Genomic DNA, 378,245 nt, shown 5'->3' on the forward strand with positions numbered 1-378,245 from the left:
ACAGAGAAAGTGGCAAGTACAAAGGCAAACAGGTTATCCAGGGTGGCCGCAGTCAGGTTCGCACCGTATTGTTCATGGCGATGATGTCAGCGATGCAGTGCAATCCTGTTTTGAACGCACTTACACCAGGCTAGTCGCAGCGGGCAAACCCAAGAAAGTCGCCATTATTGCCTGCGTCAGGAAGATGATTGTCATCCTCAATTCAATGGTGAGAGATGGCGTCATGTGGGAAGAAAAAACTTCATAAATTCAGGATTGACGCCATAGTCGTTTGTTATATTTCTCTACCAGCAATTAATTTCATATTTAAAAATGACCATATAAATCGAATCAAGAGGTTTCTCTAATTTTATCTGCGCATTAGTTGCCACACCTATCTTATAGCCTTTGTCTTTACAAATAGTTAATACTGATTCGCTAATACTGTCTAGAGCTTTAAATTCTGCATTATAAATCCACTCAACTACATTTGTATCATTTTTAAGCATTTGCATTGTAGAAGAGCTACGATAACCGACACTAAAATTGAAGTAGTTAGGAGGCGCATAGTAACTGGGCAAATTACCTAGAAACACTTCTGGATTGACAGGTATGTTCGAAGCTAAACTACTATTGGCAAACATGATAAATGATGCAAAAGCGACTTTTTTAAACATTTCAACAATCCTTCTTTGAAACATAACCCCCCACTTAGGGGCACAAATACGGCGGCTATAATCGTAACGAAGTGACACAGCCGCCGTGTTTGTGTCCCAGCGAGCCTGCGAGCGACTTAATATGATTGTTAGCTTTATTTTACTTTAATACTCACTTCCGTTTCTAAAGTAAGTTCTTTGTTATTAGCAAGGTGCTGAAGTAAATCTGAGGTATTTTTTATTTCTGTATCAGTTTCAGAGGTTTTTTTACTTGAAACAAATTTTCTGGTGACAAGTTCTGAAACTATGTGGCCAAAAACCAGCGCCAAAACTGAAAGAAATGATGTCCCGTCATCGTACATTTTATCTTCTGGATAGATATTGAGAGAACTAACCAGCGACGCCCCGGCAGCACTAAGAAGCATAAATATAGCTATTCTGCTTATAACTTTTCCGTCATAACGAGCGGAAACATATCCAGTTAATAAAGCAAAAATAAATGCGGTAGCTGTATATTCCATTATGTGACTCCAATATAAATTTTAAAATTCGGTGAAAGCTAACAATTTTCTCAACCCCAAACAGCCTAAATCCACCAGATCACTGAGGACTACTTCTCTGTTCATAAAATAAACACTGAGCGAAAACACCCTTTGAGTCAAGCACCTATGCGTTGTCGTTTTTCAGCAGCAGGCACAAATACGACAAAATGTATTGTATCCCGATTTACATTGCGGAATGAGAATCCCACCCTCAGTACAGTTACTCAATGTCCATTACCAAATTAGCCTGGTTTCTTTTTAAGGAAGTGAGGCTATATGCAATCAGCATTTCTCCAAGGTCTTTATGACTTTAAGATGCTCAAGCGCTATGCAAAGCGAAGCATCAAAACTTATTTATACTGGATTACCGACTTCCTGCGTTTTCACAAATATCTTTATGCAAACAACAAAAAAGGGCCCGCAGGCCCTTTTGAAAAGTACGTTGATTGCGATTAAACGCGCTCGAACACGGTGGCAATGCCCTGACCTAAGCCAATACACATGGTGGCAAGCCCCAATGTTTTGTCGTTAGATTCCATTAGGTTTAACAGGGTGGTGCTAATACGAGAACCAGAGCAACCCAGCGGGTGACCGAGTGCAATGGCGCCGCCGTTCATGTTTACCTTATCGTCGTAGCTTTCCAGCCAGCCTAGCTGCTTAATACAAGACAAGGCTTGAGCGGCAAAGGCTTCGTTGAACTCGGCAATTTCGATGTCATCCATGCTAAGGCCGGCACGTTGCAGCGCTTTTTTCGTGGCTGGCACGGGGCCATAACCCATGATAGCAGCGTCGCACCCTGCAACGGCCATTGCACGAATTTTTGCTCGTGGTGTGAGACCAAGGGCTTTGGCTTTATCTGCCGACATTAACAGCATGGCGGATGCACCATCTGAAATAGCCGAAGCGGTACCGGCAGTAACAGAACCGTTTACCGGATCGAACACCGGGCGTAGGCCCGATAACGTTTCAACGGTGGTTTCCGGGCGAATTACTTCATCGTAATCAATTAACTTAAGCACGCCGTCGGCATCGTGACCTTCGGTAGCAACAATTTCGTTAGCCCAGCGGCCTTCAACGTGGGCTTTGTGCGCTAACTGATGCGAACGGGCAGCAAAGGCATCCTGCATTTCACGGCTAATGCCATTTTGGCGACCCAGCAATTCGGCTGTCATACCCATATTGCCAGAGGCTTTCGCCGTGTATTTTGCCAACGCAGGGTGGAAGTCCAGGTTGTAAGTCATTGGTACGTGGCCCATGTGTTCCACGCCACCAATCATGTATACATCACCGCGACCACTCATAATACCGCTGGTGGCATCGTGCAAAGCCTGCATCGACGAACCACAAAGACGGTTTACCGTTACCGCCGCGGTAGAGCGGGGTAAATCGGTGAGTAACTGCGCATTACGAGCAATATTGAAGCCTTGTTCTTTGGTTTGCTGAACACAACCCCAAATGATGTCTTCAACTTCGGCTGGGTCTAAGTTGGGATTACGCTTAACAAGCGCCGTCATAAGGTGTGCAGACAGAGACTCTGCACGTACATTTCTGAATACGCCACCTTTGGAACGACCCATAGGTGTGCGGACTGCATCTACGATTACTACATCTTTCATATTCTTCTCCCTGGGTCGTTACGCGAAATACGATTTGCCGTCAGCGGCCATCTGGCGCACGCCGTCGGTGATCTGGTAAATAGGACCAAGGTGGGCGTACTTGTCGGCAAGCGCTACGAATTTGTCCAGTCCCATGGTTTCGATGTAGCGGAAAATACCGCCGCGGAACGGTGGGAAGCCCAAGCCATACAGTAGCGCCATATCGGCTTCTGCCGCACTGGCAACAATACCTTCTTCCAAGCAGCGAATCGCTTCATTGGCCATCGGGATCATCAAACGAGCGATAATTTCTTCTTTATCGAAAGATTGACCGTCAGCGCTGTGTGGCTTGATGAGTGCGTAGGCCTCGTCAGCCGCTTCTTTGCTTGGACGACCGCGCTTATCGGTGCCGAAGTTGTAAAAGCCTTTCTTGTTTTTCTGGCCTAAACGCGATGCTTCATAAAGCAGTGTAACGGGGTCGTTATCAACTTTTGCCATGCGCTCTGGAATGCCTTCGGCCATTACGCTGGCCGCATGATCGGCGGTATCCATACCTACAACATCAAGCAGGTACGCCGGGCCCATTGGCCAACCAAAGTCTTTCTCCATTACTTTGTCTACGGCTACGAAGTCGGCACCATCGAGAACCAGCTTGCTGAAACCAGCAAAGTAGGGGAACAGTACGCGGTTTACCAGGAATCCCGGACAGTCGTTTACGACAATCGGGGTTTTACCCATTTTCAATGTGGTGGCAACCACGGCATTGATGGTGTCTTCGGTGGTATTCTCGCCACGAATGATTTCTACCAGTGGCATGCGGTGTACGGGGTTAAAGAAGTGCATACCGCAGAAACGTTCTGGTTTGCTGAGGTTTTTAGCCAACTGATTAATAGAGATTGTTGAGGTGTTCGAACAAATAATGGCATCGTCTGCCACCACTTCTTCTGTTTCCTTCAGCACAATGCCTTTCACTTTCGGGTTTTCGACAACCGCTTCAATGATAACGTCAGCATCTTTAATCGCGCTGTACTCAAGTGACGGCGTAATAGCATTCAGCGTGGCAGCCATTTTCTTCGCGTCAACTTTACCCAGCTCCATGCCTTTGTTAAGGATTTTTGCTGCTTCGCTTAAACCTAAGTCCAGTGCTGCGGTATTAATATCTTTCATTACCACAGGCACGCCTTTTGAGGCGCTTTGGTAAGCAATACCGCCACCCATAATACCGGCGCCCAGAACTGCGTTTTGCTTCACTTCTTTGGTCGCGGCTTTGGCCATTTTCTTACCTTTGCCTTTCACCAGCTGGTCGGCCAGGAAAATGCCGATTTGCGCTTTGGCCGCATCGGTTTTCGCCAGTTTAACAAAGCCTTCGTTTTCTAGTTTCAGTGCACCGTCGCGGTCGAGACCAGCGGCGTTTTTCACGGTTTCTACCATCATGTGAGGTGCTGGGTAGTGTTTACCCGCTTTGGCTGCAACGAAAGCTTGTGCAGTAGAGAAGCTCATCATGGCTTCGTTCTGGTTTAATTGCAGAGGCGCTTTTTTCGAAGCACGACGTGACTGCCAATCGAGTTTGCCGGCAGCGGCGTCAGCCACCATTGATACCGCAGCGTCGAGTAATTTTTCTGGGGCAACTACCGCATCAACCGCGCCTTCGTTTAATGCTTGTGGGCCTTTTCGATCTTTGCCGGTGGTCATCCATTCCAGCGCATTGTCTGAGCCAATCAAGCGGGGTAGTCTAACGGTGCCGCCAAAGCCTGGCATCAGGCCGAGTTTCACTTCTGGTAAACCAATAGATGCGGTGGTATCAACCACGCGGAAATCACAGGCTAACGCCATCTCGCAGCCGCCGCCCAGGGCGAAACCATTAACCGCAGCGATGGTTGGGAAGGGGAGATCTTCAAAGCGATCGAATACCTGAGAGGTGTTAGCAACCCAGCCGAGTACTTCTTCTTCGGGCTGTTCAAACATGGCAGTGAATTCGGTGATATCGGCACCCACGATGAATGCGGATTTGCCGCTGCGCACTACTGCAGCTTTAATACCGCCGTGTGAGGCCATGGCTACAGTGGCTTCGTCGAGCTCTGCCACGGTTTGGCGATCAAACTTATTTACTGATCCCGGGGCATCAAATACCAGTTCAGCAATTCCGTCATCTGACAGGGAAACCGTCAGACTTTTGCCTTCGTATATCATTCTCGTCTCCTTCGGCTTTAGCGAGGGTGTCAGTGTTTTAACAACCGATTGTGCAACAAATCGTCTCATCGGATGTCTTAGACTAACTGTTAGGGTGGCCTGATTGTGACAATGCCACGAAAAATTTCAACAAAAATTCAAACAAGCGTTTAAATTTTTTTGTAAGTGGCGATGCGGAGCACAAAAATCAAGCTCGAATTCGCATTGTCAGGTTGTATAATGGTTACAGAATTGGGTGTACGCCAGCGGTTATTTACTTTTTTGGGTTGTTTTTTGTTCATTTTAACCCCTTTCGCTGGCTACATTTCTGTCATTCACTCGTTTGGCTGGATGGTTTTCAATGCAGGTATTCGCGTTTACACGCATGAAATGTCTCACGTTTTCTTCCCTTGCCCTGGTTAGCTGGCTGAGTGTATTTGCGTGCAAAGCAAGCGCGGAGGCCACAACCGAGTTAGCGGCACAGCGAGCCCAATTTATTGCGCTCGAAAAGCAGCTTGGTCGCGCAAGTCGGCAAAAAGTGAAACAGCTTGAAGACGAGGTTGAAGCCTTGTCTTCTTATCCTCTTTATCCGTATCTATTGCGTCAGCAAATTGATCAACGCATGGATATGGCTCACCGCGACGATATCGAAGCGTTCTTACTGAATTATCACAATCAACCGTTTACCTATGGTCTGCGTGGTCGCTGGTTGCGCTATTTAGCCAAACATAACGAGAAAAAAGCGTTTCTGGCGAATTACCGCGATGGCATGGGCACCACCATTACCTGTCAGTACCTGCAATATCAATTACAAGACGCCGCCCAGCCAGATTACTGGCTTGATAAAGTCGAGCCGCTGTGGCTGGCAGGCGACTCGCAACCAGACGAATGCGACCCAGTATTTCGTCGGTGGCAGAAAGCGGGCAGGCTAACCGATGACCTCATACTTGGCCGTATCGAAAAAGCCGCTTTGGTAGGCAACCCGAAGCTAGTGCCTTATCTGAAAGGCAAACTGCCGTCGTCTAAACATTACTTAGCCGAGCTGTGGTTGCAAATTCGTACCTCATCTTCGCTGGTATTAAAGAAATCGCGCTTCCCACTTAAGAACAAACAAATAGAAAGTAAAGTGCTGGCGTACGGCATGGAGAAGCTGGGCTGGAAAGATCCCAAGGCAGCAATTAAAGCCTGGTATTTGTGGCAGCCCTACAATGTGTTTTCAAAGCAGCAGTATATCGATGTTAGCCGGGCTATTGCGCTAAGTTTAGCCATAGGCGACGAACCCGAGGCGGATGAATGGCTGAAGCGGGCAGATATCGACGGTGCTGCAGAAGACGTGAAACGCTGGCATATGTCTTATTTGCTGCGCCATGAGCGCTGGCAGGATGTACTGGATTTAATTGCGCAAGCACCAGCAACGATTCAGCAAGATGAAGCATATCGTTACTGGGAAGCCCGCAGTTTAGAAGCGCTAGGGTTACCTGAACAGGCTGAAGAGCGCTACCGAAAACTGGCTGGCGAAAGACACTACTACGGCTTTATGGCCAGCGCCCGGGTGAATCAACAGCCCACTTTACGGCATGCCGAAACCCCTCGCAGCGACGAAACCATTGCGATGATTGCCAACCGACCAGCGGCCAAACGGGCAAAAGAGTTTCTGGAACTTGGACGATTAATCGATGCCCGACGTGAGTGGCATTATATGGTTACATCATTGGAAACCTCTCAGGTGAAAGATGCAGCCTTATTGGCCAACGAGTGGGGCTGGTTTGATCAGGCAATAATCAGTTTCACGCAAAGTGGATTTATGGATGACGTTGAGAAACGTTTTCCCATGGCATATGCCGAACGCTTCAATGATGTGGGTCGCACCTTTGATATTCAGCCCGCCTTTGCCATGGCCATCGCGCGTCGAGAAAGTTCCTTCATGGTAGACGCCGTTTCGCCAACCGGTGCCCGCGGTTTGATGCAACTGATGCCGGGTACTGCCCGTTACATTGCTGAGAAAAAAGTGTCATCGGACGAACTGTTTGATGCCGATCAGAACGTACATTTCGGGGTGCAGTACTTGCGCTACCTAATGGATAAAATGGGCGATAATCCGGTACTGGTTTCGGCATCTTACAATGCAGGATGGCGCCGTGTAATGAAGTGGCTTCCGGAAGGGAAGACCATGGAGACCGATATCTGGATCGATACCATCCCCTATAAAGAAACCCGAAATTACGTTAAAGCGGTAATGGCGTATCGCTATATCTACGAACATCAAATGGGTGAGTCTTCTGGTATTTTTGAGAAGTTGGCGCGTTCAGCCATTCCTTCTGTAGATGGCCTGATGGGGCCGGGCAGCGCGTCTGGTAGCACGTTCGCCCCAAAATAAGATCTCCCCACCCGTTTTTCACGTTAACTTCGGCGTGATAAGCTAATTGTTATAATTATTTCAACGCGATTACCCCGTTAGTGCGAACTGGCGAGGGTACACGCGAGACAGAACCAGAGGTTTTATGACCACATTCGCCGATACTTACAAGGATCACATCGCCACCCTTCAAAGCCGCACGCTAGAAGCGCTTCAGCGGGAAGGACTTGATGGCCTGGTGATCCACGCAGGCCAACCCAAAAGGCTGTTTCTCGATGATAACGATTACCCGTTTAAGGTGAATCCGCATTTCAAAGCCTGGGTACCGGTGGTCGATAATCCGAACTGTTGGCTGGTGGTAAATGGCCGTGATAAACCAAAGCTAATTTTTTATCGTCCTGTGGATTTCTGGCATAAGGTCCCCCCCGAGCCGAATGACTTCTGGACTGAAGAATTTGATATCGTGCTACTTAAGCAGGCAGATGCCGTTGAAAAGCATTTGCCTTACGATAAGAAGAATTACGCCTATGTGGGCGAATATATTGAAGTGGCTCAGGCCCTCGGCTTCAACACTGTGAATCCCGACCGGGCGTTGAACTACCTGCATTTTCAACGGGCTTATAAAACCGATTATGAAATGGCGTGTATGCGTCGTGCCAATGAATTGGCAGTAAAAGGCCACCAAGCCGCCCGGAACGCTTTTATGGCAGGAGAAAGCGAGTTTGCCATTAAACAAGCTTACAATAGTGCTGCTCGCCACGGCGACAACGACTTACCGTACAACAGCATTGTGGCGTTAAACGAGCACGCTTCGGTACTGCACTACATGCATTGCGATTTAGATGCCCCAACAGACTCTCGTTCATTCTTAATTGACGCGGGGGCGTCGTTTCACGGTTATGCTGCCGATATCACTCGCACGTACAGTCGCTCTGATGCCCGTTTTGCTGATTTGATCCGCCGTGTCGATCACATCACTGTAACACTGGCAAATGCATTGAAGCCCGGCGTGGCCTATACCGATATTCATTTGCTTGCCCACGATGGTATTGCTCAGGTACTTCACGACGTAGGCATTATTAACATGCAGCCGCAGGATGCAGTGGATGCGGGTATTACGGCACCGTTTTTCCCACATGGCATTGGTCACTTCCTCGGTTTGCAGGTACATGATGTAGGTAGTTTAGTGGCCGACGATCGCGGCACACCCAAACCGGCCCCAGAAGCGCATCCGTTCTTACGTTGTACCCGTGTGGTAGAAGCTCGTCAGGTGTTCACTATTGAGCCAGGATTGTATTTCATCGACAGTTTGCTTGCAGATTTGAAATCCAGCGAGAATTCGAAATATATCAATTGGGACGTAGTAGATCAGTATCGTCCGTTTGGCGGCATACGTATTGAGGACAATATCATTGTTCATCGTGACAAAAACGAAAATATGACCCGTGATCTCGGATTAAACTAATAGGTATGATCGCAAGAGTTCATTGAGTGATAAGCGACACCGGCTATTGCGTGTTTAACGCAATAGCCGGTTTTTATTGGCGTGAATGAATTTGTGCCGGAGCGTTAAACAGTTTTACAATGAAGAGTACTCAGCCAGCGTTAGCGACTGAGTACCTTGAAAACAGCGACTGGGCGCTATTTGGTGCGTTCTACTGAAATGTGTGCCAGCGCAATGAGAGCCTGTTTGAAATCGGATTCTGGAACAGGGTCGAGGGCTTTTACCGCCTTGTCTGCCTCTTCAGTTGCACACCGTTTGGTATAATCGAGTGCACCGGTTTCATCCATAATGCGCTGAATGCGTGCAAGATGGGGAAGGCCATTGGCTTTTTCGATCGCTTCTCGGATCAATGCCTGATCGTCAGGATCTTTGGCATGCCACATGGCATACAACAAGGGTAACGTAGGTTTCCCTTCCGCCAAATCATCACCGGCATTCTTGCCCATTTCTTCACTGTCGGCCACGTAATCCATAATATCGTCTGCCAACTGGAAGGCGGTACCTAAATGCTTTCCGTAATCCTGCATGGCAGATTCAATCGACGCAGGCTGTTGAGTAAGCACGGCAGCAAGCTGCGTTGCCGCTTCGAACAAGCGTGCGGTTTTGCCGTAAATCACATCGAAATAGCGTTCTTCTGTGGTATCAGGATCGTTGCAGTTCATTAACTGCAGTACTTCACCTTCGGCAATACGATTGGTGGCATCGGAAAGGATTTCCATCACTCGCATGCTTTTCAGGCTTACCATCATCTGAAATGAGCGAGAGTAGAGGAAGTCACCCACCAAAACACTGGCCTGATTACCAAACAGTGCGTTTGCTGTTTGTTGACCACGGCGCAATGTAGATTCGTCTACCACGTCGTCGTGAAGCAGCGTGGAGGTGTGAATAAACTCGATGATCGCGGCCAGAGTGTGGTGTTGATCGCTGGTGATCCCCATGGATCGTGCAGCCAAAACACAAAGCAACGGGCGCAGACGTTTGCCGCCACTGTTGACGATGTAAAAGCCTAACTGATTGATGAGGGCAACATCGGAGTCGACTTGCTGCTGTATAAGCGCGTTTACCGCTTTCATATCCGCTGCGGCTAGCTCGCGGATCGCATTGATGTCCATTGGCATGTCGTGAGTAAATTTTGCTGAATTCATTTGAAGCCGTGATTGTACCTGAATCTGTTGGGGTATCCACCCGGATAACTTAAAAAACTGAATTGGTGAGAAAAATTTTAGCTAATAGGCATATTAATTATTTAATTTATGTCATATATCCGTAAAATACCCTCCACACAAAACCCGTGTCGACATCACTTTGTTGCGAATTTCAGTTAACGGCAACAAGAACAAATAGTCTGGTTGCGTTACAAAATTTACCAATAAAATCAATTTCTTGGTATTTTTTGTTTGATGAGATTTTAATGGCAATTGTTGATTTTCGGCATCCCCGGGGGCGTATTGAACCGAAGCGCGAAAAATAATCAAATTTTGTGCTTTTCGGGGTTGAGATCTCAGGATGTTTCACGTACAATTCGCGCCCTGTTTTTTGAATTGAAGCGTCAAAGAGACGCAGAGCGGAGTAGAATATGTACGCGGTTTTCCAAAGTGGCGGTAAACAGCACCGTGTGGCTGAAGGCCAGACCGTTCGTCTAGAGAAGATCGAAGTCGCGCCAGGCGAGACTGTTGAATTCGATAACGTATTAATGGTTAGCAACGGTGACGACATCAAGATCGGCACACCTTTAGTTGCTGGTGGTAAAGTGACTGCTGAAGTTGTACAACACGGGCGTGGCGATAAAGTAACTATCGTTAAGTTCCGTCGTCGTAAACATCACCGTAAACAAGCGGGTCACCGTCAGTGGTTCACAGAAGTGAAAATCACTGGTATCAACGCATAATAGGAGCACGAACACATGGCACACAAAAAAGCTGGTGGTAGTACCAAAAACGGTCGTGATTCAGAAAGTAAACGCCTTGGTGTTAAGCGCTTTGGCGGTGAATCAGTTCTTGCTGGTAACATCATCGTAAGACAACGTGGTACTCGATTCCACGCTGGCGACAACGTAGGTATCGGTAAAGATCACACGTTGTTTGCTCTGAAAGACGGTAAAGTTCAGTTCGACGTTAAGGGCAAGAACAACCGTAAATTCGTGAGCATCATCGGCGAGTAATCCCGATTGACGTTACGCCGAACAGGCTTAAAAAACCCCGCGTAAGCGGGGTTTTTTGTTTGTAGTAACAAGATTTTTTACCGGGCCCTTTGTCCTTCATCAGATTGGCGATGTAGTGATTGTCACAATGGTGTAAACTTAGTTTTCAAATACGGTAGTCGACAACGACTCGGAGTAACTAATGAAATTTGTTGATGAAGCTGAAATTCGTGTTGAAGCCGGCGATGGCGGTAACGGCACAGTTGGCTTTAGACGTGAAAAATATATCCCGAAAGGTGGTCCTGACGGCGGTGACGGTGGCGATGGCGGTTCTGTTTATTTGCAGGCCGACGAAAACCTGAACACCCTCATTGATTATCGCTTCGAGCGTTTCCACCGTGCAGAGCGTGGCCAAAATGGTCAGGGCGGCAACTGTACTGGCCGTGCAGGTGAAGATCTCACGGTAATGGTGCCAGTAGGTACCCGTGCTACAGATGTGGAAACTGCAGAAGTGCTGGGCGACCTGACTAAGCATGGCCAGCGTCTTAAAGTGGCGCAGGGCGGCTTTCACGGTTTAGGTAACGCGCGCTTTAAGAGCAGTGTTAACCGAGCGCCACGTCAGAAAACAAATGGTACGCCGGGTGAAATCCGCAACCTGCGCCTGGAGCTGATGCTGCTGGCTGACGTGGGCTTGCTGGGTATGCCGAATGCCGGTAAATCTACTTTTATTCGCTCTGTATCGGCCGCTAAGCCGAAAGTTGCCGATTATCCTTTCACTACTCTGGTACCAAATCTGGGTGTGGTGAGACAAGATTCCCAGCGTAGCTTTGTTATCGCTGACATTCCGGGTCTTATCGAAGGTGCTGCCGACGGCGCTGGTTTGGGTATTCGCTTTTTAAAACACCTTGAACGCTGCCGGATCTTACTGCACTTGGTTGATCTGTTGCCCGCAGATCAAAGTGATCCTGCTGAAAACGCCCGTAAGATCATTGAAGAACTTGAAAAATACAGCCCTAAACTGGCAGCAAAGCCACGTTGGTTAGTGTTTAACAAAGTCGATCTGCTGCTTGAAGAAGAAGTAGAAGCGCTGTGCAAAGAGATCACTGAAAAACTCGAATGGGACGGTCCGGTATATCAAATTTCTGCATTTCAGAAGATGAATACCAATGCACTTTGCCACGAAATCATGAACTTCATTGAAACGTTACCGGCTGAGGTAGTTGATGAAAATGAAGGTAAGGAAATCGATTTTCAGTGGGATGCTTATCAGAAAGCCACTGGTGATGATCTGTCTGACGATCTGGATGACGATGATGATTGGGATGAAGACGACTACGACGTAGAAGTCGAATACCGCCGTTAATCGTATTTCAGGGAGTTGTGATGAAGTTAGCAATGATTGCAGCCATGGCTCACGATCGTGTGATTGGTGCCGATAATGATATGCCATGGCACTTACCCGCCGATCTGAAGCATTTTAAAGCCGTTACGCTAGGCAAGCCGGTGGTAATGGGGCGTCGAACCTACGAATCTATTGGCAGGCCGTTACCTGGTCGCCCGAATATCGTGGTGACATCGTCAACTACCACAAATTTCCCAGAGTCGGTTATGATAGTCAGCTCACCAGAGCAGGCACTAGAAGTCGCTCAAACCCTCGTGGGCGATGAACAGGAAATTATGATTATTGGTGGTGGTAAGATATATGAAACGTTTCTACCCATGGCAGAAACCCTTTATCTTACCCACATTGATTTGCAAGTAGCGGGTGATACCCGTTTCCCAGATTATCTGGCACAAGCGGAATGGGATGAAGCGGAAAGCCAACAGCATGTTGCTGATGAGGCGAATCCGCATAACTATCGTTTTGTGACACTTCAGCGCAAACGCTGAAGCCTATGGCCAGGCAGATACTGTGATTTAAGCACCATGTGCCTATATCACAGTATTCCCTAAGCCTATTCCACTTATCTGAGGGCTATTCGCCCATCTGATCAAACAGACTTTCTAACGATAATCCTTGATGGCTAAGCATATCCCGCAGTCTGCGCAATGCTTCAACCTGGATTTGACGTACACGCTCCCGCGTAAGACCGATTTCAGCGCCCACATCTTCTAGTGTGGATGGCTCATACCCTAACAGGCCAAAACGACGAGCCAGTACCTCACGCTGCTTTGCGTTGAGTTCTTCCAGCCACTTCACGATATTGGCTTTCATATCGTTGTCCTGTAGATCTTCTTCCGGACCAAATTCATTCTGGTCTGCAAGTATATCTAACAGGGCTTTATCGTTCTCACCGCCAATGGGGGTGTCTACAGAGGTGATACGCTCGTTCAAACGCAGCATGCGTGAAACTTCGTCGACAGGCTTATCGAGCTCGGTCGCTATTTCTTCTGCAGTGGGTTCGTGATCGAGCTTTTGCGACAACTCACGGGCACAACGCAGATAAACATTAAGTTCTTTGACAACATGAATAGGCAGACGAATGGTTCGCGTTTGATTCATGATGGCACGTTCGATGGTTTGTCTAATCCACCAGGTTGCGTAGGTTGAGAAACGGAAGCCTCGCTCCGGATCGAATTTCTCAACAGCGCGGATAAGACCCAAGTTGCCCTCTTCAATCAAGTCAAGCAGTGCAAGACCGCGATTGTTGTAGCGGCGCGCTATTTTAACGACAAGGCGAAGGTTGGATACAATCATGCGCTTTCTGGAAGCTTCACAGCCTTTCAGAGCGCGTCTGGCAAAATAAACTTCTTCTTCGGCAGTTAACAGAGGTGAGAAGCCGATCTCTCCCAAATAAAGCTGGGTTGCATCCAGATTCTTTGGTAAGTCGTCCTGAACGAACACTGAGTCATCAGTATCGTCGTCCATGTCGGCAGTGTTAGTATTACCAGCTTTCATATTCACTGGCATGTCCATCTCGTCTAACTCATCACGAGACTTTGATTCGATTACAGCGGCTTTTGTCTGACCCACGACAGCATCTCCTGCATTGTTGGTTACCCTGCGATGTTCTCCTCAAATTTTATTATTATTTATTGTTATTCTTATCGTTTCGGCAAATAGCGCAGTGGATCTAACGATTTCCCACGATATCTAACCTCGAAATGTAGCTTCACTGAATCTGTTCCGCTATCGCCCATGGTTGCAATTTGTTGCCCTGCGGCTACCCATTGCTGTTCATCGACTAACAGCTTAGCGTTGTGTGCATAAGCACTCAATAATGCATTCGTATGTTTTATGATGATTAAATTACCATAACCACGTAATGCGTTACCGGCGTATACCACTTTGCCATCGGCGGCGGCTAAAACTGGTGAACCTCTTTGGGCGCTTAAGTCTAAACCTTTATTACCGGATTCAGTGTTGCTAAATGTTAACGTAATGTTGCCATTGCTTGGCCAAACCCATTTTGACACCTTATCCGGAAAGTCTCTTCTGGACGGGTTATTGACACTTTTAGTCAAAGGTTTGACGGCGGTAACTTCTTGTCCGTTAACATTAATTTCACGTTCACTGTACGCCTGTGCCGGTTTAGGGTCAACACCCCTTTTGTTGTATATTCTGCTGGTCGTACCAGTTTTTTCTTGCACTTTTCTGGGGCGGGTGTTGCGTGTCAGCGATGTCGTAGAGGGGGGGATTAAGCGCAGTTTTTGACCAGGGTAGATATTGTAAGGTGCTGATAGTGAGTTGTATTTTGCAATGTCTCGGTAGTCATTTCCGGTGTACCAGGCGACCGCAAATAGCGTGTCACCCTTTTTTACTACATAGCTTTGAATCTCTGACCCCGATTGTTTTTTTTCTACCTGACTATTGAGTAAAGTCACTGGCGCGGGGCCTGTTGAGCTAGAGCAGGCCGTCAAAAAAATGACGGAGAAACAACCAAGAAGAACGTAAATGGTTCGCATTAACGGTGTCAGTGAAGGATGAGATAGGCAAGAATGGCGAGTCCAATGGTGGCCCAACCAAGAATTTCGACGTATTCTCGTAGCTTTTCTTCCATTGCAGCACCACCCAATTTCATCAGACCAGCGACTAAAAAGAAGCGGGCTCCTCGTCCCACTGCCGAAGCAATAAGGAAGGGAATGAATGCCATATTTAATACACCCGCACTGATGGTAAACACTTTATAGGGGATGGGGGAGAATCCGGCGAGGAAAACTACCCAAACGCCATAGGTTTCAAACCAATCCATCGCAGTCTGAAGCTTACCTTCATAACCAGCGGAAATGACGAGAGGCTCGATCCAGGCCTCAAAAGTAAAATATCCCAGCACATATCCTGCAATACCACCTAGTACAGAAGCTACCGTGGTGATAAGTGCAAACGTCCAGGCTCGCTGAGGCCGGGACATCGACATAGGGGCAAGCATGACATCAGGCGGAATAGGAAAGAACATGGATTCTGCGAAGCTGAGCAACGCGAGGTATCTACTGGCGAACTGATGTCGCGACCAGCGTAACGCCAAATCATAGCATGGCTGAAAAATTTTCACTGAAGCTCTCCTGCAACCAGTGGTACAAATCGAACAGCCTCGATGGTTTCAGTTTTCAGTTCACCGTCGATTCTGTCAACACAGAGTAGATTTTGTTGCTCACTGCCTACAGGGATAATTAAGCGGCCACCTTCTTCAAGTTGCTCACACAAGTCCTGGGGTAGGCTGCTCGCGGCTGCAGTAACCAGAATGGCATCGTAAGGCCCTTTGCTAGGCCAGCCTTTCCAGCCATCACCGTGCTTCATAGACACATTGTGCAAATCTAGCTGGTTCATTCGGCGCTTTGCCTGGAACTGCAACGACTTAATACGTTCCACAGTGTAAACGTGACCAAAAAGCTGAGCTAAAATTGTTGTTTGATAGCCAGAGCCGGTGCCGATCTCGAGGATCTTACGCGGATTATTTTGCGCCTTGAGTAGCAGCTCGGTCATTTTTGCCACTATATAAGGCTGCGATATAGTCTGGCCCTGACCAATGGGTAGGGCAGTATTCTGGTATGCCTTGTGTTTGAGGGCATCGGGTAAAAACAGTTCTCTGGGCGTGGCCGCGATAGCCGTTAGCACTTTCTGATCACGCACGCCTTCACTGAACAGAAGTTCAGCCAGCATTTCACCTTTTTTCAATGTTCTCATTGCAACAAATGTGTTCCTGTTAGAATTGTTATTAGATTTTTTTATTCAGCCATTCTTCCATGGTACCCAGGCTGCTGTGGGCTGTCATATCCACACTGAGTGGTGTGACGGAGCAATAACCATTGGCTATTGCATGAAAATCGGTACCGTCGCCGGCGTCTTGTTCCGCACCTGCAGGACCGTACCAGTAGATCTCGCGGCCAAAAGCATCCTTCGCTTTTACCATTGCTTCTGCGCGATGTCGGCGGCCCTGGCGAGTCACTTTAATCCCTTTTAATTCATCGTAAGGAACATCCGGTACGTTCACATTTAAAATCTGATTAGCCGGCAGGGGATGGCTTTCTAACTTAGTAATGATATCCAGGACTACCCGAGCAGCGGTGTCGAAATGCTTGCCTTCATGACTGGTGAGGGAAACGGCAATAGCAGGAAGACCCATATAGCGGCCTTCGGTTGCGGCTGCAACGGTGCCAGAGTAAATAACATCATCACCGAGATTCGCACCGTGGTTAATCCCTGAAACGACCAACTCTGGATCTTCTTCCAAAAAGCAATTTACACCCAGGTGCACACAGTCGGAAGGCGTGCCGTTTACCGAATAAAAGCCGTTATCTAATTGTTGAATACGCAGTGGGCTGTGCAGAGACAGCGCATTACTGGCACCGCTACAGTTACGGTCTGGGGCAATAACGGTAACGTCGTGTCGGCTAGTCAGCGTTTCAAATAAGATCGCAATGCCTTTGGCAAATACACTGTCGTCGTTACTTAATAAAATGCGCATGCATGCTCCGGAAATAGTAGAAAACTTAGTCTGCGCTTTGAACGGTGCTTAAATCTACACAATCTCTGAGCACCGTAGTGGCGTAGCAGCCCGCAGGCAGACTGAAAGAAACAACAACTGTATCACCGTTATGTTGCCATTCAAGTTGCGACGGCCAGATTTTTACCGGACGACGTTCCTGTTTTAACCCTTCGGCGGCAAGAAATGCGGTGATTGGCTCAAATTGCTCTGCCACTGATAATTCCAGCGCGGCGGCAATGGTTTTCGACGGCAAGTCGCCCTTGCCCCATAATGGCGCTGTTGGTGATAAGTCCTGTTGTTCGTAACGCTGTTGAACGGTGGAATCTTCGCCATCGTTAATAAAGAAGGAGTGTGAGCCTGACAGCATTAGCGCGTCGCCGGGGAGTACCGTATTTAATGCACCGTTTTCAATACGCGTACTGATCACTTCGTTAAACAACCAGCTGCGTAATGCGGAAATCGCCATATTGCGCTTGTTGCGGTTTCGGATGGCTTCACCGCCTATCATTTTTGCCGCTAGCTGAAGATTTCCACCTTCCAAACGTTCGCCAGTTTCTCCAATGCGAACATTGCCAAAACGTTGATCGCCAAAGTAATTGGGAACACCTTGTACGGCTGCGCGTTGTAATTCGGCGATAAGTTTGTCTGCATCGCTCACGTTGCGTAAGGTAATGGCAAAGTGATTTCCTTTCAGTTGGCCGGTGCGTAGCTTTTTATTGTGGCGATGTTGAGCCAACACTTTTACGCCTGGAATCGCTAGTTTCGAAAAGTCAAAATCGGCTTTTCCTGGCGCGTGCAAGCCAATCCACTGACGGGTAACGGCGTATTTGTCTTTGCGGCCCGCATACGAAACATTGCGCAGCGGCAAACCCGTAAACTTGGCCAGTTGCTCTGCTACCCACGCTGTGTTCGCCAGGGTTTTTTCTATCCAAATAAATTGATGCTCGCCGTCGTTACTGAAGTCGTAACCAAGCTCTTCGGTTACAACAAAGTCTTCAGGCTTGGCTTTTAAGGTAGCAGTGCAAGCCGGTGCTTCCTTACTGTAGCGCCAGTGAGCAGTAGACAGATTCATGGCAGCGCCTTCAGCAGAACAACGGCATGCGCGGAAATGCCTTCTTTACGACCGGTAAAACCTAACTTTTCGGTGGTTGTCGCTTTTACGTTGATGTCTTCTATGCTGCACTGACAATCGGTGGCAAGCAGCGCGCGCATGTCTTGTATGTGCGGTGCCATTTTAGGAGCCTGAGCAATTATGGTCATATCGGCGTTGCTCAGTCCGTAACCTTTGTCTTTTACTAAGCTTATGACATGACGCAGTAGATAGCGGCTATCTACACCAGACCATTCGTCGTCGGTGTCTGGGAAGTGTTTGCCAATATCGCCCATGGCAGCAGCACCAAGAATGGCATCGCAAAGCGCATGAATAAGCACGTCACCATCAGAGTGGGCAAGTAAACCCTGTTCATAGTCGATACTGACGCCACCAATAATAATGGGACCTTCGCCACCAAACTTGTGAACATCGTAACCGTGACCAATTCGCATAGTTGCCTCTTAATCTTTCTGTTGTGACTGTTGTAAGTAGAATGCGGCCAGCGGCATATCCGCTGGGCGTGTTATCTTGATATTCGCCGGGTTGCTGTCGATAAGCGCTACCTGATAACCCGCGGCTTCCATGGCTGAAGCTTCATCGGTAACCACCACTTTTTTTTGTTCAGCCTGCTTTAACGCGGCAGTAAGCAAACCCGCGGGAAAAAGTTGTGGTGTAAGCGCATGCCATAATCTATCTCTACTTTCCGTATGAGAAATGGCGCCCGGCGTACTTGTGCTTTCCCGCTTCATGGTGTCTCGCACCGGTGTAGCCAGAATACCGCCAACCACATCACTTCGGTTTCGCACTTCAAGCAAGGTGTCTATATCGTCGTGGGACACGCAAGGACGCGCGGCATCATGCACCAAGGCCCACTCATCGTTATTCAGCAACTGTAAACCGGCTAACACTGAGTCGGCGCGTTCTTTACCGCCATCAACCACGGTAAGCCAGGTGGCATTCGCAATGGGTAGGTTAGGAAAATAAGGATCGTCGCAGCTTAACGCTACCACAACACGACTAACGGCGGGGTGTGCATTTAGTGTAAGAAGTGTGTGCTCGAGAATGGTTTTGTTACCGAGCTGAAGATACTGTTTGGGGCGGTCAGCCTGCATTCGGCTGCCAACACCTGCGGCCGGTACCACGGCAACGACTGAGGAATGTGTCATGAATTCTTAGTTTTCCGCCGGCAGGATCCGGTAAAAGGTTTCGCCCTGCTTTATCAGGCCCAGTTCGTTTCTGGCACGCTCTTCAATAGATTCCAGGCCAATTTTCAAATCGCTAATATCGGCTTTAAGAAGGTTGTTACGCTGGGCAAGATTATCGTTTTGCAGGGATTGTTGCTGTACTTCTTGCTTCAGTGCCAAATAGTCAGGCACTGAGTTTTTTCCGAACCACAAGCGGTACTGGAGCAAGCCCAGCAACACCAAAAGTACGAAAGTAACCCAATTATCCCGCCACACGGAAACACCTGTTATCTGATTAAAGGTTCATTATGCCTTCTACGGCCAGCCCGGTCTACTGACCGAGCTTGCTTTTCAGTTTATCAAACAGTTTGTTTTTCTGCTGGTCGATCACACTGTTCAGCTGGGTTTTTAGCAAACTTTCTAACTGACTGCTGTCGCCTTGTGCTGCGCTTAACATGCTTTCCACGTTAACTAGTTGTCCCTGAGTCTCAGTTTGTACGCCTCCAACCATGCCATTGAGTCGCAGCATTACTTCATCCAGTTTATCTTGTTGACTGGCTGTTAGCTCTGAAATAGCGGCTTGCGCTAATTTATTATCGAGGTCTGAAGATATCGCAAAATCCGGGTTGCTCAGGGTACCGGAAAGGTTAAGTTTCATATCTAGAGTTTTTAACTGGTTCAGCGCATTGGCAATGGCGGTGGTCAGTTTGTTGGTGCCTGCCGCTTCAATAACCAGGCTGGCTAAATCAATGTCACCGCTACCGTTAAGCAAATTGTCATTAATCGAGAATTGTCCCGATGTGGTGACCAAGGCTTTTTCCAGTGCGGCAGAAAGCTTCTCACTATTTACCATGGGAACATTCGCCAGGTTAACGCCGGCCAGCGACCATTGTTGTGAAGCATCGACGCCTTTTTCATCAATCCAGAATTGTCCGGAAGACTCGAATTGTTTTAGCAGTTCACCCGCAGCAGAAATGGTAAAGGTAGTGGGTTCGCCAAATACCGGGTGCGTATTAGTGATGTTTTTCCAAACACTGCCAATGGTCTCATCTTTATATTTCACTGCCACTTCGGCTTCTTTTACCAATATGGCGGGGAGCTCGGTGGCTGGCGTATCGTCGGTTTGTGGTTCCCCCTGGATTAGCGGTAATACTATTTGCACAGCAGACATCAAATATTGCGTATATTCCGCCGCTTTGTCTCCGAACACTAACTGTGTGACTTGCTGCATGGCGGCATCGTCACCAGCAATAATGCCTTTCATCAGCTGATAATCTTGTTTTGGTGCCGCTTTCAATTGTTGCAGAGAGTCGGAAAGGGCAGTGCGGGCATTCTTCGCATTATCAGTAAAGTCTGTGATCAGCGCCCGGTCGGCTGATATTTGCTCTTTTAACGTTTTTAGCTTTGATTGCGCTTCAACCAGTGCCTGAGGATTTTTAAAATCCATCTCTTTTAAGGCTTCTACCTGGTTTTTGTATTCCTCGATGCGAGATTTGTCAGGTAGCGCTTGATAAGACGTTTTAAGCTCTTCGGAATACGTTTCGTAGGTTTGTTTTGCTTGTGCTACTGCCGCCGTGGTCTTGAGAGGGTTACGCTCAATCAGTTCATCCACAGTGGGAATGGCTTCTTTCGCTTTCTGTTTTATTTCATCGAAGGTCAAGCTTTGAGTGGGTTGACGAAGCACCTTACCTTCACTGCTTCTTGGCTGGTCGAATTCCACATCCAGCACCTGAAGTTTGTTTACGATAACTTCTTTGGAAAGAAGTGGCATTAACGCCACATCGCCAAAGGCTTTGCCAACAACCACCTGATTTCGCATTGGCGCGGTGGGGTTGGTCAGTTGAATATCTTCAATGGTCACGGTAGTGGGAAACAATGAATGATGAAAGCTACCAATATTCACTTCAGCCCCATACGACTGAGAAAGCTGGTCTTCCAAGATGGATTTGATAATCGTATTTGCAAGCAGCCAGTAACCAATGGCTACCAGAAGAATAACGACGAGGGGGATGTAGCGTTTTTTCATTTTTACACCAGGCCTAGACTTTTTTTGAAAGCTGATTTTCACCGCTTTGGTGTCAGCATAGCATTATCCTTAATACTCGCGAGCGTGAAGATTGGATGATAGTGGGGTGAGCGCAACTAAGTCGCACTCACCTAACAGGCCATTTAAAACTGAAATTTACTCATTGCTTGACGGGCTTTTTCTACATAATCCGCCAAAGCCTGACTGGTTTTGGTCATCTGCTCCACATTATCAACGGTATGTTTTGCAGATTCAGAAAGCTCATTGATTCTCATGTTTACTTCCTGCGCCGCCTCATTCTGCTGGTCTGTAGCTTCAGCGATATGGCGATTCTTACCGGCAATATCAGACACAATGGAGAGCAGAGTGTGCAGTGTGTCGTTGGCCTCATTCACATTGCTCACCGTACTGTCTACCGTCGACTGGCTGGTTTTCACTGCACTCACCGCAGCGGCCGAGCCGGTTTGGAGTTCCTGAATCATCTGCTGAATTTCATCCGTGCTTTGTCCGGTTCTGCTTGCCAGCGTGCGAACTTCATCGGCGACCACGGCAAAGCCCCGGCCCTGTTCACCTGCGCGGGCGGCTTCAATGGCCGCATTTAACGCCAGCAAGTTGGTTTGTTCGGAGATCCCGCGAATTACATCAAGCACGCTGCCAATTTTGTCACTTTGTTGCGCTAGCTGATTTACCGTATTGACCAGTGAATCGATACTTTGATTGAGCGATTGAATTTCCTGAACGGATTTTGCTACTGCAGTAATGCCTTGATGTGCGTTCGACTCTGCTTGTTCCGTTGACTGGTTGGCTGCTGCAGCATGCTGGCTTACATCACCAATTTGAACGGTAATTTGTTCCATCGCCGCGGCCACCTGAATGGCATTATGGCTCTGTGTTTCCGCCTGACTTCCGCTTGAACATCGAATCGTCTCAAGTTGCTTTCCTTGCGACGACACTTGTTCAATCGCACTATTCAGGGCTTGCAGTGAATCACGCACCTTGGCAACAAACGCGTTGTAATGGCGAGCGAGTCGGGCAATTTCATCATTGCCATCGGTGGGTAATTCTCGAGTAAGATCGCCTTCACCCTGCGCAATGTCTTTCATGCTGTCTGCAGCCGCATGCAATGGGGTAGTAATACTTTTACCAATTAACCAGGTGAATAAGGCAATCAACACCAAACAAATAACACCCAGCCCAATGAAGATATTACGGATGGTGGAGAATGCCGCATCCAGTCGTGTCAGGTATATCCCTGTGCCGATTGTCCATTGCCAGTCGGCAAAGCGTTTCACGTAGGAAATTTTATCGACAGCTTCTTCTGAATTTGGCAGCGGCCACACATAAGGCACAAATCCGGCATTTTCCGATTTCACCAGTTTCGCCATGGTGACAAAAAAGGTATCGCCATTTGCGTCTTTAAAAGTGGTGAGGTCCTGGCCATTCAATGCGGGTTTGATGGGATGCATGACCATGGCGGGCGTGTCGTCTTGAATCCACAAGTAGTTACCATTGTCATAACGCATTGAAGAGATAGAGGCTTTCGCTAAAGACTGGGCATCGGCTTGCGATAAAGTGCCTCTATTCGCCAGGTCAGCATAATGTTGAACCGTGGAATAGGCAATTTCAACGATGTGTTTAGTTGATTCGTAAGCGTCTTCTTTTTGTGCTTTGTAGTGCTGCTGTAAAACCACCGTAGTCATTACCACTACCAGGATAGCAACCAATAGCACTAGAAAGGCGAGTCGTTGTACCACGCTGAAGTTTCTTAGCTTCATAAAATTTCTCGCAAAATTTAATTTTTAATGAGTGTAGAAAGGTATCGGCTTCTGCGCCATTTTATTCAGCTTTATTTCGTTAAATCTATGCTCGGCAGGATTTATTTACAGCTATCGTTAGACAGCCTCGAAGGTACGACAAACGCCTCGTTTACGCAGCCTGGGTTTGTGATAGCATCGCGCCCGCGACAGCCACACATGATCTTAACCATGTCGTTGACATACAAAGATCATAGATCGACTTAACTTGCTATTTGGGTGTGCCTCGGGCAACGTGAGTGCAAGAATTAATCAGTAGGACTGATAACCACATTACATTTACAGAAGGGTTTCAATGCTCACTAACGACAATCTCAACACGTTGACTTCGATTCGTCAGCGTATTCGCGACCATTACCGGATTGATGAATCCACTGCTATAGATCAAATTCTGCCGGTTGCAGAAGTAAACCCGCGTGCCAGAAGCCGTGCCTGGGAAAGGGCACGAAAGATGGTACTGCGAATTCGTCGTGACCAGGAAGGGCATGGGGGCGTAGATGCGCTACTGAATGAATACTCCCTGTCTACCGCTGAAGGGATTGTATTAATGTGTCTGGCAGAAGCTCTGCTTCGTGTGCCGGATAAAGAAACCCAAGATGAACTCATCCGCGATAAATTATCAAAAGGGCAGTGGACTCCCCATCTTGGTAACTCCGACTCTATGTTCGTAAACGCGTCAGCCTGGGGCTTGCTGCTCACCGGCAACATGGTGAACTATGCTGACAAACGTCGTAACGAGCAGTTTGGCTTGTTGAAGAAAACACTGGGGCGTTTAGGTGAACCGGTTATCCGCCGTGCGATGAACATTGCCATGCGAGTAATGGGGCGTCAGTTCGTGATGGGTGAAACCATTAAAGATGCCGTTGAGCGCGCCAAAGACAAAGAAACCAAAGGGTATGTGTATTCTTACGATATGCTGGGCGAGGGCGCCCGAACCATGGAGGATGCCGACCGCTACTATAACTCTTACGTTAATGCGATTAAGGTGATTGGTAAAGCGGCGGCGGGTCGCGGTCCAAAACGTTCACCGGGTATTTCGGTAAAGCTATCGGCTATTCACCCTCGCTATGAATTCCTTCACGCTGAGCGCGTAATGGCAGAAATTCCGCCGAAGCTGAAAGCGTTGTGTTTAATGGCCAAAGATTTCGATATTGGCCTAACGGTAGATGCTGAAGAAGCCGACCGTTTAGACATTTCGTTAGATATCATTGAAGCCGTATTCCGCGATCCGGAACTGGACGGCTGGGAAGGATTTGGTCTGGCGGTTCAGGCTTACCAAAAACGTTCTATTCATGTTATTGAATGGCTACGTAAGCTCACGCTGGAAGTCGGTCGTAGCATGATGGTGCGTCTGGTGAAAGGCGCCTACTGGGATACCGAAATTAAGATGACCCAGCAAGCTGGCGTTGACGGCTTCCCAGTATTTACCCGTAAATCGTCCACCGACGTTTCCTATCACGCCTGTGCCAACAAGTTGTTGGACTACCGTGACTCTATTTATCCGCAGTTCGCTACGCACAATGCGTACACTGCATCGGTGATCATTGAACTGGCCGGTGACGACAAAGAAGGCTTCGAATTCCAGTGTCTGCACGGCATGGGGGATACCCTTTACGATCAGGTGGTTACCGAAGAGAAAATTCAATGTCGGGTTTATGCACCGGTAGGCGAACACGAAGACTTGCTGGCCTATCTGGTTCGCCGTCTTTTGGAAAACGGCGCGAACTCCTCGTTTGTTAACGCCATTGTTGATGATGAAAAGCCAGTGGAATCGCTGCTTGAAGATCCGGTTGAGAAAACCCAGCGTCTTAAAATCCGTCACAATAAACAAATTAGTGCGCCCCGTGATTTATATGCGCCGGAGCGCGAGAACTCCCGCGGTCTGGATCTTACCGACGTAAATGCTATGCACGCGTTGCAACATGAATTAGCGCGCTGGGAACAACACTATGCGGTACACGGCGAGTTGCCTGAAGGCGCGACAGCGGTACTAAACCCTGCGGCACAAAACGATGTGGTGGGCTTCCACCATTATGCTGACATCGAACAGATGAAAACCGCGCTGGATAATGCCCATAATGGTTTTGCGGCCTGGTCTAAGCGTTCGGTAGAAGAGCGTGCTGATATTCTTGAGCGCACAGCCTTTGCCTTAGAGCGTCATATGGGCGAGCTGATTGCTATCTGTATACGTGAAGCCGGTAAAGTAACCCAGGACAGCATCGATGAAGTGCGTGAAGCCGTAGACTTCCTGCGTTACTACGCTGTGCGTGCTCGTGAACTCGACGCTGATCAGCGCTTCGTGGCCCGTGGTGTTGTACTTTGTATCAGCCCATGGAACTTCCCGCTGGCCATCTTCTTAGGTCAGGTGGCGGCAGCGCTAGCAACGGGTAATACCGTAGTGGCTAAGCCTGCTGAACAAACCAGTATGGTAGCGAAACGCGCATTGGAAATTATGCACACCGTTGGTTTGCCTGAAGATGCCATGCAGCTGATCATTGCACCGGGTAAAGATGTGGGTAGCACGCTGCTACCCGACGAGCGTATTAAAGCGGTGATGTTCACCGGCTCGACTCAAACCGGCACGCTAATCTCTCAGCTATTGGCAGAGCGTGGTGGTGAGCAGGTACCACTGATTGCCGAAACTGGTGGTCAGAACTGCATGATTGTCGACTCCACCGCATTGCCTGAACAGGTTATTGATGATGTGGTGCATTCTGGCTTCCAGAGTGCCGGTCAACGCTGTTCTGCGCTGCGCGTACTTTACGTGCAGGAAGACATCGCCGACGATATCGCTGACATGCTGATTGGAGCCATGAAAGAACTGAGCATTGGCAATCCAGCATTGTTAAGCACAGATGTGGGGCCGGTGATAGACGAGAAAGCGTTTAAAAACCTGAAAGATCACGAAAGCTACATGGAAGGTAAAGGAAAACTGTTGTATCAGTGCGCATTACCTGAAGATTGCGGCGACGGTTTCTTCTATCCACCTACGCTGTATCAAATCGACAGTATTGACGTGCTGGAGAAAGAAGTTTTCGGCCCGGTTATTCATCTGGTGCGCTTTAAAGGTAAGGAAATCGGTAGTGTTGTCGACAAGATCAACAGCACCGGTTACGGCCTGACCATGGGCATTCACTCTCGCATTGAAGAACGCGCGAACGAGCTGGCTGCTCGTAGCCGTGCCGGTAACGTGTACGTGAACCGAAACATGATTGGCGCCATTGTGGGCGTGCAGCCATTTGGTGGTCGTGGTCTTTCTGGTACCGGCCCGAAAGCGGGTGGCCCGAACTACTTACGCCGTCTTATGCAAGAGCGTGCTACACCTAAGCCTTCTCAGGTTGAAGACATTGAAAACCTCGATGCTGCATTAAGCGGCGAGAAGAAAGATGCAGAAGCCGCCGTGCGCCTGATGACGCAAGGGGTAAATGTTGAAACTCAATGGCGTCATACTGCACTGAACGACCGTATTTCCATGGTTCGTCAGTTGCTGGCTAAGCTAGCAAAAGTGGATATCGTTGATGAATTAGCCGACGACCTTAACCGCACACTCGCCACGTCTCGTCAGCAGTTAACCACTATCGAGCGCATCATGGCGAAGGCCAAGCAATTACCTGGACCAACCGGTGAGTCGAATAAGCTCTATCTCGAACCACGTGGTGTTCTGGTCTGTTTCGCGGATAAAGGCGTAAGTTTCGAGTACTGGACATTGTCGATTGTAACGGCGCTGGCCACCGGTAACGTGGTTGTGTCTGTTGTCTCTGACTTGTTCTACGACGAAGCGCTGGAATTCCAAAAGCACTTCCTGAAAACCGGCGCGCCAGAAGGTGTGTTCCAGGTAGCCCGTTTGAGTCACCTAAACGACTTGCTGATGAACGAGCACTTAGCGGGTGTGGTTGTCGATTCACATACCGAGCGTACTGCGCAAATTGCTGCCATGTTGTCGTCTCGTGAAGGGGCTATTCTACCGGTAATTACCGCAGAATATAACGACAACCTCATTCAGCGTTTGCTAACAGAGAAAACCATCAGTATTGATACCACCGCTTCGGGTGGTAACACATCACTGATGACGCTGGTGGAAGACGACGAATAGTAGGTCTTGCAGTTCAACGAAATTAAAAAAGGCGTGCTTCATTTGAAGCACGCCTTTTTCGTTAATGTGCAAATAGATTTACGGGATGCGTGTTACATCCACTCGTCGTTACGACGACGCTTCTTCGGCAGGAAAGTAAGAATCACGCCAAGTAGCACACCACCGCCAGCGACAATGCCGCCCCAGGTAAACCACTTGATCATTTCGTCTTTACTCTGTGCTTCAAGCTGGTTGGTCAAGCGAGTGATTTCCGTGGTTTGATCGCCAGTTTCAGACTTCAGGGCGGAAAGTTCCTGACGTACCGCACTGAGTTGCTGCTTCAGACGATCGTTTTCAGTACGTAAACCTTGCAGGCTGCCTTCGCTGTCAGCGAGGCGTTGAGTAAGCAGGGGAATCTTTTCTGCCTGCGACATTTCATTACTGACAAAGCGGGTTTCAACCCAACCTGTGCGATCTTCGTTGTCTTTAATCTGAGTAAACTCGGCTTCACTGTTGCGATCGAGCACGGTGATTGGCGTACCTGCGCCTACCGAACCAAGAATACGGTAGTTGCGACCTGGACCCGCATGCAGGAAGACAAACAGGTCATCGCGGATGTAATTTGAGGAAGATGCTTCTTCCTGCAGAGATTCTTCAATAGGATCCTGCTGCTGTGCAAAAACCTGAAAGGATAGACCAATAAGAGCAATGGTCAGCCATTTTCGTAACATAGTGCGTCCGTAGTGGTTGTTAGAAACGTTGTGATGGTATTGGCTGTTCTTATGAAAGGCAAGCCTGACCGCCTGTTTGGACAGGCAACTCGTCATACAGTTCACTTTTCGTGACATCAATGAGTGTGCAATGAACGACTTAGGTCTAACATACATTGCGAAAAGACTTATACGAAGGTATTGTGTCTTACTAATCATCGACCGACCTGCCTTTATCTCTTATGTCGGAAATAGAAATAAAATTTGTGACGCGCGAAAGCGCGTTACCTGCATTTATCGACAACGTTTTGCCCGTATTTGAACGCGCTGGTTATTCCGTTAACCGCGAAGCGGAAATGCGCTTACAGAACGATTACTACGATACTGCGGAACATATTTTCCAAACTGCAAAAATGGGTTTTCGTGTTCGTGGCTTCGACGATAAGTTCGAACAAACCATGAAAACTCAGGGCAAAATCAGCGGCGGGCTGCACCAACGTGCCGAGTACAACGTTGATTTAGAAACCGCTGAACCCGATTTGCGCCTCTTCCCCAAAGACGTATGGCCTGATGACTGGCAGGTAGAAACTGTTAATCAAGACTTACAGCGTCAATTCAGTACGAACTTCGTTAGAACCACGTTCAATGTGGCGTGGCAGGATGCTCTGGTTGAAATTGTTGTCGACGAAGGGGAAGCCACTACCGGTAAAAACAGTTCGCCCATTCGAGAAATTGAGCTGGAACTTAAGAAGGGCCAGGTTGCAGACTTGTTCACACTGAGTCAGCTTATCATTGAGAACATGCCGGTACGTTTGAGTGATGTGTCGAAAGCTGCGCAGGGGTATCAACTCCTTAATGGCTTGTCGCCGGTGATATCTCCTATGCAAGGCTACCTTGCACTCAATCACGGCACCTCTACCGAAGACGCGTTTTGTAAGGCTATTCAACTGGCGCTGTCGCATTGGCAGAAGCACGAGCACTTGTTCTATGAAACGGGCTCGGTAAAAATGCTGGGCGAAATTGTAAAGAGTATTCGTCTGCTGCTACAAACCGTTACCCTTTATCTTCCTGTGCTGCAATGCCCGCAGCTGATGTCGGTTCACCAATTACTCACTCGATACGTTCAAGGCTGGTTGTGGCAAGACGATCTGCAAAGCCTGCGTTATTTGTTGTCGAAGAAAAGTTTGTTTAATAAATGCCTAAGCCGTTATCCGGCATTGCTTAGCTACTTACAAGGTAGAAAAGCAGGGTTGATTCATGCACATCATCCTGAAGAATTGTTACTGAACAAACAGACTAACCGACTTAAATTACTGCTTTCGCAAATTTTGCACGAAAAGCCCTGGCGCGACCATTCCAGAGCCTACGATGTACCGGTAATGGAACATGCCCAGGGGTGGCTGGCACAGGGTTGGCAAACGGTGCAGCAAACCATGCCTGCTGCCCGTACCATGACTCCCGAAAATTATCTGGCAATTGGTGTGCTGCTTAGACAAACTTTGTGGAACGGGTTTCTGTTGGCCGATTTGTTCGATGACGACAGGCATCATTTCCGTGCGCCGTGGCTCGATATCTTAACCGGTATTGATGAACTCAAAGCGCTAATGATGCTAAAAGCCATGTCTCAGGAATCTGAACTTGACGATGTGACCGACGTATTCACCTGGATTGATGAGAAGATTATCAGCCTGATGAATGTAATGGAAAGAACCCGACAAGCGGGTATGCAAGGCGATATTTACTGGTAATCCAGTTGCTGAAGAGGACGTGAGGGAAAACACCTATGTTGCATCGCTACACCCTTTTGGTTTTGTTTCTGCTTTATGCGGTACTGCTGTTCCAGTTTTTCCGTGAAAAACATCGTGTGGCTGGCGCAAACTGGGTGGCGGCAGCAATGGCAGTGTGGCCCCTCATTCTGGTTGATGAAATTATTCGTGCCTTCGACTTGCCACTGGCGGCCGCGTCCTCGTTATTGGTTTTTGTGCCTTTGCTCTGTCTAACTTTGCTTTATCGCAGTGTAAAATTGCTGGTTATTGATAATCCTCGTCCATCCAAGCCATTGTTATGGGTGCCTGTAGGGATTACGGTACTTGCTCAGATACCACTTTGGTTTGTGAGTGCCAGTGACAAAGCCATGTGGCTGCAGGCTTCTCCCGTGGGGCATCCTCTCGAAAACTGGGCGCTGTATCTCGCCTACATGGCAACCGGGTTCGGTATGTTGGTGATGGGCATCGTGATTACAGAAATGATTCAGAATTACCATCGTTACTTATCCTGCCAAGTGGTTGATGTACGAGAATACAAAGTGCGTTGGCTTGGTGGTGCTATGGGAATTAGCGTCGGGCTAGGCTTTTGTTGTGTGTTGCTGGTAACCGCCGGTGCGTTCGGCTTCTTTAATATTACGTTCTGGCAGTCCTTGTTCAATCTGCTGTTTGCGATTGCCATGCTGCAGACATTTATTGCTGTTATCCGCCCGCAACATACTTCTCCCTCTCCACTGGATTATCATCGTCTGGCAGAACTCAAGGCGCAACAATGCGTGATGCGTGAAGCCTTGGTCAAAGCTGAACAAGCCATGTCGTCGGTAGAAGCTTATAAAAAGCCCGGCTTACAACTTAAAGCATTTGCACAACAGTGCGACGCAGACCCAACCACCATGGTTATTGCATTACGCTTGTTGGAAAAACGGGACTTCAGAAGTTTCGTGTATCAATACCGCCTAGCTTATGCGAAAAGTGAGTTGCTCAGTCAAGACAGCCAATTGGCGGCTACAGCGAAACGACTCGGTATTCACTCCGAGCAATTTCTCAGTGGTGCAATGATGAATCACATCCGCAAACAGGGTTAACCGAACAGGTTGAGTTGCTCTTTCGTATTTACCCACCGATAGGTGGGCACTAGCCAAAATGACGGTGTAGTACTGCGCCGGTAAACGACGTGCGTAAATAGTAGCCCCGGGGGCGTGTGCGAATACGTTCTCCATCTGCGTTCATGGCGTCGGTGAGCACATTGCCACTAGCCGCTTTAGGGCGAATATGCAGCGCTTGCCCCAGTCGCGCAGTGATTTTTTCAACGTCACCCAGCACAATCATTTCAGTCAACTCTTCCCAATCACGTTGCAAAGTAGCATCTTCCTGTTCGTTAGGTTGCCAGAAAAAAGCCGTGGCGACGCGACGGTCAGCCAGCGGGATACTGCGATCGCCTTCTAAGGGCACCCACAACACTTGCTGCAATTTATTGCGTACATTCGATGTTTGCCAGGTAATGCCCGGCTTACTTAATAGAGGCGCATAGCAAACGTACGTTGTTTCCAGCGGATTAAACTGCTGATCAATGGGAATAGTTTTTAATTCAACGCCCAGTTCAGGAAAGTCCTGCTGCGGTTTTGAGCCCGCTGTTGCGCCAAGCCATTTTTCAATAAGCATACCCGGCCAGCCCTTGTGGCGCTGGAGGTTTGCCGGTATGGATACCTGCGCCATGGCGGCCAACTCGCCCAGCGTCACCCCGGCAATTTGATAACTGCGGTCCAGTAATTCCTGTGGGCTGGATGGTGCGGTTTCAGGCGGTTGCAAGGCGCTCTCCTCGGAATATTCGATGAATATGGATTAATGCTTTGAAAGGGCTATAGTTTATGGAAGAATGCGTAAATAGAAAAGTTTATCGTGCCCGGGAGTCTATGTGATAGATGCCGACGGATTCCGTGCGAATGTGGGCATAGTGATTTGCAACAAAATGGGTCAGGTGTTTTGGGCAAGGCGTTATGGTCAGCATTCATGGCAGTTTCCACAAGGCGGAATTGATGAAGGGGAAACTGCAGAGCAAGCTATGTATAGGGAGTTGCACGAAGAAGTAGGGTTAACAAAAAAAGATGTCACTATCTTAGGAGTTACCCGCAACTGGTTGCGCTACAAACTGCCGAAGCGTTTAATTCGCCAAGGGAGCTCGCCTGTATGTATCGGACAAAAACAGAAGTGGTTTTTACTGCAACTGGATTGTCACGAAAAAGATGTCAATGTACTTAAAACCGGTCATCCCGAGTTTGACGACTGGCGTTGGGTTAGTTACTGGTATCCCATTCGCAATGTGGTGTCTTTCAAGCGTGATGTTTACCGGAAAGTGATGAAAGAATTTGCTGGTGTTGCGATGCCTGCTGTACAGCGTTCAGCGCAAAATCCCTCAAATAAGCGGCATCGTAAGCGTAGGCGAAACGGCTAAACAGGAGAACCTCTTCGTGGCTGGAACCGGGAACATACTCACCACGTTAAAGCGCATTGTTCAGGAAATGAACCAGATCCCAGACCTGGATCAGGCTTTGTTTCGCCTTGCGTCCCGGGTTAAGCAAACCATGGCGGTGGATTCCTGTTCCATTTATCTGGCAGATTACGACCAACAAGATTTTATTCTCAAGGCCACAGATGGTCTGCACCCTGATGCCGTTGAACTGGTGCGGATTGGTTTCTCTGAAGGCCTTATCGGCTTAGTGGGTCAGCGGGAAGAGCCGCTGAACATCGAAAATGCCCACAAACATCCCCGTTTCAAACACTACCCGGAAGTAAAAGAAGAAAACTATAACGCTTTTCTTGGTACGCCTATTATCCATCAGCGTAAAGTGCTGGGTGTTATTACCATGCAGCAGAAAGCGATGCGTCGATTCAGTGAAGACGAAGAAGCGTTTCTGGTTACCTTGGCTACGCAACTTGCATTGGAAATCACCAACGCTGATATACGCGGTGCACTTAGCCATTCATCGAATCAGGAATCGATGCCGCGTCAGAAAAACGTAAGGGGTATTGCAGGTTCCACCGGTTTGGCCATCGGTATAGGGTATTCTACCGACAGCAGTATTTCACTGCGAAACTGGGTGGTAAAACGCTGTAACGATCAAGAACTTGAGATCCGTTTGTATCGCCGGGGTGTTGAATTAACCCGTAAACATGTTGATGACTTATCGGGTCGGCTGGATGAAGGCATACCTGATGACGTGAAATCGATTTTTCAGCTGTATCACCATTTGCTCGACGCCAACAGCTTAGGCCGAGAAGTGGAAGCGAAAATTCGAGAAGGGTGGGACGCGGCTTCATCATTAAAAATGGTTGTTGAAGATTACGCTGCGCGCTTTCAAAGTATGGAAGACCCGTACATGCAAGAGCGGGCCATCGATATCATCGATTTGTCTAACCGCATCTTGCTCAATATTCTCTACGATAACAAAGGCAAGGGGCCGTCTGCCGACGACATCAAAGCCGACAGTATTCTGGTAGCAGAAGAAGTTAGCGCAACCATGCTGGCGGAGTTCCCACGGGCTTACCTAAAAGGCATTATCTCTATTCGGGGGTCGAACAACTCTCACGCTGCTATTCTTGCCCGCGCGATGGGCGTACCTGCCGTTATGGGTTGTCAGAACGTGTCACCGGCGCTGCTGAATGGCAAAGAAATTCTTCTCGATGGGTATTCTGGTGAAGTGATCATTTCGCCCGAAAAGACTATCCGCAACGAGTTTGTTCAACTTATTGAAGAAGAGAAAACGCTCTCGCAGCGTATCGATGCCGAAGCCGATCAAGAGTGCTTAACTCAAGATAAATGTCGTATGGCACTTTACGTTAATGCGGGGCTATCGGCAGAAATAGAAGCGACCCAGTTTGTAAATGCAGATGGCATCGGACTTTATCGCACAGAGATCCCTTTCATGTTGCGTGAGCGTTTTCCGTCAGAGCAAGAACAGGTGGAACTGTATCGTCAAATCCTGCTCGCGTCGCCTGAACAATCCATCACCATGCGCACGCTCGATGTTGGCGGCGATAAACCGCTACCGTACTTTCCTATTAGCGAGGAAAATCCCTTCTTAGGTTGGCGTGGTATTCGTCTTACCCTGGACCATCCGGAAATTTTTCTAGTACAGGTACGAGCGATGTTGCGGGCAAGTATTGGTCTGACTAATTTACAAATTATGCTACCAATGATTTCGTCGGTGACAGAGGTAAAAGAAGCCAAGCGTCTTATCGAGCAGGCTTTCTTTGAAATAAAAGACGAAGTGAAAGACATGGACGTGCTGTTGGAAAAGCCTAAGTTGGGGATCATGCTTGAAGTACCTTCGGTACTTTATCAGCTGCCGCAGCTTGCGAAACAGGTCGATTTTTTCTCGGTAGGTAGTAACGATTTAACGCAATATCTTCTGGCGGTAGACAGAAACAACACCCGTGTTGCTTCACTGTATAATAGCTACCATCCGGCGGTTTTAAGTGCATTGTTTGATATCGTTAAGCAAGCGGATGCGAACCATGTTCCGGTAACGGTGTGCGGCGAGATCGCCGGCGAGCCCGGTGGCGCAATTTTGCTCATGGGAATGGGTTACCGCAAGCTCAGTATGAACGCCCATAATCTGCGCAAAATTAATTGGGTGATTCGTAATGTATCGCTGGAAGAGTCGCGACAACTGCTGATGAAAGCGCTCACCGCCCACACCCATGAAGAAGTCTTCAGCCATATCAATCATTATCTGGAACATCGGGGACTTGGCGGCCTGGTGCGCGCCGGATCATAATGTTGTTTGTCGTTTTCGCTTCATACCTGTAACCCCTTTCCGGTGTATTCTATGATACGCTACGCGCCTCACGTAAATGGACGTATTCATGGACCCCTTTTTAATTATTTTTATGTGTTGTCTGGCGCTGGGGCTACTTGTTGGTTTGCTAGCAGGAATGCTCGGCATAGGCGGCGGCCTGATCATTGTGCCTTGTTTGTCGTATTTGATGGTGCATTTTCTAGGAATAAGCACTGATATAGTTATGCCAATGGCGGTAGCAACCTCATTGTCGACTATTATTTTCACCGGTTTATCGTCGGTTATGGCGCACAAAAAGCTAGGGAATTTAGATCGCCATATTGTGGTCTACAGTGGAATTGGTATTGCTTTTGGCGCGGTAGCTGGCGCTTTCGTTGCCAGTGCCATTTCAGGCCATTTACTGAAAAACATTTTTGCTGTGCTGGTGATGCTGGTGGCTGCGCAGATGATTTTCGGTAAACGGGAAGCCTCCCGCCATGAAGCTTCTAAACCCACGCTAATTGCTGTTGGGTCAGGTGTGGGCGGCATTAGTGCGCTAATGGGCATTGGTGGCGGCGCGCTGTTAGTGCCCGCATTGGTTTGGTTTCGTGTGGGCGTGCGACAAGCCATTGGTTGTGCTGCATTCAGTGGATTAGTGGTGGCGTTATTTGGCACCTCAAGTTTTATATTTACGGGGGCAGACGTTCCTGGCTTACCAGAAAAAGCCATTGGTTACGTGTACTGGCCGGCAACCTTAGGCATTGTGTGTACATCGGTATTCACCGCGAACCTTGGCGCCCGCCTGGGACAGCGGATGAACACTCAGTTATTGAAAAAGATCCTCGCAGGACTGCTTGTACTGGTGAGTATCAGAATGATTGTAGGAATTGAATAAGCATGGCAGAAAGCAGTTATTTTGTCTTTCCAAATATAGATCCGATTATTTTTAGTATCGGGCCGCTTAGTGTGCGCTGGTACGGCATGATGTACCTTGTCGGCTTTATCGCCGCTTATATGTTAGCGCAGAAACGCTTGTCACAAACTACCTGGACCCGTGAACAGCTCAGTGATTTGTTATTTTGGGGCTTCGTGGGTGTGATTCTCGGTGGCCGTATAGGTTACGTGCTGTTCTACCAGTTTAATATGTTCATTGAAGATCCCACCTATTTGTTCCGGATATGGACCGGCGGGATGTCTTTCCACGGCGGTTTGTTAGGTGTGCTGGTGGCCTTGGCGTGGCAGGCCAAACGTATGAACGCCACCTTCCTGCAAATTGGCGACTTTGTCGCGCCGCTTGTTCCTATTGGCTTAGGTGCGGGACGTATTGGTAACTTCCTGAATGCCGAATTGTGGGGCCGAACCACAGATGTGCCCTGGGCCATCATTTTCCCTGGTGCCGGTGAGCTTCCTCGCCATCCTTCTCAGCTTTACGAGTTTGCGCTGGAAGGTGTATTGTTGTTTATTATCTTGTGGTTATATTCAGCCAGACCAAGACCTACCGGCGCCGTTGGCGGGTTGTTTTTGCTCGGGTACGGATGTTTCCGTTTCATTGTTGAATATTTCCGCGAACCCGATCAGCATATCGGGCTTTATTCCGTTGGCCTGAGCCAGGGGCAATTACTCTGTATACCCATGATCATGCTAGGCGCTGGCCTCATGGCGTGGGCATATTTACGTAAATCACCCGAAACAACAATAAAAAACAGTGACAAGAAATCGGCATGAAAGAATATTTAAAACTCATGCGCCACGTAAGAGACGAAGGCGTTAAAAAAGAAGACCGCACAGGTACGGGCACCCTGAGTGTATTTGGCTATCAAATGCGATTCGACCTGGCGAAAGGCTTTCCATTAGTCACAACCAAAAAATGTCATCTGAAATCCATCATTCATGAGTTGTTGTGGTTTTTGAAAGGCGAAACGAACATTCGCTACCTGAAAGAAAACGGTGTATCGATTTGGGACGAGTGGGCTACCGATGAAGGCGAGCTTGGCCCGGTTTATGGCCATCAATGGCGAAGCTGGGATGCCGGTGACGGTACCACCATCGATCAAATCAAAGACGTGGTTGAGCAAATTAAAACTAACCCTGATTCACGCCGTCTTATCGTTAGTGCCTGGAATCCCGCGGTCTTGCCAGACACTTCCGTGTCGCCAAAAGAAAATGCTGCGAATGGCCGTCAGGCGCTGCCGCCTTGTCACACCATGTTTCAGTTCTATGTACTAAACGGAAAACTTTCCTGTCAGCTCTATCAGCGCAGTGGCGATGTGTTTTTAGGCGTGCCGTTTAATATTGCCAGCTATGCGTTACTTACTTTGATGGTCGCGCAGGTTTGTGACCTTGAGCCTGGTGAATTTATTCATACCCTAGGCGATGCCCATTTGTATTCTAATCACCTGGAGCAAACCGAAACACAGCTTGCTCGCGAGCCTTTCCCTAGCCCAACAATGCATATTAATCCTGAAGTGAAAGACTTGTTTGCTTTCACTTTTGAAGATTTCGAGCTGCAAAATTACCAGTCTCACCCGCATATTAAAGCGCCGGTTGCGATATAGCAGGAGCTGCACATGACCACGCCAGTACTGATCTGTGACGATTCATCTTTTGCCCGCAAGCAGATGGCTCGCTCTATTCCCGATGGATGGGATGTGGAGCTGTCATTTGCCGCTAACGGCAAGGAGGCTATTGAAGCAATTCGTGCTGGCAAAGCCGATGTCATGTTTCTTGACCTCAATATGCCGATAATGGATGGCTACGAAACCATGGAAATGATTCGTGAGCAGGATCTGCCTTGTCTGGTTATTGTGGTATCGGGTGATGTGCAAGAAGAAGCCCGGGAACGGATGATGGCGCTAGGGGCGATTGAGTTTATTCGTAAGCCCATGGATAACGCTAAGCTAATGGCACTGTTAACCCAGTATGGCTTGTATTCTGGCGAAGCGTCTGCTGCTGGGCGTATTGCCGCGGTAGAGAAGACAACGCGCAACACGGCTGACGAACAGCTCGATGCATACCGCGAACTGGTGAACGTGGCGATGGGCCGGGCAGGGGAAAACTTAGCCAGGTTATTGGGCGAGTTTATCGACTTACCCATTCCAAACGTTAATGTTATTGAAGCCACCGAGCTACACATGGCAATCGCTGAAGCCCACCAAAACGATCGTGTATCGGCCGTATCAAAAGGCTTCACCAGCGCAGGCATTAAAGGTGAAGCACTGGTCATATTCAGCGATACTAAAATGGAAAACATTGTTAAGCTGCTAAACTACGGTGAGCACGCCAGCAATGAGGATTATCAGCTTGAAGCATTGATGGACGTGTCTAACATCCTCACCGGCGCATGCCTGAACGCCTTGTCTGATCAGCTAAATGTTTCTTTCAGTCATAGCCATCCTATTCTTCTGGGTCAGCATAGCGGCGTAACGACAATTTTGAATAGTAACGCCAGCCGATGGGGCAAGCTCATGGCCATTGAAATAGCGTATGCCATTAAGACCCGCGATATCAGTTTCGACTTGTTGCTGTTGTTCCCGGAACAATCCATGAATAAGATTTATACCCGCCTGGTGGAAGAGGAATTTGTAGCATGATCAATGACGAAATAATGCAAATGCATTGGCAACATGATCTGCTCAGTTCTATCGAAGTTGGCATTGTGGTGATGGACAAGCACTTCAATGTTGAAGTGTGGAATCAGTTTATGGAAAACCACGCAGATCTTCGCCCTAGTGAGGTCATTGGTAAATCGCTGTTTTCTTTGTTTCCCGAAATCGAAGAAAGCTGGCTGCGAGGTAAAGCCGAGCCCGTATTTAATCTGCGCACGCCGGTTTTTATCATTTGGGAGCAGCGGCCCTATCTATTTCAGTTTGGCACTAATCGACCCATCACGTCTGATGCTACCTATATGTTTCAGAACGTCACCATGTTTCCGCTCTCGTCGCCCACTGGAGAAATCAATAAGCTTTGTATGTTGGTTTATGATGTAACCGACCAGGCACTGGGCAAGTTACGCGTTGAAAGGCTGAACGACGAATTGCAGCAAATGAGTTGTGTTGACGGGCTCACTGGCTTATATAACCGTCGCTATTGGCAAGAGCGCTTTGACAGTCACTTCAAATTACAGCGTCGCAGAGACAATACCTCGACGGCCATGATGCTAGATATTGATCACTTTAAGAATATTAATGACACCTATGGTCACCAGGCTGGCGATGAGGTGATTAAAACCCTCGCGCGCGTGATTCAGAAAAGTGTGCGGGAAACTGATCTCGCAGGGCGTTATGGCGGTGAGGAGTTCGCCATTATACTGGTGGATTCGAATCAGCAAAATGCGGCAAAAGTGGCAGATCGCATTCGCAGGCTGGCAGAAGCCATGATGGTCGAGCATGAAGGCCAGCAAATTAAATTTACCGTCAGTGTTGGCCTTAGTGAGTATCGCGCAGATGTAAAAAGCAATATGGCGTGGCTTGAACAGGCCGACCAGGCGTTATATTTGTCAAAGCACAGCGGCCGAAATTGTGTCAGCACCTGGGATATGGTGGGAGCCGATACTGCGCCTAATCCTGAACAAGCAAAAGCCTGAGCATACTTTTGAGTTCTTGGTAGGCAACTGGCTTAACCAGGTGATAACGTATGCCTGCAGCAAACGCTCTTTGTGCATCTGCCGGGTAGGCACTGGCGGTCACCGAAACCAGCTTCGACTGACACCCTCGCTCTTTCAATAGCGTTGCCACTTCGAAGCCTGAGATATCAGGCAAATGCAAATCTAGCAGAATGGCATCGTAATTTTTCTCTATCGCTTTATGCAGTGCCGTTTCACCATCGGCCGCGATGCTTACCTCGTACCCCATGTTTTCCAGCATATCGCACAAGATCTCTGCATTAATGGGCTCATCTTCAACAACTAGCACTGAGAAGTCAGCAGAGGGCGGGGCATGGAACGACTTATTAGAAGCGAGCGCTTTGATCGCATCGGTAAAACGATTTTTGTCGATGGGCTTCACAAATACCTGCCAGGCCGTGGCATCAGAATTGGCGATCACATTCGCGATGTGCGGAGAGGCCGATACCATCATTACCGGAGGCATATTCTTGCCCCAAATGGCTTGTAGGTATGTAATAAGTTCTACACCATTTATACCCGGCATGTAATAGTCTGTAATGATGCCGCTGTAGCTTTTCACCTTCTCCTGATTTGCCAATAAATCGGCGCCAGATTTGTAGGTATCAACGGCAAACCCTTCTGCTTCAATCATGCTTTGTATGTAGATGCGGGTTATTTCCTGATCATCCACCACCGCAAAACGATTGGAAAATTGTTCATTGGTGAGTGCTTCTGGTTGATGCTTGGCTGATTCTAAAGGCACCGTTAAAGTAAACTCAGAGCCGCTTTGCAATGCACTCGATACGGTTATACTTCCGCCCGCCTTCGCTAATAACTTTCTCGCTGTATAGAGGCCGGTACCTGCTCCGCTAAAGGAATAGGAAGGATCATAGCTGGTAGTAAACCGTTCGAATATGCGTTCCAACTCGTCTTCATGAATCCCGATCCCGGTATCGACAACACGAATGATGATAACGCGAGCGCCGTCGACGATTGCCACCCGATTGTATACCGACACCATGCCGTGGGGCGTAAATTTAACGGCATTGTCTAAAACGCTTTTAAGCGCTTTAACTAACAGCTCAGGATAGCCATGAACGAGATAAGGTAGACTACTGTCGTTGACTATCTGGTGATTTAGATTTTTCTTCTGACAGTTGTACAAGAATTCACTGTAAGCATCGTCGAGTGCTCTTACAAGTATGAAGTCTTCCGCTTTCGCTGTGACAGAAGTATCGCCAGACAGGCTTTCCATCAGGTTACTGCTCAGAGATAAAAGTGTATAACAAGCATTTTCCGCTTTCTGTAGCAAGGCAGCCTGACGGTTCTTTGCATTGGGTAAGAGCTCCAGCGCACCAATGATAACGGCAATGGGCGATCTGAATTCTCGGCTCATTGCCTTAATAAACTCTTCAGTGGATGACACCATCCGGTTGGTTTGCTCTCGTTCGTTTAATATATCGTTGCGGGTTTCCTGAACCATGGCGAACTGATCAAGAACCAAATTCTTTAATGGCCTGAAAAGCATAAGAATAATTATTAAGGCAAGGCATGTTGTGATGAACCACACTACTAACAGCATTATCTGGTTAAATTTGATGTCTCTGGAAAGTTGCGTTTCAAATAGCTGAACGGCTCTGTCTAAATCTCTCAACATGGCGGTGGCCGCAGCGAGTGTTACGGGTTTTAGGTTTGAGCCGCGAGCAGCCGACGCACTTGCCAGATACAAAGCATTCTCACCGTATTGCAATGCTTTCTTGTCGAGAGCGCCCTCATCACTAAAGTATAGCTGCTCCAGTTCTTCTGATAATGGCGTAAAAACGCCTTCCAGCGACTGCCTGCCAACCAGTACTTCGTGGTTGCGAAGAAACTCAGATGTTCTGGAAATTAACTCATTTCTTAGTCGTTTTTGTTCAACTTCTTTGCTTTCATCGGTGAGTAGTGTTTGCAGAAAGGCAATGCGTTGAGACAACATGCGTTGATAACCGGCAATATTAATAATTTTCGGCTGAATTTGTGTTGAGTCAAGATATGACTGGGTCCAAACAAAATATCCGGTCATAAGCAGCGTGATTGCGCAAGCTGCCAGCATGTAGGTTCGGCGTATTTTCTCTTTTATTGAGTCTCTGGTCAGCATAAGTCGAAAAGCAAAGAGGAATTATAAAAGCTTAGCTCAGGGATAGAAAACTGCTAGGTCAGCGAACTAACCAGCCTGCTGCTCAGCGCGAATAATGTACTTTTTTATTCCACGTAAAAACAACAGGCTGGGAATCACCATTAAAGCGGTAATGATAAAGAATGTCGACCAGTCGCCATTAAGTTTATCCACCAGATACCCGCTTCCTGAGGCAAGCAGGTTTTTACCCGCCACGCTTAACGAGGCCATCAGCGCATACTGAGACGCCGAAAACGTGCGATTACACATAACCGATATGAAAGCGACCATTGCCACCGTACCCCAGGCGGCAGTAAAGCCGTCGACAATGATGGTGAGGGCAAACAACGTTTTATCAGGACCTACATGGGCCATTAGCGCGAACATCAGATTGCTCGAGGCCATCGCTATACCCGCAATCATTAGGCCGCGATAAATACCGTAGCGCATGGTCATCATGCCGCCCAGAATGGAAAACACAATCGTCACCCACCAGTTAAGCAACTTAGAGTAGCCGCCGATCTCACTCTTGCTGAAACCTAGCTCTATGTAAAACTGCAGGCTCATTCTGCCGAGGAAGGCTTCGCCAATTTTAAACAGAAAAATGAATAACAGCAGTGAAAGCGCCAGGCGGACACCATTTCGTTGAAAGAATTCGCGGAAAGGCTCAGCGATTGTGACAAATAGCCAGGCACCTATTTTTTGCAGGGCCGTTGGGGATGCGCCTTTAGCGCCAAGTACTTTTTCGTAATAGGCCGTTGCTTGTGAAAGTTGCGCTGTGCGATCAACAATCGGTTCTTTGGCAACGAAGGTAAATAACGTGATGCCAGACATGATAGCTGCCAATAGCAGGTAAATATCGTTCCATGCCCAACCTGTCCAGTCTGCGATGAAAAAGGGCAGTGCACCTAATCCACCATAACCTGTCCACCATCCGGCAGTAGCCATAGACGAGCCTGCCGCTAGCTTCTCCCGCTCATTATCCTCAATTATGTCGATTCTGTAGGCATCTATAGCGATGTCTTGCGTTGCTGAACACAGGGCAATAACGAGTCCGAACAAGGCAACATAAAACAGTGACGAGGTGGCGTGTAGTGTACTCATCAGTAAACAACTGCCAATGATACAAAGCTGCATAGCAAGAATCCAACCCCGGCGCTGACCAAGCAGCGGCACCTTCAAGCGATCTAAAAGTGGAGACCAAAGAAAATTAATGGCGTAAACCGCGAATATGCTACCAAACAAGCTGATATCGGTGCGCGACAGCCCTTCGTCCTTTAACCAAGCTGTCATGACTGAGCCTATCATTACCCACGGAAAACCACTGGCGATGCCAAATACAAAGATGCTGAAAAGACGTTTGTCCAGAAAGGACTGAAGAAAGTGCATGATGAAAAAGTCCGTCCGATGGGATAGGGGAGAGGACTATTTGATCACGGATACCAATGTAAAACAACCAAAGGCAGAAATTAGTTTACGGGCGAACACCTGCGCAATCTAGCGGGCAAATTCCTTTACCTTCGAGGAATGCTAAGCAACGATGTAACTCTTCAACTAGCAAAGGATCGGATTTGAGTTTTTCTTCCGTCCAAAAGTGTAGTTGATTGAGTGTGTGCCAGAACACGCGCTCTCGTTCTGTATAAGGCTGATCGAGATCGTAGTTCACTAGACTCCACTCTTCGAGCGTGTCCCAGAAGAAAATGTCTAACTCGGAATGCGGTATAATACTTTGCCAAAAGCCCCGAAGATAAAAGCATAGTTGGTTGGCTTTGGCGTCGACAAAAGACAACAACATAATATTTAGCCTGTTAACTGATTCGCCTGACAGTATAGTCAAAAAAAATTCCATTTTGTGTAAAATCTAGGCAAAAAGAAACAGGTTTATGAAAATAATCAGAAAAAAGTGGGTTGGAAATCGTTACCACCCCAGATGATTAACCCATCCGTAAATCTCTTTGCTTAGGGTACGGCTAAAAATAGTGTCGCTGGAATTGGTAGCTTGGAAGAGCGGAGTAGTAAGCGCTTTATTGCGATAATGCAGTTTTAGCGCCTGTGTCGCAGCCAGCTTTTGTTTGGCTGCGCTATTTGCTGTCCATTGGGTGTTGATGGGGAACTGTAAATCTAGGACCGGGAATTCTGTAGCAGCCAGCTGTGCTGGAATTGCGCCGTTTGCTTCAGATTGTGGCCAGTATGGACTGATCACAACCATGCCATCTGGGGGCGGTAAAATTTCCGCAGACGTTAATGCAATCAGTTGGGCGGCGCTCATGCCCTGACTGATCACGAGTCTAAAGCCTGGGATCGTCTCTATGTGCTGAAAAACTGCGTTTGCTAAAAGCGCGACTACCGAGCGGTTGCTGGCGGGATCGACCATGGCCTCTCTTGCTATTGCCCGTGGGTGCATACTTGTTGCCCCAGACGCCTCAATAATTGCAGGCGCGTTCTCATTGTTTTCACCCGGTTGAGAAGGTTCCATTGCCTGTGAAACCGATGCGCTTACGTCAACTCCCAGCGTTGCTGCTGGCACCACCAACGTGTGCCATCCCCGGTGATTCAATTTAACTGCGAGGGCGCGAGCGTTATTCAGGGTAAGTCCTTGATAGCCAGTATCTGTAAAAATGAGTGCCACGCCGCGACTTAATGACGTTGTTGGTTCACCACTGAAAACCGGCATATCTTCATCGCCAACCAATATGGTTTGATACTCGTCTGGCAGGTATTGATTCCGGATGTCGTCAGCTAACATCGCGCTCTGTAGAGGCAGTGCCAGTAAGCAGGACAAACAAATCAGAAAATGACGCACATTCACTCCGGGTAAAAAATTACTCACGCTCTAAGGCGTATCGGCCGGGGCTGGCGAAATCTAAAGTGTTTCTTATTGCTAAAATGAGAGAAGTAAAAATCTACTCTGATAGTGCAAGTGGTTCAGGCCGGTAGTCCATGAATGGAACATGGGCGGTAAATCGTTGCCATTGGCCAGAGGCTGGATGCTGCAAAATTAACGTTTCTGCATGCAGTTGCAAACGGGGAGCAAGGTCACGTGCTTCGTCGTGGGCGTAAAGTCTGTCACCCAGTATAGGATGCCCAATCGACAGCATGTGTACTCTGAGTTGATGAGAACGCCCCGTCACCGGTAACAGTTCCACCCAGGTTTCATTTTCCAATCGACGGATCACGCGGTAATACGTTAGTGAAGGCTTACCATTCTCATGATCGACTTTCTGCTTAGGACGGTTAGGCCAGTCAACAATCAGAGGTAAAGTCACTTCGCCCTCGTCTTCGGCAATAACACCGTCGACGCGGGCATAATATCGCTTCTTCGTGAGGCGGTCCTGAAACTGCCGGGAAATTTGGCGATGGGCTTCTTTGTTCAGCGCCATCACCATAATGCCAGACGTTGCCATATCTAATCGGTGCACCACCGTGGCGGTAGGTAACACCTTTTGTACCCGACTAATCAGCGCATCTTTGTGCGCGGGTTGAATACCCGTGACACTCAGCAAGCCGCTCTGTTTGTTGGCCACTACGATGTCGTTGTCGTAATGCACCAACGACAGATACGGCGTCATCGGTGGGTTATAGATAAACGGCTTTTTGCCTGGCGGCATACTCATGGGTTGTTTACCACTATACGCAGACCTTCCAGTTGCACCGTGGCCGACTGCAACGCTTTGGTGAGCGCATCACGTTGATGCTCGATAAACGCAATTTCGCTGTCGCGAACAGCCGGGTTTTGCGCTTGTAGATCTTTCAAACGCTGCGCCTCGCCAGTCAATGTGGATTGCATGCTTTCAATGGCATCGTGTTGGATCTGATTCGCTTTTTGCTGTGCCAGAGTGGTCGCTTTTTCAATATGCAGGGTAAGCTGTTGCTGTAGCGCCTGAATCAACTGTTGGGAGATCTTTCTGCCTGCTTTACGTGGATACCCAAAGTCCAGTTCTACCGGTTTGCCGTGGCCGTCAAGGCAAATCAAGAATGGCGTGGCAGGCATAAAGCGGCCTGGCTGCAATGTACGATCAGCATTGGCTTGCAATACAAACAGGGCTTCCAACCAGTAGGCGCCTTTGGGTAGTTCTCTGTCGGCAATAAAACCAACACTCGCTTTACCCATCACGTCGGTTAAGATCATATCAATGGCGTTATGCACCAATGGATGATCCCAACTCAAGAAGTGCACGTGTTCAAGGGTCGTAGCGACGTGGCGGTCATACGTGACTGTCATGCCTTCAGGGTCTAAACCTGGCAGGTGATTCACCATAGACTCCGATGGCGTGAGAATATAGCAGTCGTCGCCTTTGTCTTCCTGGTTTACACCTAGCGAGTTCAGCAGTCGGCCCATGAAGTAAGGCAGGATAGGATCGTCATCCAGTTCTTCAATATCTTCAATTAATCCTTCAACCCGGCCTTCACCAGAAGCGTTTAGTTCAAGCAAGCGGTCGCGGCCCGCATCGAGTTGAGCTTTGAGATCATCATTAAGGGTTTTACTGGCACTAACCAATGCATCAACTTGCGATTCATCTTCAGGGTCAAGACAAGCGCCAACCAGTTGAGCCTGCACTTCTGCAAATACGCCCGAACCTGTAGGGCAGGTGTGTGTGAACGCTTCCAGGCCATCGCGGTACCACTTCAACAGCACTTCCTGGGCGGTGCCTTCCAAATAGGGCACATGGATCTGAATATCTTTGGTTTGGCCGATACGGTCAAGACGACCAATACGTTGCTCCAGCAGATCCGGCGTTAGCGGCAAATCGAAAAGCACCAAGTGGTGAGCGAACTGGAAGTTACGGCCTTCACTACCGATTTCACTACACAGCAAAATTTGCGCACCTTCTTCCGGGTCGGAGAAATAGTGCGCCGCTTTATCACGCTCAACAATACTCATGCCTTCATGGAAAACACTGTGGCGAATACCGCTGCGTGAGCGAATCACTTCACCCAGCTGTTGGGCGGTTATTTTATCCGCACAGATCAGCAGCACTTTGGCAGGGCGTACCGTTGGCAGAAAATCCAGAAGCCAATCTACCCGCGGGTCTGCATCGAACCAACTGTTAACCAGGCTGCTTTGACGCTCTGGGTACAGGGCATCAAACAGTTCGCCACCACAAACAGCACTGTCGTACATTTCCGGTAGTGCCAACGGATAGCTGTTAAGCATACGCACCGGGAAGCCTTCGATACCGGCGCGGCGGTTACGGAACAAAATACGGCCGGTGCCGTGGGTATCAATCAGTTGGCTCAAAATGGCCTGTCGGGTGCTGGGCTCATCAACATCGCCATAACGGGCCAGAATATCCGGTGCTAATGCTGTTAGCTGAGATTTTGCGTCTGCGTTTAACGGCGCGTCGTCGAGCAGTGGCGCAACTGCATCGGCCAATTTGCTATATTCACTTTCTTCTTTGAGGAATTGCTCATAACTGTGGAAGCGGGCAGCGTCGAGCAGACGCAGGCGAGCAAAGTGACTTTCGTGTCCTAGTTGATCGGGTGTTGCGGTAAGCAACAATACGCCAGCCGTAATACCGGCCAGTGCTTCAATGCGTTGGTATTCTTCTGATGGCGAGTCGCTGGACCAGGCAAGGTGGTGGGCTTCGTCAACAACCAGTAAATCCCAGCCTGCATCCAGTGCCTGTTGATGGCGTTTCGGATTGTCGGTTAAGAAGCTAATACTACACAGCACCAGTTGATCGTTTTCAAACGGGTTACCGCCGGATTCATCCAGCGCATCACAGCGACTTTCATCATAAATAGCGAAAGCCAGGTTCACCCGGCGCAGCATTTCAACCAACCACTGATGCACTAGCGAATCTGGCACTACGATCAGCACTCGCTGTGCACGGCCGGTTTTTAACTGACGGTGAATCACCAGCGCCGCTTCGATAGTTTTACCCAGGCCAACCTCGTCGGCCAGAAGAACCCGCGGAGCGTGACGGTTACCCACTTCTGATGCAATGTGTAGCTGGTGAGGAATAAGCTCAATACGCGCACCCGCCAAACCTATGGTACTGGATTGCATATAAGCATGCTGATGCTCTAGCGCTTCTTTGCGCAGTTCAAACCACTTAGGCACATCAGTCTGCATGCTGAACAGACGTTGCTCAGGCTGATTCAGACGGATTTGATGATCCAGAAAGGTTTCTGCCAGCTTAGCGGTTTCTTTGGTGTCTTCCCGCAGGCCGTGATAAATCAGTACACCGTTGTTTTCTTCAACGCGCTGAATCTGCAGTTTCCAGCCTTCTTCGCTGGGCACCACATCGCCTTCTGTGAATGTCAGGCGGGTGAGGGGCGCGTTATCCTTCGTGTAGGTTCGACTTTCGCCGGATGCCGGAAACAGGATTTCCACGGCGCGAAAATCAACACTTAATACCGCGCCAAGACCTAATTCAGACTCGGTATTGCTTAACCAGCGTTGACCTACAGAAAACGTACTAACAGAACTCATAAACTCACCCTTAATTTTAGCGGCCGGTATTGTACTTAACGTACTGTGATGAATAAAGGCAATTGGACCTGTCAGTATAGAAGAATTCCAGGTTTCCGGAGTAGTTCAGGCTTCGATGGAAGTTTCACAAGCGACAGACTAGCTAACAAACTTGTAAAATTGTAGCGATTGGCTACAATTTAGATTGTTTTAGCCTGACTTGAATAAAAGTGTATGAGTAAGCATTCAACCCCTTTGCGTTTAAATGAATCATTAGTCAGCGATGCTAAAGTTATGTCGTCTGTTTATCACCGTTCCACCAACGAGCAGATCGAATACTGGGCGCATATTGGTCAGCTTGTCGAAACAACATTATCTGCATCAGACATTGCTCTGCTACTGGCTGAAAAAGCCGAAGTTACAGTTTCGGTATCAGGAAATCGTACAGCTACTGATGCGGTAGAGTATGAAAAGTCGGATGAGAAATTTGATCCACTGACATTAATGAACACAGTAGCCGAAGATTCACAATCGGGTAGGGTAGCCGCGGCGTTGAAGCAGCGTCAGCATGTTCTTTATGAGCCCGCCGGAGAACCCGGTATGCTCCGTGCGGTTTATCCGAATGGAGAAACTGAAGTCGGTATCTTCAAAAACGGAAAATTCAAAAAACGTAAGCGCGTGTTGTGACCAAAGAAATCATTATTCTGGCTGGTGGCAATGGCGCGGGTAAAAGTACCTTTTACGAACGTTACCTCAGCAAGAGGCAAATCCCGTTTCTTAATGCGGATATATATGCCGCGAAACACTGGCCAGACTCGCCCGAGGCACATAGTTACGAGGCAGCAAAAGCTATTGAGCAGGAACGATCATTGCACCTAAATCTGGGGCTGAGTTTCTGTTTCGAAACTGTGTTTTCCCATCCCTCTAAAATAGACTTCATTGCTAAGGCACGGGCCAGAGGATTTGATGTGCACCTTATCGTAATTCACATTGCCAGCGAACCCGAGGTCAATATGGCCAGGGTGGCGGACAGGAAACGTCGCGGCGGCCATGGTGTGCCTGATGATAAGGTGGCAGCGAGAATACCGCGAACGCTGGAGCATGTTCAGTCAGCACTGGATTTGTGTACGTCAGTGTCTTTCTATGACAATACCTTCATCGATGAGCCTTTTTGCCCTCAGGGCGTTTATAAGAATGGTTCTTTTCATCCTCATCCAGCCTGCCCTCAAACAAAAAGCTGGGTAAATAAGCTTCTGGAACGTTAACCCGTTCCTGTTTATTCAGCGTCTCTGAAACTGGCCGTAACATAATGCCGTGCTAAAAAAATCGCAAAAATAAGTGCTAAATCCTGAAAACTGGATTATGGTGGAATTGAAAGTCGACGCGACACGGAGTAGAGCGTCAGTTCGACAGCGACATCTTCTCCTGCGCGAGACTCTTGATTGCACGTCAGCAATTAGGCGGGCCGGTTATACTCTTGTCGGAGCGAAGGATGCCAAGAAAAAAATCTACAGAAACAAAGATCTACGTTTTAGATACTAACATTCTGCTACACGAACCCCTTGCATTTCTCTCATTCAAAGAAAACGACGTTGTCGTACCAATGACAGTTCTTGAAGAACTGGATTACATTAAAGATAGTAAAAAAGACGTTGCCCGCGATGCCCGGGTGTCTATCCGGTCAATGGAAGATTTGCTCCATGATGCAACGCCGGAAGATATGTTAGCCGGGGTGTCTATGGAAGGGCTGGGCGCGGGTGAGAATAAACCCACTGGTTCGTTATCCATATTTGCCGATCTGAACATGGTGGAATCTCAGCAGGTATTTACCAGCAACGAAAACGATAACCGCATCATTAATGTTGCCCTGCATTTACAGAAAACCTATGCGCCACAACAGGTGGTGCTGGTAACCAAAGATCTCAACATGCGTCTTAAAGCCAAAGGTGCCGGACTAGCCCATGTTGAGGATTACCGTACCGATCAGCTCATTACTGATATTAAGTACCTTTCTAAGGGCTTCCATAAATTTGAAGGTAACTTCTGGGAGAAAGTGAAATCTGTAGAGAGCCGCTCTGAAGGGCGAGATACGATTCACACCCTGCCGCGGAACATCATGGAAGATCCGTACATCAACGAATTCCTGCTGGATGATTCCAAGCATTTTGCCGGTATTATCGAAGGTATTACGTCCGACACGTTGGAAGTACTGGATCTCGGCTACGAGCGTTTGATGAGCCGTCATGCCTGGGGCATTACGCCCAAAAATATCGGTCAGGCCATGGCGCTGCATTCATTGCTCGACCCGCATATTGACCTGTGTATTCTTACCGGCCCGGCGGGTAGCGGTAAAACGCTGCTAGCTCTGGCAGCTGCGCTGGAAATGGTGGTCGAGAAGAACATGTACGATAAAATTATCGTTACCCGTTCAACACCGGAAATTGCAGAATCCATTGGCTTCCTGCCCGGCACTGAGGAAGAGAAAATGGCGCCGTGGCTGGCGGCAATTACCGACTCGCTGGAAGTGCTTCACAAGCATGACGAAAACGCCAAGAGTTCCATGAATTACATCATGGAAAAAGCCAACATTCAGTTTAAATCGGTGAACTTTATGCGTGGTCGCAGCATTCAGAACTCTATTGTTATTCTGGATGAATCGCAGAACTTAACGGCGGCACAGCTTAAAACGATTATCACCCGCTGCGGTGAAGGCACCAAGCTGATTTGTTCTGGTAACTTGGCGCAGATCGACAGTAATTATCTGTCAGCAGTCACGTCCGGTCTCACCTATCTGGTAGAGCGGTTTAAAAACTTCTCAGGAAGTTCCACCATCAATCTGGACGGCGTGGTGCGTTCAAGACTGGCGGAATTTGCTGAGCAGGAATTGTAGTTAAATTAGATGCCTGGTTGTACCTAGTTGCATCGGGCATCGTTCATTGAATCTCCTCGATCGTATACAACCCCTTCGCAATTTCTTTTGCGGACGACTCTGCTATCTCGCCAAATTTAAACTGCGCAGGGCCGGTGGGCTCTATCAACACATAGGTTTTGCCATCAGCTTTCAATGTTGCTTCGCCTTTCTTCGGCGTAAGCGCAATGCCTAACAGTGCATGTTCTGGTAACAACACCAGCACCATGGCCGTATCGGGAAGAAAAGCACGAGCAATCGAAGCAATTAACACTGATTTGCTGTCGCAGTCGCCGCGGTTTTCATTAAGTAGCTGAATGGGCGGCGCAAAGCCAGAACCGTTACTCTGCGCGCGGTTATCAAGCGCATCATATGGAATACTCTGCACCCAGCTCAGTAACAGATTAAAATATTTACGGGCGTCGGCCTGGTTGTCCACTTGTTCATAAAATGCCTGAGAGAGAGGAATGAGCGACTCTGTCATCTCTTTCATGTAACGCACATGGTCGGGCTTTATGGCTTCTTCATTAAAAAGCGGACGATAGCGAGTAAAATAGTGTTTATCGAGATAGTCGTCGTAGGCCTGTTCTTTGGCCTGGGCTAACTGCCCTTGAATGACTTTGAGTTTTTCTTCACTACGGGCTTTTACATTGGTAAGTACAGTGTCACCTTGCTGTCGAATTTTTACGTTGGCATCCCGAGGATCGAACTGACGGGCTACTTTCAACAGCTCTACAGTAACGTAGCGCATGGCTAATTCTGGCCGATAGTTTTTCTGCTCGGTAGGCGCTGTGCTTAATTTGCTCTTGTCTAGGGTGAAGACGATATGCCGGGAGGTTCCTTCGCTGTCTAACCACTTGTATTCAAAACGTTGCCCCTCATCCAAACGACTTTTTTTAAAGTTCAGTTGTTCTGCGACGGCAGCGTCAGCGAATAAAAAAAGCGCGAGACTCAGCAGGAAGCGTATATACATGTTTTAGGCCCGTTTCTTCAACAATAACAGTATGGAATAAAACGGGCGGTTAACAAAGCTAGTGTGTCGTAAACCAGTCTAACTGCTTGTGTAAAGACACCACGGTGCCAACAATAATGAGTGTTGGTGGCTTCATTTCTTCCAGTTGAGGGTGGGCAGTGATGTCGGCAAGCGTACCTGTGATCACCTTTTGTTCGTCCCGGGTGGCTTTCTCAATAAGCGCGATAGGGGTATGTGCGTTAAGCCCGTTATTGATTAATTTTTCGCAAATCACCGGCAGGCCAGTCAGGCCCATATAAAACACAATGGTTTGATTTTGATGCGCAAGGGCAGGCCAGTTTAAATCAATTGTACCGTCTTTCAGATGGCCCGTAGCGAAAGTCACAGACTGGGCGTGGTCACGGTGGGTAAGCGGAATACCAGCGTAAGTACTGGCACCACTAGCTGCTGTAATGCCTGGTACAACCTGGAATTCGATACCGTGCTCGATGAGTTCTTGAATTTCTTCACCACCACGGCCAAATATAAACGGATCACCGCCTTTTAAACGCACGACGCGATTGCCTTTTTTCGCTTCACGTACCATCAGTTCGTTAATTTCGTTTTGGGGAAGGGTATGATTACTCTTAGCCTTGCCGACATAGATTTTCTCGGCATCACGGCGTACTAATTCCAGAATGGCAGGGGAAACCAGGCGGTCGTATACCACCACATCGGCCTTTTGCATCAAACGTAATGCGCGGAATGTGAGTAAGTCTGGATCGCCAGGCCCTGCACCCACCAGGTAAACCTGGCCTTCAATTTTTTGTTCGGTTTGCGCTGCTGCCAGTGCTTCCAGAAACTTGGCGTCGGCTTTTTCATCTTGGCCTTTTTCAACCAGTTCAGCGATATCACCGTCTAGCACATCTTCCCAGAAATAGCGTCGTGCAGTCACACCCTTCAATGAGGTTTTTACCTTCTCACGGAATTTTTCGGAAAAAGCGCCTAAACGGGAAATATTCGCAGGAATCACGGATTCCAGCTTTTGACGCAAATAGCGTAACAACACCGGCGCAACACCGCCGCTGCTCATGGCTATCACAATAGGTGAGCGGTCGATGATTGATGGCGTAATGAACTGACAGAGTGGCGTGTTATCTACCACATTAACCAGAATGCCTTTTTCCCGGGCAATGTCATGCACATGCTGATTCACGTCAGGTTCGCTGGTGGCGACAAATACCATTTGCTGGTTAGAAAGGTCGCTGTCGGCGAATTCGCGTTCAACCAAGGTAACACGAGGATCATGCGCATAGGCTTTTACGGTATCGCACATCCACGGCGCGATAACGGTGACCTGAGTTTCTGATTTTAAAATCAGTTCAAGTTTGCGTGCAGCTACTTCACCAGCACCCACAATCAGGCAGTGCGTGTCTTTGGTATCTAAAAAGAGCGGGAAGTAACGCATGATATGAAAATCCTCAGAAATCAGACCTGAACGGTTCAGGTTATCGTGTCTGCTATTTTGACGTGGTTTTTATAAATTAAAAAATCTGTTTTGCGAATTTATATTTCTAAAAGGCATATAAAAAAGGCAAGCGTTACGCTTGCCTTTGATACTTAGTTTTTACGAGGTTGACGACGCTTCGGCGGCGTGTCTGACCATTCGCGCAATGATAAGCGCTGGCCAGCAACTCGGGTGTTCTGCAACAGTTCTTTGGTTTCACGTGGCATGCCTTCCGGCAGGTCTACCGTACTGAACTTGTCGTAGATTTCGATAGCACCAATGTTTTTACTGTTGATGTTACCTTCGTTAGCAATAGCACCAACGATATTACCCGGCTTGGCACCGTGAGTATGACCCACATCGATGCGGTAGCGCTGCATACCAGACTCTGGCTTGCTAGAGCCACGACGCTGACGACGATCACCACGGTCACCTCTGTCACGAGGACCACGGTCGCCTCTGTCACCGCGAGGACCGCGATCTTCACGAGACGGCTTGCTGTGCAGATCCGGACGATCTGACTCTTTCAGCAGCAGTGGTTCGTCGCCCTGAGCGAGCTTGATCAATGCAGCAATCAGCACTTCAGGAGACGCTTCGGTTTCCTGCTGTAGCGATTCTACGATTGGCATCAGTGATTCCAGAGAATCATCTTGCGTCGCTTCACCTACCGCTTGCTTGAACTTGCTCAGCCGGGTTTCATTCAATTCAGTGATTGAAGGAATTGGCATACGCTCGATAGGCTGACGTGTTGTTTTCTCAATAGAGAACAACAGACGCTTTTCGCGCTGAGAGATAAACAGAATGGCATCACCGTTACGTCCAGCACGACCGGTACGGCCGATACGGTGAACGTAAGATTCGGTATCGTAAGGAATGTCGAAGTTGACAACATGGCTTACGCGCTCAACGTCCAGACCACGAGCTACTACGTCGGTAGCAACCAGAATGTCGATGGTACCTTGCTTGAGTTTCTCAACCGTACGCTCACGGGCGTTCTGTGGAATATCACCGTTTAGCGGCTCAACGTCGTAACCACGGGCAGACAGTTTGTCTGACAGCTCAACGGTGGCTGTTTTCGTGCGCACAAAGATGATCATGCCATCGAAAGGCTCAACTTCCATAATACGGGTAAGCGCTTCAAGCTTGTGGTGCGGCGCAACCTGACAGTAACGCTGACGAATAGTACTCGCCGTGGATACTTTGGATTCAATTTTAACGTGCTTCGGATTTTTCAGATAACGCTGGGTAATCTTTTTGATTGGCCCAGGCATGGTGGCTGAGAACAGCGCTGTCTGCTTTTCTTCCGGAGAGTGACTTAAAATGGTTTCAACATCGTCGATAAAGCCCATGCGCAGCATTTCGTCAGCTTCGTCGAGAACCAGGAATTTAAGTTCACTTAAGTTTAATGTTTTACGATTAATGTGGTCGATAATACGGCCTGGCGTACCCACAACAACTTGAACGCCACGCTTAAGCTGACGAATTTGGTTATCGTAAGATTGACCACCGTATACAGGTAGCACCTTAATTTTCTTTGAAAAACTGGCATAAACCTGAAAAGCCTCAGCCACCTGAATGGCGAGTTCGCGGGTTGGAGCAAGTACCAGCAATTGCGGTAACTTCGCTTCCGGGTCGATATTTGCGAGCATTGGAAGTGCAAAGGCCGCAGTCTTACCAGTTCCTGTTTGTGCCTGACCTAACAGGTCATGCCCTTCAAGAAGTAGCGGAATACTTTCAGCTTGGATAGGGGATGGCTTTTCATAGCCAACTTTCTCCAGAGCCTGTAATATGCTTTCTGGTAAATTGAGGTCTTTAAATGTCAGCTCGACAGTATTGGTCATTAATGATCCTGAATGATAATGAATGAGGCGGGCGCGGCACACGCCGGCATGAATACCCGAGGTACCTCTGAATCATGTATCTTCTCTGAATCATGCATCTTGAGGCGGCGCGGGCGCGTTACTAAAGAGGTATTATATTCCAGATAGGCATGGAATACCAAACAAGAAAGTAAAGGTATAAAGGATGAATCACAATAAAACAGGAAAACGCATTTTAGTACCTCTGGCTGTGGCAGCTTGTTTGTCTGTTGGCCTGAGCGGATGCAGTAAGAAAACCACGGAAGAACACCTTGATGCAGCGCGACAATTTGTCGCTGCCAACGACCAAGACGCCGCACTGATCGAATTCAAAAACGCCATCAAAAAAGACCCTAAAGCGGCGCTGCCACGTTTTGAGCTGGGTAAATACTACTTACAAATTGGCGATTACGAGAGCGCAGAGAAAGAACTCAACCGCGCTTTGGACTTTGGCCAGTCTCCCTCTGAAGTGCTTCCTTATATTTCCGTTGCTTATCAGAAAACCGGCGCTGAAAATGCGCTGGCCGATGTGGATTATCGTGCCGAGGGCATGACAGCGGTAGAATCTGCCGAGGTTGGCTTTTATAAATTGCAGGCCTTGGCGCAGTTAGAGAAGAACGAAGAAGCACTGGCCATTATTGATGACTTGGAGACTTTAGATACCTCTTCGGTTTACCGAGGGCTGGCACTCGCCTACCGCGATATTATTAATCAGAATTTAAGTGCTGCCCTGGCGTCTTTTAAAGCCCTGCGAGAGCAGTCCCCTAATAATAAAGATGTGCTACAGCAACTAGGCAAATTAGCCTTAGCTGAAGGCGACAAAGCGTTAGCGACCGACGCTTTCGGTGATTACGTTAAAGATAACCCGCAAGACATTACCACTAAATTTGCTTACATCACTTTGCTGGTTGAAGCAGGAGATACGCAAACTGCGGGGCCGATGGTAGATGAGCTGCTGAAGGCTAATCCGCAACATCCTCTACTCAACCAGTATAAAGGTGTAATCGAAGCGAACGATGGCGATTATGAAGCCGCAGCCACCCATCTTCAGGTAGCGATGCAAAACGGCAACAACAATCCAGCTTTACGTTTGCTAGCAGGCTATGTTGCTTACCAGATGCAGGATTTTGTTACTGCGAATAACTATCTCACCGAAGTGGCACCCGATTTACCGCCCGATCATCCAGCGCTGAGCATGTTGGCTGACAGTTTGCTACAGGTCGGTGAAAGTGAAAGTGCTACTGAAATACTCAATCGTGTGGACGTTGAAGGGCCTGCTGGCGCGTCATTATTTTCTAAAGCTGGTTATCAGCTGCTTAAGCAAGGCAATGTTGTTGATGCAAAAGCCATGATCGAGAAGTCGTCAGAAATGAGTGAGACGGCGGATGATCTGGCCCGCCTCGGTGTTCTTCAGCTGTCGGTTAACGATATTGATGGTCTTGTGAATCTGGAATCTGCGGTACAAAAAGCGCCTGACAACAAAGTGACGCAACGTACCCTTATTACTGCTTATATCAGTACTAACAAGCTTGATAAAGCAAAAGCCGCAACTCAACAGTGGTTGGAAAATGAACCTGACGACTATGCACCTTATTTGTTTCTTGCAGAAATTGCTTTTAAGCAAGGTGACAAAGAAACTGCACAGGCGCAGATAGAAAAAGCCAAATCACTGGCCCCTGATTCTGCCGAAATCGAGTTGGTAGAGGCCCGCTTCCTCCTGGCCGAAGAGAAATTTGATGAGGCGGTGGTCGTACTTAATGAAATCCTGGCTGGCAACGCCGATGATGCAAAAGCACTGACCGTACTTTACACCGTGGCGACGCAAACGGACGCGGCAGACGAAGCGCAAGTGGCGCAACGGGTATACAGTGAAATAGGTAAGCATGCTGATAACTTAGATTTACGCATTCTAGCCGGCCGCATCGCGTTTTCTCAAAACAATTATGAGAAAGTCATTAGTCTGCTTTCTTCTGTTGAAGAAAATACCGCTACACCTCGCGTTTACTGGAACCTGAAAGGTCAGACATTGATTCGTCTGAATGACGTGGTTGGCGCAGTGGAACATTACGATGCGTGGTTAAAGCTTTATCCACAAGATAAAACCGCGGTGTTGGGTAAATTGTTGTTAGATGATTCTTTGCAGCAATTTAATCACGGACTCAGCCTGGCAAATGCGTTTTTGGCCAAACAGCCTGATAGCCAAATTCGTTTGTTAAAGGCCCACTTTTTGGCAATGACACGCCAGCCTAAACCGGCTAAAGCGATTTTGCAGGATATGCCAGACAATGTGCGAGCTATCCCGTTCGTTCGCGGCATCAGTGCGCGCATTGCGATGTTGGAAGGGCGTGGTGCTGAAGGTCTTGAAGATGCCCGTGCGGCTTACAATGAGAAACCTAATGCACCGAATACCATGTTGATGATGGCGGTATTGGAAGCATCTGGGAAAAATGATGAAGCGGCGGCATTCCTTGAGCAGCATTTACAAGCACATCCTCAAGACGTACGCACTGCGATGATGAAGGCTGAGAGGCAGATTGGTACAGATAAGGCCGCGGCCAAAGAAACCTACGAGAAAATCTTGCAACAAACGCCTGAGAATTTCGTGGTGTTGAATAACTTAGCTTATTTGTACTTCGAAGACGGCGAGATAGATAAAGCGCTGCCGCTGGCGCGTAAAGCTGTAGGTCTGCAGCCTAAAAACGCCGATTCGTTAGATACCCTTGCGCAAATTCTGTTGCAGCAAGATAAATACGAAGAGTCACTGTCGCTTTATGAAACAGTGGTGAACGATCAGCAGGTGTCGGATACCGTTTATCTTAACTATGTGCAGGTGTTGCTGGATATGGGGAGAAAAGAGGTGGCCCGACGTAAAATTCAAAATCAGGAATTTACTTCTGCAGACGGCAAAAAGCGGGCTGAACGTATGCGTGTACGCTACAGTTTGTAACGCTAGCCACCATATCTCGTCACCATAAATCACTAAGCCCGCTGTATTAGCGGGCTTTTGTTTATAAGCGTGTAGATAAAAAGGCGTATGGCTAGAAAGTTGTGAACCCCTACTTCTGCTTTATCTCATCTACCGTTTGTCTAAGCGATTTTAATTCAGCCATGACGTCTTCTAGTGTGGGTTCGTTATTCTCAGCAGCGGCTTCTCGTCTGGCCGCCGCATTTTCCTGTTCCATTACGCCTACCACAATACCAATAACCATATTCAGGAAGGCAAAGGCTGACAAGAAGATAAAGGTCAGATAGTAAATCCAGCTAAGCGAATACACCTCCATGGTTTCGTACATGACATCGGTCCAATCTTCGAACGTCATAATGCGGAATAAGGTAAGCATGGAGATGGTGATATCGCCCCACAAATCCTCATTGATTTGTGCAAATAAGGTGCTGCCAATGGCGCCGTAAATGTAGAAGATGATAAACATCAGTAACATAACATAACCCAGCTGAGGCAGGGCTTTTACCAATGAAACCAGCAAAATTCGCAGTTCCGGAATAATCGATATCATCCGCAGTACCCGGAAAACCCGGACAAGTCGGCCAATCAGCGCCAAATCCGTACTTTCCGCAGGAATGAGGCTTACAATAACAATAATGGTGTCGAACCAGTTCCAGAAGCTTTTGAAGAAATCCAGTTTGCGGCGCTCAGCCAGAAAACGAATGGTGATCTCAGTGAGGAAAAAAGCACTGATAAACCAGTCAAGGATAAGAGTGACAGAGGCAAATCCCCGCGGCATGTCGTAGGTTTTCGCACCTACAAGTAGCGCAGATACGATGATGACGGAGATAACAAATATTTCAAAAGTTTTGTTTGAACGAATGCGTTCAAACCGGTTTTGCAATTCAGAAGCTTTCATGTTTGTTGGCTAAATTACTACTAAGGTATAAAAATTAAGAATCAAGAGTGTTTCAAAAAAGCGGTGTGATTTCCTACAATGAACGCAGTAGTACACTGTTTGAGGAATGTATAATGGATGACTCTCTGGCACGCTTGCAAGGAAAATTAAAAGACACCAGTGAAAAACTGGAAAACTATAATCGCAGTAAAGAGCAAGCCGCCACACTGAAAAATGAATTGAGTGAGTTACTTAAATTGCTGGAAAGTCTTCCCGGCCGCCAGGGTGAGGCCGTTTAGGCTAAGAACGCTGTGAAACTCACACAAAAAAGCCGCTTATCGAAATGCTTCGTTAAGCGGCTTTTTTAATGCAATCCGTATCAGCCTTCAGATTGTTGTGGCTGCAAACCTTTATTAATGGTTTCAATGTCCATCGCGGTTAGCGTACCGGCAGCTTGTTTCAAGCTCACTACGGCCTGAATAAAGTCATAACGGGCGCCAGACAGGTTACGACGGGCATCAAACAAGTTCTGTGTGCTGTCGAGCACGTCAACAATAGTACGTGTACCCACATCAAACCCGGCTTCCGTTGCTTCCAATGCACTTTGTGCAGAAACAACCGCTTGCTCTAAAGCGCGGATAGTCGACATTGCCGCTTTCACATCGTTAAACGAGCTACGAATAGACTGCACAGTTTGGCGATAGGTTAGTTCTAAATCCTGACTAGCAGAGATGTAGTTAAACTTCGCTTGTTCTGTTTGACCAGATACACGCAGACCCTGGAATATAGGCACGTTCAACTGAACGCCAACGCTGTAGCTGTCCAGATACGGCGTGGTGTTGTCGACAACAGTTGTTGGCGTTGTTGTCACACTATGTGTTTTGTCTTTGCCGGCAGATGCAGTTAAGTCTAATGTCGGCAGGTGCCCTGCACGAGCAGAGGCAATGTCTTCTTTAGCAATATCCATCGCCAAACGATTCACCAGCATTGCCAGGTTTTTCTCTTCTGCGGTATCCAGCCACTCTTCTGGTGACGCCGGTTGCGGCATGGTGGCAGAGAATTTCTCGGTGTTCAGTTCAAACAGCTTGTCGTGATATTTACCTGAAATTACGCGCAGTGCTTCAAGAGCAAGTTCAACCGCGTTGCTGGCCTGAATTTCATCGGCCTCAGTTAAATCGTAATTTGCTTGTGCTTCATGCACGTCAGTAATGGCAGTCAGGCCTACTTCAAAACGCTGTTTGGTTTGCTCCAGCTGACGGCCAATGGCGCTTTTCTGGGATTTCACGAATTCCAGATTGTCTTTGGCACGCAAAACATCGAAGTATGCAGTGGTAACACGAACAATCAATTCCTGCATGGCTGACGCCAGTTGCGCATCGCTTTGCTCTGCCACTTTTTCAGCGCGGTCCAAACCAACCCAGTTCGCATGATCATACAGCGACATAGACAGATTCAACCCGAAGCTGGTGTTATCGCTGTCTGAATCGATAGAGATAATACCTTCACCTAAAAACTGCGCACGCTCAGATGATGACGTTGTATAACCAACGGTACCTGAAATCTGCGGCAGCAGGTTTGCACGGCTGATGGTGATGCCGGAAAACGCAGCGTCACGCTGTGCTTTCGCTTGGTTAACCACCGGATCGTTTGCCAATGCTTGTTGATAAACTTGTAAAAGGTCGTCTGCAAATGCCGTTGCTGGTACACCCGCGGTGATACCTAATCCAACCACCAACGAGATGAGTGTTCGTTTCATTAATGTGCCTTCCTGTAATTATTGACGGCCTACGTTTTCATAATGTAATGAAGTGTATGAAATCACTTCGTAAACCGGTAGTCTGTTCTGGTAACAGGGCATGTTTAACTGTAACAGAATATGTTACCACCACTTTCCGCTAATAAGCTAAAGTGTGGAATTTGCCAGACAACCTCAATATTGCCTGCCTGATTAAAATTAGTTCGGACAGTATAATATGTCTTTTACATGCGAGAGTGAATGTAAATGAACAAAAAAATCGAGACATTTAACTCAAACGATATACAGATTGAAGCAAAAACCCCACTTTATCAGGGGTTCTTCAAGATGGTGCGTTACGATTTCCGGCACCGACTTTTTGCCGGAGGCTGGAGTGATATCGTTAAACGAGAAATCTTTGAGCGCGGCCATGCGGTTGCAGTATTACCCTACGATCCTGTCACCAAAGAATTTGTGCTTATTGAGCAAATTCGCATAGGTGCGCTGGCGACCAGCGATAATCCCTGGCTAATTGAAGTGATTGCCGGAGTGATCGATGAGGGTGAGACCATCCACGACGTTTGCTGTCGAGAAGCTGAGGAAGAAGCTGGTATTACCTTGCAGAACGTGACCCGTGCGATGAGTTATCTGGCCAGCCCAGGCGGTACCACAGAGCGTATTCATATTTTTATGGCTACTACTGATTCCACCACGGCCAGCGGCATTCACGGCCTGGATCACGAAGGTGAAGATATTCGCGTACATCGTGTTGCTGAAGAAGATGCCCTTGAATGGCTGGAAAATGGCCGCATTGACAACGCAGCAACCATAATTGCGCTACAATGGTTCTTCATGCATAAACAAAAGCTATTGAAAGACTGGAGTCAGGTTTGAGTCAGACAACGCGAAAATACGTACCACATTTACCAAGCATGCAGGCATTGTGCGAGCTGAATTACAGCCGTCTAATGAAGCTGCTGCCGGATTGTGATACGGAAACGCTTGTTTATCAATTTACTATTGCCGACCGCTTCACCTACCAGATCCGCATTGATGAGTCTGCGAGATACACCTCTACACTCACCATCGAACAAAATAACGCGGGCGCCCCCGATTATATGAAACCGTCGATGTCGGTGCGTTTGTATCACGATGCGCGTATGGCGGAAGTGATCACCAGTCAAAATACCGGGGCCTTTGCGCCGTCTTACGAATACCCGAACAACAAAATGCGTCAGCGCAACGAAAAGCTGATGATTAATATCTTTCTCGCTGAGTGGCTACAATTCTGCATGAAGAATAAGCCGACTGTGTCAGCGCCGGTGTAATGCGCCTCGTTCAGATATCTGACTGCCATTTACTGGCGGATACACAGCTCGCCCTTTACGATGTGAACCCTTATGAAAGTCTAGAGCGGGTACTGTCGCTGATAGCGCAAAACCCGCCTCAAGCCCTCATCGCTACCGGCGATATCAGCGGTGATGACAGCCCTGAAAGCTATGGCCACTTTATTACACTGATGTCTCGCTACTTGCCTGCCTGTGACTGGCGGGTAATAGCAGGAAATCACGACAGCAATACCCAATTCCTGCCATCGTTTAGTGGTAATGTGCTAGAGGCGGGACGTAGCTGGACGTTAGGAGAGTGGCGTATCCACGGGCTCGATACCCGTTTCGTCGACGCCAGAGGCAAGGTGCAAAGCGAGGAGTTAGCTGCGGTGGGTAATGATATTGTTGCTCATCAGAAGGCCAGTCATTTACTGGCGCTACACCATAACCCAGTAATCACTAATAGTTGGATGGACAAGCATTTGCTGGAAAATGCCGATGCCCTGAAAGCCTGGCTGTCGAACTACCCGCAAATTGCCGGTATTATCCATGGCCACATTCATGCCGAAACTGAAACTACATTTGCGGGTGTGCCCGTAGTATCGGTGCCGTCTACCTGTTGGCAATGGGATTTAGCGCCCGAGTTTGCTGTTGACGGCGCGGCGCCAGGTTTCAGAGAAATTAGCTTGTCGCCCGACGGCAAATGGACATCAACAATCAGGAGAGTCGATCAGTGAGCCACGTGTTGTACCTGCATGGTTTTTTAAGTTCCCCAAAATCCGTCAAAGCGCAGCAAACACTGGCTTGGTGTACTGAACACCGCCCAGATATTACGCTGCACATTCCTCAGCTATCGAACTACCCGTCGGAAGTGGGCGAGCAATTAAAAGCGTATTTGAAGAAGCATCCACAGTTATTAGAAAATGGCTTACGGGCCATCGGTAGCTCCATGGGCGGTTACCTTTCAAGTTGGCTGGTAGAGCAGTTTGGCGGCAAAGCGGTATTGGTCAATCCGGCAGTGCGTCCTTATGAGTTGCTAATCGATTTTGTTGGTGAACACGTTAATCCGTATACCCGCGAGCCGTTTTCAATTGTAAAAGAAGACATGGCTGTGCTGAAAGCGCTGGAACATGAGCAACTGGCGCACCCGGAAAACTACATGGTGTTATTGCAAACCGGTGATGAAACACTCGATTACCGGCAGGCAAGAGCAAGATATGCGCGCAGTAGTCTGTTAATTGAACACGGTGGTGACCACAGCTTTGTGGACTACGACAAACATCTGCCCGCCATCTTTGAATTTCTCGACGGCCACTAAAACAGTGCGCGTTGAGGAATTGCCCGGCTCCCTGATGCCTGCTAACATCGAGTAAAAATCGTGACACGCCAGTGTCTATAATAATTAGCGTCTTTCTTTAAAAAAGCAGTCTTATGTCGAACCAGTATAATTCCGAAGCGATTGAAGTCCTTAATGGGCTGGAGCCGGTGAAACGCCGTCCCGGCATGTACACTGACACTATGCGTCCTAACCACTTAGGTCAGGAAGTGATTGATAACAGTGTGGATGAAGCACTGGCCGGGCATGCTACAAATATTAAAGTAATTCTGCATGAAGACCAGTCACTGGAAGTTATCGACGACGGTCGTGGTATGCCGGTGGATATTCACCCGGAAGAGAAAATTTCCGGTGTGGAACTGATCATGTCCAAACTGCACGCGGGCGGTAAATTTTCCAATAAAAACTACGCGTTCTCTGGTGGTTTACATGGCGTAGGTATTTCGGTGGTAAATGCCTTGTCTACCCGTGTGGAAGTGGTTATCCGCCGCGACAGCAACGTGTATCAGATAGACTTCGCCAATGGTGACAAAGTTGAAGAATTGCGTGTTATCGATACCTGTGGTCGTCGCAATACCGGTACACGGGTGCGATTCTGGCCCGATCCGCAATATTTCGATTCGGCAAAATTCTCGGTATCACGTCTTGTGCACAACCTTCGTGCAAAAGCGGTTCTATGCCCCGGCCTGCGCATTCGCTTCGATAACAAAATAAGCGGCGAAAGTACCGAATGGCACTTTGAAGATGGACTGAAAGATTACCTGTATCAATCGGTACAAGAGTATGAAACTGTACCCGCAGATTCGCCGTTTGTTGGCGCGTTTTCTAGTAACACGGAAGCGGCTGACTGGGCAGTAATCTGGCTTCCGGAAGGTGGTGAACTGGTTACTGAAAGCTATGTGAACCTTATTCCTACCGCGCAGGGCGGGACCCACGTTAATGGTTTACGTCAGGGCTTGTTGGAGTCTATGCGCGAGTTCTGTGAATTCCGCAACCTAATGCCACGGGGCGTGAAGCTGTCTCCAGATGATATTTGGGATCGCTGTGCTTACATACTGTCGACCAAAATGCAGGACCCACAGTTTGCTGGTCAGACAAAAGAGCGACTTTCCAGCCGTCAGGCCTCTGCCTTTGTTTCCGGTGTGGTAAAAGATGCGTTTAGTTTGTGGCTGAACCAGCATACTGATATCGCCGAAGCGCTGGCTGAAATGTGTATCAGTAATGCTCAGCGTCGTTTGCGCCAGAATAAGAAAGTGGCTCGTAAAAAGGTAACACAGGGGCCCGCACTGCCAGGTAAGCTTACCGATTGCTCCTCGCAAGATATCTCCCAGTCAGAACTCTTTTTGGTGGAAGGGGATTCAGCCGGTGGTTCTGCCAAGCAAGCCCGCGACCGTGAGTTTCAGGCCATCATGCCGCTACGGGGTAAAATCCTAAATAGCTGGGAAGTGGATTCCTCACAAGTACTCGGTTCGCAGGAAATCCACGATATTTCCGTCGCTCTGGGTATCGACCCCGACTCTTACGATTTATCCGGTTTACGTTACGGTAAAATTTGTATTCTTGCCGATGCCGATTCCGACGGACTGCACATTGCTACCTTGCTGTGTGCCCTGTTTGTACGCCATTTCCGTGCTCTTGTTAATGCAGGTCACGTGTATGTTGCTATGCCGCCGCTATTCCGTATCGACGTAGGTAAAGAGGTGTATTACGCGCTGGATGAAAGCGAAAAGCAGGGCATTCTGGACCGTATTGAAGCTGAGAAAAAACGGGGCAAGGTGAATGTTCAACGCTTTAAAGGTTTGGGTGAGATGAACCCGCTTCAGTTGCGTGAAACTACGATGGACCCTAACACACGCCGTTTAGTGCAACTCACCATAGATGATGACACGTCCATGCTGGAAATGATGGATATGTTACTTGCTAAGAAGCGTTCCGGTGACCGTAAAACCTGGCTAGAAAGCAAAGGCAACATGGCTGAAGTGGTGTCGTAAAACGAATATTCATCACAGGTATCTTTTAAAACCCGGTTTAATCACCGGGTTTTTTGTTTTCTGAACCTTGAATAAATATCTTTTTAATTGTTTTAAAAATGTTATCAGAATAATTCTCTAAAAATTATTAATATGACTTTTGTCTTACTCTACATTGCTTAATAAGCTGTTAAGTAAAATTTAATCATTTCGGAAGAATCAAGTCATTAAGTTAAATGAAATTTATAAGTGTATGAATATATATGGTTTTAATAATATTTCATTTTGATTTAATAAGCTTTTACGACTCGATAATTAATCTAGAAGAAAAAAGATTAAAAAAGTTAAAGTGCGTTTTTTCTGAGGTGGAAATGCTTTTTTGATTTTATTTTGCTCGATCTTTACATTCCTAATTGACAATTAAAAATGCCAGCGATAATTATAAATGTGTGAACCTGGACACAAAATAAAAATAATAAAAAGCAAAAGTTAATAAATAACTACAGGGAAATAATAATGAAACACAGAAAAACACTCGTGGCAGCAAGTGTTGCAAGCTTGTTGGCATTATCAAGCCAGGTTTATGCAGCAGGTGGTACATTAAAAATTCAGGTGACGAATTCAGATGGCTTACCTGTAGCAGGTGCAACCGTATCGGTTAAATCTCCTGACACACTTACATCAAGAACCGCGACGACAGATGAAAATGGTTTACTTCGCGTTGCTGCGTTAGACCCCGCACGCAACTATACAATCTCAATTGAAGAGGATGGTTACCTCACCGTCAATAAAGAGAATGTCATCGTTGTTTCGGACAAGGTTTTCGAACTCGATTATATCCTTGCCACCTCCGAGCAAGACTATGAAAAAATTGCCGTAACCGGCAGCAGAACTGCTACCTATATCGATACCACGTCATCTACGGTTGGTATGGATATTACGTTAGATCTCACTGAATCGTTACCTACCGGTCGTGATTATCAAAGCTATCTTCAACTTGCACCCGGTACCAAGCCTTCAGCTTCTGGTAACCCATCGTCTAAATCGGGTGTGAACTATTCTGATATTGGGGGAACGATAGGAAGCTCTAGCGATAACGTTTACTATCTCGACGGCATCGATACCACGGATGCGAACTCAGGTGGCTTTGGTTCGAATATTAACTCAGAAATTATTCAGGAACAGCGGGTACTCACCGGCGGTATTCCTGCAAAGTATGCGGGTGGTACCGGTCTGGTTTCTATCGTAAATACCAAGTCTGGCGGTAATGAATTCAGTGGTTCGGTGAACTATTATCTGCAGAACGACAGCCTGGTAGGTGACAACGATCACACTGAAGGTGCGCAATTCTCAACATACGATACGGCCGTTACCCTCGGTGGTCCGATTATCAAAGATGAACTGTGGTTTTTTGCCTCCTATCAAAAGAAAAACCGACAAGACGATTTGTATACCGAAGATGGTGTTTTCGCTCGTTCAGTCGAAGAGGATTCTGATTTGGGCTTTTTTAAGCTCACATGGCAAGCCACCGATCGTGATATGCTGGAAGTGTCGTGGTTTAACGATCCACGAGAAGTATCCGGTTCGAGCGATCCTAATGTATTGAACAACCGGGACTCATCAAATAAGTACGGCGGTGACAACTACAAAATTGAATATACTCACTCATGGGATGATTTAATTGTTTCACTGAAAGCATCAAAGCATGAAAAAGAGAGCTCCGTAAACGCCGCGTATACTGACACCCGAAACGATATCGCTTACTTGAATTACGATGCTACCCAGGAAGAAACGGACCAGGGTGGGTTGGGAACCAACAACGAGCAGCACCGTAATCGTGAACAATACAACGCTGATCTAACCTATTACTACGACACCTCCTACGGCCTTCACACCATTGAAGCCGGTTACGGTTTAGTAAAAAATACCTTGGAGCAGGACTCTACTTATACCGGTGATGGTCAGTACACTTCAATTGGTGCAAACAGCGCTGGTGCCACGCTGGGAAGTTACACATCTGGTATCGGGTGGCAGGGGACTATCGATCTTTCCGAAGGCGACTACGCACGCATCATCGAAAACATGGAAGGTTCAGCCGATTACAGCTATTACCAGGGGCTGCTCGACACAGACGGCAGTGGCGTTATTTCCTCTGACGAACTGGCGAGTTTGGTATTCAATAGTACGGCGGGCAATCCCACCGGCGATGTTAATGTTTATCGTATTATCATGACGCAAACAGCACCGGTAGAGATGAGAAGTGAAGGGCAAACGGCATACGTTCAAGACACGCTCACTTTGGACCAACTTTCTATTACCGCCGGTATTCGTGCCGAGAAGTGGGAACACTATGGATCTAACGATGCCAAGATTGCCACTTTCGACTGGGAAATCGCGCCGCGTCTAAGCTTGTCTTATGATTTGTTCGGTGATGGCGCCAGCAAGGTATTTGGTTTCTACGGTCGTTATTACGATCCTGTTCGTACCAATATGACAAACTTTGCTGGTAACGTGACAGGGCCGGTTCGTGAAGAGCAAATATATGCAGGCGACCGTTGGTTAACATTCCGTACCCGTGGTGGCGAGAGTGGTCAGGATGCGTTCTTCGCGCCAACCACAAAAACACCTTACACCGACGAATACATGATCGGTTATGCCACGGCGCTTAACGAAGAGTACGCAGTCGAAGTAACCTACACTGAACGTAAAACACGCGATATCCTCGAAGACTACGACTTGGGCGTATATACACAGGATCTTGCGGGTACGTCGCTGGAACTACCATTATCTTACTTTGGTTACGATGAAATTCCTGATTCGAACTACGTTATTGCCACGTTGGAAGGCGGTGAGCGTGACTATAAGGGTTATGAAATTTCTTTCCGTCGTAACCGTATTGATAACTGGCAGGCTTATGCGTCATTAACTTATAACGATGCAGCGGGTAACACCAACTCAGACAGTAATGCTGACTTACAAGGTGACTTAATCTGGATGGACCCTCGTGCGCCGGGCATGTATGGTGATCAGCCGGGTAATATTGAGTATCTGTTCAAAGCTTATGGTACTTACTATTTCGACAACGGTATTGAAGTCGGGGCAGTGTATAACTGGAATTCAGGTTTCACCTACAGTGCCACTTCTCTTTTGTATAGCCGTCATGTCCCTTTACGTGTAGATGAAGCTTATGACTTTGGTGGTTACAGCGACCGCTGGGCGCAAGAAGGCGTCGTGGGTAGTCAGGAAAGTGACTCCTACGGTACCTTGGATGTTCGGGTGAAATACACCTATGAATTTGATTTTGCTAAAGCAGAATTCTTCCTGGATATCTTTAACGTGCTTGACGACCAAGCGGGTATTCAACAAATGGACGTTGTAGCCGGAGATTTAGGTTATGAGTTCGGTGAAGATATCGACTGGGTTGAGCCTCGACGGTTCTATCTGGGCGCTCGTCTTACCTTCTGATCGATAAAGACTTTTTATCTGACAATATTGGCAGCCGGTTATGATTGATATGACCGGCTTTTTCAATTCTGTGATTAAACCTTAAACCTTAAACCTTCACTTCGTCAATTTCATATCAATATGCGGAATACCATCTTCCAGATACATGGTGGAGGTGGCTTCGAAACCATATTTTTTATAATAGGCGGCGAGGTATTCCTGAGCGCCGATTTCAATGCTTAGTCCTGGCCATGTTTGCTCGCATACTTCGAGGGCTTTACCGATTAGTTCGTGCCCCAGTCCATTTCCGCGATGACGGGCTACCGTTAATACGCGTCCAATACTCACCGAGGGAAAGCTTAGTCCTGGCGGCAGCAAACGGGCGTAAGCGGCTATTTCATTGTTGGCAAAGCCCACAAGATGAAGCGTGTCGGGATGGATATCTTTTTCATCCAGTTCCGGGTACGGGCAGCTTTGTTCCACCACAAAGACATCAACCCGTTCCTTCATAATGTTAAAGACCTGCGTTGTAGATAAGTCTGAAAAATGAATGGCTTGCCATGTAAGCATTACTTTAAACCTGTGAAGAATATTGCACTGACTGTAGCAGTCTTTACTCGGCGCGTCACCACCATCCAGGCTTGTAAACACTGGCGGTTTTGCGCTTCTCTGCTAGGTTTTATTGGTAGTCCTGTCTCGTAGATGAACGCGTAAATTCACTGTCAATGAGGCTTTGTTGATGGCGCTAAGCGAAAAACCGAATGGAAAGTAAAAGATGAGTGATCAGAGTGGGTTTGAAACTGTATTTAGAGACTCCATGGACGGGCTGGCAATTCTTAGAAACGACATTTTTGTCGATTGTAATCAATCAATGCTGAATATCGTCGGCGCAACACGACCTGAACAATTTGTTGGTCATACGCCTGCTGAGTTTTCCCCGCTGTTACAACCTGACGGCATATCATCTGCTGAAAAAGCAGAAATAATGATTAGTGAATGTATCGAATTAGGATGTACTCGCTTCGAGTGGGTACACATAAAAGTCGATGGTACGGAGTTCTGGGCGGATGTGCTAATGACAAAAATGACGCTGGATGGTGAAGATGTGATTCATACTAGCTGGCGGGATATTTCCGAAAAAAAGTTGCTCGAACTCGAAACGCATAAGCAAAAGCTCACCTTCGAAACCCTGTTTAATGATTCATTAGATGGCTTGTGCCTGTTAACCAAAGAAGCCTATATCGATTGTAATCCGGCCTTTGTCGAGCTGTTTGGTTTCAAGGAGAAAAGCGAAGTCATTGGCATTACGCCCATCGATATTTCTCCTGAATACCAGCCCGATGGTCAAACATCACTGAATAAAGCGACGGCAATTATCCAAACGGCCTTCTCAGAAGGAAAGATACGTTTTGAGTGGATGCATCAGAAGCTCGACGGCACTGAGTTCTGGTGTGAAATTGTGTTGTTTAAGATTACGGTTGAAGATCAGGAGGTACTCTATGCGAGTACCCGGGATATTTCAGAGAAGAAGGAGCTGGAAATTGCGCTTCAACGGAGCTTCGATGAAGTAAAAACATCGAATTACGAACTGGAAGATATGCTGGAAAACCTGCAGCAGACACAGGAGAAGCTGGTTGAATCGGAAAAAATGGCGAGTTTGGGGTCGCTAGTAGCCGGTGTTGCCCATGAAATTAACACCCCTGTAGGAATCGCGCTAACCGGCACAACACAACTGATGGAAGAAAGCCGGGATATAGCACAGCGGTATGAGGAAGGGGCCATAACGGAGGACGACTTCGAGGAATTCCTTTCAATGGCTAACGAGCTATCTGAATTGGTAAAGAAGAACCTGCAGCGCACGGCACAGTTAGTGAAAAGCTTCAAACAAGTTGCCGTAGACCAGACATCGGAAGAAGATCGGGAGATAAACTTTAAGGTGTATTGTGAAGAGGTGATTTCAAGCTTGGCTTCCGTCGTCAGAAAAGGCCAGGCAAAAGTGTCACTGGATTGCCCAGATGACATTCAAATTATGACCAACCCCGGCTTACTCGCACAAGTGCTAACTAACTTGATTGTTAACTCAATCAATCACGGGTTTAGCGAAAGTACTGGCGGCAGCATCTATCTGCAAATTCGCGAGCACGAAGAAGGTGAAATATCGATCGTGTATAAAGATGATGGCAAAGGCATCAGCAAAGAAAATTTGCAGAAAATCTTCGATCCGTTTTTTACCACCAATCGTGGAAAAGGCGGCACGGGGTTAGGGCTCAACATTACCTATAACATCATTACCAGCGCCCTCGGCGGCAGTATCAAATGTACCAGTGTTGAAGGAGAGGGGGTGGAGTTTGCTATTCAGTTTCGGGCGAAAAACACGCTTTGTGAGTGAAGTATTTCTAAATCCTCGAATATTGCTTACTATAAATGAGTAGCGATGCAAGTGGTCGTGTAGCATAGTATATATTCAACATTATTGTTGAAATTAGAAATTTAAAAGTTCTGAACAAATCAAACGGAGAGGGTGACTGTTTAAACGTGCAGTTACTGAGGGAGACAGTAATGGTTCACGACACCAGCTTACCTTTTATCGCTGGCATTGGTTCATCGGCGGGTGGTATTGAGGCACTTATTGAGTTAGTCAGCAATATACCGCCGGAATTAAATGTATCGTTTATCATTGCTCAACATCTGTCTCCCAGCCATAAAAGCCAGATGGCAGAAATCCTGTCTAGAGAAACCCCGCTCCCGGTCATTGAAATCACCGATGGCTGTCGTGTAGAAAAAGGCAAAATCTATATTGCGCCCTCAGGCAATCATATTCGTTATCGCAACGGTCATATTTACCTGCAAAATGAACCCGTACAAATTTCGCCAAAGCCTTCCGTTAATGTATTACTTGAAAGTCTTGCCGATGAAATTGGTGACCATGCCATCGGTATTATACTTTCCGGTACGGGGAGCGACGGCACGCTCGGTTTAAAGGCGGTTAAAAGTGTGGGTGGCTTCACCATCGTGCAAGACCCTGATTCGGCTAAATACGATGGTATGCCTTCATCTGCTATCTCCGCTATGCCCGTAGACAAAATTGTTTCACCGGATGCGATGGCTAATGAAGTTGCGAATTTCGTTAATAATATCAGTGATGACTTTCTTCCAAAATCCCATGATGTGCGGGAAAAGTTGCTAAACACCATGTTTGAACTGATTCGCGCAGAAACCAAGATAGATTTTGGATTTTATAAACGCTCAACGCTGTTGCGACGGATTAATCGTCGAGTTATTTATACCAATACGGCAACACTTGAAGCCTATCTTGAGATCCTCAAAGAGAATACTGAAGAAATTCATGCACTCTCAAAAGAACTATTGATATCAGTGACTAATTTCTTCAGAGATAGCACGGCATTCAAAGACATCAAGTACTACATCAGTGAAATAGTCAGAGATAAGCAAAATGAAGATAGCATAAGAGTATGGGTGCCGGGCTGCGCTACCGGAGAAGAAGCGTACTCTATCGCTATTTTGTTCATCGACGAATTAAAGAAACAAAATAAAACCTCAGATTTAAGAGTTTTTGCTACCGATATTGATGATCAGGCGTTACAAATTGCTAGGAAAGGGTGTTATAGCGCACACGCTGTTAATGCAGTAGACAACGATATTCTGGAAAAGTACTTCCACTATAGTAGCAACACGTATACCGCTAAGAAGAAGTTACGAGAGCGCATTACCTTTTCCAGACAAGACATTACCCGAGATCCGCCATTTCTTCACCTCGATATGGTGACGTTCCGCAACGTCATGATTTATTTCAATGTCGATTTACAGGCCCGCGTGCTGTCTATTCTGAGATATGCCCTAAATACTGGGGGAATTCTATTCCTTGGTAAATCAGAGTCCATCGGATTGAAAGATGAGCTGTTTGTGCCAGTAGATAGAAAATCCCGCATCTTCAGAGCCAGTTTATCCACTGAAAAGCCGAGTTTGCCCAGAATGGGGGCGCAGTCAGAAAGACAGCCTGCAAAGCAAACAAATGCTGTGGATTACAATAAAGCCGCACTGATAGAAGCCGCGTTGGTGCTGGCAAGCCCATGTATGCTCATCAACGAAAACTTTAAGGTGTTACAAAATCACGGCAACATCAAACCCTTTATTCATATTCCCGATGGTGCTCCAGAATCGAACCTGACGAAGCTTATTGCTCATGCTTTTTCAGCCGAACTGGTGGCAGGCGTTGCAAAAGCAAAACGTACAGGGGATAAGGTGAAAAGCCAGTCTCATGCCATCGAAACTGGCTCCGATGAGCAGTGGTACATGACAATCATGCCTGTTTACGGTATTGATTCAGAAAGGTTTCTGGTGCATTTCTCAAAAGGAAAAAACACCACCGATACGCAATTAAACACCCAAAGCGAAGATGTTGGTGAGTTACTGGCAGCCCGCGAGCAATTGCAAACACTGACGGAGGAAATGGCGGCGTCTGCAGAGGAAATGCAAGCGCTGAATGAAGAAGTGCAAGCTGCTAATGAAGAGTTGCAGGCAAACAACGAAGAGTTGGAAGCCACCAATGAAGAGCTCCACTCAACAAACGAAGAATTGCTTAGCGTAAATGAAGAAAACGCGCGCAAAACTTCAGAGCTTTCTATGATCAATATGGAGCTGGAAAGTACCTACAACACCATTGATTTCCCAATATTTGTTTTCGATACTGACCTGCGATTAAAGCGTAGCAATGATATTGCAAACCGAAAGTTTCACCTGAATGTGGGGATTTATAAAAAATCTATCCACGAAATGAATCTTCCTGATTACTTCACCGATATTGAAAAGCGTATGCGTGAAACGCTTAGCGGCGGCGGGAAAATGAACTTCATTATTCAGCCTAGCATTGATGAAACGTACAACGTGTTCATAACACCGGTCACCGGAATCGATAAGAAGTCGAGTTGCTTGATTGTTGCACTCATAAATAATTCTGAACTCGTTAAAGCGCATCATCGGGTTGAGAAAAGTCAGGAACAGCTACTGGCTATTATGAACAACTCGTTATCACTGGTGGCATTGAAAGACGCCACCGGTCGCTACGAGTTTGTTAATGCACGCTTTGAAGAGCTGTTTGGCTTAAATAACGAAGAGGTTATTGGAAAAACTGACAAGCAGTTGTTTGATGAGGCGGTAGCTAGAGACCTGCGCGAGCGCGATTTAGAGACAATGCGAACCCTTTTACCGCGCAAAACTGTCGATGAAGTTTTTGGTCCTAAGGGGAAAGTAATATTAGAAAGCGTGCGTTTTCCGGTGTTCGACAGTGAAGGCACAATAAAATCAATCTGTACCCAGGCCAATGATATTTCTGGGGCACGACATGCGAATGATCAACTTAAACTTGCCGGTAAACTGTTTGATCGAGCTGGAGAGGCCATTCTTATTACCGACAGTTCAGCAAATATCGTTACCGCCAACCAGGCTTTTACCGATTTTCTCGGCTATTCAATCAGTGAGCTTTCTGGTTTAAATCCTCGTAAGCTGGCTTCCGGTCAGCATTCCAAGGGGTTCTTTGAAAACATGTATTTCGCGCTGGAAACGATGGGCTATTGGCAGGGCGAAATTATCAACCGACGGAAGTCTGGCGAAGACCTTACTATGTGGCTAACTATCAATGTGGTGAAAGATGCCAGTGGCAGTGTAGTGAATTACGTCGCCACTTATAGCGATATCAACGAAATAAAAAGCGTGCAGCGCAAAATAGAGTTTCTGGCTACCCACGATGAACTTACCAAATTGCCCAGTCGCAATCTGCTGATGGAACGGTTAGATCTGATGCTCAGCCATGCTCGACGACAGGAAACCTTATGTGCCGTGTTGTTTTTTGATCTCGATGATTTTAAAAATATCAACGACAGTCTAGGCCATGATATCGGTGATGAGTTACTCAGGCAGGTTGCTAAGCGGCTGCGCAAATGCATCAGAGATACCGATATTCTTGCCCGTATGGGAGGCGACGAATTTGTTGCGGTGGTAAGTGCTGAAGAGCTAAGCGAAATTAAGGACGTATCCGACCGCATAATCAAAACATTGAGTTCACCCTTTGAAATTATTGAACATACACTCTTTGTCTCGGCCAGTATGGGCATTGCTATTTATCCCGCTGATGGTGATTCGAATTTCGCTCTACTGAAAAATGCCGATACGGCAATGTACCGGGCCAAGGAACTCGGCCGTAATCAGTATCAGTACTTTACCGAACAAATGCGCAGCGATGCTGAAGAGAAGATGCAAATAGAGCAGTCGTTGCGGGATGCTTTAAAAGAAAGCTTGTTTGAAGTGGTTTATCAACCCCAGGTTGATACTAAAACAGGTAATGTGATTGGCGCCGAAGCATTATTGCGAGGCCATAATGGCGCGCTAGAGCTTACTTCACCGAGTGCATTCATTGAAGTCGCTGAGAAAGGGCGGCTTATTGATGAAATCGGACTGCATGTATTGTCTAAGATTCTTTCTGACGTACGCAGTTGGCAGGAAGATGGGCTAAGTGTCCCCAACATTTCAGTTAATGTTTCTTCGAAACAGCTAAAAAATAATCGCTTTATTACTCAAGCTAAATTGCTGCTAGATGATTTCTGCGTTAAACCGGAAGTGTTTACCATCGAAGTAACTGAAACTGCCTTGATGGAAAAGGTGGAGAAAAGCATCGAGACTCTTAGTATGCTCAGCGACATGGGCATGAGTATTAGCGTAGATGATTTTGGTGTTGGTCAGTCATCGCTAACTTACTTGCGCAAATTGCCGATAAATGAATTAAAGATTGATCAAAGCTTTATTCGTGGCATGGTACAAGAGCAAGATGATCGTGCCATTACCACAACGATTATTCGAATGGGCCATGCACTGGGTTTGAAAGTGGTTGCCGAGGGTGTAGAAACAAAAGCGCAGTTAGACATTCTACAGCAGGAAAATTGTGATGTCGTGCAGGGCTATCACTTCTTCCGCCCCATGCCTGCCCAAGAATTCCGAGAGTTGATTAAATCCACGGGATAGTTATGGAACAATGCGAGTCAGAAAAGCTCCACCTATCAGGGCAGATTCAGCCCTTTGGGGCTTTTTTGCGCATTGACCCGACGTCAAACGAGGTTACTCATGTCAGTAAGAATATTTCCCAGTTCTGCGATATGCCTTTCGAAGATATACTCGGGAAGTCGATAAGAGATTTGCCCTGGTTCCCTTTGGGAGTATTGTCTGATTTGCCTGATGTTCTTGGCTCTCGCTTATTAGATATCAAGAACAATAGTGCGGGTGAACCGTTGTATTTTCGATTAATCCGTGCTGACAACGCGATCAACGTAGAAATTGAATCACAGGAGCGGAGTGCTTCTACCTCTCGCTATTCACATCAGGATGCTATCTCATACCGATCGTTGCAGGGTGATTGGACTGAGCCGAATTATTTTAATTATCTAACTTCTGTCATCAATCAATATTTACCATTTAATCGAGTAATGCTTTATCGGTTTGAGGAAAGCTGGATTGGCGAAGTTGTGGCAGAATGCAGTAAAGATAATCGCACCTTATATCAAGGGCTGAAATTCCCTGCCTCAGACATCCCTGCTATTGCCAGGCGACTTTATTTTCTGAATCCCTCGCGACTCATTCCCGATGCAACGTCTGAAGCCGTCGATATTGTTGGTCTGAAAGAAAGTGTACCGGACTTAACCTATTCAGATTTACGTAGTGTTTCGCCAGTGCATATTGAATATCTGAGCAATATGCAGGTGCAAGCTTCGCTTTCTATTCCGGTTATTGTATCCGGAGAGCTATGGGGATTAATTGCCTGTCATCACCCTACGCCGTTAAAGGTTGACGTAACGCAGCGAAATGAAACTGAGCGTTTAGTCGCTTCTTTCAGCAGTAGCTTTGGAGCCTTTATTGCGGGTGAACGATTGAAGTGGTTGCGAATGGCTGAAGCAGCGACTAGTCGTCTCAGCCTAGTCCTTACAAACGCAGACGAAGATACACAATTAAGATTGCTGGCAGAGTCAATTAAAACCATGTTTAGCTGCAAAGGGGTGGTGGTGTTTCAAGGTGACGACTATGAATTTTGTGGCTTGTCATCCTGGCGGGAATACCTGGTCTTGTTGAAATATGCAGTTGATAAACATTTACTCGGGAATGTGACTGATATCACCGATATTCGCGAATATATTGCGCAGCCACAAGCGAACTTTCCCATTCGTGGTGTGCTGGTAATGCGCGAGAGCTTTGAGCGTTCTGGAATCACCGCTATGGTTCTTCGACAGGCAGAGGTTATTACAAATGTTTGGGCAGGCAATCCCGATAAATCAATCTTAAAAGCAGATGAAAATGGCTTAATTATGCCTCGAAATTCATTCAAAAAGTGGTCTGAAACTTCCGGTGACAAAGGCGCTCCATGGAGTAAGCTGGATATTCTGATGGCGAAGAAAATTCGCGCAGTCATTCTTGGATTGCAACATCCCACTCTTAGATAACAAAAATTACATGGCTTTGGCTGGACGAACGGGGTCGTGCAGGCGTTTTTCAACATGAAGCAAGCGACTCAGTGAGTCGCTTTCTTGCTAGGACAATGTGTAGCAGCGTTACTTTTTCTGAGGCCATATCATCTCGTTATGCCTTAACCAGCGACAGTTTGTGCTGATTAAACCGTTCGGCTTTGTTACGCCCCCCTTTCTTAGCGCGGTACATCGCATTGTCAGCCCTTTCCAGCACTACGTGCCAATTCAGGTCGTCCGGCTCCATAGCGGCAATGCCCAAGCTAACGGAAAGGGGAATGGTGTCTGTGGGGGTGACAAACGGCGCGGCATGAATTGCACGACGCACTCTTTCAGCGACGACTTCAATGTCGTTGATTTGCAGGCCCGAAAACATTAACACGAACTCCTCGCCGCCGTGGCGAAAATGATAGTCGTATTCTCGGGTGGCGTCTTTTGCCACGCTAGCGATATGTTTCAAAGCATGGTCGCCAATCAAATGGCCGTAGGTGTCGTTTACCGTTTTAAAATAATCGATATCGAAAGTCACAAAAGCAAACGTGGTTTTGTCGCGTTGACAGCGGGCAAACTCCCGGGTGGCAAATTCGTTCAGTGCATGACGGTTATACCATCCTGAAAGGGCATCAGTTCGAGAAAGGTTTCTAAGTGTCGTTTCACGATGCCATGCATGAATAAATATCACCCCAAGCGTAATTCCTGCATCGTATAAGGTGGTGGCAAGCAAGTTTGTTGTTTGCACAATGTCATCACCGAGATACTTTAGTTTTTCCGGGTAGGACAGCACCATGCCCATATGGACGAGCGTATAAACAATAAATAGGGAAAGTGCGCATCCCGCAGCCCAATATCCTTTTCCCAGTGAAGAGTTTCTAAAACGCCAAAGATGAAAAAGCGATAGCCCATTTAAGGCCATCATCATTGGCAGAATAGTGAGGAACCGAAAGGTAACACTTTCACTTACAAGGGGAGCAAACTGAATCAGAAACACCATGGCACAGATAGAAGCGATGGTGAGGTAAGCACTTTCATTGCGAGTATGTCGAACAATGCCGCTGAAAATGAATCCGTGGGCGGCGATATACATCACATTGGAAAGCACCGGCGATAACAACCAGGGAAGCGTGAAAAACGTCGATACAAGAATTGAGAGGTTACAGCCGAAGAACAGAACACCGGCAATAGCCCAATCGCACATCGCTTTGTTCGTTTTATTTGTGATGTACAGCGACACCAGGGCGGCAGCCGTCATCGCACTGAACATTGCAGTGCTGATTGTCAGAGTTAACAAATCCATTTGATATCCAAAGTGAAGGGAAGCGTATCGGACTCCGTGATACAGGTTGATAATCTGATGCATAACCCGATGCAATTCAATATCAATGCGATGAATGGGTAATGATTTGTGAAAAAAACAGGTATTGTAGATATCAACTAAAGGTCTTATTAAGCGGAGCCGGAATTTATGGCCAGTCAACGCGCAGTTAACAAAAACACCCGTGCTATTTTGTTTGATCACGACGGCACCCTCATTGATTCTGAACAGGTGCATTTTGCACTCTGGCAAAGTGTGCTTCGCGACTACGGAGTAGAAATATCAGAAGTGTTTTACGCAGATGTCATGGCGGGGATTCCCGTTTCACAAAATGCTGTTGATGCGATAAATGCATTTTCGCTAAGCGCTTCACCTGAGCAATTGGCCGCTATTAAACATGCGCGTACCAATGCGTACCTCGCTAAACAACCCTTCCCGTTAATGCCTCACGCCGTCGACACCATCAAGAAATGTTATCAAAGTGGTTACCAACTGGCTATCGTTACGGGCGGAAGTCGTCAATCAGTGGAACGAACTCTGGATGCCCGGGGTATTCGGCATATGATTTCAGTTACGGTAACGGTTGAGGATGTGGAGCACAGTAAACCCGCTCCGGATTGCTACCTTAAAGCCATGAAAATGCTGGGCCGAAATCCGCAAGAATGTGTTGCCGTAGAAGATACTGAACATGGTATGCGTTCGGCGCTAGCCGCAGGAGCCGGTTGCGTGGTTATTCCTACTAGCCATTCTGCGCAGCACGATTTCTCTGGCGCAACGGCACAATATCCGTCCTTGCAAGCCTGGTGGATGATGGAACGCTAGGCAGTTTAGTCATTGGTAGCATTGAATTTGTTGGCGAATTCTTAAAAAATACGATGAGCTTTGATAATTAAAAAGGCGAATTTCTTGCGCATAATACGTGGTCTGATCATTCTTTTTTTGCTTTGTTTGTTGGCGCTAACAAGCATCGTGATATTGATGGTCGAAACTGAACCTAAAGTTGATGTTAAAGCAGCGGAGCAGGTTGCCGATGCCGACACCGTTCATGACTTATTAGCGCAACTGGAATCCAGTGTGACAGACCGGCATCAGGCCCACACGATTACCATAAGCACGCAACAACTGGATGCTATAGTCGGGTTTCTTCAACGCGCGACAGCCGGTTTTAGAGGAAAAGTATCGGTAACGCCAGACGCAACACGGGTGCAGGCAAGTATTGCCATTCCGGTAGAATTGTTCGACGGTTATCTGAATATTGATGCCACGTTGTTGCCTGCCAATGCCTTTGTGCTTGAGCAAGTGAAGGTGGGCGACCTCTACATTCCCGGCAGCATGGCCGTAGGCCTCACTGAATGGCTTGTTAACCGTTGGACGCAAAGTAATATTGCCACGCAGGCTCGCGAGCAAATAGAAAAAGTCAGCATGAGCAATGAAGAAATCCTGGTGTCATTACGCCCTATGGATGGCTTTCTGCGTCAGCTTAACGAAGTGAAAAATGGTCTGTCAGTGGATCAGGACGACGAACTTCGGGATATGACGGCTTATTATCTTCAGTACATTGCCTGGCAAGACATTACTTTGGCCGACACGCCGCAACCGGCAATCGATTTTATCCGCCTGACAATGAAGCGCGCAGCACAGCGCAGTTCGCCAGAAAATGCCGCCGAACATAATAAAGCAGCCATTCTGGCGCTAGCGATTTTTATCGGCCATCACCGGGTAGCGAATTTTGTTGGTGACGTGCAACCCGATGCAGAAAAAGCGTTAAAACCACTCACACCGCCACTGCTCCGCGGCAGGAACGATCTTGCCCGGCATTTTCTCATTTCGGCAGCGCTTAAAATTCTCAGTGAGCAGGGTGTAACGCTGGCCATTGGCGAATTCAAAGAGTTAATGGACCGCGCCATTGGTGGCAGTGGTTATTCGTTTGTTGATCTAAGTGCAGATATGGCAGGTGTAGAATTTGCTGAGGTCGCTACATCGCCCAAGCTTGCCCAGGAAGTGCAAAAAATGTTGTCAGAGATGCACGACGACAGCGTGATTATGCCGCCCATAGACGGGTTGGCAGAAGGGTTATCGAAAACCCAGTTTGAAGACAAATTTGGTGCCGTTGACAGCAACGACTATCTTGATGAGGTTGCCAAAATTAAAGCGCGTCTTGCTACTATTGCGCTCTATCAGTTAGATAACTGACAGAGCGCCAACATCGCTTCAGCCAATGTGTGGCGTTATTGCTTACCAACAGCCTGAAACTGAGCCAGGGTAGTTAAAGCCAGCTCAATTTTCTTTACCAGTGGAGCGAGGCCAGCCTTAAATGTGGCTTCGTCGCTGTCTTTAATGGCTTGCCAGTCTCTGGCGATTTCTTCGACATAGGGTGAGAATCGTTTTGAGCTGGTTTCAAAACCACTTTCCTCGGTAAAAATGGCCTGAAATTTTCCTTTTTGAGACTGCTGTAATTGATCAAGAAATGCATCTGCATCAATGGCTTTACGGTGCAGAGTCTGCAAAGTGTCCTGAAGTTGGTCGTTGATCGCCTGCATGGTTCTCCGAAATTCTGCTAAAGTTGTTTAAAGTATGGTCGATAACACTGAGAGGTGGGCAATTCTGCCCACTTTTTTATCTTGCTACAAGCAACAAAGGAAACTGGTATGGATATACAAGGTGCAGGTGCCTCTGGTACATCCGGTGCGTCGCTTGAGTTGGCCTCTCTGAAGCTGGCAAAAAGCCAGCAGCAACAAGAGGGAAAAGCTTCGCTTCAGCTGTTGGAATCGGCCGCTGACGTACCAAAACCATCATCCGGGAATCCGTCGTTGGGTGCCAACGTAGATACCTACGCGTGATTTAAGGGTGTAATTGTAAGTCGACAGGCGTTTTGCCGGGCTGGCCGCCAATCTCCCTAGTGAGTTTCGGTACCAGATACCCCGGCAGGCGCTTTATCATTCCGGCCATCAGCATTTTGGCTTTATCATCGGACACCTCGAAGTGGGCGGCGCCGAGTACTTTATCTAACTGAAATAAATAATACGGCATTACCCCTGCCTGGAAAGACGCTTCTTGTAAATCAACCAAGGCATCTTCAGAATCATTCACCCCTTTAAGCAACACCGACTGATTAAGTAACGTGACGCCCGCCTTGCGCAGCAGGTTAAGGCGTTCTGATAATAATGCACTGAATTCGTTGGCGTGGTTAGCATGCAGTACCATGATAACCGGTATGGGCAGCTCACTTATCCAGTTAACAAACGCGCTATCGAGCCGCTCTGGCATCACTACGGGTAAGCGGGTGTGAATACGCAAGCGACGCACGTGGGGAATGCGCGCTATTTTATTGGCTAGCCAGCTCAAGTGGTCATCTTTGGCCATGAGTGGATCGCCGCCAGAGAAAATCACTTCGTTGATGTTTTTATCGGCAGCAATGTACGCCAGGGCTTCCGTCCACTCCCGTTTGCTCACCGCGTTTTCAGCGTAGGGAAAATGACGACGGAAACAATAGCGACAGTTCACCGCACAGCCGCCACGCACAATCAGCAAAACCCGGCTTTGATATTTGTGTAGTAGCCCCTTCCCAGCCGTGTCGTGCTCTTCCAGCGGATCAGCACTGTAACCGGGGGCTGCTTCAAACTCATCTGTCAGCGGCATCACCTGGCGCAATAAAGGGTCGTGCCAGTTGCCTTTCTCCATCAATGATGCAAAGTGGCGGGGAACACGCATGGGAAATAATCGTCTGGCAGCACCGTGGTGACCAAGGTGCTCAGTATCGAGATCGAGGTAGTTCAACAGGTCTTCCGGGCGAGTAAACGCCATTGCAAGATCTTTTTGCCAGTTTGTCTCTACAGACAGCCTATTTTTAGGTATTATTTGCGCCACTTCGTATTTACACCTTATGTATTGGCAGAGAAAAATATGGCTTTTTACAGCACTAACGAATTCAAAGGCGGCCTCAAGATCATGCTTGACGGCGAACCTTGTAACATTCTTGAAAACGAATACGTAAAACCAGGAAAGGGTCAGGCATTTAACCGCGTTAAAATCCGTAAACTTATTTCCGGTAAAGTCCTTGAAAAAACGTTCCGCTCTGGTGAAACAGTAGAAGGCGCTGACGTGATGGATACGGAATTGGCCTATCTGTACACCGACGGCGAATTCTACCACTTTATGAATAACGATACATTCGAACAAATCGCGGCAGATGAAAAAGCGGTTGGCGAAAACGTTAAATGGTTAAAAGAGAATGATGTGTGCACCATCACGTTGTGGAATGGCGCGCCTATCACTGTTTCTCCGCCTAACTTCGTAGAGCTGGAAATTACCGAAACGGATCCTGGCCTGAAAGGCGATACCGCAGGTACCGGTGGTAAACCAGCAACGCTGTCTACCGGCGCTGTTGTTCGTGTTCCTCTGTTCGTACAGACAGGCGAAGTGATCCGTGTGGACACGCGCTCTGGCGAATACGTGTCACGCGCACAAAAATAAGCAATTCCTGACGGCGCGCTTGCGCCGTCTGCTTTTTTCACTTCAAGCTCCCGCTTATGCAAACACCTTCTGACGCCTGGCAGCCCACCGCCGCCTTCGATAACCTGCGCCAACGCGCGGCACTGTTACGCACCATTCGCGAATTTTTCTATCAGCGCGATGTGTTGGAAGTCGATACTCCACTGTTAAGCCACGGCACCGTTACCGACGTGCATCTTGCAGCCTTTTCCAGTGCTTTTTCTCACAGCGAAACAGGCAAACCAGAAATGCTGTACCTGCAAACCTCGCCAGAATATGCAATGAAGCGCTTGCTGTGCGCGGGCAGTGATTCTATCTATCAGATTTGCAAAGCGTTTCGCCACGAAGGGGCAGGGCGGTTTCACAATCCGGAATTTACCATGTTGGAATGGTATCGTACCGGATTCGACCACCACGCACTGATGGCGGAGATGGATGAACTGTTGCAGGCCACGTTGAATACCGCTCCGGCAGAAAAGATCAGTTATCAGGACGTGTTTATACGCCAGCTATCGGTCGACCCATTAACGGCATCGGTAGAGGTGCTGCAACAAAAAGCCATTGAGTGTGGCCTGGATATGAATGCCGGGCTTCCGGACGATGCCGATACGCTGCTGCAACTACTTTTCAGTTTATACATCGAGCCAGTGATTGGTGTCCATTCACCTTGTTTTGTCTATGGCTTTCCAGCATCACAAGCTGCACTCGCGAAAGTTAATTTAAACGACCCACGCACAGCAGATCGCTTTGAGGTGTATTTTAAAGGCGTTGAGTTGGCTAATGGTTTCTATGAACTTGCGAATGCCAGTGAGCAGCGCCAGCGTTTTCTTGCCGACAATGTAAAACGTGAGGAAATTGGCTTACCTCCTTTACCCGTAGATGAACATTTCCTTTCCGCACTGGCGTCAGGACTACCCGACTGTGCCGGTGTGGCACTCGGTATCGATCGCTTATTGATGCTCAAACTGGGTGCTTCTCATATACAAGACGTAATCACTTTTCCGGTTTCCCGGGCCTAATTTGATTAGTTTGTGCTGAAGGGCTAACAATATCTTGATAGTGTAATGTTATATCATCGATAACATGCTGCTATCAGCGTTGAACAGGGATTGACCTCCGGCTGCTTTCCGTTGAAAATGTTATAACATCACCACAGTCCAAAAGTAGTTGACGGAAAATTTCCATGTATAAAACTTCCTTACTTGCTGCAGCAGTGCTAGCGGCGTTCAGTAGTGGCGCGTTCGCCACGACAATAACAGGTAAAGTGACCGACGAGTCAGGTGCGCCAATTAAAGGCGCAGAGGTGTCAGTAGAAGGTTCGCGTAGAACCGTGCTAACGGATGAAAATGGCGTTTACACCATGGCCGATATTAGCGCTAAGGATGTACATGTTCATGTGTCTTCAAGCAAATACCTCCACGGTGATAAAGATTTAGGGCCAGTTTCTGGCAATCAACAACTGAATTTTACGCTGGCACCAGCATCAGTAGAAAATATCGTGGTAACCGCCACCGCTATGCAAACATCCGTACTCGAAAGCGTAACGCCGGTTTCTGTGCTCAGCGGAGAAGAGTTACGCCGCAAGCAAGAGCCCACTTTAGGTGAAACCCTGAAATCTATGCCGGGTGTGCATTCTTCTTATTTTGGTCCGGTGGCGAGCAGTCCGGTGATCCGTGGTGCTGGTGGCCCCCGTGTGAAGATTGTGCAAAATGGTTTGGATGTTGGCGATGTATCGCGCATTGGTCCTGATCATAACGTGGCAGCAAGTACCTCGAGTGCGACACAGGTGGAAGTGTTACGTGGCCCGGCAACGTTGCAATATGGCTCGGGTGCCATTGGTGGTGTGGTCAACGTGGTAGATAAACGTATTCCGCAAGAAATGCCTTACGGCACAGAAGGGGAAGCCGAACTGCGTTACAGCACCGTGGACAACGGCAAATTTGGCAAAGTGGATGTCACCACAGGCAAAGACAACGTGGCATTCCATTTTGATGGATTCAAGCGTAAGACCGATGACATTGATATTCCTGGTTATTCTGAAGCTGAACCTGATGACGATGCTACCTACGGTACGCTGGGTAGCACAGACATGGATACCACAGACTTCAATGCGGGCATTAGCTACATCCAGGATGAAGGCTACATTGGCTTCTCAGTAGAAAAGCTCGATAACCTGTACGGCGTGCCGGGCCACCACCATCATCATGAGGAAGAAGAGGAAGAAGCCGCAGAAGAGGAAGGCGCCGAAGAGGGCACTAAAATTGATGTGGACATGACACGCTATCAATTGGCCGGCGAATGGCATTCACCCACTGACGGTATCGATAATATTCGTTTTGCTGCCGCTTACACCGATTACAGTCATGTTGAAATTGAAGATGGCGAAATCGGTACCCAGTTTAACAATGAAGGCGTGAATGCCAAATTGACCATCGCGCACACTGGTATTGCAGGCTGGCACGGCGTGTTTGGTATGCAATTGACAAACAGCGACTACGAAGCGATTGGGGAAGAAGCCTTTTCACCGCCAACAACAACGGATACGCAGGCGCTGTTCCTAATTGAACAGAAGAAGGTTGGCGATGTGACCTTTGAGCTAGGCGGACGCTTGGAAAACACCTCATACGATGCCGACGATGCCACCGTAGAGCTTCATGTTGAACACCTCGATGAAGAGGAACACGAGCATGAGGAAGAAGAACATGAAGAAGCGCTGACGTTCAACTTCCCGGACTATGACTTTACCAGCGTATCATTGTCTGCCGGGGCAAACTGGGAATACCAGCCTGGTTATTCTGCTGCGTTAACGTTGTCCCGCAATGAACGTGCGCCGAGCCAGCAAGAGCTTTTCTCTGGTGGTCAGCATATTGCCACCCGCACGTACGAAGTGGGTTTGGTTTATCAATTAGATGATGAAGGTGAACTGTCTGACACGCTGCGCGATGTGAACGAAGAAGTCAGCACCAACCTGGATTTAACGTTCCGCAAATTCAACGGGGATTGGGGTTATACCGCGTCGCTGTTTTACAACCAGGTAGACAACTACATTTACGAAAGCGGCACCGGATTAGTGGCCATTTCTGAAGAACATGAAGAGGAATTGGCTGAAGAAGGAGCCGAGCACGAACACGAGGAAGAAGAAGGCACACCGGTGTATTACTTCCAGCAGTCTGACGCTGATCTCTACGGCTTCGAAGCGGAAGTGTTCTACAACATTTCAGACGAGTGGCGCATAGAAGCCTATGGCGACTATATTCGTGCCAAGCTCGATAATGAAGATTTACCGCGTATTCCACCGTTACGTTTAGGCTCGACCTTGCGTTATCAGGGGCAGTCGCTCGGTGGTGAAGTGGGCGTTGAATGGTATGACGAGCAAACCAAAACCGCGCCTTACGAAACGGCTACCGATGGCTACACGCTGTTAAACGCCAGTGTGGAATACGATATCGCCTCAGCTGGGGTCGATTGGGTTTTATTTGCCCGTGCAGATAACATCACTGATGAAGAGGCCCGTGTACATACTTCATTCCTGAAAGATTTGGCACCGCTACCGGGCCGCAACTTCTCTGTAGGCGTACGCGCTGTGTTTTAAGTCACTGGCATGTGAACCGGGTGATGTGTGTTCCCGTAAATCCATCCTTCGTATTTACGTGAAGGCCGGTTCACTAATCGCTATACTGGCTCCCGTTATGGTTTTCCATCGCGGGAGTTTTTTTGCAGTTTTCAGAATTAACATCGTGGATGCGGGCTACGGAGAATAAGCCACTGATACTCGGCTACGGTAGCCTGATGAGCAGTGACAGCCGTCGTCGTTTCTCTAATATCGAGCATCAAGGTCTGTTGGTACAGGTTGCTGGTTATACCCGAGCCTGGATCACGCGCAGTCTGGAAGAACAACAAACGTATGTGGGTGCGTTGCCTGGCGCTCAGGGTTGCCTGAATGCGCAGCTCATTGCTACAGATATCGATCCCGCCCTTGCCGACCGCGAAAGAGACTATCAATTCGAGCAGGTTCCAGTAACACAAATTTCGACTCTTCTACCAGCGCAATCCGCCCAGGCTTTACGAGATTTTCTCGGGGAAAAGCGAGTCTATATTTGTCGTTCGCTGGCTAGCTACCCGGCAGAAGCCAATTATCCCATTCATCGGTCTTATGTCGATACGTGTATGGTTGGCTGCCTGGAAGCGGGGGGCGAAGAAGCCGCCAAAACGTTTGTCGAGCAAACCGGACACTGGAATCAGCATCTGATAGATGACAGGCGCGATCCACAATACCCACGTGCCGCTAAGGTCTCACCGGCACATCGTGACATCATTGACACCATTCTGGGGGCGCTGCTATGAAACTGTCTACCTCACAATTAGATTTACGCCAACCCCGACATGGCGATGAACCTTGGATCTATGCACTTAACCACGACCCACTGTGGTTGCGTTTTATTGGTAACCGTGGCGTGAACACCTTGCTCGAAGCCACTACTTATATCGACAATGCCATGAAGCATTTCGATACCCACGGCTACGGTTTGTTCGCTATTGAAGATCGATTAACGGGTAAAGCCCTTGGCATGTGCGGGTTAATTAACCGCGGGCTGTTCTCTGCGCCTGATTTAGGTTTTGCGTTATTACCTGAAGCTAGGGGAAAAGGAATGGGTGTCGAAGCCTGCGAGGCGGTTATTGCATTTGCCCGTGAGCAGTTATGCGTGGACTACCTCACTGCCATGACCCATGGTGAAAACCATGATTCGCAGAAACTGCTTAGAAAGTTGGGCTTTAGCAGACAAGGCGAACTGTTTATGCCGGGCATTCGCGGGCAACAGTTTTTCTGGCTGGAAATGAAAACGCCCCCGTTGATTAACGGGGCGCGGGTTTATTCATTTGTGACTTAAACCGGTGGAAGCACCGTCACTTTTTTCAGAATGATAGGCTCTTTGGGCGAATTGACTTCACCAATAGCAGGCTGATAATCGAGTTCTACTTCCATCATTTTCTCAATAACCGCTTCGCCTTCAACAATCATTCCGAATACCGAGTAACCCCAGTCCCGTCCCGGGTCCAGGTTGCTGTTGTCATTCATATTGAAAAACCACTGACGAGTAGCCGAATGCGGGTTGTTCTGACGTGCCATCGATATGGTGTACATTTTGTTTTTCATGCCGCTGCCCGACTCATTAAAAATCGGATCGTATTCTGGCTTTTCACCATATTCCACATCGTAGCCACCGCCTTGCACAATATAGCCGGGCACAATGCGATGAAACACCGTGTTGTTGTAACTGCCTGCATCAACATAACGCAGAAAATTATTTACGGTAATGGGGGCGCGGCGGCGATAAAGTTCTACGATTACATCGCCTGCTGAGGTCTCCATTTTAACCCGCGGATAGTAGTTATCTGGCTGAACATGAGAACCGTCTTTTTCTTTTTTCGCAGCCACCGCAGAGGTGGTGATCAGCACTAAAGCCAGAAACAACGTACGTAACATAGTGAACTCCCTTAACGTTTAGCTGAGTTGAGAATCACGAACTTCTGGTGACTGGCAAGCTGACTCACGCCGCCGAAGATCCGCTTTAATTTTATATGGTAATCAAGATGGCGGTTGCCTACCACCACAAGATGGCCGCCACGGGCGAGACAATCTTTAGCGTCGGTAAACATTTGCCAGGCAATATGATCGGTAATGGCATTTTGCTGGTGGAATGGAGGATTGCAGAATACCTTGCTATAACCGCCGTCGCCACGCTGCCTTGTTGCATCAAGACAGTTCGAGGGCACAAACTCACAGCGCTCCAGCGCATCAGGAAAATTTTCTTGCACATTCAGCTTTGCCGACGCCAGGGCCATGAAAGACTCATCAACAAACGTAATGCGGGCTTCCGGGGCCAGCGAGAGCGCGTTGAGCCCAAGCACGCCGTTACCGCAGCCAAGATCAATAACACGCTCATTGTTGGTCACATTCATGTGTTCCAACATGAAACGGGCACCGATATCCAGCGATTGGCGGGAGAACACATTCGCATGGTTTGCCACAGACACATTTAAACCGTTTTGAGTACGAACGGACCAACGAGTCGGGTAAGGCGATGTTGCAGGGACGTTGAGCTTGGCGGAATCAGGTGTAGAAAAAATTAAGCGAGACTTTTTCTTTGCTAACGACGTTTTCGTTTCGCCAATATAACGCTCGAACAGTTCCAACACGTTTTTCGTGATGGTTTTTGCTTTCGCCCCAGCAATGATGCGCGTGTCAGGTGTAATGACTTGTTGCAACATAATTAGCTGATGCTCAAGCAATGCCAGTGCCCGAGGGATTTTCAACACGATGGTATCGGGTTTATCTGGCAGCGCGGCCAGACAGTCTGCAGCAATTACAGGCGCACTTACCAAACCTTCCGCAGAAAGGCTTTCTTCGAAGCCGTTTACCACCAGATTATCTTCCAGCGAACGGTGCGAAATCCACGAATCTGACACCCAGTGAGGCGACTGCTCGGCATACCAGCAACCCAGCGCCCCGAAATCGTCATTGAATATGATACATTTGCCCAAAGATGAAGACTGGGTTTCAGCAATGTGATCAATAATCAGCTCATCTGCACTGTCCCAGGCCTGCAAACTCACATGCTGGTGTTTGGCGGGGTGGCGGATAAGTTTAAGTTTGCGGTCGCGAAATGCGAAAACGGTGTTGTCGCTCATGGGTATGGTTAACAGGTTCCAGGTTTATGCAATTTTCATTTTTCGATGATGACAGTGAACACGCTTCGCAGCCTCAAATTATTCCGCTGCCGGGGGCTGATGTGGTTTACATGCCCCGCTGGCTAGCAGATAAAGAGGCCACTGCGTTTTATCATGCGTTGGCATCATCATTAAGCTGGTCACAGGATACCATTAAACTGTTTGGCAAGCCGGTGAAAATTCCCCGCCTGCAGGCCTGGTATGGTGATTTGACCACCCAATACACCTACTCTGGACTCACCATGGTGCCCAAGGAATGGACAACGGAATTGCAAAACCTGCGTTCGCGCTGCGAAAAAACAGCCGGTTGCCGCTTTAACAGCGTACTTGCAAACTGGTATCGACACGGACAAGACAGCATGGGCATGCATGCCGATGATGAACCTGAATTGGGCGTGCAACCGGTTATTGCTTCATTAACCCTGGGCGAAGGGCGCCCCTTTATATTCCGCCACAAGCAAACGAAAGAAACCACACGCATTAATCTGGAACATGGCTCTTTGCTAATAATGCGCGGTGATACCCAGCGTATTTATCTGCACGGTATCAACAAGACGAGCCGTAGTATCGGTGGTAGAATCAACCTTACATTTCGTTATATTTATCCTGCTACACCGGAGTAATCATGGTTGACGTAAAAGCCTTTATAGAACAGCAATTAACAGAAGCCCTGTCGCCTGTGTACCTGGAAGTGCTGGATGAAAGTCATATGCACAATGTACCACCGGGCGCGCAAAGCCACTTTAAAGTTACTGTAGTCACCAGCGATTTTGAAAACGTGCGCCGGGTACCCCGCCACCAGAAAGTAAACGGTTTGCTGGCCGAAGCCATACAAGGCCCGGTACATGCGTTAGCGATGCACACCTACACACCAGAAGAATGGGAAGCCAGAGGCGGCAGCGTAAACGCCTCACCAAACTGCCTCGGCGGCAGTAAGCTGGGGTAGAGGCATTTGGTTTCACCCATCCAGCGGTTAGGTTTAACTTTGCGCATTTATGGTAGCTACGGGAAATTGAAAGTCTTGATTATTCGTTTTGGGTGTTATGCCAGAATCACAAATTAATAGCCTGCTTGCTAATGTCATATCGTCTCTAAAATCAACAAATTTTACCTCTGCATTGATGGCGTTATTCGATTCGGTAGTGAGTTACGACTGCGCAGTGATTCTTGGTTTACGTAATGGCAAGCATCCAATTTATCTGTACGATTCCATCAAGAGTAATCGAGAATTGCTTTTCGAGCGCTACATCACAAACGCTTTTCAGAATGATCCATTTCATAAGCATTTAACTTCCGTTGAACAGCAAGGCGTTTTCTTATTAAAAGACGTAATCAGGCTAGATACTGATTATCAAACATATATCAATCAGTTCTACCAGCAAACGGGCTGGGAAGATGAGCTATGTATACTTATAGAGGTTGAACCAAGTCGCTGGGTAGCTATTTATCTAGGCTCTACCCAAAAGGGTAAACCATTTTCGTTGTCAAACATCGAAACCTTAAGGTCATATTTCTCTGTCATCCAATCGCTTTGTCAGCAACACTGGAAACAAAAAGAGTTTTTACTCGCTGAACCGGTCTTATCGCCGGAGTCTTACTCCTTAAAAAGACGGGAGTGGCTTGAGCATGGCCTGCTTACTTTTGGCGATGGATTACTTTCAAAAAGAGAAAAACAAATTGTCCGCTTAATATTAAAAGGGCTTGATTCTAAAGAAATTGCTGTGCAATTAGCTATTGCGGAAGGAACAGTGAAAAACCACCGCAAGCGCATCTATACCCAGCTTAGGGTGTCATCTCTCAGTGAGCTTTTCCAAATTTTTCTTAACCATATAATTACTCACTAATTTGAGCTTTTGTCCCTTTAAGGATATATCAGGAAAAAGTTTCGACTCGTAGTCTGTACATCACATTATTCATACGGACGAGACCTTAGTGATGACATTAATTCAAGAACTACAGATGCGCGGGCTAATTGCTCAAGCCAGTAATTTAGACCAAATAGAGCAACAACTTAATCGGACACAAACGGTGTACTGCGGTTTCGATCCTACTGCAGGTAGCTTACACATTGGACATTTAGTTCCACTGATTATGCTTAAACGCTTCCAAGATGCCGGCCACCATGTAATAGCACTGATAGGTGGGGCTACTGGCATGATAGGCGATCCAAGTTTTAAAGCGGAAGAGCGTAGTTTGAATTCTGCAGAAAAGGTTGCAGGGTGGGTCAATGCTCTCATCAATCAAATTGAACAGCTGTTAGCGCCGCATCTAAGCGAGCCAGTGACAATCGTCAATAACGCAGACTGGATGAGTAATATTAACGTTATCGATTTTTTTCGCGATATTGGTAAGCATTTTTCAATTAATACTATGATAAGCCGTGAGTCTGTAAGGCAACGTTTGAAAAGGCCAGAACAAGGCATTACCTTTACCGAGTTTAGCTACAATTTACTCCAGTCCTATGACTTTTCAGTACTGAATCGAGAATATGATTGCAGCTTACAAATCGGAGGCAATGATCAGTGGGGAAATATCGTCAGTGGTATTGACCTCACTCGTCGTCAAAATCGCAAGCAAGTATTTGGTTTGACTTTACCTTTGATAACCAAATCAGACGGTACGAAATTCGGAAAGACAGAAAGTGGAACCATTTGGCTTGATCCAGAAAAAACCTCACCATACATGTTTTATCAGTTTTGGTTATCCACATCCGATGCCGATGTGTTTAATCTCCTTCGGTATTACACACTCCTTCCTTGTGATGAAATCGATAAACTCGAATGGGAAGATAAAAAGGCCCAGGGCAAACCCCAATCACAAAAGATCCTTGCGCAACACATTACACGTTTTGTGCATGGTGAGGCTGGGCTTCAAAGCGCAGAGCGCATAACGGAAGCATTATTTACAGGTGGGGTTGAGAAGCTCAGCTACAGTGAAATAAAACAGCTAGAGTTAGATGGAATGCGTACAATTGAGACACCTCAACTAAACCTTGTCGAACTGTTAATCGAATCAGGGTTTGCTAAGTCAAGACGTATTGCTAGAGAGCTCATCGAAGATAAAGCTATTAGCGTTAACGGTGAGAAAGTTATATCCGGAAATGCGCGGCTGGGTTTTCCACTTTTTGACGAATACTGGCTACTTCAGCGCGGTAAAAAGTATTTTTGCTTAATTAAACGCAAATAGAGCGGCTGATAAAAATATACTTATTTCTTCGTCAAAAATTGATGTCATTGCTCTAAGTTACTGAAGAGTAAAGTGTTGCAAAGGGCATTCCTGAGTTCGCTGAATGCCCCGATTTAATGAGTTTGCTTGAGATATAACCAGGAGGAAGGTCCACTTCCTAAGGAACTTCAAGTTCCCCTGGTAGCCTCTGCTAGATTGTGCCCTCTCAAATTCACCTAGTGCAAATTAAAGGTTTCGCTAAGCTGCGGCTTGTTATAGATGTCTTTCAGCACTACCTTGATGTCGGTAAACTGCTGATTGTATGTATCTAAAACATGGGAACTATGGAAACGTGTTTTTCTGAGTATAGAATGGTAGCGTGGGTAGTTATAAAAAAATGTGCGCTCTAATATACTGACTTCGCCATTTGCTTTTACACCGTGCCATTCAATAACCACACCAAGCGGTTGATCGGCGGCTCTAAACATATTGCTGGTGGAAAGTTTATAGTCGATGGCTACTCGGTCTCCCGGCTGCAAAGATAAACCTTCAACAGAGCTGAAAGCTTCCTCACCATTTGCCAGTTTGCTGAATAGGCCACTTTCGATTTTATCAATGAGTGTGCTGCTAGGCGCAATATTGGCGTATTCCTTCATTAATACTTCAATACTATCGCTATCGCCCTCAAGTCTGGTTACGAGTTCAGCAACAATGTTTTTAAATAAGTATTGGTATTGATCATCTTGAGCTTTCGGCACCGACTTCATTGCAGACAAACACTGTTTCGTTCCTCCTTTTGTCCAGAGGCAATCCCAAAATTGCGTTAGCAGCGTGGTACGGTAACTGTTATCTAGTGCGATGGATTTATCGAGAAATGTTTTAGCCAGCAAAGGCTGTGGTGCACCGAATCTATAATCGAACAGATACCGGTAAGTGAGTTGATAAGCCGCATCAGCATTCCCTAACTCAGCAGCCTGCTTAAGCAGCGCAATGGTATCCGGTATTGATGACACGGATTCTTTCGCAGAGAGTTGGCTTAGTGCGAGCTGTAATAATGCCTCAGGTTGGCCGGTAGTTGCGGCTTGCTCATAAAAATAAGCCGCTCTTTTTTCGTCTTTATCTACGCGATTATCTCTTGAGAAACCATTCGCCACTAAAAGCAAATCCTCAGCGAGTAACTTTTGCTGCGCTTTGTTGACCGTTTTAATAGGTAGTGGAGGAATCGATAATTGGCGGCGGATAAAGTCGTCAATCAATACATGTTCGTGTTGATCGCCACTCCAAATTGAATGGCCGTGACCGGTATGTTTGTAGTAAGCCCGTTCGAAAGGAATTCCGAGCTTGGTCAGCACATAATCCAAACGTTGAGTATGTTCGAATGCTGCAACATCATCTTCGTAGCCTGCTGTAAGCAATAAGGGTTTAGCGATTTTTTCTGCCAAATATAGGGGAGAAATATCGAACAGGTTCTCATCGTATTCCCCAATTGTATTTTCAACTTTCTTTAACCATTCTTCGCTGGTTTTCACGTTGCTTTGATTAAAAACCAGTGGCAAGTCATATATGCCGAATCGCGCTACTACGCAATCCACTAGATCTGGATGTAGAATGCTGAGCATAAGCGCTGAATAGCCACCGTAACTGGCTCCCATAGCACAGCTATTTTCAAAAGAGTGATGTTGTTCAAGTTGTGAAATAGCCTGCACGATGTCACGTTCTATTTGCTGGCCAAACTCGCCAACGCCGCCTTCTCTGAAAGCCTTGCCGAAGCCAAATGAACCATGAAAGTTGACTTGTAAAACGGCATATCCGCGGGTGGTATAAAACTGTACAACACGGTTGAAGTCGGCCGTGTCGCGTACACCAATCGGTCCACCGTGAGGCATTACCAAAAGTGTATTGTTGTCCTCACCAACTGCGGGATAAAAGTAAGACTCAATTTGATTCGATGAGGATTCAAAAGTGAGCAGTTGTGCTGCAGAGAAGCGATATTCATCTAAATCAGGTTGAACGGAAAACAGTAAGCTTGCGACTTTGTTCTGTACATCGTAAACGTAGAGATCGGCTGGCGCATCAGGGGCGTAGGCTGCAACAACATACACATCCGCTTCGGCACTATAATCAACCAGAATAGCATTGCGTCTATTTAAGTTAGCATTCAGTACAGACTGTCGGTAACTGTGTACGGAATTAAGGTATTCAACGGTGAGTTCGCCACCTTTATAGTACGTAACAGAAGTCGGTTCTCCTGTTTCATAATTGACTTCGGCAGATAGCAGGTCGTAGCTTTCGTGCTCGTATAATACTTCGCCAAAGGTTTTTGTGGGGATGTTATACCGGTACAGTGCAATCTTGTCGGTAGATATGTCACTGAGTACGGCCAGGTTGTTCTCGTCGATAAACCCCATGGGTTTAAAGCTATATTCAGTGTTAAAATCTTCCAGCAACGTGTGCCATTGCGTCCCACGCAAAGTGCGGTATTTCATTGAAAATGTAGAAGCTTCACTGTCGTAACTTAAACTGAGCAATTGGTCTGATGGTGAGTCATAGAAATAAAAGACTGACTCATCAATGAGTCCGTCAATTTCGTCCTCGCTTTGCCAATCGACTTGGGTTAACGCCATGGGATCTGTGACAAATATTCTGGTTTTACCTTCTGGAGGTTTATGCGCAAATACGAGTTTCTCGGAAGCAGAGTGAGCGCGACCGAGTACATATCCGGGTTGACGAATTTGGTGGGGCGATAACGACGGCATGCCATCATCATTAACGTTTATTTCAATGATGGTCGTTGCTTCAATACGCCGCTCTTTTGCGATTACTGATACCTCAAGATACAACTTGTTCGCGGAGAGCCAGAAATGATTGATCAGCTGGCCGCCTTCACCCAGGTCCGCTACCGGAATGAAGTTGTCTGACTCACGTTCAATGAGGCCAACGCGAGGGCTACCATCATTATATTCAAACACGGCCACATAGCTTGCATCTGGTGAAAGCCTGGGTGAACGATACTGCTGATTAGAGAATATTTTTGAGGCGGGTACAGGGCTTTCTATTTTATTTTCTTGTATTTGCGCCACAGCACTGAACGACAAGCACAGAAAAATGAGCAGATACTTATTCATTGCTGGCCTCCAACTGCGCGATATAATCGAAAAACTTATCCTCGCCGGGGCCGGCATAAGTTAATTTACGCTCGCTAAGTACACTAGGAAAGTACTTTTCCATGAATAGTCGCGCACTTGCCGCTCTGTTTTTCAATTCTATGTTGTTGCTGAAAAACCAGTAATTCGGCCGATTTACGGTTAGGTGGCCAATATAATTGATTTGTCCGGGCGCAATAGTAAATCGCCAGATATCATCATCGAGTTTTGTTCTGAAATAATAATTGTAATTAATCTGGCCAAGTTGATAATTACCAGAAGGGATGGGGACGAGAATATAGTTTTCGCCGGCAGAGAGGTCTTCCTCTGTAAGTTGGAGATCGGTATCTCCCCATATATAAAGAGCATCTAGAGAGTAATTGTTTACTAACCCAATCAACAGGTAACCATCTTGATTCGTCGTCAAGCGGTCATCATCCTGTTTTTGAGCTGAAATTTTTGTTGAGCCACAGCCCGTCACTAATGTGGATAATGCGAAAATTACAACAAACCACTTAAAACATCTTCCTTGCATACTGCTATCCATTTGTTTTTTGAACGGTCAATATATCAGTGGGTTAGAGGTATCTCAACTTTCAACATTGGCTAGCAAAATCTTAGTTGTACCAGTAGTCATCTGCCATAAACCCCTTTTCTCTGCCATTTATCGGAATTTCGCAAAACAACAGTTGTAAAATGATATCGATGTCACTAATGTAGGCAATCTATACATTGATAACATTTAATTAACTTCTTTGCGCATGGCCGAAGTGGCACTTAAGTGCAGAGTTATTGATAAGGGAAACAAACATGACATCGTCACTTTCACGTCGACACTTTTTGAAAGCTGGGGCAGCGGTAGCGGGTTTGATGGCCGTGCCGGGCGCAATGGCGCATTCTATGACCGCAGGCTGTGGTGCTACGGGTACCCGTCCTTACGGCATTCAGATGTACATGGTACGTGACATGCTGGCGAAAGACTTCAAAGGCACGGTGAAAAAGCTGGCTGCAGCGGGCTTTAAGCAACTTGAACTGTTTGGCGTTGGTGGCTCGGTTACCGCTGAAGGTGCGCCGCTGTTTGGTTTGAGTGTCGATGACATGGCGGCAATGCTGAAAGAATATAAACTCAGCGTGCCATCCGTTCATATCAATTCAGATTTGGAAGATATCGACTACATTCGTGAAATGGGTGAAAAGCTGGATATCGACTACTTTATCGAACCGATGGCGGGTGAGTTTTTAAGCTTTGCTGATGGCAAAGTGACGTTGAACCAGCCTTCAACGGTTGAAGAAGTAAAAGCCATTGCGGCACGCTTAAATAAACGTGGCCAAACCATGAAGGATTTGGGCTTTAAGTTTGCTTACCACAATCATAATTTTGAATTTGATAAAGTGGATGGCCAGCTTATTTTCGACATCATGATGGAAAACACCGATCCTGAACTGGTAAAAATCGAGTTAGATTTGGGCTGGGTTGCGGCTGCCGGACACGATCCTGTTGCTATGCTGAAGAAATACGAAGGCCGCGTGATTGGCTGTCATATGAAAGACTACAATGGCTCACTGCCGCTTACTGACGATCCGCGATTTATCATTCCTGAAATGGCACGCATTGGTACACCGGGCGATGGCAAAAGCGACTTCCCGGCTATTGTGAAACTGCTTAATAAACAGAACGTGAAATATCGCTACGTGGAAGTAGATGTAACGGAAACACCGTTTGAAGATGCGGTACGTGGTTTGTGCCATTTGAGTGCGTTAGGCTAACCAATAATTAGAATAAGGAAAGTTGCTATGAAAACACGTGTATTTACTTTGTCAGCGATTGCAGCGGTGATGTTGTCAGCCTGTGGTGAGCAGGCAGCAGAACAGCCAGAAGCGAGTGCGCCGATGAATGACACCCAGGTTAGTATTGCTAATGGCACCATTGAAGGGGTGAAAGACGATGACATTCTTGTTTTCAAAGGCATTCCTTATGCTAAGCCGCCAGTGGGTGAAAACCGCTGGCGTTCACCACAACCGGTTGCAGATTGGGACGGCGTGAAAGCGACTACCGACTACGGCAATGACTGCGCACAGAAACCGTTCCCAAGTGATGCTGCTCCTTTGGGTAAAGAGCCAGCGGAAGACTGTTTATATGTGAATGTATGGGCGCCGCAGCCAGGCGAGGGTAAACGCCCTGTTGTGGTTTGGATCCACGGTGGTGGCTACGTTAATGGCGGTGCATCGCCAGCCACTTACGATGGCAGTGAATTCGCCCGTGCGGGTGTGGTATTTGTTAGCTTTAACTACCGACTTGGACGTTTTGGCTTTTTCGCACATCCTGCCTTATCTGCTGCAAAAGAAGGCCCGCTGGGCAACTATGGCTTTGAAGATCAGATCGCGGCGATGAAGTGGGTACAGGAAAACGTTGAAGCGTTCGGCGGTGATGCGAGTCAAGTGACTATTATGGGTGAATCTGCTGGGGGCGGCTCGGTGCACAACCTCATGCAAACACCTGGCGCGCGAGGCACTTTCCAGCGTGCAATCATTATGTCTGGTGGCGGCCGTTCTTTAATGGGCGAGCGTTATCTGGATAAAGGCAGCAATGGTCAGCCTTCGCTGGAGCAGATTGGTGTGAACTTCGCTGAAAAACATGGGATCGAAGGCACAGGCCCTGAGGCATTGGCTGCATTGCGCGCATTACCTGAAGAGCAAGTTGTCGATGGTTTGAATTTGATGGCGCTGTTTATGCCGCAGGGTGGCGTAGTCACTTATGGTGGCCCGGTTAACGATGGTGAAATTGTGCAGGGCGCAACGCAAACGATGCTGGAAGAAGGCAAAGTGGCTAAAGTGCCAGTAATGGTAGGCACCACCAGTCAGGATATCGGTTTTGCAAGCTTCCCTGACAAAGATGCCTTGTTCGCTTCTTTTGGTGAATTCGCTCAGGCTGCCCGCGATGCTTACGATCCAGATGGAAGCGCCGACTTGCAAACACTGGTTGCCAGCGTGGGCCAGGACTTCACAATGCAAGAGCCTGCTCGCTTTGTCGCTCAACAGATGACACAGATGGACGAAAACGCCTACTTGTATCGCTATGACTATGTGGCAGAGAGTGTACGTGATGGAAAAGGCACTCCCCATGCGGCGGAAATTCCATTTTTCTTTAAAACGGAAGACGTGAAATATCCCGAATTTACCGAAAAAGATGCCGCTGCGGCTGACCTGGTATTCAGCTATGTGGTGAGCTTTATTGAAAATGGCGATCCGAATGTGACCAGACTGCCAGAGTGGAAACCTTACGATGGCGAGCAACATAACATGATGCACTTCAACATGGATGCCGAAGCTGTACACGGCCAAGATCCATGGGCAGACCGACTGAATGCTGTTCAAGGCGCGACGGAAGCGTTTCAGGCATCTACGGGCACTAAATAAGTCGATTTATTATCGGTAATCAAAAAAGCGCATCATTGTGAAATGATGCGCTTTTTTTGTTTGGGCTAGGATCAGTCAGTTCGTTAGTGACTGGTCATAAAACTGCGTTACACCAGGTGCCAGGCGCTCAGGGTACCAAAAGCGACCGCTGTAACCGGTAGAGAGAACAGTGTTGATACCGCAATAATACTGGCTGCCAGGCGGTGATCGCCACCCATACTGCGTACCATCACATAACTGGCTGCTGCGGTTGGCGCAATCGACAGTAAAAGAACAATGCCAAGGCTCATGCCGGTAAACCCAGCCGCATAGGCCAAGCCAACCATGAGTGCCGGATACAACACACACTTGCTGATAGTGCTTAAGGTAATGTTGTACCAATCGGCAGAGAACGAGCGAAATTGCAGTGATGCGCCAGTGCACAGTAGTGCCAGTGGCAGAGTGAGCTGTGCAAAGTATTCGCCGGTACGGGTAACAGCCTCAGGCAGGTGCCAGGAAAAATAGGAAAACGGCAGCGCAATGACAATGGAAATAATCAACGGATTGCGGGTGATGCCTTTTACTTGCTCCATCACCGAACGCTTTCCGGGTTGATAAAAGTTCAGCACCATCACTGAAAGAATATTAAACAGAATCGTAATACAGCCCAAATAGACTGATGCTGCTGCCAGCCCATCCTGACCGTAGGTGTTGGCACAATATGCCAGACCTATAATGCCCATATTGGCTCGAAAGCCGCCTTGCACCACCACGCCCCGTGACTGATAAGGGCGTACTGTCTGGCGCGCCGCGAGAACCAGCAGTGCCGTCATAATGAGTGTTCCTGCCATCCCGACACCAATTAAAGGCAAGTTGGCGGCATGACTAAAGTCAGCCTGACTGATAGACAGAAACAGCAACGCCGGCAGCGCGACTTTGAATACCAGCTTGGAGCCGGTTTCAACAAAGTTTTCGTCTACCAACTTAATACGGAAAAACAGCCAGCCCAGTAGCAATAGCAAGAGAACGGGTAGCAACGTGGAAGTAATAAATGAGAACATGGATGGCACAAAGAAAGTCGGAATAGGTACATTATATCAACTTTCGCCTATTCATTTCTGTGACTGTCGTGGCTTATCTCTGCTGTTTCAGCTTAATCAATTCCCATATTCTTGAGTGATGAATGGATCTGAATGCGCTTTGTAAGGGAATAAAGGAAAAAACGCGCAGGACATTTGTTATCTCTTTTCAGCACAAAGCATCGCACATGAACAGGTATAGGTTACTGCTGCTGGCAAGCATTGTATTACTCTCGCTGCTGGCAGTATGGACCCATTATCAACCTATTCCCGCACTGGATAAAAGCATTATGCTCTATTTCCGTAGTGCCGTTGATCCCGCCAAGCCAATAGGGCCGGAATGGTTGGCTGTGCACTTTCGCGATATCACTACATTAGGAAGTAACTGGTTTCTTTTACTGCTTACAGCGCTTGCGGCAATAACTTGTGCAGCAAAAGGGCATCGAGATAAAGCCCTGTTTATTTTGATTGCGGTAATCAGCGGAATAGCATTCAGTTTCGCGCTCAAATATGGATTTCACCGACCTCGCCCCGAATTGGTGCCGCATATTACGAAAGTGTACACAAGCAGCTTTCCGTCAGGGCATGCCATGAGCTCCTCATTGACCTATGCCTGCTTAACCAGCCTGGCTTTGCAATTGGTTAAGGAGCGCATTTTACGACGTTGCTTTGTAGGTACTGCGGTTATTATTGTGATGCTGGTGGGAATAAGCAGAGTATTTCTTGGCGTTCACTGGCCCACCGATATTCTGGCTGGCTGGAGCGCAGGCTTAGGCTGGTTCTGCCTCTGCAGTTTGCTTATGAGCAAACTTGTTCAGAGCAAATCAGCTTAAAATCAAGGCAAATCTGGTATTCAGGCTTTTACTTTTTTGGTGGCTCTGACTACTCTTTCGGCCACATCGATGAGTTTACAGTTTTGATCCATTGCGGTCTTTTGTAAACGCCGGTAAGCCTGATCTTCAGTCATGCCCCACTGCTGCATGACCAGCAATTTCGCCCTATCGATACATTTCTGATCGGTAATGGCCTGGCGCGCTTCGTCTAATTCAACGGACATCTTCTTGATATGCTGTGACTGCTCACAAAGCAAATCGTAAAAAGAACGATGGGCCGACAGGTTCTCTGCATTCGCTATAATTTCGTCGCCAAAAGGTTCTGAGCCTTTAAGTCCAGGCATTTGCGGATCAAATAGCATGGTGAGAGGTGTACCGGAAGCTGCCGGTTCCTGTTCGAGGGTTTTGATTCGTTTATGGTGGTTTTTCAGCTCGGCATCTGCCCGCTCTACCAGTGCTGATGCCAGCGAGGTTAGTCGATCGGTGAGCAATTCCTCAACGCTTTGCATGGCGTCTATTCGCGATGTGGCGATGTCGTACCACACTTCGCTGAGCTGCCCGTCTATAGGGCTGCCGTCTGCAAGCTGGTCGATCATTGCACGAAGGCGCTCAAGATCAGTTTGGGTTTGACTGGACTCAATGGTTTTCCATTGCTGATTCGCATGTTTTTCTGCGAAGGCTGCAAATACATCAAAGCTGTGCTGCTGCGCCTGTTGCAGATGATGCAGTTTGTCACACAGACCCACGCTGAAATGGGTTTCGGCGAAGCCAATGGCTCCCCATGCCCGCTCTTGCCCTGAAAATTCCTTCCCTTGAAGAAAATTAAATAAGGCCACGAGTTGGCGTGTAATATCAGGGTCACTGGCGACGTCAGCGGCTTCGAAAATCACCGACAAAAGCCCGCTGATAAGACGACAATAAGCTTGAGTGGATTCAAGTGAGGTTAAATGCTGCTCACCGATTTTTTCGCGCAACGAGGATAAGTTATCGAGCCCTTGCAGAGCCATGCTAATGCTTACCAACAAGCGCATATTGGCTGCGCTCTCATCTCCACTCATATAAAGCGACTTAAGTAAGCTTCGTAAATTCTGTTCAACCTGATTGCTGTCTTCTATTTGTTGAAGACGTTGCTGTTCGAAGCGCTCTCCGCCAGAGGCCAGGAAAATGTTGCTGATCCCCCGTTCTCGCTGCAGTTGGTGAATAACATCTTTAACCGATGTTACGAGCTTACAGTTAGAGGCGAGTTGATTGAGCGCTTTAATCTCGGCATGTTTCGCAGCAAGCAGAAATCGCTTAGTGGCGTCACTGATTACAGCCATAGTGGTGTCCGATAAGGTGTCTGAATGACGTTGCGGTGTAATTAAATGGTAGCAAAGCTCGTTCCAGTATTAAACAGGTTTACCTTATATGCGAATAACAAGGGCTATAACGGAACGATAAATATTTTGGCGTGTATTCTAAAGAGCAAGTGGGCGTTTTATTTCACGATTCTGGATCTTATTGGTGCGCTGGTTGGTTTTCCGTGGTGCAGGGAAGGAAACATAGAAAGTGTAATAGTGGTTGTATTTTGCTCTAAATAAATGAATTTATGCGAATTTTTATTTCTGGCCCTGAAATTGTATTGGAATATTCGACGACGCAATGTTGCGTACAACAAAATGTAATTTTGGATAATGACGTCCAATACCACACCGGAAGCGGTGCATGGTTGGGCGTTTTTTTGTGCCCGCATTTTGTTGTAAGTAGCAATTTACTTAACCCTGAAACATTAATAGGTAATTAAAATGGCTTACTTACTTCCTAATGAATTTGTAACAAAGATGGTAGATGCGGGTGAATCCAAAATATACATGTCTACCCGAGATACTCTGATTCGTGCTTATATGGCAGGTGCTATTTTGGCGCTGGCGGCGGTTTTTGCCATTACTATTGCGGTTCAAACCGGTGTGTTTCTGATTGGAGCAGTACTGTTCCCAGTTGGCTTTTGTATGCTGTACCTGATGGGATTTGACTTGCTGACCGGTGTATTCATGCTTACGCCATTGGCCTGGTTGGCAAAACGCCCCGGTGTTACCTGGTCACAGATTTTCCGTAACTGGGGCCTGGTTTTCTGCGGCAACTTTGCCGGTGCACTAACCGTAGCGTTCCTGATGTCTTTTATCTTTACCATGGGCTACAACACTGACGGCGGCGCTATTGCCACTAAAGTGTCCGGTATTGGTGAAGCGCGTACCCTGGGTTATGCACAATATGGTATGGAAGGCTGGCTGACCATTTTCATTCGCGGCATGCTGTGTAACTGGATGGTATCTCTGGGCGTAGTGGGCGCCATGGTTTCTACGTCGGTAAGTGGTAAAGTACTGGCTATGTGGATGCCTATCATGCTGTTCTTCTTCATGGGCTTTGAGCACTCAGTGGTTAACATGTTCCTGTTCCCATTCGGCCTGATCATGGGTGGTGATTTCTCAATCATGGATTACTTCCTGTGGAATGAGATCCCAACTGCGCTGGGTAACTTAGTGGGTGGTTTGGCATTTACTGGCTTAACGCTTTACACCACACATTATCGCACTGCACCAAAACGTAAACTGGCAGCGCAATCTGCGCCAGTGTCTGCGTCTTCTGACGACGACTCAAAACCAGCTTTAGTATAAAGACAGGAGCCGGCCAAAAGGCCGGCTTTTCTATGCTTCAGTTATCGATTGGACAATTCTCGAGTGCCGGCGAAAAGCCTGAAAACCAAGACAGTTATGGATTCAGGCTTCCCGCGGGCGACTTGCTCACCTTCAAAGGGGCTGCCGTTGCACTGGCCGATGGCATCAGCACCAGTTCCGTTAGCCATATCGCCAGTCAGGTTTCAGTCAAACAATTCCTCGAAGATTACTTTTGTACCTCTGATACCTGGTCAGTTCCCAAAGCGGCAGAACAGGTTATAAAGGCTGTTAACCGTTGGCTGCTCGGGCAAACGCACAACTCACAGTTTGCTGGCGAACCAGATAAAGGTTACGTGTGCACCTTCAGCGCGCTTATTTTTAAACATGATCTCGTGCACAGTTTCCACCTGGGGGATGCCCGAATTTATCGGTTACGGGGTAGGGTGCTTGAGCAACTCACCCATGAACACCGAGAGTATGTAAACAGCCAACAGCACTATTTAGCAAATGCCCTTGGTGTGCATCACGACGTAAAAATTGATGTGAGTAGTCGTCGCACGGCGCAGGGTGATTGCTTCATTTTAATAACCGATGGCGTTTATGAACACGTTGATGATGGGGCAATCTGTCAAATTGTCCACTGTAATCGGCATGCGCCTGAACTCGCTGCTCAAATGTTGGTGGAAACCGCGTTCGGTAACGGCAGCACCGATAATCTTACCGCTCAGGTGGTTTGGGTCAATGACGTGCCGTTACAGCAAACTTTACAGATAATTACCGGCAATGATGAATTACCTATTCCGCCAGTGTTGGAAGTGGGTAATAAAATTGACCAGTTTGATGTATTAAGAGTGCTGCACAGCAGCGCCCGTAGTCACGTTTATCTCGCGAATGACACGGTTTCAAACAAGCTGGTGGTGGTCAAAGCGCCCTCTATTGAAATGGCTGGCCAGGAAGCGCATCTCGATGCATTCAGAATGGAGGAATGGATAGCTCGCCGGGTGAAATCCCGTTATGTGGTGGGGGCGCCAGAGCAACGCTTTGGCAAAACGGCGTTCTATAGCGTAACGGATTACGTGGCGGGTAAATCACTGGCGCAATGGCTGGAAGACAACCCGCAACCGGATCTAGACACCGTTCGCCTCATCATTGAGCAAGTGGCGCGCGCATTAATGGCGCTACACCGAAAAGACGTGTTGCACAGAGATTTACGCCCTGAAAATGTCATGGTAAACGAACACAGTGCCGTTACCCTGATTGATTTGGGGGCCGCGTCAGTGGCGGGCATTAACGAGTTTATCGACAGTGAAGACGTGGTTCCTGGCACCGCGATTTACGCCGCACCGGAGTATTTTCTTGGTCAGGCCGGGAGCGAATATTCAGATCAGTTCTCTTTAGCGGTTATGACCTACTACATGCTGAGCGGGCGGTATCCTTATGGAATTAATGTGGCGAAGTGTCGTAGCGTCACCGCTCAGCGCAAATTGAAGTACGCCAGTGTCCTCGATGCCGACCGAAGCATTCCTTTTTGGCTTGATCACACATTAAAGCGGGCGCTACAACCCAATCCGGTAAAACGTTACGACGTATTGTCGGAATTCATACACGAACTTCATCATCCGAATCCAGCATTTCTGCGCCGCGAGCGCCCGCCATTATTAAAGCGTAATCCCGTTGCTTTTTGGCAGGGGGTAAGTGCGGTGTTGTTATGCCTGGTGCTATTTCTTCTCTTTGAGAAATTCCAATAACCTGAAAATGGAGCAACCAATGATTACTGATAGACAGCAAGTCACCGCCATGATTATGAGCGCGAAAGTGAGCAAGCAAATCAAATGGTCCCAGGCCGCCGAAGTAATTGGTGAATCAAAAGAATGGAGTACGGCAGCCTGTTTGGGGCAGATGGCCATGACGAAAACTCAGGCTGAAGCCGTAGGCACGTTGTTCGATTTATCCGAGGAGGCCGTTGCATGGCTTCAAATAGCACCTTACAAAGGCTCTTTGCCTACAGCAGTACCTACCGATCCATTGATTTATCGTTGGTACGAATTGGTGAATGTGTATGGCACAACGTTAAAAGAGCTCATCCATGAGGAGTTTGGTGACGGCATTATGAGTGCTATCGATTTCGAAATGGACTTAACACGGGAGCCAGACCCGAAAGGGGATAGGGTGAAAGTGGTGATGTCTGGAAAATTCCTGCCTTACAAAACCTACTAAACGATCTTGTGTTCCCTCGGAGGATAACTCCAGAGGCTTCGGGGCATGTTTAGCATGCCCCATTTTTCTATTTTCTCACCACATGCAAAAACCAGCCAACAAACACTGATATCAAAATTGAGAAGAACCCCAGTAACGGTAAAATTGAAAGTACCCAGTTGCGTACTTGTTCCGGTTCGGCATCTACGCCGAGTGGCAAAAACAGCAGTCCAAGTGTGGTTGCTACGAAAATAGCAATTGAGGAGGTAAGGGTTGCACGCCACAGCGGCAATGGCATTACCCAATTGATAATAAAAGCGATAATGATAGCGACGGCGGCAAGTAAATATGCAATCACGTTAACTCCCGAAAGCCTGTAAAAAGCGCATAGTCTGCAATGCTGCGGGCAGAATTGCAATGCTGCAACAGACTAACCGGAGTGTTGAAGCGTTTATTGCACTAGGTTAGTTAGACAGTGTGTAATCTAGAGTAATCTCTGCGTTGAGAAGCTTGGAGATTGGGCAGTTCTGCTTCGCACCATTGGCAATTTCAGCAAACTTGTCGTCATCGATTCCGCTAACTTTTGCTTCCAGTGTCAATGCAGACTGAGAAACCTTAAAGCCGTCTCCGTCTTTTTCTAAGGTAACGGCAGCATCAACTTTTAACTCGCCTTCGCTGTAACCTGCATCTGAAAGTGCAAATGAAAGTGCCATGGCGAAACAACTGCTGTGCGCACCGGCAATTAATTCCTCTGGGTTAGTACCAGATTTATCTTCGAAGCGTGTATTAAATCCGTAAGGTTGATCACTCAGTGCACCGCTTCCTAAACTTACGTGGCCTTTACCGTCTTTACCCAGAGGCTGATAATGCGCTGAACCTGTTTTTACAATAGCCATAATGACTCCCTTTGCGTTATTAGTGAGAAAACCGGCACAGCTGAGTATTATCGGTAATACTTCATGCTAAGCCGTAAACCGGTTTCCATGTTGTTGTCACAATCGTTTGATTAGGTGTTGATAAGAGTCAATGCAGCGACTATGCCGAATCAAAATGATAAAATTGGCTTCGCCTCTAGCCCTTGTAGCGTATGGGAAAAAGAAACATGGGCGTGTTTTTTAGCCAGCGATATGTCAGGTTCTATCTTCGGAGCGACTGTAACCGTTACAGCATCGTTGTACCTTTTGCATGACATTAGATGGGTTTCTTAAGTGACTTTTAACATTTTGTTAAAAGATTTTAATGAGGCATGGTGATAGAATCGCCGACCGTTTTTTAACCACACTGTTTAAATCACACAACCTGTTGGACACCTATGTTTGATCTGATAAATAGCAAAGACAGCAACATAAAAAATGATGTGCTGTCTGGCATTACTGTTGCGCTGGCCTTGGTACCCGAAGCGGTAGCCTTCGCATTCGTAGCGGGCGTTGAGCCAATGATTGGTTTGTACGCAGCCTTTATGATGGGCCTCATTACCTCTGCCATTGGCGGTCGCCCGGGAATGATTTCCGGCGCAACCGGTGCGATGGCCGTGGTCATGGTGGCGTTGGTGGCGCAACATGGCGTGCAGTACTTATTTGCTGCGGTCATTCTTGCCGGTATCCTGCAGATATTGTGCGGTATCTTCCGTCTTGGCAAATTCATCCGACTGGTGCCTTATCCGGTAATGTTGGGCTTTGTGAATGGCCTTGCCATCGTAATTTTCCTGGCCCAGTTAGGTCAGTTTAAAGTTCAGAGTGTTACCGGTGGCCTGGAGTGGATGCAAGGCACCATGCTTTACATCATGCTGGGGCTTACCGCGCTCACCATGGCAATTATTTATCTGCTGCCAAAGCTGACAAAAGCGGTACCTGCGTCGCTGGTCGCCATCGTTACCATTACCCTATTGGTGCATGGTCTTGACCTTGAAGCCCGCACGGTTATCGATTTTGTCCGTGACCTATTGCCTGCCGATCAGAAAGATACCGCCACGCTGGCCGGTGAACTGCCTTCTTTTGCGATTCCGATGGTGCCGCTGAACTGGGATACGCTGATGATTATTCTGCCTACCTCGGTGATTTTGTGTCTGGTTGGACTGATTGAATCGCTGCTGACGCTGACATTAATTGACGAACTCACCGACACCCGTGGTCGTGGTAACAAAGAGTGTGTTGGTCAGGGGGTGGCGAACACCGTAAACGGTTTCTTTGGTGGCATGGGTGGTTGTGCCATGATTGGTCAGTCGATGATCAACATTAATTCTGGTGGCCGTGGCCGCTTGTCGGGTATTACTGCAGCTGTCGTGCTGTTGGGCTTCATTTTGTTTGCCGCTCCTCTTATCGAAATGATTCCGCTGGCGGCGCTGGTGGGTGTCATGTTCGTGGTGGTAATCGGTACGTTTGAATGGGCATCATTCCGCATTATTCGTGGCGTAAATAAAGAAGACGCTTTTGTTCTGTTCCTGGTTACTGCGGTGACGGTTATCTCCGACCTGGCTATTGCGGTTGTGGTGGGTGTGATTGTGTCTGCGTTGGTATTCGCCTGGAAAGCAGCCCGCTATATTGAAGCCAAAACCCATATCGATGAAGATGGTTGGAAAGTGTATACACTACGCGGTCCGGTGTTCTTCGGCTCAATTCATCATTTTAAAGAAATGTTTGATGTGGCCGGTGATCCCGAGCATGTCGTCATTGATTTTAATAACAGCCGTATCTGGGATTCCTCCGGTATTGATGCGCTGGACAGCCTGGCTGATAAATATGAACAACAGGGCAAGAAACTGCATATTCGTCACATCAGTGAGGAATGTCGGGGATTGCTGAAGAAAGCCGATAAGTTTGTTGAAATTAACGTTAATGAAGATCCTCGTTATCGTGTAGCAACAGATAAATTAGGCTGAGATTAATCCCGGTACTTTGCATTTTTATGGTGCAAATGCATTTTGATAGTGCGATTTGTTTCGGAGAACCCTTTGGTTGACGACCTAAGTTATTGAAATTTAGTTCTGAAAAAATTGGCACTGTTAGTGCAAAGTAATAATCATACTGATACCACCGGTATCAATGTCAGGTAACGTAAGCTTATCTATAGCGTGTTCTCCGCTTTAGCAGCATCAACCTGATGCAGAAAAATTTTGTGCACGTTTAGTGCGAAACAGGCAAAGAAGCCCACCTTCAGTTTTTACTGAAAGTGGGCTTTTTTTATGGCTCAGAATAAGGGTTCAGAAATGACAGCATCAACGACTAGCAAGCGAATCGTCATTGTCGGTAACGGCATGGTCGGTCACCATTTCGTCGAGCAGTTAGTAAACAGCAACGCAAACTGCGAAATCATCGTATTGAGCGGTGAGAAACGTCTGGCTTATGACCGTGTTCATTTATCATCGTGGTTCAGCGGCAGTCGCGCTGAAGATCTGGCTATGACTGATGAAGCCACTTACGACAGTTGGGGCGTGAAATACTACACCGACGCCATGGTGACTGAGATTAACCGTGATAATAAGTCTGTCAGCACGGCGCAGGGCACGTTCCATTACGACGTGCTGGTATTGGCTACCGGTTCTTATCCTTTTGTTCCTCCTATTCCTGGCAACGACCAGGAGCACTGCCTGGTATATCGTACTATTGAAGATCTCGAAGCCATTGAAGCTTCTGCGGCAGTAAGTAAAACCGGTGTTGTCGTGGGCGGTGGTCTGCTCGGACTCGAAGCGGCGAATGCACTAAAGCAAGCCGGCCTCGAAACTCATGTAGTTGAATTTGCGCCTCAGCTTATGGCGGTTCAGCTCGACGAAGCGGGTGGTGACCTGCTGCGCAATAAAATTGAAGATCTTGGCGTGGTTGTTCACACGCAAAAGGCGACACAGGTTATCGAAGCAGGTGAAGAAGCACGTTATCGTATGGCATTTGCCGACGGCAGCGCGCTGGAAACCGACATGATTCTGTTCTCTGCCGGTATTCGCCCTAGCGATCAATTAGGTCGCCTAGCGGGTCTCGATGTTGGCGAGCGTGGCGGTATTATCATTAATAACCAGTGCCAGACTTCAGATCCAAACGTATACGCTATTGGTGAATGTGCACTTTGGGAAAGCCGCATTTATGGCTTGGTTGCTCCGGGTTACTCAATGGCGCGGGCTGCCGTTTCACATATTACTGGTGGCGATCTGGAATTCGCCGGTGCTGATATGAGTACCAAGCTGAAGCTGATGGGCGTTGACGTAGGTTCAATCGGTGATGCCCACGGCCGTACAGCGGGCAGCTTAAGTTACACCTATCACAACCAGCCTGAAGGTATTTACAAGCGCCTCATCGTTGATGGTGCACAGAAGAAAGTGATCGGTGCTGTGCTGGTGGGTGACACCAGTGACTACGATACACTGCTTCAATATAGCCTGAACGACATTGATATTCCTAAACATGCCGAGTCGTTAATCTTGCCATCTGCCGGCGAGAAGCCAGCCCTGGGTGCGGATGCACTGCCTGACACCGCCACCGTATGTTCGTGCCACAACGTCTCTAAAGGTGATATTACTGCGGCTATCGACGGCGGTTGCTGTAGCGTAGGTGAAGTGAAATCCTGCACTAAGGCTGCAACCGGCTGTGGTGGCTGTGCGGCACTGCTTAAAAACGTGGTTGACGGTGAACTGGAGAAGCGTGGCGTAGAAGTTTCTAAAGCCATTTGTGAGCACTTCAACTATACCCGCCAAGAGCTGTATCACATGGTTAAAGTGGAAGAAATCCACAGCTTTGATGAACTGCTCGAAAAGCACGGTGAAGGTTTAGGTTGTGATATTTGTAAGCCCGCTGTGGGCTCAGTGCTGGCTTCGGTGTGGAACGATTACATTCTTACCCAGAACAACCTGCCGTTACAAGATACCAACGATACCTACCTAGGAAACATGCAGAAAGACGGTACTTACTCGATTGTACCTCGTGTTCCAGGTGGGGAAATTACACCTGAAGGACTCATTCTGATTGGTGAAATCGCCAAAGAATACGGTCTGTACACCAAAATTACCGGTGGTCAACGCATCGACTTGTTCGGCGCACGTGTAGAGCAGTTACCTGATATCTGGGAAAAACTGGTAGCGGGTGGTTTTGAAACAGGTCATGCCTACGCCAAATCTCTACGTACCGTTAAATCTTGTGTAGGTAGCACCTGGTGTCGTTACGGTGTTCAGGATTCTGTAGGCCAGGCCATCGATCTGGAAAACCGCTACAAAGGGTTACGTGCCCCGCATAAAATTAAATTTGCTGTATCTGGTTGTACCCGTGAGTGTGCAGAGGCACAAGGTAAAGATATTGGCGTTATTGCCACCGAAAATGGTTGGAACCTCTATGTATGCGGAAACGGTGGTATGAAACCGCGTCACGCAGACCTCTTTGCTACCGACCTCGACAGCGAAACGCTGGTGAAATACATCGACCGTGTACTGATGTTCTATGTGAAAACCGCCGACCGTTTACAACGTACTTCTGTCTGGATGGAAAATCTGGAAGGCGGTCTGGATTACCTGAAATCAGTGGTTATCGATGATTCACTGGGCATTTGTGACGAGCTGGAAGCGCAAATGCAACTGGTTGTAGACGCTTACCAGTGTGAATGGAAAACCACCATTGAATCACCTGAAGCCCGCAAGCGTTTCCGTCAGTTTGTTAACAGCAAAGCCATCGACAGCAATATTCAGTTTGTAGACGAACGTGGCCAAATTCGCCCAGCGACTGAAGCTGAAAAAATTGCGGGTGCATCACGCATCCCGGTTGAACTGGTTTAAGGAGAACAACAATGCAGGCAACAGCAGAAATGACTCAACAATGGCACGACATCTGTGAAGAAAGCGATTTGGTGAAAAACAGCGGTGTATGCGCGCTGATTGACGAACAGCAAGTGGCTATTTTCACACTGAAAAACAAAGATGGCATCGCGGTTTACGCGGTGTCAAACTGGGACCCAATCGGCAAGGCTAACGTCATGTATCGTGGTATTGTCGGTTCTCTTGGCGGCGAGCCTGTTGTCGCCTCCCCACTTTATAAAGAGCACTATTCACTGGTCACCGGGCGTTGTCTGGAAAATGACGAAGTGAGCCTCAGCGCCTACGATGTGCGCATCGATGATGGTCGGGTGCTGGTTGCACTTTAAAATTCTGACAGTGTTGAGGTCGAGTTCATGAATCATACCCATACTCACATTATCCCGGTTAAGCCGGTTCCCGTGTCGACAGAAAGTGTGCCCTCCCTTGCGCAGACAACCTGTCCATATTGCGGCGTGGGTTGTGGTGTGGATATTACCATGCAGCAGGAAGCCGGTAATACCGTACTGACGTCGTTGACAGGTACGCCGGAGCATCCGGCCAACTTTGGTCGCTTGTGTGTGAAAGGCACCAACCTGCTCGACACCAATAGTGAAAACGGTCGTTTATTGTTCCCTGCTATCAATGGGGAACGTGCAAGTTGGGATGAAGCCACTACCGCTATTGCAGAAAAAATGGCGAGTGTGATTAAAACACACGGTCCCGATGCCGTTGCTCTGTATGTTTCTGGGCAATTACTGACAGAAGACTACTATGTAGCAAACAAGCTGATGAAAGGGTATGTGGGCAGCGCGAATATCGATACCAATTCGCGACTGTGTATGTCTTCTGCTGTTGGCGCTTACAAGCGTGCGTTTGGTGAAGATATCGTACCTTGCAATTATGACGACCTCGAGCAAACCGATTTACTCATTCTCACCGGCAGTAACGCGGCGTGGACCCATCCGGTTTTGTTCCAGAGAATGGAGCGAGCTAAGCGTCGTAATCCTGATATGAAAGTTGTGGTAGTCGATCCCCGGGCTACCGATTCTGCTACCCTGGCCGATTTTCATATTGCGTTAAAGCCCGGTACTGATGCTGTTCTGTTCAACGGGTTACTCACATTTATTGCCGAAAACGATGCGTTGGATAACGCGTTTATTCAGGCATCGACAAACGGTTTTACCGACGCACTGAAAGCGGCGGCTGATTTTTCGGTTAGCGAAGTGGCAAGTCAGTGCGACATTCCTGAGCACGAAGTGTTAGCGTTCTACTCGCTATTCTTAAATAGCGAGCGTGCCATCACGTTTTTCTCCATGGGCATTAATCAGTCAAACAGCGGTGTGGATAAAGGCAACGCCATTATCAACTGCCACCTGGCGTCGGGAAAAATTGGTAAAGCAGGTAGTGGTCCATTCTCGATTACCGGTCAGCCTAACGCCATGGGGGGACGTGAAGTAGGTGGCTTGGCAAACATGCTGGCTGGGCACATGGATATCGAAAATGCAGATCACAGAGAACGTGTTCAGCGTTTCTGGGATGCGCCGACCATTGCAGAAATGGGCGGCCTTAAAGCCGTTGACCTGTTCAAACGTATTAACGAAGGCAAGGTGAAGTTTGTCTGGATAATGGCAACTAACCCAGTGGTAAGTATGCCCAACCGTTCTGAGGTTGAAGCGGCCCTGAGCAAATGCGAAATGGTGGTGGTGTCTGATATCGTTCAGAAAAACGATACATTGAAATATGCCCATATTACCTTACCGGCCACCGGCTGGTCTGAAAAGAATGGGACAGTAACCAACTCAGAAAGACGGATATCTCGCCAGCGAGGCTTACTCACCCCACCGGGCGAAGCTAAGCATGACTGGCAAGCAATCAGTCTGGTGGCAGCCAAACTTGGCTTTGAAAGCGCGTTTAATTACCAACATCCAGCAGACATTTTTCGCGAACATGCGCAGTTAACGGCATTTGAAAACGACCGTGAACGGGCACTCAATTTGTCTGCCTTTAACCATATTTCTGTCGCTGAGTACGACAACTTGCGCCCAGTGCAATGGCCGGTTACTGATACTGCCAAAACAGGCACGGCGCGCATGTTTGAAAACGGCCAGTACTTTACTGCCGATGGCAAAGCCCGTTTTATTGCTATCACTCCGCGACTCCCTGAACAGCAAACCTCTGCTGAATTTCCATTTGTGCTTAATACCGGCCGAAGCCGTGACCAGTGGCACACCATGACTCGAACCGGAAAGGCAGCAAAGTTACTGAAACATGCGCCTCATGCAACCCTTGCTCTGCATCCCAAAGACAGAGAAGCATTGGGTATTGAAGTGAACAGTTTAGTGGCACTGAACAGTGCCTGTAACACCGGCGAACCGGTTATTTTACCAGTAGTTGAAGATGCGCAACTGCGTCGTAAAACCTGTTTTGCGCCTATCCACTGGTCGGCAAGCTGGGGTTCAAATATTACCCTTGGTGCACTGTTCAATGGGGCACACGATCCGTTGTCTGGCCAGCCAGAACTGAAGCACGGTGCGGTAAACCTTACGCCGGTCAATTTCGAACTGAACGGACAGCTGATCATTGCCGACGACAGCAAGCTCAATATTGTTAGTGAACATTTTGACTACTGGGCAAAATCGGTGCTAGACGGTGGTTCAACGCTGCGTGTGGCCAGTAATCGGGATGTACCCACAATGGCCCGTTTACTCCGCGGGGCTTTGCCTCAGGCATGGGAGCTCACCATGATGCAAAGTGCCAATGGTTTAGTGGTGTTAGCCACCCACGACAAACAGCTTCAGTTTGGCTTGTGGTTAGCTGAAGACTTTCCAGCATTACCGGACGAATGGCTGGACGACTGTTTACAAAAAGAGGCGATAGACGCTGAGCTGCAAGCTAGCTTGTTGCGCGGACAGCCGGATGAAGCCTTCCTTAACGGTAAACTGGTCTGTAGCTGCTTCAATGTGCGTGAAAAGTCCATTGAAGTCGCCATTGCCGAAGGCGCGTGTTCAGTAGAAGCGCTAGGTGAAAAACTCAAATGCGGTACCAACTGTGGCTCGTGTAAGCCCGAGCTAAAACAAATTCTGCAACGTCAGCCCGTTCTCACTGCTGCCGTAGCCCATACTGAAGAGGTTGTTACCTATGATTAATTTAGCCATTAACAAGTTACCACAACTGTTTTTCCGTAAGCGTACGTCGTTTGCTAACAAGCATGATGTGGCGCATCGAAACGATGCTCTAACAACCCAAAGCGGTAAGCAACAAGGACAGGTTTACATTATTGGCGCAGGACCGGGCGATGCAGAACTACTTACCATTAAAGCCTGGAAGTGCTTACAGCAAGCCGACATCGTGCTGTTTGACTGGCTGGTGGATAAATCGGTCATTGCTGAAATTCCTCGCCATGTGAAAACGGAATTTGTGGGCAAGCGCGCAGGCAAGCATTCCATGCATCAGGATGACATTTGTAAGCGTGTTGTCGAACTGGCGGCATCGGGTTTAAACGTGGTACGCCTGAAAGGCGGTGACCCGGCTATTTTTGCTCGTACCTGCGAGGAAACGCAGGCTCTTGAGGCGGCGGGAATTCCATTTGCCATCGTACCAGGCATCACTGCAGCCTCGGGGGCATCAGCTTACACCGGTATTCCGCTAACCGAACGCGACTGTGCGCAATCGGTTACGTTTACCACTGCCAGTTTTAAAGATCAGGACAAAATGCCAGATTGGCAGGCGCTGGCCGAAACCATGCAACGCCAAACCGTTGTAGTTTACATGGGGTTATCGCGCCTGAAGCGTATCAGTGATGAGTTAATCACCGCCGGTATACGCGAAACGTTTCCGGTGGCAGTGATAGAAAATGCCTGCACTCCCAACCAGCAGGTAGTCACTTCCACTGTTTCTTCTATCGCTGAATCTGTTTCAGCGGCAAATCTGCAAGGTCCCGCTTTGCTGATCTTTGGCGAGGTGGTAAAGTCTCGTCAACAGGTCTCACCAGCGCTTCTCCAGCAGGTTTCTCATGTCGCAGGAATTTAGTCAGTACATCAAAATAATCGGTAAAGGTCAGAAAGGCAGTCGCAGTCTCACACAGGAAGAGGCGTTTACCGCGATGAAAATGCTGCTCGCCGGGGAAGTTACCGGCGACCAGCGTGGCGCTTTTCTAATGTTACTACGTACCCGTGAGGAAACGCCCGATGAAGTCATTGGCTTTGTACGCGCTTGTCACGAGCTCATACCTGCAGAAATCAAAGCACTAAAGCCGCAAGTAGATATAGGCTGTTACGCTGGTAAACGCCGGCAATTACCCTGGTATTTGTTGTCTGCTGCCTTGCTGGCAAAGTCTGGCAAAAAGGTCTTTTTGCACGGCGCCCACGAACCCGGCTCGGGCCGGCTTTATGCAAGCCATGTCTTACCTACGCTCGGCTTACCGGCGGTTGAATCTGCCGCGGCCGCCAAGTCGCAGCTTGATACTCAGGGTGTAACGTATCTGGATTTAGGTATTGTACTTCCGCCATTGAATACGCTTATAAAACTGCGGGAATTTTTTGGTTTGCGGTCATGCGCGAACACCCTTGCACGTTTGCTCAATCCAACGGCTGCGCCTTACTGTGTGCAAGGTGTTTATCACATGCACCTCGACCATAAACACCGCCATGTGAATGAAGCCTTTCGCGATTATGCTTCACTGTGTTTCCGTGGCGATGGCGGAGATCCCGAGGTAAACAGTGAACGTCCAACGGAACTGTTCATTACTCGACATGGTGAAACGGTAATGCCAGTGCTGCCGGAAATGACAGAAAAGTGGGCAATGAAAGACCGTGAAATGGACATCGACGATATGCTGGCGTTCTGGCAGGGCGATATCGAGCACCAATATGGTGCTCAGGCAGTACATGCAACCCTGGTTGCTTACCTTATGCTGTCAGAGGCGCAAAGCCAGGATGAAGCTCAATTGCTGGCTCGCAGCATGTGGGAACAACGAGACAAAGCGGCGCTACCGTTTCAGTTCTGAACGCTATCCACCACGTTCGTTCGCTGACTTTGCCAGATAACCTTACCGAGAATTTGATTCCGGTGAACCCAGCCAATGTCTTCGCAACTGATCGACTCGGCAATATTGTCACCTGCCATATACATACCTAAACCGGGTTCTGTACTCAGAACCCGCTTTACCATTATGCCTCTTAGCGCACAGCGAAAAACAACAAGGTCGTTAACTCTTGGGTAGCCAAAGAGTATGCGGCGCACTAACACAAACGTGCCCGCGGGCAACGTGGGTTCCATACTACAGCCGCTAACCTTGAAGAGCTTCAGCATTTATTTTAATACCGGGTAGACCACTTGTTCCGCAGGCGGGTAAGGGGAAGTGACTACGTAGGTTTCAACGTCTTTGGTTGCCCAGAAATATTCTGAGAACTGATTAACCCATTGCAAAAGCTCTGCGCCTTTTTCCCGGGAAACCGTTTGCTTACACGCTGAACCTGTCATCATGATTTTGTGAACCAGTTCGTGAACATCGGGGAATTTCTCAATTTGCGGCGCTTTAAAGTAATCACCCCAAATGATACGGACTTCATGTTTCACTTTTTCGGCATGGGTTTCTTTTTCCTGCACCAGTCGAATAAGTTGTGCCGTGTTGCCTTCTTCGACCTCGTTGATCAAATCAAGCAAACGAATCACGCTCAACGCTGCTAATTGTGCGCTTACTGGATCGTATATTTTGCAAGGAATATCACAATGCGCACTGGCGCGCTCCACAGGAATTAATGCATCAATTTTTTTTAGCACGTTATGTAACATTTTACTCTCCCTGGATACGCTGATTTCGTTTTACGGCTTTGTACACAGCAAAACCGCATGCACAGGCTGCTGCAAACAATGAGGCATAGAAAAGCACGTGCAGAAATGTACTTGTCCAATGATTATGGTCGTGGCCGGCATGCGCCCATAGAACAGGGCTAAACAAACTGATTGCCAACGCAATCACGGTTTTTATGGAACGGCTACTGAACATATAAAACTCCTATTAGTGAAGGTTCGAAGTGGATGAAAGTCCGGTTTTGACAGGGCTAATGTTTTGATTTTTGTTAAACAAGGCCGGGTCATCGTTGCGTTGCTGGAAAAGGTATAGTTGTTCACAAGCAATTCTTTGCCCCCAACACAAAACCGGTGAATCCGGAAACTGGTAAGCTAATTTATGGATATGTGTTTGCAACGTCTGGTGCAGTTTTGCGGCTTCACCCTGTTGCTTCAATCGCTCGAAAAGATCGGCCAGGTTGTGGTAACTCACCAGTAATGCTCCCACAACAGGGCGAGCGCAGGGCGCGATTTCTATCATGGAATTTGCAATTGAGATGGCACTGAGATAGCGCATACGCGCCATGTTATATGCATCAATTTCGTAGTCTCTGTTCGCCGCAATAATGACTTGTTCCCAATCGCGATAAGCGTTGCTACACGCCGGGTTCATTTCGCTCACGTTACTCAGATCACGCATGAAGCACTGCCTCTCTGATATATGAGCCGGTTTGCAGGGCCTCTCTACTTCTCATCAAGATGCCCTGTTGGTAATCCTCGAGACCAAGTTTGTAGTAAGCATGGCTTAGTTGTCTGGCGAGGCTCTCCATCTTGTCTTTAAGCACATCATTTTCGCCGCCATCAACCTCAAGCAAGATGACGCAAATATCGAAAGCACAACCGAGGTAGGCAATGGCTTCTCTGTAGTGCGCGTCATAAAAAAGCATGCTGCCTTGATATTCATCCCTGGCTAAGTAGTGAATAGCCTGCTCAGGGTGGCTATACACCCATTCCGCGTGTTTCTGACATAAGTAGGTGATCTTCACTGAGGCATCCTTATGTTGTTGGCATTATTGATAACTGCTTCACTTGGATTAACCATAGCGCTGATATTTTGTGAGTGCAAATGATAATTGTTATTATTTACATCTTTTTGAGTGGTTATACTCTTGGGGGAAAGGAACAGGTTTTTTTCAAAAAAGTGTTAGCAACGCCAGGGTAGGGGCCTGGCGTTGCTGATAATTGCGGCTTTAATAACGCGTATTAAACCGTAGTACCGGTTAATTTACGTGGGTCGAGGAGTTTCTTAAGCTCTTCCCGCGAAATGTCTGTCATCTCTTCTGCGACATCCACAACTGGGCGGCCCTCTTTATAGGCTTTCTTGGCAATTTCAGCCGCTGCGTTATAGCCGATAACCGGGTTGAGTGCAGTTACCAGAATTGGATTACGATCCAGTGAAGCTTCGAGGTTTTCCTGGTTCACGGTAAATCCGGCAATGGCGTTATCGGCGAGGATTTTTGCAGAGTTTGCAATAAGCGTGAGGCTGTTCAGCAAGTTATGCGCAATCAGTGGAAGCATGACGTTAAGTTCGAAGTTACCAGATTGACCACCAATGGTGATGGCAGTGTCGTTACCGATAACCTGAGCAGCGGCCATAGCTACGGACTCCGGAATTACCGGATTTACTTTTCCGGGCATAATTGAAGAGCCTGGTTGTAAAGCCGGTAGGGCAACTTCACCTAAACCTGCCAACGGACCCGAGTTCATCCAACGCAGATCATTGGCTATTTTCATAAGGCTGACTGCGGTAGACTTAAGTGCTCCTGACACCGATACCGCTGTATCTTGCGACGCTATAAGGGCGAAAAGGTTGGTGCCCGGCGTAAAGTTGATGTCGGTAATTGCTGAGAGCTCCTGATTGAAGGCAGATGCAAAATCAGGGTGCGCGTTAATGCCCGTGCCAACGGCAGTACCGCCTTGCGCTAAGCTTTGAAGTGCCGGTTGCAGCGATTCCAAAGTGCTAATTTGTTGCTCAATTTGAGCCTGCCATCCTGACAAGCTTTGGTCCATGCGAATAGGCATGGCGTCCATAAGGTGTGTTCTGCCAGTTTTGCAGTAGTCTTTCACGCGGTGACTTTTTTCTGCAATTGTCGCTGCCAGATGACGCAGAGAGGGTAGAACATCTTCCTGAAGTGCGATGGCAGCACTGACATGAATCGTCGTTGGGATCACATCATTACTGCTTTGGCCATAATTGACATGATCATTTGGGTGCACTTTTTCAACGGAATGTGAAGAGGCCACCGTACTGATCACTTCATTCGCATTCATGTTGGTGCTGGTGCCTGAGCCAGTTTGATAGACATCAACAGGGAAGTGACCCATTAGATCTTCCATTTCGACGAGTTCATCACAGGCCCGACAAATGGCATTTGCCCGTTCTGCGTCGAGCTCTCCCAAAGAGAGATTTGCCCGGCTGGCCGCTTTTTTCACTAGTATTAATGCTCTGATAAACGCTTCGGGCATGCGTTGCCCACTTACCGGGAAGTTATTTACTGCGCGCTGCGTTTGTGCGGCATAAAGCGCATTTTCGGGCACTTGCAGTTCACCCATGCTGTCTTTTTCTACTCTTGTCGTTGTCATCTTTATGTCCTTAACGGGTATCAATTAGTGAGAGAAAGTCTGGCCTGAAAAGCCCTGACTTGTGTGAGTTGGTATGAAGAAGTTGCAAATCGGCAAGCAAGGTAAAACGGCTTATGGATAGCGTTGGCACATTGCTGACGCCAATGCAGAGGCAGCTTTTGGTCTCTGGAAACTTGTAGAAGAATGTCTGCACACCTGAGATAACTGAATACTCTTGTCTGGGGATGCAGCTCGGCATATTCCCGCCACAAGGTCACAAAGGTAGTGAGATGTTCAGGCTCATCAGGTTGGCTACCTGTTTTAACTACGGTGGTTACATCAGCTATCTGATGAAAATCGAATTTGCACGGGTTACCCAAGGCCATTACCTCCGATTTTTGAAAAGAAGACTCAGTATACACACATAAATCTTAATGAGAATGATTTGCATTATGTTTGTGTCGCAATTAGAGTTAATTCTTAATCAGTAATTCATGGATCTAACATGACAACACTTTCCTCACGTGGGCAAATGATGAGCCAGGGAATTCAGCAGCACGTTATGTGGAGAAACAAGCGGCTTATATTTCCGTTTGTATTGCTTACGCTACTTGCACTTCCATCGACCAGAAATATTACGATGGCCGTTTTATCCGATGCTTTTTACCAGGTTGCGGCATTCGTATATGTGTCTATGGCGTTGTATTACTTTTTGTCAGAAAGACTCAATCTGGAAAGTGTATTTTCCCGGTTACAGCAACATCCATGGTTGGAAGTGGGCGGAGCCGCTTTACTGGGTGCACTGCCGGGATGCGGTGGCGCCATTGTCGTTGTTACTCAGTACACGAAAGGGGCGGTGAGCTTTGGTGCTGTGGTTGCTGTGCTCACCAGCACCATGGGCGATGCAGCATTCTTGCTGCTGGCACAATCGCCCGCAGATGGTCTTCTGGTGATGGCAATCAGTGTCGTAGTGGGTACATTGTCGGGGCTGGTAGTAAGGAAGTTTCACAATTACAAAGGCAAGCACGAAGACGTCATCAACGTGTCTAAGTCTCTAGGCCAGAGCCGCAAACTCACGCCATTCCACAAACGCATAGTGCGTTTAGTTACCCGATTCTGGTTTTGGAGCATTGCGCCTACTTTTGCTATTGCGCTTTGTATGGCACTGCAAATCGCGCCATGGATTCATTTCGGCATATCCGGTGAAGCCATTAACCTGCTTGGTACGGTATTGGGCGCATCGGCTATCTTGCTGTGGTCATTTTGTAATAGCGGAACCGGTTATCAATCGGTTGCCGGAGAAGAGCCGCCAGAGCCTCCAGAAACCTGGCAAAAGAAGGCTGCGCTTGATACACAGTTTGTACTGTCCTGGGTAGTTGTGGCTTTTTTAATGTTCGAGCTTACGGTGCACTTTCTGAATATTGATCTGGTTGGATTGTTCGATTCTGCTGGCGCCATTACCGTAGGTGCTGCAATCCTTATTGGCTTCTTACCAGGATGCGGGCCACAAATTTTGGTGACCAGCTTATATTTGCAAGGGGCAGTGCCTTTTTCTGCTCAATTGGGTAATGCGATAAGCAACGACGGTGATGCGCTGTTTCCTGCTATTGCCCTATCTCCCAAAGCGGCGTTACTCGCCACGGTTTATTCAGCGGTGCCCGCCTTTATTGTTGGCTACGGCTACTACTTCCTGTTTGAATGAGTTGCTCACACCAATTGCAAATAATAATGATTATTATTTGCAATTGGTGTGATGTAGATCTATTATGCACTTGAACCTATCTTGAAACTCGCACTTGGTTTCTGCCCCTTTCCCTGGGGCAGCTTTTTTTCTTCAAATATGGAGGTGAAAAATGGACGCTCTGTTTTTTCTGCTCTTGTCCGCTGGCACTGCAGTCACCTGTGGCACACTTCTCAGAGTATTGGGCAAATTCAGCGGAGAATAGCCAACTCATTTTTTACAGGATTATTCGATGACCCTTGTGATGCTGCACGGTAGTGTAAGCGCTGAACGAATCAGCAATGCATCTTCATTCACCGCAAATCAGTTCAAGCAATTCCTCAAACAGAAAAAAATGTTTTACAGTAAAAAACGCGTTAGCACATTACTCCTACATCATTATCGTTTCCTAATGTCTCTGTCATCGATATCGGTATACGGCCGTCCCGATACAGATATATTGTCCTGGGGCAGTGGCGGCAACGGGCTGCCCGTTATGCATTGTTTGCGAGCAGATATTCAGGATCTATCTGGTTGCTGCCCTTGGGTGGGTGAATGCGGTAACCAAAAATGCTCTGAAATCGTCTGTTTGGGGAAATTGCTGGCCAGTCAAACTATCTGCGAAATCTATGAAGTTGAGCAAAGACGCTTACATAACTACATCGGCCCGGTAATGAACAAGAGCAGCCGTTTTTTCTACCTGCTGCAGCGATACTGTGACTATCAAAAGTCGCTACTTTTTTCGCGGGTCAATGCACTAGCACTCTCTGGCAAGGATGAAGGACGCATTGCCCACACCTGCATTCTAACCATTAAAGGCTATCAATCAGATTTGCTGGGCATGCTCTAAGTTTGCAAACCAATCTGCACTAAAAAGGTGAGGTTGCACTCATTTAGAACCTCTTTTTCCAGGTTGCGCGCAAGTTTTTTCAGTAAGGTTATGATTAAATTTGATTTTTTGTCTTGGCAAAGGATTTGCTTTTATCCTGGCATAAGAGTGAGGCCTCGGCCCACTGTATAATAATAAATTATATTGTCAGTGATATTTCACTGACCACCGGTAATGAAGCCCATAACTGTCCCTTGAGGATAGCTGTGGGTTTTTTTTTGTCTCAGGAAAACGCATATGTCAGCCGAAAAATTCAATCTGTTTTCGTTCACAGGAAAAATGAAGATACTTCATCTTTCCTGGATGGTGTTCTTTATTACCTTCCTCGTGTGGTTCAATATGGCACCGCTCAAGGAGGTCATCGTCAATGATCTGGGCATGAGTATTCAGGAGTGGAAAACACTGTTGATCCTCAACGTTGCGCTCACGATCCCCGCCCGAGTGGTTATCGGTGCGTTAACTGATAAATTCGGCCCAAGAAAAGTCTATTCAGCCCTGCTGCTTATTTCTTCTGTTCCCTGTTTTGCTTTCGCCCTGGCGGATAACTTTACCCAAATGGCATTAGCCCGTTTTGCACTTGGCTTTATTGGTGCAGGCTTTGTTATTGGTATTCGTATGGTGAGTGAATGGTTCCCACCAAAAGAGTTGGGTACTGCTGAAGGTATTTATGGCGGATGGGGTAACTTTGGTTCAGCGGCAGCGGCATTCACCTTACCCACCCTGGCATTACTTTTTGGTGGTGAAGATGGCTGGCGATATGCCATAGGCATTACCGGAGCATTGTGTATTCTGTTTTCTGTTATTTACTACAAAAACGTTTCTGATACGCCAAAAGGTTCAACCTACTTCCGTCCGAAAAACCTGGGCGGTATGGAAGTGACCTCTAAAGGCGACTTCTTCTTCCTGTTGGTGATGAAGCTGCCTATGTATTTAATATTGGCATTGCTGGCGTATAAACTGTCTCCAAGTGGTTTGCCACTGCTTAGTTACACCGCATGCAATCTCATCTATGCTGGATTAACTGCGCTTTACCTGTTCGATGCTTACTCGACATTTAAAGTGAATAAGCCGGTGTTTGAAAAGCCAGTGCCTGAAGCACACCGCTACGAATTCAAGCAGGTGGCAGTATTGAATATTCTTTATTTTGCAACCTTTGGCTCTGAACTGGCCGTTGTTTCCATGCTACCAGCATTTTTTGCTGAAACCTTTGAGTTGAGCATGGCTGTTGCTGGTTTGCTGGCAGGGCTTTATGCCTTTATGAACCTGATGTCTCGTCCTGGTGGTGGCTTAATTTCAGATAAGTTTGGGCGTAAGAAAACGCTTTTGATTCTTACTGCGGGTCTGGCGCTAGGCTATTTCTCACTGAGCCTGATTGATGCATCGTGGCCCATCTGGCTGGCGGTTCTGGCGGTAATGGCTTGCTCGTTCTTCGTTCAGTCAGGAGAAGGTGCGGTGTTTGCGGTTGTGCCACTGATTAAACGTCGTCTTACTGGCCAAATTGCCGGTATGACAGGTGCCTACGGGAACGTAGGTGCGGTAACGTATCTAACAGTTTATGCCATGGTCGATACATCTACATTCTTTCTGGTGATCAGCGGAACCGCCGTGCTTGGTTTTGTCGCATTATTATTTATGAAAGAGCCGAGCGGTACCATTACGGAAGTAAAAGAAGACGGCACCGTTGAACTGATTGAGGTATCCTGATTTAACAGTAAATTAAACGGAATCAGTGCGTGTCGGGTTCAGTGCTTAAAGTCGCGATGGGCGGTCATAGTACCGCCGGAATAAAAGACGAAAATCAGGACGCGTTCGCCGCCTGGCATGGCACCGACGCTGAACTGACTAACAAAGGGGTAACTGCCGTTATTGCGGATGGCGTTTCAGCCTGTTCCCGGGCAAAAGAAGCGTCGCAAATGGCGGTTACCAGCTTTATCAGCGACTATCGGCAAACACCTGTCAGCTGGACAGTAAAAAAAGCCGCAGGCCAAATTCTTACCAGTCTTAATCGCTGGTGCCACAGCCAGGTAGATTATTCTGTTGGCTCGGGCAGTCAGTGTGTCACTACCTTCACGGGTCTTATCTTTAAATCTGCAACCGCATTTGTTTTTCACGCCGGTGATAGTCGGCTCTATCGGTGCGACGCAGGCAATCTTGAGCAAATTACGAAAGATCATACCCTGGGGGGCAACAAAGGCGGATCGCTCATCCGGGCATTGGGTATAGATTCGCGGTTAGAAATTGACTACCAGTCTCTTGAGTTGCGCGGTGGTGATGTGTTCCTGTTGAGTACCGACGGATTACACGGGTTTATCACTGCGGCGGAATTCAAAGAGATATTAAAAGATGCTGATGAAAGTAATCTTGAGCAAAAAGCGGAAGCGCTAACTCGACGGGCCATAGAAAATGGCAGTGACGACAATGTGAGTTGTCTGCTGTTGAAAGTGGTGGCTATTCCCAAACTCAACCTTGAAGAAGCCTGTAAAAAAATTTATTCCCTTGCCATTCCACCTGCCTTGGAGGATGGCATGAAGCTAGAGGGTTATCGTGTTGTCGAAATGCTGTTTAATGGCACCCGCAGTAGCTTATATAAAGTTGTTGAAGAGGCCACAGGGCAGTTGCGTTGTTTGAAAACGCCATCGTCTTATTTTTCTGACGATCCGGTTTATCTCGATGGCTTTCTTCGAGAAGAGTGGGTGGGCAGTACGTTAAATCACCCGCATATCATGAAAATAGTGCCCCGTCCGGCATCAGCAAAATTTATGTATCACATCTGTGAGTATGTGGAAGGGGCTACGTTACGACAGTGGATTATCGACAATCCAGAGCCCTCATTTGACAAGGTGCGAAGACTTATCCTGCAAATGATAAAGGCGCTTCGGGCAATGCAGCGGCAACAAATGGTGCATCGGGATATTAAACCTGAAAATGTCATGCTGACAGACGCAGGCGAAATTAAACTCATTGATTTTGGGACGGTGCTGGTTGCTGCTCACAAAGAAGTCGGGCTGCAATTGCAGGAGGGTACGCCGTTGGGATCGGTGAACTATATTGCACCTGAATACCTAATCCATAATGAAGCAGATTTCCGCAGCGACCTGTTCTCCACCGCAGTAGTGTGCTACGAATTACTTACCGGGAAACTTCCCTACAGTGAAATGAACAGTGATAGTGCAATACCAGTTAACTACCACGCCTGGGATTATGTGCCGCTGAGCCGGTATCGTTCTGATCTCCCCATCTGGCTCGACGAGTGCCTTAAAAAAGCATTACGACCCAACCCCGCCTACCGTTATGAAGCGTTTTCTGAATTTGAAAGCGATTTGCAAACCCCTGGTGTTTCATTAACTCGCCAAACAAAACAAAAACCTTTGATTGAGCGAAATCCTGTCTTGGTTTGGCAGGGAATAAGCGTGATCTTGATGGCTTTACTCGTTCTTTCCTTGTTTCGTCATTAATTGCGCTAAAAGTCGTGAAAAGGTTGCATTGTGTCGCTAAAGTGCAGCGATGAACCGTATTTGTGCATTTTCAATGCACCCTGCATGGATGGTTTGAACGTTATTTGTGCATAAATGCACTACTTTGCTCCAAAAAGCGAAAGACTCATCCTCAGTGATTTTTTAAGTTGTTGATTTTAATGGTGTTAAAAAATTGGCATCGTTGATGCTAAATAGATTTTGTCTGAGAGAGACACACAATTAATTAAATGAAATAGCAATGAAGCTGTTTCAAAAGGCAACGAAGCCCACCGCGATTCATCAGCAGATGAATCGCGGTGGGCTTTTTTTTTGGCTGTAAGGAACCCGAAAATGAATCAGTATGAGAAGTTTGATGGAGTGAAGAAAAAGCTGAAAGGTATCGTGAGTGCATTAGCGCTGGCGGTTTCAGTTTCTGGTGTGATGAGTGCTGGAGTGCAGGCAGCTGAAGAAATTGACTGGCCCGAAAAAGAAGAACTGAAATTTGGTTTTATTAAGCTTACCGACATGGCACCCCTTGCCATTGCATACGAAAAAGGCTTTTTCGAAGACGAAGGTCTGTATGTCACTTTGGAAGCACAAGCAAACTGGAAGGTATTGCTCGACCGTGTAATCGACGGTCAGTTGGATGGCGCACACATGCTGGCAGGCCAACCATTAGGTGCAACGATCGGTTTTGGTACTGAAGCACACATCATTACCGCTTTCAGCATGGACTTAAACGGTAACGGTATTACCGTTTCTAATGACATCTGGAAAGAAATGGAAAAGCACATTCCGGTTGAAGATGGTCAGCCTGTGCACCCAATCAAAGCCGACTACCTGAAGCCTGTTGTCGATAGCTACCGTGAAGCCGGTAAGCCGTTTAACATGGGTATGGTATTCCCGGTTTCTACCCACAACTACGAACTGCGCTACTGGTTAGCCGCGGGTGGTATTCACCCTGGTTATTACGCACCACATAAAGGTGACACGTCAGGTCAAATCGACGCAGAAGCTCTGCTGTCGGTTACTCCGCCACCGCAAATGCCTGCCACCATGGAAGCGGGCACAATCTACGGCTACTGCGTAGGTGAGCCATGGAACCAACAAGCGGTATTCAAAGGTATCGGCGTACCTGTTATCACTGACTATGAAATCTGGAAAAACAACCCAGAAAAAGTATTCGGTGTAAGCAATGTGTGGGCTGAAAAATATCCGAACACGCACCTTCGTGTTGTAAAAGCGATGATTCGAGCAGCGATGTGGCTGGATGAAAACAACAACGCGAACCGTCCTGAAGCAGTAAAAATTCTGTCTAAACCTTCTTATGTGGGTGCAGATGAAGCCGTACTGGCGAACTCTATGACGGGTACATTCGAATACGAAAAGGGCGACAAGCGTGACGTACCTGACTTCAATGTATTCTTCCGTTACAACGCAACCTATCCGTACTACAGCGATGCCATCTGGTATTTAACGCAAATGCGTCGTTGGGGGCAGATTTCAGAATCTAAGCCTGACAGCTGGTACATGGATATGGCGAAGAAAGTATATCGCCCTGATATCTACGCGGTTGCAGCGAAAGCACTGATTGCTGAAGGTAAAGCGAAAGCGGCTGATTTCCCTGACTTCGATTCTGAATCAGGTTTCAAACCGCCACAGAGCGAATTTATCGACGGCGTAACTTACGACGGTACCAAGCCTAACGCTTACCTTGAAAGCTTTGGTATTGGTCTGAAAGGCGACACTGTGCTTTAAGCACAGACAGGAGATACGAAAATGAGTAAGTCAGCGTCTATTGTCACATTCATCGGCTCTAAGGAAAGCAGCATGGGTAAAACGTTACTTTCACACTTACAGGCATTGTTGTTGCCGGTAATTGGTTTACTGCTTTTCCTGGCTGTCTGGAATGGTGTGGCTAAAACCATTGATACGTCACTCGGGCAGTTTCCCGGTCCGGCGCAAGTTTGGGAACAGACGCTGACACTCGTTGGCGAACATAGTGCTCAGCGCGAAAAAGCCGATGCGTTCTACGCCCGACAGGAAGAGCGCAATGCCGCAAGGGTCGCCAAAGACCCAACTTACGAGCCAAAAATTCGTGAGTTTACCGGTGCGCCAACCTTTTTTGACCAAATCTGGACCAGCCTATACACCGTTATGATTGGTTTCTTGATTGCGTCATTAATTGCGGTACCGGTTGGTATTGTGTGCGGCCTGAGCAAATCTGCTTATACCGCTATTAATCCACTGATTCAGCTATTTAAACCTGTTTCTCCCCTGGCCTGGCTACCACTGGTAACCATGGTGGTCAGTGCCCTATATGTTTCAGATGATCCAATGTTCTCGAAGTCCTTTGTGACTTCTGCATTTACCGTATCGCTGTGCTGTTTGTGGCCAACACTGATTAATACCGCTGTTGGGGTATCAAACATCGACAAAGATCTGGTGAACGTGAGTCGCGTTCTGCGCCTCAAGCCCCTTACTCACCTGTCGAAAATTGTTTTGCCTGCATCGATCCCAATGATTTTTACCGGCTTACGTTTGTCGCTGGGTATTGGCTGGATGGTTCTGATTGCCGCAGAAATGTTGGCGCAGAACCCAGGTCTAGGGAAGTTTGTATGGGACGAGTTCCAGAACGGAAGCTCAGATTCACTGGCCCGAATTATGGTTGCTGTATTAACCATCGGTGCTATCGGTTTTGTACTGGACCGCATCATGCTGATGTTGCAACGCATGGTTAGCTGGGACAAAAACAGCGTATTACGCTAATTAAGAGGATATGAGCATGAACGCTAAACATCTCGAACTGACTCAGGTAGGAATCGACTTTCCTACACCTAAAGGCCCTTTTACCGCGTTACGCGACGTTAACCTGAATATCAAAAAAGGGGAGTTTATCTCGCTGATAGGTCACTCAGGTTGTGGTAAGTCGACGGTACTAAATATCGTGGCCGGCCTTCATCAGGCAACCACGGGTGGCGTTATTCTGGATAACGTAGAAGTGAAGGAACCGGGTCCGGAACGCGCCGTGGTGTTCCAAAACCATTCTTTGTTGCCATGGTTGTCGGTTTATAAAAATGTAGAGCTTGCTGTAAAGCAAACGCTGCGTGGCAAGAGTAAAGCCGAGATCAGAGAGTGGGTGATGCACAACCTGGAATTGGTGCACATGACTCACGCCATCGACAAGCTACCTTCAGAAATTTCTGGCGGTATGAAACAACGGGTCGGTATTGCTCGTGCGCTGGCGATGGAACCGAAAGTTCTACTAATGGACGAACCCTTCGGTGCACTGGATGCATTAACCCGTGCACATCTTCAAGACTCGTTAATGGAAATCCACGCGGATTTAGGCAATACCGTTATCATGATTACCCACGATGTAGATGAAGCCGTACTGCTTTCTGATCGCATTGTGATGATGACCAATGGTCCTGCCGCCACAGTAGGCGAAATACTTGAGGTGAATTTGCCTCGTCCCCGCGATCGTCTGGTGCTAGCTGACAATCCGGAATACAACCACTACCGCCATGAAGTGCTGACTTTCTTATATGAAAAACAGAAGAAAGTGGAGCCAGTGAGCGCAAGAAAATCAGGCACGGAAAAAGGCGCGTCATCAAGCAAGACTGACGCCGCTTAAAAAACAACACTTAAATAAAAATCAATGAGATAGCTCGGCCAATTGGATCGGGCGGGCTATCCCTGACTCAAAATCAGAGGAATACACAATGAAACCAACTGCATTTTTCAAAAAAACAGTCGTCGCAGTCGCACTCTCTGGTGCAATTTTCCCTGCGATGGCCGCCGACTGGTATGACGCAATGAAGCAATCTACAGCAACCGCTGATTTTCGTGTGCGTTATGAAGGTGTGGATCAAGACAACGCATTGAAAGATGCTAGTGCACTGACTCTGCGTACGCTGGTTGGTGTGACCACCGGTAGCTACAATGGCTTCTCGGTTACCGCGCAAATGGAAGATGTGCGTATTGCATTTGACCAAGGCGAATACTCTGTGCCGCCTACAGGTTTCAAACCAGGCGAATATTCAGTTGTTGCCGACCCTGAGACCACTGAATTACATCAAGGCTTTGTACAGTACAAAAATGAAAACCTGACCCTGAAAGCCGGTCGTCAAATCATCGCTCTTGATGGACACCGTTTTGTAGGTCACGTTGGCTGGCGTCAGGATTGGCAAACGTTTGATGCCGTTTCTGCAAAATACACCTCTGGTGACCTCACAGCATTCTACGGTTATGTTACTCAGCGTAACCGTATCTTTGCTGAAGCACAGGATCTAGACAGCAAAGATCACCTGGTTAACGTGTCCTATGTTAGCCCTATCGGTAAGTTCACGGGTTATGCTTACTTGCTGGAAGTTGATAACGATACCAACAACTCATTAGATACCTACGGTATCAGCTATGCAGGCAGCACTGAACTCGATGGATTCAAACTGATTTATAACGCTGAATTTGCTACCCAAAGTAATGACTCTGGCGCTGCCAGCTACGATGCCGACTATCTGATGTTGGAAGGTGGTGCCGTAGTATCTGGTTTCACCGGAAAGGTTACCTATGAAGTATTGGGTTCAGATGACGGCATGTACGGTTTCTCAACGCCGTTAGCAACGCTACACAAATTTAACGGTTGGAGTGACCAATTCCTGGCAACACCAGCGCAAGGTCTTGAAGATTTGTCATTCACCGTCACTGGCCCGCTCTTTGGTGGTAAAGTGTTAGCTGCCTACCATGAGTTTGATGCTGATGAAGCTACGGCAGAAATCAGTGATCTGGGTAGTGAACTTAATTTACAATATGTGACGAAGTTTGCAGAACATTTCTCACTCGGTGTTAAGTATGCGACCTACGATGCCGGTGACATTAAAGTGGATACAGATAAAGTATGGGTGTGGGTAGGCTTAAAATTCTAAACAATCAGACAACCGGGGTTATTCTCTGCGGTGGAAAGTCATCCAGAATGGGGCGGGATAAGTCCCGCTTGAAACTGGGGGGCAGCACGTTACTCGACGTCACGCGTCAGCGTCTTTCAATTGTAACAGACAACGTGTTCACTGCAGGCCGGGAAGATTGTGATTTTATCGATATCTACAAAGACAAAGGGCCTGCTATGGCCCTTTTCAGTTTGCTTGAACAAGCTGACGTTGAGGACGGGGCAAGGCTACTTTGCATGCCGGTAGATATGCCGCTGTGTTCTGTAGCTTGTTTACAAGCTGCCCTTGATGCCAGTCGTACTGCGAACTGTAGCGTGTATGCATTAGATGCAGTGATGCCATTAGTGTTGTTGTACTCGGAAGAAGGGTTTCGTCAGTTGCAGCAGCGCACAGCAGAAAACGCATCTTTATCGTTACGGGGCTTACTTCATTGTTTTAACGGCGAAGCAGTTGATTTACTGCGTTTTGGGAACGAACTCATGAATGTGAACGATCCCGACGACTGGGCAAAAATCAACGAGCTGACGAAATAAAAACGGGTAGCCGTTTACGCCGTTAGCCACCCCTTTGACACCGCCAAATCCAACTGTTCGTTCACATAGGCCCACAATTTAGGTGCACAATGCTCAAGATGGGCATTTCTGGCCAGAATTTTACTTTTCGCTACGTTGTGGCGAACCCAACTTCCACCTTCTGCTGCCATATTCTGGAACACCGGTAAAACCCGATCCATGGCTTTGGCAAATTTAGCATCTGCGGTTTCTGCCGCTTCGAACTCATGCCACAAAGCATGAAGATGTTTCCCCGGGGCGTCAGGCAGCAAGCCGAAAATGCGGTCTGCGGCAGCGAATTCTTTAGCTTCTTGTTCTGCATGGTCTGCCACTTCCGCAAAGGCAAATAGGTCACCGGCATCAATTTCCACCAGATCGTGGATCAGTATCATCTGCGTGACGCGCTGAATGTCTATCGCCTGCTCGGCATAAGGCGCTAACACGTTAGCCATTAACGCCACATGCCAGCTATGCTCTGCACTATTTTCCTGTCGATCGCCATCGCAAGGTAAACGTACCTGTCGCTTCACGGCTTTAAGTTGATCGAGTTCGCGGATGAAATTGGCAAAGGCCTGAATATCGCTCATTGCTATCTCCAAAAAATAAGCTCCAAATAAAAAACGCGCCATTCGGGCGCGTTTTTCAAATCATATTTGTGTTACTGCTGAGAAAGCCAAACAACCAAATCTCTAACGTCATCGAAAGTCATGCCTTGTACAAAGGTTGCCTTGTATTTACCGTTTACGATAAATGTTGGCGTACCGGTCACGTCTTTACGATATTGTTCCTGAATTTTCAGGTTTTTCTTCACCATATTGTCAACGGAGAAGTTAGATGTTTTCGCTAACTTATCGAACTCTTCCGGATCGACATCATTAACCACAAAGATGTTTTTCAGATCAGACATTCCACCTACTGAGGCACGTTGCTGATGAATGTAGTTAAAGATTGCACCGTTCAACTCATCTTCGCGTTTTAACACGCGACCAATCATCATGGCGCGGGTGGCGTCATCCTGTACTGATTCGTCAGCACCAGGCATGAAGTTTACGTGGATCTTGGTAAACTTTACGTTTTCTGGCAGGGCTTTTTTGATTTCGGCTACCACTGGCTCGAAACGGAAGCAGTGACCGCACCAGAAGGAAGCGAACTCATAAACCGTAGGCTTTGACGTTGCCGGCTGGTCTAATACTTCGTAATGGGTTCCTTCTTTCCACTTAACGTCATCTGCGCAAGCCTGCAGAGGAAGCAGCAGGGCAGTCAACAGAAATAAAGCAATTTTTTTCATCGGTTAACAATCCATAATACAAAATCAAAAAAAGAGTACCACAGTGATCCCGTGTCGACTAGCGTTCACGACAAGATGTCGCAAACGCGAGTTAACAGCAAGTTTGGGCTTAAGTCTGGATTAATAACCCAGTTTTAGCGGAGGCTCGTGGAGCGCTGCCAATTGTTCTTTAAGCGCAAGGATCTGCCCTTCCCAGTATTTGTCTTCGGCAAACCAGGGAAACGCCCGCGGAAATGCCGGGTCTTCCCAGCGTTGAGACAACCAAGCCATATAATGCACCATACGCATGGCACGAAGCGGCTCAATCAGCGCAAGTTGGTTGTTGTCGAAGCTGTGGAATTCTTCGTAAGCTTCTACCAGCACATCCAATTGCAGCAGTTGTTGTTGCCTGTCACCACACAGCATCATCCACAAATCCTGGATGGCTGGCCCCATACGACAATCATCTAAGTCCACAAACATGGGACCGTCTCGCCAGAGAATGTTTCCTGGGTGACAGTCGCCATGAAGGCGAATAAGCTTGGTTGCGCCATACCGCTTTTGGGTTTCTTTAATCAGTGGGTCAAGAATAGCAAAAAAGGCGGTCTCTAAATGGCCAGGCAATAGTCGGCTTGTGGTGAGGATTTCCCGGGGTTTATCGAGAAAATTCTGCAGATTAAGTTCGGGCCGAAATTGGAAAGGTTTAGCCTGCGCGACGCGATGCATGCGGCCGATGAAGCGTCCCATCCACTCAAGCTGATCGAGGTTATCAACCTCAAACTGGCGTCCACCGGCAGACGGAAATACAGCAAAACGGAATCCGCATGCATGGTGCAGGGTTTTCCCGTCGACTTCCATCGGCGCCACCAGTGGAATATCGGCATCGGCGATTTCTTTGGCGAAACTGTGTTCTTCAAGGATTTGTTCATCGCTCCAGCGGCTGGGGCGATAGAATTTTACCACCAGGCGCTGACCGTCATCGGCCTTGAACTGGTAAACCCGGTTTTCATAGCTGTTCAGCGCCAGCAAGCCAGATTCTGGGTAAATCCGGCAGCTTTCAAGGGCGTCTAATACGGTGTCAGGGCTTAAGCCCGCAAAGGCAAAATCGCCTTGTTCTTTACTATCTGTAGAGGAATTTTGTTGGTTCATCGACTTCCACAACATTGCCCTCAGCATCTTCGGTCCGGACATGGAAATAAATGTCTGTCACCGCCTCGCTAAGGTTCTTCGGAGAGGTTTCCAGAGATAGTGGCATACTGAAGACTTCTCCGCCACCAACAGTTACTGTGGTATCGGCTAAAATATTGTAGCTAGCTAAACCTTTCACCTCGATAGTGTAGGTATGGGTGTCCTGAGATTTGTTCAGAATTTTGATGGTGTAGACGTTTTCTACATTGCCCCGGCCGTTTTCCCGAAACAGGGAGTTGCGATCACGTATCAGGTCGACTTCTAATGGTGAGCGAGTGAGAATATCTGCCATGAGCAGGCCAATCATCACTAACAGTACCACGAAATAGCCAATCAGTTTGGGCCGCACAATATTTGTATGGCCTCCAGTAAGACGCTCTTCAGACGTAAAACTAATCAGCCCTTTGGGGTAGTTCATTTTCTCCATGACGCCATTGCAGGCATCTACGCAGGCACCGCAGTTAATACATTCATATTGTAGCCCATTGCGAATATCGATACCGGTAGGGCATACCTGTACACACAGGTTACAGTCGATACAATCACCGAGCGCTTTGTCAGCCAATTCTTCATGTTTCAGTTTACGGGGGCGAGGTCCACGTTTCTCCCCTCGATTGTAATCGTAAGAAACCGTAAAGGTGTCTTTATCGAACATGGCAGACTGAAAGCGGGCGTAAGGACACATGTGGGTACACATGATTTCCCGCATCCAACCGGCATTCCCATAGGTACAACCTGCGAAGAACAGAATTGAAAATACCGCCCAGAAACTGGCATTGAAGGTAAAAAAGTCGATAAACAATGCACCAATCGGTGTGAAGTAGCCCACAAAGGTGAGCGCGGTGAGCAGGGCAACAGAAAGCCAGGCAATGTGCTTGAGTGATTTGCGCCAGAACTTATCGAAGTCGAGAGGGCGTTCATCCAGCTTAATGCGCTTGTTACGGGGCCCTTCGATTTTTTCTTCAAACCACACATACATATAAACCCAGGTGGTTTGCGGGCACATAAATCCACACCAAACCCGCCCGGCGAAAGTGGTGACAAAAAACAGCGCGAATGCACCAACAATAAAAATATAAGCCAGTAACGTGAGATCTTGCGGCCACAGCGTGAGACCAAAAATGGTAAAACGCTGGTTCATAATATCCAACAAGATAGCCTGATGCCCGTCGTATTGAATCCAGGGGATGAGCGCAAAAAGACCAACAAAAACAAAGCCAAATAAGCGGCGGAACGTCTCGATAGGGCCCTTAACGGCACGAACATAAATTTGGCTGCGAGCCGATGGGCGTTTTTTATTACTGCCACCGGGCGGCTGATGCACTTTTACCGGAGAGACGTTTTTGACCTGAATTTGTTCGCTCATGAAGGCAACCTTACTGACACAGGTGTCTGTTATTTGCTGCCAGTATAGCAAGAGTAAATAAGCCAGACTTAATACAGATCAAGAAAAAAAGCGCATAACAGTCTGTTCCGGCTTATTAAAAACAATATTCAGGTATAAAACTCAAACTATTTAATTAGCTTTCAGGCGGTTATATTCTCAACAGGTTATCAGGTTAAATATAAAGCCGTGTCTCTGCTGTCTGAATGAGATTGGCTTTGCGATTACAGGGTCAGGTTAATCAGATGTGGCGTGGTTTTTTGGTGATTTCAGAGATAGCAGTACTGATCTTTGTGCTCCGTTTGCCAATGGTTCAGTATATTTTTAAAGATGCTCAGGCTGAAGTGAGCAGTTGGTACGAATATGTCGCCACTTGGCAGGAACGCAAAGAGTTGGAATCTCTGCTATCGGTAACGGCACCCATGCGGGAACAACTTCGTCCGTTCCAACAGGATTATGTCGATGAAATCCTGCAAAGTCGCGACAGCATCATCTCTTTTCATCACACCTATTGCGTAACCGACGATATTAACCCCTTTATTAGTGGTGGCGAGTTGAGGCATTTTTGCGCCGCCATCGCGAGTACGGAACTGCTGTCTCACTCGCTTTGAATACCCGTAATTTTCATACAACAATCTAAAATTCACTTTTCATTTTTTCGTTAATCTCCCACGTCGTCCGATGACTAGCATGGTCTAATTTTTCAATTTGAGGCAGGCTAAAAAACACTCATAATGAAGACGGTTTTAACAGTGTTATTTGGTCACTCGCGTTTATTTTGTAGTGTGTTAATGATTTATGGTTTTCTGCTGGCTTACCCGGCTGCGGCAGATAATAAAGAACCCCGAATCTTAGAATGGGAGTATCTTGTACCTCCTGAAGAATTGTTAGTGTTAAAAAATATGCCTGATTCAGTGCGTCAAGTTCAAGATGGCTCTGAGGATGATAAAATCAGTAGTCGTATTCAATCGGGTATCGCTGCACCAACCAACGATTATGAACGAGCGTTAGTATCGACTAATGGCGTTAAAAAACTCGATGGTCAATCAATTCGTATTCCCGGGTTTATGGTTCCACTGGATTTCACAGAATCAGGAAAAATTGTTAGTTTCTTCTTAGTGCCCTATTTTGGCGCCTGCATGCATCTGCCGCCACCTCCTCCCAACCAAATCATCTATGCGGAATACAAGCAGGGAGTAGATTGGACTTTTGATGCTGTCTGGCTTTCAGGTACCTTGCATTTAGCCTTGACAGAGAATGAACTTGCGACAGCTGTTTATTCGATGTCTGATGTTAGCGTTGCTACTTTTTGATATGAGTGCAGTTTAAAATATCTACTATCGTTCAGTGTCTGTTCATTTGAGTGTGGTATAAATAGGTTGCTGTGAAAAATCGAAAGCGAAGTTAGTTGCCAGTATAGTAAACGTATTGCCCGTTGCTGACACAATGGAACAAATTGGCAGCGAGAGGCTCTAAGTGATGTACGGAGGTAGTTTTACGAAGCTGCTCGTAGTGTTTCGTAATGGTATCGGGCAACACTGTGTATTGGTATTTCAATTGAGGAGTCATAAAATGAATTCTGTTTGGAAAATAATACTGGTTTCTTTGGCTGCAGGGAGCTCCCTTGCATCTACTCAGTCCAGTGCCGCAACTGCGGAAATAGTCTGGCAGAATCCAGAAAAGTACGCAGATGTAAGGCCGACGAATGAAAGTCGGGTTAAGTTTCGTGAACGCACTTTCGAGGCCCTCGATAAGTACGTGGGGGAACTCGCTGAAAAGCTGCCTGAGAAAGAAAAATTATCAATGACCGTCACCAATCTGGATCTTGCGGGGCAGGTATGGCCAAGCAGTTTCGTATTTGGCAACGCTACAGGCAGTGACGTTCGCATCATCAAGCGTGTGGACATTCCCCGAATTTCGTTTTCTTATTCGCTCACTGATGAGAGTGGAAAAGTATTAAAAAGTGCTGATGTGAAGTTAAAAGACATGAGCTTTCTTGATAATCCATCCACGTTCAGACAAAACGAATATCTGGGATATGAGAAAGCGATGTTGAAAGATTGGTTCGATGAAGAAATGGCCGATGCTCTCGCACAAAACTAACGTTTAGCAAACTGCTCGTTTACAAAAAACCTGACGTCGCTCAGGTTTTTTTATGCCCGCTCCTCGATAAAATTTACATATAAATTTAACCTAATATTCCTGCAGCCCTTACTACGCAAAACCTGTAGACCAGTTGGTCAAAATAATGTCAGTTTTGGTCAAAAAGTTGTCATTTCTCTGTAGTATTTTCTTTATACTCTTCAACTGCACTTTGGGACAGTTTCTAATAACAAGCAGGAGCAACAATAATGAAAGCACCTATCGTGCTTCCTTTGGTATTGGGGATTACAGCCTCAGTCTCTGCCAGTGGCAGTGACTTGCTGATATCTCAGTACGTCGAGGGAAGTAGTAGCAATAAAGCATTGGAACTCTACAATCCAACGACAGAAAGTGTGTCTCTCAGTGGTTATACCATTTCCGTATACAATAATGGTGGCTTGTCAGCCAGTTCCATTGTTGATTTAAGTGGTTCTATCGCGCCGGGCGGTACGTTAGTTATTGCGCAATCAGGCGCGGAAGATGCGTTGAAGGCCCTGGCCGATGAGTTGACAACTCAGAGTCTGTACAATGGTGATGATGCCATTATTCTCACCGATGACGCGGGCAACATACTCGACAGTATTGGTCAGCTCGGTGTCGATCCGGGTTCATCCTGGAGCGAAGGTGGCCTGTCTACCAAAGACCAAACCCTCATCCGTAATAGCTCAGTGACCACGGGCGATATCAACCCTAACGATGCCTATGGACTCGGCGAGTGGGTTGGCCTGCCTCAGAACGATTACACCGGTCTGGGCTCTCACGACTACGATGGTGGTGGTGATGGCGACGGTGGTGGCGATGGCGGCGGCGAAGATGAAGATCTCGGCGGCGTTTGTACCAATTGCCCTGATATCGATAAAGTGGCTGACGCCTCGACGTTTGATCCTGCTGTTTATTATGCTGCAGTGCAGTCTGAAATCGACGCCGGTTCTGATACCGCTATTATTCGTCAAATTCTCAGTGAAACGATCTCTGGTCAGCACGTACTGACGTACAGTGAAGTGTGGACTGCCTTAACGGAAACCGACGAAGATCCTGCGAATCCTGACAACATCCTGTTGATTTACTCAGGCAACTCTATTCCAAAGTCAGAAAATGGTTCGGGCAGCGATTCATCGCAGCCTGATTACTGGAACCGTGAGCATAGCTGGCCGAAAAGTCATGGCTTTAGCAGTTCAAGCGCGGAAGCTTATACTGATATTCAGCACCTACGCCCTTCTGATATCACGGTAAACAGCTCACGTGGCAATCTGGATTTTGATTATTCTGATGCGCCTCTGCCGGAAGCGCCTGCTAACCGCCGTGACAGCGATTCCTTCGAGCCTCGCGATGCGGTGAAAGGCGATATTGCCCGTCAAATGCTGTACATGGATATCCGCTACGAAGGCGCGGGTAGTGATGTTACACCAGACTTAACGCTGGTTAACCGCATCACCAGTTCTGGCGAACCTTCGCTGGGTAAACTGTGTACCTTGCTTGCGTGGAATGATGCTGACCCGGTTGATGTTGTTGAGACTAACCGTCAAAGTGCAATCTACGAATATCAGGGCAACCGTAACCCGTTTGTTGACCATCCTGAGTGGGTGAGCCTGTTCTATAGTGCTGATAGCTGTGATGCAGTAGAGCCAGAACCAACGCCTGATCCCGAGCCAGAGCCAGAACCAGAACCGACTCCGGTACCAAGTGGATTCTCACCGCTCACACTGACAGGTGTTTTTGATGGCCCGTTGAGTGGCGGTACACCAAAAGGTATCGAACTGTTCGTTAATCAAAACATCGACGACTTAAGCACCTGTGGTGTGGGCAGTGCAAATAATGGTGGTGGCACTGACGGCGAAGAATTTACCTTCCCAGCAGTCTCTGCGGTTGCAGGCCAGTTTATTTACATCGCCAGCGAATCTGCAGGTTTCGAAGCTTTCTTCGGCTTTGCACCTGACTATACCAGTGGCGCAATGTCGATTAATGGTGACGACGCTATTGAAGTATTCTGTGACGGTGAAGTTGTTGATCTTTACGGCGACATCAACACCGATGGCACAGGTGAAGCCTGGGATCACTTAGACAGCTGGGCATACCGTATTGCCGGTGGTCCATCATCTACCTTTGATGTTGCCAACTGGGAAGTGGCCGGCACCAATGTGTTCGATGGCGAAACCAGCAATGCAACGGCAGCTGTACCGTTCCCAATTGGTACCTACGTTACTCCAGCTACAGAACTGTTCTTCTCTGAATACATTGAAGGTAGCTCTAACAACAAAGCGCTGGAAATTGTGAACCTCACATCTGCACCTGTTGATTTGAGTGCTTACGATGTTCAGATGTTCATTAATGGTCGCGACTACGCAGGTCAAACTTTCACATTAAGCGGCACATTAGCGCCGGGCGATGTGTATGTATTGGCAAACAGCGGCTCAGACAGTGCCATCCTTGCGGTTGCCGATCTCACCAGTGGCTCTTTAACCTTCAACGGCGACGACGCTATTGTGTTACGCAATAACGGTGAAATCGTTGATAGCTTTGGCCGTATTGGCGAAGACCCAGGTTCTTACTGGCAGGGCGGTGATGTTCGCACGCAAAACCGCACACTGGTGCGTAATGCTGCGATTACCGAAGGCGATACAGAAGCCTATGACGAATTCGATCCTAGCCTTGAGTGGGATGTTTACGACCAGGATACGTTCCAGTTCCTTGGCGCTTATGGCAGCTCAGACGGCGGTGGCGGTGACGACATCGGTGTTTGTGGCGACGAAGCAACCTTTATCAGTGAAGTACAGGGTTCAGGTGCTGAATCTCCATTGACTGGCCAAAGCGTGGTTATCGAAGCTATCGTTACTCATGTAACACCTGCACTGGAAGGTCTCTGGGTTCAGGAAGAAGCGGCGGATTCCGATGGTGATGACACCACATCTGAAGGTGTATTTATTGCAAGTACTTCGCTTATCGAAGTTGTTACCGAAGGTGACGTGATTCGTGTTGCAGGTAATGTGACTGAAGATTACGGTCGCACTCTTGTTGAAGCTACATCTGACGCACTGATTTGTGGCACTGGCGCAGTCACGCCGGTAGTGATTTCATTACCGATGGAAAGTGCTGACAGCTTTGAAAAATACGAAGGCATGGTGGTAACTAGCAATGCAAACTGGACCATCAGCAACATCTATCCTTACAGCGATTTTGGCGAAGTGTGGGTGTCTACAGAACGTCTGTTCAATCCTACACAAATCCATTTGCCCGGTACTGAAGCATCAGCTGCACTGGCTGCAAGTAATGCTCTGGATGTATTAATCATCGACGACAACGCTGACGGCTATGCTTCTGAGTGGATGTTACCTGAGGGGGGCTTCAATCCGGACAATACCATTCGCTCTGGCGACCTGATCACAGGCGTAACGGGTGTGATGGATTACGGTTACTCCGCTTACCGTATTCGTCCTACGGAAGTGCCTTCACTGGTAGCAGAAAACTACCGTGAAAGTTCACCCGATGTGGAAGAAGGTAACTTGAAGGTTGCTAGCTTCAACGTACTGAACCTGTTTAATGGTGATGGTAACGGCGAAGGTTTCCCTACGGAGCGTGGTGCAGATTCACTGTCAGAATACGAGCGTCAGTTAGCGAAAATCGTTAACGCGCTGGTTGAGATCGACGCTGATGTACTGGGCCTGATGGAAATCGAAAACGATGGTTTTGGCCCGTTAAGCGCGGTTGCACAGCTTACCGAAGCCTTAAACGATGAGTTCGGTGAAGGCACGTATGCTTACGTTGATGCTGGTGGCGACCAACTGGGCACCGATGCAATTACCTCAGGTATTCTGTATCGTCCAGCCGTGGTAACACCTGTAGGTTCGCCAGCTATTCTGCTGGAAGCGAATAGTATCGTTGACGAAGAAGGTCCGTTGTTCGTGGATTACGGTAACCGGCCTTCACTGTCTCAACTGTTCACCCACATTGAGTCGGGTAAAACATTTGCTGTTGACGTAAACCACCTGAAGTCAAAAGGTTCAAGCTCAAGCTGTCAGGAAGATGGCGATTTAGAGCAAGGCTACTGTAATCGTAAGCGTACCCGGGCTGCGATTGCTATTACTGCGTTCTTAGAGCAAACCTATGGCGACACGGCGACTATTCTGCTGGGCGACTACAACGCTTACGCAAAAGAAGATCCTATTCAGGTATTGGCATCGGCGGGTTATGCAGATTCTGTTGCCGAAATGAAAGGTAATGCATCTTACAGCTACTCTTATGATGGCCTGGCAGGAACACTGGATTACATGCTGGTGAACCAAGCGGCTATGGACATGATGGTAGACGTAAACGAATGGCACATTAACAGTGATGAGCCTGAATTTTACGATTACAACGAAGAGTACAAGCCGGCTTCATTCCTGAATGAACTGGTATATCGCGCTTCTGACCACGATCCTGTGATTGGTACTTATCTGCTGGAAGCAGAAGAAGAGCCAGTAACCGGCGACTGGGATGGTGATGGCGATGTCGACCGTGATGATATCACTGCACTGATGCGAGCCATTTTTGCCCGTCAGGAAATTGATATGTCATTCGACCTGAACAACGATGGCCGTGTAAATGCACGCGACATCGGTGCTATGCGTCGTATGTGTACCCGCAGAGGCTGTGCTACGGAAGATGCTACGCCATCAGGCCGTGGCCGCACCCTTACTTCCGCGGTTACGACTAAAGCGGCAGCGATATCAAGCTTGTTAAATCGCAACCGTTAATCTGGTCATAAAACTATGTTTAAAAGCGCTCGGTTAACGCCGGGCGCTTTTTTTGTGTGTTTTACCATCAAAAAGCCCCTTCATTTTTACTTTCATTGCACATCAGTGCATGCTTAAGCATATTGATACAAAATCGTTTTACAGGAATTAGCATGTCTCAATCAACGCCCGTTTGTGTGGTTACCGGTGGTAGTCTTGGCATTGGCTTAGCCGTGGTGGAGAAGTTCGCCAAGAATGGCTATCAGGTAGTGAATCTGGACATTCGCGATTTTGATAAGCCGGTGAAGCAGGCGCAGTGGATGAATTGCGATGTCACCAGTGAAAGCGCTGTGTCTGACTGTATCACTGAAACCCTCAATCGATTCGGTCGAATAGATGCATTAATTAGCAATGCAGGTATGCATTTTTCCGCCACCATCGAAGATACCTCACCTGAAGATTTCGATCGGGTGTTCTCGCTGAATGTAAAGGGGGCCTATCACGCCGTGCGGGCCGTGTTACCCGCAATGAAACAAGCAAAATCCGGGGCCATCATCATCATGGCATCTGATCAGGCAATTATCGGCAAGCGCAATTCCTTCGCCTATAATATGAGTAAAGCCGCACTGGCTTCTATGGCGAAAACCACCGCGCTAGATTATGCCTCCTTTAACATTCGCGCTAATGCCGTGTGTCCGGGTACCATTGAAACCCCGCTGTATCACAATGCCATCGACAAATATGTGGCAGCTAGCGGTGCAGATAAAGCGCAGGTGCACGCCGAGGAAGAAGCCGCACAACCCCTCGGGCGACTAGGGCAACCAGACGAAGTGGCGGCGTTTACGTATTTTCTTGCCAGTGATGACGCAAAGTTTATTACCGGCAGTCTGCACAGCATCGACGGTGGCTACACGGCACAATGATGAAATTTATCGACCCGCACTTACATTTCTTCGCCCTGGACGAAGGCGACTATAACTGGTTAAAGCCGGAGAACCCGCCGTATTGGTCCGATAAAGCTGAAATAGCTAAAACCTTTACAGAAAAAGATTTGCGCCTTTTTGGCGAGCAAGCGCTTGCCGGTTATGTACATATTGAAGCGGGATTAGATAACGCGCGACCCTGGCGGGAAATCGATTGGTTGGAGTCGAACTGCACCTTGCCCATGCGGTCTGTTGCTGGGTGCGATTTACAAGCAGATGATTTTGAAGCGGTAATGCACGCCCTTATTCAGCGCCAGTCTGTGGTTGGCGTTCGTCATATACTCGATGACAGTGCTTTCGTTGTATTGCAAAGCAGTAAAGCCCGAAGGGCATTGTCTATGCTGGCCGAAGCTGAACTGAGTTTTGATGCGCAGCTGTACGGCGAAGATACCGCGGGCATAGCCGCACTGATCGAAGTGTGTCATCTAATGCCAGCGCTGCGCATAACGGTAAATCACGGCGGCTTTCCGCCTGCGTCTGAAATCAATTACGCGAATTGGAAAACCAATATGTCGGCGCTAGCGGGTTGCCCGAACGTGGCGGTAAAAGCATCGGGCTGGGAAATGACAAACCGTTATTGGCGGCCGGAAAGTGCCGGGCTTGTTATCAAAGACCTTATCAGTCTGTTCGGCAACGAACGGGTGATGCTGGCCAGTAACTTTCCTCTGAGCAACTGGCGTTACTCGTATTCCGAATTCTGGGATCTCATGTCTGGCCTGGTAGAGAATAGCGAGTTGGAACGACTGACATATCTTAACGCCAGACACTGGTATGGATTTAGTCATCAGTGAGTAAGCCCGCAAGCGGGCTACTCTTCGATATCTTTGCCAAATTTGTTTTTCAGCCAGATATACACTGACAATTCTGCTGCCACCATCAATATGCCCATAAACAGTGGAAACACGCCGAGAACAAAATCTAGCAAAGCGCCAATACTGAGCCCGCCGCGCCAGCATAAATCAGCCAATGTGCGTTCTTAATTCCATTGGTTTTCATCTAGGGACTCCGTACGGTTATTGAGGCAGATTCAACTAGTGACTTACCCAGCCAACTGGCGTTGGAGTAATTATTCAAAATTAACGAATGTATAGGCACCAGACCTGATACATATCTATGTTGGAATAAATCAGAATGGGTGGCAATTGTCCGTACGGACAGTCTTTTAACGGATTTGTTATCGCGTTTTTTCAAACTATGAGCTCACCTTCTATCAATTGCTAAAAATTCGCAGTGACTAATATTTAATCTTCTCTGGAGAACCAAAATTCTGATTAAGAGGTAATAAACTGTATTTCGTTTCATTTGTTATGTAATTCAATCGCATGACGCTTATCGCCAGCGAGGACCTATGCTTTCCAGACGAGATTTCACCAAACTCTCCACGCTTACTGCAGCTACCGCAGTCGTTTCCGGTAAAACTTTTAGTGAAACTACTACTTCAGCGCCTACTAATGCATCTACGGATGACCTACTTGTGGGTGCCTGCAGTTGGACATTTGGTATCGATGACCATGAAGCAATGATGAAAGCCGCAAGTGAATGCGGGCTAAATGCAATACAGTTTAACGGCCAGCCCTATGACGTACCGGTGAGTGAACTGAAAGCGACCGCAGATAAACATGGGTTAACGATAGTCTGTGCCGACCCGTTCGATACAGAGCCACCTTCTGAACAAGAGGCGACTGTCGAAAATGCCATGGCATTATTTAATCGTGCTATTGATTACGCAGCTGAACTTGGAACGCCTACCGCCATTCATGGCCTGACACGATGGACCATTGCGCAGAAAACGGATGAGCAAAAGTGGCAGCGCCTGGCCGAGCTATGTAATAAATCGATAGCCTACGCAAAAGAAAAGCATGTTCCACTTATGTTTGAGCCCTGTAATTTGTATGAGATCCCCTTAGTTCACTCAACGAAGGATTTTGAAAAATTACTGAGCATGTTGGATGATCCAGGCTATTTACAATACCTGCCGGACAGCTTCCATCTGAATATTCATGAAATCGATCCTAAGGCTGTGCTGAAGAAGTATGCCTCACGAACGGCCATGTTCCATATCTCGGATTCGAACCGGGCAGGCATTGGCAAGGGAAGGCTGGATTTTCACAGTTATCATGATGCCTTGCGAAATGGCGGATTCCGTGGGCCAGCCATTATGGAAATTGTGCTGACAAGCACGCCTGTTAATGTACCACCAAGAAACGATGCTGAGCTGGCTGAGTTCAAAAAGCAGGTTGCATACAGTGCTACGAAGTGGCGTGAATATGCGAAAGTTTACGGCTAATAAAAAAGGTGGCATTTGCCACCTTTTTTTGTCTGCGGTTAAAGTATTATTTCAATGCCGTTACCGACATGTTCGGTGAACGATAAACCACCTCATCATTCAACTCGATACCAATTCCTGGCGTATCGGGCGCTTCGATAAAGCCGTTAACCGGTTGTGGATCTTGAATACACAGCTCGCGGTTCCAGGATTTGGTTGCGTAAGTGTGATGTTCGTGGATCAGGAAGTTCGGGATCGCGGTTTCCAGATGCAGGCTGGCTGCAGTAGCAACCGGGCCACCACACACGTGGGCCTGAATGCGCACATCGTAGATGTCGGCGTAGTCACACACTTTCTTCGCTTCGGTGAAGCCCCCACACAGACCAATATCTGGCTGCAGTACGTCGAGAGACTGATCTTCCAGATATGGACGAATTCCCCAGCGATTATACAAACGCTCACCACCGGCAATTGGCGCTTTCACATTACGGGCAACCTTGTCGTGCAGTTTGGAGTTCAGGTAATTCACTGGCTCTTCGTAATACATGCAGCCAAATTCTTCTACCAGCTCACCCAGTTGAATAGCGGTGGTGGCGCCCGGCAAACTGTGGCATTCAAAGATGATGTCACCTTCGTCGCCCATGGCATCACGAATAGCTTGCAGACGAGCGCGGAACAGCTTCATTTCCGCGCGAGAGATAATCTTCGTGCGGTCGAAGTGGGTGTCACCATTGATGTCATAAACGATGGGATCAACCTTCACAGCGGTGTAACCTTCCGCCATGGCTTTCTCGGCAGCACGACCGTATTCTTCAGGTTGGATCAATTTTGTAATGGTAGTGTCCCAGTCGAACTGCAACTGACTGGCGTAAGAGCGCAATTTGCCGTTAGTTTTGCCACCCAGTAGTTGATACACGGGCAGACCAAGGGCCTTACCTTTGATGTCCCATAGTGCGGTATCCACGGCACTCATAGCGGCGTAAATCACCGGACCGCCACCGAGACCCCAGAAGCTCTCACGCAGCATTTTCGACCACAGACCTTCGGTGTTAAACGGGTTCCAACCGATTAGCATGGCTTCGGCGATTTCTTTAATCATGTGCGCTGCAGCAGAATGACCCCAGTCGTAAGCCAAACCGGCTTCACCTAAACCGGTAATGCCTTCGTCAGTATAAATACGCACAAATACCGGGTTCCAAGGCGGACGCTCGGGGCACTCGATATCAAAAATTTCAACTTTGGTAATTTTCATTTTATGTCCTGAATCTGATTTTGTCGTTTAAGCGCCGCCTTTCGCGGGGGACGGAGTTGGCATTCATAACACGGCGTAAACTCATCCATGGGGCCTCGGCTGCCGCTTCCCTGCGGCAGACGGTTATGAATACCAACCCCTTACCCCAGCTGCGTCGGCGTTTATTCGCAGAATGTCGGGTCTAATTTATATGCGCGGCGCAGCATGGCTGGCCAGGCTTTTTGTCCACCGGTTTCACCGGAGTGGACGATTTTGGCCTGCTCGTAAATGCCTTGTACGATAGGCTCTGGTATGTCGATGACTTCTTCACCGGCTTGCATCAACGACATCTGAATATCGCAAGCACGCTCCAAATCGTAGAAGCGCATAAATGCATCGCCCACGGTGGGGCCAACTGTCAGACCGCCGTGATTGGGCAATAACATGTGATTCGTGTCGCCCAAATCTTCTTGTAGCTGTTTACGTTCGTTGTCGTCTACCGCCAGACCTTCATAACTATGGTAGCTCAGTGAGGGCAGCGAAAACAGCGAGTACTGGCTCCATGGCTTGAGTCCGCCTTTGAGCGATGCAACGCCAATGGTGGCTTTGGTATGAAGGTGTATGACGCACTTTGCGTCTTCGCGCACTTCATGAATTGCGCTATGAATCGTAAAACCGGCTGGGTTTATTTGGTAAGGCGAGCCATCGAGAATATTGCCGTCCAGGTCAACCTTCACCAGATTTGAAGCCCGTACCTCGTCGAAGGTCAGGCCGAACGCGTTAACCAGATAATGGTTGGTTCCAGGCACTTTGGCTGAAATATGGGTGTAAATTAAGTCGCCCCAACGCATGTCCGCCACCAAACGGTAACAGGCTGCGAGGTCCACCCGAGTTTGCCATTCTTCTGGCGACACCTTGTCTTTCAAACTGAAATGTTCGAGTTCAAACACGGAGTCACTCCTTTTCATTTGTATTGATTTAAAGTAGCAGAGGAAGGAAAGACCAACAATCCCGACTTCATCTAACTCATTCTTTATCGGTCTGGCTTTGGCGGAACAGCACTGAAAGGCTATCACGCAAGGGGATAAGATGATCCGGGTTTTGCATATCCCGGATTGTCAGTTGGTAGGCGTCCCGCTTCACCCAACTCAAATTGTCGTTCGCCCAGGCTGGTGCAGCAAAGGGCTGGCCGATACCTTCTAGTCCAGCATGCTGGCTGCACGCATAGATGCCCATGTTGTCCTTTGTTGTAAGTAATAACTTACCAACTTCAACATTAATACCGGTTTGGGCAAAGACTTCACGATGCAACGTGCATTGTTCCGCCTCTGTTTCAGCCGTATGGGTCACGGGCAGTTCGAGTAAACCACTGGCATTTTGCCAGAGTAGCGTGTCGGTATCAGCTTTTATTAAGCAAGCCAGGGTGTCATGTTGCTGGGGCGTACTTTCGATGGTGCGGCATGCCGGAGGCGCGGGCAGGTCAGTGCATCCGAAAAGCGGCAAAAGTAACAATATGGCTGATAAGCGAAACCTAAAAAACATACAACTAGGTAAAATAAATGTTATTCAAATAAAAATTTAAAAAGAGTCTCAGGCTCTTATACAAGATCACTGACTACGTATCAGTGGCGGCAGTATAACAATAATAATCACAGGTCCGAACCGGACTTGTTTTAAAATTTCGGTCTATGGAATGAAATCTAATACAGGTTAACCACCTGAAAGCACGACGATTATCGACCGGGAAATGTTGAAGGAATCAGAGATGTCCATGAAATCTATATTGTCCCCGCTTTTGTTGGGGGTTGTCGCGCTGGGTGGCTTCCTTATTTATGTCAGTTTACCTGAAGAAGAAAAAACAACAGCAAGTAGTGGTTTTGCTACCCCGGTGAGAGCTGAGTCTGTGGTGTTGCAAACGTTCCCGGTTACCATTGAAGCCTTGGGCACCGCTAATGCGAATGAGTCGGTCACCATTACTGCGCAGCAAACAGACCGTGTGCGCGAGGTGAAATTTGACGATGGCGATCACGTTAATGCGAACCAGTTGCTGGTGCAGCTTAGCAACGAAGAAGAACTTGCCCGGGTCGTTGAGCTAGAAGCGAACATCGACGAAGCGCAGCGTCAGTTTGAGCGGGTAGTCAACCTGGCGAAAACCCGTGCCGCATCGCAACAAATTCTCGATGAACAACAAGCCAGAGTAAAAGCCCTGACCGCTCAGCTTGATGTAGCCAAAGCGCAACTTTCTGAGCTGGAAATCCGCGCGCCTTTTTCTGGCGTGCTGGGTATTCGTAATGTCAGTGTGGGTTCGTTGGTGCAGCCTGGCGAAATTATCACTACGCTCGACGATATCAGCGTAATCAAAGTGGACTTCAGTGTTGCAGAAGGACAACTGGCCAGCCTGTCACCCGGACAGCGGGTTTTCGCCCGCTCGGTGGCGTATCCCGGTGAAACCTTTGAAGGTGAAATTTCAACCATCGATTCCCGTATCGATCCCGTCTCCCGTTCAGTTTTGGTGCGTGGTCTCATCAAAAACGATCCGGCGCGACTTCGCCCCGGTATGCTGCTGCAAATTACGCTGGAAAAGCAGGTGCTGGAAACCCTGGTGATTCCGGAAAAAGCCCTGGTTCCTATTCAAGATAAGCAGTTTGTTTTCGTAGTCGACGATGACATGGTGCATCAGCGAGAAGTGATTATTGGTGAGCGTAAACCAGGCATTGTGCAAATTGTTGACGGTCTCAGTGAGGGCGAGCGCATCGTGACCGAGGGCACATTGCGAGTACAGCAGAATTCCAAGGTAAGAGTTCTGGACCCGCTGAACGCTGAAGGAGAATAACCATGTGGTTATCAGATACCTCCGTTAAGCGTCCGGTTTTTGCCACAGTAATCAACCTGCTGGTGGTAATCTTCGGGATTGTGGCTATTTCCATGTTGTCGCTACGGGAATACCCGGATATCGACCCGCCCATCGTTTCGATCACGACGAACTACGATGGCGCCTCAGCTAATATTGTCGAAACCCGTATCACCCAATTGCTGGAAGATCGCATTAGCGGTATTGAAGGCATTAAAAATATCACCTCAAGCAGCCGAAACGGCCGTTCACAAATTACCATTGAATTTCAGCTTACCCGCGACATCGATGCTGCTGCTAACGATGTGCGCGAAGGGGTTAGCCGGGCGCTGAATAATCTGCCAGAACAAGCCGACCCGCCAGAAGTCGCTAAAGCCAACTCCGATGAAGATGTGGTAGTGTGGTTTAACCTGCGCAGTACCAACCTCGACACCATGGAACTGACAGACTACGCCGAGCGTTTTCTGGTTGACCGTCTGTCCATTGCAGAAGGCGTGGCGCGGGTGCGTTTGGGTGGGCAGCGTACTTATGCAATGAAAGTCTTTCTCGATCGCAATGCTATGGCAGCCCGTGGCATTACAGTAACTGATGTTGAAGACGTTATTCGTTCGGAAAACGTAGAGCTCCCCGCCGGTGAAGTTGAGTCTAATGATCGCGATTTCGAAGTCCGTGTAGCCCGTTCTTATCTGACACCCGATGACTTTGCCCAGCTCACCGTAGCGGTAGGTTCGGAAGGCTACCTGGTACGTTTAGGCGAGATAGCCCGAGTGGAACTTGCCCCGGAAGACGACGAGAGTGAGTTTCGTGGTGATGGGGTAAACATGATTGGCCTGGGGATCATTAAACAGTCTAAAGCCAACACCCTGGACGTGGTGCGTTCAGCCAAAGAGCAAATCGCTAAAATAGAAGAAACATTGCCGGACAATATCTTTATTGTGCCCAGCTACGATTCTTCCGTATTCATCGAAGAATCTATCAACGAAGTGTACAACACCCTTATCATCGCCATGCTGCTGGTGGTTTTGGTGATCTACCTTTTCCTTGGCAACGTGCGCGCCACGCTCATACCCGCAGTTACTGTACCTGTGTCTATGATTGGGGCATTCATCGTGATGTACCTGCTCGGCTTCTCTATCAATCTTTTAACGTTACTGGCCATGGTGCTGGGTATTGGATTAGTGGTGGACGATGCAATTGTGGTGCTGGAAAACATTCACCGTCGCATCGAAATGGGGGAAACGCCATTACTGGCAGCTTATCGCGGTACCAAAGAGGTAGGTTTTGCGGTAATCGCGACCACGCTGGTGCTGATCTCGGTATTTGTGCCTCTGGTATTTCTAGAGGGAAATATCGGGCGGTTATTTACCGAGTTCGCACTGGCTATGGCCGCTGCAGTGGCCTTTTCCAGTTTTACCGCTCTGTCGCTGTCGCCCATGATGGCCTCGAAGTTACTCAAAAAACAAACCCGTAATAGTGGCTTTGGTAACTGGCTGGACAAACGTTTTCAGTCAATTGAAGGGCTTTATCATCGTAGTTTGGGAAAAACTATTCACCAGCCCTGGCTGATGGCCTTACTTTTTGTCATAACGTTAACGCTTATCTGGCAGTTGTTCGGCAAAATTCCCAGCGAGTTTACGCCCAAAGAAGATCGCGGCACATTTTACATTTTGATGAAGAGTCAGGAAGGGGCATCCTTCGAAAGTAATGCGGCTAACTTACGCAAAATCGAAGAAATTCTCATGCCCTATCGAGAGGAAGGCACTTTTGATCGACTGCTGGTAAGAGCGCCAGGCTTCGGTACTAACGCAGGCCTTGCAGTGGTTGGCGTAGTACCCTGGGATCAGCGTGATTTCACCTCTTTTGAGCTGATGAACGAAGTGACCAAAAAGCTGGATGCCATTCCCGACGTGCGAACCTTCGGCATGATGCGTAGTGGCATCGCCGGACGAGCCGGACAGCCTGTGCAATTTGTTCTTCAGGGCGATACCTACGAAAACTTAGTGAGCTGGCGGGATATTATTCTGGATAAAGCCCGTGAAAACCCTGGCTTAGTACGCGTAGATTCTGACTACAAAGATACCTCCCCGCAGTTGCAGGTGAATATCGACCGTGACAGGGCGGCCGACCTCGGCGTTTCTATTTCTGATATCGGACGTACACTAGAAGTTATGCTGGGGCAGCGACGTGTCTCGACCTACCTGGACCGTGGTGAAGAGTATTACGTTATCATGGAAGGCATTGAGGAAGACTACCGTAGTCCCAACAGTATCGACAATTTGTATGTGCGTTCCCAGCGCACCGGTCAGCTCATTCCCATGGACAACCTGCTAACTGTAGATGAGCAGGCAACCTCGGCGGTGCTTAACCGCTACAACCGCATGCGTGCTATAACCATTGAAGCTAATTTAGCGGAAGGCTACACGCTCGGCGAAGCCTTGGCTTATTTGGAAAACATTGTACGTACCGAATTACCCGATGCTGCTTCTGTGGACTACAAAGGGGAATCCCAGCTTTACCACGAGCAGGGAAGTTCTTTTATCTTTGTGTTTATCCTGGCACTGGCGGTAACGTATTTAATCCTCGCTGCGCAGTTTGAAAGCTGGGTGCATCCTTTTGTGATCATGCTCACGGTGCCACTGGCGCTGGTGGGGGCTTTTATTGGTTTGTATCTGAGCGGTATGACACTCAATATTTACAGCCAGATTGGACTGGTGATGCTCATTGGTCTTGCGGCGAAAAACGGGATTCTGATTGTCGAGTTTGCCAATCAACTGCGGGATGCCGGTGTGGAATTTGAAGAAGCGCTACGTCGCGCCGCCGCCCAGCGATTGCGGCCTATCGTGATGACTGGTTTCACCACGGTATTCAGCTCGCTGCCGCTGGTTCTTGCCAGTGGCCCGGGCTCTGAAAGTCGTATGGTCATTGGTATGGTGATTTTTGCTGGGGTAATCGTATCGGCATTCATGACGTTGTACATCGTACCAACGGCTTACGCCACCTTTGCTCGCAATACCGGCTCACCAGAAACCCGAGCCAAAAGACTGGCCGAAGAAGACGCCGCCATTCCCTACCGCAAAGGGGATTTGGAGTAGCTTAAGGCCGGTGCTGTGGAAGCCTTACGCATTTAAAATTCGGAACACGCTGCTGGTCAAATTTTATGAGATGTATGTGAGGCTGGCGCGAAAGCTGTGAGGAGTTTGGATTCAAAACCGTCTGCCGCAGGGAAGCAGCAGTCGAGGCCCCAGGGATGGGTTCACGCCGTGTTTTGAATCCGAACTCCGCAAGCTTCTAAGCGCCAGCCTTTAGCAGCCACACGTTTTCTTGGGCATCTACTTTGCCTTTCAGATTGATTTCGCTGCCGTGTAGCAAGGTAATGCTGTAATGGTCGATGTAGTGTTGTTCCACTTCATTGGCAATTACTGCAAAGGGAGGGCCGTCCATTTTTTGCTGATCATAATCGAAAGTGATCAACAGCTGTGGGGCAGTGCCTGTGAGGTCGCGCAGGTGTTTGGTGTAGCGTACCCGCATTTCAAACGGCAGGGCTACCAGTGCTGCACGGTCATAAACCGCATCAATGTTGCCCAGCATGTCGGGAGTAATATGGAAAATATCGCCGCCGAACAACGTAAAACCTGGGCCGTCGTAGCGTGTGATGTCACCCATTTTTGTGCTGTCAGGAATAATATCCAGTTGCTGACACAATTGCGCAATGGCAATGGTACTGAGTTCGGCTGCCACCACGTAGTAGCCCTGTTTGATCAGCCACGGAATATCCAGCGTTTTACCACAAAGCGGCACAAAAATTCGGCTGCCTGGTGCCAGCGATAATCGATGAATATTTTTGGTCAGGTTAGGATTGGCTTCCTGTTCATGAAAACCGGTTTCATTGTTATGCCACTTCATTAACCAGAATTCTGGATCCATCTTCCATTCCTTATCAGTTTAGATGTTGGCAGATTAGCTTAACCAGTCCGGCAGGTAAATCACTGTTAATGTAAGAATACCTGACCATGCGACTAAAACCGCTGCTGCCTGATAGCTGATTCCTCTAACAGACGTCAGTTTGTGGGCACTGTCGTTTGGTAAAATAAAACTCGATAACCATGCTACAACCAGCGTACAGACAAAGCCAATGAGGTTCCACCAGAACCAGAAAAGAGTGCTGTCGCTGAGCCATAAAAAGACATTGGTACCCACACCGGCTAACAGCCCAATATTCATCGCAACCGGAGATATTTTGCGGCTGTGTATGCCTGCAAGGAAGGTGGCTAAAACTGGGCCGTAAAACACCGAACCAATTTTGTTGATGGCTTCAATCACCGTAGGCGCAATGTTGCCTGCGTATAGCGAAAGTACCAGTGTAATTAATCCCCACACCGTACCTGTGATGCGTGCTCGTTTCAGGTAGCTTTCATCGTCAGGTTTTGCACCAGTGATGCGGCAGATGTCTTCCGTGGTCACCGCGGCGAGGCTATTAATGGCGGAACTCAGCGAAGACATTGCCGCCGCCAGAATCGCCACCACAAGAATGCCGACAATGCCCGCAGGCAAATAATTAACGATAAAGATCGGCATCATCCAGTCGGGCTCGTCAGCGGGGATCTGCGCTTGTAACTCCGGGGTAGTCAGCACCACTGCGCCAATCACTAACCCCGCAGCGCAATACAGCACGGTGATGGGGAAACGCAGGAAAGCGACAGTGAGCAGCATCTTTTTCAAATCGCTGATACTGTGACTGGACAGCGAACGTTGTGCCTCAGACTGGTCGCAGCCATAGTAAGAAGCGTAAAGCACCAGTCCGCCAAAAATCATCGGCAGCAAACCAAAGTCGCTGCCATCCACGCCCGCGGTTTCTGTGTTCGCAGCCTGCAAGCGTTCAGAAGGAATAATGTCCATGACTTGCTGCCAGCCACCGGCGGCATCCAAGCCTGCCCACAGACATAATCCTGCACCGGCAACAATTAATATCATCTGAATCGCATCGCCGTAAACCACCGCTTTCATACCACCCATGGCAGAATAAATTAGCGTAATGACCCCAATGACTAAAATGGCGTGAAGTTGGTTCAGCCCCATGGTGCCTTGCAGAATAAGGCTAATGGCATAAATCATAATGGCGGTGGCAAAGGAGCGACTTATCTGGAACACAAAACTGATGAGCAGACGAGTGGAGCGGGAAAACCGCTGTTCGAGATAATCGTATACACTCACCACACCGGCATTGTGTAAGGTCGGGAGTAAGCGCCACAGCATAACGATAACGGCAAGGGGCAGGGCAAGCTCGTAACTTAACCAAATTAGCCCGCCACCTTCACGAAGGCCGACAAATGTAGGGGCTGAGATAAAACTGATGGCCGAAAGTTGGGTCGCCATTACTGAAAGCGTGAGTGTGGGCCAGGCCAGAGAACGTCCACCGAGAAAGTATTCCTGCCCGCTTTCCTGATGACGGAATCGTAACCCCAGCCAGAGCAAGCCAAGTAAATAGAGTCCTACAATGAGGTAGTCGAGCCAGGTCATCCTTTTCCCCTTTTTTATTATCTACGGATAAGTTCGCAAAATACCGTTTACTGCTCAGGCACTTCACCACCTTAGCACAGCAAGTCGCTGAATTGTGGTTGGGATTTATACCGATGGAGATGGGGAATTGTTCAACAAAAGGGACGGAAACAAAAAAGGCAGCCTAAGCTGCCTCTTAAATGAAATAATAAGAACGTGTTGATTAAGCGGATAGCTTAGCAACGGCTTCTTTCAATTCTGCATTCACTGTGTCATCGGTTACTTTACCAGCTTCTACGTCGAATACATCGTAGAAGTTAGGCACAGATACGCTGGCTTTTACGTTACCGGCAAAGAATTCTGCAGAGGCCACTGCTGCGCCAAGCACTGATTTCGCGCCACCTGGGCCTGGTGATGTTGACAGGTAAACAGCTGGTTTGTGCGCGTATACTTCGCGATTTGTACGGCTCGCCCAATCGAATAAGCTCTTAAAAGCCGCTGGATAATGGCCGTTGTGTTCGGCAAAAGAAATAACCAGCGCATCGGCGGAGGCGATATCTGCAAGAAACTGTTTAGCCTGCTCAGGGCTGCCCAGTTCTTCTTCGCGGTCCTGTGTATAAAGCGGCAGCTCGTAATCGTTGATATCGAGTACCTTTACTTCTGCACCGTCGATTAGGCCGGCAACATAAGTCGCTAATGCTTTGTTAATAGAGGTTTTGTGAGTACTGGCACCAAAAGCTACAACTTTCATTTATTAAAATCCTTTCTGAGTTTCTGTTCACTATACAATACGGTTTTTCACGCTTTTGGGTAATTGCTAAATACCAGACAAAACGTTCGATTTTATGAAACGAACGTTCACCTTAAAATGATCATCCGTACTTTGTATGAACTCCGCGTTGCCAAAGAGTGATGAATGGCGTGATGTATGCACCACAATATAGTGCCAGCCTATTTTACACCCCAGAGGAATGGCGAAGGCTGCCACATTTTCCCGGCGCTAAAACTAAACCCGTTCGGACGATCATCCGCTATTAACAGCGGGCCATCGAGGTCGACAAATTCTGCGCCCTCACATAGCAAATAAGCGGGAGCCATCGCCAGTGATGTGCCCACCATACAACCTACCATTACCGTAAAACCCAGTTCTCTGGCGCGTTGAAGTAGGTCAATGGCTTCGCTAAGGCCGCCCGTTTTATCCAGCTTAATGTTAACGCTCTGGTAACGCTTACGTAGTGTTTCGAGGTTATCTGCGGTATGACAGGATTCATCGGCACAAAGCGGTATTGGGCATTCATAGCCTTCCAGCGCCGCGTCTTCTGCAGCAGGCAATGGTTGCTCTATCAATACGACATTGCAGGCTTTCAGTTGGTCGGCAACGGCTTTAAGCACATCCACCGACCAGCCTTCGTTAGCGTCTACAATTAATTGACTGTTTGGTGTGACCTGGTGAATTGCGGCAATCTTTTCCACTACCGCTTTGGGGTCAAGTTTCACCTTTATTACCGGAGCGCCAGCCAGTTTACGTGCTGACGCCTGCATGTTCTCAACCGTATCTACGCTAATGGTTTGTGCGGTAACGCACATTTCAGGCAGCGTTAACTCCGTTAGTTCTGCCACCGACTTGCCACTCATTTTGGCGCGTAAATCCCAAAATGCACAGTCCAGGGCATTACGGGCAGAGCCTGCTTTAAGTAAATCGGGCAACAGTGCGTGGTCTTCCACATAACGCAGCTTTCCCTTTACCGACTCAAGTTCAGCAGTCACCAATTCAATGGATTCGCCGTAGCGGCCATAGGGTACAGATTCGCCCTGACCAGTAAAATGACCGTCGCTAACGGTCACGCGAATCACTTCTGCGGCAGTTTTCTCACCGCGGGAAATGCGAAACACTTCCGCCAAGGTGAAGCTCTCGTGGTAAACAGAAATGGTTAAGGCCATTAGAGCGCACCAACAATGTTGCTTACACCAAAGCGCACCGGATCAGTACACGGCAGGCCCAATTTTTGACTGATATCTTCACAATATTGCCGTGCCTCTTCCTCACTCACACTTGACGTGTTTACGGCAATACCAACAACCTTCACATCGGGGTTGGTCAGGCTGGCAGCCTTAGTGGTCATTTCAATTACATCCTCAAGGGTAGGCTGAGGGTAGTGGGGTAATCCGCGCATATGTGAGCGGTTTAGTGCATGACAAATTACCAGTGCGTCAGGCTGGGAACCGTGCAACAAGCCCAGAGACACGCCAGCAAATGCCGGGTGAGATAATGAACCCTGGCCTTCGATGATGTCCCAGTGATCATCGTCGTTATCCGGGCTTAAGGTTTCTACCGCACCGGAAATAAAGTCGGCTACCACGCAATCGATAGCGACGCCTTCACCTGCCACCAAAATACCGCTTTGTCCGGTGGCTCTAAACGTGGCTTTCTTGCCCGCCTCATTAAGTGCTCTGGTAAGCGACAAAGAGGTATACATTTTTCCTACTGAACAGTCGGTGCCCACGGTCAGTAAGCGTTTTCCACTACGCTTGATACCTTTACCGGTTTTAAAACGGGTGGTGGGATGACGAATATCAATCAGTTGTCTATCAATACGGTTAGCGGCTTCAACCACGGCAGGAATGTTAGTGAGCTTGTCGTGCAGACCGCTCACTACGTGCATACCTGCCTCAATTGCCTCAACAATGGTGGGAACCCAGGCTTCATCAATAAAGCCGCCGCTATTGGCAAAGCCGAGTACGAATGTGTTTGCGCCCTGAGACACCGCTTCATTGATAGTCATCGCAGGTAAGCCGGTAGATACCTCGCAGCCAAGAAGGGCATACTCGCCAATACAGGCATCCGGATTCCAATCAGCCACACTTTTGGCCATTTTGATACTCAGCGGGTCGGTTGCATCACCGATAAACAACAGGTACGGCGGGGTTAAGATCATCGTTACTCCACAAACCATTAATAGTAAGAGACCATTTAAAGGAAAGCGGGTGGGGAATTCAAGCGGGAAACTGCTAGTGGAAAGTGATATGCGACAATCTTCATACAAAAAAGCCACCGAATCGGTGGCTTTTCAAAGGATTGTGTCTGAAAGATTACTCGTCGAGGAAGCTGCGTAACTGCTCAGAGCGGCTTGGGTGGCGCAGTTTGCGTAACGCCTTCGCTTCAATCTGACGGATACGCTCACGGGTAACGTCGAACTGTTTACCTACTTCTTCCAACGTATGGTCGGTGTTCATATCGATACCGAAACGCATACGCAGTACTTTTGCTTCACGGGCTGTCAGACCGGCCAGGACTTCCTGGGTTGCGTCTTTCAGGCTGCCGCCGGTAGCTGAATCGAGGGGCTGAATAATGGTGCTGTCCTCGATAAAGTCACCCAGATGCGAATCTTCATCATCACCGATAGGCGTTTCCATGGAGATAGGCTCTTTCGCAATCTTAAGCACTTTACGGATTTTATCTTCCGGCATTGCCATACGTTCTGACAATTCTTCCGGTGTTGGCTCACGACCCATTTCTTGAAGCATCTGGCGAGAGATACGGTTCAATTTGTTAATGGTTTCAATCATGTGAACCGGAATACGGATAGTCCGCGCCTGGTCAGCGATTGAACGTGTGATTGCCTGACGAATCCACCATGTCGCATAAGTTGAGAACTTATAACCACGACGGTATTCGAACTTATCTACCGCTTTCATCAGACCGATGTTACCTTCCTGAATCAGATCCAGGAATTGAAGACCGCGGTTGGTGTATTTTTTCGCGATTGAAATAACCAGACGTAAGTTCGCCTCAACCATTTCTTTCTTCGCACGACGGGCTTTCGCCTCACCGATAGACATACGACGGTTAATGTCTTTAATGTCAGCGATAACCAGACCCGTTTCCTGCTCTACGCTGTTCATCTTAGAGATTGAACGCTCGATGTCTTCTTTATAATTTTCCAGCAGACCGGTATACGCCGCGCCTGAAGCCAGTGTTGCTTGTAACCAGTCGGTGGTGGTTTCGTTGCCCGCAAATGCCTTGATGAAGTCTTTCTTCGGCATTTTCGCGTTCACAACGCAGTACTTCATAACAAGACGTTCTTGAATGCGCACTTTGTCCATCATGTCACGCATGTTTTTAACCATGCGATCGAACTGCTTGGGCACCAGACGAAATTCTTTGAAAATCTCACTCAGAACGTTAATTTGTTCACGTGATTTTTTGTCAGAACGACCGTTAGTTTCGATAACTCCACGGGTTTTCAGATATTGCTCACGGAGCAGGGCGAATTTCTCGCGCGCTAATTCCGGATCAACACCGCTGTCATCGTCATCACTGTCGTCGTCATCGTCGTCGCTGTCGTCATCGTCTTCGTCGTCCAACTCTTCAGCTGGAAGCTCAGAACCGATGTGGGTAGCCGTTGGCGCGAGATCCTGATCATCGTTAGGGTCAACAAAACCGGAGATAATATCGCCAAGGCGAATTTCTTCTGCTTCGTACAAGTCCCACTGTTCCAGCAAGTAAGTAATTGCTTCAGGGTACTCTGCAACAGAACACTGAACCTGGTTGATGCCGTCTTCAATACGCTTAGCGATTTCAATTTCGCCTTCACGGGTAAGAAGTTCTACGGTACCCATCTCACGCATGTACATGCGAACCGGGTCAGTGGTGCGGCCGATTTCACTCTCAACGGTAGCCAGTGCCTGGGCAGCCGCTTCGGCAGCGTCTTCATCGGCAGTGGTTTCTTGCATCAGCAGTTCGTCTGAGTCTGGAGCAGATTCTGAAACCTGGATCCCCATATCGTTAATCATGCTGATGATGTCTTCGATTTGATCGGAATCGACGATATCTTGTGGCAGGTGGTCGTTAACCTCTGCAAAAGTTAAGTAACCTTGTTCTTTACCTTTTGCAATAAGGAGTTTAATCTGAGACTGCTTGCTTTGAGCCATATAACCTACACTTCTCACATTTAATTAATAAGCAAAAAAGCACGTTCAAGCGCCGGAATTTTCCGTCTTGTCCATGCTTGCTGTCGTTTGTTACCGCACCTGTCAGAACATCGGCTATTGTAATTTAGGCCTGTTTTATGCATAGTAATCAAAAGCTAATACTTTGATTGTCGCATCAGGGTCAGCCCGATGTTTGATTCAATTCTGTTTGTGGCGAATTAGCCAGTATAACAGGAAAACGTTAAATTTGACCAGACGTTCAGCGCGATTTTTCGCCAGAACGAAAGCATTTATAGCTTTTGACGTTCTTTCATCAGTAAGGTCAGTTCAGTCTTCTCGTCCTGTGACAAGGGTTGCATACGCGATCGGGAGATCAATGTTTCAATCCTGCTATCGAAATGCCAATCGAGCAACTTTGCAAAACTGTCGCAATATACCGCCTCTGCATCGTCATCCTTTATCAGGTGTTCCTGCAACAGTAACTTCGCGATGACAGGAGAATGGGGATGGTCGCGGAAGTTTTCAAGCACCTGAGCGGTAGTTGACTGTGGATTATTTACACAGTACTGATGAATATCCACAAGTACGTTAATACCGGGCACGCCGCTGTGAGCCAAAACGGCTGGCGCGCATTCGGGGTGCCCAGCAGCCAGAGCAGGGTTATCCAGTAATAATCTAACCATGGTCCGCACCGGCGAAATCTGGGTTTTTTGCTGGGTGTAGCTGGAAGGTTTAGGTTTGGCTGAAGCCTGATTCGCCTGTTGCATATCTTGCTGCAGACGAAAACGGTCGTACTCACCCACGTGTTTTGCTAACTCTTCCTGCAACATGGCTTTCTGACTATCACCAAGTACCTGATCAATCAACGGCTGTGCCGCTGCCTTCAGTGCGACTTTACCTTCAGGTGTGCCCACTTCATGTTCTTTTAGTAGTGATTCAAAGAAGAATCGGGATAAGGGCAGTGCATCATCAAGCAAATTCATGAAGGCGTCTTTACCCACTTTACGCACCATAGTATCCGGATCTTCACCGTCGGGCAGAAACAGAAAGGTCAGTTTTACGCCGTCTTTTAATGCAGGCAGGGCATTTTCCAGTGCGCGCCAGGCTGCGTCGCGACCGGCGCGGTCACCATCATAACAACACACAATATGGGATGTCGCGCGCATCAACATGCCGAGATGTTCGGGGGTGGTAGCGGTACCCAATGCGGCAGTGGCAATATTAATATCGAATTGGCTTAAGGCCACCACATCCATATAGCCTTCTACAATGATGACCTTATCCAGATGCCGCTGGCTTTGCTTGGCCTGATAAAAGCCAAACAACTCGTGCCCTTTGTGGAAAATGCGGGTTTCCGGCGAGTTAAGGTATTTCGGGCCATCGCCTTCCAGCACCCGGCCGCCAAAGCCAATGACACGTCCACGGCGATCCCGGATCGGAAACATGATCCGATCGCGGAAAAAATCATAGGTCTTGCCCCGATCATTCTGGTTTACCAACTTCAAATCGATTAATTGCTTAACGCGCTCGTGCTCTTTGCCGAAGGTTTTTAATACACCATCCCACTCCGACGGTGCATAACCAATTTCCCAATGTTTGACGACATCACCGGATAGACCGCGGCCTTTAAGATAATCAATGGCTTTCTGGCTGTTCGCGTGTTGGCGAAGCTGTTGCTGAAAATAGCGGGCGACGCTTTCCATCAAGGCGTAGTCATCTTGCTGTTGCTGACGCTTTTCTTCGCTCATGACCGGGCGGCTGCTTTGCTCCCGGGGCACTTCGAGGCCATGAATTCTGGCGAGTTCTTCAATGGCTTCAACAAACTCAAGGCGATCAAATTCCATGATGAAAGAAATCGCGTTGCCGTGGGCTCCACAACCAAAACAGTGATAAAACTGCTTATCCTGACTTACCGTAAAGGAAGGGGTTTTTTCGTTGTGAAAAGGGCAACAGGCTTGATAGTTTTTGCCGGCTTTTTTCAGCTTCACACGACTGTCTACAATGTCGACCACATCGCTACGGGCCAACAGATCATCAATAAAATCGCGTGGAATTCTTCCGGACATCAGAAACGGTAACCTACTGTTTTGAATTAAAGAGCATGAAAAATATAAGCGTCAAACCAAGGATGTTTGCAAAAATCTGTATCAGCAGAATGCCAGATACTTTAATCAGGGGATGTGCACGGTGCAACCAAATAATGTTTTCGTACCACAAATAAAACAGCGGCTGAAACATGCTGTTTCAGCCGCTGCTTAAGGCTTACATCAGGAAAAATTACGCGTTAAGACGCGCTTTAATTTTTCCGCTCAGTGCACCCATGTCGGTACGGCCCTGAACCTTAGGTTTCAGCACACCCATCACTTTACCCATATCCTGCATGCCGGTTGCGCCGGTTTCAGTCATGGCTTCTTCGATAAGTGCAGCCACTTCATCGTCAGTCAGAGGTTGTGGCAAGAATGACTCAAGAACAACGATTTCAGCTCGTTCGGTGCTGGCCAGATCGTCGCGGTTAGCCTGATCGTACTGTGCAGCTGCATCTAGACGTTGCTTAACCATCTTGGTCAGAATTGCCAGGATAGTTGGATCGTCGTCTACAGTGATTTGCTCATCGATCTCTTTTTGCTTGATAGCGGCAAGTGCCATACGAATAGTACCAAGCTTGAGCTTTTCCTTGGCGCGCATTGCGTCTTTTTGCGCGTTCTTTAAGTCATCAATTAAAGCCATTATTTATTCTCTGTCTGATGGGCTTGGGAAGGGGCGTTACATTTACAGTGTGCCTGAGACAGCAAAGGTGCCATAAGGCACCTTTGTCAAAGCCAACACTATCTTAGTAGAGTTTTACGCGACGTGCGTTTTCGCGAGCCAGCTTTTTCATGTGGCGCTTTTTAGCAGCCGCTTTCTTACGCTTACGTTCCCAAGTAGGCTTTTCGAAGAACTCACGACGACGAACTTCTGACAATACACCTGCTTTTTCACAAGAGCGCTTAAAACGACGAAGAGCAACATCAAACGGCTCGTTTTCTCTAACTTTAACGATAGGCATTAAATTCTCACCTCAAAATTTAGTATGTAGCCGGGCGTGGTTAAGTGTGCGCTAAATCGACACCCGGGTTAAAAATGGTGCGAAATTCTATTCTTTTCTGAGAGAGATGTAAAGCCGGAATTGTTAAAAAATTGACCAGTGATCGTTCAAAAGTGACCGCGATCCTGCGTTTGGGCGTTTTCTCAACGGCTTATTAGGGGTAAACTTGCCGCTCTGCTTATCAGAATCGTCTTTTATACGACGGCTAAGCAACTTCATCTGCAACGAAATACGAGGAAAACTATGCGCATTCTGGGTATCGAGACATCCTGTGACGAAACCGGCATTGCTGTTTATGACGATGAACAAGGATTATTGTCCCATGAATTGTATAGCCAGGTAAAGCTGCACGCGGATTATGGTGGTGTGGTGCCTGAACTGGCTTCCCGCGATCATGTTCGTAAGATCATTCCGCTGATCCAGAAAGCACTGAAAGATGCTAACACCGAAGGCAGCGATCTCGATGGCATCGCTTTCACGCAAGGACCGGGTTTGGTGGGCGCACTGCTGGTGGGCTCCTCCGTTGGCCGTGCATTGTCTTATGCCTGGGATATTCCCGCTGTTGGCGTGCACCACATGGAAGGCCACTTGCTCGCGCCCATGTTGGAAGCGCATGCGCCGGAGTTTCCGTTTGTGGCGCTGTTAGTCTCAGGCGGCCATTCCATGTTGGTAGACGTAAAAGGTATTGGTGAATATGAAGTGCTAGGCGAGTCTATCGATGATGCCGCCGGTGAAGCGTTTGATAAAACCGCCAAACTGCTCGGGCTGGATTATCCTGGTGGTCCGCTGCTGGCGAAACTGGCAGAAAAGGGCGAGGGGGGGCATTATCAGTTTCCCCGCCCAATGACCGATCGTCCCGGCCTTGATTTCAGCTTTAGCGGCCTGAAAACCTTCGCGGCTTATACCATTCGTGATGCCGACGATTCTGAACAAACTAAAGCCAACATTGCTTTTGCCTTCCAGGAAGCGGTGGTGGATACCCTGATCATTAAATGTAAGCGCGCACTCAAGCAAACCGGTCGCAAACGTCTGGTCATCGCCGGTGGCGTAAGCGCCAACACCTATCTACGCGAATCGATGCAAACATTAATGACATCACTTCGCGGTGAAGTGTTCTATCCTAGTCTTGGCTTCTGTACTGACAACGGCGCCATGATTGCCTACGCCGGCATGCAGCGCCTGAAAGCCGGGCAAACCTGCGACCTGTCTGCCGCTGCCAAACCACGCTGGCCGCTGGATTCACTCTCGCCGGTTTAGTAACTGGACACTGAGCTTACTTTTTAGACAGGTTGGTCGTTTTTAAACAAACCTTTAGGGCTGTCCGTCGTAACAACCGTAAATTTTACGAAATACGGAGCTTACGATGGATATCTCAGATCTCACTTCTGATCCTCTAACCGATCGATGCCTTGGCGCGCTCATGGGTGCATTTATTGGTGATGCGCTCGCACTTGGTCCTCACTGGTATTACGATCTCAGCGAACAGCATAAAGATTACGGCACCTGGATCACCGATTATACCGCACCGAAAAAAGGTCGCTATCATGAGGGCCTAAACGCCGGCGACCAGTCCCAAGCTGGTTACATCCTTAGAATGCTCCTGCAGTCGCTTGCCGACAAGGGGGATTACAGCGAAGCAGATTTCTGTAAACGCCTTGATGAAGAATTATTTCCGCAACTCGACGGTACGCCCATGAATGGCCCCGGTGGCTACACCAGTCAGTCGATTCGAAAAGCCTGGCAGATTCGCGTTCAGCAAGGCAAAGGCTGGGATGAAACCGGTAACGATGCAGATACTACCGAAGCGATAGAGCGCACCCTGGCCCTTGCTGTCCGCTATGCCCTAAATCCGAAGAGGCTGGCTGATTCGGTGGTAAGCAATACCGTTCTAACGCAGAACGACGAATTAGTGGTATCGATGACCTTGGCATTTAACGCTGTTCTCGGCTATTTGGTTGAGGGCAATAGGCTGGATGAGAATATTTCTAGTGTGCTGATGTCCAGAGTGAAGTCAGGAGATTTGCCCTTTCATGCTGTTACCTCAGATGATCTTGGTCCTCCGGATAAAGAAAAAGCCGAGTCTACAGAAGCCGGCACTTTTGCTTCGCCGGATGCACTGTTATCGCCTTCTTATATGGCAACTGCTGCTGCCGATCCTACTATCCGAATTGAACCCGCCTGGAAGGTCTCTCAGGTTTATGGAATGCCTTGTGCCATCTATCACCAGCTGCCTGCTGCTTACTACCTGGCCGCGCGTTTCAATGACGATTTCGAAAACGCGGTGTTACATGCTGTAAACGGTGGCGGCCAGAATCAGGCCCGCGCGATTCTTGTCGGCGCATTGGTTGGAGCACAAGCTGGTTTGTCTGGGATTCCAGGGCGGTTTATTGATGGGCTAACGGAAAAAGTGACTTTATTACAACTTTGTGGGCAAGTGGCGGCGCAGGTAAAAGCCGAGTCACAGTAACCAACTGAGTCTTTGTGTCGTGCGGCACCTTACCTAATTGTAATGATCACGTAGGGCTTTTTCAGATTACTAACTTAGAAGGAATAAACCGGAGAACAATATGAACCTCTACCTTGAATCTCTCGAAGGTGGCTTTTTTGTAGCGGCAACTGGCAAAGAGAACGATAAAACTGTAATTAAAGACGATAATGGCAAGCCTCGTACCTTTGAATCGATGAAGCAGGTTCGTGAGCATTTTTCAGATAAGCATTTCGACAAAGTGTGGCTTAAGCAATCTACACCTTACGATGAGATGGTAGGACAGCCAGCGGATCAGGAAAAAAGTCTGGATGTTGAGGTGGCGTGGTAGATGGTATTTATGATTCGACCAGTTTCCCCATTGTGCGGCAAATGAAATGACGCTGTAACCTGCAAACTTTATACTGTCTTTTTTCCTATAATAAAAAAGACAGTATAACGCTATGTTGAAATTTAAAGGTCTGAAAACCAAAGGATTGTGGACGGCACTGTGCGTCATGTTTATCACAGGTGCAGTGCAGGCAGAAGAAACGGGCCCAAATCAAACGCCCTTTGTGGTGATGATTTCACTGGATGGCTTTCGACATGATTATGTGGAAAAGCATCAGGCGAAGCGCATCGGCGAAATCGCGAAAAACGGCGTTCGTGCGGAAAAAATGATTCCGGCGTATCCGTCGAATACCTTCCCTAACCACATTTCTTTAATCACCGGTTTACTGCCTGTAAATCACGGCATAGTGAATAATGCGTTTTATGACAAATCCCGTCCTGCGGGTGACAGCTACGCCCGCTATTCCATGGGCAAAGGCTACGGCGATTCAACCTGGCTCTCGGGTATGCCGTTTTGGAATTTGGTGGAGTTTAACGGCATTAAAGCCGCAACTTATTTCTGGCCAGAATCGGATGCGCGTATCAACGGTAACCTGCCGTCTTATCACTTCCACTATTCTAAATATGCAGACTATCAGAACCGCGTGAACCAGATTGTAGAATGGCTATCACTGCCTGAAGTTTCCCGTCCTCACTTTATCGCTGGCTATTTTTCACTGACCGATACCATTGGTCATAAGTACGGACCAAATGCGAAGGAAACTTATAATGCGGTGCAGAAAATGGACGCGTTGATAGGTCAGCTATATGATCGCCTGCAGAAACTCTCTGTGCCGGTTAATCTGGTGATAGTGTCTGACCACGGAATGGCTGAAATAAACGATGATGCCAAAATTGATGTCACAAAACTTGGCATTTCTGATGACTTTGTCGTGGAAATTCGCGGCGCGCAAACGTTGATTTACGGCAAGCCAGACACCACGAAGAAGCAAATTGAAGCACTGAAATCTCAGTTAGCGAACAAAGCAGATGGCCGCTATACGGTGATGAGTGACAGTCGTCGTGATGAAGTTTCTATGCCGGTAACTAGCCGAACCGGCGATATCATGCTTGAACTGTTACCGCCGGCTTACTTTGTTGGTGCGAAGGCCCACGATGGTCATGGCGCACATGGCTTTGATAACACCTTGGACGATATGGGCGCCACTTTTATTGCCGTAGGGCCTGCGTTTAAGAAAGGTGTGACCCTTCCTCCGATGAAAAACCTTGAAGTTTTCCCTGGGCTGGCGAAGGTGATGAAGCTCGAATACGTACCTCAAACCGATAGCGGCAGCAAAGCCTTTGAGCAAGGGCTGATTAAATAAGGTGTTGCCTACCGGTACTCGTGCTCGGCGCTTACCGGTTTCATCCTAGGTTTTCCCGGCGTTTGCGCTCGGCAATACCGGTCCAAACAGGCGTTATCAGCAACGTGATCAGGCAAGTAATGAGTGCCGTCCAGCCGAAATGCTGATATATAAAACTTGATAGCGTAATGCCCACCCATCCGCCAACATAGTAAAACAAGGTATACAGCGCATTTGCGCGGCCGTGTCCTGCGTCCAATTTACGATTCAGCGCACCCACTGCTGCTGCATGAATAGTGAAGAAGCCCGCACAGAAGAGCAGTAACCCCACAAAAATGGCCAGCGTAAACGGCAACAGCAACATCAGTAATGCGCTGAGTAATACCGCCGAGCCAACCAGCAAGGTGTTGCCGCTACCGAACCGATTACTGAGTTTGCCCGTTACCGGTCCAATCATCACGCCCACAAGGTACACCAGGTAAAGCAAGGTGGTGTCTTGTGTTGAAAAGCCGAACATTGGCTCGGCCAAGTGAAAGGGCAGAAAGTTAAACACCGAAGAAAAAATGCCGAATCCACACAGTGCACAAAGATAAAGGCGCAATAGTTTCCATTGAGCAACAAGTCGAAGGTAACTGGTTGCAGGCGCGGTGGTCTGTTGCTTATTTTGCTGATGCGCCGGCAACCCTTTCAACGCAGCGAGAATGGCTATTGCCGTCAGCAGACTGGTGGCAACAAACGCATATCGCCAGTGTTCAGGGGAAAATGCCCAGCCGCCCAGTAATCGTCCACCCAGTCCTCCGGCTACAGTTGCTGACACATACGAACCCATCACCACATTCAGGCTCGCTGGCGGAAGTGTTTTTGACAAGTAGGCCACAATGCAGGTTGTCAGTGCAGGAATGAAAATGCCCTGAACAAAACGCGCTGAAATCAACAAACTCAAACTGTCGGTGGCAGCGCAAATAAGCCCACAAACAATAATGGCAGTGCCGCCGATTGCGATAATGGGTTTTATAGGAAAGCGATCTGAAATCAGCCCGAAGGGCAGATTAGCTAATGCGATACCCAATACCACGGCTGACACGGTGAGTGAAACCCGCACTAAATCGGTATCGAAGTCTTGTTGTAAAACCGGTAGAACAGGCTGAGTAATATAGATATTGGTGAACGCGGCGCAAACCAGCGCGAAGATAATGATCTGCAGTCGATGCTGCGTTTGAACGGGCATAATTCCTTCCGGAGAAAAATTAACGATGAAGCCGGGGTGAACAAGGGGGCAGGAATGATGGCATTGTGACAGCCGGCACTATTATTTTAAACGGACTTTATCCCATACCTTGCTCTCTTCGCCCTTGAGCAAACGCAGGATATTGTCTTTATGGCGAATAATGATGAGTACCGACAGCATAACCACAGGAACGGTATACATGGGCTTGATAAACCAGGTGAAAACCGGTGCCAAACTTACCGCGACAATGGCAGCCAACGAGGAATAACCAAAAATAAGCACGATGGCAAGCCAGGTGGCGATAAGCAATCCGGCCAATTCCAGGCCAAGGGGAAGCAGTACGCCAAACGCCGTGGCGACGGCTTTGCCGCCTTTAAAACCAAAATAAAGTGGGAATATATGACCAAGGCAAGCTGACACACCGATAAAACCGAGTGCGATGGGGTCTATGCCCATCCAGTAGCTACAATAAACCGGAACCGTGCCTTTGAATATGTCCATAAACAGCACCAGTGCTGCTGGCGTGCGACCGCCAAGACGAAAAACGTTGGTTGCGCCGGGATTATTGGAGCCGGCAGTGCGAGGGTCGGGAAGTCCATAGAGGCGACAAATAACAACAGCACTGGACAATGACCCTATCAGGTATGCCACGCCGATCATCAATATCGTCAAACCTGTCATTACTGCGTTGATCTCCTTGTTTCCCTGCGTGCAGACTAACAGGAATCGCAGGTAAATTGCCAGTGAGTTTAGTGAACCTCAGGCCAGTTGTGGTAAAGTGGCGGCCATTACTCAAACGCTTCAATACGAGCGCGTCGTTTTATGCAACAGATTATTCTTTCTGGTCTTAAGGTCGACACCCTTATCGGTGTGTATGACTGGGAACGTACTCAGAAAACTACCCTTATTTTTGATATTACCGTTGATGCTGATCTCACGGCAGCCATGGCCAGTGACAATGTGAGCGATACCATTGACTATGCCATGCTTGCTCAGTCCATTCAGCAGGCTGCCGCCGACCAGACCTTTGAGTTACTTGAAGCGTTAGGCGCGCATGTAATGAAACAGGTGTTTATGGCGTTTCCGATCTCGCATATTCATCTTGGAATCACAAAACCAGGAATCTTGCCAGATGCCGATACCGTTACGGTGGTATTTAGTCAGGCGCGAGGCGAATGAGCCACCCTATTACCATCAGTTTGGGTACCAATATTCAGCGTACCCATTATGCGCGAAATGGCCTGGTGCACTTAAAAGCCCATTTCTCTGACATTCGTCTGTCGCGGATGTTTGAAAGTGAAGCCGTGGGCTTCAATGGCTCGCCCTTCTACAATTGCGTGATTGCAGCTGCTACCGACAAACCTTTGGAAGAGGTGGTTGCTACGCTAAAAGCGATTGAGCGGGAAAACGGCCGTACTCACAGTGAAAAAAAGTTTTGTGCTCGCACTCTCGATTTAGATCTATTAACCTACGACAACGTAGTGACAACTCACCCTGTTAGACTGCCCAGAGCAGAAATTCTGCAAAATGCATTTGTGCTGCAACCCCTTGCTGAACTTCTCCCTGATCATGTGCATCCCGAAGCAGGAAAAACCTACCGGCAGTTGTGGCAGGAATACGATCAAACTTCCCAACGGCTATGGCCAATCGATTTTACATGGAGTGATTCTAAGGGATGACGCTTTTCGAAATTATCATTCTTGCCCTGATCCAGGGAATTACCGAATTTTTACCTATCAGCAGTTCCGGACATTTATTGCTACCTGCAGAACTTTTTGGCTGGGACAGTCAAGGTTTGGCATTTGATGTTGCTGTGCATGTTGGTAGTTTGCTAGCCGTTATGTTGTATTTTCGTCATGAAATAACCCAAATGACCATCGCCTGGGTTACCCGCGGCTTTACTAAAAATCAGAATACCGACAGTAAACTGGCCTGGTATGTCATTTTGGCGACAATCCCGGCTGTAATCGTGGGCTTGCTGTTAGATGACTGGATTGAAATGAATGCCAGAACTGCGCTGGTCATCGCTGCTACTACGATAATATTTGGTTTGGCGCTGTGGTATGCCGATGCGAAAGCGCAGCACACCATGGAGCTTGAAAACATTACCATGAAGCAAGCTTTGATCATTGGCTTGGCACAGGTTATGGCGCTTATTCCGGGGACGTCTCGTTCAGGTATCACCATGACCGCAGGCCTGATGCTAGGGTTGAATCGCGAAAGTTGTGCGCGTTTTTCGTTTTTGCTGTCGATTCCAGTGATTTTGGGCGCGGGTACATTAAAGACCTTTGATTTGGTGCAGGCAACCACACCTGTAGACTGGAGTGCACTACTCTACGGTGCTGCATTCTCATTCATTAGCGCGTATCTGTGTATCTTTCTGTTCCTAAGCTGGATATCCCGCATTGGTATGTTGCCGTTCGTGATTTATCGCATGGTGTTAGGTGCGGTATTACTGTGGTTTGTATTTGGTTAATTTACCTAAGGGGGACTGATGTCAGAGACTATCTTTACCAAAATTATTAACCGGGAAATTCCCGCCGATATTATCTACGAAGATGACATCGCGCTGGCATTCAAAGATATTAATCCGCAAGCGCCGGTACATTTTTTGGTTATTCCGAAAAAGCCGATTGCAACCATTAACGACATTACTGAAGAAGATCGCGAAATTGTTGGGCACCTAAGTTACGTTGCCGCCAAAGTCGCCGCTGAGCAAGACTTTGCAGAACAAGGCTTTCGCACAGTAATGAACTGTAATGAGTTTGGCGGACAAACGGTGTATCACATTCACCTGCATGTTCTTGCTGGCAAGCCGCTGGGCTGGCCACCGTACACGGATAAAGTGAAGCAAGGCCTGGAATAAGCGCTTATTGTTCAGCGTGGTTTTTCAAAAAAGCCCCGTTCAATGTTGTACTCCCTTTGGAGCTTCATTGAACGGGGCTTTTTTGTTTTAAAACGCGTATTTGGTTCAGTATTGTCGCACTGCTTTTTTTATTACGATGGCTTTGTCGATTGGCTGGCTGTAAAGAGTGACAAAGTCAGAAAGTCTTCAAAAAGCTATTTATAGCATTTTATTCATCAAGACAGAAAGCTGACTAACGTTCGTTTTTCTGCGAAATGCAAATATTCAACAAGGAGTGTCGGTCGTTGCCGGTGGCAACATTGGTCAGGCTGCAGCTGAAGGTGGTGCAGAAGGTGCATTGGGTGGTGCTGGTATCGGCGCAATCATTGGCACTGGTGATGCTGTAAGAGATTATACGGAAGAACAGTAAGTTTATAGCGCTGAGCACATTGAGCTCAGCGCTTTTTTTGGAAAGCGAACAATGGTGCGATTTCAATTGTATGGTGGCTTGCTTGTGTGTGCAGGTTTTATGTTTACATTATTACGTAATGGGCACTATCTCAGCAGTTTAATTGTGACAGCGATAATGCTTTTTATGGCCGCAAACGTGTTCCGGGGGAGCATCGTTGAAGACGATCAAGGTTACTGCCAGTCTTTCTGGCTAACAAATATACTTAGCAAGATCTTAAGAAACTCTGCGGTAAATACAAAGCAATCATCGCACAGCCTCAGGATTCTCATGGCAACCATTGGCTATTGCACAATGATGTTAATGCTGTTTGTTGTCTTTAATAGTAGTTTGCCTGCGATACTTCTATTGGTAGCTAGTGCAGGAATGGCAATATTGATTGGTTGGTTAAGTGGTGAAATGCTCTGTAACAAACCAGCTAAAGAAGGCAGGTAACGGCGCTACCTGCCTTTAGTTTAATTACAGTCCCAGCACCGCTTTACCTTGTTTGAAGGTAATATCCACCGGAATGTTGGCAGCTTCCAGGCGGGCAAGGTCAGAAGCCAGGTCAGGCTTGATGATACCCTTTTCTTCTACCAGTTTAGCAACGCCATCGTAATCGCCGTCACCTTGATAAATTAAGATAAGGCGGGATAGGGCTTCTATTGCGTTACCCATTTTTTCCATATTCACTTTATAGAAACCGTCTTCGCCTTTCTCGAAAGCACCTTGCTCCTCGAAGAAATTAAAGCGAATCATGTTAGCTTTACCATGAGCGCTAGACGCACCAAAGCGCACAGAGCGGAATATGCCAGCCATGAAGGTAACGTAATAATCTTCCAGTACACCTTCAGTAATTTCATCTTTCTCCAACAGACTCTGCACCATATACAGCCCAAGAATGTCGGCTTTGCCTTCTTCTAGCGCCGAGGCGTGTTCTTTTAAAGCAGCACGAACAGTACTGCTACCATCCAATGTGTTCTTAATACCAAGGCCGTGCGCTACTTCATGGAACATCGTATTGGCAAAGAAGGCGTCAAATGTAATATGGTCGCGTTGCTCAGGGCTGATGAGTTCATCGGCAATCGGCAGCAGGATCTGGTCGAATTTGGCGCGCATGGCGTTTTTCAGCTGCAGACGTCGGGTGCCTTTGGCCAGTTGTACGCGTTCATCGTTAGGCAGGTTAATGGCAATAGTTTTACTGCCTGCATTGGAATGGCCCGCGTAGTAAATCACATCATAAGCATTCAGATCGGCATCAGAGCCGGGCATTTCAGCTTTATATTCAGCGGGAACCGGCAGACCTTTTTGTAATTCGGGAAGAAACTGAGCGAATTTGGCCAGTCGCTCACTCCAGGCCATGTCTTTTAGCAGTACATACGATTCAAACGCGGCGCGGTAACCGAATAGCTGATCTTCATAGGACTCAATGGGGCCGATAACCAGCTCAACCGGATTCGTCTTCATGTCCATCCAGGCCATATCCGACGCATAATAATCGTTACTTAACAGCGCATCGGCACGCAATGTAAGGTAGTTGGCAAACTCTTCGTTATCTGCCAGTTCGGCCGCCTGACGTAACAGCGCAGACGCTTGTGTTAACTCGGCTTTATAGGCTTCTGAATAGGGCACGGTATACAGGCTGCCGTCTTCATTGCGCTTTACGAGTGAATATAAGCCGTCTTTGTCTGCAAAATCTTGCTGCTGAAACTCTTCTTTGGTCATGTCGTGAGGGTAGAATTCCGCGCCTTCGGGCTTGCTGTCATAACCTTTTAAAAACGCCGCATCGCCATTTAAGCGATCCCAGGGACCATAATTGATGTCAGCAAACTTCGCGATGTCTGCATCGCTGTATTTTTCAAGAAATGCCGATTTTTCACCGGAAAAGGCTTGCTTCCAGAAGAGGTCGTCCATGATTTTTGATGCGTCGATCAATAAGCCCAGCATGGTTTTCTGGTTGTCAGAAAGCGAAGACAAATCACTGGTTAATGCTACGGGCTGATAAATCCCCAAACGCGCACGGTCTACCAGCAGCGGCGACGCTTGCGTGTCTGCGACTTCTTGTTCTGCTGCCGGCGTTGAATGGCTGGTTTCAGGGGCTTTGGAACAGGCTGAAAGAGTTAGGATGGATGCGGCAACGGCCATGGCGAGCCGGGTGCGAATAGCGCTTATTTTCATCGTTATACATTCCATTTTTAGGTATTCATGTCGTTATAACGATTGATACACAATTAAAGGCGCATGTGCAACGGTATCCGCGACAACCCGAGCGATGACTCAGCCTGACAGCGTTTTCTTCGATACCTATTTTGCTTCCCAATCAACAACATTCGTTTGCTGCTAAAAATCAGAATATCAACTTCAGGGGAGAAGAATGGGCTAACCCGTAAAAGCCTATCTGAATAAAAAAAAGCCAGAAAAGTAACAAAAAATATACAATAAAGTGTCTAATGTTCTGATAGTGTAATAGGAAAACTGTTATTTAAAACAATAAGTTATACTAAAGTATAAGGTGATGAAGTGGAAGCGCTACTAAAAAATAACAAAGAGCAGTTTCTGGAACTATTTACGACCGTCTCACACTATCGAAACAATTTATTCAGTCTGAATACTTGGTGGGATAAGGTGGCGTTAGTCGGAAAAATAAACTCACTTAATGTACCCCAGAGCTTGCTTGGCAACATGCTAGAGACCAAGTCCGAATTCGCTGTTCTGCAGGATGACTTAATCGAAAACCTGTTGGCTGAAAATACGCAACAATGTGGCGTTAAAAATCAGACTATTGCACAAACACTCATTGATATTCCAATTCGGAATTTATTTGAGCGAACCGCTGATGTGGGGTTTCTCGCCACTGATACGGACATCATTCAGTTTCTGCATGATGCGCAATCAGGCTCGGAAAACAGCGAAAATATTGCTGTGCGATTAGAGCAATACGCAGCAAAGTATACGGTTTACGACGATATTATGTTGTTTGACTGTCACGGTGAGCTGCGTGCGCAAATGGCGCAGGGGGCGCCGATCGCGGAAACTGACCCTGTGTTGTCGGAAATCTTAACTGGCTATCATGAATACCTGGAGATTTGCCGTTATTCACCCCTACGGCCTGCGCATTCGATTTCATCGTTATTTCTTGCGCCGGTTAGAGACCCTGAAACACAAGAGATCATTGGTATTTTGTGCATGAGCTTTCGGCTGGAAGGCGAGATGCGCAGTTTGTTTAATGATCTTGATGATGACTCCGGGAACATCTTGGCTTTGCTCGATGAGAAAGGAAATACGCTGGTTTCCAGCGACGATACTGTTTTACCGCTAGGGAAAACGGTAAATGTGGCAAAGGAAAATCAGATCCTCACCATTGATAGAAAAGAATATATTGTCACTGTCACAAAAACCCGGGGTTATCAAAATTATCAAGGGCTTGGATGGCATGGCTGTGTGCTATTGCCTCTGACTCACATGGGCTCGCAGCCTGCATCAAGTTATGATGCCATTGACGACATCAATCAGTGGCAGGGCTTTTCTTCTGTGTTGAGCAATATCCAATACCGGGCAAAGATTGTTACCGAAGATTTAGATTTAGTGGTGTTAAACGGGCGCATTGCCGCTGCCCGCCGCGACGCGGACGAGTTTATTCCTATTCTGGAAGAAATTCGTAAAATTGGCCGCCAGATGCAGTCCATTTTCACCGACTCGGTGAGTCAACTGATGAAAACGGCACTCACCACGCATTTCAATGGCATGACCTTTCAGGCCGCACTGGCTATCGACATCATGGACAGAAACTTGTACGAGCGGGCAAATGACTGTCGCTGGTGGGCACTCACCTCACATTTCCAGAATACACTTAGTAACAACAACGCTACAGCTGCAGATATCTCGGTAATGGGCGACATCCTTGAGTACATCAACAGTCTGTACACCGTGTACACGGGAATTTATCTGTACGACCGTAGCGGAAAAATTGTTGCCGTATCAGATAAAAGTTTATCTGACCAAATAGGCCAAGAAGCAGAAAAAAGTTCCGCGTGGGAATCGGCGATACGTATGCAGAATGCACAACATTTCCGCGTATCAGCTTTTGCGTCTAGCGACTATTACTACGGTAATCCTACCTACATTTACAATGCCGTTATTCGCAAAAATGATGCTGCGGTTGGTGGCATTGGGTTGGTATTCGATAGCGAGCCGGAATTTTCACAAATGCTGGCAGACGTGCTCTGGGCAAATGACAGTGAACGCTTCGGTTTGTATATCGACCGTCAAGGGAAGGTTATTAGCGTAAGCGGCACAGAGCGTTGGAAGGCCGGTGATCACATTGTGTTGCCAACTGCTGTGACGAATGGTGCGAATGGTACCAAAGGCGCAGGTATTTACCATTTGGGCGATGACGCTTTTCTCTTGGCTTTTGCGGTTTCAAAAGGGTACCGGGAATATAAAACCACTGATGGCTATGAGAACGATGTGATTGCAATTATCGGTGAGCCAAACGGGCGTGTGGCCGACTAGTACATTGCAGTAAAGTAGAAAAAAAGAAGGGAGCCAATCGGCTCCCTTCTTGTTGTATGGTGACATTAGAACGCGTAGTTCACACCAATGTTCGCTGCACGTCCACGTGAGCGGAATGCCGAGGCACCTTGATAGCTTTTATCGAAGGCATTTTCGATACGACCGAATGCAGAAAAGTTTTCTGTAACATCGTAGCGGGCATTTAAATCAACCAGCGAGTAATTGTCCAGTGGCGCACTGATACCCACTGCATCAGCCACCACCCGAACGGTAGCTTCTGCCGTAATTGCCTCGTAGCGGTAAAGTACTGACAGGTTGGCAAGGTCGCGAGGACGGCGAACCCGCTGTGCGCCATTTACGTCGTCTGCATCGTTGTAGGTATAGTTGCCTTTAATGGTCCAGGCGTCGTTAATTGCCCACTGACCAATAAGCTCGATACCTTCAGAGGTCGCGGTGCCTAATTCTTGCAGATAGCCCGAATACGTTGCCATATCGAACACGATGGCGTCTTCGATTTTCTGATCGAAGTAGACGACCTCGACAAAAGTGCCTGCTGAAGGTGTGAATTGCAGACCAATTTCGTAACCCTTAGATTCTTCTTCTTTAAGCGCTACGTCAGAAGCCGGCGCATAGCCAAAATCGCGGTTATATTGCACTTCATACAAGCTTGGTGCGCGGAAGCCGGTACCGTATGCGCCACGAAGCTTCAGTTCGCCAGCTTGCAGTTCCCAGATATACGCCGAGCTCAGTCGGTAGCTCAGGTGTTCACCAAAATCTTCGTTGTCGTCGTAGCGAACCCCTGCTGTGGTAAACAGGTTTTCTACCCATTCACTTTGTAACTCACCGTAATAACCCGTTTGTGTGCGGCTTTCGCTTGAAGAGGTAATCGCTTCTTCTTCCCAATCGATGCCGTAAACCACAGTATGTTGATCATTAATGGCCGTGTCGCCAATGTACTCAACGCGCTCAACAGTACCTTTGGTAAAGTAACTAGAGGCACCTTCTGTATAGTTTTCACGTTCAATTAAGGTTTTGGCGTAGGCCAACTGCTGATTACCCGATTCAAGGGCATAATTGGCACTCACGCGGAAGTTAGTTTGTTCAAACGCGCTATCACAATCGTTACTGATGCTGAAAGCTGCCGTGTAGCAGTTATCAAATTCACCTTCGCCATCGTTATGACGGGCGACGAAACCGAGCGTCAGGGCATCCGTGGCTTTCACGTTTACTTTGGCATGCACCGTCGTATTGTCGTAGCCGTCGTCATCTGCGGGGTCGGTGTCGTCAATGCGCGAGTTAAAGCCGTCTGTGGAGTAGTCAGATACAGAAAGATAAGCCTCAACCGTTTCGCTACCGCCGCCGACTTCGGCGCTCAGGTTTTGCGTATTATATTCACCCGCTTCCGCGCGCACACTGCCGTATACACCTTGTTCCAGTCGGCCGCTTTGAATGTTGATAACACCACCTGCATCGGCACCGTATACCAGACCTTGCGGGCCGCGCAGAATTTCTACTCGCGACACATTACTGCTTTGCAGCTGGCCAACATGGGGCATTATCTGCGTGCCGGTGGGGTCAGACACATCAACACTATCAATGCGGATAAGCGTGCGATAGCCTTCTTCACCACGAATACGAAGGGCTGATGTTGAGCCGATACCACCGCTGTCGGTGACATGCACAGAAGGTTCGATGCGCAGTACTTCTGCCAGGTTGGCATATCCGCGTAATTCGATTTCTTCTTCAGTCATAACGGATACGGATGTGGCGAGTTCTCTTACCGGTGTAATCACGCGGCTTGAAACAACAACGTGTTCAATGTCTGAACCGGGCGTGGCTTCTTCTGCAATTACAGAATTAACGGTGCAACCTAAAGCAATGGCAATGGCCAGTTTGCTGATGTGCATGTGTGTTCCTCGATCTAATGGGTGTGTGCTTGTGACTGAAGGAAGGGAAGTGGATCGGCGAATGCGTAATGGCTTTTGACAATCTCCGCACAGGCAATTGCTGTACCCGACGCTGAAATTGAAAAGGAGACACGAAATATGCAATCCAATGAAGCCCTCCGCTTCATTTGTAATTAACTGTTTTTCAGGCCGGTGTCGGGCTTAGCGCCATAATGCGCTTTTACCGTTGCGGGGGCAGCGGTGGATTAATAAACAATGTTCATTCACCACACTTCCCGTTTACCTTGCCCAGATGCGCCTTAAGTGACGCATCGACAAGCACCTGAAACAGCGGGCGCAACCTTACAAATTGTTCATACTAAAGTCAATGGAAAGGCGGTGTGCATGGCTTATTCTTTCTAGCCTTAAGGCTGTTTCAGTTCACTATCTTGTGCATAGAACTGCCGTGCTTTATCAAGCTGTACGCACATCACTTCAACTTCATCCAACATGCGGGTCGTCATGCGATGTACCTTGTCAGCATCAGGATGAAGAATAAACCCATGATTAACCGCAGGTATTTCTGGCCACTGCTGCCAATTAATGGTTTCCGGCTGATTATCACCGTGGGTGGTGGGCTGAATAATCACCTGTGGACGTAAATCGAGCACATTCTCCAGACTCACCTGGGGGTAACCTTCCTCGATATCGGCATAGATGTTATCGCCGCCACACAGTGCGATTTGCTGCTGCAACCAGGAATTTCCGGCAACGGTGCGTAGCGGCCTGGCCCACAGTTCGTAGAAAACACTCACTCCCTCGGCTTTGCTGTAGCGCGCTTTCAGTGCGTGCAAGCGGTACAGGTAATCATTGGCGATGTTCTCAGCCTGCTTTTCACGCCCCGTCAATTTGCCCAGCATACGTAACTCCGACGCCACATCCTGAAGGTTATCGGCTTGGGTATACACGACATTTATCTTGTACTTTTCCAGCCGCTGCAGATCGTCCGCCGGGTTACCACTACGCCAAGCCACGACGGCATCTGGCCGAAGCGCGAGAATTTGCTCGATTTGAAGGCGCGCATAATTGCCCACTCGCGGAATGGAGGATGCCTGAGCGGGATAATCGGAATGGTCGGTAGTCGCAATGATCTGATTGCCCGCACCAATGGCAAACAGGCTTTCAACCAGGTGCGGCGCCAACACGACCAGACGACGTTGTGTTCGCGGGTCCACATCCGTTTGGGCCGCAGCCGACAGGCTGAGCAGTAGAGCAGATATAAAAACAGCCAGTCTCATTACCAGTCGATACCTTTACGTGCCATGATCCCTGCATCGAATGCGTGTTTTTGCGAGCGCACTTCACTTACCGTATCGGCTAGATCGGTAATGGCTCTGTGACAAGCGCGGCCCGTCACCACGACACTTTGTTCCTTCGGTCTATTTGCCAGGGCATCGAGCACGTCATCAAGATCGATATACTTGTACGTTACCATGTAGGTGATCTCATCCAGCAAAACCACGTCGATGGTGTCATCTTTCAACCAGACTTTGGCTTGCTCCCACGCCTTTGTCGCGGCTGCAATATCGGTGTCTTTGTCTTGTGTTTCCCAAGTAAAACCAGTGCCCATAACATGAAAGGGCACGCCTACCTGTTGCAGTAAATCACGTTCACCACAAGGCCATGTTCCTTTCACAAACTGCACAACCGCAGCCTTCTGGCCATGTCCTACCGCGCGGGTAACTGTACCGAAGCCTGAGGTTGATTTTCCTTTTCCGTTACCGGTGATGACGATCAGAATGCCCCGTTCTTCTGTTGCCTGGGCAATGCGCTCGTCTACCTTGGCCTTTTGTGCTTCCATGCGCTTTTTATGTTTCTGCTTATCGTCTTGGTTACTCATGGTATTACCTGTAAGTCTGTTTACTGTTACTTAGGTGCGATGGGGCTTGTTATGCCCCACCTCTGTTTATCTGAATAAAGGGTCTAACTTCCGCCAGTTAAGGTGATTGTTACACATCACCGCAAGCCGCTCTATTTCCCGCTCTTGTTGCATTTCATAATTATCGATCAGGGTGGTTTCCAGCCCCGCCCAGCGAATAATTTGCTGCAGCGCCCCGGGAGAATCAAATACACCGTGCAAATATGTGCCGGCCACTTGGTCATCCTCGCTAATACAGCCGTCAGTCGTACCATCACTCAAGCAGGCGAACGTACGAACGCCGGGTTTTACTGTGCTTACGCCCACATGAATCTGATAGCCACTTAACGGTGCAGGTTCATCGACACGCAACGTAAGTGTACCTGTATCACGGGTTAAGCGTTTTTCCTGCTCCAGTCGGGTGTTCACTGGCAATAATCCGAGACCTGAACTGGTGCCCGGGCTGTCTTCTACACCAAGTGGATCGTCAACCTGTTCACCCAGTATCTGATAGCCACCGCAAATGCCGAGCACTTTTCCGCCATACCGGCAATGGCGCAGAATGTCTTTGTCCCAGCCGCATTGGCGAAGTAAAGCCAGATCGCTACGCACGTTTTTACTGCCGGGCAAAATGATAAGGTCGGCAGCCGGTAAAGCCTGATTTTGAGCTACAAACTGCAAATTGACCTGAGGATGGGTGCGCAACATATCAAAATCGGTGTGATTACTGATACGACTGAAAACGGGCACCACCACATTAAGAATACGTTCTTCCGATGTGAGATTTTGTTCGGCCTGAATGGCGTCTTCGGCGGCCAGTTGAAGGTTATGCAAATAGGGAAGAACGCCAAGCACCGGTTTGCCGGTTTCTTTCTCCAACCAATCAAGGCCAGTTTGCAATAAACTGATATCGCCGCGAAAGCGGTTTATAACAAAACCTTTAATACGATTGCGTTCCGGCTCCGATAGTAACGCCAGGGTGCCAACAAACTGGGCAAAAACACCGCCCTTGTCGATGTCGGCGATAAGTATTACCGGGCAATCCACCGCCTCGGCAAAGCCCATGTTGGCAATATCTCGGTCGCGTAAGTTGATTTCGGCCGGACTGCCTGCGCCTTCCACCACAACAGCATCGAATTGCTCGCACAATCGCTGGTGAGAGCTTAAAACGGCATTCATCGCCACCGTTTTATAATCGTGATAAGGCGCCGCCTGCATATCACCAATCGCTTTACCATGAACAATCACCTGAGCACCGGTATCTGAGCTGGGTTTCAGTAAAATGGGATTCATATCCACATGAGGCGCAATGCCTGCCGCCTGTGCTTGTACGGCCTGTGCCCGTCCTATTTCGCCACCTTGGGCAGTAACGGCACTATTGAGCGCCATATTTTGCGGTTTAAATGGGGCAACGCGAATATGTCTTTGTTTTAAACAGCGGCACAGGGCTGCAACCAGCATACTTTTACCCGCATCAGAGCTGGTGCCCTGAACCATTAGTGTTTTACAGCGAGTCATCTAAGCAGCCCTTGTTCTGGCGGCAAACCAATAAACTGTATAACCGGTATGGCGCTGGGGTAATCTGCAAGCGTGATACGGGTAAGGCTGGCATGACCAACAGAAAGTTGCTGATACAACGCCGGTGAAGTCCAGTCGAGACCAAGCACTCTGGCAATAATTTGTCGTATTACGCCACCGTGGGTAACCAAAACCGTGTGATTGCCACCGGGGCGGGCAATAATCCGTTCCCAAAAGCCCACAACCCGGTTGTGAAAGTCGCGCAACGATTCAGCGCCCGGCAAGGTGTGGCTGGAAGGGCTTTGCCAAAATGCGTCAAGCAAGGGCCATTGTTCAGTGATGTCATCAAACGGGATTCCGTCCAGTTCGCCAAAGTGACACTCTGCCAGTGTTGGCGCGGTACTGAGTTTGAGATCCAGTTCGCTTGCGAGTACTTTTGCACTATACAAGCAGCGCTGAAGGGGAGAAGAAATAATGCGTGATGCGCCTGCAAGTTGGAGGTGTTGCGACATCAATTGGTCGTGGCCCGCTTCACTGACTTTGATATCCGTTGAGCCATAGAGCGCAGGCTGGCCATTTACTTTTCCGTGTCGAAGTAAATCAAATACATATGCCATTAATCATTACCTTTTAAATGCATCGGCAGGCCTGCGGCCATAAAGGTTACCTTGTCGGCGTACTGGGCGGTTTTTTGGTTCAGCCAGCCGGCCAGATCGACAAAACGGCGGCTGATATCGCCCATTGGGATAACCCCTAATCCCACTTCGTTGGCAACCACATACGTCACTCCCTGGCGCTGCTGCATGCTGCGAATAAGCGCATCGAATAAGGCTGAAAAGTCTTGCGCTGACGCTTCGTATAAATGGTTATTCAGCCATAATGTCAGGCAGTCAATCAGCACAATGTCATTGTCTGGAAGGTCGCAGAGTTGCTCAGCCAGTAAAAGTGGCGCTTCCCAGGTATGCCAGTGCGCCGGGCGATCATGTTGATGCTGCGCGATGCGTTCTCGCATTTCGTGGTCGAACGGGGTGGCCGTAGCAATGTAGTGTACGGGGTTGGCCGTTACTGACTCTGCCTGCACAGCCTGTTGCTGTGCAAAACGGGATTTTCCTGAGCGGGCGCCGCCGATAATCAGATGCATCACGACACACCGCCTATCAACAGCATCAGGTAAATGGTCAGTTCCTGAATTTGTTGCGCTGCGCCAAGGGTATCGCCGGTAAAGCCTTCAACATGTTTTTGCATCTTGTATTTAAGGAAATGGCGCAAGAGTATGCAGGTCACTAGAATAAGCACTGCTGTGCCAAATGGAAGTAAAAGCAGCGCGAGGCCGCCAGTGATGAACAGAAATGCCATTGCGGAAACGGAATAGGGCGTGGCAAAGGGCATGCTTTTGGCAATTTTACCGCTGCTGCTTTCAGTGGCGTAAGGTAAATCCTGTACGTGACTCAGTGCAAAGGCGCGGGAAAGGGGGTAAGCCACAAATAATGACAACACAAGAGATTGCTGCTCAACCAGCGACGTCAGCAGCACCCACTTACCAAACAAAGCTCCCACAAGTGCACATACACCGTAGGTGCCTAGTCGACTGTCTTTCATAATGACAAGCTTGTGCTCTTTATTCTGACCGCCACCAAATGCATCGGCCGTGTCTGCCAGACCATCTTCATGAAAGGCGCCGGTCAGCAATACGCTGCTCAACACAACCAGGAAAATTAGCACGCTAGCCGGTAAAAAGGATGAAAGCAGCCAAATCCATACACTGAGAATGCCAGCCAAGACCCAGCCCACCAAAGCAAAGTACTTACCCGCATGGTGCATGGCATTATTACTGTAAGTAACGCGATGGCCCACCGGAATACGGGTAAAAAAGCTTAGCGCTAACAATAGGGCATGGACATGCTGGCGAACACCAGAGAGGACGTTTGTCATTACAAGGTTACACCAGCGCTGTCGAAAGTGGCCATGTCATTGTAAAAGGCGGCTGCGGCTTTAAGTAAAGGCATGGCAAGTGCGGCACCGGTGCCTTCCCCTAACCGTAGTCCCATATCTAGCAATGGCGTTGCTTCCAGGTATTCCAACACCCGGCGATGCCCTTTTTCGCCAGAACAATGACTGAATACCATGTAATCTCTGATTTCAGGTGCAATTTGCAATGCTAGAAGAGCGGCACTGGTCACGATAAAACCATCGACCAGAATGATTTTTTTTGCTTGCGCTGTGGCCAGCATGGCGCCTGCGATTTGGGCAATTTCAAAACCACCCGCTTCTTGCACGGCGAGTTCGGCGTTTATCGGGCTCTCATCAACGTTTTGCGTTACGCGGTTGATGGTTTGCTGCAGTAAAGCGTGTTTTCTGATGTATTGATGTTCTGATATTCCGGTACCCGCACCAACCAGTTCATCTAACGGTATTCCGGTAAGTAAACAGGACAACGCGGCAGCAGCACTGGTGTTGCCAATGCCCATCTCGCCAAAACCTAAAATATTCGCGCCTGCTTCAATGGCCGCTTTTGCCACTTCCGCCCCCTGTAACAGTGACAGCTCAGCTTCCGTTGCCGTCATTGCCGCCTGTTCAGACATGTCTTGCGTACCAGCGGCAATACGGCTGTTGATGAAATTATCATGACTGCCAGAAATAGCTTCGAGTATGCCGCAGTCGATCACCTGAAGCGTGAGTCCAGCGGATGCACAGAAACTATTTATCGCTGCGCCACCATTGATAAAGCTTAATACCATTTGGTGAGTCACCGCCTGGGGCGCAATGCTAATATTGTGGGTGGCAATGCCGTGATCAGCTGCAAATACCAGTATGGTGGGCTTGGTGAGGTATACCGGTCGTATCTCACCTTGCCACTGACAAAGCGCCAACTGTCTGGCCAGCGGTTCTAGCAAACCCAGTGAACCAGGCGGCTTAGCTTTGTTGTCGATTTCTGCCTGAACGAAAGGCAATGCTGTTTTATCTGCAGCCTCAATCGACCAGAACTGATTGTTATAAATGGACATGTTTACTTACCTCACGCCTGGCGCTGGCGCATTACAAGTAGGAAGAAAAGACTGCCGATAGCAGATGTAATAATACCGACCGGGATTTCCCGGCCAGTCAGTGCGGTGCGTGCAAACACGTCCACCCACACCATGAAAAAACCACCGAGAAGAGCACAACCGATGAATAAAGTACGGCTGGTGACACCGAGCCAACGGCGAACAATATGAGGAATCATCAGGCCAACAAATCCAATACCACCACAGTAAGAGACAATAGCGGCGGTGAGGCCGGCGCAAATAAGCAAAGATAGCATGCGCATGTGGGCAACATTGACGCCAAGGGTGCGGGCACTGTCGTCGCCGAGAAGCAGTGCGTCAACACGCGGCCCAAAAAGATAAAGTACGCCTGTACACCCAGCAACTACGGCGAAGAGAACCCAGGCATAGTGGCTTTCAACCCGGGCAAGACTGCCCATTAGCCAGAACACCACCTGGTTTGCCGCGAATGGGTCGCCGACAAACAATAAAAACTGACTTAACGCACTAAGCATAAACGAAACCGCCACGCCAGCCAGTAACATGTGTTCGATACGGCCACCAAAAGTAGAGCGCGCAAGTAACTGTACCAGGATGACCGCGAATATCGCCCCAATTAATGCAGACACGGGCAAGGCGATGCCAAAAGCCGCAGTGGGCAAGCCCCATTTGGCGGCTAAAGGACTATTCAACAACAGCGCTGCTACACTGGCGCCCAGTCCTGCACCGGCAACAACACCAAATAAGTAGGGATCGGCCAGGCCATTGCGGGTGACATTTTGTAATGTGGCGCCGGCCACCGATAAACCCGCGCCAACCAGAAAGCCCACCATGACCCGGGGAAAGCGGATATCCCAGAAAATAGTATTGTCGATAGGGTCGGCGCAACTGCCTGATACACATTGAAAAATGGTATCGGCCGACAACGAAGCCGCGCCAAAGAATAACGACAATAAGGGCGCACTCATCGCTAATAGCAGCAACACAATCCATTTCGCTTTCATGTTAGCTATCATGTTTTACCTGCATCGACGCTTTTTGAAATTCAGCAAAGGGCGGGTTAAATTCAATCCGCGGTGTTTGTGTTGCCGAGTGATGCACCGTGCAAGGGACTCTGAAAATGTCGCTGAGTAAGGTGGATTCCAGCACGTCAGCTGAGGCCCCCGATGCGGCCACCAAGCCATCTTTCATCAGCACCAAATTATCGCAGTAGGCAGCAGCCAGATTGAGGTCGTGCAAACTCACCACCACGGTTTTGCCTTGTTGCTGGCAAAGTGAATGCAGCAAGTGCAAAATTTGATGCTGATAGTACACATCCAGGTGGTTCACCGGTTCATCGAGAACCAGTAGCGGCGCACCCTGAACCAATGCCCGGGCGATCAAACAGCGCTGTTGTTCGCCGCCAGAAAGGACACTGAAGTGTTGCTCGGCTTTATCTGCCAGACCTACATCATCCAGCGCTTTCAATACTTGTGTGCGGTCGTTACGGGTATAACGTGACAACAAATTTTTATGCGGCAACAACCCCATGGTCACAACTTGTTTCGCTGTCAGACTGAACACGGAATCGTTTATTTGGTTCACAACCGCAACATGACGAGCAAGCTCTTGGGGCGCATAATCTGATAACGGGCGGCCTTGCCAACAGATTTCGCCGGCAGCCTGAAGTTGCCCGGTGATGATTTTCAATAACGTGGTTTTACCCGCACCGTTCGGCCCAAGCACACCGTGGAATAGGCCTGCACCGAAGTCCAGCGAAATATCCGTAAGGATTCGCTTTTTGTAGATTGAATAGGTGACATCTTGAAGATGCAATGCCGCTTGGGTAGACATGATGCCCGTCATACTAAAATTATACTTAGCGGGATAACCGGCAGCCATAGCCGTATGAAAGCAGTTACTCGTTCAGCAATGCCTGAAGTGTGGAGTAAAACTGTATTCGTGTTTTCCCGCACGAAATTGAGTCACTACATTATGGTTGGTATCTGACTTCGACCTGCTGGGTCATTACAGTTGCGGGTACAGTTTTGGAGTTACACCAAATTCCCATTTAATTTGCGCGACGCTAAAGAACACGCGCAACACCACGTATGCAAACGCTGAGTGTATCAGGGATTTCTCATATTGACGAGGGCAATGGAAGAAGAACGCAGGGTAGGATGATCCAAAACAGAAATCCTGTGCTTTATGCTTAAAAAACCGCATCTGGCAATACACCTTAGACTATGATTGGTATTAGCAAAAACACCGCAGTATGCGCACATGGCAAGAAAATGCGCGATTGCGGGATGCAGAATCAGCATTCTGCTGATATATTTTTAATTATCTAGTAAAGAGTTGCCGTCTCGTTTGCTTGCAACGGATAGCCAATCATACTCATACCTCTCTGCCTGCACGCCCCACAGCGTCTGGCGCACGGAAACCAATATAAGGTAGGTATATGTCAACACAAAACGCGCTTCTGACTATTCTGGTCGAAAAGATCAACAACGATACGCTGGTTCTGCCTACGCTGCCTGCCATCGCACTTAAAGTGCGTAAAGCAGCAGATGATCCGAATGTGAACTTGAACGCCATGGGTGATGTTATTGGTAAAGACCCTTCGCTGAGCATGCGAATGATAAAAATTGCCAATAGTGCCTACCTGGGACGCACAGTAAAAGTGACGTCTATTGGCCAAGCCGTTACCCGCATTGGTTTGCGTCAAATAAAGAATATCTCTACGGCGTTGGCAATGGAGCAGTTATTTGTTTCTAAAAACGACGTGGTAGCCAAGCACCTGAAAAAGGAATGGGCTGCCACTGTTAAAGTGGTCGCGTATTCGATGGCGGCATTACAAACTTATGTCAACCGCACCCGCAACCGTGAGCTGAGCTTAGATACCATGACGCTCGCAGCGCTGGTTCATGATATTGGCGTGCTACCTATTCTTACCGAAGCCGAGCGCCATGAAGAAGTTTTCGCGAACCCGACATTCCTGAATGTGGCGATTGATAAGCTGTCTTGCCGAATTGGTGGCAGCATCATGCGAGCGTGGGAATTTGACGACGATTTTGTGATGGTTGCAGAACAGTGGAAAGACTTATCTGTGCTACCTGAAAAACTGTCTTATGTGGATTTCGTTCGTGTAGGCGCGGCGCTGGCCGGTAAAATGGACGACCAGAAAGACGCAGTGCTTAATCTGGCAATTCAGCGTGGTGTAATTGAAGACATCAAAGAATTCACCACCGATGAGTTTAAAGAAATGGCGGTCAACGCTAAACAGATCTTCTCTTCATAACGACTCCGGGCAGGTATCTGTGCACGCTGGCAGGTACCTGTTTTCCCGTCAACCCCGATGCTCCCGTGCAGGGGTTATGGGTAAAAAATCATGTCGATAAAGCGCGTTTTTCCACTTAAATCCCGATAGCCATGTTCGCCATCGGCCGCTAATAAATACTGCTCACCGGTGCTTACAGGGTGCCACACATCTTGCTGTAAAATTTCAAGTTTCCCTTCTATTACATGAATATGTTCAAGCACGCCGGCTTGGTGTGGTGTTGATAATTGCTGGTGGTGATTTGTCAGGGTTATTTCAAACATTTCTGAACGGGTAATAGGCGAATAGGGGAAGAGCGTTTTCACCTTCATATTGTTGTCACCGGCAAATCCATCGTTTTCAGAAGGCATGCTCGTGGCGGGATCGGCTGCACCGGGAATGAGGAAGGAGGAAAATGAGCATTGCAGACCAGTGGCAATTTTCCACAGTGTGGCAATGGTAGGGCTAGACTCCTGACGCTCTATTTGTCCAAGCATGGCCTTGGAGACCCCAGTTTGCTGTGCTGTTTTGTCCAAAGACCACCCGCGCTCTTTACGACGGGCTTTGAGTGTCTGGGATATTTGCGCGTTAATTGCCTCGTTAGCATTCATCTGTGTTTTGCATCCTGATAAATATTGCACGCCGTCACGTTAAGCGTATTGTGCGTTATAACGCACAATGTTACACTCGTTCGCAAATGTGCGTTATAGCGCACAGGTCTATAGGCAAATGCTAACACTGGAGGCCCGCCTTGTCATCGAAATCTCTTCCACAGCTCAGTCATATTGCTGCGGGTTTAACCGCCGTGGTGGTGGGCTACAGTAGTGCGGTAGTACTGGTTATTGAAGCTGCCAAAGCGTCGGGTGCCACACCTTCGATGATTGTCAGCTGGTTGCTCGTACTAGGGCTAGGCATGGGCATTACCTGTATCGGCTTTTCCTGGTTGTATAAAGTACCTGTGGTGACCGCATGGTCTACACCTGGCGCGGCATTTCTGATTGGTGCAGTAGGCGGCTTTTCGCTAGCAGAAATTATCGGTGCGTTTGTCACTGCAGCCTTATTGGCATTCATTGCGGCGCGGAGTAAAGCACTCACTAGCCAGATAGAGCGCATTCCGCCTGCTGTTTCGTCCGCGATGTTGGCTGGAATTCTGTTGCCCATTTGTTTAGGCGTTTTTACCGATGCCGCCGCTCACCCAGTCATGGTAGTCAGTTTCATTGCACTGTATTTATTAGGTTCACTCTTTTTCCCTCGTTATCTTATGCTGGTACTGCTTGTTGTGGCTATGGCGGTGGGGTTAGGTAGCACCGGCACGAATCTGGATTTCGCATGGAGTTGGCCAGAGCTTGAATGGGTAACACCGACGTTCTCGGTTTCTGCCACCATTAGCCTGGCGATACCCTTGTTTATAATTACGTTGCTATCGCAGAACCTGCCTGGCATTGCCATTTTAAAAAGCTATGACTACCACCCCGACGTTAGACAAATCCTTACGGGTGTCAGTATCGTGAATTTGATTGCGGCTCCTTTCGGTGGCTTTGCTTTTAACTTGGCGGCAATTACCGCGGCTATCTGCATGGGCGAGAACGCAGGAGACGACAGAAACAAGCGCTATAAAGCGGCGATCATGGCCGGCGTCGGGTATTTAATTTTCGGTATTATTGCGTCGCTGGTGGTGTATCTGTTCAGCCAAATGCCACCAGTGGTAGTGCATCTTCTAGCAGGGTTAGCCCTGCTTGCAACGTTGCAGGCATCATTACTTCGCAGTATGGAAAATCATGATCATCGCAAAGCGGCACTACTGACGTTGTTGTGTTCTGCCTCGGGCATCACCGTGGCGCAGCTTGGTGCACCGGTATGGGGGCTATTCGCGGGGTTATGTGTTCTTGGGTTAGATAAGCTTTACCAGAAAAGGCATGGGAAAGCGTCGGCATAAAATACCTTGAAGATGCCAAAAGAAACGGGCCTGTTAGTCGTAACAGGCCCGTTTAATTTTGTCTTCCGTGCTAACGATTAATGTTAGTCGTCGTTCAGTTTCAGAGTGGTGCGCATGAAATCAAGGAACTGACAAAGTTCAGCCGACATCAGTGCAAACTCGGCGTCTAATCGTGCTTCAACCTGATCTTTCGGTACGTCTTCGGTTTCTTCTTTCAGGCGATCAGTAAATTTCACCCGTTTGAAAGAACCGTCTTCCGAAATAGTCGCAGTTAATACTTCCTGCCATGCAAAACCGACCTTTTGCACCAGCTTGCCGTTATCCAGGTGCATGGTAATTTCTTCGCTGTCCAGCGGCTGGTTTTTACAACGAATGACACTTTCTAGATCGTCGGTAGATTTCAGTTCTGCCTCTTCCAGCAGCTCAATGCCGTCTGGCGCGCCGTCGGTGAGCCAGTGCGTCAACTCAGATTGCAGGCTATGACGGGCCAGAGGTACTACCGGCAGCGAGCCAATTGCCTTACGCACACAAGCCAACCAAGCTTCCGCTTTGCCATCGGCAGAGGCGTCGATAACCACCATTTTTTCCGGAATGGAAATAAAACCGTGGGTAAAGGTGTTTCTTACAAATGCCTGTGGTAGCAGTTGAAAAGTAATTTCTTGTTTCAGATCTTGTTGCTGCTTTTTGCCTACCGGTGAGCCGGTTTCGGCTTCGATGTGCGCAACCTTGTCTGCCAGCTCGGCATTGACCACTGAAGATGGCAGAATTTTTTCCTGTTTCTTCAGCGTTATCCAGTAACGTTCCTGTACTTTGTGGAACATCACGCCTTCTTTACCGGCTTGTGCGAACGGCGACGCAAAACCCATGGTGGCCGTGTCTTGTTTGCCACAGGGACGGAAAGCGTTATCCATCAGCATACGGCTGAGATCATCGTCGTCCAGAGAAAGCGGCTGGGTAAGCTGGTAAGCCTTAAGATTTTTGAACCACATAGAAAATATGTCCTGATCCAGATTATTGTTATAAAGGGCGGCAAGCGTACCAATGCGGGGCATCGGCTGCAACGATCATCTAAGTTAATAAAACGGATCAGTCCTGACGATCAGGGAAGCGAATAACGTAGCGCAGGCCTTTGTCGGGTTCACTGAACGCCTGAATTGTGCCGTCCAGGGTTTGAGTCACAAGGTTATAAACGATGTGCGTGCCTAAACCGCTGCCGCCTTGATTGCGGCGAGTAGTGAAAAAGGCGTCGAACAGATGTTCCAGCGACGCTTTATCCATGCCTTTACCGTCATCCTGATATTCCATCACGATATCGGTATCGTCGCGGCTGATGGTCAGGGAAATGTGTCCGGCGGGTTTATTTTCAAAACCATGCATTATTGAATTGATCATCATGTTGGTGGTGATTTGCGCAATGACACCCGGTGCGCAGGTGATATACAAATCACCAGGACACTGAATTCTCACTTCGTGCTGGGTATTTTTAAAGGTGGGTTTCAGCGACTGCAGGATTTCGTGTAAGTAACTGTTTAAGTTGAATGTGCGCTGCGCTTCACTGGTTTGGTCTACCGCTACCTGTTTAAAGCTTGCCACTAACTCAGACGCCCGGTTGAGGTTACCCATTAGCAAACTGGCTGATTGTTCTGCTTCATCCAAAAAGGTTGCCATGGTTTTGTTCGACAAGGTTTTGTCATGGTAGGCAAGGCGCAAGGCATCGATACGTTCACTGAGATAACTGGCGGCAGTGACGCCAACGCCCAGCGGCGTATTTACATCGTGGGCGATACCGGCAACCAGGCCACCTAACGAAGCCATACGCTCCGATTCAACCAACTGATCCTTGATGAGGTTCAGCATTTCGTTGTTTTTGGCCAATTCGGCATTACGCTTGCGCAACTCATCTTCGATATACTGCCGGTTTTCGTTTTCTTGTCTTAATTCCCGCTGATTGGCGATGAGTTCGTCTTTCTGCTGCTCGAGGTCGAGCATGATTTGTGACAGTGACGCCGTTTTCTTCGCCACTTCCTGTTCAAGAATGAGGTTTTGGTCGTCGAGTTTGCGGTTGGCCTGGGTCAGTGCTTCACGAGCGCTCGTGAGCTTTGCCTGCGACACAATGAAATCATCAATGACCTGATTAAACGAGTGCTGCAACATACGTAACTCGTTGTCATCATTATCAATAACCGTAATTTTAGCTTCTTCAGGGTGCTCAGGGTCGAAAGTCGTCATCTGGCTGCTAAGTTCAGACAATGGCTCAGAAAGCATGTGTTTGAAGGCGGTCATGAACAGAAACACCAGGAACGCGGTTTTGATGAAGGCGTTTCCGAGTAAGAAGAAAATTCCCACTTCAATTCGACTGAGAATAATGTCGAAACTGGAGTACAGGGTAACATCGCCGACATAAGACTGACGGCCAGAAAATTCAAATATAAGAGGGAAACTGTAACTGAAAACACCACCCGGATGGTCGCGCATTATCCCTGCCTGAACCGTTTGACCGTCACTGGGGATGGTGCGGCCTTCGTCGGCAATGAGATCGCCATTTTCATCGCGAACCTGCACGCCCTCAACGATGGGCAGCTTAGTCAGCCCTTCAGAAATAATCCGCGCCTGTACTTTGTTGAGCTCCCAGTTGGCCCGGGTCAGGCTTTCGGCAAAGGTGTTCTTCAGCGTGCGAAGCTCGCTTTCGATGTGGTCCTTGGTGCTCAGATATTCGGTAAATATCTGGCCTATTGTGACGATGATCGTCAGGATGAAATAAACCGACAATACACGTGTGAGCAGCTTACGTGACAATCCTGTCTTAACCTTGGACATCCAACTCCAACCTTAATGTTTATTCCCGGTACACAGAATAGGCGGAAAAGCCTGAATTAACAAGCGACCCGGCATTACACTTAAGCATAATTCGTCGTAATATCCTTGACACATAAATGTAATCGTTTTAATAAAACTGTCACAGACCACATCAATAATAGCGGCGTTTTGTAATGAGCAGGAAAATATCAATGTCTCGAACTGTTTTGATAGTAGAAGACGAAGCGCCGATCCGCGAAATGCTTAAGTTTGTGCTTGAGCAATCTGGCTATGAAACGATTGAAGCCGAAGATTTCGACGTCGCACAGCAAAAAATCTGTGAGCCGTATCCGGATTTGATATTGCTTGACTGGATGTTGCCGGGTGGTTCTGGTGTTCAGTTAGCGAAAGGATTAAAGCAACACGAATTTACCCGTGACATTCCGGTGATCATGCTAACCGCCCGTGGAGAGGAAGAAGATAAAATCCGTGGGTTGGACGCCGGGGCCGATGACTATGTCACTAAGCCGTTTTCACCGAAAGAGCTAATCGCCCGTATCAAAGCGGTGATGCGTCGGGTAACGCCTACCTCTAACGAAGAGCCCATCGAGTTCAATGGTCTTAAGCTAGAACCGATTTCGCATCGGGTAATGGCCAACAACGACCCGCTGGATATGGGGCCAACAGAGTTTAAGCTTCTGCATTTCTTTATGACCCACCCTGAACGTGTTTATAGTCGTGAACTGTTGCTGGATAACGTGTGGGGCACGAATGTTTATGTTGAAGATCGTACGGTTGATGTTCACATTCGTCGTCTGCGAAAAGCGATTTCTCGTCATGGCCACGACGCGATGATTCAAACTGTTCGTGGCGCAGGCTATCGTTTCTCTACCAAATTATAATGTTTGTCGACGCGCATTGCGCGCGTCGTCTATCATTGTCACAATAGCCTTTTCCACTCAAATCAAGGCCTTCTGATTCATGTACTATCCCTTTTCATGGCTACGAAGTGCAATTCGCCTGATTGCGTATTTGCTCGTCTTCGCGCTGGTGGGGTTGTATGTCGACGACATGCTATTTGCGATTGCATTAGGGGCGGTGGGCCTGTTGATTGTCAATTACTGGCAGCTGTTCAAGCTGAATCGCTGGCTCTGGCACAGTCGTAAAATGTCACCGCCTACCGTGAGTGGCGTGTGGGAACATATTTACGAAGGCATTTATTACCTGCAGCGGCGAAACCGCAACAAACGCAAAGAACTGGGTGAGTTGGTAAAGCGCTTCCGGGAAGGCTCTGAAGCATTACCCGATGCTGCCGTCGTAGTGGATTCCAAAGCCAGTATTATTTGGTGTAACCGGCTGGCCCGACTGGAACTGGGTTTAAAATGGCCCGGTGATGCAGGCACCCGCATCGATAATCTCATTCGTCATCCTGACTTCATCAGCTACTTTCATGAAGGCGATTTTAGTCATCCTATTGAAGTACCTGCGCCTACCAACCCCAACAAAACCTTCGAATACCGGATCATGCCTTATGGCGAGGAGCACTTGCTGCTTATTGCCCGAGATGTAACCCGGGTATCTCAGTTGGAGGAAATGCGTAAGGACTTTGTGGCGAATGTGTCTCATGAGCTACGTACGCCGCTTACCGTGTTATCGGGCTATCTGGAAATTCTGCCAGAAGATGAAGATAACCCGATGGTGCAGAAGGCGATGAAAGAGATGTCGGCGCAAGCCCAGCGAATGCAGAGCTTGATTGAAGATCTGTTGGTGCTGTCGCGCATTGAGGCGAGTTCTGAACGGATTTATGAAAATAAAGTGAATATGCCCGCCATGTTAGCGCAGCTCGAAAAAGAAGCCGCCACATTAAATGCAGACAAAGGGCATCAGATTACTTTCCATATTGATCCCGTGCTCTGGGTATTTGGGGTGGAAACAGAACTGCGCAGTGCCTGTTCGAATCTGGTATTCAACGCTGTGCACTATACGCCGCCTGGCGGCGAAATAAATGTTCACTGGCGACGTGAAGGCCACGATGCGTTATTTGCCGTGATTGATAACGGTGACGGCATTGAACAGAACCACCTGGCGCGGCTTACTGAACGCTTTTACCGGGTGGACAAAGCCCGTTCAAGAAAAACCGGCGGTTCCGGTCTGGGCTTGTCTATTGTGAAACATGTGCTCAGCCATCATAATTCTCAACTGGATATTACCAGTACCGTGGGAGAGGGCAGTCAGTTTTCGTTCCTGCTGGATGAAGAGTTGATTACGGAGAAGTCATGAGCCGTTGGTGTCAGGTGTTAGTCAGTGCTTTGCTGTGTATGAATACTCTGCAGGTCTGTGCAGAGGAATCTGTGCCTGAATACACCCGAAGCCCCGGCGTTGCCGGTAAAATCACCTCTGTTGGCTCAGACACCCTGGCAAACCTGATGGCGATGTGGTCGCAGGAATTCATGGAGATGTATCCTCAGGTCAAATTTCAGATCCAGGCTTCAGGCTCCTCTACGGCACCACCCGCACTTACCGAAGGCACCGCAACCATCGGCCCCATGAGTCGGGAGTTGAAGCCCTCTGAAATTCGCGATTTTGTTCGTGAGCATGGTTATCCGCCCACGGTGGTCAGGGTTGCCATGGATGCCATCGCGATTTTCGTCGAACGCAAGAATCCCATTGAGGGTCTTACCCTGGAGCAAGTCGACGGTATTTTCTCAACCACCCGATTCTGCGGTGCACAGGAAGCCATTACCGACTGGTCACAGCTTTTATCAAATCAGAACGCCACCGTGTCGCCAATACGTATTTTTGGTCGGAACTCGGTTTCCGGTACCTATGGGTTGTTTAAAGTGATGGCGCTTTGCGACGGTGATTTTCGCGCCACGGTGAACGAGCAGCCCGGTTCTGCTTCGGTGGTGTTGTCTGTTGCGTCGAGCAACGATGGTATTGGATACGCCGCCTACGGTTACAAAACCGCTGGCGTTAAAGCTCTGGCTATCGGAGACACTGTGCAGTCGCTAGTACCGTTAACCACGCAAACTGTGCGCAATGAAACCTATCCCTATGCCCGTTTTCTGTATCTGGTCGTGAACAAAGCTCCGGGTAAACCGCTACCTACCCTGGAAAGAGAATTTTTGCGCTATGTTCTCTCCCAGCAGGGGCAAGAGCAGGTGAGTAAGGACGGCTACTTTCCGGTTCGCGAAGATTTATTGCTTCGCCAACGCCGATATTTAGAAGATTCAGCCGTTAAGCTGTAGTCACAGACTGTCATTAAAGCTTCATACTTTAGTTTAATGTTGGGCCTGTCAAACCGGGCTATTTCCCAGTATTCACGGGTTGTACAGCCACGTTTCACTTTTGCATAGATAGAACATGTTCAAAAATCTTGTTATTTTTCATGCACTAATTATTTAAATGTGCTGAACCACGCCATTTAGATACTAAAAGTTCATTTTTTCCTGTGAAAGTTTTGTTACAACGCCAGAGTGTAACAAATGTGTCATTTACCTTCGGTAAAGTTCCTGCGTTTTCTAAATCCATAATCATATTCGCACTTGGAGATACGAATGGAACTTAAGCACTTATTTCAGGCTTCTGCGATTGCAACTGCACTCGTGTTAGCTGGCTGTGGCGGCGATATCAACATTTCAGAAGGGAACATCGATAATAGCGTAGAAAATAACTACGGTAACGGTGATAGTGATTCAGGTTCTGGCGATTCTGGTGATACAGATACCGCGCCTGGTGAAGTAAGTTCAGGCCTGAGTTCTCAGGTTTCTACCGCGTTCGGTAGCGACGTAACGGTTCGTGTTCTTTCTGGTCGCTTAACTGCTGATATGGCTGACGACAGCGGTAACATCACGCTGACTAACGACACCGTATGGGCACTGGACGGTGCAGTATTCTTTGGTAACGACAACGCAGACAGCGTTAACCTGGTTATCGAAGAAGGTACGACTATTTTCGGTCGTAGCGGTAACGACTACATGGTGGTTAGCCGTGGTTCAACTATCGAAGCAAACGGTACTGCAGCAGCACCTATCATTCTGACCTCAATCGAAGACGTGGTTGGCGGTGACGCACAGCCTGGTCAGTGGGGTGGTCTGGTAATGCTGGGTAACGCTTCTTCTAACCAATGTCCTGATACGGGTGCATGTTCTCTGCAAATCGAAGGTGCTGAAGAAGGTGCGGTATTCGGTGGTACAGACGACACTGAAAGCTCTGGCTCTATCAGCTACATGGTAATCAAATACTCAGGTTTCGAAATTGCACCAGATAATGAGCTGCAAGGTCTGACTATGGGTGGCGTAGGTTCTGGTACCTCTATCGACCACATTCAAGTACACGCGTCTTCTGATGACGGTATCGAATTCTTCGGCGGTAGCCCGCAACTGAAATATGTACTGGTTACTGGTGCACAAGATGACTCTTTAGACTGGGATAACGGTTTTACTGGTAAAATCCAATACGCTTTCCTTGAGCATGCGACTGACGACACTGACGCAAACCGTGGTATCGAAGCTGATAACGACGGTTCAGATCCGGCTAACGAGCCACAGTCCAACCCAATGATTTCTAACCTGACCATCATCGGTAACAACTTCGACGGCGACGACGATTCTGAAGGTGTTTACCTGCGTGAAGGTACCGGTGCACAGATTTACAACATGGTTGTAACGGGTCCTGCAGGCATGGGCGAGTGTTTTGAAGTTGAAAACGTGACTGAGTCTCAGGCTAACCTGGCCGACGGCACTATCACTATTCAAAACTCTGTTATGGCTTGCCGTAACGGTGAAAACTTCAAGAACGATGACGGCGCCGTTGACCTGGAAGACTGGTTCTTAAACACCATGACTGGCAACACCGTTTCTGAAGCGATTGCACTGAATGCAGACGGTTCACCAACCTCAGGCAGCCCACTGTTAGGTGCAGGTGCTGACGCATCGCAAATCGATGGTTTCTTTGATGCGACTGACTACGTCGGTGCGCTGGATGGCGTAACTGACTGGCGTGATGGCTGGGCATTCGGTTTCGGCGGCGGTGAAGTTACTGGCGTTGTTGAATCGGTTGACGGTTGTCCTGCAAGCACCACTGAAATTGATTCTGTAGACGGCACCACCACTACCTGTCAGTTAACTGGCCGCATCACTTCTGATGTAACCCTGACTGAAGGCAACATGTATGCCCTGTCTGGCGCAGTATTTATCGGTGGCGACAACACTGACAGCGCAACACTGACTATTGAAGAAGGTGTCACTCTGTACGGTGCAAGCGGTAACGATTACCTGGTAATCAGCCGTGGTTCACAAATTGATGCGCAAGGTACTGCTGCTAACCCAATCACCTTTACTTCACAAGCTGACGTAGCGTCTGATGCCGGTGAGCCGGGTCAATGGGGTGGTCTGGTAATGCTGGGTAACGCGCCATCTAACCAGTGTCCTGAAACTGGCGCATGTTCACTGCAAATCGAAGGTGCAGAAGAAGGTGCGGTATTCGGCGGTACTGACACTGCTGATAACTCAGGTACTATCCGCTACGTTCGCATCATGCACTCAGGTTTCGAGATTGCACCTGATAACGAACTGCAAGGTCTAACTATGGGTGGCGTAGGCTCTGGTACTGATATCAGCTACGTACAAATCCACAAGTCTTCAGACGATGGTGTTGAATTCTTCGGCGGTAACGTTGACATGAAGTACGTAGTACTGACTGACAACCAAGATGACAGCATCGACTGGGATAATGGTTTCCAAGGTCGCATGCAGTACGTACTGGTTCGCCACGCGGTAGATGGTTCAGATGCTAACCGTGGTATCGAAGCCGACAACGACGGTTCTGACCCAGCGAACGAGCCACAGTCTAACCCAACACTGTCTAACGTAACTATCATTGGTAATACCTTTGACGGTGACGACGATTCAGAAGGTGTTTACCTGCGTGAAGGTACTGGCGCTCAACTGTCTAACTTCATCGTAACTGGCCCTGCTGGCATGGGTGAGTGTTTCGAAATCGAAAACGTTGTTGAGTCTCAGGCTAACCTGACTGACGGCACCACCACTTTCACAAACTCTGTGATTGCCTGTGAAAACGACGAGAACTTCAAGTTCGACGATGGTGCGACTGACCTGGAAGACTGGTTCCTGAACACTATGACTGGCAACGCAGTAGTCGCTACTCAGGCAGAAGTCGTAAGCGGCATCTACAGCATCACTGATGCGGTAGCGCCTAAAGACTGGACAGGTGATACTTTCTTCGACAACGTGGACTTTGTTGGTGCCGTGTCTGAAGACGACGACTGGACTGCTGGCTGGACCGTTGGTCTGGAGTAATCACTCCTAATCCCTCCATCAAGGCAGGCACGTTGCAGCAAAAGTAGCGTGCTTGCTTTTTAAGTATTAAAAGCAACGTTTTTAAACGTTGATGTGTAAGAACGCTTTTCCACGAGGTTTACAATGAAAAAGCCTGCAATCAGATTTCCTGTCAAGCCACTGAGTCTGGCGATACTGGCAACATTCGCAGCGGCTACCGTGCCTGCAGTTGCTCAGGAAGCTGACGATGAGGAAGTCATCGAAGAAGTGGTTGCCACTGGTACCCGTCTGAAAGGTACGGCAACAGCAGTAATGGAAGAACGGAAAAACCAGGCATTCGTTGCTGACATCATGGGTGCGGAACAAATCTCCCGTACCGGTGACTCCGATGCGGCTTCAGCACTGCGTCGTGTAACGGGTTTGACACTGGTTGACGGTAAATTCATTTATGTACGTGGCCTGGGTGAACGTTATTCATCTACCCAGCTGAACGGCCTGGCGGTGCCTAGTCCAGACCCAACCCGTAACGTTATTCCGCTGGATTTATTCCCATCTACGATTATCGAAAGCTTGTCGGTACAAAAAGCCTACTCGCCTTCTATGCCAGCGTCTTTCGGTGGTGGTAACGTTGATATTCGTCTGAAAACCATTCCTTCAGATTACGTATTCAGTGTTCAGGGCCAGTTAGGTTCAAACACCAATAACTTTGACGACGCTTACCAGTACAATGGTGGCGGTGATGATTGGTTTGGTGAAGATGACGGCACCCGTGCGGCGCCAGCAGCCATTGTTGATCAGTGGGAGAGCAAACAGTTCCTTGATGGCATTAGCCAGGAAGAGTCTGTTGCCTTATTCAAAGGTTTGAATCGTGACTACGATCCACGTTTGGAAAGCGTAGACCCGGATTACAAAGCCAACCTGTCAATTGGTAACAGCTTTGATTATGACGACGACTGGCGTTTTGGTTTCTTGCTGGCCAGTGGTTACGACCGTTCTACCGATGTAAGCGAAGAGTATGTGGGCGAACAGCCACTGCGTAACGGTGAAGAAATCCGTATGATTCGCTTTTATGACGAAGTAAACACCACTGAGAAATCGGTGAAGTGGTCGACCCTGTTTAACGTAGGTGTCGATTACAATCGTCAGCATCGTGTGGACTATAGCGTTATCGTGTTGAGCGATACCCGCGACCAGATCCGCGACATGATTGGTAACACTGCCAACATCACGTTATCGGATAACCAGCGTGTTCGTAAGTACGAAGTGCAATACGAAGAACGTAAAATGTTCACCAACCAGTTACGTGGTACACACACGTTCCCTGAGTTAGGTTTCCTTGGTTTTGACTGGAAATATTCTGAAGGCCGTTCTTCCCGTGATGCCCCTGGTAACATGGAAGCGCGCTTCCTGCTGGAAGACGATAATTTAGATGGCATTTACGATCGCGAAACAGAAAGCAGCCTGAGTAACTCTACTACGGCTGGTCGCTATTCATTCCAAACGTTGCATGACCGCGTAGAAAACTTCGCCTACAACGTAAACTACCCGTTAATGATTGATAACTGGGAAATGGAATTTAAAGCAGGTGGTAACTTCCTGAGCAAGACACGTGTTGCAGACAACCGTCGTCTGGACATCAGTACTCGTGCGTTTACCGATACGTCTATTCTGGAAGGCTACAACTTTAACGACATCCTTACCGATGAAGTTCTGGATAGCGCCAGCTATAGCACACAAAACCTGCTGCGTGATACCACGGTTGCCGGTGATGACTATGCCGCTGGTCAGAAAGTGGATGCTTACTACTTTGAAGCCGACCTGTTCTGGAACAACCTGTGGCGATTCAGTGGTGGTGTGCGTTACGAAGACTTCCGTCAAGCGGTTGTCCCGTTCGATCCACGTACCAACCAGTTCGACTTAACTGACGAAGCAGACCGTTCTCAACTGGCTTTCCAGGAAGACGCATTCTATCCGTCACTGGCGGTAACCTACTTCCTGCAGGAAGACATGCAGCTGCGTTTCAGCTACGGTAAAACGGTAGTTCGTCCAGATCTGCGTGAAGTATCGTCTTCTACGTACATCGACCCGCTGACCGAAAACCCGGTAGGTGGTACACCCGGTCTGCGTACCACGTCTATCAATAACTTTGATGTTCGCTGGGAATGGTACCGTGAAGCCGGTAACAACCTGTCACTGGGCCTGTTCTACAAAGACATGGATTCACCCATTGAATCGGTTCAGTCGCCTGCACAGGATGGTCCGCCGCTTATTCGTATTGCCAATGCCGAAACCGGCAAGATGTACGGTATGGAAGTAGAGTTTCTGCAAGGTCTTGAAGTGATTGGCGACGGTATCTGGGACAACCTGTTTGTGTCCGGTAACCTGACTTTGAGTGACTCAGAGATTGAGCTGGACCCAGCCAACATCGAAGAGCAAACCGGTGTTTCAACCTCGATCACCAACCCGACACGGGCGATGACCGGTCACTCGAAATGGGTAGTGAATACGCAATTCGGTTATGACTCAGATAACGGTGAACACTCTGCATCTTTAGTCTATAACGTGTTTGGTCCGCGTATCCTGATCCCGGGTATCGATGGCTTCGATGATAGCTTCGAACAACCGTTCCATTCTCTCGATGTGGTGTACAAGTGGTACCCAGATTTTAATACCACTGTCACATTGAAAGTTCAGAATATGCTTGATCAGGAAAAGAAAATTGAGTTTGAAGACACGTTACTGCGGTCTGAAACCCGCGGCACGTCATTTAGTTTAGCGTATCGCTACGACTTCTAATCAACTCATCAAGAGCCGCATCAGCGGCTCTTTTTTTATCACGTCATTGTTCAATTGTGACAATAGAAATATGACAGTCATGTAATAAAACTGTCATAGAAAGTTCCTATCCTACGCCCAGAAATTTAAGCTCGGCGAAAGCCGTATCCTTTAACTGTAAGGTTTGAATGTATGAAGCTTTTCAACTCTTTGCTACTGGCGAGCGCCATGACGGCCACCTTCGCCATGGCACAAGACGATAGCGTCTTGAAACCCGCTGTAGATGAAGCCGCTAAGATCAACGAAAGTGCCGCTAAGTCTCAGGACAAAATCAACAACATCGCTGATCAAATCGATAGCAAACTTCAAGCGTTCAAAACGCTGAACAAAGAAATTGAAGGGCTAAACGTTTATAACAATCAGCTGAGCAAGCAGATCGCCAACCAAGAACAGGAAATGGCGGATCTGAACGCGTCTATTGACGAAGTTTCCGTTATCGAGCGTCAAATCACGCCGCTGATGATTCGCATGATTGACGGTCTTGAGCAGTTCGTTGCTCTGGACGTGCCTTTCCTGGAAGAAGAGCGTGCTAAGCGTATTGCTGACTTAAAAGACATGATGGACCGTGCTGACGTTTCTGCTTCTGAGAAATTCCGCCGTGTAATGGAAGCCTATCAGGTAGAAATGGATTACGGCCGTACTATGGAAGCGTACAGCGGTATTCATTCAATCGACGGCACTGAGCGCGATGTAGAGTTCCTGCGCCTTGGCCGTACCGCACTGATTTATCAAACCCGTGACGCCAGCAAGCAAGGCGTATGGAACAAACAAACCCGTCAGTGGGAAGAACTGGACAGCAGCTACCGCACACAGATCACCAAAGGTCTGCGTATGGCGAAGAAACAGCTGGCACCAGATTTGTTAATGCTGCCTGTTGCAATCACGGACTAAGAGGTACTGACCATGTTAAAGCAGATTAAATTCGTCGCAGCTGGTCTTGCCGCTGCCACATTAAGCTTCGGTGCAATGGCGGAAAACGAACGCGCACTGGACTTAGACGCACTGTTAAAGCAACTGGAACAAGGCCAGTTTGCACAGTCTCAACAAAACAAACAGCGCGAGCAGGATTTCGTTGCACAGCGTGCACAGCAGGACCAAATCCTGGCTGATACCCGCAAGCAACGCGATAACGCACTGAAAACGTCTGAAAACCTGGAAACCCAGTTCGAAGAAAACGAATTCAAACTGGCAGACCTGAATCAGGCGCTGGATACCCGTTTAGGTTCATTAAAAGAACTGTTCGGTGTGCTGCAACAAGTTGCTGGCGACACTAAGAGCAAATTCCAGAACTCTGTCGTTTCTGCACAAATCCCAGGCCGTGCTGAGTTCCTCGACAACATGGCGCAGGCCATGGGTAAGAGCTCTAAGCTGGCTTCTATCGAAGAAATCGAGCGCGTATGGTTTGAAATGCAGCGCGAGATGACTGAATCTGGCAAAGTTACCAAGTTCGAAACCTCTGTGGTTGAAGCGGGTGGCGAGAAAGTAAATAAAGAAATCGTTCGGGTAGGTCCGTTCGCCCTGGTTGCCGACGGTAAATACCTCGACTTCAACGGTATCACTGGCACCGTAGCTGAACTGGTACGTCAACCTGCTGACCGGTACGGCGACTCTGCACAAGCACTGCAAAACTCAAACGGTGAACTGGTTGAGTTTGGTATCGACCCAACCGGCGGTTCTATTCTTGGCCTGCTGGTTCAAGCACCTGATCTGAAAGAACGTGTAGAGCAGGGCGGTGAAGTTGGTTACATCATCCTTATCGTAGGTGCGATTGGTCTGCTGCTGGCGCTGGAGCGTCTGATTAGCCTGACACTCATCAACGGTAAAGTGCAGAAGCAGCTGAAACGCAAAGAAATCAAAACAGACAACCCGCTGGGCCGCGTACTGAAAGTACGTGAAGATCACCCTGATGCAGACGTTGAGGCGCTGGAACTGCACCTGACAGAAGCGATTCTGGGTGAAGTACCTAAGCTGGGTCGCAACCTGACCATCATTAAGATTATCTCTGTTGTTGCACCGCTGATGGGTCTTCTGGGTACGGTAACCGGTATGATCAACACCTTCCAGGCAATCACTCTGTTCGGTACCGGTGACCCGAAACTGATGGCAGGTGGTATTTCTACCGCACTGGTAACTACGGTACTGGGTCTGGTCGTGGCCATTCCTATGACACTGCTATACGCCATGCTGAATACCCGTAGCAAGAACATCGTTTACGTACTACAGGAACAGGCGTCAGGTGTAATCGCTGAGCGCGCAGAGCGAGGCTAAGCCGATGATCGCATTCCTCGAAGCAATACGCGATTTTACAGAGACTGGAGGCCAGGTTCTGCTGGTCATCGGTCTGCTGATATTCATCATGTGGTTGCTGATCCTCGAGCGTGCGATGTACCTGCTGATTTGGCACAAAAACTACAAGAATCAAGCGGTAGCTGACTGGAAAGCCCGTCAGGACCGCTCCTCCTGGTTCGCTGAACAAGTCCGTGCAAAAACGGTTTCAGCGTTAACCATTCAGTTACGGGGCAGTATCCCGATTATTCAGTCGCTGGTAGCACTTTGTCCGCTACTGGGTCTGATGGGAACCGTAACCGGTATGATTGAAGTTTTTGACGTAATGGCCATTTCCGGCTCGGGTAACGCCCGCTCTATGGCATCAGGTGTCTCCAAAGCTACTATCCCGACAATGGCGGGTATGGTAGGCGCACTGTCAGGCGTATTCGCCTCGACCTGGTTGAACCGTATGGTGAAAACCGAGCGCATGAAACTGGAAGATGCACTAATTATTGACCGCAAAGGCTAGGCCTTAGGCCAGGAACAAAATTATGAAGCAGCATTTTCAAAATCTGATTGACGAAGAAGAAGCCACAATTGATATGACGCCCATGCTGGACGTTGTTTTCATCATGCTTATCTTCTTCATTGTAACCGCGTCTTTCGTAAAAGAAGCCGGTATCGATGTTAACCGTCCTGAAGCGGCGACTGCGGTAAAACAGGATCGCGCCAATATTCTTATCGCGATTTCTGATACTGGTGAAATCTGGATCAATAAGCGTCGTGTAGATGTCCGTGCCGTACAGGCCAACATCGAGCGTCTGCATGCCGAGAACCCGCAGGGTACGGTAGTGATTCAGGCAGATCAGAAAGCCACTACGGATACCCTGATCAAGGTGATGGATGCCTCCCGTGCGGCAGGCGTTTACGAAGTTTCAATCGCAGCACAAGAGCCTTAAGCCATGCCACGATTTATCATCGCATTTGTCATTTCGCTGGCGATCACGCTCGGCCTGTTCTTCCTGATGCAATCACTCATCAAGATGGGCGGCAGTGCGCTGACAGAGCCACCAAAAGGCAGTGTGCTTGACTTTGTGCGGGTGAAGAAAGAGGAAACGGTTGAACAAAAAGACCGTAAACCTCGGAAGCCACCACCGCCAAAAGAGCCACCGCCGCAAATGAGTTCACCACAAATGGACTCACCGTCTCCTGACGCCAATGGTACTTCAATGGACTTTGGCGGCGACATGGCGGCTGACGTTGCCCTTGATGGTGGTCTGGCGCTGGATTCGGGTGACGGTGAATACCTGCCAATCGTTAAGGTTGCGCCTGTGTATCCGCGCCGTGCACTGCAACGTGGTATCGAAGGTTTTGTTATCGTGGAATTTACGGTAACCAAACAGGGTACGGTGCGCGATCCGATTGTGGTTGAAGCCAATCCATCCGGCATTTTTGAACAGGCTGCTATGGACGCTGCCATGAAGTTCAAATATAAGCCGCGGGTAGTTAACGGTGAAGCCACGGAAGTCTCTGGCGTGCAAAACCGTATTACCTTCCAGATTGACGGGTAAGTATTATGAGTAAGCATTTATCCAAACGATTTGCGTGTGTACTGTCGCTGGCCATTATAGCGGTGACAGTGGTACCGGCTGCATTGGTCAGCGGCCAGGCACTAGCACAGGAAACCAAAGCCAGCGACAAGAAAACCCGTCGGGTACCTACGTTGCGTGGCAAGGTGTACGAGCAACTTGCCCGTGCACAGGCAGCAGGTGACGCCGGTAATATCGACGAAGCTATTGCTATCCTTGACGAAGTTAAGGGTAAAGATAGCTCAATGAACAGCTACGAACAGGCCATGATGTATAACTTCTATGGCTTTATTTACTACAACAACGAAGATTACGACAAAGCGTTGGAAAACTTCGCCCAGGTAGTAGAGCAACAACCCATCCCGGAGAAATTCGAGATGACCACGCTGTTCAGTTTGTCACAGCTGAATCTGATGCAGGGTAATTACCAGGCCAGTATCGATTATCTTGAGCGCTGGGAAGCGTTGAACGAGGGACCGGTGCCGGTAAAAAACCTGGTACTGAAAGCCCAGGCTTATTATCAGGCGAAGGAATACGCCAAAGCGGAACCGTTTATTGCGCAAGCGATAAAAGACCACGAAGCAGAAGGCATGATCCCTGATGAGAACTGGTTAATCCTGCAGCGCGCGATTTATTACGAGCTCAAGCAACCTGAAAAAGTAAAGAACGTGCTGATCAAACTGGTAAAACTGTTTGATGAGCCAAAATACTGGATTCAGCTTGCCGGTATGTATGGTGAACTGGGCGAAGAGCGCAAGCAACTCGCAATCATGGAATCTGCCTACCAAATGGGCTACGTGGAATCGGCGGCCGATGTCTTCAATCTGGCGCAACTGTATTACTATCACAAGGTACCTTACAAAGGTGCACTGCTGATGGAACAGGCCATGAAAGACGGCACGCTGGAAAGAAACCTGCGTAATATGCGTTTCCTGGGCCAAAGCTGGACCTTAGCAAAAGAACAAGATAAAGCCATTCCGGTAATGCAGTCGGCGGCAGAAATGTCGGAAGACGGTGAGCTGGATGCGCAGCTTGCGCAAATTCTGCTTAACGCAGAGCGCTGGGACGATGCCATTGTGTCGGCTGACCACGCCATCGAAAAAGGACAGCTGCGTAATCCTGGTCTGGTTTACCTGATTAAAGGCATGGCGCTGTACAACAAGAAGCAGTATGCCGCAGCGTTAAATCAGTTGGCTGAAGCCGAGAAGCATCAGCGCAGCAAAGCCATGGCGCAACAGTGGAAACGGTTTGTGGAGTCTGAAAAGACTCAGCAGGAAGCCATCTCCGCTGAGCTCGCCATCTAGATTTAAAAATACGTTAAGAGGCCGGTTTTACACCGGCCTTTTTTATCACTTTCATTTACAGTGTCATATTCACCGTCTATCCTCACTAGCCTAACGACAACGCTTTACTGTTAACGCACGAGCTAACGTTTCTCGAAATTCATTCCTATGTATAGCTTTGGTAGCCATAGTTTTTCTCAGAGTCATGTATAGTTTTGTAAAGTGTATTATTTATGCCTGATATAATAATAAAACCAGGCCCGCTGAAAGTGGCGTATAAAGCTTTCAGCGACATAAAAGGGGGCATGCCTATGTCTGACAACAGTATCATTAACGAGAACAGCTACAATCTGACACCGATGCTATATGACATCCGTGGCTTTTTTATTCTCACCTTTGCCTATCGCAACACGCTCTCCTCACAGGTTAAATTTTTCGCCGAAAATCTCAAAGGCAAGCATTTGGAGTGTGCCATTGGCACCGGTACCTTCACGCAAATTTGCATGAAACACGCCCGTAAAAAATTGAAAGAACAGGATTTCTCGCTGGTGGGTGTGGACTATTCCAAAGCCCTGATGGGCGGCGCTAAGAAAAAACTGAAGGGCGCGGAGCTGGCCATTGAAGACTTACGCAACATGACTTTCGACGATGAAACCTTCGATACCGCTAACCTGCCTAACGGCTATCACACCATCGGTGGCATAGATGAAGCCATGCACGAAATCGTGCGGGTACTCAAAACCGGCGGAACCCTGTACATGAATGTGTTGCTTTATCCCGGCGATGGCTTCATGAACAGCCTGAGTACAAAAGTAAATGACTATGGGCAAAGTATCGGCATTCTGAATCGCCCGTATACCCGGGAAGAAGTACTAGAAAGCCTGCCGAAATTTGGGTTACGTCTTGATGAGGAAAAAACGGTTCAGAACTGTATTTTTCTGAAAACCACCAAGGTCTAGAAATACAATAATTTGTATTTCGATTTTGAACGCTACGTAATTCATACAAAAATGTAGTGTTCCGTCAGGTCCAGATGAAGTTGTTATATAGGCAAGTTAACCACTTGCAAAAAACAAGTTGTGTAAATTATTATCGAATATATGTAAGGTTTGCTCCGATTCACCTCATTCCAACAGTTAACCGATATCAAACGTGTAACAGTTATACAACTGCGACTATATGTGCTCTGAATTTCAATAGGTTATACTCTAGATTTCTTATATTGTACTAGTTACATAATTAAGGTTGTTAAAGAAAGGAACTATTGATGAAAAAAATAAAGTTGACATTATTAGAAACAATATTGCTTATAATAACAATAGGTTTGTTTTTTTTAACGCTGTTTCAAATTTTAGCGTATTTTAGTTTAGGTGACGTGAAAAAGCCTCTAATGAACGGAGCATACTGGATGATACCGAGCCAAACAATTATAAAAGAAATAATTGTTTTTTCCTGTTTGACTTTTGTTTTTGTCGCTTTGTTTAGATTTTTTTATAAGAAAAATCGAAATTAAGTATGATTTTTGATTTCTTTGTTTATATTCTGAGTTACGCGTTTTAGTTATCAGCGACCTAGTTTTATCAAGAAGTGCTAGATAAAGCATATCTCGATTGCTGCTTTTAAAATTTCAAAAATTCTCTATTTTCAGTCATCCACAAACCGCATTGTCAGGGCGGATGAGTTGTGTTGATCCGACACTTCATCCGCTTTGTGTTTTATCGCCAGAATCTCACTGCGAATCGCCAGGAAAGCGGCCACTAATTCAGGGTCGAAATGCGAACCGGCCTGAGACTGAATATAGTCAAACGCATCCTCTTCGCTCCAGGCTTTCTTATAAGGCCGCACCATGGTGAGTGCATCGAAAACATCGGCAATCGCCACAATTCTGCCAGACTCAGGAATGGCATCACCTTTCAAACCTGAAGGGTAGCCCGAGCCGTCCCACTTCTCATGATGTGTCAGTGCCACTTCGGCGGCGAGTTTGAATAATACCGCATCACTGTTGTTAAGGATCTCATAACCAATGCGGGCGTGGGTTCGCATTACCACCATCTCTTCTTCGGTAAGCCGGCGAGGTGCTTTTAAAATGGCATCGGGGATACCAATTTTTCCGGTATCGTGCATAGGCGCTGCAAACTCCAGTAGCTTGGCCCGTTCGGCAGACCAGCCAATGGCTTGCGCCAGTTCACGTGCGTACGCTGCCATTCGCCAGATATGCAGGCCGGTATCATTGTCGTTGTAGTGGCCTGCTGCTGCTAACATGCTAATGGCACTTAATTGGCTTTGTGCCAGCTCCCGGGTACGCATTTCCACTTCTCGTTCGGTCTGTCGCTGTTGGTGCGCCAGAGCAATGTGGGTTTTCACCCTTGCCAGTACCAAGGCGGGTACGATGGGTTTGGCAATATAATCCACGGCGCCCACTTCAAAACCTCGTTCTTCGTCTTCACCTTGTCCGAGTGCGGTGACAAAAATGACCGGAATCCCCGCCGTTTTTGGGTTGGCTTTGAGCTGCCGGCACACTTCCAGACCATCAAGATCTGGCATCATGATGTCCAGCAGGATGAGATCCGGGGCGGCTTTACCCACAATTTTCAGTGCAATTTCACCGGACGGTGCCACTTTCACCTGATAGTGCTGGATCAGAATGTCTTTGAGGATATCAATGTTTGCTGGTTCATCATCTACTACCAGCACGCTAAATTCTTTCACTGTAAGCTCGTCATTTCTGGTTGCGTCATCAGCGGCCGTAGAAGATCGCCCGCTGCTTCAAAATCATACTGAGATACTTTCTGTATGGCCTGCTTGAGTACCCAGCGATGCGCTGACTGTTGATAATTATTGTACAATTGCTGCAGCGCGTCACCTGCATTAGCGTCGTAATCTTCCAGCAGATGAATAATTGTGCCTAGCTCTGCTGAAATCGGTTGCTCGGGGGCCGTGGTCGTCGTCTCCGGCGACATTACCATTAGGCTGGCCACCGCTTTTTTCACGGTTGTGTCTAACTCTCGTGCAAGCTCGGCTGCCCCGGTCAGTTTGTCTTGACTGTCTGTCAGCTCACTCAGTTTTCTAAACTGTGTCAGTAGTCGGTTGGCACCAATATTACCGGCATGCAGTTTAAGCGTATCGAGTTCTTCATGGGGCAAATCATTATGAAAGGCGCTGACGAGTGCAGACAAATGACTGCCGTAGTGCTGATAAGTTTGGCAGAACGCCAGCAGTGCCAAATCAAAATCATCATGTTTCGACGGTAAGGTGAAATCTTCCGGGAGTACCGATGGGTAACTGATAAAATCATCAAGCGCAGTCAATAGCTCATCGTAGTTAATGGGTTTCGATAACAGGGCGCACATACCGGAATCATGCACTAAATCTGTGATCAGGGCAGGATCTTCGGTAGACATACAGATAATGGGCACAGTAAGCCCGCTACCCAGAATCAGGCTGTCTGCAACTTCCCAACCGGGTAAATCAGGCAGTTTATTGTTGATAATAAGGGCGTCGAAATGTTCATGCTTACATAGCGAAATACAGTCTGCTCCTTGTATTACGGAGTGAGGTTTGATGCCAGAAGCAGAAAGCTGTTGCGTGAGCACGGTTTGGCTAATGTCGTCATCATCAACAATAAGAATGCGTTTTCCAGACAAACGGTGCTCAATCATGGCGGTTTCTTCCAATGAACGATATCCCGACTGATTCATGCCTGAACCCGTGTGCTCGCTGAGAAAATTGTACAGTGAACTCTGAGTGAAGGGTAATTGCATCACCACAGCCTGATGAAGTCCGTGGGCAGCAAGCAGCTGTCGCATATCTTGCTGATTACCCGATGTCAGAATACGTAATCGGGAATAATCAAGGCTGCGCTGTTTAAACGCATCAGATAACGCTGCCATTCTTGGTGCAGAAATGTTGTCTGCAAGAATTAACAAGTGGGTGGTTTGTTCCGGCAGCGCGTCTGCCTGATGGGTATGGCAAAAGGCATGGGGTACTGCCAGGGTTGTTAAAGTGCCTTCTAGATAATCCATCGCGGCAACGAGTTTGTCATCTAAACAACAGATGGTAAGAAACTGGTGCGCGCCCAGCGATGATAATGGGGCAATATTCGCATTACCTGCGCGTAGTAGCTCCAGCTTGATCACAAATGTGCTGCCTTTGTCGGTTTCACTGTCTACCGCGATACTGCCGTGCATCAGTTCAACCAGGTGACGGGTTATACTCATACCGAGTCCCGTGCCGCCGTATTTACGCGATATCGACGCGTCGGCCTGGGTAAATGGGTCGAACAGATGTTGTAACTGGTCTTCGCTTAAACCAATGCCCGTATCACTGACGCGCAGTTCAGTGAAGATACGGTTGCCGGGCAAGGTTTCCAGTTTTACCGACACCACAATTTCGCCATGGTGGGTAAATTTCACCGCATTGCTTACCAGGTTGTTGAATATTTGCATGAGTCGACTTTCGTCGCCAAGCAACGGCACAGACATGTCGCCATGCATATCGAACAGTAAGAGCAATCCTTTACTGTGGGCTCTGTCCTGAAACATAACCGCCACTTTTTCCAGCAGATCATTAAAACAAAATGGCTGTATGTCTAAATCCGTTTTACCCGCTTCAATTTTGGAATAATCGAGTATGTCAGAAATGATACTGAGCAGGGTGTTGGCGCTGTGTGTGGCTTTTTCAAGGTAGTCTCGCTGTAGCACCGTTAGCGGCGTTTTCAGCACCAGGTGGGTAAGGCCAATAATGGCGTTCAAAGGCGTTCTTATCTCGTGACTCATGTTCGCTAGAAACTCACCCTTGGCGTTGTTCGCCCGTTCTGCCTGGGCAAAGGCATCCCGCATGGCTTCTTCAATGTTTTTACGTTCACTGATATTGCGAAACACGCCTACGTAGCCTCTTGGTGTATCGTATTCGTCAACCAAAGGCACCGCGGTAACCGATACGGGAAATATGCGTCCGTCTTTGTGGGTAAAATAGGTTTCTTCAGAGAAGTAAATCTCGCCGTTTCTAATGGTTTTGAGCAAGGGGCTTTGCTGCACAGGAATAAACGCCCGCTGTGGAGACTGAAACTGAATGGTGTCGTGAAAACGACGGGTTTGTAGTTCTTCTAGTGTCCATCCGAGTAACCGCGATGCTTCTGGATTTAGAAAGCGCGTATGACCAATGAGATCTACCGAGAAAATACCTTCACCTATAGAATCCGTTATGCTCTGATAGAACCGCTGACTGTCTGACAGGCGCGTTTCCAGCAATTTCTGGTGGGTGATGTCGGTCATTATCACCACATATCGAACCGGCTTATCTGCGGTATCGCACACAGGTACTACCGTGGATGACACCCAAAATACGTCACCCTTTTTAGTATGGTTATGTATTTCGCCGTGCCACACTTTGCCACTGTCGGCGGTGTCCCAAATGGACCTGTAGGTTTCTTCGCGGTGATAGCCGCTGCGAAGTAGGTCAAGTCGATTGCCAATCAGTTCTTCTTCGCTGAACTTAGATATTTCACACAACTTGCTGTTGGCGTAAAGAATTTCCCGGTTACTATCGACCACGGCAATGATGGCATGTTGATCGATGGCTTGCCGTTGTATCTCAACTTCACGTAAGGCTTGGTGACGCTCACGGCTCAATTGCGTCATGAGCTCAGCAAGACCACTGAGGTCGCCGCTGTCTTCGCTAAGGGGCGGCTTATCGAGCTCACGGAGCAATGTATTGGCCGTGTGTTGTAAGGCGTTCAATGCTTGTTGTTGGGTAACGGCATCTTGCCGGGCTTGCGCTAATGCCTCGGTAAGTTCTTGCGAGCTCAGGCGGATACTGCGGTCGCGGATTTCCACATCCCGTTGCTGTTGCTGGTAACTCGTATCAACCCGTTTTACAAAGGGGATCATGCCGTTAAGCAAGGTGAGAATAGCGGGAGGTAAGGTGTCGTCTTTTGCGTAACCGGCTAGCTCATCCAGCCAAAGCTGCGCTTCCTCAACAGTACCGAAGCCCATGGTTTTCTTTAGTTGCCTGAACAGAAGCCTATGCATCGGTAGTCACTCCAAATAACGTGACTATCATGGTTTGATTGTGCAGTTTGCATGGGGTGTTGGGAGTGAGCGGCGCAAATTCGCCGTTGGAATAGAATCCGCAAATGGGTAACTGGTTGTCGAATGCACTGCTGAATGCTTCCACTTCCTCTTCCACCTGATCGCCCATGACCACCTTTCTCGCTACACAGCTAACAATAAGCGCAAAGCCAGGTATCACCTGTTCACCCATTCGCGTATTAAATAATTCGGCTGCATCCTCAACATTGCTGATCAAGTCGTTTGTCGATGCATGATTCAGGCGTAGATAGGCGCCTTGTTTGATTTTACCACCAAGAACAAGGCTACCTTGCGATTCGTCAATGCTGTATAGCGCACGCAGCAGACCGGAGGTTTCTTCATGGGAATTCATCAATTCCAGCGGAAACAGCAGACCGGACACGGGCAACTGGCTCGCGTAATCGCCAAGGTACGTTTTATAAATATCCAAGGCCGGTTTGCCGTCGAGTTCATAAAGAATATTGTTATCGCTGCGGGTAACCTGGCGAATAGGGCCGAAAGGTTGCCATCCTCGAATGATGGCTTGCTGAACGCGTAGCGGCGACCCGTAAAAACCCACAGCCACCACCTTATCATCACTAATGCCGTGAGGAGTGAGCACGAAAGTTCGGGTGTAACGGGCATAATCACCGGCCATTCCACCGCACACCAATACTTCGTCACCCAGTACTTCATGGATGCCGTTAAACAGTCCGGTAGGCAGGAATTCTGTTCCGCGTGTAAGCAACATAACGGCGCGAAGGTACTCGCTATTTAACGCGGTGCCTACCCGTTGTCCGCAGTCGTGGTAGTGATTATTGTCTACGTTGTCTAGAAAAACTCGCGTTGTTCCTGCTCCCTGAAGATCTATTACGGTAATGACAGCGGTACCTTCAAGGGCATCGGTACCGACAATCTCACCACTGGCGCTGCAGCCTACCACGGGAACATGATGCTGAGAAAGTGCATGTAAAAAGCTCGGGTGAGAGAAAAAGGTCGGGCTGGCAAAAACAAGAATGATGTCGGCAGGCTGCGCGAGCAGGCTTTCGATGACATCGATATCGGTATCGACACTATGAATAATCCGTTGAGTCACTTCCATGAAATAGCACCAGACTAAATGCGTTCGGGGTTACGCTTAAATTTAGTGTCAGAATCAGCTTTATGCCATTAATTTTATTAAATATACGGCTATATTCTATAACTTTGCGAACAAGGTTAGCGGTGAAGGGCGGGACGAAAAATCCGCAAAAAGAGGGCGCCGCCGCAGACGCCGGCTATTATCTGCAAAGCCAGGCCTAAAACAGAGCGGGTTCCAGCAATAAGATGAAACTGAATAAGCTGTTCCATTAGCAGTAACATCACCAACATGGCAACACCGGTTGCAACAGGAACGAGGGCTCGGCGAGCAGAAAACCGGGCGGTGATAAAGCCAGTTACCGAAAGAGAAACAAACAAAGCCGCAGCAATCAAGCTTCCGTAAATGGGCAGCAAGCCGACAATGTCATGCAAAGTTGACGATGCTAACGTTGCTACATCGATGCTTACGCCCAGCTCCGCCAACGACAGCAGTACCATCTGCGTGTGAGATACACTGGCAAGAATATAGGTGACCAGCCAGGCGGGAATGAATGCCCGGGTAAATGAGGTTGCGGTAGCTAAAGGCATGCGTTGATTCGTTGTGTGTTTCACGTCATAGTGCTGCTTTTCTGGTCGGCATCTTTTCACGACAGCGCGTAGATCTCAAGAAGGAGTTGAATACACATCATGACATTCTGGGCATTTCACCGTTTATTATTGCTTTTGGGGGTACTGGTTTCGTTTGCATCGACGGCACAATCTCACACCTATCAAGCAAAGAAAATGTCAGTGTGGTCACTTAATCAGCCATGGGCGTTAACGCAACTGCCCGACAACAATTGGTTAGTGACAGAACGTGACGGCCAGGTCGTCATTACGGGGGGCGTAGAAAGCCTAGTTCGCATACCGTTGGCGCTGCCAGACCTGTATGTTGCCGGGCAGGGCGGATTACTGGATTTGGCGCTGTTTGCTGATTTTGACGAATCCGGAAAAGTGATGCTGACGTTCTCGCAAGGCACCGAAGAGGCGAATCATCTGGCGGTGGCCACCGCCGTGTTTAACGGCAAAAGCTTTTCCGAGATCTCTGTTATTCTTACCGTTTCGCCAGACAAAGACACGCCGGTTCACTATGGTGGTAGATTGGCATTATTGCCAGATGGCACCTGGCTGGTAACAACGGGTGATGGTTTTGATTACCGTGAAGAGGCCCAGCGGCTAAACAGTATGTTAGGTAAAACCTTGCGTTTTCATGCCGACGGTTCAGCACCTGAAGGTAACCCGTTTACCCAGCAGGCCCCTTATGTCTTTACCTACGGGCACCGTAACCCGCAAGGTTTGGTTGTAGATACCGCAAGTGGCGCTATTTATGAACATGAGCATGGCCCCGACGGTGGTGACGAAATCAATCTACTAACACCGGGCAACAACTATGGTTGGCCGGTGGCGACTTTCGGCACGGATTACTCCGGTGCACAGATATCGCCATTTACCCGTTACGCAAATATGCAGTCGCCCCGGGTAAACTGGACGCCTTCTGTGGCCCCTTCTGCAATGGCGATTTATCGTGGTCAAATGTTCCCGGAACTTAACGGGCAATTGCTGGTTACAACGCTAAAAGCGCAGCAATTATTGGCGATAGACCTTTCCGCTACGCCTGTTCAGCAAACCGCCCCGTTTGCTACCATAAATCAACGTTTGCGCGATGTGGCGATAGGTCACGACGGGGCGATTTATGTGCTCACAGATGGCAAGGAAGCCAACATTTTGCGTATTGCTCCGCGCTAGTAAATTACGCTTTGATTGCCAACCCCGAGAACCTTCGCTGTTGCCTTTTCGGCACTGGCGAAGAGTAAGTTTACCGTATTGATCATTCCAACATTGAATGTTGCCTGACATGCCGTATAAACTAGCAGGCCGGACACCTCAGGGGCCCGGTTTTTTATGCGTATTTTTCTACCCCACGTTTTCACAAGGAAGACAGAATGAAACCATTAATGGTTCTGCGAAATCTGATGCTGGTGTCTTGTCTGGCGCTGGCTGCTTGTCAGAGTGCTGCCGACGAGTCCGTTACCTTTGAACAGGCAACCATTGTTGCTGGTGGTAAAAGCCTGGGTGTTGAATATGCCAAAACGTTTGAGCAACGGGCGCAGGGACTAATGTTCCGCAAATCACTGTGTGATGATTGTGGTATGTTGTTCCGCTTCAATCCGGCACGTATGGCCAGCATGTGGATGAAAAATACGTTTGTACCTCTGGATGTAGCATTTATCGACGGGAACGGCGTAATTACCGATATAAAACCGCTGGAGCCACATGACTTAACGTCTGTGGGATCTTCAAAAGCGGTAGAATTTGCGCTGGAAATGAATCAAGGGTGGTTTGCTGCGAATAACATCAGCGTAGGCGACCAAATCAAAATCAATTACTAAACCAACCAGTCGTTGGTTAAAGCTCGGAGAAAATCGTGTCGAATTCTCTTAATATCGCCAAGTTTGGCGGTACCAGTGTAGCCACCTATCAGGCTATGAAAAATTGTGCTCGCATTGTGGCGGGTAATGAAGCAACCCGTATTGTTGTTGTTAGTGCACAGGCCGGTGTGACCAATCACCTGGTAAGTATTGCGCATGCGCCGCTAACCAGCGAGCAAATCAAGGACACTTGTCAGGCGATCATTGATATTGAAATGGCCGTGCTGAACGAAATTAAAGACAAGGCTAGCGTAGCAGACAAACTGGAAGATTTGTTTGAAGAGTTACGTGGTCTGGCAAATCATGAAGAAATTCTTCATCGTGACGACCTGAAAGATCAACTTCAGTCTATGGGCGAACGCATGTCGTCGCTGCTGTTTAGTGCGGTATTGGCAGAAGAAGGGGTAGACACCTTAAACTTCGACGTACGTAAAGTGCTGCGTACCGACAGCGAGTTTGGTGAAGCTGCACCCCAAATCGACGCCATTGGCGAGCTTTCAGAACAATTGTTACGTCCTGAAATTAGCAACGCCATCGTGGTTACCCAAGGTTTCGTGGGGGCTAATGAAGAAGGGAAAACCACCACTTTAGGTCGCGGTGGTTCTGACTTCACGGCGGCATTGCTAGCTGAAGCATTGAATGCTGATAGCTGCGAAATCTGGACTGACGTGACGGGTGTTTACACCACAGACCCGCGCATTGTACCTGCGGCTTATCCATTACCGGAGCTGAGCTTCGAAGAAGCCGCGGAAATGGCCACGTTTGGTGCCAAAGTACTGCACCCGGCCACCATGGAACCAGCACTGCGTAAAGACATTAAAGTGTTTGTGGGTTCTAGCAAAGAGCCAGAAAAAGGCGGTACTTGGATCATGCGCGACTGCGACAATGAGCCACCACACCGCGCGATTACCCGCCGTAAAGAGCAGGTTATGGTAACCGTGAAAACACCGAAAATGATGTACGCACAAGGCTTCCTGCAACAGGTATTTGGTATTATTGCCAAGCACAAGCTCAGTGTTGATTTGGTCACCACGTCTGAAATTTCAGTCTCGTTTACACTGGATAATCCAGCGAACTCTGTGGCCCAGCGTTTGAACAAAGAAACCATCGCCGAGCTGGAAACCATCTGTGATGTGAAAGTGGAGAAAGGTTTCGATCTTATCACTGTTGTGGGTAACAACATGCAAACTGCAAAAGGGGTGGCGAGCCGTATTCTTGGTGCGGTAGACGACTTCAACCTGCGCATGATTTGTTTCGGTGCTAATCCGCATAACCTGTCTTTCCTGGTGAGTGAAGAAGACAGTTCTGCCATTGTTCAGCATCTGCATAAAGAGTTGTTCGAGTAAGAATAGTTAACGGGTAGCATTGGCTACCCGTTTTTGTTTCCTATGTCAGATTCCCTCTCCATTCGTTCTTACAGCAAACAAAAGGTGGGTCACACCCACGACTTCCATCAGTTGGTGTTACCGCTTCGTGGTGTCATAAACATTGAGCTGGCCGGATTCAGCGGCAAAGTGGCGCCAGGAGAATGTGTGGTGATCCAGGCCGGTGAGTTACATCATTTCACATCGGAAACCGAAGCGCGTTTTGTGGTGGCAGACATGTTTTCGCTGCCAGAAAATCTTTGTGCAGCGTCGTGGCTGGTATTTACCATCAGTCAGCCACTTAATCGCTATTTACAGTTTATCGAGACCCAACTCGAATATCAGGTAGACTCGTCATTAGAAAAGCTCACCTTCGATACCTTCACCAGTTTATTGGCGGCACAACGAGTAGCGCAAACCCGGGATCGACGGATCAGTGCTGTGGTCAGTTTTATCGATGACAATATTGGCAGTGAGTTGGATATTGGCACGCTGGCTCGCATCGCCTGTTTAAGCGCAACTCAGTTTAAAAAGTTGTTCCGGGAACAAATGGGCGTTTCCGCCGGACATCATGTAACCGCCATGCGTATGGAAAAAGCCAGGGCGCTGCTGATCCACACAGATTTGCCTGTTCAACGGGTAGCGGAAACGGTTGGCTACCACGACTTATCTGCGTTCAGTCGCCGCTTCTCAGTCCATTTTGGTTTACCACCCTCGAAGCTGTTTAGCTGAAAGTAGCTCCGTAAAAATTCTCAGTAAGTGCGTCTTTTTAACCTGAGAAAGCGTCTTATTAGCAAAGATGTTGGTTCTCTATGGCGATACTATATTTATTCTCCAAAGGGGATTCAGGAATTATCGTGACTAATCAGCATAATCATGCACTCGGGCTTTTCGCTATTATCATCGCCAGTTTTATGTGGGGCACAACGGGCACGGCGGCCAGCTTTGCACCCGACGTGAGCCCGTTAGCCATAGGCGCCATCGCCACCGGCGGAGGCGGTTTGCTCATGTGTCTTAAAGCTCTGCCTCAACTGCTGAAACAACGACACATACTCTTCCAACATAGCAAAATTGTTTTGCTGGGGAGCCTGAGTGTTGCCATTTATCCGCTGGCATTTTACTCCTCCATGCATTTGGCCGGTGTGGCAATTGGCACCGTGGTTTCTATAGCCAGCGCGCCCTGTTTTGCGGTTTTACTTGAGTGGGTATTAAACCGTAAGCCCATAACGGCAAAATGGATTGTCAGCTTTATTCTGGGGGCAACAGGTATCCTACTGTTGGCAATGGGTAAACCTGAAAGTGCCGAGCTTGCTGCCACCGCTGAGCAGCGAGAGTGGGGAATTGTATTAGGGCTTATTGCGGGCCTTACATATGCCGCCTATTCTTGGGCGGGCAAAGCCCTTATTACCCGCGGCGCATCATCTGGGGTATCCATGGCAAGTCAATTTGGTGTATCAGCCTGTTTGCTACTGCCATCACTGTTATTTACCGGTGACAACGTATTTGCGTCTGCTAACAATGTTTCGGTGGCTTTGTACATGGCAATATTGCCTATCTTCGTCGGCTATCTGCTATTTGGTTTTGGGCTGAAATCGGTGGATGCCAGCACGGCAACACTGATCACACTGCTCGAACCTGTGGTTGCCACTATCCTGGCTGTACTTGTTCTTAACGAGCGCTTTTCGCTACTGGGTTGGGGCGGAATTGTGTTAATCGCGGCCTGCATTGCCGTACAAATTGTTAATAGGCCACCGGCTTTATTCCGTCGCTGATACGCTTTCAGGAATGTGCGCTGAAAAAGATAGGTCACTCAGCATGTAGCAATCCCGCCCCGATGATTTTGCTTTGTACAGTGCATCATCGGCACGCTTTAGTAAGAAATCGGGGTGTAGGGGTTCGCCACTGCGTTGACAGGCAACGCCAATCGACAGGGTGAGAATTTGCTTTGAATCGTTTCTGCCTTCATGGGGGATAGCAAGGCGACGAATTTCGCCCAATAAGGTTTCCGCCACTTTACTGGCTGCAAGTATAGAGGCTTCTTGCAACACAATCAGAAACTCTTCTCCGCCATACCGCACCACGAGATCAGAGTTTGCCCGGGTATTGTTGCGCAGTACCGTCGCCACATTTACCAGTATCTTATCGCCTTCGGCATGGCCATAAACATCGTTATACCGCTTGAAAAAGTCGACATCGGCAATAAGCACCGCCATGGGTAATTTACCAGAGCGAAGAGGAAGGGGTAGGTTTTTAAAGTACTTGTCCAAATGACGCCGGTTCGACAAGCCGGTGAGAGGATCGGTATTACTCATTTTTTCCAGCTGTTTATTGTGCATCAATACTTCAGTACGCTGATGGTCGATGAGGGCGAACATCTCGTTAAGTTTACGACCCAACCGAAATGCTTCATTGCGACCGGTATACACTTCCTGACAAGTGAAGTCGCGGTTACGCATGGCATAACTCACACTATCGTGAATATGAGAGATGGGCCTGATCAACTGGTGGTTAATCCAAATATAAAAAAGCGTGATCACTGAAAGGGTAATCACCAATCCCACCAATAAGCTGGGGTCGAATAAGGAGTCGCTGTATTGCCGCTGTCTTGGCTCTATGGATAACGCGAACAGCGGAACGTTCTGTTTACTGTTTACCGACATATAGAGCCGGCCAAAAAAGGGTTGAGTGTGGGTCACGTTAGGCTGGCCATATCGCATGGCCACTGCATCGGCGCTGGTGGGCATCTGTAAAATGGTATGAAACGCGATGTCGCTGCTAATGCCAGGGGTGAGGGCGTCGACAAACGATTGGTTGATATACCGCCAGATAAGCAGCGTGCCTGCGGATTGCCCTTCGTTCTCAGACTGCAGCACTTCGTGGTACACCACTACGGCGGGCCTGTCGTCGATTTGCGTGAATACGCTGTTCTCGCTGGCCGGGAAAGTCACCAGGTCCCGGCCTAGCAAAGTTGTCAGGGTGTCGAGCTCATCAGGCACTATTACGTCGCCGTTTTCATTGTAGCTACGACCACTTATGATGTTGCCATCGGTGTTGTACAGATACCATCCGTTCACGCCAATGCGCCGATAAGACTCATAGATCACAAAATTAGTGCTAAACCACTGGGCATCGTTATTCGAGGCCGCGTCGTGCATGGCATCCCATACGGCGCTGTCATAAACCAGTTTGTGAAGCGATTCGAGTTCCTGGTTTACTTGCGATGCAACGCGTTCAAGATCCTGCTTGTCGCCATCTTCCGCCATGGCTTCAAAAGTGGGAAGGATCCAATAATATCTGATCAGCGTTTGCGCAGTAAGAATGGCTAGACACGCCAGGATTATCCCCAGCATGAGCTGCATTCTCAAAGTATTGGATTTATGATTCAAAGCAAACGTAATCTCGTCAGGCGCATGCTTTGAGTATAATAAAGGTTTGTAGAATTGCCCGGGAATTGAGCTGGGAATGCGTGCGCCACCCCGTTAAAGGTGGCGCCGGATAGACATTTTTAAACTTTAAACTGACGGATAGATTGTTGCAGTTCTTCAGCAAGGCGGGCCACTTCCGAACTCGACTGAGACGTTTGTTGTGCGCCAGCAGTGGTTTCTTCAGCAATACCTACGATACTTTCAAGCTTCTCACTGATTTCTGCTGAAACCGTGTTTTGCTCGCGGGCAGACTGTTCAATTTGCGTACTTACATCGTAAGCTTTGCGTACTGCGTCAGAGATAACATCCAGCGCTCGTGTGGCGTTGTCAGTTTGCTCAACACAGATAGCAGTTTGCTCTTTACCCTGATTCATTACCGCCACCGCTTTTTCAGCACCAGCTTGCAACACTTCGATCATAGCGTTAATTTCTTGCGTCGATTGCTGCGTACGAGATGCCAAAGTGCGCACCTCGTCTGCAACTACCGCAAAGCCTCGACCTTGCTCACCAGCACGGGCCGCTTCAATGGCCGCGTTCAATGCCAGCAAGTTTGTTTGATCGGCAACGCCGCGAATAACATCGAGAATACCGCCAATGCTGGCGCTGTCTTGATGCAGTTTATTAATGACTTCGGCGGCTTGCTCAACATCCCGGGCCAGTACTTCAATAGTGCGTTTGTTCTCAAGAGAAATTGAACGTACATTTTCCGCTTCGCTGTCTGCATGACGAATTTCGTTAAGCGTGTCTTCGGCGCTCTGGCTTACCACAATAGACGTGCTGTGCATTTCTGTTGTTGCTGTTGCAACCTGAGCAATCTGCGACTTCTGATCTTGTATCGAGTGCGTTGTTTGGGTCGTAACAGTAGATGTTTGCTCAGAGGCTGCGGCAAGCTGTTCAGCACGAGTATTAATGCCAGTGATCAAGCTTTTAAGGTTGCCAATCAGCTTATTACAGTTTTTCGCCAGTTGACCGAATTCATCTTCAGCGGAGTCATCAAGACGGCGGGTAAGGTCGCCAGAAGAGGCAACATTCAGTAACTCGTTAACGCTATTCAGCGGGCGGGTGATTGCAATAACCGTCCAGTAACCGATGACCAGGGCGGCAGCCAGTGAAGCCAGCGCCACAACAATCACGATGGTGTTGCCTGAGGTCACCTTAAACGATACCTGCTCGTCAATTTCTGCAGCTTTCTTATCGGCTTGAGTAAGCAGGTTTTCAAGGGCGCTAATGCCTTCCTGACTGTTTGCATCAGAGCGAGACAGGGCTTGTTCAGCCGCATCACGGTATTCTAAACGAGAGCGTTGCAGAGCCAATACACCGTCAGAACCGGTAATGGCGTCAATGGCATCGTCAACCAGCGTCGAAATCTCATCCAGTGTACCCGTGGTATCTGCACCTGCTGCGGTACCTTGAATTTGGTTCATCATTTCACGAACACTGGTAACAATAAGCTCTACTTCATTACCGATAACGTCGGCACGAACGAGAGTTTGTGTTTTTGCATATTCGTTAGCCACGGTAATGAGTTCAAGCAGGCGGCTTTCTAATTCGCTACCAATTTCAGCTGATTTTTGTAGCGCAGCACTACGTGCTACTTCATCAGATTCGGAAAAGTCCAGTAGATAGGTAGAGGCGTCATCGGCATTGTCTTCTAAGTCACCAATCTTATCGCTTATGGCATTACGCATTTCCATAAACTGTCGGTGACTGGTGTACATTGCTTCTACATTTTGAATGTATTGCTCGTAGGCGCCGTTTACCTGCTTAAGGCTGGCAAGCATGGCAGAATCATCCGCCAGTACGGTTTCCAGCTTTTTTAATTCTGTACTGAAATTGGCTTTACTATTCGTGAAGTTATCGTACTTGCTTTCAAGGCCATCCACGCTTTCTTCAATGTAAGCCTCGAAGGTAACGCGGCCCATATTCAGGAAGCTGGCTTTTAATGCATTACTGCTGGTAAGGGTGGGAACCGCTACCTTATTCACTTCATCAACCGCCGATCCCACAGAATTGAGGTTAATGAAAGAAGATGCACTGATTATAACTAATAGCAGGCTTATTGTGGCGAAGCCGCCGATAATGCGCTTGGCTACCGTGATTTTCATATGAACTCCTGAAACACAGTTTTATTTATAGTTTTAAGTAATCAGTTGTGTTCATGGTGACTGATACCTGAGGTGCTATGCGCTAAAAACTATAGCGCATTATTCTTATCGGCCGAACATTCCGCTTGTTTAGTCGAATAACCGATTAGTAAGTTTAATTGTAAACAAAAATTAGACTAAAGACCTATAGGAATCAGTTTTTTACGTTGTTTGTTTTAATACAGAGGTATTTAAGGTGTCACATTGATGAGTGTGTTCGACGGAATTCTCATTGCAGTCAGGCTGTTACCCCATACGTACCCGGTATCCAGTGCAACAAATTGATTGTTCCCCGTTACGCCCTCAAGCGCTGCCCAATGGCCGAAAATAATACGCTCGCTGGCAGCGAGTGATGCATTCTCAACTTCAAACCAGGGAGTCACCGACGAGGGAGCATCCTCAGGATGACATTTGCAGGCAAATTCGAGGTGGTTTTTCTCTTGTAAAAACCGCATGCGCGTACAGGCATTAATGATAAAGCGCAGTCGCGACGTGCCTTTTAACCCTTCTTTCCATTCGGTGGGAGAATTGCCATACATCTCTTTTAACAATGCAGGCCACTTATCACTTTTTAATACGGTACTGACTTCGTTGCTCAGTGAAAGTAAGGTTTCCGGCGACCACTTGGGGTAAAGGCCGGCATGAACGATTGTGGTGGTCTCATCGAGGGCAAGCGCCAACGGAAACTGGCGATACCAATCGATGATATCTTTTAGTTTTTTACTGGCCAGAAGAGGCCCGAGACGGTCACTTTTTTTCGCAGACTTAATGCCCTGAGACACCGCCAGAAAGTGCAGGTCGTGATTGCCAAGCACGGTGTTGAATCTGTCGCCTAAGTCCATCAGATACTTGATCGTCGCGTAGGAGTCTTCGCCGCGGGCAATTAAGTCACCTACTGCAATTAATCTATCGCGCTTTTCATCGAAGTGAGCTTTTTCAAGCAACGCCATCAGGCCGCCGTAGCAACCTTGAATATCGCCCACAATCAACGTCTGCGAGTCTGACATGCTGGCATCCTTATCCGTTGGAAGCGGTGCCAAATTTTGACACCGTTTTTTAGTTGATCGCGTTAGGTACGCTTAGACTGAAAATATTGATCGGCACGCGAAAGCGTTCACCGTCTTCATTTTCCATTTCGTAGTGGCCCTGCATGCTGCCTACGGGAGTATCAATAAGTGCACCGCTGGTGTATTGATACTCACTGGCTGGGTCGATAAGCGGTTGTTTACCCACAACGCCTTCACCCTGTACTTCGGTATTTTTACCATTGCCATCGGTGATTAACCAGTAGCGACTGAGCAATTGTACCCGCTCGTCACTCTGATTGCGGATTGTGATGTGATAAGCAAATGCGTATTTATCTGGGCCATTTGCCGGATGATCAGGGATGTGTTTCGCTGAAACTGAAACCAAAATACCAGGAGAAGCCGACATCTCAGCTTTCTCCGTCCCGGTCTGCTACTAAATTTGCCACTGCCGCAAAATCAGCCAGAGACAAGGTCTCAGCACGAGCAGTTGGCGATAAACTCAGTGATTCCAGTTCAGCTTCAGTCACCCAGTCACTCAAACTATTACGAATAGTTTTGCGGCGTTGGTTGAATGCTGCTGCACACACCTTTTCCAGTAAGGCAACGGATTTCACCGCGACTGGCGGGGTGGCATGTGGCACTAAACGTACCACGGCTGAATCGACCTTCGGGGGCGGCTTAAATGCACCAGGCGGTACATGCAGCACGGGGATCACCGCACAGTAATATTGTGCCATTACCGACAAACGCCCATAGCTCTTAGAGCCCGGCCCAGCGGCAAGTCGGTTCACCACTTCTTTTTGCAGCATAAAGTGCATGTCTTGCACTTTGCCGCTAAAGCTAAAGAGGTGGAACATTAAAGGGGTAGAAATGTTGTAAGGCAGGTTGCCGAATACCCGTAATTTGCCTTCAGGGTTTGGCATCGCCGGTAACAAATCGGCAAAATTGAGTTTCAGGGCATCCTGCTCAACAATGGTCAGTTTACTGCCGTGAAAAGGATGATGACGCAGACGTTCTGCCAAGTCGCGGTCGAGTTCCACCACGGTAAGGCGCGAAACCTCTTCACACACTGGATCGGTTAAGGCGCCAAGGCCGGGGCCGATTTCTACCAGGTTCTCACCATCAACGGGATTAATCGCACTAACGATATTGCCAATGACATAGTCGTCATGCAGGAAGTTCTGGCCAAAACGCTTACGCGCGGTGTGGCCTAAATGTGTTTTACTCATTGCTGCCTGTTCGCTAATTCAATAGCTTTATGCATTGCTTTTGTGAAACTGCCCGCATCTGCTTTTCCGGTACCCGCGAGGTCGCAAGCAGTACCATGATCGACAGAAGTACGGATGAATGGCAGGCCAAGGGTGATATTCACCGAGGCGCCAAATCCTTTAAACTTAAGTACCGGCAGTCCTTGATCGTGGTACATCGCTAACACGACGTCGGCGTCGTCGAGATATTTAGGCTGAAAAATAGTGTCTGCGGGAAGCGGACCTACCAAATCTAAACCTTCCTCACGTAAGTCATCTAGAGCCGGGATAATGGTGATCAGCTCTTCTGATCCCAAATGCCCGCCTTCACCGGCGTGTGGATTTAGCCCGCATACGTAAATACGCGGTTTGGTAATGCCAAACTTCAGTTTCAAATCGGTGTTAATGATATGAATCACTTTGTGCAGGCGCTCTTTTGTTATCGCCTTAGACACATATTCAAGCGGAATATGTGTGGTGGCTAGCGCTACATTAAGGCCTTCAGTCGATAACAGCATCACCACATCAATGGTGTTTGACTGGTAAGCGAAGTATTCGGTATGTCCGCTAAAAGACACACCGGCTTTGTTAATAATGCCTTTGTGAACGGGGCCTGTTACTACCGCATCAAAGCCTTGCTCCATATTGGCGTGACACGCCTGGCGCAGGGTTTCTACTACATAGTGCCCATTATCGCTGTCTAGCTCGCCGGGTACCACATTCACTGCAGTATCGATTTGCTGCAAGTACAGCGAACCAGGCGTCTGAATGGCGTTGTTCTCGGCATCGAAAGGAATCAGCTCCAGCGGCAGACCTAGAAGGTCTGCCCGGGCTTTCAGCATGGTGCCGTCGCAAAATACCACAAGCTGCGCATCCCATTGCTGCTGTGCTAGCTGAATGATGAGGTCAGGACCAATGCCCGCTGGCTCACCTGGCGTAACTGCTATTCTTATTGGCGTCATCGTTTATCTCGCCGTTATATTATTCAACAACTTCAATGTAAGCAGTATCGCGCATTTCACGCAACCAGGCTTCAGACTCTTCTTTAAACTTACGATTGAACAGCAGTTGATAAGCTTTGTCTTCTTTACGTTTGTCTGTGGCATCGTCAATACGGCGATCAATAAGCTGCATTAAGTGCCAACCGAATTGTGAACGAACAGGTTCACTGTACTCGCCAGGCTCTAAGCCAGCAAGGGCTTCACGGAAAGCCGGTACATAGTTGTTCGGATCAGACCAGCCAAGCTCACCGCCTTTTAACGCTGAACCCGGATCTTCAGAATGTTCTTTAGCCAGTTCTGCAAAGTCAGCGTCACCGTCGATAACTTGCTGACGGAATTTCTCCAGCATTTCTTTGGCTTTCTCGTCACTTAAAATAATAGAAGGTTTAATGAGAATGTGACGGGCGTTCACTTCTTCGATGGTGATTTTCTCGATACCACGGGTATCTTTAATTTTCAGGATGTGAAAACCCGCACCACTACGAATAGGACCAATCAACTCGCCTTTTTCTTTACCCTGAACTGCTTCAGCAAAAAGGGTAGGCATAGAGTTAACGTTCATCCAACCCATATCACCCCCTTCCAGTGCGTTTGAACCAGAAGATGACGTGATGGCGATTTTGGTGAAGTCGGAACCGTTATTCAGTAATTCAATAACTTTATCTGCACGGCTCCGAGCGCTGGCTACGTCTTCATCTGTGGGGCTTGATGGCAGGCCAATCAGAATGTGGCCTAAGTTATATTCGGCTTGTTCTGCGCCTTGTTGGTCCATCAGTTTAACCAGGTTACTGATTTCCTGAGGCGTCACGTAGACACGACGGCGAACGTTGGCACGGGTTACTTCACCAACAATCAGTTCTTCACGAACGTCTTCGCGGTAATCGTCGTAAGCAATGCCTTGTTGCTCTAATTCATTGCGCAGGTCATCGATGGTTGCGCCCTGTTGCTGGGCGATGTTTGTAATGGTTTGCTCCAGTTGCGGGTCGCTAACCTGAACACCCATACGCTCGGCCATTTGCATCTGCAAGCTCTTGGTGATCAAACGCTCGATAGCCTGGGTACGAAGCACGCGGTCGGAAGGCAGGGCCTGGCCCTGTGCTTCAGCGTTGCGCTTTACTTCATTGACCAGAGATTTGATTTCACTTTCCAATACCACGCCCTGATCGACGATTACGGCCACCTTATCTAAAGAAACAGATTGAGCCAAACTCATAAATGAGCACAGGGCACTGATACAAATCGCGCGAATAATGAACTTCATAATTACTCTTTTTATCGGTTTATTCTTTGCTAACAGCAGACATATCTGTCAACTGGCGCATTAATTTAAACTATATGGCTGTCGGTAGCCAAATAATCCGTTCGACAACATGTTATTGCTGGTACCACTGGAACCCATTCCTTTGAAAATGAAATTCAGCGATATGCCGGAGTCAAATTCATCAATTGACTGTGCACCATCTACAGCGTAACGGTTACTCAGCTGACGTTGGGCAACAATTTGAATAGCCCAACAACAGGATTCATATTGAAAGCCAACGTAGTTTTCCACACTGCGGTTGCGATCAAGATCGCGGTAAGTTCGACCAACCAATTGCCATCTGTCAGACAACGGCCAGGCAGCAGACAGTCCCACTTGGTCAATTCTTTCGCTTGAGAGTTCCCTAACATAGCGGTGGGTTAACTGAATTAATTTGTTGCTGCTCTCGCGATATTCAAATGTTGTGCTGGCACGTTCGACTTTATCGGTTTCCGTAGCGATTTGAAAATCGGTGTGGAAGAACCAGTCGTCAGTCATTCGCCAGTCAAACTCGGCGGCCAGCGCAGAACGGTTGCCTTCACGAATTGCAGAGGTGACCCGGTTGTCATCGAGATAGAATATCTGACCCACACTGAGAACAAATTGTTCCCGGTTGGTTTCATCCAGTAGACGACTGGTTAATGCAACGGTCACTTCGTTGTTATCGCTAATTCTGTCGAGGCCGGTGAAATCCTGCCCACGGAACAGGCCTTCCACGTCGGTTAACCATAAGGTGGTATCGTAAAAACCAATGCCGCTTTGATCTTCATAACTGGTGTAAAGATACTGCACGCGAGGTTCTAGCGTCATCGTATGATTATCGCCAAACCAGCTGTCTTCGTTTTCAAAATACAATGCGCCGTATAGCTTACCCTGAGTTAAGGTGCGGTTTACTGTCTCTTCCAGTTCAGTATTTTCGACATGATCTTGCTCGTAGTAAGTGTTTAGTACACTGGCTTCTGCTGAGAACTCACCCCATTGGCGTTGAAACGGTACTCGAATGGTAGGCGCCGTGTGAAAACGCATGGCGGTGGGCGCCGTGGCTGACTTACTGTCGAACCAGGCCAGCTCAGAGTCCAGTTCTAATTCCAGGTACTTTGCCAGTGACAACTCATAATTCAGTTTGGCTTCTGGTAACGCCCGGTAGGTGGTTGGGTAGTCGCCGATAATTTCGAAATCACGCACATGGACAGAGAACAGCAGTTCATCGGAGAAGTAATTAATACTGCCGGTACGGAACAGATGCGTATCTGCCCGGTTGTAGAAGTCACTGCCTAAATCCACAATGTAGTTGTCGTCGCTGATGCCATTAACGTTAACCGACGCCATCCAGTTATCTGCGAAGAAACCTTCATGAGAAATGCGATAGAAATAGCGATCAGGGTTGCTGGCCATATCGTTGTCTTGGGGCAGGTATTCCAGGTTTAACTGGCTGTAGCTGTCTGCTGACATATGACGAAATTCTGATTTCAACTGCACGCCGCGCTTTGACATCACCCGTGGCGACAACGTGAGATCGTAATTTGGGGCCATATTCCAGTAAAACGGTTGCTCGTAATCTACTCCAGTGTTGCTGGAGTTAGAAATTTTCGGGAACAGGAAACCGGTTTGACGCTGGTTACTGATGGGGAAAGCGAAATACGGCATGTAAAATACTGGCACATTGCCTAAATAAAACCGGGTGTGCTTGGCTTCGCCCCATGGTCTGCCACGACGAATATTAATTTCAGACGCTCTAATCATCCATTCTTCACCGCCTTCTGGGCAGGTGGTGAAGCTCACGTCTTTTAACACCAAACCGTCTTGCGCGTTTAATGCAATGGTGCTGGCATCACCACGACCAGTGGAGTTATTCAGGTGGTAAATGGTGTTCGACATGGTCAGGCTTTCATCGGTGGAATCCACATCGACACTGTCTGAAGCCACATGTACCTGACTGTCTTCATACACCACATCGCCCTTGGCGAATAATTGTTGCCCGTTGTTATTGATCTGCGCCTGGTCTGCACGAATGGTGGCAGAGTCGGAAATAATATCCACGTTGCCAGAAAACAGCGCCACCTCTCGCTCAATAATTTCTGTTCGATTGGCTTCCACTTTTACCTGGCCGGCAGGCATGAGTTTGCTGCTGGAAAAAGTGACAGCAGGTACCGGACAAAAAGCGGGTTGCTCTTGGCTATCCTGAGAGGTTGACTGCGATTGCTGCGCCAGCGCGGAGGAGCTGCTGATTGCCGCTAGCAGAAAAGAGGCACAGGTTTTTTTCATGTGTTGATGGAGGGCCTGTTTCTTATTTCACAACGGATTGTGAGGGTGTCCTGAAATTCGGCAAAGTCCGTAATCGGGCATAGTGCCATAAAGTGACCAATTCTAAGCACTTCTGTGCGCTGAGCCAACCGCCAGAAGCAAAAAAGATGAAAGTTTCTGCGAGTTTGACCGTATATCTTCCTTAGCTGGTTTAATTATGGCAATTCGACGCCATATATCATGGCTCATCAAGGTAATAATGCACCCAGAGTATCTACTTGTCTTAGCGCGGCCTATTCTGCGCGGGGGCAAATGCGGCTATTAACTTACCAGCCAATCTTATACAGTGTTCTGGTACTTTGCGGGATTAATTCAGGAGAGCGGTAGTATGTCATTTTGGGGAAAAATCCTTGGTTTTGTGTTCGGGTTTATGTTCCTGAAAATTCCCGGCGCCATCATTGGCCTCATCGTGGGGCATTTTTTTGATAAAGCCTACAGCCAGGATTTTAATCAACTGGGCGGGTTCGGCCGTTTCTTCACCGACCAGTCTGGGGTAAAACAACAAGCGGTATTTTTCCATGCGCTGTTTTCGTCTTTAGGTCATTTGGCCAAATCAGACGGTCACGTGACCGAGCGTGAAATTAAAATTGCCACGCTGCTTATGGATGACATGAAGCTTGCGGGTGATGCTCGCCGGGAAGCTCAGCAAGCATTCCGGGAAGGAAAGTCATCCTCTTTTCCTTTGGCGGACACGTTGAAAGGGTTGGTTGAATCCTGCCATGGTCGCCGCGACATATTGCAGGTGTTCCTGGAAATTCTTATCCAGGCCGCTTTTGCCGACGGCACGCTTTCAACACCCGAATACAAAGTGCTGGAGAAAGTCGCGTCGATTCTGAATTTCAAACGCCAGGAACTCGACTTCCTGATTTCTGCTTACGAGGCCGAAATTCGTTTCCGTCAACGTGGTGGGCAGGGCGGTGCCGGCGGTCAGCAAGGTGGCCACCGTGCACAATCTTATTCCGATACCCAAAGCCTGGAAGACGCCTACAAAATTATTGGTGTGAGTGAGTCAGACGACGAGAAAACCATTAAGCGGGCGTATCGCAAGCGTATGGCGGAACACCATCCTGATAAACTGGCGTCCAAAGGGTTGCCGCAACAAGCGTTAGATATCGCCAAAGCGAAAACCCAGGATATCCAGGCCGCTTACGAACTGATTAAAGATAAGCGCGGGTTCTAACTTATGGCCAAGGCGGTACTGAGTGACGAAAACCAGCAGCTTATCGGTGAATTCATCGAAATGCTCTGGTTGGAAAAAGGGCTCAGCGAACATACCCAACAGAGTTACCGGACCGATCTCACTAAATTGGCGCTGTACTGTCAGTCAGAAGAAAAAACTAATGATATTAGCCTGTTGATGATGGAATCGGTGCAGTCGTATTTGCTGCATCGCCGCGATATGGGGTTATCTGCCCGCAGTACCCAGCGTGCCATGTCAGCCATGCGGGCTTTTTATATTTATCTGATTGGTAAACACGTGCGCACCGACAATCCGGTAACGCAGATCCCCAACCCTAAATTACCGAAAAAATTGCCAGCGTCGTTAAGCGAACAACAGGTTGACGACCTGCTTAATGCGCCTAATCCAGCCGAGCCGGTAGAGTGCCGCGATAAGTGCATGTTGGAAGTGTTGTATGCCACTGGCTTGCGGGTGTCTGAACTGATTGGTCTTCGTCTTGATCAGGTAAGTTTGCAGCAGGGCGTGGTGCGGGTAACCGGTAAAGGCAACAAAGAAAGACTGGTGCCATTAGGGGAAGATGCCATTGATTGGATTGAAACCTACATGAAAACGGCCCGGCCGGAACTGCTGAAACATCAAACCGATGTGCTTTTTGTTAGTTTACGTGGCGTGCAGATGACCCGCCAAACATTCTGGCACCGGATAAAACACTATGCCCAGGTGGCGGGTATCGATCAGCATTTGTCGCCACATACATTGCGCCATGCGTTCGCCACCCACTTGCTAAACCACGGCGCCGATTTACGTGTAGTACAAATGTTGTTAGGCCATAGTGATTTATCCACCACCCAAATTTATACCCATGTGGCAACCGAACGATTACAGAATTTAATTCACACCCACCATCCTCGGGGGTAATGCGGTGAATGTCGTAGGTATTCTTTCAGATGCCTTTCCGGCGTTTAACTTTATGCTAATATTGCGCTAACTAAGCATAATAGTCAGTTTCAGATGGGCCAGGTAGCCTGTTCAGCAAGGAGTTTTCATGAGATTTAGCCATCACGCAGTGATGCTCGCCCTTGGTATTGTATTATCAAGTGGTTGCTCGGCAGATGCCGAAACCAAGCAAGCCGGTGAAACACAAACCGCCACACCAGTGAATGAAACAGCAGAGCAGGCCGTTTACGATACCGTAACGGGCGTGGTGGGTGTTGAACCCGATGCAATTGCCAATTCACAAATCGACGGTTTATTACAGGTAACCGCAGCTAATCAGGTGTTTTATGTCACTGAAAAAGGTGACTACATCATGTTTGGTCACCTGTTCGATGTGAATGCCGGCATGAAAGACGTGACAGAAGTGGCGCTGGGTCAAGTGCGTCTGGACGTGATTGCGCCATTCGCTGATCAAGGCATCGAATTCAAAGCTGAAAACGAAAAGCACGTGATGACCGTGTTTACCGATTACTCCTGCGGGTATTGCCAGAAACTGCATCGTGAAGTCGAGGAGCTTAACGACGCCGGTATCACCGTGCGTTACCTGGCATGGCCTCGTCAGGGGCTAAATACGCCAAATTACGACAATATGGTTGCCATTTGGTGCTCTGACGATCCGCAGCAAGCGTTGAACCGCGCAAAATCGATTTCGAATCCTACGTTCCCTAAAGCCGATTGTGATAACACAGTGGCAGAGCAGTTTGTTGCTGGACGCCAGTTAGGTATTCGTGGCACGCCAGCGATTATTTTTGATGACGGTACCATGTTACCGGGCTATAAACCTGCCGCAGAGCTTATTGCTCAGTTTGCCCGTTCAGAGTAAGTCATGTCGTTACCCATCGTTAGACGCCAGCTTTGCTCGGCGTCGCGTTTAAGTACTGAGTTACACCCTGTGCTCGACAGGGTGTATCGCGGTCGGGCGGTTGAAACGGTTGATGAGCTCGACAACGCCCTAAAACAACTTTCCCACTTTAATCTGCTAAAAGGCATCGACAATGCCACGCACTGCCTTATCAATGCCATTCGCCAACAAAAGCGGGTTACCATTATTGGTGACTTCGACGCCGATGGCGCTACCTCTACGGCCGTGTGTATGCTGGCGCTAAAACAGCTTGGCCTGCAATCGGTGAATTATCTGGTACCGAACCGCTTTGATTTTGGCTACGGCCTCAGTGAGCAAATTGTGGAAGTGGCTTACCAGCAGGGCACTGATATTCTGCTTACGGTAGATAACGGCATTGCTTGCTTAGCTGGGGTGACAAAGGCGAAGTCTTTAGGGCTTGAAGTGATAGTGACCGATCACCATCTCCCCGGAAATACACTGCCTGATGCTGACGCCATTGTGAATCCTAACCAGCCTGGATGTCACTTCCCATCGAAGAACCTGGCCGGTGTAGGTGTCGCGTTTTACCTTATGCTGTCTTTGCGATCTGCAATGCAAAAAGCCGGTATGTTCAATGAAATACCCGCGCCGAATCTAGCCAACTTGCTGGATATCGTGGCGGTGGGCACGGTGGCCGATGTAGTGGCGCTAGATAAAAACAACCGCGTATTGGTGTATCAAGGCTTGCAGCGCATTCGCAGTGGGCATTGTCGTCCGGGCATAAAAGCCCTGTTCGAAGTGGCGAACCGCAATAAACCATTGGGTTACCTCACTTCCACAGATTTAGGCTTTGTGATTGGCCCCCGTTTAAATGCGGCAGGGCGGCTGGATGACATGGCACTGGGTATAGAATGTCTGTTATGTGACGACGCAATTCAGGCCCGTCATATGGCGGCAGAGCTAGATAGACTTAACCTGCAGCGGCGCGCCATCGAAACAGAAATGAAAGAAGAAGCGGAAGCCGCGCTGGAATCAATTTCGTTAGGCGACGCCTTGCCGCCAGCGTTGGTGATGTATCAGCCTCATTTTCATCAGGGCGTTATCGGTATCGTGGCTGGCCGGCTTAAAGAAAAGCACCATCGGCCTGTTATTGTGTTTGCCATGCAAGATGAAACCACACTGAAAGGTTCAGCCCGTTCCATTCCTGGTCTGCATATTCGCGATATTCTTGATGAAGTGAATACCGGCTGGCCCGGTGTGATTGATAAATTTGGTGGCCACGCCATGGCGGCAGGACTCAGTTTACCCGCCGATGCCTTGCCTGCGTTTGAAAAAGCGCTGCAAACGGTGGTATTACGACACCTTGAGAATATTGACTGCGAAAAACAAATTTTGTCTGATGGCGAACTGGCCGCTGATGAAATGGATCTCACCCTTGCACACGCATTGCGTCAGGCTGGGCCATTTGGTCAGGGTTTCGATGCGCCTAAGTTCGACGGTGTGCTGGATATTGTTGATCAGCGCATGGTAGGCGAGAACAAGAACCACCTCAAAGTGGTGTTCCGCAAAGACAATGGCGAGGAAATCGACGGCATCGCTTTTGGCGTAGACACCAATGTTTGGCCGAACGCCGGTATTCTGCGTGCTGAAGTGGTGTATCAGTTAGACATTAATACGTTCCGCGGGCGCGAATCTGTGCAGCTATTGGTTGAGGAGATCGCGCCCCGTGACTGACGGCAAGGCCCTTACCGACAAACATCGCGACCTCACCCACAGCGAAAATCTGCGGGTGATCTCCCATGTTCAACGGGAAGAGGGTGATTGGGTGCGACACACTCTAATGATTGAAGGCGTAGACGTGCCGTTTATTTTCCGTCGTAAGCAGCAATATCAGTCGTTAAAAGGGGCGCGGGTAAACCTTACCTATTACCGGCAGAGTGAAGAGGTCGCCGGCATTGAATTTGAAACCATGAAAGTGGTGCGGATCAAGCGGAGCTAACCGGTATGTCGCAGTCGGAATGGCTGGATGCTTACGTGCTTCACCGTCGTCCCTATCGGGAAACCTCTTATATTGTGGATTTTTTTACCTTACCACAAGGTAAAGTGAGCGCCGTGGCGAAAGGCGTACGTAGCAGCAAAAACGACCGCAAAAGCCTGCTCCAGCCCTTTCGCAAAGTGCGTGTTCAGCTTTCAGGCAAAACCGATTTAAAAAATCTACGCACCATCGAAGGCGACGGCCCTGTGCCCATGCTTTCCGGAAACAGCCTGTTTTGCGCCATGTACCTCAATGAAATTCTTAACCGCGTGATGCCCGCTGGTCTCGCTAGTGATACCGTGTACTTGCAATATCAGCATGCGCTCAATGCCATTGATGAACAGCCCGATATTGAAAAAATCCTCCGCGAATTTGAGTTCGCCTTACTTGAAGAAATGGGCATGTTGGCAGACTGGTTTTCAGACGGTATCAGCGGCGAGCCAGTGGAAGAGAGTGGCTGGTATTTGTACTCGCCGGAACAAGGCTTTGTCACCTGCCATCAACGTGATCACAAATACCGCTTACCGGGTGCAGCGTTACTGGCATTGGGCAATGGGGAATGGAACGATGTGTCGCGCCGGGCTGCGAAACTTATTAATCGTCAGGCGCTCCATGTCTTGCTTGGCGGCAAACCGCTAAAAAGCCGGGAATTGTTTCGCAGTTAAACACCATTGTGAAATGATTTTCAGCAACCACTTAGCGAGTTTTTTGCTACAATCTTCGCACTTCCTGGCTATCACGCTATTTCAGTTCAGAGGCACAATAATTCATGAAAGACATCCTGTTAGGCGTTAATATCGATCATATCGCTACGCTTCGTAACGCCCGTGGCACCAGTTACCCCGACCCGGTGCATGCAGCCGACATCGCCGAGCGTGCCGGTGCCGATGGTATTACCGTGCACTTGCGTGAAGACCGTCGTCACATTAAAGACAGAGATGTGGAAATTCTTGCCCGCACTATTAATACCCGCCTGAATCTTGAAATGGCCGTGACCGATGAGATGCTGGACATTGCGCTTAACACGCAACCCGCGTTTTGCTGTTTGGTTCCTGAAAAGCGTGAAGAACTCACCACGGAAGGCGGCTTAGATGTGGCTGGCAATTTTGATGCGGTGAAACATGCCTGCGATGTACTCGGCAATGCCGGTATTGAGGTGTCACTGTTCATCGATGCCGACGAAAAGCAAATTGATGCCGCGGTAGAATGTGGTGCGCCGTACATCGAAATTCACACCGGCCAATATGCCGAAGCCAAAAACGAACGGGAACAGGAAGTGGAACTCGACAGGCTACGAAAAGGCATAGCCTACGCCGCGAAGAAGGGCTTGAAAGTCAATGCGGGTCACGGCTTGCACTATCACAATGTGAAGCCCATTGCGGCAATTCCTGAACTGATTGAGCTGAACATTGGGCACGCCATTATTGCCCGCGCAGCGTTTGATGGTCTGGCCAAAGCCGTTGCCGATATGCGTGCACTCATGATTGAAGCCCGCGCTGGGAGTGCTAAGTAAGTCATGGCCATTGTGGGAATGGGCACCGATATCGTTGAGATAGCCCGTATTGAGGAAGCGTTATCCCGATCGTCGCGGTTAGCACCTCGCGTGCTTACGCCAACGGAAATGACGCTGTTCGAAAGCAGCTGTGAGCCGGTGCGTTATCTTGCCAAGCGGTTTGCAGCGAAAGAAGCGGCTGTTAAAGCGTTAGGAACGGGGATCGGCCGTGGTATCGGCTGGCATCATATTGAAGTGTCTAACGATGAACTTGGCGCTCCTAAACTTTCTTTTTCAGATGCCTTCGCACAGCGCTGCGAGGCACTTGGCGTGACTCACAGCCACATTTCCATTTCTGACGAACAACATTACGCCACCGCAACGGTGATCCTTGAATGCCTGCGACCCGCGGGCAAAGAGGGTTAAGCATGGTCAGTATTTATAAACCGGCTAAAAAACCGAAGAAGCAGCCCAGCGCAAAAACCGTAACCATTGAGTCTATGGACATGAATGGACAGGGCTTTTGTGGGCAGAGCGCGTCTAAACAGGGAAGTCCGGTACTCTTTGTTGATGGCGCGCTTCCCGGCGAAACCGTAGAAGTGGCAGTAACCCAGAGCCAGAAGCGCTTTAGTCGTGGTCGCGTGCGCAAGGTGCTGCAAGCCAGCGCTGAACGTCGTGAGCCGTTTTGTCCACTCATCAACACCTGTGGCGGCTGCCAGCTTCAACATGTCGATGCTGATGCGGCCCTTAATTTGCGGCAGCAAGCCATGGACAGTTATTGGCAGAAGCAGCTTAACGTGGCCGATATTCCCTGGCAGCCTGCGATTACCGGCGAACGCCGTGGCTATCGACGCAAAGCGCGTCTGGCCGTAGACGCCCGCAACGATGATAAATTTATCATGGGGTTTCGTCAGGAACAGGGCAAAAACATCGTTAATGTAGACCATTGCCCGGTGCTCAGAAACGATTTGTCTGCGCTGATAACCCCGCTAAAAAGTGTATTCGCAGGACTACCTGGTCGTCGCCACATTGGTCACGTCACCCTCACTGGTGGCGATAATGTGAACGCGGTGTCGGTGCGTATGGTTAAACCGGCTAATTCCGCCTTCAAACATGCGCTGACCGAGTTTGCTAAGCAAAACCAGATTAATGTCAGTATTGATGGCCCTGATCAACACCAACGTTTATATGAAGTGGCACCCTTAGTCTGTCACACTGAAGATGGACTGGTGCTGACACCGTCTGATGACGATTTCATTCAAGTTAACGGTGAAGTGAATCGTAAAATGGTGGCGCAGGCCATGCAGTGGTTGAACCCGCAGGTAGGAGAACGCATTGCCGACTGGTTCAGCGGACTGGGCAATTTTTCTCTTTCGCTAGCAACGCGCGGCGCCCAGGTGCAGGCCGTGGAAGGCGTGGCCGAAATGGTGCAACGGGCGAGAGAAAATGCGTCAAAGCAGGGCGTGAACAATATAGATTGGCTACATCTGGATCTGTCTGACGAAAAAGCCGTACAAACTGCGTTGGCAGCCGGATTCGACAAAGTGCTTATCGATCCTTCACGTGAGGGGGCTTATGCTGTTTGCGAAGCGTTAAGCCAATCTGGCATCAAATCAATTTTGTATGTTTCTTGCAATCCGAGTACGCTGACAAGAGATGTGCAGTGCCTTCTGTCTGCCGGATACGCCATCGAGCAAGTGGGGCTCATAGAAATGTTCCCGTATACGCGGCATCTGGAAGTCATGATGTTACTAACGGATAACCAATAAGAAGTGAAAGCGAGTTGATGTGTTATGGTATCAACACGGAAAGTACACGAGCCGGACAGACCGTCCTTTGAAGCCTGGCTGGACAGCCTGTCGCTAAGTGACACAACCAAAGAAAAGCTGAAAGCAGTTTCGCACATGCCTGATCGCCTGCTGGTGGGTCAGGAAATGGTGGAAATTCTCCATCAACTGAATATGGACGACGCAACCTTGCAGGCTGCGCTGGTGTATCCTTATTGCGAAATGCATCACCTCTCCGACGCCGACGTGTTAAGCGAATTCGGCGAAGAGATCAGTGACCTCATCAACGGTGTTCGCCGTATGGACGCCATTAAAACGCTGCACAGTCGCCGTCGCAGCGAATCTTCTCTTTCGATGCCCGACGAACAGCATATCGACAGCATTCGTCGTATGTTGCTGGCCATGGTGGAAGATGTTCGTGCTGTGGTCATCAAAATGGCAGAGCGGATTTGCGCCCTGCAACAAGTGAAAAAAGCCGACGAAGAAACCCGGGTGCTGGTAGCCAAAGAATGCGCCACCATTTATGCACCGCTGGCGAACCGTTTAGGTATTGGTCAGTTGAAATGGGAACTGGAAGATCTCGCTTTTCGCTATTTGCATCCAAAAACCTATAAAGATATTGCAAGTCAGCTAGACGGCAAGCGTAAAGAGCGCGCCAGCTACATCGAAAATATCGTTACCGATTTACAGGATCTGGTCGACCGGGAGCACATTAAAGCCGAGGTTTACGGCCGTCCTAAGCATATCTACAGCATCTGGAAGAAGATGCAGAAAAAGCATCTTACCTTCGAGCAGCTTTTCGATATCCGCGCCGTGCGCATTATCGCCGAGCGACTTCAAGACTGCTACGCAGCGCTGGGTACGGTGCATGCTAACTACAAGCACATACCGAAAGAATTCGACGATTACATCGCCACGCCGAAACCCAATGGTTATCAGTCTATTCATACGGTCATTGTGGGGCCCGCCGGCAAGCCGGTAGAAATTCAAATTCGCACCCAACAAATGCACCAGGATGCAGAGTTAGGTGTGGCGGCACACTGGAAGTACAAAGAAGGCTCCACCGGTAAAGCGTCGGGGTACGACGAGCGTATCAACTGGTTACGCCGCATTCTGGCGTGGCAGGAAGAAGTGGCGGAAAGCGGTGATTTGGTGGAAGAACTGCGCAGCCAAGTCTTCGACGATCGCGTTTATGTATTCACGCCAAAAGGCGATGTGGTGGACTTACCTCAAGGTGCTACGCCGCTGGACTTCGCGTACTACATTCACAGTAACGTAGGGCACCGTTGTATTGGTGCCAAAGTAAATGGCCGCATCGTGCCATTTACGTATCAATTGCAAAGCGGCGACCAGGTCGAGATCCATACTGGCAAAGAGCCGAATCCAAGTCGCGACTGGATGCACCCAGGCCTGGGTTATGTGCATTCTTCCCGTGCCCGAGCCACCATTCATTCGTTTTTCAAAAAGCAGGATAAAGAGAAGAACCTCCAGGCCGGTAAAGAGATGCTGGAGCGCGAACTTGCCCGTGCGCATCTGCCGGTGAAAGTGCCTGTTGAGGCCTGTGAGAAGTACAACCTGAATCATATTGATGATCTCTTTGCCGCTATCGGTGTGGGCGACATTCGTGTGATGACGGTAGTGAATCACATTCAGAGTCTGCTTGAACCGCCTGCACCTGTGCAGGAGGAAGAAATCAGTCCGAAGGTGAAAACCCGTCGTAACGCCGGTGCCAAGGGTAAGCAAGATACCATTGTGATTGAAGGTGTTGGTCACCTCATGAGCCAGTTGGCGAATTGCTGTAAGCCGGTACCTGGCGAACGTATTATGGGGTATATCACTATTGGTCGGGGCGTGAGCGTTCACAAAGAAAACTGTGATCAGTTGCAGCATTTGCTTGAGCAACATCCTGAGCGACAAATTGAAGTGAGCTGGTCGTCCGATCTTAATGTGGGCTTTGAAACCGATATTGATATCTTCTGTAGCGACAGAACCGGTTTGCTGCGTGATATCACCACGGTATTGGCCAACGAGAGTGTGGCGTTGTTAGGCGTAAACAGCTTAAGTGACAAGTCCCGTCAGACAGCGCTGATTACGATATCTGTGGAAGTCTCCGACAATCAGGTATTGGCCAAGGTAATAGCCCGTTTGCAGCAGCTAAAAGGTGTGGTAGATGTCAAACGAAAAGCCCGTTAGTCCTTCGGCGTCGTTCTTTTCCGCGCTGGACAGCGAGCCGACATCTCCGCTTGAGTATGCTTGTTCGCTGCAACAAGCTTGCGCCAGCGTTGGCTTCGACTGGCCCGAAATGCCACCGGTGCTGGATAAAGTCAGAGAGGAAATTGACGAAATCCAGCAAGAACTGGATTGCGAGCCGGTGAATCCAGCTCGTTTGCATGATGAAATCGGCGATGCCTTTTTTGCTTTGGTTAATTTAGCCCGCCATGCGGGCATTTCGCCCGATGACGCCGTGGCAGCCGCCAGTAATAAATTTCGCCAACGTTTTGAATTGGTCGCAGCTTTGGCCGAGGCCGATAAAGGCAGCATTGGCGATTACTCCCTGGAAGAACTCGAAGCATTCTGGGGGCAAGCTAAAGTTTCGCTACAGACAAACCCTCAATCTCGCTGATCAACGCCTCGGGGTGCGAAATCCAGTTCGCATGCTTTAACTGGTAAGAAAGTACGTTAGACGCTAACCGGTGCACGCGCCGCTTTTTATCCCGCGCCATTGCCCAACCTTGTTTGTGATGAGGGTAGCGATTAAATATTTCGACTAACTCGCCGCTTAAAAGCAAACGCTTAAGACCTTCCTGTAATCGCTCCTGCAATTCTGGCTTGTTCGGATTCACAAAAAAGTACTCATAGCTGGGGTAAACCAGCAAATGATTCTGCTCAATGGTTAGCTTTGGGTTCTCGTGGTAGGAGAGGTCGCGGAATACTTCGACAACGTTTCGGGGGAAGTAGTCAACAATGTCTTCTTCCAATAAGCGATACATCGACGAAAACCACGAACTCCAGGATATGCCCTGCACAGCAAATTCGTTGTGCTTTAGAATTTGGGTATCAGGCCAAAATGTCCCTTGTACCGACGACATGGTTTTAAGTCTTGCCAGGCTAAGCTGAGCAGGGAAATCTTTTTGGCGGTTATCATGAATAACAAATACCCGGTGTCCGCCAAGGCCTTGCAGTAAAGGAAAACGCACTGGCAGCAATTGCGATTCAAGTTCATCGGTGGCGACGCACCACATAATGTCGCTTTCACCGGCCTTTAGGGTTTGTATTTCCCGGTTTTGCGGTAAGGGAACAGGGAAGGGGGTGAGTGTAACGGCACCATAATCGTTTTCCGTCACCCGAATGGCCGCATGCAATACTTCAATGTGGTAGCGCCCGTATTCCGGGTCTGAAAAGGCCTGGGTATAAAGGTACTCTTCGGCCAACGCGGATTGCCCTGTAAACAGCAGCAACATGGTGAGATACATTCTGACTGAAAGGCTCATTTTACGTTTCATCGCATTTATTCTTCGTATTCTTTGCATAATAACGTTTGCGCAACATCCTCAACTAAATGTAGAACACAAATTAGATAAATCCAATATTTCTGAAAAAAACCTATTAATTTGCCTGCAGGGGTTCGCTTTTTGCCCAAAACCTGTATAATTCGCGCCCTGCCCAGTTACACCCACCTTTGGGAAGGTGGAAGAATCAATGGGCTCGAAGGGGTCCGGTCATTGATTTTAATTAGATTTCCGGGGGTTCCGGTAATCTGTAACGAAGAATTTTTCGGGTGATTTTAGAAATGAAAACTTTTGTTGCTAAGCCAGAAACGGTACAACGTGACTGGTACGTGGTAGATGCCACTGACAAAACTCTTGGTCGTCTTGCGACTGAAATTGCACGCCGTCTGCGTGGTAAACATAAAGCTGAGTACACTCCTCACGTTGATACTGGCGATTACATCGTTGTTATCAATGCAGAGAAAGTGACTGTAACCGGTAATAAAGCGAAGGGCAAAATGTACTACGCGCACACTGGTTACCCAGGTGGTCTGAAAGAGACAAACTTTGAAAAACTGATCGCTCACAAGCCAGAAATGGTTATCGAGAAAGCAGTTAAAGGAATGTTGCCAAAAGGTCCTCTGGGCCGTGAAATGTTCCGTAAAATGAAAGTTTATGCTGGTGCAGAGCACAAGCATGCCGCTCAGCAACCACAAGTTTTGGACATCTAAGGAGCATTTGACATGGCAGATACTCAATATTACGGCACAGGCCGCCGCAAAAGTTCTACTGCTCGTGTGTTCCTGCGTCCAGGTACAGGCAGCATCGTAGTTAACAAACGTGCTCTTGACACATACTTCGGTCGTGAGACTGAGTGTATGGTTGTTCGTCAACCACTTGAGCTGGTAGAAATGACTGAAAAGTTTGACGTATACATCACTGTTAAAGGTGGTGGTTCTAACGGTCAAGCTGGTGCAATCCGTCACGGTCTGACTCGTGCTCTGATGGAGTATGATGAAGCACTGCGTCCTGCACTGCGTAAAGCTGGCTTCGTTACTCGTGACGCTCGTCGCGTTGAACGTAAGAAAGTTGGTCTGCATAAAGCACGTAAAAAGCCACAGTTCTCCAAGCGTTAATTCGTTTATTACTGTTGCAAAAAACCCGGTCATGTACCGGGTTTTTTTTATTCTCAACATCCCCGTATTAAATTCCCTTCAAAAAACAATCTTATCCCGGCAGTAGTCTATACTGAAACTCGAATCGCAAGATGAGAATAGCCACACAATGGGTGTTGAAATTAAAAGGGAGCTCTGCGTGTATTTTGTACAGCGGCATGTTAGCTTAACATTGTGTTAAAAACTGACCGTCGGCAAAAATTAAGCAAAAGACCGTTTTTTTCTCAGGACTTTGATTGAGCGCAGGTTATCGTTTTTTAATCAAAGATAAAACCTTGTAAGAATAAGGGCTTTTCACTTATCATCTTCGGTCGAAATTATAATAATGCATCGTGAAACTCGACGCTAACCCGCGTCAGCAGATGAAATCAAGACAGGCCGTCAGGTATTGTTCGTAATGATATTGTAAAAATAATGCGACAAGCCTGAGAGAATCCGAATCTGGAGAATTGTGGATGAGTAACGTATCAGTAGATGCAAAAGACTCTGCACTCAACGCACCTCAGCAAGACAATACACGTCGCCGTTTTTTAACGGTCGCTACGTCGGTTGTTGGCGCAGTGGGCGTTGCGGGTGCGGCAGTGCCTTTTGTTACTTCCTGGAATCCGAGTGCGAAAGCCAAGGCGGCTGGTGCTGATGTTGAAGTTGATATCAGTGCTATCGAACCGGGTCAGCTAATCCGGGTGATGTGGCGTAGCAAACCGGTCTGGATTGTGCGTCGAACACCTGAAGTATTGGAAGAGCTGGCGACACACGAAGATCAACTTCGCGATCCCAATTCAGAAGCAGAACAACAACCTGCTTTTGCCCAGAACCGCTATCGTTCTATGAAAGACGAATATCTGATTTTGGTGGGGATCTGTACTCACCTGGGTTGTTCTCCGCAATATCAAAAAGACGGTGCATTCGAAGAAGCGGTTGAAGGCGTACCTAACGGTTTCTTTTGCCCGTGTCACGGTTCCAAGTTCGATATGGCCGGCCGCGTGTTTCAGGGGGTGCCTGCACCACTGAACCTGGTAGTGCCACCTTACCAGTATGTTAACGACACCACCGTTATCATTGGTTCCGAAGCGGAGGCAGTATAATCATGAATGCATTTCTGAATTGGATAGAGCAAAGAATCCCGATGATGCGGGTGGCGAATATGCACGCCATTCAGTATCCGGCTCCGCGAAACATGAACTTCTGGTATGTGTTCGGTTTCCTCGCCACCATTGTGTTGGTGAATCAGATTGTTACCGGCATTTGGCTAACCATGAACTTCAACCCAACCTCGGAAGGCGCGTTCTTCTCTGTTGAATACATCATGCGTGAAGTCGACTTCGGTTGGATTATTCGCTACATGCACAGTACCGGCGCATCGGCGTTCTTTATTGTGGTGTATGCACACATGTTCCGCGGCATGATTTATGGTTCTTACCAGAAACCCCGTGAATTACTGTGGGTGTTCGGTATGTTTATTTACCTGGCGCTTATGGCTGAAGCCTTTATGGGCTACGTGCTGCCTTGGGGCCAGATGTCATACTGGGGTGCACAGGTTATTGTATCCTTGTTCGGTGCCATTCCGGTTATCGGCCCTGATTTGGTAATTTGGATTCAAGGTGACTACGTTATCTCAGGTGCAACCCTTAATCGCTTCTTTGCTTTGCACGTTATCGCACTGCCGCTTGTCATTGTTATTCTGGTATTCCTTCATATTATTGCGCTGCACGAAGTGGGTTCTAACAACCCAGACGGCGTGGCCATTAAGCATAAAAAAGGCTCACTGCCAGAAAGTGAAAAAACCAAATATCAAATTCACGAATACTACACCAGCAAGTACGACATTGCTGACGACGTAGTGCCATTCTTCCCGCACATCGTGCTGAAAGACCTTGTGGCCTTCTCGGTATTCCTGTTTGTGTTCTGTTACATCATGTTCTTCGCGCCGGAAATGGGCGGTAAGTTCCTGGAGCATCCAAACTTTGAGATTGCGAATCCGCTGAAAACCCCGGAACACATCTTCCCGGTTTGGTACTTCACGCCTTTCTACGCCATCTTGAAAGCGGTGCCTAACAAACTGATGGGTGTATTGGCCATGTTCGGTGCTATCGCCGTACTGTTCGCACTGCCATGGGTAGACCGTGGTCGGGTGAAATCATGGCGTTATCGTTGCGGTTTGCACAAAGTCAATCTGCTGGTATTTGCTGTTGTGTTTGTATTCCTGGGTTACCTGGGCGGCACACCACAGGAAAACTGGAAGATCATCGCCTCTCAGGTTGCGACTGTGCTGTACTTTGGTTTCTTCGTCGCACTGTTCTTATACAGTAAAAACGAAAACACTAAACCTGTACCTGCGAGGATCCCGAAATGAGAAAAATAATGTTGTTACTGGCATTCCTCGTACCGGGAATGGCGATGGCTGCCGGTGGAAATGTACATCTTGATAAAGCGCCAGTCGATCTTACCGATAAAGCTTCAATGCAGCGCGGTGCCAAAATTTTCATGAACTACTGTTTGGGCTGTCACTCGATGCAGTATCAGCGCTATCAGCGAACGTTCACGGATTTAGGCATTCCTGACGAAATCGGCCAGGAAAACCTACAGTTCACCGGCGAGAAGGTAACCGACTATATTACCCGCTCTATGCCAGAAGAGTCGGCGGCCACTTGGTTTGGTGCTGCGCCACCAGATTTAACCCTGGTAAACCGTGTTCGCGGCTCCGATTGGATTTACACCTATTTGCGTAGCTTCTACGTGGATGAGTCCCGTCCTTTCGGTGTAAACAATCTGGTATTTAAAGACGTAGGCATGCCCCATGTGCTGCAACCGTTGCAAGGCACACCACGCCTGGCGCATGAAGAAGTCATGATCGATGGCGAGCAAAAAGAGCAGTATGCGGGGATTAAAACCGATGGCGATGGGGCATTAACGCCAGAAGAGTACGACCGAGCAATTGCCGATTTAGTTAACTTCCTCGCCTACAGCGGCGAACCCTTCCGTTTGCAGTCTGAAAGCATCGGAAAATGGGTATTGGCCTTCATTGTGGTGTTATTCATCTTTGTTTATCTACTGAAGAAAGAATACTGGAAGGAAGTGCACTAATTTGAGTTAATTTGTGTATAATACGCAAGGGGGCATTCCGCCCCCTTTTTTAGTAATTGTTTTTGGTTGGTTTTTGACCATAAACGGTAATATCTCTCGACGGAGGAAAATGAATGGCCGTAGCCGCGAATAAGCGTTCAATTATGACGTTGTTCTCAGATACCATCGACATATACAGCCACCAGGTGCGTATTGTGTTGGCGGAAAAAGGTGTAGGTGTTGAAATTAGCTACACTGATCCGACTAACCTGCCTGAAGATTTGATCGATCTGAACCCCTACGGTACGGTACCAACCCTCGTCGATAGAGAGTTAGTTCTATACAAATCTCACATCATCATGGAATACCTAGACGAGCGTTTCCCGCATCCGCCGTTAATGCCGGTTTATCCAGTATCCCGTGGTCAAAGCCGTCTGATGATGCACCGTATCGAGCAAGACTGGTATTCACTGGCAGGTCGTATCTTCCGTAACGAAGGCGACGTAGAAGCTGCGCGCAACGAATTGCGTGAAGCATTGCTGTCTTTGGGTCCTATCTTTGCTGAAATGCCCTTCTTCATGAGCGAAGAGTTCAGCCTGGTAGATTGCTACCTGGCGCCGCTGTTATGGCGTTTACCAGCGCTGGGTATCACTTTGACTGGCAACGGTAGCAAAGACGTAAATGCTTACATGAACCGCATTTTCTCACGCAGTTCATTTAAAGCATCGCTGACCGATCAGGAACGTGAAATTCACAATCCATTATGAGTAAAATGACATCCAATCAGCCGTACCTGTTACGTGCTTTTTACGAATGGATTGTTGATAACGACCTTACGCCCTACATTGTTGTTGATGCAACACTACAGGGCGTAGAGGTACCTCAGGAATTCGTCAAAGACGGACAGATCGTACTGAACGTATCACCTTCCGCCTGCGTGAATTTCACGATGGATCTCGATGCATTGTCGTTTCAGGCTCGCTTCGGCGGTCAGCCTCGCCAGATTTATCTGCCTTGCTATGCCGTACTGGCTGTTTATGCCAGAGAAAACGGTGCAGGTACCGTTTTTGCGGTAGAGGAAGACATGCAATTGCCAGAAACCAGCGGTAAAGACGAAACCGACACGCTGACAGCACCGTCTGCCGATGTGTCTGACGGTGATTCAGAAAATGCACCGGTACCGCCTAAGAAAGGCAAACCCAATCTAAAAGTAATTAAATGAAAAATCCGGCTTCTGCCGGATTTTTTATTTCTGTGTCGTGATCAGAACGCCGCCATATTGTGATGGTTCTGTGAGAATACGGCGATAATTCTTCCCCATCATGCAATCTCACCATTGAAGAAAACGGAGAGTATTGCAATGAAAGCCCCCTCACTACAAAACACCCTGCTCGTTACTGGATTGTTCACCGCCTCTTTTGCACAAGCTGCAGAACTAGAGATAACCGTTGAAAACCTGACCCGTGGCATTGCCTTTACGCCCATTTTAATTGCCGCACACGATATGGAGAGTCATTTATTCGTTACCGGAGAAATGGCAAGTACCGAACTTCAGGCCATGGCGGAGGGGGGCGATATTTCTGGTTTAGAAATGGTAGCAACCTCGGTAGCGGCTGATGTGGCTACCAATCCGGCAGGTGGACTGCTAATGCCAGCCATGTCCACAACCACCATGTTATCGACAGAACAAATGAATACCCAGCTAAGCCTGGTGGCGATGTTGCTGCCCACAAATGACGGTTTCGTGGGATTGGATAGCTGGACCATTCCGGAAACACCGGGTACTTACAGCGTTTACCTGAATGCTTACGACGCTGGAACAGAAGCTAATGATGAGGTTCGTGGGAGTGGGGTACCTGGTGAAGCGGGTATGCCGGTTCCACCGCCTCTTGAAAGCATGATTGGCATGAACGGAACCGGTGTCACCGCGAGCATTACCAATGACACGGTACACATTCATCCTGGCAATATCGGTGATGCAGAAATAGACGGTGGCACCAGCGACATTCAGAACACGGTGCATCGTTGGTTAAACCCTGTCGCAAAAGTGACCGTTGTGGTTTCTGAATAGGAGGGGGAAAGCATGACTATTCGATTATTGAGAATGAGTGCCGCTACGGCATTATTGATCATGCTGGCTGCATGTTCTGATGATAACGATGACAGTGTCACTGAGGTGCCAGAAGAACCGGAGATGCGTACTTTTGAGGTGAGCGTGTTCAACCTTTCGGCCAATCAGCCCTTGTCTCCCATCGCGGTAATTGCCAGCGATGGCGGCATGTTATGGCACACCGGCGAGGCCGCTTCTGACGGGCTTGAAGCACTGGCAGAGGGCGGTGACAACACTTTGCTTATAGATGCTGATTCCACGCTGGGGGCAACAAGTGGTGATGCGCCCCTAGGTGCAGGTGAAAGCGAGATGCTCACACTTTCTCTTGAAGCCGGAAGCGAGACAAGCATTAGCGTCGCGAGCATGCTGGTAAACACTAACGATGCGTTTTCTGGGATCACCGGTGTCGACCTTACCAACTGGGCGGTAGGAGAAACGAAGACATATTTACCTGCAGTTTATGATGCTGGCACCGAGGAGAACACCGAAATGGCAGGCACAATTCCAGGCCCTGCTGATGGTGGCGAAGGCGTCAGCGAAGGGCGGGAAGCACTCGACGCGGTAACGATGCACAGTGGCGTGGTTACCGCAGATGATGGCCTGCCTGACTCTGTGCTGGACGGTTCTCATCGATTTGCGAACCCGGTTATGAAAATAATCATTAGTCGGGTGGAATAAACTGCATTTCCTTCCGGTCTGTCTAATTACTTAAAAAAAATTAAGCAATTAGGTAACAGGCCGGAGGGAAGATGATTCTGTTATATCAGCATGATCAGGCGCAATTGCGACATATTCGGCGCAATATACAGCAGATTGGACAGCAATGTCAGAGCTTCGACTCGGTGGAAACTTTGTCGGCGGCGTGTTTACATCACCAAATCGCGATTATCGATTTAGAAATACCGGGGCAATGCTGCTTCGATGTTTGCCAGCAGTTACGAAGCCAAAACCCGAAAATGTCTTTGATTGCTGTCACTACTGCAACCAGTGAAACCGACCATATATTGGCTCTGGAGCTAGGTGCCGATGATGTTATTACGCTACCGTGTCACGACAGGGCTTTTCAGGCCCGGGTGAAAGTACAATTACGTCGAACCACGCCGGTATCTCATTCCTCTAAATCTGTTTCTTCCGTTGTCGAATGCCCTTCTTCCCACCAGAACAATGACGTACTGCAATGTGGCCTGTTACAGCTGAATATAAAAAGTCACGCTACTTTTATAGGCGGTGAGCCGTTGGCACTCACAGCCACGGAGTTCGCTTTGTTAAACCACTTCATGACACATCCAAATCAGGTATTTACCCGCAATCAGTTACTTAATGCCGTGTGGGGGCATCAATTGGAGTGCTATGAACATACCGTGGTTTCTCATATTAATCGGCTTAGAGCGAAGTTGTCTTGTGATAAACAGGTGGCGGCCATGGTTGAAACGGTGAGGGGCGTGGGTTACCGGCTAACATCGCCGGTAACCGAAGCGGCGCAACAGCGCAGCCGATTTGCGGTGGCTGCTAGCGCTTAAGTAAGCAGCAGGGTTGCGGTGCCAAGGAAAGCGAAGATACCCACTACATCGGTGATGGTGGTTAAAATTACGCTGCCGGCGAGGGCTGGGTCGATCTTCAGGCGTTTCATGATCATGGGCAAGGTAGCGCCAGAAAGGGCTGCTGCTATCAGGTTCACCATCATGGCGAAGGCGATAACCACACCCAGCATAAGATCTTGTTTCCATAAGCCGATTACCGACGCAATTAACACCGACCATATCACGCCATTCAGAAAGCCGATGGCCAGCTCTTTACTTACCAGCCAGCGGGCGTTGCTGCCATTAACATGACCCAGTGCCATACCGCGAATAACCAGCGTTAGGGTTTGGTTACCGGCGACACCACCCATGCTGGGTACAATGGTGTTCAAAATTGCCAGCACAGCCATTTCACTGAGGGTATCTTCGAACAAATCGCTCACCGCCGCGGCCATCAACGCGGTAACCAGGTTTACCGCCAGCCACACAGAACGACGTTGGGTACTTTGCCAGACGGGAGCGAAGGTATCTTCTTCGTCATCAAGACCGGCCATACTCATCATGGAGTGTTCCGCGTCTTCCCGAATAATATCGACCACGTCATCAATGGTGATTCGCCCTACTAGACGCTGTTTATCGTCGATTACCGGAGCAGACAGCCAGTTGTAGCGCTCAAATAGGCTAGCGACTTCATCGTCGGGCATGTTCACCGGAATGGCTTCAGGGTCGTCGTCCATCACTTCGGACACGGTATCGTCAGGGTCGGCAGTAAGTAATCGGGCAACCGGCACCAAACCAACCAGGTTATCGGTACGGTTCACCACATAAAAGGTATCGGTGTTTTCAGGCAAGTCGCCTTTCAAGCGCAAGTAGCGCAACACCACATCCACGGTCACATCAGGACGCAAGGTAATGGTGTCGGTATTCATGATGAAACCGGCGGTTTCTTCTCCGTAGGACATGGCCTGTTCAGCCCGCACTCTGTCTTGCGCGTCCATGGATTCAAGAATACCTTGCAGTACCTCTTCTGGCAGGGAGCTTAGGGTTTCTGCCAGGTCATCGGTGTCCATCTCTTCAAGCGCATCAACCACTTTTTCCGGCACCATCTTGCTGATAATGCCGTTACGAACGTCTTCAGACAGTTCTTCTAAAATGTCGCCGTGGAAATCACCGTCGATGAGCTCCCACAGTTCATCACGGGTTTTAGTTGGGCTGGATTCAAGGATTAACGCTACATCACTGGCTGGCAGCTCGTGAAGCATCTTGCGCACCGACACGAAACGGCCGTCGGTCAACGCTGCATTAAGCGCCCTTAACTGGCTTTGTGGTGATTTGCTTTCGAGTGCTTCTGCCACGGAAATCCTTTGAGAAACAAACAGGGAGATTGGCGCTTAGCATACCGCAGCCCGCTTATGCTGTCATCGTATCAGAGTATGATAAAACCATATAAATACAGAATAAACGGCCGGTTGGATGTTATTTAAACAGCGTGAGGCTGTGTAGCGAAATCACTATTGTTGTTGTGATTGGACGGTCTCGTCTCTGCGCATGTTTTCAAATAGTGAGGGCTCCCATGGGCGCATTGCCAGCAGCAGTCCCACATGCTGTCGCTCAGCGATAGGCAGTGTGGAATCGGCATCGTTTAACTCAGCAGCCTCGCGGGATAGTTGCTGTAATCGCTTTTCTAATATCCGGATGGATTCTTGCGAATAGCGACCACGCAGATAAAGTCGAAACAGCCAGGGCTCACCACGCTTCGGGGCCATGAATTTCACCATGACCTCTTTCTCCATAAACTGTTCTAGTGGTCCTCCTGGGATCCATCGGAAGTCCTGCCCAATACGCAGGCGATATCGATTGCCGGGCAGTAACTCAATGAGTCTGAGTTTGTCTAGCTTGGCCAGCAGTCGTATACATTCCAGCGCTTCAATATCGTAATGAGCAATAATGTCTTCGTACAGCCAGCCATCACGCACCAGCACGGCAGCTAGCAGTAATTTGGGATTGGCTAGCAACTCCATTTCCTGTTCGGCTGAAAGCTGTGACAGTCTGGGTTGTTGGCGCTCGGCAACTTGAAAAAGCTCGGTGAGGGTCATGTCCATGGCATTACATATTTGCGCCAGTCGCTCCAGAGTAAATGACTCTTGGGCAAAACACCGTTTAACGCTGGCTTCACTCAAAGTCAGTTTGTCGGCCAAGGTTCGATAGGTCATTCCGCGTTCTTTCAAGCACCGTTTAAGGGTGCTCACTATCTGCTTAATTTGCTGCATGGTATTAGAATTCGATACTTGTGGTGTCAAAATAGTCTACATCAATTGTTGTGGTTTATTAATCTACATCTTACGGCTAGTGTAGATTCATCAACTAACCGGAGAGACAACATGAAACATGGATTGATTGCTGCAGTAATCTTTATCGCCTTTAGCACTAACGTGATGGCAGATGATTCTGTAGATCATAGTGGGCAAGCCAGTAAACACAGTGTGCTGGCGAGTGCCGGTAGTGCTGGTACTGTCGCTTCTGTTGCCAGTGCAGTTGCTGTGGCACCCGTGGTGTTGAGTGTCGGTGCGGTAGTTTCAGTTCACGAATCAGCACAAAGCGCACACCGCTCAATGGAAGCTAAACCCGTTAAACTGGAAATTACTCACAAAGTGATTACCGCTGACCCTGCCCCCGCTGTTGTTGTGAACCAGACTGTCATTAATAAGGTGGAAGACTAATGAAGCGCCTTATTACTCTCGCCGCTTTAGCGGCTTTCGCTTTCACGCAGCCGGTGTTTGCCGGCAGCCAGGAAGAATCGCCACGAAAGTTTGCGGCAGAAGACATAGTTCATTTCGCGAAACAAACCGAGCAATACCTGGCTGATCACGGCGCTTACGTCGCCATTATTGCACGGGTGGGGCGGAATCCTGACTCACTGCCGCAGGGGATCGCGTTTACGCACACCGCCATCGCCGTCTATTCCGACATTACCATGGACGATGGAAGCGTGGAGAAGGGCTATGCTATCCACAATCTGTATCAACTGGCGGATAAACCCGGTACCAGTATGCTGAAAACCGATTATCCAGTGGATTTCTTCTGGGGAGCCAGTGAGCTGAAAGCGGGTATCGTGATTCCTACACTAGCCATGCAGGAAAAGCTGCTTGAAGTGTTCGCCAGCGGCGATGACAAAAAACTGCACGAACCACGCTACTCGGTAGTGGCGAACCCGTTTACTGAAGGTCGACAGAACTGTACCGAGTACACGCTGGACATCGTCAATGCGGCGATTTACGGCACCACGGATATGGCTCGTCTTAAAGTGAACACTCGCGCCTGGTATGAGGCGCAGCCAGTGAAAGTCAGTAAAGCCAAACTTCGTCTTGGCAGCATTTTCAGCAGCGGCGTGTCGCTGAGCGATCACGATGGCGATGTGGAAACGGCAACCTTCACCACAATTAATCGTTATCTTCAGCAAAACCAGCTGGTGCAGGATCAGACGATTCTTTACGCCAACAACACTATTCAGGAGTAATGACTATGTCAGTACAAAAACCTTCAAAAGCATTTTACTTGGCCTCTGTGGTTGCTTTGATCACCGGTGTTGCCGCTTATATCATTGGCCTGCTCAATGCAGACATGCTACTGAATGAAAAAGGGTACTACTTCGCCGTATTCCTGTTCGGACTGTTTTCGGCAGTGTCGGTACAGAAAACAGTAAGGGATAAAATGGAAGGGATCCAGACTACCCGGATTTATCTGATAATTTGCTGGGCAGGACTGGCCAGCGCAATAGCTTTTTTAGTTATAGGGTTGGTAAATGCTAACTTACTGCTAAGTGAGAAAGGGTTCTACGGCATGGCATTTGTGCTAAGTTTGTTTGCCGCAATCACTGTACAAAAGAATGTTCGTGATAATCAGCAAGCAGATGACCAACTGACAGAATCCAAAGCTCTCCTTACAACTGAACCTTCCGTACCCGAATCACTTTAAACACCGAGTTCAAGGTGTTACGGCAGCAAGACCGGGCCGTTCTTTAAGGTAACTCTGCAGCATCTCATTGAACTGGCTGACAAACTCGGGTGACACGCTGTATTTACTGAACATGAAATGCACGTTTTGCTTTTGGATAATCTCGTTACCTAGCGTTAATGCAATATCATTTGAGTCGGCGGTAAACTGTAATACTGCCGTGTCATCCAGAATCAAATCCACACGTTCACGCTTAAGAAAAGCCAGTCTTCGCTTTACATTTTCCAAATGGATAAGCTGATTGGGAAAGCGTGAAGCGATTTTCTCTTCAAACTCACTGCCATACCAGCCGCTGGTATTGAGTGCCAGCGTGCGCCCTTCGCTTAACAGTTGAAACAGTGTTTTTCCCGCAAACTCGCCTGCGCGCTCGGGAATATACGCGAAGCCGATAAACTCAGCGCGATACGGTATCGAGAACAGGTTATTACGTTGTCTGTCTTCGTTACGCGCGGCGCCGACTACGATATCAATGCCACCCCGGGCAATTTGTTCACCAACCCGTCTTTCAGGGAGCGGATAGCTTTGTAAGTCGTAGTGCATGTGGGCGAGTATCTGTTTTAACAGTTCGTAATCTTCGCCGGTAAGCACATCATTCTGGTGGTAAATATAAGGCGGCCAATGTGCCGCACTAATCCCCAGAGTAGGGGCATAGTCTTCAGCGGCATTGATTTGGGGAGTACAAACTAATATGGCCAGCATGCTGAACAGCAGCTGGGTAACACTTCTAACAGACACGTTCAATTCCATTTGTTGTGAGTGTGCGATCACTCGTCTTCGTTAAACCTACCGGCAATTAGCGCTTCTACAGCATCCATTGCTGCTTCCGCATCAGGCCCTTCAGACACCACGACTACCTGTTCGCCCTGGTGGCTTTCCATCATCATTAATCCCAACACGCTATTGGCATTGGCCTGTTTGTCACCTTTGTGCAAGGTGACTTCAGCATCAAACTGATTGGCCAACTGAACCAATTGGGTTGCCGCTCGGGCATGCAAACCGAGTTTGTTTACAATTGTCAGTGATTTCTCTACACGCATTACTTACTTTGCTCACGGTGCCTGATTTGTACATCAGGGTGGTTTTCACGGAAATTCTTTGCCAGCGATTCTGCTACGTAAACAGAACGATGCTGACCACCGGTACAGCCAATGGCAACGGTAACATAACTGCGATTATTGCGCTCGAGGTGAGGCAACCAGGTAGTGATTAGGTTCTGGATTTGCCAGATAAACTTCGTCACGATGGGCTGAGAGCTTAAGAATACCTGCACAGGCGCATCAAGGCCAGTAAGATGTTTTAAGTCTGGCTCCCAGTGTGGATTGGGAAGGAAGCGGGCATCAAACACGTAATCAGCATCTTTTGGAATACCGTGTTTAAAGCCAAACGATTCGAACACCAGTACGAGTCGGGAGCTTTTTTTTCCAAGAATACGCTCACGGATGAGTTCTGCGAGCTGGTGAATACTGAGTGAGTCGGTATCAATATTTAAATCGGCACGCTCAGCAATGGGAGCCAGCAGCTCTTTTTCTGTTTGAATGGCATCCGACAACGATTTATTCAAACGTGCCAACGGGTGCAAACGACGGGTTTCACTGAAGCGTTTCAGCAGCATGTCATCGCCCGCATCGATATACACAATGGTCACGGTCCAGGATTCTGGCAAGTAGTCGAGAATTTCTACCAGTTCGGCAGGATCTTTAGGCAGGTTACGAACATCAATGCTCACTGCAACCTGCTCGTACTCGTCGGCGACGGTATGGGTGAGTGCAGGGAGTAGATTAACCGGGATGTTATCTACGCAATAGTAACCGAGGTCTTCCAGCGCCCGTAATGCGACGGATTTCCCTGAACCGGAACGACCACTGATGATAATGAGCTTCACGTTTTTCTCCTGAAATACCGTGTTAACGCAGGCGTTTACAATAACTTACTGTAATGCGCGAATAATATCATCACTTGTATCAGCTTTTCGGATACTTTTTATTGTCTCTTTATCGCTAAGCTTGCCAGCAACCATGGCGAGCGTTTGCAGGTGACCGTCAGTTTGTTCCTGCGGTACCAGAAGGGTGAAGAAAATATCGACGGGTTTATTGTCTATGGCATCGAAATTAATGGCTGGCGTAGTGGTTACGACAATGGCAATCACTTTTTCGAGACCGGCAAGGCGACCATGAGGAAGCGCTATACCATTACCAATCCCTGTGCTGCCCATGCGTTCACGTGCCATCAAGGCACTTAACACCGTGGCTTCATCGATATCTGCGTTGTTTTTAGCGGCAATCCCACTGATGATTTCGAGGATGCGCTTTTTACTATTGCACTGGACCGCACATTCAGTGCGATCCAGGCTAACTATGGCTTGTATATCCATGAATTCAATTAATGCTTTTTAAGCTTTTCCTTGTGTTTCAGAACCTGCCGGTCGAGCTTATCTACCATACTGTCGATAGCTGCGTACATGTCTTGATTTTCGGAAGAGGCAAAGACCTCTGCGCCACTGAGGAAAACCGTTGCTTCTGCTTTCTGATTAAGTTTTTCGACATTCAAAATTACGTGCACATTCGATATGTGGTCGAAGTGACGTTCTAGTTTACTGAATTTCGTATCGACATAGGTACGCAAAGAATCTGTGATCTCAACATGATGACCAGTAAGGTTTATTTGCATATTTCGTCTTCCTTATTTTGAGCAGCCCATTAAATGAGGCTTTTGCGTTGGTTAGACGGCGGGATCGATAGGGACTCCCGGTACTTTGCTATTGTTCGCCGGGCAACCATGATGCCTTGATCGGCCAACAACGAAGCAATCTTGCTGTCGCTCAGCGGTTTGCTTGGCTTTTCAGCAGCAACCAGCTTTTTAATCAGTGCGCGAATCGCTGTGGATGAACACTCACCACCGGATTCTGTGGCCACGTGGCTTGAGAAGAAGTACTTCAACTCAAAAATGCCTCGAGGCGTATGCATGTACTTCTGGGTGGTAACCCGGGAAATGGTTGATTCATGCATATCTACCATTTCTGCGACATCGTTCAGCACCATTGGTTTCATCATTTCAGGGCCATGCTCAAAAAAGCCCATTTGTTGCTGAACAATGCAATTCGCTACTTTAAGCAGGGTGTCATTACGGCTTTCAAGGCTCTTGATAAACCATTTCGCTTCCTGCATATGAGAGCGAATAAATTGTGAATCGCTGCTGTTGCGGGCCTTACGGCTCATAGCGGCGTATTGTTGGTTAACACTTAACTTCGGCAGGCTGTCTGGATTGAGTTCTACTACCCAACGGCCGTTTTTCTTCGCCACAGAAACGTCTGGAATAACGTATTCTGGTTCCTTAGTGATAAGTGCACTACCCGGACGCGGATTCAGCGTTTGCAGTAGACGCATAGCTTCACGAAGCTGGTCTTCTTTCAGGCGCGTTTTTCGCATCAGCGTTCGGTAATCTTTGCTGCCAAGTAAATCGGCGTGTTCTCTTAACAGCAATCTGGCTTCTTCCAGCCAAGGGGTATCGGGGGCGTATTGCGTTAATTGCACCAGTAAACACTCTTGTGGTGTACGCGAGCCAGAACCGATTGGGTCGAACAACTGGATGCGCTTGAGTACGCATTCCACTTCATCTTCTTCTACCGGTTCTTCCATGTCTTCACTGTTCACGCTTTGCAGAATGTCTTCCACGGTAACAGTGAGGTAACCCGATTCATCAATCGAGTCGATGATGGCCAGCGCGATAGCGCGATCGATGTCTGAGAACGGCGTTAAGCGCATCTGCCAAAGCAGATGGTCTTGAATATTTTCGGTGGTTTCACCTTGGAAGATTTGCTCGTCATCACCGCCGGCAGGGCCGGGGGCAGGCGCAGAAGACGCAGAAATGTATTCGTCCCAGGTGCTGTCGAGAGGGAGTTCATCGGGCAGGTCATTTTTTTCCAGCGCTTCGCCGGTGTCCATGCTTTCCGAGGCTGACGCAGATTCAGGCATGCTGTCGTCGTTATCGAGATTATTCTTCTCAACAACATCGTTGTCTGAACTGTCGTCCACTTCCAGTAGCGGATTAGAATCCAGTGCTTCCTGAATTTCCTGTTGTAAATCCAGCGTCGACAATTGCAATAGTTTGATCGCCTGCTGAAGTTGCGGCGTCATTGTCAGTTGTTGACTAAATTTTAGCTGTAAAGATGGTTTCATCTACGTCTTATATTAACTCTGAAAAAAGTATCTGGCTAAAGCGGCGATTTATTATTCTTAAATTGCGGTTTGTTATGCCCGATAACTTAACTATAGCCTGAATTGCTCACCTAGGTATACATCTCGAACTTTTTGATTACTTAATACCTGTTCTGCGGTGCCCTGAGCAATCAGTTCTCCATGACTGACGATATAGGCTTCTTCACAAACATCAAGGGTTTCCCTTACGTTGTGATCGGTAATCAGGATGCCTATACCTCTGTCTCTTAAATGTTGAATGATCTTCTTTATATCATTAACCGAAATTGGATCAACTCCGGCAAAGGGTTCATCAAGCAAAATAAATTGCGGATTAGCTGCTAAGGCTCTGGCAATCTCAACCCGGCGGCGTTCACCACCCGACAAACTCATACCTGTACTATTACGTATATGGTTAATATTAAATTCATCAAGTAGCGCGTCGGCTTCTTCTTCACGCTGATGGCTTTTTAGATCCTTACGGGTTTGCAAAATAGCCATGATATTTTCATGTACCGTGAGCTTTCTGAATATCGATGCTTCCTGCGGCAGATAGCCAATGCCGCGACGTGCACGCTCGTGCATCGGTTCATGCGTTAGCTCATTGTCGTCGATATTAATTTTGCCTTTATCCAGCGGCACCAACCCCACAATCATGTAGAACGTGGTGGTTTTTCCAGCACCATTAGGGCCCAACAAACCCACAATTTGGCCGGTAGACACAGAAAGGCTTACATCGCGCACAACCTGACGAGATTTGTACGACTTAGCCAAATGGCTCGCGGTTAAGGTGGCCATTACTGATTGTCACCTTCGTTGTCATCGCTTTTCTTTTCGTCTTCAGACAGCCCTTTTACAGTTTCTGGCTGAAATACCGTGGTAACACGACCACTGCTTGAGCTGTCACCGCCCGTGGCAAGAAGCTGCTCTTTGCCCATGTCATAACGAATGCTATCGCCTTGAACCATGCTGCTATCTTGCTGAATTTGTGCCTGACCTTGCAGGGAAATGAGCTTTTTGGCAACTTCGTAACGAATTTCATTGGCGCTGGCTTTTACCTGTGCACCATCGTCCATGGTTTGTGAATAGCTGGCCGGTTCGCCATAGGCCACAAACACTTCTTTGCCGTCACCATCGCTGGCAATAACCTGAACTTCATCGGCGGTGATCACCAACGAACCCTGGGTAATCTTCACGTCTTCTTTAAAGGTAGATGTTTTCTTCTTGCCGTCAATGAACTGCGACTTCGCATCAACTTTAATTGGCTTGTCGAAATCTGTGTTGTCGGCCAAGGCTACTGTGGGCATTACAGCAACAGAGATCGTTGTTATCAGGCTAGCTGCCAGGGGAATAAATCGTTTGAACATGATCTATCAACTCATATTGTTGGGTACGCAGGTTTGCATTAAAACCATTGCTTTTGATGATGGTCTGAACACCGCGGATATCAACAGGTTGATCGGATGTCATCGTTTTATCATCCAGATTAACCTTAATGAAATCAGTTGTAATGGTCTGAACGAACTCGTCAGGATTCAGACTCTTAATCAGCACATTATCTTCTAACTGAATGAGATCGTCATTATATAATGTGCCTTTATCTGCGGTTACCTGCCAGGGAGCTTCATTTTCCGCAGCATAGACAGTGTATTTGGGTTGACTGAATAACACAAAGCCAAGCTGGTCGTAATGTTCCATTGAAGCGGCGTACACTTCGTGATTCACCTTACCTTCATCGTTGTACAAGGTGGTGGTGAGGTTTTTGGCCTTATAAGCCGGGCGTAACGCACTATCACTCATCGACTGAGCGGGTTTTTCATCTTCGGCCATCCACACGGGCATGTACATCAACAATGCCATCACAAACAGTGCGGAAATACTGAGGCCTAATCGATTCATATACTGGCACCGTGAATCATATCCAGCGTACCCACCGCTTGCATAATCACATCACACACTTCACGCACAGCGCCGTATCCACCAGGCTTCGTGGTGATCCAGTTTGCTTCACGGGTAACCGCGGGGTGGGCATCTTTAACGGCAATTTTCGTTTCTGCGTACTTGTACATGCCTAAATCTGGCATGTCGTCGCCAATGGCCGCAACTTGTTCGGGGCTCAGACCAAGCTTCTGGCATAAATCGGCCATGGCATCGGCTTTGTTTTCCTGGCCTTGAATGATGTGTTTAACGTTCAGCGCTGTCATGCGGTTTTTCACAATGGCTGAGTCGCGACCGGTAATCACTGCCACTTCAATGCCGCTGTTAATCAGCGCCTTAATGCCATAACCGTCGCGGGTGTGAAAGGCTTTCAACTCTTCTCCGTCGTTGCCGAGATAAATACGGCCGTCAGAAAATACGCCGTCTATGTCGCAAACCAACAGTTTGAGATTCTTCAGCTTTTCAAATCGCTCTTCACTGATAACGCCGTAAAAGGTGACTTCATGTCCCATTAGAGCACTCCTGCTTTCAATAGCATATGCATGTTGAATGCGCCGACAGGTTGCCTGTTCTCGTCGACAACCATAAGCGCGTTAATTTTGAACTCTTCCATCAGGTTCAACGCTTCCACTGCCAGCGTTTCGGCGCGGGTTGTTTTGCCGCCACGCGTCATCACCTGAGCTACTGGCGTAGCATGAATATCGGTTTTCGCATCCAGAATGCGGCGCAGATCGCCGTCAGTAAAAATACCTGCGAGCTTGTTGTGTTCGTCAGTGATACCCGTCATGCCCAGCCCTTTAGAAGAGATTTCAAGCAGCGCTTCAGAAATGGTGGCAGCCGATGTGACCAAGGGCAGTTCATTACCCGTCATCATAATATCACGGACTTTTAATAACAGTTTACGGCCAAGGCTACCGCCCGGGTGCGACAATGCGAAATCGTCTGACGTGAATCCTTTGGCATCCAGTAACGCAATGGCGAGTGCATCGCCCATCACCAATGTGGCGGTGGTACTGGATGTTGGTGCTAGGCCTAATGAACAGGCTTCTCTTTCCACGCTGATGTCTAATACCACATCGGCATGTTGCCCTAATGAACTGTGGGCGCTGTTCGTCATGGCAATAACAGGCACGTTCAGCCGCTTCACTACCGGCAACAAGTTAACCAGTTCGCCGGATTCGCCTGAATTGGAAATAGCCAACAGCACGTCAGACTCACTAAGCATACCCAGGTCACCGTGATTCGCTTCACCAGGGTGCATAAAGAACGCCGGTGTACCGGTGCTGGCTAGGGTGGCTGCAATTTTGCGGCCTACATGACCGGACTTACCCATGCCACTTACCACCACTTTTCCTGTGCAGCTTGCGAGCATTGCGCAAGCGGCTTCAAAGGTGGCATCCAAACGCTCGGTAAGGGCGGAGATCGCCTGAATCTCAATATCGATAACCCGTTTAGCCGAGGCAATATAGCTAGAATTATTCATTTATCCGTTTTCGCTTGTTCGTAAATACTTACCCGAATAGCCAGTACTGATAACCAAGAAAGCATAAAACAAAAATAGCACCTTCAAGGCGACCAAGTTGTCGCTTACCGATGAAATTAAAGCTTAAGAAGAACAACAGCACGGTAAGGCCAAACATCACCCACATGTCACGGTTGTACACGTTCTCATCTAACGGGCCTGGCGCAATTAACCCTGGCATACCAAGCACCGCCAACAGGTTAAAAATGTTCGAGCCAATCACGTTACCTAATGCTAAATCACTTTCACCTTTCAGCACGCCAGCAATACTGGCGGCCAGTTCGGGTAAGCTGGTACCGAGGGCAATAATCGTCAGACCAATCACCAGGTCTGAAATTCCAAAGAAGTGGGCGATATCTACGGCCGCTTCTACCATGAAATGTGCGCTTAACGGCAACAATACAAGTCCCACGCCTACCCAAAGTACCGCCGAGCCGGTATTTACGCCTTCGGGAATTTCGCTGTCGGTGTCTTTTACCAGCGGGTCTTCTTTATCTACCTGCAGTGAAATCCAGGCCATAGCGGCGAGCACGAACACGAACAGGCCGAACAGAATCATACCTTCAAAGTGCGCTAACTTACCGTTATTCAGGAAGAACATGGCAAGAACGGTAACGCCAAGCAATACCGGAAATTCGCGTTTGAGGGTAGAGGAAGACACCACTAAGGGTTTTACCAGGGCAGTGATACCCAGTACCAGGGCTACGTTGGTAATGTTTGAACCCAGCGCATTCCCCACCGCGGTATTCATATTACCGTTCGAGGAAGCAATGGCAGAAACCACAATTTCAGGAGCAGATGAGCCCATAGCAACGATGGTTAAACCAATCATCATGGGTGAAATGCCAATATTTTTCGCCAGTGCAGAGGCGCCGTACACAAAGCGGTCAGCACTCCAGCTAAGTACAGCAAGTCCCAGCAGGAAAATGCAGATAGAAAGTATCACAAGTTACCATTCGTCTTTTGTTTTTTCGGATTGTCGCAAAAAGCGCGGCATTTGCCTATGCTTTCGATAGAATACGCACGTTTTGCATAATTCGATGTTTAAAATCTATTCGAAATGGAAAAAGCGAAAGCCCGGTCAGGTTATTGAGGGGGTAACCCCTTTAACGCGGCGTTCGTTGATGTATTCAATCTGCGATATTTCTATTGTTGACCTGTATCAGCATTATCAGTGTGATGAATCCCCGATTTGGTAAAAAAATGTCAGCATAGCGCATTGGTTGCTGTGTGCTTGTATGCTGCGTGATGACAACATTACGTTTATGACATCCGACTTGTTTTCGCGCTGTTTGGCGCGACATTTGCTGAATCTTAGATTATTTGCATGTAAAGCCGGGCAATCGTCCAAACTTACATACGAATAATCGAAAAATGCGAACACAACTTGTAACTTTTTCGTCTTTTGTCGGAATTAGTAAAAAACGTACAATGACCTCATGGTGGTAAAAGCCGCAACATCTGGCTCAGTAACGAATCTGAAAGGAAGGCAAGTCTTCAATATATGGGAAATTTAGTAGAAATAGACAACATGACATTCCGTCGCGGTGAACGCGTTATCTATGACGGTGTGTCGATTGTTGTCCCCAAGGGCAAGATTACCGCGGTAATGGGGCCTAGCGGAATAGGTAAAACAACGCTGTTAAAACTGATCGGTGGTCAGTTAGCGCCTGAAAAGGGTGACATCCGTTTCGACGGCGACAGCATTGTTTCGATGAGCCGCAGCGAGCTGTATAAAACCCGTCGCCGAATGAGCATGTTATTTCAAAGCGGCGCGTTATTTACCGACATGACAGTGCACGATAACGTGGCCTTTCCGCTGCGTGAACATACCAAGCTAGATGAAAATATTATCAGCACTATTGTCGCTCTTAAGCTACAGGCTGTGGGCTTACGTGGCGCTGCGCAAATGAAACCGAGTGAATTATCAGGTGGTATGGCCCGTCGCGCGGCGTTGGCCAGGTCTATTTCCCTCGACCCCGATCTCATTATGTATGACGAACCGTTCGCCGGTCAGGACCCAATCTCCATGGGTGTGCTGGTAAAGCTTATCCGCGAACTTAACGATGCACTGGACCTTACCAGTATCGTGGTTACCCACGATGTTACCGAAGTACTCACCATCGCCGATTACATCTACATTCTTGCCGATAAACGTATTATCGGGCAGGGCACAGCAGACGAAATCAAAAACAGTGATTCTGCGCTGGTACAGCAATTTTTGAAAGGCGAAGCCGACGGCCCGGTGCCGTTTCATTATCCTGCTGCCGATCTCAACGAAAGCCTGTTTGGAGGTAAAGCATGAACTTCTTCCAACAGGTTGGGGCAAATACACTGGCCCGATTAACGGCAATTGGCCGCGCCGCACTTATGCTGTTTGGTGCCATATTCGCGATGCCGTCGCTGAAAAATATCCCGCTCACAATTCGTCAGGTTTACGTGGTGGGTGTGCAGTCGCTGCTTATCATTGTGGTGTCGGGTTTGTTTATCGGCATGGTAATGGCATTGCAGGGCTATACCATTTTGGTTGGCTATGGCGCAGAGGGCAGCTTGGGACCCATGGTGGCGTTATCGCTGCTGCGTGAATTAGGCCCTGTGGTTACCGCGCTATTGTTTGCCGGACGCGCCGGTTCTGCGTTAACCGCGGAGATTGGCTTAATGAAAGCCACAGAGCAGTTATCCAGCCTTGAAATGATGGCCGTTGATCCACTTCGTCGTGTGGTCGCGCCACGCTTCTGGGCCGGTTTGTTTTCCATGCCTGCACTCGCCATGATCTTTAGTGCTGTAGGTATTCTTGGCGGCCACTTAGTAGGTGTTGACTGGCTGGGCGTAGATAGCGGCAGTTATTGGTCGCTCATGCAATCCACCGTAGAACTTCAGAAAGATGTCATAAATGGGGTATTGAAAAGCCTCGTGTTTGCCTTAGTTGTGACCTGGATTGCCATTTTTAAAGGATATGATTCGGTTCCGACATCAGAAGGCATCAGTAAAGCCACGACGGAAACCGTTGTATTTTCATCATTAGCAGTATTAGGGCTGGACTTCGTGCTCACCGCCCTGATGTTCGGAATAGAGTAAGTAGAGAGTAAACATGAATAAACATAAAACGGAATTGATGGTTGGGGTGTTCGTAGTACTAACAGTCGCGGCTGTTTTGCTACTGGCGCTGAAGGTGGCCAACCAAACCATGACCAGTTCAGGTGATACCTACCAACTCTATGCGAAGTTCGACAATATCGGCGGCTTGAAAGAGCGTTCCGCCATTAAAGTGGGCGGTGTAACCATAGGTCGCGTAACCGATATTCATTTAGATAAAGAAGATTATACCCCCGTAGTAACGTTGAGTATTTCTACCGATTATGAAGGGTTCCCAGAAACCAGCTCGGTTTCTATTCTGACATCTGGCTTGCTAGGCGAGCAGTACGTCGGTTTTCAGCCAGGATTTTCTTTCGACGGTATTGAAGAACTGAAAGACGGTGACTATCTACAAGACACTAAGTCGGCGTTAGTGCTGGAAGACCTGATTGGACAATTCCTGTTCAATCGCGGTGGTAACGACAGCAATAACGGCGAGTAATTGAAACATTTTTTATGTGTCGCGGTCTTTATTAATGCGGCACTCAGGATATTTAGTTTAGGAGAAAGACAGTTGAAAAAGTTCTTTTTAATTGCCGGCGTATTGATTGCCAGCCTGTTTAACGTAGCGCAGGCGCAAGAAATAAACGAACAAAACCCATATGAGATGGTGAAGGATGTCGGTAATCGCACCTTCGACCGTATCAAAAACAGCCAGGATGAAATTAAGAAAGATCCTGAAGTATTACGCACCATCATGAAAGAAGAACTGCTTCCTCACATCGATTATCAATTCGCAGCATTTAAAGTACTGGGTCGTTACTTTACCTCACTGCCTAAAGATAAAATGCAGGAATATGTACAAGTGTTCAGACAGTATCTGATCACCACCTACGCGGTAGCCATGGGGTATTACGACAATCAAACGGTTACCTTTGAGCCGGAAGCCGATTTCGCGGGTAAAAAAGCAGTAACCGTGCGCGCCATCGTGCAAGACACGGGTCGTCCAGATATCAAAGTGGCTTTCCAAGTGCGTAAAGACTCAAAAACCAATGAATGGAAAGCGTACGACATGTCTGCGGAAGGTATTAGCCTGCTCGACAGTAAGCGTAGTGAGTTCGAGCCTATCTTACGTCAGGAAGGTATCGACGCCATCTTAAAACTGATGCGCGAGAAAATTGAACAACCCGTGGGCGAACAGGTACAGGAAGCTCAACAAAAGGAAGATGCGTGAATCTATTTCAGCTAGGTGAAAATGGTATTGTGCATATTCACGGTAACCTCGACCGTGATACACTCGCTAAAAATTGGTGGGACATGTTAAGTGCCACTGAAAAGTCCTCTTTGGTAAAGGAAGGGCGATGCGTTCTTGATTTAGGGGACGTAGAGCGAATCGACAGTGCCGGGCTTGCCTGGTTGATTAACGCAGTGTGCGACGGCAAGGCAAGCAATGTAAATGTTGTACTTGCCAACGCGCCGGAAAAACTGCTTAAGCTGGCTAAAATCAGCGATGTTGATACCCTTTTGCCGGTAGAGTAATTTTCCCGTATCCCGACGGCATGGCCGTCTTCAAAGTTAGCGAATTGTTGGCGAAATTATGGAATTAGCAGAAATCGAAGCGTTATTAAAAGAGAAACTGAACCTTGCAGAAGTGCACGTGAAAGGTGAAGGGTCTCACTTTACGATTATTGCTGTGAGCGATAGCTTTAGTGAAATGAGTCGGGTTAAACGTCAGCAAGCCGTTTACGGCCCACTGCAAGACAAAATCGCCGACGGCTCAATGCACGCCATTTCAATTAAAACCTTTTCCGAAGCAGACTGGCAGCGTGAGCGTCAGTTCCATTTACCCCAGTAAGGTTTCCTTCTCCTGTGGATAAACTCATAATTAAAAAAAGCCCGCCTCTGAATGGTGAGGTGCGCATAAGCGGTGCAAAAAATGCGGCATTACCGCTGCTAATGACGCCACTGCTGACTGACGACTTATGTCGTTTCACCAATGTGCCTGCATTGCGTGACATTAATACTACCACTGCACTGCTTAAAGAACTGGGTGCTGAAGTGGCGCGCCCAGGTGCTAATGAAGTTACCATTAATGCTTCAACATTAAACAGCGTAACCGCGTCGTACGACCTGGTGAAAACCATGCGTGCTTCTATCCTGGTTCTAGGCCCGCTGCTGGCTAAGCAAGGTAAAGCCAACGTGTCGTTACCGGGTGGTTGTGCCATTGGTGCACGTCCGGTGAATCTACACCTTTCCGGCTTAGAGTTGATGGGCGCGAAGATTGAAGTCGACGAAGGTTATATTCGTGCTGAAGTAGATGGCCGCTTGAAAGGCGCGCGCATTTTCATGGACATGGTAAGCGTTGGCGCGACAGAAAACCTGATGATGGCGGCAGCGCTGGCAGACGGTACTACCGAGCTTGAGAACGCGGCTCGCGAACCGGAAATTGTCGACCTGGCAAACTGCCTGAATCAAATGGGCGCAAAGGTAAGTGGTGCGGGTACCGACCATATCACCATTGAAGGTGTTGAAGCCTTGAATGGCTGTGATTATCGAGTACTGCCTGACCGCATTGAAACCGGTACATTTCTGGTAGCCGCTGCGGTATCTGGCGGTAAAGTAAAATGCTTAGAGGCTGCGCCAGAGACCTTAGAAGCCGTGTTAAATAAACTCCGTCAAGCCGGTGCAACCATTACCACAGGCGATGATTGGATTGAGCTGGACATGGAAGGCCGCAAGCCAAAAGCGGTTCAGGTAAAAACCGCACCGCATCCTGCTTTCCCTACCGACATGCAAGCCCAGTTTATGACATTAAACTGTGTGGCAGAAGGTACGGGCGTGATCACTGAAACGATTTTCGAAAATCGCTTTATGCACGTGCCAGAGCTGCAACGCATGGGCGCAGAAATCTCTCTGGAAGCCAACAGTGCGTTGTCTAAAGGCAGTTCGCGACTAAAAGGTGCGCCGGTAATGGCCACTGACCTTCGCGCTTCAGCCAGCCTGGTGATTGCCGGTTTGGTGGCTGAAGGCGAAACTCACGTTAGCCGTATTTATCACCTCGACCGGGGTTATGAATGCATTGAAGAAAAGCTGAATGGCTTGGGCGCAGATATCGTGCGTGTAAAAGAGTAAGTTTTACAGTAAATAGCAAAACGCGCAGCAATGTGTGTAGTTTAAGAAAAATGAGAAATGGCGCTATTCCCTATTTAGGAACAGCGCCATTTTTTTATGTCTACGGGGGCGTTCATCGGCGCAAACCTGACGAATTGGCTAATCTGGTCTATCTTGTTATTGAAGGTTTCAATTATGGGGCAGAACGTCCGAGGGCGCCATGTACACACCACAAAAGTGCAGTACGCAAAATTCATTAAATTTTAATGAATTACTGGCTCGGCCTGTCAATTATTTACCGTTTATGGTACATATACCAAAGTCTGAGTTGTTGTTTTCTTTCAGGGAACCTTCAGCAAAGATGAAAGGAAATAAAAATAAAAGATCCAAAGGCACTGGTATAACGGTAAAAGAGGTAGACAATACTACCCGAACACACCTCGTACGCAGTGGCCTGACGAATCCATTTCAATTTGTTTGTATCGACACAATACAAGATATGTGGTTCAGGGAAGTGTCAAAAATAATGGATAGAATTGATTTTATTGGGGTTCGCGCGTGAGTATTTCTTTTTCGCTTAGTCAGCAATTTCGGCGTGTGGTGAGCACAGATCCGAAAGATGCTATACCTGCTGTACTGTTCAGTCTTATGGTGGCAACGATTGTTTTTATCGGAGAGCCGCCTTATGCACTGGCCAAAGAGTCCAAACCGGACAATACGGCGCAGGCAGGCATACATTGCAAAGATGGTAGCCAATGTGAATACATAAAAAACCGGAGTTAACTCCGGTTTTTTTATGTCTGTTAATTTGTCATCGTTACGAAATGCGCGTTTAAGGTGCCGCACCTAACTCAGCCACTTCTGCTGACAGCATAATGTTCTCGCCATCGCGGCTAATATTCAGTTCTAGTGTGGTTCCCGGCACCGTTTCGGCAATCATATCCAGGGTTTTCGATGCGCTTTTTAATTGAATACCATCTATAGCCAACAGCACATCATTTTTACGTAAACCCGCTCTTTCAGCCGGTGAGCCTGTGGCCACGGCCGTTACGGTAATGCCCGGCGCTCCGCGATTTTCTTGCCCCACAAAACCCAGCTGACCACGAATCACTTTACCGTTCTGGATAATATCGGCCATGACTCGTTTTGCCAGTTCATAAGGAACGGCGAAGTTGATGCCATCTACGTTGCGCACGCCATTACGGGAATCGCGTACCTGGAAGTTAGCATTGGTGATGCCTACCAGCGTACCGTTGCTGTCGACCAATGCGCCGCCAGAGTTCCCCTGATTAAGTACCGCATCGGTTTGAATAAAGTCGACATAGTTCGATAAGCCATTTCGTCCTGCGCGACTCACAATGCCGTTGGTAATGGTTTGGCCTAAATCGAAGGGATTACCAATGGCCATCACCACGTCGCCCACATGCAGGTTTGATTCATCAGTTTGCGGGATCACGTGCAGGTTGTCGGCATCGACTTTCAGTACCGCTAAATCGGTTAGGGCATCGGTACCCACAATTTGTGCTTCAAGTACACGACCATCCTGAACCGCAACAAAAATACTGTCGGCATCAGCTACCACGTGGTTACAGGTAAGCAGGTAACCGCTTTCGGTCATGATCACACCCGAACCCAAACTCGCACGTTCGCGGGCGCGATTACGGAATAAACCGGTGTCGTTTTCAATGCTAACGCTATAAATGTTTACCACAGCAGGCGCAGAGCGGCTAATGGCTGAATAATGGGATTCACGGGGAGGCAAGCCACTATTGGCAGAGAACAGGTATTCGCTGAATCCTGCACCGTTGCGTAATGCTGGCATGAATAAAAGCATCAGTGCCGCTACAACGATACCGAGAACAATAGATTTAATAACGAATACGATGAATTGCTTACCTGCCACGCCGGTCTATTCCATGTTGCCTCAGGAACGTCCTGCGAGGCGAATTTTGAAGAATGTTAAGGATATCATTTTAACCCTTTAATACCAATGCGGCGGAGAATTTAACAAAAAAGGCCGGAAAAATTTCCGGCCTTTAGAAGTTATGGTGTTGCTGCTTAGCGGATCCTGCTTATCGAATAATCACTGCCAGCGACGCTTTGCCACGTTTGATGTCGAGTACCAGCACGTCGTTACCGGAATCGTCGAGCTTATCGCGGAACTCAACCACCTTGGTTACGCGCTGTCGGTTAACACCAACGATTACGTCGTCGGGTTGCAGGCCAATACGGGCAGCAGGTGTGTTAGGGGTGATTTCTTCCACTTTCACGCCATCGTTACCGCTTTCGTCTTTACCGTTCACAAGCGTTGCACCTTCAAGTGCAGGGTGAATAGTGGCAGCGGTTACTTTGCTGTCGGCAGCATCGTCGAGCACAACGTCTACGGTTTTCTCTTTACCGTCGCGAATAATGGTTAATTCCACTTCAGCGCCGGCGCCCATGCTGGCAATTTTCGCTGCCATTTCACGGAAGCTGTGCAGGGCACGACCATTCACTTCGGTAATGATATCACGGGCTTTTAAGCCGCCTTTTTCAGCCGCAGAATCTGGCGTAACTTCTCGTACGAAGGCGCCACGGTTAGCGCTTACGCCCAGGGCTTTAGCGATACCGGCGTCTACGTCGCTACCGGTAATACCTAGCAGGCCACGGCGTACTTCACCAAATTCAGCAATCTGATCAACCAGGTTTTTCATCATGTTGCTAGGAATAGCAAAGCCAATGCCCACGTTCCCGCCGTTAGGGCCAAAGATAGCGGTGTTAATACCAACCAGTTCACCACGCAGGTTTACCAGTGCGCCACCTGAGTTACCACGGTTAATCGCCGCGTCGGTTTGAATGTAATCTTCATAACCACCAATATTCAGACCAGAGCGGCCCATGGCAGAAATTATACCGGAAGTAACGGTTTGCGACAGACCAAAGGGGTTACCAATAGCCACCACGTAGTCGCCTACACGCATGGAATCGGAATCCGATACCGGCAGGGCGGCTAAATCGTCTGCTTCGATTTTCAGCAGTGCGATATCGCTTTGCTCGTCAGAACCCAGCTTTTTCGCTTTAAATTCGCGACCATCGCTAAGTTTAACGGTAATTTCGTCGGCGTTGTCGACCACGTGGTTATTGGTAACCACATAGCCTTTGTCCGCATCAATGATGACACCGGAACCTAAGCCGCGGAAGGGACGTTCCTGCACTTGTTCCTGTGGGCCGCCGAAGAAATAGCGGAACATTTCAGGCACACGCTGGGTAGCAGTTTGTGTGCCTTCAACAGAAATGCTCACTACCGCTGGCATTGCTTCTTCAAGCATGGGGGCCAGCGAAGGCATTTCCTGTTTTTTATCATCGCCGAAGAAAGGTAACGCAGCACTCGCGCTAGCAGACATACCCATAGTACTGGCGACAACACTAGAGACAACCAACATCTGGCGTAGAGATTTCTTCATATTCGCTTACACTCCTCATGTTTCATGCGATTATGTTTACTTTCACTGACAGACTCAGACGAACGGGTAAAAGTTCCGAATTCTACTCTTTTTCTGCGGTAGAACGACCGGATGAACCGACAAACAGGCCGGAACCTGCATTCGCAAAATCCCGTGGCTGAGTTTCGGCAACCGTTACGGGTTTCGTCTTTTCTCTGCCTTGAATGTTATTACGTAAATACGACGTAGCCTGTTCACCGTAAAAAGGCACACTCGGCGCGTCTTCATCATCACCCTGGTTCAGCAAAGTTTCATAATCTGCCACTTGCTGTTTTAGTGCCTGGCACTGCTTCTCAATAGAATCAATAGCCTGGCGGGTTTGATGAATATGGTGAACAGCCTGTTGCGACATCAATTCCTTGAGGTTCTGCTCTGCCTGCTTCGATGAGTTTGAGGCACCATCCCGGGAACTCATAAAACGGGCTACGAAAAAGCCGATGATCAAACCAACAATCAACAAAGCAACGGGAATTAAAACGTCCATTCATTTCTCCAAAACGCTGCGCCGGGTAAAGTGGCGGCGCAGTAATACATATACTCAATGAGACTATAGCAATTTCTGAATGTGAATGCCCTCAGGTATTTACTCAAAGCTTTTTAATTTTCTGTAACCCAGACATAACGCTGATTTTTTCAGCTTTTTGTGGGTTATCCGCGATGTAAAACCTTATCTGACTTTCAGCATTGCTATATAATCGTGACTCATTTGAAGTAATACGGTGCTCGGCTGGTAGTCGACCAGTTTCACCTCGCATAAGACACAGCGCTGCGATTCTACCTGTATTTATTCGGAATTTAAGATCGGAATCTGATTTTTCAAGGAGGTCGGTGCAGCGGACCTTCAATTTATCTTGTATCGGGAGTAGTTTCGGCGATGACGCCCTGGGAAAAATATCAGCAAGACCTGCAGTTGCCCACGTTTAAACACGATCCTGCACAGGAAAATGCGGTTAAAGCATTGCAGCGTTTATACGACGACCTAACCGCGCAGAAAGCGCAAAGTGGCGGTTTCGGTGCCAGCCTGAAAAAACTGTTTGGCAAGCCAGCAGCGAAAGAGCCAGTAAAAGGCATTTATTTCTATGGCGGAGTAGGGCGGGGTAAAACCTATCTGGTTGACACATTTTTTGATTGTTTGCCGTTTGACAAAAAATCCCGGGTGCATTTCCACCGATTCATGCACCGTGTGCACGCCGAACTTAAAACTTTAGACAACCACTCCGACCCTTTGAAAATAGTGGCAGACCGTTTGGCCGATGAAGCCAGGGTTATTTGTTTTGATGAGTTCTTTGTTTCCGACATCACTGATGCAATGATTTTAGGCACGCTGATGGAAGAGCTGTTCGCCCGCGGCATCACGTTGGTAGCCACGTCGAACATTGTGCCAGACGAACTGTATAAAAACGGTTTGCAACGCGCCCGATTCTTACCAGCCATTGCGTTAATCAACAAATATACTGAAGTGATTAATGTAGATAGCGGCATTGATTATCGCTTACGTACCCTTGAGCAAGCGGAAATTTTTCATTCGCCGTTAGATGAAGATGGCGACAAGCACCTGCACATGTACTTCGACCAGTTGGCTCCTGAAAATCGTAAAAGCGGCGAAGACATTGAAATTAATAACCGCAAAATTCCCACGCGCAAAAGCGCCGAAGGTGTACTTTCTATTGAATTTGCAGCCTTGTGTGAAGGCCCCCGCAGCCAAAGTGACTACATTGAGCTGAGCCGCTGCTATCATTCTATTCTGCTGGCAAACGTGAAGCAGATGGGCGAAAAGAACGACGATACCGCGCGACGTTTTATTGCCATGGTAGATGAATTCTACGAGCGTCACGTAAAACTCATCATGACAGCCGAAGTACCGCTAGAAGAGCTGTATACCGATGGACGTTTAAGTTTTGAATTCCGCCGCTGCTTAAGTCGCCTAAAAGAAATGCAGTCGAGAGAATACCTGGCGCGAGAACACTTGCCGTGAGTTGTATGCAATGAGCGAGCAAGTGCCTTCCGGTCAGAAGCGGGGGCTCACTTCTGCGGACTTTCAGGCGAGCGCTGCAGACGGGTAAGCTTATCGCAAATGAAACCGTCTGCCGCAGGGATGCGGCAGCCGAGGCCCCATGGATGGGTTTACGCCGTGTTTCATTTGCGATAAGCGTCCCGGCAAGGAAGCGCTGCCCTGCCTCAAGTCACGCAAAACTGTTAACTCACCGGTAAAGTCGGTAAACTGCACAGCAATTTTTAAACTGTGCCTGTATTTTTTCCGCGGGCATCGTCAAGTAAAAGTAAGATACAGAGACCTAAGATGGGCAGAGCATTTGAAGTAAGAAAGAACGCCATGGCCAAAACGGCTGGCGCTAAAACTAAGGTTTATTCTAAATACGGTAAAGAAATTTACGTGTGCGCGAAGAACGGTGGTCCGGATCCGGATACCAACCTGTCGCTGAGGCGTCTGATGGAAAAAGCCAAGAAAGATCAGGTTCCAAGCCACGTAATCGAAAAAGCCATCGACAAAGCCGCTGGCGGCGCTGGTGAAGATTTCGTACCAGCACGTTACGAAGGTTTCGGCCCGGGTAACTGTATGGTTATTGTTGACTGTTTGACCGACAATAATAACCGTACCATTACCGACGTACGTAATTGCTTTACCAAAACTAACGCGAAAATTGGTGGACCTGGTGCCGTAGCGCATATGTTCGACCATCAGGCCATTTTCCAGTTTGCCGGTGACGACGAAGACACCGTGCTGGAAGCTTTAATGGAAGCCGATGTAGACGTAACCGAAGTGGAATGTGAAGACGGGAAAGTTACTGTTTACGCACCGCACACAGAATTCTACAGCGTAAAAACCGCACTCACTGAAGCTTTCCCAGACATCACCCTGGATGCAGAAGAAATCAGCTTCATTCCACAAACCGAAGTGGAAATCAGTGAAGAAGACATGCCTATGTTTGAAAAATTCATGGACATGCTGAACGATTGTGACGACGTGCAAGACGTTTACCACAACGCGATTACACCAAACTAAGCGTTATTCTACTGTGCAGACTTGCTGAATTGTCGGCAAGTCTGTCTTTTCCCGCTGTTTTTTGTTCTCTTGCGTGGTGTTTTTCATTACCATGCTACTATCTCTCACCATTTCTTAAGGTTTTCAGGTGCCCTGGAGCAGTCTTGCCTGTTTACTGGCGTTCGTCAGTGTTTTCGGGCTGTATCTACAATGGAAGACCCGCCGCAAAAGTCCGCTAAAGAATCTGCTTTTCTGGACCGCTTTTGTGGTGAGCGTGTATTGCTGGGTATTACTTGCCGGCGCTGAATTTGGCATTGTTTATGGTTTCGCCGTGGGAGGGCTTCTGGCGATAACCGTGGCTGTGGCTACCGCCGACTACAAAGACATTCGCGCCGATAAACAAAAGCTGCCTAAAAACCTTTCCGTGGGCAGGCATGTCTGGCTCAGAAACCTCGCTTATGCGCTACTCGCCGTGCCGCTCGCTGGCTACGCCGCTACAGTATCCACTACCTGGGTGAGTGCGTTATTCCTCGGGAATCCTACCAACCACATTGTTTTTGTGTACCTAGCGGTGCCTGTCGTGTGGGGCGCACTAGCCTTTGTCGCCTGTAGCTATCGCAATATCTTTCGTGGGGCAGCATTGCTTGGCCTGTTTGCTGTTATTCCTACCGTAGGGCTGATCTGGTTATGAGTTTATTGCCATCTAAAACCACCTCGCAAAAAGCCCTGCTGAGTCATAGTTGGCTAGGATTAGCCGCCGGTGCGCTGATGTATCTCATCTGCTTATCCGGTGCTTTAGTGGTGCTCAACCCATTTATTGAACGCTGGGAGCAACCCGCAGCAGAAGAATACAGCAGCATCGACATTGAAAAGCTGCAACACGCTTATGAAAGTGCACTGTCGAACGAGCAAGCCCCTGCAAATCATTTATTCATCATGCTGCCCACAGAGCAGAGCCCGCGGGCTAAAATTTCGTCGGGCAATGGCAGCTTTTATGTCAATCAGGATGGCAGCTTGGGGGAACAGGTTTCTCACGGCTTCATGGATATCATTACCCATCTTCACGTGTATCTGCACTTGCCTTATAACTGGGGCATGATTGTAGTGAGTGTGTTTGGTGTGGCGTTGTGCGCTCTTGTTATATCCGGCTTCTTTGCCCACCGTCGGCTAATAAAAGATGCGTTTTCATTTCGGATGAATGGCAGTAAGAGCAAACAGCAAACCGATATCCACAATCGTTTAAGCGTGTGGCTTTCTCCATTTCACCTTATGTTTGGCGTTACCGGCGCGTATTTCGGGTTGGCCGGATTACTCGCAACCTTTTATGCAGCCGTTTACTTTAATGGTGATGAAGCCGCCGTTAAAGATGCCGTTTACGCTGCCGAACCTGAACTGGCCCAGCCACTAGCGCCAGCGAATTTAACCGCAGCTATAGCAGAGCTTGCGCAGGTGGCACCAAATGCAAAGCCTTTTTATATCGCACTGGAAAAATTCGGCACACCCAGCCAGTACATGCTGATTGGCGCAACACTGCCAGAGCGATTGATTTACGCTGAACAATACCGCTTCGACAATCAGGGCAATTACTTAAGCAACGTGGGTTTCAGCGACGGTGAACCAGGACGTCAGGCGGTGTTCTCTGTGTTCCGGTTGCACTTTGGGCATTTCGGGCCGCTTGTGGTTCAGCTGTTCTATGTATTCTTAGGTATTGCGCTGTGTGTTATTTCGGTAACCGGCGTGAATATGTGGTTGGCAAAACGCAGTGGCAGTGATTACATCAACCATTTATGGACAGGCGTTGTGTGGGGTACACCATTGGTGATCATCACCTGCGCACTTATCGACCTTATCACTGGGTTCTCATCAATCTGGTTATTCTGGGGCGGGCTTGCGTTTACCTCATTTATCAGCTGGCGCTTTAAAGATCACCCGCGCAGCAAATGGCTATTTCTAGTATTAAGCTTTATTCTGGCCCTCGCGCTGGTGGTAACGCACGCCGCGCTGTTCGGTGCCAACGCCTGGCGGGGAGGCGCGCTTGTCGTGAATATAAGCTGGATTTCCTCTGCCGTGTGCTTCGCCGCCCTGGCCTTACTGGTAATAAAAGCCAGTCATCGCCGTTAATTGTCGCATCCGTTAACGTTCGCTGCTAGAATGCGCGCCGGAGCTGGCCTGGCAATCGCTGCTTTCGCAAGAAAGGGGAGGAAAGTCCGGGCTCCAAAGGGCAGGGTGCCAGATAACGTCTGGGCGGCGCGAGCCGACGACCAGTGCAGCAGAGAGTAAACCGCCTAAGCGCTTTTAGCGCCGGTAAGGGTGAAAGGGTGCGGTAAGAGCGCACCGCGCAACTGGTAACAGTTTGTGGCACGGTAAACTCCACCCGGAGCAAGACCAAATAGGCCTTCTATACGTGCGGCCCGCACGGAAGGCGGGTAGGTTGCTTGAGCCTGTGAGTAATTGCAGGCCTAGAGGAATGATTGCCCACGACAGAACCCGGCTTATGGCCAGCTCCCACTATTTTATTCTGTTTGCAGAATCTCCACTTTCTTATCTCTTTGATTTCCCGAAATAACCCAGTTGATTAATAATATAGTATTAGTTTAGATAATAAATCTTTGTAGAGAACTAATACAATTCAGGGTTTAATACGTACACAAATCGGTTAAAAAAATTGCACGTTATGCCTTGCTTACAATATGCTGGTGTACCGGCAACACTCACAACAAGTATTTACCCATAAGGAGATCTAATGGGACACGCTAAGTTAAGTATTCTTGCGACCGCAGTGGTAATAGGATTAACCGGCTGTGGTGGCGGCTCCAGTTCATCGGTTGAAGGCAACGTTCCTCCTGCGAATACTGCGCCGGTAGCAAATGCAGGTTCAGCTCAGACGGTAGCGCTGGGTGAAGAAGTTACCGTTTCAGGTTCTGCCAGTTCAGATGCCGACGGCGACGCGCTTACCTACGCTTGGGAAATTACCTCTGCGCCAACTAACAGTTCAGCGGCATTGAGCAGCGCTACAACTGAATCTGTTACCTTTACCCCGGATGTTGTGGGTGATTACACCCTTGAACTCGTGGTAAATGATGGCACCACATCAAGTACTGCAACAGAAGTAGTGATTACTGCTGAGTTTGTTAACACTGCGCCAACGGCTGAAGCCGGCGTTGATCAAGAAGCACAGCTTTCTGAAGTGGTAACGCTTGATGGTTCTGACAGTGACGACGTAGACGGTGACGAAATCACTTATTCATGGTCGCTAACCACGACGCCAGACGGTAGCTCTGCAGCACTGACTGATGCTGATTCAGTGATGCCAACGTTCACACCCGATGTAGCCGGTGAATACGTGGTTACGTTGGTGGTTAACGACGGCACTGACGACAGTGAAGCTGATACCGTAACCATTACGGGCGTAGTCGGTAATACCGCACCAGTTGCTGATGCAAGTACCGACCAAAGCGTGCTGATTGGCGACACTGTTCAGTTAGTCAATAACAGTACTGATGCCGACGATGACACCCTCACCAGCCAGTGGACGCTTACTGTGCCTTCAGGCAGTACTGCTGTACTGAGTGACGACACCGCAGCAGCACCTACCTTTGTTGCAGATGTTGAAGGTGAATACACCGCTTCACTGGTAGTGAATGATGGCACCGTAGAAAGCGCCGCTGATACGGTAAGCATCGACGCTATCACGCCAGAGCTGCTGTTCTTCCGTAAGAGTGGTTCTACAGATAATTACTTCCCACTGGCGCTAACCAGTACTGTGGGCGGTAATATTGAAGTAGTGATCAGTGAAGACCCAACGCCTGAGACGTACGCTATTCGTACCTACAGATTGCAAGCCATTGGCGAAGACTACACCATTGTAGATGTAACTGCTTACGACCAGCAGGACGTAGTTGTACCGTTCTTCGATGGCCTTGAAGACGGTCAGGTGATTGAAGCGGGTACAGAAGTTACGTTCTCTTTAAGCTCACCGTTAACGAACGGCGAAGTGACTACACCTACTTACACGTTCACGGTTGAAGAAACCGGCGAAACCTTTACAGCATCGTTCTCGTTCAGAACTACTGTAGAGTAATTACTTAGCGCTCTTAAAAGAGGGCGCTTAGCTGTGTGAAGATATTAAGATTGAAAGCGTGCTTTTCGAAGCACGCTTTTTTTATGGTTAGCGTTGTTGGTATTAACAACAAACCCGAGCGATAACACAGTAATAAACAACACCGGTAAAAAGAAAATACCTGTGTTGGTATCGAAAGATGACTGAATTAAAAACGATAAAATCGCTACTCTTATCCCTATCAGTAAGCCATCTGCTTCATTATTCCTGTTACGGAAAGCCGCTAAAAATAACAATCCCAAAGGCAAAGCGAGCAACGTAAAGCCGATGATGCCCGTACTCGCTAACGTTTCTAGGTAATCGTTGTGCGCCCGCTTCGACATCTTAGAAATACCGAGTTCCATAGGCTTGTACACATGCTGGATAAAAGGATAAGTGCCAGGGCCTGAACCGGTTAATGGATGATCGCTAATCACTCCTATCGCAGTCTGCCGTAAATAAGTGCGACCGTTATCCTCGAGCTGCTGGTTGGCAAATCGGTCGTAAACGGATGACTGAGAGAAAGCAAAACCAATAACCAGAAAGAGAGCTAAAACAGAAATAAGTAATTTAGCGGTAACAAAACGCTTAACGTATGCCCGGTTTCTGTAAATAAATAACAGAAATGTAATTCCCGCCCCGCCTACTAACGAAACTATGACGCCGCGGCTACTCGTATTAATGAGCGTTACCGCTAAAAGCAGTAACTGTATGTTTAGCAACGCTGAGTATTTACGATTACCTCTACTAACAATATTTTGCGTTAACAAACCTGCCGCCAACGCCATAGAAAGGGCGAGATACATAGCGTACTGATTCTTATAGCTAAAAGTACCGCGAATACCGTCTTTCCAGGCTAAATCCCACGGTGGAATACTGTCGACAATCTCGTATGCGCCATCACTCGCAAAATTGATGAAAGAATAAATCGCCGTGATAGTGCAGCCTGCGACAATGGCATTAGCAATAAAGTAGAGGGCACGTCGAGACCAAACCAGTAACCAAATAGTCCAGAAGAGAACAGGGATTGTGAGGAATTTAAACCATTCAATCAGCGAGGCCTGGTGATAAACCGACAAGTAATAGTCTGATGCCTTCCCCAGGTTATACCAATACAGTGTTTTCGGTGACATGAACTCCAGAACAGTAGCAGGCAGCTTTAACAGGTAGAGCGCGCACCACGCTAGCCAAACCAAAAAAGCGAGGGAAGTCCACTTAACCAGTCGGTTATTCCCCATTTTTACTGTTGCGATACTCACAGCAAAAAGCAACAAGGTACACCCAGAAAACAGCAGTTGCTCCCACGCTAAGTCAAGACCATGCAGCCAGGGAAATAAAATAAAAAGCACGGAGAAACAAAATATTAATGGCGTGTGCAGGCGATTAAGCGTCATTCGGTTATATCCACATTTTGTAGCAGCGACTTCATTGCCTCAGATGTTTTTCGGTTCGGCGATAACGACATAAAAGGAGCGACATTGCCTGAAGATGCCATTGCATTTAGTAGTACCTGTCGGGTTGGTGCCTGCCGTAAACCACTTTGGAGCATGGGCAAGCTCATCGATTGAATATCCTCTGGAAGCACGTTCCAGTGATGAATTATGTAAGGGCCAACATAGCGTTGCGTTTCTTCTTCATGAAGCCCTAGTGGAAGTCGCGCTCTTATCGTATTGAAAGTGGATGAAGGGGGAACCCCATTCACTTCAGCTCTGAGCACTTCGAGAGGTAAAGCCAAGTAACCCGTTGGTTGTATTTGATAGATTTTTGTCAATGCACCAAAATCTTGCTCTGCACCATTTTGGTTATTATTCGACGCACCAATGGATAACGCATTTAGGTTGTTTTTTAACCTATTTATAGTTTCATCAAGTTGCTTTTCATCAGTAGCAAGTGACTCGTCCGGGTAAATTATGTTCGTATCGCCAGAAATGCTTGAATGGTGATTAGGGAGTGGTTCTAGCTCACTTTTATTAGGCTCTATATCAAAATTTGTGACATCGATACCATAAATATTTAGTGACGACTGCACACAAAACAAACCAAAGAAAATTGCCATTATAGAAATAAGTATCTGAAAAGCCTTATTTACTTCAATTCTCATTTGCCCGCCATTGTCAGTATTTCTGTAACAGTGTTGTGAGATAGTATGTTGTCGCATCATCATGCATAAAAGTTAATGCTCAAAACAGTAAACGAAAGGTGTATCCTCTTTTTGTCACGATAATTTACACGTCAACTTTGATTATGATCTAGTCGAAAATAAATTTGGTTGGATGCAATGATTACTAAGTCATTGTTTTGTATGATAATGGATCATTAAGTTACAGAAGCTGATTTTGCGCGCCTCAAGTGTGCAGGTATCCTCAGCAATTAATGTAATAAGTAATTTTTAATGCTGTGATCTTAATGTAAATGGTCTGACCATGAAGTGTAAAAGTGTCAGTTTTCTTTACAAAAAGAAAAATAGAGCAGGAATATGCTTCTAGTAAAAATTAATGATGTATATTTTCGATTCAGCAATTTCTTATGGTAAAATTCCCGAAAAGTTCACTTGTCAGTGAATTTTCTTGGTTTTCTGTAAGAAAGTTACAACGGAATGTACAAGAGTCGTCGGTAATTTAAAGTTGGTATTGAAATTGCGTTAGTGCTTATGAGATGAAGCGGTGCACTAACAAGACTTCAAAAGTAACCCACTTTCAATTATCAATCACTCACTATTCAAGGATGGTAAGTCATGGGAAACGGTTTCGTTAGAAACAATATCAATCAATTCGCTGTTGTATATCGATTTGTTGATTTCTTAATTATTCAGTTAACGCTGCTTGCCGCTTGTAGTGTTTTCGGTGTTGCCATCGATGTTCATTATCATCTGCTCGGTCTAATTGGCAGCACAACTTATCTTCTTTCTGCCGAACTTTTCTGGATTTATCGTTCTTGGCGGGCTGGTACTTCAAAAGAGTTGCTCTTTTATACCGTAGTAAGTTGGGTTGTCAGTGCGGTGATCGTTCTAATCTATCTCTTCCTGACTAAAACCTCAGAAGACTACTCCCGTATAGCAGTTGTTAGCTGGTTGTTTGTTGCGCCATTATTTTTGTGTGCATGGCGCATGGCAATGCGCGCTTTTCTCTATCAAGTTCGTGCCAAAGGTTATAACAGTCGATCAGTAGCCATCATTGGTATGAATGAAAATGCTGTCGCTCTTGCCAACGAGTTAAAACGTAACCCGCAAACGGGTTTTCTCTTACGTGGCGTTTATGACGATAGAGAATTAAATCGGTTAGCAATTCCAGATGGCATGTCTGTCGAAGGTAATATTAATGATGCTATTGAAGCCGTGCAGAACGGTGAATTTGATCAAGTATTCATTACTCTGCCCATGACGGCGAATAAACGCATTGAGCAAGTATTACATCGGTTAGGCGACACCAATGCCGAAGTGCATTTTGTGCCGAATTTCTTCATGTACAACATGGTTCACTCTCGTTTATGTAATGTGGGTAATCTGCAAACCATCAGCGTGTTCGATACGCCAATGCGCGGTGCTACTACAGCAATTAAACGGGCTGAAGATATTTTCTTAGCAACCTGCATTCTCGCTGTAATTGCAATTCCAATGTTAATTATTGCCGCAGCCGTGAAATTTACTTCCAAAGGCCCAGTGATTTTCAAGCAAAACCGTTACGGAGTAGACGGCAAGAAAATCAAAGTTTGGAAGTTCCGCTCTATGACGGTGACCGAAGATGGTGATAAGGTAACGCAAGCGACAAAAGGTGATGCGCGTATAACAAGAGTTGGCGCTTTCCTGCGACGTACATCGCTCGACGAACTTCCTCAATTTATCAATGTTTTGCAAGGCTCTATGTCTGTTGTTGGCCCGCGGCCACACGCTGTAGCGCACAACGAAATCTACCGTAAAACTGTTAAATACTACATGCTTCGCCACAGAATAAAGCCAGGTATAACCGGCTGGGCGCAGGTTAATGGCTGGCGTGGTGAAACCGATACGGTAGAAAAAATGCAAATGCGCGTGCAGTACGACCTTGAATACATTCGAAACTGGTCTTTGTGGCTCGATTTTAAGATAGTATTGTTTACTTTTGCGAAGGGTTTCGTTGGGAAAAATGTCTACTAAAATTAATATTGTAGAATACGCACGCAGGGTAATAATTGTTTGTACAAAACAATCTATTAGCTCTAAAAGTCATAAGAATTTAAATAACGAAATAATTTAAAGGTATTCAGTTGTATACATCCAAGAAAGTTGTATTGAGTAAAAATTATTTAGTAGGGGCATCGGATGCGTGAACTTAATTTTTGCCTTATCTTTTCTACTCTTATGATTTCCAAATTAGCGCTAGCACAAGAGCCTGCCAGCATTGATTTGGGAGGCTTCGAACTTACTCCGCTTGTTACTTATAGTCTGACTCACGATGACAATGTCATTCGCTCTAATTCAAATGAAGAAATCGATAGCTGGATCAATACACTATCACCTGAATTTATTCTTCTGAATAATTATGGCGGTAACTTAGTTCAGTTCGGATATAAGCTAGAAGCGGCAAAGTATATTTCTAGTAAAACAGATAATTATACAGATCATTTTTTAACAGCAGCTTTTGACTACGAACTGAACAGCAGGCACAGATTCAGCACCAATGCGATGTGGGAGGATGGCCATGACAATCGGGGGACAATGTACTCAATCGCTAATGGCGATTTGTTGAATGAACCTGATAAATACAAAAATATCGAAATATTTTCGAGATATTCTTATGGTGCACAAGAATCAAAAGCAGGCTTAGATATCTCCGCGGGCTATATAGACATCGATTATGATTTAGATACAGATCTCTATCGTATTCGAGACCGTTATCTAGCGTTAATGGGCGCTGTATTTTCCTATGATATAGCGCCTTCAACTGAGCTTAGTATAGATTTATCTCGTCAAGTTGTAGAGTATGATTTTGTCATAGATGGTCAAGCCTCTTTAGATAGTACCGTGGACTTGCTGCTATTAGGTATTGAATGGGAATCAACCGCTCAAACATCGGGTTATGCAAAGGTCGGGTATAGAAGAAAGGAGTTTGCTGACCCGCTCAGAACTACATTCAGTGATGTGGACTGGCGCCTAGGCGTGACTTGGGAACCTATAGAGCGGACTGAACTGGAGCTCACTACACTATCGAATACGCGTGAGACTAATGGGGAAGGTAGTTTCATTCAGCAAAGAATTTACAGAGCAGATTGGGAGCACCGTTGGCTCGACCGTGTAGTGTCCACTCTACGATTAAACTATTTAAATAACCAATATATCGGAATTGAAGGTGGTACCTTAAGGGACGACGATATCATTCAGTTTGAAGCTGGCTTAAGTTATCATTTTCGGCGTTGGGTTGAGTTTAATTTAAGTTTTATTAAAAATAAAAGAGATAGTAGTCAGGAACGTATTGAGTTCGACCAAAATCAATTAATTTTCTCAACCACTATTTCCCTTTAATTGGAAGTGTTGTTATGCATCGATTAGCTATTTGGGGCGCTTTAGTTCTCATCTTTTTTTCTCTTAATGTAGAGGCTCAAGTTCCTACTCTAAATCAATATAGGATGGGTTCGGGGGACGTAGTAAAAATAACAGTGTATGGCCAGCCAGACCTATCTGTTGAGACCAGACTCTCCGATGTCGGAACAATTAACTATCCGTATCTGGGGGACATAAAATTAGCCGGTCTTACTATTGCAGAACTAGAAGAGTTTATTTATCAGGGCTTAAAAGGCGATTATCTTATTGAACCATCAGTTTCAGTGACTATAAAAGATTATCGGCCTTTCTTTATCAAAGGTGAGGTGAAATCGCCAGGTGGTTATTCCTATCAGCCTGGTCTGACTGTAGATAAAGCAGCTGCACTGGCTGGGGGATACACTCAAAGAGCGTCTCGGACTAACATACTGATAGTAAGAGAGGTAGATGGAGAGACTATCACCATTTCAGCTGATTTAGCTGGTATCGTATTACCAGGTGATATTGTTACTATTAATCAGAGCTTTTTTTAACAATTCAGTTAATCAAAATTGGAAGTATGTATGTCCCCACAAGGAAATAAAATACAAGATGAGCCTCTCTTTGGGGACAGTTTTTTAGATTTTTCACATTACTGGAAAATTATAAGACGCCACCTCTGGCGAATCATTCTACTGGCATTTATCATCACCGCGTCTGTCGCAGTTTTCGTGATGTCTTTAACACCAGTTTATCAGGCTACTTCATCTTTGCTTATAGAAGTCGATGAAGCAAAAGTTGTCTCAATCGAAGAAATATATGGATTGGATTCCAGTAAAAAAGAGTATTTCCAAACGCAATATGAGATTCTAAAGTCGCGTCAGGTGGCTGAAAAAGTAGTCGAAAAGTTAGATCTGATTAACCACCCCCTCTATAACAAAGATGACAGTTCGTGGCTTAAAGATTTATCAAGTAACATTACGTCCACCATTAAACAAGCACTGTCGTCATCACCCAAGCAAAAGATTAAGAAGAAATCTGAAGAAGAAAAGCTATTAGCAAAAAAACGCTCGGTAGCTAGGCGGGTTTTAGCTGCATTAACGATAACACCGGTTAAAGGTACACAAGTCGTTGATATAACATTTGAGAGCGAGTCTGCTAGTTTAGCTGCCGAAGTAGCGAATACAATTGCTGAAACTTATATCGAAAATTATTTAGATTCTAAATTTAATATGACCTCTAAGGCTACTGCATGGCTTAACGACAGTTTGCTTGGGTTGAAAGCGAAATTAGATGAGTCCGAGCAGAAACTTGCCGATTTCTATGAAGCTAATAAATTGGTGAATCTTGATGGTGTTGCTGGTTTAACGAGTGATGAGTTGCAATTGTTAAGTACAGAGCTTTCGAAAACTAAGACAAACCTGAAACAGAGCGAAATTATCTTTGAGCAAGTTAAGCTGTATCGTGGCAATATCAACGAGCTTGCTAAAATACCCGAGGTACTTAATCATGCTTCTATACAAAATGTTAAACGGGCTGAGTTAGAAGCGGAAAGTAAAGTATCGGAACTAAGTAAGGTATATGGCCCTAAACACCAAAAAATGATCTCCGCTTTAGGCGAACTTGAGTCAGTTAGAGAGAGCTTGAACAAGCAGATAGAAGCGTTGGTATCAGGCATTTCAAAAGAGAATGAGCAACTTAAGTCGAGAGTTAACAGGCTGCAAGCGTCGGTCGATGAATCTAAAGAAGAGTTTCGAAAGCTTAACATGTTGGACTCTCAGCGACGGATTCTTCAACGAGAAGTTGATATTAACCAGCAACTGTACAATTCATTTTTCACTCGGCTGAAAGAAACTAATGAAGTTGGTGGATTCGAAACTGCAAATGCTCGTATTTTAGATGAAGCATTGCCACCCTCTCTGCCGTTTAAGCCTCGTACATCTATGTTTATCATGTTGGCGTTTGTTACAAGTTTAGGCCTTGGGGTATTTATCGTGATATCACTTGATCTATTCAACAATGGCATATGTGGTGCTGATGATGTGGAAAGAAAGCTCGGCCAGCGTATGGTCGGCCAAATTCCATGGCAACCTCACAAGAAGAAAGAAGACTTACCTCTTAGGCAGTACTTTAATAGTAAACATTATTCTTTTACTGAAGCGATTAGAACGGTACGCACAAGTCTTCAACTGCAGAATATTGACAAAGCGACCAAGGTCATCATGGTTACCTCAAGCGTGCCTAAAGAAGGTAAGACCACGCTTTCAATAAACCTTGCTTTTGCCATGAGTCAAGTTGGAAGAACGTTGCTGGTTGAGGCTGACTTGCGAAGACCTACTATAGCTAAACAGTTCGGCTTCCCTGGTTTCCAACCTGGGCTTGTTAATTTAATTTCAGGAACCCATTCGTTAGAGGAATGCGTTGTAAGTGACGTTGATTCAGGCATTGATGTGATCTGTTCAGGTTCAATTCCGCCAGATCCTCAGGAGTTCTTAGCGTCTGATGCATTTAAACAATTTATGTTAACGATGCGGGATAAGTACGATTATATTGTGGTTGATACAGCTCCAACACAAGCCGTCATCGACGCGATAGTGGTATCTAAAAGCTGTGACGAATTACTTTATGTAGTAAAAGCCGATAGCACTAGCGACAAGTTAATTAATAGCTGCCTGAAAAGATTCATCAAAGTTGGACAACGTGTGGGTGGTATCGTACTTAACCAAGTCGATGAAAAGAAAGCATCGTTGGATCGTGACCAAGCTGGTTTTTATGACAATAGGTATGGTTATCATAAAGACACTCGCAACAAAGCGGACAGTTAAGCCAGATACTGTGCAATTGGAAATATGAAGCTATAGCTCTACACGTTCTGCTCTCTAGCGTATAACTTAACTGGTTCGATTAAAAATACCCTTAACACTACTAAAGCTTGAGGGTATTTTTCTTTGTTCATCTAAAAAATTTTTATCAATGTAAAAACACGATAGACGTGGCGCCAAAGAACTTAATTTAGGAGCTGTTGTGAAATATAGAAAGGATATAGATGGCCTACGCGCGTTAGCAGTACTTCCAGTCGTGTTATTCCACTCCGGATTTAATTTATTTAGCGGTGGTTTTGCTGGCGTAGATATATTTTTTGTTATCAGCGGATATTTAATAACAACCATCCTGCTAAACGAATTAGAAAATGATAGCTACTCTATCGTTGATTTTTATGAGCGAAGGGCAAGGCGTATTTTACCTGCTTTAGTCTTCGTCGTAATTTTTACGTTACCATTCGCTTGGTTTTTCTTACTTCCCACAGATTTTATTTCATACGGAAAATCTCTGATCGGTGTCTCCACGTTTTCATCGAATATCATTTTTTCTCGCGAAGCTGGATATTTTTCGCCGGATGTTGACTTGAAGCCTTTACTGCACACATGGAGTCTAGCTGTAGAAGAGCAGTTTTACATTTTTTTTCCTATCTTGCTTTCTATGCTTTTTAAGTTTAAGAAGTTTCTGATTACATCAATTGTATTTATTTTCGTCGCAAGTTTTTTATTGTCGTTATTTTTCGTAGATACACATCCCTCTGAAGCCTATTTTCTTTTACCAACCAGAGCTTGGGAGTTACTAGCAGGAAGCATCTGCTCTTTTTATGTTTTTCATAACGGAAAGTCTGGCTTTAGAGAAAGTACTAATAGTTTACTTTCTCTGGTGGGGTTAGGTTTAATTGTTTTTTCAATATTTTGTTTCGATGAAAATACTCCACACCCTAGTTATCCTGCTATTCTTCCTGTACTTGGTGCATCGCTTATTCTTTTGTATGGAAATTCAGTTGTAGGTAACTATGTTCTTGGGAACAGAATCTTTGTAAGTGTTGGCGTAATATCTTACAGTGTTTATCTGTGGCATCAGCCACTAATTGCATTTTATAAATACTATGTAAGCTATGATTTTGGGCTACTAATTAAGCTTTTGTTTGTCTTCCTCTCTTTGTTGTTTGGATTTTTATCTTACAGATTCATAGAGTCGCCTTTTCGTAAAATGAAGGGCTCAAAGTCAGGATTTTCTCGTCGTTTTATTTTTAATTCTTCACTATTATCCCTAATTTTATTAGCGTTTGTTGGAGCGGTTATTTATTTAAATGCCGGATTTTCTAAGCGTTTTTCTGAAAAGCAAGCCTTTTACAATCAGTACAGCGATTATGTTTCATACCTAAAAGAGAATCATCCAAAGGCACTAGAAACTTGCTTCCTTCAACGAGACGGCAAGTTCTCGGATTACAGCATCGAGTGCTTAAAAACCGGCGATAACGTCATATGGGGAGATTCTCATGCACAAGCAATTTCCCGTGGATTCAAAAACTATTCCCTCATTAGCGGAAGTGCTTGTCCTCCATTATTGAATCAAGACATGCTCACGAGACCACTTTGTAAGCAAAACAATCAAAAGATTGCGGACGTCTTAGTCAGGAATAAGCCCAAAGTTTTGATATTACATGCGTATTGGGCTCACTATGGCGTAGATGGGGTTAAATGGGGGCTTATCGACACAATTGAAAAATTCCGTCATGGCTCTCCCGAAACTTCGATATATATAATAGGTGGTGTTCCTCTTTGGAATGAAAGAGGGCTTCCCTATGAAATAATAGAAGACCTTGCGAAATATAATTATGATGAAAAAGAGATAAGAAAAACCGCTAATGTCGAATCCGTCCAAAAGCTGGATGATGTAATTGTACAAGTAGCAAAGGCTTATCAAAATGTGTCGTATTTACCTGTTCTTCAAAAAGTCTGTGAACGAGAACAGTGTATTGCCTATGTAGGTAAGAAGCGTATTCCTTTTGCATGGGATAACGCTCATTTGACTATCGAGGGTGCAGAGTTTCTCGTTCCATTGATTTCAAAAGAAATAAAATAAAAGGGAGTTTAGTACTAGCGTGGAGCTAAGTTGCTAGTATTCTTTTTTTTTAATGAACAGATTCAGTTATAATTTCAGTATCTAAGTCTCTAATCTCCGCAAAGTCGCAGCTATGGCGCTTCCTAATTTTTATTTTTTAAAACTATGAAGCGCCTGATGATTGTTAATTTGAATCCTAACGTTTAAACCAGTCCCACAATCCCAGCGAAAAGTCCTCAAACAAGTTAATCCCGAGAGCCGACTTCAATAAATAGAGCGCTACCAAACCAATCAACATCGAGATAGAAAGAAACAAGGTGAGGATGAAGGTTTTCATTAGTTTGGATGCTTGTTCTTCATTCCGGGAAAGTTCCCGCTTATTCTTACCTGCAAGAAACACATAATAATATCGGTTCTTGAACCCTTTTACGGTGCCGCGAACATCAATGGGGTGATGTGACCACTGTCTTGTAGCTAAGGCTGCTTTTAGGTGCATTAGCTGCTCTTCAGAAAAAGAATTTCTTATTGTTTCCGGCATAGTACTGAGTAAGTTAGTGATAGCCGGATCGTCCTGAATGCGACCTTTAAATTTTATTGACATTAAGCATCCTGTTTTAATTTAGAATGAGAGCAAATTAAATATTAAATCCACAATTAACCATTGTAAGAGAGTTTTTTATGCAGAAGTTTCACCATTGCTGGGGTTTACCAAAATAATAACCTTGAAAGTAATCAACAAAGAGCGAGCGCAGGCAGTCTACTTCTTCGCGGCTCTCTACAAGTTCAGCAATTACCTGTATTTGTAAGCCGTGCGCAATGTTTACAAGTGAGCGCACAAAAAACTGGTTGTCTTCAGACGTTTCTATGTTTCGAGTAAAACGCCCATCTATCTTGACGAAATCAGGTCGTAATCTTTGCAACGATGTGAGTGTTGTCACATTGCTACCGAATCTTTCAATTGTGAGTTTAATATCTGCTTCGCGTAGTTTTTGCGCAAATTGAATACAGCTCTTTTCGCTATTCTTTAAGCTGTCTTCCCGGACTTCAATTACTAATTCATCGACTCGATGACGAATGTAACTTAATTTTTTAACGATTCCATCTAAATTTGTCGAGTCTGCAACTGTTGCAGAAGAGATGTTTACCGCTAACTTCAAGTTGTGAGAAGCATTCCGTTCATTCTTGACGAATGTTTGTATCTTCTCAATGATTAAATTATCTAACTCGACGGCACGAAAAAGCTTTTCCGATTCAGGGATAAGTTGCGACATGGGTAAGAAATTCTCGCCTGTATTCTCTTTGAAGCGAGCTAAACACTCTGAAAATACCGTTTTACCAGTAATGTCCTTTACGTCCTGAGTAAGGACTGTAATGTCTTTATCTCTGAAAATTCGGTCTAACTCTTCGCGCCACGTCTTGTGGCTTCTTAACTGAATCGTTTTGGGGGCTAATTCCCATCGTTGCGGTAAATGCTTGGCATTGATGAGGGCTGCATCAGCATGTTCGAAAAGCGACTTTTTGTCTTCGCACCCAGTAAAGCCAGCTGCACCAATATGTATGCAACCATCTAAAAACATAGGATGACTTTGGGCGTTTATAGTGGATGCAAGGTTACTTAAAAGCGCCGAGCATTTATCCTCGGCCATTTGACCTGTGATCAAAGCAAAATCCGCCCCCCTTGAACGGAATATCTTACACTCATGATTTTGAGATAACTTGGTCAATTGCGTGCTGATAAGTTTAATGTAAGTGTCGGCCGCGTCAGAACCTAGAGCCTCATTGACATGCTTCAAACTTGAAAGCCTAACAAGAACAAGATAGCCGTGATTCAATTCTTCTTTATCTGCAAAAATCCTAGCCAGCGTATTATCCAGTGCCTGTTTGTTGTCTAATGTTGTCAGTTGGTCCACGAAAGCAGAGTTATAGTAGCTATTCGTCAATGCCGTTAGTTCATGAAATTGCTTGTTTAGTACAACAGCCATTTTATTAATTGCTTGTACCAGTATCTTCAATTCTTTTGTTTTTGGAATATCTACAATGAGCGAGTAGTCGCGAGAAGCGATATTTTGCGACGTGAGTACCACGGCCTTCAGGGGTTTCAGGACAATTTTTGACAGGATATAGACAAGTATTAAGCCGAAACCAAACACCCACGATGTCAGCCACAAGGTTTGCTTAGCACTCTTCCATAGCTGGCCGTAGCCTATCCCGGGATGACTTCTAACAGTTAATCGTCCGGCAATTTTCCAGCCTTCTGTTAACTCTGTCTCCGCAACGGGAGTTGAAATAGGAAAGAGGTGAGTAAACCAACTAGGGACACTGTTTGCCCTTGCAGGGTTCTTTTTCTCAAGGAGGACTTGTTGCTCGCTGTTATATAATGTGACGTTTAGATAGTAGCCCCGGTCGAATATGGCATTTACCATTGTATCTATCATTGCTAGATCCGGTGGGTCATTAAAGTAAGGCAAAATAGAAAGACCTAGGGAAGTAGCCGTATCCTGAGCATGGGAGTTCAGCTGTTCAGCAATAAAGCTACGCGTGTTGTTAACGTTTATCCAAAGCGATCCGCAAAATATAATAACCAAAATGACAAACAATCCAATTCCAAATTGGCGTGCTAAGCTCATAAACTCACCTGCAGTTTTTTAGAAATCATTCTTCCATTCTTTTTAATAAATCTTGCCATTGTTTATGATTCGGCTTGTCTTTCAATAATGTTCCAGTACCTTGTGCTTTTGCAAGCCACAAACCGGCACCATTGAAGCTATAAACGGGCGATAGATCTTTCCGCTGATCTGCGGGAAGTATTTTGGGATGGAGGTTATCCAGCAACAAAGGAATCGAATCTGGCTCGGGGAAGTACGCAAGAACCATGTGAGCTTGATTCAACCTAACAGCTTTTACGTACATAAACCTAAGTTGGCTTTCAGGAACGCCCAGCGACCGTAAAGAAAAATATTTAGCAATAGTAAAGTCTTCACAATCGCCACCTCCCGAAGCTATAAACTCAATTGGCGTAGCCCAATAATCCGGTTTGCCCCAGTGAACCTTGTCGTCAATAAACGTAAACTCATTAAAAAAAAGATTAATCGAGGCTAATTTTTCGTCTTTTGAGGCATTTCTATTTCCTTCCAGTAAACGCTCCCACTCTTGGACACGCTTCGATGCATCAATGCCGTACTTATTGCTTATTTGTTCATGAACAGCTGTCGGTAAGTTGAGGCTAGACAGAGATTGACGTAACCAAATGAGTGGTATAACCAAGCACAGGAACTTTAAACAAATGTTTAATTTAATCACTGATTGTGTATAAAAAAAGTTGGTGGCAGACGCTGGGCGTCATTCCCCAACAATTTTCGGCAAGTAGATAAGGAAATCACGCCCGCAAGGCACCTAAATAATGCAAATGAGCTTCTGTTAGAGTATTCTGCATGTACCAAGGATAGGAGCTTTTTAGTCAGTACGCGAATTGTTCTGCACTTTGGTAAATCTTATCCGCCGCATTCGATAAAGATAAAAGGGAATTTTAGTCGTATATGAAAATAACTTACTTCATCAATCATTATCCAAAGGTAAGTCATACTTTTATTCGTAATGAAATTCTTGGGTTAGAAGCGGCAGGCATAGACGTTTCGCGGGTTTCTATCCACAGCGACGACAACATCAGCGTAGATAACCCTGACTATAATGAAAAGCATAAGACACATTACCTCCTCAATAAAGACAAGGTTACACTCTTCAAAGAACTGATTTCGTTTTCGACAAGTAATTTTTCTGCAATATTAGCTTGCCTTAAGCTGTGTTTTAAAATGTCACTCAATTCCGATAGGAGTTTCATTAAAAACCTAATATATATGATTGAAGGGGTTCTGCTTGCAAAAGAAGTAAATTCAAGTCAAAGCAAACATATTCATGCGCACTTTGGCACGAACTCCACCGACGTTGCCATGTATGCCTCCTTAATCGCCAATGTTCCATACAGTTTTACCGTTCATGGACCTGAAGAGTTCGACAGACCCTTTGGCATTAATTTGTCCGAAAAAATCAAACGCGCAGATTCAGTTTTCGCAATAACCAAGTTTTGTCAAAGTCAGCTTTACCGCTGGTGTGAGTATGAGCATTGGAAAAAAATTCGAATTGTTCATTGCGGCTTAGGGGAATTGTTTTTCGACAGCTCATCTAAAATACCGCTGTACTCTTCGGGAGATCGATTAGAGGCGCTAGTCATCGGAAGACTGTGTGAACAAAAGGGACCTATGATCCTATTGCAAGCGCTACCAGAGCTTATTGACGCTGGCATTAATATTCATGTCACCTTTGCGGGAGATGGCGAACTTCGTGAGGTGATGGAACGTTTTATAGTGGCGAACAACCTTCAGGAACAAGTGACAATTACCGGATGGGTAGATTCAAACCGAATTAAAAATTTGTTGCAACAGGCCTCTGTGATGATTCTTCCTAGCTTTGCGGAGGGATTACCGGTGGCTATCATGGAAGCGCTGGCATTAAAAGTGCCGGTTATCACCACGCATATCAATGGCATTCCGGAACTTATTGAGCACGAAAAATCTGGAATACTTATGACGCCAGGGTGTCAGGAGTCACTAGTAGAAGCGGTCAAGACTTTTCATTCTCTTCAAAACGAAGATATCCAATTGCTGATTGATGAGGGTTATCGACGTGTAACGAAAGAGCATAATTCGAGCACAGAGTCCGTTAAAATTAAAAACTACCTTATGCAAAAGTCATCATGATAACTTTTTTCGAAATTTTATTACTCGCACCGCTTGTGTTACTCACCATGTTATTAGTGTCTGAGTTGGTTTTGGGCACTGTGTTTTTTGAGACGTTCAGATCTGAAAGCAATGATGAGGAAAATCGAACGCATAGGAAGGTGGATATCTCGTCAGCCATTTTAATTCCTGCTCACAACGAAGAAGACGTAATCGAAGATACACTCATCAGGTTAAAACAGCATTTAGGCGATCGAGATGTTATTGTCGTTGTTGCAGATAATTGTTCAGATGAAACCGCGCATCGATGTAGACAGCAAGATGTTGTGGTACTAGAGCGGTTTAACGACAAAGACATCGGCAAGGGCTATGCTTTAGAGCACGGACGTCAATGGATCTTAAATAACCTAAACGTTGATGTCGTCGTATTATTTGACGCAGATTGTGAGTTTGTCGGAAGCAGCTTTAATACTCTTATTGATGAGGCTGTACAAAAAAACAAAGTGTGCCAAGCGTGTTATCTGATGAAATCCAGCGGCAAAATCAGAAAAACGAAAGTCGCAGAGTTTACCTGGTGGTTGAAGAATGCCATCAGGCCCCTGGGGCATAAGGCACTGCGTTTTGGTACTCAGATCCAAGGTTCTGGTATTGTATTTCCAACAAGTATCCTAAAACAGACGAGCCTGGCTAGCGGTTCTATCGTTGAAGATCTCGAGCTAGGTCTAAATTTGGCTGTAAAAGGCCACAATGTCCATTACAGTCATAGAAGCTTAGTAATTAGCTTTTTCCCGGAAAATGAAAAAGGATTAGAGGCTCAGCGAACAAGATGGGAGCATGGGCATTTAGCGACCATCAGAAAGCTTCCCCGTCAAATACTCGATTCGCTAATTCGAGGTGATGTTAAATCTGTTTTACAGTTGCTTGATGCAGCCATCCCCCCGTTGTTCAGTTTTATATTATATCAGGTGGTAATGGTAGTAATCGGCATTGGATTTCACTGGTTATTCGATACGAAGCTACTTCTAACAGTTTCTTTGTTATGTCTGGGGCTTAGCTTTGCTGCGTTGTGTATAGTTTGGTTTATGCATGGGCGGAAGATACTTGGCTTCAGCGCGATAATAGAAATAATCAAGTTTCTGCTTTCTAAATTTACGATATACACTAAATTCTTAACCAAGAAACAGTCGAGTTGGGAAAAAACCACCAGAGATAAGAAGTAAGTGCTAAGAATTATGTCGAATTTTAAAAGGTTATATTATTACTCACCAATACTAGTACTTATCCTACTATTTCGTGCATCAATGGATACTGTACTCGCGCTAATGAAAATTGGTCCATTTACTGCTGGCGCTTTACTTAATATTGTAATGCTATGTATTTTGGCCGCTATACTTTATCGGCAAAACTTTAAAGTAAACAGGTTAATCGCTGCGTGGTTACCATTTCTAGCTGTGACCGCGCTATCCCTAGTTTACACTCCAGCATTTCTCGGTGGGTTTAAAATTTTTCTGGTAATGATAACTTATATGGCTGCCTTCGCTATTCCATTCCATTTTATCAAGTCAGAGCAGCACTACATTGAATGTTTAAAGCTCGTTGTTTACTCAGCTATTATTCCAATTGTAGCGGTTAGCTATGAGTTAATATTTCCGGCGGGCAGCATAGATGTTAACGGATTCAGATTTTACTCAACTTTTGAGCATCCGAACATTTTCGCCTTTTATCTGATTACCGTTTTTTCCGCTTGTTTTTATGTTTTAAAAGCTTCAAGCCTTCAAGTTGAGAGCAAGTTTCGTCGGCATTGTTTATATGTATTATTTCTATCCTTAATATGTATAGTTGGAACCAAAACTCGCTCTGCGTGGGTTGCAATTGCTATTTTGCTTTTTCTTTGGGGGGCTTTCAGAGAGAGGAAATATCTCGTTTATTTGATTCTCGTATGTCTTGTCGCTTTTTTTATTCCTGGTGTACAAGAAAGAATACTTGATTTATTCCAAGGAAATGACACAGATGCCTTTATAAATGATTATGAGAGATTGAACTCTCTAGCATGGAGAATGGTTATTTGGGAGAACGCACTTGAAAAATTCTGGGAGAGTCCTCTTTTGGGATTTGGATTTGGTAGTTTTCAATTTTATTCTGGGAATTTTTTCCTTGTCGAAAGCGAAGGGAAAGGAATGGGAGCGCACAATACTTACGTTCAGATTTTATTTGAATTAGGTATGATTGGCTTCTTGGCTATGATTTATCTATTTTATAGATTGTTTTATGCGCTATTTAAAGAAGCTAAATATGCATCTGAAAATATAATTTTTCTAGCTCTATTCTTAGCATATAGTCTTGTTCACTACTCTGATAATATTTTTGGTTATTTGGTTTTTAATTGGTATTTCTGGTTTTTGATAGGTTCTTTTTTAGCCTATTGGCGTCAGAGAACTGTAAGAATAAATATTCAAGATCATAATTGTGAAAGGAAGAGTTAAATTTAAGGTGTATATGAACCTAAATTTAAACTAAAGCTAAAGGTAAACCATGCCTTCGAATTTTAATTTATGAAAGAAAAGAATGTGGTACTCGATGGGTGGCGAGGAATCAGCATCATCTTGGTATTATTGTGTCATTTGTTTCCGCTGGGGCCGAAGGAATTTTCACTGAATCAGGCAACTGGCATTTTAGGTATGGCCATATTCTTTTTTCTTTCTGGCTACTTAATAACCGCGACCTTATCCAAGAATGATTCAGTATTTTCTTTTTTTATAAAACGGTTAGCACGTATCCTACCGCTAGCTTGGCTTTTTTTATTAATTACGCTGCCTTACTACGATGTTGACTTTATGCATTATCTAAGGAATATGTTGTTTGTGGCCAATTTTGAACCGTTTGCCTTAACGGAAGCTACAGAGCATTTTTGGAGTTTAAGCGTCGAAGTGCAATTTTATCTTGGAATAGGGCTTGCTTATGCACTTCTCAAACATAATTTTATTCATATTATCCTCCCTGTAGCACTTACAGTTACGGCGCTGAGAATCTACAACCAGGTCGACTATTCCATTCTTACTATATTTCGGGTTGATGAGATTCTCGTGGGGTGCTTGGCATTTATTTATAAAGAGAAAATACTAAAGATTTTGCCAACTAGTAAAAGCTTCTTTTATTTTTTTCTTTTACTTTTTTTACTTTCATCTCATCGTAATTTTTTGTATTTAAATTACTTTCGTCCCTACTTTTGCATGGTTGTAATTTTATTATCGTTTAGTGATACTTGTGTAATCCATGGAAAATTGAAAAATAAGTCGTTGGTGTATGTGGCAAGTATTTCATATGCATTATATGTTATTCATGGTGGCATTCGATATACGTGGCTTGGCGATGGAGACATTGTAGAAAAGTACGTAAAAAGGCCCTTGTTAATCGTAGTGACGTTTTTGCTAGCCCATTTATCAACTTTTTATTACGAGCACCGAATAATGGAAATTGCTCGTCGTTATACGAAAAAGCATAGAAAATAATTATCTGGTAATATTTCTATATACCTGGCGAGGTATGATTTTCATCTAGGAGAAGAAATTGGCATTTTCAGCTGATATAAAGCGATATGGTGGCTATCGTGCATTTTTTAGGGAGCAATCCATTTGGCCCGTTATGTGGTACCGAGTGGGCGGTAAACTGCATGGGCTGCCAAGCATTATTAGAAAAGTGCTTAGTCTCCCATATTATTTTATTTTCAGGTTTTTAGAAACATTAACAGGTATAAGCATCCCCAAAGAAGCTAAAATAGGTGCAGGAATTAGAATTTGGCATTTTGGTGGGATATTCATTAATGGTGATGCCCAAATAGGTGAAAATATAACTTTGCGACAAGGTGTTACGATTGGAAATAAAGCTGCCTCTGGGGGCAGCCCTACAATAGGCAATAATGTAGACTTCGGTGCATATTCAATGGCAATAGGCGATATTACCATTGGAGATAACGTTACGATAGGGGCCTATACCTTAGTGAATAAAGATGTTCCTTCTAACTCAATTGTCGTGGGTATACCAGCAAAAATAAGCGCTAAAAGCCCTTAGTCACTCTAGCCTATCTTTTTACCATTAGTGTATTATAGCTCTGGTTAGTTTTTTATTATTAATTCAGAGCACAGCATCATCTTTTGCACACAGGACTTTGCAACAATGAAAGAAGTGAAAACCGGAATTGTGAACTTTCATGATATAGGGTTAGAAAAAGCAGCAGAATCCATTATCGAAATGTCTTCCAAAGACGGATTCAGCGTAATCGTGACGCCTAATATCGACCATTTATCAAGATTAAATGGGAATGCAGAAAGTGAGCTTTCTTTTATTTATAAAAATGCAGACTTATCTCTGTGCGATAGCAAGGTTTTGCAGAAACTCCTCAAATTGAAAGGCATAAAAATTGAAAATGTTGTCCCTGGTAGCACATTAACAGAGTATTTGTTCAGTTCTGGTGTCATGGATTCAAAGAAAATATGCATCGTGGGTGCTGACGAAGATGATATCGAATTAGTTAAAGATAGATTTAAACCCGTTGATATAGCACATATTTCACCTTCGATGGGGTTTATTAACAAACCTGACGAAGTAAAGAGTATCGTCGAACGCATCATCTTTTTAAGTCCCGACATTGTTTTTCTCGCAGTCGGCTCCCCGAGACAGGAAATATTAGCAAGTAAGATCAGTGAGAGTTACTCAAGAGGTGTTGGTCTATGTGTCGGAGCTAGCATTTTGTTTTTAGTTGGTAAAGAAAAGAGGGCACCTCTGATAATTCAATACCTTCATTTGGAATGGGCATACAGAGCAATTCAACGACCTAAAACTCTACTGAAAAGATATGCTAAAAATTTTCTCGAGTTACGCTCGATCTACTCAAATTTATAAATATCCTTTAAGCCTTCGAATGCAGAATTCTCTTAGTAGTTCGATGATTAATAGCTAATGTACTTTCATTTCAAGAAACAGGCGTGAACTTGTTGGATCGCTTTGCATCAACTAGACTCAAGGCTAACGTCTTAACAGCAAGTTCTGTTTTTCTCATCTTTGTCTGATCTCTATCTTCAAATATATGTTCTAAGAGGACATCTAATGAAAAATCAACGAAATTTCACTATATCACTTCCATTAGTTGTTTGCCTCTTACTATTGATGTCACTCATGTCCTGTACTAACGTGCCCGAAGAAAGTAACACTGGACAGGCTAGATCGGATAGATGGATTGAGCAAAACGAAGCCAATCACTTGGGTGAAAAACTGACTGGCGTTATATCTAATGCAAAGGCTTCAGGTGTTAGTGTCGAAGTCGCACTGGGCGAATATCTACAACAAAATGATACTCTTGAGTCATTCGACCAATATAAACAAGAAATATTGATGTTGGCCGAACGCGGCGTATTAAACGCTATAGAAAGCCAAGAGTTTGATAAGTTAGGTACACTAAAACTTCTCGACACTTCTCGACGTAATTCAGCCGTGATTGTTCTATATAAGTTATATCCTAACTATGTTGCTCAGCTAAGTCGGGAACTCGAAAAGCGAGAATTACTCACCAAAGATGAGCTCCTTCATATTGCAATGCACTATGACATCGACGTGTCATTAGTACTGCAGGCGACTGCCTCTGGTAACTCTGAAGATATTATGCACATAGGGTGGGGCGGCAGTGGCGCATTTAGCAGTGTTATAGAGTTCGATGGCGATATTTATGCATCTTCCGATGTTACTGGTGTTTGGAAATTTAACGGCTCTGGTTGGACTCCAATGGTTGCCGGTCTGACTAATTACAATGTCACCGGGCTAGTAGAACACGGAGATGCGCTTTTGGCGATAACTAAAAAGGAAGTGCTTCGTTTACAGGAGGATGAAACTTGGTCGCCAATTGGTTTAAAGTTTAAAAGCATGCGCAGTACCACGCTTCAACTGTCGTCGACTTCAGCACAAGGTGTCACCTGTTTTGCGGCTCTACAAGCAAAAATACCTTGTATCGACAGTGCAGGTAATATGACCTCAGCGTCATTATCTATACCAAAATTAAAAGGCGTTTATTTCTGGGACGAAGAGGATGCGCTGTTTGGGTTTTCTGATAGAAAGTTATACAGAGTAAACCGGTTTGACGGTAGTGTGATGCTTGAAAAAACCTTCGATAAAAGTGTCGTTCGCGTTGTGCGTCTCAGCCCAGATGCTATGCCTTTAGTATTTACAGCAAGAGGGGTATTTGAACTAGGGTCTTATGCCGCTATCGATGTTAATTTCAAATATAAAGATGTTGTGAATGTGATGATTGATACAAGTGACCGAATCAACAAACAACACTTTTTTGCTCTTGGTGACCAATGGAACGCGAGTATATATAAGCTAATTGTCGGAGAAAATAGCCTACGGCGGGGCGAGTTAGTAAATGTAAAATACGAAACCAATCAACCCTTTAGGAATTGGAGAAAGTCCATCACGAAACCTGTTGGTATGCCGACAAGCATTGGGAATTCAATATGGTTCACCGATTTCTGGGGAATATACAAACACAATAGTACATCGGGTAAGTTTGATGAGATGTCGTTAGATGCATCAAATTTTGTAGGGACAGATATAGAAATCGATGAAGATAAACTTTATATAACCAGTATGGATAATGGTTTAGTCTCGATGGACGTAAATTATCCAAATGTATTTACTAATATATTTCCTCGTATGGGGTCAGATTGGTTGCATGCAGGACACGTATGGTCTGTAACGAGTAGTCAGGATGGAGTATTTGCCACATTATCACCTTGGAATTTACAGGAAGACTATCTACTTTCTGCAGACAAAAGCAATAACTTCCTAAATCTTCAAAAAGTAGATACCAATTCGAGCCGAACGTCCCCTGGTGCCTTCTGGGGGCAAAGTTACGCACGTAAACTCCTTCATGTCAACGACAAGCTATATACTTATAAAGATGGCAGCAATGGCGGCTTATATAAGATGACACCAAACTTTGCAGGTAGAGAGCTCATCGAGTCAACAAGTAATAAGATATTCACGACCGGGCAGAATCGGGTTTATCGTGCTTTTACGAAATTGGGCAACCAGTTAGTCTCGTATCATATTGATGGCCAGCCAAATCTAAAATTTTTCGATTTGGAAACAGAGTCGCTTGTTGACGAAGTTACAGCACCCTCAGGGCTATGGGCATTCGAAATAAAGGTCGTTGGGGACGACATTTATCTCCTCGGAGCGAGAAATGGCGCAGTTATTTACAAATACTCTAGTGGTACATTTAGTGAGTTCCTGCGAGACGACCTGGCTGATGCTTTTCACTCTATGGCATTCACTCAAACTGGAGATATTGGGTTTGCTGGCTCGGTAAGTTGGGATGGAAATACAAATGGGAAATTGTTTATGCGACACAGTGATGAAGAGTGGCAAAACATAACCTGTTTGTTGACAAATAATAGTGGTGTAGTAGACATAGAGATTGATGAATACAGCGGCGAGTATGTCTATTTTCTACTTCAAAATGGCGGCATTATAAGGATAAAGCTTACTTTTCTTAATGATTTCAGTAGTTGCTGAAAGGTCATAGTACGATGATAGGCATTTTTGTCAAAATATAGCTTAGAGAGAAGAAGGCGAAGAAGGTGTTTTATGTATTCATGGACTAACGAAGCTTCAACTCGATAAGATAATTAAAAACCAATAGAGATCGATTGTTTCCTTTGTAGGAGGAACTAATCGGACTTTGATATGAAAGCATTGTGCAATAGTTAATTCTGATTATTTATACCAGTGTGGCAACAGTTTATTTTGCCGAGTCTGTTGAAAGTGGAACATACTTTATCTTCACAGCCAACTTTTTTGACATCCGGGCATAGCCCGGAAGCTAGTCGAAAACTAACTTAATATGGCGGCACATAGACTGTGAGTTTTAACGCTATGTTAAAGATTTAACAATTTTGATAACATCCTTGTACCTGAAATAAATAAAAGGACTTATTTGTAATTTCGATAAGCGTTTCAAAAACAATTCTCAATCTTTATCGGATTTTAAGTTTTTTCATAAAAACCATATGAAAACTAGACTCAGATAAAGTTTCTTTAGTATCTTAAATCAACCTTAGATTAACTTTGTAGTTTTAAAGTCTACTTTTATTGAGTGAAGTACGAATGAAGTACCGCCGTGATATCGATGGAATGCGCGCAGTTGCAGTCGTTCCTGTTATTCTTTTCCACGCGGGGGCTAATTGGCTGCCTGGGGGATTCGTCGGTGTCGACGTCTTTTTTGTAATATCTGGCTTTCTTATAACCGGCATACTTATATCCGAATTGGACAAGTCCCGCTTTTCTATCGTCCGATTCTATGAACGTCGCGCACGCCGCATCCTGCCAGCCCTATTGGCCATGCTCGTTGCTTCGATCCCCTTCGCGATATGGTTGATGCTTCCAGGCCAATTAGAATTGTTTTCCAAGGCCATGATGAGCATCATGGTCTTTTCCTCGAACATCCTTTTCTGGAAAAACGTAGATTACTTTGCTTCTTCTGCTGCGGAAAATCCTCTGCTGCACACATGGAGTCTCGCTGTGGAAGAGCAGTTCTACGTCATATTCCCGCTTATGCTTTGGGCAATGTGGAGGGTGAGGCGTAAGCAGGTATTGCCGCTCATTATCCTGTTAACTCTTTGCAGCCTGCTCCTCTCCCAGTGGGCCTCATCGCGGTATCCCGCACCGAACTTCTATCTTCTCCCAACACGCGCCTGGGAGCTAGGACTCGGGGCAATCGCTGCCTTTTTAATCCGTCGTCCAAATCATGTACCTCGTCCAGCTCTGTCCTTGCTAGGCCTAATAATGATTTTAGCTGCGACAGCCTTTTTTAATGAGGAGATGCCTGCTCCATCGTTCTACACCCTATTGCCTGTTATAGGTGCTACATTTGTTGTCCTTTATGGTGGAGAATCAGAAGGGAAGCGCTCTCTGGCTGATCGTATCCTATCCTGGGGCCCTTTGGTAGGAATCGGACTAATCAGCTATTCGGCCTACATATGGCACCAACCAATTCTTGCCTTCGCGCGCTTAGCGCAGTCGACTGCACCGTCGATGGCGCAAATGTACGGCCTAGCACTACTATCCCTGATAATTGGCTGGGTAAGTTGGAAATATATCGAGCAACCTTTCCGCCGGCCAGATAAACGCTGGTTGTCTAGCAATGCTCAGCTCTTTTCTGTCTCTGCTACCGGGATGATCGCGCTTTCAGTACTTGCTTGGATTGGAATAGCTGAGAGCGGTTTTAAAAAATCATGGCGCGCCAAGCACGCCGACCAACCTCATCTGATTGCTGCTTTGGACTATCGTGGTGGGCCGGATCACGTTCGCCAGTTCACTGAAGCAGATTGCTTTGCCGATGGAAATGCTTCAGCCGATTTTGAGAAATTTCGGCATTGCTTATTATTGGATGATGATAAGGCGAACTACCTTTTGATCGGCGACAGCTTTTCTGCGCATTATGCCATTGCATTGAGCGACACTTATCCTGAGAATAATATCATTCAAGCTACGATGTCAGGCTGCCGCCCAATCTGGAACGGACGCGGCTCAGCCTCTTGCAACGCAATTTATGATCGCCAAATCCGCCCATTTATCGAAAGTAATGCTACGAAACTGGCTGGCATTATTATATCTGCCCGCTGGCGCGCTATCGATGCAAAGGATTTAGAGAAGACAGTGCGATGGATCATTGGACTAGGTGTCCCGGTCGCTGTCTTCGGACCTAGTCCCGAATACGGATTCGATTTCCCCGCTGTACTGATAAAGGCGGGTACGCAAGTATCCGAGCAGCCCGTTAATTACCTCTCAAGCCCAGAGCGCTGGCGTGTACAAGACATACTAGATAAAGAAGTAACTCGGGCAGGGGGGATTTTTATTCGCGTCATGGATGCGCTTTGTAATAAGGACCAGGCATGCCTTTCATACTCCGACACCGGAGAGCCGATGCACTTTGATTACGGGCATCTGACTATTTCGGGGGCTATGAAGGCTCTTGATTTGGCCCTACCAGACACGTTAGATGAACTCTTCGCCTGTTACGGGGTTCTTAAAGAAGAACACAGACTTCGTTCTTGTAACAGATATCAGCCATCGAGTAAATTATCGAAATAAGTGGAATAGGGAATTCAATAAACATCATGATGCCAAAATTAAAAAGCATTAAAGATAAACTACTCCCTGTAGATTTAGCGCCGTCGGAACGTCCACTGCTGCTTTGTGGAATGGGGCGTAGTGGTACTACATGGGCGGGAGATGTAATAAACTACGACGAAACGTATAGAGTTCTTTTTGAGCCTTTCTGGTCTAAAGAAATAGCGTTGGCGAAGGATTTCCCATTTCCACAATATATAAGTCAAAATGAAAAAAATACCAAAAGAGAAATAAAAGCTAAAGAAATTATTGCAGGAAAAGTGAGCGGAAAATGGGTTGACCGTGACAACGAAAGAATTTTTTATTCGAAAAGACTCATCAAAGACATTCGATGCAATTTAATGCTCGGTTGGTTAAAGAAAATATCGGGAGGGTCGAAAATTATTCTTGCTGTCCGACACCCCATGCAAGTTGCTGCTTCATGGATAAAACTTGGCTGGAAAGCTGCTGAATTTGAGAGAGTTTTGAATCAGCCCGATTTACTTAGGGATTATCCAGAATTAAAAGAATTTAAACAAAAAGTTAAGCCAATTACTCAGCTTGATAGGATTATTTTTTTGTGGGCTCTCTACCATTATATTCCGCAAAAGCAGCTTACTTCGAAAGATGTTTACGTACTTTTCTATGAAAATATATTGTTAGATTTCGAAAATGAGTTAGAAAAATTGTTTGCATATTTGCAATGCGATTATGATATTGAAAAGGTAAGATTAGTTGCTACTAAAGCTTCAAGCACAAACTTTCAACAGAGAAAAATTGGTAATAACAAATATCATCTAATCAATAGCTGGAAGGAAAAATTCAGTGTTACAGAAGTAGCTAGGTGCAATGATATTCTAAATATTTTTGGGCTAGATGATATTTATAACGAAGCCGGGGAACCTCAATACCGGCTTCTTTAACCCTAAATTATTTTTTTATGTGTTTAATCTCATTGAATACGTAGAGTGTATTCTTAGTAAACAATGTCAGGCTAAATATTGAATATAATACGCAACCCATAAACACTTTAATTATCAGCGATATATATATATCTTGATTTGTTAAATAGATAGCTCCAATCCAATTAACAATTAAAAACATTAGCATAGCTGAAACGAAAGCGGGTAAACAACACAATATAACTTTAATGTAGTTCATTGCAACTATTCTTCTAATCACTAATATTTTATACACAGCTACAACAAACGAACTGATTACCGCGCCCACCGCTAATCCAATCACCGAGTAAGTAGCGCCTATTGCGCTTGTCACTATAGTAATTGACGCACCAATCAGATTAATTTTGAATACTTTTCCAGTCTGTCCTTTGGCAATCAATATAGTAGGCAAAAACCAAGTAGGTAACATAAAAATCGTTGTGAAACTTAGTATTGTAAGAATATCGCCACTGGTATCCCACTGATCACCAAAAAAAATCTCCACAAATTCCTTTCCAACGGTAGCCAGACCAATGAACATTGGGTAAATAATAAACGATGAAACTTTCACAATTCGCTGGTACGTTTGTTCAAATTTGTCACTTTTGATAACACGCGAGAATGACTGAAGCAAAACGGCATTGAGCGGCGTGATTGTAATTTCTTTTGCCAATCGTATTGCCCTCTGAGCAATAGACACGAATGCAAATGCGGCAGCACCTAAAGTAAATAAGCTAACAAAATTGACTACTCTACTAAGAATGAAAGTTAGAAACGTTTGACCAAAAACCGGTAGGCCGAAATCTACTATTTTTCGATAATGGGCTTTTCTGTAAGTAAGTTTAGGAAAAAAGGGAAAGCTAATCTGGAAAAGAATGGTCGCCAAAACACATTGAATTAATCGGCCAAAGACAACTGACCATATCTCAAAACCGAAGTATATGAGAACTACCGTAACTATGCTACTTAGGATAGTTGTGGAAGAATTGATTAATGTTACCTGTTTATTGTTGAAATCGCGGAGCAACTTAGCTGTACTTACTGCCGAGAGAGAGTAGATGATAGGAACAATTGCCAAAACGACTAAATATTTCCAACTTCCCTGATAGAAATAAAGCTCAGTAACGGGGGCTATTACTAATGTCATTACTAAGGAAAAGCAAATTGAAAGTACAAAAATGACCACCATACAGGCAGAAGCAAGATGGGAATTCCACTTCGGTCGTTGAATTAAGAGTTGGTTCACACCAAAACCACTTAGCGAAACCAGCATTTCTGTTATCAGAAAACAAAGTGCAACTAACCCAAAATCCTCAACGCTAAGAAATCGAGATAGAATGACGAATACAATAAGGGAACTTGCTTGATTGGTAAAACCTAAAATAACATTCCAAATAGAGCTTCGAATGGTTTTATTAGCATATGACATAAAAGTTACTACAGAAAATAGTTAATGAGCAGACAGAAAACAAAAGTCTCAGTTTATTATTTTTTTCTTACAAGCGCTCAACGCTTTTCGATACCTTCCAGCACGAAATAAAAGTAATATTTCTTTTGTGGTGAGTCGCATCTGGGGATAATCATACTTAACTTCAGCTATCGCTATTTTCTCAGAAAATGATAGAGGAGATAGTTTTATCTCTAACCTTGAAAAGGCTTCTCTAATAACACTCGCTTTCTTTAAAGTAATTCTTCCTGCATCGTGTTCAACATCTTGAATATAGGATTTTTCATGAATATTAGCAAAATGGCCAGAATGTTCAGATAAGTATCTTAACCAAGTGTCCCAATCTTGTAGTGCTGGCATCAATGGATCAAATTTCCCTACGCTACGTAATTTTTCTGTTTCTACAAACACTTGATTACCTATTAAATTTGCTTTACGAAGCATCTGAAGTGTAACGATTGATGGGCGTATCAGCTCTTCCGAGTGATTACTATGTTTGAGGATTGTATCGTCAAAGAGACCTACCACTGCTTCCGTGCTGACTAATGAGTGCCAATAATTTACAAACTTCTCTATTCTCCACGGCTCCATATAGTCGTCATCATCCATACCGGTAATGAACTTGCCCTCTGCAATGTCTATTGCCTTATTTCGAGATGCACAAGCCCCTATCGAACTATCATTTAATATTGATTTCAAAGTACCCTGCGCAGATTGCTCTTTCAAATATTCTGCTGTGCAGTCTTCTGAACCATCATCGACGACTATTATTTCAATATTCGAATAACTTTGCTTCTGGACAGAGTTTATGCATCGCTTTAGCAGCGTTAGCCTGTTTTTAGTCGTTATATAGACTGATACTAAATGTTTCATTTTACCTCTTATCCCTATTTAATTTTGTAAAACTCTAAGTTTTGTTTTAAATAATTGTTTTGGTAATTTAATTAATATAGGGCAAAGAAGTAGGAGTAAAGATTTTGTGAGGCTTTTTTTATACGAGGAATTTAAATAAGATTTCCAGGTCGACTCACCTCTTTTTCTGTATTGCATCGCAACATTCCAATAAATATGAGAGATGAATTCAGAACTAAAGAAATTATAGTTTAGTCTATGGAATATTTCCTCATTCATTATTTTAAAACTAGATTTTTCGAAATCCAAAGAGATCAAGTTTCTAATTTCTTTCAAACTAGGACTGACTCCTAACGTTCTCGCTAGCGATGCTTTAAGTTTTTCGCTAGTATCGAATTGATGGGTCGAATGTATCTGCGATATGCTAGTCGAATTTATTCTATATTTTAAGAGATTTTCTTGAATATTCTTTACTTTAGATACTTTAAGTATTCTGAGCCACAGTTCGTAATCTTCGCAATGTAAAAAATTAGAGTCAAATACACTGGGCTGAAAATCTGCAAGTATGCTTCTTCGCAGCATCACTGTCGGGTGGATGATTTGATTGGTGAATAGCATACCCATTACAATCTCGTCGTGATCTTCCGGTACTTTAAATGGGCCTAAGCTTCCATCGTTTTCATCAATTAGTTCTGCAGAACTGCCTACCAAGCCGACGTCTGGGTTTTCTACTAAAGCCTTGTACTGAACTTCAAATCTTTGGGGTAAACAAATGTCGTCAGCATCCATTCTTGCGATAAATTCACTTTTAGAAAGTAAAATCCCTTTATTTAAAGTTTCAATTAGGCCTAGATTTTTTTCATTCTTTATCAATCTAATTCTTTCGTCAGAAAAAGAATTGATAATCTCTAAACTGGTATCACTTGAACCGTCGTCTAATATTATGAGCTCAAAATCAGAGAAAGTTTGGTTAAGAACGCTATCAATAGCTTTAAATAAGTACTTTTCTGCGTTATAGACTGGCAGGATTACAGATATTTTAGGTGTGCTTGAATCGAACATTTAGTGCCTACAATTGATATCAACTAGCTGAGTTTAAATAACGTTAAAATTATTGCTTATGCTATTTTAGTTATCATTTTTAGTGTGTACACCTAAAATACTCGACGCTGTAAGGGAATCAACGTTATTGATACTGTATCCAAACATATTTGCTCTTTCTTCTGTGCGTTTACTTATTTTTTTAAATAACTTATTGAAAAATTTGTTTCGATGCTCATTCCACATTTCGAAATATTTATCATTGACGTCTTGCCTTACTTGATGACTGACATTTATTGTTGGCAATTGCAGGAATTTGAATATCTTGTCAGTTTCACTCTGAGGATCTTGAACGAAATCTTCATACCTTAAAACATAGGCATTAGTAAGCTTGTGAAGATCACGACTGAAAAGTTCGTATCCTAGAAGAGAGTGATCAATTAAAGATTCTATAGATGTACGGCTCCATTTTTGAGTAGCAAAACCTACTGCTATCGGGTGACGCAAGATGGCGATGAATTTGCTATTTGGAAAGAGCTTTTGAAAAAACCTTGTTCTCACTAAATTCGGCGGACTTTTTTCAATGTAATGATTACAGGCTGGGTCAAAGTATTGCCCCCATTCTTGCATCAATTTAACTGCGTTCTGCTCTGTTGCCAAATAATGGTTTTCATCCATGTGAGATGCTTCATTAAAGATGTACTTGCCTGGGCCCCCGAAAAATTTTCCCGTATGGAATACAGATTGTAGGTGTTGCCCCTCATCTTCAGGAACCCCTGTACCAGAAAAGCCGCTAATACTATTGTGCTCCCGCAGTATTTCATGCAAAAGAGACGTACCGCTTCTATGGTGTCCTGACAAAAATATGAAGCTTTTGTTAATCATGTCTTATCCTTAACTGATCGTTTGAATAACATCCACATCATACATTAAACTATCGAATAAATGCGCTAAAGATTTGCCTCTTTTTCCTTTTTGAATGATATATTTTGTGCAAAGTGAACTTAGTTGTTACCCTTCAATCTCTGGGTAAGCTCCAAACTTATTCGGCAAATCTCTGAACGTGCGGCAAAGCTGGTAAAGGCATTTTATTACAGTGTTTTGAATAAGCGTTTGTTGGTGAGTTAGTGACCAGAACCTTTAATTGTTAAAACGAATTGTTTGTAAGTAATTCGTTAATAATGTGCGATTATTGTTTGAAAGGTGTTTAAAGAAAGGAACTCAATGTCAAAGCCTACATTATATCTACATGTCGGGGCTCATAAAACTGCAACGACACATCTTCAGGATACGCTACAAGCTATGCAGGAAAGGTTAGTTGAAGGAGATATAAATTATCTATACCGGCCTTTTTTTAGAAATGGAAAGCTCGAAAGATTAAAGAGAATGACGAACTCTAGGTTTAAGGTTTTTGACGCTCTCACGTTTGGTCATTTTTCTAGCCTCTACATTAATGTAATTTTTGGAAACTATTTCCCTAGTTATAAAAATATAATTATTTCAGAAGAGAATATTCTAGGCTACGCGTGGCAATTACTCTCAGTTAGACCTTTCATAGACTCTATGGAGGGTAGCCTCAGTTTCGTACACTATTTAAACAAACATTTTCGGGTGAAGTTTCTTTTTTCGATAAGAGATTTCAAAGGTATCTATCCAGGTGCTTATACCACCGCACTGCGCTTCAACCCTAATGATGCCATGATCGCAAAACAAAATTTAAGGAAAGAGTTAGAAGCAGGTTTGCTACCAAGTTGGGTTGATGTAATTTCAAATATAAAGAAGCTATTCCCAGAGAATGATATAGCGATTTGGACACAAGAGGACTATCGTACTAATTCATTAGAAATCATATCCAGCTTGTTCAATGTCGATGTTAAAGATGTACCTGATATCACTCCTCCATCAGAAACAGTAACGCCAAATTCAGTAGCAGTGGAAGAAGTAGAGAAGTTGGTCGCAAATGGCAGTATGAAAAACCACAATTGGACGACTGCATGTGATGACATTTATGCCAAAAATGCCGCGGAACCTTTGGCGGAAAGATATAGCTTTCTGACAAAAGATATTCAAATAAAATTATCTAATAAGTATTCTGAAGACAAGCAGTATATCTATAGTAAATGGAAAAATGATTTTCTCTATTTTAATAAAATTTAAGAAATTTTTTTACAATTTTTATCTATTTCTGAGGTCAGGGAGTGAATATATATGAGTTTTAATAAGTCGCCAACGGTGTCTGTTATCGTACCTGTTTACAACGTTGAGGCCTATTTGGAAGAATGTCTGAATTCTGTTTATTCACAAACCTACAGACCAATTGAACTGATCATCGTGAATGATGGATCGACAGATAACTCGGCGGGAGTTTTCGGTAAATATTCTTCTGAAGAAGAGCTAGAGTTAAAGATAATAGAACAAGATAATCAAGGGTTATCTGTTGCTAGAAATACTGGTATCGATCATGCAACAGGTGAATTTGTTTATTTTCTCGATAGTGACGATTGGATAACTAATGATACTCTTGATAAATGTGTAAATAAGTTGATAAAAGATGGGGCAGAGGTAGTTGTTTTCGGCGCACAACCTTTTGGTGATGATTTAACGAACAAACAGGAACTTGAAAGATATTATTCTAGAGACTTATCGCAACCTATTTATAATGACGGTCTTTCTTTTATAAATGAGTCGTTGCTAAAGGGCATATATACTGTACAAGCTTGCTGTTATATGTATAAGCTTTCGGCTTTCCCATTTCACCGTTTTATGCCAAACACGATTTACGAAGACAATTATTTCTCTACACTATTATTTTGTAATGCTACTAAAATAAGCGTTATAAAAGAACGTTTTTTTCAAAGACGCGTTAGAGAAAGTTCAATAACTACTTCTAAGAAAAATATAAAACACGCAGAAGGTTTCTATAAAACGGTAGATAAATTGATCGCAGAGTTAGATATTTCTGCTTTAAAGAAACCTACAATCAATGATTACATAAAGCACCTATTCTTAAATGGAGTTAGAATTGAGAAGTCGCTTAATGACGATGTGCTTGGCGTTGAGAGAAGCACTCAGTTAAAGAAAAAATATGACGAGATCATTTCTTTCCGTGGCGTAAGTTATTTTTTGATTAATAGATTTAGAAGTATTTTTAATCATGAAGAATCTAGAGTGTTCTAATTTTTAAGTGCAAAAAATAGTCGTGAAATTGTTATATATATCGGTAGAAGATTAGGTGAATATTTATGACTTTTAAACAAAGTCGATCTAAAGTGGATTTTTCAATAATAATTTGTACCCGAAATCGAGCACATGGCTTAGCAAAAGCTTTAGAGTTTTATACATCAATTAGCACTCAAAGTACTTGGGAACTTGTAGTTGTCGACAATAACTCAACGGATAATACTGGTGACATTATTAGAGACTTTGAAGAAAAGCTCGAAAATTTGCGTTATCTCATATGCGAGAAAGTTGGCCTAGGTGCCGCGCGTGAAATGGCACGGTCTAATGCGAAGGGAGATATATTAATCTTTACCGATGATGATTGTTATCCCGAATCAGATTTCATTGAATCTTATAAAACTGTATTTTCAGACCAATCTATCTCCTATGCTGGTGGAAGGATCCTACTATGGGATAAAACAGATGCAATGATAACTGTCGATTACCGAGAAAATTCAGTTTACTATCCTGCCGATAAATTCATGCCAGCGGGAGTTCTGAAAGGCGCGAACATGGCGGTAAGACGACATGTCCTCGATAATGTCGGTGGCTTCGACCCTGAACTGGGGGCCGGTACTGATTTCCCGTGTGAAGATATAGATGTTATTGGTCGACTTTCCTTTAGCGGCTATGCTGGTTGCTACAGTCCTCTTCCTGTGATTTACCACCATCACGGGCGAAAAGAAGCAGATAAGGTCAAATTATCGGCAAATTATGATAAGGGTAGGGGGGCATACTATGCAAAGATGTTCTTTTTCAATAGAAAATCGTGTGTAAGTACAACTAAATATTTTTTGAGAACAACATGGCATGGCCTAAAAAGGAATCCGAGGCATCTAAAAACCTTGTTTAGAGAACTTTGCTCAGGTTTGAAATATTGCTTTATGCGTGTCTCTTCTTAAAAGGTACAACTAAAGTACTCCGTCAAGCTTGGCGGTCACAACAGTTTAGTCATACCTCAGATGTTGTATTCATATACAGTTGTTAACAGCGTTCCTCGATGCAACAACATATGCACTAATTTGTGTCAGAATTTTTGACGAAAAGATCATTTTAATCTATTTGAATGCATTATATCATTGAAAAGTATTGCGTTTTATTTGTGGCTCGGTTTTTGCTTCTTCGGTTCGTGGTATTGGAACTTTGATTTATTAGGAATGAAGATGTTTAGAACTTGGATGGTTATTCTTTTAGTGTATTGTGCTACACCGGTAGTACATGCAAGTATAATTAGCGTGAATGGTAGCGAGGTTAAACCGCTAGAAATAGACAGTTCTTTTAGTAGTTTTTCGGCTTTCTATGATTACGATACTTCAAAAAAGTGGTCGACTTCTCTTCCGTACGCAAAAATAAATACAGCGGTTTTTCTTGTTGCAGAGTTAAACGATACCCTTGCGCTGTTTGGATTCTTTGATGCATTTAGTAATGGAATCTACACCGGAAACGGACAGGCTACATTTGACTATACGTTTAAGTCTGGATCTGGCAACTACGATTTAGTCAATGATCCTAGCGATACAGTTGTAGGAACAACCATCAATTTTAGATGGTATCCATACTATGGAGACGGCTTCGTTCTTGCTTTAGATAAGTCTGATCTTATCGATCTAGATACTTTCGTTTATGATGTTGCAGGTCTTAATAGAGGCTTTAGCTTTCTGTCTTTCGATGATCAGGGAGTCGCGTCTGAAATTAAACTCGCTTCTGGTAATATGAATATAATAGTGAATACTGTAGACGTACCTGAGCCATCAATCTTTGGATTAGCCTTACTGGGTCTTTTCGGATTTGCATTTAATCGGAATAGTTCCAAACTTCCGTTGTGATAGCCCTTATCTCTAGCATTCAGAGATTCGCAATGATACTGGCATCTTTCAAGGTGTAATGTATGAAATCTAAGTCAAGGAATTAAGCATAATGTGCATATTTCTTTGGCTTTTTTTTCAAATCGCTCTCTGAGATATTAACGCGCTCGATTGGATCTCAGAATGTAAAAGTTTTAGGAAAAAAATTTACCGATGTCCGCAACTGAGATTATCGATCGCTTATAAATAAAAGGTCTACTCAGTTAAACGTAGAGTAGACCTTTAAAAATAATTTATTTATCTACACTTATTCTTTTTGTTAAATTTGTATAGAGCTGTTTTGTACAGTGTATAGTGAAAGATATCCCAGAATTTAACTTTCTTTGATGGAGATTTTCCATGCAAGAACGATTCTGCACTATTAATCAAACTAGAGTTTGATGAATTAAAAGTATTGAGTTTTGCTGCTATCAGTTGAGCATAAAGTTTGCTGTATGTGTAGTTTCTAGTGCTCCAAAGCATACCATTATAAGGTTCTCTGCCTTCTGATTTTGTACCGAATCTACCTACAACTTCATCTATATGATGTCCGTTTATAGTGATTGATTGATCTCTCCAGCTATTGTTTTTCCAGAAATCAACATTCCTATTACAGGTTTGGAAAGGACCTGTAGCCATATCACCACCAAGCTGATGGCTATATGGAGCTCCATTTTCTGTAAGCATAATGTAGCTATTGAGTATTAATCCGCTATCAGGACTTACTTCATCGAAGGTGCTATCTTCTCGGTTTGAAACCAGCAAATTACCGTAACCACCATCTCTGTTAGCGAGACCAGTATAAAACACACTGCTCGTACCAATCATTTCTGCAGGTATATTCTGCTCTGATACATTTTCAATATCTAGTGTAAATAACCCTGCATGGTTTTTCATGTAAAGTACCCCGTTTCTACCAAACGAAATATCTCCACCAGTTAAGTTTGTATCAGTGACTTCACCGATAAATTCAGCTTGCGCAGTTGTTGTGTCTAAGCGGTACACAAAGTTACTATATTTGCGAGTGATATAAAGATCACCATTAGGTGCAACAGCCGCTTGATCTGCGTCGCCTTCTGCTTGTGGCCCACCCCAAGAGACAAAGCCGATACTTTCTAAGCTAGTTGATTGTACGTTATATTTAAGTAGTTCTGTGGATTCAGCATAAAATGAATTAATCATCCATAGTGTATTACCATCTGGAGAGGACGCTAATACATCAATGTGATCATATTCGACTACACCATCTGAATTTTCGTTGATTTGTAGCGGGATAAGGGTTGCCGTTTCTGCGTTTGAATCGAGCTCGATTCTATATATGGTAGAAACACCATCAAATTGCTGCATTGTATCTGAGAAGTAGATTTTCTCCTCAAAACCATGATGGTTATAAGTAGCGCCGGCTGTCGTGGCATTTAATAAAAGTGCACTGCAAAATAACTTTAATGAGTTTTGCATAAAGGTTCCATTTAAGTGGTATTTAAGCATAGTTCCGTAAATTTCGGATTTAAATTTTAATACCGACAACCCGGCTATCTTAAAAGACCCGTGGCTTTGCGTCCCTTCATCACTAAAGGTTTGCCTTTTCGTAAGACAGTTAAAATTTATTGCTGAATTGTTACAATTGATTAAGGTTTAAGCGAGTTTCTAATTAAAATAGAAATTAAGATACAAATCTAGGAGCTAGAGTTTGTAAATGCGACTTTACAATTTATCAGGAGTAAAAACAATAGATTATGTGGTTTTATAAAGAATTTTTTACTACTCGCTTAATAGCGAGAATATCGTGCATCGAACGCATCTCGTTAGTGAGAAACAAAATACATCAGATATTTTATCAATGTAAATATTTCATTCGAAGCCTATGTGTATTGATTTTATTAAAAATACGTTCTTGCTTAAATCCTATCTGCACAAAAATTATTCTGTTTATTTGTTTAAATTGCAGTGTTCGGACCAGTTCTAGATTTTCAATTTATTTTTTAACGTCATTAACAGTACCTTTTTTTAAAGATAGTGTATTAAAGAATTCTCGTTTCATAGAGTAGTGTCACGCTATGTTTATGACTAAGTTCATACAAGTTACGGATTTATAAAGATTAAGATATTCGGAAGTAATACCCGAGTATTTTGTAATCATTCTTTTTTACTATTAATAGATTTTTAATTAAATATTATTATATTTACTGCGCCGCGTAGAGTGTGGTTTTGTAAGTTTGCGCTTGTTTATGGTTCCAAATAGCCTAATCGTCCCCGTTTTTGAAAAATGACGATCCTTACCGCACTCCTTAAAGATTTCTTGTCGATATTCTTTACACTGCGTAGATAAAGTACAGTAGTGATTTTTATAAATAATTGATTAGTAATCGTTTTTAACTTGTGGCATCAAATGTGCTCACACTTATTTAGTATATTTGAAGATCATCATTAAACTGGAGTACTGATGAACAAGTTAAAAAGTTTATTATCTGTTGTAGCAATGAGCGTAGGTTTTGCAGCAAACGCTGCGGTAATTGAGTTAGATGGCGCTGAGGTAGGTGCATACAATGTTGATTCGTCTTACACATCTTTCGCTGATTTCTATGGCCTGAATACTGTTAATCAGTGGTCTACTGCACTTCCTTACGCGCAAGTTAATACAGGTGTATTCTTTGTTGCTGAACTCAATTCTAACCTCGCATTGTTCGGATTGTTTGACAGTTATTCATCGGTTAACACTGATAGCGGTAGCCTGGATTTCGAATATTTATTCAACGAAGGTAATGGTACTTATACTTTAGTTGATGACTCTGATGAAATGTCTGCAGGCTCTGCACTTTCTTTCAACTGGGGCGATTTCTACGGCGATGGCTTCGTTCTGACCTTTAATTTATCCCAGGATATTGATTTAGATGCTTTGGTGAGCGACGTGACTGGCCTAGACAACGGCTTTAAGTTCCTGTCTTTCGACAGCAACAACCAAGCGACTGACATCGCACTGGCATCAGGCGATTTCAACCTGTCTGTAAAGGTACCAGAGCCTACGTCAATCGCTATTATGGGCTTAAGCCTGGTAGGTTTGGCTAGCCTGCGTCGCCGCAAAGCGAAGTAAGCTGTTAGAATCTTTACTCTTCATGGCCGCTAGATTAGGCCCTGAGAGTAATAAATAAATTTGAAGGGCCAGTATGATTTACTGGCCTTTTTTGTATCTGGCGTTACTCACTGCTTTCAATAACTGCGTGGCAGTAAACGGCTTACTAATATAATCATCCATGCCTGCCGCTTCACAACGCTCTCTATCACCTTTCATGGCATTGGCCGTTAGCGCAATAATAGGTACTTCTTTATATCGCTCACCGGCTTCACCAGCGCGGATGCGCCGTGTAGTCTCAAACCCATCCATTTTTGGCATGTGGCAGTCCATTAAAATCACATCGAACTGCACTTTAAGTCGTTTCAGTGCTTCCAGCGCTTCTACACCGTTTTTGGCGGTTAGCGTTTTGTGTTCGCTTAAATGTTCCCGGGCGATAAGCTGATTAATTTCGTTGTCTTCCACAATCAGTATGCGGCTGGGTTGAAGCGTAACTTCTGACTCGCTGTGCTTAGTTGTGTCCGGTGTGACAATGTAAGCTTCGTAGGCGGGTCTGGAAACGGCTACGGTGAAGATGAATTTACTGCCTTCGTCTTTGCGACTTTGTACGGTGAGGTCGCCTTGCATAAGGCGGCAGAGCTGCCTACTGATAGAAAGGCCCAATCCCGTACCGCCAAATTTTCGGGTGGTTGACGTATCTTCCTGCTGGAACACCTCAAAGATGCTGTCGAGGTTGCCTTCATCTATGCCGATGCCGCTGTCTTGCACAAAGCCCTGTAACTGCCATTGTTCGCTGGTTGTTTCTACAAGATTCATTGAAAGTAATATACTGCCGTTTTGGGTAAACTTAACCGCATTGCTCAATAGATTGCTCAATACCTGACGCAACCGTACGGGGTCGCCTTGTACCATCACATGCTCGGCCAGCTCAGTATCCAAATTAAGTTGCAGCCCTTTTTCATCACTGCTGATGCTGAACTGTTCGTACAAGGTTTCTAGCAGCAAGGGCAGGTTAAACGGCACATTTTCCAGCTTAAGTTGTCCGGCTTCAATTTTTGAGAAGTCGAGAATGTCATCCACAATGTGCTGTAAGTTGCGAATGCTCTCATCGGCCAGGCCCACATAATGCTGTTGTGTTTTATCCAGCGCGGTTTTGCTTACCAGTTGCAACGCACCAGATACACCATGCAAAGGCGTGCGTACTTCGTGCGACATGCTGGCAAGAAAGCTCGATTTCAGGCGGGCAGATTCTTCCGCGCGTAAACGGGCTTCTTCGAGAAACTGCTGTCCTTGCTCCCGTTCTGTTACATCCTGGAAGAAGGCAACGAAGTGCTCCAATTCGCCTTCGTTAAATACGGGAGTGAGTATTACCTGAATATACAGTGGCGTTTTGTTTTTGCGATAGCACAGCAAGGTTTCATCGCAAGCGCTGCCTTGTTGTAATGCCGTTTTTATTTTGTTGGCTTTTTCTGGTTCAGCTTCCAGTTCTCTCATCAGTAAGAAGGTGTGATGTAAGGTTTCTTCTTCTTTGAAACCTGTTACGCGGCTGAAATGGGGGTTGGCGTAAATAACGGGAAAGCCCTTTTTCTTGGCATCCGCAATAAGAATAGGCACCGTGGCCGCTTTAATGGCGTGACTAATCACGTTTATCCGCTTCTCTAATACCCGTTGCTGAGAAACGTCGTTACCTACCACAATGGTACCTACTTGCATGCGGTTGTCGTCGAGCAAGGGCAGGGCAGTCCAGTTGATGATAACCGGTGCTTTTTCGCTGAGTGAGGCGTAGGTGCGTTGCAGGCTTTTCGTATTGCCTGAAAGCCGGTTCTTCACGCTCACGATCTGCGATTCGTTCAGGTCGTAATACAAGATGTACTGATTAAAAGCGCGATTAGCGAGTATTTTATTGCTGTCTGAGTCCAATACCACCAAGATCTCTTCCAGCGAATCGATAGCGTTCGAAAATTGCCGGTTTGAAAGGGTGATGGAACTAATATTGTTTACCAACGCATTAAACGCTTCCCTGATTTCAGCCAGTTCCTGTGCTTCTTCAATTCGGTCTTCCGCTGATTGGGGGTGACGACGGGTGGCACTTTGCTGAATATCGTCGTGCAAACCACGAAGGGTTGAGGCACTAAGACGTGCTGCTCGGTTTGTGGCGTAATAACTAATTACAATTGCCATACTTAAGGTAATGAGTATGGCGGGGATCAGCCACAAAACGTTGGAATAGGCATCTAATGCGGGCGCTTGGCTAATAAGCGTAAGACCTTGCCATTGGGTTTCCTGTGATGTCCAGTATTCGTATTTTTGCTGGTCGAAGTGAGTATTTACCTCGAAGAAATCTGGGTGGCTCGAAAACAGTATGTTGCCCTGGCTATCTACAATGAGTTGATACGCGGTGGTGTCTCTTTCGTAAATGAGTTCCTGAAATGACGGAATATAAAGGGTCAGTGCGCCTTCTGCTGCGCCTGCGATTAATACCGGCACGGCAATTAACACACCGTCGTCGGTAATTTGTCGAAAGGATTTCGACTGTTGTAGCACGGTATCTTGCCAACTGTTCGCCATTGAAGCGGGCATCGGCTGGTTACTGTGAGTTTCGATGAGCAAAGTGCCATCAAATTCGAAAAGCCCTAAGCTATAAACTTTTGCCCGGGTAAAACGCAGCGAACCAAAAAACACCGGCAGATAATTTTTGCGCTGCTGAATATCTATCAAGCTGTTAATCAACAGATCGTTGGCGGCAATGCCTTCCATCAACTGCTGGGTATTATCCAGGGTAATCATTAAATCCTGCTTGAGATATTGCAGGTTAGTTTGCTGCTCTGTTTTTATTTGATTCTTGGCAACGTAAAAAATGCACAAACACAGAATGACGCTGATAACACTAAGCGCGGTTAACAGGCGAGGTAGAATATAACGTTGTAGTTGGTGATAAAGAGTCGGGCGCGCAGTCACGGTTGTGCAGACAAAGGAACGAGATGTCCGTTTTCATTAAAAGTTGTCATAAAATAATCCTCAGCCAGAAGCGCATCATGGAAACTCGGAGAGAACGCCGGCGCGTAACGTTTTACCGCGCCTTCTAACGGTGGCAGATTTTCCAGTGCATGTCGAATTTTATCTGGATTGATGGAGCCCGCTTGTTCGGTGGCCTTGGCCAGCAGGTGCACTAAATCATAGCTATGTGCCACGCCAACCACGGCGGGTACGGCAGATCCCGTCATTTCTCCGTTTCTGCGTTGGTATTCGTTAAATAGATAAGCCGCTTTTGTGTTCTTTTGCTGTAAAAAGCTAAATGTTTGGATAACCGAGATATCCAGTTGGCTTAGATTTTCCAAACCGGTTAGCGTAACAAAATCCCCGCCGGCTAAACCCCAGTGGGCAATTATTGGTAAGTGAGCAGCTTGCTTCGCAATGAGGGTTTTGGCAACGACGGCAGATTCAGGGGCATTGGCCACCAGAATAATTGCCTCAGCACCCGATTCGATAATCGATCGCACTTCAGTATCAAAATTATCCTGTCGCCAGTTAATCCACTGGGTATTGACGATATTCAGCCCGTATTCGCCGGCCGCTTTGGTTAACGAGCTTTGATTTGAACGCCCCCAACCCGTACGTTCCAATACCAGCGCTACCCGTTTTATGTTTTCCTCGCTGGCATGACGAATAAGCACCTGACCGGCTTCTTGGTCACGAATCGATACGCGAAAAACATTATTGGGCGTGAAGTTATTATCGACAATGGTTGTGCCGGCGGCCCAGGGGATCATGAACAGTAAATTGTGCTGATGAATCTTTTCCAGTTCAGCCAGAGCCACAGGCGTATGTACGCCACCAAATACGGCAAGTAATTGCTTGTGGTCTGCCAGGTTTTCGATGTTGCGAACGCCTCGTGCCGGATTCCCCCGATGGTCGCGTAACACTAGCTCCAGTTGCTTGCCTAGCACGCCACCTTGCTGATTAATTTCATCAATGGCGATTTCCATACCCTGACGAATAGCAAAACCACCTTCAACGGCAACGGCGCTCAAGTCGGCATCGAGGGCGAGGGTCAGTTTGTCGGTTGTCTCATTAGCTGCATTTTCATTGGTAGCAAAGGCAACGTTGGAGTATACCGCTAACGCTGCGATCAGCAGTAGAAGGGGGCGGAACGTGTTCATTGAAATCTAATAACTTTCTTCATGGGCTCAAGACACGCTAAATAGTAGTGGCTTGCTGTAATTCTGCAATTAGACAAAGGGTGAGGGAATTAACAGCAATAAAAACTTGCACCTTTTCCCATAGGCACTTAGTTTTAAGGTATGAATAATCAATAACCTGAAGCGTGTCTATCATTCAGCCTCCTACCATTCTTGATGTTGAAGCCAGTGGCTTTGGCAGCGACAGTTTTCCCATTGAAATTGGTGTTAAGCGTGCCGATGGGGCACGGTTTTGTCGTTTGATTAAGCCGTATCCGAGTTGGCACCATTGGAGTGCCGAAGCCGAAGCGTTGCACGGTATCAGCCGCGAACAACTGGAGAAATACGGGCAATCCGGCATTGAGGTGTGCAAACAGTTAAATGCGTTCATGGGCAAACACGTCGCCTACTCAGATGGTTGGGTGGTTGATTATCCTTGGCTAATTAATCTTTATGCCGAGGCCGGCGTGTTGATGACCTTCAAGCTCAGTGCGCTGGAATACATATTATCGGAAGTGCAGATGGAGCACTGGCACGCCACTAAGCAGGCGCTGATGAAAGCGAACAGTGTTTCCAGGCACCGCGCCAGCGTAGACGCGGAACTTATTCAGCAAACCTACATTTCCACGGCGTCGCTGCCAGCCCTAGCAGAACGCTAGAACAGCTTAAAGAACATTAGAAGTAATATTGCACGCCCAGTAGCAACGAACTGATATCGGTATCGCTCACTTCGCGATATTGTAATTCTACGGCCATTTTCACTGAATCAAGCTCGCCAATTTGCCAGCCCACGCTGGCTGCCGTACCGGCATTGTAAGGCACATAAAGCCACTCAGAATAGGCGGCCTGGGTATCGTTACTGGTTTGCAAAGCGGCGAAGATGCGTTGAGTTGAGTTTTTCAGGATCATCCGGCTAGCGGAAACCCGCACTGAATCTACCGACTGAGAAGTGGTAATGCTGTCTACCCATTGGTCGTGATAAGGCATTTCGCGATTGTAGCGCACACCAAATTGCCATTTAGGCAGGCGCTTACTCTGAAAAGAAATCTCAGATTGATAGGGGGAAGCGACGAAGGCAGTTTTACTTTCTTTTTCTGCCAGCAACGATTTTTCCGCGGCCAGGGCGGACGCAGATAACATCATCAACAAACTCACTCGCCAGAACGTTTTCATGGCTGGGATTCCTGTGTGTGCCTGAGTCTGCTGCCCAGTTAAGAGTTGAAGTGTGAGTACTTTATACTTAAGTGTAGTCTTTATGGATGAAGAAAATAGTAAATTTGCTAAATAATCTTTAAATTTTTTTAGGACAGTTGATTTTAAATACAAAAAAACGAGTGTCAGAAACACTCGTTTTTTTCATTTAACAGGATGAACCGTTTAAACAGACGCTTTCAGTGCTGCTGCTTTGTCGGTAGCTTCCCATGGGAATTCATCACGACCGAAGTGACCATAAGCCGCTGTTGGGCGATAAATTGGGCGCTCAAGATCCAGCATTTTGATAAGGCCATAAGGGCGCAAATCGAAATGTTCACGCACCAGGGCAACCAGCGTTTTCTCATCAACCACGCCAGTACCAAAGGTTTCGATGCTGATAGACGTTGGCTCGGCAACACCAATGGCGTAAGACACCTGAATTTCACAACGCTTGGCTAATCCTGCTGCAACGATGTTTTTCGCCACATAACGACCAGCATAGGCTGCTGAGCGGTCTACTTTTGAGGGATCTTTACCAGAGAATGCACCACCACCGTGACGGGCCATGCCGCCGTAGGTGTCTACGATAATTTTACGGCCAGTTAAACCACAGTCGCCCATTGGGCCACCGATAACAAAGCGACCAGTAGGGTTAATGTGGAACTGGGTATCTTTTGTCAGCCATTCAGCAGGCAGAACCGGCTTAATCACTTCTTCCATTACCGCTTCGCGAAGTTGTTCGGTAGAAACGGTTTCGTTATGCTGGGTAGACAGTACAACCGCATCAATACCTACTGGTTTGTCGTTTTCGTAAACGAAGGTTACCTGGCTTTTTGCATCTGGACGCAGAAAATCAAGCTTGCCGTTTTTACGCACTTCAGCCTGTTTTTGTACCAAACGGTGAGCATAAGTAATAGGCGCAGGCATGAGTACATCGGTTTCATCGCTGGCGTAACCGAACATTAAGCCCTGATCACCGGCGCCTTGTTCTTCTGGACGTGCGCGATCAACACCCTGATTAATGTCGGGCGATTGTTTACCAATGGCGTTTAAAACCGCACATGACTCGGCATCGAAGCCAACGTCAGAGTGGTTGTAACCAATTTCTTTAACGGTTTGACGGGTAAGTTCTTCAATGTCTACCCATGCAGATGTGGTGATCTCACCACCTACCAAAACCATACCAGTTTTGACATATGTTTCGCAGGCAACCCGTGCTTTGGGATCCTGTTCTAATATGGCATCGAGCACAGCATCTGAAATCTGATCGGCAATTTTATCCGGATGTCCTTCAGAGACAGATTCCGATGTGAAAAGGCGTGCGGCCATAAATCCTCCGTTATTCTGGGGTTTACCAAATCATCTTTATAGTAAAGGTTGCTGATGATTGGTTGGGTATATTCAATTGCCCGCTGGTATGAAACGCAGTCGGACTATGATTCACATTGTACCGAGACTGGGTAAAAATACCATCTTTACTTCTGGACGTCTAAAAGTCTATTTGTTACGTTTCGTTGACAGCAATGGTTCGTTGTTACGTAAATTATGTTGATATCGATTCAAATAACCAGATTCGATAAGTATAGACGGCATAAAACACATTGAACTGGTTTTATGCTTAGGTAAGAATAGTTGCCACTATTTTATTCATTATCATTGGCAGCAGGACGACCACTCGTTTCCGGAGCGCGCTCCGGGTTGTCAAAAATTGTAGTTATTAGCCAATATCAAAGGAGTTAGCATGCCAACTCGTCGTGAACTCGCTAATGCCATACGCGCATTAAGTATGGATGCTGTTCAGAAAGCTAAATCAGGTCACCCAGGTGCCCCAATGGGAATGGCTGACATCGCGCAGGTTCTGTGGTGCGATTATCTGTCACACAACCCTTCCAACCCGAACTGGGCTAACCGCGACCGCTTTGTGCTTTCAAACGGCCACGGCTCTATGCTGCTCTACGCATTGCTGCACCTCACAGGTTACGAGTTGCCGCTGGAAGAACTGAAGAATTTCCGTCAGTTACATTCAAAAACGCCAGGTCACCCTGAGTACGGCTATGCGCCAGGCGTAGAAACCACCACGGGTCCGTTAGGTCAGGGGATCAGCAACGCGGTGGGTATGGCGCTGGCTGAAAAAGTACTGGCAGCACAGTTTAACCAAGATGGTCACGACATCGTAGACCACTACACCTACACCTTCTTAGGCGACGGCTGTTTGATGGAAGGTATCTCTCACGAAACCTGTTCACTGGCTGGCACGCTGGGCTTAGGCAAGCTGATTGCGTTCTACGACGACAACGGTATTTCTATCGACGGTGAAGTAGAAGGCTGGTTCACCGACGACACAGTAAAACGTTTTGAATCTTACGGCTGGCAAGTAATTGCGGGCGTTGATGGTCACGATTCTGAGCAAATCCGCTCGGCAGTAGAAGCGGCTCGCGCTAACACTACCCAACCTACGCTGATTTGCTGCAAAACTGTCATTGGTTTTGGTTCGCCTAACAAGCAAGGTAAAGAAGATTGTCACGGTGCGCCGCTGGGTGATGATGAAATTGCATTAACCCGCAAAGAGCTGAACTGGGACCATGGTCCGTTTGAAGTCCCTGCAGACATCTACGCCGAGTGGGATGGCAAGGAAAAAGGTAGCGCAGCTGAAGCGAGCTGGAACGAAGCGTTTGCCGCCTACGAAAAAGCGTTCCCGGAGCTAGCAGCAGAATTTACTCGTCGTATTAATGGCGACGTGCCCGTAGATTTTGTAGAAAAAGCCGATGCTTACATCGCTGATTTACAAGCCAACCCAGATGCACCGGCTACCCGTAAAGCGTCGCAAAATGCGCTGAATGCCTACGGCCCGTTACTGCCTGAACTGTTGGGTGGCTCAGCTGACCTGGCCGGTTCTAACCTGACAATCTGGTCGGGTTCAAAAGGCGTAGATGCGAAAGACGCGTCTGGTAACTACATCTATTACGGTGTACGTGAATTCGGTATGTCGGCTATGATGAACGGCATTACCTTACACGGCGGCTTCAAGCCTTACGGCGCTACCTTCCTGATGTTTATGGAATATGCACGTAACGCAGTTCGCATGGCAGCCCTGATGAAAGCGCCTTCCATTTTCGTTTATACCCACGATTCTATTGGTCTGGGTGAAGATGGCCCAACGCACCAACCGGTTGAGCAATTGGTGGCTTTACGTTCTACGCCTAACCTTGACAACTGGCGACCTTGTGACCAGGTTGAGTCTGCAGTGGCCTGGAAAGAGTCGATTTTGCGCAACGATGGTCCTACCACATTAATTTTCACCCGTCAGGGATTACCGCAGCAAGAACGCTCTGCAGCGCAGGTTGCCGACATCGCTAAAGGTGGTTACATCTTAAAAGATACCGACGGTACACCTGATGTGCTGCTGATTGGTACTGGCTCTGAAGTACAACTGGCTGTCGCGGCAGCTGAGAAACTGGCAGAAAGCGGCGTGAAAGCCCGCGTTGTGTCTATGCCGTGTACAGATGCTTTCGACCGTCAAAGTGCCGAGTACAAAGAATCTGTTCTGCCTGCAGCGGTAACGAAACGTGTTGCAGTTGAAGCGTTGGCGAAAGACTCCTGGTACAAGTACGTCGGTTTCGGCGGTGCAATTGTGGGCATGGACACCTTCGGTGAATCCGGCCCAGCAGGCGAACTGTTCAAACACTTCGGCATCACTACCGATGCCGTTGTTGAGGCAGCACAGTCTTTATAACAGTTCGACAACAGGCGGTTTTTTATGGTCCGAGTTGCCATAAATGGTTTTGGCCGCATTGGTCGTAACGTACTTCGCGCCCTGTATGAAACAGGGCGCAATCAGTTGATAAAAGTGGTTGCGATTAATGATCTGGCAGAACCGCAAGGTATAGCCCATCTGCTGAAATACGACACAACCCATGGTCGTTTCGGTTTTGATGTGCATCTTCATGACGATCAGCTTAATGTGGCCGGAGACAGTATCCGGTTGCTGGCTGAACCCGATATCAGCAATCTGCCCTGGCAACAGCTAGGCGTAGACATTGTGCTGGAATGCACCGGTGTGTTTTCTGATCGCGTGGCCGGTCAGGCGCATTTGGATGCGGGGGCAGGGAAAGTACTGTTTTCCCAACCTGGCAGCACCGATCTTGATAACACCATTATCTTCGGTACTAACGAAGAGTCTCTCACTTCTGAACATCGTTTAGTGTCTAACGGCTCGTGCACAACAAACTGCATTGTGCCGGTTATACAGGCACTGGATAATGCCTTCGGGGTATTAAGCGGCACCATAACCACTATTCACGCTTCCATGCATGATCAGCAGGTTATTGATGCTTACAATAAAGATCTGCGCCGGGCGCGGGCAGCGAGCCAGTCAATTATTCCTGTAGATACCCGCCTGGCTGCTGGTATTGAACGAATCTTGCCGAAATTTGCCGGTAAGTTTGAAGCGATTGCGGTGCGCGTGCCCACGGTAAACGTCACGGCGATGGATTTAAGTGTTACGCTGGAATCCGAAGTAAACATTTCGGACGTAAACAACGCACTGAAAAAAGCGCGAGAGGGACGACTTTCGGGTATATTAGGTTATTCGGAAGCGCCGTTAGTCTCTGTAGATTTTAATCACGACCCGCATTCATGCATCGTTGATGGCACGCAAACCCGCGTGAGCCACCGACAACTGGTGAAAACACTGGTATGGTGTGACAACGAATGGGGATTCGCGAATCGGATGATTGATACCACGCTGGCTATGTACCAGTCGGGGTGTTGAGGAAAGTAACTGAGTTTTTAAGGGAAAACTATGGCAATTCCAAGCATGCAGGATTTTGCGCTGGATGGACAGCGCGTGTTGATCCGTCAGGATCTGAACGTACCGGTAAAAGACGGTAAAGTCACTTCTGATGCCCGCATCAAGGCATCTATTCCTACAATCAAAGCCGCGCTGGAAGCGGGCGCAGCGGTAATGGTGATGTCTCACCTGGGCCGCCCTGAAGAAGGCAACTACGAAGCTGAATATTCACTGCAGCCTGTGGTTGATTACTTGAACGATGCCCTGGATGTGCCGGTTTCCCTGGTAAAAGACTATCTCGACGGCGTTGAAGTAAAAGCCGGTGAACTGGTTATTCTGGAAAACGTTCGCTTCAACAAGGGCGAGAAGAAAGACGACGAAGCATTAGCCAAGCAGTATGCCGCCCTGTGCGACATCTTTGTGATGGACGCATTTGGTACCGCGCACCGCGCCCAGGCATCGACCCACGGCGTAGCAAAGTTTGCACCTAAAGCTTGCGCTGGCCCGTTGCTGGCTGCAGAGCTTGATGCATTAGGCAAAGCCCTGGACAACCCTAAGCGCCCAATGGTTGCCATTGTTGGTGGTTCTAAAGTATCGACAAAACTTACCGTGCTGAAAACCCTGGCTGAAAAAGTCGACCAGCTGATTGTTGGTGGCGGTATTGCCAATACGTTTATTGCCGCACAGGGCCATAACGTAGGTAAATCACTGGTTGAAATGGACCTGGTTGATGAAGCGAAAGAGTTGATCGCTCAGGCACAAGCCAACGGCGGTGATATTCCAGTGCCTACCGATGTGATTGTTGGTACGGAGTTCTCAGAATCTACGCCAGCCACGCTGAAAGCGGTAGACCAAATCAGCGATGAAGACATGGTGTTCGATATTGGTCCTCATTCGTCAGCAGCGCTGGAAGAAATCCTCAAAAATGCCGGTACCATTGTTTGGAACGGTCCGGTTGGGGTATTTGAATTCGATCAGTTTGCATCAGGTACTAAGTCGCTGGCTCACGCCATTGCCGACAGCGATGCATTCTCAATTGCTGGTGGTGGCGACACCCTGGCTGCGGTAGATAAGTACGACATCGCAGATAAGATATCGTATATCTCCACCGGTGGTGGTGCTTTCCTGGAATTCCTGGAAGGCAAAACACTGCCTGCAGTTGCTGTTTTAGAAGAAAAAAACAAATAAGAAACAGCCACTGTGTAACGTAATCGCGTTACCCAATTTGTCGGCGAACAGTGACGTTTGCCGACAATATACTGAAGTCGATTCCGCCTTGTCCGCCCCATTATGTATTTCGGACGCTGCGGAACGCTTGAGTATTTTCCCAACCCTACAGCCGTTGTAATGACGGAAAATAAAAAGGAGTGTTGCTCATGGCATCACAAGCTCAGCAAGCTATGCTGGATAAAATCAAAGTGCAGAAAGGTTTTATTGCCGCGCTGGATCAAAGTGGTGGTAGTACCCCAAAAGCACTGAAACTTTATGGTATTGAACCGTCTGAGTACAGTTCAGATGAGCAAATGTTCGACATGGTTCACGCCATGCGTACCCGCATTATCACCAGCGATGTGTTCAGTGGCGAACGCGTTATTGGTGCAATTCTGTTTGAAAATACACTCGACCGTGACATTGAAGGTATTCCTACAGCGAAATACCTGTGGGAGAAAAAGCGCATTATTCCATTCCTGAAAGTAGACAAAGGTTTGGAAGAAGAAGCAAATGGCGTTCAGCTAATGAAGGCAATGCCAGCGTTGGATGCATTACTGGCGAAAGCCGTGGCACAAGACGTGTTCGGTACCAAAATGCGTTCAGTGGTTAAAATGGCTAACCACGAAGGCATTAAAGCGATTGTTGAACAGCAGTTCACCGTGGGCAAGCAAATTATTGCTGCTGGCCTGGTACCTATTATCGAGCCGGAAGTAGACATTAACAGCCCGCAGAAAGCCGAAGCCGAAGCGCTGCTGAAGCTGGAAATTCTGACCCAGTTAAACCTGCTCGACGAAGGCCAGGAAGTCATGCTTAAGCTGACACTGCCTACGCAAGATAACTTCTACAAAGAGCTGGTGGATCACCCTAAAGTGATTAAAGTGGTGGCGCTTTCAGGTGGTTATAGCCGCGACGAAGCCAATGCGAAACTGGCAGAGAACCAAGGCATTATTGCTTCTTTCTCTCGTGCATTGACTGAAGGTGTATCGGCGCAGCAGTCTGATGCTGAATTTGATAAAACACTCGATGCAGCCATTGAAGGTATTTACCAGGCTTCAAAATCTTAATTCAAATCAAAACCGACGTGTTCAGCGTCGGTTTTCTCTCTCCTTCCTTCCCTGTTTATTAAATATACCCTATACTTTAGTTGTATAATTTATAAACCTATAACGTTAATATTTTACCTTTCTTTGCTATTCACAATGGAATTGACACACCTACATTAGATGTCTATTTTTGCGGTGTGATCAAAAAGCGATCAGTTAGGTGCGCTAGAAGGCGGTAAACCCGCCGGAATTGAAGGATCAGTGGTAGTGAACACTTTTGAACAAATCTACTTTTTGATTGGCATTTTGAGTTTGCTGGTCGGCGTAGGTGTCGCGTTCACGTTTGTGTTGCCCATTCCCTCGCAGCGGGTAAAAGCACAAAGCCCTATTTACGGTCGTCTATTTCTCGTTACGCTATGGTTTGCTTTTCTCGGTATTTGCCTGCAACCATTAGGCTTTCCTCTCGCTAGTGCAGCAACGTTAAATCTCTGTGTGTTGCTAGCCATGTACATGTTGTATCTCACGGTACTCAAACGTTACGGACAGGTTTTAACCCACAAGCAAGTTGCGATGATCATCTCGCACTTGGCACTGTGCGAAGCCTTATCGTTATATTTCTATTTGGGCAATAACCAGCTTTTGGTTCGTGAAATACTGGTGTCTGTATTTGTGCTTATTCCTCTTGGTTTAACCTTACGGCTGATTTACCGGAATATCCCCGAAAGCAGAGGCGGCGATGAAATGATTTTTATCGTTGTTTCACTCACCACTATTGGTGTGGTGTTTGGCGTACCTGTTTATCGCATGTGGCTGGAGCCGGGAGAGCCGGTGGGTACGGAAGTGGCTTTTGTTGCCATATTCATGCTTTGCTTGTTGTTCATGCTTGGTTTTCCTGCCAGCCTGATGCAATCTTTATTCATTAGGCTAAGTACGCAGGCCTACATTGATGCGCTTACAGGCGCTAAAAACCGCCACTATCTCTATCGCGAATCCGTTCGCATGTTAGCTCACGCTCAACGCCACGAGCAGCACTTTTCAGTTGTTGTTTGCGATATCGACTTCTTCAAAAAGGTGAATGATCAGCACGGTCACCCAGCGGGAGATGAAGCGCTAAAGCAATTTGCCCGCCTCATCAGCGAGTTATTACGCAGCGGCGATACACTGGTTCGTATGGGGGGCGAAGAGTTTCTTATCGTATTACCTAACGCCGACATCCAGCAAGCGTCTACCATGGCGCAACGGCTTTGCGACGAGGTAAGAGAAGCGGAGATTAAGGTAGAAAACACCACATTAAAGCTCACGGCCTCTTTCGGGGTAGCAAGCCTGAATGCAGATGACACTATCTTCGATGGCATCCGCCAGGCAGACGAAGCACTGTATCGCGCTAAAGCCTCAGGCCGCGATCAGGTGAAACGCGCACAGAGCTAGTACAAAGCACAGGAGTATTGGTACTTCGGAAAAGGCGTAAACCCTTCTGGCCAGGGGGCGGAATTGCCTTCGCGAACACGGCGTAAACCCATCCATGGGGCCTCGGCTGCCGCTTCCCTGCGGCAGACGGTTCGCTCAGGCAACACCGCCCCCTGTCCGCGGGTTTACTGTTCCGAAATCCCAATACTCCCAGGTAGTTCCGCGACTTTACAGCTTAGAATACTACTACTCCGCTATCGTTTCAGCTTCCGCTTCTTCGATGTTCAGCGTTAAGTCTATTGCCTTCCAGTATTGAACTTCCTGTTGGAGATCGGCACTCATAATGGGTCGGCTTTCTTTCCAGCCTGCCGGGAAGGTGAGGGTGAGACTGTTTTTACTGGCGGTTACGTTCAGCTCCGGTAGGAATGATTCCTGACGTTTTATGTTCAGCATGGCACCTAAACGAAGTAAGGCGATGGCGCGTTTTACTGCGTTGCTGTCGAATAGCTGAAATTCTGGAATTTCAGCAGATTTAATTTTTTTGCGATGAAAACGCACCAGCGTCGCTAGCAACTCTTGTTGCTCCTGGGTGAATCCTGGCATGTCTACGTTCGACAACACATAGGCCGAATGACGTTGAACCCCGCGAGAGTTAATTTGAATTCCCACTTCGTGAAGCAACGATGCCCAACCCAACATAGCGCGGAAATCTTTGTTTTTGAACTTCCAGTCTCCCGCAACCTTGTCGTACAGGTTTAATGTAGTCGCCAGAACCATGTTTGCCTGAGTGGTATCAACATCGTAACGGGTGGCTAAACTTTTCGCTGTGCGCTCGCGAATGTCTGAGTGCTTTAGCTCGTCTTCCATTTGGTACAGCACACCTTCACGCAATGCGGCGGGCGAGTACACCAGTTCGCTAATGTCCAGCGCTTCGAAAATACCAATCAGAATAGCCAAACCACCGGCGATAACGCCTCGGCGATCTTCGCTGATTTCAGGCATAGTGAGTTTATCGATGTGACCCGCTTCGATGAAACTCTTCATCACATTGCGCAGGCTTTTTAACGTGACCGGCTCGTCATGACCATTGGATTTATCGCGCTGGGCCAAATTGAACAGGGTTTTAATGGTGCCTGAAGTGCCAATACATTGAGTCCAGCCAAGATGCTTGTAGCGGTTCTCAATGAGTTCCAGTTCCTGCTTCGCAGCTGTAATGGCGCGATTGAAGGTTTTTGCTTTCAGCTCGCCGTCGGCAAAAAAACGGTTGGTGTAGCTTACGCAGCCCATTTGCAGTGAGCGACAAATAAGCGGGTCGAAGCCCTCACCAATAACGAACTCGGTAGAACCCCCACCAATGTCTGCCACCAGGCGGCGGCCGTCACTGTGATTAGTATGTGCCACGCCCGAGTATATTAATCGGGCTTCTTCCACACCGGAAATGACTTCGATAGGGTAGGGCAACACTTCCCGAGCAGCATTAATGAAGGTGCGCGCGTTAACGGCTTTACGCAAGGTATGGGTAGCCACAATACGCACGGAATCTGGTTCAAATCCGTTTAGACTGGTCGCAACCAGCTCCAGCATTTTCAGGCCCCGTTCGATAGCTTCATCCGACAACACGTTATCTTCGCCAAGCCCGGCTGCTAGCCTGACTTTTTCTTTCAAACGGTGGAGAATTTGTACCGAGCCCGCATTAATACGGGCTACAACCAGGTGGAAGCTGTTGGAGCCAATGTCCAGTGCCGCAACTTTGGTAGTGTCGCGGCTTTCTACAGCGTCAAAAACGGATTCGGTGGGGCTCAAATAGATTACTCATCTTCAAGACGCTTCAGGTAGTCATAAATTTCTATCTGTGAGCGTAGTTTTTTACGGTTACCTCGACGAACGTACTTATTCGTCTGGTCCTTGTCAATGATGCGTGCTTTTAGTGTGTCTTTGAACTGCAGTTCCAGAATATCTACAATCTGCTGTTGTAAGCGTTTATCGTACACCGGGCAACCTACTTCAATGCGGTTGTCCATGTTACGTGTCATCCAGTCTGCAGAGGAAATGAAGACTTTCCTGTCGCCGCCACCTTCGAACACCATCACGCGCGGGTGTTCAAGAAAACGGTCGACAATAGACGTAATGGTGATGTTTTCGCTGATCCCCGGTAAGCCCGGCACTAACGAACACATACCGCGCACAATGCCGCGAATTTTCATACCCGCCTGGCTGGCCCGATACAAGTCGTCGATAAGCTCTTTATCTACCAGATTGTTAATCTTGAAGGTGATTTGAGCCTTGTGGCCCTCTTTCAGATATTGAATTTCCTGGCGGATCAATGACTGGATCTTGGTACGGCTGTTCAACGGCGAAATTTGCAGATGCTGGAATTTATACCGGCGATACGGATATTGGATTAAATCAAATACGCTCGCGGCTTCTTCTGCCAGTTCCTGATTACGGGTAAACAGGCTGAAGTCGGTATAGATTTTAGCGGTTTTCTCGTTAAAGTTACCGGTGCCGAAATGGGCATAGTTCACCAGCGAACCGCGCTCTTCCCGTGCAACGATACACACTTTACTGTGGATCTTCAGGGTAGGTACACCCAGTACAACGCGAATGCCAGCGTCGGTCATTCGGCGCGACCATTCAATATTGGCTTCTTCGTCAAAGCGTGCGCGAAGCTCTACCACTACCGTTACTTTCTTACCGTTATCAACCGCATCTATCAGCGAGTTTACAATGCGCGAGTTGCTGGCCACACGATAAATATTAATGCGAATAGATTTAACGCTGGGGTCGAAAGCGGCCTGACGGAGAAACTCAGTAAAATGCAGGAAGCGGTGATACGGGTAGTACAACAGAATGTCGTGTGCCGTGATGGCGTCGAATACGGTGTTGTAGCTTGAAAAGGTTTTGGTATCGATGGCCGGTAATTTGGGGTTTTCCAAATACTCACGACCCACGTTGGGGAACCCAATGAAGTCTTTAAAGTTACGGTAATGCCCCGCCGCGTGCATGGTGTCGAGCTTAGTTACTTTTAAGCGTTTACGTAAATCCAGCACCATGTCTTCAGGCATAGCGTGGTCGTAAATTACCCGCACCGGCTCGGCAATAAGACGCTGTTTCATACTTTCAGACATCTTATCCATGTAGCTTTCATCAATTTCATCGTTGATGGAGTACTCAGAGTCGCGGGTCATTTTAAACGAATAGGCTTCCAGCGAATCGTATTTAATGAAACCGCGGAAAATTTCTTCCAGACACAGTTGAATAATGTCATCCAGCAGAATGATGTGTTTCTTTTTACGGCTGCGCTCGGGGGGAATAACCACGAAGCGGGAGGTTTCACTGGTAGGCACTTGCACTACGGCATAGCGGGTATTGCGGCCTTCACGACGAATGGCCACATAAAGATAAACCGACGTGCCGTTCAGACGACTCAGCAGGTCAGTTTTCTTTTCAATGAGAATAGGGGCGATATGGCGCAGAATTTTGTTCACGAACAAGTTGCGTAACCATACTTTCTGGTAGTCGTTGAGTTCGTCTTTGCGCACGATGAAGATATTGTATCGCGCCAGCGCTTTTACCACATCTTTGTGGATCTCATCGAACTTGCTAGACAGATGCACCACTTTTTTCTGAATGGTTTCCATCAGCAACATCAGTTTGGATGCTTCTTCTTCACTGCCATTTTCTTCGGCAATGGTGATTTGTCTTTTTACATCAGCGGCACGAACGCGGTAAAACTCGTCTAGGTTATTAGAGTAAATCCCCAGAAAACGAATGCGCTCAACCGCAGGATTATTTTTGTCAGCCGCTTCCTGTAACACCCTTTCATTGAAGGCCAGCCAGCTAAGTTCTTTCGGGTAGTAGAGTTCGTTGTAATCCATACGTCGCAGTTTTTTCTATCTAAAAAATTTGCAAAGCCTGCCATTTATCCGTGACAACCATGTGACAGGCGGGGGAAAGTGGGTTATACGCTGGTGGTGATATCTACCACTAAATCATTTGCAATACTTTCCAGCGAGGTTTGCAGTGCGCTGTCGTCGAAGTCTTCAGGTACCGCGATGGTCGCTTTGGCTTTAAACATCATGCTGCCCCAGGCCGGCGCGCTTTCACATCGGCTATCGAAAGACACAATATTGAGGTTGAACTGGTTTAGAATATTTGTCAGTTCCTGTACGATGCCGGGCTTATCGTTACCCATAATGGCAACGCTTAAGGTTTCGCTGAAGGTTTTCTCATTGTCGGCCACCGATACCGATTGTACGGTAAGGTCGGGCAAATCGTTGAGTGCAGATACCAGGGCATCGTGTTTGTCGGCAGGCACGTGCACTTCTACAAAACCGGTGAACAAACCCGCCATATGAGCAAAACTACTGCCCAGCCAGTTGGCATCGTGACGATAAACACATTTGGCAAGCGCATCTACCAGACCTGGTTTGTCCTTGCCCATGATGGTAATGATCAGAGGTTGCATATCGCACTCCTGTTTTTAATGATGGCACCCGGCAACGGTGCTGAAGGTTGAAGGCCACGGGGCCTACGATTTTCCACTTGATTAGCAGTATTAAAATAACACATGATTGGCAACCAACCCTATCTGATCTTTGAAAAATCAGGCAAAAGTTGCTTTTAACAATATGAAGTCAGCTGTGGACAAACAAATCATAAAAAGGCAGCGCAAAGATAAGCGCCTGAAAGTCACCGTGACGCTGTTCGGCGGGCTGGTGCTTTTCACATTGGTGTTGTTAATTTCTCACCTGATTTACCAGGCATTGCCGCTGGCGATGTCGCCGTCGTTATCGGAAGTGTCCTCCCCCGAATTTAATGAAGCCCAGAAAAGTCAGGGCTTGTCGGTACTGTCTGCCGGTGATCTCATGGAAGGTCAGCCACTGCTAGCGCGAACAGAGGATTGCCGGGTTCGCATGCTGAACCTGAATAAGGCCGAAACGGGGTTTGCGTCGTTTCACGATTACATTCGGCCTTGCGACCACAGCACGGCAGTGGTCAGTGAGAAAGAACTGCACTACATTGCTGATATTTCTGGTTCTGGCCAGGTAAGGGTGGTCGATGTGCAGTCTATCGCCATGACGCAGTCGCCTTTGCTAACCGGTGCCGAGCCGAAAGCCCTGGGCGCGGGCTTAATTAGTTTTGCGTTGCCCGAAGCGGTATGGCTGGCTCAGCAGTCTTGGCAGGTTTATCCGGGCGAACGCTGGATTGTGGCAAAGGTGGTTACCGACTCTCAAACGTTTGTGCGCTGGGTTAATCGCGCGAATCCTACCCGCATCATCGATTTCTCTTTCTCGCCCCGTGCCATGGTATTGCCACTGCCAGGGGCGGCATTAACGTTGACGTTCGAAAAAGGGTTACTTACCCAGCAGCCGCTAAGTGGCGTTGCCAACCACTCGCTCACCAAAGAAAGTATAGTGTGGTGGCAAAGCCTGCCTAAAGATCGCACGCTACTAACGGCATCAGACAATGGCCTGCTCACCCGTTGGATTTTACGCAACAACAACGGGCAAATGAGGTTTTACCCTACCTGGACCATTCCCTTCGACGAGTATCAAACGCCCGTTGATGTGAGTGTGCATGCCACGTCGGATGCTTTAGCATTATTAACCTCTGCCAGTAAGTTAGTACTTATGAACCGGGTAACCGGAGAGGTAGTGAGTGCCACTAGCCTTGAGGTGCCGCGCAGCTCATTGAGTTGGTATGGACGTCGTTTATATCTGGCATCAGAAATAGGTGTTAGCATTCAGAAAGTAAACTGGCTAAGTGGCGTGACTACCTGGGCCTCGTTATTCCAGCCGCAGGAATACGAAGGCTATCAACAAGCCGATACCGTATGGCAAACAACCAGTGGTTCCGACTATCAGGAAACGAAATACAGTCTGGTGCCGTTACTCATTGGTAGTCTTAAAGCGTCGGTTCTGGCGTTAATGATTGCCATACCGGTGGCTGTTGGGGCGGCCATTTACTCGGCTTACTTCTCAGAAGCGCGATTACGCCATTGGCTTAAACCTGCGCTGGAGATGCTGGAAGCCGTGCCTTCTGTACTCATTGGTTTTGTGGCTGCCATTTGGTTGGCGCCCATGGCAGAGCGGGTGCTGTTTTCTTTTGGTTTCTTTTTGATAGTTGTGCCGGTGATTTTGTTTGTCGCCGCGTTGTTTCAGTATCGTATCGCTAGAAAGTTCCCACCGGTATTGCGCCGGGGCACCGAGCTCATTGTGCTACCCTTGCTACTGCTCGCCTTGGGTTACGTGAGTATGCAATGGGCGCCAGACTGGATATTTAATTTAACCGGTGTGGATTCCCTTACTGCGTTGTCTACTTCGTCGGAAACGCCTATTGGCAAAACCACCATCGTGGTGGCGCTAGCACTAGGGGTGGCGATTTCTCCCACCATTTATTCGCTGGCAGAAGATGCCATCAGTGGCGTACCGGATTATCTGAAACATGCCTCGTTTGCGTTGGGGGCAACCCGGTTACAAACGCTGCATCACGTGGTACTCAAAATGGCCATGCCGGGCATTCTTGCGGCCATCATGCTGGGCTTCGGCCGGGCGTTTGGCGAAACCATGATAGTGCTTATGGTTACCGGCAACACGCCCATCTCCGACTGGCACCTTCTCGAAGGTTTGCGGGCACTTACTGCTAACTTGGCCATTGAACTGCCAGAGACCGACGTAAACAGCGTGCATTATCAAATCTTATTCTTTACCGCCTGCATTCTGTTTGGATTTACCTTTGTGGTAAACACGCTGGCAGAGTTATTACGCCAACGTCTCAGAGTGAACGCCCGTCATGATTAAAACCAAAATTGAAGCCATCATGAACCCGGCGCAGCGGCAGTCGTTCGTCATCAGCTTTACGGCGTTTCTGTCAACCTTATTGTTGTTAGCGCTGGTGTCGGTGCTGGCACTGATCATTTACCGCGGTGTGGCTTATTTCTGGCCTGCGCCGGTGTATTCGTTAACCTTTGTGGATGACCAGACTGAGCAGGCGAAAGCCGTTTATGCACGGGTATTCAGCGAATTTCATGATCAGGGCGACGCTGTACGGTTAGTGGTGTACTCAAGCAGTGACGCGCCCCATGGTACACAAGCCCTTATCGATGAAGACCGTATTCTTACGCTGGTAGAATCAGTAAACAGCGCCGATATTACCTTGAATGATGGCTTATCAGTGCTGGGTGTACCGGTACAAATTCGCGCGTCAGACAATGTTCGATACTCTGAACAGGCCTATGCGTCGGTTGCCGAGAAGGTAAGTAGTATTGAGCAGCAAATTGAAGACATCCGGACTCGCTGGCTAAGTGCTATTCACCTGAAGCTGTCTGAACTGGACGTGCGTGGTGTAGCCATGGATGCCCCGGCCAGGGAGAAACTCAACGATGCGTTCAGGCAGTGGCAGAACAAAATCATTCAACTGGAAAATCAGCGCGACAATTACACCCTTAAAATCGCCATGGCTGATGGCACAACTCTTTCAGTACCGGTTGCCAGCATTGAAGAGGTTGTGTTTCCCGGACAACTTGGTGTGTGGGGGAAAGTTGGCGTAACGTTCGGTCACATCGGGCAGTTTCTTATTCAGTCGCCCAAGCAGGCTAATACTGCGGGCGGTGTATTTCCCGCGCTTTTTGGTACGGTGATGATGGTATTTATTATGACCATCATCGTTACACCGTTTGGCGTGCTCGCTGCGGTTTACCTGAATGAATACGCGCCTGATAACCTACTTACCGCCATTATTCGCATTAGCGTGTCGAACATGGCTGGCGTGCCTTCCATTGTTTATGGCGTGTTTGGTCTGGGTTTCTTTGTGTATGTGGTGGGCGGCAATATCGATGCGCTGTTTTTTGCCGATACGCTGCCCGCGCCAACGCTTGGGACGCCGGGATTATTTTGGGCTGCCATGACCATGGCTATTCTCACGCTTCCCGTTGTGATTGTTGCCACCGAAGAAGGTTTGCGGCGGGTGCCGAATGGATTACGGGCAGGCAGTTACGCGCTCGGGGCGACGAAAGCAGAAACGATTTTGCATACCGTGCTGCCCATGGCCTCTCCGGGTATTATGACGGGCGTGATTCTGGCGATTGCACGTGCCGCAGGTGAAGTGGCCCCGCTCATGCTGGTGGGCGCAGTGAAATTTGCGCCGAACCTGCCGTTAGACTCCGAGTTTCCTTACATGCACCTCGACCGACAGTTTATGCACTTAGGTGTACTGATTTATGATGGCGCGTTCCACAGTCAAACTGATGCGGAAGGGGCGTCTATGATGTTTGCTACCTGCTTATTGTTGCTGCTGGTGGTATTGGTGCTTAATATTCTGGCTGTGCTGCTGCGGGCGCGGCTGCGTAAACGTTATCTCACAAACTGAGAATTTTATGCTGAAGCTATTTGAACACGAAACGCTGGATGTACAGAACCTCAGTGAAGAGGAAACGGCTATCCGGGTTGAACAACTTAACCTGCAGTTCGGGCAAAAGCACGTGCTTCACAATATCAGCATGCGGATACCGAAAAATCGCATTACTTCGCTGATTGGCCAAAGTGGTTGCGGCAAGTCTACGTTGATCAGCTGCTTTAATCGCATGAACGATCTGGCCCCGGATTGTCGGTACGACGGCAGTATTTTCATTGGCGGCCGCGATATTAACCGCCGTAAAGAAAATGTGTCGCAGCTGCGCACCCAGGTGGGCATGGTGTTTCAGCGGCCAAATCCTTTTCCTATGAGCATTTACGACAACGTGTGTTATGGCCTTCGCCTGCAAGGCATTCGGGTACGCCGGTATCTGGATGACGCGGTAGAGCAATCGCTGAAAGATGCGGCACTGTGGGAAGAAGTCAAAGATCGGTTATTTGAATCTGCGCACATTCTTTCTGGTGGTCAGCAGCAGCGTTTGGTTATTGCCCGGGCGTTGGCGCTGAAACCCGACATATTGTTGCTCGACGAGCCTACTTCTGCCCTCGACCCCTTAACCACCTTATTTATTGAAGAACTCATGGCGAGCCTGAAAAAGCGGTGTACCATTGTGATTGTTACCCACAACATGCAACAGGCGGCGCGGGTGTCTGATTACACGGCATTTTTGCATCAGGGCAAATTAATTGAGTATGCCGACAGTGACACCTTGTTCACGATGCCGGAACATAAACAAACCGAAGATTACATTACCGGTCGCTACGGCTAACAGGAGGCGCATATGGTTCGTCAGGTTGCTCTAAATACGCATATTTCTGGCAAGTTCAATACCGAACTAGAGAATTTGCGAAATTCTGTGCTTACCATGGGCGGAGAAGTTGAACTTCAACTTGTCGATACCTTAAAAGCCATTCAACAGAACAATGCAGGCCTTGCTGAGAAAGTCATTCTTAACGATCTCAAAATTAATAACATGGAAATGCAGATCGACGAAGAGTGCTTGCGGATCATTGCCAAGCGTCACCCTACAGCGTCTGATCTTCGCTTAGTGATGATGGTGTCGAAAGCGATCACCGATATCGAGCGCATGGGCGATGAAATTGAACGTATTGCCCGCCTGGTGACGAAAAATAAGCTGCCCGCTTCTGAAACCATCAAAAGCAGCATGTTGCTCATTGGTGAGCGGGTAGTGCAAATGATGCGTGGTACGTTCGACGCGCTAGCCCGGCAAGATGAAAACTCAGCGCTGGAAGTATACGACCAAGACAACCGTATCGATGCGGAATATAAAAAGCTGCTTAAATACACCACCGAAGAAATGCAAAAGAGCACCGATGATATGCAAGACTGGCTGGAAGTACTCTGGGCACTGCGATCATTAGAGCGGATCGGCGATCGTTGTAAGAATATTTGCGAATATGTGGTGTATTTGTCTCGCGGTACCGACGTGCGACATGCGCCTTTAGAGAACATGCAGCAGAAATTAAAGCATCTTAGTTAGGCTTGGTTGTCACAAAAATGAAATATTTGCTTTAATAATAGTCGGACCCGACGGGATTCTTTGCGATTTGTCTTATTCCGGCAAAATTACACTATTGCATCGGGTTCAGTTACGTTATCATGCGCCGCAGCCAAATTAGAAACGTTTAAAAAACAACCTATGACAGATAACTTACCGCTAGCGCCTGTTGTAAATTTCCCGAGTGGAAATATCACAATCAATCCTCAGCGCCCTTTGGCGTTTTCCTGCGTAGCAAGCAAATAATATCCAGGAGCGAAACCTGTGGAACTTCTGCAAAGTTATGGCATGACGCTTATCATTCTGGCCGCTGTGGTCGGATTCGTTATGGCGTGGGGCATCGGTGCCAATGACGTCGCCAACGCAATGGGAACCTCCGTAGGGTCCAAAGCGCTGACGATCAAACAAGCTATTATTATCGCGATGATATTTGAATTCGCTGGCGCCTATTTGGCGGGGGGCGAAGTAACAAGTACCATCCGTAAAGGCATTATCGACGCAACCTATTTCTCTGAGCGGCCAGATTATCTGGTACTTGGGATGATTGCGTCTTTGCTGGCCGCTGGTATCTGGCTGGGATTAGCGTCCTGGTTAGGTTGGCCGGTATCCACTACCCATTCCATCATCGGCGCTATCATTGGCTTTACTGCCACTGGCGTAAGTATGGATGCCGTTGAGTGGAGCAAAGTAGGTGGTATTGTGGGAAGCTGGGTTATTACGCCTGCTATCTCCGGTATTATTGCCTATCTGATTTTTGTCAGTGCACATAAACTGATTTTCGACACCGCAACACCGTTCAAAAATGCAAAACGCTACGTGCCTTTCTACATGGGGCTGGCCGGTTTCGTTATGTCGCTGGTCACCATCAAGAAGGGCCTGAAACACGTGGGTCTCACGTTCTCGCCTGAAATGGGTTACATCCTGGCGGTGGTGATTGCCATTATTCTGGGTGGTATTGGCCGTTACGCCATTTCTCGCATGAAGTTTTCTGAGAACCAGAGTGCCGATATTCAAAGCGCCAATATTGAAAAAGTGTTCGCCATGCTCATGGTGGTAACCGCTTGTTGTATGGCATTTGCTCACGGTTCCAACGATGTTGCCAATGCGATTGGTCCGTTGGCAGCGGTAGTAAGCGTAGTGAGTTCCGGTGGTGCCATTAACTCTAGTTCTGAACTGGCTCCTTGGATCTTACCATTAGGTGGTTTAGGTATTGTTGCGGGTCTGGCTTTATTCGGCCACCGGGTGATTAAAACCATCGGTCAGGGTATTACCCATCTTACGCCAAGCCGGGGTTTTGCCGCAGAATTGGCAGCAGCTTGTACAGTTGTTATTGCTTCGGGAACGGGATTACCTATTTCAACCACACAAACGTTGGTGGGTGCGGTTCTGGGTGTTGGCCTAGCGCGTGGTGTGTCGGCTCTGAATCTGGGCATTGTACGTAACATTGTGGTGTCGTGGATTGTGACCCTGCCTGCAGGTGCGATTCTGGCAATCGTATTCTTCTTCTGCTTGAAAGCGGCATTTGGTGTTGCCTAAGTAAGTAAACAGCCAAGCGAAAAAAAGCAAGCGTATAGAAACAAAAAGGCCGGTTACCCGCAAAGGTAACCGGCCTTTTTCGTATAGAAGTCGTTAAACCGGTGATGTAAATCCCTGTGGTTTAAGGCCATATAACGCGCACTCAACCTGCTCAAGAGTTTCTTCAGCCGTGCCGCCCATGATGTAACCCGGCACGCCTAGCCGTGATAGCGTACCCATCACCAGCGTAGTGGCACCGCAGGCGTTAGCTGTGTTAGCAATTTCCCGGCGGGGGTAACCACGTACCAGATGAACCTGTGGCTTCAACTCGCTGCCTTCACTGTCTTTTACTTCCAGGGCCAGAACACCCAGTAAGCGGTCAATTTCTTCCTGCCGTTCCTGACGGATAGCATTGAGGTCTTGCTGGGCAGCATCTTCATTAACACTGATGAACCCCTGACGCAGAATATTTTCAGGCACACCATCGTAAACATGCACGATATGCAGCGACGCGTTTTCCAGTGCAGCAAGTTGCCAGGCGTGGAAAAGAATATCGAATGCCAGTTGTTTACGCAGAGACACTTCATGCTCAGGATAGTGATAATTCACATCGATGGCTGCAACAACCTGCTTGTCTTTTTTTAACTCATCGGCCTGCATTATCCATACAGGGCAAGGGCACTTTCTCAGCAGGTGCTTATCGTCGCTGCTGGTAATGTAGCCCGACGCTTCGTTTTCGTTCTGCTTTATAACCAGGTCGTGGTTGTTGTTGGTAACATGATGGATGATATCGATAAACCGATCGCCAATGGTAACGACGGTTTTTACCGGATATTGCTGCGACCAGGTCGCAGCTTTTTCGTCGAGCCAGTCCTGCGCGGTTTGATTTATTGACGACTGGGACTCCAGATACTCAAACGACTGCATGATCATACGCGCATTCGGGGGCAACGACTCCATTGCCAACATTACCGTAAGCTTTGCCTGATATTTCTGGGCAATGTTCATTGCGCGTTGGACGAGGCCATCTTGTCCGTGCGTATCGTGTAACACACAAAGTATGTTGCGAATGTTTTCCTTCATGGGTACCTCGTATTAAACAAAATAGCTCGCCGTTGCTTCACTTTACTCAGTATAGTTTTTCTGTGGCTGAACCGTCGTGCCGTTTCATGACATTTCAGTGAATTTGCCAAAGCGCGATGGCAATAAAATATTGCAGTGGTTAAAATTTGAACTATTCGGTAAATGCTATTAAAGTAAATCAAACGCTAATTCTACCCACAGGATAATTCTGATGAAAGGATTCTTAAATGTTTTACCCGTTGTATTAGCTATAGGTTGTTCTTTTGCTGTAGTGAGTGCACAGGCCACAACTATTTCCTCCGGCTTAGGCATTAACACCACCACCCGAATTTGCCCATACGCCACGAATGAAATGGAGTGTATCGCCCAGTCTTACGACCCGTATCCGAATGAAATCATTGCAGAAGAAGTGGTCGTAAATAACGCCACGTTTGTGGCTTTAGAGTCTTATTCAAGCTGGGCTACCGCCAGTCTCGACCCGGACCTATTCTTCCTGCCAGAAGTCCATTTCTATGCTGAAGGCGATTTACAGGAACGCGCTTCCTCAAACGTGGCTGCGTATCAGCAATTTGAATGGACAGGCGCGAGTGATACGCTCACCTTTACCACGTCTTTCGATTTTACAATGTCGGCGGGCGAGTGGGATGGAGACACCGACAGCTATTTCTTTTCCAACCTGGTGTTATTCGAAACGTTAGAGAGCCACATTGGCTTTGCGCCGCAGTGGTCCAACGAACTCGGTGCAGCAATGTATCATTCTGACGACTACGCCATTGGCAGCGGCGAGCTGGTTGAAGAGTCACTCTCCCTTTCTTTAGCGGTGAACCCTGGCGATACCTTCTATGTTATGGCTATTGTGCAGGGCGGTGGAATGAACGGGGGCTGGGTAGATTCCAGCAACAGCTTGCTGAGCAGCGTTAGTGCTGTAAATACGCCATTTGAGGCACTGTCGCAAAGTTTACAGGCGGTAACTGCTGTGCAGGTGCATGAGCCCGGCACTTTCGGCATGTTTATGGCAGTGAGCTTGATTCTGGTTATCCGGCGCATGAACAAATAACACTGGCGTTGTAAGGGCTACTGCGTAAATAACTGATGACTTATGTTATCAATATGGTAGATTAGAAGTGTGTGTTCTAATCTATTATTTTATCTATGAAGTGGCCTAACCTTAAACATTTGCATTATTTGGTAACCCTCCATCAGGAGCAGCATTTTCACCGTGCAGCTCAACGTTGTAATGTGAGTCAGTCTACGTTAAGTACTGCAATTCAGAATCTGGAAGAGCATTTCGGTAGCCAACTACTTGAGCGCGAACACAAAACCTTTGTATTCACCTCGTTGGGGCTGGAAGTAGTCGCCAGAAGTAAAATCCTGCTTCAGGAAGCGGGAGAGTTGGTAGAATTTGCGCAGAATGCTGGGAACTGGGAAAAAGGGAAACTCAAACTCGGCGTTATTCCAACCATCGCCCCGTTCATGTTTGAGGGTATGATTGGCGCATTTAAAGCCTTTTTACCTGACATATCGTTAGAACTTCAGGAAGATACCACGCAAAACCTGCTGCAGCAGCTTTCCGACGGGCAACTGGATTTACTCATTCTGGCGCTTCCCATGGATACGCCGGGTTGTAAACAAATGGTTCTGGGCCAAGATCCCTTCCACTTAGTCGCCCATGAAAATTTGGCTGGTTCGTTACCCGATCCCTTCGATATCACTACGTTACCCAACAACAGTATCTTTCTGCTGCAGCAAGAGCACTGTATGACGGGCCATGCGGTGAGTGCCTGTAACCTGCAACACAGTGAACAGGTAAGTAGCCTGGCTGCCAGCAGTTTGTACACGCTGGTTCAGCTAGCGAACAGTAAGCTGGGATATACGTTTTTGCCAGAACTGTCGTTGAATCAAAACATCATTCGCAACACCGAACTGAAAGCGTTGCCTGCGGAAGATAATGCCTATCGGGAAATTGGATTGGTGTGGCGTTCTGGCACTACCCGTATGCGTCTTTTCCGTCGTATTGGTGAAGTGCTGTCGCCGTTGTTACCCATCCCAACGCTGAAATAGCTTTTAAGCAATACTTTGTGGTTGGCATGAAATAGTTGTTAATGAAGTGTGTTATCGATCGCTACTGTTCAGCGCGAAAAGATTACACACTTCATTATACTTTAGTAGGCATTTTTATCGCTAAAACCACCGACTACTGTCTTTAAAATGATCTTGAGATCAAAGCCGACAGACCAGCGGTGCATGTAATCCAGGTCGTATTCAACCCGTTTTGCCATCTTATCTAGCGTATCCGTTTCGCCACGCAAACCGTTCACCTGCGCCCAGCCTGTAATGCCCGGACGAATTTTGTGACGCAGCATATAACCGGTGATCAACTTACGGTATTCCTCGTTATGCGCAACCGCATGAGGGCGAGGGCCAACAATTGACATTCTACCTTGTAACACATTGATAAACTGCGGCAATTCATCTAATGAGGTACGGCGTAAGAAAGCGCCAAGGCGTGTTACCCGAGGGTCGTTCTTCGTCGCTTGCTTCACAACGTTACCGTTATCCTGGGTAGACATAGAGCGGAACTTATAAACCGTAATCTCTTTGCCATCCAGGCCGTAACGTTTCTGACGGAAAATAGCCGGGCCAGGCGATGTTAATTTCACCGCTGCTGCAATACACAGCATGGGAATGGCTAACACGGTAAGAATACCCGTACCTACGATGATATCTTCTATACGTTTCAGTACGTTATCTGCACCTTGGAACGGGGTGTCGTATACACTCAACGCCTGGGCGTTGCCCACACTTTGCCAACGTGAGTTCAACAGGGTGTACATGAAGAAATTCGGGATCAAGTACACGTTGGCAGTGGTATCACTACACTTTTCCAGAATCGACTTGATACGGTCTTCTGCACTGGTAGGCAGCGCAATATAGATGTAATCGATTTGATGGGCTTTCGCTAACGCAATCGCTTGATCAATATTACCTTTTATCTGATCAGAGAAGTTTTCCGCTACACGGTCGCGTGGACGATCGTCATACACACCGTGGAAATGAATACCCAATTGGTCGTTATTCATCATCTGCACAGCCATGTTGTAGCCTACATCGTTTGCACCGATGATAATGGCAGAACGGGCGTTTAAGCCGCTGCGACGCACTTTAAACAGGATCTGACGCAGCACTAAACGCCAGCTTGTAAGACCCACTAACGCCGAACCAAACCAAACGCCTGTCGCAGTTGTTGTAAGCGGCAGTGCATGGGCGAATGCGAAGGCGAAAATAAGGGTAGCCCCAAAACTAATGATGCCGCCAATCGCTGCGGTTTTCATTAGCGCGCTGGTGTGGCTTGAACGCCAAGAACGATATAAATCAAGGGCTTCCGCGGAAACCTGAAAAGCGACTACGCTAATAAATAGCAAAATCAATGTTCCCGTGGTTACAGGCACAGCGTAATAGAACATGGTCGCGTAAAAACACAGCGTAATAACAGACAGATCTACCAGTCTGTATACCGTTGAAAAGCTGCTTTGATACGAGCTTGAAATACCACTGCGCTCATCGTTCACCCTAAGGGCGTTGCTATTCAGCGTCTGACTTTGCAGTAAATTGAATTTCATTTTTTCGTCTCTCCGAAGTGTGACGTGCCTGTTTATCAATGAGTTACAGGTAACTGCACGGCTATGGCAATTTGTACGTCACAAAATTTAACCGTTTCCTGTAATAGGTAATGCAGATCCCGTTCCAGTTTTTTTCAGTATTGAAAGAGGTGAAATGTAAAAGTTTTTTGAAGTGTCATTCGCTGGCATACAAATCGCATAGTCAGCATTTCAAATATTCGATCGATGCTTTCCTGCACGGTCATGAAATTGAATTTTTCGGGAGAACATATGTCTAAAAGGACTTCAGTTGCTATCGCCATTTCCTTTTGTTGTACACACGCCGTATCTGCTCAGGAAGAGGGGACTATTCAGGTTGGAAAGTTCGATTTGAAACCTGTTCTCACCACTGATTTCCTCAATATCGACAACGTGACTTATGCCAGCGACGCTGAACAAGAAATTAGTAGCTGGGTGGGAATCGTCTCTCCAGAATTAAATGCGTATACCGAATTCAACGGACATAAAGTGAGTATGGGCTATCGCCTTGAGCGCGGAGAGTATTTCTCCAGTGAAGCCGATAACTACACAGACCATTTCGCCAACGTAAAAGGCGACTTTGAAATTAATGACCGTAACAGATTGAAAGGCACGCTACGCTACGAAGATGGCCATGATGAACGTGGTCGTCGTTATTCAAACGGCTTCGGTAACGAGTTAACCAGTGTAGACACCTACAAAGAAACGGGCGCTTCTGCGGTTTATTCTTACGGCGCGTTATCCGCTTTTGGCCGTCTGGATTTGTCGGTCGGTTATGAAAATATCGACTATGACAACAACGAAGAAGTGTATCTTATTCGAGACAGAGACCGTATGAAGTACAACGCGCAGTTCTTGTATCGTCTGTGGGAAGGTACCAATTTAGTGATTGATGCCCGCCGTGACGAAATTGAATATGACTATGATGCGAATCCAGAAAGTCCTCTCGACAGTGACGAAAACAGTATTTTGGCTGGTTTAAGTTGGGACTTCGACGAAGTTACGCAAAGTTTTGCGAAAATAGGCTATAAAGAGAAGACGTTCGATGCACCTTCTCGCGACGACTTCAACGGCTTAGCGTGGGAAGTGGGCGTTCGATATCTGCCGTTTACTTACTCCCAGTTTACTCTAAGCACTAAACAGGATACGCGGGAGACCAACAGTGAAGCCGACTACATCCGTAGCACAGATTACCTGGTAAGTTGGAAGCACGATTGGTTACAACGTTTTTCTACTACTGCATCGCTGGCATTTATGAACGATGATTACGAAGGCGACGTAGAAGATTTAAGACAAGATGATACAACCAAACTCACACTGGCAGCAGATTATGAATTCCGTCGCTGGTTGACCTTCGGATTGTATTATTCGATGAGTGAGCGTGACAGTAATAGCGAATTCATCGAGTACGACAGAAATATTTACGGACTAACAGCAAGGGTAACGCTTTAATGAATGCAATTGCAAAAAGGACATTTGCCGCCTTTCTTTTACTAATGACGGCCTTTATGGTTCAGGCGCAGGAAGGCAATGCCAGTATGAGTTCATATAGACTGGGGGTAGGAGACAAAGTTGCCATTAATGTATTTGGTCAAAGCGACCTGTCCATGGAAACCCGTCTGCCGGATGTGGGCATTATCAATTATCCCTTTCTTGGCGAACTCAAGCTTGTCGGGCTCACTCTCTCTGAAGTAGAAAAGCTGATTTATAACGGGCTGGAAGGGGATTATCTGGTTAATCCTTCTGTTGCCGTGTCTATTGTTGAATATCGTCCTTTCTTCATTGACGGCGAGGTGAAGAATCCCGGCGGTTATCCCTATCAGCCAGGATTGTCTGTGAATAAGGCTGCGGCGCTGGCTGGCGGTTACACCGAGCGGGCGTCCCGCTCAGATATTCAAATTGTTCGCGAACGCAAAGGCGAGCAGCAAACCATTGAAGTGAATGTGAGCCATCTGATTCAGCCTGGCGACATCATTACTATTCCACAACGTTTTTTCTAGAAACCGTGTCTGTGCAATCCCAACCTGTTTGGGGCATGAAATTTTGAACTTAAAGGATCTTATATGTCGTTGAAAATGAAGGACTCGCTTCAGACAAGTATTCTGGACGATGAAACCATCGACTTTGCACACTACTGGCAGGTGTTTAAACGCTATTTTGGTCGTATCTTGTTGTTAGCCATACTGTTTACGGTATTGGTTGGTCTTATTGTGATGCGCATGACCCCGATTTATTCCGCTACGGCCAGCCTGCTCATTGAGTCGCAGCCGGCCAACGTTATGTCTATCGAAGAGGTGTATAAATCAGACACCACGCGCAAAGATTACATGCGTACCCAATACCAAATCATTCAGTCTCGCCAAGTGGCGGCCCGTGCCGTTGACGAGCTCGATTTGGCGAATGATCCTGTTTTCATGCCGCCTTCAGATGGCGAAAAGTCAGTTATTACGCAAGCGAAAAACTTCGTTATGGATAACTTGCCGTTCATCGAGAAAACGGAAAAAGCACCGTTAAGCGAAGAAGCGCGAATGGAGAAGCGTCGACAAGCTGCTATTAATAAGCTGATGAAATCCATTGATGTTTCTTTGGTAGAAAATACCCAGGTTATCAATATTACGGCTACCAGCGACTCGCCCCGTTTGGCGGCTGCCATCGCCACCACCATGGGCGATGTGTATGTAGAAAATTACCTGTCAGCTAAAGTAGAAATGACCACCAAAGCCACTTCTTTCTTAACGGAGAGTATGGATGGCCTGCGTGACAAGCTGCAAACAGCTGAGCGGGACTTGTCTCAATTTTACGAGAAAAATCAGTTAGTCAATCTCAGTAATGGCGTGGTCGGTTTAGCTGCCGAAGAGTTGGAGCAACTCAGTGATCAGCTGTTAAAAGCGCAAACGACACTGAAACAAAACCGTACTATTTACGAGCAAACGCAAAGAAACGGTGCTGATTACGGTGCACTGGCGAGACTGCCGGAAGTACTTAACCACGCAAATATTCAAAGTGTGCGTCGTCAGGAAGCGGAAGCAATGAGTCGGGTATCTGAGCTGAGTAAAGTATTCGGGCCTAAACACCCGCAGATGATCGCCGCGAATGCTGAACTCACCTCGGTGCGCGATACCTTACAAACGCAAATTCGCGATTTGATTTCGAGTATTACTACGCAATATCGTGCGTCTCAGGAACGTGTTGCTACCCTGCAAACCGAAGTGTCAAACGCGAAATCTGAGTACCGTAAGCTGTCGAATCTTGAAAACACCCGCCGCGCATTGCAGCGCGAAGTAGATATTAACCAGCAACTTTATAACTCAATGTTTACCCGCTTGAAAGAAACCAGCGAAATGGGTGGCTTTGAGTCGGCCAATGCCCGGGTGCTTGATCCTGCACCGGTGCCGAATAATCCTACTGCACCGAATAAAACTTTGCTGATTGTGGCAGCCTTTGTTGCCAGCTTCGGATTCGGAGTTCTGCTGGCCTTCGTGTTAGAAGCGATGAATAGCGGTGTGCGTTCTGTCGATGATGTGGAGAAAAAACTGGGGCAGCGCATGCTGGGCCTCATTCCACTTATCCACGTTAAACGCCGTCAGGACATGGATTTGCGTGCATTCTTCGACAACAAATTCCACCAGTTCAGTGAGTCGGTAAGAACGCTGAGAACCAGTTTGTCGCTGATTAACCTAGACCGTCAGAATCAGGCCATTCTCGTCACGTCGTCTGTGCCTAAAGAAGGTAAAACCACCGTTTCAGTAAACCTTTCTTTTGCGTTAGGTCAGTTAGACAAAACCATTCTAATTGATGCGGACTTACGTCGTCCGGTTGTGGGCAAACGTTTCAACGTACCCAATTATCAGCCTGGATTGTCTAATCTGATCATGAAAACTCACTCGCTGCGAGAGTGTGTGGTGCACGATGAGCAATCTGGCATCGACATAATTTGTGCGGGCAGTATTCCATCTAACCCACAAGAATTATTAGATGGCGACGGATTTAAAGCCCTAATCAATCATCTTAAGAAAGAATACAAGTATGTGGTTGTGGATACCGCGCCAACACAGGCGGTATCAGATGCTATGGTGGTATCGAAAAGCTGTGACTCGGTGATTTACGTCGTACGCGCAGACAGTACCAGCGAGAAGATGATCAAGAACGGACTAGGCCGCTTCTTACAAGTAGGACACCGCGTAGATGGCGTGGTACTGAACCAGGTTGACCTGAGAAAGTCTGACGTTTCGCAACGCTATGGTGGTTTCTACGACCAGTACGGTTACAATACAAACTAAGATGAGTAACAAGGGTGTAGTATTGTGATCGACGTACATAGTCACATTATTCCGGGCATCGATGACGGTGCCCGCACAATGGAAATGGCACTGGATATGGCCAGGCAGGCCGTTGAGGCAGGGGTTACCCACCTTGTCTGTACGCCTCATATTCATTGGGGAACGTTCGACAATACCCAGGAAAATATTGAAGCGGGCTTTCAGGAATTGAAAGTGGCTGTGGCAGAGCAGGGCATTCCGTTGTCTTTGTCCTGGGCAGGAGAAGTGCGGGTAAACGAAATGGTGCCTGTTTGGTTTAAGCAGTCAAAATTGCCCTATCTCGGCACCCATAAAGGGAAACAGGTTTTGCTGCTGGAAATGCCGCACAGTAATATGCCCGCCGGTTTAGATCAGCTCTTTCGATGGTTACACAATGAAGGCGTTCAACCATTAATTCCTCACCCGGAACGAAATCGGGACGTGTGGAAGCGTCCAGAGAAAATTCAGTGGTTGCGCAATCAAGGTTGCTTACTTCAGGTGACAGCTGGCGCGTTCATTGGCCGTTTTGGTGAGCACGTAGAAGAGCTGGCCATGAACATGTTGCAAGAAAATCAAATTGATATGGTTGCTTCAGATATGCACGACACGAAACGCAGGCCCAATGATATGGGGGCTGCCTACAAGGTAGTGTGTGAGCACGCTTCTGAAGACGTAGCGAACAGATTGTTCAAGACGAATCCCGCTGCCATTGTGGGTGTTGACCTTTAGGTGCGCAAAAACACGCCGCATTATCAAACCATCAAAGCCCGCTTTTTAGCGGGCTTTGTGTTTTTAAAATACGTTTTGTTTGAACCACCTCCATATTCCTAAATTAGCTTTCACAGTGTTTCGTTTACTTACGGGGAGCTGCCTTTTCTCAATGTAATGAAACTATTTCGAGTTAGTGAGTAAATGTTGCTAGCTGGCTACACGATCTCTTCAAGATATCTCTATCTATTAGCCAAAAGTATAGTTTTTCTTAAATTCGGAGAAAAAACTATTACCTCTTTTAGACCTGTGCAAGATGAAGTGAATGAATTTAAATTGCTGATTTGTTGGTTGTTTTTTATTTCATTTCTCTGTTGGATTTACTTCCTGCTTGTCAGCTTCTTATAAACAAAAGTGCTAAACAGGTTTTTCTAATTACTTGGCACAGAAGCTGAATATATCTTCCACAAAGGGCCTTTCATTCACAACCTGACGGTCAAGGAAAATACCATGGCAAAGCCGGCAACTGACATCGCTTTTATCATCAACTCGCTTGAAGGGGGTGGTGCGGAGCGTGTTATGAGTAAACTGCTGGCAATTATGGAAGCGGATTTCTTGTCTGCGGGTTTCCGTGTTCATCTTATTCTGCTGGATAACCTGCCAGAACAGCAACAAGTACCGACCTATGTGAATAAAGTGGTGTTAGACACCAAAGGTAGCCTTCACGCGGGATACAAGGCGCTGAAACATGTCTTGTTTTCAGTAAAGCCAGATATCTGCGTATCGTTTCTTACCCGTGCCAATATGCTTAATGTTGCGCTTGCTAAGCGATTTGGTCATCAGGCAATTATTAGTGAACGTGTGAACACCAGCAGCCACTTGTCAGGCGGCTTGAAAGATCTCATTTCTAAAATTTTGGTACGTGCGAGCTATCCTTCAGCAGACTTAATTATTGCAGTCAGCGAGGGGGTAAAAGCCGATCTGGTAGAAAACTTCGGCGTGTCTGCCAGCAACGTACAAACCGTATATAACCCTTACGACATCAACGCCATCAATGCGTTAGCTGCTGAACCTGTATCTGATTTACCGGCAAAGCCTTACATCATTGGCACTGGCAGATTAGTTAAAAACAAAAACTTTGATTTGATGCTGAAGGCTGTCGCGGCGTCTAACATCGATCACGATATCGTGATTTTAGGTCAAGGCGATGAAAAAGCGGCGCTGCTAACCCGCGCTGCAGAGCTGGGATTAGAAAACCGCCTTCACCTTAAAGGGTTTAAGTCGAACCCGTATCCGTATATTAAAAACGCGGACTTTTTTGTTTCTACCTCAAACGCAGAAGGTTTTCCCAATGCTATCGCCGAAGCGATGTGCTTAGGCAAAGCGGTGGTTGCAACGAACTGTGAATCTGGTCCGGCGGAAATTCTCACTGGTGAATACCTATATTCTGTACAAGGTTTCGAAGCGCAAGCTCACGGTTGCCTTTGCGAAGTGAACAGCGTCAGCGGCGTTGCCGACGCACTGAATTACATGGCGGCGGAAACCAACCGTAAAAAGTATGCCGACCGCAGTCAAAAGCGTGCCGCTAGCTTTTCCAATGAAGTATTTCGCCAACGTATTCGCGGTGCATTAGGTCTGAACATTACCCAACTGGAGCAGAAGTATGTTTCTGGTTGTTAAGGTTCTTTTCAGCGCCATCAGTGCATGGCTGGTATGGCAAACCGTTCGCCAGAACTGTAATAAGTATCTGGCTTTCGTTGTAGCGGCAGTGTGGCTGCGCTTTTTCCTGTCTGCATTTCACAACATTACTTATGAACCGCTGGTAGCTGGCTTTTCAATTAATGCGTTGGCTTCCATAGGCATAGCAGCAACCGGCGTTTTGATGTTACCACCGAAGGTTTTCCAGCTTCGAGTATTGCTACCCGTTTATGCATTTTTTGCGGCAATTATTGCCAGCGGAATCATTAACGGTGGTGTGGTAGGGCTTATCAACGTTGCAGTTAAGTGGCTGTTTTTTATGGTGCTTGCGTGCTCCATGTTTATGGCTATTCGCAAAACCAATAAAGATTATGTGCTAAGAAAATTGCTTGTTAGCTTTTTCCTGCCGGTGTCTCTGGCGCTGATGTCGGTGTTGCTTGGCGAGGTGAAGGCAACAGAAGCGGATGGTTCAACCAGCTATATTGGTGGATATAACCACGAAGCCGCATTCTCGATGATTATCGCTGGCTACATTCTGGTGGTGGGTTTACTTTCGCCCGGTGCTATCCGCTATCGTGGCCCATTATTTATGCTGGGCTGCGTGTTACTTATTCTGGTGAACTACCGTACGTCAGTACTGGCTATTTTACCTTTGGCCGCTATTTTTGCGTACACCGCCATGCAGAGCAAAATTCCTCATCGATTCAGAGGCGTATTTTTCATTGCTGCGTTCTTCGGTATGAGCATGCTATTTCTGCTTGCCAGCTACACCATGCAAGACCGTTTTGCCGACGTATTCGTATTTTTAACCAGTATCGACGACCTGATTAAAGCACCGTTCTATTACTCCGAAGCCGAGAAAGACATTTTCTCTGCTCGCGTTTATCTGTGGAGCATGTACCTGTACCAATACGCGAACGGTTCTTTAATTCATCAACTGGTGGGGTGGGGCCCTGAGTCCTGGTCGGGCGTGTTCCCGAAATATGCCCATAACACCTATGTATCGTTTTTGTATGAGTATGGCTTTGTGGGTCTGCTCACGTTTCTGTGCGCTGCAGGCAGCTTTGTCCTGCAGGCATTCAAAATTAAGAACAAGCAATTTGCCTTTACGCTTTGTTCTTCAATGGTGGGCTTTTTGATTATGAATTTCGCCACCATGCCTCTGTGGAATATCGAGGGGCTTATTTTATTTGCCATTTTAGTTGGCAACGCCATCGGACCGGTGAAATTACCTCGCAACGAGTGGTTTGCAGCACCAGCCTTAGAGTCTCGTCTGGCGAATTGATTTGAAGCTCAGGTCTCGCTGAGAATTTGGAGAATGTTATGAAATTATGTGCCGTAGGTCTAAGAGGAATTCCTGATGTGATGGGGGGCATTGAGTCTCACTGTCAGCAGCTGTATCCGCGCCTGGTTAAGTCTGGCATGGAAGTTACCGTGATTTGTCGTTCACCCTATGTAGACTCTTCTGTGAAAGAGTACAAAGGTGTGCAATTACGCTCGGTATGGACAATGAAGAGCAAATTCGTAGAAACGTTCCTACATACGTTTTTAGCGATTTTCTACGCCCGTTTTGTGGTGAAACCTGATGTGTTGCACATTCATGGCATTGGTCCGGCGTTGTTCACACCGCTGGCAAAACTGTTAGGTATGCAAGTGATGGTGACGCACCACGGTGCCGACTACGATCGCCAGAAATGGAATCAGTTCGCAAAAAACGTACTGAAGTTCGGCGAGACCATGGCGCTTAAATTTTCAGACCGCGCCATCGTTGTAGGCCGTTCGTTAACGAGTGCACTGAAGAACAAGTTCTCAAGAAAATCCAACGGCATCATGTTTGTGCCTAACGGTGCGAAAACCGATATGGATACCAACATGGGCGCAGAAGCGTTGCCTGCAGATCTGAAACTTGAACCAGGTAAGTATGTGCTTACTGTGGGCAGGCTAGTTCCTGAAAAAGGGTTTCACGATTTAGTTGAAGCCTATAAAAAAGCAGATACCGATCTGAAATTAGTTATCGTTGGTGGTGCCGACCACGAAGATGAGTACTCCATGAGCCTCAAAAAGCAGGCGGGAGACAACATCATTTTTGCGGGGCGTCGTCAGGGTGACGAATTGAATGCGCTGTATAAATTTGCCCGCGTATTTGTTTTACCTTCCTATCATGAAGGTCTGCCCATTGTTGCATTAGAAGCTATTGCGGCGGGTACAGAGGTTATCATCAGTGACATCACCCCAAATGCCGACATCGGTTTACCAGAAGATGCGTATTTCCGCGTGGGTGACACCGACCAACTGGCTTATAAATTAACGCATGTGAATGAGCTGGCGCTGGCGATAAACAAAGAAGCGTTCCTGAACACGTTCAACTGGGATTCTATTTCTGACGACACGTTTGTTATTGCCAATAATCTGGCTATGGGACTTCCGGCTCAACCTCGTACGGCGGCGTAATGAAAGAAAACCGAAAACTGTTTCTCTACCCATTTGTACATAGCAACGGTTTTGTTGAACGCATAAAGGGGGCATTCTCTGAACTTGGCTATGATATTAAACCATTCAAGAAGTTGTTTCGCCCGGCTAATTTATTTAGCCGGGACGAAAATTGGCTAGTACTGAACTGGTATGAAGATCAGCCATTTCGGAAAGGCATGTCTGGCCCAAAGCGTTGGGCTTTCCTGTTCGCATTTTTTCTGACTGTTTGCTCTATTCCTTTGTTTAGCAACAAGGTGATTTGGGTTCGTCATAATTACAAACCTCACAATGTTGCCGAAAAATCCTCGTTATATAACCTGATCCTGCGTTTACTTTCCATGGTTGCCGACAGAGTTGTCACCCTGGAAATGACCGATAAAATCGAGTCCAGTGTGGTCAAACACCCGTTGTATTTTAACGATAGGGATTTATTTCAATTCTTTGAAGGCATTGGAGATACCCAAAAGACACATGATTTCTTGTATTTTGGGTCGATCAAGCCTTATAAGCGCCTCGATAAATTGTTAGAGGTGTGGCCGGTGGCGCAAAAGCTGGAAGTAATGGGCTTTTGTTCCGACAAGGATTATGCAGCCAAATTGCATGGGATTATTGAGCAGAGGGGTTTGCAAGTGGATTGGAACAATGCGTTCGTTAAAGAGGAAACGCTGGAAGCAGCCATTTCTGATACGCGGTTTGTGATTATGGCTCACGATGATAATGCCATGATTTCATCAGGCACGTTCTATATGGCGATGAGTCTTGGGGCGAATGTGCTATGTTTCGACTCCGCTTTCGCCAGAATGAAAGCGCGGGAATTTCCTTTCGTTAAAATTCTCCAGCCAGACAACCTAGAGTCACAGTTAGCTAATCTCGATTATGTCGATTCCAGTGTAGTGATAAACCAGGCAGTGGATCGCTACGGCGAGCAGGCTATACGCGAATCCTGGCGTGTGGTGCTATCAACCTGAACTGATACCAACGCTAACGTCTTCATGATGTAGGCTACTACTGATAAACACTTTCAATGCAAAAAGCCCCGAGACAGTCGCCTCGGGGCTTTTTGATATCTGGTCTACAGCACAAAAAAACTTTGCACCGCTGTGTCAGCGGTGCACGTAGTATATGTAGAATTAGCTCGCCTTCGCAGTGGTTACCGTGCGGGCATTTACCATGTTAACCACTTCATCGTAAATAGCCTGGTCAATTCTGCTCAGTTCTGCAATTTTCGACATCAGTTCCGTGCTGCTGGTAATGGCAGAAGAGGCGCCACGATTTGGGCTAGTATTTTTGCTCGCAATATTGATGCGGGTGTTGAAACGCTGATTGAAATCTTCCTGCCATTTATCCATTTGCTCCAATGTGCCGAACACAGAAAAACGACGCAAATTGGCTACAGATTTAGCAATAACATCATCGGCATTTTCCCAAATTTCCTTGGCATCACGGTATCCAGAAAAATATCTCGCGTACGTCACCGCTGAACTGAGGGCTTTTTCTGAATTCAGATACTCTTCAATGTCGGTTTCATTTTTCTGCCATTCCGATTCTTTAAAGCGGTTGTACACGTATTCTGAAATAAAACGGTCAACGGGCTTACGTAGTATCGTCAGAAAGTGCCAGTCTTTGTAAAAATTACTCACCACCTCCGGGCGCGCCACACAGTGTCCGGTAGTGAAAACCTGGTATTTGCTACTAAGCTGAAAGGTAAGCTGCGTTTCTCTTGCTGTCATCATGTCTACGCCCAACAGCTGCTCGCATTCGCGACTGGCTCGGAGGTCTATGTGACCGGTGAAACGCGTGGCTTTTAACAGCGACGGATAAACGGCCTGATAAATCGCATTGGACAGAGAAACCCCTGCGCATTTGGGCACGTGGCAGAAGAAAATCTTAGGATAGCGGGCGAGATATTTTTCCGATTGCTGCTTCAGGATTTCTTGCATGATTCTTGCTCCATTGTATTCATGTTTGGGAAATCTTCACAGATTTCTGTTCCATTTCGGATTGATTTGTAAACTCACAGGGATACCAATGAGCATAAAATTCAGTGTTGTGATCACAACCTTCAACCGCCCCGCAGAACTCAAAGAAGCGCTGGATGGGGTGTATGCACAAATCGAGCAGCCGCTTGAGGTGATTGTTGTGAATGATGCATCTTCCTTGCCATATGATGACATTCTTGCTGAATTCTCTGCTAAACCCGATTTTCACTACTATTTCCTGAAAACGTCATCAGGTGCCAACAAGGCACGCAACATCGGTGTAGATAATGCCAAAGGCGATGTGATTGCTTTTCTGGATGACGACGACATCTGGCAGCCAGAGTATTTGTGGGAACACAAAAAGGCGTATGAGAAAGGCGCGGATGCAGTGGTGAGCGGTTACGCGGTATTGGGTAAGGAAGACGAGCTTTATGTACAGCCTTCGCGTCGCGTTGAATGGGATGTACTCAGAACTGGTAATCAGTATTGCGGTATGAGTGGGTTCAGTATTCGGAAATCGCTAGCGCTTACCGAACGGTTTGATGAAACACTGCCTAACGGGCAGGACTGGGACATGTATGTGCGCTTGCTGCAGCAAGACTACACGCTATTCAACATACCAAAACCCATTTTCCTTTATCGGTTCATGAACATGGATGGCATTGGCGCCAAGGTGGCGAAAATGACGCCCGACGAAGCGGTGGTGCGATTACGGTCAGCTGATAAGCATCGCCAGTTCCTCGGCGACAGAAACTACCGTAAACGGGTAGCCGCGCAATTGCTGGTATACCTGCCGCAGAAGAAGGACAAAATGAAGTGGGTGATGAAGTCAGTGCATATCGCTGGGTTGGCGACCACACTGAACCATCTGGCAGCGGTTACGGTAAAAAAATTACGTCAGCGCGTTAGCTAACCAACAGGAGCAAAACCATGGAGCTTTATCAGGATCAGTTTTCTTCGGAACACGATTATCGGCACCAAACTGAAACCCAAAAGACCCTTGTGATCGCCTCTACGGTACGCTCCGGTAGTCATATGTTGGGCCACTTGCTGCATCAAACCGATGCGTTTGGATTTCCTTTGGAATATGCAAACCGTAAGAATCTCGACGAGTGGAAAGCGCGACTGAATTGCAAATCCTTACCTGAAGTGCTGAAAGCCTTACAGGCTCGACGTACCTCATCGAACGGGACCTTTGGTATCAAGATTCATTACTCTCACGTGCAGGAATTTGGTGGCTTTAAGGCAATGTGCGACTTACTTCCCAATCCACACTTCGTGCTGCTTACTCGCGAAGATGTGATGGCGCAGGCGGTGTCTCTTGCGGTAGCCAAACAAACCGGGGCGTGGATTTCTGAACAGGGTAAACCGGTTGCCGATCCTGATTACCGGTTCGACGACATTGAAGCCGGGCTCCGCCGGGTGTGTCTCGAAAATGCGTCATGGCGTTACTCACTTGCCGCGTCGGGTTGCAAGTACATGGAATTGAATTTCTCTGATGTGCGATCTAATACCGTGAACACAGTATTGCGTATTGCTGATTTCATGGGTATCGATGTGGAGAGCCCGAAAATCCCCACATCACCAGTAACCAAACGACAAAGTAATGAACTGAACAAAAAGTGGTTGGCAAGATTCCAGCAAGAATTTAATGCCGACAACGAACTACTGCGATTTAACCAGGAAAGCATTTGGCACAAGCTGGCTAAAAAGCTCTCCTGATATTCCCGCTCATGGGTATAAAACACAAACACAAATTTGGATGAAAGGTGACTTTAAGCGTCACGGATAAGAAGGAAAAAGCATGCTGAACCAATGGGCTATAAAACAGACTCTGGCTGAAGAAAAGAAGCGAGTGTACTGGTGGCAGTCGAAAAAAGATGATCGCCCGAATATTGGTGACTACGTTGCTTATGATTTAGTAAAACGCGTGTTGGCCATGAAAGGCAAGCTGATTAAAGATAAGCTCAACCCCGACAACAAACTGGTGAGCGTAGGTTCGGTACTGCATTTCGCCCGTGATGGCGATACGCTGTGGGGAACTGGCTATAACCAGAAGATGGGCGACGACGTGATTAAATTCTCCGAGTTGGATGTGCGTGCGGTGCGCGGTCCGCTTACTCGTGAGTACCTATTAAATCGCGGGATTAACGTACCTGAAGTGTATGGCGATCCGGCCTTGTTGCTGCCTTATTTCTATTCCCGTCCGCTCATGGAAAAAGCAGACAAGAAAGACTACATCATCATTAACCACATGAACGATGACATGGCCCAATACGCAGGATACGAAAAGGACCTGGTCACGCCAATGCAATACCCAGGCTCCTTCATTGAAGCCATTGTTAACAGCAAACGGGTTATATCCAGCAGTCTTCACGGTATTATCATTGCCGAAGCGTATGGCATACCGGCCATTTTCTATGATTCGGGCAGCGGCGAATCCATGTTTAAATACCAGGATTACTATCAGGGAACCGGCCGTACCGATGTGCCTAAAACGTCTAGTCTGGAAGAAGGGATCTCGATGCACCTGGATACACCGCCAGACTTCACCGCGGTGACAGATAAGCTGTACAAAGCCTTTCCGTTCGATCTCTGGGGCGTGTAAAAACAACGTCTCACCTCTAGTTGCTCAAGCGTCTGCTAAGGCCCGCGTTGCACAAACGCGGGCCTCTCATTGAAACCCTCAGCGTTGTTGGCTATGCTTCCCGCATCTGTCGTCTGATGTGAGAAACTGCTGTGTGTGAACTTCTCGGCATGAGTGCCAATACGCCAACCGATTTGTGCTTTAGTTTTACCGGCCTGACCCGTCGCGGCGGTGAAACTGGCCCGCATAAAGACGGCTGGGGCGTGGCTTTCTACGAAGGAAAGGGCGTGCGCTTGTTTCATGATGCCGAACCTTGTGCCACTTCTCAGATTGCCGAATTTGTTGCCAAGTTACCCATTAAAAGCAAAACCGCCATCTGCCATATTCGTCAGGCCAACGTGGGCAACATCAACCTTTCTAATACGCATCCATTCACCCGGGAATTATGGGGGCGTTGCTGGGTGTTTGCGCATAACGGCCAGATCCCCGGTTTTACCCGACGCACCGGTATGTACGAAGCTATTGGCGATACCGACAGCGAAGAGCTGTTCTGTGATTTGATGAACCACGTGCGGCAAAATTTGCAGCGAGATGCCACCGCTGAGCAACTGGCGACGACGCTGGTGGCACTGTCGAAATCCTATGCCGAGCAAGGTGTATTCAACTGTTTACTGAGTAATGGTGATTGGTTATTTACTTTTTGCAGTACCAAGCTCGCCAGCATTACTCGCCGTGCGCCCTTTGGACCGGCTTGCTTGAAAGATGTAGAAGTGGCGGTAGATTTTGCCTCTGAAACGAATCCCAAAGATGTGGTTAGCATTATTGCGACAGAACCACTTACTCACGACGAGGAATGGGATGTTTACGAGCGAGGTGAATGGAAACTTTGGCAGTCGGGAGAAGTCATCGCTCAGGGCAAGGTAGATGTACCTGTACACAAAGCCGAGCAGGAAATGGTGAGCCCGAAAAATATGCCCAGAGACTGCGCATAAGGGCAACCAGCAGGGGCGTTTTACCTGCCCCTGCGTGAATGGTTCAGCGGTCTTACTCTATCGTGTCTTCTGCTAACGGTGTTTTGCCTTTCTTCTTCTGTTTTTTCCCAGATTTAAACTCGTTGACGATTTTCAGTGTTTTACGACGGAAGAATAATAGTAATCCTCCACAATAAATTACTCCACCAACGGCTACCAGAGCGGGCAGTTCGAGAAAAACATTGTCTAGTCCGAATACGTGGAAGCGTTCCAGATACAACACCACGGCGAACATGATCAGACCCACGAAGGTGAACATCCAGGTTTCTTTAAAGGCCAGGCTTAAATTCACATCTAAAGAGCGGCTCACCAGCCAGAATTTAAGAATAAGCGTGATGTAATTCGCTACTACCAAGGCACTGATCACAGCGTAAAGCCCCCAAGGTACAGCGGCCAACGGCAATAAGAAGTTAAAGGTAAGGTTGATGAGGTTCAATTTGAACGCCGCGCCAGGCTCTCCACGCGCAATGAGCAGGTTGGGCAAGTAGTACGCCATCACATTACAGGGCGTTTGCAGTGCCAGGATCGATAGCAGGTAGGCACTGTCTACCCACTTGTCACCAAATACCAAATCGATAAACGGGTGGGCGATGGCGCCCACACCAAAATAGACTGGCGTGACGAACAAGGCTGTCATGCTGACTACCCGACCAAAGGTGTCTGATAACTTATCGTCGCTAACCCGGGCAAGCCCTGCCAATGCAATACGATTCAGCGGTTGGAAAGTGAGGTTGTTCAATACCGAGAAGCCTTGTCTGGCTACAGAGGTATATGCGAACGTAGCTGCACCTAAAAACGCAGCAATAACGATATTGGACGTGCGCTGAGAGAAAAAATTCATAAACGACATGGCAATCAGCGGCTTAGCGAAATGAATGATTTCGGGTAGGTGCGTTTTATCTTTTACCCAGTGTGGACGGAACGTCGAACCATGCCAGGTAAGGGCGGTGGATACAAACGCCTGCACAATTTTACCAAAGATGATGGCCCATGCGCCGAACCCGGTTAGGGCTGTCGCTACAGAGACTACGCCGCCAACTAACACGCCAGCAGTGTCGTAGGCCGCCAGGCGCTTATTCAAGAAGTCCCGCTCCATCTTGGCTTTGTGTACCAGGCGAACCCCGTTGGCTAACGGAATAATAGCGAGTGCCGCAATGAGCTGGGCTGCGAGTTCTGAGTAGGTGTACCAAGCAACCGGTACAGCCACGGCAAACATGAGTACGGCTATGGCAAGCGACACGGCCATTAGGAACCAGAACGACAGGCTGGCAAACTCATTGTCCCATTTATCCCGTTGGATAAGGTTCTGCGAAACGCCTACCGTAACGAACAGGTTGCAGAATTCCACGACCATAAGACAAATGGCGACCAGACCAAACTCTTCGACCCCAAGAATGCGGGCCATGATGGCGTAAACGACGAAATTAACGAGCTGGCCTGCGCCATTGGCAGACAAGTTGAAGAATGCTCCCTTCAGGGAGCGGGCTTTTAACGACATAAAACGAAGCGTCCTTGTTACTTCACTGACTTAAAACTATTCAACGATTCCGTACAATGCCTGTGTGCCGTCTTCATTGCGTTGAGTAAAATTGTTAATACGATATTTGTCGCATTTAGGGAGCATAACGGTTTTACCGCCATTAAATAACGCCTCAGCGATTTGCTGATTCAGTTTGCTCTCTTCAAATACATAGGGCTCAGTAAGGGTTGCCTCAATTTTTGGGGCACCGGTTTTTAAATTATAGAAGTAGTTATTAATAAACTGCGAACCGCTATAGTTTTCCGGATCGTATACGGCGTAGCCTACCTGATTGTTGTCTTTCTCGGTGATCACAATGTTATTTTGTGCATAAGTCCAGAAGGTATCGTCGTTTTTAAAACGCGAGGCCGTTAGCCCGTTTCTGCCTACCGTGATCAAGTTATGCATAATCACACTTTGCCCCGACGGACTAGTAAGCAAGCCACCCATTTTTATTGAGGCCCATTGCTTGCCACGTAAATCACCCAGGTCGTGAATATAATTGTTGAAGATGAAGCTAGGGCCTACCCGAACCGGCGTAATACTGATGCCAGAATAGGTGTGAGAGATATCGTTATTGTAGACCAACACATTCTGCTGACCACCGTCTACTTCAATGGCATCGTCGTTTGAATAGGCCAGTTCATTATTGTAAATGGCTGAATCGCGGACGAAGCCGCCCAGTGGTTCTGCATTTTTACGACCTTCGATAATATCGTTAAAACGATGGGTCTGGGTGCCGTGGAAATGATTGTTACGCAGAATGACTTGGCCTTTAAATTTCGGATCAGGATGATTCGCGTGGGCAAGGAAAGCGTTCGGCCCTTTCGGATGACCAAATGACCAGTCATTCGCAATGGCACGCGGGTCGTGAATATTGCAGTTTTCTACCGTGATCACACCCGACTGTCGGAAGTAAATGGCAGAGTCGTAGTTTATCGCCTGGGCATCTTCCATTTCGAAAGCGATACCTTTTTTCATCACATTCGGGGCGCGTCCCCAGCCGGAAATATCACAGTTATTAATCCAGATGTCGTGGGCGCCCTCGCCGTAAAACCCATGGACTCTGGCGGCCTCAATGGTGATGTTTTCAAAATAAATATAGCTGTTGTCACCTACGTTTACCGCGTACTTCTCATCGTCACCAGCACGAATAACCGTGTCCGTGTCGCCGACAATTTTCGCGTAACCGTTTTCGTCACCTTCAATGCCCAGCGCTTCCAGATCCAATGTGCCGCCACGATAAATGTCTGACAGTTTGTACACCTTTTCCGGGTTAATAACCGGCGTATCTGGGCGGGTGGTGAATTGTGCAACGATTTCTCTTTCTACATCTTGCTGTTCGGTGAGAATAACTTTTACGTCGTAAGTGGTATTGGCTTGCAGATAAACTATCGGCCCTGTAAGCACACTGTTTACTGGCTCCCATGTCATGTCGCGGGCTTTTTCCCAGTTCTCCGAATCGGCGGGTTTGTAGAACATTGCCCCACGGGTATCGCGATCAGGATGGAATAAGGTAATGCTTGCTGAATTGATAAGCGGCTGGATGAACAGGCCATTTTCATCGGGTTCAGGCATGGTGGCCGCGGTGAGTAACCCTGCGCTTTCTGCCCACTTGTTTAATAATGTGGCGCGGATACCAAGATTATCCTGCAGATAATGGTAAAGCCCACCTTGCTCCAAGGGGAACAGAATAAAGGCCGTTCTTACCACATGACCCATGGCGGTTTCCGAGTCGGTAGCTTTTGCCAGCTTCAGAGTCGCTTCTTCCAGTGAAACCCCTTCGTTCATGGTCAATAATAGCTTCGCGGCTTCATCGGCATAGTCTGCTTTAAGCAAATTGAGAATACGTCCGTAATCCTTGGATTCAGCCAGTCCCAGCACAATAGATTCAGCGTCGCTGGCATCAGTAATATTCTGTTCCAGAAGCTTCTCTAAGGCCACGGTACCTGGCTGCGACGGGAGTACCGTGAGGTTTCGGGGTTCTGATTGTACCTGCGTGCAGGCCGACAAAGACAAGGTGCTGGCAATCAGCACCAGAATAAATGTCAGTGAATTACGTGAATTGAGCAGCGTTTGCGGCAAATGTCGCATTCAGGAACTCCGGTTGGAAATAAGAAATCAGGGTAAAGCAGTGTCGTATGTGCCTGCTTGCTGTGTATTGCAAACAACACTTACTAAAGTTAGCAATGTAGTAAGCAAAAGCAGGGCCAGCTACGATAAATACGGTAGTTATATGCTTATACGATGTATTTGGAAGATAAGCCCAATATAAAATTAGGCCGGGAGTGGAATAACTGTCACTTTAAAACGACAGTAAAGCGACTGAGCGCCAGTCCGCTGAGCTTTATATCACCGAGCTTTAAACAACAAAATAGTAGATGGAAAAGAAATGGCAGCCACATCCGCCCAGCACGAACAAATGCCAGATAGCATGGGTGTAGCGTTTTGACTTTGCCACGTAAAACAACACGCCAACACTGAAACACAGGCCGCCCGCTACGATTAACCATAGCCCTGCGCCAGGTAGCGCAACATACAGCGGATAAATTAAGCCCAACGCAATCCATCCCATCAGCAGATACGTGGCCACAGATATTTTCGGAAAACGGTGCTGGGCTACCAGTTTGAAGGCCACGCCGCCCACTGCAAGTAACCAAACAATGGCCGTCATGGTAATACCCAGCCAGCCGCCTATGGCCACCATGAGCAGCGGCGTGTAGGTGCCGGCAATCAATAAATAAATGGCACTGTGGTCGAACAGCTTTAACAGCCCTTTGGCTTTCTTATTCGAAATGGCGTGATAGAGGGTGGAGCTTAAGAACATTAAGATCAGCGTTGAGCCATACACCGCCGCAGCCGCAATTGCCACTGGATGCTCTGCCCGCATCAGCAAAAACACCAGCCCGACTACCGCAGCAATCAAACCAATACCATGACTGGTACTGTTAAGCCACTCTTCAACTACCGAGTAAGCTTTTGCCGCCACAGGACGTGGATCTGATTTGGACATGGCGTTCTCCTTATTAAGGCGCTTTTTTGTTCTTTACGGCCATTCTAGAATTTCAGCGTACACTTGTACACTAACTTTATTGCAGAGATAAGTCAGTGGCTTTTTTTGAAACAACAAATAAAGTGAGTGCACCAGAGAACTTAGTGTTTGGGGGGGCGACTAATGAACGATTGGGACAGAGATAAACGCAGGTAACGAAAGAAAGGCATTCGCAAATGCCTTCTTAAGGCACAAGCTCCTTAATCCTCAACCCGCTTTATCCGTAACCCGTGACTGCCTTCCATTGCCATCAGGGCATCTTCAGCATCGGCGGGGATATCGATAAACAGCGTGACAGCCTGACTGTACTGGCAATCGGCGATTTTTCCTTCCACCGTGGATACCCAGTGGCGAATAAATTGCTCCTGGGCGAAGTCGGTTTCTACCTCAAAGGATTCCAGACTTACCATTTCAATCACCGGTAAGGTTTCCATGGTTTGCTGTGCTGCGCCGGAATAAGCGCGAACCAGTCCGCCTGCACCCAGCTTTATGCCACCGAAATAGCGGGTGACAATCATCATGATGTTGCCCACATCTTTGTGCTGTAACACGTTGAGAATGGGTTTGCCTGCGGTGCCAGACGGCTCGCCGTCGTCCGACATAGCTACGCTTACCGGTTGATGGGGAGTACCAAGCAGATACGCCCAGCAATGGTGCCGGGCGTCGGGGTATTGGGCTTTCACTTCTTCAAGCATTTGCATGGCCGCTTCGCGGGATTCCACAAAGCCGGCGCAGGCAAAGAACTTACTCTTCTTAATTTCCAGCAGCGTTTCGTACCGCTGTTTCGGCACGCAGTAACTCATGATCAGCCGAACGGATTTTCAATAGAATGTGCAGGCTCGGTAAACCAGGCAGCACCGGTGTCGGTCATGTAAAAATGGTCCTCCAGACGGATACCGAATTCTCCCGGTACCACAATCATCGGCTCGTTGCTGAAACACATGCCTTTCGCAAGTGGTTGTGGATTGTCTTTTACCAGATAGGGCCATTCATGGATGTCCATACCAATGCCGTGACCGGTGCGATGAGGCAGGCCGGGTAGGTTGTAGTCTGGACCAAGCTTATAGCTTTCCAGACAAGCGCGGGCGGCCGCATCGACATCGCCACAGGGTGCACCCGTCTGGGCTGCGTTAAAGGCAGCAATCTGGGCAGCTTTTTCCGCTTCCCACATGGTCGCCTGCTTTTCTGTTGGCGTGCCGAAACAATAAGTACGAGTAATGTCTGACAGGTAGCCTTTCAGTTTGCAGCCAGTATCAATTAGCACCATATCATTGGCTTTCAGCACTTGAGGATCTTTAACGCCATGGGGAAACGAGGTGGCTTTGCCGAACAGGACGATACAGAAATAAGATCCGGCCGGTGCACCCACTTTCTTGTGTGCTTCATGGATAAACTGCTCGACTTCCGTGGTGGTGATTCCTTCACGCAGAATACTGGCAGCCGCTTTATGCACAGTGAGGGTCATGTCCATAGCACGCTGGATCAGTGCTAATTCCGCCTCGCTTTTTTGCATACGACAGTGCGCGGTTACAGTACTACCGTTAATGATGTTTACACCGGACAGCGCTTTATTGAAGCCGTCGACAATGAAAAATGCGGTGGATTCGTCAACGCCAATGGTGGCGCCTTCGCTAATGCCCATGTTTGAAAGGGTGTTCGCAAATAATGTATATGGGCTTTCGTGTTCTTGCCAGCCAATAATTTCGCCTTCGATAATTTGGCGTTCAGACAAAGAACCAATTTCAAATGTAGGCGCAATAAAAACGATGTCGCCGTTAGCAGGAAGAATAGCGCCTACAAGACGCTCACTGGCGTACCATTCAAGGCCGGTAAAGTACGTCATGTTTGTGCCTGCGTTCAGGTAAACGGCAGCAATATCATTTTGCTGCATATAAGCTTGGGCGCTTGCAATGCGGGAAAGATACTCCGGTTTGCCTACGGCGGAGATATCTTGTGTCATATCTTTTAATGATGCTAATGCTTCGGCGGTTGTTTTGCCGCCAATCCCGTTTACTGCCATTGGGCCTCCCGGTATTATGATGGTGTTTTTAAGGAATACAGTATACCAAAACCTAAAAACCGATGCGTGCGTCAGGCGGTAATTTCTGTTCGCCTGTCGATTTACCGTTTATCTGTCCATTTTGTCGAACCGACTTCAAGCAGTGGTAAATGCCTGTCGGTAAATGCTAAAACTGACCTCACAAAAACAGGTGAAAAGCCTGATAACAACAATAAGGAAGCTTTCTGTGGGAACATTATCTCGGTCAATTAAGTTACTCTCGTTGTCTATCGCTATTGCAACACAAGGCGCAAGCATCGCTCATGCTGCAAATGCTACCCAGGCTGAGCAGAGTGTGGATAGCCAGTTTGAAGCTATTTATACCAGTGAATGGAACTGGCGAACCAATCAATACAGTGTTGATGAAAACAGTGATACCAAGGCAGCGCCAAGCTCGCTGCCAGACGTAAGTCTTGAAGTACAAGCCAGTCGCTTGAAGCGTTGGGAGTCCGTGCTGAAGCAACTGGATGCGTTAAATGTGGAAGCGCTGTCGGCAGAAAATAAAGTTAACTATGAAGTTTATCGCTATCAAATAGAAACTAAAATTACTGACCAGAAATTTCGCATGTATGAAAAGCCCCTGGAAGGCGACACGGCTTTCTGGAGTAACCTGACTTATCTGGCCAGGGAAACGTTTCACACCGAACAGGATTATGTGAATTACATTAAGTGGCTAAACGACATGCCACGTTACTTCGACCAGCAAATCAGCAATATGAAACTGGGTTTGGCCCGTGGCTACACCTTGCCAAAAATATCGCTGGTGGGACGGGAAGCTTCTGTGAAGTCGGTGGTGGAAGCCAGCGACGAAGACAATATCTATTTTCAGCCTTTTACCAAGCTGCCTTCGAAAATCAGCCCCGAGCGCCAAAAGGCACTTATCGCTGAAGGTAAAGCTGCCGTTGAAAAATCGATTATTCCTTCTCACGAAAAGCTGCTGGAATTTCTAGTCGAAGACTATATTCCCAACGCACAACCTTCTACCGCCGCGTACGATTTACCTGATGGAAAAGCGTATTACGAAGCGGAAATTAAAAAGTACACCACGCTGGATTTAACGGCCGATGAAATTCACAACATCGGCTTGAGTGAGGTGAAAAAGATTCGCGAGCGTATGGCTAAGGTCATGGCAGATGTTGATTTCAAAGGCTCGCTGCAAGAGTTTTTAACGTTTCTGCGTACCGATCCACAGTTTTATGTAGATACCCCGCAAGCTCTGCTAGACCGGGCGGCCTGGACGGCAAAAGAATTTGATGCGGTGGCCAGTGATTACTTTGGCCATTTACCCCGGGCACGCTTTGCGATCATCCCCGTACCAGATGATATTGCGCCTTTTTACACGGCGGGCCGTGGTGGGCCGGGTGTTTACCTGGTGAATACGTACAACCTGCCGTCACGCCCTCTGTATTCGTTGCCAGCACTCACGTTACATGAATCAGCGCCAGGTCATGCTTTCCAGATGCCATTATCACTGGAGAATGATGATATTCCTGAATTCCGTCGCCAAAGTTATATCTCTGCTTATGGTGAAGGTTGGGCGTTGTACACCGAGAAACTGGGTGAGGAAATGGGCATCTACCATACGCCTTATGAATTGTTCGGTATGCTCAGCTATCAGATGTGGCGTGCAGCTCGTTTGGTAGTAGATACCGGTATCCACTCTAAAGATTGGACACGCGAACAGGCGCAACAGTTTATGAAAGATAATACGGCGTTGTCGGTACACGAAATTACCACCGAGGTAGACCGCTATATCGCTTGGCCGGGACAAGCGTTGTCTTATTACTTAGGTGAAATGAAAATGGAAGAGGTTAGGGCGAAGGCGGAAAAAGCGTTGGGCGATAAATTCGATATCCGTAACTTCCACGACACCGTGCTTCAACTCGGTTCAGTGCCGTTGTCGGTGCTGGAGCAGCGTATCGACCGCTTTATTGAGGAAGGTGGCCCGTCGCCATACCCTAACTAAAGCCAACTATTTTCATCCATAACCAAGGCGCGTGTATTTTACGCGCCAATAAACTTTTCCCTAATATTTCTCGTTTTAACTCATTTAGTACTATCTTTATGAAACTATGCGTTTTGTGAATGAATGTTATACGCAACAACGCTGTTTTTAAGGTGCAAAATAGTTGATTGACATGGGAAGCTCCACAGCGTTAATTTCTCCTCAAAAGGATGTGCGTGATCTTATCGTCGAGTTAAATGACGGTTTCACGGCTTATTATGACAGGGACCTTGAGTTATGTAGAGCGTCCGAACGATTGTCGCAATTTGCGTATGGCTCGCTCATTCCCCGAATTCTTACTAAAAAAGATATTTCACTTCTTAATGCCGGACCTGTTGTGGTCAGTATTGAAAAGTTAATTGGCTATCACTGTGTGTTATCTACCACTGCAATTCCCGAAGAACCCTATGCATTATCCGTTTTTTCTGACAGTAAAGGCATTACTAAGATTGCTCATGATCTCCCCATTGGCATTATCAACGTTGATAGCAACTGGGATGCAGTCTTTGTAAACGGCCACTGTGCCGATATGATGAAAACCTCTATTGACGAATTGCTTGGCCGGGGCTGGGCAGAATTTCTTCCTGAGAACACCATACGCGATATGCAGGCGCATATTATGGACAAAGAACTCAGACGAAGCGTTTATCAAAGTAAAGCCGAGTTTATTACCCCGTTAGGCAAGGTATATATTTTTTCTGTGCAGCTTTCTGCTCACTTCGATCACAGAGATAAATTTATTAATGCAACGGTTACTGTAAGTGATATTACCAGCGAACATCAGGCACAGTCGCAACTGCAATATATGGCTGACCACGACCCGCTTACCGAATTGCTCAACCGTTCCGCCTTTATCCGCAAAGTGGAAGAAATGGATGAAGCCAAGTTTACTAACTCGCTGTTTGTATTCATTGATCTGGATAAATTCAAGGAAATTAATGACTCCCTCGGTCACAAGGCGGGTGATAAGGTGCTGCAGGTCGTATCACGAAAAATCCGTTCAATTGTGAGAGAACACGATCTCACAGCCCGCTTTGGCGGTGATGAATTTGTCATTTGTTTGCCGGGAATCGATAAACATCGCACTGTGGGAAATGTCGCGAAAAAAATTTCCGACTCATTAAACAGAATGGCTGCCATCGACGGCAAAGAGCAGCAGATTAGTTGTAGCATCGGTATTGCATGGACACCCATGATCCATTTCGATAAAGAAATGGGTCGGTCTGAAAAAGTTCAAGCCATGGTCGATGCAGCGGATCAGGGCATGTATGAAGTAAAAAAAGGGGGCTTTTCCAATGACCATTTCAAGATTTACGACGTCAACCTCAGCGAGCAGTTAAAATGGCTAAAAAGTCAGCGTAAAGAGTTGTCCGAAATTCTTACCAATAATGACGTTAATTGCCATTATCAGCCCATTTACGGGTTAGACGGCAAAATTATGTCAGTCGAAGCATTGATTCGTTTTCGACAACCGCTGAAGTATTTTAAGAGCATTGAAGATATTATCACCTTTGCAAAGCTCAACGATTTTGATCGCCAATTGCTTTCGATGGCCTTGGAACGTGCTCTTGAAGGCTTTTCTGGGCTACTCAAATTTAATCCTGACCTACGCTTAAATCTTAACGTCGATGTATCCCAGCTTGAGGTAGGCAATTTCACAAGCCGGATCAGCCGACTGTGTACCGAGCATAAAATACCGTTTACATCTGTATGCGTTGAAATTACCGAATTAATGCTAGAGCGAAACAGTCAGCGGGTGGAAAAACAGATAGAGCTTTTGGTGAACCAAGGGTTCCTTATTTCCATGGACGATTTTGGAACCGGTTATAGCTCGTTTAAAAGGCTCATGCATTACAATTTCGATGAGTTAAAAATTGACCGTTACTTCATCAGTAACATGCTGGAAACGGATAAATTCCAGAAAACACTTATCGCGATGATCGCGATGGGGAAAAGCCTCGATTTGCAGATATTAGCAGAAGGGGTCGAGAGCGAGGAGCAGTTCACACGATGTAAAAAGATGGGAGTGCATCTTTTTCAAGGGTTTTATTTCTCTCCGCCGGTAGATTCGGATACACTGAAAAAAATATTGAATGATCAAAAATTAGCATCATAAGCGTGGGTAAAGCACTATGGAAAGCAAGGATGAGCATAACTCTTCGCACTACATTGTTGGTATTGGCGCGTCAGCCGGCGGGCTGGAAGCATTGCAGGAACTGTTTAACCTGTTACCTGACAACTTAGGCGCGTCCTATGTGATCGTTCAGCATTTGTCTCCGGATTTTAAATCCATGATGGATGAATTGCTCAGTAAAAATACCTCTATGGCTGTGCATCAGGCCGTAGAAGGAGAAGAGTTAAAGAGCAACACGGTGTATCTCATCCCGGCAGGAAAGTTAATGCGTATTGCCGAGGGGAAGATTTACCTGTCAGATTTACCGCCAGACAACCGCATTAACCTACCTATCAATGAATTGTTTCGTACCCTCGCGGAAGATGCACAGAATCATGCTATCGGCATAATTTTATCGGGTACCGGTTCAGACGGTAGCCGTGGCGTTTTATCCCTGAAAGAAATGGGCGCTATGGTTATCGCCCAAGACCCTGATGAGGCAAAATTCGATGGAATGCCGCTGAATGCTATTAATACCGGCTCAGTGGATTTCGTTCTGCCTATCCGTGATATTCCTGATCAGATTAAACGTTTTATTCAGCATCCTCTCGCGCGGGAAACTCGCAGTAAATTCCGAGAGCATTTATCCAAAAATTCCAAAATTCTTGATGATATTTTAGCGCTCATAAACACCCGCACAGAGCTGGATTTCCGCGCTTATAAAGAGTCAACGGTGTCTCGAAGAATAGAGCACCGCATGAGCATTAATAGTAAGCACACCCTCTTTGAGTATTGGGAGTATTTAAATTCCACACCAGAAGAGGTGGAACTGGTTAAGCAAGACCTGCTTATAGGTGTGACGCAATTTTTCCGCGACGTCGAGGTATGGGAAAAGCTGTATGAAGATGTGGTGAAGCCGTTAGTGCTGGAAACACCACCTGACGAGACCATTCGCCTGTGGTGCCCAGGCTGCTCAACCGGGGAAGAGGCTTATTCTTATGCCATCCTGTTCGCTGAAGCGTTGGAAGAGCTTAATGTAGACAGGCAGGTCACGGTATTTGCCAGCGATATCGACCAGTCTGCTATTGCTTTTGCTGCTAACGGTACGTATCCCAGTAGCATTTCTTCAGAGGTGCCTGCAGAGTATCTCACCAAGCATTTCAATTTACTGAATGACAGCAATTATCAGGTAACGAAACAATTGCGGAACATGGTGGTGTTTGCCACTCACAACCTTATTCAGGATCCACCGTTCTCCAATATGAACCTGGTAAGCTGTCGTAACACGCTCATTTATCTGCAGAATTCTGCACAGCAGAAAGTGATGGCGTTCTTCCATTTTGCATTGAAAGTGCGTGGTTTTCTGGTGCTCGGCAGTGCCGAATCGCCGGGGAGTTTCAGTATCTATTTTGACTTCACCGATCAGCGCAGCAGAATCTATCAGAAAACCAAAGACATTAAGGTACCGTCGTCACAAATTAATTCTTCCTCGCCTGCATTTCGTAACCGGAATTACAAGCCTAAATCAATTTCTAGTTATCTAAGTACGCCGAATAAGCGAATTGAAAAAGAGCGTAAGTCCGCCACTATTGGTCGTCAGGCGGTGATGGATGAATATATTCCTCCCACACTGATCACTGATGCGAAGCTGCGAGTGGTGTATAGCTATGGTGATACCTCGCCGTTTACTGAGAAGTTGCGTCCGGGTTTAGTGACTTACGATTTATCAGATATTCTTCTCGATGAGTTATCGGGGCAGGCTATTTCAGCCGCGCACCAAGTACTTCGTGAGCACACATCTGTACTCATGGAAGACATCAAAACGGAAGAAAATGGTTCCTGGTCTTTACGGTGTTTTTCTTTCAGCGAAAACGGGCCGGACAATACGTTTGTGGCACTAAGCTTCTTCAAAGGCGAGGTGCGCAAAATCCCGACTTCGGATATTACATACGAGCGAGGAGAACAGACTGAGAAGCGCATTGAAGAGCTCGATAACGCGCTCATCGACTGCCAGAAATTGTATCGTGAAGCGTTAGAAGATCTCGACACCACTAGCGAAGAGTTGCAATCCAGCAACGAAGAGCTGATGGCAGCGAATGAAGAACTGCAGTCGACCAACGAAGAATTACAGTCGGTTAACGAAGAGCTTTACACAGTAAATAGCGAATATCAGCAAAAGATCGCAGAGTTAACGGATATCAATAACGACCTTGAGAACTTGATGATAGCCACGCATCTGGCGGTGTTGTTCTTGAACAGTGACTTGAAGATCCGCCGATTTACTCAGGCCATGAAGCAGTACGTTAATATCATCGATTTTGATATTAACCGCGATTTCCGCGACCTGTCATTTAAGAAGCCGCTTAAATCACTGGAAGATTTGGTTTCTCAGGTTAATAGAGGCCAAAAGGGCGCTGTAACTGAGGTATTCACCAATGAGGCCACCGACACTAGCCTTGAAGTAACGGTTAGCCAGTACAAAATTGGTGACAGGGCGAAAGGGGTCATTATCTCGATTATCGAGCTTAGATAATGGACAAGCCTGAAGAAAGACCACAGATATTGTCGATGCAGGAGCATTACTTGGAAAAAGAGCTTTTCCATTTGCTCCAGCACGACAAGTTAATGTTTGAGTTCTTTCAGGATGAAGTGGTTGACGGCCTTTGGTACTGGGATTTAACCGAGCCTGAGAATGAGTGGATGAGCCCGAAGTTCTGGCGTTTATTTGGTTATGATCCTGAGTTTAAGCAGCACAAAGTCAGCGAATGGCAAGATCTTATTTTTCCTGAAGATCTGGTGGTAGCGCAGCGTAATCTCCAACTACACCTCAGATACCCGGATATTCCTTACGATCAGGTGGTTCGCTACAAACATAAAAATGGCTCAATTGTGTGGGTGCGTTGCAAAGGCATTGCCATCCACTCTGAAGATGGAGAGCCAATCCGGTTACTGGGGTGCCATCAAGATTTAACCCGGGTAATGGAAAGGCAGCAAGAATTACTTGGTCTGCAAATTAAATATGATCATCTGGCACGCCGTTTTGACGCTTTGAGTGAAGAAGTTTCTCGAAGCAAATCAATGAATGAAGCGCTTAATCAGCATGTGCAACAAGACACAGGTATTGACGAGCTCGGCTTTTCAGACCAGCAACACTTTGTTGAGCAAACTCGCTTACTTGCGCTAAATGCGCAGCGCCTTGGTTTAGATGTGACGGTTATCAGTGTTTCAGTGCCGTCTTTAAATAAAGATATCAGTCGAATCAACGAACTTAGAATTTTTCTTCGTGATAATTTGATACCTGCGGTCCCAGGAGGGATCTTTCATTCCTTCTCTGATGAGTTTTATGGCGTTCTGGTAATCGGGTTCAGTGAAGATGACTTAACAGCATTACACGAATCAGTCGACAAGAAGGCGGCATCTTTCGATTGGCTAACTGGTAAGCAAACGATAGCCATGAAGGCTCGCCAGATGCCCGTATCAGAAGAGATGTTCAACAAATTTGTAGATTTGCCCTACATTCTTGGATTGTTCTTTCGATAAGGCCGACAGATTATCTGTCGGCCTTTTATCGTTATTTCACTTAGATATCGATACTCAATGGCCCCAGGTTTATTGAAAGCAGCGATCCTGAATCTTCTGAACCGCTTGGCTCCGAACTTGGTCCGCTGAGGAAGCCTCCAAGGATGGAAATTGAGCCACTTTCTGTCGTTTCAGACACATTTCCAGCAGCATCAGTAATTGAAGCTGTTAGCGAAACCGGGCCAACACCCAGGTTGAGGATAGGCCCATAATTCCACGTGCCATCTTCGGCAATGGTAACGGTGATTTCCACTGTAGCTTCGATCCCCAGGATATTCGCCGTTAAATCGAGGTTTACTGCCAGGCCTTCCAGATCGGGATCAGAGGTTCCTGATATGTAAGGTTGAGTTAGCGATGGCATATGTGTGATGTTTAGTGCTGGTGGTGTTACATCAACTACACCGCTTACAGACAGTTCACTCAGGTTCCCTGCTACATCGATAACCGACACGTCTACATTCAATATACCTTCTGCAACGTCCAGTGGGATATCCAGCAAGTATGTGCCATCGCCGCCAACGGTTGTTGATAGAGTCTGCGTATTGCCCAGAGCATCCTCGGTGAGAATATTCACCGTTGCACCAATCTCATCCGAAGTACCCGAGATGGTGGGTGTCAAATCGTTGGTAAAACCGATAGCGTCTACCGTGAGGATAGGTAGCGTGAGATCGATAAGACCTGACGTGCTCACCGTGGCAAGGTTGCCAGCACCATCCAATACCGACACGTTCACATCCAGCAGCCCTTCGGAGATAGCTGATGGAACATTAGCCGACCAGGTGCCATCGCCAAGGACGGTGGCGGTAAAGCTTTGCGCATCGCCATTGCCGTCGGTGATGGCAATCGATACAAGGGCGCCAATTTCATCGGATGTACCGGAAATGAGTGGTGTACTACTAATAAGATCGGTAATCGGATTGATGTTCAATATTGGCAGCGTGAGGTCGATAAGACCTGACGTGCTCACCGTGGCTAAGTTGCCCGCGGCATCCAATACCGACACGTTTACATCCAGTAGACCTTCTGAAATAGCAGATGGAACGTTGGCCGACCAGGTACCATCGCCGAGGACGGTGGCGGTGAAGCTTTGTGCATCACCGTTGCCGTCGGTAACAACGATAGTAATAATCGCACCAATTTCATCAGAGGTACCCGAAATTAGCGGCGTATCGCTGGTGAGATCAGTGATGGCGTTCACGTTGAGGATAGGCAGCGTCAGGTCGATAAGCCCCGATGTGCTCACCGTGGCCAGGTTGCCTGCGGTATCCAATACCGACACGTTTACATCCAGTAGACCTTCTGAAATAGCAGATGGAACGTTGGCCGACCAAGTACCATCACCAAGCACGGTGGCGGTGAAGCTTTGTGCATCACCGTTGCCGTCGGTAACAACGATAGTGATCAATGCACCAATTTCATCAGAGGTACCCGAAATTAGCGGCGTATCGCTGGTGAGATCGGTGATGGCATTCACGTTGAGGATAGGCAGCGTGAGGTCGATAAGACCCGACGTGCTCACCGTGGCCAGATTGCCTGCGGCATCCAATACCGACACGTTTACATCCAGCAGGCCTTCGGAGATAGCGGACGGTACGTTTGCCGACCAGGTGCCATCGCCAAGTACAGTGGCGGTGAAGCTTTGTGCATCGCCATTGCCGTCGGTGACAACGATAGTGATCAATGCACCAATTTCATCAGAGGTTCCCGAAATCAGCGGCGTATCGCTGGTGAGATCAGTGATGGCGTTCACGTTGAGGATAGGCAGCGTCAGGTCGATAAGCCCCGATGTGCTCACCGTGGCCAGGTTGCCTGCGGTATCCAATACCGACACGTTTACATCCAGTAGACCTTCTGAAATAGCAGATGGAACGTTGGCCGACCAAGTACCATCACCAAGCACGGTGGCGGTGAAGCTTTGTGCATCACCGTTGCCGTCGGTAACAACGATAGTAATAATCGCACCAATTTCATCAGAGGTACCCGAAATTAGCGGCGTATCGCTGGTGAGATCAGTGATGGCGTTCACGTTGAGGATAGGCAGCGTCAGGTCGATAAGCCCCGATGTGCTCACCGTGGCCAGGTTGCCTGCGGTATCCAATACCGACACGTTTACATCCAGTAGACCTTCTGAAATAGCAGATGGAACGTTGGCCGACCAAGTACCATCACCAAGCACGGTGGCGGTGAAGCTTTGTGCATCACCGTTGCCGTCGGTAACAACGATAGTAATAATCGCACCAATTTCATCAGAGGTACCCGAAATCAGTGGGGTATCGCTGGTGAGATCAGTGATGGCGTTCACGTTGAGGATAGGCAACGTCAGGTCGATAAGCCCCGATGTGCTCACTGTGGCCAGGTTGCCTGCGGTATCTAATACCGACACGTTCACATCCAGTAATCCCTCGGAGATAGCGGACGGTACGTTTGCCGACCAGGTGCCATCGCCAAGTACAGTGGCGGTAAAGCTTTGCGCGTCGCCGTTGCCATCGGTAACAACGATAGTGATCAGTGCACCAATTTCATCAGAGGTTCCCGAAATCAGCGGCGTATCGCTGCTAAGGTCAGTGATGGCATTCACGTTGAGGATAGGCAGCGTGAGGTCGATAAGACCCGACGTGCTCACCGTGGCTAAGTTGCCTGCGGCATCTAGTACGGACACGTTTACATCCAGTAAGCCTTCTGAAATGGCCGATGGAACGTTGGCCGACCAAGTACCATCACCAAGCACCGTGGCGGTAAAGCTTTGCGCATCGCCATTGCCGTCGGTGACAACGATAGTGATCAATGCACCTAATTCATCAGAAGTACCCGAAATAAGCGGGGTATCGCTGTTAAGATCAGTGATGGCATTCACGTTGAGGATAGGCAGCGTGAGGTCGATAAGACCCGACGTGCTCACCGTGGCTAAGTTGCCTGCGGCATCTAGTA

General features: G+C 47.3%; 325 protein-coding genes, 1 other RNA gene, 1 pseudogene and 3 riboswitches. Of the genes and pseudogenes, 190 read left to right on the top strand and 137 right to left on the bottom strand.

All coding sequences use genetic code 11. From position 1 onward, the window contains the following. Positions 1-247, top strand: a pseudogene (locus ACXAGX_RS16390) (transposase); the annotation flags it as partial. Between the two features lie 37 nt (positions 248-284). Here ACXAGX_RS16390 and ACXAGX_RS16395 read toward each other — a convergent pair. Beyond that, positions 285-656 carry a hypothetical protein gene (locus tag ACXAGX_RS16395; protein WP_474839625.1) on the bottom strand — a complete coding sequence of 124 codons (372 nt, stop codon included), beginning with the start codon at positions 654-656 and terminating at the stop codon, positions 285-287. Between the two features lie 134 nt (positions 657-790). After that, entirely contained in the window at positions 791-1,156 is a 366-nt protein-coding gene (locus ACXAGX_RS16400; RefSeq protein WP_474839627.1) for a hypothetical protein, read from the bottom strand. 297 nt (positions 1,157-1,453) lie between these two features. On the opposite strand from ACXAGX_RS16400, the gene ACXAGX_RS16405 reads away from it, so the two are divergent. Then, the gene (locus ACXAGX_RS16405; protein ID WP_474839629.1) at positions 1,454-1,633 is read left to right on the top strand and encodes a phage integrase N-terminal SAM-like domain-containing protein; all 180 of its coding nucleotides are present in this window, start codon (positions 1,454-1,456) and stop codon (positions 1,631-1,633) included. Here ACXAGX_RS16405 and fadA read toward each other — a convergent pair. Next, positions 1,630-2,793 (bottom strand): acetyl-CoA C-acyltransferase FadA, encoded by a 1,164-nt coding sequence (gene fadA / locus ACXAGX_RS16410; RefSeq protein WP_474839631.1) that lies wholly within the window; start codon positions 2,791-2,793, stop codon positions 1,630-1,632. The two genes, ACXAGX_RS16405 and fadA, sit on opposite strands and share 4 nt — an antisense overlap. Positions 2,794-2,811: 18 nt before the next feature. Further along, complete coding sequence (gene fadB, locus ACXAGX_RS16415) at positions 2,812-4,962, bottom strand: fatty acid oxidation complex subunit alpha FadB (protein ID WP_474839633.1); 2,151 nt, start codon at positions 4,960-4,962, stop codon at positions 2,812-2,814. Between the two features lie 340 nt (positions 4,963-5,302). Here fadB and ACXAGX_RS16420 point away from each other — a divergent pair, with 340 nt between their 5' ends. Both ACXAGX_RS16420 and pepQ read left to right on the top strand, forming a co-directional pair. Continuing rightward, positions 5,303-7,318, top strand: coding sequence for a transglycosylase SLT domain-containing protein (locus ACXAGX_RS16420; RefSeq protein WP_474839635.1), 2,016 nt, complete (start codon positions 5,303-5,305; stop codon positions 7,316-7,318). Positions 7,319-7,442: 124 nt separating this feature from the next. Beyond that, complete coding sequence (gene pepQ, locus ACXAGX_RS16425; RefSeq protein WP_474839637.1) at positions 7,443-8,762, top strand: Xaa-Pro dipeptidase; 1,320 nt, start codon at positions 7,443-7,445, stop codon at positions 8,760-8,762. Between the two features lie 176 nt (positions 8,763-8,938). Here pepQ and ispB read toward each other — a convergent pair whose 3' ends face one another. Beyond that, on the bottom strand, positions 8,939-9,913 hold the full coding sequence (gene ispB, locus ACXAGX_RS16430; protein ID WP_474840020.1) for an octaprenyl diphosphate synthase: 975 nt from the start codon (positions 9,911-9,913) through the stop codon (positions 8,939-8,941). Positions 9,914-10,377: 464 nt separating this feature from the next. On the opposite strand from ispB, the gene rplU reads away from it, so the two are divergent. From rplU to folA, 4 genes are all read left to right on the top strand, one after another. After that, the gene (gene rplU / locus ACXAGX_RS16435; protein WP_070125554.1) at positions 10,378-10,689 is read left to right on the top strand and encodes a 50S ribosomal protein L21; all 312 of its coding nucleotides are present in this window, start codon (positions 10,378-10,380) and stop codon (positions 10,687-10,689) included. Between the two features lie 15 nt (positions 10,690-10,704). Next, complete coding sequence (rpmA, locus tag ACXAGX_RS16440) at positions 10,705-10,962, top strand: 50S ribosomal protein L27 (RefSeq protein ID WP_070125553.1); 258 nt, start codon at positions 10,705-10,707, stop codon at positions 10,960-10,962. Between the two features lie 181 nt (positions 10,963-11,143). Continuing rightward, entirely contained in the window at positions 11,144-12,304 is a 1,161-nt protein-coding gene (cgtA, locus tag ACXAGX_RS16445) for an Obg family GTPase CgtA (protein ID WP_474839639.1), read from the top strand. A gap of 20 nt (positions 12,305-12,324) precedes the next feature. Then, on the top strand, positions 12,325-12,831 hold the full coding sequence (folA, locus tag ACXAGX_RS16450; protein WP_474839641.1) for a type 3 dihydrofolate reductase: 507 nt from the start codon (positions 12,325-12,327) through the stop codon (positions 12,829-12,831). An 85-nt stretch (positions 12,832-12,916) separates the two neighbouring features. Here the strand turns inward: folA and rpoS are convergent, their stop codons facing one another. The 11 genes from rpoS to ACXAGX_RS16505 form a co-directional block, all read right to left on the bottom strand. After that, positions 12,917-13,915: an RNA polymerase sigma factor RpoS gene (gene rpoS, locus ACXAGX_RS16455; RefSeq protein WP_474822599.1), complete on the bottom strand. Its 999-nt coding sequence runs from the start codon at positions 13,913-13,915 to the stop codon at positions 12,917-12,919. Between the two features lie 71 nt (positions 13,916-13,986). Further along, positions 13,987-14,847: a peptidoglycan DD-metalloendopeptidase family protein gene (locus ACXAGX_RS16460; protein WP_474839643.1), complete on the bottom strand. Its 861-nt coding sequence runs from the start codon at positions 14,845-14,847 to the stop codon at positions 13,987-13,989. Positions 14,848-14,855: 8 nt separating this feature from the next. Then, positions 14,856-15,434, bottom strand: coding sequence for a YqaA family protein (locus ACXAGX_RS16465; protein WP_474839645.1), 579 nt, complete (start codon positions 15,432-15,434; stop codon positions 14,856-14,858). Then, complete coding sequence (locus ACXAGX_RS16470) at positions 15,431-16,066, bottom strand: protein-L-isoaspartate(D-aspartate) O-methyltransferase (RefSeq protein ID WP_070125548.1); 636 nt, start codon at positions 16,064-16,066, stop codon at positions 15,431-15,433. The genes ACXAGX_RS16465 and ACXAGX_RS16470 overlap by 4 nt, the downstream gene beginning before the upstream one ends. A 31-nt stretch (positions 16,067-16,097) precedes the next feature. Further along, positions 16,098-16,847, bottom strand: coding sequence for a 5'/3'-nucleotidase SurE (surE, locus tag ACXAGX_RS16475; protein WP_070125547.1), 750 nt, complete (start codon positions 16,845-16,847; stop codon positions 16,098-16,100). 25 nt (positions 16,848-16,872) lie between these two features. Continuing rightward, positions 16,873-17,940 (bottom strand): tRNA pseudouridine(13) synthase TruD, encoded by a 1,068-nt coding sequence (gene truD, locus ACXAGX_RS16480; protein ID WP_474839647.1) that lies wholly within the window; start codon positions 17,938-17,940, stop codon positions 16,873-16,875. Next, positions 17,937-18,413 carry a 2-C-methyl-D-erythritol 2,4-cyclodiphosphate synthase gene (ispF, locus tag ACXAGX_RS16485; RefSeq protein WP_474839649.1) on the bottom strand — a complete coding sequence of 159 codons (477 nt, stop codon included), beginning with the start codon at positions 18,411-18,413 and terminating at the stop codon, positions 17,937-17,939. The genes truD and ispF overlap by 4 nt, the downstream gene beginning before the upstream one ends. Positions 18,414-18,422: 9 nt before the next feature. Next, positions 18,423-19,127 (bottom strand): 2-C-methyl-D-erythritol 4-phosphate cytidylyltransferase, encoded by a 705-nt coding sequence (gene ispD / locus ACXAGX_RS16490; RefSeq protein WP_474839651.1) that lies wholly within the window; start codon positions 19,125-19,127, stop codon positions 18,423-18,425. Positions 19,128-19,133: 6 nt separating this feature from the next. Beyond that, positions 19,134-19,421: a cell division protein FtsB gene (ftsB, locus tag ACXAGX_RS16495; protein ID WP_474839662.1), complete on the bottom strand. Its 288-nt coding sequence runs from the start codon at positions 19,419-19,421 to the stop codon at positions 19,134-19,136. Between the two features lie 55 nt (positions 19,422-19,476). Further along, positions 19,477-21,171, bottom strand: coding sequence for a TIGR03545 family protein (locus ACXAGX_RS16500; RefSeq protein WP_474839664.1), 1,695 nt, complete (start codon positions 21,169-21,171; stop codon positions 19,477-19,479). A gap of 143 nt (positions 21,172-21,314) precedes the next feature. After that, positions 21,315-22,946, bottom strand: coding sequence for a methyl-accepting chemotaxis protein (locus ACXAGX_RS16505; RefSeq protein WP_474839666.1), 1,632 nt, complete (start codon positions 22,944-22,946; stop codon positions 21,315-21,317). 334 nt (positions 22,947-23,280) lie between these two features. Between ACXAGX_RS16505 and putA the strand changes: the two genes are divergently transcribed. Beyond that, complete coding sequence (putA, locus tag ACXAGX_RS16510; protein ID WP_474839668.1) at positions 23,281-27,078, top strand: bifunctional proline dehydrogenase/L-glutamate gamma-semialdehyde dehydrogenase PutA; 3,798 nt, start codon at positions 23,281-23,283, stop codon at positions 27,076-27,078. A 92-nt stretch (positions 27,079-27,170) separates the two neighbouring features. Here putA and ACXAGX_RS16515 read toward each other — a convergent pair whose 3' ends face one another. Further along, on the bottom strand, positions 27,171-27,788 hold the full coding sequence (locus tag ACXAGX_RS16515; protein ID WP_070125539.1) for a TIGR04211 family SH3 domain-containing protein: 618 nt from the start codon (positions 27,786-27,788) through the stop codon (positions 27,171-27,173). A gap of 221 nt (positions 27,789-28,009) precedes the next feature. Between ACXAGX_RS16515 and ACXAGX_RS16520 the strand changes: the two genes are divergently transcribed. Both ACXAGX_RS16520 and ACXAGX_RS16525 read left to right on the top strand, forming a co-directional pair. Beyond that, a complete protein-coding gene (locus ACXAGX_RS16520; RefSeq protein WP_474822638.1) occupies positions 28,010-29,515 on the top strand; it encodes a CYTH domain-containing protein in 1,506 nt (501 codons plus the stop codon). Positions 29,516-29,550: 35 nt separating this feature from the next. Then, positions 29,551-30,615, top strand: a complete 1,065-nt coding sequence (locus ACXAGX_RS16525; protein WP_474822642.1) for a helix-turn-helix domain-containing protein — start codon at positions 29,551-29,553, stop codon at positions 30,613-30,615. Between the two features lie 49 nt (positions 30,616-30,664). On the opposite strand, the gene mutH is transcribed toward ACXAGX_RS16525, so the two are convergent. Then, positions 30,665-31,339, bottom strand: a complete 675-nt coding sequence (gene mutH / locus ACXAGX_RS16530) for a DNA mismatch repair endonuclease MutH (protein ID WP_474822646.1) — start codon at positions 31,337-31,339, stop codon at positions 30,665-30,667. A gap of 106 nt (positions 31,340-31,445) precedes the next feature. Between mutH and rppH the strand changes: the two genes are divergently transcribed. The 7 genes from rppH to ACXAGX_RS16565 all read left to right on the top strand — a co-directional run bounded on the left by rppH (position 31,446) and on the right by ACXAGX_RS16565 (position 38,890). Continuing rightward, positions 31,446-31,982 carry an RNA pyrophosphohydrolase gene (rppH, locus tag ACXAGX_RS16535; protein ID WP_474822650.1) on the top strand — a complete coding sequence of 179 codons (537 nt, stop codon included), beginning with the start codon at positions 31,446-31,448 and terminating at the stop codon, positions 31,980-31,982. A 34-nt stretch (positions 31,983-32,016) separates the two neighbouring features. Further along, on the top strand, positions 32,017-34,308 hold the full coding sequence (gene ptsP, locus ACXAGX_RS16540) for a phosphoenolpyruvate--protein phosphotransferase (RefSeq protein WP_474840022.1): 2,292 nt from the start codon (positions 32,017-32,019) through the stop codon (positions 34,306-34,308). Positions 34,309-34,396: 88 nt separating this feature from the next. After that, a complete protein-coding gene (locus tag ACXAGX_RS16545; RefSeq protein WP_474822653.1) occupies positions 34,397-35,203 on the top strand; it encodes a sulfite exporter TauE/SafE family protein in 807 nt (268 codons plus the stop codon). Between the two features lie 2 nt (positions 35,204-35,205). Further along, positions 35,206-36,033: a prolipoprotein diacylglyceryl transferase gene (gene lgt, locus ACXAGX_RS16550; RefSeq protein ID WP_474839671.1), complete on the top strand. Its 828-nt coding sequence runs from the start codon at positions 35,206-35,208 to the stop codon at positions 36,031-36,033. Continuing rightward, positions 36,030-36,863, top strand: coding sequence for a thymidylate synthase (locus tag ACXAGX_RS16555; RefSeq protein ID WP_474822661.1), 834 nt, complete (start codon positions 36,030-36,032; stop codon positions 36,861-36,863). Before lgt ends, ACXAGX_RS16555 begins: the two co-directional genes overlap by 4 nt. 12 nt (positions 36,864-36,875) lie before the next feature. Next, positions 36,876-37,898: a response regulator gene (locus tag ACXAGX_RS16560; RefSeq protein ID WP_474822664.1), complete on the top strand. Its 1,023-nt coding sequence runs from the start codon at positions 36,876-36,878 to the stop codon at positions 37,896-37,898. Next, positions 37,895-38,890, top strand: coding sequence for a GGDEF domain-containing protein (locus ACXAGX_RS16565; RefSeq protein ID WP_474839673.1), 996 nt, complete (start codon positions 37,895-37,897; stop codon positions 38,888-38,890). Before ACXAGX_RS16560 ends, ACXAGX_RS16565 begins: the two co-directional genes overlap by 4 nt. Here ACXAGX_RS16565 and ACXAGX_RS16570 read toward each other — a convergent pair. The 6 genes from ACXAGX_RS16570 to rapA form a co-directional block, all read right to left on the bottom strand. After that, the gene (locus ACXAGX_RS16570; protein ID WP_474839675.1) at positions 38,865-41,003 is read right to left on the bottom strand and encodes a response regulator; all 2,139 of its coding nucleotides are present in this window, start codon (positions 41,001-41,003) and stop codon (positions 38,865-38,867) included. The two genes, ACXAGX_RS16565 and ACXAGX_RS16570, sit on opposite strands and share 26 nt — an antisense overlap. Positions 41,004-41,114: 111 nt before the next feature. Then, on the bottom strand, positions 41,115-42,455 hold the full coding sequence (locus tag ACXAGX_RS16575; RefSeq protein WP_474822675.1) for an AmpG family muropeptide MFS transporter: 1,341 nt from the start codon (positions 42,453-42,455) through the stop codon (positions 41,115-41,117). 85 nt (positions 42,456-42,540) lie between these two features. After that, positions 42,541-42,903: a hypothetical protein gene (locus ACXAGX_RS16580; protein WP_474822679.1), complete on the bottom strand. Its 363-nt coding sequence runs from the start codon at positions 42,901-42,903 to the stop codon at positions 42,541-42,543. A gap of 81 nt (positions 42,904-42,984) precedes the next feature. Beyond that, on the bottom strand, positions 42,985-43,869 hold the full coding sequence (locus ACXAGX_RS16585; protein WP_474822684.1) for a DUF3530 family protein: 885 nt from the start codon (positions 43,867-43,869) through the stop codon (positions 42,985-42,987). 100 nt (positions 43,870-43,969) lie between these two features. Then, entirely contained in the window at positions 43,970-44,680 is a 711-nt protein-coding gene (locus ACXAGX_RS16590; RefSeq protein ID WP_474839677.1) for a pseudouridine synthase, read from the bottom strand. Then, positions 44,677-47,502 (bottom strand): RNA polymerase-associated protein RapA, encoded by a 2,826-nt coding sequence (rapA, locus tag ACXAGX_RS16595; RefSeq protein ID WP_474839679.1) that lies wholly within the window; start codon positions 47,500-47,502, stop codon positions 44,677-44,679. The genes ACXAGX_RS16590 and rapA overlap by 4 nt, the downstream gene beginning before the upstream one ends. 213 nt (positions 47,503-47,715) lie before the next feature. Between rapA and ACXAGX_RS16600 the strand changes: the two genes are divergently transcribed. The 3 genes from ACXAGX_RS16600 (at position 47,716) to ACXAGX_RS16610 (ending at position 50,371) form a co-directional block, all read left to right on the top strand. Further along, entirely contained in the window at positions 47,716-48,168 is a 453-nt protein-coding gene (locus ACXAGX_RS16600; protein ID WP_474839681.1) for a TA system antitoxin ParD family protein, read from the top strand. Further along, positions 48,165-48,746 carry an ATPase gene (locus tag ACXAGX_RS16605; RefSeq protein ID WP_474839683.1) on the top strand — a complete coding sequence of 194 codons (582 nt, stop codon included), beginning with the start codon at positions 48,165-48,167 and terminating at the stop codon, positions 48,744-48,746. The genes ACXAGX_RS16600 and ACXAGX_RS16605 overlap by 4 nt, the downstream gene beginning before the upstream one ends. Positions 48,747-48,973: 227 nt before the next feature. Continuing rightward, complete coding sequence (locus ACXAGX_RS16610; protein WP_474839685.1) at positions 48,974-50,371, top strand: PhoH family protein; 1,398 nt, start codon at positions 48,974-48,976, stop codon at positions 50,369-50,371. 43 nt (positions 50,372-50,414) lie between these two features. Here the strand turns inward: ACXAGX_RS16610 and ACXAGX_RS16615 are convergent, their stop codons facing one another. The 3 genes from ACXAGX_RS16615 to ACXAGX_RS16625 all read right to left on the bottom strand — a co-directional run bounded on the left by ACXAGX_RS16615 (position 50,415) and on the right by ACXAGX_RS16625 (position 54,689). After that, entirely contained in the window at positions 50,415-51,362 is a 948-nt protein-coding gene (locus ACXAGX_RS16615) for a hypothetical protein (RefSeq protein ID WP_474839687.1), read from the bottom strand. A 58-nt stretch (positions 51,363-51,420) separates the two neighbouring features. Further along, positions 51,421-52,809, bottom strand: a complete 1,389-nt coding sequence (gene cysG / locus ACXAGX_RS16620) for a siroheme synthase CysG (RefSeq protein ID WP_474839689.1) — start codon at positions 52,807-52,809, stop codon at positions 51,421-51,423. A 152-nt stretch (positions 52,810-52,961) separates the two neighbouring features. Then, positions 52,962-54,689, bottom strand: coding sequence for a DEAD/DEAH box helicase (locus tag ACXAGX_RS16625; RefSeq protein WP_474822713.1), 1,728 nt, complete (start codon positions 54,687-54,689; stop codon positions 52,962-52,964). 184 nt (positions 54,690-54,873) lie between these two features. Here ACXAGX_RS16625 and prsT point away from each other — a divergent pair, with 184 nt between their 5' ends. Continuing rightward, the gene (gene prsT, locus ACXAGX_RS16630; protein ID WP_474839691.1) at positions 54,874-57,654 is read left to right on the top strand and encodes an XrtA/PEP-CTERM system TPR-repeat protein PrsT; all 2,781 of its coding nucleotides are present in this window, start codon (positions 54,874-54,876) and stop codon (positions 57,652-57,654) included. A 109-nt stretch (positions 57,655-57,763) separates the two neighbouring features. Here prsT and ACXAGX_RS16635 read toward each other — a convergent pair whose 3' ends face one another. Then, positions 57,764-58,570: an ion transporter gene (locus ACXAGX_RS16635; RefSeq protein WP_474822717.1), complete on the bottom strand. Its 807-nt coding sequence runs from the start codon at positions 58,568-58,570 to the stop codon at positions 57,764-57,766. 113 nt (positions 58,571-58,683) lie between these two features. On the opposite strand from ACXAGX_RS16635, the gene ACXAGX_RS16640 reads away from it, so the two are divergent. Then, complete coding sequence (locus ACXAGX_RS16640) at positions 58,684-58,848, top strand: hypothetical protein (RefSeq protein ID WP_474822721.1); 165 nt, start codon at positions 58,684-58,686, stop codon at positions 58,846-58,848. 80 nt (positions 58,849-58,928) lie between these two features. Here the strand turns inward: ACXAGX_RS16640 and tolC are convergent, their stop codons facing one another. Continuing rightward, positions 58,929-60,305 carry an outer membrane channel protein TolC gene (gene tolC / locus ACXAGX_RS16645; protein WP_474822723.1) on the bottom strand — a complete coding sequence of 459 codons (1,377 nt, stop codon included), beginning with the start codon at positions 60,303-60,305 and terminating at the stop codon, positions 58,929-58,931. Between the two features lie 246 nt (positions 60,306-60,551). Here tolC and nudF point away from each other — a divergent pair, with 246 nt between their 5' ends. The 6 genes from nudF (at position 60,552) to ACXAGX_RS16675 (ending at position 68,383) form a co-directional block, all read left to right on the top strand. After that, positions 60,552-61,178 carry an ADP-ribose diphosphatase gene (gene nudF, locus ACXAGX_RS16650; protein WP_474839693.1) on the top strand — a complete coding sequence of 209 codons (627 nt, stop codon included), beginning with the start codon at positions 60,552-60,554 and terminating at the stop codon, positions 61,176-61,178. A gap of 38 nt (positions 61,179-61,216) precedes the next feature. Then, positions 61,217-61,612 carry a DUF1249 domain-containing protein gene (locus ACXAGX_RS16655; RefSeq protein WP_070125514.1) on the top strand — a complete coding sequence of 132 codons (396 nt, stop codon included), beginning with the start codon at positions 61,217-61,219 and terminating at the stop codon, positions 61,610-61,612. Continuing rightward, the gene (locus ACXAGX_RS16660) at positions 61,612-62,349 is read left to right on the top strand and encodes a metallophosphoesterase family protein (RefSeq protein WP_474839695.1); all 738 of its coding nucleotides are present in this window, start codon (positions 61,612-61,614) and stop codon (positions 62,347-62,349) included. Before ACXAGX_RS16655 ends, ACXAGX_RS16660 begins: the two co-directional genes overlap by 1 nt. Next, the gene (locus ACXAGX_RS16665; protein WP_474839697.1) at positions 62,346-62,930 is read left to right on the top strand and encodes a YqiA/YcfP family alpha/beta fold hydrolase; all 585 of its coding nucleotides are present in this window, start codon (positions 62,346-62,348) and stop codon (positions 62,928-62,930) included. Before ACXAGX_RS16660 ends, ACXAGX_RS16665 begins: the two co-directional genes overlap by 4 nt. 113 nt (positions 62,931-63,043) lie before the next feature. After that, the gene (gene parE / locus ACXAGX_RS16670) at positions 63,044-64,939 is read left to right on the top strand and encodes a DNA topoisomerase IV subunit B (protein WP_474839699.1); all 1,896 of its coding nucleotides are present in this window, start codon (positions 63,044-63,046) and stop codon (positions 64,937-64,939) included. 495 nt (positions 64,940-65,434) lie between these two features. After that, positions 65,435-68,383, top strand: coding sequence for a TonB-dependent receptor (locus ACXAGX_RS16675; protein WP_474822738.1), 2,949 nt, complete (start codon positions 65,435-65,437; stop codon positions 68,381-68,383). Between the two features lie 96 nt (positions 68,384-68,479). Here ACXAGX_RS16675 and ACXAGX_RS16680 read toward each other — a convergent pair whose 3' ends face one another. Continuing rightward, positions 68,480-68,932: a GNAT family N-acetyltransferase gene (locus tag ACXAGX_RS16680; RefSeq protein WP_474839701.1), complete on the bottom strand. Its 453-nt coding sequence runs from the start codon at positions 68,930-68,932 to the stop codon at positions 68,480-68,482. Positions 68,933-69,137: 205 nt separating this feature from the next. On the opposite strand from ACXAGX_RS16680, the gene ACXAGX_RS16685 reads away from it, so the two are divergent. The 3 genes from ACXAGX_RS16685 (at position 69,138) to ACXAGX_RS16695 (ending at position 76,863) form a co-directional block, all read left to right on the top strand. Then, positions 69,138-70,751, top strand: a complete 1,614-nt coding sequence (locus tag ACXAGX_RS16685; protein ID WP_474839703.1) for a PAS domain-containing sensor histidine kinase — start codon at positions 69,138-69,140, stop codon at positions 70,749-70,751. A 170-nt stretch (positions 70,752-70,921) separates the two neighbouring features. Then, positions 70,922-75,397, top strand: coding sequence for an EAL domain-containing protein (locus tag ACXAGX_RS16690; protein WP_474839705.1), 4,476 nt, complete (start codon positions 70,922-70,924; stop codon positions 75,395-75,397). A 2-nt stretch (positions 75,398-75,399) separates the two neighbouring features. Next, positions 75,400-76,863: a GAF domain-containing protein gene (locus ACXAGX_RS16695; protein ID WP_474839707.1), complete on the top strand. Its 1,464-nt coding sequence runs from the start codon at positions 75,400-75,402 to the stop codon at positions 76,861-76,863. 136 nt (positions 76,864-76,999) lie between these two features. On the opposite strand, the gene ACXAGX_RS16700 is transcribed toward ACXAGX_RS16695, so the two are convergent. Continuing rightward, entirely contained in the window at positions 77,000-78,178 is a 1,179-nt protein-coding gene (locus ACXAGX_RS16700; RefSeq protein ID WP_474839709.1) for a GGDEF domain-containing protein, read from the bottom strand. Between the two features lie 168 nt (positions 78,179-78,346). On the opposite strand from ACXAGX_RS16700, the gene ACXAGX_RS16705 reads away from it, so the two are divergent. Continuing rightward, complete coding sequence (locus tag ACXAGX_RS16705) at positions 78,347-79,018, top strand: HAD family hydrolase (RefSeq protein WP_474839711.1); 672 nt, start codon at positions 78,347-78,349, stop codon at positions 79,016-79,018. An 84-nt stretch (positions 79,019-79,102) separates the two neighbouring features. Next, positions 79,103-80,389 carry a hypothetical protein gene (locus tag ACXAGX_RS16710; RefSeq protein ID WP_474839713.1) on the top strand — a complete coding sequence of 429 codons (1,287 nt, stop codon included), beginning with the start codon at positions 79,103-79,105 and terminating at the stop codon, positions 80,387-80,389. Between the two features lie 35 nt (positions 80,390-80,424). Here the strand turns inward: ACXAGX_RS16710 and ACXAGX_RS16715 are convergent, their stop codons facing one another. Continuing rightward, on the bottom strand, positions 80,425-80,736 hold the full coding sequence (locus ACXAGX_RS16715) for a hypothetical protein (protein WP_474822764.1): 312 nt from the start codon (positions 80,734-80,736) through the stop codon (positions 80,425-80,427). 108 nt (positions 80,737-80,844) lie between these two features. Here ACXAGX_RS16715 and ACXAGX_RS16720 point away from each other — a divergent pair, with 108 nt between their 5' ends. After that, positions 80,845-81,036 (top strand): hypothetical protein, encoded by a 192-nt coding sequence (locus ACXAGX_RS16720; RefSeq protein ID WP_070123760.1) that lies wholly within the window; start codon positions 80,845-80,847, stop codon positions 81,034-81,036. A 1-nt stretch (position 81,037) separates the two neighbouring features. Here ACXAGX_RS16720 and epmB read toward each other — a convergent pair whose 3' ends face one another. Next, positions 81,038-82,063, bottom strand: a complete 1,026-nt coding sequence (epmB, locus tag ACXAGX_RS16725; protein WP_474839715.1) for an EF-P beta-lysylation protein EpmB — start codon at positions 82,061-82,063, stop codon at positions 81,038-81,040. Positions 82,064-82,099: 36 nt separating this feature from the next. On the opposite strand from epmB, the gene efp reads away from it, so the two are divergent. The 5 genes from efp to ACXAGX_RS16750 all read left to right on the top strand — a co-directional run bounded on the left by efp (position 82,100) and on the right by ACXAGX_RS16750 (position 87,576). Beyond that, positions 82,100-82,669, top strand: coding sequence for an elongation factor P (gene efp / locus ACXAGX_RS16730; protein WP_070123762.1), 570 nt, complete (start codon positions 82,100-82,102; stop codon positions 82,667-82,669). Between the two features lie 56 nt (positions 82,670-82,725). Beyond that, entirely contained in the window at positions 82,726-83,706 is a 981-nt protein-coding gene (gene epmA, locus ACXAGX_RS16735) for an elongation factor P--(R)-beta-lysine ligase (protein ID WP_474839717.1), read from the top strand. Between the two features lie 164 nt (positions 83,707-83,870). Then, positions 83,871-86,279: a TonB-dependent receptor gene (locus tag ACXAGX_RS16740; protein ID WP_474822777.1), complete on the top strand. Its 2,409-nt coding sequence runs from the start codon at positions 83,871-83,873 to the stop codon at positions 86,277-86,279. A 122-nt stretch (positions 86,280-86,401) separates the two neighbouring features. Then, on the top strand, positions 86,402-87,031 hold the full coding sequence (locus ACXAGX_RS16745; RefSeq protein ID WP_474822781.1) for a gamma-glutamylcyclotransferase: 630 nt from the start codon (positions 86,402-86,404) through the stop codon (positions 87,029-87,031). Then, positions 87,028-87,576, top strand: coding sequence for a GNAT family N-acetyltransferase (locus tag ACXAGX_RS16750; RefSeq protein ID WP_474839719.1), 549 nt, complete (start codon positions 87,028-87,030; stop codon positions 87,574-87,576). The genes ACXAGX_RS16745 and ACXAGX_RS16750 overlap by 4 nt, the downstream gene beginning before the upstream one ends. Here the strand turns inward: ACXAGX_RS16750 and ACXAGX_RS16755 are convergent. After that, the gene (locus ACXAGX_RS16755) at positions 87,573-88,172 is read right to left on the bottom strand and encodes a peptidylprolyl isomerase (RefSeq protein WP_070123767.1); all 600 of its coding nucleotides are present in this window, start codon (positions 88,170-88,172) and stop codon (positions 87,573-87,575) included. The genes ACXAGX_RS16750 and ACXAGX_RS16755 overlap by 4 nt on opposite strands. Positions 88,173-88,183: 11 nt before the next feature. Continuing rightward, positions 88,184-89,377 (bottom strand): methyltransferase, encoded by a 1,194-nt coding sequence (locus tag ACXAGX_RS16760; RefSeq protein WP_474839721.1) that lies wholly within the window; start codon positions 89,375-89,377, stop codon positions 88,184-88,186. A gap of 26 nt (positions 89,378-89,403) precedes the next feature. On the opposite strand from ACXAGX_RS16760, the gene ACXAGX_RS16765 reads away from it, so the two are divergent. From ACXAGX_RS16765 to tyrS, 4 genes are all read left to right on the top strand, one after another. Then, positions 89,404-90,039, top strand: a complete 636-nt coding sequence (locus ACXAGX_RS16765) for an alpha-ketoglutarate-dependent dioxygenase AlkB family protein (RefSeq protein WP_474839723.1) — start codon at positions 89,404-89,406, stop codon at positions 90,037-90,039. Between the two features lie 2 nt (positions 90,040-90,041). Further along, complete coding sequence (locus ACXAGX_RS16770; protein ID WP_474839724.1) at positions 90,042-90,362, top strand: BolA family protein; 321 nt, start codon at positions 90,042-90,044, stop codon at positions 90,360-90,362. A gap of 97 nt (positions 90,363-90,459) precedes the next feature. Then, a complete protein-coding gene (locus tag ACXAGX_RS16775) occupies positions 90,460-91,260 on the top strand; it encodes a LuxR C-terminal-related transcriptional regulator (protein ID WP_474822796.1) in 801 nt (266 codons plus the stop codon). Positions 91,261-91,351: 91 nt separating this feature from the next. Beyond that, the gene (tyrS, locus tag ACXAGX_RS16780) at positions 91,352-92,602 is read left to right on the top strand and encodes a tyrosine--tRNA ligase (RefSeq protein WP_474823638.1); all 1,251 of its coding nucleotides are present in this window, start codon (positions 91,352-91,354) and stop codon (positions 92,600-92,602) included. A gap of 215 nt (positions 92,603-92,817) precedes the next feature. Here tyrS and ACXAGX_RS16785 read toward each other — a convergent pair whose 3' ends face one another. Both ACXAGX_RS16785 and ACXAGX_RS16790 read right to left on the bottom strand, forming a co-directional pair. Continuing rightward, entirely contained in the window at positions 92,818-95,706 is a 2,889-nt protein-coding gene (locus tag ACXAGX_RS16785; protein ID WP_474839726.1) for an alpha/beta hydrolase family protein, read from the bottom strand. Then, positions 95,699-96,259, bottom strand: coding sequence for a hypothetical protein (locus ACXAGX_RS16790; RefSeq protein WP_474839728.1), 561 nt, complete (start codon positions 96,257-96,259; stop codon positions 95,699-95,701). Before ACXAGX_RS16790 ends, ACXAGX_RS16785 begins: the two co-directional genes overlap by 8 nt. Before the next feature lie 275 nt (positions 96,260-96,534). Between ACXAGX_RS16790 and ACXAGX_RS16795 the strand changes: the two genes are divergently transcribed. Together ACXAGX_RS16795 and ACXAGX_RS16800 are read left to right on the top strand one after the other, a co-directional pair. Beyond that, positions 96,535-97,491, top strand: a complete 957-nt coding sequence (locus ACXAGX_RS16795) for a TIM barrel protein (RefSeq protein ID WP_474839730.1) — start codon at positions 96,535-96,537, stop codon at positions 97,489-97,491. A 27-nt stretch (positions 97,492-97,518) separates the two neighbouring features. Next, positions 97,519-99,141, top strand: coding sequence for a carboxylesterase/lipase family protein (locus tag ACXAGX_RS16800; RefSeq protein ID WP_474839732.1), 1,623 nt, complete (start codon positions 97,519-97,521; stop codon positions 99,139-99,141). Positions 99,142-99,248: 107 nt separating this feature from the next. On the opposite strand, the gene ACXAGX_RS16805 is transcribed toward ACXAGX_RS16800, so the two are convergent. After that, positions 99,249-100,181 carry an AEC family transporter gene (locus tag ACXAGX_RS16805; RefSeq protein ID WP_474822811.1) on the bottom strand — a complete coding sequence of 311 codons (933 nt, stop codon included), beginning with the start codon at positions 100,179-100,181 and terminating at the stop codon, positions 99,249-99,251. Between the two features lie 206 nt (positions 100,182-100,387). Here ACXAGX_RS16805 and ACXAGX_RS16810 point away from each other — a divergent pair, with 206 nt between their 5' ends. Next, complete coding sequence (locus ACXAGX_RS16810) at positions 100,388-101,032, top strand: phosphatase PAP2 family protein (protein ID WP_474839734.1); 645 nt, start codon at positions 100,388-100,390, stop codon at positions 101,030-101,032. A 20-nt stretch (positions 101,033-101,052) separates the two neighbouring features. On the opposite strand, the gene ACXAGX_RS16815 is transcribed toward ACXAGX_RS16810, so the two are convergent. Next, the gene (locus tag ACXAGX_RS16815) at positions 101,053-102,351 is read right to left on the bottom strand and encodes a nitrate- and nitrite sensing domain-containing protein (RefSeq protein ID WP_474839736.1); all 1,299 of its coding nucleotides are present in this window, start codon (positions 102,349-102,351) and stop codon (positions 101,053-101,055) included. Positions 102,352-102,816: 465 nt separating this feature from the next. Here ACXAGX_RS16815 and ACXAGX_RS16820 point away from each other — a divergent pair, with 465 nt between their 5' ends. The 3 genes from ACXAGX_RS16820 to cynS are packed head-to-tail and all read left to right on the top strand — an operon-like array spanning position 102,817 to position 105,903. Beyond that, positions 102,817-103,686, top strand: coding sequence for a formate/nitrite transporter family protein (locus tag ACXAGX_RS16820; RefSeq protein ID WP_070123780.1), 870 nt, complete (start codon positions 102,817-102,819; stop codon positions 103,684-103,686). A gap of 32 nt (positions 103,687-103,718) precedes the next feature. After that, positions 103,719-105,434, top strand: a complete 1,716-nt coding sequence (locus tag ACXAGX_RS16825) for a bifunctional protein-serine/threonine kinase/phosphatase (protein ID WP_474839739.1) — start codon at positions 103,719-103,721, stop codon at positions 105,432-105,434. A gap of 19 nt (positions 105,435-105,453) precedes the next feature. Beyond that, positions 105,454-105,903, top strand: a complete 450-nt coding sequence (gene cynS, locus ACXAGX_RS16830) for a cyanase (RefSeq protein WP_474822829.1) — start codon at positions 105,454-105,456, stop codon at positions 105,901-105,903. A 67-nt stretch (positions 105,904-105,970) separates the two neighbouring features. On the opposite strand, the gene ACXAGX_RS16835 is transcribed toward cynS, so the two are convergent. Together ACXAGX_RS16835 and ACXAGX_RS16840 are read right to left on the bottom strand one after the other, a co-directional pair. Further along, positions 105,971-106,240, bottom strand: coding sequence for a hypothetical protein (locus ACXAGX_RS16835; RefSeq protein WP_474822831.1), 270 nt, complete (start codon positions 106,238-106,240; stop codon positions 105,971-105,973). Positions 106,241-106,346: 106 nt separating this feature from the next. Continuing rightward, positions 106,347-106,778 carry an OsmC family protein gene (locus ACXAGX_RS16840; RefSeq protein WP_474822833.1) on the bottom strand — a complete coding sequence of 144 codons (432 nt, stop codon included), beginning with the start codon at positions 106,776-106,778 and terminating at the stop codon, positions 106,347-106,349. A 416-nt stretch (positions 106,779-107,194) separates the two neighbouring features. Here ACXAGX_RS16840 and ACXAGX_RS16845 point away from each other — a divergent pair, with 416 nt between their 5' ends. From ACXAGX_RS16845 to ACXAGX_RS16870, 6 genes are all read left to right on the top strand, one after another. Then, entirely contained in the window at positions 107,195-108,760 is a 1,566-nt protein-coding gene (locus ACXAGX_RS16845) for a SulP family inorganic anion transporter (protein ID WP_474822837.1), read from the top strand. A 327-nt stretch (positions 108,761-109,087) separates the two neighbouring features. Beyond that, positions 109,088-111,631 (top strand): nitrite reductase large subunit NirB, encoded by a 2,544-nt coding sequence (gene nirB / locus ACXAGX_RS16850; protein ID WP_474839741.1) that lies wholly within the window; start codon positions 109,088-109,090, stop codon positions 111,629-111,631. 11 nt (positions 111,632-111,642) lie between these two features. Continuing rightward, positions 111,643-111,996, top strand: a complete 354-nt coding sequence (nirD, locus tag ACXAGX_RS16855; RefSeq protein WP_474822842.1) for a nitrite reductase small subunit NirD — start codon at positions 111,643-111,645, stop codon at positions 111,994-111,996. 27 nt (positions 111,997-112,023) lie between these two features. Then, the gene (locus tag ACXAGX_RS16860) at positions 112,024-114,795 is read left to right on the top strand and encodes a nitrate reductase (protein WP_474839743.1); all 2,772 of its coding nucleotides are present in this window, start codon (positions 112,024-112,026) and stop codon (positions 114,793-114,795) included. After that, positions 114,788-115,678: a uroporphyrinogen-III C-methyltransferase gene (gene cobA, locus ACXAGX_RS16865; protein ID WP_474839745.1), complete on the top strand. Its 891-nt coding sequence runs from the start codon at positions 114,788-114,790 to the stop codon at positions 115,676-115,678. The genes ACXAGX_RS16860 and cobA overlap by 8 nt, the downstream gene beginning before the upstream one ends. Beyond that, positions 115,662-116,654 carry a glycosyl transferase family protein gene (locus tag ACXAGX_RS16870; RefSeq protein WP_474839747.1) on the top strand — a complete coding sequence of 331 codons (993 nt, stop codon included), beginning with the start codon at positions 115,662-115,664 and terminating at the stop codon, positions 116,652-116,654. Before cobA ends, ACXAGX_RS16870 begins: the two co-directional genes overlap by 17 nt. Here ACXAGX_RS16870 and ACXAGX_RS16875 read toward each other — a convergent pair. The 7 genes from ACXAGX_RS16875 to ACXAGX_RS16905 form a co-directional block, all read right to left on the bottom strand. Beyond that, the gene (locus tag ACXAGX_RS16875) at positions 116,645-116,959 is read right to left on the bottom strand and encodes a S26 family signal peptidase (RefSeq protein WP_070123790.1); all 315 of its coding nucleotides are present in this window, start codon (positions 116,957-116,959) and stop codon (positions 116,645-116,647) included. The genes ACXAGX_RS16870 and ACXAGX_RS16875 overlap by 10 nt on opposite strands. After that, entirely contained in the window at positions 116,960-117,442 is a 483-nt protein-coding gene (sodN, locus tag ACXAGX_RS16880) for a superoxide dismutase, Ni (protein ID WP_474839749.1), read from the bottom strand. Position 117,443: 1 nt separating this feature from the next. Continuing rightward, positions 117,444-117,656, bottom strand: coding sequence for a hypothetical protein (locus ACXAGX_RS16885; RefSeq protein WP_474822867.1), 213 nt, complete (start codon positions 117,654-117,656; stop codon positions 117,444-117,446). A gap of 12 nt (positions 117,657-117,668) precedes the next feature. Beyond that, the gene (locus tag ACXAGX_RS16890; protein WP_474822871.1) at positions 117,669-118,139 is read right to left on the bottom strand and encodes a hypothetical protein; all 471 of its coding nucleotides are present in this window, start codon (positions 118,137-118,139) and stop codon (positions 117,669-117,671) included. After that, on the bottom strand, positions 118,132-118,485 hold the full coding sequence (locus ACXAGX_RS16895) for a hypothetical protein (RefSeq protein ID WP_474822875.1): 354 nt from the start codon (positions 118,483-118,485) through the stop codon (positions 118,132-118,134). The genes ACXAGX_RS16890 and ACXAGX_RS16895 overlap by 8 nt, the downstream gene beginning before the upstream one ends. A gap of 217 nt (positions 118,486-118,702) precedes the next feature. Further along, a complete protein-coding gene (locus ACXAGX_RS16900) occupies positions 118,703-120,082 on the bottom strand; it encodes a class II fumarate hydratase (protein WP_474822879.1) in 1,380 nt (459 codons plus the stop codon). A 20-nt stretch (positions 120,083-120,102) separates the two neighbouring features. Then, the gene (locus tag ACXAGX_RS16905; RefSeq protein ID WP_170826556.1) at positions 120,103-120,441 is read right to left on the bottom strand and encodes a hypothetical protein; all 339 of its coding nucleotides are present in this window, start codon (positions 120,439-120,441) and stop codon (positions 120,103-120,105) included. A gap of 125 nt (positions 120,442-120,566) precedes the next feature. Here ACXAGX_RS16905 and ACXAGX_RS16910 point away from each other — a divergent pair, with 125 nt between their 5' ends. The 9 genes from ACXAGX_RS16910 to mobA all read left to right on the top strand — a co-directional run bounded on the left by ACXAGX_RS16910 (position 120,567) and on the right by mobA (position 131,607). Next, entirely contained in the window at positions 120,567-121,763 is a 1,197-nt protein-coding gene (locus tag ACXAGX_RS16910) for a putative manganese transporter (protein WP_474822886.1), read from the top strand. A 271-nt stretch (positions 121,764-122,034) separates the two neighbouring features. Then, complete coding sequence (locus ACXAGX_RS16915; RefSeq protein ID WP_474839751.1) at positions 122,035-122,631, top strand: hypothetical protein; 597 nt, start codon at positions 122,035-122,037, stop codon at positions 122,629-122,631. Positions 122,632-122,907: 276 nt separating this feature from the next. Beyond that, complete coding sequence (locus ACXAGX_RS16920; protein WP_474822893.1) at positions 122,908-124,374, top strand: NarK family nitrate/nitrite MFS transporter; 1,467 nt, start codon at positions 122,908-122,910, stop codon at positions 124,372-124,374. Between the two features lie 29 nt (positions 124,375-124,403). After that, positions 124,404-126,125, top strand: a complete 1,722-nt coding sequence (locus tag ACXAGX_RS16925) for a bifunctional protein-serine/threonine kinase/phosphatase (protein ID WP_474839753.1) — start codon at positions 124,404-124,406, stop codon at positions 126,123-126,125. 441 nt (positions 126,126-126,566) lie between these two features. Beyond that, positions 126,567-127,883 (top strand): CmpA/NrtA family ABC transporter substrate-binding protein, encoded by a 1,317-nt coding sequence (locus ACXAGX_RS16930; RefSeq protein ID WP_474823642.1) that lies wholly within the window; start codon positions 126,567-126,569, stop codon positions 127,881-127,883. A gap of 21 nt (positions 127,884-127,904) precedes the next feature. Beyond that, positions 127,905-128,894, top strand: a complete 990-nt coding sequence (locus ACXAGX_RS16935; RefSeq protein ID WP_474839755.1) for an ABC transporter permease — start codon at positions 127,905-127,907, stop codon at positions 128,892-128,894. A gap of 16 nt (positions 128,895-128,910) precedes the next feature. Next, positions 128,911-129,762, top strand: coding sequence for an ABC transporter ATP-binding protein (locus ACXAGX_RS16940; RefSeq protein ID WP_474822904.1), 852 nt, complete (start codon positions 128,911-128,913; stop codon positions 129,760-129,762). Positions 129,763-129,850: 88 nt separating this feature from the next. Next, positions 129,851-131,053 carry an alginate export family protein gene (locus tag ACXAGX_RS16945; RefSeq protein WP_474839757.1) on the top strand — a complete coding sequence of 401 codons (1,203 nt, stop codon included), beginning with the start codon at positions 129,851-129,853 and terminating at the stop codon, positions 131,051-131,053. Further along, the gene (gene mobA, locus ACXAGX_RS16950; protein ID WP_474839759.1) at positions 131,026-131,607 is read left to right on the top strand and encodes a molybdenum cofactor guanylyltransferase; all 582 of its coding nucleotides are present in this window, start codon (positions 131,026-131,028) and stop codon (positions 131,605-131,607) included. The genes ACXAGX_RS16945 and mobA overlap by 28 nt, the downstream gene beginning before the upstream one ends. Before the next feature lie 14 nt (positions 131,608-131,621). On the opposite strand, the gene ACXAGX_RS16955 is transcribed toward mobA, so the two are convergent. The 4 genes from ACXAGX_RS16955 to ccoG form a co-directional block, all read right to left on the bottom strand. Then, positions 131,622-132,212 carry an HD domain-containing protein gene (locus tag ACXAGX_RS16955; protein ID WP_474822913.1) on the bottom strand — a complete coding sequence of 197 codons (591 nt, stop codon included), beginning with the start codon at positions 132,210-132,212 and terminating at the stop codon, positions 131,622-131,624. 71 nt (positions 132,213-132,283) lie between these two features. After that, positions 132,284-132,913: a thiol:disulfide interchange protein DsbA/DsbL gene (locus tag ACXAGX_RS16960; protein ID WP_474839761.1), complete on the bottom strand. Its 630-nt coding sequence runs from the start codon at positions 132,911-132,913 to the stop codon at positions 132,284-132,286. Positions 132,914-133,033: 120 nt separating this feature from the next. Next, entirely contained in the window at positions 133,034-134,041 is a 1,008-nt protein-coding gene (locus tag ACXAGX_RS16965) for a serine/threonine protein kinase (RefSeq protein ID WP_474822919.1), read from the bottom strand. Continuing rightward, the gene (gene ccoG / locus ACXAGX_RS16970) at positions 134,013-135,446 is read right to left on the bottom strand and encodes a cytochrome c oxidase accessory protein CcoG (RefSeq protein ID WP_474822922.1); all 1,434 of its coding nucleotides are present in this window, start codon (positions 135,444-135,446) and stop codon (positions 134,013-134,015) included. Before ccoG ends, ACXAGX_RS16965 begins: the two co-directional genes overlap by 29 nt. 224 nt (positions 135,447-135,670) lie before the next feature. Between ccoG and ACXAGX_RS16975 the strand changes: the two genes are divergently transcribed. The 6 genes from ACXAGX_RS16975 (at position 135,671) to ACXAGX_RS17000 (ending at position 144,092) form a co-directional block, all read left to right on the top strand. After that, complete coding sequence (locus ACXAGX_RS16975) at positions 135,671-136,075, top strand: hypothetical protein (RefSeq protein WP_474822925.1); 405 nt, start codon at positions 135,671-135,673, stop codon at positions 136,073-136,075. Positions 136,076-136,198: 123 nt separating this feature from the next. Next, positions 136,199-136,777, top strand: a complete 579-nt coding sequence (locus ACXAGX_RS16980) for a DUF3299 domain-containing protein (protein ID WP_474839763.1) — start codon at positions 136,199-136,201, stop codon at positions 136,775-136,777. Between the two features lie 259 nt (positions 136,778-137,036). Beyond that, entirely contained in the window at positions 137,037-137,567 is a 531-nt protein-coding gene (locus tag ACXAGX_RS16985) for a DUF3016 domain-containing protein (RefSeq protein WP_474822931.1), read from the top strand. Between the two features lie 248 nt (positions 137,568-137,815). Then, positions 137,816-142,339, top strand: coding sequence for an ExeM/NucH family extracellular endonuclease (locus tag ACXAGX_RS16990; RefSeq protein WP_474839765.1), 4,524 nt, complete (start codon positions 137,816-137,818; stop codon positions 142,337-142,339). 152 nt (positions 142,340-142,491) lie between these two features. Beyond that, positions 142,492-143,241 (top strand): SDR family NAD(P)-dependent oxidoreductase, encoded by a 750-nt coding sequence (locus ACXAGX_RS16995; protein WP_474839767.1) that lies wholly within the window; start codon positions 142,492-142,494, stop codon positions 143,239-143,241. After that, entirely contained in the window at positions 143,238-144,092 is an 855-nt protein-coding gene (locus ACXAGX_RS17000) for an amidohydrolase family protein (RefSeq protein ID WP_474839769.1), read from the top strand. Before ACXAGX_RS16995 ends, ACXAGX_RS17000 begins: the two co-directional genes overlap by 4 nt. A 17-nt stretch (positions 144,093-144,109) precedes the next feature. Here ACXAGX_RS17000 and ACXAGX_RS17005 read toward each other — a convergent pair whose 3' ends face one another. Continuing rightward, positions 144,110-144,268, bottom strand: a complete 159-nt coding sequence (locus tag ACXAGX_RS17005; RefSeq protein WP_474822948.1) for a hypothetical protein — start codon at positions 144,266-144,268, stop codon at positions 144,110-144,112. A 381-nt stretch (positions 144,269-144,649) separates the two neighbouring features. Between ACXAGX_RS17005 and ACXAGX_RS17010 the strand changes: the two genes are divergently transcribed. Further along, positions 144,650-145,588: a sugar phosphate isomerase/epimerase family protein gene (locus ACXAGX_RS17010; protein WP_474822953.1), complete on the top strand. Its 939-nt coding sequence runs from the start codon at positions 144,650-144,652 to the stop codon at positions 145,586-145,588. A gap of 46 nt (positions 145,589-145,634) precedes the next feature. Here ACXAGX_RS17010 and ACXAGX_RS17015 read toward each other — a convergent pair whose 3' ends face one another. From ACXAGX_RS17015 to ACXAGX_RS17025, 3 genes are all read right to left on the bottom strand, one after another. Further along, positions 145,635-146,819, bottom strand: a complete 1,185-nt coding sequence (locus ACXAGX_RS17015) for a mandelate racemase/muconate lactonizing enzyme family protein (protein WP_070123815.1) — start codon at positions 146,817-146,819, stop codon at positions 145,635-145,637. 161 nt (positions 146,820-146,980) lie between these two features. Then, entirely contained in the window at positions 146,981-147,766 is a 786-nt protein-coding gene (locus ACXAGX_RS17020; RefSeq protein ID WP_474822958.1) for a class II aldolase/adducin family protein, read from the bottom strand. A 58-nt stretch (positions 147,767-147,824) separates the two neighbouring features. After that, positions 147,825-148,301 carry an NUDIX hydrolase gene (locus ACXAGX_RS17025; protein ID WP_474822960.1) on the bottom strand — a complete coding sequence of 159 codons (477 nt, stop codon included), beginning with the start codon at positions 148,299-148,301 and terminating at the stop codon, positions 147,825-147,827. Between the two features lie 262 nt (positions 148,302-148,563). Here ACXAGX_RS17025 and ACXAGX_RS17030 point away from each other — a divergent pair, with 262 nt between their 5' ends. Both ACXAGX_RS17030 and ACXAGX_RS17035 read left to right on the top strand, forming a co-directional pair. Beyond that, positions 148,564-149,631, top strand: a complete 1,068-nt coding sequence (locus tag ACXAGX_RS17030; protein ID WP_474822964.1) for an efflux RND transporter periplasmic adaptor subunit — start codon at positions 148,564-148,566, stop codon at positions 149,629-149,631. 2 nt (positions 149,632-149,633) lie between these two features. Beyond that, positions 149,634-152,741, top strand: a complete 3,108-nt coding sequence (locus tag ACXAGX_RS17035; protein WP_474822968.1) for an efflux RND transporter permease subunit — start codon at positions 149,634-149,636, stop codon at positions 152,739-152,741. Between the two features lie 196 nt (positions 152,742-152,937). On the opposite strand, the gene tmpT is transcribed toward ACXAGX_RS17035, so the two are convergent. From tmpT to rpsU, 9 genes are all read right to left on the bottom strand, one after another. Next, positions 152,938-153,573 (bottom strand): thiopurine S-methyltransferase, encoded by a 636-nt coding sequence (tmpT, locus tag ACXAGX_RS17040; protein WP_474839771.1) that lies wholly within the window; start codon positions 153,571-153,573, stop codon positions 152,938-152,940. 33 nt (positions 153,574-153,606) lie between these two features. Next, entirely contained in the window at positions 153,607-155,166 is a 1,560-nt protein-coding gene (locus ACXAGX_RS17045; protein ID WP_474839773.1) for a sodium:solute symporter family transporter, read from the bottom strand. A 202-nt stretch (positions 155,167-155,368) separates the two neighbouring features. After that, positions 155,369-155,896 carry an NADPH-dependent FMN reductase gene (locus tag ACXAGX_RS17050; protein WP_474822976.1) on the bottom strand — a complete coding sequence of 176 codons (528 nt, stop codon included), beginning with the start codon at positions 155,894-155,896 and terminating at the stop codon, positions 155,369-155,371. A 200-nt stretch (positions 155,897-156,096) separates the two neighbouring features. Next, a complete protein-coding gene (gene dgcA, locus ACXAGX_RS17055; protein ID WP_474839775.1) occupies positions 156,097-157,086 on the bottom strand; it encodes an N-acetyl-D-Glu racemase DgcA in 990 nt (329 codons plus the stop codon). Further along, positions 157,086-158,081: an N-acetyltransferase DgcN gene (gene dgcN / locus ACXAGX_RS17060; protein ID WP_474839777.1), complete on the bottom strand. Its 996-nt coding sequence runs from the start codon at positions 158,079-158,081 to the stop codon at positions 157,086-157,088. The genes dgcA and dgcN overlap by 1 nt, the downstream gene beginning before the upstream one ends. A 154-nt stretch (positions 158,082-158,235) precedes the next feature. After that, positions 158,236-160,077 carry an RNA polymerase sigma factor RpoD gene (gene rpoD / locus ACXAGX_RS17065; RefSeq protein ID WP_474839779.1) on the bottom strand — a complete coding sequence of 614 codons (1,842 nt, stop codon included), beginning with the start codon at positions 160,075-160,077 and terminating at the stop codon, positions 158,236-158,238. Between the two features lie 290 nt (positions 160,078-160,367). Next, complete coding sequence (gene dnaG, locus ACXAGX_RS17070; protein ID WP_474839781.1) at positions 160,368-162,143, bottom strand: DNA primase; 1,776 nt, start codon at positions 162,141-162,143, stop codon at positions 160,368-160,370. Between the two features lie 211 nt (positions 162,144-162,354). Continuing rightward, positions 162,355-162,804 (bottom strand): GatB/YqeY domain-containing protein, encoded by a 450-nt coding sequence (locus ACXAGX_RS17075; protein WP_474822993.1) that lies wholly within the window; start codon positions 162,802-162,804, stop codon positions 162,355-162,357. 103 nt (positions 162,805-162,907) lie between these two features. Further along, positions 162,908-163,123 (bottom strand): 30S ribosomal protein S21, encoded by a 216-nt coding sequence (gene rpsU / locus ACXAGX_RS17080; RefSeq protein WP_070123829.1) that lies wholly within the window; start codon positions 163,121-163,123, stop codon positions 162,908-162,910. A gap of 282 nt (positions 163,124-163,405) precedes the next feature. Between rpsU and tsaD the strand changes: the two genes are divergently transcribed. The 4 genes from tsaD to ACXAGX_RS17100 all read left to right on the top strand — a co-directional run bounded on the left by tsaD (position 163,406) and on the right by ACXAGX_RS17100 (position 167,341). Next, positions 163,406-164,419, top strand: a complete 1,014-nt coding sequence (gene tsaD / locus ACXAGX_RS17085) for a tRNA (adenosine(37)-N6)-threonylcarbamoyltransferase complex transferase subunit TsaD (protein ID WP_474839783.1) — start codon at positions 163,406-163,408, stop codon at positions 164,417-164,419. 106 nt (positions 164,420-164,525) lie between these two features. Then, positions 164,526-165,629, top strand: a complete 1,104-nt coding sequence (locus ACXAGX_RS17090) for an ADP-ribosylglycohydrolase family protein (protein ID WP_474839785.1) — start codon at positions 164,526-164,528, stop codon at positions 165,627-165,629. A gap of 100 nt (positions 165,630-165,729) precedes the next feature. After that, positions 165,730-165,978: a DUF6482 family protein gene (locus ACXAGX_RS17095; protein ID WP_474839786.1), complete on the top strand. Its 249-nt coding sequence runs from the start codon at positions 165,730-165,732 to the stop codon at positions 165,976-165,978. 112 nt (positions 165,979-166,090) lie between these two features. After that, positions 166,091-167,341, top strand: a complete 1,251-nt coding sequence (locus tag ACXAGX_RS17100) for an alkaline phosphatase family protein (RefSeq protein WP_474839787.1) — start codon at positions 166,091-166,093, stop codon at positions 167,339-167,341. A gap of 40 nt (positions 167,342-167,381) precedes the next feature. Here ACXAGX_RS17100 and ACXAGX_RS17105 read toward each other — a convergent pair whose 3' ends face one another. Together ACXAGX_RS17105 and plsY are read right to left on the bottom strand one after the other, a co-directional pair. Continuing rightward, complete coding sequence (locus tag ACXAGX_RS17105) at positions 167,382-168,548, bottom strand: MFS transporter (RefSeq protein WP_474839788.1); 1,167 nt, start codon at positions 168,546-168,548, stop codon at positions 167,382-167,384. Positions 168,549-168,629: 81 nt separating this feature from the next. Then, a complete protein-coding gene (gene plsY / locus ACXAGX_RS17110) occupies positions 168,630-169,229 on the bottom strand; it encodes a glycerol-3-phosphate 1-O-acyltransferase PlsY (RefSeq protein ID WP_070123832.1) in 600 nt (199 codons plus the stop codon). Positions 169,230-169,370: 141 nt separating this feature from the next. Between plsY and folB the strand changes: the two genes are divergently transcribed. The 6 genes from folB (at position 169,371) to ACXAGX_RS17140 (ending at position 172,297) form a co-directional block, all read left to right on the top strand. Then, complete coding sequence (gene folB, locus ACXAGX_RS17115; protein ID WP_474823017.1) at positions 169,371-169,727, top strand: dihydroneopterin aldolase; 357 nt, start codon at positions 169,371-169,373, stop codon at positions 169,725-169,727. Continuing rightward, positions 169,724-170,227 carry a 2-amino-4-hydroxy-6-hydroxymethyldihydropteridine diphosphokinase gene (folK, locus tag ACXAGX_RS17120; RefSeq protein WP_474823021.1) on the top strand — a complete coding sequence of 168 codons (504 nt, stop codon included), beginning with the start codon at positions 169,724-169,726 and terminating at the stop codon, positions 170,225-170,227. Before folB ends, folK begins: the two co-directional genes overlap by 4 nt. After that, the gene (locus ACXAGX_RS17125) at positions 170,224-171,024 is read left to right on the top strand and encodes an undecaprenyl-diphosphate phosphatase (protein ID WP_474823024.1); all 801 of its coding nucleotides are present in this window, start codon (positions 170,224-170,226) and stop codon (positions 171,022-171,024) included. Before folK ends, ACXAGX_RS17125 begins: the two co-directional genes overlap by 4 nt. Positions 171,025-171,042: 18 nt before the next feature. Further along, a complete protein-coding gene (locus tag ACXAGX_RS17130; protein ID WP_070123836.1) occupies positions 171,043-171,414 on the top strand; it encodes a histidine triad nucleotide-binding protein in 372 nt (123 codons plus the stop codon). A gap of 274 nt (positions 171,415-171,688) precedes the next feature. Next, on the top strand, positions 171,689-171,823 hold the full coding sequence (locus ACXAGX_RS17135; RefSeq protein ID WP_474839790.1) for a hypothetical protein: 135 nt from the start codon (positions 171,689-171,691) through the stop codon (positions 171,821-171,823). A gap of 99 nt (positions 171,824-171,922) precedes the next feature. After that, positions 171,923-172,297, top strand: coding sequence for a hypothetical protein (locus tag ACXAGX_RS17140; RefSeq protein ID WP_474839792.1), 375 nt, complete (start codon positions 171,923-171,925; stop codon positions 172,295-172,297). 24 nt (positions 172,298-172,321) lie between these two features. Here the strand turns inward: ACXAGX_RS17140 and ACXAGX_RS17145 are convergent, their stop codons facing one another. Next, positions 172,322-174,019 carry a dipeptidyl-peptidase 3 family protein gene (locus ACXAGX_RS17145; RefSeq protein ID WP_474839794.1) on the bottom strand — a complete coding sequence of 566 codons (1,698 nt, stop codon included), beginning with the start codon at positions 174,017-174,019 and terminating at the stop codon, positions 172,322-172,324. A 342-nt stretch (positions 174,020-174,361) separates the two neighbouring features. On the opposite strand from ACXAGX_RS17145, the gene ACXAGX_RS17150 reads away from it, so the two are divergent. Beyond that, positions 174,362-176,353: a hypothetical protein gene (locus tag ACXAGX_RS17150; protein ID WP_474839796.1), complete on the top strand. Its 1,992-nt coding sequence runs from the start codon at positions 174,362-174,364 to the stop codon at positions 176,351-176,353. 65 nt (positions 176,354-176,418) lie between these two features. On the opposite strand, the gene ACXAGX_RS17155 is transcribed toward ACXAGX_RS17150, so the two are convergent. The 10 genes from ACXAGX_RS17155 to ACXAGX_RS17200 all read right to left on the bottom strand — a co-directional run bounded on the left by ACXAGX_RS17155 (position 176,419) and on the right by ACXAGX_RS17200 (position 186,531). Beyond that, complete coding sequence (locus tag ACXAGX_RS17155; RefSeq protein ID WP_474839798.1) at positions 176,419-178,260, bottom strand: TonB-dependent receptor plug domain-containing protein; 1,842 nt, start codon at positions 178,258-178,260, stop codon at positions 176,419-176,421. A gap of 170 nt (positions 178,261-178,430) precedes the next feature. After that, a riboswitch (cobalamin riboswitch) is annotated at positions 178,431-178,601 on the bottom strand. 63 nt (positions 178,602-178,664) lie between these two features. Continuing rightward, positions 178,665-179,537: a cobalamin-binding protein gene (locus ACXAGX_RS17160; protein ID WP_474839800.1), complete on the bottom strand. Its 873-nt coding sequence runs from the start codon at positions 179,535-179,537 to the stop codon at positions 178,665-178,667. Then, the gene (gene cobO, locus ACXAGX_RS17165) at positions 179,537-180,139 is read right to left on the bottom strand and encodes a cob(I)yrinic acid a,c-diamide adenosyltransferase (RefSeq protein WP_070123841.1); all 603 of its coding nucleotides are present in this window, start codon (positions 180,137-180,139) and stop codon (positions 179,537-179,539) included. The genes ACXAGX_RS17160 and cobO overlap by 1 nt, the downstream gene beginning before the upstream one ends. 66 nt (positions 180,140-180,205) lie before the next feature. Further along, on the bottom strand, positions 180,206-181,675 hold the full coding sequence (locus ACXAGX_RS17170; protein WP_474839802.1) for a cobyric acid synthase: 1,470 nt from the start codon (positions 181,673-181,675) through the stop codon (positions 180,206-180,208). Then, entirely contained in the window at positions 181,672-182,292 is a 621-nt protein-coding gene (locus ACXAGX_RS17175; RefSeq protein ID WP_474839804.1) for a histidine phosphatase family protein, read from the bottom strand. Before ACXAGX_RS17175 ends, ACXAGX_RS17170 begins: the two co-directional genes overlap by 4 nt. Then, positions 182,292-182,816: a bifunctional adenosylcobinamide kinase/adenosylcobinamide-phosphate guanylyltransferase gene (gene cobU, locus ACXAGX_RS17180; RefSeq protein ID WP_474823067.1), complete on the bottom strand. Its 525-nt coding sequence runs from the start codon at positions 182,814-182,816 to the stop codon at positions 182,292-182,294. The genes ACXAGX_RS17175 and cobU overlap by 1 nt, the downstream gene beginning before the upstream one ends. Further along, a complete protein-coding gene (locus ACXAGX_RS17185) occupies positions 182,816-183,607 on the bottom strand; it encodes an adenosylcobinamide-GDP ribazoletransferase (RefSeq protein WP_474839806.1) in 792 nt (263 codons plus the stop codon). Before ACXAGX_RS17185 ends, cobU begins: the two co-directional genes overlap by 1 nt. Next, positions 183,607-184,680: a nicotinate-nucleotide--dimethylbenzimidazole phosphoribosyltransferase gene (cobT, locus tag ACXAGX_RS17190; protein WP_474839808.1), complete on the bottom strand. Its 1,074-nt coding sequence runs from the start codon at positions 184,678-184,680 to the stop codon at positions 183,607-183,609. Before cobT ends, ACXAGX_RS17185 begins: the two co-directional genes overlap by 1 nt. Before the next feature lie 11 nt (positions 184,681-184,691). Then, positions 184,692-185,702: a FecCD family ABC transporter permease gene (locus ACXAGX_RS17195; protein WP_474840024.1), complete on the bottom strand. Its 1,011-nt coding sequence runs from the start codon at positions 185,700-185,702 to the stop codon at positions 184,692-184,694. 1 nt (position 185,703) lies between these two features. Beyond that, the gene (locus ACXAGX_RS17200) at positions 185,704-186,531 is read right to left on the bottom strand and encodes an ABC transporter ATP-binding protein (protein WP_474839810.1); all 828 of its coding nucleotides are present in this window, start codon (positions 186,529-186,531) and stop codon (positions 185,704-185,706) included. A 126-nt stretch (positions 186,532-186,657) separates the two neighbouring features. Then, positions 186,658-186,802: riboswitch (cobalamin riboswitch) on the bottom strand. Positions 186,803-187,138: 336 nt separating this feature from the next. Between ACXAGX_RS17200 and ACXAGX_RS17205 the strand changes: the two genes are divergently transcribed. Then, positions 187,139-187,978 carry an HDOD domain-containing protein gene (locus tag ACXAGX_RS17205; RefSeq protein WP_474823082.1) on the top strand — a complete coding sequence of 280 codons (840 nt, stop codon included), beginning with the start codon at positions 187,139-187,141 and terminating at the stop codon, positions 187,976-187,978. 74 nt (positions 187,979-188,052) lie between these two features. Here ACXAGX_RS17205 and ACXAGX_RS17210 read toward each other — a convergent pair whose 3' ends face one another. Further along, on the bottom strand, positions 188,053-188,607 hold the full coding sequence (locus tag ACXAGX_RS17210; RefSeq protein WP_474839812.1) for a helix-turn-helix domain-containing protein: 555 nt from the start codon (positions 188,605-188,607) through the stop codon (positions 188,053-188,055). 140 nt (positions 188,608-188,747) lie between these two features. On the opposite strand from ACXAGX_RS17210, the gene ACXAGX_RS17215 reads away from it, so the two are divergent. After that, on the top strand, positions 188,748-189,932 hold the full coding sequence (locus ACXAGX_RS17215; protein WP_474823090.1) for a benzoate/H(+) symporter BenE family transporter: 1,185 nt from the start codon (positions 188,748-188,750) through the stop codon (positions 189,930-189,932). An 83-nt stretch (positions 189,933-190,015) separates the two neighbouring features. Here ACXAGX_RS17215 and rdgC read toward each other — a convergent pair whose 3' ends face one another. Together rdgC and ACXAGX_RS17225 are read right to left on the bottom strand one after the other, a co-directional pair. Continuing rightward, positions 190,016-190,921: a recombination-associated protein RdgC gene (rdgC, locus tag ACXAGX_RS17220; RefSeq protein ID WP_474839814.1), complete on the bottom strand. Its 906-nt coding sequence runs from the start codon at positions 190,919-190,921 to the stop codon at positions 190,016-190,018. 97 nt (positions 190,922-191,018) lie between these two features. Beyond that, entirely contained in the window at positions 191,019-192,749 is a 1,731-nt protein-coding gene (locus ACXAGX_RS17225; RefSeq protein WP_474839816.1) for a sensor histidine kinase, read from the bottom strand. 191 nt (positions 192,750-192,940) lie between these two features. On the opposite strand from ACXAGX_RS17225, the gene phoB reads away from it, so the two are divergent. From phoB to ACXAGX_RS17285, 12 genes are all read left to right on the top strand, one after another. After that, a complete protein-coding gene (gene phoB / locus ACXAGX_RS17230) occupies positions 192,941-193,630 on the top strand; it encodes a phosphate regulon transcriptional regulator PhoB (RefSeq protein WP_070123851.1) in 690 nt (229 codons plus the stop codon). A gap of 79 nt (positions 193,631-193,709) precedes the next feature. After that, positions 193,710-195,008: a phosphate regulon sensor histidine kinase PhoR gene (gene phoR, locus ACXAGX_RS17235; protein ID WP_474823101.1), complete on the top strand. Its 1,299-nt coding sequence runs from the start codon at positions 193,710-193,712 to the stop codon at positions 195,006-195,008. Next, entirely contained in the window at positions 195,005-195,976 is a 972-nt protein-coding gene (locus ACXAGX_RS17240; RefSeq protein ID WP_474839818.1) for a PstS family phosphate ABC transporter substrate-binding protein, read from the top strand. Before phoR ends, ACXAGX_RS17240 begins: the two co-directional genes overlap by 4 nt. A 309-nt stretch (positions 195,977-196,285) precedes the next feature. Then, a complete protein-coding gene (locus ACXAGX_RS17245) occupies positions 196,286-199,048 on the top strand; it encodes a hypothetical protein (RefSeq protein WP_474839820.1) in 2,763 nt (920 codons plus the stop codon). Between the two features lie 123 nt (positions 199,049-199,171). Further along, positions 199,172-201,823: a TonB-dependent receptor domain-containing protein gene (locus tag ACXAGX_RS17250; protein ID WP_474823111.1), complete on the top strand. Its 2,652-nt coding sequence runs from the start codon at positions 199,172-199,174 to the stop codon at positions 201,821-201,823. Between the two features lie 171 nt (positions 201,824-201,994). After that, positions 201,995-202,753, top strand: a complete 759-nt coding sequence (locus ACXAGX_RS17255; protein ID WP_070123856.1) for a DUF3450 domain-containing protein — start codon at positions 201,995-201,997, stop codon at positions 202,751-202,753. Between the two features lie 12 nt (positions 202,754-202,765). Continuing rightward, positions 202,766-204,130 (top strand): MotA/TolQ/ExbB proton channel family protein, encoded by a 1,365-nt coding sequence (locus ACXAGX_RS17260; RefSeq protein WP_474823119.1) that lies wholly within the window; start codon positions 202,766-202,768, stop codon positions 204,128-204,130. A gap of 4 nt (positions 204,131-204,134) precedes the next feature. After that, positions 204,135-204,659, top strand: coding sequence for a MotA/TolQ/ExbB proton channel family protein (locus tag ACXAGX_RS17265; RefSeq protein WP_070123858.1), 525 nt, complete (start codon positions 204,135-204,137; stop codon positions 204,657-204,659). 22 nt (positions 204,660-204,681) lie between these two features. Beyond that, entirely contained in the window at positions 204,682-205,089 is a 408-nt protein-coding gene (locus ACXAGX_RS17270; protein WP_070123859.1) for an ExbD/TolR family protein, read from the top strand. 3 nt (positions 205,090-205,092) lie between these two features. Then, complete coding sequence (locus ACXAGX_RS17275) at positions 205,093-205,701, top strand: energy transducer TonB (RefSeq protein ID WP_474839822.1); 609 nt, start codon at positions 205,093-205,095, stop codon at positions 205,699-205,701. A 5-nt stretch (positions 205,702-205,706) separates the two neighbouring features. Then, positions 205,707-207,023: a tetratricopeptide repeat protein gene (locus ACXAGX_RS17280; RefSeq protein WP_474839824.1), complete on the top strand. Its 1,317-nt coding sequence runs from the start codon at positions 205,707-205,709 to the stop codon at positions 207,021-207,023. Between the two features lie 212 nt (positions 207,024-207,235). After that, positions 207,236-207,961, top strand: a complete 726-nt coding sequence (locus ACXAGX_RS17285; protein ID WP_474823135.1) for a class I SAM-dependent methyltransferase — start codon at positions 207,236-207,238, stop codon at positions 207,959-207,961. 685 nt (positions 207,962-208,646) lie between these two features. On the opposite strand, the gene ACXAGX_RS17290 is transcribed toward ACXAGX_RS17285, so the two are convergent. The 4 genes from ACXAGX_RS17290 to ACXAGX_RS17305 all read right to left on the bottom strand — a co-directional run bounded on the left by ACXAGX_RS17290 (position 208,647) and on the right by ACXAGX_RS17305 (position 214,738). Continuing rightward, entirely contained in the window at positions 208,647-209,711 is a 1,065-nt protein-coding gene (locus ACXAGX_RS17290; RefSeq protein WP_474839826.1) for an HD domain-containing phosphohydrolase, read from the bottom strand. Further along, positions 209,708-213,031, bottom strand: a complete 3,324-nt coding sequence (locus ACXAGX_RS17295) for a PAS domain S-box protein (RefSeq protein WP_474839828.1) — start codon at positions 213,029-213,031, stop codon at positions 209,708-209,710. Before ACXAGX_RS17295 ends, ACXAGX_RS17290 begins: the two co-directional genes overlap by 4 nt. Then, entirely contained in the window at positions 213,024-214,172 is a 1,149-nt protein-coding gene (locus ACXAGX_RS17300; protein WP_474823151.1) for an FIST signal transduction protein, read from the bottom strand. The genes ACXAGX_RS17295 and ACXAGX_RS17300 overlap by 8 nt, the downstream gene beginning before the upstream one ends. Before the next feature lie 116 nt (positions 214,173-214,288). Beyond that, the gene (locus tag ACXAGX_RS17305) at positions 214,289-214,738 is read right to left on the bottom strand and encodes a hypothetical protein (protein WP_474839830.1); all 450 of its coding nucleotides are present in this window, start codon (positions 214,736-214,738) and stop codon (positions 214,289-214,291) included. Positions 214,739-214,837: 99 nt separating this feature from the next. Between ACXAGX_RS17305 and ACXAGX_RS17310 the strand changes: the two genes are divergently transcribed. The 5 genes from ACXAGX_RS17310 (at position 214,838) to ACXAGX_RS17330 (ending at position 219,754) form a co-directional block, all read left to right on the top strand. Continuing rightward, positions 214,838-215,935 carry a PQQ-dependent sugar dehydrogenase gene (locus ACXAGX_RS17310; protein ID WP_474839832.1) on the top strand — a complete coding sequence of 366 codons (1,098 nt, stop codon included), beginning with the start codon at positions 214,838-214,840 and terminating at the stop codon, positions 215,933-215,935. Positions 215,936-216,162: 227 nt separating this feature from the next. Further along, positions 216,163-216,579, top strand: coding sequence for a DUF192 domain-containing protein (locus ACXAGX_RS17315; protein WP_474840026.1), 417 nt, complete (start codon positions 216,163-216,165; stop codon positions 216,577-216,579). 35 nt (positions 216,580-216,614) lie between these two features. Beyond that, positions 216,615-217,964 (top strand): lysine-sensitive aspartokinase 3, encoded by a 1,350-nt coding sequence (gene lysC / locus ACXAGX_RS17320; RefSeq protein ID WP_474839834.1) that lies wholly within the window; start codon positions 216,615-216,617, stop codon positions 217,962-217,964. Positions 217,965-218,006: 42 nt separating this feature from the next. Next, on the top strand, positions 218,007-218,714 hold the full coding sequence (locus ACXAGX_RS17325; RefSeq protein ID WP_474823166.1) for a helix-turn-helix domain-containing protein: 708 nt from the start codon (positions 218,007-218,009) through the stop codon (positions 218,712-218,714). A gap of 125 nt (positions 218,715-218,839) precedes the next feature. Then, complete coding sequence (locus tag ACXAGX_RS17330) at positions 218,840-219,754, top strand: DMT family transporter (RefSeq protein ID WP_474839835.1); 915 nt, start codon at positions 218,840-218,842, stop codon at positions 219,752-219,754. Here the strand turns inward: ACXAGX_RS17330 and ACXAGX_RS17335 are convergent. The 8 genes from ACXAGX_RS17335 to ACXAGX_RS17370 form a co-directional block, all read right to left on the bottom strand. Beyond that, complete coding sequence (locus tag ACXAGX_RS17335; protein ID WP_474839837.1) at positions 219,740-221,332, bottom strand: sensor domain-containing diguanylate cyclase; 1,593 nt, start codon at positions 221,330-221,332, stop codon at positions 219,740-219,742. The genes ACXAGX_RS17330 and ACXAGX_RS17335 overlap by 15 nt on opposite strands. 155 nt (positions 221,333-221,487) lie before the next feature. Continuing rightward, positions 221,488-223,512, bottom strand: a complete 2,025-nt coding sequence (locus tag ACXAGX_RS17340) for a HAMP domain-containing methyl-accepting chemotaxis protein (protein WP_474823177.1) — start codon at positions 223,510-223,512, stop codon at positions 221,488-221,490. A 230-nt stretch (positions 223,513-223,742) separates the two neighbouring features. Continuing rightward, a complete protein-coding gene (locus ACXAGX_RS17345; protein WP_474839839.1) occupies positions 223,743-224,558 on the bottom strand; it encodes a symmetrical bis(5'-nucleosyl)-tetraphosphatase in 816 nt (271 codons plus the stop codon). A 49-nt stretch (positions 224,559-224,607) separates the two neighbouring features. Beyond that, a complete protein-coding gene (apaG, locus tag ACXAGX_RS17350; protein WP_070123874.1) occupies positions 224,608-224,985 on the bottom strand; it encodes a Co2+/Mg2+ efflux protein ApaG in 378 nt (125 codons plus the stop codon). Between the two features lies 1 nt (position 224,986). Then, on the bottom strand, positions 224,987-225,808 hold the full coding sequence (rsmA, locus tag ACXAGX_RS17355; protein ID WP_474839841.1) for a 16S rRNA (adenine(1518)-N(6)/adenine(1519)-N(6))-dimethyltransferase RsmA: 822 nt from the start codon (positions 225,806-225,808) through the stop codon (positions 224,987-224,989). After that, positions 225,805-226,788 carry a 4-hydroxythreonine-4-phosphate dehydrogenase PdxA gene (gene pdxA, locus ACXAGX_RS17360; RefSeq protein WP_474823192.1) on the bottom strand — a complete coding sequence of 328 codons (984 nt, stop codon included), beginning with the start codon at positions 226,786-226,788 and terminating at the stop codon, positions 225,805-225,807. The genes rsmA and pdxA overlap by 4 nt, the downstream gene beginning before the upstream one ends. A gap of 19 nt (positions 226,789-226,807) precedes the next feature. Beyond that, positions 226,808-228,088: a peptidylprolyl isomerase SurA gene (gene surA, locus ACXAGX_RS17365; RefSeq protein ID WP_474839843.1), complete on the bottom strand. Its 1,281-nt coding sequence runs from the start codon at positions 228,086-228,088 to the stop codon at positions 226,808-226,810. A 60-nt stretch (positions 228,089-228,148) separates the two neighbouring features. Further along, on the bottom strand, positions 228,149-230,392 hold the full coding sequence (locus tag ACXAGX_RS17370) for an LPS-assembly protein LptD (protein WP_474839845.1): 2,244 nt from the start codon (positions 230,390-230,392) through the stop codon (positions 228,149-228,151). Between the two features lie 367 nt (positions 230,393-230,759). Between ACXAGX_RS17370 and djlA the strand changes: the two genes are divergently transcribed. The 11 genes from djlA to ACXAGX_RS17425 all read left to right on the top strand — a co-directional run bounded on the left by djlA (position 230,760) and on the right by ACXAGX_RS17425 (position 241,367). Then, positions 230,760-231,611: a co-chaperone DjlA gene (djlA, locus tag ACXAGX_RS17375; protein WP_474839847.1), complete on the top strand. Its 852-nt coding sequence runs from the start codon at positions 230,760-230,762 to the stop codon at positions 231,609-231,611. 3 nt (positions 231,612-231,614) lie between these two features. Beyond that, entirely contained in the window at positions 231,615-232,529 is a 915-nt protein-coding gene (xerD, locus tag ACXAGX_RS17380) for a site-specific tyrosine recombinase XerD (protein ID WP_474839849.1), read from the top strand. Positions 232,530-232,656: 127 nt separating this feature from the next. Beyond that, positions 232,657-233,430 (top strand): DsbC family protein, encoded by a 774-nt coding sequence (locus ACXAGX_RS17385; protein ID WP_474823210.1) that lies wholly within the window; start codon positions 232,657-232,659, stop codon positions 233,428-233,430. Positions 233,431-233,433: 3 nt separating this feature from the next. Beyond that, the gene (gene recJ, locus ACXAGX_RS17390) at positions 233,434-235,164 is read left to right on the top strand and encodes a single-stranded-DNA-specific exonuclease RecJ (RefSeq protein WP_474839851.1); all 1,731 of its coding nucleotides are present in this window, start codon (positions 233,434-233,436) and stop codon (positions 235,162-235,164) included. Continuing rightward, positions 235,157-235,429 carry a hypothetical protein gene (locus ACXAGX_RS17395; RefSeq protein ID WP_070123883.1) on the top strand — a complete coding sequence of 91 codons (273 nt, stop codon included), beginning with the start codon at positions 235,157-235,159 and terminating at the stop codon, positions 235,427-235,429. The genes recJ and ACXAGX_RS17395 overlap by 8 nt, the downstream gene beginning before the upstream one ends. A gap of 5 nt (positions 235,430-235,434) precedes the next feature. Beyond that, complete coding sequence (gene recO / locus ACXAGX_RS17400; RefSeq protein ID WP_474823220.1) at positions 235,435-236,130, top strand: DNA repair protein RecO; 696 nt, start codon at positions 235,435-235,437, stop codon at positions 236,128-236,130. Between the two features lie 104 nt (positions 236,131-236,234). Continuing rightward, the gene (pdxJ, locus tag ACXAGX_RS17405; protein WP_474839853.1) at positions 236,235-236,978 is read left to right on the top strand and encodes a pyridoxine 5'-phosphate synthase; all 744 of its coding nucleotides are present in this window, start codon (positions 236,235-236,237) and stop codon (positions 236,976-236,978) included. 3 nt (positions 236,979-236,981) lie between these two features. Further along, on the top strand, positions 236,982-237,383 hold the full coding sequence (acpS, locus tag ACXAGX_RS17410) for a holo-ACP synthase (protein WP_474839855.1): 402 nt from the start codon (positions 236,982-236,984) through the stop codon (positions 237,381-237,383). Continuing rightward, complete coding sequence (rlmD, locus tag ACXAGX_RS17415) at positions 237,353-238,726, top strand: 23S rRNA (uracil(1939)-C(5))-methyltransferase RlmD (protein WP_474839857.1); 1,374 nt, start codon at positions 237,353-237,355, stop codon at positions 238,724-238,726. The genes acpS and rlmD overlap by 31 nt, the downstream gene beginning before the upstream one ends. 24 nt (positions 238,727-238,750) lie before the next feature. Continuing rightward, a complete protein-coding gene (gene relA / locus ACXAGX_RS17420) occupies positions 238,751-240,937 on the top strand; it encodes a GTP diphosphokinase (protein WP_474839859.1) in 2,187 nt (728 codons plus the stop codon). Further along, positions 240,915-241,367 carry a MazG nucleotide pyrophosphohydrolase domain-containing protein gene (locus ACXAGX_RS17425; protein ID WP_474839861.1) on the top strand — a complete coding sequence of 151 codons (453 nt, stop codon included), beginning with the start codon at positions 240,915-240,917 and terminating at the stop codon, positions 241,365-241,367. Before relA ends, ACXAGX_RS17425 begins: the two co-directional genes overlap by 23 nt. Here ACXAGX_RS17425 and ACXAGX_RS17430 read toward each other — a convergent pair. Then, a complete protein-coding gene (locus ACXAGX_RS17430) occupies positions 241,330-242,247 on the bottom strand; it encodes a type 2 periplasmic-binding domain-containing protein (RefSeq protein ID WP_474823242.1) in 918 nt (305 codons plus the stop codon). The genes ACXAGX_RS17425 and ACXAGX_RS17430 overlap by 38 nt on opposite strands. A 287-nt stretch (positions 242,248-242,534) precedes the next feature. Here ACXAGX_RS17430 and rplM point away from each other — a divergent pair, with 287 nt between their 5' ends. From rplM to ACXAGX_RS17480, 10 genes are all read left to right on the top strand, one after another. Continuing rightward, positions 242,535-242,963 carry a 50S ribosomal protein L13 gene (rplM, locus tag ACXAGX_RS17435; RefSeq protein WP_070123948.1) on the top strand — a complete coding sequence of 143 codons (429 nt, stop codon included), beginning with the start codon at positions 242,535-242,537 and terminating at the stop codon, positions 242,961-242,963. A 12-nt stretch (positions 242,964-242,975) separates the two neighbouring features. Continuing rightward, complete coding sequence (gene rpsI / locus ACXAGX_RS17440) at positions 242,976-243,368, top strand: 30S ribosomal protein S9 (RefSeq protein ID WP_070123891.1); 393 nt, start codon at positions 242,976-242,978, stop codon at positions 243,366-243,368. Positions 243,369-243,862: 494 nt separating this feature from the next. Beyond that, positions 243,863-244,492 (top strand): ubiquinol-cytochrome c reductase iron-sulfur subunit, encoded by a 630-nt coding sequence (petA, locus tag ACXAGX_RS17445; protein WP_474823250.1) that lies wholly within the window; start codon positions 243,863-243,865, stop codon positions 244,490-244,492. Positions 244,493-244,494: 2 nt separating this feature from the next. After that, positions 244,495-245,760, top strand: coding sequence for a cytochrome b (locus ACXAGX_RS17450; RefSeq protein ID WP_070123893.1), 1,266 nt, complete (start codon positions 244,495-244,497; stop codon positions 245,758-245,760). Beyond that, positions 245,757-246,491, top strand: a complete 735-nt coding sequence (locus ACXAGX_RS17455) for a cytochrome c1 (RefSeq protein ID WP_474839863.1) — start codon at positions 245,757-245,759, stop codon at positions 246,489-246,491. The genes ACXAGX_RS17450 and ACXAGX_RS17455 overlap by 4 nt, the downstream gene beginning before the upstream one ends. 113 nt (positions 246,492-246,604) lie before the next feature. After that, positions 246,605-247,237: a stringent starvation protein SspA gene (gene sspA / locus ACXAGX_RS17460; RefSeq protein WP_474823259.1), complete on the top strand. Its 633-nt coding sequence runs from the start codon at positions 246,605-246,607 to the stop codon at positions 247,235-247,237. Beyond that, positions 247,234-247,692, top strand: coding sequence for a ClpXP protease specificity-enhancing factor (locus ACXAGX_RS17465; protein WP_170826560.1), 459 nt, complete (start codon positions 247,234-247,236; stop codon positions 247,690-247,692). The genes sspA and ACXAGX_RS17465 overlap by 4 nt, the downstream gene beginning before the upstream one ends. Before the next feature lie 138 nt (positions 247,693-247,830). Then, the gene (locus ACXAGX_RS17470) at positions 247,831-248,541 is read left to right on the top strand and encodes a spondin domain-containing protein (protein WP_474823266.1); all 711 of its coding nucleotides are present in this window, start codon (positions 247,831-247,833) and stop codon (positions 248,539-248,541) included. Positions 248,542-248,553: 12 nt separating this feature from the next. Then, complete coding sequence (locus ACXAGX_RS17475) at positions 248,554-249,258, top strand: spondin domain-containing protein (RefSeq protein ID WP_474839865.1); 705 nt, start codon at positions 248,554-248,556, stop codon at positions 249,256-249,258. A 71-nt stretch (positions 249,259-249,329) separates the two neighbouring features. Further along, a complete protein-coding gene (locus ACXAGX_RS17480; protein ID WP_474839867.1) occupies positions 249,330-250,100 on the top strand; it encodes a winged helix-turn-helix domain-containing protein in 771 nt (256 codons plus the stop codon). On the opposite strand, the gene mgtE is transcribed toward ACXAGX_RS17480, so the two are convergent. Next, positions 250,097-251,455 (bottom strand): magnesium transporter, encoded by a 1,359-nt coding sequence (gene mgtE / locus ACXAGX_RS17485; RefSeq protein WP_474823278.1) that lies wholly within the window; start codon positions 251,453-251,455, stop codon positions 250,097-250,099. The two genes, ACXAGX_RS17480 and mgtE, sit on opposite strands and share 4 nt — an antisense overlap. A gap of 156 nt (positions 251,456-251,611) precedes the next feature. Then, positions 251,612-252,370, bottom strand: coding sequence for a helix-turn-helix domain-containing protein (locus ACXAGX_RS17490; protein ID WP_474840028.1), 759 nt, complete (start codon positions 252,368-252,370; stop codon positions 251,612-251,614). A gap of 111 nt (positions 252,371-252,481) precedes the next feature. On the opposite strand from ACXAGX_RS17490, the gene ACXAGX_RS17495 reads away from it, so the two are divergent. Genes ACXAGX_RS17495 through yiaA form a run of 3 tightly spaced genes read left to right on the top strand, consistent with a single transcriptional unit; the run spans position 252,482 to position 254,075 of the window. Next, entirely contained in the window at positions 252,482-252,820 is a 339-nt protein-coding gene (locus ACXAGX_RS17495; protein WP_474839869.1) for a hypothetical protein, read from the top strand. Continuing rightward, the gene (locus ACXAGX_RS17500; RefSeq protein WP_474839871.1) at positions 252,820-253,617 is read left to right on the top strand and encodes a DUF2145 domain-containing protein; all 798 of its coding nucleotides are present in this window, start codon (positions 252,820-252,822) and stop codon (positions 253,615-253,617) included. Before ACXAGX_RS17495 ends, ACXAGX_RS17500 begins: the two co-directional genes overlap by 1 nt. 5 nt (positions 253,618-253,622) lie before the next feature. Continuing rightward, positions 253,623-254,075, top strand: coding sequence for an inner membrane protein YiaA (gene yiaA / locus ACXAGX_RS17505; RefSeq protein ID WP_474839873.1), 453 nt, complete (start codon positions 253,623-253,625; stop codon positions 254,073-254,075). Between the two features lie 9 nt (positions 254,076-254,084). On the opposite strand, the gene ACXAGX_RS17510 is transcribed toward yiaA, so the two are convergent. The 12 genes from ACXAGX_RS17510 to ACXAGX_RS17565 form a co-directional block, all read right to left on the bottom strand. Next, on the bottom strand, positions 254,085-254,849 hold the full coding sequence (locus tag ACXAGX_RS17510) for a substrate-binding periplasmic protein (RefSeq protein WP_474839875.1): 765 nt from the start codon (positions 254,847-254,849) through the stop codon (positions 254,085-254,087). Positions 254,850-254,878: 29 nt separating this feature from the next. Further along, positions 254,879-255,151, bottom strand: coding sequence for an HPr family phosphocarrier protein (locus ACXAGX_RS17515; RefSeq protein WP_070123901.1), 273 nt, complete (start codon positions 255,149-255,151; stop codon positions 254,879-254,881). Next, positions 255,151-255,996 carry an RNase adapter RapZ gene (rapZ, locus tag ACXAGX_RS17520; protein ID WP_070123902.1) on the bottom strand — a complete coding sequence of 282 codons (846 nt, stop codon included), beginning with the start codon at positions 255,994-255,996 and terminating at the stop codon, positions 255,151-255,153. The genes ACXAGX_RS17515 and rapZ overlap by 1 nt, the downstream gene beginning before the upstream one ends. 45 nt (positions 255,997-256,041) lie before the next feature. Then, positions 256,042-256,485 (bottom strand): PTS IIA-like nitrogen regulatory protein PtsN, encoded by a 444-nt coding sequence (ptsN, locus tag ACXAGX_RS17525; RefSeq protein WP_070123903.1) that lies wholly within the window; start codon positions 256,483-256,485, stop codon positions 256,042-256,044. An 8-nt stretch (positions 256,486-256,493) separates the two neighbouring features. Next, positions 256,494-256,781 carry a ribosome hibernation promoting factor gene (gene hpf / locus ACXAGX_RS17530; RefSeq protein WP_070123904.1) on the bottom strand — a complete coding sequence of 96 codons (288 nt, stop codon included), beginning with the start codon at positions 256,779-256,781 and terminating at the stop codon, positions 256,494-256,496. A 29-nt stretch (positions 256,782-256,810) separates the two neighbouring features. Next, a complete protein-coding gene (locus ACXAGX_RS17535) occupies positions 256,811-258,289 on the bottom strand; it encodes an RNA polymerase factor sigma-54 (RefSeq protein WP_474823292.1) in 1,479 nt (492 codons plus the stop codon). A 90-nt stretch (positions 258,290-258,379) separates the two neighbouring features. Next, positions 258,380-259,105 carry an LPS export ABC transporter ATP-binding protein gene (gene lptB / locus ACXAGX_RS17540; RefSeq protein WP_070123906.1) on the bottom strand — a complete coding sequence of 242 codons (726 nt, stop codon included), beginning with the start codon at positions 259,103-259,105 and terminating at the stop codon, positions 258,380-258,382. Next, positions 259,105-259,674 carry a lipopolysaccharide transport periplasmic protein LptA gene (gene lptA, locus ACXAGX_RS17545; protein ID WP_474839877.1) on the bottom strand — a complete coding sequence of 190 codons (570 nt, stop codon included), beginning with the start codon at positions 259,672-259,674 and terminating at the stop codon, positions 259,105-259,107. The genes lptB and lptA overlap by 1 nt, the downstream gene beginning before the upstream one ends. Next, positions 259,643-260,206: an LPS export ABC transporter periplasmic protein LptC gene (lptC, locus tag ACXAGX_RS17550; protein WP_070123907.1), complete on the bottom strand. Its 564-nt coding sequence runs from the start codon at positions 260,204-260,206 to the stop codon at positions 259,643-259,645. The genes lptA and lptC overlap by 32 nt, the downstream gene beginning before the upstream one ends. Next, positions 260,203-260,757: a 3-deoxy-manno-octulosonate-8-phosphatase KdsC gene (gene kdsC / locus ACXAGX_RS17555; protein ID WP_474839879.1), complete on the bottom strand. Its 555-nt coding sequence runs from the start codon at positions 260,755-260,757 to the stop codon at positions 260,203-260,205. The genes lptC and kdsC overlap by 4 nt, the downstream gene beginning before the upstream one ends. Continuing rightward, positions 260,757-261,728, bottom strand: coding sequence for a KpsF/GutQ family sugar-phosphate isomerase (locus ACXAGX_RS17560; RefSeq protein ID WP_474839881.1), 972 nt, complete (start codon positions 261,726-261,728; stop codon positions 260,757-260,759). Before ACXAGX_RS17560 ends, kdsC begins: the two co-directional genes overlap by 1 nt. A gap of 28 nt (positions 261,729-261,756) precedes the next feature. Further along, complete coding sequence (locus ACXAGX_RS17565; RefSeq protein WP_070123910.1) at positions 261,757-262,713, bottom strand: calcium/sodium antiporter; 957 nt, start codon at positions 262,711-262,713, stop codon at positions 261,757-261,759. A 558-nt stretch (positions 262,714-263,271) separates the two neighbouring features. Here ACXAGX_RS17565 and ACXAGX_RS17570 point away from each other — a divergent pair. The 8 genes from ACXAGX_RS17570 to ACXAGX_RS17605 all read left to right on the top strand — a co-directional run bounded on the left by ACXAGX_RS17570 (position 263,272) and on the right by ACXAGX_RS17605 (position 268,736). Then, a complete protein-coding gene (locus ACXAGX_RS17570) occupies positions 263,272-264,072 on the top strand; it encodes an ATP-binding cassette domain-containing protein (protein WP_474839883.1) in 801 nt (266 codons plus the stop codon). After that, a complete protein-coding gene (gene mlaE, locus ACXAGX_RS17575) occupies positions 264,069-264,845 on the top strand; it encodes a lipid asymmetry maintenance ABC transporter permease subunit MlaE (protein ID WP_474823316.1) in 777 nt (258 codons plus the stop codon). The genes ACXAGX_RS17570 and mlaE overlap by 4 nt, the downstream gene beginning before the upstream one ends. A 13-nt stretch (positions 264,846-264,858) precedes the next feature. Next, positions 264,859-265,344, top strand: coding sequence for an outer membrane lipid asymmetry maintenance protein MlaD (gene mlaD / locus ACXAGX_RS17580; RefSeq protein ID WP_474823320.1), 486 nt, complete (start codon positions 264,859-264,861; stop codon positions 265,342-265,344). A 72-nt stretch (positions 265,345-265,416) separates the two neighbouring features. Then, entirely contained in the window at positions 265,417-266,076 is a 660-nt protein-coding gene (locus ACXAGX_RS17585; protein ID WP_474823325.1) for an MlaC/ttg2D family ABC transporter substrate-binding protein, read from the top strand. Beyond that, on the top strand, positions 266,073-266,381 hold the full coding sequence (locus ACXAGX_RS17590) for an STAS domain-containing protein (RefSeq protein WP_474839885.1): 309 nt from the start codon (positions 266,073-266,075) through the stop codon (positions 266,379-266,381). Before ACXAGX_RS17585 ends, ACXAGX_RS17590 begins: the two co-directional genes overlap by 4 nt. A 58-nt stretch (positions 266,382-266,439) precedes the next feature. Continuing rightward, positions 266,440-266,697, top strand: coding sequence for a BolA family protein (locus ACXAGX_RS17595; protein ID WP_070123916.1), 258 nt, complete (start codon positions 266,440-266,442; stop codon positions 266,695-266,697). Between the two features lie 14 nt (positions 266,698-266,711). Then, positions 266,712-267,974, top strand: a complete 1,263-nt coding sequence (gene murA / locus ACXAGX_RS17600; RefSeq protein WP_474839887.1) for a UDP-N-acetylglucosamine 1-carboxyvinyltransferase — start codon at positions 266,712-266,714, stop codon at positions 267,972-267,974. Between the two features lie 537 nt (positions 267,975-268,511). Then, positions 268,512-268,736 (top strand): hypothetical protein, encoded by a 225-nt coding sequence (locus ACXAGX_RS17605; protein ID WP_474839889.1) that lies wholly within the window; start codon positions 268,512-268,514, stop codon positions 268,734-268,736. 49 nt (positions 268,737-268,785) lie between these two features. On the opposite strand, the gene ACXAGX_RS17610 is transcribed toward ACXAGX_RS17605, so the two are convergent. The 3 genes from ACXAGX_RS17610 to ACXAGX_RS17620 all read right to left on the bottom strand — a co-directional run bounded on the left by ACXAGX_RS17610 (position 268,786) and on the right by ACXAGX_RS17620 (position 271,919). Further along, a complete protein-coding gene (locus ACXAGX_RS17610; protein WP_474823650.1) occupies positions 268,786-269,787 on the bottom strand; it encodes a trypsin-like peptidase domain-containing protein in 1,002 nt (333 codons plus the stop codon). A gap of 238 nt (positions 269,788-270,025) precedes the next feature. Next, positions 270,026-271,396, bottom strand: a complete 1,371-nt coding sequence (locus ACXAGX_RS17615) for a DegQ family serine endoprotease (protein ID WP_474839891.1) — start codon at positions 271,394-271,396, stop codon at positions 270,026-270,028. 82 nt (positions 271,397-271,478) lie between these two features. Beyond that, complete coding sequence (locus ACXAGX_RS17620) at positions 271,479-271,919, bottom strand: ZapG family protein (protein WP_474823342.1); 441 nt, start codon at positions 271,917-271,919, stop codon at positions 271,479-271,481. Positions 271,920-272,309: 390 nt separating this feature from the next. Here ACXAGX_RS17620 and zapE point away from each other — a divergent pair, with 390 nt between their 5' ends. The 6 genes from zapE to ACXAGX_RS17650 all read left to right on the top strand — a co-directional run bounded on the left by zapE (position 272,310) and on the right by ACXAGX_RS17650 (position 278,517). Continuing rightward, positions 272,310-273,410, top strand: coding sequence for a cell division protein ZapE (gene zapE, locus ACXAGX_RS17625; protein WP_474839893.1), 1,101 nt, complete (start codon positions 272,310-272,312; stop codon positions 273,408-273,410). A gap of 324 nt (positions 273,411-273,734) precedes the next feature. After that, positions 273,735-274,457 carry a YebC/PmpR family DNA-binding transcriptional regulator gene (locus ACXAGX_RS17630; protein ID WP_474839895.1) on the top strand — a complete coding sequence of 241 codons (723 nt, stop codon included), beginning with the start codon at positions 273,735-273,737 and terminating at the stop codon, positions 274,455-274,457. A gap of 127 nt (positions 274,458-274,584) precedes the next feature. Further along, positions 274,585-275,127 (top strand): hypothetical protein, encoded by a 543-nt coding sequence (locus ACXAGX_RS17635; protein WP_474839897.1) that lies wholly within the window; start codon positions 274,585-274,587, stop codon positions 275,125-275,127. After that, the gene (locus tag ACXAGX_RS17640) at positions 275,124-276,557 is read left to right on the top strand and encodes a PepSY-associated TM helix domain-containing protein (protein ID WP_474839899.1); all 1,434 of its coding nucleotides are present in this window, start codon (positions 275,124-275,126) and stop codon (positions 276,555-276,557) included. The genes ACXAGX_RS17635 and ACXAGX_RS17640 overlap by 4 nt, the downstream gene beginning before the upstream one ends. 39 nt (positions 276,558-276,596) lie before the next feature. After that, positions 276,597-276,946: RNase P RNA component class A (rnpB, locus tag ACXAGX_RS17645), an RNA gene on the top strand. 233 nt (positions 276,947-277,179) lie between these two features. Beyond that, positions 277,180-278,517 carry a PKD domain-containing protein gene (locus tag ACXAGX_RS17650; protein WP_474839901.1) on the top strand — a complete coding sequence of 446 codons (1,338 nt, stop codon included), beginning with the start codon at positions 277,180-277,182 and terminating at the stop codon, positions 278,515-278,517. A 44-nt stretch (positions 278,518-278,561) separates the two neighbouring features. On the opposite strand, the gene ACXAGX_RS17655 is transcribed toward ACXAGX_RS17650, so the two are convergent. Next, complete coding sequence (locus tag ACXAGX_RS17655; RefSeq protein ID WP_474839903.1) at positions 278,562-279,929, bottom strand: O-antigen ligase family protein; 1,368 nt, start codon at positions 279,927-279,929, stop codon at positions 278,562-278,564. After that, entirely contained in the window at positions 279,926-280,636 is a 711-nt protein-coding gene (locus tag ACXAGX_RS17660) for a hypothetical protein (RefSeq protein ID WP_474839905.1), read from the bottom strand. The genes ACXAGX_RS17655 and ACXAGX_RS17660 overlap by 4 nt, the downstream gene beginning before the upstream one ends. 633 nt (positions 280,637-281,269) lie before the next feature. Here ACXAGX_RS17660 and ACXAGX_RS17665 point away from each other — a divergent pair. The 5 genes from ACXAGX_RS17665 (at position 281,270) to ACXAGX_RS17685 (ending at position 288,937) form a co-directional block, all read left to right on the top strand. After that, positions 281,270-282,667, top strand: a complete 1,398-nt coding sequence (locus tag ACXAGX_RS17665; RefSeq protein ID WP_474839907.1) for an undecaprenyl-phosphate glucose phosphotransferase — start codon at positions 281,270-281,272, stop codon at positions 282,665-282,667. A 165-nt stretch (positions 282,668-282,832) separates the two neighbouring features. Beyond that, entirely contained in the window at positions 282,833-284,032 is a 1,200-nt protein-coding gene (locus tag ACXAGX_RS17670; protein ID WP_474839909.1) for an outer membrane beta-barrel protein, read from the top strand. Between the two features lie 14 nt (positions 284,033-284,046). Further along, positions 284,047-284,583 carry a polysaccharide biosynthesis/export family protein gene (locus tag ACXAGX_RS17675; RefSeq protein WP_474839911.1) on the top strand — a complete coding sequence of 179 codons (537 nt, stop codon included), beginning with the start codon at positions 284,047-284,049 and terminating at the stop codon, positions 284,581-284,583. 30 nt (positions 284,584-284,613) lie between these two features. After that, positions 284,614-286,854 (top strand): GumC family protein, encoded by a 2,241-nt coding sequence (locus ACXAGX_RS17680; RefSeq protein ID WP_474839913.1) that lies wholly within the window; start codon positions 284,614-284,616, stop codon positions 286,852-286,854. A 199-nt stretch (positions 286,855-287,053) separates the two neighbouring features. After that, positions 287,054-288,937, top strand: coding sequence for an acyltransferase family protein (locus ACXAGX_RS17685; RefSeq protein ID WP_474839915.1), 1,884 nt, complete (start codon positions 287,054-287,056; stop codon positions 288,935-288,937). A gap of 175 nt (positions 288,938-289,112) precedes the next feature. On the opposite strand, the gene ACXAGX_RS17690 is transcribed toward ACXAGX_RS17685, so the two are convergent. From ACXAGX_RS17690 to ACXAGX_RS17700, 3 genes are all read right to left on the bottom strand, one after another. Continuing rightward, a complete protein-coding gene (locus tag ACXAGX_RS17690) occupies positions 289,113-289,517 on the bottom strand; it encodes a 3-phosphoshikimate 1-carboxyvinyltransferase (protein WP_474839917.1) in 405 nt (134 codons plus the stop codon). Between the two features lie 88 nt (positions 289,518-289,605). Continuing rightward, positions 289,606-291,543: a bifunctional diguanylate cyclase/phosphodiesterase gene (locus tag ACXAGX_RS17695; RefSeq protein ID WP_474839919.1), complete on the bottom strand. Its 1,938-nt coding sequence runs from the start codon at positions 291,541-291,543 to the stop codon at positions 289,606-289,608. 25 nt (positions 291,544-291,568) lie between these two features. Further along, on the bottom strand, positions 291,569-292,180 hold the full coding sequence (locus tag ACXAGX_RS17700) for a transglutaminase-like cysteine peptidase (RefSeq protein ID WP_474839921.1): 612 nt from the start codon (positions 292,178-292,180) through the stop codon (positions 291,569-291,571). Positions 292,181-292,452: 272 nt separating this feature from the next. On the opposite strand from ACXAGX_RS17700, the gene ACXAGX_RS17705 reads away from it, so the two are divergent. The 9 genes from ACXAGX_RS17705 to ACXAGX_RS17745 all read left to right on the top strand — a co-directional run bounded on the left by ACXAGX_RS17705 (position 292,453) and on the right by ACXAGX_RS17745 (position 304,733). Then, complete coding sequence (locus ACXAGX_RS17705) at positions 292,453-293,670, top strand: glycosyltransferase family 4 protein (RefSeq protein WP_474839923.1); 1,218 nt, start codon at positions 292,453-292,455, stop codon at positions 293,668-293,670. Beyond that, on the top strand, positions 293,667-294,869 hold the full coding sequence (locus tag ACXAGX_RS17710) for a glycosyltransferase family 2 protein (protein WP_474839925.1): 1,203 nt from the start codon (positions 293,667-293,669) through the stop codon (positions 294,867-294,869). The genes ACXAGX_RS17705 and ACXAGX_RS17710 overlap by 4 nt, the downstream gene beginning before the upstream one ends. A gap of 81 nt (positions 294,870-294,950) precedes the next feature. Beyond that, a complete protein-coding gene (locus ACXAGX_RS17715) occupies positions 294,951-296,132 on the top strand; it encodes an O-antigen ligase family protein (RefSeq protein ID WP_474839927.1) in 1,182 nt (393 codons plus the stop codon). A 69-nt stretch (positions 296,133-296,201) separates the two neighbouring features. After that, positions 296,202-297,158, top strand: a complete 957-nt coding sequence (locus ACXAGX_RS17720; protein ID WP_474839929.1) for an acyltransferase family protein — start codon at positions 296,202-296,204, stop codon at positions 297,156-297,158. Positions 297,159-297,216: 58 nt separating this feature from the next. Continuing rightward, a complete protein-coding gene (locus tag ACXAGX_RS17725; protein WP_474839931.1) occupies positions 297,217-297,717 on the top strand; it encodes a serine O-acetyltransferase in 501 nt (166 codons plus the stop codon). A gap of 105 nt (positions 297,718-297,822) precedes the next feature. Then, positions 297,823-298,548, top strand: coding sequence for a WecB/TagA/CpsF family glycosyltransferase (locus ACXAGX_RS17730; RefSeq protein WP_474839933.1), 726 nt, complete (start codon positions 297,823-297,825; stop codon positions 298,546-298,548). Between the two features lie 204 nt (positions 298,549-298,752). Continuing rightward, the gene (locus ACXAGX_RS17735) at positions 298,753-301,215 is read left to right on the top strand and encodes a hypothetical protein (protein WP_474839935.1); all 2,463 of its coding nucleotides are present in this window, start codon (positions 298,753-298,755) and stop codon (positions 301,213-301,215) included. Between the two features lie 591 nt (positions 301,216-301,806). Continuing rightward, positions 301,807-303,792, top strand: a complete 1,986-nt coding sequence (locus tag ACXAGX_RS17740; RefSeq protein ID WP_474839937.1) for an acyltransferase family protein — start codon at positions 301,807-301,809, stop codon at positions 303,790-303,792. Positions 303,793-303,818: 26 nt separating this feature from the next. Then, complete coding sequence (locus ACXAGX_RS17745; RefSeq protein WP_474839939.1) at positions 303,819-304,733, top strand: sulfotransferase; 915 nt, start codon at positions 303,819-303,821, stop codon at positions 304,731-304,733. Between the two features lie 7 nt (positions 304,734-304,740). On the opposite strand, the gene ACXAGX_RS17750 is transcribed toward ACXAGX_RS17745, so the two are convergent. The 4 genes from ACXAGX_RS17750 to ACXAGX_RS17765 all read right to left on the bottom strand — a co-directional run bounded on the left by ACXAGX_RS17750 (position 304,741) and on the right by ACXAGX_RS17765 (position 308,976). After that, positions 304,741-306,180, bottom strand: coding sequence for an oligosaccharide flippase family protein (locus ACXAGX_RS17750; protein ID WP_474839941.1), 1,440 nt, complete (start codon positions 306,178-306,180; stop codon positions 304,741-304,743). A gap of 48 nt (positions 306,181-306,228) precedes the next feature. Then, on the bottom strand, positions 306,229-307,071 hold the full coding sequence (locus ACXAGX_RS17755; protein ID WP_474839943.1) for a glycosyltransferase: 843 nt from the start codon (positions 307,069-307,071) through the stop codon (positions 306,229-306,231). An 18-nt stretch (positions 307,072-307,089) separates the two neighbouring features. Next, on the bottom strand, positions 307,090-308,112 hold the full coding sequence (locus tag ACXAGX_RS17760) for a glycosyltransferase (RefSeq protein ID WP_474839945.1): 1,023 nt from the start codon (positions 308,110-308,112) through the stop codon (positions 307,090-307,092). A 66-nt stretch (positions 308,113-308,178) separates the two neighbouring features. Then, positions 308,179-308,976, bottom strand: a complete 798-nt coding sequence (locus tag ACXAGX_RS17765; RefSeq protein WP_474839947.1) for a sulfotransferase family protein — start codon at positions 308,974-308,976, stop codon at positions 308,179-308,181. 339 nt (positions 308,977-309,315) lie between these two features. On the opposite strand from ACXAGX_RS17765, the gene ACXAGX_RS17770 reads away from it, so the two are divergent. From ACXAGX_RS17770 to ACXAGX_RS17785, 4 genes are all read left to right on the top strand, one after another. Continuing rightward, complete coding sequence (locus ACXAGX_RS17770) at positions 309,316-310,248, top strand: hypothetical protein (RefSeq protein WP_474839949.1); 933 nt, start codon at positions 309,316-309,318, stop codon at positions 310,246-310,248. 51 nt (positions 310,249-310,299) lie between these two features. Then, positions 310,300-311,268 (top strand): glycosyltransferase family 2 protein, encoded by a 969-nt coding sequence (locus tag ACXAGX_RS17775; protein ID WP_474839951.1) that lies wholly within the window; start codon positions 310,300-310,302, stop codon positions 311,266-311,268. Between the two features lie 65 nt (positions 311,269-311,333). Then, positions 311,334-312,212 carry a glycosyltransferase family 2 protein gene (locus ACXAGX_RS17780; RefSeq protein WP_474839953.1) on the top strand — a complete coding sequence of 293 codons (879 nt, stop codon included), beginning with the start codon at positions 311,334-311,336 and terminating at the stop codon, positions 312,210-312,212. Between the two features lie 261 nt (positions 312,213-312,473). Beyond that, positions 312,474-313,136, top strand: coding sequence for a PEP-CTERM sorting domain-containing protein (locus ACXAGX_RS17785; RefSeq protein ID WP_474839955.1), 663 nt, complete (start codon positions 312,474-312,476; stop codon positions 313,134-313,136). Between the two features lie 276 nt (positions 313,137-313,412). Here ACXAGX_RS17785 and ACXAGX_RS17790 read toward each other — a convergent pair whose 3' ends face one another. After that, positions 313,413-314,612, bottom strand: a complete 1,200-nt coding sequence (locus ACXAGX_RS17790) for an NHL repeat-containing protein (protein ID WP_474839957.1) — start codon at positions 314,610-314,612, stop codon at positions 313,413-313,415. 61 nt (positions 314,613-314,673) lie between these two features. Continuing rightward, positions 314,674-314,747: riboswitch (cyclic di-GMP riboswitch) on the bottom strand. An 850-nt stretch (positions 314,748-315,597) separates the two neighbouring features. Between ACXAGX_RS17790 and ACXAGX_RS17795 the strand changes: the two genes are divergently transcribed. After that, positions 315,598-316,245: a PEP-CTERM sorting domain-containing protein gene (locus ACXAGX_RS17795; RefSeq protein ID WP_474839959.1), complete on the top strand. Its 648-nt coding sequence runs from the start codon at positions 315,598-315,600 to the stop codon at positions 316,243-316,245. A 78-nt stretch (positions 316,246-316,323) separates the two neighbouring features. Here ACXAGX_RS17795 and ACXAGX_RS17800 read toward each other — a convergent pair whose 3' ends face one another. Further along, positions 316,324-319,011, bottom strand: coding sequence for an ATP-binding protein (locus tag ACXAGX_RS17800; protein WP_474839961.1), 2,688 nt, complete (start codon positions 319,009-319,011; stop codon positions 316,324-316,326). A gap of 167 nt (positions 319,012-319,178) precedes the next feature. Beyond that, positions 319,179-320,384, bottom strand: a complete 1,206-nt coding sequence (locus ACXAGX_RS17805) for an ABC transporter substrate-binding protein (RefSeq protein ID WP_474839963.1) — start codon at positions 320,382-320,384, stop codon at positions 319,179-319,181. A 164-nt stretch (positions 320,385-320,548) separates the two neighbouring features. Between ACXAGX_RS17805 and ACXAGX_RS17810 the strand changes: the two genes are divergently transcribed. Further along, a complete protein-coding gene (locus ACXAGX_RS17810) occupies positions 320,549-321,061 on the top strand; it encodes a hypothetical protein (RefSeq protein ID WP_474839965.1) in 513 nt (170 codons plus the stop codon). Between the two features lie 16 nt (positions 321,062-321,077). Here the strand turns inward: ACXAGX_RS17810 and ACXAGX_RS17815 are convergent, their stop codons facing one another. Continuing rightward, on the bottom strand, positions 321,078-321,575 hold the full coding sequence (locus tag ACXAGX_RS17815; RefSeq protein WP_474839967.1) for a hypothetical protein: 498 nt from the start codon (positions 321,573-321,575) through the stop codon (positions 321,078-321,080). 204 nt (positions 321,576-321,779) lie between these two features. Beyond that, on the bottom strand, positions 321,780-322,925 hold the full coding sequence (gene metK / locus ACXAGX_RS17820) for a methionine adenosyltransferase (RefSeq protein ID WP_070127512.1): 1,146 nt from the start codon (positions 322,923-322,925) through the stop codon (positions 321,780-321,782). A 412-nt stretch (positions 322,926-323,337) separates the two neighbouring features. On the opposite strand from metK, the gene tkt reads away from it, so the two are divergent. The 5 genes from tkt to ACXAGX_RS17845 all read left to right on the top strand — a co-directional run bounded on the left by tkt (position 323,338) and on the right by ACXAGX_RS17845 (position 330,068). After that, the gene (tkt, locus tag ACXAGX_RS17825) at positions 323,338-325,329 is read left to right on the top strand and encodes a transketolase (protein WP_474839970.1); all 1,992 of its coding nucleotides are present in this window, start codon (positions 323,338-323,340) and stop codon (positions 325,327-325,329) included. A 24-nt stretch (positions 325,330-325,353) separates the two neighbouring features. Then, on the top strand, positions 325,354-326,367 hold the full coding sequence (epd, locus tag ACXAGX_RS17830) for an erythrose-4-phosphate dehydrogenase (protein ID WP_070127508.1): 1,014 nt from the start codon (positions 325,354-325,356) through the stop codon (positions 326,365-326,367). 30 nt (positions 326,368-326,397) lie between these two features. Next, a complete protein-coding gene (locus ACXAGX_RS17835; RefSeq protein ID WP_474839972.1) occupies positions 326,398-327,573 on the top strand; it encodes a phosphoglycerate kinase in 1,176 nt (391 codons plus the stop codon). A gap of 188 nt (positions 327,574-327,761) precedes the next feature. Beyond that, positions 327,762-328,661 (top strand): fructose bisphosphate aldolase, encoded by a 900-nt coding sequence (locus tag ACXAGX_RS17840; protein ID WP_474839974.1) that lies wholly within the window; start codon positions 327,762-327,764, stop codon positions 328,659-328,661. Between the two features lie 246 nt (positions 328,662-328,907). After that, positions 328,908-330,068 (top strand): GGDEF domain-containing protein, encoded by a 1,161-nt coding sequence (locus tag ACXAGX_RS17845; protein ID WP_474839976.1) that lies wholly within the window; start codon positions 328,908-328,910, stop codon positions 330,066-330,068. A gap of 225 nt (positions 330,069-330,293) precedes the next feature. Here the strand turns inward: ACXAGX_RS17845 and ppx are convergent, their stop codons facing one another. The 3 genes from ppx to ACXAGX_RS17860 all read right to left on the bottom strand — a co-directional run bounded on the left by ppx (position 330,294) and on the right by ACXAGX_RS17860 (position 334,515). After that, positions 330,294-331,850, bottom strand: a complete 1,557-nt coding sequence (ppx, locus tag ACXAGX_RS17850) for an exopolyphosphatase (RefSeq protein ID WP_474839978.1) — start codon at positions 331,848-331,850, stop codon at positions 330,294-330,296. Between the two features lie 5 nt (positions 331,851-331,855). Beyond that, on the bottom strand, positions 331,856-333,925 hold the full coding sequence (gene ppk1, locus ACXAGX_RS17855) for a polyphosphate kinase 1 (protein WP_474823494.1): 2,070 nt from the start codon (positions 333,923-333,925) through the stop codon (positions 331,856-331,858). A gap of 83 nt (positions 333,926-334,008) precedes the next feature. After that, the gene (locus ACXAGX_RS17860) at positions 334,009-334,515 is read right to left on the bottom strand and encodes a glycine cleavage system transcriptional repressor (protein WP_070127499.1); all 507 of its coding nucleotides are present in this window, start codon (positions 334,513-334,515) and stop codon (positions 334,009-334,011) included. 175 nt (positions 334,516-334,690) lie between these two features. Between ACXAGX_RS17860 and ACXAGX_RS17865 the strand changes: the two genes are divergently transcribed. The 5 genes from ACXAGX_RS17865 to ACXAGX_RS17885 all read left to right on the top strand — a co-directional run bounded on the left by ACXAGX_RS17865 (position 334,691) and on the right by ACXAGX_RS17885 (position 341,517). Further along, positions 334,691-336,850, top strand: a complete 2,160-nt coding sequence (locus tag ACXAGX_RS17865; protein WP_474839979.1) for an ABC transporter permease subunit — start codon at positions 334,691-334,693, stop codon at positions 336,848-336,850. Beyond that, the gene (gene pstA / locus ACXAGX_RS17870) at positions 336,843-338,417 is read left to right on the top strand and encodes a phosphate ABC transporter permease PstA (protein WP_474839981.1); all 1,575 of its coding nucleotides are present in this window, start codon (positions 336,843-336,845) and stop codon (positions 338,415-338,417) included. Before ACXAGX_RS17865 ends, pstA begins: the two co-directional genes overlap by 8 nt. Before the next feature lie 7 nt (positions 338,418-338,424). Then, the gene (gene pstB, locus ACXAGX_RS17875) at positions 338,425-339,231 is read left to right on the top strand and encodes a phosphate ABC transporter ATP-binding protein PstB (RefSeq protein ID WP_474823510.1); all 807 of its coding nucleotides are present in this window, start codon (positions 338,425-338,427) and stop codon (positions 339,229-339,231) included. Between the two features lie 12 nt (positions 339,232-339,243). Beyond that, positions 339,244-339,963, top strand: coding sequence for a phosphate signaling complex protein PhoU (gene phoU / locus ACXAGX_RS17880; protein ID WP_474823515.1), 720 nt, complete (start codon positions 339,244-339,246; stop codon positions 339,961-339,963). A 282-nt stretch (positions 339,964-340,245) separates the two neighbouring features. Next, a complete protein-coding gene (locus ACXAGX_RS17885) occupies positions 340,246-341,517 on the top strand; it encodes an inorganic phosphate transporter (RefSeq protein WP_070127491.1) in 1,272 nt (423 codons plus the stop codon). Positions 341,518-341,610: 93 nt separating this feature from the next. Here the strand turns inward: ACXAGX_RS17885 and ACXAGX_RS17890 are convergent, their stop codons facing one another. Continuing rightward, positions 341,611-342,579 (bottom strand): universal stress protein, encoded by a 969-nt coding sequence (locus ACXAGX_RS17890; protein ID WP_474823522.1) that lies wholly within the window; start codon positions 342,577-342,579, stop codon positions 341,611-341,613. A gap of 211 nt (positions 342,580-342,790) precedes the next feature. Here ACXAGX_RS17890 and ACXAGX_RS17895 point away from each other — a divergent pair, with 211 nt between their 5' ends. Together ACXAGX_RS17895 and ACXAGX_RS17900 are read left to right on the top strand one after the other, a co-directional pair. Next, the gene (locus ACXAGX_RS17895) at positions 342,791-343,636 is read left to right on the top strand and encodes a hypothetical protein (protein WP_474839983.1); all 846 of its coding nucleotides are present in this window, start codon (positions 342,791-342,793) and stop codon (positions 343,634-343,636) included. Positions 343,637-343,731: 95 nt separating this feature from the next. Next, a complete protein-coding gene (locus ACXAGX_RS17900; protein WP_474839985.1) occupies positions 343,732-344,640 on the top strand; it encodes a LysR substrate-binding domain-containing protein in 909 nt (302 codons plus the stop codon). A 101-nt stretch (positions 344,641-344,741) separates the two neighbouring features. On the opposite strand, the gene ACXAGX_RS17905 is transcribed toward ACXAGX_RS17900, so the two are convergent. After that, the gene (locus ACXAGX_RS17905) at positions 344,742-346,199 is read right to left on the bottom strand and encodes an undecaprenyl-phosphate glucose phosphotransferase (protein ID WP_474839987.1); all 1,458 of its coding nucleotides are present in this window, start codon (positions 346,197-346,199) and stop codon (positions 344,742-344,744) included. 270 nt (positions 346,200-346,469) lie between these two features. Here ACXAGX_RS17905 and ACXAGX_RS17910 point away from each other — a divergent pair, with 270 nt between their 5' ends. The 8 genes from ACXAGX_RS17910 (at position 346,470) to ACXAGX_RS17945 (ending at position 356,361) form a co-directional block, all read left to right on the top strand. Next, positions 346,470-347,669 (top strand): outer membrane beta-barrel protein, encoded by a 1,200-nt coding sequence (locus tag ACXAGX_RS17910; protein ID WP_474839989.1) that lies wholly within the window; start codon positions 346,470-346,472, stop codon positions 347,667-347,669. 86 nt (positions 347,670-347,755) lie between these two features. After that, complete coding sequence (locus ACXAGX_RS17915) at positions 347,756-348,217, top strand: polysaccharide biosynthesis/export family protein (protein ID WP_474839991.1); 462 nt, start codon at positions 347,756-347,758, stop codon at positions 348,215-348,217. A gap of 63 nt (positions 348,218-348,280) precedes the next feature. Beyond that, a complete protein-coding gene (locus tag ACXAGX_RS17920) occupies positions 348,281-350,497 on the top strand; it encodes a GumC family protein (protein WP_474839993.1) in 2,217 nt (738 codons plus the stop codon). A 24-nt stretch (positions 350,498-350,521) separates the two neighbouring features. Then, entirely contained in the window at positions 350,522-351,244 is a 723-nt protein-coding gene (locus tag ACXAGX_RS17925; protein ID WP_474839995.1) for a tyrosine-protein phosphatase, read from the top strand. A 489-nt stretch (positions 351,245-351,733) separates the two neighbouring features. After that, positions 351,734-352,903, top strand: a complete 1,170-nt coding sequence (locus ACXAGX_RS17930) for a glycosyltransferase (protein ID WP_474839997.1) — start codon at positions 351,734-351,736, stop codon at positions 352,901-352,903. Next, entirely contained in the window at positions 352,887-354,206 is a 1,320-nt protein-coding gene (locus tag ACXAGX_RS17935; RefSeq protein ID WP_474839999.1) for an O-antigen ligase family protein, read from the top strand. The genes ACXAGX_RS17930 and ACXAGX_RS17935 overlap by 17 nt, the downstream gene beginning before the upstream one ends. A 38-nt stretch (positions 354,207-354,244) precedes the next feature. After that, positions 354,245-355,372: a glycosyltransferase family 4 protein gene (locus ACXAGX_RS17940; RefSeq protein WP_474840001.1), complete on the top strand. Its 1,128-nt coding sequence runs from the start codon at positions 354,245-354,247 to the stop codon at positions 355,370-355,372. Continuing rightward, positions 355,372-356,361, top strand: a complete 990-nt coding sequence (locus tag ACXAGX_RS17945) for a hypothetical protein (RefSeq protein ID WP_474840003.1) — start codon at positions 355,372-355,374, stop codon at positions 356,359-356,361. Before ACXAGX_RS17940 ends, ACXAGX_RS17945 begins: the two co-directional genes overlap by 1 nt. Positions 356,362-356,523: 162 nt before the next feature. On the opposite strand, the gene ACXAGX_RS17950 is transcribed toward ACXAGX_RS17945, so the two are convergent. Further along, entirely contained in the window at positions 356,524-357,333 is an 810-nt protein-coding gene (locus ACXAGX_RS17950; RefSeq protein WP_474823572.1) for a sulfotransferase family 2 domain-containing protein, read from the bottom strand. An 88-nt stretch (positions 357,334-357,421) separates the two neighbouring features. Here ACXAGX_RS17950 and ACXAGX_RS17955 point away from each other — a divergent pair, with 88 nt between their 5' ends. The 4 genes from ACXAGX_RS17955 to ACXAGX_RS17970 all read left to right on the top strand — a co-directional run bounded on the left by ACXAGX_RS17955 (position 357,422) and on the right by ACXAGX_RS17970 (position 360,951). Continuing rightward, a complete protein-coding gene (locus ACXAGX_RS17955; RefSeq protein ID WP_474823576.1) occupies positions 357,422-358,285 on the top strand; it encodes a glycosyltransferase family 2 protein in 864 nt (287 codons plus the stop codon). A gap of 17 nt (positions 358,286-358,302) precedes the next feature. Beyond that, complete coding sequence (locus ACXAGX_RS17960; protein WP_474840005.1) at positions 358,303-359,094, top strand: Stf0 family sulfotransferase; 792 nt, start codon at positions 358,303-358,305, stop codon at positions 359,092-359,094. Positions 359,095-359,176: 82 nt separating this feature from the next. Further along, positions 359,177-359,980, top strand: a complete 804-nt coding sequence (locus ACXAGX_RS17965; RefSeq protein ID WP_474823584.1) for a polysaccharide pyruvyl transferase family protein — start codon at positions 359,177-359,179, stop codon at positions 359,978-359,980. A 131-nt stretch (positions 359,981-360,111) separates the two neighbouring features. Continuing rightward, the gene (locus tag ACXAGX_RS17970; protein ID WP_474823588.1) at positions 360,112-360,951 is read left to right on the top strand and encodes a class II glutamine amidotransferase; all 840 of its coding nucleotides are present in this window, start codon (positions 360,112-360,114) and stop codon (positions 360,949-360,951) included. 52 nt (positions 360,952-361,003) lie between these two features. Here ACXAGX_RS17970 and ACXAGX_RS17975 read toward each other — a convergent pair whose 3' ends face one another. From ACXAGX_RS17975 to ACXAGX_RS17995, 5 genes are all read right to left on the bottom strand, one after another. Then, entirely contained in the window at positions 361,004-362,488 is a 1,485-nt protein-coding gene (locus tag ACXAGX_RS17975) for an oligosaccharide flippase family protein (RefSeq protein WP_474840007.1), read from the bottom strand. A 36-nt stretch (positions 362,489-362,524) separates the two neighbouring features. Continuing rightward, complete coding sequence (locus ACXAGX_RS17980) at positions 362,525-364,603, bottom strand: right-handed parallel beta-helix repeat-containing protein (protein ID WP_474840010.1); 2,079 nt, start codon at positions 364,601-364,603, stop codon at positions 362,525-362,527. Positions 364,604-364,871: 268 nt separating this feature from the next. Then, positions 364,872-365,522 (bottom strand): PAQR family membrane homeostasis protein TrhA, encoded by a 651-nt coding sequence (gene trhA / locus ACXAGX_RS17985; RefSeq protein WP_474823600.1) that lies wholly within the window; start codon positions 365,520-365,522, stop codon positions 364,872-364,874. Between the two features lie 239 nt (positions 365,523-365,761). Then, positions 365,762-366,364, bottom strand: coding sequence for a YigZ family protein (locus tag ACXAGX_RS17990; RefSeq protein ID WP_474823603.1), 603 nt, complete (start codon positions 366,362-366,364; stop codon positions 365,762-365,764). Between the two features lie 2 nt (positions 366,365-366,366). Further along, positions 366,367-367,581 (bottom strand): M24 family metallopeptidase, encoded by a 1,215-nt coding sequence (locus ACXAGX_RS17995; RefSeq protein WP_474840012.1) that lies wholly within the window; start codon positions 367,579-367,581, stop codon positions 366,367-366,369. A 226-nt stretch (positions 367,582-367,807) separates the two neighbouring features. Between ACXAGX_RS17995 and ACXAGX_RS18000 the strand changes: the two genes are divergently transcribed. The 4 genes from ACXAGX_RS18000 to ACXAGX_RS18015 all read left to right on the top strand — a co-directional run bounded on the left by ACXAGX_RS18000 (position 367,808) and on the right by ACXAGX_RS18015 (position 375,278). After that, positions 367,808-369,586, top strand: coding sequence for a DUF885 domain-containing protein (locus tag ACXAGX_RS18000; protein ID WP_474840014.1), 1,779 nt, complete (start codon positions 367,808-367,810; stop codon positions 369,584-369,586). A gap of 172 nt (positions 369,587-369,758) precedes the next feature. Further along, positions 369,759-371,741: a putative bifunctional diguanylate cyclase/phosphodiesterase gene (locus tag ACXAGX_RS18005; RefSeq protein ID WP_474840030.1), complete on the top strand. Its 1,983-nt coding sequence runs from the start codon at positions 369,759-369,761 to the stop codon at positions 371,739-371,741. A gap of 16 nt (positions 371,742-371,757) precedes the next feature. Continuing rightward, positions 371,758-374,271: a chemotaxis protein CheB gene (locus tag ACXAGX_RS18010; RefSeq protein WP_474840016.1), complete on the top strand. Its 2,514-nt coding sequence runs from the start codon at positions 371,758-371,760 to the stop codon at positions 374,269-374,271. A gap of 50 nt (positions 374,272-374,321) precedes the next feature. Beyond that, positions 374,322-375,278: a PAS domain-containing protein gene (locus tag ACXAGX_RS18015; RefSeq protein ID WP_474823619.1), complete on the top strand. Its 957-nt coding sequence runs from the start codon at positions 374,322-374,324 to the stop codon at positions 375,276-375,278. A gap of 40 nt (positions 375,279-375,318) precedes the next feature. On the opposite strand, the gene ACXAGX_RS18020 is transcribed toward ACXAGX_RS18015, so the two are convergent. Beyond that, positions 375,319-378,245, bottom strand: a 2,927-nt coding sequence (locus ACXAGX_RS18020) for a beta strand repeat-containing protein (RefSeq protein WP_474840018.1), incomplete at its 5' end; no start/stop codon positions are given.

The organism is Alteromonas sp. ABV4_515, assembly GCF_056160345.1.

Excerpts from the sequence above, each read along its gene's own strand:
- ACXAGX_RS16395 (WP_474839625.1), bottom strand. The coding sequence starts at position 656 with ATGTTTAAAAAAGTCGCTTTTGCATCATTTATCATGTTTGCCAATAGT.
- ACXAGX_RS16400 (WP_474839627.1), bottom strand. The coding sequence starts at position 1,156 with ATGGAATATACAGCTACCGCATTTATTTTTGCTTTATTAACTGGATAT.
- ACXAGX_RS16405 (WP_474839629.1), top strand. The coding sequence starts at position 1,454 with ATGCAATCAGCATTTCTCCAAGGTCTTTATGACTTTAAGATGCTCAAG.
- fadA (WP_474839631.1), bottom strand. The coding sequence starts at position 2,793 with ATGAAAGATGTAGTAATCGTAGATGCAGTCCGCACACCTATGGGTCGT.
- fadB (WP_474839633.1), bottom strand. The coding sequence starts at position 4,962 with ATGATATACGAAGGCAAAAGTCTGACGGTTTCCCTGTCAGATGACGGA.
- ACXAGX_RS16420 (WP_474839635.1), top strand. The coding sequence starts at position 5,303 with ATGCAGGTATTCGCGTTTACACGCATGAAATGTCTCACGTTTTCTTCC.
- pepQ (WP_474839637.1), top strand. The coding sequence starts at position 7,443 with ATGACCACATTCGCCGATACTTACAAGGATCACATCGCCACCCTTCAA.
- ispB (WP_474840020.1), bottom strand. The coding sequence starts at position 9,913 with ATGGACATCAATGCGATCCGCGAGCTAGCCGCAGCGGATATGAAAGCG.
- rplU (WP_070125554.1), top strand. The coding sequence starts at position 10,378 with ATGTACGCGGTTTTCCAAAGTGGCGGTAAACAGCACCGTGTGGCTGAA.
- rpmA (WP_070125553.1), top strand. The coding sequence starts at position 10,705 with ATGGCACACAAAAAAGCTGGTGGTAGTACCAAAAACGGTCGTGATTCA.
- cgtA (WP_474839639.1), top strand. The coding sequence starts at position 11,144 with ATGAAATTTGTTGATGAAGCTGAAATTCGTGTTGAAGCCGGCGATGGC.
- folA (WP_474839641.1), top strand. The coding sequence starts at position 12,325 with ATGAAGTTAGCAATGATTGCAGCCATGGCTCACGATCGTGTGATTGGT.
- ACXAGX_RS16460 (WP_474839643.1), bottom strand. The coding sequence starts at position 14,847 with ATGCGAACCATTTACGTTCTTCTTGGTTGTTTCTCCGTCATTTTTTTG.
- ACXAGX_RS16470 (WP_070125548.1), bottom strand. The coding sequence starts at position 16,066 with ATGAGAACATTGAAAAAAGGTGAAATGCTGGCTGAACTTCTGTTCAGT.
- surE (WP_070125547.1), bottom strand. The coding sequence starts at position 16,847 with ATGCGCATTTTATTAAGTAACGACGACAGTGTATTTGCCAAAGGCATT.
- truD (WP_474839647.1), bottom strand. The coding sequence starts at position 17,940 with ATGAATCTGTCTACTGCTCACTGGCGCTACAGTAAGGAAGCACCGGCT.
- ispF (WP_474839649.1), bottom strand. The coding sequence starts at position 18,413 with ATGCGAATTGGTCACGGTTACGATGTTCACAAGTTTGGTGGCGAAGGT.
- ispD (WP_474839651.1), bottom strand. The coding sequence starts at position 19,127 with ATGACACATTCCTCAGTCGTTGCCGTGGTACCGGCCGCAGGTGTTGGC.
- ACXAGX_RS16500 (WP_474839664.1), bottom strand. The coding sequence starts at position 21,171 with ATGAAAAAACGCTACATCCCCCTCGTCGTTATTCTTCTGGTAGCCATT.
- ACXAGX_RS16505 (WP_474839666.1), bottom strand. The coding sequence starts at position 22,946 with ATGAAGCTAAGAAACTTCAGCGTGGTACAACGACTCGCCTTTCTAGTG.
- putA (WP_474839668.1), top strand. The coding sequence starts at position 23,281 with ATGCTCACTAACGACAATCTCAACACGTTGACTTCGATTCGTCAGCGT.
- ACXAGX_RS16515 (WP_070125539.1), bottom strand. The coding sequence starts at position 27,788 with ATGTTACGAAAATGGCTGACCATTGCTCTTATTGGTCTATCCTTTCAG.
- ACXAGX_RS16520 (WP_474822638.1), top strand. The coding sequence starts at position 28,010 with ATGTCGGAAATAGAAATAAAATTTGTGACGCGCGAAAGCGCGTTACCT.
- ACXAGX_RS16525 (WP_474822642.1), top strand. The coding sequence starts at position 29,551 with ATGTTGCATCGCTACACCCTTTTGGTTTTGTTTCTGCTTTATGCGGTA.
- ACXAGX_RS16545 (WP_474822653.1), top strand. The coding sequence starts at position 34,397 with ATGGACCCCTTTTTAATTATTTTTATGTGTTGTCTGGCGCTGGGGCTA.
- lgt (WP_474839671.1), top strand. The coding sequence starts at position 35,206 with ATGGCAGAAAGCAGTTATTTTGTCTTTCCAAATATAGATCCGATTATT.
- ACXAGX_RS16555 (WP_474822661.1), top strand. The coding sequence starts at position 36,030 with ATGAAAGAATATTTAAAACTCATGCGCCACGTAAGAGACGAAGGCGTT.
- ACXAGX_RS16560 (WP_474822664.1), top strand. The coding sequence starts at position 36,876 with ATGACCACGCCAGTACTGATCTGTGACGATTCATCTTTTGCCCGCAAG.
- ACXAGX_RS16565 (WP_474839673.1), top strand. The coding sequence starts at position 37,895 with ATGATCAATGACGAAATAATGCAAATGCATTGGCAACATGATCTGCTC.
- ACXAGX_RS16570 (WP_474839675.1), bottom strand. The coding sequence starts at position 41,003 with ATGCTGGCAGCTTGCGCAATCACGCTGCTTATGACCGGATATTTTGTT.
- ACXAGX_RS16575 (WP_474822675.1), bottom strand. The coding sequence starts at position 42,455 with ATGCACTTTCTTCAGTCCTTTCTGGACAAACGTCTTTTCAGCATCTTT.
- ACXAGX_RS16590 (WP_474839677.1), bottom strand. The coding sequence starts at position 44,680 with ATGAGTATGCCGCCAGGCAAAAAGCCGTTTATCTATAACCCACCGATG.
- rapA (WP_474839679.1), bottom strand. The coding sequence starts at position 47,502 with ATGAGTTCTGTTAGTACGTTTTCTGTAGGTCAACGCTGGTTAAGCAAT.
- ACXAGX_RS16600 (WP_474839681.1), top strand. The coding sequence starts at position 47,716 with ATGAGTAAGCATTCAACCCCTTTGCGTTTAAATGAATCATTAGTCAGC.
- ACXAGX_RS16610 (WP_474839685.1), top strand. The coding sequence starts at position 48,974 with ATGCCAAGAAAAAAATCTACAGAAACAAAGATCTACGTTTTAGATACT.
- ACXAGX_RS16615 (WP_474839687.1), bottom strand. The coding sequence starts at position 51,362 with ATGTATATACGCTTCCTGCTGAGTCTCGCGCTTTTTTTATTCGCTGAC.
- cysG (WP_474839689.1), bottom strand. The coding sequence starts at position 52,809 with ATGCGTTACTTCCCGCTCTTTTTAGATACCAAAGACACGCACTGCCTG.
- ACXAGX_RS16625 (WP_474822713.1), bottom strand. The coding sequence starts at position 54,689 with ATGACCAATACTGTCGAGCTGACATTTAAAGACCTCAATTTACCAGAA.
- prsT (WP_474839691.1), top strand. The coding sequence starts at position 54,874 with ATGAATCACAATAAAACAGGAAAACGCATTTTAGTACCTCTGGCTGTG.
- ACXAGX_RS16635 (WP_474822717.1), bottom strand. The coding sequence starts at position 58,570 with ATGAAAGCTTCTGAATTGCAAAACCGGTTTGAACGCATTCGTTCAAAC.
- ACXAGX_RS16640 (WP_474822721.1), top strand. The coding sequence starts at position 58,684 with ATGGATGACTCTCTGGCACGCTTGCAAGGAAAATTAAAAGACACCAGT.
- tolC (WP_474822723.1), bottom strand. The coding sequence starts at position 60,305 with ATGAAACGAACACTCATCTCGTTGGTGGTTGGATTAGGTATCACCGCG.
- nudF (WP_474839693.1), top strand. The coding sequence starts at position 60,552 with ATGAACAAAAAAATCGAGACATTTAACTCAAACGATATACAGATTGAA.
- ACXAGX_RS16655 (WP_070125514.1), top strand. The coding sequence starts at position 61,217 with ATGCAGGCATTGTGCGAGCTGAATTACAGCCGTCTAATGAAGCTGCTG.
- ACXAGX_RS16660 (WP_474839695.1), top strand. The coding sequence starts at position 61,612 with ATGCGCCTCGTTCAGATATCTGACTGCCATTTACTGGCGGATACACAG.
- parE (WP_474839699.1), top strand. The coding sequence starts at position 63,044 with ATGTCGAACCAGTATAATTCCGAAGCGATTGAAGTCCTTAATGGGCTG.
- ACXAGX_RS16675 (WP_474822738.1), top strand. The coding sequence starts at position 65,435 with ATGAAACACAGAAAAACACTCGTGGCAGCAAGTGTTGCAAGCTTGTTG.
- ACXAGX_RS16680 (WP_474839701.1), bottom strand. The coding sequence starts at position 68,932 with ATGCTTACATGGCAAGCCATTCATTTTTCAGACTTATCTACAACGCAG.
- ACXAGX_RS16685 (WP_474839703.1), top strand. The coding sequence starts at position 69,138 with ATGAGTGATCAGAGTGGGTTTGAAACTGTATTTAGAGACTCCATGGAC.
- ACXAGX_RS16690 (WP_474839705.1), top strand. The coding sequence starts at position 70,922 with ATGGTTCACGACACCAGCTTACCTTTTATCGCTGGCATTGGTTCATCG.
- ACXAGX_RS16695 (WP_474839707.1), top strand. The coding sequence starts at position 75,400 with ATGGAACAATGCGAGTCAGAAAAGCTCCACCTATCAGGGCAGATTCAG.
- ACXAGX_RS16700 (WP_474839709.1), bottom strand. The coding sequence starts at position 78,178 with ATGGATTTGTTAACTCTGACAATCAGCACTGCAATGTTCAGTGCGATG.
- ACXAGX_RS16705 (WP_474839711.1), top strand. The coding sequence starts at position 78,347 with ATGGCCAGTCAACGCGCAGTTAACAAAAACACCCGTGCTATTTTGTTT.
- ACXAGX_RS16715 (WP_474822764.1), bottom strand. The coding sequence starts at position 80,736 with ATGCAGGCGATCAACGACCAACTTCAGGACACTTTGCAGACTCTGCAC.
- ACXAGX_RS16720 (WP_070123760.1), top strand. The coding sequence starts at position 80,845 with ATGGATATACAAGGTGCAGGTGCCTCTGGTACATCCGGTGCGTCGCTT.
- efp (WP_070123762.1), top strand. The coding sequence starts at position 82,100 with ATGGCTTTTTACAGCACTAACGAATTCAAAGGCGGCCTCAAGATCATG.
- epmA (WP_474839717.1), top strand. The coding sequence starts at position 82,726 with ATGCAAACACCTTCTGACGCCTGGCAGCCCACCGCCGCCTTCGATAAC.
- ACXAGX_RS16740 (WP_474822777.1), top strand. The coding sequence starts at position 83,871 with ATGTATAAAACTTCCTTACTTGCTGCAGCAGTGCTAGCGGCGTTCAGT.
- ACXAGX_RS16750 (WP_474839719.1), top strand. The coding sequence starts at position 87,028 with ATGAAACTGTCTACCTCACAATTAGATTTACGCCAACCCCGACATGGC.
- ACXAGX_RS16755 (WP_070123767.1), bottom strand. The coding sequence starts at position 88,172 with ATGTTACGTACGTTGTTTCTGGCTTTAGTGCTGATCACCACCTCTGCG.
- ACXAGX_RS16760 (WP_474839721.1), bottom strand. The coding sequence starts at position 89,377 with ATGAGCGACAACACCGTTTTCGCATTTCGCGACCGCAAACTTAAACTT.
- ACXAGX_RS16765 (WP_474839723.1), top strand. The coding sequence starts at position 89,404 with ATGCAATTTTCATTTTTCGATGATGACAGTGAACACGCTTCGCAGCCT.
- ACXAGX_RS16770 (WP_474839724.1), top strand. The coding sequence starts at position 90,042 with ATGGTTGACGTAAAAGCCTTTATAGAACAGCAATTAACAGAAGCCCTG.
- ACXAGX_RS16775 (WP_474822796.1), top strand. The coding sequence starts at position 90,460 with ATGCCAGAATCACAAATTAATAGCCTGCTTGCTAATGTCATATCGTCT.
- tyrS (WP_474823638.1), top strand. The coding sequence starts at position 91,352 with ATGACATTAATTCAAGAACTACAGATGCGCGGGCTAATTGCTCAAGCC.
- ACXAGX_RS16785 (WP_474839726.1), bottom strand. The coding sequence starts at position 95,706 with ATGAATAAGTATCTGCTCATTTTTCTGTGCTTGTCGTTCAGTGCTGTG.
- ACXAGX_RS16790 (WP_474839728.1), bottom strand. The coding sequence starts at position 96,259 with ATGCAAGGAAGATGTTTTAAGTGGTTTGTTGTAATTTTCGCATTATCC.
- ACXAGX_RS16795 (WP_474839730.1), top strand. The coding sequence starts at position 96,535 with ATGACATCGTCACTTTCACGTCGACACTTTTTGAAAGCTGGGGCAGCG.
- ACXAGX_RS16800 (WP_474839732.1), top strand. The coding sequence starts at position 97,519 with ATGAAAACACGTGTATTTACTTTGTCAGCGATTGCAGCGGTGATGTTG.
- ACXAGX_RS16805 (WP_474822811.1), bottom strand. The coding sequence starts at position 100,181 with ATGTTCTCATTTATTACTTCCACGTTGCTACCCGTTCTCTTGCTATTG.
- ACXAGX_RS16810 (WP_474839734.1), top strand. The coding sequence starts at position 100,388 with ATGAACAGGTATAGGTTACTGCTGCTGGCAAGCATTGTATTACTCTCG.
- ACXAGX_RS16815 (WP_474839736.1), bottom strand. The coding sequence starts at position 102,351 with ATGGCTGTAATCAGTGACGCCACTAAGCGATTTCTGCTTGCTGCGAAA.
- ACXAGX_RS16820 (WP_070123780.1), top strand. The coding sequence starts at position 102,817 with ATGGCTTACTTACTTCCTAATGAATTTGTAACAAAGATGGTAGATGCG.
- ACXAGX_RS16825 (WP_474839739.1), top strand. The coding sequence starts at position 103,719 with ATGCTTCAGTTATCGATTGGACAATTCTCGAGTGCCGGCGAAAAGCCT.
- cynS (WP_474822829.1), top strand. The coding sequence starts at position 105,454 with ATGATTACTGATAGACAGCAAGTCACCGCCATGATTATGAGCGCGAAA.
- ACXAGX_RS16840 (WP_474822833.1), bottom strand. The coding sequence starts at position 106,778 with ATGGCTATTGTAAAAACAGGTTCAGCGCATTATCAGCCTCTGGGTAAA.
- ACXAGX_RS16845 (WP_474822837.1), top strand. The coding sequence starts at position 107,195 with ATGTTTGATCTGATAAATAGCAAAGACAGCAACATAAAAAATGATGTG.
- nirB (WP_474839741.1), top strand. The coding sequence starts at position 109,088 with ATGACAGCATCAACGACTAGCAAGCGAATCGTCATTGTCGGTAACGGC.
- nirD (WP_474822842.1), top strand. The coding sequence starts at position 111,643 with ATGCAGGCAACAGCAGAAATGACTCAACAATGGCACGACATCTGTGAA.
- ACXAGX_RS16860 (WP_474839743.1), top strand. The coding sequence starts at position 112,024 with ATGAATCATACCCATACTCACATTATCCCGGTTAAGCCGGTTCCCGTG.
- cobA (WP_474839745.1), top strand. The coding sequence starts at position 114,788 with ATGATTAATTTAGCCATTAACAAGTTACCACAACTGTTTTTCCGTAAG.
- ACXAGX_RS16870 (WP_474839747.1), top strand. The coding sequence starts at position 115,662 with ATGTCGCAGGAATTTAGTCAGTACATCAAAATAATCGGTAAAGGTCAG.
- ACXAGX_RS16875 (WP_070123790.1), bottom strand. The coding sequence starts at position 116,959 with ATGCTGAAGCTCTTCAAGGTTAGCGGCTGTAGTATGGAACCCACGTTG.
- sodN (WP_474839749.1), bottom strand. The coding sequence starts at position 117,442 with ATGTTACATAACGTGCTAAAAAAAATTGATGCATTAATTCCTGTGGAG.
- ACXAGX_RS16885 (WP_474822867.1), bottom strand. The coding sequence starts at position 117,656 with ATGTTCAGTAGCCGTTCCATAAAAACCGTGATTGCGTTGGCAATCAGT.
- ACXAGX_RS16890 (WP_474822871.1), bottom strand. The coding sequence starts at position 118,139 with ATGCGTGATCTGAGTAACGTGAGCGAAATGAACCCGGCGTGTAGCAAC.
- ACXAGX_RS16900 (WP_474822879.1), bottom strand. The coding sequence starts at position 120,082 with ATGACAACGACAAGAGTAGAAAAAGACAGCATGGGTGAACTGCAAGTG.
- ACXAGX_RS16910 (WP_474822886.1), top strand. The coding sequence starts at position 120,567 with ATGACAACACTTTCCTCACGTGGGCAAATGATGAGCCAGGGAATTCAG.
- ACXAGX_RS16915 (WP_474839751.1), top strand. The coding sequence starts at position 122,035 with ATGACCCTTGTGATGCTGCACGGTAGTGTAAGCGCTGAACGAATCAGC.
- ACXAGX_RS16920 (WP_474822893.1), top strand. The coding sequence starts at position 122,908 with ATGTCAGCCGAAAAATTCAATCTGTTTTCGTTCACAGGAAAAATGAAG.
- ACXAGX_RS16930 (WP_474823642.1), top strand. The coding sequence starts at position 126,567 with ATGAGTGCTGGAGTGCAGGCAGCTGAAGAAATTGACTGGCCCGAAAAA.
- ACXAGX_RS16935 (WP_474839755.1), top strand. The coding sequence starts at position 127,905 with ATGAGTAAGTCAGCGTCTATTGTCACATTCATCGGCTCTAAGGAAAGC.
- ACXAGX_RS16940 (WP_474822904.1), top strand. The coding sequence starts at position 128,911 with ATGAACGCTAAACATCTCGAACTGACTCAGGTAGGAATCGACTTTCCT.
- ACXAGX_RS16945 (WP_474839757.1), top strand. The coding sequence starts at position 129,851 with ATGAAACCAACTGCATTTTTCAAAAAAACAGTCGTCGCAGTCGCACTC.
- mobA (WP_474839759.1), top strand. The coding sequence starts at position 131,026 with ATGGGTGTGGGTAGGCTTAAAATTCTAAACAATCAGACAACCGGGGTT.
- ACXAGX_RS16955 (WP_474822913.1), bottom strand. The coding sequence starts at position 132,212 with ATGAGCGATATTCAGGCCTTTGCCAATTTCATCCGCGAACTCGATCAA.
- ACXAGX_RS16960 (WP_474839761.1), bottom strand. The coding sequence starts at position 132,913 with ATGAAAAAAATTGCTTTATTTCTGTTGACTGCCCTGCTGCTTCCTCTG.
- ACXAGX_RS16965 (WP_474822919.1), bottom strand. The coding sequence starts at position 134,041 with ATGAACCAACAAAATTCCTCTACAGATAGTAAAGAACAAGGCGATTTT.
- ccoG (WP_474822922.1), bottom strand. The coding sequence starts at position 135,446 with ATGAGCGAACAAATTCAGGTCAAAAACGTCTCTCCGGTAAAAGTGCAT.
- ACXAGX_RS16975 (WP_474822925.1), top strand. The coding sequence starts at position 135,671 with ATGAGATTGGCTTTGCGATTACAGGGTCAGGTTAATCAGATGTGGCGT.
- ACXAGX_RS16980 (WP_474839763.1), top strand. The coding sequence starts at position 136,199 with ATGAAGACGGTTTTAACAGTGTTATTTGGTCACTCGCGTTTATTTTGT.
- ACXAGX_RS16985 (WP_474822931.1), top strand. The coding sequence starts at position 137,037 with ATGAATTCTGTTTGGAAAATAATACTGGTTTCTTTGGCTGCAGGGAGC.
- ACXAGX_RS16990 (WP_474839765.1), top strand. The coding sequence starts at position 137,816 with ATGAAAGCACCTATCGTGCTTCCTTTGGTATTGGGGATTACAGCCTCA.
- ACXAGX_RS16995 (WP_474839767.1), top strand. The coding sequence starts at position 142,492 with ATGTCTCAATCAACGCCCGTTTGTGTGGTTACCGGTGGTAGTCTTGGC.
- ACXAGX_RS17000 (WP_474839769.1), top strand. The coding sequence starts at position 143,238 with ATGATGAAATTTATCGACCCGCACTTACATTTCTTCGCCCTGGACGAA.
- ACXAGX_RS17010 (WP_474822953.1), top strand. The coding sequence starts at position 144,650 with ATGCTTTCCAGACGAGATTTCACCAAACTCTCCACGCTTACTGCAGCT.
- ACXAGX_RS17015 (WP_070123815.1), bottom strand. The coding sequence starts at position 146,819 with ATGAAAATTACCAAAGTTGAAATTTTTGATATCGAGTGCCCCGAGCGT.
- ACXAGX_RS17020 (WP_474822958.1), bottom strand. The coding sequence starts at position 147,766 with ATGAAAAGGAGTGACTCCGTGTTTGAACTCGAACATTTCAGTTTGAAA.
- ACXAGX_RS17030 (WP_474822964.1), top strand. The coding sequence starts at position 148,564 with ATGTCCATGAAATCTATATTGTCCCCGCTTTTGTTGGGGGTTGTCGCG.
- ACXAGX_RS17035 (WP_474822968.1), top strand. The coding sequence starts at position 149,634 with ATGTGGTTATCAGATACCTCCGTTAAGCGTCCGGTTTTTGCCACAGTA.
- tmpT (WP_474839771.1), bottom strand. The coding sequence starts at position 153,573 with ATGGATCCAGAATTCTGGTTAATGAAGTGGCATAACAATGAAACCGGT.
- ACXAGX_RS17045 (WP_474839773.1), bottom strand. The coding sequence starts at position 155,166 with ATGACCTGGCTCGACTACCTCATTGTAGGACTCTATTTACTTGGCTTG.
- ACXAGX_RS17050 (WP_474822976.1), bottom strand. The coding sequence starts at position 155,896 with ATGAAAGTTGTAGCTTTTGGTGCCAGTACTCACAAAACCTCTATTAAC.
- dgcA (WP_474839775.1), bottom strand. The coding sequence starts at position 157,086 with ATGGCCTTAACCATTTCTGTTTACCACGAGAGCTTCACCTTGGCGGAA.
- dgcN (WP_474839777.1), bottom strand. The coding sequence starts at position 158,081 with ATGATCTTAACCCCGCCGTACCTGTTGTTTATCGGTGATGCAACCGAC.
- rpoD (WP_474839779.1), bottom strand. The coding sequence starts at position 160,077 with ATGGCTCAAAGCAAGCAGTCTCAGATTAAACTCCTTATTGCAAAAGGT.
- dnaG (WP_474839781.1), bottom strand. The coding sequence starts at position 162,143 with ATGTCCGGAAGAATTCCACGCGATTTTATTGATGATCTGTTGGCCCGT.
- ACXAGX_RS17075 (WP_474822993.1), bottom strand. The coding sequence starts at position 162,804 with ATGGCTTTAATTGATGACTTAAAGAACGCGCAAAAAGACGCAATGCGC.
- rpsU (WP_070123829.1), bottom strand. The coding sequence starts at position 163,123 with ATGCCTATCGTTAAAGTTAGAGAAAACGAGCCGTTTGATGTTGCTCTT.
- tsaD (WP_474839783.1), top strand. The coding sequence starts at position 163,406 with ATGCGCATTCTGGGTATCGAGACATCCTGTGACGAAACCGGCATTGCT.
- ACXAGX_RS17090 (WP_474839785.1), top strand. The coding sequence starts at position 164,526 with ATGGATATCTCAGATCTCACTTCTGATCCTCTAACCGATCGATGCCTT.
- ACXAGX_RS17095 (WP_474839786.1), top strand. The coding sequence starts at position 165,730 with ATGAACCTCTACCTTGAATCTCTCGAAGGTGGCTTTTTTGTAGCGGCA.
- ACXAGX_RS17100 (WP_474839787.1), top strand. The coding sequence starts at position 166,091 with ATGTTGAAATTTAAAGGTCTGAAAACCAAAGGATTGTGGACGGCACTG.
- ACXAGX_RS17105 (WP_474839788.1), bottom strand. The coding sequence starts at position 168,548 with ATGCCCGTTCAAACGCAGCATCGACTGCAGATCATTATCTTCGCGCTG.
- plsY (WP_070123832.1), bottom strand. The coding sequence starts at position 169,229 with ATGACAGGTTTGACGATATTGATGATCGGCGTGGCATACCTGATAGGG.
- folB (WP_474823017.1), top strand. The coding sequence starts at position 169,371 with ATGCAACAGATTATTCTTTCTGGTCTTAAGGTCGACACCCTTATCGGT.
- folK (WP_474823021.1), top strand. The coding sequence starts at position 169,724 with ATGAGCCACCCTATTACCATCAGTTTGGGTACCAATATTCAGCGTACC.
- ACXAGX_RS17125 (WP_474823024.1), top strand. The coding sequence starts at position 170,224 with ATGACGCTTTTCGAAATTATCATTCTTGCCCTGATCCAGGGAATTACC.
- ACXAGX_RS17130 (WP_070123836.1), top strand. The coding sequence starts at position 171,043 with ATGTCAGAGACTATCTTTACCAAAATTATTAACCGGGAAATTCCCGCC.
- ACXAGX_RS17140 (WP_474839792.1), top strand. The coding sequence starts at position 171,923 with ATGTTTACATTATTACGTAATGGGCACTATCTCAGCAGTTTAATTGTG.
- ACXAGX_RS17145 (WP_474839794.1), bottom strand. The coding sequence starts at position 174,019 with ATGAAAATAAGCGCTATTCGCACCCGGCTCGCCATGGCCGTTGCCGCA.
- ACXAGX_RS17155 (WP_474839798.1), bottom strand. The coding sequence starts at position 178,260 with ATGCACATCAGCAAACTGGCCATTGCCATTGCTTTAGGTTGCACCGTT.
- ACXAGX_RS17160 (WP_474839800.1), bottom strand. The coding sequence starts at position 179,537 with ATGAGACTGGCTGTTTTTATATCTGCTCTACTGCTCAGCCTGTCGGCT.
- cobO (WP_070123841.1), bottom strand. The coding sequence starts at position 180,139 with ATGAGTAACCAAGACGATAAGCAGAAACATAAAAAGCGCATGGAAGCA.
- ACXAGX_RS17170 (WP_474839802.1), bottom strand. The coding sequence starts at position 181,675 with ATGACTCGCTGTAAAACACTAATGGTTCAGGGCACCAGCTCTGATGCG.
- ACXAGX_RS17175 (WP_474839804.1), bottom strand. The coding sequence starts at position 182,292 with ATGGCATATGTATTTGATTTACTTCGACACGGAAAAGTAAATGGCCAG.
- cobU (WP_474823067.1), bottom strand. The coding sequence starts at position 182,816 with ATGCATCTGATTATCGGCGGCGCCCGCTCAGGAAAATCCCGTTTTGCA.
- ACXAGX_RS17185 (WP_474839806.1), bottom strand. The coding sequence starts at position 183,607 with ATGACAAACGTCCTCTCTGGTGTTCGCCAGCATGTCCATGCCCTATTG.
- cobT (WP_474839808.1), bottom strand. The coding sequence starts at position 184,680 with ATGTCCATTTATAACAATCAGTTCTGGTCGATTGAGGCTGCAGATAAA.
- ACXAGX_RS17195 (WP_474840024.1), bottom strand. The coding sequence starts at position 185,702 with ATGAAAGCGAAATGGATTGTGTTGCTGCTATTAGCGATGAGTGCGCCC.
- ACXAGX_RS17200 (WP_474839810.1), bottom strand. The coding sequence starts at position 186,531 with ATGTCTACCCAAGCGGCATTGCATCTTCAAGATGTCACCTATTCAATC.
- ACXAGX_RS17205 (WP_474823082.1), top strand. The coding sequence starts at position 187,139 with ATGTCAACACAAAACGCGCTTCTGACTATTCTGGTCGAAAAGATCAAC.
- ACXAGX_RS17210 (WP_474839812.1), bottom strand. The coding sequence starts at position 188,607 with ATGAATGCTAACGAGGCAATTAACGCGCAAATATCCCAGACACTCAAA.
- rdgC (WP_474839814.1), bottom strand. The coding sequence starts at position 190,921 with ATGTGGTTCAAAAATCTTAAGGCTTACCAGCTTACCCAGCCGCTTTCT.
- ACXAGX_RS17225 (WP_474839816.1), bottom strand. The coding sequence starts at position 192,749 with ATGTCCAAGGTTAAGACAGGATTGTCACGTAAGCTGCTCACACGTGTA.
- phoB (WP_070123851.1), top strand. The coding sequence starts at position 192,941 with ATGTCTCGAACTGTTTTGATAGTAGAAGACGAAGCGCCGATCCGCGAA.
- phoR (WP_474823101.1), top strand. The coding sequence starts at position 193,710 with ATGTACTATCCCTTTTCATGGCTACGAAGTGCAATTCGCCTGATTGCG.
- ACXAGX_RS17240 (WP_474839818.1), top strand. The coding sequence starts at position 195,005 with ATGAGCCGTTGGTGTCAGGTGTTAGTCAGTGCTTTGCTGTGTATGAAT.
- ACXAGX_RS17245 (WP_474839820.1), top strand. The coding sequence starts at position 196,286 with ATGGAACTTAAGCACTTATTTCAGGCTTCTGCGATTGCAACTGCACTC.
- ACXAGX_RS17250 (WP_474823111.1), top strand. The coding sequence starts at position 199,172 with ATGAAAAAGCCTGCAATCAGATTTCCTGTCAAGCCACTGAGTCTGGCG.
- ACXAGX_RS17255 (WP_070123856.1), top strand. The coding sequence starts at position 201,995 with ATGAAGCTTTTCAACTCTTTGCTACTGGCGAGCGCCATGACGGCCACC.
- ACXAGX_RS17260 (WP_474823119.1), top strand. The coding sequence starts at position 202,766 with ATGTTAAAGCAGATTAAATTCGTCGCAGCTGGTCTTGCCGCTGCCACA.
- ACXAGX_RS17265 (WP_070123858.1), top strand. The coding sequence starts at position 204,135 with ATGATCGCATTCCTCGAAGCAATACGCGATTTTACAGAGACTGGAGGC.
- ACXAGX_RS17270 (WP_070123859.1), top strand. The coding sequence starts at position 204,682 with ATGAAGCAGCATTTTCAAAATCTGATTGACGAAGAAGAAGCCACAATT.
- ACXAGX_RS17275 (WP_474839822.1), top strand. The coding sequence starts at position 205,093 with ATGCCACGATTTATCATCGCATTTGTCATTTCGCTGGCGATCACGCTC.
- ACXAGX_RS17280 (WP_474839824.1), top strand. The coding sequence starts at position 205,707 with ATGAGTAAGCATTTATCCAAACGATTTGCGTGTGTACTGTCGCTGGCC.
- ACXAGX_RS17285 (WP_474823135.1), top strand. The coding sequence starts at position 207,236 with ATGCCTGATATAATAATAAAACCAGGCCCGCTGAAAGTGGCGTATAAA.
- ACXAGX_RS17295 (WP_474839828.1), bottom strand. The coding sequence starts at position 213,031 with ATGCATAGGCTTCTGTTCAGGCAACTAAAGAAAACCATGGGCTTCGGT.
- ACXAGX_RS17300 (WP_474823151.1), bottom strand. The coding sequence starts at position 214,172 with ATGGAAGTGACTCAACGGATTATTCATAGTGTCGATACCGATATCGAT.
- ACXAGX_RS17305 (WP_474839830.1), bottom strand. The coding sequence starts at position 214,738 with ATGCCTTTAGCTACCGCAACCTCATTTACCCGGGCATTCATTCCCGCC.
- ACXAGX_RS17310 (WP_474839832.1), top strand. The coding sequence starts at position 214,838 with ATGACATTCTGGGCATTTCACCGTTTATTATTGCTTTTGGGGGTACTG.
- ACXAGX_RS17315 (WP_474840026.1), top strand. The coding sequence starts at position 216,163 with ATGCTGGTGTCTTGTCTGGCGCTGGCTGCTTGTCAGAGTGCTGCCGAC.
- ACXAGX_RS17325 (WP_474823166.1), top strand. The coding sequence starts at position 218,007 with ATGTCAGATTCCCTCTCCATTCGTTCTTACAGCAAACAAAAGGTGGGT.
- ACXAGX_RS17335 (WP_474839837.1), bottom strand. The coding sequence starts at position 221,332 with ATGCTGGGGATAATCCTGGCGTGTCTAGCCATTCTTACTGCGCAAACG.
- ACXAGX_RS17340 (WP_474823177.1), bottom strand. The coding sequence starts at position 223,512 with ATGAAAATCACGGTAGCCAAGCGCATTATCGGCGGCTTCGCCACAATA.
- ACXAGX_RS17345 (WP_474839839.1), bottom strand. The coding sequence starts at position 224,558 with ATGTCAGACTCGCAGACGTTGATTGTGGGCGATATTCAAGGTTGCTAC.
- apaG (WP_070123874.1), bottom strand. The coding sequence starts at position 224,985 with ATGTCGGCTTCTCCTGGTATTTTGGTTTCAGTTTCAGCGAAACACATC.
- rsmA (WP_474839841.1), bottom strand. The coding sequence starts at position 225,808 with ATGAGTAAAACACATTTAGGCCACACCGCGCGTAAGCGTTTTGGCCAG.
- pdxA (WP_474823192.1), bottom strand. The coding sequence starts at position 226,788 with ATGACGCCAATAAGAATAGCAGTTACGCCAGGTGAGCCAGCGGGCATT.
- surA (WP_474839843.1), bottom strand. The coding sequence starts at position 228,088 with ATGAAGTTCATTATTCGCGCGATTTGTATCAGTGCCCTGTGCTCATTT.
- ACXAGX_RS17370 (WP_474839845.1), bottom strand. The coding sequence starts at position 230,392 with ATGAAAAAAACCTGTGCCTCTTTTCTGCTAGCGGCAATCAGCAGCTCC.
- djlA (WP_474839847.1), top strand. The coding sequence starts at position 230,760 with ATGTCATTTTGGGGAAAAATCCTTGGTTTTGTGTTCGGGTTTATGTTC.
- xerD (WP_474839849.1), top strand. The coding sequence starts at position 231,615 with ATGGCCAAGGCGGTACTGAGTGACGAAAACCAGCAGCTTATCGGTGAA.
- ACXAGX_RS17385 (WP_474823210.1), top strand. The coding sequence starts at position 232,657 with ATGAGATTTAGCCATCACGCAGTGATGCTCGCCCTTGGTATTGTATTA.
- recJ (WP_474839851.1), top strand. The coding sequence starts at position 233,434 with ATGTCGTTACCCATCGTTAGACGCCAGCTTTGCTCGGCGTCGCGTTTA.
- recO (WP_474823220.1), top strand. The coding sequence starts at position 235,435 with ATGTCGCAGTCGGAATGGCTGGATGCTTACGTGCTTCACCGTCGTCCC.
- pdxJ (WP_474839853.1), top strand. The coding sequence starts at position 236,235 with ATGAAAGACATCCTGTTAGGCGTTAATATCGATCATATCGCTACGCTT.
- acpS (WP_474839855.1), top strand. The coding sequence starts at position 236,982 with ATGGCCATTGTGGGAATGGGCACCGATATCGTTGAGATAGCCCGTATT.
- rlmD (WP_474839857.1), top strand. The coding sequence starts at position 237,353 with ATGCCTGCGACCCGCGGGCAAAGAGGGTTAAGCATGGTCAGTATTTAT.
- relA (WP_474839859.1), top strand. The coding sequence starts at position 238,751 with ATGGTATCAACACGGAAAGTACACGAGCCGGACAGACCGTCCTTTGAA.
- ACXAGX_RS17425 (WP_474839861.1), top strand. The coding sequence starts at position 240,915 with ATGTCAAACGAAAAGCCCGTTAGTCCTTCGGCGTCGTTCTTTTCCGCG.
- ACXAGX_RS17430 (WP_474823242.1), bottom strand. The coding sequence starts at position 242,247 with ATGAAACGTAAAATGAGCCTTTCAGTCAGAATGTATCTCACCATGTTG.
- rplM (WP_070123948.1), top strand. The coding sequence starts at position 242,535 with ATGAAAACTTTTGTTGCTAAGCCAGAAACGGTACAACGTGACTGGTAC.
- rpsI (WP_070123891.1), top strand. The coding sequence starts at position 242,976 with ATGGCAGATACTCAATATTACGGCACAGGCCGCCGCAAAAGTTCTACT.
- petA (WP_474823250.1), top strand. The coding sequence starts at position 243,863 with ATGAGTAACGTATCAGTAGATGCAAAAGACTCTGCACTCAACGCACCT.
- ACXAGX_RS17450 (WP_070123893.1), top strand. The coding sequence starts at position 244,495 with ATGAATGCATTTCTGAATTGGATAGAGCAAAGAATCCCGATGATGCGG.
- ACXAGX_RS17455 (WP_474839863.1), top strand. The coding sequence starts at position 245,757 with ATGAGAAAAATAATGTTGTTACTGGCATTCCTCGTACCGGGAATGGCG.
- sspA (WP_474823259.1), top strand. The coding sequence starts at position 246,605 with ATGGCCGTAGCCGCGAATAAGCGTTCAATTATGACGTTGTTCTCAGAT.
- ACXAGX_RS17465 (WP_170826560.1), top strand. The coding sequence starts at position 247,234 with ATGAGTAAAATGACATCCAATCAGCCGTACCTGTTACGTGCTTTTTAC.
- ACXAGX_RS17470 (WP_474823266.1), top strand. The coding sequence starts at position 247,831 with ATGAAAGCCCCCTCACTACAAAACACCCTGCTCGTTACTGGATTGTTC.
- ACXAGX_RS17475 (WP_474839865.1), top strand. The coding sequence starts at position 248,554 with ATGACTATTCGATTATTGAGAATGAGTGCCGCTACGGCATTATTGATC.
- ACXAGX_RS17480 (WP_474839867.1), top strand. The coding sequence starts at position 249,330 with ATGATTCTGTTATATCAGCATGATCAGGCGCAATTGCGACATATTCGG.
- ACXAGX_RS17490 (WP_474840028.1), bottom strand. The coding sequence starts at position 252,370 with ATGCAGCAAATTAAGCAGATAGTGAGCACCCTTAAACGGTGCTTGAAA.
- ACXAGX_RS17495 (WP_474839869.1), top strand. The coding sequence starts at position 252,482 with ATGAAACATGGATTGATTGCTGCAGTAATCTTTATCGCCTTTAGCACT.
- ACXAGX_RS17500 (WP_474839871.1), top strand. The coding sequence starts at position 252,820 with ATGAAGCGCCTTATTACTCTCGCCGCTTTAGCGGCTTTCGCTTTCACG.
- yiaA (WP_474839873.1), top strand. The coding sequence starts at position 253,623 with ATGTCAGTACAAAAACCTTCAAAAGCATTTTACTTGGCCTCTGTGGTT.
- ACXAGX_RS17515 (WP_070123901.1), bottom strand. The coding sequence starts at position 255,151 with ATGCGTGTAGAGAAATCACTGACAATTGTAAACAAACTCGGTTTGCAT.
- ptsN (WP_070123903.1), bottom strand. The coding sequence starts at position 256,485 with ATGGATATACAAGCCATAGTTAGCCTGGATCGCACTGAATGTGCGGTC.
- hpf (WP_070123904.1), bottom strand. The coding sequence starts at position 256,781 with ATGCAAATAAACCTTACTGGTCATCATGTTGAGATCACAGATTCTTTG.
- ACXAGX_RS17535 (WP_474823292.1), bottom strand. The coding sequence starts at position 258,289 with ATGAAACCATCTTTACAGCTAAAATTTAGTCAACAACTGACAATGACG.
- lptB (WP_070123906.1), bottom strand. The coding sequence starts at position 259,105 with ATGGCCACCTTAACCGCGAGCCATTTGGCTAAGTCGTACAAATCTCGT.
- lptA (WP_474839877.1), bottom strand. The coding sequence starts at position 259,674 with ATGTTCAAACGATTTATTCCCCTGGCAGCTAGCCTGATAACAACGATC.
- lptC (WP_070123907.1), bottom strand. The coding sequence starts at position 260,206 with ATGAATCGATTAGGCCTCAGTATTTCCGCACTGTTTGTGATGGCATTG.
- kdsC (WP_474839879.1), bottom strand. The coding sequence starts at position 260,757 with ATGGGACATGAAGTCACCTTTTACGGCGTTATCAGTGAAGAGCGATTT.
- ACXAGX_RS17560 (WP_474839881.1), bottom strand. The coding sequence starts at position 261,728 with ATGAATAATTCTAGCTATATTGCCTCGGCTAAACGGGTTATCGATATT.
- ACXAGX_RS17570 (WP_474839883.1), top strand. The coding sequence starts at position 263,272 with ATGGGAAATTTAGTAGAAATAGACAACATGACATTCCGTCGCGGTGAA.
- mlaE (WP_474823316.1), top strand. The coding sequence starts at position 264,069 with ATGAACTTCTTCCAACAGGTTGGGGCAAATACACTGGCCCGATTAACG.
- mlaD (WP_474823320.1), top strand. The coding sequence starts at position 264,859 with ATGAATAAACATAAAACGGAATTGATGGTTGGGGTGTTCGTAGTACTA.
- ACXAGX_RS17595 (WP_070123916.1), top strand. The coding sequence starts at position 266,440 with ATGGAATTAGCAGAAATCGAAGCGTTATTAAAAGAGAAACTGAACCTT.
- ACXAGX_RS17610 (WP_474823650.1), bottom strand. The coding sequence starts at position 269,787 with ATGCTTTTATTCATGCCAGCATTACGCAACGGTGCAGGATTCAGCGAA.
- ACXAGX_RS17615 (WP_474839891.1), bottom strand. The coding sequence starts at position 271,396 with ATGAAGAAATCTCTACGCCAGATGTTGGTTGTCTCTAGTGTTGTCGCC.
- ACXAGX_RS17620 (WP_474823342.1), bottom strand. The coding sequence starts at position 271,919 with ATGGACGTTTTAATTCCCGTTGCTTTGTTGATTGTTGGTTTGATCATC.
- zapE (WP_474839893.1), top strand. The coding sequence starts at position 272,310 with ATGACGCCCTGGGAAAAATATCAGCAAGACCTGCAGTTGCCCACGTTT.
- ACXAGX_RS17630 (WP_474839895.1), top strand. The coding sequence starts at position 273,735 with ATGGGCAGAGCATTTGAAGTAAGAAAGAACGCCATGGCCAAAACGGCT.
- ACXAGX_RS17640 (WP_474839899.1), top strand. The coding sequence starts at position 275,124 with ATGAGTTTATTGCCATCTAAAACCACCTCGCAAAAAGCCCTGCTGAGT.
- ACXAGX_RS17650 (WP_474839901.1), top strand. The coding sequence starts at position 277,180 with ATGGGACACGCTAAGTTAAGTATTCTTGCGACCGCAGTGGTAATAGGA.
- ACXAGX_RS17655 (WP_474839903.1), bottom strand. The coding sequence starts at position 279,929 with ATGACGCTTAATCGCCTGCACACGCCATTAATATTTTGTTTCTCCGTG.
- ACXAGX_RS17660 (WP_474839905.1), bottom strand. The coding sequence starts at position 280,636 with ATGAGAATTGAAGTAAATAAGGCTTTTCAGATACTTATTTCTATAATG.
- ACXAGX_RS17665 (WP_474839907.1), top strand. The coding sequence starts at position 281,270 with ATGGGAAACGGTTTCGTTAGAAACAATATCAATCAATTCGCTGTTGTA.
- ACXAGX_RS17670 (WP_474839909.1), top strand. The coding sequence starts at position 282,833 with ATGCGTGAACTTAATTTTTGCCTTATCTTTTCTACTCTTATGATTTCC.
- ACXAGX_RS17675 (WP_474839911.1), top strand. The coding sequence starts at position 284,047 with ATGCATCGATTAGCTATTTGGGGCGCTTTAGTTCTCATCTTTTTTTCT.
- ACXAGX_RS17680 (WP_474839913.1), top strand. The coding sequence starts at position 284,614 with ATGTCCCCACAAGGAAATAAAATACAAGATGAGCCTCTCTTTGGGGAC.
- ACXAGX_RS17690 (WP_474839917.1), bottom strand. The coding sequence starts at position 289,517 with ATGTCAATAAAATTTAAAGGTCGCATTCAGGACGATCCGGCTATCACT.
- ACXAGX_RS17695 (WP_474839919.1), bottom strand. The coding sequence starts at position 291,543 with ATGAGCTTAGCACGCCAATTTGGAATTGGATTGTTTGTCATTTTGGTT.
- ACXAGX_RS17705 (WP_474839923.1), top strand. The coding sequence starts at position 292,453 with ATGAAAATAACTTACTTCATCAATCATTATCCAAAGGTAAGTCATACT.
- ACXAGX_RS17710 (WP_474839925.1), top strand. The coding sequence starts at position 293,667 with ATGATAACTTTTTTCGAAATTTTATTACTCGCACCGCTTGTGTTACTC.
- ACXAGX_RS17715 (WP_474839927.1), top strand. The coding sequence starts at position 294,951 with ATGGATACTGTACTCGCGCTAATGAAAATTGGTCCATTTACTGCTGGC.
- ACXAGX_RS17720 (WP_474839929.1), top strand. The coding sequence starts at position 296,202 with ATGAAAGAAAAGAATGTGGTACTCGATGGGTGGCGAGGAATCAGCATC.
- ACXAGX_RS17730 (WP_474839933.1), top strand. The coding sequence starts at position 297,823 with ATGAAAGAAGTGAAAACCGGAATTGTGAACTTTCATGATATAGGGTTA.
- ACXAGX_RS17735 (WP_474839935.1), top strand. The coding sequence starts at position 298,753 with ATGAAAAATCAACGAAATTTCACTATATCACTTCCATTAGTTGTTTGC.
- ACXAGX_RS17740 (WP_474839937.1), top strand. The coding sequence starts at position 301,807 with ATGAAGTACCGCCGTGATATCGATGGAATGCGCGCAGTTGCAGTCGTT.
- ACXAGX_RS17745 (WP_474839939.1), top strand. The coding sequence starts at position 303,819 with ATGATGCCAAAATTAAAAAGCATTAAAGATAAACTACTCCCTGTAGAT.
- ACXAGX_RS17750 (WP_474839941.1), bottom strand. The coding sequence starts at position 306,180 with ATGTCATATGCTAATAAAACCATTCGAAGCTCTATTTGGAATGTTATT.
- ACXAGX_RS17755 (WP_474839943.1), bottom strand. The coding sequence starts at position 307,071 with ATGAAACATTTAGTATCAGTCTATATAACGACTAAAAACAGGCTAACG.
- ACXAGX_RS17760 (WP_474839945.1), bottom strand. The coding sequence starts at position 308,112 with ATGTTCGATTCAAGCACACCTAAAATATCTGTAATCCTGCCAGTCTAT.
- ACXAGX_RS17765 (WP_474839947.1), bottom strand. The coding sequence starts at position 308,976 with ATGATTAACAAAAGCTTCATATTTTTGTCAGGACACCATAGAAGCGGT.
- ACXAGX_RS17770 (WP_474839949.1), top strand. The coding sequence starts at position 309,316 with ATGTCAAAGCCTACATTATATCTACATGTCGGGGCTCATAAAACTGCA.
- ACXAGX_RS17775 (WP_474839951.1), top strand. The coding sequence starts at position 310,300 with ATGAGTTTTAATAAGTCGCCAACGGTGTCTGTTATCGTACCTGTTTAC.
- ACXAGX_RS17780 (WP_474839953.1), top strand. The coding sequence starts at position 311,334 with ATGACTTTTAAACAAAGTCGATCTAAAGTGGATTTTTCAATAATAATT.
- ACXAGX_RS17785 (WP_474839955.1), top strand. The coding sequence starts at position 312,474 with ATGTTTAGAACTTGGATGGTTATTCTTTTAGTGTATTGTGCTACACCG.
- ACXAGX_RS17790 (WP_474839957.1), bottom strand. The coding sequence starts at position 314,612 with ATGCAAAACTCATTAAAGTTATTTTGCAGTGCACTTTTATTAAATGCC.
- ACXAGX_RS17795 (WP_474839959.1), top strand. The coding sequence starts at position 315,598 with ATGAACAAGTTAAAAAGTTTATTATCTGTTGTAGCAATGAGCGTAGGT.
- ACXAGX_RS17800 (WP_474839961.1), bottom strand. The coding sequence starts at position 319,011 with ATGATTACCCTGGATAATACCCAGCAGTTGATGGAAGGCATTGCCGCC.
- ACXAGX_RS17805 (WP_474839963.1), bottom strand. The coding sequence starts at position 320,384 with ATGAACACGTTCCGCCCCCTTCTACTGCTGATCGCAGCGTTAGCGGTA.
- ACXAGX_RS17815 (WP_474839967.1), bottom strand. The coding sequence starts at position 321,575 with ATGAAAACGTTCTGGCGAGTGAGTTTGTTGATGATGTTATCTGCGTCC.
- metK (WP_070127512.1), bottom strand. The coding sequence starts at position 322,925 with ATGGCCGCACGCCTTTTCACATCGGAATCTGTCTCTGAAGGACATCCG.
- tkt (WP_474839970.1), top strand. The coding sequence starts at position 323,338 with ATGCCAACTCGTCGTGAACTCGCTAATGCCATACGCGCATTAAGTATG.
- epd (WP_070127508.1), top strand. The coding sequence starts at position 325,354 with ATGGTCCGAGTTGCCATAAATGGTTTTGGCCGCATTGGTCGTAACGTA.
- ACXAGX_RS17835 (WP_474839972.1), top strand. The coding sequence starts at position 326,398 with ATGGCAATTCCAAGCATGCAGGATTTTGCGCTGGATGGACAGCGCGTG.
- ACXAGX_RS17840 (WP_474839974.1), top strand. The coding sequence starts at position 327,762 with ATGGCATCACAAGCTCAGCAAGCTATGCTGGATAAAATCAAAGTGCAG.
- ppk1 (WP_474823494.1), bottom strand. The coding sequence starts at position 333,925 with ATGGATTACAACGAACTCTACTACCCGAAAGAACTTAGCTGGCTGGCC.
- ACXAGX_RS17860 (WP_070127499.1), bottom strand. The coding sequence starts at position 334,515 with ATGCAACCTCTGATCATTACCATCATGGGCAAGGACAAACCAGGTCTG.
- pstA (WP_474839981.1), top strand. The coding sequence starts at position 336,843 with ATGATTAAAACCAAAATTGAAGCCATCATGAACCCGGCGCAGCGGCAG.
- pstB (WP_474823510.1), top strand. The coding sequence starts at position 338,425 with ATGCTGAAGCTATTTGAACACGAAACGCTGGATGTACAGAACCTCAGT.
- phoU (WP_474823515.1), top strand. The coding sequence starts at position 339,244 with ATGGTTCGTCAGGTTGCTCTAAATACGCATATTTCTGGCAAGTTCAAT.
- ACXAGX_RS17890 (WP_474823522.1), bottom strand. The coding sequence starts at position 342,579 with ATGAAGGAAAACATTCGCAACATACTTTGTGTGTTACACGATACGCAC.
- ACXAGX_RS17895 (WP_474839983.1), top strand. The coding sequence starts at position 342,791 with ATGAAAGGATTCTTAAATGTTTTACCCGTTGTATTAGCTATAGGTTGT.
- ACXAGX_RS17900 (WP_474839985.1), top strand. The coding sequence starts at position 343,732 with ATGAAGTGGCCTAACCTTAAACATTTGCATTATTTGGTAACCCTCCAT.
- ACXAGX_RS17905 (WP_474839987.1), bottom strand. The coding sequence starts at position 346,199 with ATGAAATTCAATTTACTGCAAAGTCAGACGCTGAATAGCAACGCCCTT.
- ACXAGX_RS17910 (WP_474839989.1), top strand. The coding sequence starts at position 346,470 with ATGTCTAAAAGGACTTCAGTTGCTATCGCCATTTCCTTTTGTTGTACA.
- ACXAGX_RS17915 (WP_474839991.1), top strand. The coding sequence starts at position 347,756 with ATGAGTTCATATAGACTGGGGGTAGGAGACAAAGTTGCCATTAATGTA.
- ACXAGX_RS17920 (WP_474839993.1), top strand. The coding sequence starts at position 348,281 with ATGTCGTTGAAAATGAAGGACTCGCTTCAGACAAGTATTCTGGACGAT.
- ACXAGX_RS17930 (WP_474839997.1), top strand. The coding sequence starts at position 351,734 with ATGGCAAAGCCGGCAACTGACATCGCTTTTATCATCAACTCGCTTGAA.
- ACXAGX_RS17935 (WP_474839999.1), top strand. The coding sequence starts at position 352,887 with ATGTTTCTGGTTGTTAAGGTTCTTTTCAGCGCCATCAGTGCATGGCTG.
- ACXAGX_RS17940 (WP_474840001.1), top strand. The coding sequence starts at position 354,245 with ATGAAATTATGTGCCGTAGGTCTAAGAGGAATTCCTGATGTGATGGGG.
- ACXAGX_RS17945 (WP_474840003.1), top strand. The coding sequence starts at position 355,372 with ATGAAAGAAAACCGAAAACTGTTTCTCTACCCATTTGTACATAGCAAC.
- ACXAGX_RS17950 (WP_474823572.1), bottom strand. The coding sequence starts at position 357,333 with ATGCAAGAAATCCTGAAGCAGCAATCGGAAAAATATCTCGCCCGCTAT.
- ACXAGX_RS17955 (WP_474823576.1), top strand. The coding sequence starts at position 357,422 with ATGAGCATAAAATTCAGTGTTGTGATCACAACCTTCAACCGCCCCGCA.
- ACXAGX_RS17960 (WP_474840005.1), top strand. The coding sequence starts at position 358,303 with ATGGAGCTTTATCAGGATCAGTTTTCTTCGGAACACGATTATCGGCAC.
- ACXAGX_RS17965 (WP_474823584.1), top strand. The coding sequence starts at position 359,177 with ATGCTGAACCAATGGGCTATAAAACAGACTCTGGCTGAAGAAAAGAAG.
- ACXAGX_RS17975 (WP_474840007.1), bottom strand. The coding sequence starts at position 362,488 with ATGTCGTTAAAAGCCCGCTCCCTGAAGGGAGCATTCTTCAACTTGTCT.
- ACXAGX_RS17980 (WP_474840010.1), bottom strand. The coding sequence starts at position 364,603 with ATGCGACATTTGCCGCAAACGCTGCTCAATTCACGTAATTCACTGACA.
- trhA (WP_474823600.1), bottom strand. The coding sequence starts at position 365,522 with ATGTCCAAATCAGATCCACGTCCTGTGGCGGCAAAAGCTTACTCGGTA.
- ACXAGX_RS17990 (WP_474823603.1), bottom strand. The coding sequence starts at position 366,364 with ATGAGTTACTGCGTGCCGAAACAGCGGTACGAAACGCTGCTGGAAATT.
- ACXAGX_RS17995 (WP_474840012.1), bottom strand. The coding sequence starts at position 367,581 with ATGGCAGTAAACGGGATTGGCGGCAAAACAACCGCCGAAGCATTAGCA.
- ACXAGX_RS18005 (WP_474840030.1), top strand. The coding sequence starts at position 369,759 with ATGGGAAGCTCCACAGCGTTAATTTCTCCTCAAAAGGATGTGCGTGAT.
- ACXAGX_RS18010 (WP_474840016.1), top strand. The coding sequence starts at position 371,758 with ATGGAAAGCAAGGATGAGCATAACTCTTCGCACTACATTGTTGGTATT.